The organism is Streptomyces achromogenes, assembly GCF_030816715.1.
Taxonomy (GTDB): domain Bacteria; phylum Actinomycetota; class Actinomycetes; order Streptomycetales; family Streptomycetaceae; genus Streptomyces; species Streptomyces achromogenes_A.
This window is the reverse complement of the sequence record NZ_JAUSYH010000001.1, coordinates 568,443-1,029,815: the sequence shown is the minus strand read 5'-3', so window position 1 is coordinate 1,029,815 and position 461,373 is coordinate 568,443. Positions and strand designations below refer to the sequence as shown.

The following is a 461,373-nucleotide window of genomic DNA, read 5'->3' as shown; positions in this document are numbered from 1 at the left end:
GCCTTGGCCGGGTCACCGAAGTAGTTGCTTGTCGTCTGGTCGATCCGGTACACGCGCTCGCGGACCTGGTTGTGTCGGAGCTCCGACGGTATCCGGGACATGTTGACGGTGGCCCGATAGCTGCGGTCGCCTACGTGCTGCCAGTTCCAGACCATCAGCGACGCGCCCGTGCGGTCCTTCGATGCCATCGTATAGAGGCCGTTGTCTCCCTCGAGAGCGTCTTCCACGACGGCGGACACCCTGGTGTCCTTCATCTTGGACTGCATCAGCATCATGTTCCCGTAGGGGGTGAAGGTGTCCTTCAGCGGCCCGTTCGGGGTGCGGGTCACGAACTGGTCCTTGCGTTCCTCGACCCTGTGTCGGACGCACCAGTTGAACAAGTGAGTGTCGGGCTGGTTCGCGTACAGGTAGCCGTACGTGGCCATGGCGGCTGCTTGCCGGATGTAGTCCTTCTTGGGGTCGGTGTCGTCGTAGCTCGGTCCGGGGTAGATGCCTGTTTCGGTGATGAAGGCCGGGAGGTGCCGGTCGAGTCGGCGCTCCGCCAGCCATCCCCGGAGGACCTTCCGCTGTGACGCCACCACTCGGAGGTCGTCCTTGTACGGCTTCGCCACCTGGTAGGCGTCGTCCCACTCGAGGTAGGAGTGATAGGAAAGGAAATCCAGACGCTTGTGCGGGTTCCGGTCGACCGCGTACGCGTCGAGGAAGGGCTTCACCCACTTGGGGTCCATCAGCGAGAGACTCGGCCCGCCGACCTTGATTCGGTCTGCAGGTCGCAGTCCCTTGTTGACCTTGCTGACGGCCTCGTAGAACGGCGCGTAGTAGCGATACAGACCGTCGGGCTGCAACGTCGTCTCGTTCGCGGGGTGTCCGTTGTGGCGCTGCTCTCCGTGGAACTGCCAGTCCGGTTCGTTGAACGCTTCGATGTACTTGACGCGCGGATACTTCTCTTTGAGGCTGCGGATGATCAGCTCGAGCGTCGGTGCCAGGTCTTTCCAGGGCTTCTTGCCCTCGACGAAGGCCGTGGGGTTCACATTCACCAGCAGCTCATCGGACACGGTGCTCGCGTCGGTGAGGTAGTCGTCCAGTATGGACAGGTCGCAGGACTGCGTCTCCAGGTGGCACAGGTTGAAGACGTTGCTCTCGGGCGGCGCCTTCGGACTGCTGACCCACACGCGGTAGATCTCGCCGTGCAGCCCCTGCTTGTTGAGGAACGCAACATCGTCGGCACGCTGCTGAGGCCATGAGTTGAGGCTCCCGAAGTTGTTGTGCTTCTCCGGTCGCGGCAGTTGGCCTTCCGTCGAGCCGAAGTCGACCCGAACCCCGGCGGGCGACTCAGACGTATCTGCCGCCAGAACCGCATCGGGTTGCGTGGAGATGAGGAGGATCGCTGCTATGCCTCCGGCCAGCGGCACTCGTTTCAAGGGGCGTCGCGTACGTAAGGGCATCTGTTGAGGACCTCGCTTCTGTGAACGGTGAAACCGCTCTGCCCGGGGAGGACAGACTGGTCGATGGTGGGATCTCCGGCTCCCTGCGAGAAGATGAACACCGGGGCTGATGGCGGCAGTGTCCGGCAGGCCTGTCAGGCGTCGTTCGACGGCTTGTGGCCGGAGAGAGAGATCCAACGCGCCCGCAGTGCGTGAGCGGCGGCCTTGGGACGGCGGTCACGGGTGAAGACGCCCTTGCGGTTGCCGTCGACGCGGTGGATACCGGGGGAGGTCTGGAAGTCGGCGAAGTTCCACACGTGTTCACCCACGACGGCGTCGCAACGGTCGAAGGCACGGTGGTGGGCCGCCAAATGGGCCACCTGATACTCCTCTGTCCACGGCTGGTCCCACACCGAGTGAAGCCCGGGCAGCGTGTCGGCGCCGTACTCGGTCATCAGGATCGGCTTGCCGAGCTTCTCGACCCAGGCCCGCAGCTCGGAGTCCATGAGCGCTTCCGCGGTGACAAGGTCACCGTTGGCGATGTACCAGCCGTAGTAGCGGTTGAGGCACACGACGTCGAACAGGTCGGCGATACGGTCGTTCTCGTGCGTGGTGAGCAGTGAGGCCGTGCTGCAGACGGGACGGGTCGGATCGAGCTTGCGGGTGAGTTCGACGAGCGGTTCGAAGTAGTCGCGTGCGCCGTCCTCGTGGGTGGACGGCTCGTTGGCGACGCACCACATGACCACACTGGGGTGGTTCTTGTCGCGGCCGATCAACTCCCGGATGGCTTGCGCGTGCGCCGCACGCGTGTCGTCGTTGAGGGTGTCGTCCGAGTAGGTGGGCGGGTGCGGGCGGCCGGTGAGCCCTCCTTGAACGGCGAGGTTGAGGCCGACGGCGGCGGTTTCGTCGATGACGACGATCCCGTGCCGGTCCGCGAAGTCCAGCACCTCCTCGGCGTACGGATAGTGCGTCGTACGGAAGGAATTGGCGCCCAGCCACTCCATGAGCTGGAAGTCGTGCACCAGGTAGGCGTCGTCGTGCCCCTTGCCGCGCACAGGGGTGTCCTCGTGCTTGCCGAAGCCCGTGAAGTAGAAGGGCTCGCCGTTGATGAGGAACTTGGTCCCCCGGACCTCGACGGTGCGCACGCCGAACGCCTGGTGATAAGTGTCGCGGACCGCTTCGCCGTCCACGATCTCGGCGACCAGGTCGTACAGGTACGCGGCCCCCGGCCGCCACGGCGTCACGTCCTCGATGCTCAGGGTGCCGCTCGCGCCCTCGCCCGCGGCCACCTCGGTGCCCGCGGCGTCCAGGACGCGGACGCGCACGGCGGCGGGTGCGCTGGTCCCGATCTCGTACTCCACCGTCCCGGTCGTCGAGTCGAGGCCGGGGACGACGGTGATGTCCTCGATGTGGACCCGCGGCACGCTGTGCAGCCACACCGAGCGGGCGAGGCCGGCGTAGTTGTAGAAGTCGTGATGGTACTTCTGCTGCCGACGGCCGTCCTCGGTGATGGTGATCGTGCCCGGCGGGATCGTCAGGTTGGTGAGTTCGTTGTTGACGCCGATCGTCAGGCGGAACTCCTGCCCCGCTGCGACGTGTTCGGTGATGTTGGCCTCGAACGGCGTGTATCCGCCGACGTGTTCGGCGACCAGGGTGTCGTCGACGTACACCCTGCCCTCGTGCGTGGCGGCGTCCAGACGCAGCATCACCCGTTCGTCCGACCAGCCACGGGGCACACGCACCAGGCGCTGGTACCAGACCCAGCCGACGTGGTCACGGATCGCGCTGTCGGTGAACAGGTCGTTGTAGCTGGCGGGCACGGCGGCTTCCAGACGGGTGTCGAGCGGCCCGGTCCAGGGGTGTTCGCCCGCGGCGGTGCCGACGGCGAAGTCCCACAGGCCGTCGAGGTTCACCAGTTCACGGGTGGCGGTGGAGAGGGGCTTCAGCATGGGTCCTCCGAATTCCTGTTCCTTGTCCGCGCCGGGCCATCGCGCGGAGATGTCCGCAGGCTGGATGAGCAATCACCGATGCCACCGCTCATGAACCGAACTGCCCCGGATCGGTGCCCTGCTCGACGCGCCGAACCGCGCCCGTTTCCGCCCGTTCGCGCGCCAGAAGTCGGTGACGCTCCTCGCGGCGCTCGCGCTGTGCGACAGGGTCGGGGACGGGTGCGGCGAGCAACAGCATCTGGGTGTAGGGGTGTCGGGGCAGTGAGGTCACCTGCCCGGCGTCTCCGGTCTCGACGATCTCACCGCCTCGCATGACGCTCACGCGATGGCTGACGTGCCGGATGACGGCCAAGTCGTGCGAGATGAACAGGTAGGCGACCGAGGTACGTCGCTGTATGTCGACGAAGAGGTCCAGCACGCGGGCCCGGGTCGTCAGGTCAAGGGCGGAAACGGGTTCGTCGCAGACGATCAGGCTCGGCTCGGAGGCGAGGGCACGGGCGATCGCCACCCTCTGCCGCTGTCCGCCGCTGAACTCGCGCGGCAGCCGACGGGCCGCGTCCTTGGGCAGACCCACCTGATCCAGCAACTCCGCGATGCGGGCCCGCGCTTCGCGCGTCGTGGCACCTTGCGTCGTCAGCGGCTCGCTGAGGATGTCGCCGACGGCGAGGGCCGGGTTGAGTGAGCTGTACGGGTCCTGGAAGACGACCTGGATGTCCCGGGCGAGCGCGCGGCGTTCCTTGCGGGAGGCGTGGGTGATGTCCCGGCCCCGGAACCGGACGTGTCCGCCGCTGGGTGTCACCAGTCCGAGGACGGCCCGCCCGAGGGTCGTCTTCCCGGAGCCGGACTCGCCGACGATCCCGAGGGTCTCGCCCTCGCGGGCCAGCAGGGACACCCCGTGCAGCACCTCGTGGGGGCGGGCCCTGAAGCCGCGGCCGGGATAGGTGACCCGCAGGCCGCTCAGGTCGAGCAGTGGCGCCGTCATCGCGTCTCCTTCTGCCAGGACTCGTCGGCGACACCGGGCTGGTCGGTGCGCATCGAGTGCTCGTCGGGGAGCGAGTCGAGGAGCGTGCGGGTGTACGGGTGCCCGGGCGCGGTGAACAGGTCGAGCACGTCCCCGGTCTCGACGATCTCGCCCTGCCGCATGACGGCGACGCGGTCACAGCTGTCGGCGACCACGCCGAAGTCATGGGTCACGAGCAGCAGCGCCATGTTCAGTTCCTTGCGCAGGTCGCGCAGCAGGTCGAGGATCTCCGCCTGCACGGTCACGTCCAGGGCGGTGGTCGGTTCGTCGGCGATGAGCAGCGACGGCCGGCTCGCGACGGCGCCCGCGATGAGGACGCGCTGCGCCATGCCGCCGGATATCTGATGCGGGTACGACGCGAACACCCGCCGGGGATCCGAGATTCCGACTCGGTCGAGCAGGGCAAGTGCGCGTTCGCCGGCCTCACGCCGCGACATCGGTGTCGCCGTGCGGATCCCCTCGACCAGTTGTGAGCCCACGGTGGAGGAGGGGTCGAGGTTGGACATGGGCTCCTGAGGCACGTACGCCACGGCCCTTCCGCGCACGTTGCACAGTTCGCGCTCGCTCAGGCCCAGGAGTTCGCGCCCGTCGAGGCGGACCGAGCCGCGGGTGACGACCGCTTCCGCGGGCAGTACACCGAGGATCGCGAACGCGGTCTGTGTCTTGCCCGACCCCGATTCGCCGACGAGCCCGAGCGTCTCTCCCGCCTCCAGGCTCAGGGTGACCCCACTGACCACCTCTTTCAACTCGCCCGAGGAAGTCGGGTAGGCGAGGGCAAGGTCCTCGACGGTCAACAGTCCTGGAGGCCCTGCCCCGGTCGTGAGTCCGGTCGCCGGCCGAGGCGCGGGCGCGGTGATCCTGGACGGCCCTGGCCGCCCGCCCTCCAGTACGTCCCGCAGCGAGTTGCCGAGCAGGACCAGAGAGGCGGTGATGACACCGAGCGTCAGACTCGGCCAGAGGAACTGGAGGGGTTCCTCGTAGAAGTTGGTGAACCCGTCGGCGATCATCGCGCCGAAGCTGGGGACCGTGCTCGGCCCGACGCCGAGGAAGGCGAGGCCCGACTGCACGCCGATGGACGCTCCGGCGAGAAACGCGGTGGCGATGACGACCGGGCCTCGGACCGTGTAAAGGATATGCCGCGAGAGGATGCGCCGGTCCGGCAGACCCGACACCCGGGCGGCGTCCACGTACAGCTCGTTCCTGACGCCGAGGACCAGGTTGCGGACCAGGCGGTAGACACCGGGTGACAGCAGCACCCCGAAGATCATCATCGTGACGCGGTAGTCGCCGTTCGTCACCGGGAGCAGCACGATGAGCAACAGCAGCCCCGGGAAGGTCATGACGAGACTGAACACCCACTCGGTGACAGCCCGCAGGCGCCGGTCGTAGTATCCGCCGATCAGCCCGAAAGCGACGCCGATGGCGAGAGCGATGCCGGTGCCGATGAGTGCCGCGACGACACTGGTGTTGACGGAGCTGAGGAGCCTGGCGAAGATGTCGCGGCCGCTCTTGTCGCCGCCGAGGAGATAGCCGTGGCTGCCGGCGTCGGCGTTGATCGCCTCGAGCGAGGCCTGGTTGGGGCCGTGATCGGTGATCAGTGGGGTGAGCAGGCCCAGCGCGACGATGACCAGCAGGATGCCGGCGCTGATGACTGCCTGCGGGTCCCGCAGCAGCCGGCGTAGGGGTGACCTGCCGCTCGCTGCGGCCTCCGCCGGGTCTGGCCGGTCTCCCTGGTCGCGGGCGGGCGTGGCGTTGCTCGGTGCGGTGCTCATCGAATCCTCGCCTTCGGGTTGAGCCATCCGTTCGCGAGGTCGACGAGCAGGTTGACGCAGACCACGAGCAGAACCGCGAAGAGCGTGATGCCCATGATGATCGGGATGTCGCCCTGGAGAGACGCGTTGAAGGCGTACGAGCCGAAACCCGGCAGCGCGAAGACCTGCTCGATGACCAGAGCTCCCCCGAACATCTGCACGAACTCAAGGGACAGCACCGTCAGTGCCGGACCCGCGGCGTTGCGCAGGGCGTGGCGCAGCAGGATCGAGCGGAGGCGAATGCCGCGTGTCCGGAGGGTACGGACGTAGTCCTTGCGCAGTTCGTCGATCATGGCCCCGCGGACCTGGGATGTGAGACTGGCGGCCCCGGCTGCCGTCAGGGCTAGTACGGGGATGGTGATCGAGGCCGCCCAACGGGCGGGATCCTCCGCCAGTGGCGTGTATCCGGTGGCCGGGAGCCAGTGCAGGCGCAGGGCCAGGAGCCATACGAGCCCGATGGCGATCAGGAGGTTCGGCACGAGGTGGCCGAACAGCGAGGCACCCTGTGCGATCCGGTCGACGACTCCGGCACGGGTGGCCGCCAGCACACCGAGCGTCACACCCACGACGGCGGTAAGGAGAAGCGCCACAAGCACCACGGACAGGGTGACACCGAGGCGCGCGGCGATGGCCGACCGTACGGGCTCGCTGGTGAAGTAGGAGAGTCCGAAGTCGCCCCGCACGGCGTGGGACAACCAGTCCAGATACTGCACGAGCACCGGGCGATCCAGTCCCAGCTGCGCCTTCTGCTGCTCGATGCGGGCCGGCGTCGCGGAGCTTCCGAGGATGCTGCCTGCGATGTCGTCCAACGACGTGCTCAGCAGCAGAAACGTGATCATGGTCACCAGCACCGCCAGTACCAGTCCCGCGGTCAGGCGGCGCAGCACATAGAGGATCATGCCAGGGCTCACCCACCGGCCTGGCCGGCGAGACCGAACTGCCGCAGACTGTTCTGCGTCGAGGAGCCGTCCCCGCGGAAGACGATGCCCTTCTTGGTCACCCAGTGGACGCCGATGTAGAAGACGGGCGCCGTCCAGGCGTTGTTCACCGTGAACGCGTCGATCTGCTTGTACACCTCTGCCGCCTTCGAGGCATCGGTTTCGCCGTTCGCCTTCAGCAGCAGCCGGGTCAGCCGGGGATCGGAGGAGGCGAACACGTTGCGGTACCCGTTCGGGGAGAAGTAGTCGCGGGTCTGCACCGGGACGGGGTCCAAACCGTCGATGACCAGGGCCATGGGGTATTTCCTGGTGGCCAGGGCCGAGATTGTCTGCTGGGCGGGTGCGGGGTCCCAGGTGACCTTGATGCCGATGTCCGCGAGCGACTGCGAGATGGTGGGCTCGAAGGGCTTGGTGAAGTACAGGCTCGGCATGTGCACCGAGAATCCGTCCGGGTATCCGGCCTCGGCCAGCAGCTTCTTCGCGCCGGCCGGGTCGTGGGGGTAGGTGTGGTCGAGCGCGGGGTCGTAGCCCTCGTCCAGGGGGTGGTAAAGCTGTTCCGTCGCCCTGCCGGAGCCCTTGAGGAAGAGCCGGACCATCTTCTCCCGGTCGAAGGCCATGTTGATGGCCTTGCGCACCCGTACGTCTCCGAGCGGCTTGAGCACTTCACCTTTGCGGTCGAACAGCAGGAGCGTGGCCACCGAGGTCGCCTCGATGAGCTTGGTGGTGAAGCCGGCTGCCTTCAGCGAGCTCAGTTGCTGCGCCTCCACGGAGCCGGCGTTGATCTCACCGGCCTTCAAGGCGTTGACCGAGGCAGCACGGTCGGAGATCACCTTGATCTTGACGGTGGGAAACGGATAGGCCTGCTTGTTCCAGTAGTCGTCGCGCCGCTTGAGCACGTAGACCGACCCGTTGACCGTCGCGCCCTTGTCCAGGGTGTAGGGCCCCGAGGAGACCGGATTCAGCGCGGAACCGCTGGTCCTCATGGTTTGGGGATCGGCGATCACCCCGCCGGCCCCGGCCAGGGCGTGCAGGAGCGACGCGTCCGGGTTGCGGAGCTTCAGCACCACTGTCCGGTCGTCGGGAGCATCGATGGAATCCACGGCGGCGAGTTGTGTCTGGTTCTGGCCGGACGTCCTGATCAGGTTCAGGGTCGCCTTTACAGCGGCCGCCGTCACCGGGGAACCCGAGCTGAACTTCATGCCCGTGCGCAGTGTCAGGGTCAGGGTCCGGCCACTGTCGGAGTATGTCCAGCGCTGCGCCGCGCCCGGCCGGAGGTCGCCGTCGTCGTTGACGAGGAGCAGTGTGTCGTAGAGGGAGCTCCAGACGTAGGCCTGCTGCCCCTCGGTGAGCTGGGCGGGAGCGAACGAGTTCGGGGTGCCCATGATGGCCAGGGAGAGCGTCGAGGTCGTGGACGACGAGGATGCCGCCTGGCCGTCGCACGCCGTTGTCGTGAGCAGCACGGCCGTGGTGGTCAGGGCGACCAGAGCGAGAGACCGGGGTGAGGTGTGCGGGGGTCGAATACGCATGGTGGCTTCTTTCGTCCGCCGACCGGAGGTGCTGGGGCCATCGCCGTCGCCCTCAGCGGGGTGGAGCGCGCAGCGGTGATCCCGAGGGGGAGCAAATTCCTAACACCCGTTTGGCTTTCGATCGGACGCTAGGGTCACAAAGCAAGGACGAGAAGACTGTGGACGCCGTTCGTTATCGGAATGTTATATTGCGGGCTTGGCTCGATGCGTAAGGTGAGGCGAAGTCCGCCGGACTGCTGTCGGACAGTTCGCGATAAGGGGTGACCACACCGTGAGTGAGGCGAAGGCACGCGGGCCGTACGCCAAGTCGGCGGCCCGGCGGGAGGAGATCCTGCGCGCGGCACGCGAGAGCTTCGCCGAGCACGGGTACGCCGCTGCTTCCCTGCGTGACATCGCCGAACGCGCCGGCATAACGGCCGCCGGGCTTCTCCACCACTTCCGCGGCAAGGAGGAACTCCTCGGCGCGGTCCTCGCGCAGCGCGACTCCGAGGAGTGGGCGGAGGGTACGGCTCGGGTCGCAAGCCTGGAGGATCTCGCCCCCTACTTCAGCGCCCGGCTCCGCAAGCACCAGGAACACCCCGAGCTGATGTGCCTGTGGATCGAGCTCGCCGCCGCCGCCTCACGCCCGGACCACCTCGCGCACTCCTACTTCGTCGATCGTCAGGCCCACGGGCTCGCGCACCTGACGGAGGGGCTGCGGGAGTACGCGGAGCGCGGCAGGCTGCGCAAGGGCATCAGCCCCGGAAGTGCGGCCCTGATGATCGAGGCGATGCTGAGCGGCCTCCAGGGGAAATGGCTGCTGAATCAGGACTTGGACATCATCGAGCCCCTCAACGACCTGCTCCGTCTGCTCATCGAGGCGGATGACGCGTAGGCGTTCTGGGCCTCGGTGAAGTTCTCGATGAGCCCCGGCGTGCCTCTCAGGCTCCGTACGCCACCATGGCGGCCTCGTGGCGTCGGCGACGTGACGGCGTACGACGGTTTTCGGGCCGACGGGAAGTCGAAGACCTCGACGAGGCCGAACACCGCCGGATCGCCGAGTGAACGGCTCGCGCTGTCGGCTGAGCCTCGGCGGGCGTTTTCTCGGTGTCGGATGTATCGAAGCGGCGTACACGCGCCATGCGCCCCACAACGTCTGGTCGGCTCTTACCTAGTTCGCCCAGGACGCATGCCACGGCCTCTTCGACGTCCCGCAGCGCCGACGTGTCTTCGTGCCTCCGAAACCGCGCCTCTCGAACATGTTGCGCACAGCATCCTCGATCCCGGCCTCTGCGGAAAGCCGCAGGCGCCCTCGGGAGTCGTGGCTTGTCAGTGAGCGTTTTCAGCTCGGCCACCGATCGGGTGACGCCGACAGGGTGCGCAACGCACGAGGCTCCCGTGCCGATGGGGGAGGTGTTCGAATTCTCAACCCGCAGGCACAGGAGCCGCGTTGGTTCCGTCAATCGCAGCCGCCATCCTCACCCTGGAGCGGCACCGCTGCAAGGCTCCCTTAAAAGTCATGTCGCGCCCAAGCATGGACCGCTGGTGAGTAAAATCCCACTGACGTGCCCCTGACGTCTCTCCGTGAGGCGCACTCATTCTGTTGACACCCTGGCCGGGCGGGGAAAGAATAGGCCATTCTCTCGGGCTAGCTGACGCGGTCTCCAACGCGAACTCAGCACACAGTAAAAGGTGATCGAGAAAATGCAGTCACAGACATCCGCGACCATCGATACCCGTCAGCAGTATGTCCGTGCCCTGCAGTCGGCCCTTAGTGTGGACGAGGTCACCGACGCGTTCATGCGTGCCGGAGCACCCATGATCCCTTCAGATGCCCACGCGGCGTACCGGCTCCACGCAGATGCCGACCGGGTCGGCATCATGGGAGTTTCGGCACAACAACGCTTTCTTGACGATTACGAGGACTACGGCAGACGAGATGACCCGGTCCTCGAATTCGCGCTACGCGAACTAAGAGCCATCGATTCGTCTCGTGTCCCCGTTCCCGAGGTATGGGAGTCGAGCGGCGCGCACGCGGCGCTGGGCGTGGCTGGTTTCGTCCACTCGCTGGAGGCGCCGGTGATAGTGGGCGGGGCTGTCTTCGGCACTCTGAACTTCGCGCGGGCGCAGAGCCGTCCCAGGTTCAGCCGGAGGGACCTTGTGGCAGCCGGGTTCATGGGTGAGCAGCTTGGCCTGGCCATGGAACGGGCTTTGCGCTTCGAGGTCACCGGCCGCCGTGTCGGCTTCCTCGAGCAGGCGCTGGACTCGCTTGCGCAGCCTGTCGTCGTCACCGACCTGGACTGTCGGACGTTGTTCCGGAACCGGGCCGCACGCAAACTGGAGGCGGGCGGTGCCGACGGGTTGGGCGGTCCCCTCGACGTGCCCATCGCCGAGGCGATGGAAGAATTCCGCACGAACGGCCGGCGCGTTTACACCGGGAGTGTCCACGACCCCGGATCCGGCGAGCATCTGATCACGAGATCCCTTAACGTGTCGCAGACGCAGGACGTCGCGGTCACCTTGGTGTTCAAGGCCGATAGTGAAAGGACGCGAACCCTGCCGGCCTGGAACGTGCTGTCCCGGCGAGAGCAGGAGATCGCCGAATTGGTCGCTCAGGGTCTCAGCACCAGACAGATCGCGGAACAGGCCTTCATCACCGAGAACACGGTGAAGCAGCATCTCAAGCGCATGTTCGCCAAAGTGGACGCGCGCAATAGGGCGGAACTCATCCAGCGCGTTTGGGCGCATGGCGGTAACGCGGTCAAGCCTTTGCCGTGATCCACAGTGCCACTCCCCACGGAGCGTCGGGACCACGCCCGTGGTCCACATCGTCGACGAAGATGAGGACCTGCGCCAGTCGTTGGTGTTCCTCTTCGAGAGCGTCGGCATCCAGACCCTCACCTATCCCGACGCGGCGTCCTTCCTCTCCGAGTTCGATCCGGCGGAGCCCGCCGTACTGATCGTCGACGTGCGCATGCCCGGGCTGAGTGGGTTCCCACCGCAGGAGCAGCTCCTCGCCCGGGACTTCCCGGCACCGGTGATCTTCTGCTCGGCTCACAGCGACATCCCGATGTCTGTGCTGGCCCTGCGCCAGGGAGCCGTTGACTTCCTTGAGAAACCCTACGAGCCGCGGAAGATGCTGGAAGTCGTTCAGGAGCAACTTCTCGAAGCAACGCGGCTCTTTGCCCGGCACCGTCGTCGTCTGGAGATCCGTTCCCGGCTGGAGACCCTGACGCCCCGCGAGCGAGAGGTGCTACGACTGGTGATCAGCGGACTTTCGAGCCAGGTCATCGCCCGGCGGCCGGGCACCAGCGTCAAGACGGTCGATGTCCACCGGGCTCGGATCAAGGTCAAGACTGAGTCGGAAAGCCTGGCCACTCTGGTCCGGGATGTGCTCCAGAACCAGATCACCGTCTGAGCGTCGGCTGCCCCGGGTGCGTAGCCGGGGTTCCTGCACTGACCAGCGCAGCGAAGCCGAGCGGGGTGCGCATGGGCGCCCGGCCCGGTCGATCACGGTCGAGATCAGCCGCGAGGTGGCCGCCTCCTCCACGGCGGCGGTCACCCTCACTTCCCTCTTCGGAGCGGTCATCGTGACCCGATGATCTGGCCCATCCCCCCCGGTCAACGCGAAGGACGAGACGGTCCAGACATGCTCCCTTTCCGGGTCAGGTCCGGAGGCGTTCCGGGCCACAGCACAGCCGCCGGCCGTCCCACGACCTCGGTCGTCCTGTATCCGAGGAGCTCCTCCGCCGCGGGGCTCCACGCGGTCACGATGCCCTCGTCATCCAGAACGAAAGTGGCCACAGGTCCGACGGCATGAGAGACCGCGATGCGGCCGGTTGAGGACGCGCTCACCGGAGTATCCGTCCGTCCGACCCTGGCCATGGATGCTTGAGGTCTGGCCGTAGGCATTTCATCCCGTTTTCCACTGTACTGGACATCCGGGAGCCCGACGGGGCGGGAACCGTGGCTGTCCCAGTCGATCATTGGATCAGCGCCTCCCTTTGTGGCTCGCCCTCGCCCTCACCAGCGATGTTGCAGAGCCATCGGTGCGTCATCTCCGCGATGTCCGCCCACTTCCGGTCGAGGGTGACGCCATGACCGAAGCCAGCCGCGTAGCGGTAGTCCGCGCCCAGCAACCGGGCCAGCCGGTGCACGGCGGCCGGATCGGACAAGGCGTCGTGCTCAGCCGCGAGGACGAGGAGCGGCCCCGAGATCCTCACCGGATCGACAGTGACGCTCCACTCCGTGGTGACTTGGGCCACCGCCCGTGGGGACTCCGGGATGAGGAGCTCGTAGTACCGCCGGGCAAGCTCCTCGTCGGCTCCGGAGAAGAACAGTTGTTTCGTCAGCTCGAACGGCGGCGGACCCCACATCTGAGTGGGATCGGTCGGTACCTCGAGATTGTCGGGGGTCACCTCCCTTGGGAGACCGGGTGTCAGGAGCACCATGCCCGCGTGCCGATTGCGTTCGGCGTACTTCAGGCTCGCGAGTGCACCCATGCTGTGAGCGATGATGATCGGTGGCTCCTGGAGCCCGGAGGCCACTGCTTCGATATCGGGGGCCACGTCTTCGATGGAACGCCGGAGAGCCTCTTCCGGCGGCAACGGCTGTGACTTTCCGTGACCTCTCCAGCTCAGAGCGTGGCAGTCCCAGCCTCTGGCTGACAGGTACTCGGTGAAATCGTCCCAGCACCACGCCCCGTGGAGTCCGCCGTGTACCAACAGCACGGGGTTCGGCCTGGCGGTCGAAGCGGGGTCAGGTCTCCGCCTGGCAACGTGCAGGCCGGCGACTTCGTAGTCGACGATGTGGTTCGGCATCGCGCTCTCCTTCGCCCCGGGCGATCCGGGACGCTCAGTGGTCGGAAACGAGATCGGAAACAGCGCCGCTCAGGTGTCCCAAGAACGGCAGGAGACCCGTGCGGTCGTGACAGTTGAGGTATTCCGCCCGGGCACCGCCCGCCGGCACGACGTAGACCTCGTGACCGAGAACCACGGTGACGTCGGGCGCGAAGTGCCGGGCCAACCCGCCGAAGCTCTGCAAGATGGCGAGATGGGTGGGATGCTCGTGCGCCCAGGCCTCGAGGTGCGCGAGCGACTGCCACCAGGCCAGCGTGGCAGTCTGGACCTGCGCATCAGCAGGGTGGTGGACGTCGATCTTGCGGATGCTGAGACACCCGGTGTCGAGGGGGTTTTCCGACAAGTAGTCGACCCCCGCCTGATACACCGGAAGCATCTTCTCCTCGAACCAGTCGCGCTCCGCATCGGGGCAGTGCCGCCACCCTTGAGGTGACCGGATGAAGCACATGTTCTCCGGTACCTCGAACGAGACGAGACGGCTGCCGGACATCACGGCGCCCGGTGACACATCCGTTACTGTTCCGGGCAGCCCACCGTCCTCTGCGTCGTGGATGCGGTCGCGCATCGACCCGAAGTAGGAGTGGTACGGGTTGAGCTCCTTCGACCGGTTCTTCGCCATGCCCCACCGGGCATCCTGCGTGGAATACGACGTCTCCAATCGGCGGGCCGGTACCTGCAGCGACTCGACCCAGAGCCCGACGCTTCGTTCGCCCGGTTCCGGCACCCAGGATTCCAGCGGGTGCTCGGCATGCCATCGGCGGTAGTCGTCCCCCGAGACCCAGTACGCCAGGAACACGTCGTTGACCTGGCCGGCCGCGTCCAGGTGTCGTCCGGCCTCGATCTGATACACGGAGGCGTCTGCTTCCAGGGCGTGCAGTACCTGGTCGCGCATGTCCTGGACGTCGGTTCCTGGGTCGTACTGGATGCCGATCTGCGCCATGACGGCGGCGGCGTCCAGTGACGAGAACTCCGAACTGTATGCCGAGTAGGGGTTCTGGAATTCACTGGCTCGGATCTTCGTCACCGCTGGTTCCTCTCGTGGTTCCTCTGGTGCTCATGAGTCAGCGTGGCTGCCCCCCACCGGATGGGGCAGACCTCAAGCGAGTACCGTTGCCGGGGTGGGTACTCGTCGGGGTCCACCGAGCCTGGTGCGCCCTGCCGCGTCCGCGCCCGAGTGTCACCCGAATGGGTAATCTTCCGGACACGGCGGTCCCCCGTGGCTGCTACGGGGTCAGCACACTTGACCGCTCTCCGGCATTGGGTTGATCCTCGGATCAAGCGTGAGCGGTGAGACCGTCACGTGCCGGCCTTCCGGGGGACCGACTGGACACGAGGTTCTCGGGACACAGGCGAATGACGACGGAGCACCGAAACGAGCACTTGATGGTGGCCAGCCAGGCGAGCATCGGTCGTTTTACCAGCGAAGGGCTTCAGACGTGAACTCTTCGGTGAGCAGCAGGCTGCTTCGATTCACTGCCGAGGCGGGGGCCTGCGCGGAGCAGGACCTCCAGGCGAAGGTCCTTGATGAGCTCGGCCGCGTCGTTCCCGGAAAGGCCGCAGGGGCGTACCTCTTGCGCAGCGTGGGGAACGCGGCATCGAGCGTCCAGGCCTATGGAGTGGGCGACTATTTCCTGGCCAAGTATGAACATCAGGGTCGTGACTCGGACCTGGTGCTGGAGGCGGTGCTGACCAGTCGTTCAGCGGTGACGGAAGCTGAGATCTACGAGCCGGCCGAGTGGATGCTTCTCCCTCTGTACCGGCAGGTTCTCGCCTTGCACAGCATCGCTCATACGTTGCAGGCGCCCCTGATCGTGGCGGGGGAGGTACGGGGCACCTTGAACGTAGCTCGTACGTCGGACCAGGGCGCTTTCGCCGTGGGAGAGCTGGCCGTCGTCGAGGCACTTGGCCGTCTCTCCGGCCTGGCGATGGAAAGTGCCAGGATTGCCGAAGAGATCGGCAGGCGACTCGCTCGCGCCTCCGCGGCTCTCGACCTGATCGACGAGCCGGTGGTGGTGACCGACATCCGCACCGCCGAACGCACCGCGAACGCTGCGGCGCAGCGCATCATCGGCGGTTTCTCCGACGGCCGGACGTTCGACGACCTCCTGGCCCGGTCACGCGACGGAGCGGCAAAGGCACCCGAGGGGACGATGCGTCCCTGCGAAGATCCAGAGACCGGTCTGAAGCTACGGTCGACGCAGTTGCCTGACGACATCCTCATCACCATCATGCACACCCCGGCTGAGGCACCTACCCATGCACGGGCTTTGATTCAGGAGGCCCTGAGCCCGAGGGAGTACGAGATCGCGGACCTCGTGGCCTCGGGCTTGAGAGACGGGCAGATCGCCGAGCAGCTCTTCCTCAGTCCCCACACAGTCAAGAAGTACTTGAAGAGCACCTACCGCAAGCTGTCACTGCGGTCACGTGTGGAGCTCACTCGTGCCATGCACGGCGGCGACTGAACCGTCAGTCGGCAATACGTCCGGCGGCGTCGGGCAGCGACAGCAGGCCCAAGGCCGACCGCAGCAACGATGCTCCGAAACACGGCCGTCATCCCAAGCCGCTTTATGACCCGTGCGAACGGGGCAGCGAGGTTGCTCGCCCGGCGGCCCGGGCTCTGGATCGCACAGATCCGACCTCTCGATCAGCCTGCCGCTGGGCCGCCGCGTCGCAGCAGGGCGGGCAGGCCAAGGCCGTTCTGGGTGAACAGTCCCTCCGCTGCGGCGAGTTCATCGGCCGCAGCCGAGTCCGATCCCGCTCGCAGGCCTCGCATGTACCGCACGATGGCCAACACGCGCGGGCTCTCGCTCCTTGTCGCCACCTGCTCCGCGGCCCCCAGGGCGGCGGCGAACTGGGGGCTGTCCTGCTCGGCGAGGAGCACGACCCGCGCCCATGATTCCACGGCCTCGGCATACAGGCCCACATCTGCCAGGCCGACTCCGGCGTCCAGGTGGCGGCGGATCGCTTCGGCCGATCTGCCGTCCGCATCGGCGAGGATGGCCTTGCACTGGGCGAGCTGTGCGGCCGGGACGTCCAGCGACAGCACGGTAGTCGACCGGGTCAACTCATGGACCATGTGTCGGCCGGCGTCGATGTGCCCGGCCAGCAGCGTCACCCGTGCCAATGCAACCTTCGCCGGTACGGCGACCTCCGGCAGAACGAGTTCCTCGACGAGTTGAACCGCTTCGGCGAGCAGCACGGCGGCGCCGCGGAGATCGCCCCGGGCCTCGCAGGTCATTGCCCGTCGCAACAGCGCTCGCTGTTGGGCCCAGTTGTCGGCGCACCGACTGTACTGTTCGGCAGCAGTCATGAAGGCCGTTTCGGCAGCGGTAATCCGTCCGCGCGCCAGCAAACCCAGGCCACGCACCATCGAGGGTGCGGCCATGGTCCACGGGTCGCCTGACGACAGGGCCAGACGCCGCGCCTCCTCCAGGACCGCGTCCCCTTGCTCCCAGCGGCCGAGTCGGTGCAGCGCGTGCGCCTTGCCCACGTATGCGAGGGCCAGGTCCGCGATCCGGATGCTTTCATGCCCCCGGGCCGCCTCTGCAGCCTGTACCCCGAACTGCACGGCCTCCCGAAGGTGACCGAAAACAGAGCCTATGTTCGCCGCCCATGCCAAGGCCCGCACTCGGATCTCCGCGTCCTGTGCGGGCAGGGAAAGCGATCTGGTGATCAGCTCCCAGTCCGCTGTGCGGCCGCCACGCATCCAGGTCGTGTATCCGAGCGCACCGACGAGCTGGTGGGCGCGGTCACCAAGGCCGCGGTCCAGCGCACGCTGGAAGGCCGCACGGATGTTGCCCTCTTCCAGCATGAGCGTGCGCACGGCCTGCGCCTGACCGGTTCCCACAAGCCAACGACTGCAAGAGGTCGCCAGAGAAACATAGACGTCCACCTGGGCATGTACGACGCGTTCGGTCCCACCTGTGGCCTCCAGCTTCCGGCCGGCGTAGAGACGGACGGTCTCCAGGAGCCTGAACCTCTCCGGAAAGCCCTCCGCCGCCTCGGCCTGCACCAGCGACCTTGCCGCCAGCCGTCCGAGCAGGGCCCGGACGTCGGTGTCGTCCTGGCCCAGATGAGTCCACAGTCCCCGCACCTGCTGGGGCAGAAACGGTCCACGGAACACCGATAGGCGGTCCAGAGCCTGCTGCTCCCGGCGGTCGAGCAGCTGGTAGCTCCAGCCGACCACCGACTCCAGAGTGCGGTGCCGGTCCGGGCCCCTTCCCGGGCCCCGGTCCAACTGCCGGAACCGATCGTCCAGCAGACGCTCCACGCCGGCCAGACCCAACGCACCGGCACGTACCGCCGCCAGTTCTATCGCCAAGGGGATGCCGTCGAGTTGATGACAAACACGGCTGATGGTCCGTACGCCGGCGGCGTCAACGGTCAGACCCGGCCGTACGGCCTGCGCACGGTCGAGGAAGAGCCGGACGGCAGGCAGTATGGCCAGAGCCACGACGTCGTCGAGGTCCGAGGGCACGGCCAGCGGCGCGACCGGATGAACGGCCTCACCGGGAATACCAAGCGGCTGCCTGCTGGTGGCCAGGATCGTGGTCCCCTCTGTGCCCGCGTTCAGCGCGGCAGAGAGTGCGGCAGCCTCGTCCGCGACGTGTTCACAGTTGTCCAGGACCACCAACACCCGACGACCCTTGAGCGCGTCGCACAGCATCTGAACGGGGTTGCGCCCTCGGCCGGATGTCCCGCCCGGCAGCGTCGCGGCACACAGCGAGTCGAGAACGGCCGTGGCCAGATCATCGCCAGGCGCGTACGGCACAAGATCGACCACAATCGCGTCCTGAGCCACCGCCGGTGCCCGGCGGTCGACCAGCGCCCGCGACACCTCCAGCGCGAGCCTTGTCTTGCCTACGCCACCCGGGCCGGTCAACGTGAGGATCCTGGTACGACCGAGAATATTCAGCGTCGCATCGACTTCCCCCTCGCGGCCGAGGAAGGACGTGGCGGGCAGGCCTACGCTCGTCGGCCCGGCCGGCTTCGCTCCAGAGACAGTTGCTCCCGTACCCCGCAGGATGAGTCGCTCCATCTCCTGCAAGCGAGCCCCAGGTACGAGCCCGTATCGGTCGTCCAGCACGCGCCGAGCCTCCTGGTAGACGGCCAGGGCATCGGCCTGCCGCTCCAGCCGGGACAGAGTCAGCATCCGCAGCGCCCAGAACTCCTCGACCTGCGGATGCTGCCTCGTCAGCGTCAACAGCTCTACAGCAGCAATGTCGTACGCCCCCTCGTCCACCTCTGCGGCCAGACACTCCTTGAGTGCCTGCAATCGCAGCTCAGCGAGGCGGTCGCTTTCCTCCCCGAGCGCAGGGACGTGCCGTACATCGGTGTAGGCGGACTCGGACCGCCACTGCGCCAGCGCACACCGATACGCCTCGGCCACGCCATCCACCCCGCTCCGCCGGCGCAGTCCCCTGGCCTCGGACAATGCGGTCTCGAACCGCGCCGAGTCCACGGCCTGGCCTGGAAGGTCGAGGAGGTAGCCGCCAGGCACGGCACACAACACGCTCGGGTCGAGCACGCGCCTCAACGACGACACCCGGGCCTGTACGGCGTTACGGACCCCTGGCTTGTGCGCCTCCTTTTCCGCCAGCCCCCATACCTGTCGCACGATCTCCGTGGTTGCCACAGGCCGCCCCACGGATCGGGCAAGCAGCCCGACGAGACCTCGTGCCCGCCCTCCCGCGATCTCCAGCCGCCGGTCGCCCGCGTAGAGCTCCAGTGTTCCGAGGACACGCACGTCGAGGGCGTCACTGTGAGGTTCACCTGTCTTCACGGCATCCTCCTGGTTCTGACGTCCCACAGGGAGCCGGAGCGCCCCGCGTCGCCACCCTTAGGACGTTGGAGAGGTCGCCCATCGCCGCATCATGTACCTCCTGTCACGGCTCCGCTGAAACCGGTGGCGTTCACCCCACAGCTTTCCGATGCGCCGCCGCTACGGGGAGGCTCGGTCGCCTCAAAGTGTGTGAAGCCGCCTCACTGGTCGGCTCTCTCGGCCTCGGCCTCGGTCTCGGCCGCGGCGGAGACCTTGCGTTGATGTGCGCGGAGTCCGAGGAAACCGGCAGCGAATCCACTGATGAGGCCGCTCAGAGCATGATTCAAAGCATTGGCCGTGGCGCTACTCGGCACACCGATCAGCGCATAGTTGATGAGGGCGCTCACTACGGCCCCCATCAGTCCGCCGGTGAGACCGGAGATCAACGACGCGCGCATTGCGGACGGCCCGTTGGTGGCCGGCAACGGTGTACTTGGCGTGGTCATTGTCGACTGCTCCTCTTGGTGGGAATCACATCTACTGGGCTGACTCAGTGGTCACTGATGCATTGATCAGGCGCCTCGGGTCAGCGCCTGTGGCGGACGGCTTTTGCTGGCCGTGCCGTCGGGCGAAGCACCTCAGACCTCGATCCTTGGTGATCGGTCCAGCCGGTCGTGGTTTGTCCAGAAGGGCCGGGGGCGAGGATCGGGGTTGCCGACGGCCCGCCAAGGCCAGTCCTTGGACGGCCTGGCAGCCGAGCAGGAGCGCGGGTACGTGGGCCGGGCATGCGCTGGTAGGGGAGGCTCATGCCGGTGACGTGGTGGGCTACTACGTCACAGTGGGCGGCCCTTCGGCTGCTCGCGTCTCATGGCCGGGTTGACGACGATTGTCAGGGGTCCACACCGCCGGCAGTGTCACCCGGACGGGGACAATCGGTTCTTCTCAGCCTGAGCTCCTGCGACCTCCAGCATCAAAAACCTTGCGCCCGAGGTAGGCAGTTCCAATACACCTGAAGGGGGACAGCGCGACGGCGTCGCTGTTCCCACGGTCCGTCGCCACGCTGTCGGCGGGCGGAGCTGCGTTGGAGTAGAGCAAGCGCCTTGAGTCGCCGGTTGTCCCTTGGCCCTTCGCCCAGACAGGAGGAGACCAGTCCCGCCGACGCCGAGCGCTGCCCGTACAGCGTCGGCGGGACGTCGCACTGAGTGCCGACCCGAAGTGGGCACAGGGGGAGTCGTCGCGGCATCACCGGAACGGTGCTCGCCCTCGGCGGTGCGGTTGCGACCGGCAGCGCATCCTTGGCGAAGAACCGCCGGACCGCGACCCAACGCAACCCGGTCGTCCCGGCGTTCGCCGCTTGCCATGCGGTTACTTCGTGGCGGCGTTGCTCGGTCTCATCGGCATGTGGCGGTGTCCGAGCCTCGCGTTCCGCCCCCTGTCCGGACCTCCGGCGGGAGCGACGACGCACCGGCAGCCCCCTCCATGCGGTAAACGCCCTCCGCGCTGAAGGTGATCTTCAGCAGGCCGGCTCTGCCCATCGGACCACGCCGCCGGCGTCGTCGTACCCGCCGTGATCACGAGCCAGAGAGCACACGATGGCGGAAGCTCGGCCATTGGTGACCAACTCGGGGACGACCAGGACGGCCGCGTCCACGGTGCCGACTGGGCTGTCCCACCCTACCCGCGGGGCCTGGACCCGGCGCGGTGTTAGGCCCACACCCGCCGGCGTGGGACCGGGCAGTCGTGCACGAGTGCCCGGGCTCCGCGACGTCAGCGCGCGGTGAAGACAAGCTCCGCGGCTTGACCAGACAGATGGTGGCAGACCGACGGCACATCGAAGCTCCGTTGGGCGCAGGCGACTTGGCGAGGTCACCTCCACAACGGAGCTTCGTTGCGTCCGGTCGCGCGCCCTCCCTGCCTCGTCACCCCGCTGTGACCTGCACACTCACGAGGTCACCGCAACTTTGCAATCGCCCTGCTGGGCTCATGGCGGTGCCGCAAGCACGCAGGAATGACCCCTGTGCCTGTGGCTCGCGGCCGTACCCTCGCCGTACGCTGCACACGAGGCGCGGCCGCAAGCCACACATGCCTCGTCAGCCCTCGGTGTGCCCGCCGTCGCTGTTGATGACGACTCCCGTGACGATCCGTGCGGCAACCGGGTCGGCCAGGTAGACAAAGGCACCGGCGTGGTCCTCGGGAGTCGGCTTCACCCGGAGAGCGGTGCCGGCTCTGATGCGCTCGTCGCGGCCAACCCTGGCGTCGACGGTGGACTCGCCCTGCCCGAGAGCGTCCAGGCCGGAGAACCTGGTGCCCGTGGTACCTCCCGGTGCGACCCCGTTCACCCGCACATGTGGGGCAAGATCCACTGAGAGGTGCTGTACCACGCCGCGCAGAGCCCACTTGGAGCTCCCGTAGAGAACACCTCCTCCGGCAGGGCGGAAGGCCGATTCCGAGAGCGTGAGGGTCACGGAACCGCCGGTGTCGCGCAACGCCGGCCACGCCGTGGCGACCGCGACCAGAGTGCTGAGGACATTGAGCCGCCACGTCTCCTCGGCGGCACCGACGAGCTTGTCCACGGGCAGCTCACGGAGCGAGGCGTAATGATCGAACACACCGACGCAGCAAGTGAGCTGATGGAGTCCTCCGCCGGCCAGGACCGCCTCTTCCACTGCTTTCGCGAGGGTGTCGGCACGGGTCGCGTCTCCTTCGACCACGTGCAGGGGCGAGCCCTTGCCCTCGTGGCGCAGTGCGGCAGCGTGCTCGGCGGACCGCTCGATCGCGGTGACCGTCGCGCCCTCGTGCAGGTAAGCCAAGGTGGCAGCCCTGCCGATGCCGGAACCGGCACCGGCGACGAGCATGCTCAGCCCGGCGAGGCGCCCGCTCACGGTGCCGGCCTCCTCTCCAGCAGCTCCGAGATCAGCTCCGGCTCTTGGAAGGTGAGGCAGTCGAGGGCCACCGCGTCCAGAAGGATCCTGCTGCCCCGGCGAGGCGACCAGATGTCCAGCCGCATGCCGTTGCGCGTCTCGACCTTGCGGATCACGACGTCGGCGAACTCGTTCGCGATGACGATCGGCCCCTCGGCCGACTGCTCCGGATACTGCGAGACGTCACCGACCGGCGGACGCTCGATGGTGGGTTGCTTGCTGATCTCGTCCACGTCGTGCCTCGCTAGATCAGGATGGACAGGTTGTGCGCGTTGATCAGCGCCTGGTCGAAGGCCGCCCATCTGCGCGCCAGTCGCCATCCGTCCTCCGTGCGACGGACGACGTCCTTGCGGGACAGCGAGTAGAGACTCGGTGTCGGACTGGTGCCGCGGCTGCGGTAGATGAGGCAGTTGGAGCGAACCTCGTACTCGTCCGGGTTGTCGCCCGGGTCGGCCAGAACGTTGGTGACGAAGTGCCGCGTCTGGGAGGGCGGTTGCTCCGCCCACGCGAAGTCGGTCTCCAACCGCTGGATCCGCACCTCGAGGGTCTGCCGGTCGTCGTCGAAGATCCGCGACGTCGGCGAGAGATCCCAGACTGCTAGGCCTTCCCGGATCACTCGCAGTGGCGCTTCGTAGCGGATGTCGTCGGTCAGCATCGCCAGCCAGTCCCGGAAGCGGCGTTCGTCGAGCGCCAGCGCCTCACGGAACATGAACTCCTGGATCTCGGAGGCGGTGTCGCGGTCGACGGGTTGCTCGCCCATCACACCTCCCCTGCCAGGTAGTCCGCCCAACGGCTCCACAGGTTCCGGAAGTTGGTGTCGTTGACGTAGGGGACGACCGCGTGGCCCGGGCCCGGGAACTCCGGGTCCGGCGCGCTGTCCATGCCCATGATGTAGGGGAAGTCGACATCGCGGACCATCGTCATCCCTGCTGCCTGGGTGACCTTCGTCCAGTTCTCGAAGTCGTCCTGTTCGAAGGTGCCCGCCTGGCCGAACGCCAAGGTGTAGGCGCGGTAAGCCTCCTTCTTGTACTCCTGAGAGGCGTTCTTGGGCACCAGGCACCAGGAGTACATCTCCATCCGGCCCGGGCCGACGGGGTGGTAGAGCCTCATGGTGACGAATCGGACCCCGATCTCGCCGGGTTCCAGGCTGAACGGCTGCATCAGGAAGGAGAGGTTGGGGAAGACCGACCCGACGGCCGTCCGGGTGCGGGAGAACACCTCCACCTGCTCCGGGCTGAGCGACTGCTTCATCTCCGCCACCAGGTCGTCGGGGAAGCCCCCGAAAGGCGGGAAGTTCGGACCGTGTCCCAGACCGATGCCGTGGCCCTTTCCGGGAATGCTGACGGCCCAGCCCTGGCTGTGCGTCGAGCCCGAGGAAGGGAAGTAGCCGAGGTGGAATCCCCATTGGTGGGCCACCGGGGTGTGGTAGCCGTCGCCGGCGAAGTTCTCGGTACAGATCTTCCAGTCGGTGTCGGCTATCCAGTGGTCCGGCGGCCCGTGGACCTCGACCCCACCGAGCCCGTGCTTGAGGTAGAGGTCCAGGTAGAACTGGAACCCTCCCAGGTATTCGTCCAGGGGCGGCGCCTCCGGGTCCAGGCAGCCGAAGACAAGCCCCTCGTAGGAGTCCACCCTGACCCCGACCAGACCCCAGTCCTTGCGCTTGAGCCGGCCTTCGTAGCCCTCCTTCATGTAGGGCACGCCCACCAGTTCGCCGGAGTTCTTGTAGGTCCAGCCGTGGTACGAGCACCGGAAGTGGGAGGCGTTGCCCATCTCCGCCTTGCACATCACGTTGCCGCGGTGCCGGCACATGTTCAGGTTGGCGTGGATCTCGCCGTGTTCGTCCCTGGCGACGATGAGGTTGTTGTTCCCGATGTACCGGGTCACATAGTCCCCGGGATGGGGGATCTCGCTTTCGTGTGCGAGGAAGCACCACGTCTTCGAGAACAGCCGTTCCTGCTCCAGGTCGTAAACGGCCTGGTCGTTGAAGGCGCGGACCGGGAACCGGCCGCTGTCGATACCCTCGCGGGTCTCCTCGACCCACGCGGCGAGGGACTGGGATTCCGGTTTCGTGTTCATCCCGTCACACCTGGCTCAGAGCCTGCTTCGGGGTGCGCTTGCCGAACCGCTGCTCGATCTCGGTCCGGATCTGCAGGTAGCGCTTCACATGCTCGTCGGTCGTGGTCACGTGCTCCTGCGGGACGAGGTCCTCGGTGTACGGCGGGCGGCACTTGCCGACGTTGAGGTAACCGGCGCCGTTCACCCGGATCTTCTCCAGCGGGATGTTGTACTTGGCGAACTCCATGAAGTCCTGGCCCACCAGGAAGGGTTCGTGGGCCCATCGCAGCCGCTCGGTGAGCCAGCGGGCGTCCTCCATCCGCCCCTGCTGGAGCGCGTCACGCAGTTCCAGGACCGGGCCGGGACCCATCGCGGTCGTGGACGACCAGGCCATGCCGACGAGCTCCTCGCCGTACATCTCCCAGGCCGGGTACCAGTCGGTCTCGATGGACATCAGAGGGAAACTCGTCCCGGTGTGCGCCATGTCGTTGTGGTAGCGGAAGCCGACCGACGCACCGCCTGCGTACTTGACCGCCACCACCTGCGGCAGCTCCACGAGCGTCTTGTACACCCGCCGGGGGATGATGCCGCGGAAGGCCGCGGTGTTGTCGTAGACGACGATCGCCAGCTCGGGTACGGCGGTGGCGACGTCGCGGTAGAAGCGCTCCATCACCGGGGCGACCATCTCTCCCCACATCGGCCGGCCGAGCAGCGTGCCGGTGATTCCGAGATCGGCCAGGTACTTCATCCGGGAGACGGTGTCACGGGTGTTGAGCGTGGTAGCGCCGATGAAGACCGGGAAGTCCTCGTCGACGCTCCGGACGGTCTCCGCGACACAGGCCGCGTACGCCTTCCACTCCTCCAGGGTGAGGGTGGCCATCTCGCCGAGGGTGCCGTTGAGCGCGATCGCGTCGACGCCGTCGTTGATCAGGTTGCGGATCATGCGCTCGGTCTCGTCCAGGTCGACCGTGTCGACCGCGTCGACGCGCTCGGCGCCGGGCAGGGCCGGGGTCGGGGGGTAGGCCATCACACCGCGCATGTCGCGACCGGTGATCTTGGGAAGCTTGCTCACGGTAACTCCTTCTAAAATTCTTGAATTCCTGGAGACAGTGCGTTTTCTTGTGGGGCCTGTGCGGTGGTCACAACCGGGCTGCGGCGACCGCGGTGCCGGTGAGCCAGACGGGTACCGGCGCGTAGGCGAGCACGTCGAAGCCGACCCCGGCCGCGCCGGCGGCGACGAGCCAGGTACGGATCTCGTGGGCGCCGTTGCCGGCCCGGTCGATCTCCTCGCCGGTGTAGTCCGTCAGGCGCTCCGGATCGCCCGACTCCAGCCGGGACATGAAGTCGCGGTCGAACTCCTCGTTGATGTGGCCGGACTCGGGCAGTCCGACCCAGTGCGACAGGCCACCGGTGGCGAGGACCACCACCCTCTTGACCTCGGTCTGGTTCTCGACGGCACCGCGGATCATGCGCCCGAAGTCGTAGCAGCGCTTCGGCGTGGGCCACGGAGGGTTCACTCCGTTGACGATCACGGGGACCAGCGGATATTTGGAGCCGGGGTCGAGATGCTTCAGCGGGACGCAGAAGTTCTCGTCGAACTCCAGCCCCCCTTCGACCAGGGCGGGATCGAACTCCGCCCCGAGCGCGAAGGAGTACAGGTGGCTGCCCAGGGCGGCTGCGCCCGGGTAGGAGTGCTGCTCGACGTTCACGAAACGGGCCATCTCCGGGGTCGAGGGCCCGAGGTAGGAATCCCCGGTGGCGATCGCGAAGGCGGGCAGGTTGCCGAGGTGGAAGTTGGTGAAGTGCTCGACCGACACCGCGATCACGGCGTCCGGTTCGAGTTCCTCGATGCGATGACGTACCTCGGTGAACGCCTGCTCCACCGCTGCGCGGGCGTCCGACGCGGCGCGCTCCGGCCACCCGGTGATGCCGGGCGCGTGAGACGCCGCGAAGGCGCCGACGATCCGGCCGTACGTGCTCATCAGGACTTCTCCCCTCGGATCTGCGCCTGGTAAGCGGCGCGGTCGACCTCCAGCTGGATCGCGCAGAAGAACATCAGGTACGGGTTGACCCCGTGCTCGTACATCGACTTGAAGTCGAGGTCCTTCATCCAGGTGCGGAACTCCCCGGTGATGCCGTAGGCGTCGAGAACCTCGTCGGGGCTCGATCGGTAACGGGCCGCCACATCGGGATGCCGGCGGATGTCCCACAGGAGTCGGTGGATTGAGTACATGGCGTTCTCCGTGCCTCAGCCGAGCCGCTGGACGAACCAGTCGGCGAGGCGCGCGGTCGCGACGGAGAAGTAGTCGTAGCTGCAGTGCAGCGATCCGGCGCCGTCGTAGATGTCGGCGGTCACGTCGTCCGTGGTGAGGGCGTCGATGAAGCGCCGGGCACCCGCGATGTCCATGATGATGTCGTCGGTGCCGTGCATCACGTAGACCGGGATGCTGAGCTTCTCGGCCACGCCGTCCAGCGTGAAAGCGGCCAGCTTGCGGCGCGCCTCGGCGTCGTCCTTGGACCCGGTCAGCCACTGCAGCTGCTGCTGCAGGGGCGGGTAGAACGCGTAGAAGTCGGTGAGGATGCTCCACGTGCCGCACCAGGCCGCGACCGCCTTCACCCGCGGCTCGAAGGCAGCCGCCCGGGGAGCGTAGTAGCCGCCGAAGCTCACGCCGGCGAGTCCGATGCGGTCGGCGTCGACGTCGGGGCGCTGCTCCAGGAAGTCCAGGACGGCCGCGACGGGGACTTCGTAGTCGGGACGGCTGTAGAGCTGCTTGAAGCGCAGGGAGCTGCCGCGGCCGGGAGTGTCCACCAAGACGACGTTGATGCCGCGGGCCGGGAACTCGGAGCCGCCCAGGAAGTGGAGTTCCTCGGCCCAGGAGTCCGCGCCACCGAGGAAGAGGACCGTGGGCCGGGGCGTGTCCGAGGTGTCGGGCCGGACGAAGTAGCCGTCCATCGTCGTGCCCTCGAAGGGGACCTGGATGCGCTCGATCAGTCCGTCGGTGAGCTCGGCTGCCTTCTGGAAGTTCGCCGTCCCCTTCCTGTACGCCTGCTCTCGGCGCGGGTCGGAGGACGCAAGGAAGAACTCCGAGTGCCGGTAGTAACTGCACGACCGCTGCAGGGACCGTTGCGCGGTGGTGATGTCACCGCGTTCCAGAGCCGCCTCGCCGGCAGCCGCGACCTCTTCGGCGGTACGGCTCCATTCCCGCTGCCAGACCTCGCCGTCGGTCGTCGTGCGGCCGATGCGGGCGGCGGTGCGCGCGCATTCGAAGAGGTCGGCTCCGCCTACGGCTACCTGCGCGAGCAGACGCATCGTCTGCAGTGACCAGTCCTCGTCCTGCGGGAACAGTTCGATGATCGACAGGGCGTCACGGTTCTGGGTTATGGCTGTGCTGGTCATCTGTGTCCTTGGGTAGTGAGGCGTGGTGCCGGGGCGGGTCAGGAGGAGACCAGGCCGGCCCCGGCCACCTCGGCAAAGGGTGTGCGGGCGGCCACCGCCTGGCGCAGCGTGGCGAGTTGGCGTGGAGCGTTGACGCACACGGCGCCGCTCAGGAGTCCTCGGCGGCCGTAGACCGCGACGAGGGTGGTGTCGTTCTCGGTGAGGATCTCGACGTCGTCCGCTGCCCCCGGCCGGCCGACGCAGCGCAGCTTCGCGTCGAACTGGTCGGTCCAGAAGAAGGGGACGGACTCGAAGGGGCGTCGCTCGCCGAGCAGGGTCGCGGCAGCGTGACGGCCCTGCTCGACGGCGTTGGTCCAGTGCTCGACGCGCATCGACTCGTCGAATGTCCGGTTGTGCCATCGGGCCACGTCCCCGGCGGCCACGACGTCGGGGACACTGGTCGCGAGGTCCGGTTCGCAGAGGATTCCGTCTCCGACCGACACCTCGGATCCGTCCAGCCAGGACGTGGCGGGTGCGGCTCCGACGGCGACGAGAAGGGCGTCGGCTGCGAGGGTCTCGCCGTCGGCCAGCCGGACCAGGGTTCGGGGGCCCTGCTCCTCGATCTGTGCGACACCCGTGGCACACAGGATCCGGACCCCGTGTTCCTCGTGCCGACGCCGGAACCAGTCGCCCACCTCGGGGCCGAAGGCCCGGTGCATCGGCGACGCGGCGATGTCCACGACCGTCACGTCGAGCCCCAGTCCTCGCGCGGTGGCAGCTGCCTCCAACCCGATGAAACCCGCGCCGATCACGACGAGATGGCCGGAGTTCCGCAGGGCACGGAACAGCCGTTCGGCGTCATCGACGCCGCGGAGCTCGTGGGCACGGGTGATCCCGGCCGTCAGGGCGGATCTGCGCGAGGACGAGCCGGTCGCGATGACCAGGCCGTCGTACGCGATCGTCGTCCCGTCGTCCAGTACGACGACTCGACCGCGGGGGTCGAGGCCCGAGGCGGCATGTCCGAGGCGGAGGGTGACGCCTCGCTCCGTGTACCAGCCGGGGGGCCGCAACGCCAGTTGCTCATGGTCGATTCCGTCGGCCAGCGACTCCTTGGACAGCGGCGGTCTGGTGTACGGAAGGTGCGGCTCGGCGCCTACGAGGACGAGGTCGCCGGAGAAGCCGCGTTCCCTGATCTCCTCCAGCGCGTTGACGCCGGCCAGCGAACCGCCGACCACCACGATGCGCTTCACGGGTTCAGCTCCTCGACGCGTATGGCCTGGGCCGGGCAGCAGCGGGCGGACGCCTCGGCCTTGGCTCGCAGGGCGTCGCCGGGGTCGCTCAGGCGTAGGACCGCTCTGTTGTCGTCCTCGTCGAAGTCCCAGATCTCGGGGGCTTCGATGAGGCAGTTGGCGTACCCCTGGCACTTGGCCGGTTCGAAGATCACCTGGACGGACATGACACTCTTCCTGTTCACGCGGGGCACGTTCCGCTGATGGCCCCAGTCGGAGATTGCTCTAGTGACCGGTGGCGGCGAGGTGTGGCATGGCCGGCTCGACGTGCACGAGGCGCGCCGCCCTGGGGGTGTTGCGGCTGGTCAGGTTGCGCAGGACACCGGCGGTGATCACGGCGGTGATACCGGGGATGTCCCCGATGGCCAGCGCTCCGAGTGCGTCGTCGGCGGTCGATCCCCAGGGCGCGTCCATCACGACGATGTCCGCGGCCGCCCCGGCGGCGACGAAGCCGGCGGGCAGGCTCCAGGTGCGGGCGTTGTTCCCGGTGGCGGCAGCCCACACCTGGGCCGGGTCGATACCGGACAGGGAGGAGAGCTCCGCGACCGTCTTGATGACGCCCAGCGGCATCACTCCGGTGCCGGTCGGGGTGTCCGAGCCGATCACCACACGGTCGAAGCGGTCCTCCGCGTGGCATTTCTCGATGATCCGGACCGCGGACCGGAGATTTCCGGCCTGTACCAGCTGCAGGGCCATCCCGGTCTGCTCGATGATCGTGTCCACGCCCGTAGCCGGCAGCGACGTGGGGCCGCCGTTGATGTGTCCGCACACGTCGGGCGCGAGGTGGAGCAGGTGTTCCGGGGTGATCGGCTTGCTGCCGGGGATACTGGCACCGCCGGAGTGGCACATGACCGTGATGCCGTGCTTCTGCGCGGAGCGGACCTGGTCGTATCCGTCGGCCGGATCCTCGTAGAGCCCGAACCCGAACTTGGCGAGGCGGACACCGGCGGCCTGGAGGTCCGCGAAGTCCTGGTCGGTCAGGCACGGTTCCAGGACGACGGACCCTGCGTGCACGGTCATGCCCCCGGGGTTGAAGCCCGCGAAGCAGGACCTGGCGGCGATGGCCAGCGCCTTGACGCCTGCGGCGTCGTGCGGTCGTCCGGGGGCGTGGATCTCGCCGGGCGAAACCACGCTGGTGATGCCGCCGTGCACGTAACTGGCCAGGAAGTCGACGGTCTTCTGACGAGGTGTGTAGTCCCCCAGTACGACGTGGCAGTGCGAGTCGATCAGCCCTGGGGCGATTGTCGCGCCCTGGGCGTCGACGACGACCTCGCTGGCCTCCACCTGTGCGGCCAGTTCAGCCCTCCGGCCGACCGCTGTGATCGTGCCGTCGACGGCGATCACGGTGTCGGCGTCCGCGATGACGGGTTGCCGGTGGTCGCCGGACAGGATCGTGCCCGCGCCGGTGACGGCGATGCTGCTCACGACGTCGCCTCGGAAGTGTCCGTGGCGTTCGCCTCGGCGGCGGTCATTCCACCCACCCGGGCGTTGATCCGGCCCCGGTTGGCGACCGCCGCGATGATGACCAGTTCGTCGGGGTGGGGGGCGTCAGGGAGGTGCACGGTGATCGCGTCGTAGTGGCTGCGGACCCAGATCTCGTCCTTGAAGGCGAGGGGTACGTCGATGGTCGTGCCGGCGGCCCCCGTCTTGGTGACGGACGTGATCCACGCCTTGCCGCCGCCGATCGCGTCGCGCAGGGCGTTGCCGAAGGTGGAGGTGAGTGCGGCGTTGATGTGCTCCTGCTCGCCGTCGGTGCCGACGACGCCTGCCTTGCCGTAGCTCTGCGGTGCCTGGCCGAGCAGACGCACGGCCTCTTCACCGAGTCGGGTGCCGATCTCCTGGGACGCTTCTACGAGCTCGGAGAGATCGGCGACGTAACCGCGGCCGGCGAACGGGTTGGTGACGACGGCGCAGACCGCGATCTTCTTCAGCGGCCCCTGGTCGTCCGTCCGGCCGGCGGCGAGATGGGTTTCCTCTATCTGGGCGAAGGTCCTACGGACGATCAGACCACTCACGGCGCTTTCCTCCATTGCGGCTCTGCCTGCAGACGCTGCAGCGATGGCAAAGACACTAGGAAAGCTGCTGCCGCCACACAGTCCCCGTTCGGGTGTATTGGGCCTGGCAGCCACAGTCAGGGCCGCGGGCGGCAGAGATTCACGAGCACTCCGTGGGCTGCCCGTGGTCGGCCTGAAGACGAGACTTCCCGCCGCTGCGATGGCCACCCAGGGAGCCGGGCTCGTGTCACTGTGATCGGCGGCGGCTTCGTCGGGCTCGATGGTTGTTGCGGCGACGAGTTCGGAGTGCTCACGACGGTCGTTGAGGTGGCGCCGGTGCCGACGGTTCGGGTCCTCGGCGATGAGGTGGTCAAGTGGTTCCGGCGACTGCACGAGCAGCATGGTGAGGTGATGCTCTGCGCGGGCATGACACGGGCGTCGACCGTGCCAGTGAGGAGCAGGTCGTCTCGGTGCCCGGTCGGGAGTCGGTCCGTGCCGACCTTGTGGTCGGTGCCGTCGGTGCGGTGCCAGTCGTTGATTGGCTCTCCAGGCCGTCTCCGACGGCATCGTCTGCGACTTCGCCCGCGAACCACGCCCCCCCCCGTCGTCGCTGCCGGCGACGTGGCCGTGTGGTATGAACCGCTCTTCGCATGCGGGTCCGAACAGTGGACCAACGCGGCGGGAACAGGGACACCACGCCGCACTGACACTGCTGGGCGCAGAGGACGGCCTACGCCCCCGTCCCCTCTATCTGGTCCAACCAGTTCGACAGGAAGACGCGGTTCGTCGGCCGAGTCACCGCCGCCGACGAGATCGCATCCAGACCAGCACCGATCGCAGTCTCGTCGCTGTCTTTGCCCGCCACGGGCACCAGATCGGCGCCCTCCAGGTTCCCAGGACCTCCGAATTGCCCCGTGCGGGTGACACAGAACTGCCTGCTTCGTAGGGACCATCAGCAAATGCCAAACGAGACTCTCTCCACAAAAACCGAAGTCGTCGACGGAATCGCGTTGACGCACGTCGAACCGGATGGCGGAGCCAGCCACGCCAACCCGATCGTCTTCGTCCACGGTGGGTGCCACGGCGCGTGGTGCTTCGCCGAATGGCAGGGTTGGTTCGCCGCGCGCGGCTGGCGCAATCTCGCGTTGGACTGGCGCTCACACGGCTCCTCGGCACCCATGGAGCAGCAGCAGTGGCTCAAGCGTCCCATCACCGCAGTCGCCGAAGACATCGAAGTCGCCGTCGCGCGCCTGGCTGAGACGACCGACACTGCACCGATCGTCGTCGGACAGAGCATGGGTGGACTCGCCACCTTGGCCTACGCCGCGACCGCCGGTCGAAGCCTGGCTGCGATCGCGCTCATGGCACCGGTGCTGCCGGGGCGTTTCGCTCCAGAGCCGGTGGATCTCGCGATCGACATGGACCAGCCATGGGGGCCGCCGCCGCTGGAAGTCGCCCACGAACTGTTCTGGCCGCGCGTCAACCAGGAGGTCGCGAAGACGTACTACGCGCGGCTCCAACCGGAGTCGCCGACGGCCGCCTGGCAGGCTACACGCTGGACTGCTGAGGTCGACGTCGCTGCGGTCCGGGCGCCGGCACTCGTAGTCGCCGTCGGCGACGACGTTCTTGCGCCGGCCGACCACGTTCGTGCCCTCGGCCGCGCCCTCGGGGCGTACGAGATCTATCGCGAGGACGCCGGCCATTGTCTGTCGCTCGACCCGGTCTGGAAGGAAGTCGCCGAGCAGATCGAAGCCTGGCTTCTCGACGTCGTCACCGGACCGCAGCTGTAGCTCCCGCCCGTACAAGCGGTGGCCTGGATCGAGAGTGCGATCCTTCTGTGCCCGGTGGTTCGAGGTCCGGTGGGTAGCCCTTTGCACGGAGCCATGCGTCAAGGGCGAGAACGACGACGTCACCGTGAGAGATGTCGGTGTCGGCGTTGCACCGGCGGATCCGGCCTGGAACTGAAGAACTTCAGGGACGGTGTGGTTGAGCTGCCCTCGTCGGTGTGCCCGTTGCAGGTCTCCGGGTGCGGCGGAAGAGCGTCGTCGTTCGGCTGGAACCCGGCGTCGAGCCCGTCGGCGATTTCACGCAGCGGCGGGCGTAGGGGGAGTGATCAGGCACGAGAGCCGCTCCGGTCGGCCAGGCGGATAGCCACCCGTCCCATTGGGCCACTGGAACGGTCGGCGCGAGGGGCTGCCGTACCCCGGCGTGGGGCGGCAGCCCCTCGCGCACTGCTGTCAGGCGCAGAGCCCGCAGGCGGTGAGCCATCCGTCCAGCGAGACTGAGACGATGTCGCCGATGGACGGGTGAGCACGTCGCGGAGCCGGTTGAGCATGCGGGCCCGGTCGGCGGTCAGATTGGTGCGGTGGGCGGTCAGCAGAGCGAGGTCGGCTGCCAGTTGGGCGGGGACTTTGATGAAGGTGAAGTCCCGCCGCAGCCGGGCCGTGTCTGCGATCACTTAGGCATCCCGCGCGTCGGTCTTGGCTTCACCGCGGTAGGACCCGGACATCCGGCTGACCGTCCGGCCGGGAACGTTGACGGCCTGTTGGCCGCGGGCGGCGAGTATGGCCAGCAACAGCGCGGACGCGGTACCGGCGATGTCAACGGCCCTGTGCACAAGGTCGGCGAGGGCGAGGATCTCGCCGAGGGCGGTCAGGATCGCGTTCTCGTCGTCGGCAACCCTCTTGCTCCAGACCGTTGCCCCGGTTTCGTCGACCGCGGCAAGCCAGCGATGGATTTTTACCGGCGTCGATCCCGACCCAGAGGCCGGTCAGCTGCTCGGCCATGTACGTCTCCTCGGTTCAGGCAGCATGCCGTTCGGCCCGAGGAACACGCCGCCAGCTCCGTAAAAACAGCGATCAATGCGCAGATCTCAATCAGCGGCCAGGCGTCCCGAAGCGGGGCGGCCACTCCGCCGGAGCCACCGGGGGGCAAGCGACCTTAGAGCCACACCCCACTCTTCCGGACCGCCAAACAACTTACGGAGCGACTTTGCCGGAGCATCGACGCCGGTGTCTTCCCGGCTTTCGACTGTGTCGGGCGGTTCCGTGACCAATGCGGACGGTGACCACATGGAAAACGAGTCGCCTGTGAGACGGGAGCCTGACTACTCTCTGTGAGACCTGCTGGCCTCCGGCCCCTCTCTCGTGCGGTGGAGCTCTCGTCTTGCTGTCCCGACCAGCACGGTTGGGTTCCGGTGCTGGTTCGGTGCTGACTTTCAGGCCGCTGATGAGGCAAAACCGCAGGGCCTAGCCCCGATCGAATGAGTTGTCGTACCACTCGATGGTGGTGCCGATGAGGGACGCGGCGACGATGCGCTTGAGACTGGCGGGGGGTGGGGGAGCGGTGGTTCCGGAGGCCATGTGCGCCACTTCCTCGTGTGCCGTGGGGACGGGTCTGTGTCGGAACACCGTAGGAACGCGCAGGCCAGGGGCACATGTGGTGGGACTACATAGTTCGCGGGCGGTGTGTGCGTGCCGCCCCTATGAATGTGTGTCGTGGGCCGTTTCGAGAGCTTGATCGGTGGCAGATCGGACAGTGTCCGGGTTGCGTGTTCGGGCACCATGCCGGGGCACCGCCCGCCCTGTTGTCCGAGCGGTGCCCCGCCACGCTCCGGTCAGACGCGGCGGCGGGTGAAGCGCTGGTTGGGGTTGCCGCTGTAGGTGTACTGGGCGATGCGGGCGCCGTCGGCGGTGGAGTACTCCCAGACATCCATGGCCAGGCCGGACTCCCGGTTGACGAGGCTGATCACGCCACCACCGTGATCGACCACCCGCCACTGCTGGCTGGTGGCGCCGGTGTCGGCCTGCTGGACGATGTCCGCGCCGGTCGCGGTGCCCGTGGGCTGGAGGAACAGGCCACTGTGCAGTGCCTTGACGCGGACGTGGCCGTTACCGGCGTCGACGAACTCGAACTGCTGGTTGGGGCGACTGTTGGTGGTCCGCTGGACGAGCAGTGCGCCGGCGGCGGTGGAGGCCCCGTTGATCTCGGCGGCCTTGCCGCTGTGCTGGGCCAGCAGGGTGTAGATGCCCGGGCCGCCGGGGGAGTCGCCCAGCTGGGCTTCCCACCTGGTGTTGGACCCTGACGCGTCAGCCGGGAGGCGGTCCCGTGCGGCGGTGTCGCCGTACATGGTCCAGCGGGCCCAGTCGACGACGGTCCTCGGGAAGCGCTGGTCGCTCCAGAAGCTGGTGTGGCTGCCGCCGACGAAGGTGAGGAACGCCTTGGGCCAGGTGATCTCCGCGTACGCCTGCCGGGCCGAGGAGTACTGCGTGGTCGAGTCCCGGTCGCCGTGGACGAACAGGACCTTGGCCGAGACCGTGCTGGACGGGTTGCCCATGTCGACGCAGGACTGCGGGTTGGCGGAGATGATCCGGCTGTCGGGCCAGGAGGTCAGCAGACCGTGGGTGACCATGCCGCCCAGGGAGTGGCCCGAGACGCCGACGCCGATGCCGGTGTCGATGTGCCCGGCCAGCGGTCCGCTCGCGTTGAGCGCGAGGGTGTTGGTGAGGATCTGCGAGACGTCCTTGGAGGTGTTGCCGTTGTTGACGTCGGTGAAGTTGTGGTTGAAGTGCGGGGCGGGGACGACGAAGCCCGCCGAGGCCAGGGCCCGGATGATGAACAGGGAGTTCTGCGGGCTGCTTCCGTAGCCGTGGGTGAAGTTGTAGACGGGGAAGACACCGCTTGCGACCGGGGCGTCCGTCACCGGGCTGCCGCCGGCGGCGCCGGTGGCCGGGTAGTAGACGTAGGTGGTGCACGGGCGGCTGCCGCGGGTCCAGTTGTACCGGCGTACGCCGACCGCGAACGGCGTGGTCGGCGCGGCGTCCAGTGGCCCGGCGACGGCCGGTGCCTGTCCTGCCCCGAGCAGGGACAGGCCCACGCCCGTCGCTCCGGCCGCGCTCATGCTGAGGAAGGTCCGTCGTCGCAGGGTCACGGTGACTCCTTGGGTGCGGGGATGGGTGGGGGGTTCGGTGTTCGGCTGGTCCCGTTGCCGGGTGCGTCCCGCCGGCGACAGAGCGGAGCACTGCTGGGAAGCGGTGATGATGTCGCCGGTGCCGTCGTGGCCGCGGCGGTGCGACGTCGGCGAAGCAGGCTATGAGGTGGTCACGTCGTGTTCGCCGTGTCGGGGCATGACGTCGATGACCGCCGTGACCGGTCCTGTGCCGGTCGTCCCGGTGACGGTCACCTCACCCGGCCTGTCGGTCGCGCCAGGTGGCAACGGCTGCCAGCGGACGGGGACACTGGTGATCTCGTTGTCGGCGGTGGTGAGCATGCGGATGGAGGAGGGCAGCTTCGGGGCGGCTCTCACCATGGTGCTGGTGTAGACGGTGTCCTGGAGGATGTGCTTGGCGCGGGCGGCGTTGAAGACGTTGATGGACGCGTGCGGCTCCCACGCGTTCGCCAGTCCGGGCACGGCCCGGAACATCGGCTGGTAGCCGGCCGGCTCCCACACCAATGCCCCTGAACCTCGGTTGTCGACCACGTCGTTGGCGGCCTGGAAGACCCTCCGGATCGCGTCCGCCTGCCCTTGAACGGTCCGCGGGTACGGTGAGTTGGGCAACGGCGAGCCGTCGCCGCCCGACGCGGGGTAGGCGGTTTCGGCGATGTCGATTTCGTAGCCGGGGTACGTGGTGGCCATGGTGTTCAGGTTGAGATCCAGCGCGTCGGGCGTACCGTGCCATTCCGGGTAGTACGAGATGGCCAGCACGTCGGGGTTCTGGCCCTTCGCCTTCACCCGGGTGAGGAACTGGTGCCAGAACTCCATGGTTTTGGCGAGCTTGTCCTTGTCGACGATCACGTGTATCTCGACCTTGGATGTCGGTGACGCGTCGCGGACGGCCTTGATCCCGGCCGCGGCCAGGGTGGTGAACCGGTCCCACGACTGGTCGTAGAGTTGTTGCTCCACCGGGTCGGTCGACCGCCAGTACTTCCACAACAGGCCACCGCCGGGCTGGGACTGGTAGACATCGGCCTGGTCGACGAAGTACGGCGGATCAGTCGTGCCGATGCGGGCCGCCTCGCTGCCGTACATGAAGCCATTGATGATCTCGTTGCCGACGGCCACCTTCTCCGGCGTGGTGCCCTGCCGGATCAGCCGCTTCAGACAGTCGGCGGTGAAGTCGTACACGGTCTGGGACAGGTCCGCGAACTTCAGCTCGGCCCAGGCGCGAGGTTTTGGCTGCTTGCTCGGGTCCGCCCACGAGTCCGCGTAGTGGAAGTCGATCCCCAGGCCCATGCCCCGCTGCTTGATCCACTTGGCTGAGACCAGTGAGCGCTCCGGGCCCTGGCGCGGTATCGGCGTCGGTTGACCGGTGCCCTCGCTGCGCGGCTCGTTGAATATCCGCAGCCGGCTGTACTCGATGCCACGGTCCTTGGCCACGTCGAGCAGGTGTGGCCCGGCCCCGCGGTTCTCGGCCAGGGGGTCGACCCAGTACTGCTGGTCCTGGACGTCGTCCATCCAGGACAGATCGGCGCCGAGGGTGAGGTCCTCGCGCAGGTAGTTGAAGACCTGGAGCTCGCTGACACCTGCCCGGGTCCGGCCCGGCCCACCGGTGAAGGTCAGCCGGACGAAGCGTGTTGCCGGCCGGGTGAACAGGTGCACCTCCCCTCGCGACACGGCTCGGTTGTGGGATCTGTCGGCGATGGTCTTCCACCGGCGACCGTCGGATGAGGCCTCGACGACGTACTGGTGGGCCACACCACGGTCCGGGAACAGCACCTTGACCTTGCGCAGGTTGTCGTAGGTTCCACCGAGGTCGACGGTGAGCCACTGACGGGCGCCGGCACGATCCGGGTGCCAGGACGTCGCCGGGTCGCCGTCGATGGCCAGACGGGCGTTCGACGAGCCGGTGGCAGCCGTCGCCGCGGCCCAGGGCTTGGCGGCGATATTGCTCTCGATCGGTTTGATGTCCGCGGTTCCGAAGGTCGCGTGGGCCGGCTCGGGCACCATGAGTAGATTCGCGGACACCATGGTGACCAACGTCGTCGTGACCGCGATGGCGCGGGGCAGACGCTTGCTGCTCATGTCCTTCTCCTGACGATGTGACGTACGTGCGGCAGGGGCTGTTCCGTACGCTCCGCCGGTCGAGAAGACCGGCGGAGCACGGGATGTCAGCCGGCCGCGGCACCGACATCGAGGCAGTCGACGTTGGGCAGTCCGGCTGCCGTGGTCGGATCCCACCGGATGGTGTTGCTGCCGGCGTTCAGCGAGACGGTCACGGTCTTGGTCGACCAGGTCGTCCACGCACCGGTGGACTCGAACGAAACCGTTCCCACCGTGGATCCGTTGACGACCAGGTTCGCCGGCCTCGCACCGCTGGTGGCGCCATGGGCGAACCGGACCCCCAGCGTCGCCGTACGGGCGGTCTCGGAGTTCACGGTGAACTCCGCGAAGGCCCCCACAGCGGGGTCGCCGTTGCAGAACCCGCTGCCGGAATAGCCGGCTTGATTGGAGTCGATCGTGCCCCGGCACTGCGCCGGAGCGGTCTCTGCCTCGTAACGCCCCGGTGGCTGTGGTGCGCCGGCCGAGGTCTTGACGAGTGAGAGCTGGTCGACGGTGACGCCGCCCGAACCCGACGCCCGCACAGTGACGGTGGCGGCCCCGCCGGGCAGCTCGATGCCGGTGAGCTCGCGCTTGGCCCAGCCGCTCGACGACGGGATGCCGAGGGTGCGTTGGCTGCTGTCGGCACCGGTGATCACGACCTGTCCGGCGCTACCCCGAGTGTGCAGTGACAGGGTGTAGGCGCCTGCGGGCACCGACTCGACCCGCTGCTCGACGCCGCCGCTGTTGCTCACCTGGAGGGCGAAGCGAGAGCCGTTCACACCACCGTTGACGTTGGTCACCGAACCGCCCAGGTTCCGCCACCCCCGTACGCTGGAGACGATGACGCGGTCGGCCTGGATGTCGGGGTTGAGGAGGTAGTTGTTCGCCGGCCCGACGCGCCACTCGCCGGTCGTGGCGTTGAACTGCCACTGGCTCACCGAGTGGAACTGTGGCCTCGCGCCGGTCCTGGTCACCGGCATCCACTGGTTGTACCCGATGCCGTTCCAGGCGAAGTCGGCCCAGCGGTCGCCGGCGAAGATCACCGTGTTCTGCTTGGTGCCCTTGACCGTCACGAAGAACCCGGTCTGGGTCACGTGGCTGTAGTCCATCTCGGTGCCGGCCAGCGTGTACTCGCTGGTGTAGGGGCCCTGGATGTTGCCGCTGGTCGACTCCAGGACGTGCGCGACCGAACTGTTCCAGCCGTGCAGGTCCGAGGCCGCGTGATAGTACTTGCCGTCGAGTTTGAACATGGCGTTGCCCTCGCGGCCGGAGGAGTTCTGGCCGATCTGCACGCCGGGCTCCGCCCGCAGCGAGTCGGACTCCCTGAGCTTGCTGACGAAGGCGCGAGAGCGTCCCTCGCGGTTGGAGAAGATCAGGTAGTCCTTGCCGTCGTCGTCGGTGAAGACGGTCTGGTCTCCGGTGCCGGTCGTGGGCGAGTTGGTGATCTGGGTCTGGAAGTAGCCGTAGTCGAAGGTGTCGGTGGGTGAGTCACCCTGGAGGAAGAGGACCCCGTGCCCGCCTCCGACGTAGGCCTGGGTGGCGAGCACGTACTTTCCGGTGTTCTCGTTGTACGAGACCCCGAGCCGCCCGACCCACCCCGCCTGACCGAGGGTGGCGCCGTTGTTGATCGCGGTCGAGCGCGTCGCGACGTTGTTCTCGAACTTCCAGTTCACCAGGTCCTTGGACGAGTACACGGGGATCGAGACGAAGCCGACGTTCCCGTCGTACTTCCTCGTCGGATTGGCCCGGTAGAGCTCGGCGCCGCTGTAGTGCACGCCGTACCAGTAGTAGGTGTCACCGAACTTGAAGACCCCGCCGCCCTGCGAATAGATGGGATTGCCGCTGGTGTCGCTCCAGAAGCTGTTGTTCGTGATGGTCTGGAACGTGCCCTCGTCGGCGGCCTTCAGATCGGCGGCGGTGGTCATCAGTGCCGTCTTCGCGCCGGCGACGTCCGACGTGGTGGCCGAAGGGTCGCCGGCGACCTTGGCCGCGTTGGTCAACGCCTTGGCGAAGGGCTTCCAGGAGTCAGCCGTGTACTTCGTCGGAGTGCGCGTCCGGTAGTCGGACACAAGGTACTCGAGGCCGCGCTCCACCACCGGTCCAGCGGCCGCCCCCTGGTCTCGGAGCTCCGTTGCCTGTCTCTGCGTCGCAGGTGTCTCCGCCGCGGCGGTGCTCGCCGAGAGCGGCGCCGCCAACGCCACGGACAACACGGTGGCGGCGACCGACTTCCAGTACTGCCAGACGCCACGCGATCTTTGCCTCAAGAGGTCACCTTCCGTCATTCTCAAAGGCACCGAGATCCGGCGCGCTTCCGCTGAAGGGCAGTCCCACGTCGGTGCCCTTGTCGATCAGGGCACTGTTCGCCGCGGGACGGAGGTGGGGCAGTACGGGCAGACTCCCGTCGGTCTGGCGGGGCGCGTCCCAGCCGGACGTCGACACACTGCGGAACTGGGAGTCGGTCGGGGGGACGCCGAGATTCCAGGAGTTGTACGCGGCGCTCGTGCCGCTCATGTTCGACGTCGCCGTTCCGGTGTAGGCGATGTTGTTGCGCAGGGTGCCCCGGCCGACGGCGGCGCCGCGTGAGTCGATGCCCAGCATGTTGAAGTTGGGGTGGTTTCCGTAGCCGGTGTTGTTGAAGAAGTCGTTGGCCACCGGGTGGTGGTTGGCGTAGAAACCGGCCGCCCTGTTGAGGAAAGCCACCGAGAAGCGGACGGTGTGCTTCGGCGCGTCCGCCTCGTAGTCGCCCCCGTAGCCGCCGGACTTGAAGCCGGCTCCGTTGCCGGAGGGCGTCGTCGTCCCCGGCACGTACCCGTTGCGCCAGGCCCACGAGTTCTCGATGATCACGGGTGAGTAGGTGGAGATGAGGTCGAACCCGTCATCGGCGTTCCACCACGATCGGCAACCCCGGAACACGTTCGCGGGGCGGCCGGCCGGCGTGTAGTGCGAACCGAACCCGTCGGCGTTCTCGCCGGGCCCGTCGTTGCTGCGCAGGTCGTAGTTGTCGTGCGCGTCCGAGTTGAGGACGAGGTTGCCGCTTCCGCCGCTGATGAACAGGCCGGTGCCCATGTGGTGGTGGGTGTTGATCTGCTCGAAGACGTCATTGCTGCCGGAGACCCAGATCCCCCAGGACTCGGCGTTGCGGTTGTTGTTCTGGGGAACGCCCTTGACTTCCAGTCCTTTGAGGTGGATCCAGCTTCCGGTGACGTCGAAACCCTTGATGCGGCAGTTGTCGGTCATCCGCGAGAAGTCGAAGACCGGTTTCTCGCCCGGCTGGGCCCAGTACCGGATCGGGTTGCCCGAGCTGCCGCTCTTGTTGAGGGTGATCGCGTCGACCTTGGCGGTCTGGCCCGAACAGGCGCCGTTCGCGCGGGTGTAGGCGTAGGTGCCGCCTCGGAAGTAGACCGTGTCGCCCGCCTTGGCGACGGCCTGTGCACGGGCGAACGATGCCCACGGCGCGGCCTGCGTGCCTGCCGCGCCGTCGTTCCCGTTCGGGGCGACGTAGTAGGTGCTTCCGGCCCCCGCGGCGCTCGCGGACGCCGAGCCGGGGGCCATGGCGACGGAACTCGCCGTGACCACCGAGAGCAGGAGGGCAGTGGTGCCGAACTTCGCGGTTCTCACAGCGTCATCTCCCGAGTCAGGTGATTTCCCGTGCGGCAGTAGGGCTCGTGCCTGCCTGAAGAACTCGGCGCAGGCGTGCTTGAGCAGCCCGGGCCCGAAGCGCGAACTGGCGGGCGTGCTGTGTGCGGCTGGGCCGCGTCGGCCTTCGGGGGGTTCTGGCGGCGCACGTCGGGACTGGCGCCGGGTAGCGGTCAGCGCAGGTATGCGGCCAGGGGCAGGCGCTGCTCGCGGATGCTCCGGAGCACCAGCGCGCCGATCTGGGTCGCGCCGTACTGCGAGAAGTGGGTGTTGTCCGTGACGCCGTCGACGGATGAGCGCAGGAAGAGCTGTGCGGAGGCGGACGGGCCGAGGGACTCGACCAGCGTCTTGCTCTTGGTGGTCAGATCGATCACCGGCACGTTCTGCGCCGTGCCGACCGAGCGCATCTCGGCGGGCAGGTTCACTCCGAGGCCGTTGACGTGCAGTGCTGTGGGCGTGAGCCGGCTGCCGTTGAACTGCCGGCGGACCGGCGGGGTCACCAGAACCGGGACGCCGCCCTTCGCACGGACCTGCGTGATCATGGAGGTGAGGTTGCTCCGGAAGGCCGACGCGCTGGTCTGCTTGTCGTTGTGGCCGAACTGGATGAAGACCGCGTCGTTTGCCTTGACCTTCGGCAGCAGCGACGGGAAGAGCGCCGAGTTCCTCAGGAAGCTGCCCGAACTCTCCCCCGAGTCAGCGTAGTTGGCGATGGACGCTCCGGGTCCTACCGCCGGCGTGATCATCTGGCCCCATCCCGTGTACGGGGCCGCGGGCTGGTCGCACACGGTCGAGTCGCCGGCCAGGTAGGCGACCAGTGGCTGGGTCGCCGGCTTCACGGAGACGGCCGACACCTGCGGGTTGGTCCCCGCGAACCGGATGTCCAGACCGGCGTTTCCGGTGCCGCCCTGGCCGGTCGGCTGACCCTCCGGCTGCCGCACGTTGACCGTGAACGAGTACGTGGCGGCGGCGCCTGACGCCGTCTTCGTCGCCGGAAGCATCAGGCGACGGGCCTCCACCCACATGTCGGTCTCGGCGGCAGTGGCGCCGCCACCGATGGAGACCGTCACGTCGTAGTTGCCGGGTGAGACCGCGTAGTGACACTTGATCGGCGCAGTGCCGGAACAACCGGCCGGCAGTGCCCGCGTGGCGGCCCCGGCATGTGCCGCACCGGTGCCGACCAGCGTCGCAAGGGTCAGCAGACCCACTGCTCCCAGCCTGACCCCGTGACCGTCGAGACGCGATGTCATGCCCATTACAATCACCAATCCCAGTCCTTGGCCGGAGAGTTGTCCGGGTTGAGGTCCATGGCCCGTCGCTCAGGCCTGGGTGAAGCCGTTCATGATCGCGGTGGGCCGCTTGCTGGAGGAGTCCCAGGCGCCCATGTTGTAGCCGGTGAACGGGGACATGCACTCAGGCTCCCAGTAGAAGATGCCCTGCCCGCCATTGGCCTTGAGTGCCTTGATGTAGGCGACCAGCGCGGCCTGGGTGGAGGAGGCGCGGTCCACGCGACCACCGAACTCGCTCTGCAGGAACGGTTTGCCGTAGGCGTCGGAGATCCTCTTCATGTTCCCCACGATTCCGGCCGCGAGGTCGGCGCTGCCGTAGGAGGAGAACACCGACATGTCCCACTTGCCGCCGTTCGCGGCGAAGCGGCTGAAGAACGTCGTCATCACGTCGTACTTCTGCGGCTGAGCCAGGTGGATGCACACGGTCGAGTTCGGTGACACCGCCTTGACCTGGTCGTATGCGGCGTTGAGCAGTCCGGTCATCTGCGCCCCGTTGGAGACGCCGCCGACCGGGCGGCAGATCCCGCTGTTGATCTCGTTGCCGATCTGCACCCAGGTGGGGAGCACGTCGTTGTTCCTCATGACCGTCATGGTCTGGTTCACGTACGTGCCCATTGCCGTGCGCATCTGGCTGTAGCTCATGTTTCTCCAGGCCGCGGGCGGGTTCTGCACGCCGACGGAGTTCCAGGTGTCGCCGAACATGTAGTCGAGCATGATCGACATGCCGGCGGCCTTGACCCGCTTGGCGAAGGCGGCCACCTCGTTGATGCCGCAGTGCCCGTTGGCCGGGTCGTTGGAGGGGTTGACGAACGTGCGCAGGCGTACGGCGGTGATGCCGTATCCCTTGAGGATGGTCAGCAGGTCCTGGGTCTGCCCGCCGGCGTTCTTCCAGGAGTAGCCACGGGCCTCCATCTGAGGTGCCCAGCTGATGTCCACGCCCTTGACGAAGCTCGCCGCAGCCTCGGCGGGCGTCTCGAGTTCGGCGAACGCGACAGCGGTGGCGAGCGCCCCGGCGGTGGCGGTGGTGGCCTTGAGCAGGGTTCGCCGGCTGATGCGCCCGGCAGCTGGTGTGGGGGGTCGCGGGGACATGGTCGGTCCTTTCCTTCCGTCGGCCGTGGGCAAGGCGTCGCGGTCGGCGGAGAGCGGGTCAGTGAGAAAGAGACGCTCAGAGGCGAGGCGGGTGATGGGGGCAACTGACGCTCGAACTCGAGCTGTTGGTGAAGCCGCGTGCGATCCAGCCGATGCTGCCTCCCTCGGTGGGGCGACAACTACGGCAGGAGTGCTCACGTGTGGCCCGTGTCGAAGGGGGCGGCCCAGGCATGCCAGGGACGCTCCTCCGGCCGGAACTGTGAGCGATCACAGACGTGCTGCGACGGAGGTGCGCAATCGCATCACAATGAACCGGAGGTACATCACGCAGCTTCTCGATCGGGCACGAAGCTGTCAACCGTTGCTCACCGATCCGTGCAAGGAGCAGTGCGATCCTGTGGACGGGGGGCTCGCCGTGCCTCGGCCGTGGGTTGCCTGAGCTGGCGGGAGTCGGCCCAGTTCAAGTGCCCTTTGGAAGGAATGCGGCGACAGGGACGAGGCTGCGCACGGGGCATCTAGCCGACTCGCATCCGAACACGCTCGAACAGAAAGGGCCACCAGGATGCTTGACGGGCCATCAGTGAATTTCTACCCTCGCAGCGAATGGGAGCGTTCCCATGCCTGTGGTCAGATCGCCGTTCCGCGATCTTCACACCACCCCCCACATCGGAGGTCATCGTGACCGACCCGCACCGGCATCCACGCACCGCATCGCGCCCATCGCGATTCCAACGCCGGTCGAACAATCGGCTGTTCGGCGGCTTGACGGCCGCCACCGCACTGGCCCTCTCCGCACTCACCGGACTGCCGCAGACCGCGCACGCCGCGACCGCGCGGCAGGTGGAACGCCTCGATCGGGGCCTGACCAGCGTCCACACCGGCAGTGGGAACCTGGTGTCGTGGCGGTGGCTGGCCACTGACCCGAACGACGTGGCCTTCAACGTCTACCGTGGCGGCACCAGGCTCAACTCCTCCCCCCTGACTACCTCGACGAACTACTTGGACGGCGGGGCCCCGGACTCGGCCGACTACACGGTGCGCGCGGTGGTGAACGGCGTCGAGCAGGCGCCGTCCGAGCACGCGCTCCAGTTCCGCACCGGGTACAAGGACGTGCCGATCTCCCCGCCGCCCGGAGGCACTTCACCGGGCAACTCGCCGTACACCTACGAGGCCAACGACGCCTCCGTCGGCGACCTCGACGGCGACGGCGCCCTGGACATCGTCCTGAAGTGGCAGCCGACGAACGCCAAGGACAACTCCCAGTCCGGCTACACCGGCAACACGATCGTCGACGGCATCAAGCTCGACGGCACTCGCCTGTGGCGTATCGACCTGGGCCGCAACATCCGCTCCGGCGCGCACTACACACAGTTCCAGGTGTACGACTACGACGGCGACGGCAAGGCCGAGGTCGCCATGAAGACCGCCGACGGCACGAAGGACGCAACCGGCGCGGTCACAGGCAGTTCCTCGGCCGATCACCGCAACTCCTCGGGCTACGTGCTGTCCGGCCCCGAGTACCTGACGATGTTCAACGGGCAGACGGGCAAGGCGATGCAGTCCGTCGACTACGTCCCCGCCCGAGGCACGGTGTCGTCCTGGGGGGACTCCTACGGCAACCGCGTGGACCGGTTCCTGGCGGGCACGGCCTATCTGGACGGTTCCCGCCCCTCGGTGATCATGGCCCGTGGCTACTACACCCGCACGGTGATCGCGGCCTGGGACTGGCGGAACGGGCAGTTCACCCGCCGGTGGACCTTCGACTCCAACGCCCACAGCGGTTACGCCGGCCAGGGCAACCACCAGCTGTCGGTCGCGGATGTGGACGGAGACGGCAAGGACGAGGTCGTCTACGGCTCGATGGCCGTCGACGACAACGGCAACGGCCTGTGGACGACGCGGAACGGCCACGGGGACGCGATGCACGTGGGCGACCTCGACCCGTCCAGGCCGGGTCTGGAGGAGTTCAAGGTCGACGAGGACGGCTCCAAGCCGTCCTCCTGGATGGCGGACGCGAGGACCGGCCAGATCCTCTGGTCCACCCCGGCCGCGGGTGACAACGGCCGGGGCGTGTCCGGTGACATCTGGTCCGGCAGCGCGGGCGCCGAGTCGTGGTCGTCGCTCGTGAGCGGCGTCCGCAACCCCCAGGGCGCGGTGGTCGCCAGTCGTAAGCCCGGGTCCAGCAACTTCCTGGCGTGGTGGGACGGCGACACCACCCGCGAACTCCTCGACGGCACCCACATCGACAAGTACGGCACCTCCGGCGACACCAGGCTGCTCACCGGCTCCGGGGTGCACTCCAACAACGGCACCAAGTCGACGCCGTCCTTGTCCGGCGACATCCTCGGCGACTGGCGCGAGGAGGTCATCTGGCCGACGTCCAACAACACGGCCCTGCGGATCTACTCCACGCCGTACCAGACCAATACGCGGATCACGACCCTCCTCCAGGACACCCAGTACCGCACGGCCCTGGCCTGGCAGAACACTGCCTACAACCAGCCCCCGCACCCCAGCTTCTTCATCGGCGGCAGCATGCCCACGCCACCCCGCCCCACCGTGGCGCTGCCGAACAGCCCCTGAGCCGGACAGCCGACTTCTCTGATGCTTGAGCGAGTTCAAGCATCAGAGAAGGGGTGCTCGCCGAATGCTCGTCGAGCGAGTGGAATCCGGCATGGGCGGCGGAGCACTGGCAGTGGTGCACGCGGCCCGCTGAGTGTGTTCGTCGGGTCCAGGACCTGTCGGAGGCGGTCGCACGGACCGGGCCGGCGTCCGGGTACCCGGCGCCGCCTTCTTCTGGCCTCTGGTGGTGTGCGCCGATCCCGTCAGGGAAACCCTGCCGCGTAGCCGACAGCCCACCTCGCGCAGGTCCGGCCGGTCGGGCCGGTGAGGCGCTCAACACCACGTCCGCACCTGGTTTCGCCCCGGCCCTGTTCCGCGCGTGCGCAGTACGCGTATGGCACTCCCGCCAGCTGCGCCAGGTCCTCGCGCCGCAGGCCGGGTACCCGCCGCCGCTCGGAGGAGGGCAGGCCGACGTCCTCGGGATTGAGCCGGGCTCTGAGAGACACCTCGTCGTCGGTCGCTCCATGTGGAGACATCGCTGTCCACCGTCGGTCAAACGTGCTCCCGGATGCGGAGCAGCGCTGTCCGGCTGGTCGGCGCGCAGTTGACGAGATCGCACACCGTGTGGCGTCGCCACCCGGTCCAACTGCGCGCCCACGAGGTAGGGAGAGGTGTGTACCGGTCGCCGGGACTCGGGTCCTGCTATGTGCCGGACGGAAGGCCGGAGCCGGCGACACTGCCGCTGACACCGGTCATGATGGCGTTGATGATGCCCTGCTGGGTGACCGTGAGGGAGCGCCGGTCGAAGAGCCCGAACCCGTACCGACCGGTTGCACCGTTGTCCCAGTAGACGGTGGCCGCTCCGTATTTCTTGGCGGTGGCCGCGACGGCACGTGCGAAGTCCGCACGATACCTGTTGTTCGACGAATCGAACGATGACTTGTCGATGGAGCCGTATTCGCCCACCACCACCGGGTACCCCTTGGTGACGAACACGTCGCGCATGGTCTTGAGCTGCGCGTCCAGATAGTCCTCCTGTCCCCAGGTCGACTTCCTCGACGGGTTGGTCGCCGCCCGTCCCCATTGCGTGATGGTGCCGCTCTCCTCTCCGGCGAAGTCCCACGGGCTGTAGTGATGAACGGAGATCATGATCCGCCGCTCATTTGCGGGAACAGAGGGGGAGCGGTACTGGTCGGACGGAAGGGCGAAGCCGTAGTTCCCGGCGGTGTAATCGATGTTCGTGTTCCATCCGGCTACGAGCAGCCACCTGGAACTGTTGTTTCCGCCCGTTTTCCGGACGGTGTCCACGAAGATCTGGTTGTAGCTGTTGATGTTTGAGTAGCACGGTTGGGTCGGGCGGCCGTACTGCCCGTCGAACTCTTCGTTCATGGACTCCAGGATCAGGCGCTGGTCGTAGTTCTTGAACCTGTTCGCGATCTGCTGCCAAGCTTTCTCGTACTTGGCCTTGATCGTCGTCTGGGAGGGTGAATCGCAGATCAGCCAGGAGCCGTTGACGCTCTTGTAGCCGTCGCCGTGCATGTTGATCAGCACATGCAGGCCCCTGTTGTAGGCGTAGTTGACGACTTCCTGGACTCTGTTCAGCCAGGAGGCGTTGATCGTGTAGTTCGGACCGGACCCTATGTATCCCAGGTAGGAGACCGGGATCCGGATCGTCTTGAACCCTGCCGCCCTCACTTTGTCGATGAGGGCCTGCGTGACCGTCGGCTGGCCCCACGCTGTTTCGCTGGGGTATCCGTTGGCGGTGGCTTCGAGTTGGTTCCCCAGATTCCATCCCGCGCCCATGTCGGCCACGATCTGCGAAGCGCTTGACTGTGCCACGCTATCGGCCGATGCCTGATGCGCGGCGCCGTACACAGATGCGGCAACTGCCAACAGGACGGAAAGGAAAATTACTCTGACCTTCCCTGCTAGTGAAACCATGAGCTTTCCTCTCTTGCGTTCTTGAGGGTGTGGGGCCCCCAGGTGGATCTATCGGTACGAGTGGGAGCGGCCGGAGCGGTCCGTTGTTCGGGCGGTGGTGTCCACGCCGGCCTGGAAACGAACACGGTCGATGGCGCGGCGGCCGACCTCGCGGGCGTCGTTGGGAGGCCACCCTGCACTGCCCGGCCCGCCCACCCTGCACGGCCCGGATGCGCGGCGATCACGGCAGACGCGCCCACCCGGGCCTTGCGTGGCTGTTCCTCAACTCAGGGCGGATTCCCAGGTGGTCGTACGGGAGGTGGCGTCGGCGCGAAGGCGGTCGCGGGCCGCGGTGTCGCCGTACAGACTCCACCGCATCCAGTCCACGAAGGTGTTGACGGTGCGGGAGTCGCCGAAGTAGTTGCTGTGGCCGGCGCCGCGGAAGGTGAGGAAGGCCTTGGCGGCGGGCAGTTCGCGGTACGCCTGGCGGGCGGAGGAGATCGGGCACGTGCCGTCCCGGTCGCCATGCGTGAACAGGACCTTGGCGCGGACCGCCGGGCTCGGGTTGCCCATGTCCACGCAGGACATGGGGATCGCGGCGGTGATCCGTGTGTCCGGCCAGGCCGTGAGCAGGCCGTGGGTGGTCATGCCGCCCATCGAGTGGCCGGAGACGCCGACGCCGACCGCGGTGTTGATGTGGCCGGCCAGCGGGTCGCCGGCGGTGTTGAGGGCGAGGGTCCGGGTGATGACCTCGGAGACGTCCTTGGACTGGTTGCCGTTGTAGACGTCCTGGCCGCTGAGGTCGGCGAAGTGGGGGGCGGGGACGATGAAGCCGGCCTCGGCCAGGGGGCGGATGATCGCCAGGGAGTTCTGCGGGCTGCTGCTGAAGCCGTGCATGAACTCGCAGACCGGGAAGACGCCTTGGGCGACGGGGGCGTTGGTGACCGGGGAGCCGCCTGGGGCGCCGACGGCGGGGTAGTAGACGTAGGTGGTCCACCGGCGGCCGCCGCGGCTCCAGGCGTACGGGCGCACACCGACCGCGAACCGCTGGGTCGGAGCTCCCGCCCGCGCGGTGGCGCCTGCCTGGCCCGTGCCGAGCAGGGACATGCCTACGCCCGCTGCTCCGGCCGCGCTCAGGGTCAGGAAACTACGCCGTCGCATGGTCATGAAGACTCCTGGTGTGGGGGGGGGGTGCGGAGCGCTGCTCGGTCAGGTGCCGGGAAGAGGCGTCGGTGATGCCGCGGCGGTGGGACTGACCCAGGTGGTGGGGGAGGGGTCGTGGGGGTGGTCAGGTCGGCGAATCACGCACGGCGGAGAACGTTCCGGTCCAGCCCGTGGTGGTCGTCGGCGTGGTGTGGTCTTGCCGGCAGGGACGCGGAGAGCCGCTGAACACCGGCCCTACCGTGGCTCATTGAGGGAGCAGCCCTTCCCGCCCACCTGCCCGCCCATGGGAGGGGGAGGTGTTGATTCTGCGGAAGCGGCGCAGGGGTGCCTCTCCTTCCACTCGTCGTGCGCTGCACCTCTGGGAGCGTTCCCACATGTCCTGCAACAGGTACATTCCCGATCGGGTGCCGATCTGTCAATCATTGGCGCCCAATTCTGTTGTCTTCGACGCGCATTCGACAGATCGCGGGCGCAGGGGGCACGGTGGGACGTCCTCGAAGGCCACCCGATCACACTCGCGGCGACCCGCCGTCAGCCGTGGCCGATGCCCGCACTCATGCCGGCGATCGTATGGGCCCTGATGTCGGGGTGCGGCCCCTGCGCGAATCGGGTCACTACGGAGCGGACATGGTCCTGGGCCGGCTGGAGCAGTCCGTCGTACACCGCGACGCAGACTTCCCGCGCCCGCGACCGGGGCCAGTCGGGCGGCAGCAGTCCGATGGGGAGCAACGGGTCCAGGATGGGGAAGTGCCGGTAGGCGTGCATGACCTCGGTCCGGGCGCGCACCGCGTCGGCACCGATGACGCCGTCGGCGCCGATGTGCGGAAGCAAGCCGCTCCAACGGCTGATGAAGGCCTGGTAGTGCTCGGCGATGCCGGTCAGATCCCACGCCCCGACCGGGTTGCGGTCGACCTCCGTGTCCAGTTCCTCCTGCCGCGCGCGGAACACGGTCACCGCTCCCCGCGCCAGGTCGGCCACCTCGATCCGCCCCTTGGGGGTCAGGGGGTGCGGCGACACCCAGAGCGCGTCGTACAGCGGCGCGAATCCGCGCCAGCGCAGCGCGGTGCGCAACGCGCGCCGCCGCGTGCTTTCCTGCTCCGGGACGGAGAAGGCGATCAGTGTCCACCGGCCGTCCCATGAGTCGGGCTGGGTGGTGAAGGTGGCGATCGAGCTGGCGCCGCTCCACAGATCGACGGCAGCCCGCGACGTCAGCCGGTAGGAGCTGTAGCGCCCCTGCCGGCTGCCCTCCAGCACCCCACGGCGCATCAGCCTGCTGATCGTCGTACGGGCGGCGCCCGCGGTCACCTGGAACTCGCCGAGCAGTGCCACGATCGCCGCCGACGGCAACCACGCCCGGACGGGGAACGTGTAGTCGGCGATCAATGTCACCGCGAGTCCCTGCGGCGATACGTTGCTCTGCCAGCCTGGCGATCGTACGGGGCCGACGGCGCCGTCACCCTCGTCGGAGAAGATCTCCTCGAGTTGGGACAGGTTCGGCAAGGTCGGCTCCGACGCGGTGGACAGGGTCCACATCACTGTAACGGTTGTGGAATCACCGGGTGCGGCTCCGCCGGGATTGCTCCACCGGGCGGGATCTCCGCGCGCAGGCGAAGGCGCCTGGCAGTGCCCGGGTCGATTTCGTGCAGGAACCAGCGCAGCTGGTCCGCCATCGTGCTCGTACGTGTCCGGTACTTCCTCGCCGCCATTCGCAGACACTGCGTCCACGGCGATCGCAGCAGCCGGGGTGGCGCAGAAGGCGTGCACTCCCTGGTGAGCGGGGAGTGCACGCCGGAGGGTTGCACAGCGAGCAGGTCGGATCACTCCGTCGCGAAGCGCCCTGCAGCGGATTCCGCGCCGCGTGCGGACGGCGTGTCCGACCGGGTGAGCACCCGGCGTACCGCGTCGGCGAGTGCGGGAGCCGCGTTCGCGTCGGCATCGGCGATCCCGACGCCGTAACGGAACCGCACGGTCGCGCCGTCCTCGACGGTCAGCTCCTCGCTGAAGAACGGTGCCGGGTTGAGGCAGGCGAACTCCTCGGTCCGGGCGAACCACTGCGGCGGGTGACTCGGGTTGGCCGCGTCGTCGACCATGAGCACGAGCGACTGAGCGTCCGTCTCGTCGTGGTGGCCCGCGAAGCCCATCCACTCCATGCGCCGCCCGCGGACCTCGTCGCCGCCCAGGCCTTCCTCGGTCACGAACTGTCCGCCGGTGAACGACCGAGGGCCCCGCCAGAACAGGCCGCCGTAGCCGGCGTTCTCCCGCCCCTTGGTGGTCGGGGACCCCATGGCGACGTCCGTTCCGGAGACGTTGGTCATCTGCGTCTCGAACGTCAGCACCCAGGCGTGCGGGGAGACCAGGCTCGCCCGCAGCGTCCTGCGCTCGGTGAAGAACAGCGCGCCGGATTGGGTGGTCCAGTCCAGGTCGTGGGCGAACGTCGCCGTTCCGTCGGCCCTGTCCAGGTCGACGACCCGGCGGTGGGCCTGGGTTCCGTTGTTCTGCAACTGGACGTAGAAGCGTCCGTGGATGTACGTGGGTCCGCCCCAGAAGTTCTCCTCGCCCACGTGAGGCAGGGACCACGCGATGCCCTTGTGCCACACGTGGTCGTGGGGACGGAACAGGCTGACCACCTTGCCGGCCCGGGTGCGCAGGGGGTGGATGTAGGGTTTGGGCGATTCCAGTTGGACGGTGTCCGGCTGGTACACGTAGCGGAACAGCTCGGTGCCGCCGTCGCGGACCGTGACCGAGGCGCCCAGGTCGTGGCGGATCTCAAGAGCGTTCATACGAGGGCCTCCTTGACCCGTTCCCACGGCACGGCGCCGCCGTCCATGCTGAGCGCGAACGGGTCGTCGTCGGTCAGTTCGCCCGCGGCGACGCGGACACCGCGGAAGGCGGAGGCGTACGTCGCCGCCGCGAACTCCAGCGTGCGGCGCGCCTCTTGCAGACAGACGCCGGGTTCCTGTCCGGCCTCCCAGGCGTCGAACACGGCTTCGATCTGTAGCCTGTGGCCGCTCGTGACGTCCGGCTCGGCGCCGTTGGCCCAGAGCTCCGAGAGACCCTCGTGGCCGGGGGCCGGGGTGAACCGCCAGTGTTCCTCGCGGTAGCCGTAGAGGTGCTCGAGTTCGACCGTGGCGTATTCGAAGTCGAAGCGCAGGCGCGAGGTCTCGCGGGGGGACAGCAGCGAGTTGACCACCGTGGCGAGGGCTCCGCTGTCGAACCGGACGGCGGCGATCGAGACGTCCTCGGTGTCCGTGGGCCGGGCCTGGCGCTCGGCGAGTGCAGCGATCTGGGACCAGGGCCCGAGGACCGACAGCATGAGGTCGAACTGGTGGATGCCGTGTCCCATCGTGGGGCCGCCGCCCTCGACGTCCCAGCGTCCCCGCCACGGCACCTCGAAGTACGCGTCGGGCCGGTACCAGAGTGTCTCGCAGGTGGCGACCAGCGGCCGGCCCAGTGCGCCGGAGCGGGCCAGCCGGCGCAGGCGTACCGCCGCCGGGCCGTAGCGGTGCTGGAAGACGGTCAGGACCTTGGAGCCGGTCTGCTCCTGCACCGTGGCCAGTTGGTCCATCTCGCGCAGGCTCAGTGCCGTCGGCTTCTCCACCAAGGCGGTGACGCCGGCCCGCATCACCATGGACGCCAGCGGTACGTGGGTCTGCGGAGGTGTACAGATGTGTACGAGATCGAGGTCTTCGCGCTCCAGCAGAGCCTGCGGGTCGTCGAAGACGTGCGGCACGGAGAATCGCTCGGCGAACGCGGCGGCACGGCTCGGGTCGAGGTCGGCGACGGCGACCAGCCGGGCACGTTCGGAGAGTTCGGTGAGGGCTTCGGCATGAGCGTGGGCGATACCGCCGGTGCCGATGATGGCCACGCGGTACGGCGGCCGGGGGCTGGGCATGAGTGGTTTCTCTCTCTTGGTTCCTGACCCACTTCTCGTGGGGCTACCGGGGGCCGTGGGCAGCGGCGACGGCCCCCGGAGGGAGGTCACTTGGCCGCGTCGATCTCGCCCTGAAGCTCCTTGATGAAGGCCTTCGCGGCGGCTTCGGGCGAGGTCTTCTTGAAGTAGACCTCCTGGCTGTAGCGCTGCAGCTCCGGTTCGATGCCGCTTCCGCCGTTGGGGGTCACGACCGGCGACTCACCCGGGGTCACGGCGTTCATGTAGTCGGCCGCCGCCTTGTCGGTCCCGCCCAGAGTCGGCTGGAGGTGCTTGAGCATCTCCTTGTTGGCGGGGATTCCGCGCTCCGTCTTGAGGATGTCGGCGGCCTTGGGGTCGTTGAGCATGAAGTTGACGAACGCGGCCGCCTCGGCCGGGTGCGCGCTCTGGCTCGAGACCGCCCAGTACATGGAGGGCTTGAAGAAGTTCGCCTTGGTGTCGCCGACACGAGGCATCTGCAGCAGTTGCACATGGGCGCCCGCGGCCTGCTGGATCGCGGTGATCTGGGTGTTGTAGGCCCCCATCATGGCCGCCTTGCCGGTGGCGAAGCTGCCGGCGGTCACACCGGCGGTCAGGTCCTCGACCATCGTCGACGTATTGACGCTGGCCCCGGAGGAGAGCAGGTTCAGACCGTACTTCCACATGCCGGCGAGCGTCCCGGGCTTCAGGGAGACGTTGCCGTCCTTGTCGAAGAGGTTCTCACCGTGCTGACGAGCCCAGTACTTGACGTCGCCTGCGGAGAAGCCGGGCGCGCCGGCCGCGCCATGGATCTTGCCGCCGCTCTTGTCCGTCAGCTCCTTGGCGGTCTTGGCGTAGTCGTCCCACGTCCAGGTCTTGTCGTCGGGAACCTTCACGCCGTACTTCGTGAACATGTCGGTGTTCACGAGGATGGACATGACGCCGACGCCGACGGGAAGGGCGTACTGCGTTCCGTCGATCTGTCCGGTGGCCAGGGCCTGGTCGTCGAACTGCGAGGTGCTGAGGATCTTCTTGGCCTTGCCGAGGTCGTACAGCGCCCCGCGGTCGGCGTACGAGGCGAGATACAGCTCGTCCATCTGGACGACGTCGGGGGAGTCCTTGGCAGCGGTCGTCGTGGCGAGCGCGTCCCAGTAGCCGTTCCAGTCCTTGTACTGGCCCTTGACCGTGATGTTGGGGTACTTCTTCTCGAACGCCTTGATGACCTGGTCGGTGAGCTGGGCGCGGGTGTCCGCACCCCACCAGGTGGCGCGGATGGTGACCGGCTTGTCGCCGAGCTCGGGAGCGCTTCCGGTGCTGCCGCCGGAGCAGGCGGTCAGTACGAGCGAGAGTGAGGCGACCGCCCCGATCGCGACGCGTCTGAAGGGGCTGGGGTTCATGTGGTTCTCCTGTGGCTGATGAGTGGGTCGGATCGGTGACTGCGGTGCTCCCGAGCGGTCATGGCTCGGTCGCCTCCGCGTGTCCGGCAGTAGCCCCCGCGGTTACTTGCCGCCGGTGGTCGCGATGCCTCGCAGCAGGAAGCGCTGCCCTGCGAGGAAGACGAGGAAGACGGGAACGAGCGACACGACACTCATGGCGAACACCGAGCCCCAGTCCGTCGCGCTCTGCTGGTCCACGAAGGTGCGCAGCGCGAGAGGAGTGGTGTACATGTCCGGGTCGGTCAGGTAAATGAGCTGGGTGTAGAAGTCGTTCCAGGTCCAGATGAAGGTGAAGATCGCGGTGGTCGCCAGCGCCGGGACCATCAGCGGCAGGATGACGTGGAAGAAGATCCGCGCGTGCCCGGCGCCGTCGATCCGCGCCGCCTCGTCGATCTCGCGCGGGATGCCGCGGATGAACTGCACCATGAGGAAGATGAAGAAGGCGTCGGTCGCCAGGAACTTCGGCACGATCAGGGGCAGGAACGTGTTGACCCAGCCGAGCTCCGAGTAGAGGACGTACTGGGGCACGATGATCACGTGGATCGGCAGCATGATGGTGACGAGCATGATGGCGAACAACACGCGCTTCGCCCGGAATTCCAGTCTGGCGAACGCGTACGCGGCCAGGGAGCAGGCGAGGAGGTTCCCGAGGATCGCGCCGGTGACGACGATCGCCGAGTTGATCAGGTAGTGACTGAACGGTTGGGAGAAGGCGTTCCAGCCGTTGCTGTAGTTCTCGAAGCGCGGGTGCGTCAGGGCGAGTCCCGCGCTGCGGAAGATCTGACTGTTGGGACGCAGCGAGCTGACCAACATCCACAGGACGGGGTAGAGCATCGTGAGGGCGCAGAGGGCCAACAGGCAGTGCTTGAGAGGGGCGCGCACGGCGCGCTTGACCCGGCGTATCGCGTGAGGGCGGGGGGCGGGCAGCGAGGAGGGCACGGCTTCGGTGCGGTCAGTCATCGTAGAACACCCAGTACTTTGAGGCCCAGAAGTTGACGGCGGTGAAGGCCGCGACGATGAGGAGCAGGACCCACGCGAGCGCGGACGCGTAACCCATGTCGAAGTGGCCGAACCCGCGCTGGTACAGGTACAGCGAGAAGAAGAGGGTGGAGTCGGCGGGCCCTCCGGTACCGCCGGAGACCACGAAGGCCTGGGTGAAGGTCTGGAAGGCGTGGATGATCTGCAGCACCAGGTTGAAGAAGATGATGGGTGTCAGCAGCGGAATGGTGATGCTGCGGAACTGGCGCCAGCGCTTCGCGCCGTCGACGGAGGCCGCCTCGTAGAGGGAGGTCGGAATCTGCCGCAGCCCGGCGAGGAAGATCACCATGGGTGAGCCGAAGGTCCAGACGTTCAGGACGACGAGGGTCGACAGCGCCGTTCCCGGCTCCGAGATCCAGCCCTGCCCCTGGACACCGACGAGGGCCAGGGCCTCGTTGACCAAGCCGTTGGTCCCGAACATCGCGCGCCACAGCACGGCGATCGCCACGCTGCCGCCGATCAGTGACGGCAGGTAGAAGACGGAGCGGTAGAAGGCAAGTCCCCGCACTCCCTTGTCCAGCACCAAGGCGAGACCGAGGGCCATCGCCAGCTGCAACGGGACGGAGACGAGGACGTAGCTGAACGTCACTTCGAGCGACTTGTGCAGACGCTCGTCGTCGAGCATGCGCGTCCAGTTCTCGACTCCGTTGAACTGCGGCGGCTGCAGCAGGTTGTACTTGGTGAAGCTGAGGTACAGCGAGGCCAGCATCGGGCCGAGAGTGATCCCGAAGAGCCCGACGAACCATGGCAGTAGGAAGAGGAACGCCGCCTTGTTCTGCTGTCGCGCGCCCCGTTGGGACCCGCGCAGCCGGCGTAGTTCGTTGATGGAGCTCACGGCACTGCTCCCTTGAGCGGCGGCATCGGCACACAGTGGTGCGGGCCCGTCCCGGGCCACGCGTCCCCGAAAAGTGATCGTTCACTTTGTGGGTTGCGAGGACCATAGTGAACGATCACTTTTTGCGTCAAGAGTGTGTAGTCTCTGACTTCACCGAACGTTGGCGAAAGGGTGGGGGAAGCGGATGGATGGCGCTGACGCGGCGCGACGACGGCCTACGATCACCGATGTGGCGCGGCTCGCGGGTGTGTCACCCCAGACGGTGTCGCGGTATCTGCGGTTCAACGGCGGGCTGAAGCCCGCGACCCTGGAACGCGTGGAGAAGGCCATACGGGACCTGGACTACCGTCCCAACCTGGTGGCGCGGTCGATGCGCACGCGGAAGACCGGACGGCTGGCGATCCTCATGCCCGCCATGGCCTTCAACCCCTCACGCATGCTGGCGGGCGCCAGCGCGACGGCGCAGGCCGCAGGGTTTTTCGTGGATGTCGTGAGCGCCGGGGGCGGCGTACGCGCGAGGAGCGACCGCCTGCTGGAGCTCGCCGACTCGGGACAGTACGAGGGCCTCCTCTCCCTCGCCCCCGTGCTTCCCGCCGTGGAGAGCAAACTGCACCAGAGGACGGCCGTGGTGATCTCGGCCGACTTCGACGACGAGATGCGCGGCATCGGGCAACTGGCCGACGCCACGCCCCTGGTGCGGATGATCGAGCACTTGGCGGCGCTCGGTCACTCCCGGTTCCTCCATGTGGCGGGCGACACTCAGTTCGCCTCCGCCAGGGCGCGCAAGCAGAGCTATCTGGACACCGTCGAACGCCTCGGGGTCGAGTCCGTCGGAGTCTTCGACGGAGACTGGTCGGGAGACTCCGGCATCCAAGCGATACGGATGCTCCCGAGTCATGCGCGGCCGACCGCGGTGATCGCGGCCAATGACCTCGTCGCCGCCGGCGTCGTCCGGGGCGCCCGGGAGCGCGGCTGGGACGTGCCTGGCGACCTCAGCGTGACCGGTTGGGACAACGCCGGGGTCGGGCAGTTCATGACCCCGTCCCTGACCACCGTCGACGTGGAGCTCGAACAACTGGGCAGTACGGCCATGGCCAAGCTGATCGCGGGTCTGAGGGGCAGCGCGCCCGAGACGACCGAGGGCTCCCTGTTCCGGATCGTCTGGCGGGAGTCGACGGCCGAGCCGCCTGCGGCCGGGCGTCTCAGCCGCAGGCGGTGACCGGCCCGGGTGGGCGCGGAGCGGGCGGACCGTCTCCGTCCCCCGTCCCTGCACCGCCCGTCCGGCCCGGCCTTGGGTGCGGGCCGAACCGGCCGCGCACGCCGCGCTTCCTCAGGTGCGCATCGCCCTCAGTTCGCGTAGACGTCAAGCCGACCGCACATGCCGAACTTCCCTCGGGCAGACGGCTGTTCGGAGCTCACGGCGGCATCTGCGAGGTGGGGGGACTCCCCCCGTTCCAGCCAGTCGAGCTGCGTAGCAGTGGCCGCGGCGGAGGCCTCGGCACCTTGTCGCCACCGCTCGCGCCACTCGGCGATGCGGGGCCGTACCAGCGCGGCGGCGGCACGGTGGAACGCGGCCAGGGCATGTGGCCCCTCGGCCTCCCGAAGTGCCCGGTATCCCTCCAGGGCGAGGTCCCGCCGGGCCCGGGCGACGCGCTCCTGCTCCTCCTCGGGCGCGTCGGCCGGGATGGCGGTGGCACGGGCGTACGTCTGCGGATCCTTCAGGTACTCCGGGGGCAGCGTGAGGACCGCGTCCCCCGCCTCCGGCAGCCCGCTGTTCTGCATCAGAACGGTGATCCGCAGATCACCCTCGTTGACCAGCCGGTGGATGGTGCCCGGCGTGAACCAGGCGACCGTGCCGGCCTCGAGCGGAGTGACCTCGTACCCGGAAGCGGTCAGCGTCTGCACGGCCCCGCGTCCGCCGGTGACGACGTAGGCCTCTGAACACGCCAGGTGCATGTGAGGCGTGCCGCCGCACGCCCCGTCGGCGGCAGGCCAGTCGTACACCGACAGATGCGAGATGGCGACGCCCCCGGGCAATCCGGTGTTGGTGGTGCTCATGTGCGTGTCAACACTCCAGTTCCATATAGTAAGCGCTTTCTGTCCCCCTTAATTTACGTGCCGGTCGCCCAACTGGTCAATGTTCCGTCTAACATCAGACCCGAATGGCGAAGCCGCAAGGAGGACGATGTGGGCAATGGGTTGGCAGGCAAGAGCGTCTATGCCTTCGGCGACAGTATTGTGTACGGACATGTGTATCCGCACAGTTTTGTGGACGTGGTCGCAGAGCGCGAGGGCATGGCCCTCACCAAGTTCGCCCGGAACGGCGCGACCATAGGCGCCGACCCGCATGCGTCCGGAGGGCAGATACTCACGCAGGTCGAGCAAGCGACCGACGACGCGCCGGACTTCGTCATCTTCGACGGAGGCACCAACGACGCGCAGTCCATTTTCCGGGACCGTGCGTACACACTCGGTGGCTACGCCGAAGAGTTTGAGAAGACGCTGCAGGCCATGGAGCGGAAATGGCCGACCGCCCGCACCGTGTACGTAGCCGCCCACAAGCTCGGTTCGCGGGACTGGGACACTCAGGTGGCGCTGCGCGAGGCGACCCTGGAAGCCTGCCGCAAGTGGGACATCGCCGTTGCCGACGTCTTCGGGGAGACCACGTTCGACACGCGTGATGACACCCAGCGTGCGAAATACACATTCGACGGCCTGGCCAACGGATTCCCTGGCACTGAGGGATCGGGAACACATCCCAACGAGGCGGGTGTCACCACTTTCTATGTGCCGGTGGTGAGCGAGACGCTGCAGAAGATTTCCTCACGTTGATCAGTCGGCAATCGGATCTGCCTGGCCGATATCGGCCAGGCAGATCCGATTCTTCATTTCCATGACGTCAGCCTGAGCCGAGCATCATGGCCGAGAGGAAGCGCTTACTGGATCGGCACACTTACCGAAATGCTCACGCCACCAGACTGGCCCTGGCTTTCACTGGCCGAATCCGGTGCCGCGCGAGATCCGGACGTCGTCCACGTGCACCGCCCCGCGCTCGCCCCCGTTCGAGTACCACGCGACCTTCGCGATCCCCGGCATCGAGGTGCGGAACGCGGCATCGGTCACCATGCGGTGGCCGTCGATGTCCAGGTCGAAGCGTTGGTTCACGGTGTCCACGGTGAGCGTGACCCGGTACCACTTGCCGTTGGTGTACGTACCGATCACCGTGTCCGTGGTTCCCTTGTACGCGTGGATCTGGCCGCGGGCGAAGGCGACGCTGACGGCCGGGGCGCCGCCGGCGTTGTACACGTAGGGCAGCCCGAACCACCCGGCTTGGGTGTCGTTGCGCATGACCTGCGTGTCGATGGTCACCACGCCCTGCATCGGGGTGCTGAAGAGCCGGGCGAGGTTGGTTCCGTCGGTCCCGCCGCCTTCGATGGTGCGGGTCAGCCGGACGCTCTTGTCGGTGGCGGACGGCGTTTCCACCACGGAGACGTCGTTGTTGGTCGAGATGACTCGCCATCCGTCGGTCCCGTTGGCGAGAGCGCCCGTCGCCAGGCCGTCGAACGTGTCCGTGAACGCGATGTCGGGCGCGCCGCGTTCGAAGGCACCGATCTCCGGACCGTTCCCGATCGGCACGGTCGCCCCGGCGTAGTCGAGGCCGCCGTTGCCGGTGACTGTGGCTCCGGCGTCGACGAACACCGATCCCGACTGGAGCGCGAAGTTCGCCGCCGTGTCGAGCCTCGGGCCGTTCTCGTCGCCGTAGGGCCCCGTGACGGCGGCGTTCACGAACTGCGGAGCCCCGACCACGGCGTTCACGTCGGACGCGGGCCGACTTGTCAGGTTGGACGAGTAACCGTTGTTGTTGTAGGTGATGCTCGACGGTTGTATGAACTGGGGGGCGGACTGACTGGAGACGAACAGGTTGTTGGTGAACGTCGCCTTGCCGGAGACACCGCCGGTCACCATGTTCTGCGAATTGGTGTTGGCGATGGTGTTGTTGTAGATGTTCGCCACCGTGCCGCTCTGCTGCGACATGTGGATGTTCCACCGCGTGCTGCCGGTGATGACGTTGTAGCGGAGCACCACGCTGCCGAACTTGACCGCGGAGTTGCACGCGCACAGCAGGATGCCGTCGCCGTTGTCGTGGAGGTAGTTGTACTGGAACACCTGGTTGGTGGTGCCGATGTCGGGGTCCAGGGCGTTCTGGTCGGCACCGCCCGAGGAGAGGTGGGTGCCCATGATCTCGTTGTGCTGGACGGTGACGTTGTCGGCCATGTTGGTCTCGACGCCGGAGACGCCGACTCGGTCGATCACGTTGCCCTCGACGAGTCCGCCCCGGACGCCGGTGAGGTAGATGCCGTTGCAGCCGTAGGGGGTGTTCGCCTGAGTGATGTAGTTGCCGCGGAACGTGACGTCGGTGTACGGCGTGTAGGCGGGGTCGGTGGCCGTGGCGCGCTTGCCCCAGCCGGTGAAGACGGCACCGGGCGCGTCGCCGGCGTACTGCTTCGTGACGATCCCGCTGAACGAGGTGTTCTTGATGGTGGAGTTCTCCACGGTGATGCCGTCGAGCACCGTGGGGGCGCCGGGCGCGGTGATGTCCTGGACCCCGGTGAGGAAGGCGATGCCGCCGGTGTCCTTCGAGCGGTCCCAGCCCTGCGCGAAGGAAATACCCGGCTTGTTGTCGGCGGTGCTGCCGCCGACCCACTTGACCTCGCCGGTGACGTCGTGCACGTCGACCGAGTCGATCACGAAGTGGTGCAGGGTTTGGCCGTTGTCACCGTGCACGCCGATGCCGCGGAAGTCGCCGAGCTTCGAACCGTCTGTCGTCCCGGTGGGTACCGCGTTCGACACGTCGAGGTTGCGGATCTCCCAGTACTGCTGGTTGTTCAGCCGCACCGCGTCGGCGACGGTGCCCTGGCCGGCGATCTTCGGCTTGGCGCCCGTTCCGTAGCTGTCGATGGCGATCGGGGAGCCGTCGACGCCGGACCCCTTCGGCCAGAGCTGTCCGGTCCAGCTGTCACCGGCCTCGAAGCGAATGATGTCGCCGGGCTGGAACGTCGTCGCGTTCACCTTGCTCAGCGAGCGCCAGGGCGCGCTGCTGCTGGTTCCGGCGTTGCCGTCGCTGCCGTTCGCGCTCACGAAGTACGTGGTGCCCGCGGCGAAGGCCCGCTGCGCGGGTACGAGCACGATCGACGCGAGCACGACTGCCAGGGCGCACAGTGCGGCGGCTGTTGCTTGTGACACAAGTCTTCGGTTGACGGTCATGGTCCTCTTCTTGTCGTCTTCGGTGGTGAGGTACTGGCTCCTGTCGTGGCGCCTTCAGTCGAGACGTCGCCTAACGCCCCGGGGCGCGGACAGTTCGGGACCGTGCGGTGGACGCACCAACGGGTGCCCGACGACATGGGAACCGGTCCGGCCGGACATGCCCCGTCGGGGGCAGAGATCGGCGGCGGCTTCAGGTGCCTTGCTACCGGTGTCACAGGTGCCCTCCCGGAGGTGAAGCCGACCGTCTGGAAGCCTCGTGCTTGTCCTGGCGGACGTGCTGGGAAAACGTATTCCGCGCAGTGTGCCCAGCGGGCATCGTGTGCGTCAAGGTTTCGAGCAGATGAACGCGGAAGCGTTGTGGAGGGCCCTGCCGGAACCCGACGGCACCACTCGACAGCCGGCCGCGCGGCAGCCGGTCTGCTTCGGACGGCGCTGTGCACTGGCCGCTCGAGTACCCGTCCTCCGGCCGGGCGCGGGAGCGCGGGCCGATCTCAAGGTTCCTGGCGCATGGGCGGGGAGGCCGGGGATGGGGACCTGCCCCGCCCATGGGATCGCTCGGGTGCTCAGCAGATCACGAGACCTTGACCAGCTTCCATCGCTGGTTGGTGCTGCCGTTGGTGAACCACTGGTCGATCGGTGTGCCGTCGGTGGTCTGAGCCTTGTACACGTCCGCCTTGTACCCGTTGGAACGGGACTCGATGGTGTAGGTGCCGCTGCCGGCCGGGGCGATCAGCCACTGCTGACTGACGCTCCCGTTGGACGTCCCCAGCTGCAGCCCGGCGCCGGGCCAGGTGGAGGCTGCGTTGATGTCCAGGGCCTTGCCGCTGGTGACACCTGTGACGGTGAGGTAGCCGGCGCTGGTGTAGGCCAGCTTCCACTGCTGGCTTCCGCTGTTCGCGTCGGTCTTCTGGACGACGGGCGTGCCGTCGCTGGTTCCACCGTTGGAGGCGGTGAGCGCCTTGCCGCTGCCGGCGCTGATGATCTTGTAGGTGCCTGAGAGGTCCGGGACGGATTCGTGGGTGACGGACAGGTTGGAGTACTGGACGGGGTAGTAGCCGGCCGTGCCCAGGCCGGCCAGGCCCGCGCCGTAGCTCGTGTCGGTGACCGCGCCGACGGTACTCCCGTCGATCTTGGCGGTGATCGTGCTGTCCTGGAAGGTCAGGGCCAGCTTGTGCCAGGTGCCCGTGCCGGGCGCGGTGACCGAACCACTCGCCAGGGTGGTCCAGTTCCACGAGTTGGTGCCGGTGGTGCCGGTCTTCAGCAACGCCCAGGATCCGGTGTCGGACAGGCGCAGGTGGTAGGCGTTCAGCCCGGTGCTGAACTTCGATTGAGTGCCCACGCGGCCGAGAATCTCCGCGGAGCTGCCGCTCTTCTCCAGCAGTACGTCGGAGCCGACCGTGTAGTTGCTCCAGCCCACGTCGCCCATGAGGGTGTAGGGCTGGATGTCGTTCGAGGCCGGCGCCCACCAGATGATCGGCTTCATCGGTGCGGTCTGGCGCAGGCACTGGCCGCTGCGGCCCCCGGTGCAGGGGGCGGCCTGGAAGGCGCCGTTCATCGAGGCGAAGTACCTCGCCTCCTGCCCGGTGCCGTATCCGGCGAAGGAGTCCGAGTACGGCATGGAGAGCCGGTTGCGGGCGGGCGGGGTGGTCGTTCCGGCACCCTGACCGGTGGTGGTGGTCACGGTGTAGACCCGACCGGGTTCCAGGGTGAGGGAGTACGTGCCGCCGACGGCGGTCAGGTCGCTGCCCCGCAGCATGCGCGGGGTGGCGCCGCCGGGCTGCGACAGGTCGGTGGACCACACGTGCAGGGCGCCGCCGGGCAGGCCGCCGGCGACGTCGAAGGTGACCGTCTGGGACGCGGTGGCGTCCAGGGTCTCGTAGACGGTGCTCCAGGCGCTCTTGTCGGGCGCGGCGTAGCTGACGTAACTGCCGTTGGCACGGTCGCCGCCGAGGTATCCGGAGGCGGTGTCGAGGTACTTCCAGCCGGGCGAGGTGAACTGCGTGGTCTGCGCGATGGACCAGGCGGTGCGGGACACGCTGTAGGCGCCGGACCACGGCTGGTTCGCGGTGACCAGGCCCTGGTCGTGGAAGAAGAGGTTCTGGTAGTCGGAGGCCACCATGGGCCAGTTGATGTACGCGCTCATCTTGGCGTCGAGGTAACCGCGGTTGATGGCGCGGGCGACCGGGGCCGCCCCTGTCTCGGCGTTCTCCGAGCCGTTCTCGCTGGCCCAGATCGGCTTGCCCAGCGACTGGGCGTCGGCGGAGGAGGAACAGGTGGTCATCGCGGACTGGTACGTGCAGGGATAGTGCGCGCCGGCGACGTCCACGGCGTTGTACAGGGCGGTGCTGTTCTTCATGCCGGTGGCGATGTTCCAGACGGTCTCGTCGCCGCCGACCAGCTTGGTAGAGGCGTAGCCGTTCGCCGCCATGGCGGACTTCAGGGTCTGGTAGAACCAGGCGCTGTACGTCTTCTCGTTCCGGCCGCCGATGTAGTCGATGGACAGGCCGTGCTGCTTGGCGCAGCCCAGCCAGTCGATCATGTAGTCGATGCCGTCCTGCGTGTAGAAGTCGCCGTTTCCGATCCAGCCGGGGGCGCCCCAGGCCAGGGCGAAGAGCTTGATGCCGGGGTTGCGGGCCTTGGCCTGCTCCATCGCCCACCACTCGTAGCCGGCGTCGCAGTCGATGTCGCCCTTCGTGTGCTCGAAGCTGATCTCGGAGCCGTCGGTGGAATTGACGTCGCCGCCGATCTCGACCTTGAGGATCTGCAGGGCGGCGCCGTAACCGGGCTTGAACAGGTAGTCCAGGATCTGGTTGCGCTGGGTGGCCGGGTAGTCGACCAGGAGGCGGGTGTTGCCACCGCCGCCGCTGATCGCGCCGACGCCGTCGAAGGTGCGTCCTGCGCTGGCACCGTCGACGGTGATCGCCGTGCTGGTGGCGGCGTACGCGGGGGACAGCGCTCGGCCCGTCAGCAGGGCCAGTCCCATGAGCAGGGCGGTCAGGGCCGCCAACCGTCTGACGTGCCTGTCAGGCAGTCCTGTGGCGTGGTGCACGGGAGATCCTCCTAGGAGGGAGTGCGGGTGTGGGTGCGGCTTGCGCTGAGACTCGGCGCGGGGCCCGTCGCGCGGATCGCAGAGGCGGGGCCCGCCCCGGGGGAGGAGTCTTTTCTGAGTGGGAAATCGTATTCCGCGCAGTGTGCCCGTCCGTGATCGAAGGCGTCAAGCGTCGGTCAGCTGGTGAAAACGCGGCTTTGAGCGGCAGGTTCCGGTGGCCCGAAGGCGCTGTGCGCGTCGGTGGGAATGATCGGTTCAGGGGGCGGTTCAGACGACGCGGATCGCCGTGCTGTCGCGCACCACGACCTGCCCGCGCATCATCAGATGCTCTGCTTCCGTACGGTCCGCGAGCGCGAGGCGGACCGCCTCGGCACCTGCCTGCGCCAGCGGCAACGACACGGTCGTGAGCCGCGGTGTCACGTCGATCGCGAGCTCGATGTCGTCGAAACCGGTCACCGAGACCTCGTCCGGCACCGCCACCCCGGCAGTACGGAAGGCGGACATCGCGCCGATGGCGATGGTGTCGTTGGCGGCGAGGATCGCGTGGGGCGGCTCCAGCCCTTCGGCGACCAGCCGCCGCGCCGCGTCGAACCCGCCTTGGCGGTTCACCGTGCAGTGCGAGACCCGGATGTGCCGCTCCTCGATGCCGCCGTGGCGGAGACCGGCGATGAACCCCGCGGTACGGTCCGAGACGTTCCCCTGCCCGCGCGCGCCGGCGAGGATCGTCACGTGCCGGTGCCCCGCCCCGGCGACGTAGGTGGCCAATTCCTTCGCAGGGCCGTGGTTGTCGAAGCTGATGGAGTCGAACGGCATGTCGGTGTCACCGACGATCACCACCCGGCCGCCCTCGCGTTCGTAGCCGAGCAACTCGTCGAGCAGGCGCCCGCCGAGGGCCTTCGTGTCTAGGCGGCTCGAGGTCAGAATGAGCGCACGCGGCCGCAGAGCACGCTGCAACCGGACGGTTTCGAGCTGCCGCTCGGCGGTGCCGTGGGTCGACGAGACGGTCACGAACGCCCCTGCGTCGCGCGCCCGCCGTTCCATCGCCGCGGCGACCATTCCCATCGACGGGGTCGTGAGATCGTCGCCGACGACCGCGATCGAGTCGTTCGCGCGCCGCATCGCCCGGGCCGCGGCGTCAGCGGTGTAGCGCAACGCGGCCGCGGCGGAGACGACCCGCTGGCGGTATTCCTCCGCGACCGTCCGCGAACTGCCGCCCAGCACTCGCGACGCGGTCGAGACCGACACGCCGGCGGCCGCCGCCACGTCACGCAGGGTAACGGTCGGCCTGGCTGAATGGGGCATCGCGCCGTTCCTCCCGCACCACGAAATCGAGCCGCCGTCGACGCTACCCGAGGATATCCCCGGCCGGGCCCCGGAGGTGTGGACGAAAGCGCCGGTGACCGACTCGGGATCCGGTCGCCCGGCTGGAAGGTGGTCGCGTCGGCCCGGTTGGATTCCGCAAGGCATGTGCGGCGCAGTAGGCGCACCGGCCCGCGGAGTGACCGTCGGTGGTGACTCCGCGACTTCCGGGCGCTGGGCGGCCCGGTGCACAATGTGCGGCATGGAAGATGGAGCGGCAGCGCCTGTACGGCGTCGCGGGGAGGCCGCATCCGAGGGGCGCCAGGTGACCCTGCATGATGTGGCGCGGACAGCGGGCGTCTCACAGGCGACGGCGTCGCGGGTGCTCAACGGCAGCGTCCGCAACGTCCGGCAGGAGAACGTCGACCGCGTGCTCACCGCGGCCGCGGAACTGGACTACGCACCGCACCTGTCCGCCCAGGCGATCGCGCGGGGTTCGACGAACATCGCCGCGCTGGTCGTCAGCGGTGTCGACGACCCGTACTTCTCCTCCATCGCGGCAGGTGTGACGCAGGCAGCCGAGGCCGCCGGACTCATCGTGACCATGGCGGTCGCGGACCGCTCCCCGGAGCGGGAACTCCAGATCGTCGGGACGCTGCGCGGCATGCGTCCCCGCGTCATCATCATGACCGGCAGCCGCGTCGACGGCGCCGATGCCCGCGACGCACTCGTCGAGGAGCTCCACGCCTACCGGGAAGCGGGCGGCAGCGTAGTCCTGATCAGCCAGCACGACCTGCCGTTCCACACCGTCAGCATCGACAACTACGGTGGAGCGCGGCAGCTTGCCCGCGCGCTGGTAGGGCTCGGCTACCGGCGGCTCGCGGTGGTCCGCGCAGGATCCGCACTCAGGACGTCCCGTGACCGGTGCAGCGGTTTCGTGGAGGGCCTGCGCGAGTTCGGCATCGGCGTCGACGAGCGGCTGGTGGTCGAAGCCGAGTTGAGTCGCCGAGGGGGGTGTGCGGCGGCCCGGGAGCTCGCCCGGCGGGGACTGGACGGCACGGAACTCGTCTTCGCGGTCAGCGACGTCATGGCGATCGGTGTGATGACCGCTTTCCGCGACGCCGGGCTTGTCCCTGGCCGGGACATCGCCGTCGCCGGCTTCGACGACATCGGCCCGGCGGTGGACGTCGTTCCGGAGCTGACGTCCGTGAACGTTCCTCTGCAGCAGGTCGGGCTCCGTGCGATGGAGCTCGCGCTCTCCGACGATGACGCCCCGCGGATCGTACCGGTCGCCACGAACGTCGTTCTGCGGGCCAGTACGCCCCCTCGATGACCGGCCTGCTGGTCGCGTGGTGAGCGTCGGCCGTCCGGCCCCGAGCTGCTCCGCGGCCCGGCCGACGCGCTGGACCATCGACCGGGACCCCGGTCGGGCCCGGCCCCATCCGTGTGCCGATGGGCGGGGCGAGTGGACCCTCGCTTCGCATCCGCGGCGCGCTCCGTGGGAGTGACCTGAACGGCCGGCGTGCCCGGTGCGGCCGCCGGGAGCCATGTGTTCTGATGCTGAGTATCAGATTGAGTCGCTGTTGTATCCTTCAGTCATGACCGACTCCGCCCACACCTCCGCCCCGTCCGGAACCAAACCGCCCGGCCTGCGGGAGCGTATGCGCGCGACGGTCCGGAAGGAAGTCGTCGAGGTCGCGCTCCGGCTCTTCATCGAGCAGGGATTCGACGGGACGACCGTCGACCAGATCGCCGGTGAGGTCGGGCTGTCGCGTGCCAGCCTGTTCCGGTACTTCGGCACCAAAGAAGACATGGTCCTGCAGGGCTTGGAGGAGACCGGCCGTCAGATCGCGGAGGCGTTCGCCGCCCGCCCCGACACCGAGCGTCCCTGGGAGGCGCTGCGCAGGGCGTTCGACGTTCTGACGCAGGCGAACGAGCAGGCGCCCGAGCAGGCGCTCAGCTATCTGCGCATGCTCCAGGAGACTCCGTCACTGCGCGCCCGACACTTCGAGAAACAGCTGAGCTGGCAGGCGATGCTGGAGCCGGAGATCGCCCGGCGGCTGGGCGTCAGCGCCGACCAGCCGGAGGAGGTCGGGCCGAACGCGCTTTCCGGGGCCGCCCTCGCCTGTCTGGACGCGGCCGCGACGGGCTGGGTGGCCTGTGGGGGCACCGTTCCCCTGGCCGTGCTGCTCGACCGTGCGATGGGCACGCTGACGGAATAGCTTCGCAAGGCCCCCTGCCTCCTGGAGCCACCGGGCAGGCGCCGGGGCTTGAACGCTTGGCGCTCTGCGCCGGGGAGTGCGCCCGGCGGCCTGCTGTTCTGGGATTGCGCCAGCCCGGGGCGGGCGCGGCCGCGTGGTTGAGGAAGCGGTGTCGTGTGTCTCGCCGAGGCCGAGGAGCGCGGTGAAGCGGGCTTCGGCCCGGTCGATCTCACCGAGCTGAGTGAGGATCGAAACGGGGGTGGAGTCACTGACCACCTTCTGCATCAGTACCGACCACCTTCTGCATCAGTGGGGTGCGGTCCAGGATCGCGTCCCGGATCGGTCGCAGAGCGCGCGGCGCGTGATGGAAGACCTGCCCGAAGGCGTAGGCGTGCTGGGACTGCCGGGCGGTGTGCGCTTTGCGGGGGGCCTCGAAGGCGTCGAGTGCCTGGCGGACAGCGGCGTGGTCGCCCAGGTCCACCCCTGCCAGGCGGCGGTGAGGGCGAGGGCCCGCTGGACGAAGACGCCAGGCAGATGGATCGCGTCTGGGGGCAGCTCGCAGGGCACCACGAGTTCCGAGGAGGACGACGGAGTTGAGTACCTCGTCAGGGAAGCCGGTCCGGCGGAGCGGGATGTGGGCGGCGCCTCGACCGTGCCCTGCCGCGTGCGGTCCCGGTGACGGCGACCTTGTCGGCCGGCCCGCTCTTTGCCACGCGGTTCACGGGCGCGTTCGCGGGCGCGTACGGGCGCGGGGGACGGCCACCGGTTCGGCACCGGGTACCACGGTGTTGGAGACGGTGCCGATGCCCTCGACGGTGAGGGTGACGGTGTCGCCGGGCTTCAGCGGCGGTGGGTCCTGGCGGCCGCGTACGCCCCAGAGTTCGGCGAGGCAGCCTCCATTGCCGCAGGTGCCGGAGCCGAGTACGTCGCCGGGGCGTACATAAGTGCCCCTGGAGGCGTATGCGGTCATCTCCTCGAAGGTCCAGCTCATGTTGGACAGCAGATCCCTGCCGACGACCTCGCCGTTGATCTCGGCGGTCAGCGCCAGGCGAAGGAATCCGTCGCTGTCGCGGTAGGGCTCCAGCTCGTCCGCGGTGACGAGGTGGGGGCCGAGAGTGGTGGCGGTGTCCTTGCCCTTGCAGGGGCCGAGGCCGACCTGCATCTCGCGGGACTGGAGGTCACGGGCGGACCAGTCGTTGAAGATCGTGTAGCCGACGATGTGGTCGCGGGCCTGCCCGGGGGTGAGGTCGCGGCCCTCGCGGCCGATGACCGCGGCGACTTCGAGCTCGAAGTCCAGCACCTGGCTGCCGGGCGGCACGGGGACGTCGTCGTGAGCGCCGATGACCGCGTAGGGGTTGGTGAAGTAGAAGGTGGGTGCGTCGTACCAGGCGTCCGGGGCGCCCGTGATTCCGTCGATGCTGCGCCGTACACCCTCGACGTGCTCCTCGAACGTGACGAAGTCGCGTACGGACGGCGGTCGGAGCGGCGGCAGCAGTCGCACCTCGGAGACGTGCGGCCCGCGCGGCTCGTCCAGGCTTGCGTCGCCCGCCTCGCGCAGCGCCTCGGGACCGGCCTGGATCAGATCGAGAAGCGAGGCTCGGCCGGCGCAGGGGTAGAGGACGCCGTCGTCCTCGACGGTGGCGAGACGGCTGCGGCCGTGCTGTTCGTACGTGGCGAAACGCATGGCTTTCCTAGGGAGCTGGGTGGGTTGACACAGGCCGGGGGCCCGGCGGCATGGCAGGCGGGGGAGAGTGCGCCGAGCCCCCGGGGTCAAGGGGTCAGACCGGCGGAGCGACGAAGACGCCGCGGTCGACGTCGTTGAGCATTTCCTTGGCGACCATCTCGTTCATCGGGTTGGACGTGCCCCACTGGTCGGCGTTCTCGGGCTTCGTCAGGTCGTAGATGTGCGGGTGCCAGGTGTCCTCGTCGAGCTTTTCGAGCTCGGTGGTGTACTCCACGGTGTTGCCGTGCGGGTCGAGGAAGTACGTGAAGGTGTTGTCGCCCGCCATGTGCCGCCCGGGGCCCCAGATCTTGCGGGCGCCGGAGCGCATCACGCGGCCGGAGCCGCGCATGTACTCGTCGATGCCGCGCATCTCGAAGGAGAGGTGCTGCAGGGAGGTGTGCGGACCGCTGGCGACGGCCATGGAGTGGTGCTGGTTGCTGATCCGCATGAAGTGCATGACCTCGCCCATGTGCGGCAGGGTCATCGTGTCGGACAGCCGGAAGTCGAGGTGCTGCTCGTACCAGGCTCGGGTGGCGTTGACGTCGGGGGAGTTCAGGACGACGTGCGAGAGACGGACGGGGATGGACTCCTTCTCCTCGATACGACGGTGCCGGCGCGCCTCGACGTCGGCCGAGACCTCGACGGTGCGGCCGTCGATGTCGAAGAAGCGGAAGCCGTAGCCGCCTCCGGGGGTGTCGATATTGCCCGGCTGGGAGATCAAGCGCACTCCACCCGCGAGGAGTTGCTCGGCGAGTGTGTCCACGTCGGCGGGGTTCGCCGCGCCGTAGGAGATGAGGTCGAGGCGCTTCTCCTCGGCCTTGCGGAGCCGGACGATGTACTGCTCGGGGGAACCCTCGGCGGCCAGGAAGGAGATGCCGGAGTCCTCTGCGACCTTGGTCAGACCCCAGACGCCGGCGTAGAAGTCGAGCTGCTTGTCGTAGTCCGGCACGGCCAGGTCGACGTGGCGCAGGTGGGTGAGCAGACGTGTGCTCATGGTGGGGGTTCTCCTCTGTGCGGTCAGGCGGTCAGGCGGTTCAGGCGGTTCAGGCGCGGTCCGGCGCGGGTCATGCGCTTCGGACAAGGCGGAGCAGCGCTGCGGCGTTGCCGCCGCGTACGGCGTGGAAGTGGGGGGCGGGCAGGTCCGAGACGTCGCGCAGCGCGCCGAGCGGATCGTCGGTGCCCATGTCGAAGGGGAAGTCGGAGCCGAGCAGCACCCGGTCGGGGCCGGCCACCCGGATCAGCTCGCGCAGGACGTCCGGGTCGTGGACGAGGGAGTCGAAGTACAACTGCTTGAGGTAGCTGCTGGGCGGGTGCGCGCAGCCGCGGGTGTCGGTGCGGGCGAGCCAGGCGTGGTCGGAGCGGCCGATGTGGGTGGGCAGATAGCCGCCGCCATGGGCGGCGACGACGTGCAACCCCGGGTGCCGGTCCAGGACTCCGGAGAAGATCAGATGGGACAGGGCGACGGCGTTCTCGGTCGGCTGGCCGACGGTGTTGGACAGGTACCACCGGTCGAGGCGCTCGTCGAGCGTGCAGCCGAAGGGGTGCAGGAAGAGGATCGCGCCGGATTCCTCGGCCCGTGTCCACAACGGCTCGTACGCGGGGTCCGACAGTTCGCGTCCCGGTGCGTGGCTCGAGACCTCGACACCGCGCAGGCCCAGGCCGAGGGCGTGTTCGAGGGCTTCGACGGCGAGGCCCGGGTGCTGGAGCGGGACGAGGCCGAGGCCGTGCAGCCGTTGCGGGGCCTGGGCGACGTGCGCGGCGGTGCCCTCGTTGGCCAGCTCCCACACCGTACGGGCCAGGTCCTCCTCGGCCCAGTAGTGGTAGTGCGACGGCGACGGCGAGACCAGCTGGACGTCGATCCCGGAGGCGTCCATCGCGGCGAGCCGGGCCTTGACGTCGGTCAGTTTCGGGAAGCGGTCGCGGAACATCGGGCCGCTGACGGCGATGGCCTCGGGGCCGTTGCGGCGGGCGTCGAGTTCGCGGGCCGCGGTCAGCCCGGGGTGTCCGGCGACGGCGTCCTCGACCTGAGGGAGCAGGACGTGCGCGTGGACGTCGATCGTGGGTGCGTCGTCCTGGGAGCCCACGGGGTGCACGGCGTTCACGGGGTCTCCTTCAGGACGGACATCGTGCGGCCCATCAGACCGGGTGCGTCGGCGTCACGGGCGCCGTCCAGCTGCCACTGACCGAGTTGCACGGACGCTTCGACCACCATGCGGACACGGTCGATCCGGCGTTCGTAGAAGTCGGTCAGCAGGGCGTCGAGGGAACTCCAGTCCTGCTCCTCGCTCAGCATCTCGGCCAGTACGGAGGCGTCCTCCAGCGACATGGCCGCGCCCTGGGCGAGCGTGGGGGGACAGACGTGGGCCGCGTCACCGATCAGGACGACCCGGCCGCGGTGCCAGGAGCCCTCGACGAGCAGCCGCTCGAACCAGGTGTAGTTGACCTCGGCGGGGTCGGTGATGCTCGCGGCGATCTCCGGCCACGCACCCCCGTAGGGCGCTGCCAGCCGCCGCATCTCGTCCGCGTACGAGGCCGGGTCGATGGACGCGCGGTCGCGGTTGGCCTCGACGAGGTAGGCGTAGATGGTGTTCTCGCCCGTGGGGCAGTAGCCGGCGATGTAGCACGGTCCGCCGTAGGACAGGTCCTTGCGCTGCACGATCTCGGGGCGGGGCGCGGGGGCGCGCCAGATGGCCATGCCGGTCGGTTCGGGCTTGTCGCTGATGCCGATCATCGCGCGTGTGCGCGAGCCGACGCCGTCGGCGGCGATGACAAGGTCGTAGCGGCCCTGCGTGCCGTCGCTGAACCGGGCGGTGACGCCGGACGCGTCCTGGAGCAGTTCCTCGGCGGTGGTGCCGAGGCGTACCGCCGCGCCGCTCTCGAGAACGGCCTCACACAGGATCTCCTGGAGCCGGGGCCGCTGCATGCCGAAGATCGGGGGCAGGTCGTCCCCACCGGTGCGGATGTCCTGCTGGACATGGAACACGGTCCCGTCGGGCGCGGCCAGGCCGACGGCGTCGACGGCGTAGCCGCTCTCCCGGACCTTGTCCCATACGCCCACTTCGCGCAGCACGCGCAGCGCGTTGCCCTGGAGGGTGATGCCGGAGCCGAGCACGTTCCAGTCGGGCTTGGCCTCGATCAGTTCCACGGTGATGCCCGCCCGCCGCAGCAGCACGGTCACGGCGTTGCCGGACGCGCCGCCGCCTATGACGAGGACGGTGCGGGGACGAGGGTCGTCCATGGGTTCTCCCTGAGACGGTGCCGCGCGACGTCGAGCGGCAGAGGGGGTGTTGCAGGCCGGGTGGGTGAGGGTGGGCGTAGCCGTCCGGGCGCGGCCCGCCCGGCAGCCCAGGGCGGGCGTTACTTGACGGCGATGGGGTTCACCGGTGAGCCGACGGACCCGGTGATGGGCAGGGGCGCGGCGGTGAGCCAGAACTCGTACCGGCCGTCGGCGGCGCAGTGTGCGGCGAGGGCGTCGAGGTCCCACATCTCCCCGATGAGCAGACCGATGTGGGGGATGGCGACCTGGTGCAGCGGCTGGAAGGCGTGGTCGAACTCGTTGGGTCGCACCTCGAAGCCCCAGGTGTCGGTGGCGATCCCGGCGATCTCGCTGTGGTGCAGCCAGCCGGCCGTGCTGAAGCTCAGCCCCGGCGCCGGCCCGCCCGCGTAGTCGCCCCAGCCTTCGTGACGGGCGCGGGTCAGCCGCCCGGTGCGCACGAGGACCAGGTCGCCCCGACCGACGGCCACACCGTGCGAGGCGGCGGTCGCGGTCAGGTGCTCCTCGGTGATGGCGAAGCCGTCGGGAAGTTCTCCGTCCCGGCCGACGACCAGGCCCACGTCGAGGAGGACGCCCCTCCCGGCGACGTGCGGAGCCATGTGCTCGATGCCGGTGACCAGGTCGCCTTCGGAGGTGACGACCTTCTCCGCCGGGCGGCCGTTCCACGCCTTGCCGTGGTCGAAGATGTGCCCGAGGCCGTCCCATTGGGTGGAGCACTGCAGGGGCATGGCGATCACGTCGTCGGCGCCACCGAAACCGTGCGGGAAGCCCTGGCCGCCCAGAGCGGCGTCGGTGCCGGTGGCGAGCATCGTGTGCACCGGGTTCGTACGCCGCCGCCAGCCTTTCTGCGGGCCGTCCATGTCGAAGGCCTGTGACAAGGAGAAGCTGACGCCGTCGCGGATCAGGGCCGCGCCCTCGCGGCGCTTGGCCTCGTCGAGGAAGTTGAGCGTGCCGAGCACGTCGTCCTCGCCCCAGCGGCCCCAGTTCGAGTACGCCTTCGCGGCCTCGGCGATCGCCGACTCGGGATCCGCACGGTCGATGCCGTCGACACGGTCGGCGCTCATCGGGCCTCCTCCGCGACACAGCGGGTGCGCTGGGCGCCGAGCCCGGTGACCGAGCCGTCCATCACGTCGCCGTCGCGCAGCAGCCGGCCCCAGTGGATGCCGTTGCCGGCCGGGCTGCCGGTGAGGATCAGGTCGCCGGGGAGCAGTCGGGCGGTCCGGGAGATGTACGAGACCAACCGTGCGACGCCGAAGATCATGTCCTTGGTGGACTCGTCCTGCATGGTCTCGCCGTTGAGTTTCAGCGTGACCCGCAGGTCGGACGGGTCGGCGAGGGAGGCGGCCGGGACGATCCACGGGCCGAGCGGGGTGAAGCCGGGGGCGTTCTTGCTGCGCAGCCAGTCGGTGCCGATCGGCGGCATGTCCCGGCGGAAGACGCTCGCACGGTCGGTGAGGTCGTTGGCGATGGTGTAGCCCGCGACGTACTCCAGCGCCTCCTCCACGGTGACCCGGTAGGTGGGGCGGGAGATCACCGCGGCCAACTCCAGCTCCCAGTCGGGTTGCTGGGCCCAGGCGGGCAGCACCACGTCGTCGTAGGGACCGTTGATCGTGGTCGGCAGGCCGATGAACACGTACGGGAGATCCTCGGCGGCCCGCTTGTCCATGACCGCCGCTACCTCGGCGCGGGCCTCCTCGACGGTGCGCGAGTCGTCCGGGGCGCGGTGCGCGACCGCCAGGTCGATCACGTGCTGCCGGTAGTTGGCCCCGGACTGGAAGATCTGCCGGGGCTCGACGGGCGCGTGCACCGCCAGGTCGGACGGCGGCCGCCAGTCGCGCGTCGGGTCCCCGGCGAGGGTGTGCAGGCGTGGCAGCTCTTCGTCCCAGCGCTCCAGGAGCGTCAGGGTCGTCAGCGCGGGTTCACCCAGTGCCGCGCGCAGGTCGAGCACCCTGCCGTCCGGCGCCACAAGGCCGGGGAACGCGGTTCCGCCCGATGCGGAGAAGGTGCCGATGGCGAAAGGGCCCGAGAAGGGTGCGAATGGTGCCGACGCGGCAGCGGATTTCACGGAGATGTCCTCCCGATTGCGGTGCCACCAATCTGGCCCGTAGATTGCAATCAGGGAAATCGATTCTCTGTATATAAGAATCCAGCCGGTGAATACCGATGGGGGCCGGCTCCGGAACTGGGACGCTTCGTGAACTTGGCCGGCCTGGACCTCAACCTCGTCGTTGCCCTGCGCGCCCTCCTGCAGGAGCGCAACGTCACCAGGGCCGGCCTGCGCATCGGGCTCAGTCAACCCGCCATGAGCGCGGCCCTGGCCCGGCTGCGCCGTCACTTCGACGACGACCTCCTCGCCCGGGTGGGTGGAGGGTACGAGCTGACCGCCCTCGGGCAGGCCCTCCTCGACCGGACCGCCACCGCATGCGACCTGCTGGAGCGCGTCTTCGCCAGTCAGGCCGAATTCGACCCCTCCTGCGAGGAACATGAGTTCACGCTGATCGCCTCGGACTACGCGGTTGCCGTCTTCGGCGTCGAACTCGCCCGCACCGTCCAGGCCGAGGCGCCGGGCATCCGGCTCAGGTTCAAACAGGTACCGAACGAAATCATCGACAGTACCGGGTCGCTGCTCAGTACCGTGGACGGGCTGCTGTTGCCCCACGGCATCATTCGCGGCTTCCCCACGGTCGAGCTCTACCAGGACAGCTGGGTCTTCCTCGTCGCCGACGACAATTCCGAGGTCGGTGAGCAGCTCACCCTCGACGACCTGGCCCGACTGCCGTGGGTGACGTACCAGCGAGCCTACGACGCCCCCGCCGCCCGTCAGATCGCCACGCTCGGCATCGAGCCGCGCGTGGCGGTGTCCGTCGACAGTTTCCAGCTGATGCCACTCCTGGTCGCAGGCACCCGCAGGGTGGCTCTCCTCCAGAGGCGTCTCGCCGACGAGCTGGACGGACTCGCACACGTCCGCATCATGGAACCGCCCTATGACGCCGTGCCGATCCAGCAGGCCCTGTGGTGGCATCCGGTCCACATGCACGACGCGGCGCACACATGGCTGCGGGAGACGATGGGCCGGGCCGCCGAGATGATGGAAGCCCGTCGGCCTACGAATTCCCGTCCGCCGGAATGAGGGTGGAGTCATGCCCTGCACTGGCAGCTGACACTGCCAGGCCGCAGGCGACGCCGGACGGGCGGCCGCCGCTTGGAGCCTGGCTGAGCGACAAGAGGTCCAGCGCGCGACGCCTGTCCTCGATGCCCGTGCACCTTCCCCGTCGGCGTCCGGCATCCCGGACACGGCACCGCCGCATTCCGAGTGCGAGCCGTGACCGCCACCGCGCACGAGATCATGGCCAAGTTCCGGTCCGGCCTGGCCCCGACAGCGCACACGTGGTCGAGCGTCAGGTCGGCCGGTCAGCGCAGGAGTCTGCGGATGATGGCGGTGGCGGCGCTGATGTCGGTGGGCTGCCCGGTGAGGAGCTCGCGGTAATAGAAGGACTCGGCGACCCGGACGACGGCGTAGGCGAGGGTGGGGGCGTCGATGTCGTCGGGTTCGCCGATCTCGGACTGGATGAGCCGGCTGACGGTCTCGACTACGCGGTCCTGGATGACGCCGTCACGCGAGGTCATCACCCGTAGCGCAGTGTCGGGGTGTTCGGCGACGAACCGACGCATGGCCGGCAGTTGTGCGCTGGTGGTCAGCATGGCGTGAACGAGGTCGGCGACCTTGTCGGCGCCTTGCCCGTGGCTTTGGGGGTAGATCTGGGCGAACTCGGTCGTGGCGATCGCCCAGATCGCCTCGCCGATCAGGCGGTCGCGGTCGCCGTAACGCCGATACAGGGTGGCGCGGCCGATGCCGGCCTCGGCGGCCAGCGCCCGTGCGTCGATCCAGCCGTCCCGCAGGAACATCGTGACCGCGGCGCGCAGCACCGGCTCGTCCGGGGGCAGCGGAGGCGGAACCTCTTGCATCTGAGACATCACCGCCCTAGTGTCTCACTCATTCTGACGAGACACATGCGCATCGGTGTCTCATTTTTGGAGGGAGTCGCCGTGGCCGCAGTGAGGCGGACAATGCCGTTCGCGATCTACGTCGTGCTGTTCGCGGCCCTTGCACTTCAGGGCGACCTCACCGGGTTCATGGTCTGCAACCTGCTGGTGCAACTGGCCGTCTTCGTCGTGGGTGCGTGTCTGCCGGCCCACCGCACCGGGTTCATGTCCTACGTGGATGTGGCCTGGCCGTGGGGCCTGGCCCTGATCGGGGTCCAGGTCCTGGCGTTCGGCGGCCTGGCTTCGCCTGCGGCTGTCGCGACTGCGGCGATCTACCTGCTGATGGGCATACGTATGGGCGCCTGGGCGCTGCGGTTCATGGTGTTCAAGCGGTTGCCCGGCGAGTTGCCGCGGTACCAGTACCAGCGGCGCCGCTGGGAGCGAGACGGGTTCCGCAACGAGAAGGTCTCGCTCCAGGTCGAGATCATGGTCCAGTGCGGCGCCAACATCGCTGTACTCGCGGTCCCGGCCGCGCTCGCCACCGTGCGCCCGGCCGGCCTTGATGCCGTGAGTGTCGTGGCGATCGCGCTGTGGGCGGTGTTCTGGGTCTTCGAATCGGTGGCGGACCTGCAGAAGGCCCGTTTCGCCGACCGCACCCGACGAGACGGTGCGCGCCGCACCTGCGACGTCGGGTTGTGGCGCTACAGCCGCCACCCCAACTACTTCGGTCAGTGGATGCAGTGGAACAGTCTCATCCTGTTGTCGCTGCCCGTGCTGATCGACCGCCGGCCACACCATCACATCGTCTTCGGCCTGCTCACGGCCCTCGCCCTGGCCTGGATCTCCTGGACCACGTACCACATGCTCGTGCACTACACCGGTGCCGTTCCCGCCGAGTACTTCAGCCGGCGACGACGCCCCGACTACATCCGCTATCAGCGCGTCACCAACCGATTCTTTCCCGGGCCCCGACGGACCACTGATCAGTGAGCCCTTGCGAGTGCCCCCACCGTGACGAGGCGAGCGGCGGGCACGTGCGCCGTGCGCGACGTCCCGCACGCGAAGATCACCGGTGTGGTGAGGTGAGGACGCCGCGCGACAGAGCGACGGTGACGGCTGCCGTGCGGTCGTTGACACCCAGTTTGACGAACGTTCGCAGCAGGTGTGTCTTCACCGTCGCTTCGCCGATGTACAGCTGCCGACCGATCTCGCTGTTGGACAGACCCCGTGCGACGAGGCCGAGTACCTGAACCTCGCGTGGGGTCAGTTGCTCCCCCGCCGGCGCCTGAAGGTGAGTCACCAGCCGGGCGGCCACCGGCGGGGCGAGGACGGTCTCACCGCGGGCCGCCGCCCGGATCGCGTCGGTCAGGCTACCGATCGGGGTGTCCTTGAGCAGGTAACCAGTGGCGCCGGCCTCGATGGCCGGCAGGATGTCGGCGTCACCTTCGTAGGTGGTCAGCACGAGCACGCGAACGCCGGGGTGCTCCTGACGGATGCGCGCCGTCGCGGAGGCGCCGTCGGTACCCGGCATCCGCAGATCCATCAGGACGACGTCCGGGCGCGTCGTGGAGGCGAGGACGATCGCCTCGTCGCCGGAGCCGGCCTCGCCGACGACCCGCAGGTCGTCGTAGGCCTCGAGCATGCCGCGGAGGCCGAAGCGTACGACGGGATGGTCATCGACAATCAGGATGCGGACAGTCATCGGGTCGGTTCCGCCCGCTCAGTGGTCGGGTGTGGAGCTGAGATCAAGTACAGGATGCAGGCTACGCGCCGCCTGCTCGGCCGAGGGCTGCGGCAGCTCGACCCGCACCGTGGTGCCCTGGCCGGGAGCCGATCGCACCGTGCAGGTTCCGCCGAAGCCGGAGGCGCGGGTGCGCATGCCGAGCAGGCCGTATCCACCCCGGACGGTGGCCGGGTCGAAGCCCTGGCCGTCATCGGTGACGGCCAGCGCCATGAGGCCGGAACCGTGGCGTAGCTCGATCCGCACCGTCGTGGCGGCGGCGTGCCTGCCGACGTTGGCCAGGGCCTCCTGCGCGGTGCGCAGCAGGGCGATATCGGTGCCGGTGGATGTACCGGACCGCTCGCCGACGATCGAGACCTCGACGCGCGTACCCGTGTCGCGAGTATGCCGGGCGGCGAGCCGGTCCAGCGCATCCGCGAGCCCGCGGCCGGTCAGGTCGACCGGGGCCGATGCGGCGATCAGCGAGCGTGCCTCCGCGAGGTTCTCGCGGGCGGTCTTCTCCAGGATGTCGAGCTGGCCGTCGGCGGCCGTCGGATCACGGAGCAGGGTCGTCCGCGCGACCTGAGCGAGCATGAGGACGCTGGTGAAGCCCTGTGCCAGGGTGTCGTGGATCTCGGCAGCCAGGCGTTCACGTTCGGCATGGACGCCAGCCTCGTGGCCCGCGCGTTCCAGTGCGGCCCGCGTCCGGGTCAGTTCCTCGATCAGCGCGGCCCGCTTGCGGTTCTGCTCGCGGATGCCGGTCAGATAGGCGCCCACGAGGATCGTCACGGTCAGGGGTACCAGAACCGTCACGCCGGCCATCGCCAGCGTGTAGCGGCTGACTCCGGCCCGCGCCACCATGGCCCAGGCGAGTTCGGCGTAGAGGATCAACAACAGCGGTAGGCGTACTCGCCACCTCGCGACCATCACGAACAGCTGTGGGCAGAGCGCGAACAGCAGTGCGCCACCGATCGGGGCGATGGCGAGCAGGAGCGGGAACGCGACCGCCAGGACGGCGAAATAGGCCGCACCCCAACGCTCGTCGCGGTTCTCCATGGCCCGCGGAGCGACCAGCGCGTAGCAGGCGACGATGACAGCGAGCGTACCGAGGGCCAGCAGGCGTTGTCCGAGCGCCACGGAGACGTCGGCTGCCAGGGCGACGGCAAGAGGTATCGCGACGGCGCCGACGAGGACATGCCATCCGACGCGGTAGCGGTAGCCGAAGTCGACGGTGCTGCGCACTGCCACGCCCTGCCCACCTTCGCCCGCCGGATCTGGCCGCCAGTTTACGGGCGTCCACGTCCACAGTGCCGGACTCGGCGCCGAGGAAGGTCCATGCACCAGTGGAGCCGTGCGTACGTCGATCGGTTGACAACGGGGTCCCACCAAGCGTTGTCGCCGCCGCGCCTCAGAACCGGCACGCTCGACATCGAGAACTTCGGCTCCACACCTGGAGGTACCCCATGAAGAAGAACTGGTTCGTCCTCGGCCTGGGCGCACTGCTGGCCTTTGTCGGCGTGGGCTGGACGTTGCAGGGACTCGACGTCATGAAGGGCTCGGCGATGAGCGGCGTGACGCTGTGGGCGGTCGTCGGGCCGCTCGTGGCGATCGTCGGTCTGGTCGTGCTGGGTGTCGGCTTCGCCCGGCTACGCCGGGTGAGCCGATAAGCGCCGATCAGATGTCGGGTATCGACATGGAGACTCAGAAGACAGATCGGCCGGCACCGGGAAGACCGCCCAAGCAGTGGTACGGCGAGCTTGCCGGCGTCGCGGCCACCGCACTCGCCCTGGGCCTCGGTGAGCTGGTGGCAGCCGCGACGGGCGGGCCCTCAGCGCCCCTCGTGGCGGTGGGTGGCGTCGCCGTGGACGCCGCGCCGACCCCGGTCAAGGAGTTCGCCGTCGCGGTGTTCTACACGTACGACAAGCTGGCGCTGCAGGCTGGAATCGTGCTGGTGTTGGCGGTGTTCGCCGCGTTCATCGGTGTAGTGGCCATGCGTCGCCTCTGGTTCGGGCTGGCCGGCGTCGCTGTGTTCGGGACGATCGGCGTACTCGCGTCGGCCACCCGGCCCAGCGCCACGTGGGCGTACCCGCTGCCGACGGTGGCCGGTGCACTGGCCGCTGCCGGCCTTCTGGTGCTGCTGCGCCGCACCCTGCCGCGCCGTGCTGCGGTATCGGCGCAGGACCTGGGGGACGACACCGGCCCGGATGCGGACGTGGCGGCACAGGGAACCCACACCCTCGTGCAGGGAGCCGGTTCACCGTCGTCGGACGCCGGCGTCTCGGTGCTGGACGGCGCGGGACGGCCGCCGGGCCGACGACGGTTTCTCGCGCTGGCGATCGGGGCGATCGGCGCGGCCGCGGTGGCCGTACCGGGCGGACGCGGACTCTGGGCACAGCGTGTGGCCGCGGCCCGGGCCGCGGTGGTTCTGCCTTCGCCGTCGATCCCGGCAGCGCCCTTGCCCGCCAAGGTCTCCGTGGGCGTGCCCGGAGTGGAGCCGTTCGTGACCAGGGCTTCGGACTTCTACCGGATCGACACTGCTTTGACGGTGCCGCAGACGGAACCGAAGGACTGGCGGCTGAGGATTCATGGCCGGGTGAAACGGCCGCTGACACTGACGTACGAGCAATTGCTGGCACGGCCGATGGTGGAGCGCTACATCACGCTGGCGTGTGTGTCCAACGAGGTCGGTGGCCGGTTGGTCGGCAACGCGCGGTGGTTGGGGGTGCCGATCAAGGATCTGCTGGATGAAGTCGAGCCGCACGACAGGGCGGATCAGGTGGTGAGCCGTTCCGTGGACGGATACACGGCAGGTACACCGACGGCAGCGTTGCGTGACGGGCGGGGCGCGTTGCTGGCGGTCGGGATGAACGGGGAGCCACTGCCGGTCGACCACGGGTTTCCGGTCCGGATGGTGGTGCCCGGGCTGTACGGATACGTATCGGCGACGAAGTGGTTGACGGAGCTGGAGCTGAGTCGTTTCTCGGACTTCAGCGCCTATTGGGTACGGCGGGATTACGCGGCGCTGGCTCCGGTGAAGACGCAGGCGCGGATCGACACACCGGCCTCGGGCAAGCATCTGACGCAAGGTCTGGTGATGGTGGCCGGGGTGGCGTGGGCACCACATCGTGGGGTGTCCGCGGTGGAGGTCCGCGTGGACGACGGACCATGGCAGCAGGCACAGCTCGCGGCGGTGCCGTCGGTGGACACATGGCGGCAGTGGCGCTGGCCGTGGCAGGCGACGCCCGGCGAGCATCGGCTGCAAGTACGCGCCACCGACAACACCGGACAGGTGCAGACAGGGCAGGTGCACAGGCCGTTGCCCGACGGGGCGACCGGCAGGCACACGATCAGGGTCACGGTCGCCTAGCCGTTCCCGCGTGAAGACTCGAATCCGCAAAGGGCTGCGGCAGTCGGCGCGGTGCGCGACGCGGTCAGGAGGAAGGGAGGCAACGCCGTCGAGCCGGTACCGGGGCCGGGCGCCCGCGCAGGCAGCGGAGGCGCCCGCCTGCGCGTCGCGGTCCGGCGGCCCAGTCCCCCCTCACATACCGATCCGCGCCGCGATGACCGGTGCCAGCCGGTCCGCGATGACGCGGTGCCCCCGGTCGTTGGGGTGGACCGAGTCCGTCAGGTCGCCCGAACCCAGCCAGCCGGTGGTGTCGACGAAGGAGACCCGGGAGTCGCCGCCGTCGACGGCCGCCTTGACCGCTGCCTCGGTCTGCGGGACGTACCGGCCGCGGAAGGTCTCCAATGCGAAGATCCACGCCTGCGGGTACGCGGCGCGGACCTTGCGCAGCAGGCTGGTGTACGCCGCCTGGAACTGCGCGGAGCTGACTTGGTGGCCCACGTCGTTGGTGCCGAGGTTGAGGACGACCGCGTTCGCCTGGTAGCGGGAGAAGTCCCAGTCGGGGGTGGCCGCGTTCGGGTTGAGTTTGGTGAACTGCCGCTCCAGGCCGACGCATCCGTCCGCCGCGGCGACCAGACAGGCGCCGCCCTGGGCGATCTGGGTGTGCGCGGTTCCGAGTCGTTCCCCGATCAGCCAGCCGTACGCGGTGCGGGCGTTCTGCGACGACGTCGTCCCCACCGTGATCGAGTCGCCGACGAACTCGATCAGCTTGCCGGGCGCCGGCGGTGCGAACGTCGTGGCGCCGGTGTCGAGGACCAGTCCCTGAAAGACGGCGTCACCCCGGTAGGAACCGGCGACCACCTGGTAGTTGACCTGAAGGGTGTGGTTGCCGGAGGACAGCGGGGAGGGGGTCAGGTTCACCGTTGCCTTGACGTCGTCGTAGAACTTCACCGGACCGTTGTCGATCCTCGCCCAGAAGTCGATCGTCCCGCGCTGCTTGAGCTGGACGGTCCGGCCGGTGAAGCCGACCCGGTAGTAGGCGCCCGCCCAGTACGGGGTGTAGGCGGTGGAGGTCCTGGTGTCCCAGCGGCCCACGAACTTGATGTTCGGGTCGCCGGGTTGGCCGGGAGCGGCCGCCAGGGTGGACGCGGGGCTGCCGAGTCGGGCGGCGATGACGGGGGTGAGGCGGTTCGCGAACTTGGTGTGGCCCGCCTCGTTGGGGTGCCCGTTGCCGTCCTCGTAGTCGGTGCCGTCGGTCAGCCAGCCCGTGGTGTCGACGTAGTGCACCCTGCTGTCACCGGCGTTGGTGCGGGCGGTGACGGCCCCCCTGGTCTCGGTGACGTAGCGTTTCTTGAGCGTCTGCACGGCGAAGAGTTGCGCGTTCGGGTAGGTGGCGCGCAGGTCGGCGAGGAACTTGGTGTAGGCCGACCGGAAGGCGGGGCCGGTCACGCCGTGGCCGATGTCGTTGGTGCCCAGGTTGATGACGACGGCGTCCGCCCGATAGCGGGAGAAGTCCCAGTTCTGACCGCCTGTGGCGGCCGTCCTGAAGAACTGCGTGCTCAGGCCCGTGCATCCGGACTGGGCGACGAGGCAGTAGCCGGATCGGGCGATCTGGGTGTGGCGCGCCCCCAGTTGCTCGCCGGCCTTCCAGGCGTACGAGTCCAGTGCGAGCCGGTCCGTGAGCGCGCCGGCGGTGATGGAGTCACCGACGAACTCGACGAGCCGGGAGGGGGTGTTCGGCGCGACCGTGCGCGCACCGGGGTCCAGCACCAGTCCCTGGAAGACGGTGTCGCCGGAGCGGTACGAGACGCGCAGGGTGTGGGTGTCGGCGGACAGGGGCTCGGGAGTGAGGTTCACCGTGCCGCGCACGCCCGCGTGGAAGACGTCGGGGCCGCCGTCGATGCTGGCGTACAGGTTGACCGCGGCTCTTGCCTTGACCTTCACCGTGGTGCCGGTGAAGGCCGTCTGCAGATACGCACCGGTCCAGGAGGGCACCGCCGCCGTGCCTGCGCTGGTGTCCCAGCGCCCGACGTAGACGATGTTGGGGTCGGAGACCGCGCCGTCACCCGGCGCGGCCTGGGCGGGGGAGCTCCCCGTCCAGGACAGCAGGCAGGCGACGAGGACGGCCGTGACGAGCGCAGGGAGGGCACGGGCGAGGCGGCGTAAAGAGGTGACGTGGGGGGCGGCGTGGGGGGTGGTCTGCACGGGGATCCCTTTCGGCGTGGGGTGGGAGCGCTCCCATAGGCAGCCTTTCGAGAGAAGCAATGAAACGGTTCAGCGTCAAGGGTCCGCGCGGGTTCGCGTGAGGCGGGCAACCCACCGACAAGCAGCGGAAGTTGATCGACTGTGGCATGCCGCATGGAAGGTGGCGGGCGTCTCGCCGAGGATCACCACTCACCGGCCTCTCCGTTTGTTCGCCTCCGGCGACCTCGGCCTTGTGCTCGGAAACCGATCGGTTTACCATGATGGAAACCGGTCGGTTTCACAATGAATCCAAGGGCTGGTCCGCGGTCACGCCCCTTCCGGGCAGGCCCTGTCCGAATCACCCGTCCGCAGCAGTTCACACAGAGGGAAGCCAGCGAGATGCCCAGCTCAGAGCCACGTCCTACGATTCACCTGCCGGGAACCACCAGCCACGTCATCGCCCCGCGCGCAGGACACCGCAGCCACGAGGGGACCCTGCGGTACCTCACAGCGGGCACCGGCGCTCCCGTGGTCCTGCTGCACACCGTGCGCACCCAGGCCGAGCACTTCCGCTCCCTCATCCCGCTGATCGCGGACCGGTACACCGTGTACGCCCTCGACCTGCCGGGGATGGGCTACTCCGAGATCGTGCCCGGTGCGTCGTACGACGAGCCGGCCATGCGCGCGGGCGTCAAGCGGCTCCTGACCGAACTCGACCTCCGCGACGTGACCCTGGTCGGGGAATCCATGGGGGCGGTGCTCGCCCTGACCACCGCGGCCGACCTGCCCGAGCGGATCCGGCGCGTCGTCGCGGTGAACACGTACGACTTCCGCGGCGGTATCGCCCGGTCCGGTCTTCTCGCCCGTGTGGTGGTCGGCGGCGCCCTGGCTCCGGGGGTGGGCCCGGTGATCGCCGGGGTGGAGCCCAAGGCCGTCTTCCGCAGGATCCTGCAGGGCGGGCTGGTCGACAGGGCCGCGCTGCAGGAGGACTACATCGACGAACTTCTCCAGGTGGGCCGCCGTTCCGGCTACGCGAGCGTCGCCCGGGCCGTGTACCAGAGCCTGCCCAGTCTCATCGCCGCCCGCTCGCGCTACCCGGAGGTCAAGGCGCCCGTCCACCTCGTCTACGGGGAGAAGGACTGGTCGCGGCCATCGGACCGGCAAGCCAACAAGGAGCTGCTGCCGGCCGCCGATTTCACGCAGGTGCCGGGAGCAGGTCACTTCATCGCCTTGGAACGGCCCGACCTGCTGGCCGACTTGCTCAACACGGTGGAGTGACGGTCCCGGGAGCGCCGTAGCCACCCTCGTTCGGGGGCAGTACTTGACGAGGACCAGGTTCGACCATGTGACTGACAGCGTCGTGGCATGCAAAGGAGCAGTCGCGTGGCAGAGATTCAGGTCGAGTTCGACGTCCCGGCTCAGATGCGTGACGGCACGGTGCTGCGCGCGGATGTCTACCGGCCGGGCGGTACGGGACCGTGGCCTGTGCTGCTGAGCCGACCTGCCCACCTTCCCACTCGGCGGCTGGTACGACATCTTCGCCCAGGGCGCGCTCGACAACGTCACCGCCGTGCGCCGGGCCGGCCGGTCCGCCACGTTGATCACGGGCCCGTGGACCCACACCGACTGGCAGCACGTGGTCGGTGACGTCAACTTCGGATTCGCTGCGCACTCCCCAGTTCGACTGGTTCGCGCGCACGCTCGGCGAGGGGGCGGCGCCGGAGCCGGACACGGGCACGGTGCTGCTGTTCGTGATGGGAGCCAACCAGTGGCGAGAGGAGACGGAATGGCCGCTGTCGCGGGCGGTGGACACGGACTTTCCACCTGCGTGGGGGCGGACGCCTGACGCGGGAGCCGCCGTCCACCGCCGAGCAGGCCGAGGAGTTCACCTACGACCCGATGGATCCGGTGCCCACCACCGGCGGCGCGCTCCTGATGACCGACGACTTCCGTCCCGGACCGCTGGACCAGACGGCCGTGGAGGCGCGTGAGAACGTCCTGGTCTTCACCACCGAACCGCTCGCCGAGGACCTGGAGGTGACCTGTCCGGGCTCAGCGACTGCTGGGGCTGGACCTGCTGGTAGTAAGACGTCTCCCATGTGCCCGGTCACCGTGACAAGCCTTGCTGACCTGCGCAAGGGCAGTCTGCCTCGGTGGATGAGGCAGTGCGCGCCGCATTTCCGTCCCGTGCTTGACACAACGTCCGAACAGCGGGCCCGTACCGGACAGATCGAGCGTTGGCTCGCCGCCTGGCGGCGGGGATGCTCGGCAGAGCGCACCAGTCCGACGACCCACGCCGGGAGACGAACATGACCGCACTGTCGCCGCACCTTCGCCAGGCCACGCCCGTGGTGGCGGTCCGGGGCGAGGGCGTCCATCTCTTCGACCAGGACGGCCGCCGCTACCTCGACTTCACCGCCGGCATCGGCGTCACCAGCACCGGCCACTGCCACCCCAAGGTGGTCGCGGCGGCTCAGGAGCAGGTGGGCACCCTGATCCACGGCCAGTACACGACAGTCATGCACGAGCCGCTGCGCCGTCTGGTCGGCAAGCTCGGTGAGGTGCTGCCGGCCGGTCTGGACAGCCTGTTCTTCACCAACTCCGGCAGCGAGGCCGTCGAGGCCGCGCTGCGCCTGGCCCGCCAGGCGACCGGTCGGCCGAACGTCATCGTGTGCCACGGCGGCTTCCACGGTCGTACGGTCGCCGCCGCCTCCATGACCACCTCCGGTACCCGCTTCCGCTCCGGTTTCTCGCCGCTGATGAGCGGTGTGGTCGTCACCCCGTTCCCGTCGGCCTACCGCTACGGCTGGGACGAGGAGACCGCCACCCGCTTCGCCCTGCAGGAGCTGGACTACACGCTCCAGACGATCTCCTCGCCCGCGGACACGGCCGCTCTCATCGTCGAGCCGGTGCTCGGCGAGGGTGGGTACGTGCCTGCCAACCGGGTCTTCATGGAGGGGCTGCGGGAGCGCGCGGACCGCCACGGGTTCCTCCTGATCCTCGATGAGGTGCAGACCGGCGTCGGCCGCACCGGCCGCTTCTGGGGGCATGACCACTTCGGCGTCACGCCCGACATCCTCGTCACCGCCAAGGGTCTGGCCAGCGGCTTCCCGCTGTCCGGGATCGCCGCCTCCGAGGAGCTGATGGCCAAGGCGTGGCCGGGCTCGCAGGGTGGCACGTACGGCGCCAACGCCGTAGCCTGCGCCGCGGCCTGCACCACTCTCGACGTCGTACGCGACGAGAGGCTCGTCGAGAACGCCGAGGCGATGGGCAAGCGGCTGCGGCAGGGCCTGGAGGCGGTCGCCGACCGCACCCCGGGCATCGGGGACGTACGCGGCCTCGGGCTGATGCTGGCCACCGAGTTCGTCACCGAGGACGGCAGGCCCGACCCCGAGACCGCCGCCCGCGTCCAGCGCGCCGCGATCGACGAGGGCCTGCTCCTGCTGCTGTGCGGTGCCTGGAACCAGGTCGTCCGCATGATCCCGGCGCTCGTCATCGACGAGGCGGCGGTGGACGAGGGCCTCCAGGCGTGGGCGACCGCGGTGGAAGCCGGTACCGCAGGAGCATCGCCGCGATGAGCGACAGCGCGGCGCGGCTGACCGCCCGCCTGAGCGAGACGGCTCCCGGCCTGCGGGTGGAATCCGGCCCGGGCGCCCTCGGCCAGTACGCCTACGACGCCTCCAACTACCGTGTCCCCCCGCAGGCTGTGGCCTTCCCCCGCTCCACGGACGATGTGGTCGCCGTGCTGCGGGCCTGCAAGGAGACGGGCGTCGCGGTCACCGCTCGCGGCGGCGGCACCAGCATGGCGGGCAACGCGGTCGGGCCGGGCGTCGTCCTGGACTTCTCCCGGTACATGAACCGGGTCCTGGACATCGACCCGGCCGGCGGGACCGCGCGTGTCGAGGCCGGAGTCGTCCTCGACGCGCTGCAGAGCGCGACCGCCCTGCACGGGCTCTCCTTCGGCCCCGACCCGTCCTCGCACAGCCGCTGCACCATCGGCGGGATGATCGGCAACGACGCGTGCGGCAACCGGTCCGTGCGGCACGGGCGGACCAGCGGCCACATCGAGGCGCTGGAGATCGTGACGGCCGACGGTGTGCGGGCCGTCGCCGACCACGTGGGGCTGCACCCGGTGGACCCCGCGGAGTCGGAGCGCGTCGCCCGCCTCGAAGCGGACGTACGACGCCTGATCGGCGACAACCTGGCGCCGATCCGGACCGAGCTGGGCCGCATTCCCCGCCAGGTCTCCGGCTATCAGCTGCACCATCTGCTGCCCGAGCGCGGCTTCGACGTGGCCCGCGCCCTGGTCGGCACCGAGGGCTCCTGTGCGGTCGTCACCGCCGCGACGGTCCGCCTGGTGGCGACCGCACAGGCTTCGGCACTGCTCACCCTCGGTTACGACGACGTCGTCGACGCGGCCGAGGACGTGGCGGAGATCCTGCGGTGGAATCCGACCGCCGTCGAGGGCATGGACGAGGCGATCGTCGCCACCATGCGAGCCCGCCGCGGCCCCGACTCCGTCACCGGGCTGCCCGAGGGGCGCGCCTGGCTGTACGTCGAACTCGACGGCGACGACCAGGCCACGGTCAACACGCGCGCGGCCGAGCTCCTCGGCGTGCTCAAAGCACAGGGCCGGATGACCGGCGGGCGGGTCGTGGAGAGCGCGGCCGAGCGGCGCTCCCTGTGGCGGGTCCGCGAGGACGGGGCCGGCCTGGCCGCCCGACTCCTCGACGGCGGGGAGTCGTGGCCGGGCTGGGAGGACTCTGCGGTCGCGCCCGAGAACCTCGCCGGCTACCTGCGGGACTTCCGCAAGCTGCTGGCCGACCACGGGCTGACGGGCGTGATGTACGGGCACTTCGGCGCGGGGTGCGTCCACGTGCGCATCGACTTCGACCTTGCCTCGGACGAGGGCCGCGCCGCCGCCCGCCGCTTCCTGCACGAGGCTGCGGCCCTCGTCGTCGCGCACGGCGGGACGCTGTCCGGCGAGCATGGCGACGGGCGGGCGCGCGGTGAGCTGCTGGAGGTCATGTACAGCCACCGGATGATCCGGGCGTTCGCCGCCTTCAAGGAGGTCTTCGATCCCGAGGGGCTGTTGAACCCGGGGGTCATCGTGGCTCCGGCCCCGCTCGACGCCGATCTCGCGCTGCACCAGATTCAACCCTTGGCAACGGAGTTCACCTTCCCGCACGACGAGGACGGCTTCGCGGGCGCGTCCCGCCGTTGCGTCGGCGTCGGTCGATGTCGCAGCGACGCGGGCGGTGTGATGTGTCCGAGCTACCGGGCCACGGGGGAGGAGAACGACTCCACGCGGGGTCGAGCCCGCATCCTCCAGGAGATGGTGCGCGGGGAGACCGTGCAGGACGGCTGGCGCTCGACGGAGGTCAAGGACGCGTTGGATCTGTGCCTGTCCTGCAAGGCGTGCTCCAGTGACTGCCCGGTGGGCGTCGACATGGCCACCTACAAGGCCGAGTTCCTGCACCAGCACTACAAGGGCAGACTCCGGCCCCGCTCCCACTACTCGCTGGGTTGGCTGCCCCTGACCTCCGCCCTCGCCGGGTACGCCGCCCGCCCGCTCAACGCGCTGCTCCGCGGACCGCTCGGCCGACTCCTCGCCCGTCTCGGAGGCGTCACCACGAAGCGCACTATCCCTGCCTTCGCCTCCCGGCACGCCCTGCGCAGGGTCCTGCGGCATGCGAAGGCCGGCGAACCAGCCAAAGCCCTGCTCTTCGTCGACAGCTTCACCCGTGCCTTCCGTCCCGAGGTGGCGGGAGCCGCGAGCCGTGTCCTCGCCGAGGCGGGAATCCCCTGCACTGCGGAGGACGGTCTGTGCTGCGGTCTGACCTGGGTCAGTACCGGCCAGCTCTCCGTGGCCCGCCGCATCATGGCCCGTACGGTCGCCCACCTGGACAACGGCGACGAGCGGCCCATCATCGTGGCCGAGCCCAGCTGTGCCGCGGCCCTCAAGCGCGACGTGCCCGAGCTCCTCGGGACTGACGCCGCCCGGCGGGTCGCGGACCGCGTCCACACCTTCACGGGTGCCCTGACCGACCTGGCCGCCCCGGACTGGAGCCGGCCCGCGTTGCCGGACAACGTCGTCCTGCAGACCCACTGCCACGAGTACGCCACCTTCAAGGGCCGCCGCCCGGCCGATCTGCTGCGCCGACTGGGTGTGGGCAAGGTCGACGAGGCCGAGGGCTGCTGCGGACTCGCCGGGAACTTCGGCTTCGAGGAGCAGCACTACGACACCTCGATGGCCGTCGCCGACCTGGCCCTGAGGCCACGCCTCGACGGCATCGACCCGAACACTCCGAGCGTCGTCGTGGCCGACGGTTTCAGCTGCGCCACCCAGATCGACCACCTCGCCGGAGACCGGGGCATCCGCGCCCTGCATCTCGCGGAACTGCTCGACCGCGCCGCCGATCAACCAGGAGAGACCTCATGACCGACACACCTACGCAGTTGTTCATCGGCGGCGCCTGGGTGGACGCCGCGGACGGCGCCACCATGCCCGTCGACGACCCCGCGACCGGCGAGATCCTCTGTCATGTCGCCGACGCGGGGCCGAAGGACGCCCGACTCGCGGAGGAAGCGGCCGTCCAGGCACAGGAGGAGTGGGCTCGTACGGCGCCCCGCGTGCGCAGTGAGATATTGCGGCGTGCCTACGAGATCGTCCTCGAGCGCACCGACGAACTCGCCCACCTGATGACGTCCGAGATGGGCAAGCCGCTCGCTGAGGCCAGGGGAGAGGTGGCGTACGCGGCCGAGTTCTTCCGCTGGTTCTCGGAGGAGGCCGTGCGCATCGACGGCGGCGCCGGCGTCCTGCCCGACGGCCGCAACCGCATGCTGCTCTCCCGCCGCCCGGTCGGCCCCTGTCTGCTGATCACACCGTGGAACTTCCCGCTGGCCATGGGCACCCGCAAGATCGGCCCCGCCGTCGCCGCCGGCTGCACGATGATCCTCAAGCCCGCCCCCCAGACCCCTCTCTCCAGCCTGGCCCTCGCCGCGATCCTCAAGGAGGCCGGGCTGCCGGACGGCGTGCTGAACGTCGTCACCACCTCCCGTGCGGGGGAGGTGTGCGAACCGCTCCTGCGCGGCGGGCGGATTCGCAAGCTCTCGTTCACCGGCTCCACCGACGTCGGGCGCCTGCTGCTCGCCCAGTGCGCCGACGCCGTCGTACGGACCTCGATGGAGCTCGGCGGCAACGCGCCGTTCATCGTCTTCGACGACGCCGACCTCGACGTGGCGGTCGACGGGGCGATGCTCGCCAAGATGCGCAACATGGGCGAGGCGTGCACCGCCGCCAACCGCTTCTTCGTCCACCGGTCGGTGGTCGAGGAGTTCGGACGACGCCTGGCCGAGCGCATGGGCACCCTCGTCGTGGGGCCCGGCACCCGGGACGGGGTCGATGTCGGCCCGCTGATCGACGCGGCCGGGCGGGCCAAGGTGGCGGAGCTGGTCGGCGACGCGGTGGAGCGCGGCGCCCGGGTGCTCGTCGGCGGCCGCACGCCCGAGGGTCCGGGCTGCTTCTACCCGCCCACCGTGCTCACCGACGTCGACCCGGGCAGCCGCCTGATGGACACGGAGATCTTCGGTCCCGTCGCCGCGATCCTCACCTTCGACGACGAGGACGAGGTCGTGCGCCGCGCCAACGACACCCCCTGGGGCCTGGTCGGCTACGTCTTCACCGAGGGCCTCGACCGCGCCCTGCGCGTCAGTGAACGCCTCGAAGTGGGCATGGTCGGCCTCAACACCGGTCTCGTCTCCAACCCGGCTGCCCCCTTCGGAGGGGTGAAGCAGTCCGGGCTCGGCAGGGAGGGCGGCCGGGTGGGGATCGACGAGTTCCTGGAGTACCAGTACCTCGCGGTGCCCGTGCGATGACGGTGGTCATGCCCTGACTACCCCGCGTCCCGCACCGCGACGGCTGCCCCGTGCCAGGTTTCCACGCCACCGGGCACGGGGCGGCGGCTTTTCCTCCACCTGGCGGCGGGCGCAGGTCTCCCGCTGTGCGCAGTGAGGCTGCGCATGCGTCGCGTGGCGCAAGGATCGGACGCTGGTCCGGTGGGCCGCTGCGTGGCCCGGGCGGCGGACGCGGCTGACAAGTAGGCCACGACGTGCGGCCCTCTGCTCCGCCCGAGGGGCGGGCGTTTGCCCGAACGGTTCGCCGCCCGCCCGTGAGGGATGAGGGGCGGTCACCGGAAGGCTCGCCCCATGCGCTCAGGGCGCCGTACGCCGTGAGGAGGCCGGCGCTGCCCGGCACGGCTCCGCTCTCCGGGAGGAGAGAGCGATGCGCTGCCGTTCGGCCGACCGCTGCTCTCAGCCCAGGTGGCGGGCGGTGATTTCCGCCGCGGTGTCGGTCACCAGCTGCCCCAGCTCGGCGAGTCGGCCGGGGTCGAAGCGTGAGTCGGGCATGGAGACGGCCACGCTGGCCAGCGGCGTGCCGTCCTCATCCAGGACGGGTGCCGCGATGGCGCAGACGCCCGGGCGGTACTGGTTGTGGTTGACGGCGTATCCGCGGTCTCTGACGCGGCGGAGCTCGGCACGCAGCTCCGCCGGGTCGGTGATGGTCTCCTGGCCGTAACCCTCGAGCGCGCCCGCCGTGAGCTCGTCGATCTCGGACTTCGGCAGATGGGCGAGGACTGCGTGTCCGGTGGCGGTGGCGTGCAGGGGGGAGATGTCGCCGATGGCGTGGAAGGTTCGTACGGCGTGGTCGCAGTCGACGCGGTCCACCACGACGATGCCGTGCAGGGCGTCCGGCACCGTCAGGTGGATGGTCTCGTTCAGGGTGTCGCGGAGTCGGGACATGGGCTCGCGGGCGGCGGCGAACAGGCTGGACCCCTGTAGGGCGGCGGGTCGTACGGCCAGCACTCGGGCGCCGACCTCCCAGCGCGTGGTGTCCCTGCGATTCGCCCGCAGCCAGCCCGCCTCGTCGAGCGTCACCAGGGTGCGCTGCACGGTCGACTTGGGCAGCCCGAAGATCTTCGTCAGCTCCCCCACGGTCACCGGCTGGTGCTGCGCCACGGCCTCCAGGATGCGTAGCGACCTGGTCAGGCTCTTCAATTCCATTCGGGCCCCTCAGTTCTGCGGATTCGTCGCGCTGTCCGCTTGACTCGCTTCCGGAGCCACAGGCATGATCATGCCGTATTTTAGCATGCCGTTCCACAATGCGGCATGCACCTTGCGTCTCCGGTGGCCGACCCGGCGTCAGCGGTGTGCCGTTCCGATGCTCTGCGGCGTCTGACGCCGCGAAGCATCGGAGCGGCGTCCGACGCCGGTCGCGCCCTGAACGTGCCGTACCGCGCCGCCGCGTGAGGTGGCCGCCCTGCACCCGGCGCCCTCCCCCGGCCGGGCGCAAGGTCGGTCCTGCCGCGAAGCGAACCGAGGGTCGGCTCCCGTGCGGGGGGAGTCGACCCTCGGTGATGCGGGGCCGAAGGCGGGCCGCCGTGACAGCTCAGGCGCCCAAGCGGCGCCCCGTGATCTCCGCGGCCGTGTCGGCGACCAGGCGGCCCCACTCGGGCAGCTCGTCGGCGTCGTACCGCGAATCGGGCATGGAGATGGCCACGGTGGCCAGCGGCGTGCCGTCCTCGTCGAGGATCGGCGCGGCGATGGCGCAGACTCCAGGCCGGTATTGGTTGCGGTTGACCGCGTAGCCGTCTGTGCGGATCTGCCGCAGCTCGGCGCGCAGGTCCTCGGGGTCGGCGGGTGTCGTCTCGCTGTAGCGCTCCAGGCCCTGGGCGATGAGCTCCTCGATGTCCTGCTTCGGCAGGTTGGCGAGGACCGCACGCCCGGTGGCGGTGGCGTGCAGGGGTGAGGTGTCGCCGATGGCGTGGAAGGTTCGTACGGGGTGGTCGCAGTCGACGCGGTCCACCACGACCATGCACTGGAGTGCGTCCGGCACCGACAGGTGGATGGTCTCGTTGACCTTGTCCCGCAGCTGCACCATGGGGTCGCGAGCGGCGGCGAACAGGCTGGATCCCTGGAGGGCGGCGGGGCGTACGGCCAGCACCCGGGCGCCGACCTCCCAGCGCGTGGTGTCCTTCCGGCTGGCTCGTAGCCAGCCGGCCTCCGCCAGTGTGACCAGCGTGCGCTGCACGGTCGACTTCGGCAGGCCGAAGATCTTGGTCAGCTCGCCAACGGTCACCGGCTGATGCTGGGCGACCGCCTCCAGGATGCGCAGCGATCTGGTGACGCTCTTCATTTCCATCCGGTTTCCCCCCGTTAATCCTCGGAATTCTTTGCGGACACCCTCTTGACTCCCCTCTCCGCCGCTGTCATTCTCGTGCCAGATTCTAGCACGGCATTCCACAATGTGGCACGGCATCGGGGGATCCCCCGCGAAAGTGAGCCGGAGCTACGAGATACGGACGATTGCGAGCTGTGGTCCCGCCGAAGGGCCCGGCCCCGTCCAAACCGCCTCGAATCGATCAGCCTCACGCCGGGGGCTCAGCATGCGCCGCGGCGATACGAAAGGAAAGCCCTGTGTCAGCTGCCAGGAAGCGCGTCGCCGTCGTCGGCGTCGGAACGATGGGCAGCCAGGCAGCCTGGCGCCTGGCCGCCCGTGGAGCCGAGGTGGTCGGCTACGACCGCTTCGCCCCGGGCCACGACCGCAGCGCGGCCGGCGGCGAGACCCGGATCTTCCGCAGCGCCCACTTCGAGGACTCCCGGTACGTGCCGCTGCTCCAGCACGCCGACGCCCTCTGGGAGCAGCTTCAGCAGGAGACCGGCCGTGAGCTGCGCCGCCTGACCGGCTGCCTGCTCATGGGGCCGACCGATCACCACCAGATGGCCACGGTCCTCGAGTCGATCGCCGAGCACGGCCTCGACCACGAGGTCCTCGACGCCGAGCTGCTCGCCAAGCGCTTCCCGCAGTTCCGGATCGAGGACGGCGACGCGGCCGTGCTCGACCGCCGCGCCGGCTTCATCCGCCCCGAGCTGACGATCCAGACCGCCGCCCGCCGCGCCGAGGAGCTCGGCGCCCGTATCCACCGCTACACCACGGTCCGCGAGATCGTCCCCGTCGCGAACGGCGTCGAGATCCGCACCGACGCCGGCAGCGAGCGCTTCGACACCGCAGTCGTCACGGTCGGCCCCTGGGTCAACGACCTGCTCCCCGAACTGCCCTGGGAGGTGGACATCCGCCGCCTCATCAGCGCCTGGTACGTGCCCACCACCGACGTCTGGTTCGGCGAGGAGCGCCCCGCCTTCATCCGCACGGCGCCCACCCACTGCTACGGCCTGCCCTCCCCGGACGGCGTCTCCGTCAAGCTCGGTCTCTCCCGCGCCCTGCACCGCCCGGCCGGTGACCCGAACCGGCTCGACCGAGAGGTGGCCCCGGAGGAACTGGAGATCTTCACGGAACTGATCGAGCGTCACATGCCGGACCTGAACCCCGATCCGACCCGGCTCTCCGTCTACATGGAGGGCTACACCGAGAGCAGCCGCCCCCTGGTCGGGCCGCTGCCGGGCGCGGAGAACGTCGTCCTGCTCGCCGGGTTCTCCGGACACGGCTTCAAGCTCTCGCCCGCCTTCGGCGACATCGCCGCCGACCTCGCGCTGGACGGCAGCTCGCCCCGGCCCATCGACTTCATCTCCACCCTCGACCGAGCGGAGGCGTGACGACCATGACCGCCACCCTGTCCGTCGGCGTCCTGCACGCCGAGCCCGGGACCAAGACCCGCGGCACCGTCCCGGCCGACCTCGGCACCCTCACCGTGGACATCCCGCTGACCCTGGTCAACGGCGCCCACCCCGGCCTTCGCGTGCTGATCACCGCGGGCGTGCACGGCGGCGAGTTCACGGGGGTCGACGCGGCCACCCGACTGGCCGCTCTCCTGGAGCCCGGCGAGGTGCACGGTCAGGTGATCGTCTGCCCGGTCGCCAACCCCCCGGCCGTCTACCAGGGTCGCCTCGGCGTCTCCCCGCTCGACGGCGTGAACATCAATCGCGTCTTCCCCGGCGACCCCGACGGCAGCCCCACCGAACGTCTCGCGGCCTGGCTGTTCACCAACCTCGTGGACGGCGCTGACGCCTACGTCGACCTGCACTCCGGCGGCATCGACGAAGTCCTGACAGATTTCGTCGGTTACCGCCTCACCGGTGACCCCGAACGGGACGCACAGACAGCGGACATGGCCGGCGCGCTCGGCATCGAGGACGTCATCTTCGGAATGAACGCGGACGGCGGCAACAGTCACGCGGCCGCCGCCCGCCAGGGCGTCCCGGCGATCCTCGTGGAGACCGGCCAGCTCGGCGAACGCGACGCGGACACCGCTCGTCGTCTCGTCGAAGGTCTGCATGGGGTCCTGGGTCGGCTCGGCGTCCTGGACACCAAGCCCCAGGGCGACACGGCCGTCCGGGCATGGGTCTGGGCCGCCGGCGTCACCGCCGAGGCGACCGGCCTGTGGTATCCCGAGTTCGCCGCAGGCGACTACGTGACGGAGGGCCAGATCCTCGGCCGTGTCATCGACCCGGCCGACGGCCAGGAGCACAAGGTCCTCTCCCCGGCCACCGGCCGGATCTTCTACGGCATGCGCGGACTGACCGTCGCCCCCGGCGCCGAACTCGCCGCCATCGCCGCCCCGGCTCCCCAGGACTCCGGCGGCCACTGACCCCACCACCCTCAGCAAGTCCCCTCCCCGCACCACCAGAACGAGACCCCACCAGCACGCACCCCCACGCTCCCCTTCCTCACGTACCGCACCACCAGGAGGCACCCGGTGAGAGATGTCCGGATAGACCGCAGAGGGTTTCTGCGCGGAGTCGGCGGCGTGGCCGCAGGCGTCGCCGCCGCCACATCGCTCAGCGCCTGCGGCACCGGCACCAGCCGGTCCGTCGGCAGCGGCGGCAAGAGCTCCAAGACCCTCGTGGTTCGCAACAGCGGGGGCTCCTACGGCGACGCCAACCAGCAGGCGATCTACGAGCCGTTCACCAAGGAGACCGGCATCCAGGTCAAGGTGGTGAACATCGAGTACGCCCAGATGCTCGCCCAGATCAAACAGGGCCGCCCCCAGTTCGACGTCATCGACGACTCCATGGCCGACTTCGTGCTCTTCAAGCAGCAGGACGCCACCGAGGACCTCGACCACGACCGGCTGAAGAACTTCAAGAACGCGGGCATCGCCAAGGCACTGGTGACCTCCAACGCGGTCGGCAAGAACTACTGGGCCAGCGTGATGGCGTACCGCACCGACGCGTTCGACGGAAGGAAGCCGGCCTCGTGGGCCGACTTCTGGGACGCCAAGACGTTCTCCGGCAACCGCGCCCTGCAGGCCCTGGACGCCGACCTGCCCGAGCTGGAGTTCGCCCTCCTCGCCGACGGCGTGGCGCTGGACAGGCTCTACCCGCTCGATGTGGACCGCGCCTTCAAGGTTCTCAGCGAGATCAAGCCCCACGTCCGCAAGTTCTGGGACACCGGTGCTCTGCCCGGCGTGCTCCTGGGCCGCAAGGAGGTCGACGCCTCCAGCGTGTGGCATGGCCGCCTGGACGCCCTGATCAAGGGCGGCGCCCCGCTCGCCTACCAGTGGAACGGTGCCCGCCGGCAGAGCAACGCCCTCGGCATTCCCAAGGGCGCGGCGAACCTCGACGCCGCCTACCAGCTCATCGACTTCGCGCTGCGGCCCGAGGTACAGGCGGCCTACGCCGAGATCTACCCGATGGCCCCGTCGGTGCCGGCCGCCTACAAGAAGCTCTCCGCCGGCACGGCCGCGAACCTGGCCAGCTCCCCCGAGCACCTGGAGTCGGGCTTCGACCTGGACGTCGAGTGGTGGATCAAGAACCAGGACGCCGTGTCCAAGCGCTGGCAGGAGTGGACGCATGCCTGAGATCGACGTGATGCCCGAGCTGTCCCTGGCCTCCGCGGCCGGCCTGACCGGTTCCGGCAAGCCCCTGTCCGTGACACGGCTTCGGAAAACGTACGGGGGAGTGACGGCCGTCGACGAGGTCTCCATGGAGATCGCGGCCGGCGAGTTCGTCACCTTCCTCGGTTCCTCCGGCTCCGGCAAGACCACCACCCTGATGATGATCGCCGGGTTCTGCGAGCCCGACTCCGGCAACATCGTCGTCGGCGGCCGTGACGTGACCCGCCTCGCCCCGCAGAAGCGCGGCCTGGGCTTCGTCTTCCAGCAGTACCTGCTCTTCCCCCACATGACCGTGTGGGAGAACGTCGCCTTCCCCCTGCAACTGCGGGGTGTGTCCAAGGCGGAACAGCGCCGCCGGGTCGGCGAGACGCTGGAGATGGCGGGACTGTCCGCCATGGCCCGCCGCCGCCCCCGCGAGCTGTCCGGCGGCCAGCAGCAGCGCGTCGCCCTCTGCCGGGCCCTGGTCTACCGCCCGCCCGTCATCCTCATGGACGAGCCGCTCGGCGCCCTCGACAAGAAGCTGCGCGACCAGCTCCAGACCGAGATCAAGCGTATCCAGCAGGAACTCGGCCTGACCGTCATCTACGTGACGCACGACCAGGAAGAGGCCCTCGTCCTCTCCGACCGGATCGCGGTGATGCGGGACGGGCGGATCGACCAGTTCGACACCCCGCAGGAGCTCTTCGAGCGCCCGCGCACCCCGTTCGTCGCCGACTTCCTCGGCGCCGCCAACTTCCTGCCGGGCCACGTGGAGCAGCAGACGTCCGGCCACACCCTGGTGCGTCTCGACACCGGCGGCGTTCTGAAGGCCCGCCCGCAGGCGGGGACCGAAGGAGCCCGGGTCCGCGCCGCGGTCCAGCCCGGCCGGCTCGCCCTGTGTCCGCCCGACGACGGATTCTGTACCGGGACGGTCGAGACCGTCACCTACGTCGGCACGCTCGTCCGCGTCACCGTCCGCCTTCTCGGCGGGGCGGCCACCGAACTCGTACGGCTGGAACTGCCCGCCGGCCGAGCCCCGGACCTCGGCGAGCGCATCGGCCTCACCGCGGATCCCGCGAACGTCAGCGTCTTCCCGGACACGGAACACGGGGGATGACGATGGCCGCGACCGCACTGGCGCCCACCCCGGCGCCCGCCGCACCCACACCCGCCCCGGGCAAGCGCGGCCTGGGCCGCGCGCTGTCCGAACGGCGCACCCGCTTCGGACTGCTCAACGCCACCCCCGTCGTCGTCTACCTGCTGATCCTCTTCGTCTATCCGATCTTCAGCACCCTGATGCTGAGCCTGAAGGGCGAGGAGGGCGGCTTCACCCTCCACTGGTACACCGACGCCTTCCAGGGCGCGAACCTGGAGATTCTTCTCACCACCCTGCGGATCTCCGCCGAGACCTCCCTGCTCGCGCTGGTCGTCGGGTTCGTCCTGGCCTCGGCCATCTCGCGGCTCAAGCCGCTGTGGGCCGGCCTGGCGATGCTCGTGGTGGTCGTCCCGCACTTCATCAGCGCGCTGGTGCGCACCTACGGCTGGATCATCCTGCTCGGTGACAACGGCGTGGTGAACAACGCCCTGACGGACATGCACGTCCCCGGCGCGCCCGTCCAGTTGCTCTACAACGAGATCGGCGTCGTCATCGGCACCACCGCCGTGATGCTGCCGTACACCGTCCTGCTGCTGTACGCCGTCATGCGCGGCATCGACCGGCGGCTGCTTGCCGCGGCGGCCAGCATGGGCGCCGGACGGATCACCATCTTCCGCCGGGTCTACGTCCCCCTGGTCGCCCCCGGCCTGGTCAACGCGGGCGTGCTGTCCTTCATCCTCTGCCTCGGCTACTACCTCACCCCCGCCCTCATGGGCGGCGAGAAGCAGACCATGGTCGCCTCGCTCATCGACGAGCAGGTCATGAAGCAGAACCAGTGGAACGGCGCCTCGGCGCTCGGCATCATCCTGCTCCTCCTCACCTTCGCCGGACTGCTGCTGCTCAGGCTGCTGAAGTCGGCGGCCGAAGCCCTTCGGAATCGGGGTACGGCGTCATGATCGAGCTCCGTTCCACGCTGGCCGGACGCATCACCCTGGCCGTCCTGTCCACGCTGATCCTGCTGTTCCTGGCCCTGCCGATCATCGTCATCGTCGTCACCTCCTTCGGCAAGGACGCCTTCGGTTCCTTCCCACCGGAGGCGTGGACCCTCGGCTGGTACAGGCAACTGTTCGCCGACGGCAGCAAGTGGCCCGCCGCGCTGTCGCTCAGCGCTCTGGTGGCGGCCATGACCACGGTCTTCTCGCTGGTCCTGGGGATGACCGCGGCCACCGCCCTCGTCCGCAGCGAACTGCCGCTGCGGTCGGCGGTCTACGGCCTGGTCCTCGCCCCGCTGGTGATCCCCCAGGTCGTCATCGCCCTCGGTCTGTTCCTGCTCTTCGAGCCGGCCATGATGCTCGGCAGCCCGATCGCCATCGCTCTCGGCCACACCGTGCTGGCCTCACCGATCGCCGTGATGATCCTCATGGCCACCCTGAAGGGCATCGACGAACGGCTGGAGGACGCGGCCGCCAGCATGGGCGCGAGCCGGCTGACCGTCTGGCGGCGGATCACCCTCCCGCTGGCCATGCCCGGCCTGGTCGCCGCCGGCATCTTCTCCTTCATCACCAGCTTCGACGAGTTCTTCGTCTCGCAGTTCCTGTCCTCCGTGGACACCGTGACCCTGCCCGTGCAGGTGTTCAACGTCCTTCAGTACAACGTCGACCCGTCGGTGACCGCCGTCAGCGCGATCCTCATCGCCGTCGCCGTCGTGGCCCTCGCCCTGGTCGGCGTGGTCCGCAAGCTCAGCGGCTCCGGCAAGCAGGACGGCCTGCTGCCCACAGAACCCGGACTGGGCCTCCCCGCCGGAAGTGAGACCGCATCATGACCACCAGCACCAGCACCAGCACCAGCACACCCGCGGGCGAACTGTCCGCCACCGCGGCCAGACATCTGCTGCTCAACATGACCCCCAACGGCTCCCTCGGCCAGGACGGCGAGAACCTCTTCGTCGTCCAGCGCGGCGAGGGTCCGTACGTCGACGACGCAGACGGCAGGCGCTACATCGACGGCCTGTCCGGCCTGTACTGCTGCCAGCTCGGCTACTCCTACGCCCCCGAGTTCGCGGAGGCGGCGGCCAAGCAGCTGCGCGAGCTGTGCTTCAGCCCGCTGTGGTCCTCCTCCGCGCACCCCACCGCCATCGAACTCGCCGAGCGGCTCTCGCGGATCGCGCCCGTCGACGTCGAGCACACGTTCTTCTCCGGCGGCGGGGCGGAAGCGGTGGAGACCGCCTGGAAGATCGCCCGCCGCTACCACGCCCTGCGCGGGGAACCGGGCCGGGTGAAGGCGATCTCCCGTCGTGGCGCCTACCACGGGCTGACCATCGGGGCTCTCTCCCTGACCGACGACCCCGGGCTGCGCGAACCTTACGGGCCGGGCGCGATCGAGACACGGTTCGTGTCCAACACCAACCGTTTCGGCCTCGCCCCCGAGTACGTCGACGACGACGTGTACACCTCCCGTCTGCTCGCCGAACTGGAGTCCGCGATCCTGGCGGAGGGCCCGGAGAGCATCGCGATGCTGATCGCCGAGCCGGTGCAGAACCGCGGCGGCTGCATCACCCCGCCCCAGGGCTACTGGCAGGGCCTCCGGGCACTCGCCGACCGGTACGGCTTCCTCCTCGTCGCCGACGAGGTGATCACCGCCTTCGGGCGGCTGGGGGAGTGGTTCGGCGGCGACCGCTACGGCGCCCGCCCCGACATCGTCACCGTCGCCAAGGGCATCACCGCCGGATACGCGCCCATGGGAGCAACTCTGGTGAGCAACGGCGTCGTCGAGGTCATCAATCAGCCGGGCGCGGTCCTCAACCACGGCTACACCTTCGCCGGGCACCCGCTGAGCGCGGCCATCGCCCTGCGCAGCCTGGAGATCATGGAGCGGGACCGGATCCTGGACAACGTCCGTGGTCTCCAGGACCACCTCGCGACGCGCATGGCCTCCCTCGGTGAGCTGAGAATCGTCGGTGACGTCCGGGGCGCCGGGTTCTTCTACGCCTGCGAACTCGTCGGCGACCTCGACGGCGGCGGCTTCAGCGACAAGGCCCGCGCCGATCTGATCGTCGACCTCATCCCGCGTCGGCTGCGCGAGGCCGGACTCCTGGCCCGCGTCTACAACCGCTCCGCCCCGCTGGTGCAGATCGCGCCCCCGCTGATCAGCGACCGGCACCTCCTCGACCGAATCGCGGACATCCTCGCGGAGACCCTCGCCGAGGCGTCAGCCCGCCTGTGAAACCCGCACCCGCCCCGCATGCGAAAGGAACCACCCTCATGTACTCCATCGGTCCGCTGACCGTCGCTCCCGGCGAGCGCGCCCAGGGCCTCATCCCGGTCGGCATCAGCAGCTACGGCGTGGAGCTCGGCATTCCGCTGATCGTCGTCAACGGCGCCCAGGACGGCCCGGTGCTGTGCGTGGACGCGGGTGTGCACGGCGACGAGTACGACGGCCAGGAGGCCATCCGGCGCGTCCTCGCCGAAGTCGACCCGGCCACCCTGCGCGGCACGCTCGTCGGCATCCCCTGCATGAACACCCCGGCCTTCGAGGCGGCGGCCCGCACGAGCGGCCTGGACTACCTGAACCTCAACCGGATCTTCCCGGGTGACGCGGACGGCTCGTACTCCCTGCGCCTGGCGGCCACCTTCGTCGAGCAGGTCGTCCCGGCCATCGACGCCTTGGTGGACCTGCACACCGGCGGCACGTTCGGGGAGATCGCCCCGCTCGTCATCCTTCAGGGCGGCTACGAGGAACTGGCCACCGACCTCGCCCTCGCGGCCGGGCACGAGCTGGTCTGGAAGGGCGGCAAGTGGGGTGGCACGGTCCGTCACCCCACTCTTGCGGCGGGCAAGCCCGCGATCACGATCGAGGCCGGCGGTGGCACCTACCGCGAGGCCAACGTCGAGCTGCACATCGGTTCGATCCGCAACATCATGCGGCAGCTGAAGATGATCGACGGCGAGGCGGAGCTGCGGGAGAAGTACACGACGACCTCCGGCACCTTCGCCCGTTCCGCCGCCGGCGGCTTCTTCCTGGGACACGCCGAGCCGGGGGAGACGTGCAAGGAAGGCGACCTGATCGCCCACATCGTGGACCACTACGGCAACACGCTGGAGGAGGTCCGCGCCCCGCAGGACGGCATCGTGCTCTGGGTCCGCCGGATCCGTACCGTCCGCCCCGGCGACGAGGTCGTCATCTTCGGCGAGGTGCAGGGAGAGATCCAGCCATGAGCGGCGACACGCGGTTGCTCCTCGTCGACGGCGAACGGGTTCCCGCCGCCGACGGCCGTACCTTCACCGTCCTCGACCCGTCGGACGGCACGGCCTTCGCCCAGGTGGCGCTGGCCGGAGCGGCGGACGTGGACCAGGCGGTGGCGGCGGCACGCGCGGCCTTCGTCTCCCCCGAGTGGGCCCGGATGCGCGCTGCCGACCGGGGCAGGATCCTGTACCGGATCGCCGAGGCCATCCGCTACCAGGGCGAACGCCTGGCCCGCCTGGAGAGCCAGGACGTCGGCAAGCCGCTCAGCCAGGCGAAGGCCGATGTCGAGGCCGCCGCCCGATACTTCGAGTTCTACGCGGGCGTCGCCGACAAGCTCGGCGGCACGACGATTCCCCTCGGCCCCGGTCTGATCGACTACACCGTCCGCGAGCCGATCGGCGTCTCCGGGCAGATCATCCCCTTCAACTACCCGCTGCAGAACACCGCGCGCGGTTCCGCCCCCGCACTGGCCGCGGGCTGCACGGTGGTGCTCAAGCCCTCTCCCGAGGCACCGATCACCCCGTTGGAGATCGGCCGGATCGCGCTGGAGTGCGGCCTTCCGCCGGGCGTTCTGAACGTCGTCCCCGGCGACGGCGAGACCGGGGCGGCCCTCGCCGGGCACCCGGACATCGACCAGGTCACCTTCACCGGCTCGGTGCCCACCGGCATCAAGGTCGCCCAGGCCGCCGCCGCCAACGTGGTGCCCTCGGTCACCGAGCTGGGCGGCAAGTCGCCGATCGTCGTCTTCGCCGACGCCGACTTCGACCTGGCGCTGACCGCGATCCTCGGGGCGTCGTTCAGCAACGCCGGACAGATGTGCTCGGCCGGGACGAGGCTGCTCCTCCAGCGCGGCGCCGAGGAGTTCCTGGACCGGCTGGTCGAGAAGATCGCCGGCCTGCGCGTTGGCCCCGGCCTGACGGACCCGGACGTCGGCCCGCTGGTCGCCGCCCGGCAACGCGACCGGGTCCTGGGCTACCTGGATCTGGCACGGCAGGAAGGCGCGACGGTCCGCGTGGGCGGTGGCGCACCCTCCGACCCGGAGCTGGCGGACGGGTACTACGTGGAGCCGACCGTCCTGACCGGTTTGACGAACGACGCCCGTGCCGCCCGCGAGGAGATCTTCGGCCCCGTCATCACCGTCATCGACTTCGACCACGCGGACCAGGCTCTGGAGATCGCCAACGACAGTCCGTACGGTCTCGCCTCCTACGTCTGGACCCGCGACATCGACAAGGCGATGCGCCTCGCCGAAGGGATCCGGGCCGGCCAGGTCTACGTCAACGCCACCGGCGTCGGCACCGGCGTCGAGCTGCCCTTCGGCGGCTACAAGCACAGCGGCTGGGGCCGGGAGAAGGGCCTCGAAGCCCTGGCCAGCTACACGCTGACCAAGAACGTCTGCATCGGATTCGGGAGCCGGACATGAGGTACCGCACGCTCGGTGAACGCGGGCCGGCCGTCTCGGTGGTGGGTGTCGGCGGCAACAACTTCGGCTCCCGTCTCGACGAGGACGGCACGAAGGCCGTCGTGCACGCTGCCCTCGACGCGGGCGTCACCCTGTTCGACACGGCCGACATGTACGGCGGGTTCGGCGACCAGGGCGGCTCGCGCGGGGACGGTGAACGCCTCCTCGGGGCTGCCCTCAAGGGGCACCGCGACGAGGTCGTCCTCGCCACCAAGTTCGGCATGGAGATGGGCCGGGATGCCGACCTTTACGGGCCGCGAGGAGCACGCGGCTACATCCGCCACGCCGTCGAAGCCTCGCTGCGTCGCCTGGGCACCGACCGGATCGACGTGTTCCAGTACCACGAGCCGGACGGCGTCACCCCGCTCGACGAGACGGTGACCGCCCTGCGGGAACTGGTCGACGAGGGCAAGATCGGCCACATCGGTTGCTCCAACCTGCCGGCCGAGGACCTGTCCGAGGCGTTCGTCAGCACCCAGGCCCGCTACCACCTGCTCGACCGCAGTGTCGAGGCGGACCTGATCCCGGCCTGTCTGCGCCACGGCATCGGCCTGTTGCCGTACTACCCGCTGGCCAACGGCCTGCTCAGCGGCAAGTACCGGCGCGGCGAACAGCCCCCGCCCGGCAGCCGCCTGTCCTGGCGGCAGGGCTGGCTGACCGACGCGGCCCTCGACCGGGTCGAGGCGCTCACGGCGTATGCCACCGTGCGCGGCCTGTCCCTCCTCCAGGTCGCGGTGGGCGGACTTGCCGCCCTGCCCGCCGTCGGCTCGGTCATCTGCGGCGCGATGACCCCCGAGCAGGTCACCGCCAACGCGGCGGCGGCCGACTGGCTCCCCGACGCGGCCGACCTGGCCGCACTCGACGCGATCGTCACCCCCGGCGAGCGGATCGTCTGACCCCCCTCCCCCTGTAAACACCGGAAACCGAGGTTGAACACCATGCGAGAGATCGTCACCTTCGACGCCTACGGCACCCTGGTCGACTTCCAGCTCGGCCCCACCACCCTCAAGGTCCTCTCCGATCGGCTGGACCTGGACAATCTGGACGTCGACGAGTTCCTCGACGACTTCCGCGTCATGCGCTTCCAGGCCGTACTGGAGGCATACCGCCCCTACCACGAGATCCTGCACTCCAGCCTGCGGATGGCCATGCGCCTGCACGGCCTGGAGTACCGCACGTCCGACGGCGACGCTCTCGTCGAGGCCGTCCCCACCTTCGGCCCCTTCCCGGAGGTCCCGGACGCTCTGCGCGCGCTGAAGACCAAGTACGAGATCGCCATCATCACCAACAGCGACGACAACCTGATCGCGCGGAACGTCGAGAACATCGGCGTCGACTTCGACTACGTCATCACGGCCGAGCAGGCCGGCGCGTACAAGCCGGACCGGCAGACCTTCGAGCACGCCTTCAAGACCATGGGCGTCGAGCCGTCCCAGGTCATCCACACCGCGCAGGGCTGGGAGTACGACCACATCCCCACCCGTGACCTCGGCCTGAAGCGCCGCGTGTGGATCAACCGCTACGGCCGCCCCGGCAGCGCCGACTACCAGCCCTACGACGAGCTGACCGACCTGTCGGGCCTGCCGAAGCTGCTCGGCTGCTGACAGCACGGCAACACGGCGACACAGGACAGAGAACACAGAGGACGCACGCAATGAAGCAGATCCCCTACTGGCTCGACACCGCCCCCGCCCTGCCCGACCGGTCCGGAAAGGACCTGCCCGACGAGGCGGACGTGGTGGTCATCGGCGGCGGCCTCACCGGCCTGTCCACCGCCTACCACGCCGCCCGCAAGGGCGCCCGGGTCGTCCTCGTCGAGAAGGACAAGGTCGGCTCGGGCGCTTCCGGGCGCAACGGCAGCATGTGCACCCAGGGCATCACCATCGGTGTCGGCGAGGCCCGCAAGCGCTTCGGCCAGGAGCGCGCCCGCGAGCTCTACGACGCGTTCCGCGAGGCGGTCGACGTCGTTGAGGAACTCACCCGCACCGAGAAGATCGACTGCGACTTCAACCGCGCCGGACGCCTCGGAGTCGCCTTCAAGCCCCAGCACTTCGAGTCGATGAAGGTCACCCAGCGCGACCTGGCCGACAACTTCGACCACGAGACCCAGCTCCTGACCCGCAGCGAGCTGAAGGCCGAGCTGGGCTCGGACTACTACCACGGCGCCCTGCTCGACCCGCTCAGCGCCGCCCTGCACGTCGGCAAGTACGTCCACGGCCTGGCCGAGGCCGCCGAACGCGCCGGCGCGCAGATCCACGAACGCAACGCGGCCACGGGCCTCACCCGCCTTCCCGGCGGCGGCTTCCTCGTCGAGACCCTGCACGGCACCATCCGCGCCAAGCAGGTCATGGCCGCCACCGACGCCTACACCGACAAGGCCCTGCCCTGGTTCCGCAAGCGGCTGATCAACGTCGGCAGCTTCATCATCGTCACCGAGCCGCTCGGTGAGGCGCGCGCCAAGGAACTGATTCCCAACGCCCGCCTGGTGGTCGACTCCAAGAACGTCGGCCACTACCTCCGCCTCACCCCCGACAACCGTCTCGCCTTCGGCGGCCGGGCCCGCTTCGCCCCCTCCAACCCCGCCTCCGACGTCAGGAGCGGCGACATCCTGAAGCAGGAGATGACGGAGATATTCCCGCAACTGGAGGGAGTCCGCGTCGACTACGTGTGGGGCGGCATGGTCGGCTTCTCCTGGGACCGCCTCCCGCACGCGGGCGAGGTCAACGGCCTCTACTACTCCATGGGCTACTGCGGCCACGGCGTCCAGATGGCCACCTACATGGGCCGCGCCGTCGCCGAGATGATGGACGGCAGGCCGGAGGCCAACCCCCTGCGCGGCCTCGGCTTCCCCAAGGTCCCCGTCCCCTTCTACAACGGCACCCCCTGGTTCCTGCCGTTCGGCGGCGCCTACTACAAGGCCAAGGACCGCCTGCGCTGAGCCGCTGCCGACCTAGGTGACACTGCGGGGGCTTTCCGCGAAGTGGTCTCGGGAAGCCCCCCGCCGTTACGGGACACCGCGTCCCCCTGAGACGTTCGTGTGGCGGTTGACGCCCCGATGACTGCGGTGCGCCCCGTTCGCCATGCCTGAAACCGCCCCCAGAGAAGGTCCGCACAGCCATGACCGCCGTCACTCGCAGCGAACACGACCTGCTCGGAGACCGGGACGTTCCCGCCGAGGCGTACTGGGGCGTGCACACCCTGCGCGCCACGGAGAACTTCCCCATCACCGGGACGCCGATCTCCACCTACTCGCATCTCGTCGAGGCCCTCGCCGCGGTCAAGGAGGCCGCCGCCGTCGCCAACGAGGAGCTGGGTCTGCTGGAGTCGGAGAAGGCGGCCGCGATCGTCGCCGCGTGCCGTGAGATCCGCGCGGGGAAGCTGCACGACCAGTTCGTCGTGGACGTCGTCCAGGGCGGCGCGGGGACCTCGACCAACATGAACGCCAACGAGGTGATCGCCAACCGGGCGCTGGAGCTGTTGGGCCACGCGAAGGGGGAGTACCGGTACCTGCACCCCAACGAGGACGTCAACCTCGGCCAGTCCACCAACGACGTGTATCCGACGGCCGTCAAGGTGGCGACGGTGTTCGCGGTGCGCGGACTGCTCGACGCGATGGCCGTCCTCCAGGACGCCTTCGGCCGCAAGGCCGTCGAGTTCCGCGAGGTGCTGAAGATGGGCCGTACCCAGTTGCAGGACGCGGTGCCGATGACGCTCGGGCAGGAGTTCTCCGCGTATGCCGTCATGGTCGACGAGGACCGCAGCCGTCTCGCCGAGGCCGTCGAGCTGGTCCATGAGATCAACCTGGGGGCGACGGCGATCGGCACCGGTCTCAACGCGCCCGCCGGGTACGCGGAGTCGGCCCGCGGCCACCTCGCGCGGATCACGGGGTTGCCGCTGGTGACCGCGGCGAACCTGGTCGAGGCCACCCAGGACTGCGGCGCGTTCGTGCAGATGTCCGGCGTCCTGAAGCGGATCGCGGTCAAGCTGTCGAAGAGCTGCAACGACCTGCGGTTGCTGTCGTCGGGGCCGCGCGCGGGCCTGGGGGAGATCAACCTGCCGCCGGTGCAGGCGGGTTCGTCGATCATGCCCGGCAAGGTCAATCCGGTGATCCCGGAGGTGGTCAACCAGGTCGCCTTCGAGGTGATCGGCAACGACGTCACGATCACCATGGCCGCGGAGGCGGGACAGCTCCAGCTGAACGCTTTCGAGCCGATCATCCTGCACTCCCTGTCGGAGTCCATCACCCATCTGCGCGCCGCCTGCCTGACTCTCGCCGAGCGTTGTGTGGACGGCATCACCGCCAACACCGAGGTGCTGCGCGCGAGCGTGGAGAACTCCATCGGCCTGGTGACCGCCCTCAACCCGCACATCGGGTACACGGCGGCCACCGAGATCGCCAAGGAGGCCCTCGTCACCGGCCGCGGCGTCGCCGAACTCGTCCTGGAACGACGCCTGTTGCCGGCCGAGATGCTCGCCGACCTGCTCTGCCCCGAGGTCGTGGCCGGTAGAGGCCAAGCCCTGGCCTGACATGCCCCGCGCACCCGCGCACCCGCGCACCCGCGCACCCGACTCGGGGCTCGGGTCGGGCCGTGAGTCGCCGGGAGTCGATGGGCCGCCATCGGCACGCTCAGGGCGTGAGGCCGAAGCACTCAAGATCGCGCAGCTCGTCGGACACGGAAGGCTCGACCGGGTTCCGGGAGCGAAGTGGCCTGCGGCCGCGGGCCGAAAGCTGGGAGGCGGATGTGGCTTGCGGGCGGGTTCTCGCCCGCCCGGCCGCGCTCTAAGCTGCGACCGCTCCGAAATCCGGCGATCTTTTGGAGGGTGTACAGGATGATGCGAGCTCTCATGACCGCATCGGCGGCAGCAGCGTTGGTCGTGTCCGCGGGTAGCATCCCCGCCTCCGCTTCCGATGCCCCGCCGCGCACCACGCACGGTCCTTGCCAGTACACCCAGACCCCGGACGAGCCGGCGGCGCGGCCGGTTCCCCTGCCGCCCGACCCGCGGCACACCCCCGGTCACGGCACGGTCGATATGGCGGTCCCGACCAGCCAGGGCCCGCTCCCGCTGCGTCTGGACCGGGCGAAGGCGCCATGCACGGTCCAGAGCTTCGTGCACCTGGCGCGGCACCGGTTCTACGACCGTACGGTGTGCCATCGGCTGACGGCGTATCCGACGCTGAAGGTCCTGCAGTGTGGCGACCCGACCGGCACCGGCGAGGGTGGGCCGGGGTACGCGTACAAGGCCGAGCTGCCGGTGGACCTGCCGCCGGCACCGAGCGATCCGACCGGCGTCCGTCGCCTTTACGGGCGCGGTGTGCTGGCGATGGCCAACGCCGGGCCGAACACGAACGGTTCGCAGTTCTTCGTCGTCTACGGCGACTCCGCGCTGCGACCCAACTACACGGTGTTCGGCACCGTCGGTGCCGCCGGCCTGAAGACCCTCGACAAGATCGCTGCTGGTGGTATCGAGCCGACTGCGCAGGACCCGGCGCCTGTCGACGGCACGCCCGTGCTGCGGACCGAGCTGCTCAACGTCCGGCCGTCCTGCCGGCCCTGATCAACTGCGGTGCGGTCACCGTGGATCCGGCGTGCCCGGTCTCACGGTGATGTGAGGGAGCCGTTGCCTACGTCCGCCCAGGTGACGTCCGTCGCCGAGGCGGTCGTAGAAGGTGACCGGGTCGGCTGGGAGGCGGCTCACTTGCAGGCCGGGCCGCCGCCGTTCAGGCCGGCACGCTGCACGTCCGGCTCGGCCTCGGCAGGATGGACGTGCGGGCGCCTTGCGATGATTCAAGTCGCCGAAGGGCCTGGGGAAGCACACGACAAGCAGCCGTGTTCGTGAGCCCGGGACGCGAGCCGGGCCGCGTTCCTCGCTCCGCTTCAGCGCGGCGAGGGCATGACAGGAATGTCGATACAGAGCCCCCGCCGGCTCTGGCGGGAAACGGCTGCCCCCGGGCGCTCACCGAGTCCCCGGCCGGCGCCGGGACGGCGAAGAAATTTGGTGTGCGGAGCCGACGGGACCGGGTAACGTCTTGGTCATGTTCTTCCAGACGCCGATTTACGAGTGAGAGCGTGACGGGCCCCTGCTGACGTCCTTCGACGTAGCCGCGCCCGTCCCCCACCGATGAATCCGTAGATCACTTCACAACATTCCGGGAGAACCCGTGAGCAAGAACATCAACAACCCCGTGGGCATGGGCGGCGGCCAGCGCAAGAAGCTGTCCCGCGCCGAACGGCAGAACAACGGTCCGCACCGCAACCTCGACCGCCAGAGTGCCGCCGACCAGAAGGCGGAGCTGGTGCGCAAGATGCGCGAGAAGGCAGGCGCTGCCGAGGGCGCCGGGCAGACGGGCGACGACACCGCTCAGAGCTGACGCACCGCCACCGCAGGGTGGCACCGCACGGGGCAGGGCCCGGACCGCGACACGTGGTCCGGGCCCTGCTGCCGTACCGGGCGCGGCCCGCCCCGCTCTCGGCCGAGCACCCGCGTCTCAGCCGACCAACCGGGGCAGCCGCAGATTCAGCAGCCCCGACGCCGCCACCACCCCGAGCTGCACCGGCAGCGTCACCACCAGGGCGTTCCCCGTTCCCAGCCCGGGCGACACCGCCTCGCCGAGTCGGCCGGCGTCGACGCGCGCCAGCGGCCTCTTCGAGTCTGAGTCGCGGGTGCAGGCAGCCGTGGAGAGAGCTTCGAGTGCCTCCGGCGGCAGGCCCGGTGGGCGGCTGGTCGACACCCGCATGTCGGGCGGTGTGTGCGGCGGGAGCGTCTCTGGCACCGGCAAGACGGGTGGCGGCGGCGAGAGCGGCGGCGGCAAGCTGATGCTGCTGACCAGACTCGACGCCCGCGACCGTGTTCAGCTGGTGATCAGCGCTTACCGAGCGGGCCTGGTGATGGTTGCCGCGGTGCGCGGCCTCGGGCCAGTGCCGCGCGCAGTGCCGGGACGAGGATGCGGCGGATCTCGGACGGGGCGAGGGCGGCGGGGGTGGGGAGGGGGTTGAGGTAGCGGGTGTAGATGAGACCGCCCAGGATCGTCACCACGGCGGTGGCGCGAGCGGTCGCGTCCCGGCCGCCGAGAAATTCAACAAGCCGGGCCAGCAGCTCGCGTTCCAGGTATTCGCGGATCACCTCGGCGGCCTCGTCGCCCTGATGGGTGAGTCGGCGGAAGCCGGCGTCTTCCCACAGGTCCGTCACCGCGTCGATCAGGCGGTCGGGGAGGGTGGCCGGGTCGCCGCCGAGGACGTCGTCCACCACCAGGGCATTGGCGCACTGGAACTGCATCACGTCCGCGAACAGGCCCTTCTTCGATCCGAAGTGGTAGGCGATCAGCGCCGGGTCGACGCCGGCGGCCGCGGCCACCGCGCGCACCGTGGTGTGCCGGTATCCGTGCTCCAGGAACAGCGCACGGGCCGCCGAGACGATCGACTCGCGGGTCGGCGGGTTGCCGCGCGGGCGGCCTCTAGTGCGGGCGGGAGCAGGGGTGGCGTTATTCATCAGCGTTGAGCCTGCGTTTCGTGATCGGCACAGTCAAGGCGTTCCGCGAACCACATGAAGGGATGACCCGACACCATGCGTATCGCAGTCTTCGGCGCCAACGGACCGACCGGCCGCCACCTCACCGATCAGGCCCTCACCGCCGGCCACGAGGTCGTCGCCGTGACTCGCCGCCCCGGCTCCCTCCTCCCCGGGCGGCCCGGCCTCGCCGTGGCCGTCGCCGACGCGACCGATCCGGCGGCCGTCGACGCCGTGATCGCCGGGACGGACGCCGTCCTGTCCGCGCTGGGCGCGCGCTTCGGCAAGGAGACCATCACCGTGTACTCGGCCAGCGCCACGGCCATCACCCGGGCCATGACCCGCCACGGCGTCAAGCGGCTCCTCACCGTCAGCTCCAGCATCGCCGACCCGAACTGGCGACCCACCGGCGCGCACCTTTTCAACCATGTCCTGGACCCGCTGGTGAACCGACGTCTCGGCCGCACCCTCCACGAGGACATGCGCCGCATGGAGGCCTTGATCCGTCGGACGGACCTCGATTGGACCCTCGTGCGGCCCTCGGGCCTCTTCGAGCACCCCGTCGTCACGGAATATCACACCGCCGAGACCAGCGCCGACGGCGTCTTCACCGCCCGCACCGATCTCGCCGCGAGCATGCTGCGCGAACTGGACGAACGGCGGTACGTCCGTACGGCCATGGGCGTCATCACCACCGCCGTGAAGCCGAACGTCGCCAAGCTGATCTGGCACGAGGGCGTGAAGAAGAAGTGAGCCGGGCGATCGTCGAACTCCGGGCCGCCACCAGGGCGTTCCTCACCAGCCCGCACCCGGCCGCCTTCACCACCCTCCGCCCCGACGGCACCCCGCACGTCACCCCGGTCCGCTTCACCTTCGACGCGGCCACCGGCCTGGTCCGGGTGACCACCCGGGCGGGAGCCCGCAAGGCCCGGAACGTGGTGGCGGGCGGCCCGGCGGCTCCTGTCGCGCTCTGTCAGGCGGACGGCTTCCGCTGGGTCACCCTCGAAGGCCGGGCCGCCGTCACCGACGATCCTGCGCGGCTGGCCGAGGCGATCCGCCGCTACAGCGACCGCTACGGCGCGGACCCGCCCGCCCCGCCGGACCTGGTCGTCGTCGAGATCGCCGTCGACCGCGTCCTGAGCCGCGATCCCTGATGCCGGTTACTTCGTCTTGCGGTTCGCGGAGAAGGCAGGCTCTTTCCCCAGCGCTTCGATCGTCTCTTCCATGTCGCGGACCTTACGGCGCAGTCGCACCAGTTCCTCGCGCTCGTCCGTGGTCAGAGCGCCCGCCGGCTCTTCGCCTCGCTCCGCCGCCAGCTCCTGCGCAATCGCCGCCGCGAAGGTGTCCACGTCCTCCTCGGTGGTGTCGAAGGAGGTCATCCAGCGGACCTCGGCGGCCTGTTCGTCCCAGGTGTAGAAGCGGAAACGCTTCTGGAGACGCTCGGTGACGGCCGGCGGCAGGACGGCGAATATCTGGTTGGCCTGCACCGGGCGGGGGATCTCCACGCCCGGCAGTTCGCGCACCGCCTCGTACAGCCGCCGGGTCATCGCGTTGGAGCGGGCCGCCGAGCGCAGCCAGAGGTCGCCGCCGAGCAGCGCCTCGAACTGCACCGACACGAAACGCATCTTGGAGCCCAGCTGCATGCTCGCCTTGCGCAGGTGGGCCATGCCTCGCACCGCGTCCTCGTTGAGCACGATCACCGCCTCGCCGAAGAGCAGCCCGTTCTTGGTGCCGCCGAGCGAGAGGACGTCCACGCCGGTGTCGGTGGTCATCTCGCGCAGGGACACGCCGAGGGTGGCGGCGGCGTTGGCGAGCCGGGCGCCGTCCAGGTAGACGAGCATGCCGAGGTCGTGCGCGTGGTCGCAGATCGCACGGATCTCGTCCGGGGTGTAGCAGGTGCCGAGCTCGGTGGACTGGGCGATCGAGACGACCCTGGGCCGGGCCCGGTGCTCGTCCTCGAAGCCCCATGCCTGGCGGTCGATCAGCTCAGGGGTGAGCTTGCCGTCCCATGCGGGCACCGTCAGGAGCTTGATCCCGGCGACCTTCTCGGGCGCCCCGCCCTCGTCGACGTTGATGTGGGACGACTCGGCGCAGACCACGGCGTCCCAGCGGTCGAGCATGGTCTGCAGCGCGACCACGTTCGCGCCGGTGCCGTTGAAGACCGGATACGTGTGCGCGGTGGGGCCGAAGTGGCCGCGCACCACTTCCTGGAGGCGCTCGGTGTAGACGTCGGCGCCGTAGCTGACCTGGTGGCCGCCGTTGGCCAGGGCGATCGCCGCAAGGATCTCGGGGTGTGCGCCCGCGTAGTTGTCGCTGGCGAAGCCGCGCTCGTCCGGGTCGTGTCGTCGCTGTACGGTCATGGTGCTCGCCTACTTGTTTCGGTCGGACGGGTGTGAGACATGTGGTCGGGACGGGGGCCCGCCGGTCCGCTCAGGTCGGCGCCGGTTCCGTCCGCGCGCGGGCCTTCTCCAGGCCGCGCAGGAAAGAGAGCCGGGCAGGGCACCCCCCGAAGGGTGTCGCCCTGCCCGGTTCGTAGGTCGCTTCGTCACGTCAGGGCATCGACGTGGGGGACCTGGTTGAGTTCTGCCACGAGGTCGCGGTAGCGGCGAAGTCCCTGCGCGCCGTCCTCCTCGGCGGCCGGGTCGGGCTCGGTCACGAACCGCACCCGGGAGGCCAGCGACCGGGCCGACTCCAGCGCGGCCTGTGCCGTCTCGGCGGTCACCACCACATACCCGGCCCGGTCCAGCGACCAGCGGACGCGCGGGATGAGCTGGCCCACCTCGAAGTTGAGGTGGAACTCGGCGACACCGGCGTGGGCGCGCGCCTCGTCGGCGCCCTCGATGGCGACCAGTCGGCCGGGCTCGGCCTCGAAGAAGACGACGGCCGCACCGCCGTTCGCCGTGGGACGCTCGGTGAGCGGCTGGAGCAGACCCGTGGCCCAGGCGAGGCCGGCCTCCTCCAGGTCGATGCCGTGGACGGCATGCGTCATGGTGTTGATCCGGTCGCCCCCGCGCCGGTTGTGGCTCTCCACCACCCGGGGTCCGGTCGGCGTGAGTTTCAGTTCGGTGTGCGACAGACCGTTGCGGAGGCCGACCGCGTCCAGGAAGTCGGACACGGTGCGGCACACCTCCTCCTCCAGGGAGGGGTCCAGCTGGGCGGGAATGACGTGTCCGAACTCGACGAAGCCCGTTCCGGTGATCTTGTCCGCGATGGTGATCGGCACATGACGGCCGTCGAAGGAAAGAGCGTCCACGCTGATCTCCGGGCCTTCGAGGTACTCCTCCAGCAGGAACTGCCTCAGGTCGAGCCCACTCAGCGCGGCGTACGCGGACTCGGCCGCCTCGGCGCTGTCGATCTTGTGGATGCCGATGCTCGCGGAGCCGCCCAGGGGCTTGGCGATCAACGGGTATCCCTGGGCCGCACCGAACTCCCTGATGTCCTCCAGGCTCGACGCGACGGCCGCGCGCACGGTGCTGACGCCGCGCTCCGCGGTGTGCCGGCGCATGCGCCACTTGTCGGTCAGCAGCGCCACGGTCTCGGCGGAGACCCCGTTCAGGCCCAGGGCGTCGTTGAGCAGGGCGGTGGTGATGACGCCCTCCTCCTGAACGGTCACCACGGCGGAGAACGGCGTACGGTCGTGCAGCGCGCGGACGGAGTCCACCAGCTCCCGCGGGTCGGACTGGTGCCGCAGCACCAGGCAGATCTCGTCGTGCACGGCGTCGACGGGGAGCTTGCGGAACTCCTCGGGGGTGTACACGCAGACCACGTCCAGCTTCAGCCGCCTGGCCCGCTGGAGCATCGGGGGTTTGGGCGAGACGAGACAGACACGCGTGTTCATGGTCGTTCCTTCGTGTGGTCGGGGTGCGGAAGACGCCTGGCGAGCGCCACGGCGTCCTGGGCCAGTGCCGTGGTCGGGTCGAAGACGGGGAGGTCCTCGACCCGGTGACCGAGCACCAGGGGGAGTTCCGTGCATGCTGCGACGATCATGCCTGCTCCATCCCCGGCGACGCTTCTGACCGCCGGGGCCAGTGCCTGCTCGGCGGCCTCCAGCTCTCCGGCCTTGATCAGCCGCACGGCCCGCATCACGGACCGCTGTTGAAGCAGCGGCGGGGGGACGATCGCGTCGATACCCTGCTCGCGCAGACCCGCCTGGTACAGGCCCGTCACCAACGTGCCGGTGGTGGCGAGGAGCCCCACCCGGGAGACCGACGGCGCGGCAGCGCGCAGCCGGCGCACACTGGCGTCGATCATGCTGAGGATGGGGACCGCCGAGGCCCGCCGCAGGTCCGGGAGGAAGGCATGCGCGGTGCTGCAGGGCATGGCGATGATCGCGGCCCCCGCGCACTGGAGCAGGTGGACCCCTTCGAGCAGGCGGGGCAGCGGACTGGGCCCGTCCGACAGGATGGCGTCGGTGCGGTCCGGCACAGTGGCGTCGGACCACACCAGCGTCCGCAGATGCTCCTGGTCACTGACGGCGGGCGTCTCCCGTACCAGCTTCGCGAAGAAGTCCGCCGTGGCGGCCGGCCCCATGCCGCCGAGCACACCGACGATGCCGGACGCCGCCGGATCGGGTGCCTGCGTCGCGGTCCGGTACCCGGAGGTGACCGCGCTCACCGCGCCGGCCGCCCGTTCGCGGCGAGCGCGTCGTCCTTGAGGAGGGCCCACGGCACGAGGCCGCCGAGCAGCACGACCACGCCGACCAGGAGCCACACGGGGGTGCCCCGGTCCACGAGCGGCCCCACGATCAGCAGCGGCCCGACGAGGTCCTGGCCCACCCGGCCCAGGTTGTAGAAGGACAGATACCGTCCGAGCGACTCCTTCGGGGCGAGCTCGAAGGACAGCGGCGTGCTCGCGATGAAGAGGCTCTCCCCGGCCGTGTGGGCGAGCATGGCGACCACGAGGATCGCGAGCGCCACCCAGGCGTCGCCCACCGCCCCGGCCCCGGCGTAGGCGAGGCACGCGGCGCAGACGGCGACACCGCCGAGCGCCGACGCGCGCAGGGCGGCGGAGAAGTCGGCGAACATCCGGTTCACCGGCACCTGAGCCGCCATGGCCAGCGCGCCGTTGAGGGCGAGCAGCGCGGTGAGGCTCCACTTGGGCGAGCTGGTGGCGTGGACGATCCACAGGGGCAGCACCAGGGACAGGATCGTGTTGTGCGTCTGGGCCACGCCGTTGACGACCGTGATGGCCAGGTACCGCCGGTCGCGCAGGGGGGAGGCCTCGCCGCGGCGTTCCTTGTCCCCGCCGGCGGCCGCGGGCTCCGCCTTCGGGACGTGCAGCCGGCCCACGAGGAGCGCGGCGACGATGAAGGACGCGGCGTTGACCCCGATCCCCACCAGGTACAGGGCGCTGGAGCCGGTGACGACGGGCAGGGTGGCGGCCAGCGACCCGAGCACGATCGCCCCGTTGCGCGCCGAGAACACGGTGCCCAGGATCGTCGCCCGGTCCTTGGCCTCGAACAGCCGGCCCATCAGGGCCTGGTTGATGGCAGGGCTGGCCCGGTCGGCCGTCGTCACGACGCAGGCGAGCATCACGAACAGCCAGTACTGCTCGGCGAGCAGGTACAGGCCGTAGCCCACGGCGCGTATGCCGAACAGCACGATGAGGCTCTTCTGCGGCCCGACCCGGTCCGCGAGGGCGCCGATGCGGGGGCCGAGGAAGAACGCGCAGAGGCTGCCCAGGGAGATCGCCAGGCCGACGGCGGACACGCTGAAGCCCCGGACGGTGGTGAAGAACAGGACCGAGGTCGCCGTGAAGATGCCGGTGCCGAAGGAGTCGGCGGTCACACTCGCCAGGAGCAGTCTGGTCTCACGCCGTTGCAGCATCAGCACATCGCGCAGACGTGTCCACAGGGCGAGGTCAGTGCTCACTCTCGACGACCTCACGTCCGGGGCCGCTCGCGCCGGCGAGCGCGGCGATCAGCGGGATCACCGCGGGGATCCGCTCGCTGGGCACGCCGAAGTCCAGCAGACAGGCGATGTCGTCGACACCCGCCGCCGCCACCCGGTCAGCCGTGCCCCGGCAGGTGTCCGGGGAGCCGATCAGGGAGCCGCCCTGCAGATAGCGCTCGTAGGTCGCGTCCAGCAACTCGTCGAGGAGGTCCTCGGGGATCTCGTCGTCGGGCAGGACGTGCCCGCCGCTGATGGTGCCGCCGCCCTGGGCGGCCCGGAGCTCCAGCTTCACCGCGGAGCGCAGATAGTCGCGGAACGGTGCGCGGCTGCGGGCCTCGGCGGCCGCCGGGTCGTCGTCCAGGTGGGTGTGCAGCATCAGGGAGACCGTTCCGGTGGCCGGGTCGAAGCCGGCGTCCGCGCGGGCCTTGCGGTAAAGGGCCACCTTCTCGGCGAGCTGGTCCAGGTTCTGGCCGATCAGGTGGGTCAGCACGTTGAGGCCGCGGGCCCCGGCGTCCTGGAAGGTCCGCGGGTTCCCCGACGAGGTGATCCAGATCGGTAGTTCCGGCTGGACGGGCCGGGGGTGCAGGCGCGCCGCGAAGGGCTGCCCGGTGCCGTTGGGGAGTTCGACGTCCTCGCCTCGCCACAGGGCGCGCACAGTGTCGATCTGCTCCAGCATGACCTGGTGCCGCGACTCGTAGGCGTCGGGGGCCAGCACGAAGTCGTTCGCGTTCCAGCCGGAGCCGAAGGAGACCGCCGCACGGCCGGACGACCAGTTGTCGACGACGGACCAGTCCTCGGCGATGCGCACCGTGTGGTGCAGCGGAGAGATGAGGCTGCCGGCCCGCAACTGGATGTGTTCGGTCGCGGTGGCCAGCGCGGCGCTGGTGAGCGCCGGGTTGGGGAACACGCTGCCGAACTGGTCGAAGTGCCGTTCGGGAGTCCACACCGCGTCCAGGCCGTGTCGGTCGGCCAGACGGCTGGTCTCCAGCACCGTCCGGCAGGTCTCCTGCGGGGCCGCCTCACCGGAGGCGAAGAACATGACGCTGAAGCGCAAGGGGACTCTCCTGTCTTTCGGAACGCAGAGGCGGCGGTCAGACCGTGGCGGGCACGAGCCGGATCGCCGACCAGTCGTGGACGTGGCCGTGGACCGGGTGACTCGGGACGTTCTCGCCGCACTCCAGACGGGCCGGGGCCCCGGCGACGAGCGTGTCGGTGCCGTCGCCCCCCTCCGGCCAGTGGATCTCGACGGTGTTGCGTCCGCGGCGCAGGATGTCCGGGCGCACGGTGAACTCCCAGGTCGTCCATGCCGTGCCCGCCTCGGCCGTGCCCACCTCGTGTCCGTTCACGGCGACCGACACCGACCCGGCCGGGACCTCGGACGGCAGCCGCCAGGTCACTCGGAGGACGAGTGGGGCCGGTTCCTCGACGACCAGGGTGGACCGGGTGCGGGGGGAACTCGCCCGCAGGTATGCCACCCGCGGGCCGACGCCGGCCCCGTGGCGCTCGTTGAACGTCGTGGCGAGGTTCGCGTCGGCCAGCAGGTCGGTGGTGCCGCGGTGTTCGGCGACGAGCAGGTCCTCGTAGCGCCGACGCGCCGGGACGCCCCTGCTCTCGAGTACGTCGAGCATGACCTCGCGCAGGCCGTGGTCCGCCAGTTTGCCGTTGAGCCGGCCGTCGCCGACCACCATGTAGCGCCGGAACGCCGGGTCCTGGGTGGAGCGCTCGTAGGAGGAGCACATCCAGTTCGGGGCGATCCTCGTCTGGTAGTCGAGGTAGTCCTCGAAACGGTCGGCGACCGAGGCGTCGGCGTCGAGCGCTCGGCTCAGGTGGTGGCGCAGCACGTCCTCGGGCTGACCGTAGTGGGCGTTGTGCACGGCGGCGAGGAAATGGGCCAGGGCGAGCCGGTCGGGGGCGGCCCGGACCGGTACGCCGTCGGTGCCCGGCCGTTCGGGCAGCTCCAGGGCGGCGCCGAGGGTCTCCGCCACGGCCAGGGCCGTGGCACGCAGGCCGTCGAAGGTGAGATGGCAGTAGTCGAGGAAGTACCGGCGGCCGGGTGCGCCCGCCTCGCCCTCCCGGAACAGGACGGCCTGGTCGACCAGGTGGAACCCGGCCTCGTCGGCCTTGCGGCGCATCACCTCCTGCACGGAAGCCAGGGTGCGCGGGGAGTGGATGGCGAAGGGGCTGACCACCGCGTCCTTGGCCGCCCGGAGCGCGCTGAGCGCCTCGTCGGGCGAGACCGCGCAGCGTGCCGCCAGGCGGTGGGAGACGGGACTGGAGCCGCCGTCGAGCCCGGTCATCTCGGCGACGAGCGTACGGGCGCCGGCGAGGTCGCCGTCCCGCAGAGCCCGCTCGGCCTCGTCCCGGGCACGGAGCCAGCGCCGCATCCGTCCGGCGGGCAGGGCGGGGCAGTCGAGGATCGGCTCGTCCGTCCAGTCGCCCAGGTTGAACTCCGGGACGACCAGGACGACGGGGACGTCCCCCGCGAGTTCGCGCAGCACGCCCAGCGCGCTCGCGGCGACCTCGGTGACGAGATCCCGGAAGGACGCCGCGGCCGCCGGGAAGCCGCCCTTTTCGAGCAGCAGGGCCAGTTCGTGGCGCTCCGTGGGCGTCGGGTCGACGTTGTTCCAGTTGTTCCCCGCGTGCACCACGAGGGCAGAGGCGCCGAGAGCCAGGGCTTCGGCGGCCGTCCTGAGGAGTTCCGCCAGGGAGCAGTTGGTGCGGGCGAGGTCGAGGACGTCCACGCCGGTGCCGTCGAGGGCCGTGTCGACGAGGCCGGCCAGCGAGTACGCCGGGTCGAAGAAGTAGCCGCGGGTCGCGGACTCCCCGAGTACGGCGACACGGCGGTGCCCGGGGCGCAGGGGTATCTCCGGCCGGTCGGCCCAGTAGCGCCATTCGTCCCGGCGTCCGGTGTCCCGGCGCAACCGCCCGTCCGCCAGGCGCCACACGCCCACCTCGGTTCCCGACGGTGTGGGCGCGGTCAGCTCCGTCGAGCGCTCGACGGGCCGGCCCAGCACCTGCATCCGGGCCAGGGCGAGGGTGCCCTCCGGCCCGGACAGGGAGCGGCTGAGTCGCTCGGTGATGCTGTGAGTCGGATCGGTCGGCGGCATCCGTTGTCCCCCTGGCAGTTGGTCCGGGCAGGGCTGCCCGGCGCCCGCCTGAGTTGCCGTCAGGCGGAGTACGCGGGCAGGTCGTAAAGGTCGAGGAGCAGATTGAAGGTGAGTACGGTCATCAACAGGTCGGTCTCGAAGGGAACGTTGATGCGGAAGCCGGGCGTGCCGTACTCACGGACGAGCCGCTCCACGCGGTCCGGATCGAAGTAGCCGTCCGCCTCGATGCGTTCGCGGGACAGCAGGGCCTCGATGGCGGGGTCGTCCTGCCGGATCAGGTGCGGGCTGCCCGGTGCGGTGAAGCCGAACTTCTCGCGGTCCACGATCCGGCGCGGAATCCAGTCCCGGGCGACCTGCTTGAGGAGGTACTTCTCCTCGAGTCCCTTCAGCTTCAGCTCGGGCGGCACGGTCGCGAGGAACTCGACGAGCTCCCGGTCGAGGAACGGATGACGGGACTCCACCGAGTTGGCGAACACCATGCGGTCGCCGTGGTCGCCGAGCAGATGGTCCGCCAGCCGGAGTTTGAGGTCGAGGTAGGAACGGCGGTGCAGATCGTGCAGGCCGGCCAGCCGCTCGCGGTCGACCAACGGGTGGCCGAGGCAGTCGATCTCGTCCTGCCGCTCGCGGACGGGCGCCGAGTAGAGCCCGGCCTTCGTAGCCCGGAATCCGGCGTCGTTGCGTTCGTAGAAGAAGTTCTCGTCGCCCCACAGACCTTCACGAATCCTGGCCTCCCGCAGGTCGGTGACGCCGCCCGCGGCCTGGGTGCGCCGGACCTGGTCGAAGCGGTAGCCGATGTAGCCGCCGAACAGCTCGTCCGCGCCCTGTCCGGTGAGCACCACCTTGACCCCGGCGCCGTGCACGGCCTCGGACAGCGCGTGGGCGGCCGAGTTGAACGATTCCTTCAGCGGGCACTCGGTGTGCCGTACGACCGTGCGCAGCCGGGAGGCTATCTCCTCGCCGTGCACGAAACGCTCGGTGTGGCGGGTGTCGAGGACACCGCTCATCAGCCTCTGGTAGTCGCTCTCGGAGAGCTCCCGCTCGGGGAAGGCCGCCGCGAACGACTGGATCTCGGCGTCCGGCATCAGATGCCTCATGATCGCGCCGACCAGGGAGGAGTCCAGACCGCCGCTCAGGTACAGTCCGACCTCCACGTCGGACTGCAGACGCTTCTCGACCGAACGGACCAGCAGGTCCTCGACCCGGCGCACGTAGTACGACTCGTCGTGGCGTTCGAAGTCGGCGTCGGTGCGCGGGTATGCGAGGTCCCAGTACGTCCGGAGCTTGGGCCGGTCGCCGGGGCGGAACTCCACGGCGGTGCCCGGCGGCACGCTGTGGACGCCCTCGAACATCGTCCGCGGGCTCACCAGGCCGGGCAGGGTGAACACCTGGTCCAGGCCGACGAGGTCGACACGGCGCGGCATCGCGGGGTGCTTCAGCATGGCCTTGATCTCGGAGCCGAAGACCAACTCGCCGCCCTGGTGGGCGTAGAACAGCGGCGTGACCCCGAAGTGGTCGCGGGCGCCGATGAAGAGCTGCTCGCGGTGGTCGTAGAGGACGACCGCGAACTGCCCGTCGAGTCGGCTGACGAAGTCGCGGCCGAACTCCTCGTAGAGGTGCGGGATCACCTCGGTGTCGCAGCGCGTGCGCAAGGTGTGGCCCCGGCCGACGAGGAGGTCACGCAGTTCGCGGTAGTTGTAGATCTCGCCCGTGGTCATGGCGACGATCTGCCGGCTCTCGTCGTACATCGGCTGGTCGCCGGCCCCGAGGTCGTTGATCGCCAGCCGGGTGAACGCGAACGCCACGTTCTCGTCGACATGGAATCCGGTGGAGTCCGGTCCCCGGTGTCCGATGGCCGCGCTCATGGCGTCGAGCGTCTCGCGCGCCGCCCGGGAATCGTGCCGTGGCCCGACGAAGCCCGCGAGTCCACACACCGTCAACACCCTTTCCGGAGTCGGTACGGCTCTACGCCCACACGTCAACAACCGCCCTGGCGGGACAGGTTGCCGCCGGGACTGAGGCAGATTACATCACCAATTGATCAACGCAAGAAAAGATTCCTTGACCAAATAAAGATCTTCCTAAATGGCGTCTGACGTGCGACAGTTCCGTGTCGTGCATCGCCGGGGCGATCTTGGTCCGTCCGCCGGCAAGGTATTCACGAAGGGGACAGCACCGTGTGTCGTACCGGTCCGGAGTCGCTGGGCGCGGCGCTGGTCGAGCAGTTCCGCCGGACACCCGACGGGCGTGCGGTCTCCGACGACAGACAGGTCCTGACGTACCGCGAACTCGACGCCCGCTCGGCCGCCCTGGCCGAGTCGCTCGTGGCGGCGGGAGTAGGGCCCGATCGGGTCGTGGCGCTCCAACTGGAGCGCTCGGTCGACCTGGCCGTGGCGATCGTCGGGGTCGTGCGGGCGGGCGGGGCATGGCTGCCGCTGTCCACCACCGACCCGGACCGGCGGCTCCTCGGCCTGCTGCGGGACGCCGCGCCCGCGGCCGTCGTGACCGAGGAGTCGTCCCGGCTGTGGTCCCTCGCCGACGGCGGCGTGCCGCGCCTGACGCCCCGCGGCCACCGGGCGCCCGGCCAGGCGCCGCCGATCGACTCCGCCGCGCCCCACCACCTGGCCTACGTCATCTACACGTCCGGCTCCACGGGCCGCCCCAAGGGCGTGATGATCGAGCACGCCGCCATCGTCAACCGCCTGCGGTGGATGCAGGACCGCTTCGGTATCGGGCCCGGGGACGTGGTCGCGCAGAAGACGCCGTACACCTTCGACGTCTCGGTCTGGGAGTTCATCTGGCCCCTGATGACCGGAGCGGAACTGGCCTTCGCCGCGCCCGACGGGCACCGCGACCCCGGCTACCTGGCACGGTTCCTGACGGAGCGCCACGTGACCGTCACCCACTTCGTGCCGAGCATGCTCACGGAGTTCCTGCGCCAGGTGCGGCCCGGGGACTGCCCGCGGCTGCGCTCGGTCATGGTGAGCGGCGAGGCGCTCGGCCAGTCCCTGGCCCGGCGGTTCTTCGAGCGGCTGCCCCACGCCGAACTCCACAACCTCTACGGCCCCACCGAGGCCGCCGTCGACGTCACCCACTGGCAGTGCGCCGCGAACGCCTCGCCCACCGCTCCGGTCCCCATCGGCCGCCCTATCACCGGCATCGAACTGCTCGTCGTCGGCGAGGACGGCACCCAGGTGCCGGCGGGCGAGGTCGGCGAGCTGTGCATCGCCGGCGTGGGCATCGCCCGTGGCTACCTCAACCTGCCCGAGGTCACGGCCGAGCGCTTCGTGCCGCACCCGGCCGACGCGACCCGCCGCATGTACCGCACGGGCGACCTCGCCAGTCGGCGTCCGGACGGGGCGTACCTCTACCACGGCCGCAACGACCGCCAGGTGAAGATCGGTGGCGTCCGTGTCGAGCTGGGCGAGGTGGAAGCCGCCCTGCAGTCGCTGCCCTGTGTGGAGGAGTGCGTCGTGCTGACGCGCGTCGACGGAGCCGGCGTCGTACGCCTGGACGCCGTTGCCGTCCTGGTCCCCGGCGTGCCGTGGTCCGGATGGCGTGACGACCTGCTGGGCATCCTGCCGGCCGGCTCGGTTCCGGCCGGCCTGACACCCGTGGACTCCCTGCCGAAGACCGAGCACGGCAAGGCCGACGTCGCGGCGCTGCGCGCGATCCTGGCGGAGCGGTCCGACAGGAGCAGGCAGGCCGCCGCCGGCGCCGACCCGCTGGAAAGCCTCTGGGCCAGGGTGCTCGGCACCACCGAACCGCACTTCCTGCACGCGGGCGGCACATCGCTGCACGCCGTGCGGCTGCTCGCCGACGTCGCCGAGGAGTTCGGCGGCACCCCCGCCCTGTCCGACTTCTTCGCGGAACCGACTCTCGACCGGCTGCGCGCCCTGGTCGCCGCCGCGGGCACGGTGACGACGAAAGCGCCCTCGCGCGTGCCGCGCGAGGGTGGGCTGCCGCTCAATCGCTACCAGGAACGCCTTTGGTTCCTCCAGGAGTTGGAGCCCGAAAGCACCGCGATGAGCGCCCCCACCGCGTTCCGGATCACCGGGGTGAGCGGCGAACGTGTGTCGGAGGCATTCGCCGCGCTGGTGCGGCGGCACGAGGTGCTGCGGACGACGTTCCGCTCCGCGGACGGTGAGCCGCGGGCCGTCGTCGGCGCAGAACCCCCGGCCCTTCAGTGGACGGACGGGAGCGGCCTGTCCGCGGATCCCGCGGCCGTGCGCCGACTGGTGGCGGAGACGGCGTACGAGCCGTTCGACCTCGCCGCCGGACCGCCGCTGCGGGCCCACGGGGTCAGCTTCGGCCCGGCCGACCACCTGCTCGTGATGGTCACCCACCAGATCATCGCGGACGGCTGGACCTGGTCGCTGCTGACCGAGGAGCTGAGCCGGCTGCTGACCGGTCCGGACCGCGAACCCGAGGACGCACGGTTGCAGATCGTCGACCACGCGGCCTGGCAGCGTACGCAGGAGACCCGCCCGGAGCACCGGGCCGCCGTCCACGAGTCGCTGCGGCACTGGCGCACCGTGCTGGCGAACGCGCCGGACGGGCTCGACCTGCCGGTGGACGAGCCGCGCGTTCCCTCCCTCAGCGTGCCCGCCGACAGCGTCGCGCTGCGTTGGTCGCCCGACTTCCCGGTCCGGCTGAAGAGCCTGTGCCGCGAGCGCGGCATCACCGAGTTCATGGCCCTGCTCGCCGGCTACACGGCATGGCTGGCCCGGCTCTCCGCCCAGGAGACCGTGGTCGTCGGCACGCCCATGGCGAACCGGACGCCGCCCTGGGTCGCCGACCTGGCCGGCTACTTCGTCACGACCGTCCCGCAGTGTCTGGAGATCGACGAGGACGCGACGGTCGCCCAGGTGCTGGACCGCGCCCGGACCGCCGTCGTGGCAGGTCAGCGGCACTCGGTGGTGCCCATCGAGCGCATCGTCGCCGAGGTCGGAGCGGCCCGGGGGGCCGACCGGCTGCCCGTCTTCCAGAACCTGTTCGTCTTCCAGAACATGCCGGCGTGGCAACGGCAGGCCGACGGCGTCACCGTGCGGGTCCACCAGTTCCCACCCCGGCACACGCACTACGACCTCAAGTTCGAGGTCTTCCCGCTCACCGAGGGATACGAGGCCCGCCTCGTGTACGCCCGGGGCCGTATCTCGGCCGAGCGCGCCGCGCTCATGGCCCGCCAGCTCGCCTCCTTCGTCGAGGCCGCGGTGGACAAGCCCGACGCGTACGTCGACGAGATAGACCTCTGACCTGCCCGCAGGGCAATCCTGACCACACGATTGGACTGACACTGAGATGACGTACGCCGACGACCACCCCACCACGTCGCCGACGCCGTCACGGCACCTGGCCGAAAGCACCACCGTCCCCGCCCTGATCGAGGCCACGGCCTCCCGGTTCCCGCACGCCGTCGCACTGGTCCGAGGCACTCGGTCCCACACGTACGAGGAACTCGTGGAGCGGTACTCCGCGACGGCTCGGGCGTTGCGCACCCGGGAGGTGACCCCTGGGGACGTGGTGGCGGTCCGTGGTGGCCGCTCGCCGGAGACGGTCGTGGCCATGCTCGGCGTCCTGCGGGCAGGTGCGGTCCTGGTGATGATCGACGTCACCCAGCCGGAGGGGCGGGTGCGTGACGTGCTGGAACGGGCGCGCCCGTCGCTGCTCGTCGACACGACCGACCGGACGTGGGACCCCGGCGCCGACGCCATGCCGGTGGTCCGGCTCGCCGAGCTGGAGAAGCCGGCGGCGGAGGACGTGGAGTTGCCCGTCGTGGCCGCCGCCGCGGACGCGTACGTGTGCTTCACGTCGGGCACCACCGGCGAGCCGCGCGGTGTCCTGGGCTGGCACGGTGCGCTCGCCCACTTCTGCGCCTGGGAACAGGAGGCCCTTGCCATCTCCACGGGCGACCGCGTCGCCCAGATGGCCGCGCTGACCTTCGACGCGGTCTTCAAGGACTTGTTCCCGGCGCTCATCGGAGGTGCCACCGTGTGCCTCCCACCGACCGATCGTCCCTTCGTCGATGTGGCACGGGTGCTCGCATGGCTGCGCGAGGACGAGGTGACCGTCCTGCAGACGGTGCCGAGCGTGTTGTCCACGCTGCTGGCCGAACAGCCCGCCGGCGCGGGCTTCCCGGCGCTGCGTCTGGTCTGCCTCGCCGGCGAGCCGCTCGCGGGCAGCCTTGTCAACCGCTGGCGGAATGCGACCGGCGACGCGGGGACGCGGTTCGTCAACCTCTACGGGACGACCGAGGCCACCATCCTCAAGTCCTGGTACCCCGTTCCGGACGGCGAGGTCCCGGCGGGCATCCTGCCCGTGGGCAAGGCCATCGACGGCGCCGAACTGCTCGTGGTCAACAACCGAGGCCGGCGGTGCGGTGTCGGTGAGCCCGGTCACGTGCTGATCCGCACCCCGCACCTCACCCGGGGCAGCTGGCGCCCGGCTGCGGGAGAGGCCTCGCTCTTCGAGGTGAACCCGCTCAACCCCGACGACCCCACCGACCTCGTGCAGCGCACCGGTGACCTGGGCCGCATCGGCCTCCAGGGCGACCTGGAGATCCACGGCCGGGTGGACGACCAGGTCAAGGTCCTCGGCGTCCGCGTCCACCCGGCTGAGGTCGGCGCGTTGATCACCCGCATGCCCGAGGTCGAGGACGCGGCCGTCGTGGTCCGCGCCGGGGACGGCGGTCCCGCCCTCGTCGCCTATGTCGTGCCGGCCCGGGGCGCGGACGTGGACGCCGCCGCCGTGCGGCGGCACGTGGCCGCGGCCGGCTCCAACGCGATGGTCCCGGCCCACGTGGTCCTCCTGGAGCGGCTGCCGCTCACCGGCCACGGCAAGCTGGACCGGTCCGCGCTGCCCGACCCCGACGACACGGCGGAGCCGCAGCCGGAGGAGGCGGCGGACGCCGGCGAGTGGACCGAGACGGAGCGGCGCGTCGCCGAGCTGTGGTCCGAGGTGTTCAAGAAGGAGATCACCTCCCGGCACGCCAACTTCTTCGATCTCGGCGGCCACTCGCTGATGCTGGCCCGGCTCCTCGCCCGGATCCGCCGGACGTTCGAGGCCGACCTGAATCTGCCGACCCTCTTCCGGTCGGCGACGATCGCCACGCTCGCCCAGGCCGTGGACGACGCGCTGCGGGAGGGCGCCCAGGCCGAGGAGGAACCGGCGCCCGTGCCCGTCGCGCGCGAGGCCGACCAGCCGCTCTCCCCCGAGCAAGAGGGCCTGTGGTTCCTCCAGCAGCTGGACCCCCACAGCTCCGCCTACAACATGGCCGGCGTGTTCCGGCTGCCCGCCGGCGTCGACGAGCAGGCCGTACGCACGGCCTTCCTCACGGTGTGCCGCCGTCACGAGGCGTTGCGGCTGCGCTTCAGCGAGGTCGAGGGGCGCCCCGTGCAGTCTGTGGGTGAGGCAGCCGTCGACTTCACCGCCCTTCCGGCCGCGGCCGACCGGCCGGCGGCCCTGGCCGCGCTGTCCGAGGCGGCGGCCGTCGCCTTCGACCTGGTCGCCGGGCCGCTGGTACGGGTCCGGACGGTCCGGGTCGGGGCCGACGAGCTCCTCGTCGGCCTGACCGTCCATCACCTGTGCTGTGACGGTGTGTCGTGGAGCCTCGTCGCGCAGCAGGTCGACGAGCTGCTCGCCGGCACCGACCGGCACACGTACCTGGAGGGCGACACCTCCCGGCTCCAGTTCGGTGACTACGCGGCCTGGCGTGCCCGCCGGACGACCGGCGAGCGCGCCGAGGCCGACCTCGCCTACTGGCGCGACCTGCTCGCCGACACCCCCGACCCGGACGTGCCGTGGGGACGTCCCCTGCCCGGCGAACGGCCGCACCAGGCACGGGTGCTGCGGGTTCCGGTCGCCCGCGAGGTGACGGACCGCCTCGCCGAGCTGTGCGCGAAGTCCGGGGCCACCGAGTACATGGCCATGATGACCGTCCTCGCCTACGCCCTGTCCCGGGCGTCGGCACAGGACCGGGTCGTCATCGGCAGCGACAGCGTGGGCCGGGACCGCGAGGAGTTCGAGGACGTCATCGGGTTCTTCGTCCGGACACACGCCTATCGCTTCGACATGGCGGGCGACCCGACGTTCGAGGAGGCACTCGGCCGGGTCAGGGCGACGCTCGTCGAGGCGTCGGGGCACCGCGATGTCTCCTACGCGCAGGTCGTGGAGGCCGTCGCGGCCGCCCGGGACGGGGACCGCAGCCCGCTGTTCTCCGTGATGCTGCGGATGCCGCCGCGCGAGGAACTGCCGCGCGAGGCGGCCCTCCTGCGTCCCGTCGACGTGGTCGCCGACGCCGGTGACGGCTCCGGCACCGCGCCGACGGCCAAGTTCGACCTCACCGTGGTGGTGCGCCCGGGGGAGGCCGGCACCGTCCTGGACCTCGAGTACGACGCCGACACCGTCCAGGCCGAGTTCGCGGCCGCGCTCGGCGAGCGGTTCACGCGCCTGCTCCGCTTCGCCGCCGAGCAGCCGACGAGCCCGCTGGCCGGAGTCGGCCGTGACGGCCACCCGTTCTCCGAGCCGCTTCCCGCGCGGGACCTCGTCCCCGTCGCCGAGCGGTTCCGACGCCGGGCCGCGGCCACTCCGGACGCCGTCGCGGTCTCCTGGGCGGAAGGCGAGGTGACCTATCGTCAGCTCGCCGCCGCGGTGGCGGGCGCCGCGCAGGAGCTTCCGGCGGGACAGCGCGTCGGTGTGCTGGGCGGCAAGTCGCCCGCCACCGTGGCCGCCCTCGTCGCCGCGCTCGGAACCGGCGCCACCGCCGTACTCCTGGACGACGGTCTGCCAGGACCACGGCGCGCCTCCATGGTGGCCAGGGCCGGCGTCCGGCAGGTTCTGCTCACCGAGCCGTCGACCGCGACGGAGGTGCCGGGCGACGTCACCGTGCGACGCCTCTCCTTCGAGGAACTCGCCAAGAGCGCGGACGACGCGCTCCGCCCCGTCCCCGCCCGGCCCCTGGAGCCGGCGTACGTCTTCTTCACTTCCGGCACGACCGGCGAGGCCAAGGCGGTCGTCGGGTCGCACCGCGGCCTCGACCACTTCATCGACTGGGAGGCGACGGAGTTCGGCGTGCACGCCGGGGACCGCGTGGCACAGCTCACCACGCTCTCCTTCGACGCGGTCCTGCGCGACGTCTTCGTGCCGCTCACCCAGGGAGCGACTCTGTGCCTGCCGCCGACGAGCGCCCTGGACGACACGGCGCGGATGGTGGACTGGCTGGCGCGCGAGCGCGTCACCGTCGTCCACACGACACCCAGCGTGGTGGCGTCGTGGCTGCGGGACACCGACCGGGGCACCGCGCCCCTCACCGACCTGCGGCTGCTCTGTCTCGCGGGCGAGCCCCTCACCGGCCGGCTCGTCCAGGAGCTGCGTGAGCGGCTGCTGGGCCCGAACACCGAGGTCGTCAACTTCTACGGGCCCACCGAGACGACCATGATCAAGACGTTCCACCGGGTGACGGCCGAACAGGACGCGGGACCGGTGACCGTCGGCCGTCCGCTGCCCGGCGCCCAGGCGGTCGTCCTCGGCGACGACGGCTCCGTCCGAGGCCCGGGCGAACGCGGCGAGATCGTCATCCGGACGCCGTACCGGACGCTGGGCTACCTCGACGACGCCCGCACGGCCTCGAACTTCCGCCCCAACCCGCTGTCAAACGACCCGGACGACCTCGTCTACCACACGGGAGACCTCGCCGTGGTCGGCGCCCTCGGCGAGATCCACGTCGAGGGGCGCAGCGACGACCTGCTCAAGGTGCGAGGCGTCCGGGTGCACCCCGCGGAGGTCGCGGCGGAGCTGACGACGCATCCGCAGGTGCGCCAGGTCCACGTGGAGGCGGACAAGGAGGCGGACGGCTCGCTCGTCGCCTACGTCGTGCGCTCCCCGGGCTCCGGCCTGACCACGGAGGAACTCCGCCGGCACGCGCGCGAGCGGCTGCCGCTGGCCGTCGTCCCCTCGCTGTTCCTCTTCGTGGACCGGTTCGCCCTGCTGCCCAACGGCAAGCTGGACCGCTCCTCTCTCCGGGGCACCTCGTCCCCGGCCGCGCAGGAGCGTGTCGCGCCCCGGGACGACACCGAGTCCCTGATCGCGTCCATGTGGTCCGAGCTCCTCGGTCACGAGGACTTCGGCGTCACCGATGACTTCTTCGCGGTCGGCGGGCACTCTCTGCTCGCCACCATCCTGCTCACCCGGATCCGCAAGAAGACCGGCCTGTCGCTGTCGCTGCGCAAGCTCCTCGAAGGGCCGCGCGTCGACCGTCTGGCCGCGTCGGTACGCGAGTTGCGGGAGGAGTCCGACGACCAGGCGAGCGAGCTGTTGCTGACTCTGCGTCAGGGGGTGCCGGGTGGACCGCGGTTGTTCCTCGTGCACCCGATCGGCGGCGACGTGCTGTGCTTCCGGGAGGTCGCGTCGGCGCTGCCCTCCGAGTTCACGGTGATCGGGGTCCGCTCACCCGGCCTGGACGGCGGGACCGCCTTCACCTCGGTCCAGGAGATGGCGGCCGCCTACCTCCACGAGGTGCTCAAGGTGCAGTCCGAGGGGCCGTACCACTTCGCCGGCTGGTCCATGGGCGGCGCCGTCGCCTACGAGATGGCACGCCAGCTGTCCTTCGAGGGGGTGCGCACCGCGTCCCTGGTGCTGCTGGACAGCTATGCGCCGGGCTCGAAGGCCTTCGAGCACTTCGCGGGACCCGCCGCCGACCGGGTGGCGTCCTTCGCCCGCGACCTGGAGCGCATGACCGGCGAGCGGGTCGACACCGCGCTGCTCAGCGGTGAGCGGCCGGCGGCCGGCGAGGAGCAGGAGTCGCTGCGCCGCAGATTCACCGTGTTCGACGCCAACGCCACCGCGCTCGTCGACTACCGGATGCGGCGCGCCCGCCTCAGGGACACCCGGCTCACGCTGGTGCTCGCCGGTGACCAGACGCGCCCGGAGGGGACCTCCCCGGCCCTCGGCTGGGAGGAGGCACTGGGCACGCCGGTGGAGACCCGGACCGTGCCCGGCGCCGACCACTTCACCCTGGTACAGCGGTCCCATGCCGCCGCCACGGCCGCGGAGATCACCCGCGCGGTCGTGCCGGGCACCGCCGGCCAGGAGGAGGGGCGCGGATGAACGACGTGACGGCGCCCCGCTTCCGGGCGTACTCGGCACGCGACCTGGACGCGCTGCTGGACCGGTGCGGGGCGGACTCCGAGACGAAGCTCCAGATACGGGCCGTGGCCGCGGTCCTGCCGTTCCGGGCCAACCAGTACGTGGTCGACGAGCTCATCGACTGGGACGACGTGCACGACGATCCCGTCTTCAGGCTGGTCTTCCCGCAGCCCGACATGCTGGCCGCGGACGAGCTGAAGACCGTCACGGACCTGCTGCGCGAGGAGGCGGGCCCCGCCCGTCTGGCGACCGCCGTGCGGGAGATCCGCGCGGGGCTGAACGCGCACCCGGCGGGCCAGACGGACCAGAACGTCCCCGCCTGGCAGGGACAGCGGCTCTCGGGCGTGCAGCACAAGTACGAGGAGACGCTGCTCTACTTCCCGCGTCAGGGCCAGACCTGCCACGCGTACTGCACCTACTGCTTCCGCTGGGCACAGTTCGTCGGGGTACCCGAGCTGAAGATGGCCGCGGAGAAGGACGACGCCGACGCGCTCGCCGCCTACCTGCGGCACCACACGGAGATCACCGACATTTTGGTGACCGGCGGCGACCCGCTGATCATGCGCACCGACAACCTGCGGCGCGCACTGGAGCCCTTCCTCGCCCCGGGGATGGAGCACATCAGGAACATCCGGATCGGCACCAAGGCCCTGACCTACTGGCCGTACCGGTTCACCGACGACGAGGACGCCGACGACGTCCTGCGCCTCTTCGAGGAGGTCCGCGACCGCGGTCGGCACCTCGCGGTGATGGCCCATGTGACGCATCCCCGCGAGCTCCGACCGGAGCCCGTGCGGCGCGCGGTCGAGCGGATCCGGTCGACGGGCGCCGTGATCCGCACCCAGGCGCCCCTGGTCAGGTCGATCAACGACGACGCCGCCGTCTGGCGGGAGATGTGGACGCGTGCCGTCGCCCTCGACGCCGTGCCCTACTACATGTTCGTGGAGCGGGACACGGGCCCGCGCCAGTACTTCGAGGTTCCACTCGTCCGCGCCTGGCAGATCTACCGGGAGGCGCTGGCGTCCGTGACCGGTCTTGCCCGCACGGTACGCGGCCCGTCCATGTCCGCCACCCGCGGCAAGGTGGTCGTCGACGGGGTGACGGAGGTCGCGGGACAGTCCGCGCTCGCACTGCGCTATCTGCAGGCCAGGGACCCGGAGGTGGTCGGGCGGCCCTTCTTCGCACGGTTCGACCCGCAGGCGACCTGGGTGACGGACCTGCGGCCACTGTCGCCGTCGGACGCGCCCTTCCTGGACCAGACGGCCGGGGCCCGTCCGGAGGATCGGGTCGCCGGACAGGCCCCGGGGCCCACCGGGACGACGGCGCCCGCCTCCGACGTCCCGCACCGGCCCGTCTGAGCCCTCTGCCCGCCCGCAACACCGTTACGTCAGGAGACCGCATGGCCCAGCCGGCAGTGCTGCCGCTGGTGGTGGAAGCAGGTTCCACCACCGACCTCATCGACCTCATCGAGCACGATCGTGACGAGCTCCGATCGGCGCTCGACACCCACGGGGCGCTTCTCTTCCGGGGATTCGACATCGACGGCGTCGACGGACTGCAGTCGACCGTCAACGCGCTGTCCGGGGAGACGCTCACCTACACCGAGGCGTCCTCACCGCGCACCTCGATCCAGGGCAATGTGTACACGTCCACCGACCACCCGGCCGAGGAGGAGATCTTCCTCCACAACGAGTGTTCCTACCAGGACACCTGGCCGATGACCCTGTACTTCTACTGCCTGCGGGCGCCGCGGACGCTGGGATCGACACCGCTGGCCGACACCCGGCGGCTGTACGCGGCGATCGACCCCGCCGTACGGGAGGAGTTCGCGCGCCGGCGCTGGAGTCTGGTGCGCAACTACCACCCGCACTTCGGCGTCCCGTGGCCCAAGGTGTTCGGGACCGACAGCCGGGCCGAGGTGGAGGCCTACTGCAAGGAGCACGGGCTGATCCCCGAGTGGACCGGCGAGGACGGGCTGCGCACCCGCGTGGTGCGGGACGCGCTGCACCGCCACCCGCGCACCGGCGAGGAGGTGTGGTTCAACCACATCACCTTCTTCCACGTGACCACGCTCCCGGAGGACGTCCAGGAGGGCCTGCTCGCCCTGTTCGGCGAGGACGGCCTCCCCACGAACACGTACTACGGCGACGGCGGACGCATCCCCGACGACGTGATGGACCACCTGCGCAGCCGCTACGCGGAATGCCGGGTCCGCTTCGACTGGCAGCAGAACGACGTCCTCGTGGTGGACAACATGCTGTCCGGCCACGGCCGGGAGCCCTTCACCGGCGACCGGAAGATCGCGGTCGCGATGGCCGAGCCGCACACCGCCGGACAGGGAGAGCCGCGATGACGGTGCAGAACACGCGTACCCCGGCCTCCGCCGGACCCGTGATCCTCGGGATCTCGGCCCACTTCCACGACTCGGCGGCGGCGCTGCTGGTCGACGGCCGGCTCGTGGCCGCCTCCCACGAGGAGCGCTACACCCGGTGCAAGCAGGATCCCGATCTGCCGCTCGCCGCGGTGCGCGACTGCCTGGACCAAGCCGGTCTGCGCATCACCGACGTGGACTGCGTGGCGTACTACGAGGACCCGGCGAAGAAGCTCCACCGCCAGCTGTGGACCGGGCTGCCGGCCTTCCCGGACAGCAGCCCGAGCGCCCTCTACCGCCTCGACGCCGACCGGCCGCTGCGGGAGATCCGGGACCTGCTCGGCTGGGAGGGCCGTGTCGAGTCCGTCGACCACCACCTCTCCCACGCCGCGAGCGCCTACTACTTCTCCGGATTCGACGACAGCGCCGTGCTGACGGTCGACGCGGTCGGCGAGTGGGCCACCACCAGCTGGGGGGTCGGCCGGGGCGCGTCGCTCGAACTGACCGAGCAGGTCGAGTTCCCCCACTCCCTGGGCCTCCTCTACAGCGCGGTCACCGGCTACCTCGGCTTCGAGGTGAACGAGGGCGAGTACAAGGTGATGGGCCTCGCCCCCTACGGCGAACCGCGGTTCCGGGACGAGATCGGCCGGCTGATCCATGTCACCGAGGACGGGTCGTTCCGGCTCGACCTGGACTACTTCGACTTCACCGACCCGGACGGCATGCTCGGTGAACGCTTCACGTCCCTGACAGGCGTGCCGCCGCGGGTGCCGGAGTCGGAGATCGAGAAGGTCCACCACGACCTCGCGCGCAGCATCCAGGTGGTGACCGAGGAGACCCTGCTGCGCATGGTCGACAAGGCTCACCGCATGTCCGGCAGCGAGAACCTGTGCATGGCCGGAGGCGTGGCCCTCAACGTCGTCGCCGTGCGCCGCATCGTCGAGGAGGGCCCCTTCGCCAAGGTGTTCGTGCAGCCGGCCGCCGGCGACGCGGGCGGCAGCCTCGGGTGCGCGGCGGTGGCCCACCAGCGGCTGACCGGGCAGCGGCCCCGCCAGGACCGGCTGACCTCGGTGCTCCTCGGCTCCGGCACGGACTCCGACGGCATCGCCCGGCTGCTCGGTGCGCACGCCGGTGGGTCCTTCGCGGACTTCCGCGGCGACGAGGCAGGTCTGCTCGACGCCGTCGCGGGGCGACTGGCCGACGGCAAGGTGATCGGCTGGTACCACGGCCGGGAGGAGTTCGGGCCCCGTTCCCTCGGCGGACGGTCGATCCTGGCCGACCCACGGGGCGACGACACGCGGGACCGCATCAACGCCTCGGTCAAGATGCGCGAGGCGTTCCGGCCGTTCGCCCCCGCCGTGCTGGCCGAGCACGCGCACGAGCACTTCCGGCTCGACCACGAGTCGCCGTTCATGCTGGAGACCTGCGAGGTCGTGTCGCCGCTGTCGCTGCCGGCCATCACCCACGTGGACAAGTCGGCCCGCGTCCAGACCGTCACCGAGAAGACGAACGGCCGCTTCTACCGTCTCGTCCGGACGTTCGCCGACCGAACGGGCTGCCCGCTGCTCCTGAACACCTCGTTCAACCTCCGAGGAGAGCCGATCGTCCACACCCCCGTCGACGCGCTGCTCTGTTTCCTGAGGTCGGACATCGACTGCCTGGTGCTCGACGACTTCGTGCTGGACCGCGAAGCCCTGCCGCAGTCCTGGGTGACGTGGTTCAAGGGCACCCGGCCACCGCGCCGGAGCCGGGTGAGCGACAGCGTCTACACCCTGCTCTGACAGCGCTGGGCACTTCGTGGGGTCGCCGTAGTAATGGCCGCGAAAACAACGGATATCGCTGACCTGGGACTATGCCGCTCGGGGCGCAAGGGTGTCGGGGCCGCTCGTACCGGCGGAGACCTCGTCGAACGCCGTGTTATCCAGGGTGCCCGGCAGGTGTCAGGCAAGTCAGGCAAGTACTCCGGAGCGAACTTGCCTGACTGATGTCGGTCCGTAAGGCACGTTCGTGGTCTCGGTGCCATCGCACGTCGTCGGCAACCCAGTCGGCTCGGGTCCGTTGGAGTGCTTGGCACAGCCGCTCGGCAGGTACCTCGAAGGCGCGTTCGTGCTCGGGCTTGCCGTACTCGTGCGGCCCGTACACGGGCGGCCGCCGCCGATCCGTCGGCGTAGCGACGTCGTGTCGGACATTCAGCAAGACCGCCGTCGGCGTCATCACCGCGAAGTCCGCCGGGCGCACGGCCTTCGGCCTCGCCACCGCAGGCGTCCGTCTCGCTTGAGCTCCTGCGCGTCAGTCCGACAGCCAGTGCAGCTCGTGCGCCAGGGCTTTGGCGACGGCACGGATGCGGCGGTGCAGCGGCGACTGCTCGCGTGGGAGGACCAGGTGGATCGTCAGGCTGGGCGCGCCCCGCAGCGGCCGCCAGGTGAGACCGGCCGGTTGTGCCGTGACCGCGGCTTCTCCGGCCGGGGCGAGGGTGACCCCGTCGCGCAGGTCGCGCTGAGACATGTCGAAAGAGACTGCGGGCGTGTGGAATCGGGGGTGTGGTCGGGTGTCTCGGAACAGTGCGGACAGCTGGTCGTGGATCACGGGGTTGGCCGCACGGTCCGGGAGTCGTAGCGGATACGCGGCCGCGTCGGCGATCTCGATCTCCGGGTGTTCGGCCAGCGGATGGTGCTGCGCCAGCTGGACCCCGACGCGCGCACGCCGCAGCAGGTACCGGCGCACGCCACGGCCCGGCTGTTCACCGCGGGTGATTCCGGCATCGATGCGGCCGTCGGCGACCGCGGGGGAGATCTCCGGTGTCGCCATCGGGACCGCGCCGACCTCCAGTCCGCCGTTGCCGCGAATCAGCCTGTCCACCAGGGCCGGTGCCGTCTCGGCCCCGGCGCTGAGGCTGTATCCGATGCGCAGCGTGCCCAGTTCACCGGCCGCCGCGCTCCGGGCGGTGTCCCATGCCCGGTCCAGCGCCGCCAGCGCGGGCGGCGCGGAATCCGCCAAAGCCGCACCGGCCGTGGTCAATACGACGCTACGCGTGTTGCGGACCAGCAGGGCCGTACCGAGTTCCGCCTCCAATCGGCGCATCCGGGCGCTGAGGGCGGGCTGTGCGATACCGATCCGCGCGGCCGCGCGGGTGAAGTTCAACTCCTGCGCCAGCACCAGGAAGTACCGCAGGCTCACCGTGTCCGGCGCCACGTGCCCTCCCTGCCGATTGATAACGATCCGTTCTGAGCCTATCCCGTACCGGTCTTTCCCTCGACCGCACATCAAGCCCTAACCTGCGCATACGCCGATTCAACTGACCGCAGTACCGGTCGCCGGAATCGATTGATCCGCGTGTCGATTCGAAGTCGGACGTGTCCGGCCGAACAGAGGAGGTTTCCATGGCTAAGGGCTACTGGGTCAGTGTCTACCCCGCCATTTCCGACCCTGAGGGGCTGACTGCCTACGACAGGCTGGCCGGTCCGGCTGTCCAGGCTGGTGGCGGGCGTCTCCTGTCCCTCCTCCCGTCCCGTGGCGGTCGAGTCGTCGCCCACGAGGCCGGAATCACGCAACGCGTCGTTCTGATCGAGTTCGACAGCTTGGAACAGGCCGTCGCGGCATACGAGAGCGAGGCCTACCAGAAGGCGCTGGTGGCCCTCCCCGACGGCTTCGAGCGCGACTTCCGCATCATCGAAGGCATCGACTGACCGGCGGGCCCAGCCATCGCTGAGCATCCGTCACCTGAGAGGCACACGGTGCTGTACGACGACTCACGAGACGAGTTCGAAGCGATGCCCCGCGTCCCAGTTCGTCCTCGACGTTCTCGACGTTCTCGACGTTCTCGACGGCCTGATCCCTGTCGGCGGCTCGCCGCGCTACCCGACGTCGAGCAACATGCCTGACGTGCCTGACACGGCGATCAAGCTCTGACCTGCCACAACGGCGATTCGCCCTGGATAACCGGGGCGCCGCGCGGCCGCGCCTGCGGTGGCGATGTCGTTCTTGGCGTAGAAGGGCTGGTTGAGCACCTCGACGCCGGCGGCGACGACCCACGGCTTGGTGATCAGGCAGGTGCAGGCGGGGATGTCGCCGGTCACGGCATCGATCAGCAGGTCGTCGCCACGGATGCGGTCGACCTCACCTTCGACTGTCCGTCGCTGCCCGGCCAAGCCGATCTCCTACGGCAGGCCCTGCGAGAGGTGGCCACCTCCGGTGATCCCGACTGGCTCCGCGCTGCCAACCACATCGAGGGCGTCCCCAGGACAGAGCCTCGATCGCACGACACCTGAGGCGCCGAGGAATCCCCACAGACGCGGACCGGATCCGGCCATGCCCGCCACCTGCGGGAAGACGCCGCCGGGGTGGATGCTGACGGTACGCCAGGTCGCGGATGTGGGGACGCGCCGAAAGTCCTCTTTGTCGGGGTGTGTGCCGTATCACGCACTTCAGGGGTCGCCCAAGTTGTCTGAGTCACAGCAGAAATGTCCCTTTGGCGTCCATGCTCGACACACACAGCGGCTCCCGAAGCGGAGCCTCTCGGCATGGGCGCGAAGTTGTGAAGTGGCCCATGACGCCGTCCTCGTGACGTTCCTCGCCCCTCGAAAGGTGCCCATCATGGCCGCTTACCTCTGTCCCCCTGCCGTGATACACGGTGAGCACACCGTGCGGACCAGCCAGATCGTGGCGGAGGTCCGCGACCGGCATCCGCACGCGCCGTGGGCGCCGCGGATCGACGGCATCGCCGCGAGCACGGGCATCGAGACCCGCGGCTGGATGCTGCCGCTGGAGACCGCCGTCGCGTCCGGCGACGGCGGCGGCCTGCGGGCCTGCGGAGTCGGGCCCGCCCAAGAGGCGCTGGCACGCGACGGGTTCACCCCGCGGGACGTGGACCGCGTGATCGCCGCCCTGGAGGCGATACCCGCGCCGCAGACCGTCCAGGAGCGCACCGCGCCGGCCTGGGAGGCCGTGCAGTCCTACGGGGAGCGCGCGGCCCGCGGGGCCCTGCAGATCGCCGGCCTGGACGCCGCGGATGTCGACTGTCTGATCACCAGTCACTCCACCACCCCGGCGCTGCCGGGTCTGGACCTCGCCCTCTCCAACAGGCTCGGGCTCCGCGGCGACGTGATGCTGCTGCCGGCCACGCAGTGGGCCTGTGTCGCGGGGACCCGCTCCCTGGCGCTGGCGGCGGACCTCGTGGCCGCGGACCCCGACCGGGTGGTCCTGGTCGTGATCTCGGAGGCGCTGAGCACGACCTACCAGCCCGCGGACGACACCCTGGAGTCCCTGATCGTCCGGCTGCTGTTCGCGGACACCGCGGTCGCCGCGGTGGTCACGGGCCGGCCGAGGCACGAGTCGGTGCTGCGGCTCGACGCCGCCTGGCACCACACCCTGCCCGGCACCCAGGACCTGCACCGCCTGGAGACGCGGGCGGACGGAGCCCACTTCGTGATGGACCGGCGCGGGCCGCGCGCCGTGCAGGAGACGGTCACCGCGATGTGGGAGTGGCTGCGCGTACGGTACGCCGACGCCCCCGACGCCTGGCACCCCGACGTGCTGCTCGCGCACCCCGGCGGGACCCGGGTGCTGGAGTACATGGAGCAGACGATGCCCGACACCTGGCCGTCGGGACTGCTGGACCACAGCCGGGAGAGCTACACCAGCGGCAACCGCGGAGGCGCCGCCGTGTTCGACATCCTGAGGCGGGCGCACGACGCCGGGCAGAAGTCGGGCGATCGCGCCGTCCTGTACGCGGCGGCGCCGGGCCTCACCGCCACCGCCCTGGAAGGGGAGTGGCTGTAGGGAGCCCCGCCCGGTGCCAGCCAGCCGTGCGAGCCGCCGGGACCGCCCGTGTCACCGGGTTCGCGTCATCGGCTCCGCGTCACGTGCTCCCGGTCCGGCGCCACCGCTCCCGCCCGGCCGCCCGGTGCCTCACCGCTCCCCGCCCCGCCCGGCCGGCGCCTCACCTCGCGACTTCCGCCCAGACCACCTTGCCGGTGTCCGTCCACCGCACCCCCCACCGGGTGGTGAGCCTGTGCACGATGTGCAGGCCGCGCCCGCCGTCGTCGAGGAGGCCGCCCCGGCTCAGCCGCGGCCTGCCGTTGCCGGTGTCGCCCACCTCGCACAGGAGGCCGTGACCTGCCCTGATCAGTCGCACCGTGACGGGGCCCGCGGCGAACCGCACGGCGTTCGTGACCAGCTCGCCGACCAGCAGCGTCACGTCGCCGCGGATGTCTTCCCTGGTGTGCCACTGCCGCAGCAGCGCGTCGACGTGCGCGCGGGCCCGCACGGGCGCGTCGTCGCGGGCGGGCAGCCGCCAGGTCGCCGTGTCCTCCTTGCGGTAGCCGATCGTGCGCACCAGCAGCAGGGTCACGTCGTCGCGGCGGCGCGCGGGCGCCAGCGTGGCGACGACGTGCCGGGCGGCCTGCTGGAGGGTGTCCCACGGGTGCACCGTGGACAGGGTGTCGGCCAGCCTGTCGATCCCCTCGTCGATCGACAGGGCCGGATCCTCCACCAGGCCGTCGGTGTAGAGGGCGAGCAGGGAACCCGGCGGCGCGTCGAAGGCGTGGACGTCGAACGGCTCCCGCAGCGCGAACTCGGCGCCGAGGCCGGGGTGAGGGGTGACCGCGAGCGGGCCCGCGTGGCCGTTCGGCAGCACCAGGACCGGGGGGAGGTGGCCGGCGCTGGAGAGTGTCACGTGATGGCTGACCGGGTCGTAGAGCGCGATGCAGCAGGTGGAGCCGAGGGCGCTGTAGCCGGCCGTGAGCCCCGATTCGGCGTCGTCCAGCAGTGTCACGGTCTCGTCCAGGTGTTCCAGCACCTCGTCGGGCGCCAGCCCCGCGGACAGCAGGGCGCGTGCCTCCATGCTCAGCTGGCCCATGGTCGCCGCGGCCCCCAGACCGTGCCCCACGACGTCCCCGACCACCAGTGCGGTACGCCCGTCCGGCAGCGGAAAACTGTTCACCCAGTCGCCGCCGACGCCCGCGCTGTCGGGTGTGGCGGGCTGGTAGACGCTGGCGATCTCCATGGTGTGGCCGCTGGTCCGGGGCAGCAGCCGGCGCTGCAGCGCCAGCACCTGAGTGTGCTCGCGGTGGTGCTGACGGGCCAGGTCGACGTGGTGGGCGGTCCTGGCCACCAGCTCCTGCAGATCGAACAGCTCGCTGTCGCGGAAGGGGCTGTCCGCCCGCCGCCACACCTCCGCCACGCCCAGGACGACGGGCGGCGTGCCGTCCAGGACCAGCGGGATGCACGCCACGCTCGCCGACCGGTCGCCGGGCACCAGGGCCCGGATCACCCGCGGACTGCCGAGCAGCCGCTCGACCGCATCCCGGTCCGGTATGACGATGGCCTGCGGCGCGTCGTCCCGTCGCACCGCCTGCGCCAGGAGACGGCTCGCGTCGTTCGGGAGATCGTCGCCGGGGGTCGTGTAACCCTCGGGCCACACCCGGTCCGGCACCAGGGCCGCCCGCCGCAGGCGGATGCGCCCCTGTGCGTGCTCGGTGACTCCCTCGCCCGTCCACACGGCGAAGTCGAGGTCGACGGCGGCCACGTCTCCCCACGCCAGCAGGGACTCCGCCAGTGACTGCGCGGTCTCGCCGATGTCCAGGGAGGTGCCGATCGCGGTCTCGGCGGCGTACAGGTGCAGCCGCCTGGCCATGGCGATCAAGGAGACGGTCAGGCCGTCCTGGGGCGCCGCCGCGGGGAGGATGCTCATGGAGACCACCAGCTCCGACCCGTCGCGGCGCCGCAGACGCTGGATCCGGGCCACGTGCGCCTCACCGATCTCCAGGACCTGCCGCAGCCGCCGGGTGACCGTGGGCACGTCCCCGGGGGGCAGCAGATCCGCGAAGAGGCTCCCGGTCACGGCGTCCAGACCCGCGAACACGGCGGCGTCCAGGTTGCAGCGGGTGATCCGCAGGTCCCCGTCCAGGCCGACCACGCCGAGAATCTGGTCCTGCCGGTCGGCCGCCCGGTCGTCGGGCGGGTACGGACGGGCGGTACGGCCGCCCTGCGCACCTCCGGGACCGGCGGCCGCCGCCGGTCCGCCGCGCGGCGAGTAGCGTCCCAGGGCGCTGCTGAGCAGGTCGAACGGGGATGAGGACGAGGGCGACGGCGTGGAGTCCATGCTGCTCTCTCGGCATTCCCCGGCCCAGCGCCGGGTGCGTTACTCGGTCCCGTGCGACGGGGCCCCGAGATCCCTGCTCGCACACCTCATTGAATAACACCGGGCGTCGCTTCGCCCACACCAGCGGATCGCGCGACGGACACGGAGGGTGAGGTGGCGCCGCGGGCGCGCGGGGGCCCGCGCCAGCGTCGGCGGCCCGGCGTCCGGCCTCAGGCCGGTTTGCGCCACACCGAGACGTGCTTGGCGGAGTCCTGGGTGAACGGCGACCCGTCCCAGTCGGCGACGCGGCGTTCCCGCTCGAGCCCGGCGATCCGGGCCATCAGGTCGAGCTCGGCCGGCCAGGCGTAACGGTGCCGGGAGGCGTCGCGGCGGTAGCGGCCGTCGTCGCCGTCGAGGGTGAGGTGGTGGGAGACGAGGACCTGCTCGACGAGGTCGAAGGTGTCGAATCCGAGATGCCGCTCACAGACGTCGAACGGCACCGCGACCTGCCCGGGCGGCAGGAACCGCAGCGGCGGCACGTTCAGCTCGACGACGAATCGGCCGCCGGGCGCCAGATGGCGTGCGGCGTTGCGGAAGCACTCGACCTGCTCGTCCTGCGTGAGCAGGTTGCTGATGGTGTTGTAGACGAGGTAGACCAGGGCGAACTCGCCGTCGACCACGGTGGTGGCCATGTCTCCGAAGGCCACCGGGAGCGTGTCCTCGTCGATCTTGCGGCGCAGCACCGCCGCCATGTCCTCGGACAGTTCGATGCCCACGACCGGCACGCCGCGCTCGCGGAGCGGGACGCCGACCCGGCCGGTGCCGATGGCGAACTCCAGCGCCCGGCCGTCTCCGGCGAGCTCGGCGAGGAAGTCGAGCGTGGGGCCGAGGACGGCGGCCGAGGACATCTCGGTCTCCTCGGCGTCGTAGCGGTCGGCGGTCGCTCGCGTCCACAGCTCACTGCTCGTCATGGGCCGCCACTCTGCCGCGCGTACCTCGGTGCTGTCGACCGGTTTCAGCGCCCGTCGCACCGGGGGGTAAGCGCTTTCCGGATGAATCGGACGCCGGGGGAGCGGGCCCGGGATCCCGACTCGTCCATCGTCTTGACGAGTTCATGGCCATCCTTGAGCATGCCCAGAGCGCGATTCTTTCTGTTGGGTTCTGTTCGCCTCTGTGTTGTGAAAGGGAGTGTCGTGTCCCCTCGGCATCGCATCGTCCGGGCGCTGGCGCCCGCGGTTCCCCTGGTGCTCGGCGCGAGTCTCGTGGCCGCGCCCGCCGCGAGCGCTGATCCGGCACCGCAGGGCGCGGTCACCGTACACATCGACCCGTCCTACCGGCAGCAGGCGTTCGAGGGCTGGGGCACCAGCCTCGTCTGGTTCGCCAACGCGACGGGCGGTTACCCCGACCCCATCCGAAGACGCCTCGTGGACATGCTGTTCGGTGCGGACGGCCTCGGCCTCACCATCGCCCGGTACAACATCGGCGGCGGCAACGCTCCGGACGTCCGCACGGACTACATGAAGCCGGGCGCCACCATGGAGGGCTTCTGGAAGGCCCCCGCCGGGACCACCCGGCAGGACGTCGACTGGTGGGACCCCAATGACCCCGACCACTGGAACTGGGACGCCGACGCCGGACAGCGCTGGTGGGTGGACCAGATCAAGAGCAAGGTCAGCCGGTGGGAGGCGTTCAGCAACTCGCCGCCCTGGTTCCAGACCGTCAGCGGATACGTCTCCGGAGGCCTCGACGCGAGCACCGACCAGATCCGAGCCGACCGCGTCGACGACTTCGCCACGTACCTGACCAAGGTGACGGAGCGTCTGGAGCAGGCGCACGGCATCGAGTTCGACACGATCGACCCGCTCAACGAGCCCAACACGCCCTACTGGGGCACCCAGATCGGAGCCAACGGCCAACCCACCGGCGGACGCCAGGAGGGCGCCCACGCGGGCCCGGAACTCCAGCAGAAGGTGGTCCTCGCGCTCGACAAGGCGCTCCGGGGCGCGAAGACGGACGCCCGGATCTCCGCGATGGACGAGACCAACCCCACCCTCTTCACCCAGAACTGGAACGCCTACGACGCTCCCGCCCGCGCCGCCGTCGACCAGCTCAACGTGCACACCTACGGCACGGGCATGCGCACCAGCGCCCGGGACATCGCCAAGGGCGCGGACAAGAAGCTGTGGATGAGCGAGGTCGAGGGCACCTGGGGCACCGGCACCGACTTCACCGGCATGGAACCGGGGCTCGGCATGGCCACCCGCATGGTCGAGGACATGCGTGAACTGGAGCCCTCGGCCTGGGTGTTCTGGCAGCCGATCGAGGACGCCATCCCGCAGGCCGCGGCGGGCAAGAACTGGGGCAGCATCCACGTGCCGTTCAACTGCACGGCCGACGACACCCTGCAGACCTGCCCGATCCGCACCAACTCCAAGTTCCACACCATCCGCAACTTCACCCACTACATCCGCCCGGGCGACCACTTCGTGAAGACCGACGATCCGTCGAGCGTCGCCGCGGTCCGCAAGTCAGGCCGCACGGCGACCGTCGTGCACGTCAACAGCGCCACCTCCGCCCGCTCGGTGACCCTCGACCTCTCCCGCTTCGGCACGATCGCGCGCGGAGCCTCCGTCACACCCGTCGTGACGAGCGCCGACGGCGCCCTCGTACAGGGCACGCCGGTCCGGGTGACCGACCGGTCGGCCACCCTCGCCGTCCCCGCCAAGTCGGTCACGACCTTCCTCGTCCAGGGAGTCGGCGGGGTGGCGAAGGACGCCGCGCTCGTCCAGCCGGGGCACGTCTACCGGCTCCAGGGGACGCAGAGCGGTAAGTCGCTCGCGCCGGCGGACACCGGCAGCGGCGTCGTGCTGCGTACCGACGACGCCGGCAGTGCCCAACAGCTTTGGTCCGTTCGGAAGTTGACGCGCGGCACCGGCAACCGTGAGCGCTACGCGCTCGCCCGCACCGGCACCGGCGAACTGCTCACCGTGCGCGACAACCAGGCCGTTCTGGAGAAGCCGGAGAAGGGCCGGGTCGCCGAAGCCGCACAGTGGATCATGTCGACGACCGGCGACGGCACATGGACGTTCGTCAACGCCGCCACCGGCCGGCTGCTCGACGTCGCCGGACAGTCGACCGCGGACGGCGCCAAGGTGTCCACCTACACCCCGACCTCCGCGGCGAACCAGCGCTGGTCCGTGATCGACGAGACGGTTCTGCGTACCGAGCCCGCCGACGCCTTCACCGTCCCGGGTCTGCGGCCCGAACTGCCGAAGACGGTGACGCCGGTGTTCCCCGACGGCGCCCGCGGCGCGCTCCCCGTCGTGTGGAAGCTCCCGTCCGACCGGACGTGGCGCGCTCCCGGGACGGTGCGGGTCAGGGGCGAGGCGACCGACGCTCTCGGACGGACGGTCCCCGCGGTCGCGGTCGTCACCGTCGACACGATCGCCTCGACCCTCGCGGGTCGCGCCAAGACCTACCTCGGCGGCACGCCGAACCTCCCGGCCACCGTCGTCGGCGTCGGCCGCCACGGAGGCAGGGTCGATCTGCCGGTGGCGTGGGACCCGGCGGCCGAGGGGGCGTTCGACGGGACCGGAGTCGTCACCGTGCGCGGCGTCGCCCGGGTCGTCGGCGGCGGCACGGTCGACGCGACGGTGCGCGTGCAGGTCACGCAACCCGTGCAGACCAACATCGCCGCGGACGACGGCGTCGCCGTCGCGGCCACGTTCACCGAGAGCGGGTACTCCGCGGAGCGCCTGCGCAACGGGGACCTGTCGGAGAAGGCCTGGTCCAACTGGAAGCCGGGGACCGCCAAGAACCCCTCCGACACGATCACCTTCACCCTGCCCGAGGCACGCGACCTGAGCCGGATCGTCACGCACTTCTACCGGGACGGGAACGGCGCCTCGTTCCCCGAGACGCTGAAGGTGCAGGTCCGGGCGGCCGGCACCGGGACATGGGAGGACGCGGGCGGCCCTGTCGCGGTCGGCGGAGAGGGAGCGCCGGTGGTCGACGTCCCGGTGTCGGCGAAGGCGGCGTCCGCGGTGCGGGTCGTCATGGCCGCGCGCCCCGGGGGCTACCTCACCGCGAGCGAGATCGAGGTGTTCGCCAAGGCCCCGGGAGTCGCCTCCGACGCCGCCGCCGCGTCCCTCGAGGTGTCCGGCACGCCGATCGCGTCGTTCGACCCGGACACCACCGCCTACCGGGTCGTCACCGGCGCCCCGGACCGCAGCCGGGTCACGGCGACGGCCCGCGACCCCTACGCGAAGGTCGCCGTCGAATATCGCGACGAGCGCGGCGGACGGTCGGCGATCGTCACCGTGACCGGCGAGGACGGCTCGCAGACCCGGACGTACCGGATCCGCCTCGTCCGCCGCTGAGACCGTGCGGGCGCGGGCCGTGCGGCCGGGTGGCCGGCGGGTGGGCGCGGACCTGTGCCGTGGGTCCCGTGCCGCGGGCCGGAGCCGTGACCCGGCGGCTCCGGCCCGCGGCGGTCTGCTTTTACGCCATCGTGTTCAGGGGTGTCCGCGAGGCGGCGGCGCGACGCCCGGGCCGGGGGAAGCGCTGAGGCCGTGCGGGCGGGTCCGTGCGGCCGGGCGTCCGGCGGACCGGCCGTGACGCGCCGTCGCGGATCTCTCCCCGGGTCCCCCGGGCGGACGGCCTAGGCGGCGGCCTTCGCGGCGGCCGCCTTGCCCTTGGTGACGGCCTCCTCGTGGGCCCTGGCCTTCGAGGCCTCGGCGAGCGGGACCAGCTCGGCCATGGCGGGGTTGGAGTGCGCGAGGGTGAGCTCGGGGACGATGAACTCGACCGTCATGCCGAGCATGTCGCCGAGCACCGCCTGCAGGTAGTTCTGCACGTACTCATAACCCTCGCGCGGGGTGCCCGGGGCGTAGGAGCCGCCGCGGCTGGCCACCACGTAGACCGGGGTGCCCCGGACCGAGGAGCCCTCGGCCGGCGCGGTGCGGCCCATGAGGATCACCTGGTCGAGCCAGGTCTTCAGCGTCGAGGGAACCGTGAAGTTGAGCATGGGCGCGCCGATCAGCACGGCGTCCGCGTTCTCCAGCTGCTCGATCAGCTCCAGCCGCGGAGCGAAGGCCGCGGCCTGCTCGGGGGTGCGGTCGGCCGCGGCGGCGAACCCGGCGGCCGCGGTGAGGGCGTCCAGGTGCGGCACCGGGTCGGTGGCGAGGTCCCGGTGGATCACGGTGCCGTCGGGGTGCTGTTCCTCCCATGCCCGGCGGAAGGCCGCCGTGACCGAACGCGAGGTGGAGGCGGACTCGGGGAAGAGGGACGAGTCGAGGTGCAGCAGCGTGGCCATGAGAGGACTCCAGAAAGAGGAGGGACGGCATGACTGAACGTCGGTATGGAGCTGCCGTTCCGTGTGTACCTATTGATAGCACAGTCCCTTACTTTTTCTCAGCTACTAGCACGGTTGCCGTACACTTTCGGCATGGACGAATCGGCCATGGGGCCCTGCAAAACGGTGGACGGCGGGATCACGCGCGTCTTCGTGTTGCTCGGCAAGCGCTGGACCGGTCTGATCGTTGCCGTGCTGATGGAGCGCCCGGTGCACTTCGCCGACCTGCGCCGGGCCATCCCGGGCATCAGTGAGCGCATGCTGTCGGACCGGCTGAGCGAGCTGGGCGCCGCCGGGCTCGTGGTGCGCGAGGTGGACGCGGGGCCGCCGCTGCGCGTCGCCTACCGGCTGACTGAGGCCGGCGCCGCCCTCGGGCCGGCCCTGGCCGAGTTGCGGGACTGGGCGGAGCGGTATCTGCCCGACGGGCAGCACGGTGCATGCCGCGGCGCGGAGGCCGCCGCGCCGGGGAAGTGAGCCCGCCCTCGGTGGGAGCAGCGTCGACCGCGCGGGTGACGCCGGGCTCCGCTCCGGGGCGTGCGGGTCAGCCCGCGTCGGGGGTGCGGATCGCGGCGATGTCGAACTGCAGACGCACCTTCTCGCTCACCATGGCGCCGCCCTCGGCCAGACGCGCGTTGTACGTCAGGCCCCAGTCGGAACGGTCGATGGTGGTGGTGCCGTCGAAACCCGCCCGCTCGTAACCGAACGGGTCGACGACGTGGCCCAGGTAGGTGAGTTCGAGGACCACGGGCCGTGTCACGTTCCTGATGGTGAGGTCCCCGGTCATGCGATAGACGTCGGAGCCCGCGAGCTCTACGGCGGTGCTGGTGAAACGCATCCGTGGATAGGCGGCCGCGTCCAGGAAGTCACGGCCGGCCAGATGGGCGTCGCGTTGTTCCACGCCGGTGTCGACGCTGGCGGTGGACAGCACGATCTCCGCGCGCGAGCGGGCCGGGTCGCGGCCGTCGAAGTGGAGACGGCTCTCGTACCGGGTGAAGGCCCCGCGCACCGTGGTCACCAGGGCGTGCCGGACGGAGAAGCCGACACGGCTGTGCGCGGGGTCGATCATCCACTCGCCGGTCAGCGCGGCCAGCGCGGGGTCCGGCGGGCCGCCGGAGCCGGAGGGGGCGAACGCGGCCGGGCCGGCGGGCCGTCGGGGAGCGGCGGAGGGCGCCGAACGCCGAAGGGACGCGCCGCGGGTGAACAGGTTCATGATTCACGTGGTTACTGCACGGTTGACAGCGCTGCAAGCCCGTGCCCCGGGCGCCGGCGGTCCGAATCAGTACCGAAGGGTTCATAGACGTCCATCGGCGGCCGGGGGGTCACGACATCCACACACGGCCGTCACCGAACGAGAAGGAGCCGATCCGGCTTCACAGGCCACGGGGCCGGTGTGCGCGTGGTGGATCCTGGTCGGGAAGTGCGGTGACGGCCGCGGTGGCGGCCTACTGGGTGTAGAACGTGGCGTCGGCCCGGTCGGTCGTCGTGCTCACAGCCTGGACGTACAGCAGGTAGTTGTAGTGGCGGATGTAGCGGCCCGGGAGGTTGTACGACTCGTAGGAGACCCCGGCGGAGTCCGCGAGGCCGGACCGGGCGGTGAAGGAGGCGGCGCCGGCGAACAGCGCCGTCCCGTCGTTCTTCTCCACCCACACCTCGTTGTTCTTGTGGCGCAGGAAGTAACCGGGGAAGTTCGCCGACTCCAGGGAGACGGTTCCCGTGCCGGTGAGACCGGTGACGACCCGGAACTGCGAGTCGGCCAGCGGCGCGACGTTCGCCTCGATCTTGGCGCGGTAGTCCCAGTGCCGGATGAACCGGTCGGGGAAGTTGTACGAGGACAGCCGGATCGGAGTGAGACCGTCGGCGACCGGGATGCCGAAGTCGGGCGTGCCGTCGGCCTTCCAGTAGATCTTCTGGACGCGGGTGCGGCGGTTGGGGTCGTTGAGCGGGGAACCGCTGATGTCCTTGTAGTTGCGGTCGTGGTAGACGAGGATGTCCGACTTGCCGTCCTCGGAGACCGTGAACTGGTTGTGCCCGGGGCCGTACTGGCTGGTGGCGGCGTTGCTGGCGAAGACCGGGCCGGCGGACTTGGCCCAGGACGAGGTGCTGAGCAGGTCGGCGCCGGCGGACGCGGTCAGCATGCCCATGCAGTAGTTGGCGTCGGTGGCGCTGGCCGAGAAGGTCAGGAAGACCTTGCCGTTCCGCTGGATCACGGCCGGGCCCTCGTTGACCGTCTCCCCTCCGGCGGTCTCCCATGCGGCGGTCGGCCGGCTGATCATGACCGGGGTGCCGGTGATGGTCCACGGACTGGACATCTGCGCCAGGTAGATGTTGGTGCCCGGGCCGACGGCCGGGTCGTTCTGCGCCCAGGCGAGGTAGCGGGTGCCGTTGACGGCGAAGGTCGTCGCGTCCAGGGAGAAGGTGTTGAGCGGCAGGGCGATGCGCCCCTTCTCCGTCCAGGGCCCCGTGATCGGGTTCGCGGCGGTGGACTCCAGGACGTAGGGCCGGATGTTCCAGATGTTGTTGGCGTCGCCGGCGGCGAAGTAGATGTACCACTTGCCGTCGATGAAGTGGATCTCCGGGGCCCAGATGTGTGCGCCCATCGCGCCGCTGGCGTGCTTGGTCCAGATGGTCGTCTCGGCGGCCGAGGTCAGCCCCTGGATCGTGGTGGCACGGCGGAGCACGATCCGGTCGTACGCCGGGACCGTGGCGGTGAAGTAGTAGAAGCCGTCGGTGTGCTTGTAGATGTGCGGGTCGGCCCGCTGCTCGGCGATGCTGTTCGTGTAGGTCACGCCGGGTGACGCGGGCACGGCGGCGTGAGCGGTACCGGCCGAGACGCCGGTGACGGCGGCGGCGGCCGAGCCGGCGATCATGCCGAGGACCGTTCGGCGGGTGAGTTCAGGTCTCACGGACTACTCCCTCAGGTGCGGGTGCGGGTGCGGGTGCGGGTGCGGGTGCGGGCGGCTGTGGCTGCGGCTGTCGCGGAGATGCCGCTCCCTTTACCCGTTGCCGATATGTCGAACGGCGTTCGTAAACTCGGCCAAAAGATAAGTTCTGTACTTGCCCCGGTCAACACTTCCGTCACATGAGCATCCCGCACCACCCATGACGTCGCCGTGGCGCAGGGGCGGAACGTCAGCGGGCCGGCATGCGTTCGACGAAGTGCTCCAAATCCTCCGTCGTGGGCCGCAGCAGACCGTCGCGCAGGGCGAGCGCCGTCGCCTCGGCGCGTGAGGCGCTGGCGGTCTTGCGGAGCAGGTGCTCGATGTGGCTGTGCACGGTCCGCGGGGACAGGAACAGCGCCTGGGCGATGGCCTGGTTGGTCTGGCCGCGGGCGGCCCGGGTGAGGACCTCCAGTTCGCGCGGACTCAGGCCGTACGGCAACTCGGTGGGTGTCGCGGTCACCAGCACCGCGTCCCTGGCCAGCGGCGACCCCGCGGTGCACCGGCTCAGCACCACGCGCCGCCACTCCCGGCCCACCGGCCACAGTGCCCGCAGCCGCAGTCCGCCGACAGCCGTGAAGGCCCCGACCAGACGGGCGAACGTTTGGTCCGCCAGCACGTCGGCGGGCTCACGGCCGGGGAGGTCGATGATCCCCGCCGCCGTGACCAGGCTCGCGCCCGCTCCGGGCGGCAGGTCCTGCACGTCGCCGGTGTGCGCGACCGGGTCGGCGAGGGCGCCCAGGGCGGGCAGCACGGAGGAGAGCAGCCGTCGTGCGTCCGTGTCGTACGCGCCGGGACCCTCGACGGACAGGTTGATCAGGCCGACCAGACGCCCGTGATGGCGCAGGGCTCCGGTCAGCGCGTCCCGGAAGCCGGCCGGGCGGACCCGCTCGGCGTAGAACCAGCCGTTGCGGAAGCGCTGTCCGCCGGACGTCGTGTCCTCCACGTCCTCGGTGATGGACGGGGGCAGCGTCTGCCGGACGACGTTGGCGTACCAGGGGGTCGCGGTGAACTCGGCGGCGAGCGACTCGGACGTCCCGGCCGGGTAGCCGATTCCCGCGAGCTGCACGTGCGCTCCGGTGCGCGGGTCGATCGCCAGCAGGGTCGCGGCGTCGAGGGGCAGGGCCCGGCCGAGTTCGTCCAGGGCCTGGGCGCAGGCCGACGCGGTGTCCCGTTCGCGGGTGAGCATGCCGATGCGGGCGGCCGCGGCGAGCTGCTGGTGGCTGATCATGGCGGGCCTCCGGGAACCCACGACCAGGAGTGTCGTTTGGTCCCTAACGGTATGACCCTTCGGGCGGTCCGACAAGCCGTTCGCCGTTTCGTGACCGAAGTGCGCCGACGGCCCGCCCGCCGCGGCCGGTCGGTATTTGTACGGATGGCGGGCCGGGCCGCCCGGGTCTTTCCTGTTCGGCACAGCCCGACGCCCGATGCCAGCGAGGCCGGGCCGCGACCCTCGGAGAGCGCCGCCATGAACAGATTCCCGTCCCCGCCCCCCTCCTCGCGCCGGCAGTTCCTCGGTCTGTCCGGCGGGACCGTCGCCGCCGCCCTGCTGGGCGCCGCGGGCTGCTCGGCGCCGGGCGGCGGCGCCAGCTCCGCACAGGCCGCGGGGGCGTCGGGCACCGGGGCGAAGACCCTCACGAAGATCGGTCTGGACTACCCGTTCACGCAGATCCCGCTCTACTCGGCGCTCGTCAAGCTGTCCACCGCCGCCGGCAAGAAGCGCGGCGTCTCCCTGGTGACCACCAACGACGCCGCGAGCGCCGACGCGCAGGCCGGCAACCTGCGTACCTGGGTCGCCCAGAAGATCCCCGCCATCGTGTCGTTCCCGATGGTCTTCGAGGCGACGGAGTCGATCGCGAAGGCCGCGACGGACGCCGGCCTGATCTGGGTCACCTACGGAGGGTCCCTGGAACACCAGAGCGCCGACATCCAGTTCAACTTCCTCAAGGGCGGCACGCTCCTCGGGGAGGCCGCCGCCCAGTGGGCCCAGGAACAGCTCGGCGGCAAGGGGAAGATCGCCTTCCTCACCGACGACACCATCCAACTGGGCCGCGAACGCACCAAGGGCATGATCGACGCCTTCACCAAGGCCGCGCCCGGCGTCGACGTCGTCGCCCGGGAACAGGCCATCGACCCCGACACCGGTCTGTCGAAGGCGCGGGCGGTGCTCGCCAAGCACCCCGACCTCAACCTCGTCCTCGGCGTCACGGACGCCGCCGCGTACGGCGCGTACAAGGCGCTCCAGCAGACGGGCCGCGCCACGACCGACGCCAAGACCTTCGTCGGCGGCCAGGACGGCGCAGCCCCCTCGCTGCTGGCGATCAAACAGGGCACCTTCTACCGGGCGTCGGCCGCCCTCGCGCCGCAGGACATCGCCGACGCCGTCGTCGACGTGCCCCTCGCCGTCGCCGCCGGGAAGGCGAACCCGAGCGTTCAGGTGCCGATCACCCTCGTCGGGCCGGGCGACACCGCGCGCATCGACGTCCTGCTCGCCCAGAACGCCTAGGCGCGGCCCCCATGACCGAACCCACGCTCCGCATCCGCGGCCTCGGCAAGTCGTTCGGCGGCGTCCGCGCCCTCGACGACGTGGACCTCACCGTCCCGGCGGGGCAGGTGCACGCGCTTCTCGGCCACAACGGCGCCGGCAAGTCGACCCTGATCAAGTGCCTCGGCGGTGCCTACCCGCCGGACACCGGCACCATGGAGATCGACGGGACCGTCCACACGCGGCTGAGCCCGCGCGAGTCCATCGCCGCCGGGGTGGCGATCATCTTCCAGACGCTCAGCGTCGTCGACTCCCTCACGGTCGCCGAGAACATCTTCCTCGGCCAGGAGTGGACCCGGTACGGGACCGTCCACCGGCGCGCCCAGGAGGAGGTGGCGGCGGGCCTGCTGGAAAGGGTCGCCGCGACCTGCTCACCGCGCGACCGGCTCGGCGAACTGTCCATGGGGCAGCGGCAGTTGGTGGAGATCGCCAAGGCGCTGAGCCGCAGCGCCTCGGTACTCGTCCTCGACGAGCCCACCGCCGCCCTGTCCGGGGCCGAGAGCGACGCCCTCGCCGCACGGGTGGAGCACCTGCGCACCCAGGGCCTGGCCATCGTCTACGTCACCCACCTGCTCGGCGAGGTGGAACGCCTCGCGGACGCCGTGACGGTTCTGCGCGACGGCCGCGTCAGCCATGGCTCGACGATGGCGGGACGGACCCGGCAGGAGCTCGTCGAAGCCGTCGCCGGAGCCGCGCACGGCCCCAGACGTCGGCCCGGGAAGGCCGGCGCACGGAGCGGCCGGGCCGGGACGACCGCGCACGCGTCCGACGCCGCGCGGCCCCCGCGCCCGGTACGTCCGCGCCCGGCCCGTCTCGCGGTGACGGGCCTGCGCGGGCCGGGCTTCGGCCCCGTCGACCTGGACGTCGCCGAGGGCGAGATCGTGGCGCTGTACGGCCTCATCGGCGCGGGCCGCACCCGCATCCTCGAGACCCTCTTCGGAAGGCGCCCCGCCGAAGGAGGAACCGTCCGCGTCGGGGACCGGGCCGTCACGGTCGCCCGGCCGGCGGACGCGCTCGCCGCGGGAATCGCCCTGGTCCCGGGAGACCGGCGCCGGCAAGGCGTGTTCGCCGCGCTGAGCGCACAGGACAACGCCCTGCTCCCGTCGGTGCGCCGGCTGGCCAGGCGCGGGGTGCGGGCGCTGCGCGCGGAACGGCGGGTCTTCGCCGGACTGTCCGGCGCGGTGGGACTGCGCCCGGCCGACCCCCGGCTGCCGGCGGCCGCCTTCTCCGGCGGCAACCAGCAAAAGCTCGTCCTCGGCCGGTGGATCAACGAGGCCCACGACGTCGACGTCCTGCTGCTGGACGACCCGACCCAGGGCGTCGACGTCGGCGCCCGGCACGAGATCTACCAGGTGGTGGCCTCGCTGGCCGCACAGCGCGGTACGGCCGTGCTGTGCGCCTCCAGCGACCCCGAGGAGGTCGTCGCGCTCGCCCACCGCTGTCTGATCGTCTCCGGCGGCCGGGTGACCGGCGAGCTCTCCGGCGCCGAACTCACCGAAACCGCCCTGCTCTCGGCCGTCCACGAGGCCGCCCGGCCGACGACCCCGGCCCCCGGGTCGGTCCCGGTTTCCGGGGCGGCTCCGGTTTCCGGGTCGGCCCTGGCCTCGGAGTCGGCCCCGCCACCCGCCTCGACCCCGGCATCCACCACACCCCCGGCATCCCCCACGACCCCGAACGGAGTGGCATGACCACCGTGACCAGCGCCCCCTCGGCCGACCGTCTGCTGCCCGCCCCGCGGACGCGGGCGCACACCGCGTTCCAAGCCGTACGGCGGCAGCCGCTGCTGCCCGTCCTCGTCGTCATGGTGCTCGTGTTCCAGTCGACGACCGGCAGCTTCCTGGACGCCGGCAACCTGCGGGGGATCGCCACCGACGCCGCCGCGGTCGCCATCGTGGCCGTGCCGCTGGCCCTGCTGGTCATCAGCGGCTACCTCGACCTCTCCGTCGGCTCCACGCTCGCCCTCGGCGGTCTGGTTGCCGGCTGGCTCGCCGGGGAGCAGCACCAGTCGCCGGTCGTCGCCGTGCTCGGCGCGCTGGCGGCGGGCGCGGTGGTCGGCGCCGTCAACGGCGTGCTGTGCTGCTACCTGGGACTGTCCGCGTTCATCGTGACCCTCGGCATGCTGACGGCGGTGCGCGGATTCGCGCAGCAGCTCTTCCCGCTGCCGCTGAGCGGTTTCGGCTCCGGGTTCGCCTGGCTCGGCGGGGCCCGGGTCGCCGGGATCGACGCCCCGGTCGTGATCGCCGCCCTCGTCCTCGTGGCGGGAGCGCTGTTCCTGGCGCTCACCCCGGCCGGCCGGCACGTCTTCGCGATCGGCGTCAACCGCGAGGCCGCATACCTCTCCGGCATCGGCGTCCGCCGCGCCCCGTTCGCGCTGTTCGTCGTGACGGGCGTCGCGGCCGCGCTCGCCGGCGCGATCAAGGCCTCGGTGCTGGACAGCGTCGTCGCCGGCACCTCGGGGGCCGGATTCGAGCTGACGGTGCTCACCGCGGTGCTCCTCGGCGGGGTCGCGCTGACCGGGGGGTCCGGCTCCGTTCTCGGCGTCCTGCTCGGCGTGCTGTTCCTCGGCTGTCTGCAGAACGGGCTGACACTGCTGAGTGTGCCGACGTTCTGGCAGCAGATGGCCCAGGGCACCGCCCTCGTCGCCGGCGCGGCGCTCGCCTTCTTCGGGCCCCGGCTCAACCGTTGAGCCCCGTCCGCCCCGCCGCCGGCCCTCCCGCGACTCCCCGTCCGCCCGCGCACCACCTCCCCTGATCCACCTGCTCCACCCAACCCCCCGCTCCGAGAGGACCCACGTGAACGACAGCGCCCCCTCCCTCGTCCTGACAGGCGGCCAGGTTCTGACCGTCGACGGCGACTTCACCGTGACCGAGGGCGTGGCCGTGCGCGGCCGGGACATCGTCGCCGTCGGCAGCGACGCGGAGATGCGCGCCCTGGCCGGACCCGGCACCCGTCTCGTCGAACTCGGCGGCCGCACCGTGCTGCCCGGCATCAACGACTCCCACCTCCACGGAGCCGCCTACGGCATGACCAAGCCGCCGTTCGCCCTCGACGTCGGCCACCCGGCGGTCGGTTCGATCGCCGACATCGCCGACGCGGTCGGCCGGGCGGCCCGCGCCGCCCGGCCCGGCGACTGGATCGTCGGGCTGGGCTGGGACGCCGGCTATCTGGCGGAGTGCCTCGCCGACCCCCGGCGCTTCCCGCACCGCCGTGACCTGGACGCCGTCGCACCCGACAACCCGGTCTGCCTGACCCACTTCTCCTCGCACCTCGTCTGGGTCAACAGCGCCGCGCTGCGCCGCTGCGGTGTCGACGCGGACAGCGTGCCGCCGCCCGGCGGCGTCATCGACGCCGACCCCGACGGCCGTCCCGCAGGCATCCTGCGCGAAGCCGCCCAGGAAATCGTCAACGTCGCTCTGCCCACGCCCAGCGTCGACCAGCGCCGCCGGGCGATCCAGGGCGTGGTGCGCGAACTCCACTCCCGCGGCATCACCAGCTACACCGAACCCGGCCTCGGTCCCGGCGGCGCCGGCACCTTCTTCGGAGGGCTGAGCACCGACAACTGGACCGCCTACGCCGATCTCGCGGCGAGCGGCGGACTCGAGGCCCGGGTCAGCGTGCTGCTGCTGCCCGCGCCGATGGGCGGCTCGGCCGACGACGTCCGCAAGGGCCTGGCCGAGCTGCGCCGCCCCGAGTCCGCAGACCCGCGCCTGCTGAACGCCATCGGCGTCAAGATCTTCGCCGACGGTGTGCCGCCCAACCGCACCGCCTGGATGAGCGAGCCCTACTCCGGCGGCGGCCACGGCGCGCTCTGCGTGCACGGCGACACGCCCGCGCTGCGCAGCGGCGAACTGCGCGAGATGATCAGCGTCGCCCATGAGGCCGGCTTCCAGCTCGGCGTGCACGTCACCGGCGACCGGGCCATCGACGAGGTCGTCGACGCGTTCGTCGCCGCGAACGCCGCCGCGCCGCGGCCCGACGCCCGGCACTACGTCATCCACGGCGACTTCGTCGGCGCGCGCAGCCTCGCCAAGCTCGCCGCCCACGGTTACGGCGTCAACATGAACCCGGCCATCAAGTGGACCATCTCCGACCTGATGGACGAGGTCGTCGGCCCCGAGCGCTCCGCCTACCAGTGGCCCGTGCGGTCCGCCGTCGAAGCCGGGGTGCGGGTGTGCGCGAGCTCCGACGCCCCGATCACCGAGCCCGACTGGCGGCAGGGGGTGAGCGCGATGCTGCTGCGGGAGTCCAAGGCCAGCGGCCGCGCGAGCGGACCCGAGCAGTGCGTGCCGCTCGCCGAGGCGCTGCGCGCGTACACCGTCCACCCGGCCCGTCAGGACTTCGCCGAGGAGTGGAAGGGCTCGATCGAGGTCGGCAAGGTCGCCGACCTGTGCGTCCTGGACCGCCCGCTGCTGGACCGCGACCCGCACACCGTCACCGACGCCGAGGTGGACCTGACGGTGTTCGACGGCCGCGTCGTCCACGAGCGCTGAGGAGAGGGAAGGAACAGGCAAGGAGACGACATGACCACCGCACCCCGCATGCTGCTCGTCCTCAGCGAGAACTGGACGCTCACCGGCGGCCGGGCCGACCTGCCCGCCGCGATCCGCTGGGCCCGCGAGGCCGAGGACGCAGGCTTCGACTCCGTCATGGTGAGCGAGCACATCGTGCTCGGCCCGGACGCGGCCGCCGACGGCGTCATGGGCAACCCCCGCGACTACGCCCTGCCGGGCAACCAGGACCCGTACACCCCCTGGCCCCACTCACTGCTCCTGCTGGCCGCCATCGCCTCGGTCACCGAGCGGCTGCGGCTGGCCGCCGCCGCGGTCCTCGCGCCCCTGCGTCACCCGCTGCTGATGGCCCGGGAACTGGGCACCCTCGACCTGATCAGCGAGGGGCGGCTGCTGGTGCAGCCGACGGTGAGCTGGAGCCGGGACGAGTACGACGCGCTGGGAGTGCCCTTCGCCCGCCGCGGCCGGCTGCTGGACGAGCACCTCGACGTCTGGGCCAAGGCCTGGGGACCGTCGCCGATCTCGCACCAGAGCGCGCACTACCCGTTCCAGGACGTCTACTTCGAGCCAAAGGCGTTCCGTCCCGAAGGCCCCCGGCTCTGGTTCGGCGGACAGCGCCTGGCCGGGCCGGTGCTGCGCCGGCTCGTGCGGCACGGCCACGGCTTCCACCCCCTCGGGCGGCCGACGCCGCAGGACCTGCGGACGCTCGAGGAGGCCATGACCGCCGCCGGCCGGGACCTCGCCGACCTGGAGATGATCGGCGGCGCGCAGGGAGTCTTCCCCGACGACCGCTCCACCGCCGACCTCGGCGCCGCGCTCGCCGGGATACCGGAACAACTGGAGCAGGGCTTCACGACGTTCTGCGTCAAACCGAACCAGTTCACCGACGACCCGGCCGGGGTCGGCGCCTTCTGCCGTGAGGTGATGCGCCGCGTCGAAGCGCTCACCCGCTGAGCCCGCGCGCCTCCGTTCGCCCCGCTCCTCGCCCCCGTTCCTCGCCCCCGCTCCCGGACGGCCTGTCGCTTCGTACAATTTGAGCCCGAACAACACGACGATCCACCGACCCACGCACCACGTGGCCGAAGGAGTGTGCCGATGCCCGGCCAGCGATCCATCGCCGAAGCCGAGAAGCTCGCCGAGGCCAAACTCGGCGGCATCCCGCTGCGCCGCGAACAGATGGCCGTCGTCGCCAACATCTACCGCGCCGCCTCGGCGGTACGGCAGCACCTGGAGAACTCCGTGCTGCGCGGTTCCGACCTCACCTGGACGGCGTTCGTCGTGCTGTGGGTGGTGTGGGTGTGGGGGGAGTCGGAGACCCGGCACGTCGCCGAGGAGGCCGGGATCTCCAAGGGGACGCTCACCGGCGTGGCGCGCACGCTGGAGGGGCGTGGTCTGGTCCGGCGGGCCGGGCATCCCACCGACGGCAGGCTGGTGCTGCTCAGCCTCACCGACGAGGGGGAGGCGCTGATGCGGCGGCTGTTCCCGGCCTTCAATGAGGAGGAGGCCTTCGTCGCGGGCCGGCTCAGCGACGAGGAGTGCCGGACCGTCGCGGACGGGTTGCGCCGCGTCGTGCGGCAGGTCGAGGAGGAGGGCGAGGAGCGGCGCGCCGTCCTCCTCGACGGCGCCGCACCGGCCCCGCGCCGCAGCGGACGCCGTCCGAAGGCCTGACCCGGGCCCCGAGCCCCCGGGTGCGGCCACGAGGCGGGAGACGGCTTCCTCCGCCTGCGGGCACCCGGGGCGGCGGGGCGGCGGCCCGAGGGGCGGCGGCGAGCGAGGCCCCGGGGGCGCGTGTCACCGCGCCGACCGCGACGGCTGTCGGGACGGTCTGTGCGCGACGTCTTGACGTGTACTTGGCATAGTGGCTTCATGGGAGCGCTCCCATGCTCGGTGGCCCCCACACCCTCTCGACCTGCTCCGTGTTCCTCCCTGTTCCTCCCCACCCCTCCCGCCGTCGGAGTTCCTCGGCCTCACCCCTGGAGTCGCAGTGAGCACTGTCCCCACCCCACGAACCTTCCCCTTAGCCCGGTTGCTGACCAGGCTCGCGGCCCTGCTCGGCCTGGTCCTGCTGGGCGCCCTGGTTCCGGCGGCCGCGCAGGCACAGCCGCAGCCGGCCGCCGCTCTGGCGACCGGCCTGCACATCAGCGACGGACGTCTCGTCGAGGGCAACGGGAACGACTTCGTCATGCGCGGCGTCAACCATGCCCACACCTGGTACCCGGGCAGGACGCAGCAGTCGCTGGCCGACATCAAGGCGATGGGCGCCAACGCCGTGCGCGTCGTCCTCGCCGACGGCCACCGCTGGAGCGCCAACAGCCCCTCGGACGTCGCGAACGTCATCGCCCAGTGCAAGGCCAACCGGCTCATCTGCGTGCTGGAGGTGCACGACACCACCGGCTACGGCGAGGACGCGGCGGCCGGCACGCTGGACCAGGCGGCCGACTACTGGATCGGCCTGAAGGACGTCCTGGCCGGCCAGGAGGACTACATCATCGTCAACATCGGCAACGAGCCGTGGGGCAACACCGACCCGGCGGGCTGGACGGCGCCCACGGTCGCCGCGGTCAAGAAGCTGCGCGCCGCCGGATTCCAGCACACGATCATGGTGGACGCCCCCAACTGGGGCCAGGACTGGCAGGGCGTGATGAAGGCGAACGCCCGGTCGGTGTACGACGCCGACACCACCGGCAACCTGATCTTCTCGATCCACATGTACAGCGTCTTCGACACGGCGGCCGAGGTCACCGACTACTTGAACACCTTCGTCAACGCCAAGCTGCCGCTCCTGATCGGGGAGTTCGGCGGCCCCGCCGACCAGTGGGGGGACCCCGACGAGGACACCATGATGGCCGCCGCCCAGCAGCTCAAGCTCGGCTACCTGGCCTGGTCGTGGAGCGGCAACACCGACCCGATCCTCGACCTGACGCTCAACTTCGATCCCGCCCAGCTCAGTTCGTGGGGCAAGCGCATCTTCAACGGCGTCAACGGCATCGCGCAGACGGCGAAGGAGGCCACCGTCTTCGGCGGCGGCTCGCCGGGCGACACCCAGGCGCCGACCGCCCCGGGCGCCCCGGCCGCCTCGGCGGTGACGGCGACCTCCGCGACGCTCTCCTGGTCCGCGGCCACCGACGACGTCGGCGTCGCCGGATACGACGTGGTGCGGGTCAGCGGCGCCACCGAGACCAAGGTGGGGGCGTCCACCGGAACCACCGCCACCCTCACCGGGCTCACCGCGAACACCGCGTACACCTTCGCCGTGTACGCCCGCGACGCCGCCGGGAACCGCTCCGCCCGCTCGGCGACGGTGAACGTCACCACGGGCACCGCGCCCGCCGTGGCCTGCTCCGTCGCCTACCGCGTGGTGGGGGAGTGGCCGGGCGGCTTCCAGGGGGACATCACCCTGCGCAACACCGGCGCCGCCCCCATCAGCGGCTGGAAGCTGGTCTTCGCCTTCGCCGACGGCCAGACCGTCGCCAACATGTGGGGCGGCACCGCGGCCCAGAGCGGCGGCACGGTGAGCGTCACGCCCGCCGCCTACACCTCCACCGTCCCCGCCGGCGGCTCGGTCACCGTCGGCTTCATCGGCAGCAAGGGCGCAGCCAACACCGCGCCGACCGCGTTCAGCCTCAACGGCGGTGCGTGCGCCACGTCCTGACGTCACGTCACCGGCGCTTCGGCCACCTTCGCCGGGGCGGGCGTCGGTGAGGGCGGCGGCTTCCGCGCTTGCCGGGAGCCGCCGCCCGGCGTCGCGGGGGCGCTGTCCCGGGGAAGACGGGCGCCCGGCCCCGGGGACGCGGGCGCCCGTCCGGCGGCCTCGTCCCCGCCCCGAGGCGGGCCGCCCTGGCAGGCCTCGGCCGGCCCGCGGTCGCCCGCCCGCGGAGAGCGGACCGATCGTCGGAAAGCACCCCGTACTGTGTGCGCATGTCCACGACGCCCCGGTGGCTCAACGCCGACGAACGACGAGCCTGGCTGGCCTATGTCGAGTTCTCCACGCTGCTGTCCGACCACCTGAACCGGCAGCTCAGGCGCGACGCGGGCATGACGCACGCCGACTACAGCCTGCTGGCCTACCTCTCCATGGCGCCGGAGAACACGCTCGGCATGTCCGACCTGGCGCAGCGACTGAAGATCACCCGCAGCCGGCTCACCCACGCGGTGAGCCGGCTGCGCGACGTCGGCCTCGTGGACCGCCGGGAGGACCCCGCCGACGGCCGCGGCCAGCTCGCCTTCCTCACCGACGCGGGCAGGGCCCTGCTGGAGGAGGTGGCCCCCGGTCATGTCGAGGCCGTGCGCCGGGCGGTGTTCGATGTGCTCACCCCCGAGCAGGTGCGGCAGTTCGCGGAGATCGGCGAGGCGATCAGCGAGGCCCTGCACCGGGCCGAGAACACCGAGGCCGACCCCGCGGCCCTGCCCTGGCGACGCCGGTAGACACGGCCGGGCGATGCCGGTGGACCAGGTAAGGACGCCCGTGGGCGCGGCCCGGAGACGCCCGCGGGACCCGGCCCTGCGACGCCGGTGGAGTCGACCCGGGGGAGCGCGGCGTGAGGGTCCAGGCGGCCGGCTGTCCAGCTTGTTCGGCGGGAATCGAGAAGAACCGGCCGGCGGTCCGTACCTGGGGGTACCGGGGGCGGCGCCCGCCCTCCGGCCACGCCACCGATCCTAGGGACACCTCGTGAACGCAACCGCCGCCATCGGCGTCACCGGCCTCGGCGTGATGGGCCGCAACCTCGCGCGCAACTTCGCCCGCAACGGCTACACCGTCGCCGTCCACAACCGCACCGCCGGACGCACCCGCGCGCTCGTCGAGGAGTTCGGGCACGAGGGCGCGTTCGTGCCCGCCGAGTCGGCCGCGGACTTCGTGGCGGCGCTGGAACGCCCCCGCCGACTGATGATCATGGTGCAGGCGGGCGCCGTCACCGACGCGGTCATCGAGGAGTTCGCCCCGCTCCTGGAGCCCGGCGACATGATCATCGACGGTGGCAACGCCCACTACGCAGACACCCGCCGCCGCGAGGAATCCCTGCGCGAGCGCGGGCTCCACTTCGTCGGCGCCGGCGTCTCCGGCGGCGAGGAGGGCGCGCTGAACGGGCCGGCCGTGATGGTCGGCGGCTCCAGTGAGTCCTACGACGTGCTCGGCCCCATGTTCGAGTCCATCAGCGCCAAGGTCGACGGCGAGCCCTGTGCCACGCACATCGGCACCGACGGCGCCGGGCACTTCGTCAAGATGGTGCACAACGGCATCGAGTACGCCGACATGCAGCTCATCGCCGAGGCGTACGACCTGCTGCGCCAGGTCGCCGGCTACACCCCGGCCGAGATCGCCGGCATCTTCCGCACCTGGAACGAGGGCCGGCTCGGCTCCTACCTCATCGAGATCACCGCCGAGGTCCTCGCCCACACGGACGCCGCCACCGGCCGGGCGTTCGTCGACGTCGTCGCCGACGCCGCCGGGCAGAAGGGCACCGGCCGCTGGACCGTGCAGACCGCCCTGGACCTCGGCTCCCCGGTCACCGCCATCGCCCAGGCCACGTTCGCCCGGGCCGCGTCCGGGCAGCGCGAACTGCGCGCCGCGTACGCGGGCCTGCCCGGCGGCACCACGCCGCCGCTCAGCCGCACCGAGGCCACCCGCTTCACCTCGCAGGTCGAGCACGCCCTGTACGCCTCGAAGGTCATCGCCTACGACCAGGGCTGGAAGATGATCCAGGACGCGGCCGGCGAGTTCGGCTGGAAGATCGACCTGGGCGCGGTCGCCCGGATCTGGCGCGGCGGCTGCATCATCCGCGCCTCCTTCCTGGACCGCATCCGCGCCGCGTACGCGGCCGACCCGGACCTGGTCAGCCTGCTCGGCGAGATGGAGTTCGCCATGGAGATCACCGACGCGCAGGTGCCCTGGCGCGAGACCGTGGCCTCCGCGGCCCGCCGCGGCATCCCGGTGCCGGCCTTCTCCGCCGCGCTCGCGCACTACGACACCCTGCGCGCCGAGCGGCTGCCCGCGGCCCTGCTCCAGGGCCAGCGCGACTACTTCGGCGCCCACACCTACGGTCGCACCGACCGGCCGGGTGCCTTCCACACCCACTGGGCCGAGCCGGGCCGCCCGGAGACGTCCGCCTGACGGACCGCGGAGACGGCCGGGGCGGGGCACTCGACGAGTGCCCCGCCCCGGCCGTCTCCGTACCGGCGACCGCCTGTCAGGCGCTCGTCGCCGGGAAGGTCGGGTACTCCACGCCCGAGACGTGCTGGACGACGCGGACGACCTGGCAGGAGTAGCCGAACTCGTTGTCGTACCAGAGGTAGAGGATCGCGTTGTCCCCGTCGACCTTGGTGGCGCCGGCGTCGATGATCGAGGCGTGGCGCGAGCCGATGAAGTCCATGGAGACCGCGTCCGGCGCCGTGGTGAAGTCGATCTGCCGGCGCAGCGGCGAGGTCAGCGAGACGCCGCGCAGGTACTCCAGGACCTCCTCACGGTCCGTCTCCCGGCCGAGCCGCAGGCTCAGGATCGCGATCGAGACGTCCGGCACCGGGACCCGGATCGAGCTGCCGGTGATCGGCGCGTCGAGGTCGGGCAGCGCCTTGGCGACCGCGGAGGCGGCGCCGGTCTCGGTGATCACCATGTTCAGCGGCGCCGAACGGCCCCGGCGGTCGGCCTTGTGGTAGTTGTCCAGCAGGTTCTGGTCGTTGGTGAACGAGTGGACGGTCTCCACGTGGCCGCGCAGCACGCCGTACTCGTCGGCCATCGCCTTCAGCGGCGGGACGATCGCGTTGGTGGTGCAGGACGCGCAGGACAGGATCCGCTCGTCCGGCTTGACCGTGTCGTGGTTGACGCCGTGCACGATGTTCGGCACGTCGCCCTTGCCGGGCGCGGTCAGGACCACCTTGTCGACACCGGGCCGCAGATGCTGGGACAGGCCCTCGCGGTCGCGCCACTTGCCCGTGTTGTCGATCAGGATGGCGTTGTCGATGCCGTACGCCGTGTAGTCGACCTCGGACGGGTCGTTCGCGTAGATGACCGTGATCTCGTTGCCGTTGGCGATGATCCGGCTGTTGGCCTCGTCGACCGTGATGGTGCCCTGGAACTGGCCGTGCACGGAGTCGCGGCGCAGCAGGGACGCCCGCTTGACGAGATCCTGCTCGCCGCCGCCGCGGACCACGATGGCCCGCAGCCGCAGGCCGTTGCCGGAGCCGGACTTCTCGATGAGCAGCCGGGCCACGAGGCGGCCGATGCGGCCGAAGCCGTAGAGCACGACGTCGCGCGGTTCGCGCCGGTCGATCTTGTTGGCGCCGGTGGCGCCGGCGACGGCCTCGGCGGTGAAGTCCCGCACCGAAAGTCCGCGGTCGTCGGCCCGGTGGCTCTCGGCGAGGATGCCGAGGTCGATCTGGGACGGGCCGAGGTCGAGGGAGGTGAGGGCCTCCAGGTACGGCAGCGTCTCGGTGACCGAGAGCTCCTCGCCCGCGATCTGCCGGGCGAACCGGTGGGTCTTGAGGATGCTGACCACCGACTTGTTCACCAGGGAGCGGCTGTGCAGCAGGATCGTCACGTCCCGCTCGCGGTGCAGCTTCCCGATCATCGGGATCATCGACTCCGCGATCTCCTCGCGGTTCTTCCAGTCAGTGAACGAATCGTCGTTGAGCGTCACGGGCCTATCTTTCGAGCTAGGTGGCGCTCATATGCTAACCCTACCGTTTTTTGATCATTCCAGCGGGCTCGCGCTCAGGTGTGCGGGGCCGTGTGTGGCGGGGGACGGCCGGGGCGGGCGCCTCGGCGGGAGAACGTCAAGGCGTCCGCCCCGGCCGCCGGTCGGGGACGTCAGGACTGCTCGGAGGGCTGTGCGGAGGGCTGCTGCCGGCGCGGGATGCCGAGGGCGCACACGGCGCCGGCGAAGACGACCGCCACGCCCGTCCAGACCGCGGGATGCAGCCCGTCCACGAACTGCCGCGGTCCCTCGGTGCTGCCGTGGGCCACGAAGACCGTGCCCAGCACGGCGATCCCGAGGGCGCCGCCGATCTCGCGGACCGTGGTGTTGGCGCCGGACGCCTTGCCCGCGTGCTCCTTGGCGACCGAGCCGAGCACCACCGCCGCCGTCGGCGCGAACACGAAGCCCATGCCGACGCCGGCCACGATCATCGGCCCGACCAGTGAGGAGTACGCCGTGCCGACGTCCGCGACCACGTTGATCCAGCCCAGGCCGACGCCCTGGAGGAAGAGGCCGAGGGCCATCAGCCGGCCCCCGCCCACCCGGTCGGTGAGCAGACCCGCCACGGGGGCGACGAACATCGGCATCAACGTCCAGGCCAGGGTGCGCACACCGGCCTCCAGCGGGGTGCGCGCCGGCACGATCTGGAGGTACTGGGCCAGCAGGAACAGGGAGCCGAAGACGCCGAAGTACATCGCTGCCGAGACGACGTTGGTGAGGGTGAAGGACCGGACCCGGTAGAACGACAGCGGCAGCATCGGCTCCGCCACCCGGGACTCCCAGCCGACGAAAGCGGCCAGCAGTACCGCGCCCGCCGTGAACGCGCCGAGCACCTTCAACGACGTCCAGCCGTCCGGCTCGCCGTGCACGATCGCCCAGACCAGCGCACACAGCCCCGCCGCCGCCAGCACCATGCCGACCAGGTCGAGGCGCACGCCCGGCAGCGAGCTCTCCCGGAGGGCGAAGAGCACCAGCGGAATCGCGATCAGGCACACCGGGACGTTGATCCAGAAGATCCACCGCCAGTCCAGACCCTCCACCACCGCGCCGCCCACCACCGGGCCCATCGCGACGGCCAGCCCGCTGACCCCGGACCACACGCCGAGCGCCATGCCGCGCAGCCGGTCCGGCACCGCCTGGGACAGCAGCGTCAACGACAGCGGCATGACGGCCGCCGCCCCGAAGCCCTGGACCGTGCGGAAGGTGATCAGCTGGGCGCTGGTGTCGGCGAGGCCGCAGCCGATGGACGCCAGCGTGAACAGGGCGATGCCGGCGACGAAGACCCGCCGTCGCCCGAAACGGTCGCCGAGCGCCGCGCCGGTCATGAGCAGACAGGCGAAGCTCAGCACGTACGCGTTGACGAACCACTGCAGTTGCTGCGTGTTCGCCTCCAGGTCCACTGCCAGCGTGCGCAGGGCCGTGGAGACGACGAGGTTGTCGAGCGCGACCATGAACATGGGCACGCTGGCGGCGACGATCGCGAGCCACAGGGGTGTGCGGCGGCGCTCGGCCGCCGGAGCGGAGAGGACCGGCGGGGCGGCGGCCGACCGGTCGAGGGCCGGGCTCTCTTGGGGCGGTGTCATGGCGGGGATCTCTCCTGGGTGGGTTTCAGGCACCGGTGCGTGACTGCTCGGCGAGACGGCGGCGGGCGTCCGTCCAGTCGACGGGCAGGTCCGCCGCCGGGACCTGCCAGAAGGTGAAGACCGAGTCCTTCATCGTGGACCGGAGTCCGGTCATGATCGATTTGTGCGGTTCGGTCCGCGCGTATCTGTAGAGCGCGTCCTTGTCCTCCCAGGCCGACAGGGTCCAGAAGGTGCGCTTCAGCGGCTGGGCGATCAGCGAGGCGCCGTGGGCGCCCGGCGCGCCGGACACCTGCTTCCACGCGGCCAGCGACTTGAGGAAGAAGCGCGGGACGTCCTTGAACGAGCGGACCTCGAACCGGGACGCCATGACGAACGACTCGGCGTCGGGCGCGGGGGTGCTGACGGTGGTCCAGCGCAGGGTGGGCATGGCTGATGCCTTCTCTCCGGTGGCACGAGGGAATACTGGATACCTTCACTATCTATGTTAGACAGTAGAGGTATCCAGTTTTTCGGGCAAGGCCCACCATCGAACCGGAGCCGATCGCATGCGTATCTCCGAACTGAGCCGCCGCAGCGGCGTCTCCGTGACGACGATCAAGTACTACCTTCGCGAAGGGCTCCTGGCGCCCGGCCGTCACACGGCCGCCACCCAGGCCGAGTACGACGACCAGCACCTGCGCCGGCTTCGCCTGATCCGCGCGCTGACCGGCGTGCGCGGCCTGTCGGTCAGCACCACCCGCGAGGTGCTCGACGCCCTGGCCGAGCACGCGGGAGACACCCACCGGCTGCTGGGCCTCGCCCTGGGATCCGTCCGGGTGGGTGAGAAACCCGCCGAGGCGGGACCGGAGGCGGCCGAGGTCGACGAACTCGTCGAGGAGATGGACTGGGACGTGCACCAGTCGGCGCCCGCCCGCGCCGCCCTCGCCGAGACCCTGGGTTCCCTGCGCGATCTCGGCGTCCCGCTCGACTGGCGGACCCTGCTGCCCTACGCGCGGCTCGCCGAGCGCACCGCCGTCCTCGATCTCGACCAACTCGAGCATCTGGAGGACCCGTTGGAGGCCGCCGAGCGCGCCCTGCTGCTGACCGTCCTGCTGGAGCCCGCGCTGATGGCGCTCAGGCGCATGGCCCAGGAGAACGAGTCGGCCCGCCGGCACACTCCCTAGCGGCCCTCGCGGCTGGTCGTGCAGTGCCGCGGACGCTCCCGGCCCGCCCGGTCGGGCGCCGCCCGGGGGATTGAGCCCCGCCCTCTCGGGTACGCGAGCCGAACCGCCGCTACCAGGGGAGATGTCATGGAGACGCCCGCACACGACCGCAACCACAACCCGGCCGCACTGGCGCTGGACGCGCTGGCCCGGGACACCGAGGACACCGCGGCACTGGACACGCTCGCGCACTGCGACGTGCTCGTGCCGGTGCCCGACGACGCCGTCGACGAGGACATCACCAACCCGGCCACCGTCGCCCTGCCCGTTCTCGAACAGCCCGGGGGAGCGGCCGTGGTGCCGGTGTTCACCTCCGAGCCGGAGATGGCCGACCTGCTGCCCGAGATCGACCGCTACCGGCTCGTGCCGCTCGGCGCGCTCGCCGCGCAGTGGCCGGCCGGCGAGCTGTCCCTGTCCATCGACGCGGCCGGCGAGCATCCGCTGACGCTCACCTCCGAGGGGGTGCGCACGCTGCTCGTCCGCTGACCGGAGCAGGCCGGGTCCTTCCGGCTCTAGGACCCGGCCAGCATCCGCTCCAGCACCGCCCGCTGCAGGGGCAGCACCTCGGTGTGCAGGTCGCGGCCCTTGCGGGTCAGGGCGACCCACACCCCGCGCCGGTCCTCCGCGCAGATCGAGCGTTCCACCAGGCCTTCCTTCTCCAGGCGGCCGATCAGCCGGGACAGCGCGCTCTGGCTGAGGTGCACGCGTCCGACGAGGTTCTGCACCCGGCACTGGTCGCCCGCCCGGGGAGCCTCGGCGGCGAGGATGTCGAGCACCTCGAAGTCGCTTGCCCCGAGGCCGTGCGGATGCAGCGCGCGGTCGATCTCGCACATCGTGCGGGCGTGCACCGACAGGATGTCCCGCCAACGCTCCTCGAGGCCCGTCCCGGCCGTTTTCGCTGCCATACCCGCATGGTAACGCCGTCCGGAGTATTTGTTGACGATGCAATTAGTGCGAGTGCATGCAGTGGCTCCGGTGGCCCGGCGTCAGGCGGGGTCCTGGAGGAGCCCCACCAGGTTTCCGTCCGCGTCCTTCACGGAGGCGATGAGCCGGCCGTTGCCGACGTCCTGGACGTCCTGAAGCACCTCGGCGCCCGCCGCCAGCAGGGCCGCGAGGCGGTCCCGGATGTCGGTGACGTGCCAGTAGGGGACCGGTCCGGTCAGCCCCTGGGCGTGGCCGTTCGGGTTCAGGCCGACGTCCTGGCCGGCGGCCTTGAAGCCGACGTAGTACGGCTCGTCGGCGAACGGCTCGACCCCCAGCAGCGCGGTGAACAGGGCCTTCGCCCGGTCGACGTCCTTGACGGGGTAGATGATCGTCTGCAGTCCGGCGGCCATGACGCTCTCCTCGGTGAAGTGATGCGGTACCCGGGAACACCTCCGTGTTCTCGTGGTCCCACGCTAGGACGAGGACGCGGCGGACGGCTTCTCCGATCCTGACCGGTTGCGGCTCCGCGGCCGCCCCGGCCGTCGTCCCCGGCCTCGCCGTCCGGCTCCGCCGCACCGCCCGCGGGCCCGTCCGTCCGGCCGCCCGAGCCGGGGCGGACTGCCGTCACGGTCCCCTCGCCGGTCCGCGCGCCCCTGCCGGAAGGCGTCGGACGCGGCCTCCGCGACGTCCGTCACGGATCCCGACGAGGAGAGGCCGCCCCTCTCCGCCGTCCGGGCGAGGCCGCGCGGACCGGGCCCGGCGGGCTCCGGACGGGTGAACGGGTGCCCGGCGGACTAGGTGTCCGCGGACTCCCGATCAGTGGACCCGGATCATGGGACTCCCGGCCGCGCTGCCGCCGGGGTCAGGTGGACTCCCGTCGGACGAGTTCCGTCGGGAGGATCACCGCCGCCGGGTCCTCGCCGCCGATCTGGGCGAGGAGGACGCGGACCATCTCGCTGCTGATCCGGTCCCAGGGCTGGCGGATGGTGGTGAGGGAGGGGCTGGCGGCGGTCGCCGCCGGGGAGTCGTCGAAGCCGCCGACCGCCACGTCCTGCGGCACCCGCCGCCCCGCGCGGCGCAGTGCCGTCAGCACACCCTGCGCCATCAGGTCGGACGCGACGAACACCGCGTCCAGCTCCGGCGCCTGGGCCAGCAGCAGCTCCGCGCCGGCCTCGCCGCTGGCCCGGCTGTAGTCGCCGGACACGACCAACCGGTCGTCGTAGTTGACGCCCGCCTCGGCGAGCACCTCCCGGTACCCGGCGAGCCGTTCCACGCCGCCCGGGGTGTCCAGCGGGCCGGTGACCACGCCGATCCGTTGGCGGCCCTGCGCCAGCAGATGCCGCACCATGTCCCGGGCGCCGTCGCGGTCGTCGGCGGCCACATAGCTCACCTTGGAGTGGGAGCCGATCCCGATCGGCTTGCCGCAGGCGACCAGCGGCACCCCGGCCTCCCGCAGCTCGGTGGCGATCGGGTCGCCGGAGTGACTGGAGACCAGCAGCACCCCGTCGACGTGCCCGGCCGTGATGTACCGCGTGATGCGCCGGCGCTCGTCCTCCGTGCCGGCCAGCATCAGCAGGAGGGGCACGTCGTGCGCGGCCAGCGCCTGGGTGCAGCCGCGCAGCAGAACGTTGAAGTTGGGATCCTCGAAGAACCGCTCCTGGGGCTCCGTGAGCAGGAAGCCCACCGAGTCGGACCGGCCGGTGATCAGCGAGCGGGCGTGCCGGTTCACGACGTAACCCGTCCTGCGGATGGCTGCGTTGACCGCCTCCGCCGCCGCCGGGCTGACGTAGTGTCCGCCGTTGAGCACCCGCGAGACGGTGCCCCGGGAGACCCCCGCCTCGCGCGCCACGTCGTGGATGGTCGGCGGTCTGCGCCGGCCTCCCGCACCATTGTTCATGGTCATGACTTTACGGCTCCGGACAGCAGATCAAGGCTCCAGAACCGCTGCACGAGAAGGAACAGCGCCACCAGCGGGATCACGGCCAGGAACGCGCCGGTGATCACCAGCGTGTACAACGCGGGCTGGTTGGCCCCCTGCTCCAGCAACGTGAACAGGCCGAGCGTGATCGGGAACCTCTCGTCGTCGCTGAGCATGATGTACGGCAGCAGGAAGTTGTTCCACACCGCCACGAACTGGAACAGGAACACCGTCACCAGCCCCGGGACCATCATCGGCAGCGCGATCCGGCTGAAGATCCGCCACTCGCTCGCGCCGTCCATCCGTCCGGCCTCCACCACGTCGCCGGGCACGGCCGCCGCCGCGTAGATGCGGGCGAGGTAGACGCCGTAGGGCGACAGGATCTGCGGCAGCAGCACGGACCAGTACGAGTCCGTGAGGCCGGCCTGGGCCAGCAGCAGGTACTGCGGGACGGCCAGGACGACCGGCGGCATCAGCACCCCCGCGAGCAGGGTGTTGAAGATGGACTCCCGGCCGCGGAAGCGGTACACGGCGAGGGCGTAGCCGCTGAACGCCGACACGCACGTCGACAGCAGCGCCCCGAGACCCGCGTACAGCGCGGAGTTGCCCATCCACGTCCAGTACACGCCGTCGCGATAGGAGTTGAGGTCCTGGAGGTTGTCGGCGAAGCCCGTGCCCGGCAGGAAGGTGAACGTGGAGAACAGCTCACGGCCGGACTTGGTGGACGCGATGACCACCCAGGCGACCGGCAGGAGGCAGTAGACCGCGCCCAGCAGCAGGGTGACCGTGGGGATCAGGGCGATCCGGCCGCGCAGCGGCGGACGCCCGCGCGCGGCGCCGGTCGCGCCGGCCTTCGAGGGGGCCTTGTGGACGGCGAGTGCACTCATGACGCCGCCTCCTGCCTGTTACGGCGGTTCGCGGCACGCAGGAAGCCGAAGGACAGCACCAGCGTGGCCAGGGCGATGATCACGGCCTCGGCGGCCGCCTGGTAGACGTCACCCGTGCCGAACGCGTCCCGGTGCACCTTCATCAGCGGACTCCAGGTCGTGGACACGGAGTTGGTGAGCGGCTTGAGAGTGGTCGGCTCGTTGAACACCTGGAGCGTGGCGATGATCGAGAAGAAGAAGGTCAGCACCAGCGAGGGCGCCACCATCGGGATCTTGATCCGCAGCGCCGTCTGCAGCGGGGTCGCTCCGTCCAGCTTCGCCGCCTCGTGCACCTCGGCCGGGATGGCCCGCAACGAGGTGTAGATGACGATCATGTTGAAGCCGGTGCCGCCCCAGACCGCGATGTTCGACAGGGCGAGGTAGAGCGGACCGCCGTCCAGCAGGTCCGGCTGGGGCAGGCCCAGCTTCCCGAGGACGTAGAAGAAGGGGCTGACGTCCGGCAGGTACAGAAAGCCCCACAGCAGCGCCGCCACGACGCCGGGAACGGCGTACGGCAGGAAGATCGCGAGCCGGGTGAACGGGGCGAGCCGCACCTTCTCGGAGTCGAGCATCAGCGCGAACAGCAGCGCCAGGCCCAGCATGACGGGGACGACGATGCAGCCGTACCCGAGGACGCGCAGCGCGCCGTGGACCAGCTCGCTGTCGGTGAGGGCGTCGGTGTAGTTCTCCAGGCCGGCCCAGACCTCCTTGCGGGCGCCCGAGCCCAGGCCGAGGCCCGAGACGCGCACCTTGTGGAAGCTGAGCCAGACGGCGTACCCGATGGGCAGCGCGAAGAACAGCGCGAAGAGGACGGCGGCGGGGACGAGGAACGCGTACGGGGCGCCCTTGACCCCGTACGACGTCCGGCGTGCGGTGGTCACTCGGAGACCCCGAAGCCCTGCTTCTTCATGTCGGCGACGGTGTCCGACTGCATCTTGTCCAGAGCGGCGGAGAAGTCCGACTTGTTCTTGGCGGCCGCGCCGAACGCGTCCTTGAAGGACGTGTAGGCGACGTTCACGTTCGGGCCCCAGGCCGAGGGCGCCGTGGTCTTCGCGATCTTCGCGGCTGTGGTGTAGAAGTCCGCCTGGTTCGAGAAGTAGTCCGGCGGGGTGATGAAGGCACCGCTGAGCTGGGCGGACGTGGAGGCCGGGTAGATGCCCCCCTCCTTGGCCAGCGCGTTGAGGGCGACGCCGTCGGTGTTCAGCCAGGCGGCGAACTTCGCGGCGGCCGACTTGTGCTTCGAGTCCGTCGTCACGGCCGTGGACGATCCGCCCCAGCTGCCGGTGACGTTCTCGCCGGCGGACCACTGGGGGAGCGGGGCCATCGCCCACTTGCCCTTGGTGTCGGGCGCGGCGGTGGTCAGCGTGCCCGGCGCCCACACGGCGGACACCCAGGCGATCTGCTTGCCGGTGTCGAGCGCCTTGTTCCAGGCCGGGGTGTACATGGGCTGGTTGTCGACCGCGCCCTCCTTGACCAGACCGCCCCAGAAGTCGGCCACCTTCTTGGTGGCCGCGTCGTCGATGCCGACCTTCCACTTGTCGCCGGAGGTGGTCCACCACTTGGCGCCGGCCTGCTGGGCGAGGCCCGCGAAGAGACCGGAGTCGTTGGCGGAGAACGTGGTGAGGTCGGTGTCCGGGGCCTTCTTCTTCAGCGCGCGGGCCGTCTCGGCGAACTGCTCCCAGGTCGTGGGGACCGTCAGGCCGTACTTCTTGAAGAGGTCGGCGCGGTAGTAGAACATCATCGGCCCGATGTCCTGCGGCACCGCGTAGACGGCGTCCGTGCCCAGGGTCGTCTGCTGCCAGACGCCGTCCGCGAACTTGCTCTTCGCGTCGCCGACGTCCTTGCCTATGTCCGCGAGGGCGTCATTGCTGACCAGCGTCGGCAGCGCCTGGTACTCGGCCTGGACCAGGTCGGGGGCCTTGCCGGCCTTGTGCGCGGTGAGGATCTTGGTGATCAGCGTGTCGCCGGACGCCTGCTTCTTCACCGTGACCGTGATCCGGTCCTTCTTGCCCTGGCCCTTGTTCCACAGGTCGACGACCTTGTCCATGCCCGGCGTCCACGTCCAGTACGTGAGCGAGACCGGACCGGACTCGGCGCCGCCGTCCTCGTCGGACGAGCCGCAGGCGGCGAGGGCGGTGCTGCCCAGAGCGACGGCAACAGCAGTTGCCACGAGGCGACGACGCTTCGTGATGGACATGGATCTCTCCCTGACCTGGGTTCCGGTGTCTGTGAGCGTTCACAGTAGAGAAACATCCCGGCCACTTGTCAATGGTTGTTGCTGTGCGGTTATGTTGGCCTCGCACCGCTGATCGCGTGTGTGCACGTTCCCAAAATGATCGAATTAAACGGGAGAGATCCATGCCGGAGACCACCCCCAAGGGCCTCACCGGGCTCGCCTTCGGTGGGGACTACAACCCCGAGCAGTGGCCGGAATCCGTCTGGCAGGACGACGTCCGGCTGATGCGGGAGGCCGGGGTCACCATGGTCAGCGTCGGGATCTTCTCCTGGGCCCTCCTCGAACCCTCGCCCGGGGAGTACGACTTCGGCTGGCTCGACCGGGTGATCGACCTGCTGCACGAGCACGGCATCCGCGTCGACCTGGGCACCCCGACGGTGTCGCCGCCGGTCTGGTTCTACCGCCGCCACCCCGACGCCCTGCCGGTGACCGCCGAGGGTGTGCGTTACGAGTTCGGCTCCCGCGGCGCGATCTGCCACAGCAACGCGGACTACCGCGCGGCCGCCGCGAACATCACCACACGCCTCGCCGAGCGCTACGGCGACCATCCGGCGCTGGCGATGTGGCACGTGCACAACGAGTACGGCGTCCCCGTCTCCGCCTGCTACTGCGACTCCTGCGCCGCCCACTTCCGCCGCTGGCTGGAGACGACGTACGGCACGGTCGACGCCGTCAACGAGGCCTGGGGCACCGCCTTCTGGGGCCAGCGTTACGCGAGCATCGAGGACGTCAACCCACCGCGCGCCACACCGACCGTCGGCAACCCGGGCCAGGCCCTGGACTACAAGCGGTTCGCCGACGCGACCATGCGCGAGAACTTCCGCGCGGAGCGGGACCTCCTGCACCGCCTCGCGCCCGGCATCCCCGTCACGACCAACTTCATGACCGCCCTCAGCCAGTGCGACTCCGTCGACTACTGGGCCTGGGGCCGCGAGGTCGACATCGTCACCAACGACCACTACCTGATCACCGACGGCCGCCGCACCCACGTCAACCTCGCGATGGCCGCCGACCTCACCCGCTCCGTCGCGGGCGGCGCCCCCTGGATCCTGCTCGAGCACTCCACCTCGGGAATCAACTGGCAGCCGCGCAACCCCGCCAAGGCCCCGGGCCAGATGGCCCGCAACTCACTGGCGCACGTGGCCCGCGGCTCCGAGGGCGCCATGTTCTTCCAGTGGCGGCAGTCCCGGCGCGGCGCCGAGAAGTTCCACTCGGCGATGGTCCCGCACGGCGGCACCGACACGCGGGTGTGGCGCGAGGTCGTCGAGCTCGGCGCGGCCCTCGACTCCCTCGGCGCGATCCGCGGCACCCGCACCGTCGCCGACGCGGCCGTCCTGTGGGACTGGCACTCCTGGTGGGCGCAGAACCTCGACTGGCGGCCCAGCGAGGACGCCGACCCGCGCGAGCGCGCCGACGCCTACTACGAGGCCCTCCACGACCGCCACCTCACCGTCGACTTCGCCCACCCCGAGGCCGATCTGTCGCGGTACCCCCTGGTCGTCGTGCCCGCCCTGTACCTGATGACGCAGGCGGCCGGTCACCATCTCACGCGGTACGTCGACAACGGCGGCACCCTCGTCGTGTCGTACTTCTCCGGCATCGTCGACGAACACGACGCCGTGCACGAGGGCGCCTACCCCGGCGCGCTGCGCGACGTCCTCGGCCTGACCGTCGAGGAGTTCTCGCCGCTGCTGCAAGGCGAGCGCGTGCGCGTCGCCGGCCCCGACGGCTCCGAACTCGAAGGCGACGTGTGGACGGAGTTCGTCACCCCGCGCGGCGCCGAGACCGTGTGGACGTACGCCGACGGCCTCACCGCCGGCCGCCCCGCCGTCACCCGGCACCGCCTCGGCGAGGGGACCGCCTGGTACGTCTCCACCCGCCTCGGCCCCGACGGCCTCGACGCGCTGATCGGCCGCGCCGCCGAGGACGCGGGGATCGCCCCGCGCGCCGGACTGCCCCGGGACCTCGAGGTGGTGCGCCGCTCCGGTGAGACGGGCACCTACCTCTTCGCGATCAACCACACCGCCGCCGACGTCAAGATGCCGCTGGAGACTCCCGGCGCCGAACTGCTGACGGGCGAACGTGCCGCCGGCCACCTCCCGGTCCCGGCGGGAGCCGTACGGGTCGTGCGACTCGACGGCTGAGCCGACTCCCCCCTTCGCCCGTGGAGCCGCGAGCCGCGGGCGGAGGGGGGTCCCTCACCCCCGAGGGGTCCACACCCACCACGTCGAAGGGACGACGGACGACGATGTTCCATCCCAGACGCACGCTCAGGGCCCTGCTGCTGCCGCTCGCCGCGGGCCTCGCCCTCACCGCCCTGCCCGCGCAGACCGCGCAGGCGGCCGCCACGCTCACCAACGGCGGCTTCGAGACGGGCGGCACCGGCACCGCCACCCCGGCCGGCTGGTCGACGTACTCGGCGGCCGGACAGAACTCCGCCTCCTTCACCGAGTCCGGTGGCCACGGCGGCGGATACCGACTCTCGCACTACTCGGCGGCCGCGTACAAGGTCGAGACGTACCAGTACCTGTCCGGGCTCACCAACGGCGCCTACAGGCTCACCGCCTGGGTGCGCTCCGGCGGCGGCCAGAAGTCCGCGTACATCGCGCTGAAGAACTGCGGCGGCGCGGAGCAGCGCACCGACATCCCGGTCTCCTCCAGTGGATGGATCCGGATCGTCACCTCCGTCGCGGTGACGAACAACCAGTGCACCGTCGGCATCACCTCCGACGCCAACGCCGGGAACTGGATCAACGTCGACGACCTGACCTTCGCGCCGGGCTCCACGGGCCTCACCGTCAAGGGCTCGGACGTGTCGTCACTCGTCAAGAGCGAAGCCCTCGGCGGCGTCTACCGCAGCAGCTCCGGCGCCGTCCAGGACCCGCTCGCCGTCCTCAGGAACGCCGGGCAGAACTACGCCCGGCTGAAGGTCTGGGTGAACCCGGCCGACGGCTACAACAACAAAGCCCGCGTCCTGGCGGCGGCCAAGCGCGTCAAGGCCCGCGGCATGAAGCTCCTGGTGGACTTCCACTACTCGGACACCTGGGCCGACCCGGGAGCGCAGACCGTGCCCTCCGCCTGGGCCGGACATTCCTACAGCCAGTTGAAGACGGACGTCCACCAGCACACCCAGGACGTCCTGGGCGCCCTCAAGGCGCAGGGCACCGCCGCCGACATGGTGCAGGTCGGCAACGAGATCAACGGCGGCATGCTGTGGTCGGCCGGCTCCACCGACAACTGGTCACAGCTGGCCGGACTGCTCAACTCCGGCTACGCCGCGGTCAAAGCGGTCGACTCCGCCACCCCCGTGGCGCTCCACCTCGCCAAGGGCGGTGACCTGACAGGCACCCGCTGGTGGTTCGACAACGCCGTCTCCCACGGCGTGAAGTTCGACGTCATCGGCCTGTCGTACTACGGCTACTGGCACGGCACGCTCGCCGACTTCCAGACCACCCTCGACGACGCGGCCACCCGCTACGCCAAGCCGGTCTACGTCGCCGAGACGGCCTACCCCTTCCGGCTGGACAGCGAGGACGCGCACGAGAACATCATCGACCTGTCGAGCGAGCTGGTGTCCGGATACCCGGCCTCCGTCTCCGGCCAGACCCGGTGGATGAACGACGTGGCGAGCATCGTGGAGGCCGTCCCGAACGGCCGCGGACTCGGCGTCTTCTACTGGGAGTCCACCTGGACGGCCGTCGCCGGCAACGGCTGGGACCCGGCCGACGTCTCCTCCGGAAACGGCTGGGAGAACCAGGCCCTGTTCGGCTACGACGACAGGGCGCTGTCGTCGATGTCCTGGTTCGGGCACCGCTGATCCACCGGCCTCGCACGGCGGGGGTCCGGCCGCACTCCCGCGGCCGGGCCCCCGCCCGTCTTCCCCGTCCGTCCTGCCCGCCCGGTCCGGTCGCCACCCCCAACAGCCGTGTGCGGCAGGGGGATTCGATCCGGGACGAGGCTCGCGGAGTTCGGGACACGGCGGGCCCGACTGCGGAAGAGTGGGACGACGCGGTACGAGGAGGCTCGGACGGAGGGGACGACGATGCTGAGGATTCCCGCGAGTGAGCGGCGACTCGACATCCTGGAGTGGCTGAAGGAGCCGGCCCGGCACTTTCCGCGGCCGCGGCACGGCGACGTCGTCCAGGACGGCGTCGCCGCGGACGTCGTCGCGGCGAAACTCGGCGTGTGCCGCCGGGTGGCCGACAGCCACCTCGCCCTGCTCGCCGGCGTCGGCCTGCTGCGCGCCAAGCGCGTCGGACGCCGCACCTACTACCGACGCGACGAGATGCGCATAGCCGAAGTGGCCCGCATGTTCGAGAAGGGCTGGTGACGGATGTGGGAGGGACCGCAGGGACCACCGCACGGCCCCATCCCTTGCGGGACCGGATGGGCGACATCGTCGAGCACAGCGCGCGCCGGCGACGACTCGTGTCTGATCGTCGCCGGGACCGGCGGCCGCCGACTCACCCGCTTCCGGCTCACCGGCCCCCGGGCCGGACAGGCCGAACCGCTCGCCGGCAACCTGCCCGGCTTCCCGGACGACATGGGGCGCGGCACGCCGGACGGCCCGGTCCGGGTGGCGCCGGCCGGGCCGCGCGTCCCCCCGCTCGGCCTGCTGCGCCGCGCGGGCCCCGCCGTCGCCGCCGCGCCGCCCGCCTCGCCCTGCACGTCCGCCCCTCCGGGACGACAGGCGTGCTCGCGATCGACGACGACGGCCGGGTCCTGCACCGGCTCACCCGGCGCCGCTCCGGTTTCCGCGTGGTCACCAGCGCCTGCGGGACCGGCGGCAGGCTGGTCCTGGGCAGCCTGTGGGAGCGGGGCATCGCGATCTGCGAGGCGTCCGTGATCCAGGCGTGCCGAGCACGGGCGTCGGAATAGCCGCCGGACCCGATCGCGCCGCCGGCGCGGGGCGCGGCACGGTCGCGGCGCTCATGCGACCGGCCCTCCTCCGGCGCGATCCGCCGCAAGGCGCGGGTGTGACGGCGCTACCCTGGTGCCCGGCCGTGATCACTCGGGATCCGGCGGGGCGGGCGGACCGGGCAGGAGACGTGACGACATGACAGCCCCACACGCCCAGGGCCTCCGTACCGGGGCCCCGCGCAGGACCGCCCGCTCGGGTCAGCTCCCGGTGGTCGCCGTAGTGGCCCTCGGCGGTGGCGTCGGCGCCGCCGCCCGGTACGCCGCGGCCTTGCGGTGGCCCACCGGGGCCGGCGGCTTCCCCTGGACGACGTTCTGGGTGAACGTGGTCGGTTGCGCGGTGATCGGCGTCTTCCTGGTGGTGATCACCGAGGTCATGACGGCCCACCGGCTGGTGCGGCCGTTCTTCGGCACCGGGGTGCTCGGCGGCTTCACCACCTTCTCGACGTACGCCGTCGACATCCAGAAGCTGCTCGACGCGGGCCGCACCGGCACCGCCCTGGCCTACCTCGCCGCGACCCTCGCCGCGGCGCTCGCCGCCGTGTGGCTGGCTGCCACGGCGACCCGCGGTGTCCTCTCGCGGGGGCGGCGATGACCCGCCTCACCGGCGGCGCCCTGCGGCTGACCGTCTTCGTCGGCGAGAACGACACCTGGCGGCACAGGCCCCTGTACTCGGAGATCGTGCACCGCGCCCACGCGGCCGGTATCGCGGGAGCCAGCGTCTTCCGCGGCGTCGAGGGCTTCGGCGCGTCCTCGCTGATCCACACCTCGCGACTGCTCTCGCTCAGCGAGGACCTGCCCGTCGCCGTCGTGATCGTCGACACGCCGGAACGCGTGGAGGCCTTCCTGCCGCAGCTCGACGAGCTGGTCACGGACGGGCTGGTGGTCCTCGACGAGTGCCGAGTCCTCGGACGCACCCGCCGGGGCTCCGGCGCGGACGGAGACGGGGACGCGGACGGGGTTGGGGGCGCGGACGGGGACGGGGGCGGAAGACGTGGCGGCCGGCCGGACGATTCGGGCATGAAGGGTAAGAACTCGTTGTGAACTGGCTGGTGGTCGTCGCCGGCGGCATGATCGGCGCGCCGCTGCGCTACCTGACCGACCGCGCGGTGCAGTCCCGGCACGACTCCGTCTTCCCCTGGGGGACCTTCCTCGTCAACGTCGTCGGCTGCCTGATCCTCGGTACGCTGACCGGCGCCGCGACGGTCGGCCCCGACCTGCGGTTGTTCCTGGGGACGGGGCTGTGCGGGGCGCTGACCACGTACTCCACGTTCTCGTACGAGACGCTGCGGTTGACCGAGACAGGGGCCGGACCGCAGGCGGTCGCCAACGCCGTCGGGAGTGTGTTCGTGGGCCTGGGGGCGGCGTTCGCCGGGGTCGCCCTCGGGCAGTGGGCGTGGTCGTGAAGACGTCCGCCACGACCCGGGCCTGGTAGGACTGTCTCCGACACCGGGGCGTCCACCACGCCGTCGACCGATTCGTCTCCTCAGAACTGGATTCCATGAGCGCCATCTCCGTCGGCCAGGCCGTCGTCCTCGGAGCCGTCGAGGGAGTGACCGAGTTCCTCCCCGTCTCCTCCACCGGTCATCTGAAGATCACCGAGGGGCTGATGAACATCCCGGTCGACGACGACGCCGTCGTCGGGTTCTCCGCCGTCATCCAGGTCGGGGCGATCGCCGCGGTGCTCGTGTACTTCCGCAAGGACATCGTGCGGATCGTGTCGGCCTGGTTCCGCGGGCTCCGCGACCGCGAGGAGCGCCACCACCACGACTACAGGTTCGCCTGGTGGGTGATCTACGCGACCATCCCGATCGTCGTCGTGGGCCTCGCCGCCAAGCCGCTGATCGAGGGACCGCTGGCCTCGCTGTGGGTGGTGGCGGGCTCGCTCATCGTCGGCAGCGGTGTGATGTGGGCGGCCGACCAGATGGGCCGGCACAAGCGGGGCGAGGACGACACCTCGTTCAAGGACGCGATGCTCGTCGGCAGCTCCCAGATCCTCGCGCTGCTGTTCCCGGGGTTCTCCCGTTCCGGCGCGACCATGTCCACCGCGCTCATCCTGGACCTGGACCGGGTCGCCGCCACCCGCCTGTCGTTCTTCCTCGGCATCCCCGCCCTCACCGGCGCCGGCATCTACGAGCTGAAGGACGCCCTGGGCACGGGCGCCGGCGCGGCCCCCCTGGCCGTCGGCACGGCGGTGTCCTTCGTGGTCGCCTACGCCTCCATCGCCTGGCTGCTGAAGTTCGTCGCCAAGCACTCCTTCAACGCGTTCGTCGTCTACCGGATCGTCGTCGGACTGGCCCTGTTCGGGCTGCTGGCATCCGGGGTCCTCGACAGCTGAGCCGCCGGACCCTCGGCGGGGGCGGGCGTTGCCGTACAGGCCGCCCGCCCCTGAATTTTTGTCTTCAGCCGCCTTGACAGGGCCCTCGGACCACCCGGAGTATCTGTCTCGTGAACCTGTCAGACAGCCAGACAGGTGGTCGGATCCCGCGGCGCGTCAGCGCCATGGAAGCGGTGCTCACCCACCTCCGCGGCGCCATCGAACGCGGCGAGTACGCCATCGGCGACAAGCTCCCCTCCGAGGCGGAGCTCTGCCGCACCCTCGAGGTCTCCCGGCCCGTGCTGCGGGAGGCGCTGCGCGCCCTGCAGACCATGGGCCTGACGGTCGCCAAGACCGGCAAGGGCACCTTCGTGGTCGCCAACACCGTCGAGGACCCCACCTTCGGCGACTACGCGGCCAGCGATCTGCTCGAGGTGCGCCGCCACGTGGAGATCCCGGTCGCCGGGTACGCGGCCCGGCGTCGCACCGCGGAGAACCTGGACCACCTCGCCCATCTGCTCGAGCGCATGGAACGGGAGACGGACACCACCGCGTGGGTCGCGATGGACACCCTCTTCCACCTGGCCGTCGCCGAAGCCGCCCAGAACCCGGTCTTCCGCCGGGTCATCGAGGAGATCCGGGACGCACTGGCGCGTCAGTCGGCCTTCCTCAACGAACTGGGCGGGCGGCGCGAACAGTCCAACCGCGAGCACCGGGCGATCGTCGAAGCGCTGATCGACGGTTCCGAGACCGACGCCGTGGAGGCCATGAGCCACCACCTCGACCGCGTCGAGACCACCCTCACCGACATCGTCCGCGCCGCCGGCACGGACGCCCCCCTGGAAGGCGGACCCGAGGCGTGAGCGACCAGCACCTCAAAGACGAGACGCGACCCTCCACCCCTCACGTCGACGCCGGAGACGAGGGCTACAGCAAGTCGCTGAAGTCCCGCCACGTCAACATGATCGCCATCGGCGGGGCCATCGGCACCGGCCTGTTCCTCGGCGCCGGCGGCCGGCTCGCCGACGCCGGACCCTCCCTCTTCATCGCCTACGCGGTCTGCGGGATCTTCGCCTTCCTCGTCGTGCGCGCCCTGGGCGAACTCGTCCTGTACCGCCCCTCGTCCGGAGCCTTCGTGTCCTACGCCCGCGAGTTCATGGGCGAGAAGGGCGCGTACACGGCCGGCTGGATGTACTTCCTGAACTGGGCCACCACCGGCATCGCCGACATCACCGCGGTCGCCCTCTACACGCACTACTGGGGCATGTTCTCCGACATACCCCAGTGGGTGATCGCGCTCATCGCCCTGGCCGTGGTCCTCACCGTGAACCTGATCTCCGTGAAGATCTTCGGCGAGCTGGAGTTCTGGTTCGCCATCGTCAAGGTCAGCGCCCTGGTGATCTTCATGTGCATCGCGATCTACCTGCTGGTCACCCAGCACCCGGTGGACGGCGCCACCCCCGGCCCCTCCCTCATCAGCGACAACGGCGGCCTCTTCCCGAGCGGCCTGCTGCCCATGCTGCTGATCATCCAGGGCGTCGTCTTCGCCTACGCCTCCGTCGAACTGGTCGGCGTCGCCGCCGGCGAGACCGAGAACCCCGAGAAGATCGTGCCGAAGGCCATCAACTCGATCATGTGGCGGGTGGGCCTGTTCTACGTCGGCTCGGTGGTCCTGCTGTCGATGCTGCTGCCGTGGAACAAGTACACCTCCGGCGAGAGCCCCTTCGTGACGGTCCTGTCCAACGTCGGCATCCCGGCGGCGGGCGGGGTCATGAACCTCGTCGTCCTCACCGCGGCCATGTCCTCGCTCAACTCCGGCCTGTACTCCACCGGCCGCATCCTGCGCTCCATGGCGATGTCGGGCTCCGCGCCGAAGTTCACCTCGGTCATGAGCCGCAGTCAGGTCCCCTACGGCGGCATCCTGCTCACCAGCGGCATCTGCGTCCTCGGCGTCGGCCTGAACTTCGTCGTCCCGGCGAGCGCCTTCGAGATCGTCCTGAACTTCGCGGCGATCGGCATCCTCGCCACCTGGGGCATGATCATGATCTGTCACCTCCTCTTCTGGCAGAAGACCCAGAAGGGCGAGCTGACCCGCCCCGGCTACCGGCTGCCGGGCTCCCCCTGGACCGAACTCGTGACGCTGCTCTTCCTCGCCTCGGTCCTGGTCCTCATGTACGCCGACGGCGGCGCCGGACGCACCACCGTGCTGTGCCTGCCGCTGATCGCCGCGGCCCTGGTCGCCGGGTGGTACGCCATCCGCCGCAACCTCGCCCGCACCTCGTCCGAGGCCGACGCGTGACCCCGTCGCCGGCCGCCGACCACCCACCAGTGATGCAGGCAGTGATGTACAGCAGTTCCCTCGCCGACGCCCCCGTGATCCGCGAACCCCTCCACGCGCCCGTCGCCCACCTGGTCCGCGGCGGGGTGACCGAGGGCGTCCACTACGGCTCCGTCGTCGTCCTCGGCGCGGGCGGCGCCGTCGAACTCCAGCTCGGCGACGTCGAGGCCGCCTTCTACCCGCGCTCGGCGCTCAAGCCCGTCCAGGCCGTCGCCATGGTCCGGGCCGGGCTGCCGCTCGACGGCGAGCTCCTCTCGCTCGCGGCGGCCAGCCACTCCGGCGAGGAACGCCACCTCGCCGGGACCCGGCGCATCCTCGAACTGGCGGGCGTCACGGAGGACGACCTGCGCAACGTCGAGGACCTGCCGTACGCCCCGGCGGTCCGCGACGGCTGGATACGCGAGGGCCGCGAGCCCTCCCGCCTGGCCCAGAACTGCTCCGGCAAGCACGCGGCCATGCTCTACACCTGCAAGCTCAACGGCTGGTCCCTCGACGGCTACCTCGACCCGGCGCACCCGCTCCAGCAGGCGATCGCCGAGATCGTCGAGGACCTCACCGGGCAGCGCATCGCCCGGGTCACCGTCGACGGGTGCGGCGCCCCCCTGTTCTCCGTCTCCCTGCACGGCCTCGCCCGGGCAGTCTCCCGCGTCACCGCCTCCGCGCCCGGCACCCCCGAGGCACGCGTGGCCGACGCGATGCGCGCCCACCCCGAGATGGCCTCCGGCGCCGGCCGGGACGTCGCGGCCCTGATGCACGCCGTGCCCGGGCTGCTCGCCAAGGACGGCTTCGAGGGTGTCGAGGTCGCCGCGCTCCCCGACGGCCGCGCCGTCGCCGTCAAGATCTCCGACGGGGCGAACCGCGCCCGGGTCCCGGTCACCGCGGCCGCCCTCGCCCGAGCGGGCGTCGACCCGCGCCTGCTCACCGGGTTCGCGGGCGAGCCCCTCCTCGGCGGCGGCGAACCCGTGGGCCGCATCCGAACCGCTCGCGCGCTGGACCCGGTCACCGTGCGGGCCTGCGCCTGACAACTCCGGTGGCCACCGAGTGTGCGCGGTGGCCACCGGCGGACCGCCGGCTCCCACCGGCGGACCGCCGGCTCCCACCGGCGGACCGCCGGCTCCCACCGGCCGTTCCTCCCACCGCAGGCCCGGCCGGCACTCGCGCCCGGCTGCCGAACCGCCGCTCCGGTCACCACCGGACGGCACCCGACCGGCTCGGGCGGACGCCACCCCGTACCGCCCGAGCCGGCCGCCACCCGACTCCGCCTCCTTCGCACCTCCACCCTCAGCGCCAGCCTCAGAAAGAGGTCGCCCCCTCATGACCACCGCCGTCACTCGCAGCGAACACGACCTGCTCGGAGACCGGGACGTTCCCGCCGAGGCGTACTGGGGCGTGCACACCCTGCGCGCCACGGAGAACTTCCCCATCACCGGGACGCCGATCTCCACCTACTCGCATCTCGTCGAGGCCCTCGCCGCGGTCAAGGAGGCCGCCGCCCTCGCCAACGAGGAGCTGGGTCTGCTGGAGCCGGAGAAGGCGGCCGCGATCGTCGCCGCGTGCCGTGAGATCCGCGCGGGGAAGCTGCACGACCAGTTCGTCGTGGACGTCGTCCAGGGCGGCGCGGGGACCTCGACCAACATGAACGCCAACGAGGTGATCGCCAACCGGGCGCTGGAGCTGTTGGGCCACGCGAAGGGGGAGTACCGGTACCTGCACCCCAACGAGGACGTCAACCTCGGCCAGTCCACCAACGACGTGTATCCGACGGCCGTCAAGGTGGCGACGGTGTTCGCGGTGCGCGGACTGCTCGACGCGATGGCCGTCCTCCAGGACGCCTTCGGCCGCAAGGCCGTCGAGTTCCGCGAGGTGCTGAAGATGGGCCGTACCCAGTTGCAGGACGCGGTGCCGATGACGCTCGGGCAGGAGTTCTCCGCGTATGCCGTCATGGTCGACGAGGACCGCAGCCGTCTCGCCGAGGCCGTCGAGCTGGTCCATGAGATCAACCTGGGGGCGACGGCGATCGGCACCGGTCTCAACGCGCCCGCCGGGTACGCGGAGTCGGCCCGCGGCCACCTCGCGCGGATCACGGGGTTGCCGCTGGTGACCGCGGCGAACCTGGTCGAGGCCACCCAGGACTGCGGCGCGTTCGTGCAGATGTCCGGCGTCCTGAAGCGGATCGCGGTCAAGCTGTCGAAGAGCTGCAACGACCTGCGGTTGCTGTCGTCGGGGCCGCGCGCGGGCCTGGGGGAGATCAACCTGCCGCCGGTGCAGGCGGGTTCGTCGATCATGCCCGGCAAGGTCAATCCGGTGATCCCGGAGGTGGTCAACCAGGTCGCCTTCGAGGTGATCGGCAACGACGTCACGATCACCATGGCCGCGGAGGCGGGACAGCTCCAGCTGAACGCTTTCGAGCCGATCATCCTGCACTCCCTGTCGGAGTCCATCACCCATCTGCGCGCCGCCTGCCTGACTCTCGCCGAGCGTTGTGTGGACGGCATCACCGCCAACACCGAGGTGCTGCGCGCGAGCGTGGAGAACTCCATCGGCCTGGTGACCGCCCTCAACCCGCACATCGGGTACACGGCGGCCACCGAGATCGCCAAGGAGGCCCTCGTCACCGGCCGCGGCGTCGCCGAACTCGTCCTGGAGAAGGGGCTGCTGCCCGCCGAACGCCTCGCCGGTCTGCTGCGCCCCGAGGTGCTGGCGGGCAGCGGGCACGCCCTGGCCTGACCCGGCCGACCCCCTACGACCTGCGACGAACGCGCCAGGACCGGCACGGAGGCACAATGGTGATCATGACAACGACGTCGTCCCTCGCCTTCCAGCCGGTTCTGGAGCGCATCGCCGAGGAGATCGAGCGCACCCCCGGCCGCGGCCGGCCCGCCGACTACATCCCGGCGCTCGCCGCCTGCGACCCGCGCCGCTTCGGCATGGCCGTCGCGGAGCCGGACGGCACGGTGTACGGCGTGGGGGACTGGCGGGAGCCGTTCTCCACGCAGTCCCTCACCAAGGTCTTCACCCTCGCGCTCGGCCTGGCCCGTGAGGGCGACGAACTCTGGGAGCACGTGGGCCGGGAGCCCTCGGGCAACCCCTTCAACTCCCTGGTGCAACTGGAGTACGAGGGAGGCATCCCGCGCAACCCGTTCATCAACGCCGGCGCGCTGGTGGTCACCGACCGCCTGCACACCCGCAGCGGAGACGCGTCCCAAGAGCTGCTGGAGTTCCTGCGGGCCGAGAGCGCCAACCCCGGGCTCGACTTCGACGAGGAGATCGCCGCCTCCGAGGCCGCGCACGGTCACCGCAACGCCGCCCTCGCCCACTTCATGGCGTCGTACGGCAACATCGACAACGAGGTGCAGGTCCTGCTCGACCAGTACTTCCGGCAGTGCTCCCTCACCGCCTCCTGCGCCGACCTCGCCCTGGCGACCGGTTTCCTCGCCCGGCACGGCGTGCGCGCCGACGGCGCCCGGCTGCTCACCCGGAGCCAGGCCAAGCAGGTCAACGCGGTCATGCTGACCTGCGGCACGTACGACGCCGCCGGTGAGTTCGCCTACCGGGTCGGCCTGCCCGGCAAGAGCGGCGTGGGCGGCGGCATCATCGCGGTCGTGCCGGGCCGCTGCACGCTGTGCGTGTGGAGTCCGGGCCTGGACGAGCACGGCAACTCGGTGGCGGGAGTGGCCGCGCTCGACCGGTTCACGACACTCACGGGACTGTCCGTCTTCTGACCTCGCGTCGCCCGAGCGGCACGGGCGGGGCGTGGCCGGCGCGGGTCGGTCGAGGCGGGACGGGCCGTGGCCGGTGCAGGTCAGTCGCGGGTGAACCGGTGGCGTGCGCCTCTCAGCACCAGCGCCACCGCCGCGCCGCCCAGGACGGCCGCGCCGGCGATCTTCGCCGCAGCCGGCCATCCCAGACGCCCTGACAGGTCCGCCGAGGCGGCCGCGGCCCGCGTCTCCGTTCCTGTCCGCGTCCTGGAGGGGGTGGATGTCCGGGCCGCCGGCGTGGAGCCGGGCGTCGCCGTGGAACCCGGCGTCGCCGCGGGGGCCTGAGGGGGAGTCTGCGCGGACGCCGGGGTGGATGCCGGGGTGGGCGCCGCCTGCGGTCCCGCTGCGGGAGGCGGCGCGGTGCGCAGTGCGTCGAGCGAGCCCACCGGGTCGACCCGGCCGGCCGCCTCGAACCCCCAGTCGAGCAGCTCCCGCGCCTCCTCGTAGACCGCGTGTCCGCCGCCGGCCTGAGGGTTCATCACCGTCACCACGAGGGTGTGCCCGTCCCGGCGGGCGGCTGCCACCAGGGTGTTGCCGGCCTTGCTGGTGTAGCCGTTCTTGATCCCGATGAGCCCGGCGTACGGTTCGACGCCGTCGTGCCCGGTCAGCAGCCGGTTGGTGTTGGCGATGCCGTACGACCATCCGTCGCCGCCCGGGAACGTCGCCTCCGCCGTGCCGCAGTAGCGCGCGAAGTCGGCGTTGCGCAGCCCGGCCCGGCCGAAGACCGCGAGGTCGTACGCGGAGGACACCTGGCCGGGCGTGTCGTAGCCGTCGGGGGAGCGCACGTGGGTGTCCAGCGCGCCGAGGGAGCGGGCCTTCTCCTGCATGCGGGCGGTCGTGGCGCTCCAGCCGCCGTTGAGGGCCGCCAGTACGTGCACGGCGTCGTTGCCGGAGTTGAGGAACACCCCGCGCCACAGGTCGGCGATCGAGTACGTCTGCCCCTCGGCGACCCCGACCAGGCTGCTGCCCGGCCCGATGCCCGAGAGTTCCTCCTCGGTGACCCGATGCCGCAGGCCGGCGGGCAGCACCGGCAGCACCGTGAGGGCGAACAGGGTCTTGAGCGTGCTGGCCGGGGGCAGCTTGCGGTGGGCGTTCGACGCGGCGAGGACCTCGCCGGTGTCGGCGTCGGAGACCAGCCAGGACAGCGCCGAGACGTCCGGCACGTCGGGTACGCCGTCGTGCGGCCTCACCTGGACGCCCGAGCGGTACAGCACCGAGCTCCGCAACGCCTGCGCGCGTGCGGCGTGGGGCCCGGCGCCGCCGGCACGGGCGCCGGCCGCCGCGGGGGCCGGGCCGGGGCGGCCGGGGGGGCCCGGGTCGGCCGCGGCCGGGGCGAGGGCTGCGACGGGACCGAGGGCCAGGGCGCCTGCCGCACAGAACACGCCGGCCGAGAGAGCGACCCGGGAGGAGAATCCGATCGTCATACGAACAACCTAGGAACGGTGGCGCTCTCCCTCGTGCCGCCCGTGCCGAAGGCGGCCCGGTGAGCACCCCAATGGGGTACCGCCCCTCAGCCGGTCGGCAGGGTCGGCTGGATCAGCCGCAGGAAGGCGGCGTTGTCGGGGGTCTGGCGCAGCCGTTCCAGGAGCGTCTCCAGGTTCGTCTGGCCGTGCGCGGTCTGCAGCGCCCGGCGCAGACCGCGCACGGCGGTCGACTCGGCCGGGGAGAGCAGCAGTTCCTCGCGACGGGTGCCGGAGCCGTTGACGTCGACCGCGGGGAAGACCCGCCGGGAGGCCGGTTCGCGGTCCAGGCGGAGCTCCATGTTGCCCGTGCTCTTCAGCTCCTCGAAGTAGAAGTCGTCGGCGCGGGAGCCCGTTTCGACCAGGGCGGTCGCGAGGATGGTGAGCGACCCGCCCTCCTCCGCCGAGCGGGCCGCGCCGAAGAACCGCTTCGGGCCGATCAGCGCGGTCGCGTCGACGCCGCCGCTGAGGGTGCGGCCCCCGGCGGCGGCCGCGTTGTTGTGGGCCCGGCACAGCCGGGTCAGCGAGTCGAGGAGGATCACGACGTCCTCGCCGGCCTCGACGAGCCGTTTGGCCCGCTCGACGACCAGGTCGGCGAGGGCGATGTGCTGCCGGGGCGCCCGGTCGAAGGTCGAGGCGTACACCTCGCCGCGCACGGAGCGCCGCATGTCGGTGACCTCCTCGGGCCGCTCGTCGAGCAGCAGGACCATCAGCCGGGCCTCGGGGTGGTTGCCGGCGACGGCGGCGGCGAACTGCTGGAGCAGCACGGTCTTGCCGGTCTTGGGCGGGGCGACGATCAGCCCGCGCTGGCCCTTGCCGACGGGCGCGAGGAGATCGGTGACCCGCCCGGCGAGGCCGGCCGCGGGGTGTTCCAGGCGCAGCCGCCGGTGCGGGTGGAGCGGGGTGAGGTCGCGGAAGTGGCGGCGGCCGCGCAGCTCACCGGGGGTGCGCCCGTCGACGCGGGCCACCTCGGTCAGGGTGCGCTGGGCGCCGCGCACCCCTTCGACGAGGTCACCGGTGCGCAGGCCGTGACGGCGGATCAGCGCCGCGGACACCTGGACGTCGTCCGGGGTGGGCAGGCAGTCGAGCGGGCGAAGGCGCCCCTTGCCGCCCGCGTCGACGTCGAGGACGCCGACGGCGATCCGGACCGGGGGCTGCTGGTGGACGGAGGGCTGTTCGAGAGTGGGGGCGGTCATGGTGGCGTGTCCTTTCACGGACGGAGGCACGGGACGTGCGAGAGGGGGGAGCAGCCGCGGGAGAAGGGCGCGGGACGCGCCTCGGGCGGCGGGAACGACACCTGTCACGACGGAGCTGTTCCCCGTCGACGAGGTGGTGCGGAAAGGCCGCCGCACCGGCCGGGAACGGCGGGTGGTCCGGCGGGCGGAGAAGGAATCGGCACCGGCGCCTCGAAAGGGGCGTACACAAGTGCCATTCGCACTGTAGCACGCCGTTCGGCGCGTATGGATTCTTCCGTGGTTTGCCGCAGATGTCCTCAGAGGGTAACGATCCGTGACGGCACCGGACTTGACTGCTATGTGTGCATTATCTTCACGTCATGTCCACGCCGCCTCAGCCTCCGCAGCAGCCGGAGCCGCCGTCCGGGGCGCCGGCCCAGCCGAGCGCGTATCCCTATCCGAATCCGCAGTCACCCGCCCCCGGCGGGCCGTTGGGGTTCCCCCCGGCGGCGCCCGCCGCCCCCTCGGCCCAGAGCGTCTACGCCCAGCCGACCCTGGTCGGGCCCCTGGTGCAGCCGCCGCAGCCGCAGCCGGGCAACCCGTATGCCCAGCCGGGCCCCTATCCGGCCGTCGGAGCGCCGCCGCCGCCGACCGGCGGCCGTGCAGGGCGGGCGGTCCTGTGGGCCGCCGTCGGCGCGGTGGTGGCGTCGGCCGCGTGGGCGGCGGGCGTCTTCCTGATCCCCGCCGGGTCCGACGTCGACCTGCGCGGCTACTCGGCGCCTGCCAACCTGTGCAACTCCACCGACTACGCGTCCTTCCAGTCGGAGTACGCGGCGAACGACAGCACCCCGACCCACAACAGCCTCGGGGACGACGCCCTCGACGAGGTGCTGTGCAACCTCAGCCTGAAGAAGACGGGCTCGAGCTACGCGGACGCGTATCTGTACGTCCAGCTGGACCTGCACAAGAAGACCGACCCGGGCCCGGAGTTCACCGCCACCTGGAAGAACTACTCGGAGAGCCACTCGGGTTACGACGTGGACACGGTGACGGGCATCGGCGACGAGGCCTATCTCGTCAGTGACGACACCACGTCCTCCTCGTCGAGCGGTTCGCTCTACGCCACGCTAGCCGTGCGCGACGGCTGGGTGACCTACACGATGAGCTACAGCGCCTACTACTCCTCGTACAGCACCGACAAGGACCCGCCGACGCTCGACGAGGTGTCGGGCTGGCTGAAGACCGACTCGCGGGCCACGCTCGCCGAGCTCAAGGACTGACGCCCCTCAGGAGGTGGAGGCCGTCCGCGCCTCCACCTCCTTCGCGATGTCGTCGAACCGCGCGCCCATGGCCGCCGCCAGGGCCTGTGCGCCGGACAACGGGCGGACCATGACCGTCAGTTCGTCGATGAGGCCGTGGTCGTCGACGTGGATGAAGTCGCAGCCGCTGAGCCGGCGTTCCCCCACCCGCGCCGTGAAGACCAGGGCGTGGTCGCGCCCTTCGCCGCCCTCCAGCTCCTGTTCGTACCGGAAGTCCTCGAAGACCTGCGACACCGCGCGCAGGATCGCCGCCGTGATCGCCTTGCCCGGGTAGGGCTTGAAGACGACCGGGCTGGTGAAGACCACGTCGTCGGACAGCAGTGCCTCGACGGCCTCGAGATCGCCGGCCTCGACCGCCTCGCGGAATGCGCGCATCGGATCTCCTCGTTCGCATCGATAGTAAATTTGTTGATTAGGTGCGACTGAGAATAATCACCTGCTGCTACCGTGTCCACATGTCCCTCAAGTACGCCGTCCTGGCCGCTCTTCTGGAGGGCGAGGCCTCGGGTTACGAGCTGTCGAAGATCTTCGACGTCTCCCTCGCGAACTTCTGGCCGGCGACCCCGCAGCAGCTCTACCGCGAACTGGAGCGCCTCGCCCAGGACGGCCTGATCGAGGCACGGGTGGTACGGCAGGAGCGCCGGCCCGACAAGCGCCTGTTCACCCTCACCGGGGCGGGCCGCGAGGATCTGAGCGCCTTCGCCGCCGTCCCGCCCCGCCGGCCCACCGCCCTGCGCGACGAGCTCATGGTCAAGATCCAGGCGATGGACGGCGCGGACCCCGCGGCGACGCGCGAGCTGATCGAGGAGCGCATGAGCTGGTCGCGCGGCAAAGTCGAACGCTACGAGCGGATCCGCGACCGCCTCCTCGACGGGCGTACCGAGGACGAGTACCTCGGCGAGGCCGAGCGGATCGGGCCCTATCTGACCCTGCTCGGCGGCATCGCCTTCGAGGAGACGAACCTCCGCTGGTGCGAGCGAGCCCTGGAGCTCCTCGAACGGCGCACGGCCGCAGGCTGACGCCGATGTTCAGCCCCGAAGGCCCCACGCTGCGCGAACTCGCCGTCCAGGCTCTGTCGTCCGTCGAGCACGGCTACGACCTCCTCGCTCCGAAGTTCGACCACACGCCGTTCCGCACCCCGGACTCCGTCCTCGACGCGGTCGCCGCGGCGCTGAAGGACACCGGACCCTACGAGGACGGCCTCGACCTGTGCTGCGGCACGGGCGCCGGGGTGGACGTCCTGGCGACGGTGTGCCGGTCCAGCGTGACCGGCGTCGATTTCAGCGCCGGCATGCTCGACGAGGCGCGGCGGCGGCCCACGGCGGCCGGCCCGCGGGTGTCCTGGGTGCGCGCGGACGCCCGTGCCCTGCCGTTCACGGCCCGCTTCGACCTCGTCGTCAGCTTCGGCGCGTTCGGGCACTTCCTGCCCCGGGAGCTGCCGGGCCTGTTCGCCCAGGTGCACACCGCGCTGCGGCCGGGTGGCCGCTTCGCGTTCCCGGTCGTCGCCCCGCCCGCGCCGTCCTCCCCGCTGTACTGGGTGCTCCTCGGCTTCGACGCCGCGATGCGGTTGCGCAACGCCCTGTGGCGGCCGCCGTTCGTGATGTACTACCGGGCCTTCCGGCTCGGCGAGGTGCGGCGCGAACTGGCGCGGGCCGGATTCCACGTGGAGCTGCGCGCCCTGCCCGGGTTCGGGGCCCGGAGCGACGGCAGCCCACGGGTCCGCCTGGTCGAGGCGCGACGGGCCGCCCCGGGCGGCGACGAGCCGGACGGGGTCACCCGGCCGCCGGCAGCGTGAACGTGTAGACCAGCGCCTCCCGCCGGGTGTCCACCACCAGGTCGGTGATCTCCAGGGGGCGCCGGTACTGGTCGTGCACCCGCCGCGTCACCCGCATCGACGGCGCGTCGTCGAGGTGGGTGATGCAGTCCCGGTGGTGCAGGGTCAGGCCCGCCCGGCGCATCCAGTCGTAGGCGCGCCCGAGCTGCGCGGCGCCGCCCGCGCCGACGCGGTCCCGGTAGCGGGCGAGCTCCGCGACCTCCGCCACGGCCACCGCGGAGAAGGACGTGACGGCCGTGCGCAGGCCGCAGCCGTCGGCGTCGGCGGACTCGTAGCGGTGCACCAGCGTCGGCCGGTCCGGGGCGAGTCCGAGCGCCTCGGCGTGCTCGGGCGGCGGCGGCTCCCAGCTGACCGCGGTCCGCGCCGTCGCCGGGACATCGCCCGCGGACGGCGCGCCCACCGGGAAGGCGAGGAACGACGGGCCGCCGGCCGCAGACCCTCCCGGCGACGGGCCGCCCGGCGGGGCGACGCGGCTGCCCCGCCGGTCGGTCTCGATCAGACCGTCGCGGCGCAGCACCTCCAGCGCCTGCCGCACGGTCTCTCTGCTGACGCCGAAGCGCCCGGCCAGCCGGCGCTCGCTCGGCAGCCGTTCGCCGGGCGCGACGGTCTCGCGCAGCTCACCGAACAGCTCCGCCGCGACCCGCCGGTACAGGGGCCGGTCGTCGGCGGACGGGGTGGCGGACGGGGGGACGAGGGTGGTGCTGCGGGCCATGCCGCGCGCCTCCTGTGAGTGACGTGCCGTAGTCGGACGGAATCGGTGCGCCACCAGATCTAGCATTGGTCTAAACCAGTAGGGAAGAGCGGGCCGCGTGATCGGCCGAAACCGAACCGCCCGTTTCCGTCGCGCGTCCGCCCACCCGCCTTCGCCGCACCCCCGCGCCGCCGTCCCGACCCGCCGGCATCCGGCCTTCGTGCCGGCGACGCCACCCGCGGGGCGAGCCCCCGGGCGACCGCGCGGCATGCCGCCCTCCCGGCACTCGTGCCGCGTGCCGCCCTCCGGGCGGCCATGTCACAGCCGTGCGGGGGCGCCGTTCACAACGCGCCGTAGAGGGCGTCCACCAGCGCCATTTTCCGCGGGTCGTCGGCGATGTGCGGGCCCATGCGGTTCATGACGTATCCGAGCGACACGCCGGCCTCGGGGTCCGCGAGCCCGCAGGAGCCGCCGAAGCCGTCGTGTCCGAAAGCACGCGGGTTGGGTCCGTAGGAGCCGTTCGGGCCGCTGAGCCAGAGCCCGAGCCCGATCTCCGTCTCGTGCGCGAATCCGGCCCCCAGCACCAGGTCCCGGCAGCTGCCCTGGCCCTCGCGCACCCGCTCGGCGGCCTCGGGGGACAGGACGCGCCGGCCGCCGTACGTGCCGCGGCCGGCGAGGATCCCGTAGAGCGCGGCGACCGCCCGGGCGGTGCCGTGGCCGTTGGCGGCCGGGATCTCCGCGGCCCGCCACGCGGCCGAGTTGGCCTCGGCGGCGCCCGCCGGTGGGTTGGTCAGCGCGGCGATGGCCGCGGGGGTCAACTGGCTGAAGACGGCCGCCTGTTCACTGGACGTGGCGGCGGGCGGATGCACCAGTTCGGCGGCCCGTGCGGACTCCTTCTCGGGCAGCCCGATGGTGAAGTCGACGCCCAGCGGGCCGGTCACCTCCCGCTCCAGGAAGGCCCCCGGCAGCAGCCCCGACACCCGCCGTACGACCTCCCCGACGAGGAATCCGTAGGTGAGCGCGTGATAGCCGGACCGGGTGCCCGGCTCCCACCAGGGCTCCATGGCCGCGAGGCGCCCGGCGGTCAGCTCCCAGTCGTAGAGCTGGTCGAGCGCGTGCGGTTCGCGCAGCCCCGCGAGACCCGCGCGGTGGGACAGCAGATGCCGTACCAGGACCCGCTCCTTGCCCGCCGCGGCGAACTCCGGCCAGTAGGCGGCCACCGGCGCGTCGAAGTCGAGCAGGCCCCGGTCGGCGAGGATGTGCGCGCACAGTGCCGTCGGTCCCTTCGAGGTGGACCAGACGTTGACCAGGGTGTCCCGCTCCCAGGGCCGGGTGCGGGCGGCGTCGGCCCAGCCGCTCCACAGGTCGGCCACCGTCACCCCGTCGACCGTGACGCTCACCGCGGCGCCCAGTTCGCCGCGCTCCCGGAAGTTCTCCTCGAAGGCGATGCGCAGCGCGGCGAACCGCGGATCGCAGTGGCCGTGAACCTGTGACACGTGCTCGGACATGGGTCCTCCGTGGTCCGCCGGAACCCCGGACCGCGACTGTGTGGCCCGGACCCACCGAACGTACCGACTGGTCGGACTGGAGGGAAGCGGTCGGAGCGACCCCCCGGGGTATCGGCGCCCGCCGCCGGTCGGGCCCGGATCCGCGCCGGCGGGCCCGGGCCCGGGCCGCTCAGGCGTACGCGCGCAGCCAGCGCAGCTTGGCCGCCTGCTGGTAGGGGCCGCCGCCCTCGTGGTCGTTGAAGTCGTACACCTCGATCGCCTTGTCGTCGTGCGCCCACGCGTTGAAGGCGGCGAACACCGTCGACGGCGGGCAGGTCTGGTCCTCGAGCGCCGCCGAGAACAGCGCGGGCGCCGCGCCGCGGGCGGCGAAGTGCACGCCGTCGAAGTACGACAGGGTGCGCAGCACGTCCTGTGTGCGGCCGCGGTGCGTCTTGAGGAACAGGCCTATCTCACGGTAGGGGTGACGGTCCGTCAGCGTCGCGGCGCGCGGGAAGTCGCACAGGAACGGCACGTCCGGCGCGATGCCCACGAGGTCCGGCACCAGACCGCCCACGGCTATCGTGATGCCGCCGCCCTGGCTCGATCCGATCGCCACGGTCCGCGAGGCGTCGGTGAGCGGGTGCGAGCGGGCCGCCTCGATCGCGCGCACCGCGTCCGTGTACACCCGGCGGTAGTAGTAGTTCTCCGGGTCGTCGATGCCCCGGGTCATGAATCCGGGGTACGAGGGCGCGCCGCCCACCGGGTCCGCGGTGCCGCCCCCGCCGCCCCACGCGCTGCCCTGGCCGCGGGTGTCCATGATGAAGTGCGCGCGTCCCGTCGACGCCCACAGCAGGTGCTCGTGCGGCAGACCGCGCCCGCCGCCGTAGCCGACGAACTCCACCACCAGCGGCAGCGGTTGCGCCGTCCCGGCGGGCAGCGTCAGCCAGCCCTTGACCGGGTGACCGCCGAACCCGGCGAACGTGACGTCGTACACCTGCACCGTGGCAAGGCCCGTGTCGACCGGCTCGAAGCGGGCGTCCAGGTCGTGCTCGCGGGCTTCCTGGAGGGTCTTGGACCAGAACGCGTCGAAATCCTCCGGCTCGGCCGAGGCGCTGCGGTACGTGCGGAGCTCTTCGAGCGACAGGTCGAACAGGGGCATGAAGGACCGCCTTTTGTTAAGTGCCCGTACGAATGATCACACCGTACGGTGACGGCGGGAAGGCCCGCCAGCCCCCACCCGTGCGCGTCAGGCGGGCCGGCGCCGGCTCCACTGCGGTTCGGTGCGCGCCCATTCCCGCTCCCATTCGCCCAGCCGGCGCCGCATGGCCAGCCGACGGACCACGGCGTGCCCGAGCAGGACCGTGACGGCCGCGCCGCCAGCCACGCACAGGCCCATGGTGAGGGTCTGCTGCCACACCATCGTGCTGTTCGGCGGCGGGGCGACGCTGTGGCCGTGCGCGTCGAACCACACGTCCACCGTCTGTCCTTGGCGGGTGCCCGCCGGCACCCGGGCGGCGGCCGTGCGGGCCGGCTCGCCCGGCGGCGTCCAGCGCACGGTCGCCCGGACCGTCTGCTGCCGGCCGCCCTCCACCGACGGCATCGTCTGCGGCATGCCGCCGACCACCTGGGCCCGCACCCGGTGACGGTCGGCCTGCTGCCGGGACGCGACCGTTTGCGCGTCGTCATGGGCCCACTGGCCGGCCACCGCTCCGGCCAGGGGCGCGGCGACGAGCAGCAGCACGGCGACGACGAGCGTCGCCCACGCCTCCACGACGTCCGAACGGCGCCGCAACGGATTGCGCCGCCAGCGCCAGCCACGCACCCGGGTTCGCATGTCGACCTCCTCGCCGTCACGCGGACGAGTGCCCCCATGGGGGTCTTGCCCCGTTTGGAGTACATGCTTTCACGCATCGTTCACGACGGCTCGCCGACGACTCGTCCCCGCCCGCGCCCGGACGCGGCGGCGTTCGCTCTCGCGCCGGATCCGCCCGTCCGGGACGGCTCAAGGGGCGGTCCACGCGTTGTACCGCTCTAGGTATTCCGCGAACCGCTCCAGGTCCTCCCGCGGCCACCCGGCGAGCCGTCGGCGGAAGGCCGTGCGGCGGCTCTCGGTGACCTGGGCGAGGATGCGGCGGCCGGCGTCGGTGAGGTGGAGGACCAGGACGCGGTGGTCCTCGGGGTCCTCACGCCGTTCGATCAGACCGGTCCGCTCCAGTGCGGCGACCTGGCGGCTGACCGTGGACTTGTCCAGCGCGTGGTGCGCGGCGAGGTCGGTCGCCCGGCAGCCGCCGCTCTCCTCGAGATGACCGAGCAGCGTGTACGACACCAGCGACAGCTCGGGGTGCAGCCGGCCCGCCGCGGCCCGCGCCCGCCGCGCGAAGACCGTCATCTCGTGCTGGATGGTCTCCACGGCCTCGGCTTCCTGCATGGCCACTCCCCGCGCTCCCGCATCCGTCTGGTTGCACAGTACAACTCGGGGTGCGCTCGGTGCTCCGGGGAGCGGCTCCTCGTTGGGGTAGGGTGGCCGTCCGGCTGCGGAGGTCCCCAGTCGCGCGAGGGCGAGGGGGTGAGACCCATTACCGCAGTGTCAGGTCGGGTGCTCTCCTCCCGTGACGGCGTCAGCCGCCGTTCGTAGGCGGTCGAGGGAGCGCCCTTCGGATCCCGAAAGGCTCCCTGGCTCCATGCCTCCCATGTCTTCGCCCTTCCCGCCCGACGCGGCTTCCGCGCCGCCCTCCTCCTCCCCTCCCGCCCTCTCCCGTGACGCCCTCGTCGCCGTTCTGCGCGCCGGCGGATGCGTCTTCGCCGAGCAGGAGGCGGAGCTGATCCTTGCCGCCGCCCGGACGCCGGACGAGGCCGCCGCCATGGCACGGCGGCGTGCCGCGGGCCTGCCCCTGGAACACGTCGTCGGCTGGGCCGAGTTCCACGGTCTGCGCGTCCGCGTCGAGCCGGGCGTCTTCGTGCCCCGCCGTCGCACCGAGTTCCTCGTCGACCAGGCGCTCGCCGCGGCGCCGCACGCGTCCGTCGTCGTCGACCTGTGCTGCGGCTCCGGCGCGGTCGGCGCCGCGCTCGCCGCTTCACTCGGGCAGGTCGAGCTGCACGCCGCCGACATCGATCCGGCGGCGGTGCGCTGCGCCCGGGGCAACATCGCCGGCCACGGCGGACACGTGCACACGGGCGACCTGTTCGCGGCGCTGCCGGACCGGCTGCGCGGCCGGGTCGACATCCTGGCCGCCAACGTGCCGTACGTCCCCACCGGTGAGGTCCCGCTGCTGCCGGCCGAGGCCCGCGAGCACGAACCGCTCGCCGCCCTCGACGGCGGCGGCGACGGACTGGACGTGCTGCGCCGGGTCGCCGCCCAGGCGCGATGCTGGCTGGCCCCCGGCGGCTGCCTGCTGGTGGAGACCAGTGAGCGTCAGGCGCCGGCCGCGGTCGAGGCGTTCGCGCGCGGCGGTCTGACGGTGCGGGTGGCGCGGGACGAGGAACTGTACGCCCACGTCGTCGTCGGGACCCGGGTCAGCTAGCCGCTCTGCCGTCCGTGGGGCCCGGGGAGCGGTCGTCGCGCCCGCGGCCCCAGGGGCCGTGCCCGGGGAAGCCGCCGTGCCGGTCGTCCCGGCCATGTTCGCCGGCGGAGCCGGACAGCACGCGGTCGGCCGTGCAGGCGTCGCCGGAGCGGGACCCGACGACGGACACCGTGTCGCCCTTCCCGGCCGCGGCGGCTCCGGAGGACCCGTGGGCGGACGCGGTGGCGTCGGCACCGAGCTTCCAGGTCCACGTGGCGCCGTCCTCGCTCCGGACGGTGATCCGGCCGTCGTCCGCCTTCTGCACCGTGCCCCGCTGCCGGACGCGCACCACCCAGTCGCCGGTGTCGGGGTCCTTCACGGTCGCCTCGCCGTGGGCCGCGTCGCCGCCGAAGCCGAACCACGGGCCGTGGTGGCCGTGCCGCTCGCCGGGCCCCTGTGAGGAGGACCCGGACGGCGACGCGGAGGGCGGGCCGCCGGAGCCGTCCGAGGCGGCCGCGTAGGCGACGGTGCCGCCGAGCGCCAGGACCGCGACGGTCGTCGCCGCGATCACCGCCCGCGCGCGGGGCGAGCGGCGCCGCCACGGCGGGCGCAGGCCAGAGTGGTTCCGTTCCTCCGCGTCGGCCGGCCCCGAGAGCACCTCGGTCTCGTCAGGGGTCTCTTCCGGCTTGTCGGCCTGCTGCATCACGGCTCACGCTCCTCGGCCACGACGGCGGCGTCACGGACACGCCTCCCTGTGATCGTCCGGGGGGAGGGGTGAGGAGCCGGTGACGAAAAGCTGTGAACCGGGCACGGCCGCGGCCGGGGCGCGGCCGGTCCCGCCCCTCGCGGCCACCGCCGACCGCTACCGCCGGGGCAGCGCCCGCGCGACCAGCAGAGCCACGTCGTCGTGGTTGTCGGGGTGGTGCAACGCGCCGAGCAGCAGGTCGCAGACCTCCTCCAGCGGGCGCGCGGGGTCGTCGAGCAGCGCCAGCAGCGCCTCCAGACGCTCGTCCAGGGAGTGGGTGCGGGTCTCCACGAGGCCGTCGGTGTACAACACGAGCTGGTCGCCGGGGGCGAAGTCGACGTCGGTGGTGGAGAACGCCACGCCGCCCACCCCCAGCGGCGCGCCGGTCGGCAGGTCGAGCAGCTCCGGTGGGCGTCCGGGGCGCACCCGGGCCGGCGGCAGATGCCCGGCGTTGGCGATCCGGCACCTGCCCAGCCGGGGGTCGTGCACCACGTACACGCAGGTGGCGATGGAGTGGTCGAGGCCCTGGGTGATCCGGTCCAGGTGTTCCAGGAGCACCGCCGGGTCGAGGGCGAGCGAGGCCAGCGTCGTCGTCGCGGTGCGCAGCCGGCCCATCGCGGCGGCGGCGTCGATGCCGCTGCCCATCACGTCGCCGACGACCAGCGCGGTCTTGCCGTCCGGCAGTGGGATGACGTCGAACCAGTCGCCGCCGACCTCGGTGGTGGCGTCCGCGGGCTGGTAGCGGGAGGCGACCTCGAGGCCGCCGGTGACGGTCGGATGGCTCGGCAGCAGGCTGCGCTGGAGGGTGAGCGCGGTGGTGCGGGCGTTCTGGTACCAGCGGGCGTTGTCGATCTGGACGGCCGCGCGGGCGGCGAGCTCGCGGGCGAGCAGCAGGTCGTCGCGGCTGAAGGGCAGCGGGTTGCGGGTGCGTTTGAGGTCGAGGGCGCCCAGCACCTCGCCCCGCGCGATGAGCGGCACGGCGAGGTAGGAGTGCACGCCGGCCCGGGCCAGCAGGCCCACGGCGTCCGGGGAGCGGGCGATGCGCCCGAGGTCGTCGTCCTTGACGTGCGCCACCATGACCGGCCGGCCGGAGCGCACGCACTCGGTGATGAGGCGGTCGGGCGCGTAACCGGCCACCTGTCCGGGCTGGTCGGCCGCCAGCAGCGCGTCCGGCTCGTCGACGGCCCGTACCGCCAGGGCGCGGATCACCGCCGACTCGGCGGGCCCGAGGCTGGTGCGCCGGCCCGCCACCACGGCGTCGAGCAGATCCACGGCGGCCACGTCCGCCAGCTCCGGCACGGCCACGTCGGCCAGCTCGCGCGCCGTGCGCTCCAGATCCAGGGTGGTGCCGATGCGGGTGGAGGCGTCGGCGATCAGGGCCAGCCGCCGGCGTGCCGCCTCGGCCTCCACGGCGGCCCGGTGCCGGTCGGTGACGTCCCTGACCGAGACGGCCACGCCCAGCACCGTGCCGCGGGCGTCCTCCAGCCGGTACAGCGAGAGCGACCAGGCGTGCTCCTGGTCCGGGTCCGCGGGGGTGCGGCCCGTCGTGGACCGGTCGACGAGCGGCTCCCCCGTCTCCAGCACCTGGCGCGCCGCGGCCTCCAGGGCGTCCGCGTCCAGCCGGGGCAGTACCTCGCGGACGGTGCGGCCGATGTGCTCCTCGGCCGGCAGCCCGTTGATGCGCTCCAGGGCCGGGTTGACGGAGACGTACCGCAGGTCGGTGTCCAGGACGGCGAGACCGTTGGGGGACTGCGCGACCATGCGGGTGGCCATGGCGACGTTCCGCTCCAGCCGCCGCACCGTCGTCTGGTCGGCGGCGAGGCCCAGGGCGTAGACCCGGCCCCGGTCGTCCATCAGCCGCATGTTGCGGAACTCCACGAGACGGGTGGTGCCGTCCTTGCGCCGGATGGGGAACGCTCCCGCCCAGCTCTGGCCGGTGGCCATCACGTCCGCGAACAGTTTCACGACCAGGTCGACGTGCCGTTCGTGGACCATCACGCGGGCCGCGAAGCGGCCGAGCGCCTCCTGCGCCGAGTAGCCGAACAGCTCCTCCGCCTGGGGGCTCCAGAGCGCGATGCGGCCCTCGGTGTCGAGGACCACCGAGGCCACGTTGAGGATGTCCAGCAGTCCGCTGGGCCCGCTCGGGCCGCCGTCGCCTGCGGACGATCCGGCTTCGCTCATGCCACGCACCGCCTCCGCACGTCGATGCGGCACGCCGTCCCCCGTGCCGACTCCCCCTGTTCTACCGTGCCCAACCTCTTTCTCCCACGCCTTCGGCGGTCCTTCTCCATGCTCCTCCAGTACGGCTTCGCGCGCTGTTCTCCTCAGGGCCCGGACCTGGCCATGACTTTGGTCTGTACATGCCCATCAGGGCCGGGCCAGACTGTCCGCCGAGCGCGCCCACCCCCCTCGACGAGGAGACCCATGCCCCTGCGCCCTGCCCGCCGCCGCACCCCCCTGGCCGGCGCCGCCCGCACCGCCCGCGCCGCCGCTCTCGCGCTGGCCGTAGCGGCGGTCGCCGCCCTCTCGGCGGCCCCGCCCGCCGCGGCCGCCGACACCTGGACCGAGGTCGGCTCCGACCGCGCCGATCCGCTGACCGAGAGCCAGGGGCTGGCCTCCGTCGAGGTGCCGGCGAACAGCGCCAACCGCTACACCGGCATCGGCACCATCCCCATCGGCCTGTCCGTGCGGGGCTGGAACCACGTCGGCGACCCCGACGCCTCCTACGGCGGCTACTACATCGAGCCGTACCAGAGCGATTCGTCCGGCTCGAAGATGTACCGCGTGCAGGCGCCGGGCGGCGCGTGGTCGGAGTACGTCCACACGCTCGGCCCGGGCGAGGCGCTGAACAACTCCTGGGTGGCGATCACCCCGGACAGTCAGTGGATGCTGTCGGGCGAGTGGGGCACCATGACCCGCTTCCTCGTCTTCCCGACCCCCGGCGCCAACGCCGCCACCTCGCCCTCCGCCAACCTGCCGCAGGCGTCCACCGTCCGTCTCGACCACGCCGTGCGGGACGTCCAGGGGTGCGACTTCACCGGCCCGACCACCCTGCTGTGCGCCTCCGACGACCCCGCGGGCACGCTGTTCGGCATCACCAAGCCCCTCCTGCAGATCGATCTGTCCGCCGCTCCCAACGGCTCCTCGGACGTCACCGGTCACGTGACAGCCCTGCGCCAACTGCCGCTGCGCAGCTCGTGCTCCGGGTCCTTCGAGGCCGAGGGGATCGACTACGACCGCAGGACCGGCACCCTGCGGGTGATCGTGGTCTCGCCGGGCTTCTGCGTGCTCACCGACAGCAAGACCTATCGCTTCACCCGCGGCTGAGCGCGGGGCCGGCGGCCTCCACCGTCGCTGGTCCCGCTCGGAAAGTAATGCTTTTCTGGGGATGTGGCGCGGTTCGCGGGGAACCCGCACAGCCGCGCCACCGCCACGAGAGGAGCGATCACGATGGATCGCGAGCGATCGCACGAGGAATCCGTCTCCGTCGAGATCAGCGGATGCACCAAGGAGGACGCCCGGATCGTGTTCGACACGCTGAACGCCTGCTTCGAGTCGGACCGCGGCAGCGGCGAGGATCCGCAGCAGCTCCACGAGAGCCGGCCGATGGTGTGGCTCGGCACCTTCGAGGTGACCGAGGCGCGCGACTGCGCCGAGCCGGCCCGGCTCTCGTCCTCGGTCGAGGCCGACGCGCAGGGCAGCTACTGGGCGATCGAACGGCTGCGTTCCACGCTGGACTCGGTGTTCGCGGTGCGCGACCTCTCCTCGGCCTCCGGGGACCAGGAGCGCGAGCTGCACGTCCTGCTCGAGAGCCGCTGAGGCGGCGGTCCGCCGCAGGCCCGCCGCGACCGCGTCGCCGGTGACCTGCGGCACATCACCCGGGCCTGATTGTGCAACTAGTTGCATAACCCGTGCGCGGTCCTCTAGAACTGAGGGACCAACCGCCGCGCACGGAGGCCTGTCATGAGCCGATACCCCCACCTGCTGAGCCCCCTCGACCTGGGCTTCACCACGCTGCCCAACCGCGTCCTGATGGGCTCGATGCACGTGGGCCTGGAGGAGGCCGAGAACGGCTTCGCGCGCATGGCCGCGTTCTACGCCGCCCGGGCCCGCGGGGGAGTCGGCCTCATCGTCACCGGCGGCATCGCCCCCAACGACGAAGGGCGGCCGGGCGAGGGCGGCGCCAAACTCACCACCGACACGGAGGCCGACCAGCACCGGCTCATCACCGACGCCGTGCACCGCGAGGGCGGCCGGATCGCGATGCAGATCCTGCACTTCGGCCGGTACGCCTACCACCGGGACCTGGTCGCGCCCAGCCCGCTCCAGGCCCCCATCAGCCCGTTCACACCCCGCGAGCTGACCGACGCCGAGATCGAGCGGACCATCGACGACTACGCCCGCACCGCCCGGCTGGCCCGGCGGGCCGGCTACGACGGCGTCGAGATCATGGGCTCCGAGGGCTACCTCATCAACGAGTTCATCGCGGCGCAGACCAACCACCGCACCGACCGCTGGGGCGGGAGCTACGAGAACCGGATGCGGTTCCCGGTCGAGATCGTCCGACGGGTGCGCGAGGCGGTCGGCGAGGACTTCATCGTCGTCTACCGGCTGTCCATGCTGGACCTGGTGCCCGGTGGATCGTCCCTCGACGAGGTCGTCACCCTCGCGAAGGCGGTCGAGGCCGCCGGCGCGACCATCATCAACACCGGCATCGGCTGGCACGAGGCCCGTATCCCCACCATCGCCACCTCGGTGCCCCGCGGCGCCTACACCTGGGTGACGAAGAAGCTGATGGGCGCGGTCTCCGTGCCCCTCGTCACCACCAACCGCATCAACACCCCCGACGTGGCAGAGCAGTTGCTCGCCGACGGTTGCGCGGACATGGTGTCGATGGCCCGCCCGATGCTCGCCGACCCCGACTTCGTCAACAAGGCCGCGGCGGGCACGCCCGAGGCGATCAACACCTGCATCGGCTGCAACCAGGCCTGCCTCGACCACACCTTCAGCGGGAAGATCACCTCCTGCCTGGTCAACCCGCGCGCCTGCCACGAGACCGAGCTGGTCCTCGCCCCGACCCGGCTGCGCAAGCGGGTCGCCGTGGTGGGCGCGGGCCCGGCCGGCCTGGCGTGCGCGGTGAGCGCCGCCGAACGCGGCCACGCCGTCACCCTCTTCGACGCCGCGAGCGAGATCGGCGGCCAGCTGAACGTGGCCCGCAGGGTCCCCGGCAAGCAGGAGTTCGACGAGACGCTGCGCTACTTCCGCCACCAGCTCGACGCCCACGGCGTCGACGTACGACTGGACACGTTCGTCGCCGCCGAGGACCTGGCCGGCTACGACGAGGTCGTCGTCGCCACCGGCGTCAGCCCCCGCACCCCCGACATCCCCGGCATCGACCACCCGAGCGTCGTCGGCTACCTCGACGTGCTGCGCGACGGCGCGCCCGTCGGCGACCGCGTCGCGATCCTCGGGGCGGGCGGCATCGGCTTCGACGTCGCCGAGTTCCTCACCGACGGCGGCGACAAGACGAGCGAGGACCCCGCGGCCTACTTCCGGCAGTGGGGTGTGGACATGGACTACCGGGGCCCCGGCGGTCTCGCCGCCCCCGAGCGCCCCGCCCCGCCGCGCACCGTCCACCTCCTCCAGCGCAAGACCAGCAAGGTCGGCGCGGGCCTCGGCAAGACCACCGGCTGGATCCACCGCACCGAGCTCAAGCACCGGGGCGTCACCATGGTCCCGGGAGTGCGCTACGACCGGATCGACGACGCGGGGCTGCACGTCACGGTCGGCGAGCAGAGCACCGTCCTGGAGGTCGACACCGTCGTGCTGTGCACCGGCCAGGATCCGCGCCGCGACCTCTACGACGCGCTGGTCGCCGCCGGCCGCAGCGTGCACCTCATCGGCGGCGCGGACGTGGCCGCCGAACTGGACGCCAAGCGCGCCGTCCAGCAGGGCACCGAGCTGGCGGCGGCGCTGTAGGCCGAGGCGGCCCGGGACGGGCCGAGGCCTGGCGGGACCGTCCCTAGGATGACCGCATGTCACTCCCGCACGCGATCCTCACCGCCCTCCTCGAGCGGCCCTCCTCCTCGGGGCTGGATCTGACCCGCCGGTTCGACAGGTCGATCGGCTACTTCTGGTCGGCGACGCACCAGCAGATCTATCGCGAGCTGGGACGGCTGGAGGCCGAGGGGCACATCCGGGCCCTGCCCGCTGAGCAGCCGGCCCGCGGGCAGAAGAAGGCCTACGAGGTCCTGCCCGCCGGCCGTGCCGAACTCGCCCGGTGGACGGCCGCCGCGCAGGACCCGAAGCCGCACCGCGACGCCCTGCTGCTGCGGCTGCGGGCAGCGGCCGTCGTCGGCACCGCCGGCCTCGACGCCGACCTGCGCCGTCATCTCCAACTGCACCGGCGGCAGTTGGCCGAGTACAGGGAGATCGAGCAGCGCGACTTCCCGGCCGGCGCCGACAGCGCGCAGGCCAGGCTGCAGCACCTGGTCCTGCGCGCCGGCATCGAGCTGGAGACCTTCTGGACCCAGTGGCTCACCGAGGCTCTGGCGGAACTGCCCGTCGTGGACGGCGAACCCGGCTGAGGTCTCCAGGGCGAACACGCCCTGGCCGAAGGCCTGGGGCTACAGCCGGTAGGGCTTGGAGCGCCGGCGCAGGAACCAGGCCACCGCGATGACGCCGGCCCCCACCAGCGCCCCGCCCACCGCCATGGTGATGGCGCCGTAGTCACGGGCCGCACCGCCGAGGCCGCCCATGACGCCGCGCGAGGGCGAGGTCGTCGGGGTGGGCGCCGGGGTGGACGGCGTCGAGACGATCACGGACTGGGTGCCCGCGGTGCTGCCGCCCGAGCACATGACCACGACGGTGTACGTGCCCGGGGAGACCGCCGACCAGGCGGCCGACTGGCTCGCGGCCGTCCCGGACAGGGCCACCTGGCGCCCCTGGGCGAAGCTCCCCTGGCTGCTGGTGAGCAGTGCCGCGGTGCCCCAGCTGCCGTTGATCTGGGTGCAGGCACTGGTCACCACCGACACGGTGGAGCCGGTGGTGCTGACCGAGATCCCCGACGCCCGGGCGGCGGCGGGCCCGGCGGCCAGGGCGAGGGGCAGCGCGGCGGCGGCCGCCACAGCCAGTCCTGAGCTGACGAACAGACGGGAAATACGCATGGGATGTCCTCCGGCGGCGGCACGGTTGGCGGTACATCCCTTGCGCCGCCGATCGGGTTCGTCCGTGCTGCCTCAGAGGCAGCCAACGCCCCCCGGAGCCGCCCCGCACGCGGATCGCCGCCGAGCAGGTGAGGGACTCCTTCGGACGGCCCAGTGACGGCAGGGCCATCGTGCGTCTCACGCCTCGGGGCCGGTCGTCACCGTCCGCTCCGCCGAGAACGCGCCCCAGCCGCCGTCCGGCAGCCGGGCCCGCACCCGCACCCGGTGCGCGACCCCGGCCTTCCCGCCCGCGTAGAAGCTGTGGGCCGCCGTGCCCCGCGGCGGGGTCCCGCCCCACACCAGCGAGGTGGCGGGCTGCCCGTCGAGCTGGATCCGGTACTCCGCGACCACGCCGTCCACGCGGGGCGGCGTCCAGGAAAGGTCGATGTAGTAGCCGCCGTCGGCGCCCCGGTGACCGGTCGCCCGGAAGTCCGCGGGCGCCGTGTCCGCCCCCGCGTCGGCCCCTTCCGCCGTGGTGATCCGCACCACCGGTCCGGCGGGCGAGAGGTTGTCTGCCGCGTCCCGGGCCCGGACCGTGAACGCGTAACTCGTGCCCGGCCGCAGCCCCGTGACGACTGTCGCCGTCTGTGCCGCGCCGACACTGTGGATCTTCGCGTCGCCCCGGTAGACCTCGTACGAGACCACCTTCCGGTCGTCGGCGGAGGCCGACCAGGACAGTCGGACGGCCCGGCTCCCGGCGGCCCGGCCGCTCACCCCGCCCGGCGCGGTCGGCGCCGAGCGGTCCGCCGCCCCGGCCGCCGCGGTGACGGCCCGCACCTCCCGGCTGGGCGGTCCGAGCCGGCCCTCCGTGTCGCGGGCCCGCACGGTGAAGACGTACGCGGTGGACGGAGCGAGCCGGACGACGTCCAGCATGTGCGCGGCGCCGGGCACCTCCCCGGCCTTCTCCGCGCCCAGGTACACCTCGTACACGCTGATCCCGGGATCCGCCGCGACCGCGTTCCACATGACGTGGACGCTCGTCGAGCTGCCGGCCGCCGCGGTGACACCGGTCGGGGCGCCGGGCGCCCGGCCGTCGTCGCCGGCCGCGCCGACGGCGCAGCCACCCGACAGGGCCGACACCAGCGCGCAGCCCGTCACCCTCAGCACAACACGTCGCACGGCGTCGCCTCCCGGCCCGGCACGGCGGCAATGGTCCGGACCAATATGGCGCGACGGTGCGAGCACATCAAGAGGGCTGCGGCGGGCGGCCCTCCGCCGCAGCCCCGAACCGCCGCCCGCGGTAGGTACGTATGCTGAGGTCCGTCCCGGCCGAACTCTCCCTCCAGCCGGACGAGTTCACGCCGACGGCGCGGACCGCTGTCGTCGCTGTCCCCGCGCCAGGCACGGTGGCTCGGGGGCCCGGAACCGCACAGCGGCGCCCCCGGCCCCCGGGCCCTGTCGCGCTGCCGGTCCGTCAGCAGCGGTCCTCGTACGGCCCTCTCGGAGTGGCCGTGAGCTCCGGCCGACACCAGATTGTTCCGAGTGCCCGTCAAAGTGCGTCCGTCCACGCCTACGAGAGGGTCCCGAACCGTGCGCGTCCCGTCGCTGACACTGGCCGTGGCAGGCCTCGCCCTGCTGGCCCCGACCACCCCGCCCGCCGCCGTGCGGCCGTCCGCGGGCGCCCCCGGGGCCCCGGCGTCACGCCAGGAGGGCTCCGTCCGCGCCGCCGACCTGCTGTCCCGGGTCCGCGACTGCGCTCCCGTCTCCCGGGGCCGCTACCGCACGGACGACGGCGCGCCCGCCACGATCCCGGTCTGCGGCACCGACGAGGCGGTCTTCTGGACGGCCGACATGGACATCGACTGCGACGGCCGGCCGGGCCCGCGCTGCAACAGCGGCACCGACCCGCTGTTCTCCGGCGCCACGGCCTTCCAGCAGTCAGACGGCCGCTATCTCAGCGCCGAGTCCCTGCCCTACATCGTGGTGCCCAGCGCGAGCGACGTGTGGGACCACCGTGACCACGGGGTGCGCGGCGGATCCGTCGCCGCCGTCGTCTACCGGGACCGCGTGGCGTACGCGGTGGTCGGCGACACCGGACCGCGCGAGATCATCGGCGAGGCCTCGTACGCCGCCGCGGAGGCGCTCGGCATCCGCCCGGACCCGCGCGGCGGCGGCGCGCCGTCCGGCGTCACGTACATCGTGTTCAAGAACTCCAGGGCGACCCCCATCGAGAGCCACGCGTCGGCCGTGGCGGTCGGGGAACGGCTCGCCCGGCAGTTCGTCCAGCCGGCGGACGCGGGCCCGGGCGGATCGCCGCTGCCCCCGGAGTGGGACGGCGCGGACGACACGACGGCCGTCCGGCCGTCGGGCGGTGAGGACGACTGGGGCCCGTCCGACGGTGTCGGGGGCCCGGACGTCACCGGCGACTCCCGGACGCCACCGGAGCGGAACGCCTCGGGACCGCGGCGGGGCCGTGAAGCCGCGACGGGCGGTACCCGCAAGGGAGAGGAGAAGGGCGAGAAATAGAGAAACAGGCGAGCAGGGCGAGCAGGGCGAGAAAGGCGAGTGAGCGGCCGAGGGCGGGCCGCTGACACAGCCCGCCCCCTTCTCGAGCCGCCCGTGTCACACCTTCCGGTACGTGTACGCGTCCGCGGCCGCCGCCTCCACCGCGTCGATGTCGCCGCCCGCGGCCGCCGTGACGACCGCGGCCACCGCGCCCTCGACGAACGGGGCGTCCACCAGGCGTGCCGCGTCCGGCAGTTCGTCGCCCTCGGCGAGCAGCGCCTTGACCGTGAGGACGGCGCTGCCCAGATCGGCGAGGACGGCGACCCCGGCGCCCCGGTCGACCGATGCCGCGGCGGCGGAGATCAGCTCGGCGCTGGTGCCCAGCCCCCCGCCCTCCGTGCCGCCCGCGGCGGCGACCGGGACGGCCGCGCCGCCGCCCGTGAGCCCTCGCGCCAGCTCGGCCACGGCCGCGGCCACCTCCGCGCTGTGCGAGACCAGCACGACGCCCACCGTCCTGTCGTCGTCGCTCATCGTCGCCTCACTCCCCGTCGGCCGTGCAGAGGGCGGCGACGAGCAGCGCCGCCGAGGTCGCACCCGGATCCTGGTGGCCGATGCTGCGCTCGCCCAGATAACTGGCCCGGCCCTTGCGCGCCTGCAGCGGCGTCGTCGCCTCGGCCCCCTGCCCGGCGGCCGCCCGGGCGGCTGCGAAGCCCTCGGCGAGGGCGTCGACGGCCGGGACCAGCGCGTCGATCATGGTCTTGTCGCCGGGTGCCGCGCCGCCGAGCTGCATCACGGCGTCGACGCCCGCGCGCAGCGCCTCGGCGAACCGCTGCTCGTCGACCTCGGCGGCGTCCCCGAGAGCCTTGCCGGTACGGCGCAGCAGGGTGCCGTACAGGGGCCCGGAGGCGCCGCCGACCGTCGAGATCAGCTGGCGTCCCGCCAGGACCAGGACGGCGCCCGGCGTCCCGGGCGCCTCCTTCCCCAGCGCCGCGGTCACGGCGGTGAAGCCGCGCCGCAGGTTGCTGCCGTGGTCGGCGTCCCCGATCGGCGAGTCGAGGGCGGTGAGCCGGTCCGCCTCACGGTCGACGGACGCGGCGGTCGCCGTCATCCAACGGCGGAAGAAGTCGGCGTCGAGCACTGGGTCTCCTTGCGTGGTCGGTGTCTGCCGGACTGCTGTCTGCGCCTCACACGCCCCAGCGCAGCCCCGGGGTCCTGACCGGCGCGTCCCACAGCCGCAGCAGCTCCTCGTCGACCTGGCACAGGGTGACCGAGGCGCCGGCCATGTCGAGGGACGTCACGTAGTTGCCGACGAGTGTGCGGGCGACCGGCACCCCGCGCTGGGTCAGCACGCGCTGCACCTCGGCGTTGAAGCCGTACAGCTCCAGCAGCGGCGTCGCGCCCATGCCGTTGACCAGCACCAGGACGGGGTTACGGGGTGTGAAGTCGTCCAGGATCGCGTGGACGGCGAACTCGGCGATCTCACCGGACGTCATCATCGCCCGCCGCTCCCGGCCCGGCTCGCCGTGGATGCCGACACCCAGCTCCAGCTCGCCGGGCGGCAGCTCGAAGGTCGGGCTGCCCTTGGCCGGCGTCGTGCAGGCGCTGAGCGCCACGCCGAAACTGCGTGAGTTCTCGTTGACCCGCCGGGCGAGTGCCTCGACCTGCTCCAGCGGCCGGCCCTCCTCGGCGGCGGCGCCCGCGATCTTCTCCACGAAGAGCGTCGCGCCGGTGCCGCGCCGCCCGGCCGTGTACAGGCTGTCGGTCACCGCCACGTCGTCGTCGATCAGCACCTTCGCGATCTGGATGCCCTCGTCCTCGGCGAGCTCGGCGGCCATGTCGAAGTTCAGCACGTCGCCGGTGTAGTTCTTCACGATGAACAGCACGCCCGCTCCGCTGTCCACGGCCGCCGCCGCGCGCAGCATCTGGTCGGGAACCGGCGAGGTGAACACCTCGCCCGGGCAGGCCGCCGAGAGCATCCCGGGTCCGACGAACCCGCCGTGCAGCGGCTCGTGCCCGGACCCACCGCCCGACACCAGCGCGACCTTCCCGGCCACCGGCGCGTCCCGCCGCACGATCACCCGGTTCTCGACGTCGACCGTCAGCTCGGGATGAGCGGCCGCCATGCCGCGCAGCGCGTCCGCGACCACGGTCTCCGCAACGTTGATCAGCATCCGCATGGATACCTCCAGGTGGGCTAGCAGGTGAGTCCCTTCTTCCATTCTGCCGGTCGGACCCGCGTAGGGCCGATGTCATGACGAACAGCGGCGGCCCGGCGGCGTTTTTCGTGCCCCGTGCCGACGTCGCCGGTTCGGGTCGACGTGCGGACGAGGGAACCGCCTGGGACGAACCGCCTGGGACGAACCGCCGGGGACGCCCGCCTGGCGCCCGCCGTCAGGAGAGCAGCCGGTCCTCCTCGGCCGGACCGCGCTGGGCGGGCGCCGCGGCCTGTCGCCCGGGTGCGGCCGGGGCCGTCGCGTCGTCGGCCGCCGGGCGCAGGCACTCGATGAGGTAGTCGCCGGTGTCGGGGTCGAGGGTCACGCCGTGCGTCTCGCTGCGGAAGCCGGGGAATCGGCGGTCGAAGGACTCCAGTGCGCCGAGATAGCGCAACAGCGGGCCGTCGGGACCGCCGGTGCTCTCGCCGGGCATGAGAACGGGGATGCCCGGCGGGGTGACGGTGACCATGGCGGCGGCCACCTTGTCGGCCGCGTCGGCCAGCCTGACGCGGTGGGTGCCGCCGCGGACCAGCCGCTGGTAGCACAGCTGCGGCGGCGCGACCGGCTCCGGCAGCTCCTGGAACGCCGTGTCCAGCAGGTCGACGAGACGGGCCGTGCGCAGGTGGTCGTGCATCTCCTGGCAGAGCTCGCGCAGGGTCAGGCCGGCGTACCGCCGGGGGTGCTCGGCGACCAGCGCGGGCAGCACCCGGTCGAGGAGGGCGTCCTGGTTGTAGAGGGCCTTGAAGTCCATCAGGGCGTCGAGGAGCGTGCCCCACTTGCCCTTCGTGATGCCCAGGGAGAACAGCACCAGCGTGGTGTAGCTGTCGGTCTTCTCCACGACGATGTTCCGTGCGGCGAGGTACGCGGTGAGCACCCGCGCCGGGATGCCCGGGTCGGCCGTCGCACCGGTCGCGTCGACGCCGGGGCAGGTCAGGGTGACCTTGATCGGGTCGAGCATGCAGTAGCCGTCCGTCAGCCCGGGGAACCCGTGCCAGTCGGCGCCGGGTTCCAGCTGCCAGCACGACGGCTCGCGGCGCAGCAGGTCGGGCGACGCCTCCTCGAACGGCAGACGGACGCCGGTGGCCGGGTCGGTGACCGTCTCGGGCTGCCACACCCCGAAGAACCACGGCGGCCGGTCGCCCGCCTCCTCGATGCGGCGCCGGACGCGGACCATCTCCTGACGGAACCGGACCGCCTCGGTCACCGCCTCGTCGACCAGCCAGCGGCCCTGCGGTCCGTCCATCATCGCGGTCGCCACGTCCAGGGAAGCGATCATCGGGTAGAGGGGGGAGGTGGTGCCGTGCATCATCAACGCCTCGTTGAACCGGTCGTGTTCGACGGGTGCCCGGGGAGCGGACCGCACGTGCACCATGGCGCTCTGCGAGAGTGCCGCCAGCAGTTTGTGCGTGGACTGCGTCGAGAAGACCGTCGGCCGGTCCGGGCCGGGGAAGGCCTCCTCGTCCACCGACATGCCGTACCGGCCCGCGTAGAGCGGATGGAACCGGGCGTAGGCGAACCACGCCTCGTCGAAGTGCAGCCGGGGCGTGCTCGCGGCGAGCGCCCGGGCCGCCGCCGAGGCGTCGTAACACAGGCCGTCGTAAGTGGAGTTGGTGAAGACGGCGTACCGGGCGTCCGGCGACAGGGCCTCGCCGGTCAGGGGGTTCGCCGCGATACGGGCCGCGACGGAGTCCGCCGCGAGTTCCGCAGGCGGCAGCGGCCCCGCCAGCCCGTAGCCGTTGCGGGTGGGGACGAGGTAGACGGGGCGTGCGCCGGAGACGACCAGGCCGTGCAGCACCGACTTGTGGCAGTTGCGGTCCACCAGCGCGATCTCGTCACGGGTGACGCTGAAGTGGCCGACCACCCGGTTGCAGGTGCTGTCCCCGTGCAGCACGAAGTAGGTGAGATGGGAGCCGAAGACGCGGGCGGCGTTGCGCTCCGCCTCGCCGATCGGACCGGTGTGCTCGAACAGCGAGCCGAGTTCGCCGACCGAGATCGACAGGTCGCTGCGCAGCAGCCGTTCCCCGAAGTAGTCGTGGAAGGCCCGCCCGGCGGGCGACTTCAGCAGAGCGACGCCGCCGGAGTGGGCCGGCGTGTGCCAGGAGTACTCGTGCGCGTCGTCGAAGCGGCGCAGCGCGCGGAAGAACGGCGGCAGGACGGCTTCCCGGTAGGCGGCCGCCGCGGTGGTGATCCGGCCCGCGATGAAGCCGGGGGTGTCCTCCAGCGGCCACACATAGCCCACGACCGACTCGGACACCCACAGCGGCAGGTCCCGTACGCCGTCGTCGCTCATGACGAGGAAGACCGGCAGGTCCCGGAACCGTCGGCCGATCGCGCGCAGCACCCCGGCGCCGCCGGGCCCGCCCTCGGCGGCGGCCGTCCGTCCCGGAAGCTCCCAGGCGACCAGCGCCGCGGTCAGCCCCGCCTCCGTCCGCAGGACCGCCTCCGCGTCGGCGGCGTCGACCGCCCAGCGGACCTCGAACCCCCGTGCCTCGATCGCGTCGCGGATGCGCACCAGCTGCTCGGCGCCGGCGCCCTCGTCGCGTGGGTGCTCCCGAACCGCCACGAGAACCTTGCTGTCCGCCATGCGGCCCTCCTTCCGGCGGCAGCGTGCCGCGCCCGCCAAGTCTCCGGGCGGTCCCGGCAGCGGGCGCGGCCGCGCGTCGGCAAACCACCCGCAGGACGGAAACACCGTTCACCACGGCTGACCGCGAGGGCCGGCCCGCCCGTACGACCGGGCCCCGCCGGCCCACGTGCCGGCTGAACGCGTCCGGCCGCCGCTCACCGCGACGGCTCCCCGGCCGCTCCCTGGAACCAGGCCGCCGGCGGCCCTCGCTGAACGGCCCGTGTCGGCACGTCGGCCTGGGGCACTCGGGCCGTGGCGGGCCCCTTCCGGGGCCGTCACGTTCGGACAGGAGGTGGAGGACATGGGCCATGGTGGGAACGTCATCGACGAGTTGGTGACCGATCACCGCGAGGTCGAGGAGTTCTTCGGCCGGATCGAGGCGCTGCCGGCCGGCGCGAAGGACCGCAGGCTCTACGCGGACCAGGCCACGATGGAGCTGGTCCGGCATTCGGTGGCCGAGGAGATGTACCTCTACCCGGCCGTGCGCGAGCACGTCCCCGGCGGGGACGCGCTCGCCGACAAGGAACTCCAGGACCACGCGCAGGCCGAACGGCTGATGAAGGACCTGGAGGGCCGACGGCCGGACGATCCCGAGTTCGACCGGCTGATCGGCATGCTGATGAGCGAGATCCGCGCCCATGTGGCCGACGAGGAGCAGAACCTGTTCCCCCGGCTGCGTGCGGCATGCCCGGCAGCGGCCCTCGACGAGCTGGGCGACAAGGTCCGCAGGGCGAAGAAGACCGCCCCGACGCGTCCGCACCCCGCCGCCCCGGACAAGCCTCCGGCGAACAAGATGCTGAACCCGGGCGCCGGACTGGTCGACCGGCTGCGGGACGCCCTGACGGGCCGCGGCAAGCCGGATTGATCGACGGGCCGGGCTGACCAGACCGAACGACGGGCCGGACCGGTTGGTTGGCTGATGGGCCGGGCTGATCGAGCTGAACGACGGGCCGGACCGCCCGGTTCGACCCACGGGCAGGACCGCCCGGTTCGACCCACGGGCAGGACCGGCCGACCAACTGGACGGGTCGAAGTCCGCCTGCCCGTCGGGCGGATCGAGGGGTCCGGACCGAGCGGCAGGCCGGACCGCGGCGGTCCGGCGTTCCTCTCGGACGGCGTCAGGCGACGAGAGCCCGGCCCCGTCCGAGCCGGTCGAGGAGTTCGGCGCTGTGGAGCCGGGCCACCGGCGCGAGGAGGTCCGGGTGGCGCAGCAGCGCCGCCGCCCGCCGGTCGGGCTCGTCCGGGGCGAGCAGCCGTCGGAAGTCGGGCGTCGTCCCCCGCGTGTGGTCGCCCCCGGCGAGAGCGGCCACCGCGTCCGCCGCGAGCGCAGGATCGGCGAGCAGAGCGGCCGCCCAGCTCGCCACGATCTCGTCCACCCAGCTACGCCAGGCCTCGTCGGCCGCGTCGGCCGCGTCCGCGCCGCTGATCCGGTCGAGGCGTGCCGAGCCGCCCGGACCCGCCATGCCGACCAGCGCGGCGTCCGTCGCCGTGGGATACCGCAGCCAGGCCGCGACGGTCGCTGCCTGGCGGGCCTGCGCCTCGCACAGGGCGCAGGCGAACGCGCCGCCGCACGCCGGGTACGCCCGGGTCAGCCATTCGGCGGTCGCGGCGATGAGCGGGGAGAGGTCTGCGAGCACGGGCGGCCGTCCGGGGTCTGCGGCGGGGGAGCGGGGGAGCTGTGGAAACCGTAGCCTGCGGCTCCCGTGGGACGACATGGAGCGGACCTCGCGGGGGAGGTGGTCTCGGCCACACAAGGACCGCCGCGGGGGCGACCGGCGGTCCCCCCACCCCCGGGAATCCCGTCGGCCTGGCCTTCCGGGCGCTGTGCGGGGCGGCCCGGTGTCAGCCGGCGGGGGTGTGGAGGAGGCCGTTGATGAGGACGTTCAGGCCCCAGGCGTCGCGGTCGCCGGGCGAGAGCAGCGCCTCGCGCAGTGAGGTGACCATCGGATAGCGGTCTGCGGGCAGCGAGGTGAAACGGCGGTGGGCCGCGGCGACGACGCTCTCCTCACCCGTCGCCTGGGCGTTGTGGACGCTCTGCTCGGCGGCGGCCGCGGCGATGTGCAGATAGAGCAGGTCGACGGCCCAGGCGGCGGTGACGTCGTCGAGGCCGCCCTGTTTGAGCAGCGCGAGCATGCGGTCCAGGACGAGCAGGGCGTGGTCACCGGTGGGGATGGCCCCGAGGGCGACGGCGGCCAGGCCCTCGTGACGGCTCATGGCCTCGATCGCGTCGGCGGCCAGGGTCCGGAGTCGTTCCTGCCAGGACCCCTCGGAGGCGGCATCCGAGGGGAGGGGGACCTGGGCGAGGGCCGCGTCGAGCATGGCGGCCATGAGGTCGTCGCGGTTGGCCACGTAGACGTAGAGCGAGGCCGGGCCGGTGTCCAGCTCCTTGGCGACGCGACGCATGGTCAGCGCGTCCAGTCCGTCGCGATCGAGGATCCGCAGGCCGGTCCGCACGACGGCGTCGCGGCTGAGGGGGGCCTTGGCGGGCCGCGCGCGGCGGCTGATCGGCTGCGAGCTCATGGGGAGAGCGTAGTGCCGGGCGAACGCCGTTTGGCACGAACGCCGTTTGGTACGAACGATGTTTGACACGAACGCCGTTCGCTCACTACGGTGAGGCAGTGCGCCACGAACGGTGTTCGTCACGAACATGATTCGAGGGCCCCTCCGGCAGGCCGCGGGCGTTCCGCGCCGCACCTCTCTGAGCCACACATCTCTGACCAGCAGAAAGACCCACGTCATCATGATTCTGATCACCGGCGGCCGCGGCGCGGTCGCCATCCGTCTGACCACGCTGCTGCATGACGCCGGCCTGCCCGTAAGGCTCGGCTCCGCCCGCCCCGAGGACCTCTCACCCCCCGCGGGCGTGCCCACCGTCCGGCTGGACCTCACCGACCCGGCGTGTTTCCCGGCCGCGTTGGCCGGCGTCACGTCCGTGTTCCTCTACGCCAGCTCCGAGCGCATCACGGACTTCGTCCACCACGCCCACCTGGCCGGGGTCGAACACGTCGTCCTGCTGTCCTCCGCCGGCGTGCTCGGGCCCGACGCCGAGAACGACCCGCTCGCCCGGTCCCACCTCGACGTCGAGAACGCCCTGCTCGCCTCGCCGATCACCACCACGATCCTGCGACCGGGCTCCTTCGCCTCCAACGCCTCGGCCTGGGCCTGGGCCATGAAGGCCGGCCGGCCGATCAGCCTGCCCTTCCCCGACGCCCACACCGACCCCGTGCACGAGGCGGACCTCGCCGAAGCCGCCCACGCCGTCCTCGTCGACCCCCGACACCGCGGGGGCCGCTTCACCCTCAGCGGCCCCCGGTCGCTGACCTTCACCCAGCAGATCGACCAGCTCGCCGCCGTCATCGGCCGTCCTGTCAGGGCCGAGCGGGTCACCCGGGAGCAGTGGAAGCGGGAGATGGCCGACTACATCCCGGACGTGTACGCCGAGGCCCTCCTGAACTGGTGGGAGTCGAACGACGGCAAACCCGTCGCGCTCACCTCCGCCGTCGAGGAACTCACCGGCCACCCCGCCCGCCCCTTCACCGTCTGGGCGGCCGACCACGCCGCCGACTTCACCACCGCCTGATCCGGCGGACAGCGGTGAGGCCATGGACTTCTCAGTGCGGCCGCGGATAGCCGATCCCGGAGACGTCCTCCGCCAGATCCGCCAGGGAGACCTCGGCGTTGAGGGACCACACCAGTTCCTGGCTCAGGGGGCGCAGGGCGTAGACGTCCCGCACCGCCTCCAGGTCCACGGGAACCTCGTAGCAGTCCTCGGCGAAACGCTGGAACGCCTCGGGCGAACGGTCCACGAGGAGCCCGAAGAGATCCGCCGAACCGTCGGGGTCGGCGGAGCCGGAGGGGAAGTCGATCGTGCCGTGCCGCCAACGCTCGTCCGTCGTCTTGCGCCACAGACAGACCGTCACGACGGGAACGCCGTCCTCGTCGGTGAACGCCGGCTCCTCGACGAAGCGCGTGAAGACCTCGGGGACCTCGTCGATCACACCCGGCCAGGGTTCGCCGTCCCGGGCGTAAGGGCTCATCGGCGATTCGTGGCTGAAGCCGCGTACATAGGCGCCGGCGGCCGAGAACACGATGGCGTACTCGTCCCCCGACCCGTTGTGCATCGACGCCGTCTCCTCGCCCTCCGCCCACGGGCCGAAGGAGTGACGGCGGCTCGCCCGGTCCGGGCTCAGGACGGCGTCGAGCATCGCCAGGGAGCGGCACAGGTCGCGCAGGCCGGGGATGTCGGGGAGGCGGCGGGCCACGTCGTGGACGGTCATGGGCCCATCCAACCCGACGCCACCGACAACGGGCGCCGCCCCGGAGGGCGACACCCGCTCTCGGTGGGCCGGCCGGCTACCGGCTCGGCGCGTCCACTCCCGGTGACGTGTCCGGGGCCGGGTTGAACACCGGGTGGTAGCTCTCCGGCGGTGCCAGGTAGGCGTCGGGCAGGCCGCCGGTGTCGATGACGACCTGGTCCACGGCGATCGCCGGATCGACCATGAAGACCCGCAGGACGTGTTCGCCGGGCTCGGCGACGGTCACCGGCGCGGTCAGCTTCTCCACCCCCTCCTCGACGTTGCGCGCCCAGGCGTCCCCCCGGTTGCCGGTGGCCACGGACTGACCCGACAGGACGACGGGCGGCTGATCGTCCAGGGCGACGGCGAGCCGCCGGGCGCCCCGCTCGTCGAGCGAGGGCAGCCGGAAGACGGTCACCGGGAACGTCCCGGTGCTGGTGAAGCGCACCCGATAGCGCAGCTCCGGCGCACGAGCGGCGAGGTCGGCGGTCACCGGGGCCGCCGTCGACGGTGCGGCCTCCACCGCGGCCGCACCGCGGCCGAGCCCGCGCACGGTCCGCCAGCGGGCCCCGCCACGCGCCACCCGGCGCTCGGTGTGCACGGCGTCGATCGACACCCAGCCGTTCGCCTCGACGAACCCACGCGCCCGCCGACGCGCCCGCTCACCCTCGTTGACGACCGTCAGCGGCACCTCGAAACGCTGGTCACCGCTGGTGAACACGACCGTTACGGCGTGTGTGCCCTCCGGCGCGGCCGGCCAGTCGATCTCGATCCACACCCGGGTCTGCTCGGTGAGCGAACCGCCCGCCGCGCTGAGCCGGACCCAGGGCCGGTCCGCCTCGGCGACCCAGGAAAGCGAGAGGAAACCGGTGTTGAAAACGTCCACGAAACGCCGGTCCCGGGTCGTGGAGGAGAACGACAGCGCCCGCGCGGCGCCGACCTCGTTCCCCTCGGCGGCGATCCCCAGCCCGGACGTCTCCCGCTGGGCGACCCGGGTGACCGACGGACGGCCCGGCGCCTTCGGGATCTGCGAGGGGTACGGATTGATGTAGCCGCTCCACTTCCCGCCCGCAACCTCGGTGTCGTACCGCTGGGTCAGCGCGGCCTCCTGCGTGTGCGCCGCCTCGGCGAGGTCAGCGAAGCGGTTGGTCCCGGCGCCGCGCCCCTGCCGTGCCGCCAGGGCGTTGCGGTCCGCCCAGTAGTACTTCAGGTTCATCAGGTACGCGCCGTGCACCGGATAGTGGACGAGCTCGAAGAAGGCGTCCCGCAACTCCGCGGGGAGTCCGTCGCCGAGCGTCGTGGTCCGTTGCAGCAGACGGTCGTAGGCGGCCATGCGACGTCCCGCCTCGTCCCCGTGGTGGACCACGGAGAAGACGCCGCGGTCGATGAACTCCGGCCGCCGCTCCGCCGCGAGCCGGTAGTACTCGGTGCGGATCGAGGTGATCTCCCGGCCGTACCGCAGCCCGAACTGCTGGCCGTACCACTCCGCGAGGAAGCCCTCGACGTTCTCGGCCGTCCACCGGTCCACGTCCCAGGCCATGTCCATGGAGAAGGACAGACCCGTCTCGATCGACTTCAGGTCACCGACGTTGAAGATCCACATGCGGTCGGCCCGGTGCTCGTACACCCTGCGCAACTCCTGCCACACCTTGGCCAGTTGCGTCGTGTCCAGCCACAGATAGCTGCGCGGACGGCCCCAGTAGGAGAGGTGGTAGTAGATGCCGTTGCCGCCCGCGCGGGCGCGCTCCGACTCGGTCGGCAGCTGGCGCATGTTGCCGTGGTTGTCGTCCGGCCAGATCAGCGTGACGTCGTCGGGCACCCGGACGCCCGCGTTGTAGAGGTCCAGCACCTCCTTGTACGGGATGAAGATCTGCGGCTCGGCCGCCGCCCCGACCTCCTCCGCGAGGATCCGTCGCTGGTCGGCGATGATGTCGTTCATCACCGCCACCTTCTCCGGGATCGTGGTGGCGTGCCTCGTCTCCAGCGCGCTGTCGTGCAGACCGCGCATGCCGAGCGTCCAACTGCTCTGGTACGCCGCGTTCTCCCGGGCCCGGGCCCGCCAGTAGTCGGAGATCACCGCCGGGTTCACCGTGTAGTCGTAGACCGGCGGTGCGCCGTCCGCGCCGCGGTGCTCCTCGGCCCACGGCGCCCATTCGTGGACGCCGTTGCGCAGCAGCGCCTCCGGATGGCTGGAGCCGACCACGATGCCGTAGCGGTCGGCCAGTTCGGGATTCTCCCGGTATTTGTTGAAGAAGTCGGAGTACGGATGCATCGCAGGCCACAGGTAGTTCGCCTTCAGCCGGAGCAGCAGCTCGAAGAGGCGCTCGTACGTCCGCGGACCGATGTTCTTGTCCGTCTCCTGCGTGCGGTGCGACCAAGTGGTCAGGTTCTGCTCGTCGTTGATGAAGACGCCCCGGTAGCGGACCGACGGCTCGCGGCGCACGAAGGGCCCCGCGGGCACGGCGACCGCGTCCCGCCGCTCGACGGGCACGTCGGCCCACCAGTACCAGGGCGAGATTCCGATCCGCTCCGAGGTGTCGTAGATCCCGTAGACCGTGCCGCGCGGATCGCTGCCCGCGATCACCAGGGCGCGGTCCACCCCGGGCGCCGGACGCTCGACCACCTGGGTCACGGACGCCTCCCAGCGCCCCGCGACCTGCCGCACACCGAGCCGCTCGCGCGCGACGAGACGGTCCACGACCGGGCTCGAGCCGAGCGTGCCGACCACGATCAGCGCCGTGGCCCGTGCCGGCAGGGTGCGCCGCAGGGCCGGCCGGACTCCGGTGACCCGTTCCACGTCGGCCTGCAGGTCGCCGGCCGCGCGGAGCACGGCGGGGTCCGCGCCCGCGTCCACGAACACGTCGACGGCGACACCGCCTTGCACCAGGTCGAAGTCGGGCCGGGCGGAAGCCGGGCCGGCCGTGGCGGCCCGGGCGGCGGAGGGCAGCGCCGCCGGCAGCAGCGGGGCCACTCCCACGGCCGTCATGCCCCGCAGAAACGCCTTTCGGCTCCACGGCTGCGAGGGGTCCTGTGGTGCGGTGTGCGACATCGACGCTCCCGACTAGACACTGGCATGACCATGCTAGAAAGCGCTTTCTCCGGCACCCTAGGCCAGGGCGGACGCCGACGTCCATAACCGCGTGACAGGAGGAGGGTGACGGCACGGTCCGCGCGTACGCAGGCTCCGGCGGGCGGGGTTGTTATGACCGCCGTCATGACGGATGCTGCCTCTCGCAGGTGCAGATGCAGGTGCAGCCGCCGGACCGGTCGGGAGGACTGGGTGAAGGACACCGTCGCACGGGCGATGTGGGAGAGGTTCGAACCGGTCCACCAACTGGTGTACTTCGCGCCCGAGGTGCGCGCCGCCGCCGACCGCCTCGGGATGCGCGGGTACTGGATGGGTTACTTCGCCCTCCGCGCGGCGCCCCTCGGGCCCGCCCCCGCCGCGGTCGTCACCAGCTGTTTCTACGTGTTTCATCCCGACCGCGTGGCGCGTGCGCTGCCGGACGCGTGGCGTGCGGCGACGGCCGAGGACGTACTCGCGGCGCGTGAGCGGGCGGTGGACGCCGCCATGACCGCCCTCCACGGTCAGGACGTCGTCGGCTCGCCCGAGATGGCCGAGGCCGCGGAACTCGCCTGGGAGGCGGCGCGGGCGGCGGACACCGCGGGACGCGTGCTCGGGGCGGCCAACCAGGCTCTGCCCCGCCCGGAACAGCCGCACGTCAGGCTGTGGCAGGCGCTGACCACCCTGCGGGAACACCGCGGCGACGGCCATGTCGCCGCCCTCGTCGGCCGCTGCCTGGGGCCGGTCGGTGCCATGGTGCTCAAGTGCGCGGCGGGTGAGGCGGACGCGGAGTTCCAGCGGCAGACCCGCAGGTGGGATCTCGCGGCCTGGCAGGCGGCGCAGACGGAACTCCGCGAGCGCGGCTGGCTCGACGAGGACGCACGTCTCACCGAAGCGGGAGCGGCCGTCCGGGCCGGGATCGAGGCCGACACGGACGCGGCCGCCGTCACGCCGTGGAGGACGCTGGGGCCCGCCGCCACCGCCCGCCTCGCCCATCTGCTCGAACCGTTCGCCCGCACCGTCCTGGACTCGGGGATCGTCCCGGCCGGCAATCCGGCCGGGCTCACGGGCGCGTTCGTCGGCGGCGTCACGGACGGGTCGCCGAGCGGGGAGCCGAGCGGGCTTCCCGCTGCCGCGAGGTGATCGTCCGGTCGACGCGGGCGGGCGGGCACGGGGCGCGCGGGGTGCGCAGGGTGCACGTGCACGAGGTGGCTGCGGTGCCGTGCGGTGTGCGGGGTCGCGGCGGGCGGAGCCGGGTGGTGCGTGTGCCCTTCCGGCGGGGCGACGTCCCGTGGGCCCGGCCTCCTTGAGGCGTTCGGGGCGACAGGGCGGGCCTGCCGTCAGTAGGCTCGCGGACATGCGGATCTCCGTCTCCTCGGACATGGACGAACCAGTGGCCCGCGCCCTCGTCGCGGAGCTGCGCGGCCGCGGGCACGACGTGGTGCCGCACGGCGCGCTGCGCTCCGGCGACGACCCCCGGTGGGCGGCCTGCTCCGCGGCGGCGGCACGTGACGTGGCCGACGGGACCTCCGAGCAGGCGGTCGTGTGCTGCTGGACCGGCACGGGCGCGTCCATCGCCGCCAACAAGGTCGCCGGCGTCCGGGCCGCCCTGTGCACGGACGCGGGCACCGCTGAAGGCGCCCGGCGCTGGAACGACGCCAACGTCCTCGCGCTCAGCCTGCGTCTGACCTCCGAGCCGCTGCTCAAGGAGATCCTGGACGCCTGGTTCGCCGCCGAGGCCGGCCAGGACGCCGAGGACCGGCAGAACCTCGCGCACCTCGCGGCGCTCGACGGCGCCGGTGCGTCAGACGCGGCACGCGCGTCGGGTGTGTCGGGCGCGGCACGTGCGGCGGGCGTGCCGGGCGCCTCCCGCGGTCCGGTCCCCGCCCCCGACGGCTTCGGTCTGGGCGGGGCCGACTCCGGCTTGTAGGTCCGCGCCCGCTACGGACGCTCTCCTGCGGGCGGGCCCCTTTCGGACGGGCCCCTTACGGACGGCTTCGCTGCTCCGTATGGGTCGCTCGGCCGTGTGGGGTACCCGGCCGGCGGGGAGGGTGGGCGGGTACGGACCGGCACGCACCTCCGAGCGAACCCGATCCGGAAGGGAACCCGAGATGCCCGTCGACCCGCAAGCGACGTCCGCCCGGCTCACCGACGACGAGCTCAGGACGCTGCACGCCCACTGGCGCGCCGCGAACTACCTGGCCGTCGGCCAGATCTACCTCATGGCCAACCCGCTGCTCACCGAGCCGCTGCGGCCGGAGCACGTCAAGCCGCGACTGCTGGGCCACTGGGGCACCTCGCCCGGGCTGAACCTCGTGTACACCCACCTCAACCGCGTCATCCGCACCCGTGATCTGCGCGCCCTGTGCATCTGGGGACCCGGGCACGGCGGGCCCGCGGTGGTGGCGAACTCCTGGCTGGAGGGCTCCTACTCCGAGATCTACCCGGACGTCACCCAGGACGCGGCCGGCATGGCCCGGCTGTTCAAGCAGTTCTCCTTCCCCGGCGGCATCCCCAGCCACGTCGCCCCGGAGACCCCCGGCTCCATCCACGAGGGCGGCGAACTCGGCTATTCGCTCTCCCACGCGTACGGCGCCGCCTTCGACAACCCCGACCTGCTGGTCGCCTGTGTGATCGGCGACGGCGAGGCGGAGACCGGGCCGCTGGCCGCCTCCTGGCACTCCGACAAGTTCCTCGACCCGGTGCACGACGGCGCCGTCCTGCCGATCCTGCACCTCAACGGGTACAAGATCGCCAACCCGACGGTGCTCGCGCGCATCCCCGAGCCCGAGCTCGACGACCTGCTGCGCGGCTACGGCCACGACCCGATCCACGTCACCGGCGACGAGCCCGACGCCGTCCACCGCGCGATGGCGCAGGCCATGGACACCGCCCTGGACCGCATCGCGGCCCTCCAGCGCGCCGCCCGGGAGGAGGGCTCCGGCGAACGCCCCCGCTGGCCGGTGATCGTGCTGCGCACCCCGAAGGGCTGGACCGGCCCCGCCCACGTCGACGGCCTCCCGGTCGAGGGGACCTGGCGCGCCCACCAGGTGCCGCTGTCCGCCGTCCGCGACAACCCCGAACACCTGCGGCAGCTGGAAGCGTGGCTGCGCTCCTACCGGCCGCAGGAGCTCTTCGACGAACGCGGCGCGCCCCGCCTCGACGTGCAGGCGTGGATCCCCGAAGGGGACCGCCGGCTCGGCGCCACCCCGCACGCCAACGGCGGGCTGCTGCTGCGCGAACTCCCGCTGCCCGACCTGGACGCGCACGCCGTCCCCGTGGACAGGCCGGGCGCCGCACTGCACGAACCGACCGCCGTGCTGGGCGGCCTGCTCGAGGACGTGATGCGCTCCACCGCCGACCGGCGTGACTTCCGGCTCGTCGGCCCGGACGAGACCGCCTCCAACCGGCTCCAGGCCGTCTACGGAGCCACCGGCAAGGCCTGGCAGGCGCAGACCCTCCAGGTCGACGAGAACCTCGACCGGCACGGCCGGGTGATGGAGATCCTCTCCGAACACACCTGCCAGGGCTGGCTGGAGGGCTATCTGCTGACGGGTCGTCATGGTCTGTTCTCCTGCTACGAGGCGTTCGCGCACATCGTCGACTCCATGGTCAACCAGCACATCAAGTGGCTGCGCGTCACCCGCCGGCTGCCCTGGCGGGCGCCCGTCGCCTCCCTCAACTACCTGCTCACCTCGCACGTCTGGCGACAGGACCACAACGGCTTCTCCCACCAGGACCCCGGCTTCGTGGACCACGTCCTCAACAAGAGCCCCGAGGTCGTACGGGTCTACCTGCCGCCGGACGCCAACACGTTGCTGTCCGTGGCCGACCATGTCCTGCGCAGCCGCGACTACGTCAACGTCATCGTGGCCGGAAAGCAGCCCTGCTACGACTGGCTGACGATGGATCAGGCCCGCGCGCACTGCGCGCGGGGGGCCGGCGTGTGGGAGTGGGCCGGCAGCGGGGACGGCACCCGCGAACCCGACGTGGTCCTCGGCTGCGCGGGGGACGTGCCCACCCAGGAGGTGCTGGCCGCGGCCCAGCTGCTGCGCCGCCATCTGCCGGAGCTGGCGGTCCGCGTGGTCAACGTCGTGGACATCGCCCGGCTGCTGCCGGCCGGCGAACACCCGCACGGGATGAGCGACTTCGAGTACGACGGTCTGTTCACCACCGACCGGCCGGTGATCTTCGCCTACCACGGCTACCCGTGGCTGATCCACCGCCTCGCCTACCGCCGCACCGGCCACCGGAACCTGCACGTACGCGGATACAAGGAGATCGGCACCACGACCACACCGTTCGACATGGTCGTCCGCAACGACCTCGACCGCTACCGCCTCGTCATGGACGTCATCGACCGCGTCCCCGGTCTCGCCGTGCGCGCCGCCGCCGTACGCCAGCGGATGGAGGACGCGCGACTGCGCCACCACGACTGGATCCGCGTCCACGGCACCGACCTTCCCGAGGTGGCGGACTGGGCCTGGGACGGCTGAGGCTCCGGCGCCGGGACGGCTGAGGCCGGCGCGGCCGCCGCCTCCCGGGGGCCGCGGCGCGCCTGTCCGGCCAGGGCGCACGGGCCGGGGCGGACGGCGCAGGGGGAGGGGCAGGCGCCGGGCCGTCGTGCGCCCTGGCACGACGCCGCACCCGGTGCTTACAGTGGTCGGCCGGCCCCGCACACGGATCCCCGGGGCCTGCCCCACCACCCTGGTCACCGGCCGTCCGGCCCGGCGCCCGTCCGGGCCCGGCGACGGCCCGCACACCGGCGCGGCTTCCGCGGCGACAGGTGTGCGACCACCCGCGCGACAGGCACCATCCGTGACACCGCTCGGGCCGTGCGAGGGCCGTCCGCGGTACGAGCGCGCGTCGAGAGCCCCTGGAGGCCGCTGTGTCCCGACCGTGCATCGCCCTGATCGCCGACCCCACCTCTCCCGAGGGGTGCCGCGAGTACCTCGCCGACGCCGTGGAACTGCTCACCGGCGCGCCGCCCGTCCGGATCGACTCCCGGCACTTCGCGACCGGCGGAACGGGGCGGGCGACCCGCCACGGGGACCGGTTACGGCTGCGGGTCCCCGAGGAGCGGATCGACGCCGAGCCCGACGTCGTCCTGCTCTACGAGATCCCGCCGCACCGCCGACGGGGCCTCGCCGGCTTCCAGGAGCTCCTGGAAGCCCATGGCGTGGTCACCCTGGCGGCCGGTCCCGAGGAGTGGCGGACGGCGACCGAGAAGAACCTCACCGTCGAACGCTTCCGCCGGGACGGCGTCGCCCAGATGGAGACCGCCGTGCTGTCCCGTCCCGCGCCGCGGGAGGCGGCCGACGCGTTCGACCGGCTCGGCGGGGACACCTGGGCCAGGCCCGTGGTCGGTACCGGCGGCAACGACACCTTCCACGTCACCACCCGCGCCCAGCTGGCGGACGCCGCCGCCTACTACGCCGAACGCGGCACCGACTGGCTGCTCTCCCGCGACGCCGGCAACGTGACCGCCGACGGCCGGCGCCACCAGTTCCGCGTCTTCGTCCTCGGTGACCGCGTCGTGCACGCCCGCGAGCACCTCCAGCCCGAGACCGACACCCCCTGCAACACCTGCCGGGGCGCGACCGCGGTCCACATCGCCCCGCCGGACCTGGACCCCCGGCTGGGCGAGCTCGCCGTCGCCGCCACCGCCTCGGTCGGGCTGCCCTTCGCCGGCGTCGACCTGGCCGTGGAGAACGGCGGAGTCGTCTTCGAGGTCAACGTCCAGCCGGCCTTCGTCGACGGGGAACGCGAACTGCACGCGGTGGCCGTCCCCTATGTGCAGGCGCACCTCGACGCGCTCGCCTGGAGCTGCGGCGGCCCGCCCCGGGGGCTCACAGCCTCAGCCTGAACCATGTCGTCTTGCCCTCGTCCGTCGGCCGCACGCCCCAACTGGCGGCGAGGGCCCGAACCAGGAGCAGACCACGGCCCGACTCCTCGTCCTCGATCGCCGAACGCGGCTGGGGGAGCTGCGCGCTGCCGTCGCTCACCTCCACCGTGAGGTCGGTCGCCGTCCGGTGCAGATGCAGGCCCACCGGCCCCGAGGCGTGCTGGACGGCGTTGGTCAGCGTCTCCGACAGCAACAGGAGGGCGTCGGTGGCGCTGTCCGCGCAGTTCCACGAGGTCAGCGCCTTGTGCAGAATGGCACGCCCCTCCGGCACGGAGGCCGGGACGGCCGGGAGGTGGGTGGTGACGGTGGCCAGCGGCGCGGCCGGCAGTTGCGCCAGCAGCAGGGTGACGTCGTCGTTGTGGCTGTCGGCGTCCGGCAGCAGAGCCGCCAGGACATGGTCCGCGGCGGCCTCCAGGCACGGCGTGCCGACGAACAGATCGTCCAGCAGCAGGCTCAGTTCACCGATGCGCACCTCGATGTCGCAGCCCGGCGTCTCGATCAGGCCGTCGGTGTAGAGCACCAGCGTCGCGCCCGGCGGTATCTCCGAACTGGCCTGCTCGTACAGGACGTCCCCCACGCCGAGCGGGGCGTTGACCGGGCAGGGCAGAGCGCTGATCCCCGCGCCCGCGCCGGCCACCAGGACGGGCAGATGCCCTGCCGAGCAGACGGTCACCGTGCCCGCGTCCGGGGCGATCACCAGATAGCAGCAGGTGACGAGCTGGTCCGGCACGTCGAGGTCGGCGACACAGGTGTCCAGCGCTCGCATCAGCTGCCGCGGCTGCATGCCGGTCTTCGCCAGCGCGTGCGCCGCCGACCTCAACTGTCCCATCACGGCGGCCGCTTCGAGCCCGCGGCCCATGACATCGCCTATCAGCACACCGACCCGGTCGGCGCCCAGCGGGATCAGGTCGAACCAGTCGCCGCCCACGCCGGCGCCCTGTGTCGCCGGCCGGTAGCGGCTCGCGGTGGCCAGCCCGGGCAGCGCGGGCGGTGTCCCCATCAGACTGCGCTGCAGTGTCAGCGCGATGTGCCGCTGCTGCTCGTACAGAGCAGTGAGTTCCGCCTCCGCGCGCTTGCGGTCGCTGATGTCCCGCACGATCGCGCAGGCCCCGACCACCCTGCCGTTCGTGTCGCGGGTCGGCCACAGCGTGACGTCCACGTCCAGCAGTTCCCCGGAGTCGGTCAGCCGCAGTGTCTCGTAGTGCTCGACCTTCTCGGCGTGCCGCAGCCGCTCGAGCAGCTCGCTGACCTCCCCGCGCCGCTCCGCCGGGGCCAGCATCGACACGTGCCGGCCGATGGCCTCCTCGGCGGTGTACCCGTACAGGCGCTGAGCGGCCGCGTTCCAGTAGGTGATGTAGCCGTCGAGGGTCTTGGCGAGGATCGCGTCCTGCGAGGACTCCACCAGAGCGGCGAGCTCGTTGATGCGCGCCTCGGCCGCCTTGCGGTCGCTGACGTCGCGCACGGCCGCGGAGACCAGCAGGCCGTCCGGGGTCTCCAGCGGGCTCAGGCTGATCTCGACGGGGAACTCCGTGCCGTCCTTGCGCAGACCGTGCAGTTCGAGACCGGCGCCCATCGGACGCACCTGCCGGTTGGTCGTGTACCCGCTGCGGTGCGCGGTGTGCTGGCCGTGGAACCGGTGCGGGATCAGCAACTCGACGGGCCGGCCGAGCAGTTCCTCACGGCCGTGCCCGAACAGGGCCTCGGTCTGGGCGTTGACGAGCCGGATGGCACCCGTGTCGTCGACGATGACCATGGCGTCCGGCGCCGCCTCGAGCAGGCCCCGGAACCGCTCCTCCGCCCCGCCGACCGCGTCGTCCGCCGCCGTGGCCCGGCAGGTGCACCGTTTCTGCTCACTCTTCCGCCGGACGCCCTGCGGCGCGCTCTTCGCGTCCTGTTTCCCGTCCTGCTTCGCGCCTTGCTTCGCGCCTTGCTTCGCGACTTGCTCGGCAGCGCCCGCCCCCGCCTTCGCGCGCCGCGCCGGTTCCGCCCGCATCACGTCGGCCATCTTCCACCTCATCCTGCACGACGAATCAGGCCATCTCAGCGCCTTCGGCCCGGCCTCGCCGCCGGTTGTCGTTTACTGTCCGTCCCCTGTTCGAACCTGAACGCCACAGAACCCGTCAGTATTCGAGAAGCGGCCGCCCCCGGCCCGCGGATAGCGTGGCGTCGGACGGCAGGACGGCAGGACGGCAGGACGGCAGGACGGCAGGACGGTCGACCGGTCGACCGGTCGAGTGGATCGGGCCGGGCAACGAGGGAGTGCGCAGGTGCTCCCGAGTGAGTGAGGGAGATGTGATGAGCATGGCCAGGAGGACGGACGCGCAGTCACCCGCGTCCCATGTCGCGGACAGCCACGACCTGATCCGGGTGCACGGCGCGCGCGAGAACAACCTCAAGGACGTGAGCATCGAGATCCCCAAGCGCCGGCTGACGGTGTTCACCGGCGTCTCGGGCTCGGGGAAGAGCTCCCTGGTCTTCGACACCATCGCCGCGGAGTCGCAGCGGCTGATCAACGAGACCTACAGCGCCTTCGTGCAGGGCTTCATGCCGAACCTGTCGCGGCCCGAGGTGGACGTGCTCGACGGGCTGACGACCGCGATCATCGTCGACCAGCAGCGGCTGGGCGCCGACCCCCGCTCCACCGTGGGCACCGCCACCGACGCCAACGCGATGCTGCGCATCCTCTTCAGCAGGCTCGGCGAGCCGCACATCGGCCCGCCCAGCGCCTACTCCTTCAACACCGCGTCCGTCCGCGCGAGCGGCGCGATCACCGTGGAGCGCGGCACCAAGAAGGCGGTGAAGGCGACGTACTCCCGCACCGGCGGCATGTGCCCCCGCTGCGAAGGCCGCGGCACGGTCTCCGACATCGACCTCACCCAGCTCTACGACGACAGCAAGTCGCTCAACGAGGGCGCGCTGACGATCCCCGGCTACAGCATGGACGGCTGGTACGGCCGTATCTTCGGCGGCTGCGGTTTCTTCGACCCGGACAAGCCGATCCGCAGGTTCACGAAGAAGGAGCTGCACGACCTCCTCCACAAGGAACCGACCAAGATCAAGGTCGACGGCATCAACCTCACCTACGAGGGCCTGATCCCCAAGATCCAGAAGTCGATGCTGTCCAAGGACATCGACGCGTTGCAGCCGCACATCCGCGCCTTCGTGGAGCGGGCGATGACGTTCACGGTCTGCCCCGAGTGCGACGGCACACGGCTGAGCGAGGGCGCCCGGGCGTCGAAGATCGACGGGGTGAGCATCGCCGACGCCTGCGCGATGCAGATCAGCGACCTGGCCGAGTGGGTCCGCGGCGTCCGGGAGCCGTCGGTGGCGCCGCTGCTCACCGCGCTGCAGCACACGCTGGACTCGTTCGCGGAGATCGGCCTCGGCTACCTCTCGCTGGAGCGGCCCTCGGGCACGCTCTCCGGCGGCGAGGCGCAGCGCGTCAAGATGATCCGCCATCTCGGTTCCTCGCTGACCGACGTCACCTACGTCTTCGACGAGCCCACCACGGGGCTGCACCCGCACGACATCAGCCGGATGAACAACCTGCTGCTGCGCCTGCGGGACAAGGGCAACACGGTGCTGGTCGTGGAGCACAAGCCGCAGACCATCGCCATCGCCGACCACGTCGTGGACCTCGGCCCGGGCGCGGGCACGGCGGGCGGCAGCGTCTGCTTCGAGGGCACCGTCGAGGGGCTGCGGGCCGGCGACACCATCACCGGCCGTCACCTCGACGACCGGGCCGCCGTGAAGCAGACGGTGCGCGAGCCCACCGGCGCGCTGGAGGTCCGGGGGGCGTCCGCGCACAACCTGCAAGACGTCGACGTCGACATCCCGCTCGGGGTGCTGGTCGTGGTCACCGGCGTGGCCGGCTCCGGCAAGAGTTCGCTCGTGCACGGATCGATCCCGCCGGGCGAGGGCGTGGTGGCAGTCGACCAGGGGGCGATCCGCGGTTCCCGGCGCAGCAACCCGGCCACGTACACCGGACTCCTCGACCCCATTCGCAAGGCGTTCGCCAAGGCGAACGGTGTGAAGCCGGCGCTGTTCAGCGCCAACTCCGAGGGGGCCTGCCCCACGTGCAACGGCGCCGGCGTCGTCTACACGGACCTGGCGATGATGGCGGGCGTCGCCACGACCTGCGAGGAGTGCGAGGGCAAGCGGTTCCAGGCGTCGGTGCTGGAGTACCGTCTCGGAGGCCGTGACATCAGCGAGGTGCTGGCGATGTCGGTGACCGAGGCCGAGGAGTTCTTCGCCGCGGGCGAGGCGGCCACACCGGCCGCGCACCGTGTCCTCGGGCGGCTCGTCGACGTCGGTCTCGGCTACGTCAGCCTCGGCCAGCCGCTCACCACCCTCTCCGGCGGCGAGCGGCAGCGGCTCAAGCTGGCCACACACATGGCCGACAAGGGCGGCGTATACGTCCTCGACGAGCCGACCACCGGTCTTCACCTCGCCGACGTCGAGCAGCTGCTCGGACTGCTCGACCGGCTGGTCGACGCGGGTAAGTCGGTCGTCGTGGTCGAGCACCACCCGGCGGTGATGGCGCACGCCGACTGGATCATCGACCTCGGGCCCGGCGCCGGCCACGACGGCGGCCGCATCGTCTTCGAGGGCACCCCCGCCGACCTCGTCGCCGCCCGTTCCACCCTCACCGGCGAGCATCTGGCGGACTACGTCGGCGCCTGACGGCCCCCGGGTCGGCACGGCTGCCCCCGGCATCATCGCCCCGGCGACACGGCCGGGTCGCTCCGCGCGGAGCGCCCCGGCCGTGTCGCTCCGGTCACCCGGCGTCCGGCGCGGGCCTTCACGTCAGTGCGCGCCGAGTCCGCCGCCGCCGAAGGACCCGCTGCTGCCGCGGCTCCAGCGCGGCCGTTTCTGGTCCGTGCTCGCTCTGGTCTGCATGTTGGTCAGCTCGTAGGGAGTGAGGGGGCGTCCGCCGTCCGGCGTCCGGGGTACCTCCTCGGGTTCCCGGTGCTCGCGGATCTCGTGCACCGCCCCGCCGGGCGGGAGGTGCGGCTGTTCCTCGGGGCGCGGCCGGTCCGACTCGCGCGACTTGATGCGCGCGCCCAGCCAGAAGCTCCCGCCCAGAACGATCACGAGGAGCACGGGGACCATGAACAGCCCGAGGCTGAGCAGGCCGCTCGTGGCGGCCAGCTGCTGGCTTGCGGTATTCATATCAGGGAAATACCCATGAAATGGCATGCAAACCAGACATTTCATCTCCGGTCCTGGTCCGTCGGCGTCCCGGGCGCCCCGGGACCGCTGCCGTCCGCGTGACCGGTGGGCGGTTTGGCTCGGCGCGCACCGGCTACCCGCTCACACGTGACTTCGACGACATCCCAGCAGGAGCTCTTCCGGTTCCTGGAGGACCGTTTCGCGTGCGCGCAGGCCTGCACCGAGTGCGCGCAGGCGTGTGCGCTGCGCGCGAGCCTCGTGGATCCGGACGGTACCGACCGGCAGGCGCTGGTGCGCCGCAAGGGCATCATGTGCGCGGAGGTCTGCGACGCGACCTGCCGCGTGCTGTCCGAGGAGAACCGGATGGACGAGGACGGCATCCGCGCCCAGCTGGAGTGGTGCCGCACCGTCTGCCTGGAGTGCGCGCACGCCTTCGACGGGTACCCGGGCGCCGAGGAGAGCGCGGCGGCGTGCCGGGCGTGCGCTCAGGCCTGCACGGAGTTCATCCGGACCCTGAACTGAACCGGCCGCATCACCGCTGAACCGGCCGCACCGCTGAACCGAGCCGTGCGCGCCGGACGGCGCTGCGGCGAACGGTGGCCGCAGGCGAACGGCGGCCGCGCCGAACGGCGACAGCACCGAGCAAGCACGGCGACCGCGGCGATCAGCCGGAGCTCCCTCGCTTCACGCCGCCCTGTGCATTCCCAATTTCTGGAACACGTTCTACGGTGTGCGCCGTCAGGACACCGGCCTTGGGGAGCCAGGAGGCGCCGTGCACCTCGACCACACGCCCGAGCAACTGCGGCTGCGCACGGAACTGCGCGCCTACTTCGCCGAGTTGGTGCCGGACAACGCCTACGCCCGGCACTCCGACCCGGTCGGCGCGAAGGCCTTCTACCGCGCCACCATCCGCCGCCTCGGCGCTGACGGCTGGCTCGGCGTCGGCTGGCCCGAGGAGTACGGCGGCCGCGGCCTGACCCCGATCGAGCAGTTCGTCTTCTTCGACGAGGCCGCCCAGGCCGGCGTACCGCTGCCGCTGATGGCGCTGAACACCGTCGGGCCGACGATCATGCGGTACGGCACCGACGAGCAGAAGGCGTACTTCCTGCCGAAGATCCTCGCCGGGGAGATCGACTTCGCGATCGGCTACAGCGAACCCGACGCGGGCACCGACCTCGCCGCCCTCAGGACGCGCGCGGTACGCGACGGCGACACCTACGTCGTCAACGGGCAGAAGATCTGGACGACCAACGGAGACACCGCGGACTGGGTGTGGCTCGCCGTGCGCACCGACCCCGATGCCCCGCCGCACAAGGGCATCTCCATGCTCCTCGTGCCGACCACCGATCCCGGCTACTCCTGCACCGTCATCCGCACGCTCGCCTCCCACGACACCACCGCCAGCTACTACGAGGACATCCGCGTCCCCGTCTCCCGCCGCGTCGGCGCCGAGAACCAGGGCTGGCGGCTGATCACCAACCAGCTCAACCACGAGCGCGTCACCCTCGCCGCACACGGCACCATGGCCATCCGGGCCCTGCACGACGTGCAGCGCTGGGCGACCGACACCAAACTCGCCGACGGCCGACGCGTCATCGACCTGGCCTGGGTGCGGCGCCGGCTGGCCCAGACCCATGTGAAGCTCGACGCCCTCAAGCTCCTCAACTGGCAGATGGTCGGAGCCCTGCAGAACGGCACCCTCACCCCGCAGGACGCCTCCGCCGTCAAGGTCTACGGCTCCGAGGCCCGCCGCGACGCCTACGCGTGGCTGCTGGAGGTCGTCGCGGCGCCAGGGGCACTCCAGGAGGGCTCCGCGGGCGCGGTGCTCCACGGCGAACTGGAACGCGGCTACCGCTCCGCCGTGATCTTCACCTTCGGCGGCGGCAACAACGAGATCCAGCGGGAGATCATCTCCTGGATCGGCCTGGGGATGCCCCGGGTACGGCGCTAGTCGAGTGGGGCCACCGACGCCAGCCGTGATCTGCACCCTTCGTAGAACTTGTTGACCAGCACGGGCCCGAGGCCGTCATCGACGCGGTTCACGGCATCTCAGGGCAGCAGGGGCGAGCCGGTCCTACTGCCGGGGCTGCCGGGGCTGCCGGGGGATCCGACGGGCGGGGCCGGACTCAGTCGTGGGGGACGACGGCGACGGGGCAGCGTCCGTGATGGATGGCGGCCTGGGCGATCGGTCCCAGGTGGTGTCCCGTGCCCCGCCGATGCGCGCGTCTGCCCACGACCAGCAGCGACGCGCCCTCGGCAGCCCGCACGACGGCCTTGGCAGGACTCGCGAGCCGGATGCTTTCCGTCACCTCCACCTGCGGGTACTTCTCCTGCCAGGGGCGAAGCGCATCGCTCAGTGACGTGCGCGCGTCCTTCGTCATCTCCTCGGTGACGGCGTGGTCGGCGCCCCACGGCATGCGCGCGTGGAGCGGCACGCTGCGGCCGTGGACGGCCACGAGGGGAGCGCCCCGGGCGGCGGCGGTGTGGAAGGCGAAGTCGAGCAGCCCGTCCCCGGGCGTGTGCAGTTTGAGCGCCACCACCACGCGGGCCGGCGGTGCGAAGGCGTGCTCGTCGTCCGCCGGCTCCGCGCGGACCAGGACCACGGGCCGCTCGGCCCGTGCCACGACCGGAAGGCTGACGTCGCCCATGAAGTAGCTCTCGACGGCCTCCATCCCTCGCGAGCCGAGCACCAGCATCTCGGCCTCCGTGGCCGCCCGGAGCAGGGCCTCGTGCGCGTCCTCGGCGACCAGGCTCCCGACGACGGTCAGGCCCGGGTGGCGGGCCTGAAGCTCCGCCTGCGCGGTGTGGACCAGACGCTTCGCCCAGTAGTTCTGGTCGACCTCGGAGGGCAGTCGCGCGGATTCCGGTACCAGGAGCGGCCAGGCGTGCAGCAGCCGCAGGGTCAGCTTGCGCTTCTCGGCCTCGTCGGCGGCCCAGCGGGCGGCCGTGAGGCTCGCGGGTGAGCCGTCGAGGCCTACGGTGACGACAGGTTCCATGGCAGCGGCCTCCGTCTCGTACGAAGCCGGATGCGACGGTGAGCGAGCGAGGTGGAGCCTGGTGCGACATCGTCGACATGCCCGGCGTGGGGCGTTCTCTCCCTTCGAGGAGACCCCAGTTCCCTCCACGGCGCATGTGGACCGCGGGGACGGACCGGTCCCCGCGGGGACCGGCCGGCTTCGGGAGCGGAGGAGCCGGCGCTCTTAGTGCCGGCCGGCGATCCCTGTCACACTGCCGCTATGACGGGCGACCCGGGCTTGTTCACCCCGCGCAGCGTGACCTGGCAGATGCACGGCGACCCGATGATGTGGGTCGCCGGGATCCGCGCGCTCTACCTCCAGGCGCTGCACCCGCGAGCCGTCCGCGGCGTCACCCAGAACTCCGACTTCCGGCGCGACGCCTGGGGCCGGCTGATGCGGACCGCCGACTTCGTCGGCACCACGGCGTACGGCACGGCCGAGGCGGCCGAGAAGGCGGGCGCCCGCGTCCGCAAGATCCACCGGATGCTGTCCGCGACCGACCCGGAGACGGGGGAGCGGTACGGTGTCGACGAGCCCGCACTGCTGCTGTGGGTGCACTGCGCAGAGATCGACTCCTATCTGCACGTGCTGCGCCGCTCCGGCTACCCGCTCACCGACGCGGCCGCGGACCGCTACGTCGCCGAGCACCGTGTCAGCGCCCGCCTGGTGGGCCTCGACCCGGAGACGGTGCCCGCCGACCGGGCGGAGATGGCGGCGTACTTCGACCGGACCCTCCCCGAGCTCGCCGCCGGAGCGGAGGCCCGCGAGGTCGACGACTTCCTGCGCCGTCCGCCCGTCCACCCCCTGCTGATCCCGGCGCGCGCGGTGCTGTGGCGGCGCGTGGCGAACCTGGCGTATGCCTCGCTGCCCCCGTACGCCCACGCGCTGTACGGCAGACCGGCCCCCGCACCCGCCGTCGTCACCCGCAGGCTGCGCGCCACGGGCGCCGCGCTGCGCTGCGTCCCCGCACGTCTGCGATGGCAGCTGCCGCCCAAACACGTCCTGCGGGCGATGGCGAGACTGGGCCCCGAAAGCCGTCCGGCACCGTACAAGGTGCGACGATAGGCCGCCATACTGAACCCTCTGGGGGAGGGCTGGAAAGCGACGGGGGCGGCACACCATGGCGGAGAGCACGCTGATCCAGGGCCGTTACCGGCTTCTGGACCGGATCGGGCGCGGTGGGATGGGCGAGGTGTGGCGGGCCCGCGACGAGTCCCTCGGCCGGCAGGTCGCCGTGAAGTGCCTCAAACCGGCCGGACCGCACCACGACCCGTCCTCGGGGAGCGTCCTGCGTGAGCGGTTCCGGCGCGAGGGCCGCGTGGCCGCCGCGCTCCAGCACCGCGGGGTGACGGTCGTCCACGACTTCGGCGACCACGACGGCGTCCTCTTCCTCGTCATGGAACTCCTGGACGGCCGCAACCTGTGCCAGCTGCTGGACGACGGGGAACGCCGGCCGCTGCCCGTGCCGGAGGTCGTCGACATCGCCGACCAGGTGGCCGCGGCCCTCTCCTACACCCACCGGCAGGGCGTCGTGCACCGTGACCTGAAGCCGGCGAACATCGTGCGCCTCGCCGACGGCACAGTGAAGATCTGCGACTTCGGCATCGCCCGCCTCAGTCACGACGTGGGCTTCACCTCCCGGCTCACCGGCACCGGCATCGCCATGGGCACCCCGCACTACATGTCGCCCGAGCAGATAGCGGGGGAGGAGGTCGACCGGCGCAGCGACCTGTACTCGCTGGGATGCGTGCTCTACGAGATCGCCACCGGCCGCCCGCCGTTCGACCTGGACGACCCCTGGGCGATCCTCGTCGGACACCGGGACACCCCGCCCCGGCCGCCCCGCGAGCACCGCGCCGACCTGCCGGCCCACCTCGACCGGATCATCCTCGACCTGCTCGCCAAGGAGCCCGCCCAGCGACCCCACGACGCCCGCGAGATCGTCCAGCGCATCGCCGACGCCCGCAGCACGCCGACCGGCCTGTCCACGTCCGTGCCGTCGCGGCCCGCGCCGCGGACTTCCGACGCGCACGCGGCGGACGAGGGCGGTCCCCGACTGCCGTCCTGGACCCGGGGCATGACCGTCGGCCACCGGGCCGTCGGCGCCGGACCGCGGGGCGCGCGTCCGGACGCCGGGGCGGCCCTGACCGACGAGTGGATCCCCCGGCCGACGCTCGTGGCGGTCCCGGCCCCGGACGGTGCGCAGGCCCCCTGACCCCGGTCGCCCCGGTCCGCGGGCCCCGCGGACCCGCGCCGCACGACGACCCGGTCGGCGTCACACCGCACTGCCCGGTGCCCGGGCACGAGGCGGGGGAGGAGCTGCACATGGCCGCACGGGGCGCCCAGGCCCGCCGGCCGGAACACGCCGTCACGCCGGGGCCGGCTGCCGCTCCCAGCCCAGCTCCGAATACGGCCGTCCGGCACGGATCCCGGCGACGGCCGTGCGCGCGTAGCCGACCATCGGCTCGGGCAGCCCGTCCAGCGGCCACCAGCCCCAGCTCAGGCACTTGTCCGGTTCCAGCAGCCGCGGCTCGCCGTCCCAGCGCCGGGCCCGGAAGACGAGCTGCAGGCGCGGCCGGGCGGTGGGCGAGTCGACGACGTGCACGACGTGCACGAGCTCGACGTCGCGTGCCGCGATCTCCAGTCCGGCCTCTTCCCGGGCCTCGCGGACGAGGCACGCCACCGCGGACTCCCGCTCGCAGTGACCGGCCAGGAAGTGGTGCTTCAGGGGCGCGAAAGACGAGTCAGGGTGGCGCAGACCGAGGAGGATGTCGCCGTCGTGCTCCAGATAGAGATGGACGCCGACGGCGTTGAGGACGGTCTCCCGCACGGCCGGCTGCGGCGTCGGGGCGACCGGGGACGCCTGGTGCCGGGCGATGACCTGCGCGGCGCCCGGCGCCATCGTCAGGTGCGCGGTGGTCGCCGCGTCGAAGAACGCGAACATGATGCCCTCGGTGACGGGCAGCCGCGAGGGATCGCCGTCCCAGCCGCCCAGGAAGACCTGGATGCCGTCGACGACCGCGTACCGGGTCAGCCCCTCGAGGATCAGACCCGTCTCTTCCAACAGCTCGCGGGCGACGGCCTCCTCGAGCGTCTCATCCCCCTCGCACGCGCCGCCGGGCAGCGACCACAGGCCCGCGTCACAGATGGGTTTGTGCGCGTCCCGCAGATGCAGGAGGTACTGGCCGCGCCGGTTGACCAGCAGGGCGGCGGAATTGCGCGGCTCGGCTCCGGGCATGGCGGACGGCTGGGCGGTCATAGGCTCCCCCTGAATCCAACGCGCGTGCGCCTCAACGCACTTGAGGCCATGACGATCGTAGGGGAGCCCGGACCGCACCGGCTCGCCCTCCGGGTTCCGGCTCCGAGGCGCGCAGCAGCCCGGCGCTACCCCCTCTGGCCGACCTTGATCGGCTCGTGTTACGAAGAACCATGGCCGCACACGAGGGACACGAGGCACACCAGGCACACGGGGCACACCAGGGCGATCACGACCGGCGGGATCACCGGGGACGGCGCGTCTACGACGCCGTCGTCGTCGGCGGCGGGCACAACGGGCTGGTCGCCGCCGCCTACCTGGCCCGGGCCGGACGGTCCGTACTGGTGCTGGAGCGGCTGGACCACACCGGGGGCGCCGCCGTCTCCACCCGGCCGTTCGCCGGGGTCGACGCCCGGCTCTCGCGCTACTCCTACCTGGTCAGCCTGCTGCCGCGGAAGATCGTGCGGGACCTGGGGCTCCGCTTCCGCGTGCAGGGCCGCACGATCTCCTCGTACACCCCCGTGGAGCGCGACGGACGGGCCACCGGGCTGCTCGTGGGCGGCGGCGCCCGGCGCACGCGGGAGGCGTTCGCGCGGCTGACCGGCGGCGAGCGCGAGTACGCGGCCTGGGAGCGTTTCTACGACATGACCGGGCGGGTCGCCCAGCGGGTGTTCCCCACGCTCACCGAGCCGCTGCCCACCCGTGAGGAACTGCGCCGGCGCGTCGACGACGAGGAGGCCTGGCGGACCCTGTTCGAGGAGCCGATCGGCGTCGCCGTCGAGGAGCGCTTCGCGGACGACCTGGTGCGCGGCGTGGTCCTGACCGACGCCGTCATCGGCACCTTCGCCGACTCCCACGACCCCTCGCTCCGGCAGAACCGCTGCTTCCTGTACCACGTGATCGGCGGCGGCACCGGCGCCTGGGACGTCCCCGTCGGAGGCATGGGCGCGCTCACCGACGCTCTGGCCGCCGCCGCCCGTGACGCGGGCGCGGTCCTCGCCACCGGCCACGAGGCGGTGCGGATCGACACGGACGGCCGTACGGCGGAGGTCGCCTACCGCACGGCGGACGGCGAGGGGGTCGCCGTGGCCCGGCACGTCCTGGTGAACGCCTCGCCGCAGGCGCTCGCGGCCCTGACCGGCGACGCGCCGCCGGCCCCCGCCGAGGGCGCCCAGCTCAAGGTGAACATGCTGCTCGAACGGCTGCCGAGGCTGCGGGACAGCTCCGTCGACCCGCGCGAGGCGTTCGCCGGCACCTTCCACATCGCCGAGGGCTACCGCCAGTTGGCCGCCGCACACGCCCAGGCCGTGGCCGGCGAGCTGCCCGCCGCCCCGCCCTCCGAGATCTACTGCCACTCCCTGACCGACCCGAGCATTCTCGGCCCGGACCTCGTCGAGCGGGGCTACCAGACGCTGACGCTGTTCGGCCTGCACACGCCCGCCCGGCTCTTCGCACGGGACAACGACGCCGTGCGCGAGGAGCTGCTGCGGTCGACCCTCGCCCAGCTGGACGCCCACCTCGCCGAGCCCCTGGCGGACTGCCTGGCCAAGGATGCCGACGGCCGCCCCTGCATCGAGGCGCGGACCCCGCTCGACCTGGAGCGCGACCTCGGGCTGCCCGGCGGCAACATCTTCCACCGCGACCTGAGCTGGCCCTACGCCCAGGAAGGGGCGGGGCGCTGGGGCGTGGCGACCCCGCACGCCAATGTGCTGCTGTGCGGGGCCGGCGCGGTGCGCGGCGGCGGCGTGAGCGGCGTGCCGGGGCACAACGCCGCCATGGCGGTGCTCGAGGAGCACGCGGGAGTCTGAGGACAGGAATCCGGTCGGGCACCGGTCGGGCATCTGGTGAGGTATCCGTCGGGTTTCCGGTCCGGCATCCGGCGGCAAGAATCTGACGGTCTATCAGAAAAGCTCTTCCGTCGTCCGCGCGGCTGCGGCATCCTGCGCCCATGCAGACGGAGCTGAGCACACAACTGGGAGTCGAGCACGCCGTCTTCGGCTTCACGCCGTTCCCCGCGGTCGCCGCGGCCATCAGCCGCGCGGGCGGCTTCGGCGTGCTCGGCGCGGTCCGCTACACCGACCCCGACGACCTCAAACGCGACCTCGACTGGATCGAGGCGCATGTCGGCGGCCGGCCCTACGGGCTCGACGTCGTCATGCCCGCCAAGAAGGTCGAAGGGGTGACCGAGGCCGACGTCGAGGCGATGATCCCCGAGGGGCACCGGCAGTTCGTGCGCGACACCCTCGCCACCTACGGGGTGCCCGAGCTGGCCGAGGGCGAGGCCTCCGGGTGGCGGATCACCGGCTGGATGGAACAGGTCGCCCGCAGCCAGCTCGACGTCGCCTTCGACTACCCGATCCGGCTGCTGGCCAACGCCCTCGGCTCACCGCCGGCCGACGTCGTCGCCCGCGCCCACGAGCGGGGCGTCCTCGTCGCCGCGCTGGCCGGCAGCGCCCGGCACGCCCGCAAGCACAGGGACGCCGGCATCGACATCGTCGTCGCCCAGGGATACGAGGCGGGCGGTCACACCGGCGAGATCGCCTCCATGGTGCTCACCCCGGAGGCCGTGGACGCCGTCGCACCGCTGCCGGTCCTCGCCGCCGGCGGCATCGGCAGCGGGCGGCAGATCGCCGCCGCCCTCGCGCTGGGCGCCCAGGGCGTCTGGCTCGGGTCGCTCTGGCTGACCACCGCCGAGGCCGACCTGCACTCACCCGCCCTCACCCGCAAGCTTCTCGCGGCGGGCTCCGGCGACACGGTCCGTTCCCGCGCGCTGACCGGCAAGCCCGCCCGCCAGCTGCGCACCGAGTGGACCGACGCCTGGGACGGCCCCGACGGGCCCGGCACCCTCCCGATGCCCCTGCAGGGCCTGCTCGTCGCCGAGGCCGTCTCCCGCATCCAGAAGTACGAGGTCGACCCCCTGCTCGGCACCCCGGTCGGCCAGATCGTCGGCCGGATGAACGAAGTCCGCAGCGTGCAGGAGGTCTTCGACGACCTCACCCGCGGTTTCGAGCAAGCCGTCGACCGCGTCAACCGCATCGCCGGAAGGAGCGGCCAGTGACCAGCACACCCCCCGCCGGATTCTGGGCCCAGGCGGCCCAGGACCCCGACCGCGTCGTCCTGATCGCCCCGGACGGCGAGGAATGGACCGCCGGACGCCTGCACGCCGCCGCCAACCGGCTCGTGCACGGTCTGCGCGCCGCCGGACTGGAACGCGGCGACGCCTTCGCCGTCGTCCTGCCCAACTCGGCCGAGTTCTTCACCGCCCATCTCGCCGCCAGCCAGGCCGGCTTCTACCTGGTCCCGGTCAACCACCATCTGACGGGCCCCGAGATCGCCTGGATCGTCTCCGACTCCGGAGCGAAGGTGCTGCTGGCCCACGGGCGCTTCGCCGACCAGGCCCGCCGCGCCGCCGACGAGGCCGGCCTGCCCGCCGGCCGGCGGTACGCCGTCGGTGGGATCGACGGGTTCCGGCCGTACGCCGAACTCCTCGCCGGCCAACCCGGATCGCCGCCCTCCGACCGCACCCTCGGCTGGGTCATGAACTACACCTCGGGCACGACGGGCCGCCCGCGCGGCATCCGGCGGCCGCTGCCCGGCAAACTGCCCGAGGAGGCCTACCTCGGCGGCTTTCTCGGCATCTTCGGCATCAAGCCCTTCGACGACAACGTGCACCTCGTCTGCTCGCCGCTCTACCACACGGCGGTGCTCCAGTTCGCGGGCGCGTCCCTGCACATCGGGCACCGGCTGGTCCTGATGGACAAATGGACGCCCGAGGGGATGCTGCGGCTCATCGACGGCCACCGCTGCACCCACACCCACATGGTCCCCACCCAGTTCCACCGGCTGCTCGCCCTCCCCGAGGAGGTGCGGGCGCGCTACGACGTGTCGTCCATGCGGCACGCCATCCATGGCGCCGCGCCCTGCCCCGACCACGTGAAACGGGCGATGATCGACTGGTGGGGCCACTGCGTCGAGGAGTACTACGCGGCCAGCGAGGGCGGCGGCGCGTTCGCCACGGCCGAGGACTGGCTGAAGAAGCCCGGCACGGTCGGAAAGGCCTGGCCCATCAGCGAGTTGGCCATCTTCGACGACGCGGGCGAGCGGCTGCCGGCCGGTGAACTCGGCACCGTGTACATGAAGATGACGACGGGCGGCTTCGCCTACCACAAGGACGAGGACAAGACCCGGAAGAACCGCATCGGCGACTTCTTCACCGTCGGCGACCTCGGCGTGCTCGACGAGGACGGCTACCTGTTCCTCCGCGACCGCAAGATCGACATGATCATCTCCGGCGGCGTCAACATCTACCCCGCCGAGATCGAGTCCGCCCTGCTAGCCCACCCGGCCGTCGCCGACGCGGCCGTCTTCGGCATCCCGCACGACGACTGGGGCGAGCAGGTGAAGGCCGTCGTCGAACCGGCGCCCGGCCACGAGCCCGGACCCGCCCTGGCCGCCGCCCTCCTCGACCACTGCGCCGACCGGCTGGCCGGCTACAAGCGGCCCCGGAGCATCGACTTCATCGCCGAGATGCCCCGTGACCCCAACGGCAAGCTGTACAAGCGGCGGCTGCGGGAGCCGTACTGGGAGGGCCGGACCCGCCCGATGTAAGCGTGCCCGGCCGGGCACGGCGACCGCCCCTCGCCGGAAGGCTGCCCCCGGCCGTTCGGCGTGAGCCCGCCCCGCCCGCCGGGCGACGGCGGCGGGCCCCGGCCCCTCGACGGGAGGCCGCCCCCTGCCGTTCGGCGGCGGGCCTCGGTGACGCCTCGTGGCGTGGGCCGGATCGGGTCGTTCGGCGGAGTCGCCGGGGCGGCCCCCTCGGCGAAGACCGGCTCAGAACTCGCGCAGACAGGCTCGATGGGGTACCTCGGAAGTAGAAGAGGAACAGGGCCTGGTGATCATGGAGTTGCGACGCTCTGTGATCACCGGGAGACCTGTGCCTGCCTTGCCGTCATGGCTGACCGAACCCTTGTGGGACCAATTCGCGGCGCTGCTTCCGCAGCGGCCCGTCTACGCTCCGACCCACCCGCTGGGCTGCCACCGCACGCGGATCAGCGACCGGATCATCTTCGACAAGCCGCTGCAACTCCTGCGCTTCGGCTGCTCCTACGAAGCCCTGGCGGACACCACCTGCTCGGCCACCACGATTCGCAACCGCCGTGACGAGTGGATCCGGCTCGGCGTCTTCGCCCGGCTCCGGCACATCGCTCTGGAGGCGTACCACCGCATCGTCGGCCTCGTTCTGGACCAGGTCGCCATCGACGGGTCGATCACCAAGGCACCCGGAGGCGGAGAAGCCGCTGGACGCTCACCGGTCGACCGGGGCAAACAGGGCCTCGAACGCTCGGGGATGACAGACGGCTACGGCATCCCGCTGGGCCGCGTCCTGGCCGGAGCGAACTGCCACGACTCGCCGCTGCCCGCCCCGACCCTGGACCTTCTGACGGCCTGGGTCCGCTGCCCGACGACATCACCGTGCGTAGCCTCGTTCGCCGCGCCTGGACCACTCACCGCTGGGACGACCGCCCCACCCGGCGACCATGACCCCGCCCCCAATTGCGCGAGTTCTCACCGGCTCCGGCGACGCACCAGAAGCACCGAAGGAGAACGGGCTCTGTCCCTTGAGCTACGAGGGCCTCTTGCCCGAGAGCCTGGCGGCCGTCGGCGGCGGTGGGTTACGGCATTGACGCGAACGCCTCCCGGTGGTCGCGTGCCCACTGCTTGAACGTGCCCGCCGTTCGACCGAGCACCTGCGGCACGTGGTCGGTGACGTAGGCCGCACCGCCGGCGCGCGCCCAGCCGATGCCGGTGACCATCCCGGCCGGCAACTGGTCGAACGCATTCGTGTCGGTGATCTTGACCGGCCGTTCCAGCACGCCCTCCAGAATCGCCGCCTGGTCTGCGAACGTCAGCAGCTCCGGCCCGGTCAGGTCGTACCGCTGCCCGTCGTGCGCATCGCTGGTCATGGCGGCGACGGCCACCGCGGCCACGTCCCTTGGGTCGACGACGGCCTGCCGGGAGTCGCCGGCCAGGTTCGGGATCGGCTCTCCGGCCTGGATCAGCGCCCGATACCACAAGAAGTTCGAGGCGAAGCTCGGCGGGCGGAGCATCGTCCACACGAGCCCACTGGCCTCGATCGCCTCCTCCGCGGCGAGGTGCCACGCGCCGACGGTCGCCCCGTCGAACAGCTCGCCGCTGCCGATGGCGGACAGCTTGACGACCTTACGGACGCCCGCCGCCCGCGCGGCCGTCACCAGGGCGATGTCGTGGTCCGCGGTCGGCACGGGGGGCACGGTCACGAGAAAGACCGTGTCGACGTCGGCCACCGCCCGTGCCAGCGACGCCGGGTCGTCGAAGTCGGCCTGCACCCCGCCGGGCCGCTCGCGGCGGGACATCGCCCGAAACGGCACGCCCCGCTCGGTGAGCAGACGCACGACGTGACTACCGATGGTGCCGGTGGCACCGGTAACAAGGATCATGTCCCGACGGTCGCATCGCTCTCACGCCGCGGGATAGGAAGTTTCGGCACTATCGTGGGCCGCGTGAGCCCTCTCAACATGCCGCCTGCCCTTGCTCGTTGGGTGGCCGGGGTAGATGTCGCTACGGCGGCCGGTTCGGCGGCGGTCGACGTGCCCGATCACGCCACCACCCTTCTCCTGCGCAGCGACAAGCGTGAGCTGATCGTCATGGGCCCCCGCACCCGGGCCGCCTATCACGTTGCCGCGCCCGGCCACTCGTGCGTGCGGGTTCGTATGCGGCCGGGTCGTGCCCAAGCCCTGCTCGGCCGTCCGCTGCGTGATCTCGCCGATCGCGCCCTGCCGCTCCGCGAACTGCCGGGTCTGGACGTCGACCAGCTCGCCGCCGATCCGGTCGCCGCTCTCGAAGAAGCATTGGCCGATTGGCCGGAGCCTCCGGAGCGGCTCGAAGAGGCGGCACACCTACTGGTCGGCACCACTGTCGCCACGGCCGCGGCCCGGTTGCACATCAGTGAGCGCCGCCTGCACACCCTGTTCACCGACGGCACCGGCTTGTCCCCGAAGCACTTCGCACGCATCGACCGCGTTCGCACCGTGCTCGCGGCCGATGCCGGCCGGTGGTCGGACATCGCCGCGACGGCCGGCTACTACGACCAGTCCCACATGACGGCCGAGTTCCGCCACTTCATGGGTGTCCCGCCGGCCGCGTTCACCGCAGGGCGGCGTCCCGCCGCGACTCCGTGCACTGCCTGAGTTCCAAGACTGGCAGAACAGGAGTTGCAGCGGCTTGTCGAAGATGACCCGGTCACTGATCCGCGTGCGGTGGCAGCCCAGCGGGTGGGTCGGAGCGTAGACGGGCCGCTGTGGCAGCAGCGCCGCGAATTGGTCCCACAGGGGTTCGGTCAGCCATGACGGCAAGGCAGGCACAGGTCTCCCGGTGATCACAGAGCGTCGCAACTCCATGATCACCAGGCCCTGTTCCTCTTCTACTTCCGAGGTACCCCATCGAGCCTGTCTGCGCGAGTTCTTAGGCCGTTCGGCGGCAGGACGGCCCCTCCCGGTCGGCGAGGGCGGCCGGCCGCGGGCCGCTCCGGCGCCGGGTCGGACCCCCGCCACCGGTGTTCGGGACCGGCCGCGCCGTCGTCCCCGTCACGGCGACTTGACCTGCCCCGGCCCCCGCCCGAGGATCATGAGTCATGACGACGCCCGGACACGGCAGCACGGTCGACGGGGTGCTGCGGCGCAGCGCCCGCCGCACCCCGGCGCGCGTCGCGATCGAATACCGCGACCGCACCTGGACCTACGAGGAACTCGACGACGCCGTCTCGCGCGCGGCGAGCGTCCTGCTCGGCGCCGGCCTCGCCCCCGGCGACCGGGTGGGCGCGTACGGCCACAACTCCGACGCCTACCTCATCGCGTTCCTCGCCTGCGCCCGTGCCGGCCTGGTCCACGTCCCCGTGAACCAGAACCTCACCGGCGACGACCTGGCGTACATCGTGCGCCAGTCGGGCAGCACGCTGGTTCTCGCCGACCCCGACCTCGCGGCCCGGCTCCCCGACGGCGTGCGCACGTCGGCCCTGCGCGACGCCGAGGACTCGTTGCTGGCGCTGCTGCCCGCGGCCGACCCGTACGACGGCCCCGAGCCGCGCCCCGAGGACCTGGTGCAGCTGCTCTACACGTCCGGCACGACGGCCCTGCCGAAGGGCGCGATGATGACGCACCGCGCCCTGGTGCACGAGTACCTGAGCGCCATCGCCGCCCTCGACCTGAGCGCCGGCGACCGTCCCGCGCACTCCCTGCCGCTGTACCACTCGGCGCAGATGCACGTGTTCCTGCTGCCCTACCTCGCGGTCGGCGCGACCAACCTCGTGCTGGACGCCCCCGACGGCGACCGTCTCCTCGACCTGATCGAGGCGGACCGCGTCGACAGCCTGTTCGCGCCGCCGACCGTGTGGATCGCGCTGGCGGGCCGTCCCGACTTCGGCGAGCGTGACCTGAGCGGGCTGCGCAAGGCGTACTACGGCGCGTCGGTCATGCCGGTGCCCGTGCTGGAGCGGCTGCGCGAACGCCTGCCCGAGCTCGGCTTCTACAACTGCTTCGGGCAGAGCGAGATCGGCCCCCTCGCCACCGTCCTCGCGCCCGATGAGCACAAGGGGCGGATGGACTCCTGCGGGCGCACGGTGCTGTTCGTGGACGCCCGGGTCGTCGACGAGGACGGGGCAGACGTCCCCGACGGCACGCCCGGCGAGATCGTCTACCGCTCCCCGCAACTGTGCGAGGGCTACTGGGACAAGCCCGAGGAGACCGCCGCGGCCTTCCGTGACGGCTGGTTCCGCTCCGGCGACCTCGCCGTGCGCGACGCCTACGGCTACTTCACGATCGTCGACCGGGTGAAGGACGTCATCAACACCGGTGGCGTGCTGGTCGCCTCACGCCAGGTCGAGGACGCGCTGTACGCCCACGACGCCGTCGCGGAGGCCGCGGTGATCGGGCTGCCCGACGAGAGGTGGATCGAGGCGGTGACCGCGGTGGTGGTCGCGCGCGGCCAGGTGACCGAGGAGGAGCTCATCGCGTACGCCCGCGAAAAGCTCCCGTCGTTCAAGGCCCCCAAGTGGGTGGTCTTCGTCGACGAACTCCCGCGCAACGCCAGCGGGAAGATCCTCAAGCGGGAACTGCGCGAGCGCTTGGGCTCGTGAACCGCGCGGATCTCGTCACTCCCGGGGCCGCAGGTCCACGATCCGCCTGATCTTGCCCACCGACCGCTCCAGCGACTCGGGGTCGACGATCTCCACGGCGGCGGACACGCCGATGCCGTCCTTCACCGCCGACGCGATCGCCCGGGCGGCCGTGTCGCGGTCGGCGGGCGTGGCGTCGCGGCGGGCCTCCGCGCGGACCGTGAGGGCGTCGAGGCGGCCCTCCCGGGTCAGCCGGAGCTGGAAGTGGGGCGCCACGGCCGGAGTCCGCAGCACGATCTCCTCGATCTGGGTGGGGAAGAGGTTCACCCCGCGCAGGATGACCATGTCGTCGCTGCGGCCGGTCACCTTCGCCATGCGGCGGAAGACCCGGGCCGTCCCCGGCAGCAGCCGGGTCAGGTCCCGGGTGCGGTAGCGGACGACGGGCATGGCCTCCTTGGTGAGCGAGGTGAACACCAACTCGCCCTCCGCGCCCTCCGGCAGGACCTCGCCCGTGACCGGGTCGACCACCTCGGGGAAGAAATGGTCCTCCCAGATGTGCAGCCCGTCCTTGGTCTCCACGCACTCCTGCGCCACCCCCGGGCCGATCACCTCCGACAGCCCGTAGATGTCGACCGCGTCGATCGCGAACCGCTGCTCGATCTCCTGCCGCATCCGCTCGGTCCAGGGTTCGGCGCCGAAGATCCCCACCCGCAGCGAGGTGGAGCGCGGATCGACGCCTTGCCGCTCGAACTCGTCCAGCAGGGTCAGCATGTAGGACGGGGTCACCATGATGACCCGGGGCTCGAGGTCCTGGATCAACTGGACCTGACGGGACGTCATTCCGCCGGACGCGGGGATCACCGTGCAGCCGAGGCGTTCGGCGCCGCAGTGCGCGCCGAGGCCACCGGTGAACAGGCCGTAGCCGTACGCCACATGGACCGTGTCGCCCGGCCGGCCGCCCGCGGCGCGGATCGATCGGGCCACCAGGTCCGCCCACAGGGACAGGTCGGCGTCCGTGTAGCCGACGACCGTCGGCCGGCCGGTGGTGCCGCTGGAGGCGTGGATGCGGCGGATCCGCTCCCTGGGGACGGCGAACATTCCGTATGGGTAGTGCGCGCGCAGGTCGGCCTTGCCGGTGAAGGGGAACCGGGCCAGGTCACCGAGGTCGCGGCAGTCGTCGGGGTGGACGCCGGCCTTGTCGAAGGCCTCGCGGTAGAAGGGCACGCCATCGTACGCGTGACGCAGCGAGGCGCGCAGGCGCTCCAGCTGCCGTGCGCGCAGGGCGTCCTCGCTGAGGCGCTCGCCCTCGTCCAGCGTGTTCCTCGCGTCCGCCATCTGGACTCTCCCTCACCCGAATCACGCCAACGCGGGCGACCGATCATTCGGTCGATCTTCCTCGGGATCAGTAATCCAGGACCGGGGCCGTCAGGCAAGGGTTCGGCTGCGGGTTCTGCCCGGGGATCGCGGTCAGGTGTTCTCCGCCAGCGCCGCCTCCCGCGCCCACCGGTAGTCCGCCTTTCCGCTCGGGGAGCGGCGGATGGACTCGGTGAGCACCAGCTGGCGCGGGATCTTGTAGCCCGCCAGCCGGGTGCGGCAGTGACTCTGGATCGCCTCCAGGGAGAGCGGCGGGGCGCCCCGGCGCACCTGGACCACCGCCGCCACATGGGCGCCCCACCGCGCGTCCGGCACCCCCGCCACCAGGGCGTCGTACACGTCCGGATGAGCCTTCAGCGCCTGTTCGACCTCCTCGGGGTACACCTTCTCGCCGCCGGTGTTGATGCACTGCGAGCCGCGCCCGAGGACGACGACCACACCGTCCTCGTCGACGGTGGCCATGTCGCCGAGCAGGACCCAGCGCTCGCCGTCCTTCTCGAAGAAGGTCTCGGCGGTCTTCGCCGGGTCGTTGTAGTAGCCGAGGGGGACGTGACCGCACTGGGCGACCCGGCCGATCTCGCCCGGCGCGGTCGCCTCCTTCGTGGCCGGATCGACCACCCGGGTACGGGAGTTGACCCGGACGCGGAAGCCGCGCTCGGGGCCGGAGTCCTCCGTGGCCGTGCCGTTGAAGCCGGACTCCGAGGAGCCGAAGTTGTTCAGCAGCATCGCGTTCGGCATCAGCTCCCGGAACTGCCGGCGCACCGTGTCCGACATGATGGCCCCGGACGAGGAGACGCTGAACACGGACGAGCAGTCCGTTCCCCGCATCGGGCCGTCGAGCGCGTCGATCAGCGGCCGCAGCATCGCGTCGCCGACCAGGGAGACGGCGTTGACCTTTTCCTTGGCGATGGTCCGCAACACCTCCTCGGGCACGAACTTGCTGTGCAGCACGACCCGTTGGCCGAAGTTGAAGCCGATGAACGCGGTGAGGGTCGAGGTGCCGTGCATCAGCGGGGGAGTGGGGAAGAAGGTGATCCCCGAGCCGCCCGCGGCGACCCGCTCGGCGAGCTCCTCCGGCTTCTTCACCGGCTCCCCGGTCGGCGCCCCGCCGCCCAGTCCCGCGAAGAACAGGTCCTCCTGACGCCACATCACACCCTTGGGCATACCGGTCGTGCCGCCCGTGTAGATGATGAACTGGTCGTCCCCCGACCGGGCCGGGAAACCGCGCTCCGGGGAGCCGCCCGCCTCGGCGTCCGCGAAGGAGACGATGTCCGCGAAGGGGGCGATGCCCTCGCCCGCCGGCCCGACCCGTAGCAGGTGCCGCAGCGCCGGGGCCTGTGGCAGCGCGGCCGCCACCCGGTCGGTGAACTCCGCCTCGAAGACGAGGGCGGCCAGGTCGGCGTCCCGGTAGAGATAGACCAGCTCCTCCTCGACGTACCGGTAGTTGACGTTGACCGGCACGATCCGGGCCTTGAGGCAGCCCAGCACCGTCTGCAGGTACTCGACGCCGTTGTACAGGTGCAGGCCGAGGTGCTCGCCGGGGCGGATCCCGCTGTCGAGGAGGTGGTGGCCGATGCGGTTGGCCGCGGCGTCCAGCTCCGCGTACGTCAGACGGCGTTCCGCGCCCGAGCCCGGGTGGTCCACGTGGACGAGCGCCTCGCGGTCCGCCGCCACGTCGACGACCGACTCGAACAGGTCGGCAAGGTTGTACTCCACCGTTCCTCCTGACCTCACGACGGCCTGGCTCCCAGACGGTTCGCCGGTCATCAGAGCAAAGGGCACGGCAAGTGGGAAGGGCTCCGGACAAGAAATCTGACTGTCTGTCAGAAAACCCTTGAACTGCCATCACGCCTCCTGCAACCTGTTCTCGTTCTTTCCGAGGGGAGATCTGCGATGGGCGGTACCGAACACCTCACCGTGCGGCGCGAGGGCGCCACGCTGGTGCTCACGCTCAACAGGCCGGAGGCCAGGAACGCGCTCTCGATCGCCATGCTCGTCGGCCTGTACGACGGCTGGCTCGAGGCCGACGCGGACGACTCGGTCCGTTCGGTCGTCCTCACCGGCGCCGGCGGCTCCTTCTGCGCCGGCATGGACCTCAAGGCGCTCGCCGGCCAGGGCATGCAGGGCGAGCAGCACCGCGACCGGCTCAAGGCCGACCCCGACCTGCACTGGAAGGCGATGCTGCGCCACCACCGCCCCCGCAAACCGGTGATCGCCGCCGTCGAGGGCCACTGCGTGGCGGGCGGCACCGAGATGCTCCAGGGCACCGACATCCGCGTCGCCGGGGAGTCCGCCACCTTCGGCCTCTTCGAGGTCAGGCGCGGCCTGTTCCCGATCGGCGGTTCCACGGTCCGCCTGCCACGGCAGATCCCGCGCACCCACGCCCTGGAGATGCTGCTCACCGGACGGCCCTACAGCGCGAAGGAGGCCGCGGCCGTCGGACTGATCGGGCACGTCGTTCCCGACGGCGCCGCCCTGGACCGGGCCCTGGAGATCGCCGAACGCGTCAACGCCTGCGCCCCGCTCGCCGTGGAGGCCGTGAAGGCGTCCGTGTACGAGGCCGCCGAGCTGACCGAGGCCGACGGGCTGGCCGCCGAACTGGTCCGTGGCTGGCCGGTGTTCGACACGGACGACGCGAAGGAAGGCGCCCGCGCCTTCGCGGAGAAACGGCCGCCTGTCTACCGGCGCGCGTGACGCTCCGCCGGGCGAGTGGGCGGTAAGCGCAGTTCGCCATACTGCGGGTCCGTTGTGGCTGGTCGCGCAGTTCCCCGCGCCCCCTTTCGGGGCGCTCCCGCTGACGTCGGCTTCCCAGGGAGGCAGCCCCGATGCCCGAAGTGCTCAAAGCGCCGCTCGTCGTCGAGTTCCCGTTCACCCGGTCCCTCGGCCCCGTCCAGAGTGCCTTCCTCACCGGCCTGCGCGAACGCGTCGTCCTCGGCGTGCGCACCGGAGACGACCGCACCCTCGTCCCGCCCGTCGAGTACGACCCCGTCACCGCCGAGGAACTGCACGACCTCGTGGAGGTGGCCGCCACCGGCACGGTCACCACCTGGGCCTGGAACCACGCCCCCCGCCGCGGCCAGCCCCTCGCCACGCCCTTCGCCTGGGTCCTGGTCCGGCTCGACGGCGCCGACACCGCCCTCCTGCATGCCCTCGACGCCCCCGGCCCGGACGCGGTCCGCACCGGAATGCGGGTCCGCATCCGCTGGGCGGAGGAACGCACCGGCGCCATCACCGACATCGCCTGCTTCGAGCCGCACGACGGTGATCCGGCCGAACTCACGGGCACCACCGGCGAGTTCGCGGACCCGGTCACCGGCATCGTCGCCCCCGCCCGCCTCGACTACACCTACTCGCCCGGCCGCGCCCAGTCCGCCTACATCGAGGCGCTCTCCACCAGGCGCACCGTCGGCGAACGCTGCCCGTCCTGCCGCAAGGTGTACGTCCCGCCGCGCGGAGCCTGCCCCACCTGCGGCGTTCCGACCGCCGAGCAGGTCGAGGTCGGACCGCGCGGGACCGTCACCACCTTCTGCATCGTCAACATCAAGGCGAAGAACCTCGACATCGAAGTCCCCTACGTGTACGCCCACATCGCCCTCGACGGAGCCGGCCTCGCCCTGCACGGCCGCATCTCCGGCATCCCCTACGACCAGGTGCGCATGGGCCTGCGCGTCGAACCCGTGTGGACGGACGGCGCCCGCTACCCCGACCACTACCGGCCGGCCGGCGAACCCGACGCGGACTACGACGCCTACAAGGAGCTGCTGTGACCCGCGAGGAAACCCCGGGCGTCCGCGACATCGCGGTCGTCGCCTTCGCGCAGACCGACGTCCTGCGCACCACCGACGAGCTCTCCGAGGTCGAGATGCTCATGCCGGTCCTGCACAGCGTCCTCGACCGGACCGGCCTGAAGACCGCCGACATCGGCTTCACCTGCTCCGGCTCCAGCGACTACCTCGCCGGCCGCGCCTTCTCCTTCACCCTCGCCCTCGACGGCGTCGGCGCCTGGCCGCCCATCTCCGAGTCGCACGTCGAGACGGACGGCGCCTGGGCGCTGTACGAGGCGTGGACCAAACTTCTCACCGGCGACGCCGACACCGCGCTCGTCTACTCCTACGGCAAGTCCTCGCCGGGCTCCCTGCGCGACGTCCTCACCCGCCAGCTCGACCCGTACTACGTCGCCCCCCTGTGGCCGGACTCCGTCGCGCTCGCCGCGCTCCAGGCACAGGCCCTGATCGACGCGGGCGAGGCGGACGAGAGCGCCCTCGCCGCGATCGGCACCCGCAGCCGGCGGGTCGCCACCCTCAACTCCCACGCCCAGCTGCGCGGCACCGTCCCCCAGGGCGACTACGCGGTACGGCCGCTGCGCACCGGTGACTGCCCGCCCGTCGGCGACGGGGCAGCCGCCGTGATCCTCGCGGCGGGGGAACGGGCCCGCGAGCTGTGCTCCCGGCCCGCGTGGATCCGGGGCATCGACCACCGCATCGAGGCCCACTCGCTCGGCGTGCGCGACCTCACCGACTCGCCGTCCACCCGCCTCGCCGCCGAGAAGGCCGGCGTCTTCGAACGGCCCGTCGACACCGCCGAACTCCACGCCCCGTTCAGCGCGCAGGAGATCGTCCTGCGCAAGGCGCTGCGGCTGGACGACAGCGTGCGGGTGAACCTGTCCGGCGGCGCCCTCGCCGCCAACCCGATGATGGCCGCCGGCCTCATCCGCATCGGCGAGGCCGCCGCCCGGATCCACCGGGGCGAGTCCGACCGGGCCCTCGGCCACGCCACGTCCGGCCCGTGTCTGCAGCAGAACCTGGTCGCCGTACTCGAAGGGGATGCGCGATGAGCAAGGAGCCCGTGGCCGTCGTCGGGATCGGCCAGACCAAGCACGTCGCCGCCCGGCGGGACGTCTCGATCGCCGGGCTGGTCCGGGAGGCCGCCCGGCGTGCTCTCGACGACGCCGAGCTGACCTGGGCCGACGTAGACGCCGTCGTCATCGGCAAGGCCCCCGACTTCTTCGAGGGCGTCATGATGCCCGAGCTGTACCTCGCCGACGCCCTCGGCGCGGTCGGCAAACCCATGCTGCGCGTGCACACGGCCGGCTCCGTCGGCGGATCGACGGCGCTGGTCGCCGCCGGCCTCGTCGCCGCCCGCGTCCACGGCACCGTCCTCACCCTCGCCTTCGAGAAGCAGTCCGAGTCCAACGCCATGTGGGGGCTGTCCCTGCCCGTTCCCTTCCAGCAGCCGCTGCTCGCCGGGGCGGGCGGGTTCTTCGCCCCGCACGTGCGCGCCTACATGCGCCGCAGCGGCGCGCCCGACAGCGTCGGCTCGCTGGTGGCGTACAAGGACCGCCGCAACGCCCTGAAGAACCCCTACGCGCACCTCCACGAGCACGACATCACCCTGGAGAAGGTCCAGGCCTCGCCGATGCTGTGGGACCCGATCCGCTACTCGGAGACCTGCCCCTCCTCCGACGGCGCCTGCGCGATGGTCCTCACCGACCGGGCCGGAGCGGCCCGCGCGCCCCGCCCGCCCGCCTGGATGCTCGGCGGGGCGATGCGCAGCGAACCGACCCTCTTCGCCGGCAAGGACGCCGTCTCGCCACAGGCCGGCAAGGACTGCGCCGCGGACGTCTACCGCCAGGCCGGGATCGGCGACCCGCGCCGGGACATCGACGCCGTCGAGATGTACGTGCCGTTCTCCTGGTACGAGCCCATGTGGCTGGAGAACCTCGGCTTCGCCGACGAGGGCGAGGGCTGGAAGCTCACCGAGGCCGGCGCCACCGAACTCGACGGCGACCTGCCCGTCAACATGTCGGGCGGTGTCCTGTCCACCAACCCGATCGGCGCCTCCGGCATGATCCGCTTCGCGGAGGCGGCGCTCCAGGTGCGCGGACAGGCCGGCGAACACCAGGTGGAACGGGCCCGCAGGGTCCTCGGGCACGCCTACGGGGGCGGCTCGCAGTTCTTCTCCATGTGGCTCGTGGGAGCGCGACCTCCGGAGTCCTGAAAGGTCCTTCCCACGTGCCCTGTCGGCGCCCGGACCCGGTCGCTAGGCTGGCCCGCGGACGACCGACCGGGAGGAGCACGGACGTGGCCGAGAGCACCATCCAGCAGCAGCCGCTCACGGGCTGGGACAAGCCGGAGCTGGACCTCAGCAACGCCGAGTGGCAGTCCAGCAGCCGGGGGCGGGGGGATGTCCAGATCGCCTTCGTCGAGGGATTCATCGCGATGCGCAACAGCGGCAGCCCCCAGAGCCCTTCTCTGATCTTCACCCCCGCGGAGTGGGGCGCGTTCGTTTCGGGGGCGCGGGAAGGGGAGTTCGACCTGACCTGAGGCCGGTCCACCCCGGACCGTCCGGTCCGGCGACCGCTTCCCGGGCCCTCCCGGACGCAGGGGTCCGGGGGTGTTCCCGGTCGCCGTGATCCCGCCCGCGACGGCGGGGCCGACGGGTTCCGGCCGACGGGCGGACCCCGCCCTCGCGCACGGCGAGCGGGCCCGGCCGAAGGCGCCGTCGGAACCGGTGCGTGCGGCCGTCCCCGGCCCGCGTCCGAACGACGGACCGGGACGCTCCCGACCGCCGCCGAACGGCCGCGGCCACGTACCATGGCCGCATGTCGTTCCTCCGCCGCCGCAGCGCCACCCCCGCCGGGCCCGAATTCGACGTTCTGGCCATGGATCCGGGCGACTGGCCCGGCAATCTGGGCGCCGGGCTGCTGCCCGCCCCCGACGGCACCTGCCAGGGCGTCTTCCTGCGCTACGACCTCTTCGGCGGCCGCGGCCCCGCCATGATCATCGGCAATCTGCCCGAGGGCTCCCCGGCCCGTGAGGTGGAGGAGGGGGAGATCCCCTTCGAGGTGGCCCAGCTGCTGCTCGCGCTGGAGAACGACGAGGAGGTGACCGTCGTCGGCGTCGAGGACATGCCGGTGATGCAGGGCGACAACCTGCTGATCGTGCGCCGGCTGAAGCTGTCCGAGGGGCGCATCTCCTGCGTGCAGTTCGACCGCAGCGACAACGTCCTGGTGACCATCGCCGCCTGGGACCGCCCCATCACCGACGACCTGTACGCCCTGCTGAAGCCGCTCCCGGCGGAGCTGTTCCAGCAGGGCTGAGGTGCGGCCGGGTCCGGTCCGGGGACCCGAGGTCCCAGGGACCTGAGATCCCAGGAACCCGAGGAGCTAGGAAGCCGACGGCATCGCCTTCACGTCCGAGGCCCGCACGAACGCCACCCGGTGGCCGTACTGGATCTCGTAGTACTGCTCGCGGCCGACGACGAGCCGGTGCGAACCCGTGGCGAAGGTGGCCGCGTAGTAGTACTCGCCCGGCACCTTGCCCCCGACCACGTACCGCTGCCCCTTGGGCAGCTTGTACGGCAGCGCGGAGAGCGGCTGGACCGGGACGCCCGCCGGATAGGCCGACGCCTCGGGGTAGGCGCGCCCGTAGAGCGGAACGCTCGCGACGCCGTCCCGGGGCGTGACCACCTGGCCCGCCGCGGGAACGGCCGTCGGCCGCGCGGCGGGGTTCTCGAACCACGCCTTCTGGCCGAGGTACCAGATCGCCGTCCAGTCGCCCCACCGGTCGGCGACCGCGTACTGCTGCCCGGTGGACACCCGTGACGAGGTGTCGTTGAGGCCCTCGGTCGGGCCCGAACCCTGGCCGACGTCGTTGATCAGCGCGGACTTCTCGTCGTGGTCGGCGTACAGCCGTACCGCGCTGGAGCCGTGCGCGGCGCAGGTCTGACGCCGGGCCGCGCAGTCCGTGTACACCGGCCGGTTCGCGGCGTAGTCCGGCCGGATCGTCACCAGGCCGCCGCCACCGTCGGCGGTCGCCGTGAAGGGGGCTTCCAGCAGCTCGAAGTAGTGCCGCCAGTCCCAGAACGGGCCGGGATCGGTGTGCATCCCCGACACGCTCGCCGCCGTCGGGCCGGGCACGTTGTCATGGCCGAGGACGTGCTGCCGGTCGAGCGGGATGTCGTACCGGTCGGCCAGGTACTTCACCAGTCGCGCGGACGAGCGGTACATGGCCTCCGTGTACCAGGAGTCCGGCGCGGAGAGGAACCCCTCGTGCTCCAGGCCGATCGACTTGGAGTTGACGTACCAGTTGCCCGAGTGCCAGGCCACGTCCTTGGCCTTCACATGCTGGGCGACATGCCCGTCGGTGGCGCGCAGCGAGTAGTTCCAGGACACGTAGGTCGGGTCCTGGACCATGGTCAGCACCCCGTCCCAGCCGCCCTCGGTGTCGTGGACGACGAGGTAGTCGATGTCGGGCGAGGCGGGCCGGTCGGCGACGTCGTGATTGCCGTAGTCGTTGTCGCCGAACTGCTCGTACGGCGCCGGGATCCACTCGCAGGACACCGTGGACGGGCATTCGGCGCCCGCCGCCGAGACGTGGCGCAGACCGGTCCCGCGCAGCTGGGCGGTCCGCGGCGCGAGGCCCGGCCGCGCGGCGAGGGCGACCTTCTGGCCGGCGTCCGTGGTGCGCCGTTCACCGGCGCGCAGCACGCCGTACACGTCGTTCGCGTACGCGGCGGCGGTCGCGGCGTCGTCGGCGCCCGAGAAGCGCGCCACCGCGCCGTACCAGTCGGCCGGGTCGGCGCTCAGGGGCTCGCCCAGGCGCCGCTGGGCGTCGGCGAGCAGGGCGGCGCCGCCCGCGATGTTGGCCGCGGGATCGGTTCGCAGGGCCTCGGCGGCGAGGCCGGTGAGCTTCGCCGCCCTCGGCAGGGTGGTCAGACGCGCCGGGAGCCGCCCGCTCGACGGCGCCCGGACGTGCGGGGCCGGCGCCTGGGCCGGGGGCCGCGCCGAACGGCTCGTCCGGGCTGCCGGGGCCGTCCGGGCCGTCCGGCCCGTCCGGGCGGCGTCGCCGCGCGAGTTCGCCGTGCCGGTGCCGCGGTGCGGGGCCGCGGCGAGGGCCGCACGGACGTCGGTGAGATGCATCGGGCCGTAGCCGCCGGTCACGCTGGGCGCTCCGGCGTGCGTGTCCCAGCGGGACTGGAGGTAGGAAACGCCCAGCAGCACGCTCTGCGGCACGTGGTACTCGGCTGCCGCGGCCGCGAAGGCCTGCTGGAGGCTGTTCGCCGACCGGGGCGCCGCGTCGGCCGGGCGGGCGGCGCCGAGGAGCGGCAGCACGAGAGCCGCCGACGCCAGGGCGCCTGCGGCTCTACGGGTACGTCTGTGCGGTCCGGGGGGAGCGGCGGATTTGCGCAATGCGGCCTCCAGGGACGAGAGAGCGGGGCGTGCGGGCCGGCCGCGGCCGACTGGCCGGACCGGGCCGACAACCCGTCAATCATGCCCATACAGGGACGAATTCCCTCGTCAAGACACCGCACACGTCAGTCCGAGGTGCGCCGCCGTTCAGACGCACGGCGGACTGACGCTCCCTCAGCGCGTGCCGACCGCCGCGCGTACGGCCCGGCGGGCCAGCTGGCAGTCGTCGTGCAGTCGCCGCAGCAGCAGACGCTGCTCCTCGCCCGCCGGCGCGGCTCCCGCGTGGGCCGCCCCCGGAGCCGAGGGCGTGTCGTGCATCGAGCGCTGCACGGCCGTCTCGTAGGTGCGGATCTCGCGGGTCAGGACCAGCATCAGGTTCACCAGGAAGGCGTCCCGGGAGGCCGGGCCCGCCGACTGGGCGATCTGGCTGATCTGACGGCGCGCCACCGGCGCGTCGCCCAGCGCCGACCACAGCGTCGCCAGGTCGTAGCCCGGCAGGTACCAGCCCGCGTGCTCCCAGTCCACCAGCACGGGACCGGCCGGTGAGAGAAGGATGTTCGACAGGAGGGCGTCACCGTGACAGAACTGGCCCATGCCCTGCCGGCCCGTGGTGGCCGCGATGCCGTGCAGCAGCTTCTGCAGGTCGCCCAGGTCCCGGTCGGTGAGCAGACCCAGCTCGTGGTAGCGGGAGATGCGGGCGGCGTAGTCCAGCGGCGCGTCGAACGAGCCGGCCGGCGGCCGCCAGGCGTTGAGCCGGCAGATCGCGCCGAGCGCGGCCCTGACGTCCGCCCGCGGCGGGGCTTCGGTGGGGTGCCGCTGCAGGGCCGCCGCCCGCCCCGGCATCCGCTCGATCACCAGAGTGCAGTTGTCCGGGTCCGCCGCGATCAGTCTCGGCACCCGCACCGGGGGGCGCTGCCGGACGAACGTGCGGTATGCCGCTATTTCGTGCCGGATCCGCTCGGCCCACGCGGGGGAGTGGTCCAGTAAGCACTTGGCGACGGCCGTGCTGCGTCCCGTCGTGCCGACCAGGAGCACGGAACGTCCGCTGCGGCGCAGGACCTGGACCGGCGCGAACTCCGGACAGATGCGGTGCACCGAGGCGATCGCGGTGCGCAGTTGGGCGCCCTGGGGGCCGGACAGGTCGAGCCTCCCGCTGAGCGGTTGCGTGCCGAGCCCCGCGGGACGGCGCACGCCGCCCGCGCCGAGCGTGGGGGCCGCCGTTCGCGCGGGGGCGAGGTAGGGGCCGCCGCCGCCCGGGCGGGTGTGCAGCGACCGGGGCGGGGCGGACACGGAGGACGATGCTGCGTACATGGGGAACAGATCCCTTCGTGTGCCGGACGTCAGAGCGCTGCCCCGACCGGCCCTTTCGGGTGCACCCTGGGGAATGTCCCTCGGCGACCGGGTCGGGGTGGCGCTTTCCTACCTGACACCCGTCGCCCAGTGGCACACCATCTGGCGGACCCTGGCGAACCCTGGCGAATAGTCGCCCGGCAACTTTCACCGGGCTACTGTCAACTCAGCCGAGAACCTGGGGGCTTGACGTGAGCGGACAACCCAACACCCGTCTCTCGGATCTGTTCGGCCTGGCCGGCTGGTCCAAGGGCGAACTCGCGAGGCTGGTCAACCGGCAGGCGGCGGCCATGGGCCACCCCCAGCTGTCGACCGACACCTCCCGGGTGCGGCGGTGGATCGACACGGGAGAGATCCCGCGCGATCCGGTGCCGCGGGTGCTGGCGGCCCTGTTCACCGAGCGTCTCGGCCGTGTCGTGACCATCGAGGACCTCGGTCTGGTCCGGCACGGGCGTACAGGTAAACGGCCCGGCGGCGGGAGTGCTGAACACCCCGACGGCGTGCCGTGGGCGCCCGAACGGACTGCTGCGGTCCTCACCGAATTCACGGGAATGGACCTCATGCTCAACCGACGCGGTCTGGTGGGCGCGGGTGCCGCGCTCACCGCGGGATCAGCTCTCAGCAGTGCCATGCACGACTGGCTGCACACCGACCCCACTCTCGCCGCCGACGCTCCCGCCGTCGGCCATCCGCTCCTGCACCAGGCCGATCCCGCCGGGTTCGACCGCTACGAGGCCGCTCCCATCGGGGCGGAGGAGGTCGACGAACTGGAGCGCTCGGTCGAGGTGTTCCGGGCCTGGGACGCGGCCCGCGGAGGCGGGCTGCAACGCAAGGCGGTCGTGGGACAGCTCAACGAGGTGGGCGGCATCCTGGCCTACCGTCATCCCGCCCATCTCCAGCGGCGCCTGTGGGGCGTCGCGGCCAACCTCGCCGTCCTCGCCGGCTGGATGTCGCACGACGTCGGCCTCGAACCCACCGCCCAGAAGTACTTCGTCATCGCCGCCCATGCGGCACGGGAGGGCGGCGACCGGCCGCGGGCCGGTGAGGCGCTGTCCCGGGCCGCCCGGCAGATGGTCCACCTCGGACGGCCCGGCGACGCCCTCGACCTGATGAAACTGGCCCAGTCCGGCTCCGGCGAGGAGGTGCTGCCGCGCACCCGGGCGATGTTCCACACCATCGAGGCCTGGGCGCAGGCGGCGATGGGCAAGGGTCAGGCCATGCGGCGCACCCTCGGCCGGGCGGAGGACCTCTTCGTCTCCGACAAGGGCGACATGGTCGCGCCGTCCTGGATGCAGACCTTCAAGGACGAGGATCTGTACGGGATGCAGGCTCTCGCCTATCGCACGCTGGCCGAGTTCGAACCGCAGGCGGCCGCCCACGCCCAGTACTACGCGGAGAAGGCCCTGGCGCTGCGCGTCGACGGGCGCGAGCGGTCGAAGATCTTCGACCATCTGTCCATGGCGTCCGCCTGCTTCATCGCGGACGACCCCGAACAGGCGGACCGTTTCGCACGGCTGGCCCTGATGTCGATGGGGTCGAACTCCTCCCGGCGCACCTGGGACCGGCTGAGCCAGATGTACCGGCTCACCGCGCAGTACGCCGGCTATCCGAGGATCAGCGAACTGCGTGAGGAGATCCGGCTGGCGCTGCCGAAGCAGAAGGGCGCGAAAGGGGGCGACAGCGCCCGGGCGTGAGCGAGTCGGCTTCCTCGACGCGACCCGTCACCGGGTCGCCCGGCCTGCTACCGGGTCACCCGGGCGACGAGCACACAGGCGTCGTCGGTGCGTTCGTCCTCGCCGCACTCCCGCACCACTGCTTCGACGCACTCCTGGGAGCTGCGTGTTCCCTCCAGGAGGGGGGCCAGCGCGAGGAGACGGTCGGCGGGGGCCAGACCGTCTGTGTGCAGCAGGATCAGGTCGCCCTCGCGGAGGGTTTCCTCGGCCTGCTCGTACGCGGCGCGTGGGGCGGCTCCGAGCAGGGAGCCCTCCGGCGCCCGCAGCCGGCGTCCCGTCCCGTCGCGGAACAGCAGCGGGGCGGGGTGACCGGCCTGCGCCCACACCAGGGTGCGGGTCTGCGGCCGGTAGCGACAGCAGACGGCGCTGCCGAGGACCGGTCGGGCGGTGGCGTCCAGTAACTGGTTCAGCCAGGACAGCAGCCGGGCCGGCTGGGCGCCCGCCATGGCCATGCCGCGCAGGGCGCCCAACAGCATCGCGGTGTTCGAGGTGACGGCCGGGCCGTGTCCGGTGAGATCGCCGACGCCGAGCAGGGTCTCGGCGTCGGGGAGTTCGAGCGCGTCGTACCAGTCGCCGCCGATCAGGGAGGTGGTGGCGGCGGGCAGATAACAGGCGGCGACGTCGAGCGTGCTCGGGCCCTCGTGCGGCAGGCGCAGCGGGACGCGGTGCGGGGGCAGGACGGCTTCCTGCAACTGGGCCGCCAGCCGGTGCTCGGTCTGCGCCTGCCGCCGGGCCTGCAGCGAGTCCTGGCTCTCGCGCACCGCGCGCTGGGTGCGGCGCAGTTCGCTGACGTCCCGCAGTACGGCCCACATGGAGGCGGTGGCGCCGTCGGAGTCGAGCACCGGTTCGCCCATCATGTGCACGGTACGCGGGGTGCCCGTCGGGTGCAGGACGCGGAACTCGCCGTCGATGGGCCGGGCGTCGACCAGGCAGTCCGTGACCATCGCGGTCAGTCGGGGCCGGTCCTCCTCGAGGACGAGACAGGGGAGTTCGTCGAGGGTGAGCGGGGGAGTGGCGGGGTCGCGGCCGAGGATCCGGTAGAGCTCCTCGGACCACACGGCTTCGTCCGTCAGCAGGTTCCACTCGGCGCTGCCGACCCGGCTGAGCAGGGACTCACGCCGGGGAGCCGCGGCCGCGGGCGGGGGGCCGGCGGGCGGCACCGGCCGGGGGCCGTCCCGTAACTGGGCCAAGTGGGCGTCGAGGTCGTCGAGTTGGTGTCGCGCCAGATCGTAGAGGGCGCGCTGCCAGCGTCCCTCGGGGTCGGTCGCGTCGCCCTGGGCGTCCTGTCGTACGGCGTCCATGTCGCCCTTGAGCCGTCGGGTCTGCGAGATCAGCGCGTCCACCGAGCCGCGTGCCGGCGGCTGGGCGGCCGGGTGATCCGCAGAGACGTGGGGCGGCATGACGCTCTCCGATGCGGGACGGTTCGACGAAGGCTGACGCGAGGGCCGTTACGACTGTGGCACAGCCCGCGACGCGGTGTAAGGGATTTGGCAACACACGATTCGGTGGTGCTTCCGGCATATGCCAGTGTCTTCACGGAGGGGTGGACGAGTGCGGGTCGAGCTCCTCGAAGGGGCTTCAAGTCGTAGACAGAGTACGTGACTTGAGGGACTCGTGGGGCGGCCGAGATGAGTGTCATCCGGGTGTTCGACGGGCGTATGTTCTACGCCTTCAGCGGTGTGATGCAGGTCACATTAATTGGTCCCGGAGAAGGCGTAATGCGATCGGCCTCCGCGAGGTCCTATGTGCATGGACACCACTCTGGAACAACTCGTCCGCGCCCGGTTGATCACCGCGGAGGACCAGGCGCTGCCCGTGCCCGCCACGCTCCGCTACGACTCCGCCGACCCGTTCGCCGTGCACGTCGACTTCCCGCCCGAGGTCTCCCTCGCGGGCGAGCCGGTCACCTGGACCTTCGGCCGCGGGCTGCTGGAGCAGGGCGTGGACGGTCCGGCCGGGAGCGGTGACGTGCACATCTGGCCCTGTGGGCAGGCCCGTACGGTGATGGAGTTCCACTCGCCGCTCGGGATGGCCCTGCTCCAGTTCGACACCGGGGCCCTGCGCCGCTTCCTGCTGCGCAGCTACGCGGTCGTGGCCCGTGGCGGCGAGGACGTGGGCAGCGCGGTCGACAGGGGTCTGCAGGCCCTGCTCGGCAACGTCTGAGGTCCGCTCCCGCTCAGCGGCCGGCGGCGTACAGCCCGGGGCGCGCGGCGAGTTCGACGGCGACGCGCGCCCCGCTCCCGAGGGACCGGACCCCGGCCTCGGCGACGGCCGAGGCCGCGTAGCCGTCCCACACGGACGGGCCGGTGACCCGGCCGCGCCGGGTGGCGTCGACCCAGGTCTGCACCTCGCGGTCGTAGGCGTCCGCGAACCGCACGAGGTAGTCCTGCGGCACCTCCGCGCCGGCGGCGCCCCGTGCGGTGACGAGCATGCCGTGGTCGTCGCCGATACGCGCGCTGCCGGCCTCGCACACGGCCTCGCAGCGCACCTGGTAACCGAAGCCGCAGTTGACGAAGACCTCCACGTCGACCAGGGCGCCGTCGGCGGTCTCGAAGAGTACGAACTGGGGGTCCAGCAGGCCCTGCGGGGCGCCGGACGAGGGGCGCGGCCGCAGCACGGAGACCGAGGTCAGCTCGTGGCCGAGCAGCCAGCGGGCCGCGTCGATCTCGTGCGACACCGAACTGTCGACCAGCATCGCGCTGGTGAAGTCCGGCGGCGAGGACACGTTGCGGTGCACGCAGTGCAGCATCAGCGGCCGTCCCAGCCGTCCGTCGTCCAGCAGCGCCTTCAGCCTGCGGTACTCGGCGTCGTACCGCCGCATGAACCCGATCTGCGCCAGCCGCCGTCCGAGCCGGGCCTCCGCCTCCAGCACGCACAGCGCCCCCGCCGTGTCCGGCACCATGGGTTTCTCGCAGAGCACCGGAAGGCCGCGGGCGAAGGCCGCGAGCAGCGCCTCCTGGTGGGCGGGCCCGGGCGAGGCGATCAGCACCGCTTCGACGCCGGGCGCGTCGAGCGCGGCCTCCGCCTCCGTGTGGACCGTCACCGCATCGAGCCCGGCCACGGCCTCCTCGGCACGCCCCGCGTCGGGGTCGGCCACCGCGGCCACCCTGGCGCCGCTCACCACGCGGTCCAGACGGCGTATGTGGTCGGCGCCCATGTGTCCGGCGCCCAGCACCGCCACGCCCAACAGGTCGCCCACGCGCCCGCCCCCTCCCCTTCGACGATCACGCCGTAGCGTACGCCGCCGGGGAAAGCAGCTGAACAGGGCCGTGGCGGGCCGGCGGTCAGTAGCGCAACACGCCCGCGATGCCGTCCACGTCGCCCAGGGTGCCGTCCGGCACGAAACGCACCGCGGCGCCCGTCTCCAGGCACTGCTCGACGATCTCGTCGACGATGTCCTCGCGGGCGTCCAGGTCGCCGCTCGTGGCCGGGACGAGATGGTCGCCGTGGTCGCGGACCGTGATCCGGTAGTTCTCCTCGACCGCCAGCAGCCTGACCCGGCCCTCCCGCGCGTTCTGCCACAGCTCGTCGACGCCGGCCGCGAACATGCGGTGCCCGCGTGCCGAGTCGAGTACCCGGGTGACCGACGCCGCGTCCCGGCGGGACTCCGCGTCGAGCCGCGGGCGCACCGCCTGCCACACGGCCTCGGGCGGGCCGTGCGAGAGTCCGCCGTGCGCGATGTGCAGCGCGTCGCGGGTGACGCCGCCCAGCTCGTCGAGGAGCGACAGCGCCGCCGGCTCGCCGGTGACGACCAGCGGCCGCGGGTGTGCGCGCAGCAGCCTGCCCACGGCGGTGTCGGCGTCGCGCAGGAAGTGGCGGGTGCCCTCGTCGCGGAACGTGCTGGGCAGGTCGCCGGTCCGCTGCATGCGCTCGGCGTCGAAGTTCGGCTGGCTTCTGACCAGCGGGAAGCCGTTGGCGTGCTCCTCGGTCACCCGGTCGGCGCCGCCGTTCCACAGTGTGGCGCGGTCGGCGGAGACCGAGAGCGCCCAGAACGGCCGCTCGGCGGCCTGCGCGGAGACCAGGTTGCGCGTCAGGAACGTGTCGGAGAGCACGACGCGTTCGGGCACGGGACGGGCCAGCGACCACACCTGGTGCTCGCCCGGCGCCGCGTAGATGACCAGGCCGTCCTCGCTGTGCGTCAGGTCGACCTCGGCCAGGGCGCGGTCGAGCTGTCCCGCGACGTCGGCGCGCCGCTCGCGGGTGATCGCCGGGTCGTGCTCCAGCTGTCTCTTCGCCTCGGCCACGACGTTGCGCAGCCGGACCCGGTCCTGGGCGTTCCCGGGTTCGCGCCGGTGGGTCGGCGTCAGCACGGACACCGCCGGATACGGGCGCGGGCGGCGCAGTTCGGAGAGGGTGGCGGGGCTGAGTGCGTGCTCCATACGAGCACGATAGGTCCGAATCACGTATGGGGCATTCGGGGCAATATCAGGGCGAGGCCGGGTCAAGATCGGCGTCGGGGAGACGGGCGGGGTCACACTTCGGTCTCCCCGGCGGCCGCCGGTGACGACGACCCCGGCGGCCGGTTACCGTACGCGTCAGTAACCGGGACCGCACCGCAGGAGGCACCCATGCCGCAGCTCGAAGTCGACGGCGCAGCACTGACGTACGACGACGAGGGCCCGCACGACGGCGACGGCGTGCCCCTGGTCTTCGTGCACGGCTGGACGGCCGACCGGCACCGCTGGGACCACCAGCTGGCGCACTTCGCCGGGAAGCGCCGGGTGATCCGGTTCGACCTGCGCGGCCACGGCGAGAGCAGCGGGGCGGGCGTGAAGACGGTCGAGGAGCTGGCGCGGGACCTCCTCGCCCTCCTCGACCATCTGGAGATCGAGCGGTTCGTGCCGGTCGGCCACTCGATGGGCGGGATGATCGCGCAGACCGTGGCCCTCTCCCACCCCGAGCGGGTGGAGCGCATGGTGCTGGTGAACTCCATCGGCCGCATGACCTACAGCCGGGGCCGAGGACTGCTGATGGGCGTCTCCACCCTGGTCCCCTTCAAGCTGTTCGTCGCCGCCAACATCCAGCGCGCCTTCGCCCCCGGCTACCCGCGCGACGAGATCCGCGCGTACGTCAAGTCCTCGGCGGACACCCCGCGCGAGGTGGTCATGACCCTGTACGGCGCCATGCGGGCCTTCGACGTCCTCGACCGGGTCGGGGAGATCCAGGCGCCGACGCTGATGGTCCACGGCTACCACGACATCCAGCTCCCGGTGGGTCAGATGCTGCGGATGGCCAAGGCCTACCCGGACGCCCTCGTGCGCATCATCGACGCCGGACACGAACTCCCCGTGGAGAAGCCGGCCGAGCTGACCGCGGCGATCGACGCCTTCGTGACCGTCAGGTCCGCGTAGTCCTCGCGCGGCGTCACCCGAAGCTGTCCGGGTCCGCCGCCTTCCAGTCCGCCGCCCACGACTCGGGCGGTCCGGCGAGCAGTTCGCCCGGCGCGAGCCACTCGTACAGCTCCGCGTACGAGCACTCCGCGCCGGGCCCGGTACGCCGGACCAGGTGAGCGGGGGTGAGCCCGCCCGGCTCGCGCACGCCCATCGCCGCCATGATCCGCACCGCGTCACGGACCGTCTCGCGCTGGTAGCGCCGGACCTCGCGGGCCTTGCCGGCCACGTGCAGCGCGCGGGCCCGCGACGGGTCCTGCGTCGCCACACCGGCCGGACAGGCGCCGGTGTGGCAGCGCCCCGCCCGCACGCAGCCGACGGCGAGCATCATCGCGCGGGCCGCGTTGGTGTAGTCGGCGCCCTGCACGAGCCGTCGCACGATGTCCGAGCCCGACGCCACCCGCCCGCTGGCCCCGATCCGCACCCGGTCCCGGAGGCCGACGCCGGCCAGCGCGTTGTGCACGGTGATCAGCCCCTGGGTGAGCGGCATGCCCAGCCGCCCGGCGAACTCCGCCGGTGCGGCGCCCGTACCGCCCTCCGACCCGTCCACCACGACGAAGTCGGGCGTCACGCCCTCCGCCGCCATCGCGCGGCAGACCGCGAGGAACTCCCGCCGCGACCCCACGCACAGCTTGAACCCGGTCGGCTTGCCGCCCGCGAGTTCCCGCAGCCGGGCCAGGAACAGCACCAGTTCCCGCGGCGTCGAGAACGTCCGGTGGACGGGCGGCGACACCACGGGTTCGCCCACCGGCACGCCGCGCTCCCGCGCGATCTCGACGCCGACCTTCACCCCCGGCAGGACCGAGTCGCTGCCCGGCGCCGCGCCCTGCGAGAGCTTCAGCGACACGCACTTCACCTCGGGCAGCGCCGCCTTGTCCGCGAACACCCGCTCGTCGAACCCACCGTCGGAGGTACGGCAGCCGAAGTACCCCGTCCCGATCTCCCACACGAGGTCGCCCCCGCCGCGCAGATGGTGCTCCGACAGCCCGCCCTCGCCGGTGTCCTGGGCGAAACGCCCCAGTGCGGCGCCCCGGTTGAGAGCGAGGACGGCACGCGAGGACAGTGCTCCGAAGCTCATCGCGGACACGTTCAGCAGGGCCATGTCGTACGGCTGGGAGCAGTCGGGCCCGCCCACCCGCACCACCGGCGGCTCCTCCGCCGCCTCGACGGGACGCAGTGACGGCACCAGGTACTCGTGCCCGTCGTGCTCGCCGGCGGCGTCGGCCGGGTGCTCCGGGCCGGCGCCCCGGGGCAGCGCCCGTACCGTCGGGTACCGCAGCCGTCCGAGCAGCGGATGGTTGCGCGTCACGGAACGGCCCCGCTGCAGCAGATCCCGGACGCCGAGGCAGGCCGTGGCCAGCAGCGGTCCGGCGGCGAACCACCACCGGGCGGACAGGGCGGCCGCCGCGGCCGTCGCCACGGCCGCGCCCAGGACGACGAGCAGCAACGGCAGGAACCGGCGCACTCAGCCGGCGTCCTCGTCCGGCCCGCACGAGCTGCCGCTGGGCGGGAGCGATCCGTACAGCAGGAAGTCGTCGACCTTGCGGTGCACGCACTTCGACGATCCGTACCCGGTGTGGCCCTCGCCCTTGTTGTCGAGCACCACGGCCGACGAGCCGAGGCGCTTCGCCGTCTCCACGGTCCAGCGGTACGGCGTCGCCGGGTCGCCGCGCGTGCCGATCAGGAGGATCTTCGGGGTGCGCAGGTCCTTCACCTCGTCGCGGATGAAGTCGGTGCCCTTGGGGCGGCCGTAGCACAGCAGGACCTCGTTGAGCCGGTACCGGCCGAAGACCGGTGACGCCTTGTCGTAGGCGGTCCGCAGCCGTTCCAGGTCCGCGGTGATCCGGGCGGCGGTGGGCCGGTCCGGGTCGTCCGCGCAGTTGATCGCCATGAGAGCCGCGGGCAGGTTGTCGAGGGGTACGTCCTCCGCGTCGACCAGGGCGCCGGGGGAGGGATCGGTGCGGCCCGCGGCCCGCGGCGGCAGCGGGACCGGAAGCGGCACGGGGAACGGCAGCGGACGGGTGAAGCCGCCGGTCGTGAACCCGAGGACCCCGCTGGGGTCGCCGTTCTCGATCAGCTGGGCCAGCGCCCGCTCCAGCAGGGGCCACAACTCCCTGCTGTACAGGCCCTGCCCGAGGGCGCCCACCAGATCCTGTCCGGTGAAGTCGTCGCCGAAGTCGGTCGGCAGCGGATCCTCGTCGAGGGAGCGGACCAGCCGCACGACCTCCTGGCGCGCCACCCGCGGATCCTGCCCGAAGGGGCAGGCGATGTCCTTCACGCACCAGCCGACGAAGTCGTCCAGTGCCACCTGCTGGCCCCGGGCGCCCGCAATGCCCTGCTCGGTGAGCGGCTCGGTGAGGGTGTCGACCCCGTCGAGGACCATCCGGCCCACCTTGTCGGGGAACCGGGCCGCGTACACCGCACCGAGCCGGCTGCCGTAGGAGAAGCCGAGGTAGTTGAGCTTCCGGTCGCCGAGCGCCTGCCGCATGACGTCGAGGTCCTGGGCCGCGTGTACGGTGCCGATGTGCGGCAGGACCGGTCCGGAGTGCTCGGCGCAGTCGGCGGCGGCCTGCTTCAGCCGGCTGAGGAGCTTCGGCGGATCGGCGAGGGCCGTGTCGTCGTTCAGCGGGGCCAGCCCGCTCTCCTCGCCCTCCCCGCAGCTGACGGGGGAGGAGCGGCCGACGCCGCGCGGGTCGAGGGTGACCACGTCGTAGCCGTCCGTCAGGTCCATGAACTCCTTGCCGCCGTAGGCGAGTTCGGGGACGCCCGCGCCGCCGGGCCCGCCGAAGTTGAGCACCACCGAACCGCGCTTGTCGCCCGTGGCCCGGTAGCGGGCCAGCGCGAGGTCGAGCGTGCCCGCCTTGGGACGGGAGTAGTCGAGCGGGACGGTCAGCTTGGCGCACTGCAGATCCTTGGGCATGCCCTCGCCCTTGCACGCCGACCAGGCGACCTTCTGACCGGTGAACCGGGACAGGTCCGGAGGGTCGCCCCCGTCGCCCGCGCGGTTCGCGGCGACCGTCGGCAGACCCGCGCCGCCGAGCAGGGTCAGTGCGGCGGTCGCGGCGAGCGCACAGCTCCGCAGCCCGGGCCGCGTCGACAGATTGGCCAGCATCAGTGCCTCCAGGGACGCCCGCAGCGGTCCGGGAACGGCGCCCTCGCTCACGATAAGCGGCAGGTGGACCCGCCGCCTCCGGGCGGCTGAGGGGCCGCGCGCAGCCCGCCGTCGGTTCCACGGGGGTGACACCCGATGGGGTGAAAGGGCGTTTAGGCATAACTCGGACGCTTCGCCGACGTTCTATCGGGTGCGGGCGACTGCCCGCGATTCAAGTCTGGAAGGCAGGGACCCATGAAGCGGGTTACCCGAACCGGTGTGATGGCCGTCGCCGTGGTCTCCGGCGCGATGGCCGTGACACTGCCCGCACACGCCGACTCCGCGGCGAACGGCGTCGCGGCCGGCTCGCCGGGGCTGATCTCCGGCAACGGGGTGCAGCTGCCGGTACACCTCCCGGTGAACCTGTGCGGGAACACGGTCGACGTGGTGGGGGTGCTGAACCCCGCCGCGGGCAACACCTGTGCCAACAAGGGCGGAGCCGACGCCTCCGGCGGTCACGGCGGGCGTGGCGGGCAGGGTGCGCACGGCGGGCACGGCGAGCACGGCGATCGTGGCGGGCAGGGCGGGCAGGGCGGGCAGGGCGGGCAGGGCGGGCACGGCGAGCACGGCGATCGTGGCGGTCACGGAGCGCGCGGTGGGCCCGGAGCGTCCGCCGGCGGCGGGGCCGTCGCGCAGGGCGACATGGAGGGTTCGCCGGGCGTCGTCTCCGGCAACGGCCTGCAGTTGCCGGTGCAGCTCCCGGTGAACGTCAGCGGCAACAGCGTCAACGTCGTCGGTATCGGCGACCCGGCGTTCGGCAATCGGTCCGTGAACACCTCCGGCGAGAAGCCCGAGGGACCCGCGCACGAGCCGCCGTCCCGGCACACCCCGCCCTCGCGGCCCCAGGACCCGGGGCCGAAGGCCAGTCCCTCGGCGCCGACCGTCGAGTCCGGGACCAGGGGCCCCGTGGCCCTGTCGTCGCTGGCCCACACGGGTGCCGACGCCACGCTGACCGCGCTGGCGGGCAGTACGGCGATGCTGCTCGGCGGAGCGCTGCTGTACCGCAGGTTCCGCCCGGGCGCGGAGCGCTGAGCGGGGCTTCGGTCCCAGGGAACGCGGGCCCCGGCATGTCAGGGGCCCGCGGCCGTAATTGCGTTGTGCGGGGCGAGCCCGGGGTGTTGGGGTGGGTGCATGGATCACGCCGCGGTACTCGCCCTGTACGACCGGGACATGCGCGAAGGCGCACGTCCCGAGAGCTCCGACGCACGGGTCGAGCGGACCGGGAACGTGGTCCGGCACATCGGCGGGGACGACGGATGGAACGGCGTCGTCTGGTCGGACCTGGACGGTGCCGGCGCCGACGCGGCCATCGCGGAACAGATCGCCTTCTTCACGGGGCTCGGCCGCGGGTTCGAGTGGAAGCTGTACGGGCACGACCGTCCGGCCGATCTCGGGCGGCGGCTCAGGTCGGCCGGCTTCACGCCCGAGCCGCAGGAGACCCTGCTGGTCGGCGAGACGGGCGACCAGCTCGTCGACGCCCGGCCGCCCGAGGGCGTCCGCATCGTGCCGGTCACCGACCGGGCGGGCGTCGAGCTCCTGGTCGAGGCCCACGAGAAGGCCTTCGGCCGGGAGGGCTCCGGGCTGCGGGACCTGCTGCTGGCCCGCCTCGCCACCGACCCGGACACCCTCGTCGCCGTCGTCGCCCTGGCCGGGGAGACGCCGGTGAGCTCGGCGCGGATGGAGCTGATCGAGGGTGCCGCGTTCGCCGGGCTGTGGGGCGGCGGCACGGTCGACGGCTGGCGCGGTCGCGGTGTCTACCGCGCCCTGATCGCCCATCGCGCCCGTATCGCCGCCGACCGCGGATACCGCTACCTCCAGGTCGACGCCTCCGACCAGAGCCGCCCCATTCTCGAACGCCTCGGCTTCACGGCGCTCAGCACGACGACGCCGTACGTGTACGCGCCGTGAGACGGCCGGTCCGGACCGCCCCCTGCGGTCCGGACCGGCCGTCTCTCTCACGGGAGGGGCGGGGCGTCCCTACGGCTTGGGCGTGCTCCTCGCCGCCGTGGCGGTGCACAGCAGCCCCAGGACCAGCGCCAGGGCGCCGATGATGATGTTGTTCACCGCGACACCGGCGTCCGGGCTGTCGCCTACGACCCACGGCGCAATGATCATCCAGATGCCGGCCGCGCACATGGCCCAGCTCAGGCCGTACATACGGGCGGGAGCCGCGGTGAACCCGAGGCCCAGCAGGGCGATCGCGATGCCCACGATCAGGTTGTGGGTCATGAGCGCGGGCTGACTGACGGTGTAGTGGAGGATCCACGGGGACACGGCACAGTACAGACCGAGCAGGAACACCGGTCCGTCCACGAGCGCCACATCACGACCACCGAGCATGCGCGCGTACCGCGCCTGCATCTCGGAAACGTCGGGGTGCGTCGACATGTCACCTCTGGTGGGCGAGACGTTGGCCATGGTTCGTCTCCTTCGACTTTCCGGCCTGACCGCTTCGCTGCGGTGTGCGGTAAGTGCCGCGCATGTTCATTCTGCTCTTATTTGCTCCTTATGTGTAGAGGTCGGAAGGGGCGGAGCGGCGGTCTCGTATCGTCGGTCCATGAGCGAGATCCCGAGCCCGGACGAAGCCGGACTGACGACCGGGGCGCTGGCTCGTCGGCTGGGCGTGGCGCCCACCACCCTGCGCTCCTGGGACCGGCGGTACGGCATCGGACCGGTCGTCCGCGACGACGGGCGGCACCGGCGCTGGCGGCCGGGCGACGTGGCCGTACTGGAGGCGATGTGCCGGCTCACCGCGTCCGGCGTGCCCCCGGCGGACGCGGCCCGGGCGGCGAAGGAGGCGATCCGCCGGGGTCGTGCGGGCGCGGCGCAGCCGGATCCGGCGGGCCCGGACCCGGGCGAGGCCCCGCCGCACACGGACCCGGCGGACTCGGACCGGGCGGACACGGACCCGGCGGAGGCGGATGGGGCAGAGGCGGGACCGGTGGGCGCCGCCGGCCGGGACCGGACGGCGGGCGGGGGCCGGGGGCCGGCGCGTGCGGACGACACCCTCCTCCTCGGCGTGGACGTACGCCACGAGTGCCGGGGGCTGGCCCGCGCCGCCGTACGGCTCGACGCGCCGGGCGTCGCGGACCTCCTGGGCGCGGCCGTCGAACGGCACGGACTGGTCGTCGCCTGGCAGGAGGTGATGGTCCCGACGCTGCACGCCGTGGGACGCAAATGGGTCTCCTCCGGCGACCGCTGCGCCGCGCCGCGCGGGCCGCGGCGCCGCGGGAGGCGGCGGGCCGGCCGGGACCCGTGCTGCTGGCCTGCGTGCCCGGCGAACAGCACAGTCTGCCGCTGGAGGCGCTCGACGCCGCTCTCGGTCAACTGGGGGTGCCCACCCGCATGTTCGGGGCGGCCGTGCCCGCCGAGGCGCTGGACTCGGCTGTCCGGCGGCTGGGTCCGGTCGCCGCCGTCCTGTGGGCCCAGGCACGCTCCACCGCGAGTCTGCCGCTCGCCCGGCACATCGCGCAGACCCGGTGGGGCGTCGCCGGCGCCCGGCGCGCTCCCGTGGTGGTGCTCGGCGGCTCCGGCTGGGCCGGACGCCCGGCGCCGGGCCTGCACCGGCCGGCCGGGCTGGCCGAGGCACTGACGCTGCTGGCCGGGGTGTACGACACCGCCTGAGCGCGACCGTCGCGGCGGCCCCCGGTCAGCGGGCTTCCCTGGCTCGCCGGAAGCGGTCGAGGCCCGCGGAGAGCTCGACGATCGGGTCCGGGTAGTCGAGGGAGGCCCGGTCCGGGCCGGGGAGCTTCCACGGTTCGTGGATCGCGGGGGCGGCCACGCCCCGCAGTTCCGGCAGCCAGCGCCGCACGTACGCGCCGTCGGGGTCGTACCGCTTCGCCTGGGTGACCGGGTTGAGGACCCGGTTGGGGCGCGAGTCGGTGCCGGTGCCCGCCATCCACTGCCAGTTGAGCTGGTTGTCGGCCACGTCGCCGTCGACCAGCAGGTCCAGGAAGTGCCGGGCGCCGATGCGCCAGTCCACGTACAGGGTCTTGGCGAGGAAGCTCGCGGTCAGCAGCCGGCCGCGGTTGTGCATCCAGCCCTCGTGCCGCAGCTGCCGCATCGCCGCGTCGACGATCGGGTAGCCGGTGCCGCCCGCCCGCCACGCCTCGACGTCCTCGCGCGCGGTGTGCTCCGAGCGCCAGCGGTCGTGCTTGGTGCGGTAGTCGGCGTGCGCCGCGCGGGGCCGGGCCGCCAGCACCTGGCGGTGGAAGTCGCGCCAGGCGAGCTGCCGTACGAAGGCCTCGGCGCCCGGGCCGCCCGCCCGGCGCGCACGGTGCACGAGTTCCACCGGGGACAGCGTGCCGAAGTGCAGATGGGGGGAGAGCCGTGAGGTGGCGTCGCCTGCCAGGTCGTCGTGCCGGTCCTCGTAGGCGGCGATGCCGGAGCGCAGCCAGGAGGCGAACTGCCGGCGTCCCCGCGTCTCGCCGCCCTCCGCCAGCGCCGGCGACAGTCCCGACAGGTCCCCTCGGGAGGGAAGCTCCTGCGAGCCGACGCCGTCCGGGACCCGCACCGGGCCGGGCGCGCGCAGCGGGGTCCGCAGCCGCTGCTGGGACCAGTGCCGGAAGTACGGCGTGAACACCGCGAAGTGGTCCGAGGAGGACGGGACCACCGCTCCGGGTCCGACCGCCGTCGTCACCGCGTCGTGCACGTGCAGGCGCATGCCCTGTGCCTCCAGCGCGGCCCGCAGCCGTTCCTCGCGGCGCCGTGCGTGCGCGCTCACGTCGGCGGCCAGATGGACCTCGTCGGCGTCCGCCTCCCCGGCCGCCCTGCACACCTCGTCCACCAGGTCGCCGGAGCGCAGCACGAGCCGGCCGCCCCGCTCCCGCAGCCCGGCGTCGAGGTCGCGCAGGCTGTCCGCGAGGAAGGCCAGCCGGTTCGGCGCCGCGAACCCCGCCGCGTCCACGGCGCGGTCGCGCACGAACAGCGGGACCACCTGCCGTGACCCGTCGAGGGCCGCGCGCAGCGGCGGATGGTCGTGCAGGCGCAGGTCGGCGGTGAACAGGACGACCGAGACGTTCATGATCGGGCTCCGGGACGACGAAGGGCGGACGAGGAACCGGTCCGGGCGGCGGGGCGCGGAGGACGCACCCGTCCAGCGGGGAGTTCGCGGGGGATCGCGGCGGATCGCGCACACAGGGTCAGCGCACGGGCGCGGATCTCGGGGCCCGCGCCTGCGCCTCGGCGGCCTTGGCGATATTGCGGGCCATGCCGCCGAAGACGACCGTGTGGAAGGGCGCCACGCTCCACCAGTAGGCGTGGCCGAGAAGCCCGTGCGGATGGAACAGGGCGCGCTGGCGGAACCGGGTGCGGCCCTCGGGGTCCGTCCGCGCGTACAGCTCCAGCCAGGCCCGGCCCGGGAGCCGCATCTCCGCCCGCAGCCGCAGCAGCCGTCCGGGCTCGATCTCCTCGACCCGCCAGAAGTCCAGCGAGTCGCCCACCCGCAGCCGGGTGGCGTCCCGGCGGCCGCGGCGCAGCCCCACCCCGCCGACCAGCCGGTCGAGCCCGCCGCGGACGGCCCAGGCGAGCGGGAACGAGTACCAGCCGTTCTCGCCGCCGATGCTCTCGATCACCCGCCACAGGACGGCGCGCGGCGCGTCGACGGCGAGTTCCCGGTCGTCGGTGTAGAGGCTGCCGCCGGCCCAGCCGGGGTCGGTGGGCAGCGGATCGCTGGGGGCGCCGGGCACCGACGCGGACGACCAGCGGGTGGCGACCTGCGCGTCGCGGACCTTGCGCAGCGCGAGCCTGACCGCCTCGTCGAAGCCGATTGGATGCCCCGGCGGGTCGGGCACATACCGGGCGATGTCGTGCTCGTGGCAGACCACCTCGTGCCGCAGCGACTCGGTGAGCGGCCGGGCGATCGACGCGGGCACCGGCGTCACCAGGCCGACCCAGTGGCTGGACAGGCCGGGGGTGAGCATCGGGACGGACAGGATGAGGCGGCGCGGCAGCTCGGCGACCGCGGCGTAGCGGAGCATCATCTCGCGGTACGTCAGCACGTCCGGGCCGCCGATGTCGAAGGCCCGGCTGACGTCGTCCGGCATGGCGGCGCTGCCGACGAGCGCGCGCAGCACGTCGCGCACCGCGACGGGCTGGATGCGGGTGTGCACCCAGCTCGGGGTGACCATCACCGGCAGGCGCTCGGTCAGATAGCGCAGCATCTCGAAGGAGGCCGAGCCGGAGCCGATGACGACCGCCGCCCGCAGCACCGTCGTCGGCGTCCCCGAGGCCAGCAGGATGCGGCCCACCTCCGCACGCGAGCGCAGATGCGGCGAGAGCTCCCGCTCGGGCACGCCGGGCGGGGTGAGACCGCCGAGGTAGACGACGCGACGGACGCCGGCGGCCCGGGCCTGTTCACCGAAGATCCGCGCCGCCCGGCGGTCGGTCTCCTCGAAGTCGTCGCCGGTGCCCAGGGCGTGGACCAGGTAATAGGCGACGTCCACGCCCCGCATCGCCGCCGCGACCGACGCGGCGTCCGTGACGTCGCCGCGCACGGTCCGGGTCTCGCCCGCCCACGTGTGGTCGCGCAGCCGGTCGGGGGAGCGGGCCAGACAGCGCACCCGGTGTCCGGCCGCGAGCAGCTCCGGCACCAGCCGCCCGCCGATGTATCCGGTCGCGCCGGTCACCAGGCTCAGCGGTCCCGTGCGGTCGCCCTGTGCGCTCATGAGTCCTCGGTCCTCCGCGTCGACGGTCCCCCGTTGATCGCTTCCACACGGAGTGCCGTCATGGATGCGGGGACGCCGGTTTGTGCGCACGATCGAGTGAGACGGCGGCCGACCGCGGCCGACTACGCTGATCGCGTGGCCACAGCGAACGACCGGGAACGCCCGGCGGCGGCACGGGAGTCCGAGGCGTTCCCGCACCCAGCCGACCTGCACGCCTTCGCCGTCCGGTTGCGGCGGATGAACGGCGGGATCAACCGGCTGGTGCACGGTTTCGCGGGCGAACACGCTCTGCACGCCACCGACGTCCAGGCGCTCGCGGCGATCCTGGACTCCGAGGAGCCGATGACGCCGAAGCGGCTGCGCGAACTCCTGGGGCTGACCTCGGGCGCGGTCACCGCGTGCGTGGACCGGCTCGAGCGGGCCGGACACATGGGTCCGGGAGAGCGCCGACCGCCGGGTGGCCCACCAGTACTACGCCTCCGACGCCAGGTCGGCGGCCCGCACCTGTTTCCGTCCGCCGGCCGAGGCCACCGAGGCCGCCCGGGCCCGCTTCACGGCGGACGAGCTGTCGGTGGCGGTGCGCTTCCTCGCGGCCCTGAACGAGGAGCTCTCCGCAACCGGGCCGCCGCCGCAGGCGCGCTGACCGGGCCGGGCGGGACCGTCCGCGCAGCGACGACGGCTCGCCGCTGCGGGGAGAAGGCTAGGGAGTGTCCTGGGGCTCCTTCGGGCCGGACGCCGCCCGGGCGAGTGCGGTGAGGTCGGGGAGCAGTGCCGCCAGTTCCTTCAGCAGGGTGCCCATGGCCACCACGTCGGGCATCGGGTAGACGAAGCACACCCCGTCTTTGTACAGCGAGACCGCCGGTGCGGCGAACCTCATCAGACGCTCGGGCAGATCGGATGAGTAGAACCGCTCGACCGTCCCCGCCTGGTCCTCGCCCATCGGCAGGTACGGAAGGCCCTCGCAGCGCAGGTTGAGTTCCGCCGCGCTCCAGTCGCGCTCCAGCCGGAGGAAGAGCCCGTCGAGGGGCAGGTCGAAGGACACGACGAGCCAGTGCCGCACGTCCCTGCGCCCGACCGGCTCCCAGAGTCTGGTGACGCCGACTCGGAGATCGCCGAGCGGGCCGGTCACGCCGGTGCCGTGGTGGGTGCGCAGCAACCAGGGGAAGTGACCCGCGTAGCCGGTCCGGGGCGGCCCTTGCCCGTCGCTCGAGAGACGGCTCCAGCCGGGGCGTTGAGCGAGGACGCGCATAGCCCGGTCCGCCCTGTTCGCCCGGCGGGCGGTACGGGCGGCGAGTGTTCCGCCCACGACGAACGGGGCGAGGAGGATGACCGAGAACATGATCCAGGGGAGCACCTCGTGCGACGTCCTTTCGCTCCGGCCGGGGAAGTGCGCGGGTTTCTCGCATCCTCACCCGGGCGACCCTGCCGGCGCATCGGTGGAACTACGTAGACGACTGCGCGGACGCCCGTCCGCCCGCACCGCATCCGCAACGCCCGGCCGCGACGGAAGTACGGGTGCCGTCCACCATCACCCGCGAGAACTGACTCGATGATTGACGTTGTGCGTCATCGAGACATCTGTGGCCGCCTCTGACGCGGTCCCCGGAATCCGGAGAGCGATGCCCGCCACGTCCCGACGCGCCCGATGGCTCGTCCCCCCTGCTGCTCGTCCGTCATCCTGCTCATCCTCACGCTGCTGCTGCGCTCGCTGCTGCTGCCCGCGCTGCTCGTGGCCACCGTCGCGCTCGACTTCGCGGCCACGCCGGGCGTCTCGGCCCTGGTGTTCCGGCACCTCCTCGGCTTCGGCGGAACCGACCCCTCCGTACCGCTGTACGGCTTCGTGTTCCTGGTGGCGCCCTGCGTCGACTACGACATCTTCCTCATGTCCCGGGTCCGCGAGGAGTCGCTGCGGCACGGCGTGCGCGAGGGCGTGCTGCGCGGGCTCGTCACCACCGGCGGGGTGATCACATCGGCGGGGGTGGTGCTCGCCGCGACCTTCGCCGCGCTCGGGGTCGTCCCGCTGGCCTTCCTGGTCCAGATCGCCTTCATCGTGGCCTTAGGCGTCCTCCTCGACACCCTCGTGGTCAGGTCGCTGCTGGTCCCCGCGCTCGTCCGGGACATCGGGGCACGGGCCTGGTGGCCGAGCAGGCTGAGCCGCCCCCGGAAGCCCGTCGAGGAAGATCGTCTCGCGCGCGTGTGGACATGCCCGCCCGGATCGCGGGAAGCCGATCCGTGCACGAGTCGTCGGTGTCGGCGGTGTCCGTTTCGCTGTGGAGGTGTCTGCCGCTATGCGCGCGAAGGTGTTGGAGAGGTTCCCCGCGGGAGCACCGCGCGGATCGTGGCCCGCGGAGGAGTACGCGGCCCGCCGACGGGCCGAGGGCGAGCCCGCGACCGTGGTCATGGATCTGAAGTCGGACGCGTTCCTCGTCGTCGTCCCGGGGTCGGACGAGGACTGACCGGGCGGGCGAAGCGGCGGACCGCGCCCTTCGCGAAGGAGCCCTCCGGCCGTCGGGGCGGCGACCGGGAACGGGCCCTCAGGCCGTCAGCGTCAGCCCGTAAGGTCGCCGGCCCGCCGGCCCGCCAGCCCGTCAGGCCGCCAGCCCGTCAGGGCGTCAGGGCGGCCAGCTGGGCCCGGCGCGACTCCCGGGTCTGGGCCTGGACCATGAGGAAGAGGGCCTCGCGTGCCAGGCGTTGGGCGCGGTTCGTCAGCAGCATGGAGCGGCCGCCGCCCGCGACGACGGACGCCGTGGTCGCCGTCTGCAGCACTGCGAAGGCCTGCGTCCGCAGGGCCAGACGTTCCCCGAGGCACTCGTCGGGCGCCGCGCCGTCGGCGAGAGCGTAGGCCTGACGTCGGGTCTCGTCGAGGCGGCTGCGCAGCGGGGCCGCCGTCTCCTCGTCCAACAACGCCAGGGCCGCCTCCGTGAGGCCGAAGACCGCGGGATTGGCGTTGACCGTCTTGTGGCGGTCGGTCGCCGCCCAGCGTTCGTGCGGGGTGCGCAGCGCGACCGCCTCCGCCGGGAACCACAGACCGTCCAGCTCCAGGGAGACCGTGCGGGCGGCCGTCAGGGCGGCCAGCCGCAGCGGGTCCGAGGCCCGCAGGCCCGGCTGTTCGCGCGCCTCGGTGAACGCGAACAGGGCCTCGCCCGCCTCCGTCACCCCGGCCAGCAGCATGACGTCGTTCAGGCCCCAGCCCGTGTACCAGGGCACCGTGCCGTCGAAGCGCCAGCCGCCCCGTTCCCGGGTGGCCCGCACCGGTGTGCGCGGATAGGCCCGCAGCTGGGCGTACGCCACCCCGGCCAGCAGCTCGCCGGTGGCCAGCAGGGGCAGCAGACGCTCTCGCTCCGGACTGTCGCTCCCGGCCAGCGTCAGCACCGGCGTGTGGTGCTGGGCCTGCACGAACCAGGTCGAGCAGCAGGCCCCGGCCAGGATCTCCGTCGTCTCCCGCACCACCGACGCCGGCGCCGCGGCGCCGCCGTGCTCCTCCGGCGCGTTCAGGCCGAGCAGGCCCGAGCGGCCGATCTCCGTGAGATGGCTCCTCGGCACTTCACCCTGGTCGACCTGCTCGGCGTGCGGGGCCAGCAGGTCGTCGGCGAGGCGGCGGGCGCGGGCGACGAGCGGGTGCGGTGCGGTCATGGGCGAGATTCTTTCCCGGATCGCGGCGCGGGTGTCGATCCGGGGAAGGGTCGTTCGTGTAGGAGGTGAGACAACGGCACGACGCCAAGGAGGACGTCATGAAGCACTACCTGCTCAGCGTGGTCCAGCCGGCCGGCGGTGAGCCGCCCGCGGCCGACGAGCTGGCCGAGATCATGAGCCGCGTGCAGGCCTACAACGACGAGCTGCGCGCCGCCGGGGCCTGGGTCTTCGCGGGCGGTCTGCACGGTCCGGAGACGGCCACCGTGCTGCGGCCCGAGAACGGCGAGGTGCTCATCACGGACGGGCCGTACGCCGAGGGCAAGGAGTACCTCGGCGGCCTCTGCCTGATCACCGCCGCCGACCTGGACGAGGCCCTGGAGTGGGGGCGCAAGGCCGCGCTCGCCACCACGCTGCCGATCGAGGTCCGCCCGTTCGTGGACAGTCACTGATCGATGGCGGACACCCCGGGTGCCCCGGACACCTCAGACACCCCGGACGGCCCAGGCATCCCGGACGTCCCAGGTGTCACAGAGGTCCCGGACGTCGAAGCCGTCTTCCGCGCGCAGTACGGCCGGGCCGTCGCCGTCCTCGTCCGCTTCCTGGGCGACATCGAACTCGCCGAGGAAGCGGTACAGGACGCCTTCGCCACGGCCGTGCGCCGCTGGCCGGAGAGCGGCGTGCCGCCAGCCCCGGCGGGCTGGATCATCACCACCGCCCGCAACCGGGCCGTCGACCGGCTGCGCCGGGAGTCCACCCGGGACGCCCGCCAGGCCGAGGCCGCCCTGCTGCACACCGCCGACCCGCCCGTGGAGGAGGGCCCCGTGCGCGACGACCGGCTCCGGCTGATCTTCACCTGCTGCCATCCCGCGCTGGCCCCACAGGCACAGGTCGCCCTGACCCTGCGGCTCCTCGGCGGGCTCACCACCGCCCAGATCGCCCGTGCCTTCCTCGTCCCCGAACCGACCATGGCCCAGAGGCTCGTCCGCGCCAAGGCCAAGATCCGGGACGCGCGCATCCCGTACCGCGTACCGCGCGACGCGGATCTGCCCGACCGGCTGAGAGGCGTCCTCGCCGTCGTCTACCTGGTCTTCAACCAGGGATACGAGGGCGAGGCGGGCCTGTGCGCGGAGGCGGTGCGGTTCGGCAGGATCCTCGTGGAGCTGATGCCGGACGAGCCGGAGGCCGTCGGCCTGCTGGCGCTGATGCTGCTGGTCGAGTCCCGCCGGGACGCACGTGTGGACGCCGACGGCACGCTGGTGCCGGTGCCCGAGCAGAACCGCGACCGGTGGGACCGGGCACTGATCGCCGAGGGCCAGGCGCTGGTCCGCCGCTGCCTGCGCCGCGACCGGCCAGGGCCGTACCAGATCCAGGCCGCCGTCCAGGCGGTCCACAGCGACGCGCCGGCCGCCGCCGCCACCGACTGGGGGCAGATCCTGCGCCTGTACGACCAGCTGACGGCCCTCGCCCCGAGCCCGGTCGTGGCTCTGAACCGGGCGGTCGCCGTGGCCGAGACCCAGGGCCCGCGTCCGGCGCTCGACCTCGTGGACGCGCTGGACCTCCACGGCTACCGCGTCTGGCACGCCGTCCGCGCCGACCTCCTGCGCCGGCTGGACCGCACGGCCGAGGCCGAGCAGGCCTACCGGGGCGCCCTCGCGCTCAGCGAGAGCCCGGCGGAGCGCGCCTTCCTCGAGCGGCGGCTGCGTGAGCTCGCCCGCTGAGGCGGCGCGGCAGGTCGACCCGGCAGCCCGGTTCGGCAGAGGCCGACGGGTGGCGCGGCAGGGCCCGCGCGGGACGGACCGGCGGGGAGGATCGGCAGGGGCGCCGCGTCGGGCAGGTCGGCGGGGCGGGTCGGCCGCGGCGCCGGTGGGGCGGGTCGGCACGGCGGGGTGGATCGGCTCGCGGTGGACAGGGCGGGCGGAGTCGGCGGGGCGGGCGGGGCCGGCAGAATCGGCAGGGCGGGTCGAGGGGGGTGGGTCGGCGAGACCGGGGGCGGGTCGAGGGGGTGGGTCGGCGAGGCCGGGGGCGGGTCGATCCGGGGCCCGCCGGGAACGCCGTGCGCGAGGTCGTCGTCCGCGGGAATGTATTTTGGTTCCGGAATGGTTGGCATATACATCGAGCTGACCGCTCGTCCGACGACCCAGGGCCGCAGGGCCCGCGCACCCCAGTGAGGCACGATGACCACCGCCGCCACTCCCGAGCAGCCCGCCGACGTCGTGGCCCGGCTGCGCGCCGCCTTCCGCACCGGCCGCACCAAGCCCGTCGCGTGGCGCACGGACCAGTTGCGCCGCCTGCGCCGGCTGCTCACGGACCAGGGAGCGGAGCTGGCCGCAGCCCTCCACGCAGACCTGGGCAAGAGCTCCACCGAGGCCTACCGCACCGAGATCGACTTCACGGTCCGGGAGATCGACCACACGCTCGAGCACCTCGACGGGTGGCTGCGTCCCGAGCCGGCCCCGGTCCCCGCCCATCTGGGCGCCGACGCGCGCGCCTGGACGCAGTACGACCCGCTCGGCGTCGTCCTCGTCATCGCCCCCTGGAACTACCCCGCCCAGCTTCTGCTCGCCCCGCTGGTCGGCGCCCTCGCCGCCGGCAACGCGGTGGTCGTCAAGCCCAGCGAGCTCGCCCCCGCCACTTCCGCAGCCCTCGCCCGCCTGCTGCCGGCGCACCTCGACACCGAGGCGGTCGCCGTCGTCGAGGGCGGCGTCCCGGAGACCACCGCCCTGCTGGCCGAGCGGTTCGACCACATCTTCTACACCGGCAACGGCGTAGTCGGCCGCGTCGTGCTGCGCGCGGCCGCCGAGCACCTCACCCCGGTCACCCTCGAACTCGGCGGCAAGTCACCGGCGTTCGTCGACCACGACGCCGATCTCGCCGTCGTCGCCGATCGCCTGGCCCGCGGCAAGTTCCTCAACGCCGGCCAGACCTGCGTCGCCCCCGACTACGTCCTCACCGACCCGGCGACGGCCGCCGCCCTCGAGCCCCTGCTGGCGCGGGCGGTGGAGACCGTCTACGGCGCCGACCCGCAGACCTCCGCCGAGTACGGCCGCATCGTCAACGAACGTCACTTCGACCGGCTCGCCGGCCTGCTGGACTCCGGCCGCGTCGTGGTCGGCGGCGGCATGGACCGTGCGGACAAGTACCTCGCGCCGACCGTGCTCGCCGACGTCGACCCGACGTCGCCCGTCATGCAGGAGGAGATCTTCGGCCCGATCCTGCCGATCGTCACCGTCGACGGCCTGGACGAGGCGATCGGCTTCATCAACGACCGCGACAAGCCTCTCGCCCTGTACGTCTTCACCGACTCCGACGACACCCGCGGGCGGATCGCCGCCGAGACCTCCTCCGGCGGCCTCGGACACGGTCTGCCGCTGGCCCATCTCACCGTCTCCGACCTGCCGTTCGGCGGGGTGGGCGCGAGCGGCATGGGCAACTACCACGGGCGCTACTCCATCGAGACGTTCAGCCACCGCAAGGCCGTGCTGGAGAAGCCCCTCCACTGAGCGGCCGCCCCCGAACCGGCAGGCCCCACGCCGGCCGCCGACCGGCCCCGCACCAGCCGGCCCCCGCACCGGCCGGAAGCGGAGCCGAACAGGCCTGGACGCACCGCCACATGGCGGCGCCGGGTGCCGCGCCCCGTCGTGCGGACGGCGTCCAGGCCGGCCCCGCTCCGGTGTCCGCCGGGCGTGCGAGACTGCACGGATGACCATGGGAGCGATCACCGCGGAAGCCGCGGGCAGTGGGAAGATCGGCGGCCTCGCGGTCCGTCGCGTCGGATTCGGTGCGATGCGGCTGACCGGCAGTGCCGCCTTCCACCTCGGCACGCCGAGCGACCGCGGACGCTCTATCGCCGTGCTGCGCAGGGCGATGGACCTCGGTGTCGACCACATCGACACCGCGGCCTTCTACTTCTCCGCACTGCGCTCCGCCAACGAGCTGATCAACAGCGCCCTCTCCCCCTACCCGGAGGGTCTGCTCATCGCCACCAAGGTCGGCCCCTTCCGCGACTACCGGGGCGAGTGGGGCACGTCGGCCCGCCCCGAGGACCTGCGCGCCCACGTCGAGGAGAACCTGCGCCAGCTCGGCCGCGACCACCTCGACCTCGTCTACCTGCGCCGGATGGGGCAGGAGTCGATCGCCGATCACTTCGGCGCCCTGGCCGAGTTGCGCGAGGCCGGCCTGATCCGTCACCTCGGCCTGTCCGCCGTCCTGCCCCGGCACCTTGCCGAGGCGCAGGCCGTCGCCCCGGTGGTGAGTGTGCAGAACCGGTTCGGACTGGGTGACCACGATCCCCGGAACGAGGAGGTCATGCGGCTCTGCGGCGAACAGGGCATCGCCTTCGTCCCGTTCTTCGCCATCGCCGGGGACGCGGGCCCCGGTGGCGGGACCGCCGCCCCCGACGACGAGGTGCTCGCCGTCGCCCGGGCGCACGGCGCTACGCCCGCCCAGGTCCGGCTCGCCTGGACGCTCAGCCGCGGCCCGCACGTCCTCGCCATCCCGGGCACCGGGAACCCCGACCACCTCGCCGAGAACGTGGCCGCAGGGGCGCTGCGCCTCACCCCCGAGGAACTCGACCGCCTGAACACGGCCCACCACAGGCCAGGCCCCACGCCCACCGGCTGACTCCCGGCCGGCCCCGTCCCGGCCTCACCCCCTCGCCGCCCCCACCTCCCCGGACGGCTCCCCGCACGCCGGGGGATCACCCGCGCGCCGGCGGGCCCCCGGCTCCGGTGCGTCACGGCTCCGGCGAGTCCGCCGCGGGCGCCCCGCACCCGGTCCGCGGCTCCGCTGAACGAGCACACCCCGTCGGGCGTCAGGTGCCGCCGGGGCAACTCGTGCACCTCGCACCACGCCCCCACGGCCGTCGGCCGCACCCGTGATGTTCATGGCGGCGACGTTACCGACGCCCGTTCGGCCGGCATCGGCCCCTGGCCGCCCCCGCCCCCGCCCCCGCCCCCGCCCCCGCCCCCGCCCCAGCCCCCGCCTCCACCCCCGCCCTCGGACGTACGACCTACGTCCGCCGGTCCGCCGCCTCCGGCCACCTGCCGCGCGCCGCCGCCCCGGCCGCGGGAGGCGCGAGGAGGCAGGCGGCGGCGCGCAGGACGCCGTCCTCGCAGGAAGCGCCCCGGGGCGCACGGCGGTGACTGGCGTGACGGGAGTTTTACGTATAACCTCACCCGTCGATCGCACCTCCAGAAAGCCTCCCTCCGGCGTTGGCCGTCCGTGCCCCGCCGCTCCCCGAAAGGCCCCGATGAGCCGTATCGCCCTGGTCACCCTCGTCGTCGACGACTACGACGAGGCGATCCGCTTCTACACCGAGGCGCTCGGATTCCGGCTCGTCGAGGACGAGCCGCGGCCGGACGGCGCGCGCTGGGTCGTCGTCCGGCCCGGGGCGGGTCAGGACGGTACGGGGTTGCTGCTCGCCCGGGCCAAGGGCGAGGAGCAGCGCGCCCGGGTCGGGGACCAGACCGGCGGCCGGGTCGGGTTCTTCCTGCACACCGGCGACTTCGCCGGGGACCACGCCCGGATGGCCGCCGCGGGGGTGACCTTCCTGGAGGAGCCCCGTCACGAACCCTACGGATCCGTCGCCGTATTCCAGGACCTGTACGGAAACCGCTGGGACCTGCTCCAGCCCGCCGCCACTGACTGACCCGAGAAAGACACCACGCACATGACCGCGCCCCGCATCGACATCGACATCCTCCGCCGGCTCCCCAAGGCCGTCCTGCACGACCACCTGGACGGCGGACTGCGCCCCGCCACCGTCGTCGAGCTCGCGGCGGAGGTCGGCCACACCCTGCCCACCACCGACGCCGACGAGCTCGCCGCCTGGTACTTCGAGGCCGCCAACTCGGGCGACCTGGTGCGGTACATAGCCACCTTCGAGCACACCCTCGCCGTCATGCAGACCCGCGAGGGCCTGCTGCGCACCGCCGAGGAGTACGTCCTCGACCTGGCGGCGGACGGCGTCGTCTACGGCGAGGTCCGGTACGCCCCCGAGCTGATGCTGAACGGCGGGCTGACGCTCCCCGAGGTCGTCGAGACGGTTCAGGAGGGCCTCGCCGCGGGCATGGCCAAGGCCGCCGCCGCGGGTACGCCCGTCCGGGTCGGCACCCTCCTCTGCGGTATGCGCATGTTCGACCGCACCCGGGAGACCGCCGACCTCGCGGTCGCCTTCCGGGACGCGGGCGTCGTCGGCTTCGACATCGCCGGCGCCGAGGACGGCTTCCCGCCCGCCGACCACCTCGACGCCTTCGCGCACCTGCGCCGCGAGAACGTGCCCTTCACCATCCACGCCGGCGAGGCCCACGGCCTGCCCAGCATCCACCAGGCGCTCCAGGTGTGCGGCGCCCAGCGCATCGGGCACGGCGTGCGCATCACCGACGACATCGTGGACGGCAAGCTCGGCCGTCTCGCCGGCTGGGTGCGCGACCGGCGGATCGCGCTGGAGATGTGCCCGACGTCCAACCTCCAGACCGGTGCCGCGACCTCGATCGCCGAGCACCCGATCACCGCGCTGAAGGACCTCGGCTTCCGCGTCACGCTCAACACGGACAACCGTCTGGTCTCCGGCACCACGATGACCCGCGAGATGTCGCTGCTCGTCGAGCACGCCGGCTGGGGCGTCGAGGACCTGCGCACGGTGACGGTGAACGCCCTCAAGAGCGCCTTCGTCCCCTTCGACGAGCGCACGGCCCTCATCGAGGACGTCGTCCTGCCGGGTTACGCCGCCGCGCTCTGAAGCAGCCCGCGCAGGTAGGCGGCCTGTCCGACGTGCTGCAGGTCGTCGGACAGGACGCTGACCAGCCGTACGCCCAGGGTGACCGGCGGATCCCAGCGCTCGTCCACCACGCGCTCCAGGTCGGCGGCGGTCAGCGTCCGCAGTGCCTCGACGCTCTGCGCGTGCACGGCGTCGTGGTAGCCGGTCAGCAGACCGCTGTCATGGACCCGCACCTTCGCGACCTGCTCGGCGCTGTGCCCGTATCCGGTGTCCTCGCGCGGCAGGTCGAGGCCGAACCGTTTCTCCCAGTCCTGGGTCAGCCACACCTGGTCGAGCCCGAAGGCGTCGGCCATGTGGTCGTCCTGAACCCGGGTGAGGTGCCAGACGAGCCAGGCGACCGAGTTGGCCGCGGCGGCGGGCCGGCTGTTGAGGGCGTCGGGGTCCAGGCCGTCGACAGCGGCGCGGACCTCTTCCTGGACGCGGTTGTACCCGTCGATGAGGATGTCCTTCGCATGCATAGGTCCACCATCGCCCAGCGGGCGCTCACGCGCCCCCTGTTTCCAGCAGCCCCATGAGTGCCCGGGCCGCCGGGCTGGTCGCCCGGGCCGGCGGCAGCAGGGCCACCGTCTCGTAGGCAGCCTCGCCCGTGCCCTCGAGGGCGAGGGCGGTGAGGGCCTTGCGCTTGCGCCGGAAATGGCGCGGCACCACGGCGACGCCGAGGTTCTCGTCCACCAGGTCCAGCAGGCTGTGCACGTCGTTGACCTCCAGGGCCACCGTGCGGTGCACCCCCGCGTCGGCGAACGCGGCGTCGGTGGCGCTGCGCGGCCCCCAGTCCGGGTGGAAGTCCACGAACACCTCGCCGGCCAGGTCGTGTGGCGTCAGGGCCGCCGACGCTCCGGCGAGGCGGTGGTCGGGGTGGCACAGGACGTACATCGGTTCGGCCGCCAGCGGGACGCAGCGCAGCTGGTCGGTGTCGGTCTGGGTGCGGTAGGCGAAGGCCAGGTCGAGCCGGCCGGCCGCCACCTCCTCGCCGAGCGCGCCCGAGCCGGTCTGCCGCAGCCGGATCTCCACGTCGGGGTGGCGCCGCCGGAATGCCGCCAGCAGCCCTGCCACGTGCACCCCGGCGATGCACTGCTCGGTGCCCACCGAGAGGGTGCCGCGGACCACGCCCTGCACGGCGGCGACCGCCTCGTGGGCCGCCCGCACCTGCGCCAGGACGCGCTCCGCCTCCCCGAGCAGCGCCCGGCCCGCCTCGGTCAGCGTCACCCGCCGGGTGGTCCGGACGAAGAGGGGGGCGCGCAGCTCCCGCTCCAGGGACCGGATCGACGCCGACAGGCCGGACTGGGAGACCATCAGGCGTTCGGCGGCCCGGGTGAAATGCTGGTCCTCGGCGACGGCTACGAAGTGCTGGAGGTGGCGCAGTTCCATGATTGAGAAGCGTATCCGCTGAATCTCATCGGATTCTTCTGTTGGACCACTGCCCGCAGGCGGGGTCAGAGTGGGTGACGGTCCCTGAAACGGATCTTTCCGGACCCGCCTTTCCCGGGACCTGCATCCCCGGACCCGAGCCTCCCCAGGCCGGGGCTTCCCGGACCCGATCGTCGTGCCAACCCCTCATGGAGTCGCGTTGTACACCGCACACCCCGACCGTTACGCGGACATGCCCTACCGGCGCACCGGACGCAGCGGCCTGAAGCTTCCCGCGCTGTCGCTCGGTCTGTGGCACAACTTCGGCCCGGACCGCCCCGTCGAGACGCAGCGGGCCATCCTGCGCCGCGCCTTCGACCTCGGCATCACCCACTTCGACCTGGCCAACAACTACGGTCCGCCGCCCGGCGCGGCCGAGTCCGCCCTCGGTGAGTTCCTCCGGACCGACTTCGCGCCGTACCGCGACGAGCTGGTGATCTCCACCAAGGCGGGCTACCTGATGTGGCCCGGCCCGTACGGCGAGTGGGGCTCGCGCAAGTACGTGCTGTCGTCGCTGGACCAGAGCCTGAAGCGGATGGGTCTGGACTACGTGGACGTCTTCTACTCGCACCGTCCGGACCCGGAGACTCCGCTGGAGGAGACGATGGGCGCCCTGCACTCGGCGGTCCAGCAGGGCAAGGCGCTGTACGTCGGCGTCTCCAACTACTCGGCGGAGCAGACCCGGGAGGCGGCCCGGATCCTCGGTGAACTGGGCACCCCGCTCCTCATCCACCAGCCGCGCTACTCGATGCTCGACCGCCGCCCGGAGAGCGAGGGCCTGCTGGACGCCCTGGACGAGCTCCAGGTCGGGTCGATCGTGTTCTCGCCGCTGGAGCAGGGACTGCTGAGCGGCCGCTATCTGAACGGCATCCCGGAGGACTCGCGGGCGGCGAGCGACAGCCCGTTTTTGAAGTCAGAGGCCGTCACCGAGGAACTCGTCGGCAAGCTGCGCGCCCTCGACGACATCGCCAAGTCCCGCGGCCAGTCCCTCGCCCAGCTCGCGCTCGCCTGGGTGCTGCGCGGCGGCCGGGTGACCTCCGCGCTCGTGGGCGCGAGCAGCGCCCGCCAGATCGAGGACAGCGTCGGCGCGCTTTCCCGCCTGGACTTCGAGGCCCAGGAGCTGACCCGGATCGACGCGGTGATCAACGGCTGAGCTAATTCGGCGTTGAGCGTTCCGTTTGCGGCACCGCGTTCCCTTCACGGTGTCGGGTGTTCCGTTTCCGGCATCGCGTGATTCCGTTCATGGAATCGGGAGTCCGTTTCCGGCATCGCGCCTTCCGTTTACCTCCATGTCGTCGTCGCGCTCATGACGTCCTCCGCCCGCAGCGGTCGTATGGCGATCTCTCACCGTCTGGCCGCTGCGAGCGGGATATCCCTCGCCTCAGGACTCAGGCTCCGGCCGGCACGCGGTCCAGGAACCCCAGGACGGACGTGATCCGATCCTGCGCGTCCAGCGTGATGACGTCGGATCCGGCCACCGGGGCGGCGCCCCCGGCCTCGCTCACCAGCTCCCAGGAGAACCGGGCCGTGTCGTGGTGGCCGTCGACCGCGCCGGAGAGCCGGAAGAGGAAGCCCGGGAACCGGGCGTGCGCCGCCGCGACCACGGCCGCGATCTCCTCGTGGCCGCGGACGTCGGCGAGGGGGTCGGTGTACGTGCCCCGCACGGCCCACGCGGCGGCGACGGCCTTCGCCAGCGCCTCGGGCTCCCGTGCGTTCCAGGCCTCGAAGTAGCGGGCGACGGCGTTCTCGTAGCGTTCGGTGTTCGCGGACATGGGAAATCAGCCCCCAAGAAAGGTCGTCGACACTGGTCAGGTCCCGGATTACGGCCTTCGTCGATCCGGTGTGACCACCTTGCCGCGCCCGCCGCCCCGGGTCGATTACCCGCCGGGTAATGACGGGGTCCGGCAAAGCTCGCCGCATTTCGGCCATGAACCGCCGGGAATATGCCAGGAGACTGGCTAAAAAGACATGGTGACACTGTTTCAGCAGTGAACATACTCGAACCTCGGGGGCAGTTTCCCCACAGGAGCCGCACGGAAAGCGAGGCGCGACCGGCAAGCGAGCACCGGGGGAGAGAGACGTGCACGACGAATTCCTGTGTCATGTCACCGCGTACGGCGTCTGCGACGGCCGGCGCATCGGCGTGCCGCTCGGCACCTACCGCGCGCCGACGCTGGCGCTCGCCCTGTGGTGGCTGCGGGACCGGGCGTCCTGGATGGCCGAACGACTGGATCCGCTGCCCGAGAGCGAATATTTTCCGCCGGGGGCGCTCGTCCCCGTCGCCGACACCGTGCAGGACGTGCCCGGGCTGCTGCGGGCCTGGTGCGCCGACGCGGGCCGGCAGGAGTTGGTGGCCGACGAGTTGGCGGGCGGCAGGCTGGTACGGATCGCGGTCAGCGACGACACCACCGAGTACGAGCTCCTCGCGGAGTCCGTCGACGCCCTGCGCATGCAGCGCACCGTCCCGGCTCTCGTCGTCCCGGTCGGCTGACGGGGCGCCGCGCAGGCCCGCCGTCCGCGCGCACCACTCGCACCGCGCACACCCGTCGTCCACCTCCCGCCGGGCACACAAGGGTGCGAATCGATAGAATTCAGGCATGACGGAGCGGCCGGTCTCCTCGACTGCGCCCGAACTCGTGCTGGAGACCGAGGCGGGCTCCACTCTGCTGGTCCCGGGCCACGACTACCGCCTCGGGCGGGACCCGGAGAGCGACATCGTCATCGACGACAGCCGCGTCTCCTGGCACCACGCGGTGCTGCGCCCCGACGGCGACCACTGGACCCTCGAGGACGACCACAGCACCAACGGCACCTACGCCGACGGCCGCCAGATCCACGAGTGGGGTGTGGGCCCCGGCAGCGTGATCCGCTTCGGCAGCCCGTCCGACGGCCCCCGCGTCGTCCTGTCCGGCCTGGCGCCGGTGCCGCCCGAGCGGCCGTCGGCCGTCTCCATGCCCGCTCTGACAGGCACCTTCCGGCAGCCCACCAACGTCCGGCCGCTGCTCCCGCGCACCGTGCGCATCGGCCGCGCCGCCGACAACGACCTCGTCGTCGACGACCTCGTCGTCTCGCGCCGGCACGCCGAACTGCGCGCGCTGCCCGACGGCGGCCACGAGATCGTCGACCTCGGCAGCCACAACGGCACCTACCTCAACGGGCTGCCCGTCGAGCGTGCCCCGGCCGGCCCCGGCGACATCGTCGGCATCGGCCACTCGGCGTTCTGCCTGGTCGGCGACCAGCTCCAGGAGTACGTCGACACCGGCGAGATCTCCCTCGACGTGCAGGACCTGACGGTCACCGTCGACCACGGCCGCAAGGTGCTCCTCGACCACGTGTCGTTCCCGGTGGGGGAGAAATGCCTGCTCGCCGTCGTCGGACCCAGCGGCGCGGGCAAGTCCACACTGCTCGGCGCCCTCACCGGCCAGCGCCCCGCCGACCACGGCACCGTGGTCTACGACGGCCGCGACCTCTACCGCGACTACGCCGAGCTGCGCCAGCGCATCGGCCTCGTCCCGCAGGACGACATCCTGCACGCCCAGTTGACCGTGCGCAGCGCCCTCGCCTACGCCGCCGAACTGCGCTTCCCGCAGGACACCGCCAAGGCGGAGCGCCGCGACCGGGTCGAGGAGGTGATCCGGGAACTCGGCCTCCAGGAACGCGCCGACCAGCCCGTGCACAGCCTCTCCGGCGGGCAGCGCAAACGCGTCAGCGTCGCACTGGAACTGCTCACCAAGCCCTCGCTGCTCTTCCTCGACGAGCCGACGTCCGGCCTCGACCCCGGCATGGACCGCTCGGTGATGCACATGCTGCGCGGCCTCGCCGACGACGGCCGCACCGTCATCGTCGTCACGCACAGCGTCCTCAGCCTCGACGTCTGCGACCGGCTGCTGGTGCTCGCGCCCGGCGGCAAGGTCGCCTACTACGGGCCGCCCGAGGACGCGCTCGCCTTCTTCGGCTTCGAGCAGTGGCCCGAGGCCTTCGAGGCCTTCGAACGCGACCAGGACCGGGACTGGGCGGGGGAGTACCGCGACTCGCCGTCGCGCCGGCGCTACGTCCTCGACGACAGCGAACAGCCCCGGCTGCCCCGCTCCGGACCGGTGATCATGCTGCCGCCGCCGCGGCCCCGCAGCCGGAGCGCCCAGGTCGGCACCCTGGTGCGCCGCTACACCGCCGCACTCGCCGCCGACCGCACCTTCCTCGCGATCATGATCGCCCTGCCGTTCGTCATGGGCGTCATGGCCCGGGCCCTCGCGGGCGGCGAGCTCACCCGGGACACCGCGATGAACGCGCTGCTCATCCTGTGCGTGGGCGGAGTCCTGACCGGAGCCGCCAACGCGGTGCGCGAACTCGTCAAGGAACGCGTGATCTACCAGCGCGAACGCGCCGTGGGCCTGTCCAGATCGGCGTACCTGATGTCCAAGGTGGTGGTGCTGGGCACGGTGACCGTCGTGCAGGCGGTGGTCCTCACGCTCGTCGCCCTGCTCGGCGTCGACCTGCACGCGCCCGGCGGCAAGGGCGTGCTGATGCCGCCCCTTATCGAGATCACCGTCGCCGTGGCGCTGCTGTCCTTCACCGCGATGATGCTCGGGCTCCTGGTGTCCGCGCTGGTGCGCAAGGAGGAGGTGACGATGCCGCTGCTGGTGCTGCTCGCCATCGTCCAGGTGGTCTTCTGCGGGGCGCTGCTGCAACTGAGCGGTGTGCCCGGCCTGGACCAGCTGTCGTGGCTGGTGCCCTCGCGGTGGGCGCTCGGCGCGATGGCCGGCACCATCGGGCTCTCCCGGATCGTGCCCGGCGACCTCACCGGCGACCCGCTGTTCGAGCACTCGGCCGGTGTGTGGCTGCTCGACGTGGGCATGCTGCTCGTGCTTTCGGCGGCCTTCGGATTCCTCGTCTCCCGGCTGCTGCGCCGGCACGAGCCCGCGGTGATGCGGAAGTAGGGCGGCGCATGACGACTCCCGGATTCAGCCCCACCCACGTCGTCCCCCAGCACGGCATGCCCGCCTGGGAGGAGCCCGATCCGGCCCGCCCCACCCTGCCGCTCGACCCGCTGCTGCCGGTCCGGCTCCTGGAGCGGCGCGGCGACTGGGGACGCGTGCTGTGCTCCAACGGCTGGTCGGCCTGGGTGGACGGCCGCTGTCTGGTCGCCGTCCCCAAGGACCCGCCCCGCTCCGACGGTCCGCACACGACCGCGGCCGACCCCCGTCCCCTCCTCGACCGCGCCGAACAGGCCCTGGCCCGCTATCGGGCGGCGATGGAGGAACTGGCGGACGGCGACCTCGACGGCGAGTCCTTCCGCCGCCGCACCCAGGGGCTGCGGATCGGCGTGGTCGTCGACGGCGAGGACGTCTGGATGTACGACCCCGTCGGCAGCCGCTGGGTGTACGGCGACGGGGCGCGCCTCAGCACGTACGCGACGGACCGTGCGCCGCACGTGGCGGCCGACCCGCCGCCGGACCCGGCGCGGAGCCGTGGCCCCGACCGGGATCACAGCCGGGACCAGGACCGGGACCAGGACCGGGCCGGGAACCAGGACCAGGGCCCGCGGAAGGACCTCGACCACACCGTCACCCGGATCGTGAACCGGGACGGGAGACCCTGATGCCGCACACGACCAGCCCGTTCTCCGGCCGCCCCTCCGAACTGGTCGGCCGGCAGCTGGCCGGCTACCGCATCGAGCGGGAGATCGGCCGCGGCGGCATGGCCGTCGTCTACCGCGCCCACGACCTGCGCCTGGACCGGACGGTCGCGCTCAAGCTGCTCGCCCCGGAGCTGGCCCGCAACGACGTCTTCCGCAAGCGGTTCACGCATGAGTCGCGGGCTGCCGCGGCGATCGACCACCCGCACATCGTGCCCGTCTTCGAGGCGGACGAGACCGACGGCGTGCTGTACATCGCGATGCGCTACGTCGAGGGCAGCGACCTGCGCCATCTGCTCGACCGGCAGGGTCCGCTGCCGCTCGCGAAGGCCGTCCGCATCGCCGCGCAGATCGCCTCGGCGCTGGACGCCGCCCACGAGCACGGGCTCGTGCACCGGGACGTCAAGCCCGGCAACATCCTGGTGGCCAGGGGCACCGACACCGACCACCCCGAGCACGCCTACCTCACCGACTTCGGGCTGACGAAGAAGTCGCTGTCGCTGACCGGGTTCACCACGGTCGGCCAGTTCGTCGGCACGCTCGACTACGTCTCGCCCGAGCAGATCTCGGGCCGCCCCGTCGACGGCCGCTGTGACGTCTACGGTTTCGCCTGCGTCGTCTACGAGTGCCTCGCGGGCCGCCCGCCGTTCCTCCGCGACGACGACATGGCGCTGCTGTGGGCCCACCAGAACGCCGAACCGCCGGCCCTGACGCAGACCCGGCCCGACCTGCCACCGCACGTCGACGGGGTGTTCGTCCGGGCTCTCGCGAAGAGCCCGGACGACCGTCAGGACACCTGCGGCGCGTTCGTCGCCGAGCTGAGGTCGACGGCGGGCGGCGCGCACCGGGCGGCTCACCCGCCGACGGAGCGGGTCGACACCCTGCCGCCGGCCCCGGAGCCTCCGCTCTGGGCACGGCCGGTGTTCGGCGGCCGGCCCTGAGGCGCGTCGGCCTGAGAACCGTGTCGGCCCTGAGTTTCGTTTCGTCCGACCTGGGGTCCGCGTCGGCCCTGGGGGCCGCAGGAGCCCGCAGCAGCGGTGTCAGCGCGGCGGGGGCGGCGTTCTCCGGCGGCGGACCAGGCCCGCCAGGAGGGCGCCCAGGAACCCGGTGACCAGGCCCCACAACGCGGCCAGGCCCAGCGCCGACCACAGGCGGGGCCGCAGGAACAGCTCGCCGGACAGGTTGCCGCCGAGGTCGCCGAGCCCGAGCACGGACAGGCCGTAGTGCGCGGCGACCCGGCCGACCAGGCAGATCATCAGCACCGTGAGCACCAGCGCGACGGCCATGTGCAGGGCGTGCCGCCAGGCCGGCATGTCCGGCGGTGAGTGCGCCGCCAGCAGGAACCCGGCCCCCAGCAGCAGGACCGCGTCCACCACGACGAGCCACCAGACCCGGCCGTCGTACGCGGCGAGGGCGCCGAGGTCGAGCCGCGCGGTCTCCTTGCCGCGCAGCACCTGGTCCAGCACATGCGGCATCGGCAGCCCGAAGGGGCCCTCCACCCGGCCGTCCCAGGTGGCGCCCAGTCCGACGGTGAACATCAGCCACACCAGGTTGGGCAGGCCGAGCAGGATGACCGCGAGGGTCTGGGCGGCGTGCCCACGCGTCGCCGCGACGACGAGCGCGACGACGAATCCCAGGGCGACGCAGGCCAGCAGCAGCACGACCATCGCGTGCGCGGCCGGCCGCACCGGCTCCTGGAAACGCAGCAGCCGGGCCGGCAGCGGCGCTCCGCGCGCGACCAGCAGGGCCAGCACCAGCACACCGGCCAGCCACAGCAGTCCGACCGCGACCGTCGGCGCCACGTCCGTCGTGAAGCCGACCTCGGGACCGACGTCGAACAGGTCGCCCAGGTCGCTCAGCGTGCCGTCGCCGAGGGAGACCTTGAAGGTCTGGCGGGCGGCGAACGACAGGCCGAGCAGCCCGAGCACCCACACGACGGCGATCCGGGCCGCCCAGCCGGCCAGCTCGCCGGCGCCGGCCACCGCCCGGTGCCGCAGCGGCCACAGGAATCCGGCGCCGACGACGAGCGCTCCGACGAGGGTCACGGAGAGCGGGATCACCGTCAGGCCGGCCTCGGTCTCGGCGAGGCCGCCCGCGTCGCCGACGAGCTCGACCGTGCCGCCGACGGCCGTGACGACGGTGGCCGCGACCACCCGGGGGAAGGCGCCCTCGGGCAGGTCCGCGGCGCCGGCCGCCCACAGTCCCAGTGCGGCCGTCACGCCCATGGCGATCAGCCCGGCCAACGCTGTGACGACCGCGCGCCCCCAGCCGTGCGCCGGGAATCGTGCCTGGTCGTGGGGGGTGTGCGCACTCACCCTGCCACGCTAAGCAGCACCGGGGGAGTACGCCCGCCGGGAGGGACCGTCCGGGCCCGGCTTGCGGGTGACGCCCGACCGGAGCACACAATGGTCATGGTGGAAACAGCGGCGCAGACCGGGCGATTCCGGTTGCGCCGGTCGCACGTCCCGCAGGCGCGCGGTCCTGCCGTCACCGCCGATCGCCTCGGCCCGGTCGGACCGCGTGCGCGGGAGACCCCACGTCGGGAGTGCTCGTGAGCGTCGAACCGCCGTCGTCCGGCCGCCCCTCGGAACCGCCCACCGAACCGTCCGGGCGGCCGACCGGGCCGCCCTCCGGTCCGCTGTCCTCGGGTTCGTCGCAGCCGCCCCAGGGGCCGCCCTCCCAGCCGCCCGGCGGCGACTTCGGAGCGGGTGGCGGCCCGCCGCGCCGGCCGTGGTGGAGGTCCGCGCCCCGGATCGCGCTGATCGCCCTGGCCGTCGTGGCCGTCACCGCTCTCGCCCTCGTGCTGACCCTGCCCGGCGGCGGCGGCAAGTCCGACCAGGCCGGTGAGGTGTTCATGCAGCCGGCCGGCGACGTCGGCCCGGACCCGGTGACCACGACCTCCACGACGAAGACGTCCGTCCCGCCCGCCACGGTCGCCCCGTCGGGATCCGCCCCGGCCGGGAAGACCGTGCCCGCCGTCCGTGGCGGCGAGCCCGGACTGTACGGCGGCACCCGCAACGTCGCCAGCTGCGACGTGGAGCAGCAGATCAAGGCCCTCCAGCAGGCGCCCGACAAGAACAGGGCGTTCGCCTCGGTGGCCGGGATCGACCCGGCCGGCGTCCCCGCCTACCTGCGTTCGCTCACCTCGGTGCAGCTGCGCCTGGACACCCGGGTCACCAACCACGGGTACCGCGACGGCGCCGCCACCTCCTACCAGGCCGTTCTGCAGGCCGGCACGGCCGTCCTGGTCGACCGGCACGGCGTGCCCCGGGTGCGCTGCGCCTGCGGCAACCCGCTGACCCCGCCCGTCGCCCAGCAGAGCGGCTACCGGCGGACCGGCCAGTCGTGGCCGGCGTACAGCCCCGCGACCACCGTCACGGTCATGCCCTCGACGACCGTGATCAAGGCCTTCGTCCTCTACGACCCCGACCACTCCCACCACTGGTTCGCCCGGCGGCCGGGCGACGACGGGCACAAGGACCGGCCCACGCACCCGCCGGCGCACACGACGCCGTCCATCATCGTCGCCCCGCCGAGCTCCCTGACCAGTCCCGCGTCCCCGCCGTGCGTGTCGCCGTCGACCGGCGCGACCGGTGACGCGACCGGCGCCAGCCCGCCGGGATGCGTCCTGCCGCCGTCGTCCGGCTCGTCCACCGAGGCGCCGTCCTCTAAGCCGCCGTCCTCCGAATCCCCGAGCTCGAAACCGCCGTCCTCCGAGCCGCCGAGTTCCGAGCCGCCGTCCTCGAAGCCGCCGTCGTCCGAAGCGCCGGCGCCGCCCTCCTCGTCGAGCTCGCTGTCCGAGCTGTCGAGCGCGCCCGGCAGCTCCCTGTCCTCGGGCAGCTCCCTGTCCTCGCTGCCCCAATAGACGCCGGAACCGGCCGCGACGAGCCGTTCGACTCGCTCACGGCCGGTTCCGTCCGGGGCCGCCCGCAGTGTGAGCCACCGCATGGCCGTAGCCTGAACAGGTCAGGAATGACGGGGACTGCACGGCGCGGCACGGGGTACCAGCACTGGTGCACAGCAGCGTCCGGCCAGTCCGGCCTCCAAGAGAGAACTGCATGATCGAGCATCTGGACGGGGCAGTGATACCGACTGGCTTCGACGTACCCGTGGAACCGCTACGGCGCGCGGCGCACTACACCGGCGACCCCGGCTGCATAGCCGAGGCCCGTGCCTTCGCCGCGCATTTCGTCGACCAGCTCAGGACCGAGTGGTGCGCCACGGTGGGCGACCGCGTGTGCGGTGACGTGATGCTGGTGGTCAGCGAGCTGGTCACCAATGCCGACCGGCACAGCAACGGGCCGTACATTTTGGAGCTGGAGGGCACCGGGGCCTCGGTCACCGTGAGCGTCTACGACAGCAGCGACGCCCTGCCCATGCGCTACCCCAAGGACCCCGAGCGGGTCGGCCGGCACGGTCTGGAGATCGTGCACGCGGTGGCGGTGCAGGTCACCGCGGAGCGGGTGCCGGTCGGCAAGCGGGTCCGCGCGGTGCTCAGCTTCGGACCGCCGGCCCGCTAGCTCAGAGGCCGGACAGGTCAGATGCCGCGAACAGGTCAGGCGCAGCCCAGTTCGCCCAGCATGCCCTGGCGCAGCCGGCCGATGATCCGCTTGATCAGGCGGGACACGTGCATCTGGGAGCAGCCGAGTCGCTCGCCGATCTCCGCCTGGGTGGCCTCCTCCACGAACCGCAGGTGGATGATCCGCCGGTCGCGCTCGCTGAGCTCCGCCATGAGCGGGGGCGAGCGAGTGGAAGTCGTCGACGAGTCCCAGCCTGGCCTCCTCCACGCCGATGAAGTCAGCGAGGACCGACTCGCCCTGCTCGGGGCCGTCGCCGGTGATCGCCGCGTCGAGCGAGGAGGAGTTGTAGCCGTTGGAGGCGATCTGCGCCTCGACCACCTGCTCGGGCGAGAGGTTCATCAGCGTGGCCAGCTCCGCCACCGTCGGCTCCCGGTCCAGCCGGCTGGACAGCTCGTCGCGGGCCTTCGCCAGCTCGACGCGCAGCTCCTGGAGCCGCCGCGGAACGTGCACCGCCCACGTCGTGTCCCGGAAGAAGCGCTTGATCTCGCCGACGATGTACGGCAGCGCGAACGACGTGAACTCGACCTCGCGCGCGACCTCGAACCGGTCGATGGCCTTGATCAGGCCGATCATCCCGGTCTGGACGATGTCCTCCATGTCGTCCCCCCGTCCGCGGAACCGGCCCGCCGCGAAACGCACCAGGGACATGTTCATCTCGATGAGGGTGTTGCGCGCGTACTGGTGCTCGGGTGTGCCCTCCTCGAGAACGGCCAGCCGCCGGAAGAACTGGCGCGACAGCTCGCGCGCGTCGCGTGGAGCCACGCTCCGCGGCGCCTCGATGCCGGGCAGCGGTGCGCCGTGCGGTCCGGCCCCGGCGGCGTTCTCGATGATCTCGGCCTCCGACCGGACAGCGGCGGTCTGCATGGCCTCTCCCTCGAAAGTCGCGGTACTCGGTCACCGTGCCCGCACCGTCACGGTTCGGCGTGTGTCGTGCTCGTTCCGTGAGCGGGCACCCGCATACGGCACCGCTCGGGGTGCGGGTACCCGCTCACGGACGACCCATGCGTGCCCGGACGGGCCGCGGTGGCACGCCCCGCGCCGCCGCGGCCGGTCCGGGGCCCCCGATTCCACCGAGGGCGCAACGCACCCCCTCTTCCCGGGGCGGCCCGCTCTCCTAGGCTGGGAAGGTGAGCCACCAGACGCCGAACCGAGCCCGCGTGATCCCGCTGCGCCCGTCCGCCGAGCGCCCGGACACCGCCCCCGCCGTCCCCGTGCCCGCCGCGGCGCCCGGGACGGCCCCCAGGCCGACGCCACGGGAACCCCTGCTGCGCGATCTCGTCGGAGACGTCCTGCGCCGTGAACGCCAGGCGCAGGAGCGCACGCTCAAGGACGTCGCCGACGAGGCGCGCATCTCCATGCCGTACCTCTCGGAGGTGGAGCGGGGCCGCAAGGAGGCTTCCTCGGAGGTGCTCGCGGCCGCCGCCCAGGCCCTCGGGCTCAGCCTCGCGGACCTGCTGTCCCGGGCCCAGGGAGAGCTCGTCCGGCACGCCGGCCGCCGCCCAGTGCGGAGCCGGGCGACGACCGCCTCCGCGTACGACGGGCTCTGCCTGGCCGCCTGACGAGCCGAGCGGGCCGGCGTCTCACACCGTCGGGGGACGCCGGCTCAGCACCTCGTCGGCCAGGCCGTACGCGACCGCCTCCTGCGCGGTGAACACCTTGTCGCGGTCCATGTCCGCGCGCAGGGCGGGGACGTCGTGTCCGGTGTGCCGGGCCAGCACCTCCTCCACCTGGGCGCGGATCCGGACCATCTCCTTGGCCTGCAGGGCGAGATCGGAGACCGTGCCCTGCCGGCCGCCGCTGGCCGGCTGTCCGAGCAGCACGCGCGCGTGCTCCAGGACGAGCCGCCGGCCGGGATCGCCGCCCGCCAGCAGCACGGCCGCCGTCGACGCGGCCTGCCCGACGCAGAGGGTGGAGATGGGCGCCCGGACGAACGTCATCGTGTCGTAGATCGCCATCAGCGAGGTGAACGAGCCGCCGGGGGAGTTGAGGTAGATCGAGATCTCGCTCTCCGGGGACGCCGCCTCCAGATGCAGGAGCTGCGCGATCACGACGTTGGCGACGCCGTCGTCGATCTCGGTGCCGAGGAAGATGATCCGCTCGGCCAGCAGCCGGCTGAACACGTCGTAGGACCGCTCGCCCTGCGGGGTCCGCTCGACCACGTTCGGAATCGTGTAGGTCCCCATGTCACAGCCCCATCCGTCGCTTCTGCGCGGCCGGGCGGACGTCCGCGAGGGACTCCACGACCCGGTCCACCATCCCGTACTCCCTGGCCTCCTCGGCCGTGAACCAGCGGTCGCGGTCGCCGTCCCGTGAGATGGTCTGCGGGGACTGCCCGGTGTGCTCGGCGGTGATCCGCTCGATGGTCCGCTTGGTGTGCTCCAGGTTCTCCGCCTGGATCTCGATGTCCGCCGTGGTGCCGCCGATCCCGGCCGACGGCTGGTGCATCATGACGCGCGCGTTCGGCAGCGCGTACCGCTTGCCGGCCGTGCCCACGCTGAGCAGGAACTGGCCCATGCTGGCCGCGAATCCCATCGCGAGGGTCGACACGTCGTTGGGGATCAGCCGCATCGTGTCGTAGATGGCGAGCCCGGCGTGCACCGATCCGCCGGGGCTGTTGATGTACAGGCCGATGTCGGTGCGCGGGTCCTCCGCCGACAGGATCAGCAGCTGCGCGCAGACCCGGTTCGCGGACACCTCGTCGACCTGGGTGCCCAGCAGCACGATGCGCTGGCCGAGCAGTTGGGCGGCGAGCTGGTCGTCGAAGCGGGAGGGCGCGGTGTCGCCCTCCGCGGCGCGGGGAGCGAACGTGGTGAGTGGAGTCATCGGGTCTCCTCGTCGTGGCGTGACGCCGTCGCGTGATGCCGTCGACTCCACTCTTGACCTCGGCGGACCCCCGCACGCCGGTTCTCTGCCGGTGGCAGATTCGCCGAGGGCAGAGCGGACGACACGGGTCGAGCGATGAGTTTCCGCACGGACGGGAGTCGATACCGGCGACCGCGTTCCCACCCAGGAGGTGCTCATGACCACCGACGGATTCACCACGTGTCTCTGGTTCGACGGCCAGGCCGAGGAAGCCGCCCATTTCTACGTCTCGGTCTTCAAGAACTCCACCATCGGCGCCATCGGGCGCTACAACGAGGCCGGCCCCGGTCCGGCCGGATCGGTGCTCGCGGTGGAGTTCACCGCCAACGGGCAGAAGTTCGTCGGCATCAACGGAGGCCCGCAGTTCACCTTCAGTGAGGCGATCTCCTTCCAGATCTACTGCGCGGACCAGGCCGAGGTCGACCACTACTGGACCAGGCTCACCGCGAACGGCGGCGAGCCCGGCCCCTGCGGGTGGCTGAAGGACAGGTACGGCGTGTCCTGGCAGGTCATCCCCGACGGACTGATCGAGATGATCAGCGACCCCGACCCCGAGAAGGCCACCCGCACCACCAAGGCCATGTACGCGATGGGCAAGCTCGACGTCGCCGCCCTGAAGAAGGCCTACGACGGCGCGTAGCCATCCCCCTGCCAGCCCCCCCCGCGGGCGCGTTCCCTTCCCCGACCCGGGGTGTTCGGCGCGCGATGCGCAGGCGGGGTGGCTAGCGTGAGGAACCGGACAATCCATCTCATCGAGAGGGCCGCCGCCATGGCCGTACGACCAGAGGGAACCCCGTGCTGGGCCGACGCGATGTTCAGCGATGTGGAGGCCGCCAAGCACTTCTACGGCGAGGTCCTCGGCTGGACCTTCGGGGACGCGTCGTCGGAGTACGGGAACTACACGCAGGCCTACGCCGACGGGAAGGCGGTCGCCGCGGTGGTCCCGCCGATGCCCGGCCAGGAGGGTCAGTCGCAGTGGTGCCTGTACCTGGCCTCCGAGGACGCCGCCGCGACCGCCGCCAGGATCCGTGAGAACGGCGGCGAGGTGCTGATGGAGCCCATGCAGGTGGGCGACTTCGGCACGATGTGCCTGGGGCGCGAGCCGGGCGGCGCGGTGTTCGGCGTGTGGCAGGCCGGCGCCCACGAGGGCTTCGAGGCCGCGCCCGAGCAGCCCGGCGCGTACTGCTGGGCCGAGGTCTTCACCCGCGAACCGGAGCGGACGGACGCCTTCCTCCCGGCCGTGTTCCCGTACACGGCGAAGCAGATGCAGGACGACGCGGTCGACTTCCGGATGTTCGAGATCGGCGGCGACACCGTGCTCGGCCGCATGCGGATGACGGAGGAGTTCCCGCCCGAGGTCCCCTCGTACGTCAACGTCTACTTCACCGTCGACGACTGCGACGGCGCCGTGGCGCGGGCGACCAAGAACGGCGGCACCCTGCGCTTCGGCCCGATGGACACCCCGTTCGGGCGGTTCGCGGCGATCAGCGACCCGCAGGGCGCGAACTTCTCGGTGATCGACGTGACGACCACCGCCGGCGAGATGCCGCAGACCACGGACGTCTGACCCGTCCGGCCGGGCCGGCGTGTCCGACCCGGTCCGGCCGGGCGGCGTGGCGAGGCCCCGGCGGGGCCATGGCATGATCGGGCGCATGCGTGAACGACTGGTGGCCGCGTGCGACGGGGCTTCGAAGGGAAACCCCGGACCGGCGGCCTGGGCATGGGTGGTCGCGGACGACGCGGAGGCACCGGCCCGCTGGGAGGCGGGCCCGCTCGGCAAGGCCACCAACAACGTCGCCGAACTCACCGCGCTGGAACGCTTGTTGGCGGCGACCGATCCGGCCGTTCCGCTCGAGGTCCGGATGGACTCGCAGTACGCGATGAAGGCCGTCACCACCTGGCTGCCCGGCTGGAAACGCAACGGCTGGAAGACGTCCGGCGGCAAGCCGGTGGCCAACCAGGAGCTGGTCGTCCGCATCGACGAGCTGCTCGCGGGCCGCTCCGTCGACTTCCGCTACGTGCCCGCGCACCAGGTGGACGGCGACCCGCTCAACGATTTCGCGGACCGCGCGGCCAGCCAGGCGGCGGTCGTCCAGCAGCCGGCCGGCAGCGCCCAGGGCTCGCCCGAGCCGCCGGCCTCGCCGGACACCCCGAAGGCGCGGCCCGCCTCGAAGCAGGGCCGCTCCGCCGGGGGCAAGTCGCCCCGGCGGAGCGGCGGTTCGTCGACCCGCACGATCAGCGCCAAGTTCCCCGGCCGCTGTCTGTGCGGCCGCCCCTACGCGGCCGGCGAGCAGATCGCCAAGAACGATCAGGGCTGGGGACACCCGGAGTGCCGGACGGCGGCCGCCGACGCGGACTGACCGGCGGCGCGGACTGACCGGCGGCGCGGACTGACCGGCGGCGCGGACTGACCGGCGGCGTCGGCTGGGCGGCGGTCACGCCACCGCGCCGCGCCAGCCCCCGGTCTCCAGGCCGCGCTCCTCGATGAACGTCTTGAAGCGCTCCAGGTCTCCCTTGGTCTGGCGCTTCACGAAGCCCAGCTTGTCGCCGACGTTCTCGGCGACGCCTTCCGGCCGGAACTCCATCTGGAGCATCACCTTGGTGTGGGCGTCGTCGAGCCGGTGGAAGGTCACCACCCCGGCCTGCCGGACCTCGCCCGACACCGTGGTCCAGGCGACCCGTTCGTCCGGGATCTGCTCGGTGATCTCCGCGTCGAACTCCCGGTGCACGCCGTTGACACTGGTCACCCAGTGCGTGAGCGTGTCGGTCCGCTGCTCGACGCGCTGCACGCCGCCCATGAACTCGGGGAAGCTCTCGAACTGCGTCCACTGGTTGTAGGCCGTGTGCACGGGCACGTCGACCTCGATGGATTCCTCGACCTGCGACACGGTCGTCTCCTCCTTGTAGTCGGGGGTTCATCCTGTCGGTGCTGCCCGTGGCGGGTACCCGTCAGCGCGGCGGCAAACAGGCCGGTGCGATCAGCCGGGCCGGTGCGGTCAGCCGGCGTCGAAGGTCCGGCCGGTGCGGTCAGCCGGCGTCGAAGGTCCGGGCCGGCGTGGTCAGTCGGAGTCGAAGGTGTAGTGGGCGGTGTGGTCGAGAAGGTCCGCCGGGGTGGTGTCGTTCCAGGGCCGCATCGTCTCGTGCAGGTCGACGACGTTCGGCGTCCCGCCGCCCGGGACGTACCCGGATTCCGGGTGACGGCGCTGCCACCGGGCCCACAGCTTGTCGATGTAGGCGTGGTGCAGCCAGAACACCGGGTCGTTGGGGGAGACCCCGGTCGACATCTGCCCGCCGACCCACACATGGACCCGGTTGTGCAGGTTCACGCCGCGCCAGCCCTCGAGGTGGTTGCGGAAGCCGTCGGAGGCACTGTTCCACGGAGCCATGTCGTACGTCGCCATCGCGAGCACCGACTCGACCTCGGCCCGGGTCGGCAGCTCGCGGACGGCCGTCCCCAGCGAGCGGCGCAGGTAGGTGCGGCCGTCCACCCGGACGTTGACCGGCCACTTGCCGGCCGCCGCGGCGAACGGACCGTCCATCACCTGGCCGTCCCGGCTGCGCCCGCTGCCGCCGAGGAAGTCCGGCGCCCACAGCGAGGAACGGGGCGAACGGTCGGTGGACCAGTCCCAGTACGGCAGCGCCACCGAGGCGTCCACCGACTGCAGCGCTCGCTCGAACTCCAGCAGGAATCTGCGGTGCCACGGGAGGAAGGAGGGCGAACGGTGGCCGGTGCGCTCGCCGTCGTCGGTGTCGCCCAGGATGAACGCGTTGTGCGTGGTGACGAAGGCGTCGTAGCGGCCGGTGCGCTTGAGCTCGAGGACGGCGGCGACGAACCGCCGCTTCTCGTCGGCGGTCAGGGCGGCCTGGTTCTTGCGGACGGTCATGTGCGGTGCTCCAAGGGTGCGGAAGGGTGGGGCGTTCGTCGGGTCAGCCGGCCGGGAACGGGACGAGCCGGGCGCCCTGCAGCTCGTCGACCGCGGCGCGGGCAGCGGCCCGCGGGGTGGGCACCGGGTCGTAGTGACTGACCACGCTGATCCAGGAGCCGTCGGCGTTGCGCATCACATGCAGCTCGACCCCGTCGACGTACACGGCGTAGCCCCCGCCGTGGTGATGTCCGCCGCCGGACCGGCTCCGGCCCTGTATCCGGCGGCCCTTGTAGACCTCGTCGAAGGCCTCGGGGGAGCCGTGCGCGTGGTGCCCGCCGCCGTCGGAGGCGCGGGCGGAGGCGACGGTGGCGAGCGTGGCGCCGGCGGCGACGGCGGCCGCGCCGAGGGCGCGACGACGGCTGAGTTGCGGCATGCGGGATCTCCTGGAGTGCGAGAGGTTGACGACCCCGCATGCCTATCGGCCGGGCCACGGGGCCGGGAAATCGCCTGCGAGTGGTTGGCCCCGATCCGGACATTCGCTTACATGTCGTGCAATCTTGAACCAAGATGATCTTGGCTGTGGGTGTGGTCGACGCGCGGCGGAACAGGCAATTCCTTTCCTTCGGAACACCGCTTCCGGTGATCTTTCTCGGGTCGCCACACTGCCGGTGGTGTGGCTCACGTGCGGAAAGTGGCGCGATCGGGCAGGTGGGGCGTCCGTGGGACGTCGCCGCCCCCTGCTACCCTGCGTCGTCAACCAACCACGTCTGGTAACTCCAAGGGGTGCGCGTGAAGGTCGCCTGTGTCGGCGGCGGGCCCGCCGGCCTGTATCTCTCGATCCTGCTCAAGCGGCAGGACCCGTCCCACGACATCACCGTCCACGAACGCAACCCGGAGGGTTCGACCTACGGCTGGGGCGTCACGTACTGGCAGGGGCTCCTCGACGAACTCCGCGCCCGCGACCCCGAGTCGGCGCGCGCGATCGAGGAGGGCTCCGTCCGCTGGGACGCGGGCGTCGCGCACGTGCGGGACCTGGCGACCCGTCAGCCCGGCGACGAGGGGCACGGCATCGGCCGTCACCGGCTGCTGGAGATCCTCGCGGACCGGGCCCGCGCGCTCGGCGTGCGGCTGGAGTTCGAGAGCGAGATCACCGCCGAAAACCTGCCGGACGCCGACCTCGTGGTGGCCGGCGACGGCGTCCGCAGCGCGCTGCGCACCCATCACGCGGACGACTTCGGCACACAGCTCACCGAAGGCCGCAACTCCTACGTCTGGCTCGGCACGACCAAGGTCTTCGACTCCTTCACCTTCGCCTTCGTGGAGACCGCGCACGGCTGGATCTGGTGCTACGGCTACCCCTTCAGCGACGAGCAGAGCACCTGCGTGATCGAGTGCGCCCCCGAGACCCTGGCCGGGCTCGGCCTCGACCGGGCGGGCGAGGCCGACGGCCTCGCCGACCTGGAGAAGCTCTTCGCGCACATCCTCGACGGCCACCCACTCGTCGGCCGTGCCTCCTCCGCCGGCGGCAGCGCCCAGTGGCTGACCTTCCGCACCCTGGTCAACCGCACCTGGCACCGCGGCAACCTCGTCCTCCTGGGCGACGCCGCCCACACCACCCACTACTCGATCGGCGCCGGCACCACCCTCGCCCTGGAGGATGCCATCGCCCTCGCCGAGGCGCTGGGCGGGAGCCCGGACCTTCCGCAGGCCCTGGACCGCTACGAACGCGTACGCAAGTCCGCGCTGCTGTCCCAGCAGAGCGCCGCCCGCTACAGCGCCCAGTGGTACGAGAACCTCACCCGCTACATCCACCTCCCCCCGGAGCAGATGTTCGCCCTGCTCGGACAGCGCCACTCGCCCCTGCTGCCCTATGTCCCGCCCCAGCTGTACTACCGCCTCGACAGGGCGGCCGGACGCCTCGAGGCGCTGCGCCGGCTCAAGCGCTGGCTGGGACCGAAGCTGGCGCGTGGCGCGCACGCCCGGGCGCTGACCTCCGGCAAGTAGGTCCCCGCGAGCTCCATCGCGCTGGATGATTCCTTGGGTGAATGACCATTCACTGCTAGGGTGAATGGTCATTCACCTATTTTTCCGTGCCGTTCCGGTCGCTGGAGTGCCCATGGCGTCGCCCGCTCCGATACCCGCCCCGACCAGCGGGAACCCCGCTCTGCGGGCCCGGGTCGTCATTCCGGTCCTGGCGTACTGCGGAATTCTCATGGCGGTCATGCAGACGGTCGTCGTCCCGCTGCTGCCCGACCTGCCCCGGCTGACCGGCGCCTCGGCGGGCGCCGTCTCCTGGATGGTGACCGCCGCACTGCTGTCCGGCGCCGTCCTCACCCCGGTCCTCGGCCGCGCCGGCGACATGTACGGCAAGCGGCGGGTCCTGCTCCTGTCGTTCTCCCTGATGTCCGCCGGTTCCGTGGTCTGCGCCCTCAGCTCCGACATCGGCGTGCTGATCGCGGCCCGCGCCCTGCAAGGCGCCGCGTCCTGCGTCGTCCCGCTGTCCATCAGCATCCTGCGCGACGAACTGCCCCCGCAGCGCCGGGGATCCGCCATCGCGCTGATGAGCTCCACCGTCGGCATCGGCGCCGCGCTGGGGCTGCCCGCAGCGGCCGTGGTCGTGCAGTACGCGAACTGGCACGTGATGTTCTGGGTGACCGCCGCGCTGGGCGCGACCGGCGTCGCGCTCATCCGGTGGGCGGTGCCCGAGTCGCCGGTGCGCGCGCCGGGCCGGTTCGACGTGACCGGCGCGCTCGGCCTCGCCGCGGGACTGGTCTGTCTTCTGCTCGCCGTGTCCCAGGGCGGCCAGTGGGGCTGGGGCAGCACCCGCATCGTCGGGCTCTTCCTCGGAGCCGTCGCCGTGCTCTGTCTGTGGTGGCGCCGACAACTGCGCTCCGCGGAGCCGCTGGTCGACCTGCGGCTGGCCTCCCGGCCGGGAGTGGGCCTCTCCCACGTGGCCGCGCTGCTGACCGGCTTCGCCTTCTACGCCAACTCGCTGGTGACCGCCCAGCTGGTGCAGGCTCCCGAGGCGAGCGGGTACGGGCTCGGGCTGTCCATCGCCCAGACCGGTCTGTGCCTGCTGCCCGGCGGCGTCACCATGCTGCTGTTCTCGCCGCTCTCCGCCCGCATCTCCGACCGGCGCGGGCCCCGGATCACCCTCGCCCTCGGCGCCGCCGTCATCGCCGCCGGGTACGCCCTGCGCGTCGCCGACAGCCGTGAACTGTGGATGATCATGGTAGGGGCGACCGTCGTGTCCACCGGCACGACCCTCGCCTACTCGGCCCTGCCCGCGCTGATCCTGCGCGCCGTCCCGGCCGGGCAGACCGCGTCGGCGAACGGCGTCAACGTCCTGATGCGCACCATCGGACAGGCCGTCTCCAGCGCCGCCGTCGCCGCCGTCCTCGTGCACCACACCAGCCTCCTCGACGGGGCCCGGGTGCCGACGCTGCACGGCTATCTGCTGGCCTTCGGCGTCGCGGGCGCGGTGGCCCTCGGCGCGTGCGCGGTGGCGCTCGCCATCCCCGGCGACGCCGGGCCCGACGACACGCCGAGGCCCCGGGGCCGCACCCGGCCGGTGAGCGACGGGGCGAGGGGGGGAGCATGACCCCGTGAGCACTTCGCCCGACGCCCCGGTCCCGACCGGCTCCCCGGCTCCCGTCCGGCGCGACGCGGAGGCGACCAGGGCCGCCATCCTGCGCGCCGCCCGGTACCTCCTCGCCCGCCAGGCCCACGCCGACATCACGCTCAAGGCCGTCGCCGAGCGGGCCGGGGTGAGCGCGCCCCTGGTCCTGAAGTACTTCGGCAACAAGGACGCACTGTTCGCCCGGGTGATGTCCTTCCAGGAGGACGCCGACGCCCTGCTGGACGCCCCGCTGGAGCGACTGGGCCGGCACATGGTCCGGCACGTGCTGGTCAGCCAGCGTGAGCGGGGCGCCGATCCCCTGCTGCGCATCGCGTTCGCGCCCCTGCACGGCGACCACGGCGACGTCCTGCGCGCCAACTTCCGCACCCAGGTCACCGAACGCCTCGCCGCCCGCCTCACCGGCGCCCACCGCGGTGTCCGCGCCGAACTCGCCGTCGCCGCCCTGCTCGGCCTCGGCGTGATGTTCGGCATCGCCCGCGGGAGCGAACTGCGGGCCGTACCGGTCGACGACGTCGCCGACCGGTACGGCCCGACGATCCAGACCCACCTCGACGGCGGCCCCGACGACGGAGGGCCACGTTCCGCGGCGGGCCGCCGCGGATGACACACTGACGCCATGGAAGAGCGCGAATTCGTCAGGTCCGGTCAGCACGCGTCAGTCGTCGGTCTCGGCACCTGGCAGCTGGGGGCCGACTGGGGCGACGTCGACGACAAGGAAGCCCTGACGGTTCTGGAGGCGGCGGCCGAGTCGGGAGTCACCTTCTTCGACACCGCCGACGTGTACGGCGACGGACGCAGCGAGCAGACCATCGCCGCCTTCCTGAGCGGCCGGCCCGACCTGCATGTGCTGGTCGCCACGAAGATGGGCCGCCGCGTCGACCAGATCCCCGAGAACTACGTCCTGGACAACTTCCGCGCCTGGAACGACCGCTCCCGCCGCAACCTCGGCGTCGACCGCGTCGACCTCGTGCAGCTGCACTGCCCGCCGACCCCGGTGTACTCCAGCGACGAGGTGTTCGACGCTCTCGACACCCTCGTCGAGGAGGAGCGCATCGCGCACTACGGGGTCAGCGTGGAGACCTGCGCCGAGGCCCTCACCGCGATCGCCCGGCCGGGCGTGGCGAGCGTCCAGATCATCCTCAACCCGTTCCGCCTCAAGCCCCTGATCGAGGTGCTCCCGGCGGCCCGGGAGGCCGGCGTCGGCATCATCGCCCGGGTCCCGCTCGCCTCCGGACTGCTGTCCGGGAAGTACACCGAGGACACCGTCTTCCCCGAGAACGACCACCGTGCCTACAACCGGCACGGTGAGGCCTTCGACCAGGGGGAGACCTTCTCCGGCGTCGACTACGCCACGGGCGTCCGGGCCGCCGTCGAGTTCGCGGCACTCGCCCCCGAGGGATACACCCCGGCCCAGCTGGCGCTGCGCTGGATCGTCCAGCAGCCCGGCGTGACCACCGTGATCCCGGGCGCCCGCTCGCCCGAGCAGGCCCGCGCCAACGCGGCCGCCGCCCGGCTCCCGGAGCTCTCCGACGCCACCCTCGCGGCCGTCCGCGACCTCTACGACCGGCGGATCAAGGACCAGGTCGAGGGCCGCTGGTAGACGGACCCGGCGCCGGGCGGCAAGAACGGGCGCTCCCGGGGTACTCGCGGTGAGGAGGGGGTCGAGAGACCACACGAACCGGGAGGACGACGAAGGTGACGGACACGGCGACGAGCGCCGAGCGGCGTACGGGGCGGAACGAGACCGAGGAGGAGAGAGCCGACCGGATGTGGGGGGAGCTCATCCAGGAGATCCGCGTCGCCCAGACGGGTGTGCAGATCCTCTTCGGCTTCCTGCTGACCGTCGTGTTCACGCCACGCTACGCGGACCTGCGGGACATCGACCAGGTCATCTACATCGTGACCGTGGTCCTCGGCGCCTGTGCGACCGGCGCCCTCATAGGCCCGGTGTCCCTGCACCGCCTGGTCTCCGGGCGGCGGGTCAAGCCGCAGGCGGTGCAGGTGGCGTCCAGGCTGACCCTAGTCGGCCTGCTCCTGCTGCTCGCCACCATGACCTCCTCGCTGCTGCTGATCCTGCGGGTGGCCACCCACGACGCGTTCGTGCCGTGGCTGGTCGCGGGCGTGGTCGCGTGGTACGGCCTGTGCTGGTTCGTGCTGCCCCTGTGGACCCGCAGCCACTACACGACCGACTGAGCCGGTCCGTCCTCCTCGCGGGCGGTGCCGCGTGCGCCGCGCAGCGCGGTGATGCAGCTGCCGATCGCCTGCTGGAGCTCCTCCAGCTGCTGGACCATGTCGTCCTCGTAGAACTCCTGCGCGTCGACGTCGTCGAAGGTCAGCTCCTCGAAGACCCTGGTCGCCCGCTGGAGGCTGCTGTAGAACTTCGTGCGCCGCTCCTGGACGCGCAGTCCGGGGTCGGCCTCGACGGTCTCCACGACCAGGCTCTTCATGGTGTCGTAGGCGTCGTTCGCCCACTCGCCGCTGTCCTCGCCGTCGTCCAGCTCGTCGAGCAACGAGAGGTGCCGCTCGGCCTCCTGACGCAGCTCGGCCGGCGCGTCGAGGGTCTGTCCGGCGGGCGTCCTGATCCGTCCGGACTCGGCGATCTGGCGCACGTAGCCGATGCGGTCGGCCGAGCGGCTCTCGGAGGCCACGGCCTTCTTCAGGTCGTCGGTGCGCACGACGTCACGGGCCAGCTCGTGCTGCAGCTCCGGATCCTCCCTGACGCGGTCCAGGAGGGCGGCACGGGCCGCGCGGGCGGTCGAGGGGTCGGCGAGGATCGCGGCCCGCAGAGCGGTGGGGTTCTCGGCGACCTCCAGCGCCTTCGTCGGCCGGATGCCCTCGGCCTCGGCGGCCTGCGCGATCGCGGCCCCGCGCTCGGACGTGGCGCTGGAGCGCGAGACGTAGTACGTCAGCCAGACCTCGGCGTCCGGCAGCTCGACCTCCTGGCCGGGCGTCAGCTCCTCGAAGTGCGGGACGAGACCGTCGTCCGCGGCCCGGTCCCACGCCTTGTAGAACCGCAGGACGCGCTCGGGTGAGCAGCCGGCCAGCCCGGCGAACTCCTTCGCCGACACCTTCGGAGTCTCGTCCGCGCCCTGCCCGCCCGGCCGGACGCTGCGCGCCACCAGCAGGCCGAAGGCCCATCCGCCGGTCCGCGCGTAGACGCCGAACTCGCGGGCGTCGCGCGCCACGAGGTCGGCGAGGGGCGCGGGGGACGTCTCGGGGGACGCCTCGACGGCCGTCTCGGGCAGGTCGATCGCCAGGCTCACGGGTGGCTCTCCTCCACAGGCTGCCGGCCGCGGGATCGGCCCCGCGGACGTCCGGAACGGCAGCCTATACGCGCTCCCCGGCCGGGCCCGGTCAGACCCGCGCGGGTCCGTCCGGCGGCAGGTCACCCGAAGGCGCCGCGCAGCGCCGGCAGCAGGGTCTTCTCCGACCAGTCCAGGTAGGCCGGCTGGGCGTCCCCGCCGATCTGTACCAGCGCGACCTCCGTGAACCCGGCCTCGACGTACGGGCGTACGGCCTCGACGAAGTCCTCCGGGTCGTCGCCGCAGGGGATCGAGGCGGCGACGTCGTCGGGCGTCACGAACCGGGTCGCCGCCTCGAAGGAGTCCGGATGCGGCAGTTCGGAGTTCACCTTCCAGCCGCTGCCGAACCAGCGGAACTGGGCGTGCGCCCGCCGCACGGCCGTCTCCCGGTCGGTGTCGTAGGACACGGGGAGCTGGCCGACGCGCGGCTTGCCCGTACCGCCGTGCCGGTCGAACGCCTCGAGCAGTCCCGGCTCGGGCTCGGTGGCGATCACCAGGTCGGCCAGCCGGCCCGCGAGCGCGCACGAGCGGTCGCCGGAGACGGCGAGCCCGATCGGCGGCGGCTCGTCGGGGAGGTCCCACAGCCGGGCCGAGTCCACGTCGAAGTGGGTGCCGTGCCGGGTGACGTGCCGGCCCTCGAAGAGAGCGCGGATGATCTCCACGGCCTCCTCGAGCATCTCGTGCCGGACGTCCACCGACGGCCACCCGCCGCCCACCACGTGCTCGTTGAGGTTCTCGCCCGAGCCGAGCCCCAGCCGGAAGCGTCCTTCGGACAGCAGTTGCATCGTCGCCGCCTTCTGCGCCACCACCGCCGGGTGGTAGCGGAAGGTCGGACACGTCACGTACGTCATCAGCGGAATGCGCGAGGTGGCCTGGGCGGCCGCCCCGAGCACGCTCCAGGCGTACGGCGCGTGTCCCTGCGAGCGCAGCCACGGAAAGAAGTGGTCCGAGGTCACCGAGAAGTCGAAGCCCGCCTCCTCGGCCCGCACCACGTGGTCCACCAGGTCACGGGGACCGGCCTGCTCGGTCATCATCGTGTATCCGATTCGCACCTTGGGCCCCGGGTCCCCGGCCGTCGAGGGAGGAAACAGGGCGCCGGCGACCGGGAGGGGCGTCGGCGCCCTCCCGGAGGCCCCGCGCCCCTGTCGTCGGCCCGTCAGGCGGCCGAGCCCGGCCGGAAGGTCTTGAGGAACGCGTCCAGGGCCTGCCGGTTGGCGGCCGTGTTCCAGTCCGCGGCGGGCGTCGTCCAGCGGAGCGAGAAGCTGCGGTGCCCGCCGAGCAGGAATCCGCGGCCGAACGTGCGCTCCTGCCCGCCGGCGCCGTCGGCGAGCCACTCCATGTCCGCGCCCTTGTACCCCTGGTACGTCGTGGCCCTGATCTCGCCGATCCGCCGGAAACCCGCCGTCCGCCTCAGGTTGGGTTCGACGTCGTCGCGCCAGACGGCGACCGGGTCGGGTCCGGCCTTCCTGGAGTAGGTGACCGCGAGGGTGCGCGGGTCGCCCTTCGCGCCGAAGGTGACTCGGTAGGCCCCGTCGGAGGAGCGGGCGGTGTCCAGCCGCTGCCAGCCCTTGGGCAGGGCCACCGAGAAGCCCTCGTCGGCGCGGTGGACCCGGAAGTCGTCCGGGAGGGCGTCGGCGGTGGCGGGCGGTGAGGGCGTGGGCGAGGTGCGCGGGGGCGCGCTCGGGGAGGGAGTGACCGGCGCACTGGAAGAGGGCGTCGGCGTGGGGGCCGGGTCCGGCGTGGCGGAGACTCTTTCGCCGGCGTCCTCGCCCGGCCCGGTGGCGGAGGCGGACGGCCGGGCCTGCGCGTCGCCCGCCGCCGTGTCGTCGCCGTCGGGCAGGCCCTGGGCCACGGCGAGGGCGGCGAGCGCCACGGTGACGACGGCCAGCGCGGTCCCGGCCGCCATCGCCCGGCCGCTCCACTGGGGGCCGACGCGCCGCGCGGCGGCGCGGACGCGGCGCAGCGGGGGAGCGGGCACGGCGACGTGCGGGTCGTCGTCCAGCAGCCGGGTGAGGGACTGGCGCACCACGGTGCGGGTCAGCCGTTCCCGGGAGTCCTTGCGCAGCAGCCCCTGCACGATCGGGGTGAGGGGACCGGCGCGCAGCGGGGTGCGCAGGGGCAGCTTGTCCACGCCCTTCAAGGTGGCCTCGGGTCGGTCCCGGTCCCGGTACGGCGGCCGTCCCTCGACCATCGTGTAGAGGAGCGCGCCCAGCGCCCACAGGTCCGCGGCCGGGCCGATCCGCTCGTCGCGGGCCTGTTCGGGCGAGGCGTACGACGGGGCGGCCACGCGCGGGGCCAGGGTCGCGCCGGCCAGCCCGAACCCGGTGAGGACGAGGGGACCCTGGCTCCGCACGAAGATCTGGCCGGGGCTCAGCTCGCCGTGGGTGACGCCCTCACCGTGCGCGACCTCGAGCACGTCGAGCAGTTGCAGCCCGATGGCCGCGGCCCTTCCCGGGCTGAACGCGCCCTTCTGCGCGAGGAGCTGGCCCAGCGGGAGGCCGTCGATCCATTCGGTGACGGTCCACAGGGAGCCCTCCTCCTCCAGGGCGTCGACGACCGAGGCGATCCGGCCCGGGCACAGCCGGGCCATCGTCTCCGACATGCGCAGCACCCGGTCGGCGGCCTGCCGCGCCTTCTCCTCGCCCTGGTCGGGGGGCAGACCGATCCTGGTGACCAGGCAGGGCCGGGCCGCCCCGGTCTCCTCGACGTACTCGCCGTACCAGCTGACGCGGTTCGTCTCCCGGTGGACGACGTCGAGCAGCCGGTACCTCCCGGCGACCCACTCGTGCGTGGAGACGTGCGTCTTGACCATGGTCATCCCTCGTCGAAACCGCTGTCACTCACCTTTCCCAGTGGTACGACCGGCGTGAGGGGATCCGTTCAACGGAACGGCAAGTCGGCCCGATTCCTGTCCTTCATTCAAGAAAAGGCTTGGTCGCGGGTCGAGTAGGTGTGCGAGAAAAGGGAATTGGCGGACGCCGGCCCGGTCCGCACCCGCCCCCTCCTGCGGGTGTAACCCGCGGTAAACAAGACGTGTGGGTCTGCTCGGGCGTCCGGAAATCGGCCCTCCGGGCCGCCGTCCATTCTGTTCCGCGACCCCCGGGCCGGGATTTCCCCCTTCTCCGGCGAATCGATTCAGCGCACCTCGAACCGGTCCGTCCACGCCCTCATGTCGGCAGCCGTCGCGTTGCCCCCGCAGACCACCAGTCCCAGCCGTGCCCCGTCGCCCACCCGCTCGACGACCCGCCGGGCCGCGGGCAGCAGACAGCCGGCCGCCGGCTCGGTCCACACCTTCGCGTGCTCGGCGAACTCCAGGGACCCCCGCACGGCCTCCCGGTCGGAGACCACCAGCACCTCGGTGACCAGCGCGCGGACATGGTCGTAGGTCAACCGCGAGACGCTGGGCGCGCTGAGGGTGGTGACGATCGACGACAGCGCCACCGGCACCGGTCCGCCCGCCGCCAGCGCCTGCGACATCGCCTGCGCGCCCTCCGTCTCCACACCCCAGATCCGCACCTGCGGGCGGCGCGCCCGCAGGGCCGCGGCGACGCCCGCGATCAGCCCGCCGCCCCCGATGCTGACCAGCACGTCGGTGAGCTCGCCGGCGTCGGCGGCGAGCTCCAGTCCGACGGTGCCCTGTCCGGCGACGACCAGCGGATCGTCGAACGGGTGCACCAGCGTGAGGCCTTCGTCGCGCAACCGTTCCACCAGCGCGAACGCGGTGTCCATACCGTCGGTCAGCCGCACCGAGGCGCCGGCCGCCTGAGCGGTCTCCACGGAGCGCGCGGGCGCCGAGCGCGGCATCACCACGGTGGCCTTCACGTCCAGGGCGGCGGCCATCACCGCGAGCGCGACGCCGTGGTTCCCGCCGCTCACGGCCACCACCCCGGCGGCCCGCTCGGCCTCGCTCAGCGACAGCAGCTTCGCCGTCGCGCCCCGCGCCTTGAACGAACCGGTGCGCTGGAGGAGTTCGAGTTTCGTGGTCACCGGGACGCCGAGCAGGGCCGACAGGCCGGGGCTCGGCACGGTCGGGGTGCGGACGACATGCCCGGCGATCCGTGCGGCGGCGGCTTCGATGTCGGAAATGCCGATCAAGGCGGTCACCCTTCCGGCGCGGACAGCAGACGGGACCACGCCTTGGCTCTTCGTGTCCTCGCACCCTCGCCCGGCGTCGCCGTGCAGGTCAACTCACCGAGTGCCCGCGGTGTTCGCGGCTTTCGCGCGAGGCTCAGTCCGACGCGCCGGCCGCCGGTTCCAGCAGCCGCTCGCGGTAGGCGATCGCCACAGCCTCGGTACGGCTCGCCGCACCGAGCTTGGCGAGGATGTTGGAGACGTGCACGCTCGCCGTCTTACCGCTGATGAACAGCTCCTCGCCGATCTGCCGGTTGCTGCGGCCGAGCCCGAGCAGCCGCAGCACCTCCCGCTCCCGCGCCGTCAGCGGCGTCGCACGGTCCCGGGCGTCCGCCGCTGCGCCCGCGAGGCGGCCGCGCCGGACCAGGGCGTCCACCCGCTCCCGCAGCGGGCCGGCCCCCAGTCGGACGGCCGTCTCCCGGGCCGCCCCGGCCTCGGCGGCGGCCTCCTCGCGGCGGCCGGCCGAGAGCAGGGCCTGCGCGTACCGGAGCCGGCACCGCGCGAGCTCGTACACGTCGCCCCGGCCGAACGCCGCGACGGCCTGTTTCCAGAGCGCCGGGTCCGGTCCCGCGGCGGCCCAGGCGCCTTCGGCCTCGGCGCGGGCCAGCCAGGCACGCCCCTCCGGCCCCTGCGGGCCGCCCGTCCCGCCGCGCAGGGCCACCGCCCGGGCGGGCTCCAGGAGTTCCGCGGCCACGGCCGCCCAGCGGCGGGCCGTCGCCTCGTCACCGGCGTGCCGCGCCTCGGCGGCCGCGTCGGCGACGGCCGTGAGGGCGAGCGCGGTGAGCCGTACGGTGGCGTCGGGGGGCGTGCCCGCCTCGTCCGTGAGGGACTCCACCGAGGACCGCAGCCGCGCCACCGCCGTCTCCGGGTCGCCGCTCGAGGCCGCCGCGTCCGTCAGCACGATGCCCGCGACGAGCGTCGCCATCCAGTCGAAGCGCCCCTCGAGCAGGCCCCGGGCCCGTTCGACGCCGCTCCGCTCGCCGCGCGCGAGAGCCACGTACAGCGTGGGGCCGACCGCGAAGCCGCCCGAGGCGGGCAGCACCGCCAGATCGACGGCCGCCGTGCGCAGACACTCGTCCCAGCGGCCCAGGGTGTAGAGCACGAGCAGCTGGAGATAGCGCATCTCCAGCGGGTACGGAGAGGACAGCAGCCCGGCGCGGCGGGCCCGGTCCAGGCCCTCGGCCAGCCAGGGCAGGCACTCCTGCGGTTCCCCGGCCTCGTAGGCGCCGATGGCCAGGGTGAACAGGGCGCGCATCTCCACGGAGGCGTTGCCGCCGAGCAGGGCGAGCGCACGCGCCTCCTCCAGACGGGCCCGGCCCTCGGGGGAGCGGCGGCCGTCGCCCTCCAGGTTGGCCAGCGAGACCAGCAGATCGGCGCGCGCGTCCGTCATGTCCAGCCGCTCCGCGACGTCCAGCGCCTGCCGTGCGACCCGCAGGGCGGTGACGGAGTCGCCGACCTGACGCGCCGCCAGCACATGGGTGGCCGCGGCCCACACCCAGGTGGGCGAGGGCGGTTCGGCGGGGATCATCGCCAGCGCCTCACTGCTGTAGGCGAAGGCGGCCGACAGACTGTCCACGTTCATCAGGGTGCCGGCGAGCGTGTACCGCACCCGCGCGGCGAGCTCGGAGTCCGCGTCCCGGCCGACGCCCGCGAGCGCGGACCGGGTCAGGGAGACGGCGCGATGCGCCTCTCCCGCGTGCGCGGCCGCCGCCGAGGCGCGCAGCATCAGCGTGACCCGGTCGGCCCCCTCGCCCGACGGCAGCGCCTCGGCGGGCACCGACTCCCACAGGTCGAGGACGGATTCCAGATGCCGCAGTTCCTCGGCCGGCGCCCCGACGTGCTGGGCGTGGTCGGCGGCCTCCAGCGAGGCCGCGAGGGCCTCGAGCAGGTCATGGCTCTCGCGGTAGTGGTGCGCCCGCTCCGCCGCCGTCTCGGCGCGCCGGCCCCGGCCGGCCAGCAGCCGGGCGAACGCGCCGTGCAGCCGGGCCCGTTCGCCCGGAAGCAGATCGGCGTACACCGCCTCGCGCGCGAGCGCGTGCCGGAAGGCGTACGTGCCGTCGTCGCCCGCGGCCAGCAGCCGGCGGCCGACGGCCTCGCGCAGCGCCGACTCCAGCTCGTCCTCCGGCAGGCCCATAGCGTCCCGCAGCAGGGCGTGCTCCACCCGCCGGCCGGCGACGGCGGCCGTCCGCAGCACCCGCTGCGCGGCGTCGGGGAGTTGCTCGACGCGGATGAGCAGCAGATCGGCCAGACCGCTGGGCATCCCGCCGGCCTCCGCACAGGCGGCGGCGGACAGCTCCTCCGCGTAGAAGGCGTTGCCCTCCGCGCGCGCCACGATCCCGCGCACCGTGGCGTCCGGGAGAGGCCGCTCCTCCAGGGACCGCACCAGGCGGGTCACCTCCGCGTCCGCCAGCGGCCGCAGTTCCAGCCGGTCCACGGCCGGCAGCCGTACCAGCTCCGCCAGCAGCGGGCGCAGCGGATGCCGACGGTGCAGGTCGTCCGCACGGTAGGAGGCCAGCACCGCCAGCCGGTGGCCCCGTCCGTCGCCCGCCGGCCGTTGCAGGAACCCGCGGCTGAGCAGGAAGCGCAGCAGGTCCCGGGAGGACTGGTCGGCCCAGTGCAGGTCCTCCAGGACGAGCAGCAGCGGAGCGGCCCGCGACAGGTCGGCCAGGAGCGCCGCCATCCCCTCGAACAGCCGCAGCCGGCCCTCTGCGCCGGCGGCGCGGGCGGGATCCCCGTCGTCCGGCGCGCCGCCGGAGCCCGCGCCCAGCAGCCGGCCGACCAGCGGATGCGCGGAGAGGACGGCGGCGAACCGCTCGTCGGCCGCCAGCGCGCCGAGGATCTCGGTGAACGGCAGATAGGGCAGGCCCACGTCGCCGAGGTCGACGCAGTGGCCGGTCAGCACGGTCAGGCCGGACTGCGCGGCTCGCGCTGCGACCTCCCCGAGCACACGGGTCTTGCCGACGCCCGCGTCCCCGGCGAGCAGCACGGCCCGCGCCTCGCCGTCGCGGGCGCGCTCCAGCACGCCGAAGAGCCGGGCGAGTTCCTCTTCCCGGCCGATGAACGGAGTGCTGAACACGGTCTGCGACACGCCTCCATCCTGGCACGCGCCACCGACGAGGCGGGCCGCGACCAGGGACGGAGGCCGGGAGCGAGGACCTGGCGGCGTCAGCGGTGCAGGGATCGCGCCCAGTCCCGCGGCACCCGCCCGGCGGGCCCCGGCGTCGGCTGGTCCACGGGGTGGCTGAGCGGCGGGGCCAGTTCCGGCCCCGACTCGTAGAGCTCGTCGCTGGAGTAGTCCCAGAACCACTCCTCGCCGGGCTCGAAGCTGCGGACCAGGGGGTGCCCGGTCGTCTTGTGGTGGGGCGGTGGCGTGCTGGGCGGGGGAGGAGTCGCAGCAGCCGACGTGCCCGCAGCTCGCGCAGCGCCTCAGGTGGAACCACCAGCCGCCCGCGGCGTCGCAGTCGACGCAGCCGTCACCGCTGGGCGGGACGCTCGGGTCGATGCCGTCCACGTCGGTCATACGGGCTCCTCGGGGGTCTCGGGGTCCTGGTCGCCGTCGCCGTCGCCGTCGGCGCCGGGGTCGGGGGCGGTCAGCGGCAGCAGGACCTGGAAACGGGTGTCGCCCGGCACGGACTCGACGTGCAGGCCGCCGTGGTGCTTGTTGACGACGATCCGCCACGAGATGTCCAGGCCCAGACCGGTGCCCTCGCCCACCGGCTTGGTGGTGAAGAACGGGTCGAAGATGCGGCTCCGGATGTCCGGCGGGATGCCGGGGCCGGTGTCACGGAACTCCACCAGCAGCCGGTCGCCCTCCCGCGCGGTCCGCACCGTCAGCGTGCCTTCGCCGCCGGCGCTGTCGACGGCGAACACGGCGTTGTCGACGAGGTTGGTCCACACCTGGTTGAGCTCGGCCGGGTAGGCGGGGATCTTCGGCAGCGTGCGGTCGTAGTCCTTGACGACCTGGATGCGCCGGCCGATCTTGCCGCCGAGCATCAGCAGGGTGGAGTCGAGGAGTTCGTGCACGTCGACGACCCGGTAGGGGGCGCGGTCGAGCTGGGAGTACTGCTTGGCGGCGTCGACGAGATGGGAGATCCGGTTGGTCGAGTCGTCGATCTCGTCCATCAACAGCTCGGTCTCGACCGTGTAGTTGAGCCATCCGATCGCGCCCGGCAGGATGTCCTCGTCGACGGCGTCCGCCACCTGCTCCAGCCAGTCCACGTCGAGTCCGGCCTGCACGAAGGTCGGAGCGATCCGCCAGCCCTCCGCGATGTCGTGGTCGTCCAGCCAGTCGGCGAGCGCGTCCTCCCGGTCGGAGGCCTCCAGCGGACTCAACGGCGGTGCCTTGGCGACCAGTTCGGCGGTGCGCTCCTGTATCTCGATCAGCCGGGTGAGCGCCGCCGGCTCGTAGCCGCCGGAGGCGATCACGGCCAGCTTGTGCCGCATCTTCGCCACCCGTTCGCGCAGCGTGGCGGTGGCCCGCACGGCCGCCGCCGCCGGGTTGTTCAGCTCGTGCGTGAGACCGGCCGACAGCGAGCCCAGCGCCAGCAGCCGTTCGCGCTGGCCGACGGCCCGCTGGGTGTTCTTCGAACCGAAGAACAGCCCCTCCAGCAGGTGGGCCGCCATCGGGAACCACTCCCGCATGACCGCCGAGAAGGACTCGGCGGGCAGCACGAAGAACCGGGTCGGCTCCGTCACCCGCATCGAGTTCTGGTAGACCTGAGGCACCCGGTCGCCCAGGTAGGCCTGCATGGCCCCGGCGTACACCCCGCGCTGGGAGGTGCGGCTGACCTCGATGTCGTCCCCGCCGACCCGCCGGTACATCACGACCGAGCCCTCGAGCATCACGTAGAAGCAGGTCGCCGGATCACCCTCGGTGTACACCGGGCCGGGCTCGAACTTCTCCACCCGCCCCTCGCCGCACAGCCGTCCCAGCTGGTCGGGGGAGAGCTTCTCGAACAGGAACAGCGAGCTGATCTCGGCCGGGCTGCACGGCATCAGCCGCCCGCTCACGACTGCTCCAGGTACCGGTGGACGAGCATCACGGCCATGGCTCCCTCTCCGACGGCGGACGCGACGCGTTTCGCGGACTCGGCGCGCGCGTCGCCCGCCACGAACACGCCGGGGATGCTGGTCTCCAGGTGGTACGGCGGCCGGTCCAGCTCCCACTCCGCCGGCGGCCGCCCGTCCGGCGTGAGGTCGGGGCCGGCGAGGATGAAGCCGCGCTCGTCGCGCAGCACCGCGCCGTCCAGCCAGCCGGTCAGCGGGGCCGCGCCGATGAACACGAACAGCCACTGCGCGTCGACGAGTTCGCTCTGCCCGGTGGCCACGTCCCGCAGCGTCAGCTGCTCCAGATGCCCCTCCCCGTGCGCGCTCTCGACGACCGTCCGGGCGCGCACCGAGATGTTGGGCGCCTCCTCGATCTGCTGGATCAGGTAGTGCGACATCGACGCCGTGAGCGACTCCCCGCGCACCAGCAGCGTCACGGACTTGGCGCCCCGCGACAGGTACATCGCCGCCTGCCCGGCCGAGTTGGCGCCGCCCACGATGTACACGTCGTGCCCCTGACAGGAGGCCGCCTCCGTGAGCGCGGACCCGTAGAACACCCCGCAGCCGGTCAGGTCGTCGCAGCCGGGCGCCGCCAGCTGCCGGTAGGACACGCCCGTCGCGAGGATCACACTGTGCGCGGCCACCGCCGAGCCGTCCGAGAAGCGCACCACCCGAGCCGAACCGTTGACCTCGAGTCCGGTCACCTCGCGTGCGGTGAGGATCTCCGCGCCGAACTTGGCGGCCTGGCGGCGCGCCCGCTCGGTGAGCTGGCCTCCGGACACTCCGTCCGGGAAGCCCAGGTAGTTCTCGATGCGGGAGCTCTGCCCGGCCTGGCCGCCGGTCGCCGAGCGTTCCACGAGCACCGTCCGCAAGCCCTCGGAGGCCCCGTACACGGCCGCGCCGAGCCCGGCCGGGCCGCCGCCGATCACCACCAGGTCGTAGAACTCGGCCGTCGGCGTGGTAGCCAGCCCCACCTGCGCGGCCAGCTCGGGCGCGTCCGGCTCGACGAGGGGGGTGCCCTCCGCGGTGACCACCAGCGGGAGGCGCTGCCCGTCCACGCCGGCCGCGGCCAGCAGCCGCTGCCCCTCGGGCTCGTCGGCGGAGTACCAGCGGTAGGGCACCTGGTTGCGGGCCAGGAACTCCCGCACCTCGGAGGACCGCGCCGACCAGCGATGCCCGACGACCTTGGTGGCGGGCACGGGCCGGTAGTCGCTGGCGCGCCAGGCGTCCAGCAGGTCGTCCAGCACCGGGTAGAGCTTCTCCTCCGGCGGGTCCCACGGCTTGAGCAGGTAGTGGTCGAGGTCGACGACGTTGATCGCGTCGATCGCGGCGCTCGTGTCCGCGTAGGCGGTCAGCAGCACCCGCCGGGCGCCCGGATACACGTCCAGCGCCTGTTCGAGGAACTCGATGCCGTTCATCTGCGGCATCCGGTAGTCGGCCAGGATCACCGCCACCAGGTCGCCGCGCAGCTTCAGCTCGCGCAGCGCCTCCAGTGCGGACTCCCCGGACTCGGCGCGCACGATCCGGTACCCGGCGCCGTAGCGGCGCCGCAGGTCACGGGCGACGGCACGGGATACACCCGGGTCGTCGTCCACGGTCAGGATGACGGTCCGCGCCGAATCGGCGGCCTGTGCCATACGTCTCCCACCCCGAGAGGGTCGTCGTTCGTGGCGGCACGGCGAAGACCGCGCCGGCTGTGCCCATCGTATGTTCGATCGCCCCGGTCCGCTCCGGGACACCGGCGGAGCGCGCCGCGAGGTCGGTACCGGGCGCCCCCGGTCAAGAAGGCCGCCGTTCGCCCAGGACGCAGAACTCGTTGCCCTCCGGGTCGGCCAGCACCACCCACGGCTGCTCGCCCTGGCCGATGTCCACGTGCCGGGCCCCCAGCGAGACCAGACGGGCGACCTCGGCGTCCCGGTCGTCCGGCCGGAAGTCCAGGTGGAGCCGGTTCTTGACCGTCTTCGCCTCCGGCGCCCGGCCGAACAGCAGGCCCGGCAGCCGGTCCCGCTCCGGTCGGATCTCGTACTCGTCGGGCGAGTCGTCGACCACGACCCATCCGAGGGCCGCCGCCCACCAGCGCCCGAGCGCCACCGGATCGGCCGAGTCGACGATCACTTGCTCCCACTCCAAAGCCATGCCCGCAGCGTAGTGAAGACTGGGGCCGGACGGATGTGATCACGACACGAGGAGGCGGCGGGATGACGGGCCCGATCACAGCAGGGGTCGACGGGACGGACGAGAGCCTCGCGGCGCTCGCCTGGGCGGCCCGCGAGGCCGTCCGGCGCGACCTGGAGCTGCGGGTGGTGCACGCCTGGCGGTTCCAGCCGAACGCGGCGCAGGACGTGGCAGACCGGGACGCGCAGGAACGCTGGGTGCGGGACGCGGCCGAGCGGAGCGTCGCGGAGATCGCCGAGCGCCACCCCGGACTGACCGTCGCCACCGACGTCCGCGAGGGCGGCCCGGTCGAGACGCTGGTCGCCGCGGCGGCGGAGGCGGAGCTGCTGGTGCTCGGCTCCCGCGGGCACGGGCCGGTGGTCGGGTTCCTGCTGGGCTCGGTCGGCCAGCAGGTGATCGCCGAGGCCGCGCGCCCGGTGGTGCTGGTGCGTGCGGGCGACCGGGCCTCGGCCGAGGCCGGCGGTCAGGAGATCGTCGTCGGGCAGCAGGGCGACCCCGAGGACAGCGCCCATGCGCTGCGATTCGCCTTCGAGACCGCCGTGGCCCGGGGCGCGGCCGTGCGGGCCGTGCGGGCCTGGACGCTGCCGCCCGTGTTCGCCTACAGCCCCGGCTCGCTCCGGCTCGCCGACGAAGCCGGCGGTCTCGAGCCGTACGAGAAGAAGGCGCTGGCCGCGGCCCTGGAGCCGTGGCGGGAGCGGTTCCCGGACGTGCCCGTGGTGGAGCACGTGGAGATGGGCAGCGCCGGGCAGGTGCTGCTCTCGGTGTCCGGCCGGGCGCAGCTGATGGTGGTCGGCAGACGCGCCCACCGCACGGCCGTGGGCGCCAGGATCGGCTCGGTGGCGCACGGCGTCCTGCATCACGCGGACTGCCCGGTCGCCGTCGTGCCGCAGGGCTGACGCGGCGCTGAGCGGGGGCCGAGGCGGGGCTGACCGGGGCCTGCTCACTCCGGCAGCGTCGGTTCCAGGGTCTCGCGTGCCTTGGGCAGGATGTTCGTGATGTAGTCGGCGACCACCGTGTCGAGCCCGATGTCGTGCTGCGCGCGCTCCGAGAGGTACCAGCGGTGTTCCAGCAGCTCGTGGTAGATCTCCGCCGGGTCCATGGAGCCGCGCAGTTCGAGGGGGACCTCGCGCACGGTGGGCCGGAACACGTCCCGCACCCAGCGGTGCGCCAGCACCTCCGGGCGGGCCGCGAGGGGGTCGCCCGGGGCGTAGTCGTCCTGGGTGGCCATCCAGCTCTCGAGGTCGCTGAGCAGCCGCCGGGCCTGGTTCTCCTCGGTGTCCAGGCCGGTCAGCCGCAGCAGCTGGCGCTGGTGGTGGCCGGCGTCCACGACCTTCGGCACGAAGGCCACCGAGTCGCCGTTGGAGGAGTGCTCGATCTGCATCTCGGCGACGTCGAAGCCGAGCTCGTTGAGCCGGCGGATGCGGCGCTCGATGTAGTGGTACTTGCCCGCCGGGTACACCGAGGTGCGGGTCAGCTCCTGCCACAGCGCCCCGTAGCGGCCGCAGATCTCGGTGCCGAACTCGATCGGGTCCACGGACGGGTGCAGCGCCCCCGAGGCCTCCAGGTCGAGCAGCTCGCCGCTGATGTTGACCCGGGCGAGGTCGAGGTCGTAGTCGCGCTGGCCGGGGCTGAGCTGCGGGTGCAGGTCACCGGTCTCGGCGTCCACGAGGTAGGCGGCGTAGGCGCCCGCGTCCCGCCGGAACAGCGTGTTGGACAGCGAGCAGTCGCCCCACGCGAAACCGGCCAGGTGCAGCCGCACCAGCAGCACGGCGAGGGCGTCCATCAGCCGGTGCATGGTCGCCGGGCGCATCGTCGTCTCGAACATCGACCGGTACGGCAGCGAACCGCCCAGATGCCGGGTGACCAGCACCGGCTCCAGGGAGCCCCCGCCCGGGCCGGTGCGGCCGGTGACCACGGCAAGCGGGTCGACGGAGGGGATGCCGAGCCGGTCCAGGTCGCGCAGCAGCTCGTACTCGCGCAGCGCCGGCCGTTCGGCGAGCTCCTTGACGGCGATGACCTCGTCGCCGGCCCGGGCGTAGCGCACCACGTGGCGGGAGATGCCGCGCGGCAGCGGGACGAGGACCTCCTCGGGCCATTCCTCCAGGGGCAGGTGCCAGGGCAGCTCCAGCAGGAGTGCCGGGTGCTCCGGGTTGGTGGCGCTGATCTGCAAAGCCATGGCCCGACCTTAGACGGCGCGTTCGCGGGCCAGCTCGGCCGCCGCCCGCACGGACCCCTCGTGCAGCGGGCCGTGCCCGGGCAGCAGCCGGTCGGCCGCCAGGCCGCCGATCACGTCCAGCGACGCGACGGCGCGGGCCCGCTCGTGGTGGAACATGTCCGGCAGCAGCTGCGGCCCCTTCACCCGTGAGGTCGCGTGACCGCTGACCAGCGCGTCGCCGGAGACGACGATCCCCGTCCGCGGCAGGTGGTACACCGTGTGGCCGTCGGTGTGGCCCGGGGTGTGCACGGGCACAGGCCGGCCGGGCAGGTCGAGTGGGCCGTCGGCGACCGGGAACGCCTCGGGCGCGGTGACCGGGTGCTGTTCGGTGCCGCCGGAGCGCAGCACGTGCACCAGCCACGGCACGACACCGGGCCGCCAGGCGTTCCGCAGGACCGCCCCGACGCTCACCTGCTGGAGGAACTCCCGGCGGGCGTGCGGGACTTCGGCCTCGTGCAGATAGACCGGGACGCCGTACACCGAGCGCAGGTGCTCGGCGGAGCCCAGGTGGTCGTTGTGGGCGTGGGTGATCAGTACGGCCGTGAGCGCCTCGGGCGAACCGCCCACCGCCGCAAGGGAGTCGAGGACCTGCTCGCGGTCGCCCGGGTATCCGGTGTCGATCAGGGTGAGGGCGTCCCCTTCGGAGAGGATCACCCAGTTGGTGTGCGAGCCGTGCACCAGGTAGGTGCCGTCCGCCACTTGCCGTACGTCTGCCCGCATGGCCGTCCCCGTGTCCTGGAGGTTCGTCGTCCTGGAGGTTCGTGCTCGACGGGGGACAGCAAAGCAGATCACCCGACGGATGCGGACGGCGGGGTTCCGAGTCGGCCGCACCCGCGAACGGCCGCCCGCGGCCGGTGTGCCGCGCACGCGCCCGGTGTCAGCGCACCCCGCGCGGGCGGAACTGGACGCTGATGCGCGGCCCCGCGGCGCGGCCGGACTTGGGGACGCAGTGCTCCCAGGTCCGCTGGCAGGAGCCGCCCATCACGATCAGGTCGCCGTGGCCGAGCGGGCGCCGCACCGTCCCGCCCGCGCCCCCGCCCGCGGGGCGCAGCAGCAGGTCGCGAGGGGAGCCCACGGAGACGATCGCGACCATCGTGTCCCGGTCGGCGCCGCGGCCGATGCGGTCGCCGTGCCAGGCGACGCTGTCGTGGCCGTCGCGGTAGTGGCAGAGGCCGGCGGTGACGAACGGTTCGCCCAGTTCCCCGGCGTAGTGCGCGGACAGTGCCCGGCGGGCCTCGTCCAGCACCGGATGGGGCAGCGCCGCGCCCTCGCCGTAGAACGCCAGCAGACGCGGGACGGCGACGACGTTGTCGTACATCCTGCGCTGCTCGGCGCGCCAGGGGACCTCGGCCGCGAGGTGGGCGAACAGGGTGTCCGAGCCGGTGAGCCAGCCCGGCAGTACGTCGATCCAGGCGCCCGCGCCGAGCACGGTGCGGCGCAGGCCGTCGAGGGGACCGAGGCGCGGATCGTCGCTCTGGTCGAAGAGGGAGCCCTGGAGGTGGTGCGCGGTCATGGTCCCAGCGTACGCCCGAATCGAAAACCTGTTCGTTCCGGCACGCCTGCGGGGGCGGGGCCGTTCGGCGGCCCCTTTCGATACATCGGTGTATCGGATACATTCGCGTATCGAACGGAGGTGCGGCCATGGCAGCCCGGCAGACGACGGGACGCGTCACCCGGCGCCGCGTCCGCACCCGCGCCAACCTGCTCGACGCCGCCTTCGCCGTGTTCGCCGCCAAGGGCTTCGGCCGGGTCTCCATCGAGGAGGTCTGCGAGGCCGCCGGCTACAGCAGGGGCGCCTTCTACTCCAACTTCGGCAGCCTCGACGAACTGTTCTTCGCCCTCTACCAGGAGCGCGCGGACGTCATCGCCCGGCAGGTCGCCGACGCCCTCGCCGGCGACGGTCCCGACCTCGACGTGCCGGCCTCCGTGGACCGCGTCACCGAGGTGCTCCTCCTCGACCTGGACTGGCTGCTGGTCAAGACGGACTTCCTGGTGCACGCCGCCCGCGACCCGGCCGTCGCGCGGACCCTGCTCGAACACCGGGCCCGGCTGCGCCGCGCGATCGCCGACCGGCTGTCCCGGGCCCAAGGCCACACCCCCCTGCCCGCCGTGCTTCGCGACGGCGACCACGCCGCCCGCGCGGTGGTCGCCGCCTACGACGGAGTCACCACCCAACTGCTGCTGGACAAGGACGTGAACAGCGCCCGCGCCTGGCTGAAGCAACTGCTCACCGCGCTGCTCACCGACGGCAGCGGACACCACGCCTGACACCCACGCGCACCACCACCACAGACAGACTCAGACGGTCTGAGACAGACTCGGACAGAAGGGCAACGGTCGCCATGGACGCGGACGTCATCGTCGTCGGAGCGGGCCTCGCCGGCCTGGTCGCGGCGCACGAACTCACCAGCAGAGGCAGGCGGGTCGCCCTGGTCGACCAGGAGAACGCCGCCAACCTCGGCGGCCAGGCGTTCTGGTCCTTCGGCGGGCTCTTCCTCGTCGACTCCCCGGAGCAGCGCCGCCTCGGCATCAAGGACTCCTTCGACCTCGCCTGGAACGACTGGCAGGGCAGCGCGCAGTTCGACCGGACCGAGGACGAGGACTCCTGGGCGGTGCGCTGGGCGCGCGCCTACGTGGAGTGGGCGGCGGGGGAGAAGCGCAGCTGGCTCGCCGGGCACGGGATCTCCTTCGTGCCGACCGTCGGCTGGGCCGAACGCGGCGATCTGCGCGCCGACGGGCACGGCAACTCCGTACCCCGCTTCCACGTCGCGTGGGGGACGGGCACCGGCGTCGTCGATCCGTTCGTCCGGTACGCCAAGCAGGCCGCCCGCGACGGGCTGCTGACCTTCCACCACCGCCACCGCGTGGACGCGCTGGTCATGGAGGACGGCGCCGCCCGCGGCGTGCGCGGCACGGTCCTCGCCCCCGACGACTCCGCGCGCGGCGTCGCCTCCAGCCGCGATCCGCTCGGCGACTTCGAGCTGACCGCCCGGGCCGTGGTCGTCACCAGCGGCGGCATCGGCGCCGACCACGACATCGTGCGGCGCTACTGGCCCGAGCGCCTCGGCACGCCCCCCGCCGAGATGGTGACCGGCGTGCCCGCCTACGTCGACGGCCGGATGCTCGACATCAGCGCCGAGGCCGGCGTCCGGCTGGTCAACCGCGACCGCATGTGGCACTACACCGAGGGCGTCCAGAACTGGGACCCCATCTGGCCCGGCCACGGCATCCGCATCCTGCCCGGCCCGTCCTCCCTGTGGTTCGACGCCCTCGGCCGCCGGCTGCCCGACCCGTGCCTGCCCGGCTACGACACCCTCGGCACGCTCAAGTACCTGCGCACGACGGAGGACATCGCCGGACACGACCACTCCTGGTTCATCCTCACCCGCCGGATCATCGAGAAGGAGTTCGCGCTGTCGGGCTCCGAGCAGAACCCCGACATCACCGCCAAGGACCGCCGGGCCGTGCTGCGCGACCGGCTGCTCGGCAAGGGCGCCCCGGCGCCGGTGCAGGCGTTCCTCGACCACGGCGCGGACTTCGTGATCGCCGACACCCTCGACGACCTCGTCGGGAAGATGAACGCGCTGACCGACAAGCCGCTGCTCGACGTGGAAGGACTGCGCCGGCAGATCCAGGCCCGCGACCTGCAGATCGCCAACCCGTACAGCAAGGACGCCCAGGTCCAGGGCATGCGCAACGCCCGCCGCTACATCGGCGACCGGCTCGGCCGCGTCGCCACCCCGCACCGCGTCCTCGACCCCGAGGCCGGCCCGCTGATCGCCGTCAAGCTGCACGTCCTCACCCGCAAGACGCTCGGCGGCATCCAGACCGACCTCGACTCACGCGCCCTGGGCGCCGACGGGCAGCCGGTCGAGGGCCTGTACGCGGCGGGCGAGGTGGCCGGCTTCGGCGGTGGCGGCGTCCACGGCTACAACGCCCTCGAAGGCACCTTCCTCGGCGGCTGCCTCTTCTCCGGGCGGGCGGCGGGACGGGCCGCGGCGAAGCAGACCGGCTGAGCCGTCAGTGCTGGTCCGCCTCCAGCAGGCGGACCAGCACCGCCGTGTGGCTCTGCTCCGGTGACTTCGCGGAGGTGAGCAGCGTCACCGGTCCCTTCGCCATCAACCCGCGTACGTGGTCGAGGAGTTCGGATGCCTCGGGCTCGGTGAGCTCCGCCTCGTAACGGCGGGCGAACTCCTCGTGGGAGCCCTCGCCCGCGTGGTACCAACGGCGCAGCTCCGTGGACGGGGTGAGTCCCTTGGGCCACTCGTCGACGCGAGCCGCCTCCTTGGACACCCCACGCGGCCACAGCCGGTCGACCAGCACCCGCACGCCGTCCTCCGGCTCGGGCGGGTCGTAGACGCGACGTACGCGGACCTTCATGATGGCCGTCCTCGGGTTGGCGGATCATGTCGATCGTAGGCCCGGGGCGCCCGAGGGCACCGTTCGGCTTGACCTGAATGAGGGGGAACACGGCGGCGTCCGGTCCTAGTCTGAGGACGTTTGATCACACGCCACCCCCCCAGGAGCGCACGTGACACATCCCCGCAGACGCCCCACCGCCCTGCTGCGCCGTGAAACCGTCGCCGCCACCGTCCCCGTCGCCGTGGCGGCGCTGCTGGCCGTGGCGGGACCCGCCACCGCGGCCGGACCGACAGGCGCGGCCGGCGTCGGCGACGCCTACTTCCCGCTGGCCGGCAACGGCGGCTACCACGTGACCCACTACGACCTGACCCTCCGTTACGACCCCGGCAGCCGCCGCCTCGACGGCAGGGCGGTCCTCACCGCCCGCGCCACCCAGCGGCTCACCCGCTTCGACCTCGACTTCCAGGGGCTGAAGGTCACCGGCCTGACGGTCGATCACGTCAAGGCCGCACACCGCCGCCAGGGCCAGGAACTCGTCGTCACCCCGAAACGCGCGCTGCGCAAGGGCGAGCGCTTCCAGGTCACCGTCACCTACAAAGGCACCCCCGGCCCGGTCACCGACCCCGACGGCTCCCTGGACGGCTGGATCCCCACCGACGACGGCGCCTTCGTCGCCGGTGAGCCGCAGGGCGCCATGACCTGGTTCCCGGCGAACAACCACCCCCTCGACAAGTCCTCCTACGACTTCACCATCACCGTCCCCGCCGGCCGCGCCGCCGTCGCCAACGGCGTCCTGCTCGGACAGCGCACCGCGCACGGCAGGACCACCTACCGCTGGCGGCAGCAGGAGCCCATGGCCGCCTACCTCGCCACCGCGACCGTCGGGAAGTTCCAGGTCGAGCAGTACACCACCCGCGACGGACTCAGGGTCTACAACGCCGTCGACCCGCGCGAGGCCGCGGCCGCCGCGCCGGTGCTGAAGAAACTGCCGTCCGTGCTGGAGTGGGAGAGCCGGCTGTTCGGGCCCTACCCGTTCCGCGCCGCCGGGTCGATCGTCGACCACGCGCCGAACGTCGGCTACGCCCTGGAGACCCAGACCCGGCCGGTGTACGACCGGGCGCCCTCCCTGAGCACCCTCGTCCACGAGAGCGCCCACCAGTGGTTCGGCGACTCCGTATCCCTCACCTCCTGGAAGGACATCTGGCTCAACGAGGGCTTCGCCACCTACGCCGAGTGGCTCTACGCCGAGCAGCACGGCGGCGACAGCGCCCAGAAGACCTTCGACGGCCTGTACGCCCTCCCGGCCACCGACGAGCTGTGGGCGTTCCCGCCCGGCGACCCCGGCAGCGGCGCGAACATCTTCGACACCCCGGTCTACGCCCGCGGCGCCATGACCCTGCATGTCCTGCGCACCACCGTCGGGGACCGCGCCTTCTTCCGCGTCCTGCGCGCCTGGGCGGCCGCCCACCGCAACGGCAACGGCACCACCGCCCAGTTCGAACGCCTCGCGGAACGGACGTCCGGCAAGGACCTCGGCGACCTGTTCCGGACCTGGCTCTACGGCCGGGGCAAGCCCGTCACGCCGTAGGCGGCGAACAGACCCCGCAACCTGACGAGTTCCACACACCTGTCGGCGAGAGTCGACCCATGATCGCCAACCCGCCCCGGCCCCTGCCCCGCCCCCGGGCCCTGCTGCTCGCCGCATCCCTGCTGCTCACCGGATGCGGCGGCGCCGCGGCCCCCGACGGAGCCGGGGCCGGGGCCGACGGCGCACCCCCCGACCCCGCAGCGGTGAGCGCCGCGCCGAGCACCCCCGCGCCCGGGGCCGCCGCCCGGACCGTGCCGCAGCGGATACCGGGCCTGGGGCCGAGGACCTGGTCCCAGGTGCCGGGCGACGCCCGGCAGGCGGTCGTGGTGACCGGCCGCGGCAAGAACTCCCCGCTCTCCGCCGTCGTCCTCTACCGGCGCACCGCGACCGGCTGGCAGGCCGGCGAGCGCCGGCCCGCGCACAACGCCCTGCGCGGCTGGACCGACCATCACATGGGCGGCGACCTGCGCTCGCCCATCGGCGTCTACACCCTCAGCGACGCCGGTGGCCTGCTGCCCGACCCCGGCACGAAACTCCCCTACGACCACGGCAGGGGCTTCCGCTCGCCGGGCACCGGGTTCGAGGGCGAGTCGCTGGAGGGCTCCTTCGACTACGTCGTCGCCATCGACTACAACCGCACGCCCGGCGTCTCCCCGCTCGACTGGACCCGCCCGCTCGGCGCGGGCCGCGGCGGCGGGATCTGGTTCCACGTCGACCACGGCGGCCCCACCCACGGATGCGTGAGCATCGCCGAGCGCCACATGAGGGAACTGCTGCGCACCCTCGACCCCGCCCTGCACCCCGTGGTCGTCATGGGCGACCATGCCTCTCTGGCCCGCTGAGGAAGACGGAGTAGTCGCGTGTGCGCTCATGTACTGGTGGCCGAGGACGACGCGATGCAGGCCGAGCTCATCCGCCGCTCGCTGCTCGCCGAGGGCCACACCGCCACCGTCGTGCACGACGGCTCCGCCGCGCTGGAGGCGGTACGGCGGGACCGGCCGGACCTCGTCGTCCTCGACCTCATGCTGCCGGTCGTCGACGGGTTCGGGGTGTGCCGGGTGCTGCGGCAGGGCGACGACGACATCCCGGTGCTCATGCTGACCGCCCGCGCCGCCGAGGACGACCTCCTGCTCGGCCTCGAGCTCGGCGCCGACGACTACATGACCAAGCCGTACAGCCCGCGCGAGCTGATGGCCCGCATCCGCACCGTCCTGCGGCGCAGCGGACGGGCCGGCGACGACCGGCGGGACGGCCCCGTCGTACGGGCCGCCGGGCTCACCGTCGACCCGGAACGGCACGAGGTGCGCTGCGAGGGCGAGCCGGTGGAATGCACACCGGCCGAGTTCCAGATCCTGCTGGCCATGGCCGCCGAACCCGAAAGGGTCTTCTCCCGGCGGCAGTTGCTCCAGTGCACCCGCGGCTTCGACCGCTCCTCCACCGAACGGGCCGTCGACGTGCACATCATGAACCTGCGCCGCAAGATCGAGGCCGACCCGCGCAAGCCCGCGCGGCTGCTCACCGTGTTCGGCGTCGGCTACAAGCTGAGCGGCGGCCGGCCGTGAAGCGTACCCGGATACCGCTGCGCAAACGCCTGCTGGTCCGGCTGCTGAGCGCGTCCGTCCTCATCGCCGTGTGCTCGGTGGCCGCGACCGCCTGGCTGGCGGTGACCACCACGACCCGCGCGCTGCGGGAGGAACAGGGCCAGGCGCTCGCCGACGACATGGACATCCTCGCGCGGCTCAGCGGCTACGCGGCGACCCATCCCGAGTGGACCGGCGTCCAGGACACGGTCCGTGAGCTGTCCGCGAGGACCGGCAGGCGCATCGCCCTCACCACGCCCGACCGCACCCTGCTCGCCGACTCGGCGCCGCGCGGCACATCGCTGCCGCCGCGCGCCGCCGCCACCGTCGACCCGCTGCGCACCGACACGTACACCGAGCGCGGCGCCCAGCTCAGCGGCACCGATCCGCGGGCGGTGGGCCCCTACCGGCTCACCTCCGGGGAACGCGGCGAGCTCGACGCCGCCGCCCATGACCGGCAGGCGTGCTTCGCCCGGTACGGCGTCGAGACGACCGTGACCCGGACCCCGAGCGGCCGCCCGGTGGTCGAGGACGCCGACGGCACGACCTCGTCCGGCTATGTGCCCGACGAGTGCGCGGACGGCCGGCTCAACACCTCGATGCCCAGCGAGGAGAAGGCGCTGGCCGCGCTCCAGGGGCACGCGGCCGGCTGCCTGACCCGCGCGGGCCTGGATCCCGGGACGCCGCTGTTCTTCGGCCTCGGCACGACCGGCGTCCTCGGCCGGGACGCGACCCCCGGGCCCGTGTTCGGGAAGGCGCGCGGCGCCAAGGCGGTGCGGGCGGCGCAGACCTGCCTCGAGGAAGGCCGCCGCGTTCAGCTCGATCCGTACGTGGCCCCCGTCGCCGAACTGTTCCTGGGCGGCGGGGACACCGGCGCGCAGCCCCGCTGGGACATGTCACCGGCCAACAAGGCGAAGGTCGTCGGTGTGGCCGGGCTGGTGCTGGCCGTCACCGTCGCGGTGAGCGCCCTCGTCGCCACCCGTCTCGTCCGCCCCCTGCGAGCCCTCACGGAGGCCGCGCAGCAGCCCCCGGACCGGCACGCGCGGGTTCCCGTCACGACGCGGGACGAGACCGGCATCCTCGCGGAGGCGTTCAACGACCTGGCCGAACGCAGGGAACGGCTGGAGGCGCAGCGCAAGGCCCTCGTGGCGGACGTGGCCCACGAACTGCGCAGTCCGCTCACCAACATCCGGGGCTGGCTGGAGGTCACCCGCGACGGTCTCGTCGAACCCGACGCCGAACTGCTCGGCGCGCTGCACGAGGAGGCGCTGGTCCTGCAGCGGGTCATCGACGACCTGCGCGACCTCGCCGCCGCCGACGCCGGCACCCTCCTCCTGCACCGTGAACCGGTGCCCGCCGACGATCTGCTCGCCCAGGTCGCCGCCGCGCACCGGGTGGCCGCCGACACCGCCGGGGTCGCCCTGCGCACCGGGACCGACGACGCCGTGTGGCTGGACGCCGACCCCGTGCGGCTGCGGCAGGTCCTCGGCAACCTCGTCGCCAACGCCGTGCGCCACACCCCGGCGGACGGCACGGTCACGCTGACCGCCCGCCGCGACGGCGACCTGGTCGTGCTGGAGGTCGCCGACACCGGCACGGGCATCGCCCCCGAAGATCTGCCGCACGTCTTCGAGCGGTTCTGGCGGGCGGAGAAGTCGCGGAGCCGGCGCACCGGCGGCAGCGGGCTGGGTCTGCCGATCGTGCGCCAGCTGACGGACGCCCACGGTGGCACGGCCGAAGCGGCCAGCACCCCCGGCGAGGGCAGCGTGTTCACCCTGCGGCTCCCCGCCGCGCCGCCGCCGGGAGACGGCTGAGGCGTCAAGGCCCGTTCCTCCGACCCGTGTTCACGGTCACGAACTGCGTCGCGCCTTGATGCGCCGCTTGAGGGCGCGGCGTTGCGTCTCGCTCGTGCCGCCCCACACGCCGAGCGTCTGGTCGGTCTCCATGGCCCACTCCAGGCACGCCTCCTGCACGGGGCAGCGCCGGCAGACCGTCTTCGCCTGTTCCTCCTGCATCAGTGCCGGGCCCGAGGTGCCGATCGGGAAGAAGAGGTCCGGGTCCTCGCGGCGGCACGCGGCGTGCTGTCGCCAGTCGTCCATCGAAGTCACCTGCGATCTCTCGTCTGTGATGTTCCGGATGGTTGCTCCTGATCGGGTCACCGGCGAGGCGGAAGCGAAACAGGGCGCGCCCGGAAAGTCGTTCACTGCTCCCGGAGCCCCCACGGCGAGCCGTACTCCGTCAGCAGGTCGAGGAACGGCCGGGCCGGGAACGCCTCGGGTCCGAGGACGCCCGCCCCCGACCATGCGCCCGTCGCGAGCAGTTCGAGGGCGACGACCGGGTTGACCGCCGTCTGCCACACCACGGCCTGGCTGCCGTACTCGGCCATCGACCACTGGTTGTCGACCACGTGGTACAGGTACACCTCGCGGGGCGCCCCGTCCTTGACGCCGCGCACCCAGGTTCCCGCGCAGGTCTTGCCGTGCATGAGCTCGCCCAGCGTGGCCGGGTCGGGCAGACAGGCGGCCATCACGTCCCGGGGCGAGACCCGCACCGGTCCCCGCTCGCCCGGCACCGTCACCGGCGTGGTGCCGTCCAGTCCCAGGCGGTGCAGCGTCTTGAGCGTCTCGACGAACTCCGCGCCCAGGCCGTACTTGAAGGTGACCCGCCCCGCCTTCACCCAGCGCGGCACGAGCAGCACCTCCTCGTGCTCCACGTTGACGCACTCCACCGGCCCGATGCCCTCGGGGAAGTCGAACACCTCGGGCTCGCTGAAGGGCGCGGTGGTGAACCAGCCGCGGTCGGCCTCGTAGACGACCGGAGGGTTCAGGCACTCCTCGATCGTGGTCCAGATACTGAAGGAGGGGGCGAAGTCGTAGCCCTCGACGGTGAGGTTCGCGCCGTCACGAACGCCGATCTCCTCGATCTCGTCGAACAGCTCGTCGGCCGCGTACCGGGCGAAGACGTCCGAGAGACCCGGCTCGACGCCCATGCCGACCAGCGCCAGGGCGCCGGCCGCCGCCCAGTCGTCGGCCTCCGCGAACTGCGCGTCGCCGAGCTTGACGCCGCACTCCTCGTGCGGCCGTTCCGGGTGCGGGCGGGACAGCGACATCGCCATGTCGACATAGGTGGCGCCGGCCGTGCGCGCCGCACCGAACAGCGGCATCACGAAACGCGGGTCCGTGGCGTTGAGCAGGACGTCGCAGCGGTGACGGGCGAGCAGGGCCGCCACGGCCGCCTCGTCGGCGGCGTCGATCCGCTCGGCGAGGAACCGCTCGTCGCCGTCCACAGCGGCGACGGCGGCCTCGGCGCGGGCGGGGTCGTAGTCGGCGACCACCATCGCCTCCAAGAACGGACGGCGGGCGGCGATGCGGGTGACGGCGGTGCCCACACCGCCGGCGCCGACGAGCAGAACACGCATGAGAAGAACTCCCTCGGCTGAACCTGAGAACGACGGGTGCGAAGCGGGCCCGGCTCCGATACAACGCCCGGGGCTCGCGTAAGGTCAATGGCGTTGGCATAAGGATGGAGCCCGCGGGTGCGGGCGTGACGGCGACAGGCCGAAGGGAGCGTCGGGGCGAATGGCCAAACAGGTAGTGCCCGAGGAGAGGCGGCGCAGACGCCGGCCCACCAGGAGTGGCACGGTGCTGTCCGAGCGGCTCATCGTCGAGGCCGCGCTGCGGCTGCTGCGCGAGCACGGCAGCACCGGACTCACCGCCCGCCGCCTCGGCCTCGCCCTCGACTGCGACCCCAGCACGCTCTACCGCTACTTCCGGGGCATGGACGACCTCACGCTGGCCATCGGCGACGCCCTCATCGGCGAGGCGCTGCGCGGCTGGCGGCCGACGGGACAGTGGCGGGCCGACCTGCACGCCGTCGGCGTGCGCATCCACGCCGCCTATGTCGCCCACCCGCAGGCCGCCCAGCTCACCACGAGCCGGGTGACCGGCCGGGCCAACGAACTCGCCGCCGACGAGGCCGTGTTGGACGTGCTGCGCACCGCCGGCTTCCCGCTGCCGGAGACCGTGCGGATCTACCACGCCTTCATCGACCAGACCCTGGCCTTCGCAGCCCTGGACGCCGCGGCCCTGGCCCTGCCGAGGGCCGCGCAGCGCGCCGACGAGGGGATGTGGCGCTCGACCTACGCCCGGCTGCCCGCCGAGACCCACCCCCGGATCGCCGAGGCGGCCGCGTTGCTGTCGACCCGCATGGTGACCAGCGCCTACCCGACCGCGCTGGAGATGCTGCTGGACAGCGCCCAGACCCGGCTGGCGACCCTGCGCGAGCACGGACCCGCCGAGTCGTGACGGCCCGCCGGGCCCCGGGTCCGAGCCCTGGCGGCCCGCCGCCCCTTGAGTGCGGCCCCGCCCTATGGCTGGCCGGCCATGGGGCAGGCGGCCACTCCTGCGCCGCTGGTCGGCTAGTGCCGTGGTGCGTCCCGGCGGGGAGGGTGCAGGGTCTCGGCCGCCGTCGCCGCCACCGCGTCCGCGACCGCTGCCAGGGCGGGCGAGTCGAGCCGCCACTGCTGCCAGTACAGGGGGACGTCGAGGGGCCGGCGCGGGGCGAGGGAGAGCAGCCGACCCGTCCGCAGCGACGCTTCGGCCTGTGCTTCGGGGACCATGCCCCAGCCGAAGCCCGCGACGACCGAGGCCACGAAGCCCTCCGAGGTCGGCACGGCGTGGCGCAGGGCGCTCGCGCCGCCCGCCCCGCGCCGCAGGCCGCGCACGAAGGCGTCCTGGAGGTCGTCGCTGCGGTCCAGCGTCATCACGGGCGCCCGGGGCAGGGTCTCGCGCAGCGGGCCGTCGGCGAGATGGCGGGCCGCGAACTCCGGGCTCGCGGCGGCCAGATAGCGCATCGTGCCCAGTGCGCGCACGGAGCAGCCGGTGACCGCGTCGGGCGACGAGGTCACCGCGGCCATCACCAGACCCTCGCGCAGCAGTTCCGCCGTGCGCGTCTCGTCCTCGCGGTGGAGTTCGAAACAGAGCGGCGGCTCCCGCGGCACCCGGGACAGGGCGGGCAGGAACCAGGTCGCGAGGGAGTCCGCGTTCACCGCGACGGTCACCCGGGTGGGCTCACCCTCCGCGCTCATGCCCAGCTCGGACCGCGCGTCGCGCTCCAGCCGGGCCAGCTGGCGGGCGAACCGCACGACGATCTCCCCGGACTCCGTCGCCCGCACCGGCTTGGTGCGCAGCAGCAGCACCCGGCCCGTGCGCTGCTCCAGGGCCTTGACCCGCTGACTGACCGCCGACGGCGTCACATGCAGGGCGGCGGCGGCCGCGTCGAAGGTGCCCTCGTCCACCACGGCGAGCAGGGTGCGCACCTGGTCGAGGGGCAGGTCCGTCATCACGTCGTCATCACGAACGCTGATGATACGTAAGAATCTTTAGCTGTACGCACGGTGATCGCCTCCCTAGCGTGGACGGCATGTCCCACGCTCTCGCCGCCGCGACCGCCGGGTTCGGCACCGGTCTCTCGCTCATCGTCGCCATCGGCGCCCAGAACGCCTTCGTCCTGCGCCAGGGGATCCGGCGGGAGGCCGTCCTCGCCGTCGTCGGGATCTGCGCCCTCTCGGACGCCCTGCTCATCGCGCTCGGTGTCGGCGGGGTGGGCGCACTGGTGACGGCCTGGCCCGGCGCGCTGACCGCGGTCGCCTGGATCGGCGGCCTGTTCCTGCTCGGCTACGGGGCGCTGGCGGCCCGGCGGGTGTTCCGGCCCTCGGGCGCGCTGGTGACCGGGGGCGGCCCGGCGGGCTCCCGCCGGCGCGCGGTCCTGACCTGCCTGGCCATGACCTGGCTCAACCCGCACGTCTACCTCGACACCGTCTTCCTGCTCGGTTCGGTCGCCGCCGACCGCGGTCCGCTGCGCTGGACCTTCGGCCTCGGCGCCGCGCTCGCCAGCGTGTGCTGGTTCGCCGCGCTGGGCTTCGGGGCCCGGCTGCTCGGCCGCTTCCTGTCCCGGCCCTCGGCCTGGCGCGTCCTGGACGGCCTGGTCGCCGCCACGATGATCGTCCTCGGCGTGACGCTCGTCGCGGGGGCCTGAACCGCCCGGAACCCGGGCCGGGGGAGTTGCGCACCGGCCCGGTCGGCGGGAGGGCCGGCGAGGCCGTGTGGCGGGCGTCGGGAGAACAGTGGCGTCCGACTGCTGAGATCGCTCGTCCAAAGGGCGGCATAACCCCGCCAGGTACTGGGATAGTGACCCCGGACCCGAAAGATGTATCGAGCAACCAGGATTCGCGTGGACACGAGCGAGAGCGGCACCGCAGCAGAGGCCGAGGAGACCGAGCCGAGCCCGCGAGGCCGCCCCCGGCCCGGCTGGCGCCGCTGGGCGATGGACACGCGCCCGCTGCGCCGGCCGGCCTACCGGAGATTGTGGTCCTCCACGGTCGTCACGGCGGTGGGCAGCCAGCTCACCGCGGTCGCCGTGCCCAAGCAGATCTACGACATCACCGGCTCCTCCGCCTGGGTCGGATACGCGAGCCTGGCCGGACTGGCGCCGATGGTGCTCTTCGCGCTGTGGGGCGGCGCGGTCGCCGACACCGTCGACCGGCGAAAGCTGCTGCTGGTCACCAACAGCGGCATCGCCGTCACCTCGGTGCTCTTCTGGCTCCAGGCGGCGGCGGGCCTCGGCTCGGTGGCCGTGCTGATGCTGCTGCTCGCCACCCAGCAGGCGTTCTTCGGCCTGAACGCGCCGGCTCGCAACGCCTCCATCGCCCGGCTGGTCCCCGCCGGCGAACTGGCCGCCGCCAACGCCCTCGGCTCGACGGTCATGCAGACAGGTCTGGTCGCGGGCCCGCTGCTCGCCGGCGCCCTGATCCCCGTCATCGGTCTGCCGGAGCTGTACCTCCTCGACGCCGTCGCGCTCTGCGTCACCCTGTGGGCCGTGGTCCGCCTGCCCGCGCTGCCGCCCGCGGGGACCGCGACGGTCCGGCGTGCGGGAATCCGGCAGATCGCGGAGGGATTCCGCTACATCGCCCGGCACAAGGTGCTGCTGCTGTCCTTCCTGGCCGACGTCATCGCCATGGTCTTCGGCATGCCCCGCGCCCTGTTCCCGCAGCTCGCCGCCGAGACGTACGCCCCCTACGGCGAGGGGCTCGCCCTAGGCCTGCTGTTCGCCGCGATCCCCGTCGGCGCGGTGGCGGGCGGACTGCTGTCCGGCACCTTCTCCCGGGCGCGCCGGCACGGCTGGATGGTCATCGGCGCGGTGGTCGCGTGGGGCGCGGCGATCGCCGGCGCCGGGCTGAGCGGCAGCCTGTGGTTCGCCGTGCTGTTCCTGGCCTGTGCCGGCGTCGCCGACATGGTCTCCATGGTGTTCCGCGGGGCGATCCTGCTGTCGGCGGCCACCGACGAGATGCGCGGCCGTATGCAGGGGGTGTTCACGGTCGTGGTGGCGGGCGGCCCGCGGCTGGCGGACGTTCTGCACGGCACGGCGGGGGCGGCCTTCGGGCCCCGCACGGCCGTGACGGGCGGCGGTCTGCTGGTGATCGTGGCGATGCTGGGCCTGGCGGCCGCGGTGCCCGCGCTGCGCCGGTACCGCCTCTGACCCGGGGAGCCGGGCGGCGCGTGCCGCTACAGCACTCCGCGCCGGTGCGTCCCGTACTGCTCCATGAGCTTGCCCCGGGTCATCTCCAGCCGGTGCGCGAGGATCTCGGCCACGATCCGCACCAGCGTCAGGCCGAGCGCCGGGTCCTCCTCGCACAGCTTGAGCACCGGCTGCGCCTCGAACTCGTAGGCCCGTACGGGGCTGAAGGCCTCCGCGCCGAAGTCCCACCGGTACGGCGGGAACAGCCACGACCATCCGAGCAGGTCGCCGGAGCCGAGGCCGGCCACGGTCACGCGGCGCAGCGACGTCACCTGCTGGACGAGCGAGACCGCACCGGAGCGCAGGATCCAGAAGCGGTCGGCCGTACCGCCCGCCTCGAAGATCCGGGCGTCCTCGGGGAAGGAGACCTCGCGGGCGAGGGTCATCAGGCGCTGGCGCTGGGGCGGGGGAAGGGCGGTCAGCAGCTTGGTCGCTCTGGTCATGGCGCGGGCCTCTCGCCGGCGGTCGTCGGGGGTGCTTGCCTCTTCCATTTCAGCCGTTCGGGACGCCCCGGGCACCTCGGCGGAGGGGGCTTTCCGGGTTCGGGCAGAGAAAAGCCCTGGCTGGACGGGGGAAGCCAGCCAGGGCGGTACGAGCGTGGGGCGCGGGGGAGAAGTGAGTCGACCCCGACCATCACGTATGTATGAACGGTAAACCATTCGCAGGGATTTGGCACACCAAAAACCCGGTTGCGTGACCTGCTTCACCTCATCTGCCGCCCGGGCGGCCTCAGTTGACGTAGGCCGGGTGGCGGTCCCGGACGCCGCCGGCCAGGTCAGGTCCCTTCTGGCGACCGGCCGGGGACCACGATCTCGTCCAGCACCCTGAGCACGGCCTCGTAGGCGATACCCCGCGTGCGGGCGTCCCGTGCCCCGTCCGCGTCGGCGTCCGCGAGATCCGCGCCGCGGGCCCGCCAGGCCCGCACCTCCTCCTGCGCGCAGGTCCTGGCCCGCTGGATGCGGCGCAGCAGTTCGTCCGAGTCCACGACATCCATCATGTACGCCGTCTACCCCGGTCGGGGTGGACGATTGCTCCCCGTCCGGGAGGTTTGGCGTCGAGCGGGGCGGCCAGCCGAAGAGAAGAGGACCACGCGGTGCGGTCCGGCGCAGGCGGGGCCGCCGTTCCGGGACCCGGACCGCCGGGGCGAGCGGGCCGCCTCCCGCCTCGCCGAGGCCGGGCGGGCGCCTCACCGGCCGACGGGCCCGCCGCCCGCCGCCCGTCGGCCGGCGACGCCGGACCGCGGTGCACGGTCCGGGCCGCCTCGACGGCACCAGGGACCCGGCGGCGAAGGGCGAGCACCACGGTCCGCCGGAGAGCCGGAGAGCCGGAGAGCCGGAGAGCCGGAGAGCCGGAGAGCCGGAGAGCCGGAGAGCCGGAGAGCTCCGGGAGTGCCGGGGCGTCGTCGCCGCCGGCCCGAGTCCGACGGCCGTCACGACGGCAGCGGGTCGGGGCGACGGCTCGCTCGTCGGCCACCATCACTCGGCTACAGCCAGGGGAGCGAAGGGATGCGTACGAACTACTCCAGCGACTTCGTGGACACGCCGGACAACCCGTTCCGGTGCGGGGACGGCGAGTGGTGCCGACCCGCCGACGTCCGCAATGCCGTGCGACGGGCGGTGGTCGGCCGATGCGGGGCCACCGGGTGCCCGTACGACGAGGAGGGCCTCTCCGACGCGTTGCTCGTCGCCTCGGAACTCTCCACCAACGCCATCCTCCACGGGGGCGGCATGACGGGATTCGACGTCGACGTGGACGGCCGCGCCGTGCGGGTCTCCGTCAGCGACCGCAGCGACCGACTGCCCGTCGCCGTCGACCCGTACGACGAACGGGGACGAGGCCGCGCGGGCGGCCGCGGCTGGCCGATCGTGTGCCGGCTGGCCCGCGACGTCCGGGTGGCCGATCTGCCCTCCGGCGGCAAGCGCATCACCGCCGTCGTGCCGGTGTTCCGACCCGCCGGCCGGCCCTCCGGGGGCACGGCCGCGGACATTCCGTGAGCGGGTTTCGGGCGGGCGGAGTTTGCGCCCCGGGGGGCAGGGCAGACGGAGGTTCGTGCTTCGGACCGGAGGCGCGCCGTCGGGAGCGGTATGTCCGCCCCGGGGCGCCCCGTGCGCTCCGGGTGGCGGAAGCCCTCTCGTCGTCTGTCCCTGAAATGACCGTTCAGGAGCGAATCCGCATGCCTATCGACATGTCGACAAGCCGTCACGATGTCACGGCTTCCACCCCTGCTCAGCCCAGTGCGCGGCCCACCGCGCAGACGACCGCCCAACTGCGCCGCACCCATGACGACGCGCCCGACACGGCAGGCCGGTTCGCCCGGCTCGTCGCGCTGGAGGCCGGGCCGGAACGGGACGCCCTGCGCGACGAGATCGTCACCGCTTGGCTGCCCATGGCCCACCGGATCGCGGGCCGGTTCCGCGACCGCGGCGAGGCCACCGAGGACCTGCGGCAGGTGGCCGCTCTCGGCCTGGTGAAGGCCGTCGACCGCTTCGACCCCGAGCGCGGCGCCTTCGAGAGCTACGCCGTACCCACCATCACCGGTGAGATCAAGCGCCACTTCCGTGACCGCATGTGGGCGCTGCGCGTGCCCCGCCGCGTGCAGGAGCTGCGCAACAAGGTGCGCGTCGCCCGCCGGGAACTGGCCCAGGCCCCCGGCGCCCCCGAGCCCTCGGTCGCCGACATCGCCGCCCACACCGGCCTCACCGAGGACGAGGTCGCGGCCGGCCTGGAAGCCCTGGAGAGCTTCAGCACCCTCTCGCTGGACGCCGAGCTCCCGGCCGGCGACGACGGGTACAGCCTCGCCGACACCCTCGGCGCCGCCGACTCCTCCTTCGACACCGTGGTGGACCGCGAGTCCGCCAAGGAGGGTCTGCGGCGGCTGCCCGAACGCGAACGCGCCATCCTCTACATGCGCTTCTTCGAGGACATGACGCAGAGCAGGATCGCCGACCAGTTGGGCATCTCCCAGATGCACGTCTCCCGGCTCATCAGCCGCAGCTGTGAGCGGGTGCGCCAGGAGGCGCTGCGTTGACACGGCAGAACAGCCGTCCCCTCACCGCCGGGTGCCGACCGAAGAACGGAGAGAAGAGACCCATGCTGATGCCCCATCCCGCCGTCCTGCGCAAACTCGTCGACGAGTACGAGGCGTTGAGGGAGGTCGGCGCCGGCGAGCAGCATCCGCGGGCCCGCGACCTCGCCTACACCCTGTGCGTGTCCACCGGGACCCGGGACGTGCGACACGCGCTGGAGACGGCGCGCCAGTGGCTCGACGCGGCTTCGGCGGCCGACGCCGCCGGACGGCACACCGACGACGGCCCGCGCGTGTACGCCTGAGCGGCCGGAAAGGGCAGGCGCACCACGGCAACGGCCGCGGTGCGCCTGCCCGTCTGTGCGCCTGCCCGCCTGTGACGCCTGTCTGTGCGGCTGTGTCTCTGTGCGCCTGCCTGTCTGTGCGCCCCTTCGGGTGCGCCTTGGTGGGGGCGCCTGCGTGGGGTGCGCCCGCCCCGTCGGCCGGCGGGTGTGTACGGCCCGAGCCGGGGCATGCGGATCTCGCGAAGTTCGGGGAGGATTCCGGGAGGTCGGGATGAACACGAGTGCACTGGCGCGCAACGGGCGGGCCGAGGCGGAGCGGGCGGCGCGGGGGTCGCTGACCAGGGGGGCGGCCCGGGCCGGGCTCGCCGCGCGGGGTGTGATCTATCTTCTGGTGGGCGTGATCGCCCTGCAGATCGCCTTCGGCGAGAGCGGACAGGAGGCCGACCGCCGCGGCGCCCTCGCCGAGATAGCGGAGAAGCCCTACGGTGCCGTACTGCTGTGGGCGCTGGGCGTCGGACTGGTCGGCATGGCGCTGTGGCGGCTGTCCGAGGCCGTCTTCGGCGGGGCCGGCGAGGACGGGCGCAGCGCCAGGAAGCGGCTGACCGCGCTCGCCCGGTGCGCCTTCTACTCCTTCGTCGCCTACTCCGTGCTGGAGTTCGCTGCCGGTTCGGGCGACGGGGGCGGTTCGAGCGACGAACAGTCCCGGGACGTCACCGCCCGGGTGCTCGACCTTCCCGGAGGCCAGTGGATCGTCGGCGCGGCCGGCGTCGGGATCGTCGTCGTCGGCCTGTGGATCGGCGCCCGCGCCGTCATGCGGTCCTACCGCAAGCGGCTGCGGCTGGGGGAGATGTCCCCGGGGATGCGGCGTCTGGTGGACGTCACCGGGGTGGGCGGCGGCGCGGCCCGCGGGCTGGTGTTCGCGGCCGCCGGGGCGTTCGCCGTGCGGGCCGCCGTGGACTACCGGCCCGACAAGGCCAAGGGCCTCGACGACACGCTGCGTTCCTTCGCCGGCACCCCCGCCGGGCCGGCCCTGCTGGCCTGCGTCGCCGCCGGGCTCGTCCTCTTCGGACTGTTCTCTTTCTGCATGGCTCGCTGGCGCAAGGTCTGAGGGCCGCCTGCCGGGGAACACGGACCAGATGAACGAAGCAGAGTTCCCGCGCGACGGACGGCCCGTGGACATGTATCTCGACCTGCTGCGCGTCCGCATGGACAGCGACGACTACCAGCTCCTGCTGGAGGTCGTCGCCCCGGCGCTGCGCGCCCTCGACGAACAGCGACCCGAAAGCATCGACTTCGCCCTCGACCCGCAGGAGACCCAGGACCTGCCGCAGGAGATCCGCGACGAGGCCGCTCTGGTCATCGCCACCGCGGTCACCGGCCGGCTGGACAACCAGCTGGTGGAGATCCAGGTGGACGGCACCGGCCCGGTCCGGGTGGTCACCGACGCGGTCACCGCGTCCGACCCGTCCCGTCTCGCCGAGATCGCCGGCTGCATACAGCAGCGTCAGAAGGACACCGAGGCTCTGCGGGGCATCGCCGCGGCCAGCGGAATGCCCACCGACTTCTGAGCCCGGCCGGGCCCGCCGCAGCAGTCGGCGGGGCCCCGGCCCGTCCCGGCCCGCCCTCACTTCGGCGCCGTCACCGGCGTCCCGAGCGGGCGGGCGAGGCCCACCACCGCCTCGTCCAGGCGCTGGAGATGCCGCAGCACCCGGTCGGTCACCCGCCCGTAGCGCGGCGTCCCGGGGACGCCCGGCTTCAGCAGCGCGGCGACGCTCGGCCCGGCCAGCACCTGCGCCGTGCTCCGCTCGTCCGTGACACGCGCGTCGATCGCCCCGATGTTGTGCACGATGCGCGCACCGGCCCGGCGCAGCCGCGGGTCCGCCGCTATCGACGGATGGGTCGGCAGCAGTTCCGCCGTCGCCGCCAGGGACCGCGCGTGGTAGGCACAGGTCTCCAGCAGCGCGACGACGTAGCGGGCGGTGTCCCGCCGCGACCGCAGCGGGGTGACCGGGTGGGTCAGCGGCTGGGTGGCGGCCCGCAGATCGGCCAGCGCCTGGTCCAGGTCCCGGGCCTGCTCCAGCAGATCGACCGGGGGAGCGCCGCTCAGCTGTTCCACGGCCGCCTCGGTGACCCCGCTCAGCCGCTCGAGCACGGTCGCCAGCAACTCGTTGGTCCGCCGGTCCGTGCGCACCGGCAGCACCAGCGCCGCCGCGACGATCCCGCACGCCGCCCCCAGCGCCGTCTCCTCCACCCGCAGCACCAGCACCGACAGGCTGTAGGTGTGCAGCAGCGTGTACAGCACACCGAGCGCGGCGGTCACGAAGAACGACATGAGCGTGTACGACAGCGGCGCCGTGTAGAACATCGCGAACACGCACAGCAGCACCACCGCGAACGCCGTCCACGTGTGCCGGCCGACCAGGCCCGCCAGCACGATGCCGGCCACCACGCCGAGCACGGTGCCCAGCAGCCGCCGGTAGCCCTTGACCAGGATCTCCCCGGTGGAGGACGTGTTGATGAACACGATCCAGCAGGTCAGCACCGCCCAGTACCAGCGGTGCGCGGAGAGCAGCTCGCCGCCGAGGATGGCCAGCGAGGACCCGACGGCGACCTGCACGGCGGCCCGGGTGGTCGGCCGCCGCAGCCCGGTGACCTCGTCCGACGGGGCCTCGTCCTCCTCGGCGCCGCCGATCGCCGCGTCCTCCGCGTCGAGCTCCTCGCGGGAGCGGGCCGTCTCGGGGCTGTCGGCGGACTCGTCCTGCGGCCCGTCGAGCGCGGTCCGCAGGCCCAGCACCGCGCGCGCGGCCTCGCCGACGCCCCGGAAGACGTCCTGCACGGGAGGCGGCGCCTGCGGCAGGTTCTCCTCGTCCCGATAGCCGAGCAGCCGGTTGCGCACCTGCGACAGCACGGTGCCCGACCCCGCCTCGGCGGGATGCCGCACCAGCAGCCGTAGCGCCCGCAGATCGTGGCGGAGGGTGTCGAGGGCCTCGTCGCGCACCGGCAGCCGGGTGGCCTCGGGCAGCGGCGCGCCGGGCAGGTGCAGCGTCAGGGTGTCGGCCCGCTCGGCGCTGCGGGCGGTGAGCAGGAGCAGCCCCAGCCGCTCGGCGGCGATCTCGGCGTCGGCGATCCGGCGCTGCACCAGGCGGGCGACCGTCTCGTCGGGCGTGCCCTCCGCCAGCCGGCCCTGGATCATCATGGCCGTCTCGTGCAGCCGGGCGGTGCCCTCGCGCACCTGGTCGAGGGCCTTCTCCGCGTCGTCCGGGCCGGCGTCGAGCAGGTCCAGCTGGGCGTCCAGCAGCTGGGCGAGCCGCGCCCGGAACGCCTGGCGCAGCCGTTCCAGAATCCCGGACGGCGTCTGCCGTACGAGCAGGAACCGGACCGTCGCGCTGCATGCGAAGGCCACCGCGACGACCCCCAGATAGCCGGGCAGGGACGAGGTCCCGATCCCGACGAACAGGGCCATGAAGTAGACCTGGAAGCCGATCAGCCCGAGCGCGGTCCCCCGGTCGCCGAACCGGCGGCCGTAGACGGCGCAGAAGATCAGGGCGATGAAGAAGAAGTCGCCGGCCACCGTCCGGGAGGTGAGCAGCGCCGCCAGCGACACCGAGGCGAGCGCCACGGGCAGGCCCAGCGCCAGGGTGACGGCCTGCCGGCCGCGCTCCTTCTCCCGGACGGCGAAGGTGGCGACCATCGAGGCGATGGCGCCCGCCACCAGATGTGAGACGTCCGCGCCCAGCAGGGAGAGCACGGCCAGCGTGAGGGCGATCGCGCCGACCGTGCGCAGCCCCGCCGCCAGTCGCAGCAGACCGGGATCGGACGCGGCGACCCGATCTGGCCACCGGGCGCCGAACGACCGTGCCGCAGCTCTCACGCCGTCGTACTCTCCTGCCGTGCGGATGTCAGGCGGTTTCCGGGCCGGCCCCCTCGACCCGGGCCCGCACCTGCTCGGGCGTCAGATAACTGTCGGTGTACTCGAAGTCCTTCAGTTTCGCGGTCCGGCGCGCCTGGAAACCGGTCCGGACGAAATCGTCGCCCGCGACCGCGTTCAGCGTCCAGTTGGTCAGGACCCGTGCCTTGGCGACGCCGGTGCGCAGCGCCGACCAGTGGTAGCCGCGCGCCACGGCCTGCGCGGGCAGCCCCCGCAGTTCGATGCCGAGCGGCTTGGAGACGGCGTCGGTGCCGCCGAGGTCGACGACCAGACCGAGGTCCTTGTGGACGTACGGCCGCATCGGCCGGCCCCGCAGCGTGGCGATGACGTTGTCGGCGACGACCTTGCCCTGCCGCATGGCGTGCTGCGCGGTGGGCGGGCAGACCGCGCCCTCTTCGCCCTTGGCCCGGTCGGGCACGGCGGCGGCGTCCCCGAGCGCGAAAACCCCGTCGTTCCCGGGCAGGTTCATCTCGGCCCCGACCACGAGCCGCCCGCGCTGCGTCTCCGCGCCCAGCGTCGCGATCAGCGGGCTCGCCACGACGCCCGCCGTCCAGATGAGCGTCCGGGTGGGGATCACCCGCCCGTCGGTGAAGGTGACCTCCTCCGGGCCCGCCTTGGCGATCGACACGCCCAGCGAGATGTCGATGCCGCGTTTGCGCAGCACTTCCTGGGCGCTGCGGCCCAGCTTGTCGCCGAGTTCCGGCATCAGCTTCGGGGCGATGTCGATGAGATGCCACTTGATCAGGTTCGGGTCCAGCCGCGGATAGCGTTTGACCGCGTTGTGGGTGAGCAGTTGCAGACAGGCGGCCGTCTCGGTGCCGGCGTAACCGCCGCCGACGACCACGAACTGCAGCCGCGAGGCCCGTTCGGCGGGGTCGTTGCTGGCGTCGGCGAGGTCGAGCTGGGTGATGACGTGGTCGCGGATGTACGCGGCCTCCGCCAGGGTCTTCATCCCGAACGCGTGGTCCGTCAGCCCCGGGATGTCGAAGGTGCGGGTGACGCTGCCGGGAGCCAGCACGATGTAGTCGTACGGCTCGTTCACGATCTCGTCCGTGATGGTCCGGATGACGCAGACCTTCGACGCGAGGTCCACGCCGATGGCGCCGCCCGGGATGATGCGGGTGCGGTACTTCTTGCTGCGACGCAGCGATACGGCGATCGACTGGGGGGTCAGCACGCCTGAGGCGACCTGCGGCAGCAGCGGCAGATAGAGCTGATAGGCGAACGGTGTCACCAGGGTGATGTCGGCCTCCGCGGTGGAGAGTTCGCGTTCCAGTCGCCGAACGCACCCCACCCCCGCGAAGCCGGCGCCCACCACCAGGATCCTGGGTCGTGTCACGATGTCCATCCCTTTCTGCGGCTCCAGGCGGTCTGCCCCGACGTCATGCGCGTGCCCCGCCCCGGGCCGTTCGCACCTGATCGATACCACCGCGCCCGGACCGGTTCCGCCAGTCGGGGCGAGGCATGCAGACGAACGTTTCTCCTGAGGTCAGCGTCGTACCCCTCGAGGGACCTGTGTACGCCCCGGTCCTTCGGGTAGGCCGACGTACATGACACATCCGGTGGTCCGACAGCAGTGACAGCGGGGTACGCGGACAGCTCAGACGACGGAGGGTGGACGAACCGCGGGAGGCAGGTGCGGCAGGTCGCCGACGCCGTGGAGAGCCTGGTGGCCTGCTGGCTCGCGGCGGCGGAGGAGGCCTCTCCCCGGCTGCCCGCCCGGCAGCTGCACGCCCTGCGGACGGTCCGGGGCCGCCCGGAGCTGAACCTGACGGCCCTGGCCGAGCACCTCGGCGTCGGCCTGCCCACGGCGAGCCGCCTCTGCGACCGGCTGGAGGCGGCGGGGCTGCTCGAGCGGACCGCGCAGCCGCACAGCCGGCGTGAGGTGCGGCTCGTGCTGACCGCCTACGGCCACCGCGTCCTCGCGGACGTGGCCGAGCGCGGGGTCCGGCGGCTCACGCCGGTGTTCGAGGCCATGACGCCGGCCCAGTGCGCCGCTCTGGAGCACGGACTGTCCGCCTTCCACCAGGCCCGCACGGCGACGGACTCGCCGGCGTCCTGCCGGGGGCCCGCCGCTCCGGACGGCTGACCGCCCTGCTCACGCCCCGCCGCGGGCGTCGCCGACCCGGCTGCCCACCCGGCCGGCGGTACGGTCGTCGACCCGGGTGCCGGCGTGGCCGTCAACCTGGCCGCCGACCCGGGTGTCGATGTGACTGTCGATGTGACTGTCGATGTGGCACAGCAGCAGACAGACGTCGTCGTCGCGTTCGGAGTCGCTCAGCATCGGCTCCAGGATGCGCTCGGCCGCCCCGTCCAGGTCCGCGTCCAGCTCCTCGGCACGGAACGTGCCGAGCGCCGCCGCCAGCCGGTCGATCCCCGGGTCTATGCCCTGCGCCCGCCGCTCGACCAGGCCGTCGGTGTAGAGCGCCAGCGTGGAGCCGGGTTCCAGCGGCGCCGTGTGGTCGGCGATCTCCTGGTGCAAGGGGATGCCGAGCATCGCCCCCGGCTTGGCGTCCAGGGTGCGCACCCGCCCGTCCGGGCCGCGCAGCACGGGCGGCGGATGACCCGCGGCCGCCCACGTCAGCACGGGTTCGCCGGGCCGGAAGCGGGCGATCACGGCCGTCGCGTACAGATCGGGCTGGAGGTGGTGCAGAAAGGTGTGCAGCCGGGTCAGCAGTTCGCCGGGACTGCCCCCGTCGACGGCGTAGGCGCGCAGCGCGGTGCGCAGCTGGCTCATCATCACCGCCGCGTGCAGCCCGTGCCCGGTCACGTCGCCGACGACGGTGATCAGGCTGCCGTCGGGCTGCCGGAAGGCGTCGTACCAGTCGCCGCCGATGTTCAGCCCGTACGTGGCCGGCAGATAGCGGGCCGCCAGCCGCAGCCCCCCGCCGGCGGGCAGTTCCGTCAGCAGGGCGCGCTGCAGGGTCTCGGCGATGTCCCGGTTGTGCTCGAAGCGGCGGGCGTTGTCGAGCGCGCCGCCCGCCCGCCGGGTGAGCTCCACGAGCATGACGGCGTCGTCGGGGTTCCAGCGCTCGCCGGGCGGGGTCAGCGTCAGCACGCCCAGCGGCGCCCGGCGCGTCGGCAACGGCACACACAGCAGGGGCCGGGACGGATGCAGCGCCGACGCCGGCTGGTCGTCCACCCCGGGCAGACCGCCGGGACGGGCGGCCGCGTACTGGGGCCGCCCCGTGCGGGCCGCGATCACCGCGGCCGCGGGGCGCGGAGCGGACGTCCCCCGCTCGTCCTCTGCGTCGAACAGCCACACGTCGACCGTGCGGGCGTACTCGGGCACCAGCAGCTCGGGCAGCCGGCGGACGATCTCCTCGTGGTTGAGGGAGGCTGTGAGCGCCGCGCTGGCGTCGGCGAGGAACGTCAGCCTGCGGCGGGCGTCCTCCGCCTCCCGGCGTGCGGCCCGTTCCGCCGCGAACGCCTCGCGCTGGGCCCGCCCGGCGGCGTCCAGGTCGGCGTGCAGCGCCAGGACGCCCTGGTTGGTCTGGTGCAGCTCCTCCCGGTGGAAGGCGACGAGCTCCTCCTGCTCGGCGAGCCTGTCCAGCACGAGCGCGGTGTCCTCGTCCGCGCCGAGCAGTGCCTCCGACAAGGCGGTGACGTCGCCCGCCACCGGATCGGTGACGGGGGCCGCGGCCGGCTCCGGGCAAGGCGCGGTGAACCGCCACGGCGGTTCGTCGTCGGCGGCCGAGGCGGCGACCTCGACGTGCAGTGACCCCCCGGCCGCGGTCAGCCCGAGCCGCCAGAGGCCGCCCTTGGTCAGACACCGGCGCAGCCGCGCGCTGAGCGCGACCGACAGCCGGGTGCGGTCCAGCGGGGCCACGCCGTACGCGGCGGCCACCCGGGCGACGGCGATACGCGCGCGTGCCGCGTCGTCGACGGCGGCGATCTGCCAGCTGCGCTTCATGGACGGTCCGAGGGGCTGGGGGACAGGACGGCCACGGCGGTGTCGTCCCGAACGGGGCGGGCGGAACTGCCGGCGTCGCGCACCGTCACGGCGGCCGTGAGCGCGGGGTCGGCGGACAGCAGACGGTGGTCGGCGGGCGGCGTCCAGCGACTGGGCAGCCCGTCGCTGTGCAGCACGAGCAGCCGGTCCGCGGCCCAGTCGGCCTCCGTCTCCGGCAGGGTGGTGGGCCGGTGGACGCCGACTATGCCCGGCCGGGAGACCAGATGCCGCCAGGAGTCGCCCTCGCGCAGTCGCGCCCCGATGTTGCCGATGCCGGCGAAGCGCAGCCGCCCGGCGCGCAGGTCGAGCCGGGCCACGCCGACCGCCGCGCCCCGTGTGCCGCGCAGCGCGCCGTCCAGGCGGCGCAGCAGCTCGGCCGGCGGGAGGTGGGCGCTGCGCCGCACCTCCGCGACCGCCGCGGCGGAGGCGCGGGCCGCCTCGGGACCGTGTCCCAGGCCGTCGGCCATCATCAGCGTCAGCAGGTCGCCGTCCCGCACGCAGGTCCAGGCGTCCCCGGAGCAATCGCCGCCCCGGAAGGGGATGTTGACCCCGCCGGCCCGCACCGCGGCGGGGGAGTGCGGGGACGAGGCGTCGGCCGGGCCGTGACGGTCGGTGGAGACCGCGGCGTTGCCGATCCGGGCCAGCGCGACGGTCCCGCGGCCCGGGACGCTGTGCAGGTCGAAGTCGTCCGACACCCGTCGGCAGGTGCCCAGCCCCGCGCCCAGGGAGCCCGCGGTGGAGAACCCGTCGCCGAGCGCGGCCGGGACGTCGGACATGCCGGGGCCGTGGTCGACGGCGACGATCTGCACCAGCAGGGCTTCGGAGCGTCCGCCCGGTGCGGCGACCGCCTCCACGAGCAGCTGCCCGCCCCGCGCGTGCTTGAGCAGGTTGGTCGCCAGTTCGGTGGCGACCAGCGCTGCGTCGGCGGTGCGCGGCCCGTCCAGTCCGGCCAGCGCCGCCGCGTCCTCCGCGGCCACCCGGGCGTCGCGCACCCGCGTCGAGTCGTGCACCGGAACGTCCCACACGCGCGTCATCGGGGCTGCTCCTCCCGCGGCCGGGGCGGGCGGACCGCCCAGGACGTCACGGTGACCGTGGTGCCGGCCCCGGGCGCGCTGTCGATGGCGAAGTCGTGCACCAGCCGGCGCGCGCCGCCCAGGCCCATCCCCAGCCCCTCGCCCGAGGTGAATCCGTCGCTGAGGGCCTGGTCCAGGTCGGCGATGCCCGGCCCGCGGTCGGTGAACGTCAGCCGCAGCCCCCGTGCCGCCCGTCCGTCCGACACCTCCCGGGCCTCCATCTCGCCGCCACCGCCGTAGACCAGCGTGTTGCGGGCCAGTTCGCTGGCCGCGGTGACCAGTTTGGTCTGCTCCACCAGACCGAAGCCGAGCGCCGACGCCGCTTGGCGCACATGCTGCCGTACCCACACCAGGTCCAGGTCCGAACGGATCGGCAGGCGGGCGTCGACGCCCGCGGACGTCCCGCTCACCGAGGCTCCCGGCGCGGGTCGTCCGGCGACGCCGTGAGCATCTCCATGGCGGCTTCGGTGCTCAGCGCCGTCCGCAGCCCCGGCAGCGTCAGCCCCAGCTCCACCAGCGTGATCGCCACCGCGGGACGTATGCCGGCCACCACGGTCCGGGCGGCCAGCAGCCGTGCGCCCGCCGCGATCTCCGCCAGCACACGCCCCAGGAACGAGTCGACGATCTCCACACCGGAGATGTCGATGACCACGCCGGTCACCCGGCTGCGGACGATCGACTCCGCGACGTCCTGTTGGAGCTGCTCCGCCGCTCCGTCGTGCAGGTCGCCCTGAAGGGTGACCAGCAGGACGTCGCCGAGCCGCAGCACCGGCACATGGGCGGTGCCCGCGCGGGAGGGGTCGTGGTTCACCGGGTACCCGCACCGCCGGACCCGGCGGGCACGATGCCGGCGCCCAGCCGGTGGAGGGCGTACGCCAGGGCGTCGGCGAGGTTCGACCGGGTGACCACGGGCAGGTCCAGACCGAGGTGCACGATCGTCTGCGCGATGGCGGGCCGGATGCCCGAGACGACGCACTCCGCGCCCATCAGCCGTACGGCGGCGACCGTCTTCATCAGGTGCTGCGCGACCAGCGAGTCGACGGTCGGCACCCCGGTGATGTCCAGGATCGCGAACCGCGCCTGCTGGTCGACGACCGACTCCAGCAGCGTCTCCATCACGACCTGGCTGCGCGCGCTGTCGAGCGTCCCGATCAGTGGCACGGCGACGATGCCGTCCCACAGCCGGATGACCGGCGTGGCGACCTCCGTCAGTTGCAGCTGCTGCCGGTCGATGAGCGCCTGGCCCTCCGTCAGCGAGGTCTCCAGGACCACCAGCCGCAGGGTGCCCATCAGTGCGGTCAGGGTCGTCGCGCATTCCCTGAGGTGCTCGGCGGGCGCCTCCGCCAGCTCGGTGACCAGGAGGTTCACCGCGGGCGTGCGCAGGGCGTCCACCTCGCGGGAGATCTGCGCGTTGCTGAGCCCGGCGCGCGCCCGGGCGGCCGCCATCCGGGCCAACTGCTCGCGTACCGGCGTGAATCCGGCGCTGTCGGTGTCCTCCACCCGGCCGGAGACGGCCACCCGGGCGAGCGCGTCGACGACGCCGCGGCCCGCCTCCACCGCCTCGTCCCGCGAGACCGTGAACACGACGCGGAACAGCGTCTCGTCGGCCCAGCGCTGGGCGATCTGCTCGCGGCGACGGCTCAGGAACGCCCCCACCTCCGTCACGGGCACCGCCCGTTCGGCCGGCTGCTCCGCCGCCGTCTGTTCTTCCGGCATCTCTCTCACTCCTCGTCCGCGTCGTGCCGCTGCGGCCCCGGCGGTGGCGAGGGGACCGTGCCGTGCCCCTCGCCGGGCGACAGCCGTGAGCCGGGACGGCCGGACGACGACGGGGACGGCTGCCCGAACCAGTCGAGACACACGACCAGCGCGTCGTCGTCCGGCTCGGGTCTGCCCCGGTGGCCGGCCAGCGCACGCAGCACCGCGCCCGGCACGTCCGCGGCCGGCAGCAGCGCCGCCGACGCCACCGCCCGGGCGAGCGCGTGCTCGCCGTACGCCTCGCCGCCCGGTGCGACGACCGCGTGCACCCCGTCGCTGACGAAGAGCAGCCGGTCACCGGGCAGCAGGGTGAGCTCCTGGGCCACGTAGTCGGTCTCCTCGAACATGCCCAGCGGAAGCTGCGCGTCCAGGTCGACCCGGGTCAGCGCCCGGTCGCGCACCAGCAGCAGGTGCGGCGAACCCGCGTCGACGACCCGCATGCGCCCGGTGGACAGCTCGATGTCCACCAGGAGCACCGACAGATGGGCCTCGCCCCCGTAGTGGGCGTGGATCGCCTGGTCCGCCAGGGCCGCCTGGTCCGCGATCGGGACACCGGCCCGGCGCGCGTTGCGCAGCGCGTTGATGCCGAGGCTGGTCAGCAGCGACGCCTCGATGCCCTCGCCCATCCCGTCGGTGACGCACACCGTCAGACGGTCGTCGTCGGCCGCCCAGTCGAAGTTGTCGCCGAACACGGCGTAGGCGGGCTGCAGTTGGGCGCCCAGCGCGTACTCGTCCCGGGCACAGGACCGGGCCGGGAGCAACTCCCACTGGATCTCGGCCGCCAGCGTCAGCCGGTCCTTGCGGCGCGCACGCCGGTAGGCGTCGGTGTCGCGCTCGGCGACGACGATCTCGTGCCCCAGCAGCTGCGCCACCTCGGCGAGCTCGGTGAGCCGCTCCCGGGCCTGGGTCCCGGGCAGCGTGACCGACAGGACGCCCAGCCGGTCGCCGCGCACGGTCACGGGCAGGTGCGCGAGGACGAGTCCGTCGCCGAGTTCCTCGAGGTGCGGTTCCTGGGCGCCGAAGGCGCGGCCGGGCGCGCTGCCGTGGACGGCGGCCGGCGCCGGGTCGCCCGTGCCCCCCGCGCCGCCGAACGGCACGGGCAGCAGCACCGTCAGTCCGTAGTCGGCCAGCCGGAGTTCGACCGCTTCCGCCGCGTAGTGGCCGCGCAGCACCTCGCGCAGCGCGTCGGGCAGCCGATGCGGTGCCGCGGAGCGCAGGGCGCGTCCGGCGGCGACGAGTCTGTTCACGCGGCCGGTCCCGTCGTCGCCCCGCGTCGGGTGCGGGCTGACAGTCGCCTCGATCCCTGCGAGAGTGTCACCGTGATGTCCTCCTCCTCGCGTCCGCAGCCCCACCAGGTGGCGCGTGTGACCTCACAGGCGTCCGAGCTGCTGGAAGTCCTGTGGGGCCGCGCCTCCACGGCACCGGTCTCCGCGTCCCAGCTGCGTGTGATGTTCATCCTGGAGCACCACGAAGGGATCAACCTGCGCACGCTCGCCGACTCCCTCGGGTCCACACCGCCGTCCACCAGCCGCCTGTGCGACCGGCTGCAGGCCGTCGGCTTCGTCGAACGCCGGGCCGCCGCCGGCAGCCGCCGGGAGCTGGAGCTGGGCCTGAGCCGTCGCGGGCGCGCCTTCCTCGCCGACCTCAGGTCGCGCCGGGAGGCGGCGCTGAAGGGGGTGCTGGAACAGATGCCGGCGGTGCAGCGCACCGCGCTGCTGAGGGGGCTGGAGGCGTTCTGCGCGGCCGCGGCCTCGCAGATCCACGACTCCGACGCCGCTGACGCCCGTACCGCCTGACGGTGTCCCCGCGTGCTCGGGTGCGCCCACAGGCACATCGGTGATCCCTCCCGCATCTGTCTCGCTCACTCTGTTGCCTCGCGCGGACAGTTGTCAAATGACAACTGTCGGACACAGTCGTCCGCACCTGCGTTTTTCCCGAGGCGCCGCGCAGGCCGAGCCCGCCCGCCCGCCCGCCGACGACGGCCGTCAGTCCCCCGGGGTCTCCGGGGCCCGCTGACGGTCGATGAGCTCCAGGGCCTCGTCCGCCTTCTCCGATATGGGCACCGTGATGCTGACCCCGGTCAGCTCCAGCACACGGCGCACGGCCGGCCTCGGATTGATCACGTGCACGCTGCCCGGCAGGTTCCGGGCCTCCTGGTAGACCCGCAGGATGATGTTCATCCCGGACGAGTCCATGAACGGGACCTCGGAGAGGTCGATGAGGAAGTGCCGTCGCCCGTGATGGAGCTGGTTGGCCAGATGGGCCTGGAACTCGGTGGCGGTGTCGAGATCCAGGTGGCCCTCCACCGTGACCAGGGCGACGTCCTCACGAGGCAGCGTGACCTCGACGGACAGGGGGTTCTGGGCGATGGACACGTGTTCCTCCGAAAGCTGGCGGTCGGGGCGTCTACCCCGGCGGGCGACTTCGATGCGCCGGGGCGGTGGGCCGGTGCGGGCGGGCGCGCGGGAATGTTCCCCATCGTCCTGTCCTGCCCCTTTCCACCCGCGGATCCCCGGCCTGTCGGTGCGCACAGCCGGATACCCCCGAACCCCGACCTCATGCATCACCCCGCCCGGCCGCCACCGCGGGCGCCCTACCGCAGGCGGATGCCCACGATGCAGGTGTCGTCGTCCGTGTCGGACCTGCTGTAGGTGAGCAGCCGGTCCAGCTGCTGGTCGAGGGTCGGCGGCACCGTGCGGGCCTGGACCAGCAGCTGCGTCAGCGACTCCTCCACGGACCGGTCGCGCCGCTCGATGAGACCGTCGGTGTACATCAGCAGGGTGTCGTCCACGGCCAGCTGGACCTCCTCCTCCTCGTACACCGTCTCCGGCACGGCGCCCAGCAGCATCCCCCTCAGCAGGGGAAGCGGCGCCGCCTGGGTCTCCCGCACCAGCACCGGCGGCAGATGCCCCGCCCTGGCCCAGCGCAGGGTGTGCCGGGCGGGGTCGTACAGACCGCACACCGCCGTGGCCGTGATCGAGCCCGTCAGATGGTGGGCGACGATGTTGAGCCACGACAGCAGCTGCCCCGGCCCCGCCCCGGTCACCGCCAGCCCGCGCAGCGCGTTGCGCAGCACCACCATGCTGGTGGCCGCCTCGATGCCGTGCCCGGCCACGTCGCCCACGCACAGCATCACCAGGCCGGAGGGCAGCACGACGGCGTCGTACCAGTCGCCTCCCACCAGGTGCTCCTCCTCGGCCGGCCGGTAGCGGACGGCCACCTGGAGGCCGGGGGCCTCCAGCGGGGCCCGGGTGGGCGGCATGATGGCGTGCTGGAGCTGGAGGGCCAGCCTGCTGCGCTCGCTGGCGTGCTGCTCGGTCTGCGCCAGCTGGTCGCGGGTGGCGGCCAGCGCCACCTCCGTCCAGTGCTGCGACGAGATGTCCTGGTAGGCCCCACGGACGGCGACCAGCCGGCCGTCGGTGTCCAGCACCGGCTCGGCGACGATCCGCATGTGCCGGGTCACCCCGTCCGGCCGTTGCAGCCGGAAGGCGGCGGAGGCCGGACGGCGGCGGTGCAGCAGCGTGCGCAGCAGACGGCCGACGATCACCGCGTCGTCGGGGTGCGTGTGCGCCGACAGTTCCTCCAGCCGTACCGGAGGGCTCGTCAGGGGCCGCCCGTACAGGGCGAACAGCTGCCCGTTCCAGGTGGTCTCGCCGGTGAGCAGGTCCTCCTCGAAACCGCCGATGCGGCCGAGGCGCTGGGCGTTCTGCAACAGACTCGCCAGCCGCGCCGCCTCGTCCTCGATCCGCCAGATCAGCAGCACGCACGCGCCGTGCCGGCTGATGCTGAGGTCCGCGACGGCCGCCAGCGGCACCTCGCCGACCAGCGCGGTCAGACTCATCCGGCGGGCCCGGAACGGCTCGCCCGTGGCGTGCACGCGCTCGATGCGCTGGAAGAGGTCACCGCCGCCGGCGGCCATCGGATAGGCCTCCAGCAGCAGCGCGCCGTTGATCACCGCCCGGGGCCGCCCCGCCGGGTCGAGAAAGCGGTCGTTGACGTGCTGGATGCGGAAGTCGAGGAGCTTGCCCCCGGCGTCGACGTGCGGCACCAGGACCAGGGCTGGGTCGTGCAGCCCGTCCGTCAGGTCCATCAGCTCCGACGCGTCCGGCAGCACGACCGGCTGCCGGCCGGGACCGCCCACGTGCACGTACGACTGGAGCGTGTGCGCGCACAGCTCCGCCAGCGCCTCCACCTGGCGCATCACCTGGGGCGGCTGCGGGGGCAGCGGGGCCGGCCAGGCGATCTCCAGAATCCCGTGGACGCGTCCGGCGGTCGCGGCGGGCACCGCGACCCGCCCTCCGCCGGGGTGCAGCTGACGACCCACCGTGGGCAGCCCGGTCCCGCCGAGCGACCCGATCCACTGGGCCGACCCCTCGGCGAGCGCGTGCCGGGCCACGGTCGCCACGTCCGGCGGCACATACCGCCAGCGGTCGGCCTCGCCCGGGGAGAACCCGGCGCTGCCCGCCAGCGTCAGCGAGCCGTCGGAGCCCACCGCCCAGATCGCCACCGCCACCGCGCCCAGCGGCTCCAGCGCGTGCTGGAGCAGGGAGTCGGCGACCGCCTGGGTGTCGTGGGCCGCCGCCAGCGCTCCGCTCTCCGCGGCCCGCAGCCGCACGGCGGCCGACCGCTGCGCAGCGTCCTCCGTTTCCGTGACGGCGGCCAGGAAGGCCTCGGTGACCTCGGACACCCGGTCCTTGGCCGCCTGGTTGATGACGTCCACCGCGAACTCCAGCGGAGTCGTCCCGGCCTGCTCGGCGAGATCGGACAGCTGCTGCGCCGCCTCGGCCGGTCCGCAGCCGAGGCGCTCCACGAGGATGCCCTTGGCGAGTTCGACCAGGGCCCGCCCGTCCGCCTCGGCCTGAGCCGCCCGCACCTCCCGGCGCAGCCGGTCCACGGTGGCGGCGAGTCGCCCCACCGGCGAGGGCGGGCCGCCCTCCGCCCGCGCGTCCGCCTCCGGCGGGCCCGCGTCCTCCTCGGACACGAGCCGGTTCCCGGCCTGCGGGGCGGGGCCCCCCGGCGCGGCGGCCGGTACGGGCAGGGACCGGGCGTCGCCGGGTTCTGTCGGCTGGGCGGGAATGGTCACGGTGTACGGACTCCTCGGCTGGGAACGCCTGGGCGCGGGTGGGGCAGGACGTCCTCAGACGGTCAGCCAGCGCCGGACGCAGGCCATGAGGTCATGGGTGTCGACGGGCTTGGTGACGTAGTCGCTGGCCCCCGAGGCGAGGCTTTTCTCCCGGTCTCCCGGCATCGCCTTGGCGGTCACCGCGACGATCGGCAGCTCGGCGTACTCGGGCATACGGCGGATCTCGGCCGTGGCCGTGTACCCGTCCATCTCCGGCATCATCACGTCCATCAGCACCAGCGCGATCTCCGGGTTGTTGCGCAGCGTGTCGATCCCCTCGCGGCCGTTCTCGGCGTGCAGCACCCGGACGCCGTGCAGCTCCAGGATCCCGCTGAGCGCGAACAGGTTGCGCGCGTCGTCGTCGACGACGAGGACCGTGCGGCCCACGACGGCGTCGTCGACCGGGGGCGGCCCCTCGGGCTGCGGGTCGTCCGGGCGGACCAGCGCCAGCACGTCCCCCGGCTGCTCGGCGGAGAGATGCAGGGTGATGCGCTCGCGCAGCTCGTCCAGGCTGGACAGGAACTCCATCGGCTTGCCCGCCGCACGGGACTGCAGGCTCCGCTCCTGGGCGAGGTCCGCGCGGTGCCCGCTGTGCACGAGCACCGGCACACCGGTCAGCGCCGAGTCGTCGTGCAGGGCCTCCAGGAACCGGGACGCCTCCGCGTCGGGCATGCCCAGTTCCAGGACGACGCAGTGGCAGGGCTCCGCAGCCAGCGCGCCCGCCGCCTCGTGCGCCCCGACCGCGGTGACGATGTCCACCGGGGCCGCCGACGTGCCGTCCTCCCGGCCGCGCGCCATGTCCGCGACGACGGACTCGGCCACCAGGGTCAGCAGACCGCGGGGCCGCTCCTCCACCACCAGCAGCCGGCGCGGACGCCGCCCGGGAGGACCGAGCGCCACCGGCACGCCCGGGGCGTCGAGCGGGATCGCCGCGGGCGGCTCGCCGAGGATCCGCTCCGCCGGCCGGCCGCCGTCGATGACCTCCTTGAAGTCCCGTCGCGCCACCGGCAGATAGAGCGTGAACGTGCTGCCGCGCCCCGGCGTGCTGTCGACCGTGACCGCGCCGCCGAGCAGATGGGCGATCTCCCGGGTGATGGACAGCCCCAGGCCCGTGCCGCCGTACTTGCGGCTGGTGGTGCCGTCCGCCTGCTGGAAGGCGCCGAAGATGGTCTCCAGCTGCTGCTCCGGGATGCCGATGCCGGTGTCCTTCACCCGGAACGCCACCACCGTGCCTCCGCGCACCACCCCGCCCGGCACCTCGTCGTCGGAAGCCGGCTCGATGCGCAGCTCCACACCGCCCTGCTCGGTGAACTTCACCGCGTTGGACAGCAGGTTGCGCAGTACCTGCCGCAGCCGCGAGTCGTCGGTCAGCAGGTCCGCGGGGGCGCCGGCGGCCGTGTCGATGGTGAACTCGAGGCTCTTCTGCGACGTCATCGGCCGGAACGTGGCCTCGACGTACTCGATGAGCTGCCGCAGCGAGACCCGCTCCGGCGAGACGTCCATCTTGCCGGCCTCGACCTTCGACAGGTCCAGGATGTCGTTGATCAGCTGCAGCAGGTCCGAGCCGGCCGAGTGGATGATGCCCGCGTACTCGACCTGCTTCGGGGTGAGGTTGCGCGAGGGGTTCTGCGCCAGCAACTGGGCCAGGATCAGCAGGCTGTTGAGCGGGGTGCGCAGCTCGTGGCTCATGTTGGCCAGGAACTCCGACTTGTACTTCGAGGCCAGGGACAGCTGCTGCGCCCGCGCTTCGAGCTCCTGCCGGGCCTGCTCGATCTGCAGGTTCTTCGCCTCGATGTCGCGGTTCTGCGCCACCAGCAGGGAGGCCTTCTCCTCCAGTTCGGCGTTGGAGTGCTGCAGTTCCTCCTGCTGCGACTGCAACTCGGCCGAGCGGGCCTGCAGTTCGGCGGTGAGCCGCTGCGACTCGTCGAGCAGCTCGTCGGTACGGGCGTTCGCCACGATGGTGTTGACGTTGACGCCGATCGTCACCCGCAGCTGCTCCAGGAAGTCCACGTGCGTCTGCGTGAAGGCGGTGACCGACGCCAGCTCGATGACCCCGAGCACCTGCCCCTCGAAGACGATGGGCAGCAGGAGCAGGGCGCTGGGCTCGACCTCGCCGAGGCCCGAGGAGACGGTGACGTAGCCGGGCGGCAGCTCGTCCACGGTGATCGTACGGCGGCTGCGGGCGGCCTGCCCCACCAGGGAGCGGCCGAAGGGGATGCGGGTGGGACGGGTGTCGTCGGCGGGGTAGCCGTAGGCGCCCACGAGCCGCAGCTCGGGCCCCTCGGGGCCGTCCTCGGCGAGGTGGAAGGCGCCGAACTGGGCGGACACCAGCGGCACCAGCTCGTCCATGATCAGCTCGGCGACCACGGGCAGGTCGCGGTGGCCCTGCATGAGACCCGAGATGCGCGCGAGGTTGGTCTTGAGCCAGTCCTGTTCCTGGTTGGCCCGGGTGGTCTCGCGCAGGGACTCCACCATCGAGTTGATGTTGTCCTTGAGGTCGGCCACCTCGCCGGAGGCCACCACGGTGATCGACCGGGTGAGGTCGCCCTCCGCCACGGCGCTGGTGACCTCGGCGATCGCGCGGACCTGCCGGGTCAGGTTCCCGGCCAGCTCGTTGACGTTCTCGGTGAGGCGCTTCCAGGTGCCCGAGACGCCCTCCACCTCGGCCTGGCCGCCGAGGCGTCCTTCGGTGCCGACCTCGCGGGCGACGCGGGTGACCTCGTCGGCGAAGGCGGAGAGCTGGTCGACCATGGTGTTGATAGTCGTCTTGAGCTCGAGGATCTCGCCGCGGGCGTCGACGTCGATCTTCTTCGACAGGTCGCCGCGGGCCACGGCGGTGGTCACCAGCGCGATGTTGCGGACCTGGCCGGTGAGGTTGTTGGCCATCGAGTTGACGTTGTCGGTGAGGTCCTTCCAGGTGCCGGCCACGTTCGGCACCTGCGCCTGACCGCCGAGGCGTCCTTCGGTGCCGACCTCGCGGGCGACACGCGTCACCTCGTCGGCGAACGCGGACAGCGTGTCCACCATGGTGTTGATGACGTCCGCGAGGGCCGCGACCTCGCCCTTGGCCTCGACGGTGATCTTCTGCGACAGGTCGCCGCGGGCCACGGCGGTGGCGACCTGGGCGATGGAGCGCACCTGGCCCGTCAGGTTGGACGCCATCACGTTGACGTTGTCGGTGAGGTCCTTCCACGTGCCGGACACCCCGCGGACCGTGGCCTGCCCGCCCAGGTTGCCCGCCGTACCGACCTCGCGGGCGACGCGGGTGACCTCGTCGGCGAACGCGGAGAGCTGGTCGACCATGGTGTTGATGGTGTTCTTGAGTTCCAGGATCTCGCCGCGGGCGTCGACGGTGATCTTCTGGGAGAGGTCGCCCTTGGCCACCGCGGTCGCCACCTGGGCGACGTTGCGGACCTGGTTGGTGAGGTTTCCCGCCATGAAGTTGACGGAGTCGGTGAGGTCCCGCCAGGTGCCCTTGACCCCCTTGACGTCGGCCTGGCCGCCGAGGCGTCCCTCGGTGCCGACCTCGCGGGCGACGCGGGTGACCTCGTCGGCGAACGCGGAGAGCTGGTCGACCATGGTGTTGATGGTGTTCTTGAGTTCCAGGATCTCGCCGCGGGCGTCGACGGTGATCTTCTGGGAGAGGTCGCCCTTGGCCACCGCGGTCGTCACCTGGGCGACGTTGCGGACCTGGTTGGTGAGGTTTCCCGCCATGAAGTTGACCGAATCGGTGAGGTCCCGCCACACCCCGGCGACCCCGGGCACCTGTGCCTGGCCGCCGAGGCGCCCCTCGGTGCCGACCTCGCGGGCGACGCGGGTGACCTCGTCGGCGAACGCGGAGAGCTGGTCGACCATCGTGTTGACGGTCTCCTTCAGCTGCAGGATCTCGCCCCGGGCCGGCACGTCGATCTTCTGGGAGAGATCGCCCTTCGCGACCGCCGTCGCCACCTGGGCGATGTCCCGCACCTGGGTGGTGAGGTTGCCCGCCATGGCGTTCACGGAGTCCGTCAGATCCGCCCACGTCCCGGAAACCCCGGGGACCTCCGCCTGACCGCCGAGGGTGCCCTCGGTGCCCACCTCACGGGCCACCCGGGTCACCTCGGAGGTGAAGACCGACAGCTGGTCGACCATGCCGTTGAAGACGGTGGCGATGTCGCCCATGAGACCGTCGCCGTCGGTGGGCAGCCGGGTGCCGAAGTCCCCGTCCCGTACGGCCGTCAGGCCGGCCAGGAGCTGGCGAAGCTCGTGGTCGCCGGGAACCGTGTCCGGCGACTCGGTCGCGTTGCTGGTCATGCGTACCCTCGTTCCGCTCCCCAGGAGCCCCCGGGCGGGGACTCGGAACCGGGTCGCCCGGGTGGACGGCCCCGCATGTCGCGCCTGTGTTTCCGCAGTTCACGGAAGTGTGCGATGAGAGAAATCCGCCGCAGGCTAACCCACGGAAGCGGGCGGAAACAAAGCCTCATGTCACGTCGTGCACACAGGAATTCCCGAAGACGCACACCATGCATACATGACGGAAAGGCGGGTACCCGACACAGTTTCACCCGGGACGGCGACCCTGCCGTCCCGGGTGATCCCGGTGTGTCGGACCCGGCTCCACCGGGTCCGACTCAGGCGACCTCGGCCCCCAGCAGTCCGGTCCGCAGCCTGTGCACCGTGCGGCTGATCAACCGCGACACGTGCATCTGCGAGATGCCGAGCTCCCGGCCGATCTCCGCCTGCGTGCGCTCCTCGACGAACCGCAGATGGATGATCCGCCGTTCCCGGTCGTCCAGTCCGGCGATGAGCGGCGCCAGCGAGTGGAAGTCCTCCACCAGCTCCAGGGCCGGCTCCTCCGCGCCGATGAAGTCGGCCAGCGCCGACTCGCCGTCCACGCCGCCGTCGAAGGTCAGGGCCGCGTCCAGGGAGGCGGAGGTGTAGCAGTTGGAGGCCTTGCGCGCCTCGATGACCTCCTCCTCGGACAGCGACATCAGCTGCGACAGCTCACGCGTGGTGGGCATGCGGCCCAGTCGCGTCTGCAACTCCTCGGTGGCCTTCGCCAGTTCGACCCGGGCCTCCTGGAGGCGGCGGGGCACGTGCACCGCCCAGCTGGTGTCGCGGAAGAAACGCTTGATCTCACCGACGATGTACGGGACGGCGAAGGACGTGAACTCGACCTCACGGGTGAGTTCGAACCGGTCGATGGCCTTGATCAGTCCGATCGTGCCGACCTGGACGATGTCCTCCATCGCGTCGCCCCGGCCGCGGAAGCGGGAGGCCGCGTACCGCACGAGCGACAGGTTCATCTCGATCAGGGTGTTGCGCACGTACTGGTATTCGTGGGTGCCTTCCTCCACGACGGCCAGCCGGTCGAAGAAGCGGCGGGAGAGCTCCCGTGCGTCCCGGGGGCTCACCCGGGTCGGCATGTCGATGAACGGAACCCCTTCGTGCGGGTCGCCGGCGCCCGCACGCTCTGCCGTGGCCGTCGCTGCCTGTGCCGTCACGGCGTCCATGCCGTTCACTCCGTTCGTCGGGGCGGTCGATGACGGGAGTCCGTCTGCCCCCGGTCCGGCCGTGCATGCCGAGACGTTCCGCACAGTCGTCCGGGGCGGCCGACGCCGTCCCCCGCCACGCTCCGCAACCGGCCGCCAGGCCCCCGAATGCGGCCGCGACGGCAGGGTAGCCGCTGCTCGGGAACGCGAGAAGGGAGCAGTGTGACCATCGACGCAATCTGGTCGTACCCGCCGGGCAGCGGGCATGCCGAGGGACAGGACCTGACCGGCTACGCCGTCACGACGGCCGACGGCACGCTCGGGCACGTGGAACGAGAGGCGGACCCGCACGGCATGCGGCACCTGGTCGTCGACACGGGGGTGTGGCTGTTCGGCAGGAGCGCCGTCGTCCCGGTCGGCGTGGTGAGCGGGGTCGACGCGGAGGCCGGGCAGATATCCCTCGCCTGCACCGGGGACGAGGTCAAGGAGGCGCCCCGCTTCCACACCGACAGCGAGACGACCGACCCCGGGTACCTCACCGCCGTGGGCGACCACTACCGGCGGCAGGTCCCGCGGGGAACGACGCCCGCGTGAGGGAGGACGAACTCGCGTCCGCGCGGCCGACCCGGGCCCGGGCCCGGCACGGGGCGCAGGTGCAAGCGCCGGTGACGACCGCCGCCGCTGCCCGGGCCCACGCCCGGGCGGTGGCGGAGGCCGGCTGGGACCCCGCGACGCGGCCGGCGCACGAGACGGACATGATCGACCTGCTGCTGGTCGTCTCCGAACTGGTGACCAACGCCCTGCGGCACGGCGGCGGACTCGCCGGGTTCGAGGCGGTGTCCGGCCCCGACGGGATCCGGCTGGCGGTGCGCGACCACAGCGACGAGGTCCCGTCAGGCGCCTGCGGGCCCGCCCCGCCGCCGTCCGGCCGGGCCACCGGCGGCTACGGATGGCCGCTGGTGCTCCGGCTGGCCCGAGAGGTCGACATCGAGAAGGAGCCGGCGGGCGGCAAGACGATCAGGGTGTTCATGCCGGTCCGCACGGCCGGCGAGCCGCTCTGACGGCCGGCGGGACCCGCGGGGGCGGCGGCCTCACCAGGGCAGGAAGACGTGGACGTCCTTGCCCTCACCCCGGCCCGCCTCGTTCGGCACCACGCTGACCTGACTGCACAGCGTGTCCACCAGGTACCAGCCGATGCCCCCGCCGCCGGTGTCGGGATGAAAGGGCCGCGGGGTCGGCGGCGTGCTGTTGGTGTCGTGCACCGTGACGTGCACCCCGTCGAACGTGCGCCGCAGCTGCACCTCGAAGGGACCCGGCGCGTACTGGACGGCGTTGGCCGCCAGCTCCGTGACGATCAGCACGATGTCGTGCCAGCACTCCGACGCCGTGGGCGGCGAGGCCCGCGCCAGCTCCCGGAGGAACTCCTCCGTGGCCAGACGCGCACCCGTCACGTCCTGCGGTTCACCCGTGAAGCGGACCGTACGGCCCGGAATCGCCCAGGAGGACAATGCGTCATTACCCCGCGGTTCGGCTGCCATGTCGTCAGTGCGGCCCCGCGCGTCCGGGGGCCGTCGTCCTTTCTCGTACGGCTCTCTGGCGTCGCCCTCTCTGGGTTCCCGAGGACTCTCAGGCTACGCGTCCGGTTTCCGGCGGCATGAGGGCCCGGGCACAGCGGGAGCGGCGCGGCCCTCCGGCCGCGCGGTGCGGCCGCCCGGCCCGGCTCACCGGAAGACGTCGTCCGCGTCGTCCCAGCTCAGGACCTCCTCCTGCGGGCTCTGCCGGGGCAGCCGGGCCCGCGCCTGGTACATCGCCTCGATCTCCGCCGCGTAGTGCGCCACGATCGAGTCGCGGCGCAGTTTCATCGAGGGCGTCAGCAGCCCGTTGGCCTGGTCGAACGGCTGCGGCAGGATGCGGAACGCCCGGATCGACTCCGAGCGCGACACCGAGCTGTTGGCGGCGGCCACGGCCCGCCCGATCTCCTCGCGCAGGGCGTTCTCCTCGCGTGCCTCCCGGCTCTGCGGGTCGCCGTGCAGCGCCAGACTTCTGCGCCAGTGCGCCAGGAAGTCGGGGTCCAGCGTGATCAGCGCGCCCACGCACGGCCGGTTGTCGCCCACCACCACCGCCTGGTGCACCAGCGGATGCATGCGCAGCCGCTGCTCCAGCGCCGTCGGCGCCACGCTCTTGCCGCTGCTGGTGATGATGACGTCCTTCTTGCGGCCGTTGATCGTGAGGTAGCCGTCGGAGTCCAGGAAACCGAGGTCGCCGGTGGCCAGCCAGCCGCCCGCCAGGGCGGCCCGCGTCGCGGCGTCGTCGTTGACGTAGCCCTGGAACACCGACGGGCCGCGCACCAGGATCTCCCCGTCGTTGGCCACCCGGACGTCCATGCCCGGCAGGGGCTGTCCGACGGTGCCCGATTTCTCCCGGCCGAGCGGCTGCATGGTGATCCCGCCGGCGGTCTCCGTGAGGCCGTACCCGTCGTGCACGTAGATGCCGATGCCCTCGTAGAACAGCGAGAGGTCCCGGTGCAGCGGGGAGCCGCCCGACGTGGCACGGTGGACCCGGCCGCCGAGCGCGGCCCGGAGCCTGCGGTACACCGTCCGTTCGAACAGGGCGTGCTGGAGCCGCAGGTCGAGGCCGGGCCCGGAGCCGCGGCCCAGCCGCTGCCGTTCGACGGCGGCCGCGAAGTCGCGTGCCGTCTCCGCCGCCCGCTCGAACAGAGCGCCGCGCCCCGCCTCCTGGGCCGCCCGCAGGAAGTTCTTGTAGATCTTCTCGAACACCGAGGGGACGGCGTACAGATACGTCGGACGGAAGGTGCGCAGCGACTCCGCGAGCGCGTCCGCGCCTATGTCGGGCTGGTGGCCCATCACGATGCCGCCGCGCAGACACAGCCCCTGGATCATCAGCCCGTACACGTGGGAGAACGGCAGGAAGGCCAGCACGCTGGCCTGTCGGCCCGCGGGCGCGGCCGTGTGCCCCCAGCCGGCCAGCAGGGTGTCGCAGGGGCTGGCCAGGCTGCGGTGGCTCAGCGCGCAGCCCAGTGCCCGGCCCGAGGTGCCGGAAGTGTAGGCGATCACCGCGGTCGAGTCGGGCAGCACGATCCTGCGCAGCGAGTTGACCGTGGTGACGGACACCGGCTCGCCGCGCCGGGTGAGGTCCTCCAAGGCCCCGGCGTCCAACTGCCACACGTGCCGCAGCGCCGGCAGGGCCGCGCACACCGATCCCACGGTCATCAGGCTCTGTTCGTCCTCGACGACCACGCCGACGCAGTCGGCGTCCCGCAGGATCCACTCGACCTGCTCGCGTGAGGACGTCGGATAGACGGGGACGACCTCGGCGCCCACCGCCCACAGGGCGTGGCACAGCACGGTCCACTCGTACCGGGTGCGTGCCATGATCGCGACGCGGTGTCCGGGGGAGATGCCGGACGCCACGAACCCCTTGGCCAGATCGACGACCTCGTCCCGAAGTTCGACGGCGGTCACCTCCTCCCAGGCGCCGGAGGCGGCGTCCGTACGGCGGGAGAGCACCGGAAGGGTAGGGGTACGGGCGGCGGTGTCGAAGACGGTGTCGGCGAGGCCCCCGGTCAGGGGAGGGGCGGCCGGGGGAGCGAGAGCGAAGTCGCGCATGCGCTGCTCCTGACGTGTACGGGCTGTGACTCCGCCGACGGGAACTGTTATCGACGGTGGTCGAATCTAGCCCAGGTGAGACCGCTTGTGGCCGGGAACGAATATGTAATCCGCGTTGATGATCTCGCCCGCCCGAGGCGCGGACCGTCCGCCCGAGGCGCCCGCCGGAGCCGCGCCGTCCGGTTGCGCTCGCGGACGCGCTCAGGCCTGGGTCTGGCGCACACAGGCGGCGACCACCTCGCGCAGGCTGCCCGTGCGCCCGAACACCTCGCGCTGGACGTGCGCGCCGTTGCCCCGCCGCAGCAGCTCGCCGCACGCGGCGCGGGCCCGCTCCAGGTCCCCGGCGTCCGCCAGCGCGTCCTCCACATGCGCCAGCAGGGCCCCGACGACCGTCTCGGCGGGAGCGCGCCGCATGGTCGCCGGATGCAGGAGGTCCCCCGCCAGCCCCGAGCGGGCCGCCCGCCAGCCGGCCAGCCGCAGCAGGCTCACACTGTGGTCCACCGGCTCCCGGCCGGTCTCCAGGTCCCGGGCGGCCGTCTCGACGAGCCCGCGCACCAGGGTGGCGACGAGCACCGCCGTGTCCGCGTGCAGACAGACGTCCGACACGCGCACCTCCACCGTCGGATAGCGCGCCGACAGGCGGGCGTCGAAATAGACCATGCCCTCGTCGAGGATGGTGCCCGTGGCCACCATGTCCGCGACCCGCCGGTGGTAGCGCTCCGCCGACCCGAACAGCTCGGTCGGACCGGCCGACGGCCAGCGCTGCCACACCCGGCTGCGGTAGCTGCTGTATCCCGTCTCCCGGCCCTGCCAGAAGGGCGAGTTGGCGCTCAGCGCCATCAGCACCGACAGCCAGGGACGGATGCGGTCGACGACCGCGACGCCCTCCTCGTCCGAGCCGACGGACACATGGACATGGCAGCCGCACACCATCTGCTCCTGCGTGGCGATGCCGAACTGCTCCGCCATCCACTGGTAGCGCCGGTTCATGCTGACCGAGGGGCGCACCGGCAGCGGCGACGTGGCCAGCGCCGCGACCGCGCACCCGGTTTCCCGGGCGTGCCGGGCCGCCTCACCGCGTATCCGCACGATCTCCGCGCCGAGGTCGTCCATCCCCGACTGCGGGTGAGTGGCGAACTCGAGCATCTGGCTGTGCAGTTCCTTCTCGAAGACGTCGTCCCTGCCGTCCTCGCACCGCGCGGCGCGGGCGAGGACGGCGGCGGACAGAGCCCGCGGTTCGCCGGTGTCCGGGTCGACCAGGAGGAGTTCCTCCTCCACTCCCACGGTGCGCACGCGACGTCAGCCCTTCTCTGGTGGGTGGTACGCACCCGACTGCCCCGTCAGGCCCCGTTCACACGGACGACGGAGCCATCCAGACCGTCGCCAGCGGGGGGAGCGTCAGCCTGAGCTCCCCGTCGCGCGCGGCGACGGCGTCGGGCAGGCCGACGCCGCTGCCGCCGTAGCGCTCGGCGTCGGTGTTGAGCACCTCGCGCCAGGCCGGGACGCCGGCGGGGACGGCGAGACGGTAGTCGTGGCGCACCACCGGGGAGAAGTTGCTGACGGCCAGGAGCGGGGCGCCCTGCGCGTCGTGCCGAAGGAACGCGAAGACGTTGTCCTCCGCGGCGTCTCCCAGCACCCACCGGAATCCGGCGGGGTCGGTGTCGCGCTCCCAGAGCGCGGGAGTGGCCCGGTATACGGCGTTGAGGTCGCGCACCAGGTCCTGCACGCCCCGGTGGTCGCCCGCCGACGCGTACCCGGCGTCGAGCAGCCACCACTCGGGGCCGTGCGCCTCGGACCACTCCGCGCCCTGCGCGAACTCCTGCCCCATGAAGAGGAGCTGCTTGCCCGGATGCGCCCACATGAAGCCCAGGTAAGCACGGTGGTTGGCACGCCGCTGCCACCAGTCGCCCGGCATCTTGGAGACCAGCGCCTGCTTGCCGTGGACCACCTCGTCGTGCGAGATGGGCAGCACGTAGTTCTCGCTGTAGGCGTACACCATCGAGAAGGTCATCTCGTTGTGGTGGTACTTGCGGTGCACCGGCTCCTTGCCGATGTACTGCAGCGAGTCGTGCATCCAGCCCATGTTCCACTTCAGACCGAAGCCCAGACCGCCGCTGTCCGTGGGCCGGGTCACGCCGTCCCAGGCGGTGGACTCCTCGGCGATCGTCACGACGCCCGGGTTGCGGCGGTACACCGTCGCGTTCATCTCCTGCAGGAACGCCATGGCGGCCAGGTCCTCGCGGCCGCCGAACACGTTGGGCGTCCACTGCCCGGAGTCGCGCGAGTAGTCCAGGTAGAGCATGGAGGCGACGGCGTCCACCCGCAGGCCGTCGATGTGGAACTCCTCGCACCAGTACGTGGCGTTCGCCACCAGGAAGTTGCGCACCTCGATCCGGCCGAAGTCGAACTCGTACGTCCCCCAGTCCGGATGCTCGGCCCGCCGCGAGTCGCCGGGCTCGTACAGCGGCTCCCCGTCGAACCGGCCGAGTGCCCAGTCGTCCTTGGGGAAGTGCGCCGGCACCCAGTCCACGATCACGCCGATGCCGGCCCGGTGCAGCGCGTCCACCAGGTACTTGAAGTCGTCCGGGGTGCCGAGCCGGGCGGTGGGCGCGTAGAAGCCGGTGACCTGGTAGCCCCAGGAACCCGAGAACGGATGCTGGGCGACCGGCATCAGCTCCACATGTGTGAAGCCGAGGTCGCGGACGTACGCGGGAAGCTGCTCCGCCAGCTCCCGGTACGTCAGGCCCGGCCGCCAGGACGGCAGATGGACCTCGTACACGGAGAACGGGGCGACGTGCACCGGGACGTCGCCCCGGTGCGCCATCCAGTCCCCGTCCCCGTCCGACCACTCGTAGTGCGAGGCGTGCACGATCGACGCCGTGTCCGGCGGCACCTCGGCGCGCCGGGCCATCGGGTCCGCCTTGAGGAACCGGTCGCCGTGCCGCGACGTGATCTCGAACTTGTACCGGGCGCCCTCGCCGACCCCCGGCAGGAACAGCTCCCACACCCCGGACGCGCCGAGCGACCGCATCGGGAAGGCAGTCCCGTCCCAGAAGCAGAAGTCCCCCGCGACCCGCACCCCTTGCGCGTTGGGCGCCCATACGGTGAACCGGGTGCCGAGCACCCCCTGGTGGGCCATCGGCTCGGCACCGAGCGCCTTCCACAGCTCCTCGTGCCGCCCCTCCCGGATCAGATGCAGATCGAGGTCGCCCAGAGCCGGCAGGAACCGGTAGGGATCGTCCACCTTGTGCTCGGCGCCCTGGTACGACACCAGCAGCGTGTACGCGGGCACCGCGTCCAGCGGCAGCACGACCGCGAACAGGCCGTCGCCCTCCGAGACCAGCGGGGTGGGATCGCCGTCGATCACCACGCTCACGGCGTCGGCGAAGGGCCGCAGCGTCCGGAAGAGGACCCCGCCCGGCACCGGGTGCGCGCCGAGCAGCGCGTGCGGATCGTGGTGGGCGCCGGAGAGCAGCCGTCCGCGGTCGCCCGCGTCGAGCGCGGGCGCCGTACGCGGGCGGGGGCCGGCCGACTCGGGCGGAGAGGTGTCACGCAGGGCCACAGGGGTCAGCCTCCTCGGACGGCGAGTCGCTCGATCGCCGCCATGGGTACGGGCAGCCAGTCGGGACGGTTACGGGCCTCGTACAGCACTTCGTACACGGCCCGGTCCGTCTCGTAGGCACGCAGCAGGGCATGTTTCTTCCGGGGGTCCCAGCCCGCGCGGGCCGCATAGCCCGCGCAGTAGGCCTCCCGGCAACGCCGCGCCCACTCCGGCCGCCACGGGCGGCGCTGGCGGGCGGCGTAGTCGAAGGAGCGCAGCATTCCGGCGATGTCCCGGACCGGCGAGTGGGCGCTGCGCCGCTCGGCCAGCGGACGGGAGGGCTCGCCCTCGAAGTCGATGACGAACCAGTCGCGTCCGGCGCGCAGGACCTGACCGAGGTGCAGGTCGCCGTGGATGCGCTGGGCGGGCGGACCCGCGTCGCACGCCGAGAGCGCGTCGAACGCGGTGGTGAGGCCCGGCACGAACGGCCGCAGCGCCGGCACGTGGTGCGCGGCCGTCGCCAGCCGTTCGGTCATCGCGGCCGCCGTGCGCCCGTCCTCCGCGTCCGGCCCGGCCGGAAGGGCCGCGGCGAGCGCCAGGTGGACGTCCGCCGTGGCCCGCCCCAGCTCCTCGGCCTCCGCGGTGAAGTCCTCGCCGCGGGAGAGCGCGCGCAGCGCCAGCGTCCAGCCGTCCGAGGCGTCGGGCAGGAACGGCTGCAGCACGCCGAGCGTCGCCTCCTGCGGATGGGTCGTCCGGAACCAGGCCACGGGGGCGGGCACCCGCCCGCACCCCTGCCCGGCCAGCGCGACCGGCACCTCCAGATCGGGGTTCACCCCGGGCTGGATGCGCCGGAAGATCTTCAGGATGAACGCGTCCCCGTACACCAGGGAGGTGTTGGACTGCTCGGCCTCGAGCAGTCGCGGCGCGAGCCCGGGGGGCAGCGACACGGCAGGTTCCGACTCGAAGGACAACGGGCCGAGCGTGCCGGGGTGCCGCATCCGCTCCAGGAGGAGATGCGCCGAGCGCGGGTCCTGGAGTGCGTCATGGACGGTCAGCCCGGCCAGCGGACCCTCCTCCACCCTGCCGATCAGCGCGCGCCCGAGCCGCGGCGACAGATGCTCCTGGAGGCCGAGGAGCAACTGGTAGCAGTCGCCGGCCGGGGGAGTGCCCCCGGGAGTCGGGACGCCCGACTGGCCGGCGTGCACGAGCAGATGCAGACAGCCCGGATACAGCTCGGTCATCGACAGCATGCGCAGGTCGGTGATCGGGCGGTCCTTGCCGGCGAACCAGCGCTGCCGGGGCAGCCACTCGCGCAGCAGCGCGCCGAGCGGGCCCGCGGAGCGGACACCGCTCGCGGTGCCCGGGCGCAGGGGTGCGGTCTTCGCGGTCTTCGTCACGGTGACCCATCCTTTCCTCGGCGCACGCTCACGGGCGGCGGCCGGTCCGGGACGCGGCTCTGGTGAGCCGGAACCAGTAGAAGCCGTGGCCGGCGAGGGTGAGCAGGTAGGGGAGTTCGCCGACGGGCGGGAAGCGGACGGTGCCGAAAAGTTCGACGGGGTAGCGGCCGTGGAAGCGGCTGAGGTCGAGTTCGGTGGGCTGGGCGAAGCGGGAGAAGTTGTGGACGCACAGGACGAGGTCGTCCTCGTGTTCGCGCAGGAAGGCGAGGACGGCGGGGTTGGAGGAGGGGAGTTCGGTGTAGGTGCCGAGGCCGAAGGCGGGGTTCTGTTTGCGGATCTCGATCATGCGGCGGGTCCAGTGCAGGAGCGAGGAGGGCGACGACATGGACGCCTCGACGTTGGTGACCTGGTAGCCGTAGACGGGGTCCATGATGGTGGGCAGGGAGAGCCGGCCGGGGTCGCAGGAGGAGAATCCGGCGTTGCGGTCGGGCGTCCATTGCATGGGGGTGCGGACGGCGTCGCGGTCGCCGAGCCAGATGTTGTCGCCCATGCCGATCTCGTCGCCGTAGTAGAGGATCGGGGAGCCGGGCAGGGAGAGCAGGAGTGCGGTGAAGAGCTCGATCTGGTTGCGGTCGTTGTCGAGGAGGGGTGCGAGGCGGCGGCGGATGCCGATGTTGGCGCGCATACGCGGGTCTTTGGCGTATTCGGCGTACATGTAGTCGCGTTCTTCGTCGGTGACCATTTCGAGGGTGAGCTCGTCGTGGTTGCGCAGGAAGATGCCCCATTGGCAGCTGGCGGGGATGGCGGGGGTCTTGGCGAGGATCTCGGAGACGGGGTAGCGGGATTCGCGGCGGACGGCCATGAAGATGCGGGGCATGACGGGGAAGTGGAATGCCATGTGGCATTCGTCGCCGCCGGAGGTGTAGTCGCCGAAGTAGTCGACGACGTCCTCGGGCCATTGGTTGGCCTCGGCCAGGATCACCGTGTCCGGATAGTGCGCGTCGACCTCTTTGCGGACCCGCTTCAGGAATTGGTGGGTCGCGGGCAGGTTCTCGCAGTTGGTGCCGTCGGCCGCGTAGAGATAGGGCACCGCGTCGAGGCGGAAGCCGTCGATCCCGAGGTCCAGCCAGAACCGCAGCGCGGCCAGGATCTCTTCCTGGACGGCGGGGTTCTCGTAGTTGAGGTCGGGCTGGTGGGAGAAGAAGCGGTGGAAGAAGTACTGCTTGCGGACGGGGTCGAAGGTCCAGTTGGAGACTTCGGTGTCGACGAAGATGATGCGGGCGTCGGGGTACTGCTTGTCGTCGTCGGCCCACATGTAGTAGTCGCCGTAGGGTCCGTCGGGGTTGTTCCTGGACTCCTGGAACCACGGGTGCTGGTCGCTGGTGTGGTTCATGACGAAGTCGATGATGACGCGCATGCCGCGTTGGTGGGCGGCGTCGACGAATTCGACGAAGTCGGCGAGGTCGCCGAATTCCGGGAGGACGGCGGTGTAGTCGGAGACGTCGTAGCCGCCGTCGCGCAGCGGTGATTTGAAGAAGGGGGGGAGCCAGAGGCAGTCGACTCCGAGCCATTGCAGGTAGTCGAGTTTGGCGGTGATGCCTTTGAGGTCGCCGATGCCGTCGCCGTTGCTGTCCTGGAAGGAGCGGACGAGGACCTCGTAGAACACGGCGCGTTTGAACCACTCGGGATCGCGGTCCTTCGCGGGCGTGTCCTCGAAGGTGTCCGGAACGGGAGAGTTGACGGTCATGGCGGTCTGGGGCCTCCGATCGGCGGGATGGGTCACCGGACGTGGAACACGTGGGCAGGGGTCCGACCGGGCTCCAGGCGCACGTAGTTCGTCCTGCCCCAGGCAAACGTGTCACCGGTCAGCTCGTCGTGTACGGACAGGGTCGCGTCGTGCTCCACGCCGAGTTGCGGCATGTCCAACGAGACCGTCGCCTCCTGGGTGTGGTGGGGGTCGAGGTTGACGACCACCAGAACCGTGTTCGAGTTCTCGCGCTTGCTGTAGGCGATCACGGAGGGGTTGTCCGTGCCGTGGAACCGGAGGTTGCGCAGTCGGTGCAGGGCGGGGTTGGCGCGTCGGATGGCGTTGAGGCGGGTGATGAGGGGGGCGATGGTGCGGCCCTCGCGTTCGGCGGCGTCCCAGTCGCGGGGGGTGAGCTGGTATTTCTCGGAGTCGAGGTATTCCTCGCCGCCCTCGCGCAGGGGGGTGTTCTCGCAGAGTTCGTAGCCGCTGTAGAGGCCCCAGGTGGGGGAGAGGGTGGCGGCCAGGACGGCGCGGGCCTCGAAGGCGGGCCGGCCGCCGTGCTGGAGGTGGGCGGGCAGGATGTCGGGGGTGTTGGCGAAGAAGTTGGGCCGCATGTACGAGGCGGCCTGCCCCGACAGCTCGGTGAGGTAGTCGGTCAGCTCGTCCTTGGTGGTACGCCAGGTGAAGTAGGTGTAGGACTGCTGGAAGCCGATCTGGGCGAGGGTGTGCATCATCGCGGGCCGGGTGAACGCCTCGGCCAGGAAGATCACGTCGGGGTCGGTGCGGTTGACGTCGGCGATGACGCGTTCCCAGAACACCACGGGTTTGGTGTGGGGGTTGTCGACGCGGAAGATCCGCACGCCGTGGCCCATCCAGTGCCGCAGCACCCGCACGGTCTCGGCGACCAGGCCCTTCAGGTCGGCGTCGAAGGCGACGGGGTAGATGTCCTGGTACTTCTTGGGCGGGTTCTCGGCGTAGGCGATGGTGCCGTCGGGGCGGTGGTGGAACCACTCGGGGTGTTTGTGGACCCAGGGGTGGTCGGGGGAGCACTGCAGGGCGAAGTCGAGGGCGATCTCCAGGCCGAGTTCGCGGGCCTGGCCGACGAACCAGGTGAAGTCCTCCAGGGTGCCCAGTGCGGGGTGGACGGCGTCGTGGCCGCCTTCGGGGGAGCCGATCGCCCAGGGCACGCCGACGTCGTCGGGCCGTGGGTCGAGGGTGTTGTTGCGGCCTTTGCGGAAGGTGGTGCCGATGGGGTGGATCGGGGGGAGGTAGACGACGTCGAAGCCCATCGCGGCGATCGCGGGGAGTCGGCGGGCGGCGGTGCGGAACGTGCCGTGCGGCTGCCGGGGGGTGCCCTCGGAGCGGGGGAAGAACTCGTACCAGGAGCCGTACAGGGCGCGTTCGCGTTCCACCAGCAGCGGCAGCGGCTCCGACGCGGTCACCAGCTCCCGCAGCGGGAACCGCGCCAGCACGGCGTCCACCTCCGGCGTCAACGCCGCGGCGTAGCGCTCGGCCACCGAGGTCGAGTCGTCCAGCAGCTTCTTCGCCGTCTCCCGCAGCAGGGTGCGCTGCGGACCGCGCGGGGCCCGGGCGGCCGCCTTCTCGTGGAGCAGGCCGCCCTCCTCCAGGACCAGCCCCGGGTCGATCCCCGCCGGGATCTTGATCTCGGCGTTGCGGCGCCAGGTGGTGATCGGGTCGCTCCAGGCCTCCACGGTGAAGGTCCAGCGGCCCATGGCCTCCAGGGTCACATCGGCGCCCCAGCGGTCGGTGCCGGGGGCGAGCTCCCGCATCGGCGTCCAGGGCCCACGGCCGCCCTCCGGGCTCTTGAGGACCACGTTGGCGCCGATGGCGTCGTGGCCCTCGCGGAACACCGTCGCGGAGATCCGCACCGTCTCACCGACCACGGCTTTCGCCGGCCGTCTGCCGCACTCCACACGCGGTTCGACGTCCCGCACCGGGATCCGGCCGATCGCCCTGGTGGACTTCACCTCTGCACCTCCGCTGACTGAAAATGGCTTCTTTCGCCCGGTGTTGGGCGAGGGACCTGCACCGCCGAGGGCGGTTACGTCTCCGCGGGCAGGCAGGGCAGGGGACGCGTCACGGTGAGCCGTGCGGCGCCGTTCCTCAGGTTCGCGCCCCGGCGCTCGCGGTGGCGGACGGTCGTGCCGGCGCGCAGATACTGCTCCGCGGCGTCCGCGGCCTCCCTGGCGCACCGCTTGCCCATCAGCACGCACAGCGTGTACCCGCAGTCCTCGAAGGCGGCCCGCGCGGTGCGGTCGTCGGGGTGCGCGAGCATGGCCCGCTCCCAGGACCGGAAACTGCGCAGGGTTCTGGCGACTTCGGTCTTCGCTGGTTGCAGCATCGCGCTGTTCACCTTCCGGGAGTTCACGAGGTACGCCGCTCGAGATGAGCGGGTCGGCCCTTTCCGCAGAGGTGCGAAAACGTCCAACCTCCCGAGGCCTTCACTTATGGTGCACGGCGCATCACCCAACGTCCTGTTGGATCTTGGTTGTGGTGTGCTCGTGTTGCACGAATGGCGTAGCAGCCCCACTGTGGTTGTGACTCTGAAGCGATTACCGCTCACGCTTCGTGTCGGTGGCCCGCCCGTCGGGCCGGCAGAAGCGGAGCCTCGCCGGTGAGGAGCGAACGAGATGAAGACCGCAGTCCCCTGCTACTACCACCTCGATGTGGACGTCAGTGCGGAACGCGTCGGGCAGGTCAGGCGCATCCTGGCCGCACACCTGAACCACTGGGACCTCCAGACGCTCGTCGAGCCCGTCTGTCGCGGCGCCGGGATGCTGCTCGAGGCCATCGACGAGCACGCCCAGGACAAGCACACGTCGATCGAGATGTGGTGGAACGGCCAGCATCTGATCACGGCCCTCGGGGGCGACGACCGTCATCTGCGCCCCGATCGGCACCTGCGGGCCTGCCTGGAGCGCATCGCCGCGATGAGCGACGGCTGGGGCTGCTGCTCCACCGGCACCGGCAGCAAGGTCATCTGGTTCTCCCAGCGGGCCCGCTCGGGCGAGCGCAAGCCGCGGGTGCCGACCGCGCCGGCGCCGAACCTGCGCGAAGGGCGCAAGGTGCCCCGCGCGCTGCCGGTGGCCGTGGTGGCGGCCCCGGCCGTCGAGGAACCGCGTGTTCTGGTGGCCGCCCGGTGACGTCACGGCGCCGTCGGTCGGATCGCCGTGCCGGGGTGCCCGCGTGGAGCGGGCACCCCTACCCGCTGGGCGCCGACTTCGACGGGCAGGGGACCAACTTCGCACTCTTCAGCGAGGTCGCCGAACGCGTCGACCTCGTCCTCGTGGACGACGACGGCAGCGCCCGCGACGTCCCGCTGACCGAGGTCGACGGCTTCGTCTGGCACGCCTACCTGCCCGGCGTCGGCCCCGGGCAGCGGTACGGCTACCGGGTGCACGGGCCGTGGAACCCCTCCTGCGGCCACCGGTGCAACCCGGCGAAGCTGCTCCTGGACCCCTACGCGCGAGCCGTCGACGGCCAGATCGACAACGACGCCTCGCTGTTCGAACGGGCCGGCGACCGCCCCGACCCGGCGGACAGCTCCGGTCACACGCTGCTGGGCGTGGTCACCGATCCCGCGTTCGACTGGGGCGACGACGCACCGCTCCGCCGTCCCTATGCCGACACGGTGATCTACGAGGCCCACGTGCGCGGCCTGACCCGGACCCACCCCGACGTCCCGCCCGACCTGCGCGGCACCTACGCCGGGCTCGCCCACCCCGCGGTGACCGGGCACCTGACCTCGCTGGGCGTGACGGCGATCGAGCTGATGCCCGTGCACCAGTACGTGCAGGACGGCGTGCTGCGGGACCGGGGCCTGTCCAACTACTGGGGCTACAACACCATCGGCTTCTTCGCCCCGCACAACGACTACGCCGCCCACGGTGTCCGAGGCGGGCAGGTCGACGAGTTCAAGGGCATGGTCAAGGCGCTGCACGCGGCCGGGCTCGAGGTGATCCTCGACGTGGTCTACAACCACACCGCCGAGGGCAACGAGAAAGGCCCCACGCTCTCCTTCCGCGGCATCGACAACGCCTCCTACTACCGGCTCGTGGACAGCGACTGGGCGCACTACTACGACACCACCGGTACCGGCAACAGCCTGCTCATGCGGCACCCGCACGTACTGCAACTGATCATGGACTCGCTGCGCTACTGGGTCACGGAGATGCACGTCGACGGCTTCCGCTTCGACCTCGCGGCCACCCTGGCCCGGCAGTTCCACGAGGTGGACCGGCTCTCGGCGTTCTTCGACCTCATCCAGCAGGACCCGGTGATCAGCCGCGTCAAACTCATCGCCGAACCGTGGGACGTCGGCGAGGGGGGCTACCAGGTGGGCAACTTCCCGCCCCTGTGGTCGGAGTGGAACGGCCGCTACCGTGACGCCGTACGCGACTTCTGGCGCGCCGAGCCCGGCTCGCTGGGCGAGTTCGCCTCCCGCCTGACCGGCTCCTCCGACCTGTACGCCCACAGCCGGCGCCGCCCGCGCGCCAGCGTCAACTTCGTCACCGCGCACGACGGTTTCACGCTGCGCGACCTGGTCTCGTACAACGACAAGCACAACGAGGCCAACGGCGAGGACAACCGCGACGGCGAGAGCGACAACCGCTCCTGGAACTGCGGGATCGAGGGACCCACGGAGCGCCCCGGAGTGCTCGCCCTGCGGGCCCGGCAGCAGCGCAACCTGCTCGCCACACTGCTGCTCTCGCAGGGCATTCCGATGCTCTCGCACGGCGACGAGCTCGGCCGCACCCAGGGCGGCAACAACAACGCCTACTGCCAGGACGACGAAGTGTCCTGGATCGACTGGCGGTTGTCCGACGAGCAGCAGGCCCTCACCGGCTTCTGCCGGCGTCTGATCGCCCTGCGGGCCGGCCACCCGGTGCTGCGGCGGCGGCGCTTCTTCCGCGGCGAGACGGTCACCCACGCGGGGCAGCCGCTGCCCGACCTGGTCTGGTTGCGGCCTGACACGGGCGAGATGACGGACCGCGACTGGCTGCGCCCCGACGCGCACAGCGTCGGCGTCTTCCTCAACGGCGACGCCATCGCCGAACCCGGCCCGCGCGGCGGGCCCGTCGTGGACGACTCGTTCCTGCTGCTGTTCAACAGCTTCTGGGAGCCGGTCGCCTTCCGGCTGCCCGACGCCGCCTACGGCGAGCGCTGGACGGTCTGCGCCGACACCGCGGAGCCGGACGGCGGTCCGGACGAGACCGAGTACAAGGCGGGCGCGGAGGTCACGGTGGAGGCCCGCAGCCTCCTCGTGCTCACCCGGCCGCCGCGCCGCACATAGGGGCCTCGGGCGGGCGGCGGCTCAGCGTTCGCGGCGCGAGGTCACCGTGAACTGGGCCCCGTCCGGGTCCCGCAGCACCGCTTCCTCGGCGTTCTCGCGCAGCACCGAGCCGCCGTGCTTCTCCGCGGCGCGCGCACAGGCCGACACGTCCGCCACGGCGAAGTGCACCTGCCAGTGTGGGCGGATCGTCGGGTCCGGCGCCGCCTCCAGCGCACCGGACTCGATCCGGGCGACGACGTCGCCGCGGTTGCGCAGCCAGACCTCGCCGGACTCGTAGTGGACCTCACAGGCGCCGGGGCGGTCGGTGGCCCAGTCGAGGATCTCGCCGTAGAAGATCGCGGAGTCGAAGGCGTCGCGCGTGTGCAGCCTGATGAAGGCGGGCGCCGCCTGCCGCCACGCCTCCCAGTTGCCGATCAGCTCGCCCTCCCAGATGCCGAACGTCGCACCGTCCCGGTCGGCCAGCAGCGCCGCCCGGCCCGGCGGCAGCGAGATGGGCCCCACGGCCACCGTCCCGCCCCGCTCGCGGGCCCGGGAGGCGGCCTCGTCCGCGCTGGGCACCGCGAAGTACGGCGTCCACGCGACCGCCATCTGCCACATCGAGGCGACCGCCGCGATCCCCGCGACCGGCACGCCGCCGACCAGGGCGGTACGGAAGTGGTCGCCCAGCGCGCCCCTGAGCCACTTCCAGCCCAGCACCGCGCCGTAGAAGTCCTGGGTGGCCTCGAGGTCCCGGCTGGTCAGGCTCACCCAGCAGGGAGCGCCGAACACGGAGTGCGTGGAGAGGGCTCCCCGGGCGCCGGGGGCGGATGTGGGAGGACGGTTCATGGCGCTCGCGTTCCTGGTCTGTCGGCCGCCGGGTCTCCCGGCAGGCGGGGTCTGCCACCAGTGTCCGGCCGACCCGGTCCGGGCCGCCTGCCGAGCGGCCCGGTGGCACGATGGGGTGATGGGACGAGTACCGCGCACATCCCGTGACGAAACGACCCGGATCTTCGCGCTTCAGGAGGAGGTCGAACAGCTGAAGGAGGCCGTCACCTCCCACGCGGTGGTCGACCAGGCCATCGGAGTGGTCGTGGCGCTCGGGCGGATGACGCCCGACGAGGGGTGGGCCGTGCTGAGAGAGGTCTCCCAGCACACCAACGTCAAGCTGCGCAGCGTGGCCGAGCTGATCCTCCTGTGGGGGCGCCGGGGGGAGCTGCCCCCGGACATCCGGGCCGAGCTGGAGGACGTCCTGGACCGGTACGGCCCCACCCAGGTCCCGGGCGCGCCCCCGCTGGACTAGGCGGGGCCGCCGGCAGAAGCAGGCGGGCCCGCCGTCGCACCGGGTCAGTCGCCCTCCGCGGCGCTGATCTCCTCGCGGAGCCGCTCGAAGCAGCCGCTGAGCAGGCGGGAGACGTGCATCTGGGAGATGCCGAGCCGCTCCGCGATGCGACTCTGCGTCATGCCCACGAAGAACCGCAGGTACAGGATGGTCCGTTCGCGTTCCGGCAGGGCCCGCAGGCAGGGCGCCGCGGCCACCCGGTCGACGACCGTGTCGTAGCCGGGATCCGGGTCCCCGAGCGCGTCCTCGAGGGCGTAGCCGTCGGTGCCGGGCAGTTCGGCCTCCAGCGACAGCGCGGAGAAGCACTCCAGGGCCTCGGCGCCGGTGCGCACCTCGTCCTCGGTCAGCTGGGCGTACGCGGCGATCTCGGCGATCGTCGGCGGCCGTCCGGGGATGGTCTGGGAGAGTTCCTTGCCGGCGTGCCGCACCCGGTTGCGCAGGTCCTGGACCCGGCGCGGTACGTGCAGCGTCCACATGTGGTCGCGGAAGTGCCGTTTGATCTCGCCGGTGATCGTGGGCACCGCGTACGCCTCGAAGGCGCGCCCGCGGTCCGGGTCGTAGTGGTCGACGGCCTTGACCAGCCCCAGCGCCGCGACCTGGTAGAGGTCCTCGAGGGCCTCACCGCGGCCGCGGAAGCGGACGGCGATCCGCTCTGCCATGGGAAGCCACAGCGTGACCAGTTCGTCCCTGAGCGCCCGGCGCTCGGGCCCGTCGGGCAGTCCGGCGAGCCGTGCGAAGGACTCGCCCGTGTCCGGGGCGTCGTCATGGGGGTGCTGCTTGGTTCGGACGGTGGTACGCATCACGCGCACCTCCCTCAGGAGGATGCCGGTGAAAGGGCGGGGACACCGTGGGAATCGCGAACTCGGGCGGACCGGAGAACACCCGGGGCAGGCCCTTGCGGCGAGCCCCACGGACGGTGCCTCCTGTCCGAAGCACTGACGTTCTCATGCCCGCGTTGAAACCTCTTGAAACAGTTTTGTCCTATTTGCTCGGATATTCGTTGTCCTGCTCGTCAACCGGCTGGTCAAGGACGGCTACCTCGTGCGCGCCGACCGACCCGCCGCCCGGCTGCTGCCCACCGAGGCGGCCGTGGTCCGGCTGCGGACCGCGTGGGAGCGGCCCGCCGCTCCCGTGGGACAGCGCGTCGCCCGTCTGGACGCCGCCGACCGGGCGGTCCTGCGCGCGGCACTGCCCGTCCTGCGTGCGCTCGCCGTCGATCTGCGCGAGGAGGCCGGGGACTCATGACGACCGACAGTGCGGCGGACGCCGTCGCCTGCACCGGGCTCACGCACCCCCTCGGGGCCCTGCCGGGTACGCCCGCGCATCCCGCCGCCACTTCGGGGTGCTCCTGGCGGCCGCCGCGCCCGCCACCGCCCCGGCCTCCTCGCTGCTGGGCCGGCCGGCTCGCTGATCTTGTCCGGGAAGTGATGTGCGGCACGCCGCCGGCAAGCCCTTTCGGACCTCGTCGGCGGATAGTGCCTGCGCACGGCTTGATCAGCGATCAAAGGGGGCGAAGCCCCTGGCCACAGCGCATTCCGCTCATTTGACAGTGCGATCGGCGCACGGATAGGAAGCAGCCGGTAGAAGTCGAGAGGTGCACCGTGTACGAGCCGAACGTGGTCGGGGACTGGCAGGAGTACGACGAGCATGCCGGTCTGCGGGTCCGCGTCCACCGCCTGGAGCAGAGCGAGCCGCCGCGGGGGCGCGACGACGCAGCCGAGGGCCTGACGTACTTCTGTCTGCGGGTGACGGTCGAGAACCGCGGCGACGGCCACTCCACGATCCACCTCGAGGACGGCCAGATCGACGTGCGGCTCGGCCCGGACGGCGAGAGCGCGTTCATCGACTGGCGCAACTCGCAGTTCATCGAGGGATTCGACGTCTACCCGCTGCGCCGGGCCACCGCCGTGCTGTACGCGGCGGGAGCCGAGGCGTCCCTGAAGCAGGTCGACGTCCAGATCCAGCTGCGGGTGGACGACGACTGGGCCGACCGCCGGCTGTGGAGCGGCGGCATCGGACTGCAGGAGGGCTCCGGCGGTGCCGCGACCGGAGCGGGCCGTGAGAGCCTGGCCCGCCAGGTCAGCAACTTCCTGCGCGACCAGGCCGAAGAGGGCACCGCCTGACGGTGGTCGCCCTCCGCGCCGGTCGCCGCCCCGGGCTCCCCGGCCGCCGTGCGGTCAGTGCGGTCAGTGGGGGATGCCGTCGATGATCTCGCGGGCGCCCTGACGCAGCAGCGCCACCGCCACCGAGGTGCCGAGGGTCGCCGGGTCGAGCCGGCCCGCCCACTCGTGGGCGTTCAGCCGGGTCTTGCCGTCCGGAGTGAACACACAGGCCCGCAGGGACAGTTCACCACTACGGTCCACCCGTGCGAAGCCCGCGATCGGGCTGTTGCAGTGGCCCTGGAGCACGTGCAGGAACATGCGTTCCGCCGTGGCCTCCCGGTGGGTCGCCGGATCGCCCAGTGCGCTGACCGCGTCGATGAGGTCCACGTCGCCCTCGCGGCACTGCAGGGCGAGGATGCCCGCGCCGATCGGCGGCATCATCGTCTCCGTCGACAGCACCTCGCTGATCACGTCGTGCCGGCCGATGCGCTCCAGGCCGGACACCGCGAGCAGCAGTGCGTCCGCCTCGCCCGCGGCGAGCTTCTCCAGCCGCCGGTTGGCGTTGCCGCGGAACGGCACGCACTCCAGGTGCGGGTGGGTCGCGGCGAGCTGGGCGACGCGGCGCACCGACGAGGTGCCGACGCGTGTCCCGTCCGGCAGCTCGTCCAGGGTGAGGCCGCCGGGGTGGATCAGGGCGTCACGGATGTCGTCGCGCCGCAGGAACGCGGCGAACACGGTGCCCGCGGGCAGCGGCCGGTCGGCGGGGACGTCCTTGACGCAGTGCACCGCGAGGTCCGCCTCGCCCGCCAGCAGCGCGGCGTCGACCTCCTTGGTGAACGCGCCCTTCCCCTCGACCTGGGACAGGTCTCCCATCCACTTGTCGCCGGTCGTCCTCACGGGCACGACCTCGGTGCGCACACCGGGGTACACGGTGGTCAACTCCGCGCGCACCCGCTCCACTTGGGCCAGTGCCATGGGCGAGTCGCGGGAGACGATGCGGATCAGTTCCGGAACGGACATGCGGGACACGATAGACCCTCGCGGCTCATGCCTCGCTAAACTCCCGGTATCCGCCGACCTTTGCGCCGGACGTCAGGGGTTCACCCGCAGGCTGAAGCGCCGCTTGTCCGCGCCGAGGGCCCCGCGCCGGGCGTAGAAGCGGATGGCTCCCTCGTTCCAGACGGGGGTCTGCCACTGCACCTCGGCCAGCCCTCTGCTCCGTGCCTCGGCCGCGACCGCGTCCATCAGCAGGGCGCCGATGCCCAGGCCCCGATGGCCGGGAGTCAGGAACAGGCAGTCCATGTGCAGGTACTCGCGGCCCTCCCAGGTGGAGAGTTCGGGGGCGCAGGTGGCGTAGCCGACGATCTCGCCGTCGGGCAGCTCGGCGACCAGACAGCACAGGCGGGGCGTCGCCGCGTCGAAGAGGTATCCCGCCAGCCGCTGGGCGAGGTCGGGCACGGGCGGGTCGGCACGCTCGTACTCGGCGTGCTGGGCGGTCAGTTCGGCGACCCGCGGCAGATCGGCCCGTTCGGCGGGCCGCACCCGGGCGGCGATCACCTGACCGTCCCCTCGGCCGTGTCCGCCCTCATCGGATGCCGGGCGGGGAATTGCGGCGCCCGCGCGGATATCGCCGTCGGGAGTTCCTCATGAAGATCCATCCGGTCATCATGCCCGCCCGGACGGCCCCGGACGCCATATCCGGGGCCGAACCCTGCCGGCGCGGCTATGCGTTGGGGTCGAAGGCGACCCCCGAGGGCAGGGCCTTCGACAGGTGGCCGGCGAAGCTGTCGTCCCGCAGGCCGAAGTGGGCGCTGCCGAAGTCGTAGGAGACCAGCTTGTCGCGCAGGCCCGCCGGATATCCGTTCCAGCCGACCAGCGGCGGGTACTGCCAGACGCCCCGGTGGTTCTCCGGCGGTTCGTCGCCCGAGCCCGCGGTCCGGAAGCAGTGCGTGCCGATGCCGTCCTTGTGGTAGACGACCTTCGCGTGGGTGCCCTCGAAGCGGACCGAGGACGCCGTGTGCACGGTGAACGAGCCGTGGTTGGACGTCGAGACGTACTGGACCAGGCCGTCCCGCACCCAGACCACGACGTGCTCCCAGTCGTGCCGGTGCCCGCCGAGGCTGACGCCCGGGAGGGCCTGGTCCTTCTCGAAGTACAGCCCGTAGAGGTAGGCGCACCAGCCGTTGTTGCACTTGTAGCGCGAATAGGTGTTGGTGGAGGCGAGGTCGGAGGCGTCGCGGCAGTTGCCGTTGAGCGCGCCCGTCGGCTTCAGCCCGCCGTTGATCGTGCCGTCCGGGCCGATCGCGGCGGTGGAGTAACACCCGTCCGTGTCGTAGTCGAAGGCGGGCTGGTACGCCAGCTCGTCGGCCTCGGCGTTCTGCGGGAGCGCCGGGGGAGGGGCGGCGAAGGCGGTGGCGGGGACGGCGAGGACGAGTGCGGCGGCGCCGGCGAGTCCGGTGAGCCATCTCCTGCGGTGGGCCTTGAATCTGCGTGACGACACGGAGTTCTCCCTCGATATGCGGGCGCAGCCGAACGGCTGTGGGGGAAAAGGGAGTTCAGCTTCCTCGGTTTCGTGTTCCGCGCCAAGGGGTCCGCAGGGGGTTCGTGGCGGAGGGCGGCCCGCGGCCGGGCGGCTGGTGCCGGCTCAGGCGGAAGTGTCCGGAAGGTCGGCCGCCGACTCCTCCGGCGCCAGGTCCGGGCGCAGCCGCAGCCAGGACGGCTGACGCAGCAGCCCGGCCCGGGTACGGGTGCTGTAGCGGACCTCGCCGACCAGACGGGGCACGGCCCAGTGCGCGCCCGGCGCCTGCGGCAGGGCGTCGAAGGGACAGGCGTCGGTCGCGGCGGCCCGCAGCAGCGCGGCGAGTTCGGTGCGCTCGGCCTCGCTCCAGCCGGTGCCCACGCCGCCCACGTAGCGCAGCCCCGTCGCGGCGCGCTGCCCGACGAGGACGGCGCCGGGCAGTCCGGTCAGCCGGCCCTTGCCGGGGAGCCAGCCGCCCACCAGGACGTCCGCGACGCGCATGTTCCGGATCTTGATCCAGGCCCGGGAGCGCACACCCGGCTCGTACGGGGAGTCCAGCCGTTTGCAGACCAGCCCCTCGAGACCGTGCGCCCGGGTCGCCTCCAGGGCCTCGCGCCCGTGGCCGACCAGTGCGCCCGGCGTCGACCAGCGGGGCCCGTCCAGCGCGAGCGCCTCGAGCCGGGCTCGGCGCCGCGCGTAGGGCAGGGACAGCAGCGACCCTCCGCCGAGATGCAGCACGTCGAACAGGACCAGGTGCACGGGCGCCGTCGCGGCGAGCCGCGCGGCCTTTCCCGCCGCCTGCACCAGCCCCATGCGGGACTGCAGCAACTGGAAGTCGGCGCGGCCCTCCGTGTCCAGGGCGAGCACCTCCCCGTCCAGCACGGCCGGCGTGCGGCCGAGCGCCTCGCCCAGCGGCCACAGCTCCGGATACGCCCCGGTGATGTCCTCACCCGAACGGGCCCGCAGGACGACGCTCCCGTCGCCGGCGAGGTAGGCCACGGCCCGCTGACCGTCCTGCTTGGTCTCGTAGGCCCACCGGGCGTCCTGGGCGGCGGGCGGCAGCTTGCCCGGGGTGGCGAGCATGGGGGCGATGCGAGGGAGGGTCACGGGTTGAGGTGTGGACGCGCTCGGACCGCCGCACGCGAAAGCCGCGCCGGTTTCGCCTGAACGGCGCTGCGCCGGCGCCGGGCCGGTCGCTGGGGATCCAGGGGGATCTAGGGGATCGCCGGCCCGCGCGGAGCCCGTCTCCGGCTCTCGTCCGCAGACATTTACTTGAGTTACGCAACAAGATGGTAAAGTGGATCCCATGCCCACCGAACCGCTCCCGCCGCCTTCCGTCGCGTCCCCGGAGGTGATCGAGATCGAGCGTGCGCTCACTCGCGTCACCTATCTGAGCACCCGGGCCCGCGCGCACGACCGGCTCATGGCGATCGCGGGCATCCCCCTGGACCGCGCGGCCGTGGCTGTGCTGCGGCAGGTCGCCGACTCCGAGCCGCAGCGGCCGGGGGAGCTGGCCCAGGGCCTGGGCGTCGAGGCCTCCCACGTGACCCGGACCGTGCAGCAGCTACAGAAGGCCGGATACGTCACCCGGGTGCCCGATCCCGACGACCGCCGCGCCCAGCGCATCCAGCTCACCGAGGCCGGCCGCGCCGCCGTCGGCCGGGTCCGCGACGCCGGCGCCCGGGGGCTGCAGCTGGCGCTGGGCGACTGGGACCGGGAGGACCTGGGCCGCCTCGCCGCCCTCTTCCACCGGATGGCCGACGACTTCCTCTCCTGTGCCGCCGACGAGGAGAGCGAACAGTCCGGACAGGCCCTGCGCGCCTGACGCCCGGGCGCGCGACCGGCCCGGCGGCGGACGGAACCGGCCGGGAGGCGCGCCGACGGCCGATGTGCCGGGCTCCCCTCGGGCGCGCACCTGGCCAGGCCGGCAACCTCGTTCTCGCCAGGGTCGGTTGGGGTGCCGCGCTGGGGTGACCCCGATGCCGGACCGCGGTCTACCGTCCAGTAATGTCGGCCGCCAGGTCGTCCGAGGAGGAACCGTGTCCAGGTCCGAACGCTCACCCCTGCTGCTGGCGGGCCTGCTCGCCACCGCCGGTGTCGCGCACTTCGCCGCGCCGCGCTCCTTCGACGCGACCGTCCCGCGCGCGCTGCCCGGCTCGCCCAGGGCCTGGACGTACGCCAGCGGCGTGGCCGAGCTGGCGCTGGCGGCGGGAGTGGCCCTGCCGCGGACCCGCAAGGCGGCGGCGCTCGCCACGGCCGCGTTCTTCGTCGGCGTCTTCCCGGCGAACGTCAAGATGGCGTGGGACTGGCGGCACCGTCCCACCGCGCTCAAGGCCACCGCCGTCGGGCGGCTGCCGCTGCAGGCCCCGCTCGTGATGTGGGCCCGCAGCGTCGCGAACGGCACGGAGGGACAGGCATGAGCAAGGCTCCGGAGACGGGCGACCTCGTCGAGGACTTCGCCCTGAAGGACGAGACCGGCACCCTGCGCAGCCTGACCGGGCTGCTCGCCGACGGGCCGGTGGTCCTCTTCTTCTACCCCGCCGCCCTGACCCCGGGGTGCACCGCCGAGGCCTGCCACTTCCGCGACCTCGCCGCGGAGTTCGCCGCCGTCGGGGCGCAGCCCGTCGGCGTCAGCGGGGACTCCGTCGACCGCCAGCAGGAGTTCGCCGACCGGCACACCCTGGGCATGCCGCTGCTGTCCGACGAGGACGGGGCGGTGCGGGAGCGGTTCGGTGTGAAGCGCGGCTTCTCGCTGGCGCCGAACAAGAGGGTCACCTACGTCATCGGGCAGGACCGCACCGTCCTGGAGGTCGTGCGCAGCGAACTTCGCATGAACACCCACGCCGACCGCGCCCTCGACGCGCTGCGCGCCCGCCGGGCCTGACAGGGCCCGCGGAGCCGACGGGGCGGCGGGGCGCGCCGGGCCGCCTTCACGCTGTGGGCGGCGCGGGGGCGCAAGCGGTACGGACGGCACAGGCGGTGCGGACGGCGCGGGCGAGCGCCGGGGCCCGGGGCGGAAGGCCGCCGGGGCCGTCCCGTCCCACCGGCCCGTCGCGGTTGATGCGCCGGGCCAAAGGGACCATTCTGGACGATATGGAGCAAGTCGTCGCTGCGGCGGTCATCGATGCCGACGGCATCGTGACGGCCTGGAGCGAGGGTGCCCGTCTGCTGACGGGCCATCCGGCCGAGGAGGCCGTGGGCCGGACGGCGGTCGACCTGCTCGCCGAGGAGCTGCCGCGGCGCGCGGACGGTGAGTGGACCGGCCCGGTCGTCGTGCGCCACCGCGACGGCCACCCCGTCACCCTCACCGTCACGGCCTGCCCGGTGCTCGGCCCCGACGGCCTGCGCACCGGGTACACCCTCAGCGCCCAGCGGCCCGCCGCCCCCGAGCCGACGCTGGCCGGGCGGGCCTTCCAGCAGGCCTCCATGTCGATGTCCGTCTTCGACCCCCAGCAGCACTATCTGAGGCTGAACGAGGTCGCCTGCAAGGTCATGGGCGTCTCCGAGGACGTCCTGCTCGGCCGCCACTTCCCGGACACCGTCGAGGAGGCCGTGCACAGCCGGGGCTTCAACTGGCACCTGCGCCACGTCGCCGAGACCGGCCGCCCGATCCGCTACGAGAGCTTCACCGGGGCCCCCTCCCTCAACCGCGAGCACGCCTGGACCACCGAGATGTGGCCCGTGAAGGACACGTCCGGCGCGGTCACGGCGGTCGCTCTGGCCGCGTTCGACAGCACCGAGCAGTACCTGGCCCGCCAGCGGCTGACCCTGCTGAACGAGGCCGCGGCCTCCATCGGGACCACCCTGGACGTGGTCCGCACCACCGAGGAAGTGGTCGAGCTCCTCGTCCCCCGGTTCGCCGACTTCGTCAGCGTCGACCTCCTGGACTGGGTGCTGGGCGCCGACGAGCCGCCACCCGTTCCGACCGGCGAGGTCGTGCTGCGCCGGGTCGCCCACGGCTCCGCCCACGAGGGCACCCCCGAGGCCGCCGTCCGGCTCGGCGAGACCGACGTCCATCCGCCCTTCAGCCCGCCCGCCCGCGCCCTGCGGGAGGGACGTGCCGTGCGCATCCAGGCGGGCGAGCCCGACTTCATGCACTGGCTCGTCGAACGCAACGCGCGCGCTCCCGAGGGCCGACGCTTCCGCAGCGGCGTCCACTCGGTGATCTCGGTGCCCCTGCTGGCCCGCGGCACGACCCTGGGCGTCCTGGTCGGCGTCCGTATCGCGCACCCCGACGACTACGAGGACGACGACGCCGTCTTCGCCGAGGAACTCGCCAGCCGGGCCGCGGTCTGCATCGACAACGCCCGCCGCTTCGCCCGCGAGCGCACCACCGCCCTCGCCCTCCAGCACAGCCTGCTGCCCCGCGGCCTGCCCGGCCAGGCCGCCGTCGAGGTGGCCCACCGCTATCTGCCCAGCGGGTCCACGGCGGGCATCGGCGGCGACTGGTTCGACGTCATCCCGCTGTCCGGCAGCCGGGTCGCCCTGGTCGTGGGGGACGTCGTCGGACACGGCATCCCGTCCTCGGCGACCATGGGACGGCTCTGCATGGCCGTGCGCACCCTGGCCGACGTGGACCTGCCGCCCGACGAACTGCTCACGCACCTCGACGACCTCGTCACCCACCTGGCGGCCTACGACGAAGACGGCGGCGACGACGTCGCCGAACTCGGCGCCACCTGCCTCTACGCCGTGTACGACCCCGTCAGCCGCCGCCTCGCCGTCGCCGCCGCGGGCCACCCCGCGCCCGCCGTCGTGCTGCCCGACGGCAGCGCGCAGCTGGTGCGTATGACGCCCGGTCCTCCGCTCGGCGTGGGCGGCCTGCCTTTCGAGGCCGTCGAGCTGGAACTGCCCGAGGGCTCGGTCGTCGCCCTCTACACGGACGGCCTGATCGAGGACCGCGGCCGTGACGTCGACCGAGCCACCGGTGAACTGTGCAGCGCCCTGACCGCGCCCACCGCCTCGCTCGACGCGCTCTGCGACAGCGTGCTCAAGGCGGTCCTGCCGGAGGAGCCGGGCGACGACGTGGCCCTCCTGCTCGCCCGCACCCGCGCCCTCGGTGCGGACCGGGTCGCGACCTGGGACGTCGTCCCCGACCCCGCCCATGTGGCAGAGACCCGGCAGGCGGCCACCGAACAGCTGGCCGCCTGGGGTCTGGAAGAGGCCGCCTTCGTCACCGAACTCGTGGTCAGCGAGCTCGTCACCAACGCCATCCGCTACGGCACGCCGCCCATCCGGCTCCGCCTGATCCGCGACCGCAGCCTCATCTGCGAGGTCTCCGACGGCAGCTCCACCTCGCCCCACCTGCGCCGCGCCCACGCCTTCGACGAGGGCGGACGCGGCCTGCTGCTCGTCGCGCAGCTCACCCAGCGCTGGGGCAGCCGGCAGACCGACCGGGGCAAGACCATCTGGGCGGAGCAGTCGCTCGAGCCCGGGTGACGCGGCCGGCCGGTGCTCAGAACTCCTCGTGCACCTCGGGGTCGCCGCCGAGCCGCCGGTGGGACCGACCCGTCACGGCCGCCATCTGCGCGGGGCTGAGCTCGAAGCCGAGGACGTCGAGATTGGCGCGCCGGCGCTCGGGGCTGGAGGACTTCGGGAGGGGAATCGCGCCGAGCTGGAAATGCCAGCGCAGGACGACCTGGCCGGGTGTCACGCCCAGCGTCCCGGCGACCGAGACGACGGCCGGGTCCGCCAGCAGCGCGGAGCCGCGGCCCAGCGGGCTCCAGCTCTCGGTGCGGACGCCCTTCGCCTCGTGGAAGGCGCGCAGCTCGTCCTGAGGGAAGAGCGGGTGCAGCTCGATCTGGTTGACGGACGGCAGTACCCCGGTCTCCTTCTCCAGCCGCGCCAGGTGCGCGGCGGTGAAGTTGGAGACGCCGATCGACCGGACCAGGCCGTCGTCGCGGAGCTTGATCATGGCCCGCCAGGAGTCGACGAACCGGTCGACCCGGGGGAGCGGCCAGTGGATCAGGTACAGGTCCACGTAGTCGAGCCCGAGCCGCCCGCGGGACTCCTCGAAGGAGGCCAGGGTCTCCTCGTAACCGTGGTGGCGGCCGGGCAGCTTGGTCGTCACCACGATCTCCTCGCGCGGCACCCCGGCCCGGGCCACCCCGCGGCCGACGCCGGTCTCGTTGCGGTAGTTCGTCGCCGTGTCGACGAGGCGGTAGCCCAGTTCCAGGGCCTCGGCCACGGCCTGCGTCGCCTCCGCGTCGTCCATCGGCCAGGTGCCCAGACCCAGGGCGGGGAGTGTCGTGCCGTCGTTGAGCGTGTACTCCGGGATGTCGGTCACGATGGAGCCTTCCCTCGCTACGTGGTGCGTGCGTGCTCCACCAGCCTCCTGGACAGGGGCCGGGTCGATCAACCGGAGCCGGTCCGCCGCTACCTCGCCCAGGCGTCCCCTCCCGCCGCCCGCCCCGGTCCGGGGCGCTGTCGCCACAGCGTCGTTTCACTGTCACGATCTTCCCCGGAGCGAGTATCCGACGACGAGCGGAGCGGGCATGACGACGGATTTCGACGGCCGGACGGGGGACGGTGCCGCGCGTGCGGCCGGCGTGCGGGTGCGACCGGCCGCCGGGCACATCGGCGCCGAGATCGACGGCGTCGACCTGGCCGCAGACCTCGACGACGCCCAGGTCGCCGTGATCCGGGCGGCGGTGCTGCGCTGGAAGGTGGTGTTCTTCCGCGGCCAGCGCCTCGACCACACGGCGCATGTCGCGTTCGCCCGGCGGTTCGGCGAACCCGTCGTGCCGGGCCGGCGCGGCAGCGCCTCCCCGCCGGACTTCCCGGAGATCGAGACCACCGCCGACCGGCTCGAACTGGGCGGCAGGTTCGGCATGGAGCACGAGGAGTGGCTCCGCCGTCGACGGCACACCCTGCTGCGCGGCTGGCACTGCGACCACGGCGCCCGTATCGACCCCCCGGCCGCGACGATCCTGCGCGCGGAGACCGTGCCGCCCTACGGCGGCGACACCACCTGGTCGAACCTGGCGGCGGCCTATGCCGGACTCTCCGCGCCGGTAAGGGAGTTCGTGGCCGGGCTGCGCGCCGAGCACCGGCTCGGCGTCGGCTACCAGCCCCGCTCCGGCGACGACGCCTACGTCCGCCATCTCCTCGACCACCAGGTCGCCTCCGTGCACCCCCTGGTCCGCGGTCCACCCCGAGACGGGCGAGCGCGTGCTGTACGTCAACGGCTACTACCTCGAGCAGATCACCGACCTCTCCCGCGCCGAGAGCAGGGCGATCCTGGACATGCTGCTGGAGGAGGCGACCCGTCCCGAGTACACGGTCCGTTTCCGGTGGGAACCGGGCAGCGTGGCCTTCTGGGACAACCGCGCCACCATCCACCTCGCGCCGAGCGACACCGCGCATCTGGGCTTCCCGCGCACCATGCACCGGGTGATGCTCACCGGCGAGGTCCCCGTCGGGGTGGACGGCCGGCCGTCGGAGGCGGTGACGGGAACCGAGCCGGGCCGCTGGTGAGGCTGTTCAGACGCCGGCGCCGGGCCGCCACCCGAGCGCCGGACCGAGCTTCGTCGCCATGTCGGTCAGGATCTGCACGTAGTCCTCGTGCCCGAAGGTGAACGGCAGGGCGAAGGCGACCTCGTCGATCTCGCGGAACGCCGCGTGCGCGTGCAGGCGTTCGGCGATCTCCTGCGAGGAGCCGACCAGGTCCGGCGCGAACAGCAGCCGGGCCGGCCCCTGCGGCGACGTGGTACGGGGGAGCCGCTTCGCCGCGAACTCCTCGTACTTCTCCCGCTGTCGAGGGGAGGCGGAGTCGGTGGGGATGACCACGAGTCCCTGCGAGACACGGGCCGCCGCACCGTCGGGGTGGGCCGCCCGGAAGGCCCGCACCTGGGAGAGCTGGATCTCGGCGAAGTCCCGTGTGTCCTCGGGTCCTTCGGCCTTCACCACGCTGCTGGTGAGGAAGTTCATGCCGTGTTCCCCGGCCCACCGCGCCGAAGCGAGGCTGCCGCCGCCGTACCACAGCCGGCGGCCCAGGCCCGGGGAGTGCGGCTGCACCACATCGGAGAACACCTCGAAGCCCTCGACCCCGCTGAAGTCGGTGGCGGACTCGCCGCGCACGAAGTCCAGCAGCCGTCGCACCCGTTCGTAGCCGAAGTCCTCGGTGTCCGAGGTGTCCGGGTACAGGGCCTCCCTGACCTGTTCGTAGTGCATCGGCGGGCCGACGCTCACGCCCGGGTTGAGCCGGCCCCCGGAGAGGACGTCGACGGTGGCCAGGTCTTCCGCGAGGCGCAGCGGGTTCTCCCAGCCCAACGGGATGACCGCGGTGCCGAGCTCGATGCGCCGGGTGCGCTGCGAGGCGGCGGCCAGGACGGCGACGGGGGAGGAGATGCCGTACTGCAGGTGCCGGTGACGCACCCACGCGCTGTCGAAGCCGAGCCGTTCGCCGAGCTCGATGATCTCGAGCGTGGTCTCGTGGCCGCGGCCCGGGTCGTCCCCGTCGAACAGCCCGATGGTGAGGAAGCCCAGCTTGCGCAAGGGGCGAGAGGTGGACGACACGGGGTCTCCTCCATGGTCCGACGGCGTGCGCGGCCGTTCAGCGGTGGTACGCCGATTGTGGCAGGCGGCCTCAGCCCAGCGCGATGGTGACCTCGTCCTCGACCGGCGGGTTGAGTTCCTGGGCGAGATTGCCGGTGGCCGCGAAGCAGCGCAGCCGCACCGACTCCGGTGTGACGTCCAGCCGCAGGAAGCACTTGAAGAACGGCGGGCTGTACGTCACCGAGCCCGGCGAGAACAACTGCGTGTAGATCTTGCGCACCGGCAGCCGGAACCGCTTGCGGCGTTCCGGGCGGCTCCCCGTCCCCAGCAGGCCGGCCAGCAGCCGCATGCGGGGCGTCACCCGGACCTGCGGACCCGGCGTGCGCGTCGGCGGGATGCCCAGGCGTTCGGCGACGACGGCCTGCGCCTCCTCCTCGGTGAGGGCGAAGAAGCGCCGCAGCCGCAGCCGCCGTCCGTAGAGCCTGCTGTAGAAGGCCAGGGAGTCGCCGCGCAGCGGATAGCAGCGGAAGTCCTGTTCGGTGACGCCGGCGACGGACACCCGCGGGATGGTATGCGTGGCGTGCATGAAGGCGCCCCCGCCGCCGGCGACGACGTACTGCAGGGTCCGGCCGTCCGCCAGACGCACCGGGTAGCGCTGGTAGTTGTGGATGTCGCCGCCTATCGCGGCGACGTAGTGGTGCTCGGGCGCGCTCACGATGTCGTCGACGGTGCCGCCCCCTTCGACGGGGCACGGGTGGTGCTCGCCGTCGACGTACAGGGGCGAACCCGTGACGAGGATCTTCGGCCGCGGACCCCGGGACACCTCGCGCAGCCACGCGCCCTGTTCGGCGTCGAGGACGCCGAGGAGCCCGGTGTCGATGCCTATGATCCGCACGGGACCCGCGTCGATCGCCCAGTACGGCCCGGGCTGCACGGCCTGCCGGTCCGCCCCGGACCGCAGGGCCCGGGCCTCGTCGAGCCGCCGGCCGTCGTGCGGGCGCGGCCGGTGCCACAGCAGGGAGCGCAGCCACGCGCGGGTCAGCGGACGTGCGGCGGGCTCGGCGGGCAGGGCCGGGGCGTCGCCGCAGAAGACCCGCATGAACGCGCCGAGGTCCTCGTACCAGTCGTGGTTGCCCGGTATCGCGTAAATGGGGGCCGGGTAGTCGCGGTACGGGCGGAAGAACTTGGGGCCGTAGTCGTCGGCGCTGCCGACCGGGTAGATGACGTCACTGGCCAGGACGGCGAAGGCGGTTCCCTGACTGACCCTCAGAAAGCCCGGCACCACGGCGTACTGGGGATCGTCGCCCTCACCCGTGTCGCCGATGACCATGAAGGAGAAACGGTCCGGGTCCGCGCGCCGGATCACCTTGTCGGCGGGTGCGCCGGCCGCCGTGCGCTGCGACACCAGACGGCTTCGGGTGCGGCCCGTGGGATCGCCGAACCAGGAGGCGAGGACCCCGTTGCGGGCGGCCCACAGGAGCCGGGGGTTCAGCCACGAGATCTTCTCGACCCGGCCCGGCATGAGCTGCCGGTACGCGCCTCGGTCGGCGCCGCCCCAGCCGGCGCCTTCGGCGGTATCGCGTGAGGAGTCAGACACGGGTGCACCGTAGCAATCACCCACCGCGGGGCGGCAGTCGGGCCACCGGCGACGACGTCGTCCTCGGCGGGCGCCACGGCAGCCCGCGACGAACACGCCGCCCGCACGGCCGCCGCGCCGCCGTGGCCCCGAGTGTGGACGCGTCTTCCCGGCGAACGCACAGGTCGTTCACAGTTTTCGGGGCCGCGACGCCCTGCGGGGCTCGGGTATCGAGGGTTAACCCTCGAAGCGTCCCGTTGTGGATGACATGCCACCGACAAGACTGTCATTCTCCTGGCCAACCGCCGCACACCAGCGGCACTTCGCCTTCATCGGTGCACGGTCCCGCACAGCTCAGCTCGGTTCGTCCCGGACAGCACACCCGTCTGTCCGGTCTGTCACCGGCCGTTCCCCACGGCCGCCGCAGTAGGAGAACGAGTGAGACCCAACCCCCGCAAGCGGACCGCGGTCGGAGCGGCCCTGCTCTCCACCGCCGCCCTCCTGGCCGTCGGCGTCTCGACGGTCCCGGCAGCCGCGAAGCCCGCAGCCCCCCACCCCAGTCCCGTGCGCACCGGCGCCCTGCCGGCCGACCTGACGCCCGCCCAGCGCGCCACGCTGATCAGGGGCGCCGAGGCGAGGACGACGCAGACCGCCGAGACCCTCGGTCTCGGCGCCCAGGAGAAACTGGTCGTCAAGGACGTCGTCAAGGACAACGACGGCACCGTGCACACGCGTTACGAGCGCACCTTCGCCGGTCTGCCCGTCCTCGGCGGCGACCTCGTCGTGCACACGCCCCCGGCCTCGCTCGCCGTCGGCACCGTGAGCACGACCTTCAACAACAACCGCCGTACCGTATCCGTCGGCTCCACGACCGCGACGTACAGCAAGGCCGCCGCGCAGGCCAAGGCCCTGACGGCCGCCAAGGCGCTCGACGCGAAGGCCCCGGCGGCACAGAGCGCCCGCAAGGTGGTCTGGGCCGCGGAGGGCACGCCGAAGCTCGCCTGGGAGACCGTGGTCAGCGGCCTGCAGGACGACGGCACCCCGAGCAAGCTGCACGTCGTCACCGACGCCGCCACCGGCGCGAAGCTCGCCCAGTTCGAGGGCGTCGAGACCGGCACCGGCAACAGCCAGTACAGCGGCACGGTCTCCATCGGCACCACGCTGTCCGGCTCGACGTACCAGCTGAACGACACCACGCGCGGCACGCACAAGACGTACAGCCTCAACAACGGCACCTCCGGCACCGGCACGTTGATGACGGACGCCGACGACACCTGGGGCACCGGCTCCGGCTCCAACACACAGACCGCCGGCGTCGACGCCCACTACGGCGCCCAGGTGACCTGGGACTTCTACAAGAACACCTTCGGGCGCAGCGGCATCAAGAACGACGGCGTCGCCGCCTACTCCCGCGTCCACTACAGCACGGCGTACGTCAACGCCTTCTGGGACGACGACTGCTTCTGCATGACGTACGGCGACGGTTCCGGCAGCACCCACGCGCTGACCTCGCTGGACGTGGCCGGCCACGAGATGAGCCACGGCGTCACCTCGAACACGGCCGGACTGAACTACTCCGGCGAGCCCGGCGGCCTCAACGAGGCCACCTCCGACATCTTCGGCACCGGCGTCGAGTTCTACGCCAGCAACTCCTCCGACGTGGGCGACTACCTCATCGGCGAGAAGATCGACATCAACGGCGACGGCACGCCGCTGCGGTACATGGACAAGCCCAGCAAGGACGGCGGCTCCGCCGACAGCTGGTACTCCGGTGTCGGCAACCTCGACGTGCACTACTCGTCGGGTCCGGCGAACCACATGTTCTACCTGCTCTCCGAGGGCAGCGGCAGCAAGACGATCAACGGCGTGACCTACAACAGCCCGACCTCCGACGGTGTCGCCGTCGCGGGCATCGGCCGGACCGCCGCACTGCAGATCTGGTACAAGGCGCTGACGGCGTACATGACGTCCAGCACCAACTACGCGGGCGCCCGCACCGCCGCCCTCAACGCGGCCGCGGCGCTGTACGGTTCGAGCTCCACCCAGTACGCCGGGGTGGGCAACGCGTTCGCCGGCATCAACGTCGGCAGCCACATCACGGTCCCGTCGACGGGCGTCACGGTCACCAACCCGGGCAGCCGGACCGCCACGGTCGGCACCGCGGTGAGCCTGCAGATCTCGGCGAGCAGCACCAACAGCGGCTCCCTGACGTACGCGGCGACCGGGTTGCCGGCCGGCCTGTCGATCAACAGCTCGACCGGTCTGATCTCCGGCACGCCGACCACGGCCGGTTCCTCGAGCACCACCGTCACGGTGACCGACGCGACCGGCGCCACCGGCACCGCGTCCTTCACCTGGACGGTCAGCGCCACGGGCGGCGGCTGCACCGCCACGCAACTGCTGGGCAACACGGGCTTCGAGTCGGGCAACACCACGTGGACGGCGTCCAGCGGTGTCATCACCAACTCCAGCAGCCAGGCGGCCCGCACGGGTTCCTACAAGGCCTGGCTCGACGGTTACGGCTCGACCCACACCGACACGCTCTCGCAGTCGGTGACGATCCCGAGCGGCTGCACCAACACCACCTTCACCTTCTACCTGCACGTCGACACGGCCGAGACCAACACCAGCACCCAGTACGACAAGCTGACGGTCACCGCCGGGTCCACCACGCTGGCCACGTACTCCAACCTCAACGCGGCCTCCGGGTACGTGCAGAAGTCGCTCAGCCTCGGGTCCTTCGCGGGCTCCACCGTGACGCTGAAGTTCTCCGGCGTCGAGGACTCCTCGCTGCAGACCAGCTTCGTGGTGGACGACACCGCCGTCACCACCGGCTGATCCGCCCCCGCTGACGACGTCCCGCACACGGGCTCCCTCCGTGTGCGGGACGTCGGCGTGTCCGCTCAGCTCAACGGGTCGAGCGTCAGGTAGGCCTGGCGCGGCGATCCGTCGTGGACGAGGGACTCCTGCTGCCCGACGTCGTCGAAGGCGAACGCGTACGCCTTCCCGTCGGCCATCTGCGCATGGATCGTGCGGGCGTAGTGGTTGGTCACCACGTCCTGGTAGAAGGCGGCCGTCGTGGTGTCCGGCTGGTTGGGGTTCACCAGCAGGGTGGAGCGGTTGAAGCCCGCGCACAGGGTGCGGGAGATCGGTCCGCGCACGGCGTCGTTGGGGGCGTCCAGCAGTCGGTGGCAGCCGAAGACGCTGGCCGCGTCCGGCTTCCGGAAGCCGGTCACGAACGCCCCGGAGGAGTCGGTGAAGTTCAGCACCCCGCCCGAGACCCGGCCGTAGTACTTCGTACCCGGCCGGTCGGCGAACGGGGTGACGGTCAGCGTCGTCGTGGCGTACTTCTGCCAGACGCGGTTGACGTAGTCCGCCATGACGTTCGCCGGGAGGGCGCCGGTCTCCACCCCGTACAGCGGGGAGAGGGCGCGCAGGACCGTGCCGTCGGAGCGGGTCTGGACGAGGTTCGCCCAGCCGCCGGGCTGTCCGCGCAGGGCGTTGAAGAACCCGTTGAAGCCGCCCGCCTTGAGATGCCCGGTGCTGAGCGTGCTTCCGTCGGCGCGCTGCACGCCGACCGCGTACGGGGCGGAGAACATGTCCACCTGGGTGCTGTTCAGCCAGAGTCCGGAGTCGTTGAGCGTGTACTCCGACCAGTTGAACAGGATGTTGCGGTTGGGGTCGCCGGGATTCTGCACGGCGGGCTGGACCAGCCCGCCGGTGGTGAGCCTGAAGTCGAGCTTGTGGCCGTAGGAGAAGTAGATCCGCCCCGAGAACCTGGGAATGCGGATCGTGGCCGACCCGCCTGCCGCGGGGCCGGCGATCGAGGCGTCGGGCGCCGGGGTGGGGGGCGTGCCCCCGGCGGGCCACGCGTGGAAGCCGCCGGCCGCGTCCGCCCAGCCCTGACGGCCCGTCGAGAGGAGGGTGCCGAGGTTGTAGACGTAGAGCTGTTCGGCGCGGCCCGAGTTGTTGGTGATCTTCAGCGGGACGGTGTCGGGGACGGCGGCCCCGGCCGACGGGCCGAGGGTGAGCAGCGCGCCGACGAGGGCGACGGCTCCCACCAGTCCGAGGGCGATTCTTGTGCGCACTCTCCACCTCCGTGCGGGTAGGCCTGGGGGGTTGGTCCGTACCATGTTGAGAGCGCTCTCAACGTTGCACCGGGTTGTGCCCATGTCAACGAATTGCGCAAAAGAGGACGCCCACGGCTCGTCCCGGCCATGGGCGTTCCGGTCGATCGGCGAAGCGTCAGAGGTTCCGCTTCAGCAGACCCAGCAGCGCGGCCCAGTGCCGCTCCGAGGCCTCCTCGTCGTACGACGACGTGTCGGCCTGCGTGTAACCGTGCGGGGCCCCGGCGTAGACCTCGCAGGTGTGCCGGACCCCGGCCGCGGTGAGGGACTCCTCGAAGCGCTCGATCTGCTCGGGCGGCAGACCCGGATCATCGTCGGCGTGGCCGAAGTAGACCTCCGCCGTGATGCGTCCGGCGGCGAGATGAGGGCTGTCCGGGGCGTCGGTCACCAGACGGCTGCCGTGGAAACCCGCCGCCGCCGCGACCCGGTCCGGATGCGCGCCGGCGGTCGCCAGGACGAGCCGGGCGCCCATGCAGTAACCGGTCACCGCGACCGGGCCGGCCGCGACCAGCGGACTCTGCTCCATCCACCGCAGATACGCGTCGGAATCCCGGACGATCAGCTCGGGCGTGAGGGACAGAACGAGCGGGTACAGCGTCTCGAAGATCTCCGGCCGTGCGGCGGGGTCGATGAACGCGGGCAACTCCATGACGGGAGCGCGTCCGTGACGGTAGAACAGGTTGGGCACGAGCACCGCGTAACCGGCTTCGGCGAGCCGGTCGGCCATCGCCCGCAGTTGTGGACGCAGACCGAACGCGTCCTGGTAGAGCAGGACGCCAGGCCGGGGCACGCCGTCTGCGGGGTGCGCCAGATAGGCGTCGGCCACGCCGTCATCGGTGGGGATGTCCAGTGCTGTTCCCTGTACGGAGGTCATGGGGGGCTCCTCAGCGCGGTGCACGGCGACGAGCGTGCGTTCGGCCCGGTGAGACCGGGCAGCGCCATCGTTGCACGTGCCATCCATCCGCCCCCGAGCGCCCCCGGCCCGGACCCGCTACTCGAACCGGGAGGCGTCTCCCGCCCCGTACCGGACGATCTGGGCCTCGCCTTCGGAGAAGTCGATCACGGTCGTCGGCTCGGTGCCGCACTCGCCGGAGTCGAGCACGCCGTCGACCACGTGGTCGAGCCGGTCCTTGATCTCCCAGCCCTGGGTCATCGGCTCGTCCTCGCCCGGCAGCAGCAGGGTGCTGGACAGCAGCGGGTCGCCGAGCTCGGCGAGCAGCGCCTGGGTGACCACGTGGTCCGGGATGCGCACGCCCACCGTCTTCTTCTTCGGATGCTGGAGCATGCGCGGCACCTCCTTCGTCGCCGGGAGGATGAAGGTGTAGCTGCCGGGCGTCGACGCCTTGATCGCCCGGAACACGTCCTTGTCCACCCGGACGAACTGGCCGAGCTGCGCGAAGTCCTGGCACACGAGGGTGAAGTGGTGCCGCTCGTCCAGCTCGCGGATGGCCCGGATCCGGTCGATGCCGTCCTTGCTGCCGAGGCGGCATCCCAGCGCGTAGCAGGAATCCGTCGGGTACGCGATCAGCGCGTCCGACCGGATGGCGGCCGCGACCTGGGAGACGGTGCGCGGCTGAGGGTTGTCGGGGTGCACGTCGTAGTACTTCGCCATTGGCTGAGTTTATGCCGTCCGCGCAGCGCAGGCCCCCGCAGGGCCGCCGCACCGCCCGCCCCGCCCGTTCGGCGCGGGTGAGGTAACGTCGCCGACCGATATGACTGGTTCGGCCCGCGGGCCGTGAAGGACGAGGAGAGCGCCGACATGGCCGGCCGGGACGACGACAACCTCCGCTCGGGCGCGCCGGACGACGCCGGACCGGGGTGGGCCCAGGCGCTCCTCGACCATCTGCGCCCCACCGGGCGCGATGTCCCGAGGCTCGTCGCGTGGCTGTCGGCGGCCGTCGAGGCCTCCGTCTCCCTGCGCGACGGCCACGGCGTCCTGGTCGCCGGACCGCACACCCCCGTCGACGAGGCCCTGACGGCGGACATCGCCGACGGCCGCCTCGCCTCCGCCGCCTGGGAGGGGGAGGGCCGCTACGTGCGCCTGATCCGGGTCGAACTCCTGGGGCCCGCACCGGTCGGAGTGCTCACGGTGAGCCGGACGAGCCCCTTCGACCGTCGCGCCTCCGACATCGTCACGCAGACCGTGAACGTCCTCGAAATCCTCCTGCGAGCGCAGGAGAGCATGGCCACCGGACACCGTCTGGCCCGCGCCTCCGCCGACCTCCGGCTGGCCATCCTGCAGCTGCTCATGGTCGAGGACGTCGTCGCCGCCCGCCGGGTCGCCGCCGGTCTGTGGCCCCGCCTCCTCGACACCGAGACCGCCTGCGTGTACGTCGTCGAGAGCAGCCCCGAGGAACGCGACAGCCTCGCCGAGGCCTGTCTCGCGGCGACCCACGAGGAGGCCCTCGTCGTCCGCTGTCCCGCCATGGACGGGCATGTCATCGTCGTCGTCCCGGACGACGCCGTCGGGCCCGAGCTGCGCGCCCTGTGCGGCGGCCGCTTCGAGGCGTTCCTCGGCGGCAGCGCCCGGCAGAGCCTCGCCAGCACCGCCACCGCCTACGGACAGGCCGTCAGCGCCCTGGCCGTGGCCCGCTTCCGCCCCGACAGGACGGCCGCCTACGCCGAGCGCACCCACCCCGAGCGGCTGATGGACCCCGACGTGCTGCGCACCTGGACGACCCGCCTGCTGCGCCCCCTGGACACCCTGCCGCACCACACCCGCGCCGAACTCCTCGCCACCACCCGGCTGGGCCTGGAGTTCACGGCCGTCAGCGCGGCGAAGGTGCTCGGCGTCAGCCGCAACACGGTCCGCGCCCGCATGGAGCGCGTCGAGACCCTGCTGGGCGCCGACTTCTCCGACCTCACCGTCCGGGCCGTCGTCCATCTCGCCCTCCACCACCGGTTCGGCATCGCCGAGGACCCCGCGGGCCCCCCGGCGGCCCCGGTGCGGCTCGGCGAGCTGCTCACCGGGCCGGCGCTGCGCTCCTGGGCGCTGGAGCTGCTGGCCCGGCTCGACACCGACGGCCGGGATCTGCGAGGCACTCTGCGGTCCTGGATCGCGGCCGGCGGCAACGCCGAGCGGGCCGCCCACCTGCTGGGCGTCCACGCGCAGACCGTCCGCGAGCACGTCCGCAGCGCCGAACCCGTCCTCGAACGGCAGCTGCTCGCCGCGGGCAGCGACCTCTACGAGGTCGTCCTCGCCCATGTCGCCGTCGGCGACCTCGACCTGCCCGACCTGCACGGAAGCGGCCATCCGGCGGAATCGGGCCATCCGGACTCACCTGTGCACAGGTGAGTCCTGCGGACCCGTGAGCGGGCATCGGCACGATTCCCAAACCGCCCGCCGCCCCGTATTTTCTCAGGAGCCGCGGGGGTACGACCGGGACGGGGGTCCGGTCGCACCCCGCGGCGGTGTCAGCCCCGCAGCCGGACGGGGATCTCCTGCCAGCCGCTCGCGATGAACGACGACACCTGCCGGAGCTCACCCTCCGCCTCCTCCAGCCGCAGTCCGGGGAACCGGTCGAAGAGCGCGGGCAGCGCCGTGAGCGCCTCCATCCGGGCCAGCGGGGAGCCGATGCACCGGTGCACCCCGATGCCGAAGGCCAGATGGTCGTCCGCCGCGCGCGCCGCGTCGAACGTCCCCGCGTCCGGCCCGTACCGGACCGGGTCCACGTTGGCCGCCGCGTACGTCGTGATGATGGCGTCCCCGGCCGGGATCGTCACGTCGCCCACCTTCAGGTCGCTCACGGCGAACCGCAGCGGCAGCGTGGCGATCGACGGATACAGCCGCAGCGTCTCGTCCACGACGGCGTCCCAGCCGATCTCGCCCCGCCGTACCGCCGCCAGTTGCTCCGGCCGGCGCAGCAGCGCCACCACCGCGTTGCCGATGAGGTTCACCGTCGTCTCGAAGCCGGCGCCGATGACGAGGAGCAGCGTGTACAGCAGTTCCTCGTCGCTGAGCCGGTCGCCTTCCTCGTCGCGCACCCGGATCAGCTCGGTCGTCATGTCGTCGCCGGGGTGCTCGCTCTTGTGGGCGATGAGCGAGCCCAGCACCGTGCCGATCTGCTCCTGCACGAACGCGGCGTGCTCCGGGCTCGGATCGGAGGTGTCCATGATCGCCGCGATGAGCCGACCGGTGGCGCCTTGCAACTCCTCGGGTACACCGAAGAGTTCGCAGATGATCCGCATCGGCAGCGGATGCGCGAACTCGGCCTTCAGATCGACGGCGCCGCCGTTCCCGGCGCGCTCCTCCAGCGAGTCGAGCAGCTCGCCGGTGATCGCCTCCACCCGCTCACGCAGCGACTCGGTGCGCCGGTGGGTGAAGCTCGGCGCGACCAGCTTGCGCAGCCGGGCGTGGTCGGCGCCGTACGTGGAGAGCATGTTGACGACGCCGACCCAGCCGAGGATCCAACCCCAGGACGGGTGTTCGCCCAGTTCCGGCCACTGCCGCCAGTGCCGCCGCGGATCCTTGCTGACCTGCGGGTCCAGGATCAGCGCCTTGAGGGTGTCGTACCCCGTGGGCGCCCACGCGGGGATGCCGCCGGGCAGCTCGACGGGCACGATCGGGCCGAGGGCGCGCAGCCGGGCGCTCTCGCCGTGCACGTCGGCGCCGAACGGGTCGAGGACGATGCGGTCGGTCACGGTCACGAACGGACTCCTGAGGGGTCGGAAGCGGGGGAGCGGGGGCTGAAGCGCACGGGCAGCGCCGTCAGCGACCGGTGGAACGGCCCCGGCCGCCAGGCGAGCCGGTCACGGGGCACGACGGGGTCGAGGTCCGGCAGCCACTGGGTGAGCCGCTCGATCGCCTCGGTGACGAGCAGCAGGGTGTGCTGTCTGACCGGGCAGGCGTGCGGTCCGGCGCCCCACGACAGGTGCGAGGCGTCGTGCGGATGCCGGCCGCCGGACGCCGTCCGTTCACCGGCCGGGGCGCCGTCCGTGCCGTGGGGGGAGCCCCAGCGCCCCGTACGACACCACCACCGGGACCGCGTCGCGCAGCCACACCCCGTGGAAGGCCACCGGCCTGCGCGCGTAGTAGATGCCGTAGTTCGCCAGCGGCGTCTCGTGGTGCAGCACCTCCACCACCGCGTCCATGACCGGCCGGGCGCCGCTGGTGAGCGTGGAGTAGTACGCCGGGTTGCCCAGCACCCTAGACAGCGTGTTGGAGAGCAGGTTCGCGGTCGGCTCGTACCCCGCGCCGAGAGTGAGGAACACCTGCCAGGTGACCTCCTCACGGGTCAGTCCGGCCGGGTGCTCCAGCAGCCGGCTGGGCAGGTCGTCGCCGGGCTTCTCGGCCTTCGCGGCGATGAGCTCCAGCACGTACCGGGCGTACTGCGCCTCGCCTTCGGCGGCCTGCGCGCCGCCCTCCATCATCTTGCCCAGGCCCTCGTTGAGCCGTTCGCCCTGGCTGTCCGGCAGCCCGAACAGGTCGTTGAGCACCAGCGCCAGCAGCGGGCGCGCGAAGTCCGCCACGAGGTCGGCCTCGCCGCGTGGGCCCATGCGCTCGGCCAGCAGCCGCACCGCCCGGTGCACCCGCCCGCGCAGGTCGTGCGGTTCCACCAGGTCGAAGACGTCGATGAGAGTGGACCGGTAGCGCAGGTGCGCGGGGCCGTCGGCGAACAGGGCGTTGGGCCGCCACCGCATCATGCCCAGCACCGGCGCGTCGTCGGGGACCGTCGCCTCCCACGCCCTCGGGTCGTGCGAGAAGGTCTCCTGGTCGTGCAGGACGTCCAGCGCCGCCCGCCGGTCGGTGACCACGTACGCCGGTATCCCCGGTGCCAACTCGGCCCAGCCGACGGGTCCTTGCGCGCGGAGCGCGGCGTAGTAGCGCTGCGGATCGGGCGCGAAGCCGTCCTCCCACAGTCGCACGGGCACGGAGCGGGCGAAGTCGATCCGGTCCGGGGTACGGGCGGTCACCGGGCCTCCACGGGGTCACGGCCGATCAGATGGTCCACGAGCGCGAGCAGCGCGTCGATCGAGGAGCCGGCGTCCCGGGCGTCACAGGTGACCAGTGGTGTCGTGGGCTCCAGGTCCAGCGCCCGGCGCAGCCGCTCCTCGCCGTGGTGGCGGGGCGCGTCGGGGAAGGCGTTGAAGGCGACCGCGTACGGCAGCCCGCTCTCCTCCACCAGCCCCAGCACGTCGAACGAGGCGTCGAGGCGGCGGCTGTCGACCAGCACGAGCGCCCCCAGCGCCCCGTAGGCGATGTCGTCCCACAGGCTCCGGAAACGCTCCTGTCCGGGCGTGCCGAACAGGTACAGCACGACGTCGCCGGGCAGGCTGATCCGGCCGAAGTCGATGGCGACGGTGGTCGTCGCCTTCTCCCGCACCCCGTCCAGGTCGTCCACCTGAGCGGACGCCTCGGAGAGGGGTTCCTCGGTGTGCAGCGGGCGGATCTCGGAGACCGAGTCGATCAGGGTCGTCTTGCCCACGCCGAACGGCCCCGCCACCAGGATCTTCACCAGGTCGCGGGCTGTGTCGGGCAGGTGGACGGAACCTGGTCCGCCGGCGCCGGGGAGTGTTTCGCGGCAGGCGCTAGGCGCGGAGTCTGAGGGCGCGGAGGCCATCGGCCACTCTCTTCAGCAGGTCGGGGTCGAACCGTTCGGCGGGCGGGATCGGCGCACGGGCGAGGACCAGGTCCCGGTCGACGAGACCGGCCGCCAGCACCCGCACCGCCGAGAACGGCAGTCTGAGCAGCGCCGCCGCCTCCACCACCGCCAGGGAGCCGTCCTCCAGGGTGTCCAGCAGGGCGAGTTCGGCGGCGGGGAGCCCGGCGGGCGGTGGTGTGTCGGTGCGGGCGAGCACCGACAGCCGCTCCAGGTGGGGGCGGCTGGGCCGGGCCACGCCGCCGGTCGACAGATACGCGGGGACCAGAGGGCGGCCGGCCGGGCGACCGGTCATGCCGGCGGGTTGTCGTCGGCTCCTCGGGACGGGGCTGTCATCGCCTTCCCGCCCAGTCGGGCCACCTGGGAGTGCACCCGGTGCGCCAGCAGGTCCAGCCGCACCTCGCCGTCGCCGTAGGCGGCCACACAGGTGCCGTGGTCGGTCGGCACGATCAGCACGTATCCGTGATCCGACTCGATGACGATCTGCCGTACGTCGGACGTGTCACGGTCGGCGAAGGCGGCCGCCGCGGTCCGGCAGGCGCCCTGCACGGTGCTGGTGATGGCGGCCACCCGCTCGGCCGACGGTTGGGACAGGGCGTCGGTGTATCCGGTCACGAGCCCGTCCCGGGTCAGCATGACGGCGGCCACCACGTGCGGCACCTGCAGGACCGGTTCCAGCACCCATGCCGTGTCACCCGTGTTGCGGCTGGTCATCGGGCCGCTCCCTCTTCGTCGTCGGTCTGGTCGATGTGGTCGGCGGGCGTCTCCCCCGAGGCGCCCGCACCGGTGTTCGCCACGGCGGCGCGGGCCGCCGCCGTGCCGGACTGCAGTGCGCCGAGCGCGGCGGCGGCCTCCTCCGGGCTGCGCGCCGGACGACGCTCCGCGGCCCGGGCCGGCGCCGGTGCCGGCGTCGCGGGCCGGGTGCGGCGTCTGCGCTGCGGCAGGCCGTCGTCCTCGTCCCGCGGCTCGTGATGTCCCGTCGCCGTCTCCGGCGCGCCGGTCTCGGCGCCGTACGCGTGGGAGGGGCCGGGAGGGTCGGGGAAGGCTTTGCGCGCGGTGCGCGTCGTGCGCGGCGCGCTCGCGGCCGGCGGCCGGTCGGCCGGGTCGAGGTGGCTCAGGAGGTGGGTCTCGACCCGCAGCACCGCCCGCACACCGCCGTACGGGGAGGTCGAGGAGACGTCCACGCCCAGGTCGAACTGGCGGGTCAGCCGGCCGATCGCGGCCAGCCCCATCCGGGGCGGGTCGCCGAGCTCGGTCAGCAGGATGGGCTCGTCGCCTGCCACCAGCCGCTGTGCGCGCTCGCGTTCGTCCAGGGTCATGCCGAGGCCCGCGTCGTCGATGGTGACGCACACACCGTGGTGCACGTGCTCCAGGCTGACCACGACGTCGGTGTCCGGGGCGGAGTGCCGCAGAGCGTTGTCGAGCAGCTCGGCGACGATGATGGCGACCGGCTCGACGGCGTGCGAGACCAGGGCGGTGCCGGGCTCGAGGTGGTTGTGGACCTGGACCCGGTGGTAGCCGGCGAGCCGGGCCTGGCCGCCGGTCACCGCGTCCACCAGGTGGGACTCCTCACGGGCCAGCCCGACCCAGGCGCCGCACACCACGGCGGTGACCTGGGCGCGCCGCAGCGACTGTTCGTTCTCGTGGTCGAGACGGAACAGGGTCTGGGCCAACTCCGGGTCGTCGTAGCGCTGTTGAAGTCCGCGCAGGGCGTCCTGCAGCCGGTACAGGGCGGCTTGGATCTCCCGGACGGCGCCGCGCATCCCGGCCTGTGCCGCGGCGTCGACGGACGTGCGCTGGGCGGCCGTCTCGGCCTGCAGCGCCAGCACCACGTTCTCCAGGGCGATGCCCAGAGGGGTGCCGACGGTGAGCGGCTGGAGCGGGCCCGGCACGGCGACGTGCGGATGGGCGACCCGACGGGCGGCGGCGGGCACGCGGCGGCTCGCCAGGTGCTCCACCTCCGCCGTGAACGCCTTGAGGGAGCCGTCGAGTCGGGTGCGCAGCGCGGCGATCTCCGCGCGCTGTCGGGTCTGCCGCCGCCGTGCGCGCAGCAGGCCGCCGGCCAGGGCGAGCGCGGACAGTGTGCCGGCGGTCAGGCCGCCGGTCACCAGGTCCGGCAATTCGATCATCGATTCGGTCCAGTGGGGGGTCGGGCGTCGTCGGTCGCGTGGCAGGGGGCGCGTTCGGTGTCCGAACGGGCACTCGCAGCACAGTACACACCGTCATTGATCGATCCCGCACGGTTGAGCGAGACTTCGCGCCCAAAGTGCCCGGCATCTGTTCGCTTCTGCGTCGACTGTCGGAATTGCCGTACGTCGTGCTGGAGTTGGCCCGCAAGGCAGCGGTCGTCGAGCGTCAACGCCCGTCCCGTCGGGCGGTGGCGGGCCCGAGGGCGCACCGTGCCCGCCGGTTCCGACGTGCGGTGGTGGCCTCGGCCCGGATCCGGCGTCGTCCGTGACGGGACGACGCCGGGACGCCGAGGACGTGACGTGCTACGGCCCGCACACCGGCCGCAGCACGGCCAGTGTGCCGTTGGCCTGACGCAGCGCCAGCTCCAGGGTGGCCGGCGTGTGCAGCGCACCGCTGCCGTCCGGCGGGACCAGCCACTCCAGGAACCGGGCGGCCCGGTAGGGCGGCGGCACCGCGACCCAGGAGCCCCGGCCGGCGTGCCGCAGTCCGGCACCGATCCAGCGGCTGCCGGGGTCGGGCGGCAGGAAGAAGCCCACACGGTGGGCGGCGGTGTCCACGAGCGTGGGCCCCGGCGTGGGCCGCGAGGCCTGCCACAGCAGGTCCAGGGTCAGCAGCCCCAGCCGGTCGGGCACGCTCAGTACGTCCCAGTAACGGCCCGCCTCCAACAGCGTGATCCCGTCGCCCTGGTCCCATTCCCGCTTGCACGACCGCGGATCCGTCGCGGCGGCGGCGAGCCACTCCACGCCGCGCATCCACATCGCATCGATCATGTCGGCATCGCATCGCTCATGTCGGCTCCGTACGACTCCACCGGCGACCGCATGCCGCCCGGCATATGCATGCTTGTAGATATTTCTACGTGGCGGAAGGGGTGGCGGACCCTGGCGTTTCGGTCTGTTTCGTTCGAGTCCCGCGCTGCTGTTCGGCGGGCTCCGGGACGGCCCGGCTCCTTCGGCCGGCAGCCGGACGCCTCGGGTTCCTTCATGTCCAGTGCGTGTCGTGCGTGTCGTGCGTGTCGTGCGTTCAGTGCGGGCAGTGCGTCCAGGAAGGCCTGGCCGTCCGGGCCGTCACGTCCGGCGCGTTCGTCACGTCCGTCCGGCGCCGCTCTGCGGGACGGGCAGCCCCGCACGGCTGTGGGGGATCGGCAGCGGCTGTTCCGACTGGCGCAGCTCGGCCAGCAACTCGTTCTGCCCTGCCAGGAGTTCGGTGAGGATGCGGCGTGCGGCCCGCAGCAGTTCGGCCACGTCGCCGCCCGCCAGCGCGTAGCTGACGGTCGAGCCCTCCCGGATCGACACGACGATCCCCGACCGGCGCAGCACCGCCAGTTGCTGGGACAGGCTGGAGGGTTCGATCTCGATCTCGGCGAGCAGGTCCCGCACGGCGACGGGACCGCCCTGCAGGAGTTCGAGGACCCTGATCCGCACGGGATGTCCGAGCATGCGGAAGAACTCGGCCTTGGCCTGGTAGAGGGGAACCTGCATGGGTCGCTCGCTCCCTGCCGTGTTCGGTGGGGTGGGGTCTCGAAGGGCGCGGCGGCCGCCCGGTTTCCGTGCGCCGCCGCGCGCGACGTGCCGCGCCTCGATCCTGGTGGTTGCCGGCTCCGCACACCCGTGTGATGCGCTGATCTGGAAGTGCCGAGATGAAGACATCTTCAAGTCGAGGGTGTGCGAAGCCGCGGCCGTCCGCCCGTGAGGTCCGGGCGTCCGGCCGCCTAGACCTCGAGCTCGGCCTCGATCCGCTTGAGCTGGTGGCGGGCCATCGCCAGGTTGGACCGTTCGCGGTCCAGCACCAGGTACATGAACAGGCCGCTGCCGCCTCGGCCCTTGAGCAGCCGGATGAGGTGGTACTGGTTCGCGAGGGTGATCAGGACGTCCTCGATCTCGCCCTTGAGCCCCAGGTGCTCCATGGTGCGCACCTTGGCCCGGATCACGTCGGTGTTCCCGGCCGCGGCGACGGTCAGGTCGAGATCCTTGCCTCCGCCGAGCGTGCCGAGTGCCATGCCGCTGGTGTAGTCCACGACGGCGACCCCCAATGCCCCCTCGATCGCGGTCATCGTCTCCTTCATCGAGATCTCCACGTTCGCCATGGCGCTCCTCCTGCCGGTTGCGCGGGTCCGGGCTCCTCCGGCTCCACTGGTGAACCGACCGTACGAAGGTCGTCCCCCTACCGGGTGACGTGCTCCGGGACTGGCCCAAGTGGCTTCGCAACGCGAAGGTATCTGCACGCAATTGACCGCGTGGGCAAGGCAATTGAACGGTTGGCCGGTGAGTGGTGGGAACGCGGACCCGACGCCGGACGAAGGCCGGGCGGAGGCCGATCGGAGGCCGGTCCAGGACCGATCGGAGGCCGGTCGCGACGGCTGCCGGGGGTCCGCGCTGCGCTTCCGCCGCCCGGAGGGTGGCGCTCACGCACGCCCGGGTGCAGGATGTACCTCCATTAACAGGAATCCTGTCGATCGGAGTCGTCGACCGCCGATTCCCCACCGCGAGAACGGGACCTACCATGCCGCTCAGCCCCCGTGTCCAGGCCAGGGCCGTCCAACTGCTGCTCGGCGGGACGATGTCCCGCGTGCACCCGGATCTGCGTTTCTCGGACGTGCCCAAGAACACGCGGACGCTCCGGGTGGAGACCGGCGCGGGGCCGGTGGCCTGCACCGTCTACCTGCCACCGGCCGTGGCCGGCCCGCCGGCCCCCGTCTACGTCAACTTCCACGGCGGCGGCTTCGTCGTGGCGCGGGCGGAGCAGGACGACCATCTGTGCCGCCGCATAGCCGCCACTGCGGGCTGCGTCGTGGTCAACGTCGACTACGCCGTCGCTCCGCAGCATCCCTTCCCCGCCGCCGTCACCCAGGCCTACGACGTGACCGCGTGGGTCGCCGCGAACGGCGGGGAGCACGGCTGGGACGGATCCCGGCTGGCCGTCGGCGGGCACAGCGCCGGCGCCAACCTGGCCGCCGCGGTGTGCCGCACGGCCCGGGACCGCGGCGCCTTCTCACCGCGTCTGCAGATCATCGACTCCGCGCCGCTCGACATGGTCACCGACCCGGCGGCCAAGACCGCCCGCACGGCCAAGCCGCTGCTCACCCCGTGGCTCATGCGCGCGTTCACCGGCGCCTATGTGCCCGACCCCGCCGATCGCGCCGACCCGCTCGTCTCGCCGGGCCTGGCCGACGACCTCGCCGGCCTGCCGCCCGCCCTGGTCGTCGTCGCGGAGAACGACCGTCTCCGCGACGAGGGCGACGCCTACGCCAAGGCCCTGGAGGCCGCCGGGGTGCCCGTCACCCACCGCGTGTTCGCGGACGTCGACCACTACTTCACCCACACGGGCCCCGTGCCGGCCGCGAAGGAGGCCATCGCGCTGATGGCCGCCACGCTGCGCTCGGCGCTGGCCGCCGGCTGACGCGACTGCGGTTCGCCGGTCGCCGCCGGGGGCCGGTTGGCCGGTGTGGGCCGGCCGGACCGGTCAGCGGGCGCGGTTCCGCCGCACGGGCGGGGCCGCGGTCGAGGCGCGGACGACGAGGTCGGCCGGAGGGTCGCTCGCCGGCAGGGGCGGGGCCTCCGGGTTCTCGATGACGTGCACGAGACGCCTGAGGCCCTCCTGCGCCACGGCGTCGAACGGCTGCGGCACCGTGGTGAGGGGAGGTGTCACGAACGCGGCGACGGGGATGTCGTCGAAGCCGACGACGCTGACGTCCTGCGGCACCCGGAGACCGGCCTCCGTCAGGGCGCGGATCAGGCCGATCGCCATGTCGTCGTTGGCGGCGAACACCGCGGTGACGTCACCGTCCGCGGCGAGCGCACGGCCCGCCGCGTACCCTGACGCGGCGGACCAGTCGCCCTCGATCACCGGCGGCACGCTCGCGCCGTGGGTCATGAGCGCTGTCCGCCAGCCCTCCAGCCGGTCCCGCGCGGCGTACCAGCGTTGCGGACCGGCAAGGTGATGGACCGTCACATGGCCCAGTCGCAGCAGGTGTTCGGTGGCGACCCGGGCCATCCGGTCGGCGCCGTGCCCCGCGGTCAGCACGCTGGGGGCGACGACGGGCGACGGCGCGCTGAGCACCAGCACCGGTACGTCGACGCGGAGGCGGGTGCTGCCGCCGGCCTCCTGCCGTCGCCGCCCCTCGTCCGCTGCGTCCTGGCGGTCCTGCCGGCTCTGCGTGGCCTGAGTGTCCTGCGTGGCCTGGGTGTCTTGCGGATCCCGCGTGTCCGCACGGCCCCGCTCGTCGATCGGTTCGGAGATGACGATGCCGTCGACGCCCTGGTCGAGGAGCGAGCCGACGGCCCCCGCGACGCCCGCGGGATCGCCTTCCACCGTGTTGACCACGCGGAGGGCGTAACCGTTGTCCCTGACGGCTCGCTCGACGCCCATGAGCAGGGACGCGGGACCGTAGAGGGCGGTGCCCAGCGTCACCACGCCGATGGCCCGGGTCCGTCCGGAGGCCAGCGCCCGGGCGGCGTTGTTGCGCCGGTAGCCGAGCTCTTCGGCGGCTTCGAGGACGCGTCGGCGCACCTCCGCGGAGACGTACTGCTCGTCGTTGAAGACCCGCGAGACCGTCTTCTGGGAGACGCCGGCGAGGCGGGCCACGTCCACGCTCCGTGGCGCCGCGGCGGCTGCGCCGCGTCCCGTCGCCCGCTGCATGCTGTCCCCCCGTGGCCTTGGATGCGAACCGATGATGCCAGACCCGAGGCCCTGACCGGCGACGAGGTCCACCAGGCGCGCGCCGGGGACACACGCGTGCGCCGGCGCGCGTCAGTTCTTCGGCAGCCACTTCTCCAGGGCGCCGATGAGACGGTCGAGCGCGGGCTCGCCTGCGGAGCGGTCCGTCATGATCGTGCGGCCGTCGAACTGGAGGGCGTACTGGAACCTGTCCGCGGAGCCGGTGTCCCTCGTGAACGCGGGAATGTCGTCGAGCGCGGGGTCGCCGAGCAGCGTGCGCAGCTGCGTGAACTGCGCCGTGGTCGTGCGGCGCACCGCGGACCGGCCCTTGTCGGCGGTACGGACGCTTCCGTCCCCTCGGAGCGTGACCTCCTGGTTCACCCCGGCGAAGCCGCCGCTGACGGTCATCACCACCAGCTTCTGGTCCGGGCCGGTGACGGGCACCGGAGAGGGGCGCGCAGACGCGGCAGCCGTCGCGGAAGGGGACGGGGAGGCGGACGGGGTAGGCGCGGAGCGGGAGGGCGGGGGCGGGGCGGACGACGAAGGGGCGGGGGAGGAGGTCGCGGTGGACGCCGGGTGGGCCGGCTCCGCGTTGCGCCCGTCGTCGCCGCCCGAGCAGCCGACCAGGACCAGCACACCGGCCGCGCACATCATCGCCGCACTCCGAGCGAGCACCCCGCACCCCCGCGTCTCGACAGCCGAACAGTCGTCGTATCAGAGTGCCCGGAGGGCGTCGAACGTAACCGGCGCGCCCTGTACGGGGACTTCACGTGTGCCCTGGCCCCGGGGAGGCCGGAACGGACGAGGCGGGGCGGTCCGGCCGCGTCCCGGCTTGCGGCGGGGCCGGGGGAGCGGGCAGGGTCTTGTGCCGTGCCCACCTTGCTGATCGTCCATCACACCCCCTCGCCGAACTGCCAGGTGTTGTTCGAAGCGGTGGTCGCCGGCGCGACGGCGCCCGAGATCGAGGGTGTCCGCGTCGAACGGCGGGCGGCCCTCGCCGCGACCGCCTCCGACGTCCTGGCCGCCGACGCCTTCGTGCTGGGCACCCCGGCCAACCTCGGCTACATGTCGGGGGCGCTCAAGCACTTCTTCGACCAGATCTACTATCCGTGCCTCGACGCCACCCAGGGCCGCCCCTTCGGCTATTACGTGCACGGCGGCAATGACGTGACCGGTGCGGTGCGCGGCATCGAGGCCGTCACCACGGGGCTGGGCTGGCGACTCGCGGCCGAGCCGGTCACCGTCACCGGGGAACCGGACAAGGCGCAGGTGGCGGCCTGCTGGGAACTGGGCGCGACGGTGGCGGCCGGCCTCTTGACCTGACCGGCCGCCGCACCACGACAGGGCGGGCGGCAGGGCGTCGGGGCGATCGCGGTGTCAGTTCCACAGGGGGTAGGTCACGACGCGCCCGAACTGATCCGGCCGGTCACCCGGGTAGGTCAGGGTGATCCGGCTGTAGTGCTGTACCCGGGGGTTCTTCTTCCACGGCTGCGGCCGGTCCAGCTTGACCGTGACGGCGTACCGGTGGAAGGCGCCCGCCGCACAGTACGGGTCGCAGTCGTTGACGACGTTGACCCCGGTGGCCCGGGCCGAGCCTGCGCCCCAGCTGTGCCAGTGCAACGAGACCAGTCGGCTGTTGCCGTCGCCGCACGCGAGGACGAAGCTGCCGGGCCTCACCCGGGCGTGCCAGAAGCAGTCGACCAGGACCGGCGCGGTGGCCTGGCGGACCGAGGCCGCGCGGGCCGCGGGCGGTGACGCGGCCGGCGTCGCCGCGGCCGGCCCGACGGCCGCCGTGAGGCCCAGCGCCGCGCAGAGCATGACCGCTGTTCTCGTCGTGTGTCGCATCGTGGCTCCCACCCGCCCGAACCGGGGCCCGGCTGTCTGCCGCGCCCCGGTGAGGTGCGCTACCGACGCTACGACGGGATGCGGAGGAGGACCACTCGAACGGGTCAGCGGTCGCCCGGGCGCGCACCCCGATGCGTCCGGGCGGGACGGGGCGGGACCGGGCGGTCGGCCGGGACGGGCCGGTCCGGCGGCGGCTGACGGGGCGAGCCGCACGGGGCGGGCCGCACGGGGCGGGCCACGGGGCGGTTCGGGTTCACGGGACGTCGGCCGCCGCGCCGTGGACTGCCGTCGGACCGGCCGTCGCGCCCCGGGTGTCTCCGGTGCGGCCCTCCGTCACGATCACGACGACGTCGTCCCCCGCACTCCACAGCCGAGTCCGCGACTTGGGGGGATTGAGCCGGACGCCATGGGAGGGAGGCGTTCCTTCGTGTTCGGCGCCCCGGTAGCCGATCGCGCACTCGCCGCGCTCGCGGGCCGCCGCCACGACCGCGGCGAAGGACGCCGGGCGCTCCGGTGGCACATAACGATGCGCGGGGCGCAGCCGCAGCGTGCTGCCGCCGGCGGTGAACAGTTCCTCGAACACGGCGGCCAGTTCTCCGTTCTGCGAGACCTGCGCCATCAGCAGACCGGTGAGCTGCCCGCCGACGACGGCCTCGCAGCCCGGTCCGAGCGGGGCCAGCGGCCGGTTGCGCTCGTCGGCGAGCTCCGCGACCACCGGCACCGCACGTCCGGACTCCTGCGCCAGGGAGCGGAGGATCAGCAGGACCACCAGCGTGCGGTCGTCCGGCCGGTCGAGGCCGCTCAGGGGATCCGGCTCCGGCCCGAGCACGACGACCCGGTCGTAGGAACCCGGTTCCAGGGCGCGCAACGCGGTGGGGCTGGTCGGGTCGGCGGTCCCGAAGGTCACGGCGAGCCCGTCGGCGGGCGCGCCGTCCCTGCGGGGTTCCGGCAGGGGCAGCGGTGGGCGCACCGGTTCCGCCGGATCGGTGACGACGTGCAGCACCGAGCCCGGCCGCGCGCCGCTGCGCAGCTGTTCTACGAGGTGAGGCCCCCGGTGGTTCCAGCCGAGCAGCAGGAACCGCGACGGCTCGGCCGCTTCGGATCCGCCCTCGGCAGGCGCGGGCCGATCCGCGGGGTGCCGGCCGTCGCCCCACCGCTCGACCCCCACGTCCCCCGGGACGGCTTCCGCGTCCCCACTCACGGTCCTCTCGTCCCCCGGGACGGCTTCCGCGTCCCATCGCACGGCCTCGTCGTCCGGCGCGACCACGACGAGGCGGTCCTCCGCGGCGATGACGGTGTCCGGGGGCGGGTTGAGCAGGGTGGTGCCGTCGGGGCGCACCAGCCCGACCACGGCGGCCGTGACACAGTCGAGCAGCACGTCGCCGAAGCGGCGCCCCGCACGTCCGTGATCGGCGGCGAGGTGGAACTCCTCGCCGTCGAAGTCGAGAAGCTCCCGCAGCACCGGAGCCAGGCCGGGCTGGAGTGCGGACCGGGCGATCAGCCTGGCCGCGGTGCGGTCGGACTCCAGCACGACGCCGCCCGTGCCCGCCGCGAGCCGGGCCGCCGTGCGATAGCGCTCGTCGCGGACGCAGGCGACGACCCGCGGACCCGGGCTCTCCCCGAGGACGGCGCGCAGGGCCAGCAGCGTCCGGACGCTCTCGGCGTCCCCGGCGGCCGACGTGCCGGGCAGGACGAGCACCGCGTGCGCCGTACGGGGGCTGACGGTGGTCAGTGCCTCGGGGTCCGCGGGGGAGCCGCTGCGGCAGATCAGGCGGGTGGCGCGGGCGGGCCCGAGGACAGCCGTCAGCGCTTCCTCCATCTCGGTGCGGTCGCGGTCCGCGAGCACCACGACCGCGCCCCACCGCCGGTGGGCGCGCGCCGCGATCAGCTCGGCGACCACGGTGAACACCTGCTCCGACCAGCCGAGCACGACTGAGTGACCCGCCTCCACCACCGTGGAGCGACCTCTGCGCAGCTCGACGATCCGGTCGGTGAGACCGGAGGTGATCAGGCCGATGAGCGTCGACACGTACAGCAGGGCCACGAGGCCGAGCAGCACCGACAGCAGCATGCGCAGCGGCGCGCCCGTCACCGCGCCCAGCCGCAGGGTCTCGGCGCTGACCCGCCCGACCGCGGCCAGCCGGCCGGTCAGCGAAGCGGGCGAGGACGGGTCGGTCCACACCATTACCGCGCTCGCCGGAACGACGATCCCGAGGCAGGTGACGGCCAGCCACCCGACCAGTCTGCCCGTGCTGCGGGCCAGTGTGCTGTCGAACCGATAGCGCATCCGCTCCGTCAGCGATGCCCGTGCCTGCCGCTGCCCTTCCAAGCCCGCCCCCTGTGACCCGCCGCCGACCGCCGTCGACACCTGAACTCGCAGGGTGCGGCCCGCCGTGCCGCGACACGCCGTCACCGTGCCCGCGTTCATCCTTTCGGGGACGTGCCGCATCCACCGGCGGCTGAAAACGTGCGCCGAGCAGGCCGAATCCCCAGCCGCTCATGGTCATTTCAAGCCGTTGTCTTGGCATTCCCATGACAAAACTGTGCACCCAGTGCCACGCTGCTGCCGAAGTTCACCATTCCTTCACGTCCGCATCACGCGGAGCACCTGTCACCCACCCCCCACCTCCTTCCACCCCCCAGTCGTGCAGCGCACCGGGCCGGCCTCATCCCGCCGGTCCGCCCCACCTCGGCCTCCATCACCGGCCGACCGTCGCACTGAAGGAGAACACGTTGCCCCGGCGACACCTCCCCGTCCTCCGGCGCAGACGCGCCACCGCCCTCGCCCTCTCCGCCGCCGCCACCCTGCTGACCCTCGGGGTCCAGACGGGCACCGGCGTCGCGGCGCCCGCCGGCCCCGGCGCGGCCGACGTCACCGCGACGCCCCGTGCGGGGGCCGCGGCGACGCCGCTCTCACCGGGCCGCCGCGCCTCGCTGATCAAGAGCGCGCAGGCCGCGGCCGCCGCCGAGGCCCGCCGGCTCGCCCTCGGAACCCAGGAGAAACTCCTCGTCAAGGACGTCGTCCGGGACGCCGACGGCACCACCCACACCCGCTACGAGCGCACCTACGCCGGACTTCCCGTCCTCGGCGGCGACCTGGTCGTCCACCGCGGGAACGGCCGGACCACCGTGACCAGGGCGAGCGGGGCGACGCTCACACTGCCCACCCTCACCCCGAAGCTCGCCGCCTCCCAAGCCGCCGGCAAGGCCCTCGCGGTCGCGAGGAACGACGAGGTCAAGGGCTCCCGGACCGAACGCGCGCCCCGCCTGGTCGTCTGGGCCGGTACCGCGAAACCCGCCCTCGCCTGGGAGACGGTCGTCGAGGGCGTGCAGCAGGACGGCACCCCCAGCGAACTCCAGGTCGTGACCGACGCGACCACGGGCAAGCAGATCCTCGCCGCCGAGAAGGTCCACACCGGCACCGGCACCGGCCAGTTCAGCGGCACGGTCCCGCTCGGCACCACGCTGTCGGGATCGACGTACCAGCTCGTCGACGGCGACCGCGCGGGGCACCGGACGTACGACCTGAACCAGGGCACGTCCGGCACCGGAACGCTCTTCACGGACGACAACGATGTCTGGGGCAACGGTCTGCCGTCCAACCGGCAGACCGCCGGCGTCGACGTGGCCTTCGGCGCCGCCGCCACCTGGGACTACTACAAGGACGTGTTCGGCCGCAACGGCATCCGCAACGACGGCGTCGCCGCCTACAGCCGGGCCCACTACGGCAGCAACTACGTCAACGCGTTCTGGTCGGACAGCTGCTTCTGCATGACGTACGGCGACGGGTCGGGCAACACCCACCCGCTGACCGCCCTCGACGTGGCCGCCCACGAGATGAGCCACGGCGTCACCTCCGCCACCGCCAACCTCACCTACGCGGGTGAGTCCGGCGGCCTCAACGAGGCGACCTCCGACATCTTCGCCGCGGCCGTCGAGTTCCACGCCGGCCTCGCCGCCGACCCCGGCGACTACTTCGTCGGCGAGAAGATCGACATCAACGGCGACGGCACCCCGCTGCGTTACATGGACAAACCCTCCAAGGACGGTTCCTCCCGCGACAGTTGGAGCTCCACCCTCGGCGGCCTCGACGTCCACTACTCCTCGGGCCCCGCGAACCACTTCTTCTACCTTCTCTCCGAGGGCAGCGGCGCGAAGACGGTCAACGGCGTCGACTACGACAGCCCGACCTATGACGGGCGGCCGGTCGCCGGCATCGGCATCGAGAACGCCGCCGCCGTCTGGTACCGGGCGCTGACGACGTACATGACCTCGTCGACCGACTACGCCGGCGCCCGCACCGCCACCCTCCAGGCCGCGAGCGACCTCTTCGGCGCCTACAGCCCGACCTACCTCGCCGTGGCCGACTCCTGGGCCGCCGTCAACGTCGGCAGCCGGATAGCCCTCGGCGTCAACGTCGCCCCGATCGCCGACCAGACCAGCGGCGTCGGCCAGGCGGTCAGCCTCCAGGTGGACGCCTACACCACCAACTCGGGCGCGGGTCTCACCTACGAGGCGACCGGACTGCCCGACGGTCTGAGCATCAGCCCGGGCGGCCTCATCACCGGGACGCCGACCGCACTCGGCAGCAGCGACGTCACCGTCAAGGTCACGGACAGCACGGGCGCCTCAGTCTCGGACGACTTCACCTGGCGGATCGCGTACATCTACGCCAACGCCGGCCGGGTGGACATCCCCGACAACGGCGCCGCCGTGGAGTCCCCGGTCACCATCACGGGCCGCGACGGCAATGCCTCCGCCACCACCTCGGTCTACGTCAACATCGTCCACACGTACCGCGGTGACCTGACGGTCGACCTCGTCGGTCCCGACGGCACCGTGTACTCCCTCCTGAACCGCAGCGGCGGCTCCGCCGACAACGTCGACCAGACCTTCACCGTCGACGCCTCCGCCCAGCCCCTGAACGGAACCTGGAAGCTGCGCGTCCAGGACCGTGCGTCGATCGACGTCGGATACGTCCAGCGCTGGCAGCTCACCCCCTGACGCAGACCGCCCCACGCCGCCGCCCGGGTCTTCCGAGACCCGGGCGGCGGTGGTTGCCACCCTCATCCGCACTCGCCGCGACACCGGACGCGTCGCCGTTGAAAAGGCTCGCCGGGTCCCTCAGCGTCCCCAGGGGCTACAGCCCGAAGGGCCGTCGACGAGTTCGAAACAGACCCGCGCCTCGGACGCCCGGTCGATGCCGGTCATCAGGGTGTACTGGTAGCGGCCCGGCACGGCGATCTGCCGCGACTGGCGCCGCCCGTCGGCGGTGACCACCCCGATCCGGTCTCCGTCGCGCGGCCGCACGATGCGGCCCCAGGCCGCCCGGCAGGCCGGACTGACGCGCAACTCGACCGTCCGCCCGGCGACCTCCCGCTGCGCCCGGGTTCCCGCGTCCGTCCAGCAGTCGGTGTCCTGCTGTTCGGGGTCACGGTTCGTACAGGCCTCGCCGCTGCACGGCCCGGTGCGGGGCGCCGTCGCCTCGCTCCTGTGTCCGACGCCGTACGTCCAGGCCGCCCACGCCCCCACGCCCAGCGTGCCGGCCAGCGCGGCCGCCGCCGCGGCGAGCACGGCGGCCCTCCTGCGCAGGACCGGCTCGATCAGCCCGTCGGGACGGCGAGGCCCCGCCTCCTCCAGCGCCGTGCCCGACGTGTCCGCCGCCCCGCCGGCCGGGGTTCCGGCGCCGCGTGTATCGGGTGCGCCGCCGGCGCCGCGTGCGTCGCGTCCGCTCCAGGCGCGGTCGGCGAGCAGCCACAGTGCCAGCAGCCGCGCCGGATCCGCACCGCTCAGCTTCGCCAGCGCCTCCACCGCGTCCCGGGGCGGCAGGGTCCTGCCGTTGAGATAGCGCTCCCAGGACGACTTGCTGTAGGCCGTCCTCGCCGCGAGTGCGGCAAAGCTCAGCCCGGTGCTCTCCCTGGCTTCCCGCAGCCGCTCCACGAGGTGGCGGACCTCGGGCGCGGCCGCTCCTGACGAGCCGTCCGGACGGGGCCCGCCGCCCTCAGCCACCCGGCTTCCTGAGCTCGCGCCAGGTCATGGGCCCCACGATCCCGTCGGCGTCGAGTCCGCGGGACCGCTGGAACCCCTGTACCGCCGCCTTGGTGTTGGGCCCGAACGACCCGTCGATCCCCTTCGGGTCGAAGCCGTGCCGCTGGACCAGGCACTGCACCTCGGCGACCGCCTCGACCGTGGCGCCGACGCCGTACTGGTCGGTGAGCGTGGTGCTGTGACCGGCGTAGAGGCGGCCGTCGAGCACCGTGAAGTGACAGGGGAAGGTCTTGGCGGAGTACGAGGAGGTCGGCACGTGCGTGATCGCGGCCTTCGACTCCCCGGAATCCGGCTGTGCGGACGACGTCCAGGACCACGCGGCGGACAGGGCCGCCACTGCCACGACGACGACGGCCGCGACCATCGGGCTGCGCCCGCTCGGACCACGGCGGGGACGCGACGGCCGGAGCGCGGACGCCGTTTCCGCCGATACCGGCCGCGGAGCGCGCGGCCCGGCGGCCGACCGCTTCTCCGACTCCTCTTCCAGGCCGTCTCGTGGTTCCCGTACCCGTTCCCGTCCTCGTCCCGGGACCGGCTCGGGCGCCGGTCGCGATTCCTCCGACGCGTCGACGCTGTGGTGCGGACCCGGGGGCGGGGGTTCCGCGGTCGGGGCGGACGCGGCCACCTCCCACAGTGCCGTCAGACCGATCAGGTCTCCGCCGCAGACCTGGGCCATCATCTCGACGGCGTGCCGGGGCGGGGTCGCCTTGCCGTTCAGATAGCGCTCCCAGGACGACCTGCTGTACGACGTCCTGCTCGCCAGCGCGGCCAGGCTCAGCCCGCTGTGGTCCTTCACCTGGCGTAACTGCACGACGAGTCGCCGGACCTGCGGGTCCAGCGCCTCGGGCAGCGCCTTCCATCGGGACATACCCCACCCCTTTTCGCGTACGCCGTCCTGTGCGGGTTCCGGAGTGGCCCCAGCGTAGGGAGAGACGACCGGACCCTCCGCACCGGTTGCCCCTTTCACATCCACGGCTCCTTCACGTCGCGGACGCCTCCCTCGCCCCGTGCGGCTTCCGGGCGGCTCGGCGTCCCGGTCTGCCCGCAACGTCCCAACAGGCGGTGGAACGTGTGCTGTTGAGAGTGCTGGGTCCGCGTGAAGGGGCCTCGGCTGCGGCGTGGCGGGACGATGCAGCCCGCGACATGGGCCGGCGGCGTGCCGCGAGCCCACAGCGGAAGACGGGGCCGTCGACGAGGCAGGTGCGGCCCACGCACGAGGCCCGCACCTCGCTTCGGCCCGTCCGTCCGGCGGGGCGTTGTCAGTGGTGGATGCCAGGCTGTCGGTCATGGACGAGGCTGAGTTCTTGCGGGGCCGGGTGTACGGCGCCGACCACGACGACGCGGGCCCCCGCCCGGGCCGCGCCTACGCGCAACTGGTGGGCGGCCCGCTGGACGGGCTGCTGCTGGACGTCACGGACCGGCCCGAGCATGACCTGCGCGAGGTGGCGCTGACCACGGAGATCGGGCGCTACGGGCCCGGCGGCCGCGCTCTGTACGGGCGACGTGGCGCCGACGGCCGCCGTTTCGACTGGCGGGGCGACGCCCCGGCGGCCGACTGAGCGCGGTGCCGACCGGGCCGGCGGTCGGTCCGTCGCCGCTCGGACAGGCGAGGTGTGCGGTCCGTCGCTGCGCGCACAACGGTCAACAAAAGGAACGATGGCTTCCGACGCGGGAGGGTGATCAAATGTGCGAATGTCCACAGGTTCCACTTCCGCCCCTCACGTCACCGCCGCATCGCCGGCTGTCCGTCACGGCTGGCACAAGCTCCTCATCGCCCTCGTCGTCCTGGGGCGCGTCGCCCGTGTTCCGACCGCGATGGCCGCGACGACCGGGGAGACTCCGTCGGGTTGGTGGCTCGTGGTGTGGGAGGTCCTGGCGCTCGGCCTGGCCGCCTACGCCGTCAGCGAGTGGGAGATCCTCAAGTCGACCGCCTGGCGGATGCGGGTGTCGCAGTGGATCTGCATGGTCATCTTCCATATCGGCCTCACGGGCTTCCTGAGCTCCCTCTTCGTCCAGTGGTGGTTCTGAGTCCGGTTCCGGAACGCCCGTCCGCGGTCCGCTGACGGGTTTTCGTTCGATCGTACGAACATGGCTTCGATGGGGTTACCTCTGCGGCCTGTGCTTGATAGGAAACTTTCCTGTCAGTTTCACGCCGAGTCACCCCACCCCCCACTCCTCACCTGGAGCCACTGTGGTGCACGTATCGCGGCCTCTCGACAACCCGGCCCCCACCTCCCGCCGTTTCTTCCTCGCCCTCGCCGGAGCGATGGCGGCCGCCCCCCTCCTCGACGTCCGAGGCGCGGCCGCCGCCCCCGCGGCCCGAGGCCTCGACGACCCCGCGAAGAAGGAGATCGCCATGAAGCTGGTGTCGAGCGCGGAGAACTCCTCGCTCGACTGGAAGGCCCAGTACAGGTACATCGAGGACATCGGCGACGGCCGCGGCTACACCGCCGGCATCATCGGGTTCTGCTCCGGCACCGGCGACATGCTCGACCTCGTGGAGCTCTACGCCGACCGCAGGCCCGGCAACGTCCTCGCGAAGTACCTGCCGGCCCTGCGCGCCGTGGACGGCAGCGACTCGCACGCCGGGCTCGACCCGAACTATCCGAAGGACTGGCGCAAGGCCGCCCAGGACGCCGTGTTCCAACAGGCCCAGAACGACGAACGCGACCGGGTCTACTTCGACCCGGCCGTCCGCCAGGGCAAGACGGACGGCCTGCGCGCCCTCGGCCAGTTCGCCTACTACGACGCCATCGTCATGCACGGCGACGGCGGCGACTCCACCAGCTTCCGCAGCATCCGCAGGCGTGCGCTGAACAAGGCAAAGCCGCCGGCCCAGGGCGGCGACGAGACGACGTACCTCGACGCCTTCCTGGACGCCCGCGTGTGGGCGATGAAGCAGGAGGAGGCGCACAGCGACACCAGTCGCGTCGACACCGCTCAGCGCGTCTTCCTCCGCAAGGGCAACCTCGACCTCGAGCCGCCCCTGGACTGGAAGGTGTACGGCGACAGCTACCACCTCGGCCGACCCGGACCGCGTCAGGCGTGACCCGCCGGTGACGCCGACGGCGGCCGCGTCACGGCTGGGGCGCCGGGCGGTCCCCAGCCGTGACGCCGGGTGTGCGGGCCCGCGCGCCCGCCGGTCGCCGCCCGGACGCTCCTCAGGCCGGCGACGGCCACCCGTCCACCACGCGGAACCGCGTGCGCCCGAGGGCCAGGACCCCGTCGGTGAGCGGTGTGCAGCGCACGCCGCCCTTGCCGCGCAACGCACGCTGCGCGCCGGGCCCCACGGTGACGTCCATCCACGCGCAGGGCCGTGCCGGACGGTTCACGGCGAAGGCGACGGGGCCGCTCACTCCGTCCAGCACGATCGTCGAACCGACGTACGCGTCGACGTCGACGCCGCGCAGCAGGATGTTCCGGCGGGTGTGCCGCAGGCCGACGGCCGGGTCGATGTGCCGGGGCAGGTTCTCGGCGGACATGACGGTCACCGACGCCTCCTTGTGGGCGGGACGGCCGAAATAGCGGTCGCCGACCAGTCCCAGACCGCGGCGCACCTCGACCTGCCGCACCCGCTCGTCGTCCGGGCCCTCCGAAGGCCCGTCGGCGGGACGCCCCGCCAGCCGGTGCGACGCGGACACCAGCAGCTCCACCACCTCGACCCGCACCACCTCGACCTCCTTCATGGGCCCAGCCTAGGCCCGGCGGTGCCGACGGCCGCGGCGGGCGGACGCGGTGGGAACGGCGACGGCCGGGGCGTCCGTGTGGATGCGCACCGGTCGCGGCCGTGCCGGGCGGGGTCAGGGGCGCAGCGGCAGCGTGGCGCAGTCGGACGTGGCGGGCTTGCCGTCGAGCCGGTCCGTCAGCCAGGAGATCGCCTCGCCCTGGTCGACGAGCAACGGCGTGAAGTGGTTGATCAGCGCCCGGCCGAGACCGGGCAGGATCACCGGCTTGTAGGTGACGGAGGTGCCCTTGGCGCACCAGGCGACGGCGAGGGCGCGGGCCTGCGCGTGCGGCACCAGGTTGTCGGCGGTGCCGGTCGCCACCCGCACCGGGGACGCCGGTGTGCGGGCGCCGATGCGCTGGTCGGCGAGGAACGCCCTGAGCTTCGGCTCCGACGCGACGACGGCGCTGAGGGAACGCCCGTCGATGGTCCAGGCGTTGCTGCGCGCCGAGTTGTAGGCGAGGAGGGCGTCGCCGACGCACATCGTCGACAGGTCCTTGAGCGCGGCCCGGCCCGCGTCGTTCAGGTGCGCCCGGGCGATCGGCTCGAGCTCGGGGTCGGACTGCAGGAAGCCGTTGACCGACCAGCCCAGCGCGCCGGCCAGGTCACTGCCGTCGATGGCCTTGGTGACGGCGGTCAGATCGGCGGGCGGCGCGCCGCTGTAGGTCCCGGCGAGGGTGACGTCCGGCGCGTAGGAGGGCTGGAGTTCGGCGGCGGCGGCCGTGGCCCCGCCGCCCTGGCTGTAGCCGTACAGCGCGACCCGGGAGCCGGCCGTCGGCGAGGCGCCGGGGAGCGCGCGGGCGGCGCGGACGGCGTCGAGCACGGCGTGCGCCGCGTCGACCCGGTTGACATAGGTGTGCAGCCGGTCCGTGGCGCCGAGGCCGGCGTAGTCGGTGACGACGACGGCGATGCCCCGGGCGAGCAGGCGGTAGATCGCCAGGTTCTCGTAACCGACGGACAGCGTCTGCCCGTTGACCAGGAGCGGGCGTTCGAGTCCGAGCGACGCCGCACACTGGTCGCCCTGGCCCATGGTGCCCGGGGCCACCGCGACCAGCGGTCGTGGTCCCTCGCCCTTCCAGCGGGCGGACGGCTCGATGTAGGCGCCGGTGACCGCCGTGGGCCGGCCGGCGGAGTCGGTGGACTTGTACATGAGGCGGGTCGCGGTTCCCGGCAGCGGTCCGTCGATCCCCGGCAGGCTCAGCGCCAGGGGGAGCGGTTCGGAGCGGATCAGGGTGCCGTCGGCCGCGGGAAGCGCGGCGGGCGGGGTGTAGAAAGCGGGGATCGTGACGCCGCGGGAGACCACGGCCTCGGGCTCGGACGCGGCGTCGGCCGGTACTGCGGTGACGCCGAGGCAGGCGGCGGCGGTGACGGCCGCGGCCAGCAGTCGGGTGGGGGCGGGCATGGCGGACCTCCGGGGAGAGGGAGGCCGAGCCTTCGTCTGCGGCTCGGACGGGGGACGGCCCGGTGGGGTGCGGGCCGTGACGACCGAGCGGCCCGGAGCCGCGGTCGCCTCCGCTGCCCCGTACCGCTCTTAGACGAACTGTCAGGACCGTAGCGAGAGCCTGGTTACCTCGGGTAGCGGTCGGTAGGTTACGGTTCGGTAATATGACTGCGCGGTAACATGTCCGAACTCTTTGTCGCGCCGGTCACGCTCATCACCCAGGACGTACACAAGTGGCCTGTTGGCGACAATCTCTGACAAAACCAGAGCGCGGGACGCGGCGTCGCTAGCCTCCCGAGCCATGAACACCGACCGTATGCGCGGCGCGCGACCCGGCGGCCCCGCCCCCCAGGACGACGCCGACGTGCCGCCCCCGCCCGGCACCCACCACTCCCCGACACAGACGGTGACCGCGGGCGACAACGCCAGGATCACGCAGAAGAACACGCAGATGAAGTTCTCGATCCCGGTCGTCGGGCCGCTGCTCAGCCTGGCCTTCGCCCATCCCGTGATCGCCGGCCTCACGGCCGTGGCGGTCGTCGGGGGAGGCGGCGCGGCGGTCGCCGCCCTGCCCGACTCGACGCCCTCGCCGTCGACCGCGGTGGTCCGCGGCTTCGTCATGAAGGCCGCGGACGGCCAGACGGCGCCCACGGGTTACGACTTCACGCACTCCCCGCCCGCGGTGGCCGACGCCGGCACGGACGCCGTCTACGCGCAGGGCGGATACCTGCTGTCCACCGCCGGCAAGCTGGCCGAGTGGCAAACGTCCGAGCCGCCCACCGCGCAGGGATGCCGCAAGGCCGTCGCCGAGCACCCCGTGCGCCGGACCGTGGTCGGCGTCGCCTACGTGGCGTGCTACCTCGACCGCAACGGCGACCCCGGCTACATCTCCGTCACCGCCCACGACAACGACTCCGTCACCGTCGACACGGCCCACCTGAAGTGACCCGAGCGCCGCCGAAAGGCCCCCAGGGGCAATGTGGTTGACTATGCCCGTGTTGCACGAGTCGGTCTTCCGCACCACCGATCTGCCGGTGGACGCCCGGTTCGAGGCGTGGGCGGAGCGCATGGGCCGTACCCACGCGCCCATGCAGCTCACCAGCGACCACACCGCGGACTACCGGGGCCGCCAACGCGTCATCCCGCTGGGCGACGTGACCGTGTGGCCGGCCACCTTCGACCACCTGGTCTTCCGCCGCACGGCGAAACTCGTCCGCCAGTCCGATCCCGAGGTCTATCACCTCTCCCTCCTGCTGAAGGGCGAGGGCGCCGCCGACTGGGGGCGGCGCCAGGCGGCCTACCGCGTCAACGAGTTCCACACCAACTCCTCCTCCCGGAGCTACGACATCCACACCGGACCCGAGCCGGTCACCATGGTCGGCCTCGAGGTCCCGCGGTCACTGGTGGCCGTGCCCGGGCACCGCGCCGACCAGGTCATCGGACGCCACATATCGGGCCGCGAAGGCATCGGCGCGCTGCTCGCGCAGTTCCTCCTGCACCTGGTGTCGGACACCTCCGCCTACCAGCCCTCGGACGCGCCCCGGTTGGGCACGGTCGCCGCCGACCTGGTCACCGCCGTCTTCGCGCACGCCGCGGACGCCGACCTCAGGCTCCCGCCGGAAAGCCACGGCCGCACCCTCGCCCTCCAGATCAAGACGTTCATCGGCCGGCGCCTGGGCGACCCGGACCTGACGCCCGCCGGCATCGCCGCGGCGCACCACATCTCCCGCAGTTACCTCTACCGCCTCTTCCAGGCCGAAGGCCTCACCGTCGCCGCCTACATCCGCGACCGTCGCCTCGAGCACGCCCGTCGTGACCTCGTCGACCCCCGGCTGCGCTCCCTGCCCATCCGCGCCGTCGCCGCCCGCTGGGGCTTCCCCCGCCCCGCCGAGTTCACCCGGGCGTTCCGCGGCGCGTACGGCGTCCCGCCCAGCGAACTGCGCGAACAGGCGCTCACCGAGGCCTGACCCGGCCCTCCCGGCCGCCCGGTCCTCCCCTTCCTCCCGGCCGCCCGGCCCGCTCCGGGCCCGGCGGCTGCCGTGGACGCTGTGACAAACGGATGTGGACGCTCCGCCAACGACACACCGGGTGTCCCTCCCGCATCCTGGTCGTACGCGGTACCACCCGCGACCTGCGGAAGCCGTGCCAGGACAACAGGGGAGTCCTGGCACGGCCCGAGTGGTGAGGGTTCTGCCACGGGCGTACGGTCAAACGGTGGACCCGGCGGTGGACGCGTTCCGTCCGCCGACCTCTTCCTCAGGGCCCGCTTCCCGAGCGGACGAGGCGTCATGAGCAGCGTTCCCCAACCGACCTCAGCAGCCCGGACCGCCGCCCGCAAGGACGGCGGCGGCAACGCCATGGCGCTGCTGGTCATCGCCTCGTGTCAGCTGATGGTGGTCCTCGACATCACCATCGTGAACATCGCGCTGCCGGACATCCAGCGCTCCCTGGACTTCTCCACGACGAGCCTGGCCTGGGTGGTCAACGCCTACACCCTCACCTTCGGCGGACTGCTGCTGCTCGGCGGGCGCACCGGCGACATCCTCGGCCGGCGACGCGTGTTCGTCTTCGGCGTGCTGCTCTTCGTCCTCGCCTCGCTGCTGGGCGGACTGGCCCAGAACGAACCCCAACTCCTCGCCGCGCGCGCCCTGCAGGGCGTCGGCGGGGCCATCGCGTCCCCGACCGCGCTCAGCCTCGTCAGCACGACGTTCCGCGAAGGTCCTGAACGCAACCGGGCGTTCGGCGTCTTTGCCGCGGTCTCGGCGGGCGGCGGCGCGATCGGACTGCTCGCCGGCGGGATGCTCGTCGAGTGGCTCAACTGGCGGTGGGTGCTCTTCGTCAACGTCCCCATCGGACTGCTCATCGCGCTGGCCACACCCCGATACATCAAGGAGTCCGAGCGCCATCCCGGCCGCTTCGACCTCACCGGGGCGCTGACGTCCACCGTGGGCATGGTCCTGCTGGTGTACGGGTTCATCAGGGCCGCCCAGGAGGGGTGGCGGGACACCGTCACGCTGATCTCGTTCGCCGCGGCCGTCGTCGTCCTCGCCGTGTTCGTCCTGATCGAGCGGCGTTCGCGGCAGCCCATCACGCCACTGCACATGTTCGCCGACCGTAACCGGGCGGGCACGTACGGCATCATGCTGTGCCTCGCCGCCGCGATCTTCGGCATGTTCTTCTTCCTCACGCTCTTCGTGCAGAACGTGCTCGGCTTCAGCCCGCTCGCGGCCGGCTTCGCCTTCCTGCCGGTGAGCGCGGTCATCGCGGTCGGCGCCGGACTCGCCTCACGGTTCCTGCCGAAGTACGGTCCCAAACCGTTCATGGTGGTGGGCGCGATCCTCGCGGCGGCCGGTCTGTCCTGGCTGACCCTGACGGACGTGCACTCCACGTACGCGGGCAGCGTCCTCGGCCCGATGCTCGTCTTCAGCCTCGGCATGGGCATGGAGTTCGTCTCCCTCACCCTCATGGCGCTCTCCAACGTCACCCCGCAGGAGACCGGGGCGGCCTCCGGCCTGCTCAACGCGACCCAGCAGGTGGGCGGTTCGCTCGGCCTGTCCATCCTCGTCACCATGTACGGCACGGCCAGCCGGAACGAGGCGGACCAGCAGGTCTCCGACTTCCTGGCCCAGGCGACCCCCGCCGAACGCCTGCGTTTCCGGCAGACCGGGGTGCTCCCCGACCCCTGGGGGGACGAGGTGCTCACCGCAGGGGTCTCGGCGGCCTTCGTCATGGCGGCGATCTTCACGGTCCTCGCCGCTCTGATCGCGGTGCTGGTCATCCAGGTCCGTCCCTCGGACCTGGAACGCCTCAAGGGCGGCACGGTCCCGGGCGGAGTCTGAGCCTTCCACGCCCGGCGGCACCCGCCCGCGCGCGATCCGCGGGGCTTGACGAAGCGTGAGCGGACGGGTTTGCCGCCGGAGTGAGGGGCAACGCGATGTCCATGAGTGAACCGAACAAGAAGACGAGCACCCACACGAACCCTACGAAGGCGGACGCGGACGACGGGGCTGCGGCGAAGCGGGCGACCGCGGCCAAGGCCCGCCACACCACCGCCAAGGCGACGGCTCCGGCCGCACGCGCCGCGCGCGACGCCGCGACGAAGACGGACGACGCCGCCGCAGCCGCGAAGACCGGGGTCCAGCGCACGGCCGAGGCGACGACCGGCGCCGTGCAGAGCGCGGCCCACAGCGCCGCGCGGGGCGTCGAGGCGAGCCGTCAGGCGATCGTCACGACCTCGGGCCAGGTGGCCGCGACCGCGAAGACGGCCTGGACGGTCGTCGCGCACCGCAAGATGATCGCGGCCGGCGTGGGCGCGGGGCTGTCGGCGCTGACCGCCGCCTCGTACGCCGTCGGACGCCGTTCGGCCCGCCACGCGCACGGCCCCCTCACCCGGCTCACCGGCGGCCGGATCTGACCTCCCGCAGCCGAGGCTGCGAACAGGGTCGTGCCAGGTCGGCCCCCGGCGCCCACGCGCCGGGGGCCGGGGCCGTCCCTGGGCCCCTCTCACCGTGACGCCGAGCCGCCGCACTCCCGAACCGCAGGAGCCCACGACGACGTGGGCCCGTGGGCGACCACCTGTCGGCGTACGTCATGGAATGGACGCTGCACCATCTCGACCTGACCCCACCCTGCCCTCGGTCGCCGGATCGCCCGCCCGGACGTTCGCGGCCGCCCGCGCCGCCCTGGAGCGGATCGCGGGGGCCGGTTCCCGGCGGCGTCCTCCGACGCGGACGCGCTTCTGGTCGGGACGGGAAGGCGCGACCCGTCGGACGCGGAGCGGGCCGCTCTCGGAGACCTTGCCGCGAGGATCCCGTTCGTGCCGGGAGAACGAGGCGGCGAACGCGCCGCGCGGGGGCATGAATCCGGTGGACGCGGTTACCCCCTTGCCATGGCAGCGACATCGAACTCCGACCACGACCACGCCACGGCGTCGGCGTCGGGGCGGGACACGGCGGGGCCGGACGAGCAGGTGGCGCGGCGGGAACCGGGGGAGCCGGGGCAGTTGCCGAAGCGGTCCTGGTGGGCGGTGCTGAAGGGCACCGTGCGCGAGTTCCAGGACGACGACCTCACGGACCGGGCCGCGGCGCTGACCTACTACGGCGTTCTGTCGATGTTCCCCGCCCTCCTGGTGCTGGTGTCGCTCCTGGGACTGGCCGGCAAGTCGGCGACCGACGAGGTCCTGGACAACCTGCGCAAGGTGGCGCCGGGTTCGGCCCGGGACATCATCAGCGACGCGGTCACGGAGTTGCAGGGCAGGGGCGGCGTCGGCTCGGTCATGGCCGTGGTCGGCCTGGTCCTGGCGGTCTGGTCGGCCTCCGGTTACACCGCGGCTTTCATCCGCAGCGCCAACGCCGTGTACGACATGCCCGAGGGGCGTCCGGTGTGGAAGGTGCTGCCGGTGCGCGTCGGCGTCACCGTGGTGCTGCTGGTGCTCGCTGTCGTCAGCGCGCTCATCGTGGTGTTCACCGGTGGACTGGCCCGCCAGGCCGGGGCCGCGCTGGGCTTCGGTGACACGGCCCTGACCGTCTGGTCCATCGCGAAGTGGCCGGTGCTGATCGTCCTCGTCACCGTCATGATCGCCCTGCTGTACTGGGCGACGCCCAACGTGCGGGGACGGGGCCTCAGGTGGATCACACCGGGCAGTGTGCTGGCGCTGGTGCTGTGGCTGACCGCCTCCGCCGGCTTCGCCTTCTACGTGGCCAACTTCGCCTCGTACAACAAGACGTACGGCACGCTCGCCGGCGTGATCGTCTTCCTGGTGTGGCTGTGGATCAGCAACATCGCGATCCTGCTGGGTCTGGAGTTCGACGCCGAACTGGCCCGACAGCGTGCCGTCGCGGGCGGCCTGGCGGAGGGCGACGAACCCTACGTCGAGCCGCGGGACACCCGCGCGTGGAGCGACGAGGACAAGCGCCGGGCGGAGTGACGCGCGCCGACGCGGGGCGCGCGCCGTCCACCCGGAGCCGGGCCTTGCCCGCCCGGTCGCCCGCGGGCGCAGGCGGGGACCCGGGGCGGGGAGGCGCTGTTCAGCGCACCGGGAAGCCGAACGAGTATCCCTGCTGCTTCAGCCAGGGCAGCACCTCGCGCAGCGCGGTCACGGTCTGCGAGCGGTCACCGCCGGCGTCGTGGAAGAGGATGGTCGGACCGTTGGTCACCTCGCTCTTGACGTGGGCGACGATGGCGGCGGCGCCGGGCCGCTCGAAGTCCTTGGTGTCGACGTTCCAGCCCAGCGGCCGCATCCCGCGGGAGGCGGCGAGATTCCGGCTGTAGGGAGTGAACGCACCGCCCGGCGCCCGGTAGTACAGCGGGCGGACGCCTCCGGACGCCTCGGTGATCATGCGTTCGGCGTCCAGGATCTGCTGTGACTGATAGGCCTGCGACTTGGCGTCCATGGAGGTGTCGTGCGAGACGGTGTGGTCGCACAGTCGGTGGCCTGCCGCCACCACGGCCTTGACCAGGTCCGGGTGCGCCTGGGCCTGGGTGCCCACCATGCAGAAGGTCGCCTTCACCCCGTTCTCCCGCAGCACGTCGAGGACTTGGGGGGTCCAGACGGGGTCGGGGCCGTCGTCGATGGTGATGTTGACGCCCCGGGGCCCGCCGTCGGAGGCGTGGGCGATGTCCACGGCGACCCGCGCCGGGGCGGACGCCGGTGCGGAGGGGCTCGCGGACGCCCCCGCTCCCGCTCCCGAGCCGCTTCCGTCGGCCTGCGCGGTCCACACCGAGGTGACCGCGGCCATCGCCGTGACCCCGACCGCCGCCGCGATTACCCGGCCGTACCAACCCCGCCCGCCATGCCGCGCCATGTCTGCCCTGCCCTTGTCGTCCCGGTGGAACCCATGCAGATGACAGGACGGAGAAAGGCGACCGACGGATCCCGCTGTTACCGATCACGGACATAACTGCGGGCATTCGGCCACGCACGAACGTCCGCGCGGGGAAACGGAAGTACGGGTGTGCGGCTCGGCGGACACCCGGTGAGGGGGGCGGCGTCCGGGGTGCGGGCGCACCTGCGTGGCACCGGGCGCCGCCCTGTGAACGAGCGACGCCCGGCCCACGCAACTGAGCGGGTGTCACCAGGTGTGCGCGACGTCCACCACGAGGTGGTCGGTCAGCCGCAGCACCCGGAAGGGCAGACGGGCGCGCACGCCGAGCCCGAACTGCGTCACGCCTTCGAAGCTCCCGCCGTACCGGGTGTCCCGGAAGGTGCTGTATCCGGCGAGGTTCACGCCCGGCAGGGGCTGTGCGGGCCGCCCCGGGTAGGTGGGCGTGCCGGTCTCCGGGTTGTAGGCCGGGGCGTGGACCCGCACCTCCAGGATCGCGCCGCCGCCGACCGGGATGGGCCGGCCCGACCCGTCCTGGTAGAACTGGTCGACGTACCCGACGGAGAAGCCGAGTTGGGAGGCGCTCGCACCGGGCACGTCGACGACGAACCGGTCGTAGCAGTCGTGGCGGCCGGTCCGGACGTCGGTCACGGGGGTCGCCGTACTGGTGACGTAGGTTTCGGCCAGGCTGCCCCAGCCGGTGGGGCAGGCGGCGGCGGCCCGGGCGGCGGTCGCCGGGGCGGCTTCGGCCGGAGCCACGGCAACGGCCAGGGTGGCGGTCATCAGGGCCGCGGTGGCCCAGACGGTTCTGTTTCGCACCATGATCTCCCCCGAAGGAGTCGTGTGTCGGACATGAACTGAGACAACCTGAATGACCGGAAGGTTGCGCTGTCTCGGGCCTTTTCTGGGGTGCGCCCGGGGACGCGGCGCACCGGTGGTGCGCCTGAGGTGCGCGCGGCTCGTGCGGTCTCCGCCCGGGCCCCCGGCCGTCGCCCGTGGCGGGCGGGCGGCTGGGGCGGTGCGGGCGGCGGCGCGGCCGGTGCGGCGGGTGCGGGGCTCAGGCCGGCCGGGTGGACGGGAGCGGTGCGGTGGGTGCGGTCAGCGGTGGCTTCGCCGACCGCCGGGGGTACGGCCGTGGGACATGCCGGACAGGCCGCTTTCGACATGGGCGAGTTGGGCAGTGAGGCTGGTCAGCCAGACCTCGAAGTCGACCAGCGCCGGCAACGGCGGCGCGGGCGGTGGCCCGTTCGGGGGCGGGGCTCCGTCCTGCGGCGCGGTCGGTCGGCCCGACGGCGGCTGGCCTCCGGCCGCCGGCGGTGGCGCCCCGGCGCACAGCGCGGCCAGCCGGCCGACGGTGGTCACCGCCGACCGGGCATCGGCCCGCGCCCGTGCCACGGCGGCCGGCGGCAGCGGGTCGGGGGCCGGCAGGTCGAAGCGGGGCAGCCAGTGGGCGCCGAGCAGGATCTGGTGGGTGGCGATGAGCACGCTGTGCCAGTCGGCGCCGACGGAGGCGCCGGCGCCGGGTTCGCTGCGGAACTGGGCGTAGGCGGACTCGGCCAGGCGCATCCGGTGCAGGGCGGGCAGCGTCGGCGGGAGGGGCGCGGACCCCGGCGGCACGGCCGTCAGCACCGCGAGGGTGCCGTCGATCAGCGGGCCGCACTCGCGCAACAGCCCGGCCATGGTCCGGCGCACCTCCCGCCGGGCGCCGGCCGGCCAGGCGAGCATCGCGCACAGCAGACCGATGACGCTGCCGGTGACCACGTCCACGATCCGGGCCTCGGCCAACTGCCAGGAGGCCGGGGCGATCTGGGCGAACGCGGTGGCCACCACGAGCGTGAACAGGCCCTGCGCCCAGGCGATACCGAGCAGCGGTCCGAGCGCGAAGGCGAGCAGCATGCCCGGCGCGAGGATCGCGGCGTAGGCGTCGGTGTGCTGTCCGACGCCGATGAGCAGCGCGCCCGCGGCGACGGCGCCCACCAGGTTGCCGGCCACCGCCTCGCGGATGGCCGCCCAGGTCTCGCCGGCGGTGGTCCTGCTCAGCGTGAGCACCGCCAAGAGCACCCAGAACCCGTGGGTGAGCTCCAGCGAACCGGCGACCAGGCGGGCCGCGCCGAGGGCCGCGGCGATGCGCACGGCGTTGTGGAACTGCACCGAGCGCAGCGTCGTGTTGCCGACGATCCGGCGCAGCCACAGCCGGGACGCGGCGGCCTCCGTGTACCAGAACAGCTCCCGCGGCTCGATCGGTCCGGTGCGCCGCCCGTCGAGGCCGACCCGTGCGGCGATCTCCAGCACCCGCACCGATTCGGCGACGCCCAGCAGCGCCGCCTGCCGCCGCACCGGCGCCCACCGCGATGCCGGTGACCTCGACTCCGCCGGCGTCGAGGCCGTCCCTGCCGAGGCCGTCGACGTCGGCGAGGAGGCGGCCGGGTGCGTGCCGCCCCGCGGCGGGCTGCGCCGTCCACGCAGCTGCTGGAAGGCCCTGATCGCCGCGTCCATGCGCTCCGGTCCCGGATCGGGCAGACCCGTGCGCAGCTCCGCGGCCGTGTCGTCGCACCGGTTCACCAGCCGCGGCAGCAGCCACGCGCAGGCCGCGTCGCCCGGTGGGACGTCCGCGCCGTCGCCCGCCCGGCCGCCGTCGCTGAGCAGATCGCGCAGCCGGCCCGTCTCGGTGAGATGGGCCAGCTGCTCCAGCAGCCGGCGCGCGGCGGAGCCCGCCTGGGACAGGCCGCGGTCCGCGCGGCTGGGGCCCGCGGGGCGTTCCGCGGGCGGGACCTGTGAGAGCCGCAGCCGGGCGCCGGCGGAACGCAGGATGTCGGGTGCGGGACCGGCGCGGCCGGCGAGCGTGTCGCCCGCGATCGCCACGGCGCTCGCGAGGCTCGACCGGTACGACTCGCCCGGGGGCCGCGGCAGCAGGAACCTCTCGGCGAGCGCCAGCAGCACCACGCCCACCGCGAGCCCGGTCAGGCGCAGTCCCAGGTTCTGCGGTGCGTAGGGCGGGAAGCAGGCCAGGATGTAGAACAGTTGCAGGCCGGGTGCCGCCCCGGCCGGCCGGGGGCCCGCGACCGCCGCGAAGGCCAGCACGAAGCCGACGAGGAGCATGCCCAGCACGGCCGTCCAGGTGTGCACCGCGAGCACGGTGCCCAGCGTCACCAGCGCCAGACCCGCGGGCAGCGCCTTGAGCATCACGGCGGCCCGCTGCCGTCCGGACCCCGGGATCGAGGACAGCAGCCCGAGGGAGATGGGCGCGAACAGGGAGTACAGCGCCGGCACCGGTTCGTCGAGCCCGTACAGGAAGACGTAGAAGCCGGTGGCGGCGGCCGCGGTCACCCGCACCGACCGGTGCAGGATCTCGGCCCGTGCGCCGCCGGCCGTCACCGCGGCCGCCGGCCGGGCGTCGTACGGGAGTCCGCCGCCGGGAGGCGGGCCCGGTCCCGGACCGGCGACCGCCGGCGCACCGCCGTCACGGCGGCGGAGGCGGCCGGGATCGCCGCTCCGCCCAGCCGCAGGGTCGCGTCGTAGGCCGCCTGCGGAGTCCGCTGGGGTGTCATCGCGGTGATCGTGCCCGCGGCTGCCGCGAGGGCGACTTCGCCCAGCGTGACCAGGAAGGTGAGGACGACTCCGTCCAGGGTGACCAGGAAGGTGAGCAGGACGCCCGGGGCCTCGCCGGCCCGCTCGGGGGCCACGACCTGCTGGGTGGCGACGCCGGCGAAGGTCCAGCCGGGAGCGCGCGCATAGCCAGGTTCCTCTCGGGCCGAGGTCGCCGAGGCGTTCCGGGCGGGGAGTTTCCTCCCGGGCCGAGGCCGATGCGTTCCGGACGGGCCGGGCAGGCGCCCCGCCACCTCATTGTCGGCCGACCCCGCGCCCACCGCAGCCCGGCCGCGGTGGCGGACCCGGCAGACACCGCTGTAGAACCTCCCGGCACGGAAAGGCCCCGGTCGCCCACCACCCGGACCCGGTCGCAGCCCGTGCGCCGGCCGCCGCCTCCGGCCGGTGGCGGCGTGTCACCGCACCCGGCCGAGGCGGTGCCCCGGCCGGGCGGGCGGTACGGAGGTCCGACTCAGAGCTGGCCGGAGGCCGAGATGGTGATCTTCGCCGAGGTCGAGCCGCTGCGGGAGCCGAGCGCCTCGATCTTCTTGACGAGGGCCATGCTGTCGGCGTCGGCGACCTCGCCGAACACCACGTGCTTGCCGTCGAGCCAGTCCGTCACGATCGTCGTGACGAAGAACTGCGAGCCGTTGGAGTTCGGGCCCGCGTTGGCCATGGACAGCAGGCCCGGCCGGTCGTGCTTGAGCGTGAAGTTCTCGTCGGCGAACTTCTCGCCGTAGATGCTCTTGCCGCCGGTCCCGTTGCCCCGGGTGAAGTCGCCGCCCTGGAGCATGAAGGCGGGGATGACCCGGTGGAAGGAGGAGCCGGCGTAGCCGAATCCCTTCTCGCCGGTGGCGAGCGCGCGGAAGTTCTCCGCGGTCTTGGGCACGACGTCGTCGAACAGGTTGAAGTTGATCCGCCCGGCGGGCTCGTCGTTGATGGTGATGTCGAAGTAAACCTTGATCGTCATAGGACCATCCTGCACGCTCCTCCGAGTGCTGTCGCACTGCGGGTGCCGTGTTGCCCCTTGTGTCCGTTTTGAGTGGGGGGTGTTCGAGGGGGGCACGTCTGTGTGAGCGGCGGGCCCCGGGCCGCCGAGGAGGCAGCCGAGGCCGCTCCGGCCGGTCACTCGACCGGCCAGGTGTGGGCGGGCGCGTTGAGGTGCATGTAGTCGATGTAGAGCTGCGTCATCCGCCGCAGGGCCTCGTGCCGGCCCGCGTGGCCGGAGGCGGTGATGCGGTGGAACATCTCCTTCTGCCAGACGGCCCCGTTGCGGCCGGTGACGCACCGCTGCTCGATGACGCCGAGCAGCGGCTCCCGCCAGGCCGCGTCCATCCCGGACAGCTCCAGCCCCCGGTGGGCGAGCGGCAGCAGTCGCCGCAGGACCAGTTCGGGCGCCGTGACCTCGCCCATGCCGGGCCAGTACAGCCGGGCCTCGATGCCGTGCCGGGCGGCGGAGTGCAGGTTGTCCTCGGCGGTCCGGAAGGACATCCGCGACCACACCGGCCGCTCCTCCTCCACGAGGGCGCGGGTGAGGCCGTAGTAGAACGCGCCGTTGGCGAGGGTGTCCGCCACGGTCGGCCCGGCAGGCAGACAGCGGTTCTCCACCCGTACGTGCGGCCGGTCGTGGGCGACGGCGTAGACCGGACGGTTCCAGCGGTAGATGGTGCCGTTGTGCAGGGTCAGCTCGGCGAGCTCGGGGACGTCCCCTCCCGCCAGGGTCTCGCGCGGGTCCTGTTCGTCGCACAGGGGGAGCAGTGCCGGGAAGTAGCGCAGGTTCTCCTCGAACAGGTCGAAGACGCTGGTGATCCACCGCTCTCCGAACCACACCCGGGGCCGCACGCCCTGCGCCTTGATCTCCTGCGGACGGGTGTCGGTGGTCTGCTCGAACAGCGGGATGCGGGTCTCGTGCCACAGCTCCTTGCCGAACAGGAACGGCGAGTTGGCCGCGAGCGCCACCTGGACGCCCGCGATCGCCTGGGCCGCGTTCCAGTACGCGGCGAACTCGTCGGGGGAGACCTGGAGATGGAACTGGGTGCTGGTGCAGGCGGCCTCCGGGGTGATCGTGTCCGCGTAGGTGCGCAGCCGGTCCACGCCGTCCATCTCGATGTGCAGGTCCTCGCCGCGCGCCGCGAACACCTGGTCGTTGAGCAGCCGGTACCGGGCGTTCTCCGACAGTGAGGAGGCCCCCACGTTCTCCTGCCGCAGGGTGGGCAGGATGCCGATCATGATCAGTCGGGTGCCGACCGTGCCGGCGCGCTCTTCGGCGTGGTTGAGCGCGGCCCGGATCTCGGATTCCCAGGCGTCGGGGCCGCCTTGCGTCAGCCGTCGGGGCGGGACGTTGATCTCGAGGTTGAAGCGGCCCAGCTCGGTGGACCAGGCGGGGTCCGCGATCGCCTCGAGGACGTCGGTGTTGCGCATCGCAGGCTCGGCCTCGGCGTCGACCAGGTTCAGCTCGATCTCCAGGCCCACCTGGGGCCGCTCGGACTCGAACCGCGACTCGCGCAGCATCTGCGCGAACACCTCGAGGCACTCCTGCATCTTGATCCGGTACCGGCGGCGGTCCTCGCGGGTGAAGACCAGCGCCGGGACGTCGCGTCCCATCGGCCCTCCCGGCGCGTCCCTTCTCGGACGCCTCTCGCCTCCAGCGTCGCACTGCCGGACGACCCTCACCAGGCGGCGTCGGGGACGCCCCGGCGGCACCGGTTCCCACACCGCGCCGCCGCCCTGCGTGTGTCGAACGTCCCGTCCGCCCACGCCACAGGGCGTGCCAATGCCAGGCGTCGCGCGCCAGGTGGGACTTCGCGGACGCGTCCCTAGTCCGCCGGGCCGGCCAGGCGTGCCGCCTCCTTCTCGGTGTGGCGTGCCGTCCGCTCGGCCCGTTCCACCGCGTCGCCGGCGGCCCGTAGTCCCTCCTCGGCCTCCCGCCGTTCCCGGTCGGCCCTCTCCAGCTCCTCGCCCGCCCGGCGCAACTCCTCCTCGGCCGTGGAACGCCGCTGCTCGGCCAGGTCGTGGCGTTCGCGGGCCCGCTGGAGCGTCGATACGGCGTCCGCCCGGGCGGCGCGCAGCTCGCGCAGCAGCCTTCCGGCCTCCTCGGCCGCCCGCCGGGCCGCGTCGAGCTGCTCCTGACGCCGCCGGCGCCGCTCGGCGAGCTCGTCCTTCTTCCGTGACGACGGCCGGGGCGCCTCCGCCCGGGCGCGCTCGGTCCGGCCTCCCGCCGGCGTGCCGGCCGAACGGGCAGGGAAATCGGCCGGCGGGGTGAGGGCGCTTTCCAGGCGGCCGGCCGCCCAGCGGTCCGCCGCGTCCTGGTCGGCGAGGACGGCGCGCAGGGTGGAGTCGACGTCCTGCCGGGTCGCGTCCGACAGCCGGTGCCCGGCTTCGCGAGCCAGCTCGGCCGCCTGCCGGGACAACGCCGAGACGATGCTCCGGCGCTGCTCGGACAGCTCCTTGACGCCGTCGGCGTCCAGCGTGCGGTAGGCCTCGCGCAGCGCCTGCCCCAGCTCGAGGAACCGGCGGCTCTCCTGCGGCCGGGCGCGCAGCAGCAGGTTCGCCGCCCAGGCCGCCTGCGTCGGGCGCCGGGCGGCCCGGATACGGCGGGCGTCGGCCGCACGCCCGTCGGACCGGGCCGCGAGGGCCGCCTGCTCACGCCGGGGGACGAAGTCGGACGGCGGAGTGGCGTAGAGCTCGTCGAGCACCTGCTCCACGCCGTCCTCCCCGTCCGGTCCCACCCGCTTGCCTGCCATGATCGTCAGCTTGCCCCCCGCCGGCCGGCCGCGCACCCCGGCGGCCCGGGTGCGCGGCGGGCCGGGTCAGCGGTTGGCCAGCCGGTCGAGGTCCTCCTGGGTGCCGTTGAAGACGTCCGCGGTGGCCGGGGCCCGGATACCGTCGAAGAGCGCGGACTCGGTGTACTGCCACATGAGCCAGGTGGCGGAGCCGTTCGGCAGGGGCGGCTCGGTGATCGACTGGCGGTAGTCCGCGAGCTGGAGCGGATAGGCGGCGAAGGCCGGCGTCGAGCCCAGGCAGTCGTCGAGGAACGACTTCTGGGTGTAGATGACGGGCCTGCGGCCGAAGGCGGTCTCCACCGTGTCGAGCCATGCGGTGGCGTCGGCGACCGTCAGATGGGTCGGGCAACGCCCGCTGCCGTCGTCCATGCGCTCCAGGTCGAAGACCGGCGGCAGGTCTCCGGGACGCTGTCCGGTGTAGCCGGCGGCGCGCACCGCGGCGATGAACCGGTCGGCCTGTGCGGCGCCGGTGCCGGCGGCGGTGCCGGTGTAGAAGTGGTACGGCGCGACCGCGAGACCCACCGCCCGGGCGGCGTTCATGTCGGAAGCGAGGTACGCGTCCGTCACGTCGAGCCCCCGGGTGGCCTTGACCGTCGCGAACTCCACGCCCGCCGCCCGTACCGCGGCCCAGTCGATCGGCGCGCCGTCGGGATGCTGGTACTTGGCCGTGTCCAGACCGTCGATCGGGTACCCGGCCGGCCGTGGCGGAGTGCAGTACGCGTTGCGGCTCGACCAATCGGCCAGCCCGGCCCAGGTGTTGGGGCCGACGACGCCGTCCGTGCCCAGGTTGGCGCACATCTGGAACTCGACGACCCGGTTCTCGGTGCCGCCGCCGAAGTCGCCGTCGATCGCGAGCGGCGGGTAGTGGCCGGGTTCCATCGCCAGGTTGAGCCGGCACTGCAACTCGCGAACCGCGACGCCCTTCGCGCCCCGGCGCAGCGTGGGACGCGTGTCGGTGTGTCCGCACACGGAGGACTGCGGGGTGCTCGGCGTGCCGTCGGGCGTGCACGGCTGGGGACGGGCGGCCCGGGAGTTGAGCGCGGCCCAGGTGCCGGGCCCGATCTCACCGTCGGCGGTCAGTCCCGCGCACCGCTGGAACGTCCGGACCCGTTCCGCGGTGCCTGCGCCGAAGGATCCGTCCACCGCGATCGGGGTGTGGTGCCCGGCCTTGGTGGCCAGGTTCAGCTCGCACTGCGCCTCGCGCGTCGCGAGACCCGCCGATCCCTGCGCCAGCGGCGGCTGTTCGTCGGTGTGACCGCACACCGCGGTCGCGGCCGTGGCGCCGGGCCGGGCCGCGTCGACGGCCGCTGCGGCAGCCGGTCGTGAGGCCGCGTCGCCCGGGGCCGCGCCGACGAGGCCGGCGGCGGCCGCCAGCAGCATGGTGGCGAGGAACGGGGCCGGGCGGCGAGCCGGATGCCGAGCCGATCTGATCATGAGGTTCCTTGTCCTGTGTCCTGTGTCCTGCGTCCGTGGTCCGGGGGAGTGTCGTGTGCTGGGGCGGGTGTCTCCCGGGTGCCGCGCAGTGGTGGACGTGGCCGGTCGCGCCGGCGTGGTGCGCGGTGGCCGACACGGGCACTCCCCCGAGGGAGCCCGGCCGGCCCGGTCCGGATGCCGTGCCCAAGTCCCCGGCGCCCGCACCCCTTTCGGCGGGACCGACGCTGTCACGGGCCGGCCGCGGCGTGACAGTGCGAGGCGTCCCCGTGGGACACGGAGGCGGTCGGGAGCACGTGACCTGGCGTTTCCTGTCGGGGGCTGCGACGAGAGCGGGACGGCCCCGGCCGGATCGCTTCCGTGCGGACAGCCCCGAACGCGACGTTGCGGACTCTCGCGGACGCTGCGACGTACCGGCGTCGTCACCGGCCGGTGCGGGCCTCGCGGCCGCGATCGCCACGCCCGAGACGGGCCCGGCGGCCTCGGCACGGCACGACCGGCCCGCGCCGCTCAGCACATGCGGCACCGGTCGACCGCGCGCAGACTGAGGTGATGACTGGCATGTACACCAAGCAGCGGGCGGGGAACACGCCGGAGGGCCGGGGTGCGCCGTCGCCGTCGGTGGCGCTCGCGGCGATGATGTTCGCGGTGGCGATGACCTTCATCGACCAGACCATCGTGGCGATCGCGACGCCGGACATCGTCGACGAGCTGGGCCTGTCGGCCTCCGGCATGCAGTGGGTGGTCAACGCCTATCTCCTGGCGCTGGCCGCCTTCTTCGCCCTCGGAGGGCGCCTGGCGGACCTGTTCGGCCCCCGTCGCATCGTCGTGATCGGCACCCTGGTGTTCGTGATCTCGTCGATCCTGTGCGGCTGTGTCCCTCGTGGCGACTTCGCCCTGACCTGGCTCGTCGTCTTCCGCTCGACACAGGGGCTCGGCGCCGCACTGCTCTTCCCCGCGGCTCTCGCCGTGGTCGTGGCGGTGTTCCCGGTGGAGCGACGCGGTCGCGCGCTGGCCCTGTTCTTCGGCGTCACCGGCGCCCTGACGGCGCTGGGGCCGCTGCTCGGCGGCTGGCTCACGGACTGGACCTGGCGTGCCATCTTCTGGGTCAACGTGCCCGTGGCCGTCGTCGCGCTGATCCTGACGGCGCTCGCCCACGTGTCCGACCGCCGCCGCGACGAGAAGCTGGACGTGCCGGGTGCCGTGCTGATCGCCCTCGGGATGGGCGCGAGCGTGCTCGGCTTCCAGCAGGCGTCGGCGTGGGGCTGGGACAGTGCGCTCACCTGGGTGTGCGTCGCGGGCGGTCTCGCCGTGCTGTGGCTGTTCTGCCGCTACGAACTGCGCACCGCCAGTCCGTTGGTCAGGCTCGCGGTCTTCCGGGACCGGGCCTTCGTGGTCGACTCCGTCGTGCTGTTCTTCGCCATGCTCGCGTTCGTCCCGCTGTTCTTCTTCGCCTCGGTGTACGCCCAGGTGTCCTTGAGCGCCTCGCCCAACCAGGCGGCGCTGTACCTGCTGTACTTCTTCGCGGGCTTCGCGCTGGCCTCGCAGTGGGGCGGGCGGATCCTCGACAAACGCGGTGCGCGGCCCGCCCTGAGGATCGGCTGCGTGGTCGGGGCGGTCGGCTTCGCCCTCTGGGCCGGGAAGCTGACCGATCTGTCCATGCACGACCAGTGGCCCTACGCGGCCCTCGCGGGCGCCGGGATCGGCTTCATCCTCGCTCCCGCGTCCACGGACGCCGTCAACCGGGCGATCGACGCCTCGTACGGCGAGGTCACGGGCATCACGCAGACGATCCGCAACTACGCGGCCAGCGTCGGCCTGGCCCTCTTCAGCACGCTGCTGACCCACGCCATGACCGACAACGTGCGCGACACTCTCGAGTCGCGCGGGCTGTCGTCCGGAGCCGCGAGCGACGCGGCCCGGGGGGTCGCGGAGGCGGTGACCGGCAACGCCGACAACCGGCAGCCGAGCGGGGACGGTCCGGTCGCGAACACCGTGCGGGAGTCGATGGCCGCGATCCGCATGGACTTCGCCCAGGCCAACCAGTGGGTCTTCTACGGAATGGCCATCGCCCTGGGCATCGGATTCCTGTGTGCCGGCCGGCATCCCGGCGGCGCGGCGCACCCCGAGGAGGCACCGCGGGAACCGCTCGTACGGCGCTGAGAGCGCCGCAGGGCGGGGGCACGGGGTGGACGCGGGGAGGGAGGGCGCGGAACGGCGGGCGCTGAGCGGCGGGCGGAGAAACGCCGGGCCCCGGGGTGGCGGGCGCCGGGCCGACGGCCGGTGGGCAGGGCCGGGCCGGACCGCACGGGCCCGGGCCGGGGAAGCCGCGGACGGGCCGCCCCGGCCGCGCGGTCAGCGGCTGCGCAGGGCGCTGGTGGTGAAGAATCCCGTGGCCGCGGCGCTGACCAGGGCGCAGACGGCGAGCAGAGCGGTACGTCGCATCGAAGGGCCTTTCCCGTGATGACGTGATGACGGATGGGGCCTGCACAACGCGGAACCGCCCGGTCCCGCACCGCCGAAAGGCCGAACCCACCCGTACGGACGCGGCCAGGCGTGCACGCGGCGCGCGGACGGCGGTCGGCCCCGCCGGGCGGTCAGCCCTTCGCCGGCACCGGTCGCCGCAGCAGGTAGGCCGCCGCCAGCGAGACGAGGACGGCCATGCACGCGATGAACACCAGGCCGGCGCCCTCCAGGCCGAGAGGGCCGACCAGCACGCCCACACCGATCACCGGGACCGAGATGCCCGTGTAGGCCACCACGAAGAGCGTCGAGATCACCGCCGCGCGCTGCTCCGGCGGGGACGCCGCGGCCACCGCGGACAGCGCCCCGCGGAAGGTCATGCCCTGCCCGGCCCCGCCGACGGCCGCGCTGAGCACGACCAGCGCGAGCAGGTCCCAGCGCAGGGCGCCCGCGAGCAGGGCCAGACCGGCCAGGAGCACGGCGCAGCCCAGCGGCAGCGACCGTGCGACGCCGATGCGGCCGACGGCCGTCTGCCCGGCGATGGAGGCGAAGAAGGCCAGCGCGACGACGAGTCCGCTCACGGCGTGGTCGGTGACGTCCAGTGCCCGGGCGAGGAACGCCGGGCTGACCGAGGTGAACACACCGAACAGCGCGAACCCGGCGAAGGAGGCCGCGGCCGCCGGCCCGAACACCGTCCGCACCTGGGGCGGCAGACCGGGCCGCTGCGGACGCACCGCGCCCACCGGTCCCCGGTCCGTCACGGTTTCGGGAAGGCGCGCGAGCACGGCGGCCGAGCCGGCGATCAGGACGAGGTGCACGGCGAACGGCAGGTACAGGGGACGGTCCGCGTACTGCGCGAGGACCCCGGCCAGCAGCGGACCGCAGCCGAGGCCGCCCATGTTGGCGGCCGTCGCCACGAGGGTGGCCCGGGCGGCCCCGCCCGGCGGGGCGAGGTCCATCACGTACGCCGTGGCCGCCCCGGTGCACAGGCCGGCGGAGAACCCCGACAGCAGCCGCCCCGCGTACAGCCAGCCCAGGCCGGTGGCGCACAGGAAGCAGACGGCGCTCGCGGCCGCGAGGCCCAGGCCCCACAGCAGCACCGGACGTCTGCCGACGGTGTCCGAGGCATTGCCCGCCAGCAGCAGGATCCCGATGACGCCGAAGGCGTACACGGCGTACACGACGGTGACCGTCAGCTCGGAGAAGCCGAACTTCTCCTGGTAGAGGCTGTAGAGAGGGGTGGGCAGCGTGGTGCCGGCCATGCACACGGCGAACACGGCGCCGGCGAGCAGACACCGGAGCCGGCCTCGGCGTTCACGGTCCATGCGGGCGACAGTAATCCGCACACCGCCCCGGCCGCCGACCGGCGCGCGGCACGGGCACCCGGAGCGGCGCCGCCGGGGGACACGGCCCGCTCCGCGTCGAGCGCGCCGGCGATCCGGCCGACGGAGGCGCGGCCCTGGGCCAACTCGGCGTACACCCAGGCGAATTCGGAGAGGGGGCCGAGGGAACAAGGCGAGGGCCTTCCTCCGCGCCTTTCCCGGGGGCGAGGACGCGGGCCACCAGCTCGGACCTGAACCGGTGAGCGGTGGCCAGCCAGGCGCGTTCACCGGCCCGCGCGCGCTGCCGTGGAAGCTCAACGAACAGCGGGAGGCAGACCGCGGCCAGGATGCCCAGCCACAGCACGAGGCCGGGCGCGTCGCCGTCCACGACGCCCTCGCCGACCGTCAGTCCGATGTGCACCGGCCTGACTTCATTTGTCCATCGGTGCCGGGCACTCCTCGCCGATCCGTCACGCGGCCGCGATGTGACCGCCTCCATTGCGCGGCGCCGCCACAGCGGCGACTCTCTCCTCGCACGTTTTTCCGAAGAACCGTTATCCGGTGCTCCCGCGGTGATCCCCGAAGCGAGGGACAGCATCGTTCGGAGTCGAGGACAGGGAAGCAGCAATGAGCGAACGGCACACGGTGGACGCCACGGAGCTGGTGAGGGCCGCCCGGGCGGGCGACCAGGCGGCTCAGGACGCGCTCGTCGGCGCCTACCTCCCGCTGGTCTACAACATCGTGGGCCGGGCATTGAACGGTTCGGTGGACGTGGACGACGTCGTGCAGGACACCATGCTGCGCGCCCTCGACTCGCTCAGCACGCTGAGGTCGCCCGAGAGCTTCCGCTCCTGGCTGGTGGCCATCGCGATGAACCAGGTCCGCGCGCACTTCAACCGCCTCCAGCCCGCGCAGGGCGGCATGGAGGAGGCCGACGAGGTGGCCGATCCGGGCGCCGACTTCGTGGACCTGACCATCGTGCAGCTGCAGTTGTCCGGCCAGCGGCAGGAGACCGCGCGCGCCACGCGCTGGCTGGAGCCCGACGACCGCGGCCTGCTGTCCCTGTGGTGGCTGGAGTGCGCCGGCGAGCTGACCCGCGCCGAGATCGCCGACGCCCTGACGCTGACAACGCAGCACACGGCCGTACGCGTGCAGCGGATGAAGGCGCAGCTGGAGGCCGCGCGGGTGGTGGTGCGGGCGCTGGACGCGCAACCGCCGTGCGAGGAACTGCGGGGCGCCCTCGCGGACTTCGACGGCCGGCCCTCGGCGCTGTGGCGCAAGCGCATAGCCCGGCACGCACGCGGCTGCGCCCGGTGCTCGGGCCTGTGGAGCGGACTGCTGCCCGCGGAGGGACTGCTGGCCGGGCTGGCGCTGGTCGCGGTGTCGTCAGCGATCCTGGCGAAGGCCCCCGGCACCGCCGACACCGTCGCCCTGGCCGCCTCGGCCACCCCGGCGTCCGCGGACGGGGATCCCGCCGTGATCGTGCGGCCGTCCCGTCGCGCCTCCGGTGATCGCACGGTCTCCCGCACCGCGGCCCGCCGGCGGCGGCGCACGCGGCGGCGGGCGGTCGGCGGAGCGGTGGTGGCCGCGTGCGTGGCGGGCGGCGGGCTCTACTACTTCGGGACGCAGCCGGGGACGGGCTCGGGGGAGAGCACCGCGGTGCAGCCCGCGAACGACGCCCTGGTCTCCGACCGGCCCTCCCCGGACGCCGACCGCACGAGTCCGTCGCCCTCGCCGTCCCCGTCGGTCTCCGCCTCGCCGTCGGCGTCGGCGTCGACGTCACCGGCCGCGAGCGCCTCGCCGAGCGCCCGCGCCTCGCGCAGCGCCTCGGCGAAGGCGCCGGCGAAGCCGGCCGCCGGCGCGCGGCGGTCCGCCTCGAAGACGCCGTTCACGCAGACGGGTCCGTCCGACCGTGAGAGTCAGGTGATCGCCCTGGTCAACAAGGAACGGGCGGCCGCGGGTTGTGGTCCCCTCACGGGGGACCCGCTGCTGCGCAAGTCCGCCCAGGGGCACTCGGACGACATGGCCGCCCGCGACTTCTTCGACCACACCAACCCCGACGGCGCCGACCCCGGAGCACGCATCACCGCCGCCGGCTACCGCTGGTCCACGTACGGCGAGAACATAGCCAAGGGGCAGCAGTCGGCGCAGTCGGTGATGACGTCCTGGATGAACAGTCCCGGCCACCGTGCCAACATCCTCAACTGCGACTTCAAGAACATCGGCGTGGGCATCCACGACGGCGCCGGCGGACCGTGGTGGACGCAGAACTTCGGCGCCAAGCTGTGACCGGGTGACCGGGTGACCGGGACCGGCGGGCCGTGACCGCGTGGTCACCGGAAGGTGACGTCGGACTCCTCGAAGAGACAGTTGACTCCGTCGGGTCCGGCGTCCAGCTTCGCCGGGTCGCCGGTGGTGACCCCCTCGAACTTCTGGCAGGGCACGATGTCCCGACCCGGGTCGCCGACCACGGTGACACCGCTCAGCCGGGCGGTGTCACCGAAGTTGCCGTTGACGCCGACCAGTTCGCGGCCGGGAGCGGTGGCCGTGACGTTCTCCAGCACCACGTCCCGCCGGAACTGCGCACCGCAGTCGCCGCAGGAGCGCACCAGTTCCCCGAAGCCGGCCACGGCGAAGTCGCGCACGGTCAACGTGCCCGCCCCGTCGAACCGGAACACCGTGCCCGCCGCGTCGGCGGCACCGCCGCCGCTGACGGTGTACACGGCGTCCGGGGACCTGCCGACGAAGGTGGCCGCGTCCTCGCCGACGTCCTCCCAGTACACGTTCTCCAGGGTGCAACTGCCCAGGCAGCGCACGCCGCCGGCGGCGGGAGCGCCCAGGACGACGTTCTTGAGGACGGTGCCGTCGGCCAGCTCGAACAGCGGTGAGCGGCCCGCCTGTCGAGCGTCCCTGGCCAGGGCGCCCGCTGCGGTGAACCGGGTCAGCCCGCCGTCGAGGACGCCGGTGACCCGCCGGGTCGCGGTCAGCCGCACCTCGCCCGCGACCGGCGGTACGGCGAGGACGCGGGCTCCGGCCTGTTCGGCGGCCGCCCCCCGTTCTCCGCTCGCGAGGGCGACCTGCGCCACCAGTGTGACCGCGAGAACGCCGGCCGCGGCGGCGACGATCAGCGGGGTCCGGTTATGACGCCTGCGGTGACCGGAGTGGGGAGAATGAGCTGTCACGTGAACACCGCGCCTTTCCACGAACCGTCGGAGAGGCATACGGGCACGGCCTCGGGCGTGTTCACCGCCAAGCCCGCAGCAGCTCGCCTCCCCGTGAAGCCTCCCTGACGCCTCCGTGATGCCCTCCGACATCCCCGGGCGCCGGGGCGCGGCGGACGCGCCCCGGCGCCCGCCCCGTACCCTGTGGCGAATGTCCTCCTCCCGCCTCCGGCGCGTCGCCGTCCTCGTGCTCGACGGAGCGAAGCCCCTCGACGTCGGCATCCCGGCGCAGGTGTTCACGACCCGCGCGAGCATGCCGTACGAGGTCCGGGTCTGCGGTGCGGCGCCCGGACCGGTGAGCGGCGGCGACGGACTGTCGTACCACGTCGCCCACGGTCTGGAGGCGCTCGAGTGGGCCGACGTCGTCTTCCTCCCCGGCTACCGGTTCCCGGACCGCGACGACCCGCCGAAGGCCGTCGTCGACGCGCTGATCGCCGCCCACGCCCGCGGCGCCCGGCTCGCCGCCATCTCGACCGGCGCCTTCGCGCTCGCCGCCACCGGTCTGCTCGACGGCCGGCGCGCCACGACGCACTGGCACTACGCGCGGGCGCTCGCGGCGAGGCATCCGCGTGTCCGGGTCGACGAGAACGTCCTCTTCGTCGACGAGGGCAGCGTGCTCACCTCGGCCGGGGCCGCCTCCGGCATCGACCTCTGCCTGCACGTCCTGCGCCGCGACCTCGGCGTGGCGGCGTCCAACCACGCGGCCCGGCGGCTGGTCGCGGCCCCCTACCGCAGCGGCGGACAGGCGCAGTACGTGCCCCGCAGCGTGCCGGAGCCGCTGGGCGAGCGGTTCGCCGCCACCCGCGAGTGGGCCCTGCACCGGCTCGACGAACCCCTGACCCTCGAGGCGATGGCCCGCCACGCGGCGGTCTCCGAGCGCACCTTCTCGCGGCGCTTCGTCGAGGACACCGGGTACACGCCGATGCAGTGGATCATGCGTGCCCGTATCGACGCAGCCCGTGAGCTGCTCGAGCGCTCCGAGCGCGGGGTCGAGCAGATCGCGAACGACGTCGGGCTCGGCACCGGCGCGAACCTGCGGACGCACTTCCAGCAGATCCTCGGCACCACGCCGAGCGAATACCGGCGCACCTTCACCCGGGGCGAGTAGCGGTGGGCCGAGCCCTCCGCGCGGCTGGCGGGATCCTTTCGAACCATGGCGCTCACGCCGTGGCCGACGGCACCCGCGCCGCGCGAGGCTGGTGGCGAACCGAAGGGACACCACTCATGACTCGCATCGCCGTCAACGGATTCGGCCGCATCGGACGCAACGTGCTGCGTGCGCTCCTCGAACGCGACAGCGACCTCGAGATCGTCGCCGTCAACGACCTCACCGAGCCCACCGCCCTCGCGCGGCTGCTGGCCTTCGACTCCACGTCCGGCCGGCTCGGCCGCCCGGTCACCGTCGAGGACGGCGCCCTCGTCGTCGACGGCCGCCGTATCAAGGTGCTCGCCGAGCGCGAGCCGGCGCAGCTGCCGTGGGCCGAGCTCGACGTCGACATCGTGCTGGAGGCGACCGGCCGCTTCACCTCCGCGAAGGCCGCGCGCGCCCACCTCGACGCGGGCGCGCGCAAGGTGCTCGTCAGCGCGCCCTCGGACGGCGCCGACGTCACCCTCGCCTACGGCGTCAACACCGACGCCTACGACCCCGAGCTGCACACGATCGTCTCGAACGCGTCCTGCACCACCAACGCGCTCGCCCCGCTGGCGGCCGTCCTCGACGGTCTCGCCGGCATCGAGCACGGTTTCATGACGACCGTGCACGCCTACACGCAGGAGCAGAACCTGCAGGACGGCCCGCACCGCGACCCGCGCCGCGCCCGTGCGGCCGGCGTCAACATCGTCCCGACCACGACGGGCGCGGCCAAGGCGATCGGGCTCGTGCTGCCGAACCTCGACGGCAAGCTGTCCGGCGACTCGATCCGGGTGCCGGTCCCGGTGGGGTCGATCGTCGAGCTGAACACGACCGTCGCCCGCGAGGTGTCGCGCGACGAGGTGCTGGCGGCCTACCGTGCCGCGGCCGAGGGGCCGCTGGCCGGCGTCCTCGAGTACTCGGAGGACGCGCTGGTGTCGTCGGACATCACCGGCAACCCGGCGTCGTCGATCTTCGACTCGGCCCTCACCCGCGTCGACGGACGCCACGTCAAGGTGGTCGCCTGGTACGACAACGAGTGGGGGTTCTCGAACCGCGTGATCGACACCCTCGAACTGCTCGCCGCCCGCTGACCCGGGACCGCCCGACCGGGCGGTCCCGGCCGCCTGACGGGCCCGCGGTACGACGACCCGGGTCGGCCCGGCCCGGGTCGGCCGCCCCGGGTCAGCCGCCCTGGAGGGTCCGGCCCGGGCTGCGCAGATAGGTCTCGCGGTAGAGCGCGGCGAAGCGGCCCGGGTGGTGGAAGCCCCAGCGGGCCGCGATGCCGGTGACCGTCGCCCCCTCGTGCGGGGCGGCGGCCAGCAGGTCCCGGTGCGCGTGCGACAGCCGGACGCGGCGCACATACGCCAGCGGGGTGCTGTCCAGGTGGCGGCGGAAGGCGTACTGGAGGGCTCGGACGGTGACGTGCGCCGCGCCCGCGATGTCGGCCACGGTGATCGGCTGGTCGGCGTGGTCGTCGATGTACGCCAGCGCGCGGCGAAGCATGTCCGGATGCGCGTCGCGCCGGTCGGCGGCCGCGGGGTCGGTCAGCGCCGTGTTGGGGAACGCGGCGAGCACGCTCGCGGCCAGGTGCTGGGACGCCGTGGACGCGATCAGCGGCTGCTCGGCGAGCGCCGGGTCGGCCAGGATGTGGTCGCGTACGTAGGAGATCGTGTCCCGCAGGCGTCTGCCCGCTTCGGGGGAGTGCGGCCGGTGCCCGGTCAGCCGGACGGGCTCGGTGAGCGCGGTTCCCGCGGTGGCGGCCACCTGGGTCAGCAGATCGGTGTCCAGCATGGTGATGTTGTAGCGGGCACGGCAGACGCGGCCCGCGTAGGACTGCGTCGGCGGCGCGAAGGACACCACGTCCCCTGGGCCGAAGGAGTCCTCCACCCCTGGGTAGACATGGTCGCGGATCGTGCCCTCGTGGACCACGCACAGACAGATCCGGCCCAGCGGCGTGACGGCGTAGCTCATGTCGAAGTCGAGATCGAGCTCGTCGACCGTGACCGGGCCGAGGTCCCCGCGGCTGATCCGCGCCCTGCCGGTCTCCGGGGTGCTGCTGCCGATGCGCATGTCGGCGTAGGCGCGGCTGAGGAATTCCTCCGTCAGCTCGAGGTCGTCACTGTCGAACGTGAGCGTGTGCATGCGCCCGGATCTCCTCGCCACGGAGCGATCTGCCCCTCTCGGCCTGCATCTGCCCCGCGCACGGTTCGCGATGCCTGTGGGGGACGCGCGGAGTGTGTGTTTTTTCGTTGTGCGGACTGCCGCCCTCGATGTCGTTCGTTTACGGGATCGCGGGGGACCGGGCCGGGGGCCCAGGCTGGTGACGACGTCACTCTCGCGGACGTCACGACGACCCGGGCCTTCGTCTGCGGACAGGCGACTGTCGGAGGCTGAGGAGGAAAAGCGACCTCGCATGTCGGAAAACGACGAACTCGTACGGAGAGTGGCCGCGCTCGAGCAAGAGGTGGAACAACTCCGTCATGCCCTGACCTCGCACGCGGTCATCGATCAGGCGATCGGTGTGGTCGCGGCGGTGTGCCGGCTTCCGCCGCAGGAAAGCTGGGACGTGCTGAAACAGGTCTCCCAGCACACCAACATCAAGTTGCGCGAGGTCGCCGAGCTGGTGCTGCGCTGGGTGGAGTGCGGCCGCCTGCCCGACGAGGTCCGCCCCGTGATGCGTGCCGCGGTGGCCCGCACCCGGGAGCGGGCCAGGGCCGACGGCGCCCTCGGGCAGACCGGGGAGCCCGCGCCCGGGCGGCCCCCCGTCCGTCGGGGGCGAGCCGTCGCTCCTGCGGACCCCGGCTGTCTCTGACATCCTCGGCCGTGTCCGCCGGACCGGGCCGGGAGGTGTCCCGGGACGTCCGTGGCGGTCCGGGGCGAGCTGCGGGAGGCGGCGGGGCAGTGGGCGACAAGGGAACGGGCACAAGGGGAGCGGGCGCGAAGGGGACGGTCGTGGCGCCCGGGGCCGCGTTGGCGGTGAGGCGCCGGCCGACGGCGCCGGCCGGGGCCGCGGTGCTGATGCTGCACGGCGGCCGGGAGCACAGCCGCACGACGTCGAAGGCCTGGCACGCGGCCGCCCTGCGCATGCGCCCCGTCCTGCGGGCGGCCGTCGCCTCGACGGACCGCCGGGACGTCCTCTTCGGCGAGGTGCGCTACCGCTTCCAGGGCTGGAACGCCACCGCGGACCCGGTGGACGACGCGGCACGGGCCCTCGACGAGCTGCGGCGTCTCGCCGGCGAGGTGCCCGTGATCCTGGTCGGTCACTCGATGGGGGGCCGGGCCGCCCTGCGCGCGGCCGCCGACCCGGCGGTGCACGGTGTGCTGGCGCTGGCGCCGTGGTGCCCGCCCGGCGAACCCGTCGACCACCTCGCCGGGACGCGGATCGTCGTCCTGCACGGCGACCGGGACCGGGTCACCGACCCCGGGGCGTCCGCGGAGTACGTGCGGCGGGCGCGGCAGGCAGACGCGCAGGCCGGTCTCGCCCTCGTTCGCGGGGGCGACCACGCGATGCTCCGGCGCGGCGCCGACTGGCACCGCGCCACGACCGCGGTCGTCGCGCAGCTGCTGCGGGCCCGGTCGGCGCCGGGCTCCCTGGAAGGCCTGGCCGGCCGGGCCTGCGCGGCGGAGAACCCGCTGCCCTGGTGACGCCGGAAGCCTGCCGCGCCCGGCGTCGCACGGTCCTCCACGGGGCCCCGTGTCGCGCGCACCGCGGCGCATCGGGGACAATACGATGATGTCGCCGTTCGGCGGTTCCGCTGCCGGGCCGTCAGGCGACTGCCCGTAAGCGCCGGTTCGACCCGAAAGAAGAGCCTCCTCGGTGACCCCCGTCTTCGACGACACCCCGATCTACCACCGTCTCGTCAGCGAACGAGGTGATGTGCCCGCACAGGTGCGCGGCGAGGCCGAACGCATCCGCCGCGACCTCGACCGGGTCATGAGCGCGCCGTCCTCCTTCACGCCGGGCCTGCCCGCGCCGCGGGGGTTCTTCTCCTGACACCGTGAGGATCCGTCAGGCACCGCAAGGGGGACGGCGCTTGAGGGACAGCCCGTTGTCAGTGGTGTGATGAAGGATGCCTCCGGAGAGAGATCAACTCCGGCTCGCCGGGTAGGCGGTCTCCAGTCCCCGTCCAGGAAAGGTCACCGATGATGCCGACCACCGCCAATCGCCGGCCAGCCGCGGCACCACGTCTGCCCCTCCCGGACGAGCGCGGGGCGGGGACCGTCGCGCGGAAGGCGCCCTCCCGCCCCACGGAGCCGCTGAGCCGTGCCGGCGCCGACATCCTGCGCATCGTCTCCGACCCGCGTACCCCCGTCTTCGTCACCGAGCACGCGAACGGCCGGCGCATCTACGGTTACTGGCGGCCGCTGGACGCGGGAAGCGGCCGGGGAGGCTGCTACGTCGCCCTGTCCCGCGCCGAGTGCGACGCGCTGCACGCCGCCGGACGCATCACGCTCGGCGAGCCCGTCGCCGACCCGGCGAAGACGACCTACCGGGTCCAGCCGGCCCGCACCGCCCCCGCGGCCGCACGGGCGACGTCCGTACCCGTCCGCACCCCGGTCGCCCCGGTGACGCGCGGCCTGAGAGTGGCCCCGGCGGCACGGTGCGCGTGATCCGGCTTCCGACCGGCCTGTTCGACCCGTTCGGGGGTAGGACTGAGCCGAGAAGACGAACGACGTCGACGGATCCCACGGGAGCAGAGCGATGAGCCTCATCCAGCGCATCAAGACGTTCGCCCGCAGCCCTCAGGGGCAGCGCACGATCGAGCAGGCACGCCGTGCCGCGACCGACCCGCGCCGCCGCGCCCAGGCGCGCGGCCTCCTCGCCCGGCTGCGCGGCCGCCGCTGACGCCTCCTCACGGCCGGGCCCGTCGACGTCACCCCGGCCCCCGCGCCCCGCGGTGACCGCCCGACGGCGCGTGACGGAACGCGCCCGCGCACGCGGGAACTGCCGCTGACGGGCGGTGGAAGGCGCACATCGGTGCCGGGAGCGTGACACCTCGGATACCTTGCCGGTCATGACGGACGGGACAGGGCGACCGCGCGAAGCCCGCCACGGCGGAGGGTTCCCGCCCGTGACGCCGGAGTCCGCGAGGCGGGCGGCGAGGCGACGGGATGCCTGACGGGTGGGAATGGGACAGCTCTCTGTTCCGGGGCAGCGCGGCCTACTACGAGCGGGGCCGACTCCCGTACGCTCCGGGCTTCGCCGAGACCGTCGCCGACGCCCTCGGTCTGGACGGCCGGGGCAGACTCCTCGACGTGGGTTGCGGCCCCGGCACCGTGCTGCTCGCCCTCGCGCCCCGCTTCGCCGAGGCGGTGGGCGTCGACCCGGACGAGGACATGCTGGCCGAGGCCGAACGCCGGGCCGGCCGGCACGGCGTCGCCGCCCGCTGGGTGGCCGCCCGTGCCGAGGACCTGCCGGCGGGGCTCGGGGAGTTCCGGGCGGTGGTGTTCGCCCAGTCCTTCCACTGGACCGACCGGGACCGCGTCGCCGCCACGGTGCTGCGGATGCTGGAACCGGGAGGCTTCCTCGTCCACGTCAGCGACCACGAGAACCCGCCCCCCGACCCGAGGCCGCTGCCGTCGCCCGCGCCCCAGTACGACCGGATCGCCGCCCTCGTGCGCCGATATCTCGGTCCGGTGCGCCGCGCCGGACGCGGAGTACTCGTGAACGGCACGCCGGACCGGGAGGACCTCGTCATGGCCCGGGCCGGGTTCGTGGACTTCCGGCGGCATGTCGTGCCGGCCGGCGGCGTGGCCGAGCGCACCGCGGACGACATCGTGGCGTGGGCGTTCTCCCGGTCCGACTCCGCGCCCCATCTGTTCGGCGACCGGGTGGGCCACTTCGAGCGGGATCTGCGCGCCCTGCTGCGGCAGGAGGCGTCCGACGGCCGCTTCGCCGAACGTCTTCCGGCCACCGAGATCATGACCTGGCGGACACCACGCTGATCCCACCGGCGAGCGGTGGGCGGCCGGCCGCGCGCACAGCGCCCGGACGCCTCCCGTTCACTCCGGGAACGCCACCGCGTCCTTCTGCAGGCGCACGGCCGCCAGCAGGCTCAGGCCCGGCTCCGCCTTGCGCAGCGCCTTCACCGCCGAGACCGAGGCGAGGTCGCCGGTGAAGCCGGCCGAGGCGAGCCGGGAGCGGACCCAACGGGCGCGCAGCTGACCGTCGGTGGCGGCGGCGGTGGACCCGACCAGTGCGGCGGCGCGTTCCAGTCCGGGGCGCTCCTCGGGCGAGGCCTCGGCGAGCGCCTGCCGAAGGGCGGCCGCGACCAGGTCCGAGTCCCGGACGATCAGTACGGCGTCCTGTTTCCTGCTGAGTCCCGCGAGTCCCGTCATGCCGGTCATCGTGGCCGCCTTGTCCCGCTCCTGCCAAGCGACTTGAGGAGCCTCAGAGGAAGCAGCCTCCGCCCGGGGGACCGCCCTGCGCCCGGTCGGCCAGTCCGCCGCCGTCACGTGCCCGGGAGCGCGCCCCGGAGCCTTACGCGCCCCGGAGCCTCACGTGCTCACGCGCCCCGGAGCCTCACGTGCTCCGGAGCAGCGGCTCGCGCTCGGGCTCGCCCGTGGACGACGGCGACGGGTCCTGACGCCGGAACAGCCGGCCGGCCCACCACATCCACCGGCCCACGTCCAGCGTCAGCGCGGTCACCAGCACCGAACGGACGACCGCGGTGTCCAGCAGCACCCCGAACGCCACCGCGAACCCCAGCTCGGCCGCGAACACCAACGGCAGCGAGGCCATCGCCGCGAACGTGCCGGCCAGCACGAGCCCGGCCGACATGATGACACCCCCGGTCGCGGACAGTCCGGTCAGCGCGCCGCGCCGGGTGCCGTGCAGCAGAGTCACCTCGCGCACCCGGGTGACGAGGAAGATGTTGTGGTCGATGCCCAGCGCGACCAGGAACACGAACGTCAGCAGTGGGAAGGACGCCTTCGTCCCGGCGAAGCCGAACACGTGCTGGAACACCAGGCCGCTGACCCCGAGGGCCGCTGCGAACGACAGGACCACCGTCGCCATCAGCAGCAGCGGCGCGACGACTGCCCGCAGCAGCAGCATCAGGATGAGGAACACCATGCCCAGCACGATGGGAATGATCACCGCGGAGTCGTGGGCGGCGGCGTTCTGCGTGTCGAGCAGGATCGCGGTGTTGCCCCCCACCTGGGCCCGCGCGCCCTCGATGGGTGGACGGCGGCCCGGGCACGCTCGACGGTACGCATCGCGGCCGTGCTGCTGGGATCGTCCTCGAGCTCCGCGAGCACCATCGCCGTGGCGTGACGAGCGGTTCGGGGAGCCAGGGGCCGACGTAGGTCTCGCGACGGCGGTCGACGGCGTCCCGGTGGGCGAGCGCCGCGTTCACGGCGATCCGCACCAGGTAGGCGCGAGGGTGGTCGATCCGCTCCGCGGCCGTGCCCGAGGGGGCCACCCGCCTGGACGTCCCGGCCGGCACCTGGGCGGTCTTCACCGCCTCGGGGCCGGTGCCGGAGGCCATCCAGGTCCTGTGGCGGGACGTGTTCACCGAGTGGTTCCCGCCAATCCCTACCGCAGCCGTCCCGGCCCCGAGATCCTGCGCACCCGTCCGTCGCCGGACGGGACCGAGGCCGACGCCGAGCTGTGGCTTCCCGTGGAACGCGAAGGGGGCTGAACCACCGCCGGGTCAGGGCGCGGTGACCGCCGCGGCGGGAGCCCCGTCAGCCCGCCGCCCTCGCGACGAGCTCGGTGATACGGGATTCGGTGGCGGCGTCCAGCTTCGTCAGGGCGTACGCCGTGGGCCACATGGCGTCGTCGTCGAGGCCCGCCTGGTCGCTGAAGCCGAGGGTGGCGTAGCGGGTCTTGAACTTCTGCGCGCTCTGGAAGAAACACACCACCTTGCCGTTCCTGGCGTAGGCGGGCATGCCGTACCAGAGCTTGGGCGCCAGGTCCGGGGCGGCCGCCGTGACGATCCGGTGCAGTCCTTCGGCGAGGACGCGGTCGGCGTCCGCCATGTCGGCGATCTTCGCCAGCACGTCCTTCTCGCCGTCCGCCTTGGCGGTGCGCGGGCTGCGGCGCGCGGTCGTCTTGAGGTCCCGGGCGTGTTCCTTCATCGCGGCGCGCTCCTCGTCCGTGAACCCGTCGAACTTCTCGGGGGCGGCGCTGCTGCGGGCGGGCTGCTGGGTGTTCGTCATGACGGAGCTCCTTGGTCGACGGTCAATCAGATCGCTGGTGAGGCCCGGTACTTCGGGTCGGGGGAACGGTGTCGCGGCGGGCGCT

At 71.9% G+C, this 461,373-nt stretch carries 380 protein-coding genes and 20 pseudogenes (2 of these 400 running past the window's edge); 185 read left to right on the top strand and 215 right to left on the bottom strand.

What is annotated here, in order from left to right; genetic code table 11:
- The 6 genes from QF032_RS04520 to QF032_RS04495 form a co-directional block, all read right to left on the bottom strand.
- Positions 1–1,412, bottom strand: the 5' portion of a protein-coding gene (locus tag QF032_RS04520; RefSeq protein WP_307055001.1) for a hypothetical protein. 109 nt of this gene lie to the left of the window's left edge; 1,412 of the gene's 1,521 nt are visible here — the first part of the coding sequence; it begins with the start codon at positions 1,410–1,412; its stop codon lies beyond the left edge, outside the window.
- Between the two features lie 167 nt (positions 1,413–1,579).
- Positions 1,580–3,373 (bottom strand): beta-glucuronidase, encoded by a 1,794-nt coding sequence (uidA, locus tag QF032_RS04515; RefSeq protein ID WP_307054999.1) that lies wholly within the window; start codon positions 3,371–3,373, stop codon positions 1,580–1,582.
- 88 nt (positions 3,374–3,461) lie between these two features.
- Positions 3,462–4,355: an ATP-binding cassette domain-containing protein gene (locus QF032_RS04510; RefSeq protein WP_307040210.1), complete on the bottom strand. Its 894-nt coding sequence runs from the start codon at positions 4,353–4,355 to the stop codon at positions 3,462–3,464.
- Entirely contained in the window at positions 4,352–6,166 is a 1,815-nt protein-coding gene (locus tag QF032_RS04505) for a dipeptide/oligopeptide/nickel ABC transporter permease/ATP-binding protein (RefSeq protein ID WP_307054997.1), read from the bottom strand. Before QF032_RS04505 ends, QF032_RS04510 begins: the two co-directional genes overlap by 4 nt.
- Positions 6,163–7,104: an ABC transporter permease gene (locus QF032_RS04500; RefSeq protein ID WP_307054995.1), complete on the bottom strand. Its 942-nt coding sequence runs from the start codon at positions 7,102–7,104 to the stop codon at positions 6,163–6,165. The genes QF032_RS04505 and QF032_RS04500 overlap by 4 nt, the downstream gene beginning before the upstream one ends.
- An 8-nt stretch (positions 7,105–7,112) precedes the next feature.
- Positions 7,113–8,669 (bottom strand): ABC transporter substrate-binding protein, encoded by a 1,557-nt coding sequence (locus QF032_RS04495; protein ID WP_307054993.1) that lies wholly within the window; start codon positions 8,667–8,669, stop codon positions 7,113–7,115.
- 271 nt (positions 8,670–8,940) lie between these two features.
- Here QF032_RS04495 and QF032_RS04490 point away from each other — a divergent pair, with 271 nt between their 5' ends.
- From QF032_RS04490 to QF032_RS04480, 3 genes are all read left to right on the top strand, one after another.
- On the top strand, positions 8,941–9,543 hold the full coding sequence (locus tag QF032_RS04490) for a TetR/AcrR family transcriptional regulator (protein ID WP_307054991.1): 603 nt from the start codon (positions 8,941–8,943) through the stop codon (positions 9,541–9,543).
- 797 nt (positions 9,544–10,340) lie between these two features.
- Positions 10,341–11,426 carry a LuxR C-terminal-related transcriptional regulator gene (locus tag QF032_RS04485; protein WP_307040197.1) on the top strand — a complete coding sequence of 362 codons (1,086 nt, stop codon included), beginning with the start codon at positions 10,341–10,343 and terminating at the stop codon, positions 11,424–11,426.
- A 40-nt stretch (positions 11,427–11,466) separates the two neighbouring features.
- Positions 11,467–12,066, top strand: a complete 600-nt coding sequence (locus QF032_RS04480) for a response regulator transcription factor (RefSeq protein WP_307054989.1) — start codon at positions 11,467–11,469, stop codon at positions 12,064–12,066.
- Positions 12,067–12,269: 203 nt separating this feature from the next.
- Here QF032_RS04480 and QF032_RS04475 read toward each other — a convergent pair whose 3' ends face one another.
- The 3 genes from QF032_RS04475 to QF032_RS04465 all read right to left on the bottom strand — a co-directional run bounded on the left by QF032_RS04475 (position 12,270) and on the right by QF032_RS04465 (position 14,531).
- Positions 12,270–12,533, bottom strand: a complete 264-nt coding sequence (locus QF032_RS04475; RefSeq protein ID WP_307049913.1) for a PAS domain S-box protein — start codon at positions 12,531–12,533, stop codon at positions 12,270–12,272.
- A 98-nt stretch (positions 12,534–12,631) separates the two neighbouring features.
- Positions 12,632–13,468 carry an alpha/beta hydrolase gene (locus tag QF032_RS04470; protein ID WP_307054987.1) on the bottom strand — a complete coding sequence of 279 codons (837 nt, stop codon included), beginning with the start codon at positions 13,466–13,468 and terminating at the stop codon, positions 12,632–12,634.
- 34 nt (positions 13,469–13,502) lie between these two features.
- Positions 13,503–14,531: a phenylacetaldoxime dehydratase family protein gene (locus QF032_RS04465; RefSeq protein ID WP_307054986.1), complete on the bottom strand. Its 1,029-nt coding sequence runs from the start codon at positions 14,529–14,531 to the stop codon at positions 13,503–13,505.
- A gap of 412 nt (positions 14,532–14,943) precedes the next feature.
- On the opposite strand from QF032_RS04465, the gene QF032_RS04460 reads away from it, so the two are divergent.
- On the top strand, positions 14,944–15,969 hold the full coding sequence (locus QF032_RS04460; RefSeq protein ID WP_307054984.1) for a response regulator transcription factor: 1,026 nt from the start codon (positions 14,944–14,946) through the stop codon (positions 15,967–15,969).
- Positions 15,970–16,151: 182 nt separating this feature from the next.
- Here QF032_RS04460 and QF032_RS04455 read toward each other — a convergent pair whose 3' ends face one another.
- The 14 genes from QF032_RS04455 to QF032_RS04390 form a co-directional block, all read right to left on the bottom strand.
- Positions 16,152–19,289 (bottom strand): BTAD domain-containing putative transcriptional regulator, encoded by a 3,138-nt coding sequence (locus tag QF032_RS04455; protein WP_307054982.1) that lies wholly within the window; start codon positions 19,287–19,289, stop codon positions 16,152–16,154.
- 200 nt (positions 19,290–19,489) lie between these two features.
- A complete protein-coding gene (locus QF032_RS04450) occupies positions 19,490–19,774 on the bottom strand; it encodes a hypothetical protein (RefSeq protein WP_307040186.1) in 285 nt (94 codons plus the stop codon).
- Positions 19,775–21,358: 1,584 nt separating this feature from the next.
- Positions 21,359–22,150, bottom strand: a complete 792-nt coding sequence (locus QF032_RS04445) for an SDR family NAD(P)-dependent oxidoreductase (protein ID WP_307054980.1) — start codon at positions 22,148–22,150, stop codon at positions 21,359–21,361.
- Positions 22,147–22,422 carry a dihydrodiol dehydrogenase gene (locus QF032_RS04440; RefSeq protein WP_234311807.1) on the bottom strand — a complete coding sequence of 92 codons (276 nt, stop codon included), beginning with the start codon at positions 22,420–22,422 and terminating at the stop codon, positions 22,147–22,149. Before QF032_RS04440 ends, QF032_RS04445 begins: the two co-directional genes overlap by 4 nt.
- Positions 22,423–22,433: 11 nt before the next feature.
- Complete coding sequence (locus tag QF032_RS04435; RefSeq protein ID WP_307040183.1) at positions 22,434–22,949, bottom strand: 3-phenylpropionate/cinnamic acid dioxygenase subunit beta; 516 nt, start codon at positions 22,947–22,949, stop codon at positions 22,434–22,436.
- Entirely contained in the window at positions 22,949–24,265 is a 1,317-nt protein-coding gene (locus tag QF032_RS04430) for an aromatic ring-hydroxylating oxygenase subunit alpha (protein WP_307054979.1), read from the bottom strand. Before QF032_RS04430 ends, QF032_RS04435 begins: the two co-directional genes overlap by 1 nt.
- A gap of 4 nt (positions 24,266–24,269) precedes the next feature.
- Positions 24,270–25,316, bottom strand: a complete 1,047-nt coding sequence (locus tag QF032_RS04425) for a dihydrodipicolinate synthase family protein (protein ID WP_078947647.1) — start codon at positions 25,314–25,316, stop codon at positions 24,270–24,272.
- Between the two features lie 67 nt (positions 25,317–25,383).
- Entirely contained in the window at positions 25,384–26,226 is an 843-nt protein-coding gene (locus QF032_RS04420; protein WP_307040177.1) for a hypothetical protein, read from the bottom strand.
- On the bottom strand, positions 26,226–26,477 hold the full coding sequence (locus tag QF032_RS04415) for a hypothetical protein (RefSeq protein WP_307040175.1): 252 nt from the start codon (positions 26,475–26,477) through the stop codon (positions 26,226–26,228). Before QF032_RS04415 ends, QF032_RS04420 begins: the two co-directional genes overlap by 1 nt.
- A 15-nt stretch (positions 26,478–26,492) precedes the next feature.
- Positions 26,493–27,641 (bottom strand): alpha/beta hydrolase family protein, encoded by a 1,149-nt coding sequence (locus QF032_RS04410; protein ID WP_307054977.1) that lies wholly within the window; start codon positions 27,639–27,641, stop codon positions 26,493–26,495.
- A gap of 38 nt (positions 27,642–27,679) precedes the next feature.
- Positions 27,680–28,870, bottom strand: a complete 1,191-nt coding sequence (locus QF032_RS04405; protein ID WP_307054975.1) for an NAD(P)/FAD-dependent oxidoreductase — start codon at positions 28,868–28,870, stop codon at positions 27,680–27,682.
- Positions 28,867–29,094: a ferredoxin gene (locus QF032_RS04400; RefSeq protein ID WP_234311808.1), complete on the bottom strand. Its 228-nt coding sequence runs from the start codon at positions 29,092–29,094 to the stop codon at positions 28,867–28,869. Before QF032_RS04400 ends, QF032_RS04405 begins: the two co-directional genes overlap by 4 nt.
- A gap of 40 nt (positions 29,095–29,134) precedes the next feature.
- Complete coding sequence (locus tag QF032_RS04395; protein WP_307054972.1) at positions 29,135–30,334, bottom strand: amidohydrolase family protein; 1,200 nt, start codon at positions 30,332–30,334, stop codon at positions 29,135–29,137.
- Positions 30,331–30,924, bottom strand: a complete 594-nt coding sequence (locus QF032_RS04390; RefSeq protein ID WP_307040163.1) for an amino acid synthesis family protein — start codon at positions 30,922–30,924, stop codon at positions 30,331–30,333. The genes QF032_RS04395 and QF032_RS04390 overlap by 4 nt, the downstream gene beginning before the upstream one ends.
- 938 nt (positions 30,925–31,862) lie before the next feature.
- On the opposite strand from QF032_RS04390, the gene QF032_RS04385 reads away from it, so the two are divergent.
- Positions 31,863–32,693 carry an alpha/beta hydrolase gene (locus tag QF032_RS04385; protein ID WP_307040161.1) on the top strand — a complete coding sequence of 277 codons (831 nt, stop codon included), beginning with the start codon at positions 31,863–31,865 and terminating at the stop codon, positions 32,691–32,693.
- Positions 32,694–33,208: 515 nt separating this feature from the next.
- Here QF032_RS04385 and QF032_RS04380 read toward each other — a convergent pair.
- The 7 genes and pseudogenes from QF032_RS04380 to QF032_RS04345 form a co-directional block, all read right to left on the bottom strand.
- Positions 33,209–33,689, bottom strand: a pseudogene (locus QF032_RS04380) (IS110 family transposase); the annotation flags it as partial.
- An 830-nt stretch (positions 33,690–34,519) separates the two neighbouring features.
- Positions 34,520–35,833 carry an RICIN domain-containing protein gene (locus QF032_RS04375; protein WP_307040159.1) on the bottom strand — a complete coding sequence of 438 codons (1,314 nt, stop codon included), beginning with the start codon at positions 35,831–35,833 and terminating at the stop codon, positions 34,520–34,522.
- Between the two features lie 159 nt (positions 35,834–35,992).
- Positions 35,993–37,924: a glycosyl hydrolase 53 family protein gene (locus QF032_RS04370; RefSeq protein WP_307054970.1), complete on the bottom strand. Its 1,932-nt coding sequence runs from the start codon at positions 37,922–37,924 to the stop codon at positions 35,993–35,995.
- A gap of 86 nt (positions 37,925–38,010) precedes the next feature.
- A complete protein-coding gene (locus tag QF032_RS40560; protein WP_373430292.1) occupies positions 38,011–40,224 on the bottom strand; it encodes a family 43 glycosylhydrolase in 2,214 nt (737 codons plus the stop codon).
- Entirely contained in the window at positions 40,211–41,560 is a 1,350-nt protein-coding gene (locus tag QF032_RS04355; RefSeq protein ID WP_307040155.1) for a right-handed parallel beta-helix repeat-containing protein, read from the bottom strand. The genes QF032_RS40560 and QF032_RS04355 overlap by 14 nt, the downstream gene beginning before the upstream one ends.
- A 191-nt stretch (positions 41,561–41,751) precedes the next feature.
- Complete coding sequence (locus QF032_RS04350) at positions 41,752–42,825, bottom strand: rhamnogalacturonan acetylesterase (RefSeq protein ID WP_307040153.1); 1,074 nt, start codon at positions 42,823–42,825, stop codon at positions 41,752–41,754.
- 69 nt (positions 42,826–42,894) lie between these two features.
- Positions 42,895–43,953, bottom strand: coding sequence for a glycosyl hydrolase 53 family protein (locus tag QF032_RS04345; protein WP_307040151.1), 1,059 nt, complete (start codon positions 43,951–43,953; stop codon positions 42,895–42,897).
- Positions 43,954–44,631: 678 nt separating this feature from the next.
- Between QF032_RS04345 and QF032_RS04340 the strand changes: the two genes are divergently transcribed.
- Complete coding sequence (locus QF032_RS04340; RefSeq protein ID WP_373430291.1) at positions 44,632–46,536, top strand: rhamnogalacturonan lyase; 1,905 nt, start codon at positions 44,632–44,634, stop codon at positions 46,534–46,536.
- Between the two features lie 338 nt (positions 46,537–46,874).
- Here QF032_RS04340 and QF032_RS40555 read toward each other — a convergent pair.
- From QF032_RS40555 to QF032_RS04300, 9 genes and pseudogenes are all read right to left on the bottom strand, one after another.
- Positions 46,875–47,051 (bottom strand): annotated as a pseudogene (locus tag QF032_RS40555) (helix-turn-helix domain-containing protein); the annotation flags it as partial.
- Positions 47,052–47,217: 166 nt separating this feature from the next.
- Entirely contained in the window at positions 47,218–48,456 is a 1,239-nt protein-coding gene (locus tag QF032_RS04335; RefSeq protein WP_307054968.1) for a glycoside hydrolase family 5 protein, read from the bottom strand.
- Positions 48,457–48,717: 261 nt separating this feature from the next.
- The gene (locus QF032_RS04330; protein WP_307054966.1) at positions 48,718–49,602 is read right to left on the bottom strand and encodes an alpha/beta hydrolase family protein; all 885 of its coding nucleotides are present in this window, start codon (positions 49,600–49,602) and stop codon (positions 48,718–48,720) included.
- Between the two features lie 528 nt (positions 49,603–50,130).
- Complete coding sequence (locus QF032_RS04325; RefSeq protein ID WP_307054964.1) at positions 50,131–51,132, bottom strand: PaaX family transcriptional regulator; 1,002 nt, start codon at positions 51,130–51,132, stop codon at positions 50,131–50,133.
- A 284-nt stretch (positions 51,133–51,416) separates the two neighbouring features.
- Positions 51,417–52,379, bottom strand: a complete 963-nt coding sequence (locus QF032_RS04320; RefSeq protein WP_307040141.1) for a DUF6807 domain-containing protein — start codon at positions 52,377–52,379, stop codon at positions 51,417–51,419.
- Positions 52,376–53,491 (bottom strand): Gfo/Idh/MocA family protein, encoded by a 1,116-nt coding sequence (locus tag QF032_RS04315; protein ID WP_307054963.1) that lies wholly within the window; start codon positions 53,489–53,491, stop codon positions 52,376–52,378. The genes QF032_RS04320 and QF032_RS04315 overlap by 4 nt, the downstream gene beginning before the upstream one ends.
- A gap of 86 nt (positions 53,492–53,577) precedes the next feature.
- Positions 53,578–54,882, bottom strand: a complete 1,305-nt coding sequence (locus QF032_RS04310) for an ABC transporter substrate-binding protein (protein ID WP_306954770.1) — start codon at positions 54,880–54,882, stop codon at positions 53,578–53,580.
- Positions 54,883–54,984: 102 nt separating this feature from the next.
- On the bottom strand, positions 54,985–55,881 hold the full coding sequence (locus QF032_RS04305; RefSeq protein ID WP_307040137.1) for a carbohydrate ABC transporter permease: 897 nt from the start codon (positions 55,879–55,881) through the stop codon (positions 54,985–54,987).
- On the bottom strand, positions 55,874–56,785 hold the full coding sequence (locus tag QF032_RS04300; RefSeq protein WP_373430460.1) for a carbohydrate ABC transporter permease: 912 nt from the start codon (positions 56,783–56,785) through the stop codon (positions 55,874–55,876). The genes QF032_RS04305 and QF032_RS04300 overlap by 8 nt, the downstream gene beginning before the upstream one ends.
- Positions 56,786–57,023: 238 nt before the next feature.
- Here QF032_RS04300 and QF032_RS04295 point away from each other — a divergent pair, with 238 nt between their 5' ends.
- Positions 57,024–58,013, top strand: a complete 990-nt coding sequence (locus tag QF032_RS04295) for a LacI family DNA-binding transcriptional regulator (protein ID WP_307040134.1) — start codon at positions 57,024–57,026, stop codon at positions 58,011–58,013.
- Between the two features lie 128 nt (positions 58,014–58,141).
- Here QF032_RS04295 and QF032_RS04290 read toward each other — a convergent pair whose 3' ends face one another.
- Positions 58,142–58,852, bottom strand: a complete 711-nt coding sequence (locus QF032_RS04290; RefSeq protein WP_307040132.1) for a cupin domain-containing protein — start codon at positions 58,850–58,852, stop codon at positions 58,142–58,144.
- Positions 58,853–58,981: 129 nt separating this feature from the next.
- Here QF032_RS04290 and QF032_RS04285 point away from each other — a divergent pair, with 129 nt between their 5' ends.
- Positions 58,982–59,626 carry an SGNH/GDSL hydrolase family protein gene (locus QF032_RS04285; RefSeq protein WP_307040130.1) on the top strand — a complete coding sequence of 215 codons (645 nt, stop codon included), beginning with the start codon at positions 58,982–58,984 and terminating at the stop codon, positions 59,624–59,626.
- A 159-nt stretch (positions 59,627–59,785) separates the two neighbouring features.
- On the opposite strand, the gene QF032_RS04280 is transcribed toward QF032_RS04285, so the two are convergent.
- The 3 genes from QF032_RS04280 to QF032_RS04270 all read right to left on the bottom strand — a co-directional run bounded on the left by QF032_RS04280 (position 59,786) and on the right by QF032_RS04270 (position 66,371).
- Positions 59,786–62,059 (bottom strand): right-handed parallel beta-helix repeat-containing protein, encoded by a 2,274-nt coding sequence (locus QF032_RS04280; protein WP_307054961.1) that lies wholly within the window; start codon positions 62,057–62,059, stop codon positions 59,786–59,788.
- 571 nt (positions 62,060–62,630) lie between these two features.
- Positions 62,631–65,108, bottom strand: coding sequence for an RICIN domain-containing protein (locus QF032_RS04275; protein WP_307054958.1), 2,478 nt, complete (start codon positions 65,106–65,108; stop codon positions 62,631–62,633).
- Positions 65,109–65,375: 267 nt separating this feature from the next.
- Positions 65,376–66,371 carry a LacI family DNA-binding transcriptional regulator gene (locus QF032_RS04270; RefSeq protein ID WP_307040124.1) on the bottom strand — a complete coding sequence of 332 codons (996 nt, stop codon included), beginning with the start codon at positions 66,369–66,371 and terminating at the stop codon, positions 65,376–65,378.
- Between the two features lie 361 nt (positions 66,372–66,732).
- On the opposite strand from QF032_RS04270, the gene QF032_RS04265 reads away from it, so the two are divergent.
- Both QF032_RS04265 and QF032_RS04260 read left to right on the top strand, forming a co-directional pair.
- The gene (locus QF032_RS04265; protein ID WP_307054956.1) at positions 66,733–67,740 is read left to right on the top strand and encodes a LacI family DNA-binding transcriptional regulator; all 1,008 of its coding nucleotides are present in this window, start codon (positions 66,733–66,735) and stop codon (positions 67,738–67,740) included.
- Positions 67,741–68,005: 265 nt separating this feature from the next.
- Positions 68,006–68,629 (top strand): TetR/AcrR family transcriptional regulator, encoded by a 624-nt coding sequence (locus tag QF032_RS04260; RefSeq protein ID WP_306954785.1) that lies wholly within the window; start codon positions 68,006–68,008, stop codon positions 68,627–68,629.
- Between the two features lie 244 nt (positions 68,630–68,873).
- Here QF032_RS04260 and QF032_RS04255 read toward each other — a convergent pair whose 3' ends face one another.
- From QF032_RS04255 to QF032_RS04225, 7 genes are all read right to left on the bottom strand, one after another.
- On the bottom strand, positions 68,874–69,089 hold the full coding sequence (locus QF032_RS04255) for a hypothetical protein (protein WP_307054955.1): 216 nt from the start codon (positions 69,087–69,089) through the stop codon (positions 68,874–68,876).
- 237 nt (positions 69,090–69,326) lie between these two features.
- Positions 69,327–70,292, bottom strand: coding sequence for a fumarylacetoacetate hydrolase family protein (locus QF032_RS04250; protein WP_307054954.1), 966 nt, complete (start codon positions 70,290–70,292; stop codon positions 69,327–69,329).
- 94 nt (positions 70,293–70,386) lie between these two features.
- Positions 70,387–71,325, bottom strand: coding sequence for a VOC family protein (locus tag QF032_RS04245; RefSeq protein ID WP_307054953.1), 939 nt, complete (start codon positions 71,323–71,325; stop codon positions 70,387–70,389).
- A gap of 70 nt (positions 71,326–71,395) precedes the next feature.
- Positions 71,396–72,433 carry an amidohydrolase family protein gene (locus QF032_RS04240; protein ID WP_307054951.1) on the bottom strand — a complete coding sequence of 346 codons (1,038 nt, stop codon included), beginning with the start codon at positions 72,431–72,433 and terminating at the stop codon, positions 71,396–71,398.
- Positions 72,430–73,569: an FAD-dependent oxidoreductase gene (locus tag QF032_RS04235; protein WP_307054949.1), complete on the bottom strand. Its 1,140-nt coding sequence runs from the start codon at positions 73,567–73,569 to the stop codon at positions 72,430–72,432. The genes QF032_RS04240 and QF032_RS04235 overlap by 4 nt, the downstream gene beginning before the upstream one ends.
- A gap of 119 nt (positions 73,570–73,688) precedes the next feature.
- On the bottom strand, positions 73,689–74,669 hold the full coding sequence (locus QF032_RS04230) for a cyclase family protein (RefSeq protein WP_307040113.1): 981 nt from the start codon (positions 74,667–74,669) through the stop codon (positions 73,689–73,691).
- Positions 74,666–75,676, bottom strand: a complete 1,011-nt coding sequence (locus QF032_RS04225; RefSeq protein WP_307049911.1) for a fumarylacetoacetate hydrolase family protein — start codon at positions 75,674–75,676, stop codon at positions 74,666–74,668. The genes QF032_RS04230 and QF032_RS04225 overlap by 4 nt, the downstream gene beginning before the upstream one ends.
- A 123-nt stretch (positions 75,677–75,799) precedes the next feature.
- Between QF032_RS04225 and QF032_RS04220 the strand changes: the two genes are divergently transcribed.
- A complete protein-coding gene (locus QF032_RS04220) occupies positions 75,800–76,735 on the top strand; it encodes a LysR family transcriptional regulator (RefSeq protein WP_307054947.1) in 936 nt (311 codons plus the stop codon).
- A gap of 281 nt (positions 76,736–77,016) precedes the next feature.
- Here the strand turns inward: QF032_RS04220 and QF032_RS04215 are convergent, their stop codons facing one another.
- Positions 77,017–77,580, bottom strand: coding sequence for a QsdR family transcriptional regulator (locus tag QF032_RS04215; protein ID WP_307054945.1), 564 nt, complete (start codon positions 77,578–77,580; stop codon positions 77,017–77,019).
- 93 nt (positions 77,581–77,673) lie between these two features.
- Between QF032_RS04215 and QF032_RS04210 the strand changes: the two genes are divergently transcribed.
- Positions 77,674–78,579: a DUF1295 domain-containing protein gene (locus QF032_RS04210; protein WP_307054943.1), complete on the top strand. Its 906-nt coding sequence runs from the start codon at positions 77,674–77,676 to the stop codon at positions 78,577–78,579.
- Positions 78,580–78,655: 76 nt separating this feature from the next.
- Here QF032_RS04210 and QF032_RS04205 read toward each other — a convergent pair whose 3' ends face one another.
- Both QF032_RS04205 and QF032_RS04200 read right to left on the bottom strand, forming a co-directional pair.
- On the bottom strand, positions 78,656–79,291 hold the full coding sequence (locus QF032_RS04205) for a response regulator (protein WP_307054941.1): 636 nt from the start codon (positions 79,289–79,291) through the stop codon (positions 78,656–78,658).
- Positions 79,292–79,309: 18 nt separating this feature from the next.
- Positions 79,310–80,557: a sensor histidine kinase gene (locus QF032_RS04200; RefSeq protein WP_307040103.1), complete on the bottom strand. Its 1,248-nt coding sequence runs from the start codon at positions 80,555–80,557 to the stop codon at positions 79,310–79,312.
- 215 nt (positions 80,558–80,772) lie between these two features.
- Between QF032_RS04200 and QF032_RS04195 the strand changes: the two genes are divergently transcribed.
- Positions 80,773–80,976, top strand: coding sequence for a hypothetical protein (locus QF032_RS04195; protein WP_307040101.1), 204 nt, complete (start codon positions 80,773–80,775; stop codon positions 80,974–80,976).
- A 26-nt stretch (positions 80,977–81,002) separates the two neighbouring features.
- Positions 81,003–82,676: a molybdopterin-dependent oxidoreductase gene (locus QF032_RS04190; RefSeq protein ID WP_307054939.1), complete on the top strand. Its 1,674-nt coding sequence runs from the start codon at positions 81,003–81,005 to the stop codon at positions 82,674–82,676.
- A 171-nt stretch (positions 82,677–82,847) separates the two neighbouring features.
- Here QF032_RS04190 and QF032_RS04185 read toward each other — a convergent pair whose 3' ends face one another.
- Positions 82,848–84,857 carry a GDSL-type esterase/lipase family protein gene (locus QF032_RS04185; RefSeq protein WP_307054937.1) on the bottom strand — a complete coding sequence of 670 codons (2,010 nt, stop codon included), beginning with the start codon at positions 84,855–84,857 and terminating at the stop codon, positions 82,848–82,850.
- A 378-nt stretch (positions 84,858–85,235) separates the two neighbouring features.
- Between QF032_RS04185 and QF032_RS04180 the strand changes: the two genes are divergently transcribed.
- The 4 genes from QF032_RS04180 (at position 85,236) to QF032_RS04165 (ending at position 92,714) form a co-directional block, all read left to right on the top strand.
- On the top strand, positions 85,236–86,114 hold the full coding sequence (locus QF032_RS04180) for an alpha/beta fold hydrolase (protein WP_307054935.1): 879 nt from the start codon (positions 85,236–85,238) through the stop codon (positions 86,112–86,114).
- A gap of 1,031 nt (positions 86,115–87,145) precedes the next feature.
- On the top strand, positions 87,146–88,414 hold the full coding sequence (locus tag QF032_RS04175) for an aspartate aminotransferase family protein (RefSeq protein WP_307040084.1): 1,269 nt from the start codon (positions 87,146–87,148) through the stop codon (positions 88,412–88,414).
- Positions 88,411–91,278 (top strand): FAD-binding and (Fe-S)-binding domain-containing protein, encoded by a 2,868-nt coding sequence (locus tag QF032_RS04170; RefSeq protein ID WP_307040082.1) that lies wholly within the window; start codon positions 88,411–88,413, stop codon positions 91,276–91,278. Before QF032_RS04175 ends, QF032_RS04170 begins: the two co-directional genes overlap by 4 nt.
- Complete coding sequence (locus tag QF032_RS04165; RefSeq protein ID WP_307040080.1) at positions 91,275–92,714, top strand: NAD-dependent succinate-semialdehyde dehydrogenase; 1,440 nt, start codon at positions 91,275–91,277, stop codon at positions 92,712–92,714. The genes QF032_RS04170 and QF032_RS04165 overlap by 4 nt, the downstream gene beginning before the upstream one ends.
- A 435-nt stretch (positions 92,715–93,149) precedes the next feature.
- On the opposite strand, the gene QF032_RS04160 is transcribed toward QF032_RS04165, so the two are convergent.
- Together QF032_RS04160 and QF032_RS04155 are read right to left on the bottom strand one after the other, a co-directional pair.
- Entirely contained in the window at positions 93,150–93,893 is a 744-nt protein-coding gene (locus tag QF032_RS04160; RefSeq protein ID WP_307049907.1) for an IclR family transcriptional regulator, read from the bottom strand.
- Between the two features lie 391 nt (positions 93,894–94,284).
- Positions 94,285–95,031 carry an IclR family transcriptional regulator gene (locus tag QF032_RS04155; protein ID WP_307060154.1) on the bottom strand — a complete coding sequence of 249 codons (747 nt, stop codon included), beginning with the start codon at positions 95,029–95,031 and terminating at the stop codon, positions 94,285–94,287.
- Between the two features lie 281 nt (positions 95,032–95,312).
- Here QF032_RS04155 and solA point away from each other — a divergent pair, with 281 nt between their 5' ends.
- From solA to QF032_RS04080, 15 genes are all read left to right on the top strand, one after another.
- Entirely contained in the window at positions 95,313–96,449 is a 1,137-nt protein-coding gene (gene solA, locus QF032_RS04150) for an N-methyl-L-tryptophan oxidase (protein WP_307040079.1), read from the top strand.
- 5 nt (positions 96,450–96,454) lie between these two features.
- Positions 96,455–97,441, top strand: a complete 987-nt coding sequence (locus QF032_RS04145) for a succinylglutamate desuccinylase/aspartoacylase family protein (protein ID WP_307054933.1) — start codon at positions 96,455–96,457, stop codon at positions 97,439–97,441.
- A 108-nt stretch (positions 97,442–97,549) separates the two neighbouring features.
- Positions 97,550–98,653, top strand: coding sequence for an ABC transporter substrate-binding protein (locus QF032_RS04140; protein ID WP_307054932.1), 1,104 nt, complete (start codon positions 97,550–97,552; stop codon positions 98,651–98,653).
- Positions 98,646–99,785 carry an ABC transporter ATP-binding protein gene (locus QF032_RS04135; protein ID WP_307040073.1) on the top strand — a complete coding sequence of 380 codons (1,140 nt, stop codon included), beginning with the start codon at positions 98,646–98,648 and terminating at the stop codon, positions 99,783–99,785. Before QF032_RS04140 ends, QF032_RS04135 begins: the two co-directional genes overlap by 8 nt.
- A complete protein-coding gene (locus tag QF032_RS04130) occupies positions 99,782–100,720 on the top strand; it encodes an ABC transporter permease (protein ID WP_307040072.1) in 939 nt (312 codons plus the stop codon). Before QF032_RS04135 ends, QF032_RS04130 begins: the two co-directional genes overlap by 4 nt.
- A complete protein-coding gene (locus tag QF032_RS04125) occupies positions 100,717–101,586 on the top strand; it encodes an ABC transporter permease (protein WP_307040071.1) in 870 nt (289 codons plus the stop codon). Before QF032_RS04130 ends, QF032_RS04125 begins: the two co-directional genes overlap by 4 nt.
- Positions 101,583–102,986, top strand: a complete 1,404-nt coding sequence (locus QF032_RS04120) for an aminotransferase class III-fold pyridoxal phosphate-dependent enzyme (RefSeq protein WP_307040070.1) — start codon at positions 101,583–101,585, stop codon at positions 102,984–102,986. The genes QF032_RS04125 and QF032_RS04120 overlap by 4 nt, the downstream gene beginning before the upstream one ends.
- A gap of 38 nt (positions 102,987–103,024) precedes the next feature.
- Positions 103,025–103,978, top strand: coding sequence for a succinylglutamate desuccinylase/aspartoacylase family protein (locus QF032_RS04115; RefSeq protein ID WP_307040069.1), 954 nt, complete (start codon positions 103,025–103,027; stop codon positions 103,976–103,978).
- Complete coding sequence (locus QF032_RS04110; protein ID WP_307040068.1) at positions 103,975–105,429, top strand: aldehyde dehydrogenase family protein; 1,455 nt, start codon at positions 103,975–103,977, stop codon at positions 105,427–105,429. The genes QF032_RS04115 and QF032_RS04110 overlap by 4 nt, the downstream gene beginning before the upstream one ends.
- Positions 105,426–106,364, top strand: coding sequence for an aldo/keto reductase (locus tag QF032_RS04105; protein WP_307040066.1), 939 nt, complete (start codon positions 105,426–105,428; stop codon positions 106,362–106,364). The genes QF032_RS04110 and QF032_RS04105 overlap by 4 nt, the downstream gene beginning before the upstream one ends.
- A 42-nt stretch (positions 106,365–106,406) precedes the next feature.
- A complete protein-coding gene (locus tag QF032_RS04100; RefSeq protein WP_307040064.1) occupies positions 106,407–107,072 on the top strand; it encodes a haloacid dehalogenase type II in 666 nt (221 codons plus the stop codon).
- A gap of 50 nt (positions 107,073–107,122) precedes the next feature.
- A complete protein-coding gene (locus tag QF032_RS04095; RefSeq protein ID WP_307054930.1) occupies positions 107,123–108,406 on the top strand; it encodes an NAD(P)/FAD-dependent oxidoreductase in 1,284 nt (427 codons plus the stop codon).
- Positions 108,407–108,585: 179 nt separating this feature from the next.
- The gene (gene aspA, locus QF032_RS04090) at positions 108,586–109,995 is read left to right on the top strand and encodes an aspartate ammonia-lyase (protein ID WP_307054928.1); all 1,410 of its coding nucleotides are present in this window, start codon (positions 108,586–108,588) and stop codon (positions 109,993–109,995) included.
- Positions 109,996–110,343: 348 nt separating this feature from the next.
- On the top strand, positions 110,344–111,024 hold the full coding sequence (locus QF032_RS04085) for a peptidylprolyl isomerase (protein ID WP_307054926.1): 681 nt from the start codon (positions 110,344–110,346) through the stop codon (positions 111,022–111,024).
- A gap of 604 nt (positions 111,025–111,628) precedes the next feature.
- Positions 111,629–111,838 carry a DUF6243 family protein gene (locus tag QF032_RS04080; RefSeq protein WP_306954820.1) on the top strand — a complete coding sequence of 70 codons (210 nt, stop codon included), beginning with the start codon at positions 111,629–111,631 and terminating at the stop codon, positions 111,836–111,838.
- 117 nt (positions 111,839–111,955) lie between these two features.
- Here QF032_RS04080 and QF032_RS04075 read toward each other — a convergent pair whose 3' ends face one another.
- Both QF032_RS04075 and QF032_RS04070 read right to left on the bottom strand, forming a co-directional pair.
- Positions 111,956–112,204, bottom strand: coding sequence for a hypothetical protein (locus QF032_RS04075; protein WP_307040058.1), 249 nt, complete (start codon positions 112,202–112,204; stop codon positions 111,956–111,958).
- 125 nt (positions 112,205–112,329) lie between these two features.
- On the bottom strand, positions 112,330–112,956 hold the full coding sequence (locus QF032_RS04070) for a TetR family transcriptional regulator (RefSeq protein WP_307040056.1): 627 nt from the start codon (positions 112,954–112,956) through the stop codon (positions 112,330–112,332).
- Positions 112,957–113,031: 75 nt separating this feature from the next.
- Between QF032_RS04070 and QF032_RS04065 the strand changes: the two genes are divergently transcribed.
- Together QF032_RS04065 and QF032_RS04060 are read left to right on the top strand one after the other, a co-directional pair.
- On the top strand, positions 113,032–113,727 hold the full coding sequence (locus QF032_RS04065; protein ID WP_307040054.1) for an NAD(P)-dependent oxidoreductase: 696 nt from the start codon (positions 113,032–113,034) through the stop codon (positions 113,725–113,727).
- On the top strand, positions 113,724–114,128 hold the full coding sequence (locus tag QF032_RS04060; RefSeq protein WP_373430290.1) for a pyridoxamine 5'-phosphate oxidase family protein: 405 nt from the start codon (positions 113,724–113,726) through the stop codon (positions 114,126–114,128). The genes QF032_RS04065 and QF032_RS04060 overlap by 4 nt, the downstream gene beginning before the upstream one ends.
- Positions 114,129–114,134: 6 nt before the next feature.
- On the opposite strand, the gene QF032_RS04055 is transcribed toward QF032_RS04060, so the two are convergent.
- The 7 genes from QF032_RS04055 to asnB form a co-directional block, all read right to left on the bottom strand.
- Complete coding sequence (locus QF032_RS04055; RefSeq protein ID WP_307054924.1) at positions 114,135–115,334, bottom strand: threonine aldolase family protein; 1,200 nt, start codon at positions 115,332–115,334, stop codon at positions 114,135–114,137.
- 185 nt (positions 115,335–115,519) lie between these two features.
- Positions 115,520–116,812: an ATP-grasp domain-containing protein gene (locus tag QF032_RS04050; RefSeq protein WP_307054922.1), complete on the bottom strand. Its 1,293-nt coding sequence runs from the start codon at positions 116,810–116,812 to the stop codon at positions 115,520–115,522.
- On the bottom strand, positions 116,809–117,588 hold the full coding sequence (locus tag QF032_RS04045) for an aspartate/glutamate racemase family protein (RefSeq protein WP_307040046.1): 780 nt from the start codon (positions 117,586–117,588) through the stop codon (positions 116,809–116,811). Before QF032_RS04045 ends, QF032_RS04050 begins: the two co-directional genes overlap by 4 nt.
- Positions 117,585–118,844, bottom strand: coding sequence for an MFS transporter (locus tag QF032_RS04040; protein ID WP_307054920.1), 1,260 nt, complete (start codon positions 118,842–118,844; stop codon positions 117,585–117,587). The genes QF032_RS04045 and QF032_RS04040 overlap by 4 nt, the downstream gene beginning before the upstream one ends.
- The gene (locus QF032_RS04035) at positions 118,834–119,919 is read right to left on the bottom strand and encodes a MupA/Atu3671 family FMN-dependent luciferase-like monooxygenase (RefSeq protein ID WP_307040042.1); all 1,086 of its coding nucleotides are present in this window, start codon (positions 119,917–119,919) and stop codon (positions 118,834–118,836) included. Before QF032_RS04035 ends, QF032_RS04040 begins: the two co-directional genes overlap by 11 nt.
- A 37-nt stretch (positions 119,920–119,956) precedes the next feature.
- Positions 119,957–121,972, bottom strand: a complete 2,016-nt coding sequence (locus QF032_RS04030; protein ID WP_307054918.1) for a hypothetical protein — start codon at positions 121,970–121,972, stop codon at positions 119,957–119,959.
- Positions 121,973–122,031: 59 nt separating this feature from the next.
- Positions 122,032–123,903: an asparagine synthase (glutamine-hydrolyzing) gene (asnB, locus tag QF032_RS04025; RefSeq protein ID WP_307040040.1), complete on the bottom strand. Its 1,872-nt coding sequence runs from the start codon at positions 123,901–123,903 to the stop codon at positions 122,032–122,034.
- A gap of 243 nt (positions 123,904–124,146) precedes the next feature.
- Here asnB and QF032_RS04020 point away from each other — a divergent pair, with 243 nt between their 5' ends.
- The 5 genes from QF032_RS04020 to QF032_RS04000 are packed head-to-tail and all read left to right on the top strand — an operon-like array spanning position 124,147 to position 137,263.
- Positions 124,147–127,224 carry an amino acid adenylation domain-containing protein gene (locus QF032_RS04020; RefSeq protein ID WP_307054916.1) on the top strand — a complete coding sequence of 1,026 codons (3,078 nt, stop codon included), beginning with the start codon at positions 124,147–124,149 and terminating at the stop codon, positions 127,222–127,224.
- A 46-nt stretch (positions 127,225–127,270) separates the two neighbouring features.
- The gene (locus QF032_RS04015) at positions 127,271–133,072 is read left to right on the top strand and encodes an AMP-binding protein (protein WP_307054914.1); all 5,802 of its coding nucleotides are present in this window, start codon (positions 127,271–127,273) and stop codon (positions 133,070–133,072) included.
- Positions 133,069–134,469, top strand: a complete 1,401-nt coding sequence (locus QF032_RS04010; protein ID WP_307040034.1) for a KamA family radical SAM protein — start codon at positions 133,069–133,071, stop codon at positions 134,467–134,469. Before QF032_RS04015 ends, QF032_RS04010 begins: the two co-directional genes overlap by 4 nt.
- A 41-nt stretch (positions 134,470–134,510) precedes the next feature.
- Complete coding sequence (locus QF032_RS04005) at positions 134,511–135,464, top strand: TauD/TfdA family dioxygenase (protein WP_307040032.1); 954 nt, start codon at positions 134,511–134,513, stop codon at positions 135,462–135,464.
- Complete coding sequence (locus QF032_RS04000; RefSeq protein WP_307054911.1) at positions 135,461–137,263, top strand: carbamoyltransferase family protein; 1,803 nt, start codon at positions 135,461–135,463, stop codon at positions 137,261–137,263. The genes QF032_RS04005 and QF032_RS04000 overlap by 4 nt, the downstream gene beginning before the upstream one ends.
- A 508-nt stretch (positions 137,264–137,771) precedes the next feature.
- Here the strand turns inward: QF032_RS04000 and QF032_RS03995 are convergent.
- On the bottom strand, positions 137,772–138,674 hold the full coding sequence (locus tag QF032_RS03995; RefSeq protein WP_307040028.1) for a LysR family transcriptional regulator: 903 nt from the start codon (positions 138,672–138,674) through the stop codon (positions 137,772–137,774).
- 188 nt (positions 138,675–138,862) lie between these two features.
- On the opposite strand from QF032_RS03995, the gene QF032_RS03990 reads away from it, so the two are divergent.
- Complete coding sequence (locus QF032_RS03990) at positions 138,863–139,168, top strand: DUF1330 domain-containing protein (RefSeq protein WP_307040026.1); 306 nt, start codon at positions 138,863–138,865, stop codon at positions 139,166–139,168.
- 168 nt (positions 139,169–139,336) lie between these two features.
- Here QF032_RS03990 and QF032_RS03985 read toward each other — a convergent pair whose 3' ends face one another.
- A complete protein-coding gene (locus QF032_RS03985; RefSeq protein WP_307054909.1) occupies positions 139,337–139,630 on the bottom strand; it encodes a hypothetical protein in 294 nt (97 codons plus the stop codon).
- A 445-nt stretch (positions 139,631–140,075) separates the two neighbouring features.
- Between QF032_RS03985 and QF032_RS03980 the strand changes: the two genes are divergently transcribed.
- Complete coding sequence (locus QF032_RS03980; protein ID WP_307040018.1) at positions 140,076–141,260, top strand: type III polyketide synthase; 1,185 nt, start codon at positions 140,076–140,078, stop codon at positions 141,258–141,260.
- Positions 141,261–141,420: 160 nt separating this feature from the next.
- Here QF032_RS03980 and QF032_RS03975 read toward each other — a convergent pair whose 3' ends face one another.
- Positions 141,421–143,583 carry an ATP-binding SpoIIE family protein phosphatase gene (locus QF032_RS03975; RefSeq protein WP_307040016.1) on the bottom strand — a complete coding sequence of 721 codons (2,163 nt, stop codon included), beginning with the start codon at positions 143,581–143,583 and terminating at the stop codon, positions 141,421–141,423.
- A 209-nt stretch (positions 143,584–143,792) separates the two neighbouring features.
- Entirely contained in the window at positions 143,793–144,533 is a 741-nt protein-coding gene (locus QF032_RS03970) for a class I SAM-dependent DNA methyltransferase (protein WP_307040014.1), read from the bottom strand.
- Positions 144,534–144,755: 222 nt separating this feature from the next.
- Here QF032_RS03970 and QF032_RS03965 point away from each other — a divergent pair, with 222 nt between their 5' ends.
- Positions 144,756–147,941 (top strand): glycoside hydrolase, encoded by a 3,186-nt coding sequence (locus QF032_RS03965; RefSeq protein ID WP_307054907.1) that lies wholly within the window; start codon positions 144,756–144,758, stop codon positions 147,939–147,941.
- Between the two features lie 281 nt (positions 147,942–148,222).
- On the opposite strand, the gene QF032_RS03960 is transcribed toward QF032_RS03965, so the two are convergent.
- Positions 148,223–148,876, bottom strand: a complete 654-nt coding sequence (locus QF032_RS03960; protein WP_307040009.1) for an FMN-dependent NADH-azoreductase — start codon at positions 148,874–148,876, stop codon at positions 148,223–148,225.
- Positions 148,877–149,008: 132 nt separating this feature from the next.
- On the opposite strand from QF032_RS03960, the gene QF032_RS03955 reads away from it, so the two are divergent.
- Positions 149,009–149,389 (top strand): winged helix-turn-helix transcriptional regulator, encoded by a 381-nt coding sequence (locus QF032_RS03955; protein ID WP_306954857.1) that lies wholly within the window; start codon positions 149,009–149,011, stop codon positions 149,387–149,389.
- Between the two features lie 67 nt (positions 149,390–149,456).
- On the opposite strand, the gene QF032_RS03950 is transcribed toward QF032_RS03955, so the two are convergent.
- The 3 genes from QF032_RS03950 to QF032_RS03940 all read right to left on the bottom strand — a co-directional run bounded on the left by QF032_RS03950 (position 149,457) and on the right by QF032_RS03940 (position 153,082).
- Complete coding sequence (locus tag QF032_RS03950) at positions 149,457–150,125, bottom strand: YceI family protein (protein WP_307040007.1); 669 nt, start codon at positions 150,123–150,125, stop codon at positions 149,457–149,459.
- Between the two features lie 232 nt (positions 150,126–150,357).
- Positions 150,358–151,782, bottom strand: coding sequence for a family 43 glycosylhydrolase (locus QF032_RS03945; RefSeq protein WP_307060150.1), 1,425 nt, complete (start codon positions 151,780–151,782; stop codon positions 150,358–150,360).
- Between the two features lie 262 nt (positions 151,783–152,044).
- On the bottom strand, positions 152,045–153,082 hold the full coding sequence (locus QF032_RS03940) for a helix-turn-helix transcriptional regulator (protein ID WP_307054905.1): 1,038 nt from the start codon (positions 153,080–153,082) through the stop codon (positions 152,045–152,047).
- Between the two features lie 237 nt (positions 153,083–153,319).
- Here QF032_RS03940 and QF032_RS03935 point away from each other — a divergent pair, with 237 nt between their 5' ends.
- From QF032_RS03935 to gndA, 9 genes are all read left to right on the top strand, one after another.
- Positions 153,320–154,357: a sugar ABC transporter substrate-binding protein gene (locus tag QF032_RS03935; RefSeq protein ID WP_306954862.1), complete on the top strand. Its 1,038-nt coding sequence runs from the start codon at positions 153,320–153,322 to the stop codon at positions 154,355–154,357.
- An 11-nt stretch (positions 154,358–154,368) separates the two neighbouring features.
- The gene (locus tag QF032_RS03930) at positions 154,369–156,084 is read left to right on the top strand and encodes a sugar ABC transporter ATP-binding protein (RefSeq protein ID WP_307054904.1); all 1,716 of its coding nucleotides are present in this window, start codon (positions 154,369–154,371) and stop codon (positions 156,082–156,084) included.
- Positions 156,081–157,082 carry an ABC transporter permease gene (locus QF032_RS03925; protein ID WP_306954864.1) on the top strand — a complete coding sequence of 334 codons (1,002 nt, stop codon included), beginning with the start codon at positions 156,081–156,083 and terminating at the stop codon, positions 157,080–157,082. The genes QF032_RS03930 and QF032_RS03925 overlap by 4 nt, the downstream gene beginning before the upstream one ends.
- A gap of 106 nt (positions 157,083–157,188) precedes the next feature.
- Positions 157,189–158,886, top strand: coding sequence for an amidohydrolase (locus QF032_RS03920; RefSeq protein WP_307039998.1), 1,698 nt, complete (start codon positions 157,189–157,191; stop codon positions 158,884–158,886).
- Positions 158,887–158,916: 30 nt separating this feature from the next.
- Positions 158,917–159,858 carry an LLM class flavin-dependent oxidoreductase gene (locus QF032_RS03915; protein WP_306954867.1) on the top strand — a complete coding sequence of 314 codons (942 nt, stop codon included), beginning with the start codon at positions 158,917–158,919 and terminating at the stop codon, positions 159,856–159,858.
- Positions 159,859–159,999: 141 nt separating this feature from the next.
- A complete protein-coding gene (locus QF032_RS03910; protein WP_307039996.1) occupies positions 160,000–160,572 on the top strand; it encodes a MarR family winged helix-turn-helix transcriptional regulator in 573 nt (190 codons plus the stop codon).
- Between the two features lie 316 nt (positions 160,573–160,888).
- Positions 160,889–162,556 carry a cellulase family glycosylhydrolase gene (locus tag QF032_RS03905; RefSeq protein WP_444875844.1) on the top strand — a complete coding sequence of 556 codons (1,668 nt, stop codon included), beginning with the start codon at positions 160,889–160,891 and terminating at the stop codon, positions 162,554–162,556.
- A 266-nt stretch (positions 162,557–162,822) separates the two neighbouring features.
- A complete protein-coding gene (locus QF032_RS03900; protein ID WP_306954870.1) occupies positions 162,823–163,329 on the top strand; it encodes a MarR family winged helix-turn-helix transcriptional regulator in 507 nt (168 codons plus the stop codon).
- Positions 163,330–163,573: 244 nt separating this feature from the next.
- Positions 163,574–165,013 (top strand): NADP-dependent phosphogluconate dehydrogenase, encoded by a 1,440-nt coding sequence (gene gndA / locus QF032_RS03895; RefSeq protein WP_306954872.1) that lies wholly within the window; start codon positions 163,574–163,576, stop codon positions 165,011–165,013.
- A gap of 76 nt (positions 165,014–165,089) precedes the next feature.
- Here gndA and QF032_RS03890 read toward each other — a convergent pair whose 3' ends face one another.
- From QF032_RS03890 to QF032_RS03880, 3 genes are all read right to left on the bottom strand, one after another.
- Complete coding sequence (locus tag QF032_RS03890) at positions 165,090–166,535, bottom strand: glyceraldehyde-3-phosphate dehydrogenase (protein ID WP_307039993.1); 1,446 nt, start codon at positions 166,533–166,535, stop codon at positions 165,090–165,092.
- A gap of 170 nt (positions 166,536–166,705) precedes the next feature.
- The gene (locus QF032_RS03885; protein ID WP_307054902.1) at positions 166,706–168,175 is read right to left on the bottom strand and encodes an MFS transporter; all 1,470 of its coding nucleotides are present in this window, start codon (positions 168,173–168,175) and stop codon (positions 166,706–166,708) included.
- A 25-nt stretch (positions 168,176–168,200) separates the two neighbouring features.
- A complete protein-coding gene (locus QF032_RS03880; protein WP_307054899.1) occupies positions 168,201–168,602 on the bottom strand; it encodes a DUF3291 domain-containing protein in 402 nt (133 codons plus the stop codon).
- 118 nt (positions 168,603–168,720) lie between these two features.
- On the opposite strand from QF032_RS03880, the gene QF032_RS03875 reads away from it, so the two are divergent.
- Both QF032_RS03875 and QF032_RS03870 read left to right on the top strand, forming a co-directional pair.
- The gene (locus QF032_RS03875; protein WP_307054898.1) at positions 168,721–169,338 is read left to right on the top strand and encodes a MerR family transcriptional regulator; all 618 of its coding nucleotides are present in this window, start codon (positions 168,721–168,723) and stop codon (positions 169,336–169,338) included.
- 126 nt (positions 169,339–169,464) lie between these two features.
- Positions 169,465–169,863, top strand: coding sequence for an SseB family protein (locus tag QF032_RS03870; RefSeq protein ID WP_306954881.1), 399 nt, complete (start codon positions 169,465–169,467; stop codon positions 169,861–169,863).
- Between the two features lie 26 nt (positions 169,864–169,889).
- Here QF032_RS03870 and QF032_RS03865 read toward each other — a convergent pair whose 3' ends face one another.
- The 6 genes from QF032_RS03865 to QF032_RS03840 all read right to left on the bottom strand — a co-directional run bounded on the left by QF032_RS03865 (position 169,890) and on the right by QF032_RS03840 (position 175,342).
- On the bottom strand, positions 169,890–170,282 hold the full coding sequence (locus QF032_RS03865; RefSeq protein WP_306954883.1) for a MarR family winged helix-turn-helix transcriptional regulator: 393 nt from the start codon (positions 170,280–170,282) through the stop codon (positions 169,890–169,892).
- 81 nt (positions 170,283–170,363) lie between these two features.
- Entirely contained in the window at positions 170,364–170,711 is a 348-nt protein-coding gene (locus tag QF032_RS03860; protein WP_306954885.1) for a VOC family protein, read from the bottom strand.
- Between the two features lie 452 nt (positions 170,712–171,163).
- The gene (locus QF032_RS03855) at positions 171,164–172,204 is read right to left on the bottom strand and encodes a LacI family DNA-binding transcriptional regulator (protein WP_307054896.1); all 1,041 of its coding nucleotides are present in this window, start codon (positions 172,202–172,204) and stop codon (positions 171,164–171,166) included.
- Positions 172,201–173,106 (bottom strand): carbohydrate ABC transporter permease, encoded by a 906-nt coding sequence (locus QF032_RS03850; protein ID WP_307039985.1) that lies wholly within the window; start codon positions 173,104–173,106, stop codon positions 172,201–172,203. The genes QF032_RS03855 and QF032_RS03850 overlap by 4 nt, the downstream gene beginning before the upstream one ends.
- Positions 173,103–174,026 (bottom strand): carbohydrate ABC transporter permease, encoded by a 924-nt coding sequence (locus QF032_RS03845; RefSeq protein ID WP_307039983.1) that lies wholly within the window; start codon positions 174,024–174,026, stop codon positions 173,103–173,105. The genes QF032_RS03850 and QF032_RS03845 overlap by 4 nt, the downstream gene beginning before the upstream one ends.
- On the bottom strand, positions 174,023–175,342 hold the full coding sequence (locus QF032_RS03840; protein WP_307039981.1) for an ABC transporter substrate-binding protein: 1,320 nt from the start codon (positions 175,340–175,342) through the stop codon (positions 174,023–174,025). Before QF032_RS03840 ends, QF032_RS03845 begins: the two co-directional genes overlap by 4 nt.
- Before the next feature lie 161 nt (positions 175,343–175,503).
- Between QF032_RS03840 and QF032_RS03835 the strand changes: the two genes are divergently transcribed.
- From QF032_RS03835 to QF032_RS03775, 13 genes and pseudogenes are all read left to right on the top strand, one after another.
- Positions 175,504–177,525, top strand: coding sequence for a beta-galactosidase (locus QF032_RS03835; protein WP_307054894.1), 2,022 nt, complete (start codon positions 175,504–175,506; stop codon positions 177,523–177,525).
- A gap of 104 nt (positions 177,526–177,629) precedes the next feature.
- On the top strand, positions 177,630–179,198 hold the full coding sequence (locus QF032_RS03830) for a glycoside hydrolase family 53 protein (protein ID WP_307054892.1): 1,569 nt from the start codon (positions 177,630–177,632) through the stop codon (positions 179,196–179,198).
- A gap of 225 nt (positions 179,199–179,423) precedes the next feature.
- On the top strand, positions 179,424–179,711 hold the full coding sequence (locus QF032_RS03825; protein ID WP_307054890.1) for an ArsR family transcriptional regulator: 288 nt from the start codon (positions 179,424–179,426) through the stop codon (positions 179,709–179,711).
- 78 nt (positions 179,712–179,789) lie between these two features.
- Positions 179,790–180,259, top strand: a pseudogene (locus QF032_RS40550) (SMP-30/gluconolactonase/LRE family protein); the annotation flags it as partial.
- Positions 180,260–180,437: 178 nt separating this feature from the next.
- Positions 180,438–180,893, top strand: coding sequence for a fluoride efflux transporter CrcB (gene crcB, locus QF032_RS03815; RefSeq protein ID WP_307039971.1), 456 nt, complete (start codon positions 180,438–180,440; stop codon positions 180,891–180,893).
- The gene (locus tag QF032_RS03810) at positions 180,890–181,342 is read left to right on the top strand and encodes a DUF190 domain-containing protein (RefSeq protein WP_307054887.1); all 453 of its coding nucleotides are present in this window, start codon (positions 180,890–180,892) and stop codon (positions 181,340–181,342) included. The genes crcB (QF032_RS03815) and QF032_RS03810 overlap by 4 nt, the downstream gene beginning before the upstream one ends.
- A complete protein-coding gene (crcB, locus tag QF032_RS03805) occupies positions 181,339–181,704 on the top strand; it encodes a fluoride efflux transporter CrcB (RefSeq protein WP_307054884.1) in 366 nt (121 codons plus the stop codon). The genes QF032_RS03810 and crcB (QF032_RS03805) overlap by 4 nt, the downstream gene beginning before the upstream one ends.
- 95 nt (positions 181,705–181,799) lie before the next feature.
- Positions 181,800–182,636: an undecaprenyl-diphosphate phosphatase gene (locus QF032_RS03800; RefSeq protein WP_306954906.1), complete on the top strand. Its 837-nt coding sequence runs from the start codon at positions 181,800–181,802 to the stop codon at positions 182,634–182,636.
- A 164-nt stretch (positions 182,637–182,800) separates the two neighbouring features.
- Complete coding sequence (locus QF032_RS03795; protein WP_306956222.1) at positions 182,801–183,478, top strand: FadR/GntR family transcriptional regulator; 678 nt, start codon at positions 182,801–182,803, stop codon at positions 183,476–183,478.
- Entirely contained in the window at positions 183,475–184,914 is a 1,440-nt protein-coding gene (locus QF032_RS03790; RefSeq protein WP_307039965.1) for an amino acid permease, read from the top strand. The genes QF032_RS03795 and QF032_RS03790 overlap by 4 nt, the downstream gene beginning before the upstream one ends.
- A 44-nt stretch (positions 184,915–184,958) precedes the next feature.
- The gene (locus QF032_RS03785; RefSeq protein ID WP_307049899.1) at positions 184,959–185,975 is read left to right on the top strand and encodes an asparaginase; all 1,017 of its coding nucleotides are present in this window, start codon (positions 184,959–184,961) and stop codon (positions 185,973–185,975) included.
- A gap of 292 nt (positions 185,976–186,267) precedes the next feature.
- Positions 186,268–187,680: an aspartate ammonia-lyase gene (aspA, locus tag QF032_RS03780; protein WP_307054882.1), complete on the top strand. Its 1,413-nt coding sequence runs from the start codon at positions 186,268–186,270 to the stop codon at positions 187,678–187,680.
- Between the two features lie 56 nt (positions 187,681–187,736).
- Complete coding sequence (locus tag QF032_RS03775; RefSeq protein ID WP_307039961.1) at positions 187,737–188,675, top strand: glutaminase; 939 nt, start codon at positions 187,737–187,739, stop codon at positions 188,673–188,675.
- Positions 188,676–188,755: 80 nt separating this feature from the next.
- On the opposite strand, the gene QF032_RS03770 is transcribed toward QF032_RS03775, so the two are convergent.
- Together QF032_RS03770 and rho are read right to left on the bottom strand one after the other, a co-directional pair.
- Complete coding sequence (locus QF032_RS03770) at positions 188,756–190,135, bottom strand: D-alanyl-D-alanine carboxypeptidase family protein (protein ID WP_307054881.1); 1,380 nt, start codon at positions 190,133–190,135, stop codon at positions 188,756–188,758.
- Positions 190,136–190,221: 86 nt separating this feature from the next.
- Positions 190,222–191,449: pseudogene (rho, locus tag QF032_RS03765) on the bottom strand (transcription termination factor Rho); the annotation flags it as partial.
- Positions 191,450–191,726: 277 nt separating this feature from the next.
- On the opposite strand from rho, the gene QF032_RS03760 reads away from it, so the two are divergent.
- Positions 191,727–192,626: a hypothetical protein gene (locus QF032_RS03760; RefSeq protein ID WP_307054879.1), complete on the top strand. Its 900-nt coding sequence runs from the start codon at positions 191,727–191,729 to the stop codon at positions 192,624–192,626.
- 6 nt (positions 192,627–192,632) lie between these two features.
- Here the strand turns inward: QF032_RS03760 and QF032_RS03755 are convergent, their stop codons facing one another.
- Positions 192,633–193,040 (bottom strand): nuclear transport factor 2 family protein, encoded by a 408-nt coding sequence (locus QF032_RS03755; protein WP_307054877.1) that lies wholly within the window; start codon positions 193,038–193,040, stop codon positions 192,633–192,635.
- Between the two features lie 80 nt (positions 193,041–193,120).
- Here QF032_RS03755 and QF032_RS03750 point away from each other — a divergent pair, with 80 nt between their 5' ends.
- On the top strand, positions 193,121–193,684 hold the full coding sequence (locus tag QF032_RS03750; RefSeq protein WP_307054875.1) for a PadR family transcriptional regulator: 564 nt from the start codon (positions 193,121–193,123) through the stop codon (positions 193,682–193,684).
- 5 nt (positions 193,685–193,689) lie between these two features.
- A complete protein-coding gene (locus QF032_RS03745; protein WP_307039950.1) occupies positions 193,690–194,460 on the top strand; it encodes a class I SAM-dependent methyltransferase in 771 nt (256 codons plus the stop codon).
- On the opposite strand, the gene QF032_RS03740 is transcribed toward QF032_RS03745, so the two are convergent.
- From QF032_RS03740 to QF032_RS03720, 5 genes are all read right to left on the bottom strand, one after another.
- Positions 194,438–195,211, bottom strand: a complete 774-nt coding sequence (locus tag QF032_RS03740) for a GntR family transcriptional regulator (RefSeq protein WP_307039947.1) — start codon at positions 195,209–195,211, stop codon at positions 194,438–194,440. The two genes, QF032_RS03745 and QF032_RS03740, sit on opposite strands and share 23 nt — an antisense overlap.
- A gap of 320 nt (positions 195,212–195,531) precedes the next feature.
- Positions 195,532–196,698 carry a serine hydrolase domain-containing protein gene (locus tag QF032_RS03735; RefSeq protein WP_307039945.1) on the bottom strand — a complete coding sequence of 389 codons (1,167 nt, stop codon included), beginning with the start codon at positions 196,696–196,698 and terminating at the stop codon, positions 195,532–195,534.
- 169 nt (positions 196,699–196,867) lie between these two features.
- Positions 196,868–197,836, bottom strand: a complete 969-nt coding sequence (locus QF032_RS03730) for an acetylxylan esterase (protein ID WP_306954926.1) — start codon at positions 197,834–197,836, stop codon at positions 196,868–196,870.
- Positions 197,837–197,923: 87 nt separating this feature from the next.
- The gene (locus QF032_RS03725; RefSeq protein ID WP_306954927.1) at positions 197,924–198,511 is read right to left on the bottom strand and encodes an Rv1733c family protein; all 588 of its coding nucleotides are present in this window, start codon (positions 198,509–198,511) and stop codon (positions 197,924–197,926) included.
- Between the two features lie 168 nt (positions 198,512–198,679).
- On the bottom strand, positions 198,680–199,105 hold the full coding sequence (locus QF032_RS03720; protein ID WP_307054873.1) for a MarR family winged helix-turn-helix transcriptional regulator: 426 nt from the start codon (positions 199,103–199,105) through the stop codon (positions 198,680–198,682).
- Between the two features lie 253 nt (positions 199,106–199,358).
- Here QF032_RS03720 and QF032_RS03715 point away from each other — a divergent pair, with 253 nt between their 5' ends.
- Positions 199,359–200,198 carry a putative protein N(5)-glutamine methyltransferase gene (locus QF032_RS03715; protein WP_373430289.1) on the top strand — a complete coding sequence of 280 codons (840 nt, stop codon included), beginning with the start codon at positions 199,359–199,361 and terminating at the stop codon, positions 200,196–200,198.
- Here the strand turns inward: QF032_RS03715 and QF032_RS03710 are convergent.
- Together QF032_RS03710 and QF032_RS03705 are read right to left on the bottom strand one after the other, a co-directional pair.
- A complete protein-coding gene (locus tag QF032_RS03710) occupies positions 200,191–200,880 on the bottom strand; it encodes a hypothetical protein (protein WP_307060147.1) in 690 nt (229 codons plus the stop codon). The genes QF032_RS03715 and QF032_RS03710 overlap by 8 nt on opposite strands.
- Before the next feature lie 159 nt (positions 200,881–201,039).
- The gene (locus tag QF032_RS03705; protein WP_307039938.1) at positions 201,040–203,103 is read right to left on the bottom strand and encodes a SpoIIE family protein phosphatase; all 2,064 of its coding nucleotides are present in this window, start codon (positions 203,101–203,103) and stop codon (positions 201,040–201,042) included.
- A 243-nt stretch (positions 203,104–203,346) separates the two neighbouring features.
- Between QF032_RS03705 and QF032_RS03700 the strand changes: the two genes are divergently transcribed.
- From QF032_RS03700 to QF032_RS03685, 4 genes are all read left to right on the top strand, one after another.
- Positions 203,347–204,249 carry a hypothetical protein gene (locus QF032_RS03700; RefSeq protein ID WP_307039936.1) on the top strand — a complete coding sequence of 301 codons (903 nt, stop codon included), beginning with the start codon at positions 203,347–203,349 and terminating at the stop codon, positions 204,247–204,249.
- A gap of 123 nt (positions 204,250–204,372) precedes the next feature.
- Entirely contained in the window at positions 204,373–204,741 is a 369-nt protein-coding gene (locus QF032_RS03695; RefSeq protein ID WP_306954936.1) for a hypothetical protein, read from the top strand.
- A gap of 144 nt (positions 204,742–204,885) precedes the next feature.
- Positions 204,886–206,901 carry an NADPH-dependent 2,4-dienoyl-CoA reductase gene (locus tag QF032_RS03690; RefSeq protein ID WP_307039933.1) on the top strand — a complete coding sequence of 672 codons (2,016 nt, stop codon included), beginning with the start codon at positions 204,886–204,888 and terminating at the stop codon, positions 206,899–206,901.
- A 56-nt stretch (positions 206,902–206,957) separates the two neighbouring features.
- Positions 206,958–207,509, top strand: a complete 552-nt coding sequence (locus QF032_RS03685; protein ID WP_307054871.1) for a PadR family transcriptional regulator — start codon at positions 206,958–206,960, stop codon at positions 207,507–207,509.
- A gap of 39 nt (positions 207,510–207,548) precedes the next feature.
- On the opposite strand, the gene QF032_RS03680 is transcribed toward QF032_RS03685, so the two are convergent.
- Complete coding sequence (locus QF032_RS03680; RefSeq protein WP_307039929.1) at positions 207,549–208,088, bottom strand: hypothetical protein; 540 nt, start codon at positions 208,086–208,088, stop codon at positions 207,549–207,551.
- A 177-nt stretch (positions 208,089–208,265) separates the two neighbouring features.
- On the bottom strand, positions 208,266–209,246 hold the full coding sequence (locus QF032_RS03675) for a fibronectin type III domain-containing protein (RefSeq protein ID WP_373430288.1): 981 nt from the start codon (positions 209,244–209,246) through the stop codon (positions 208,266–208,268).
- Positions 209,247–209,657: 411 nt separating this feature from the next.
- Between QF032_RS03675 and QF032_RS03670 the strand changes: the two are divergent.
- Positions 209,658–210,353, top strand: a pseudogene (locus QF032_RS03670) (glycoside hydrolase family 75 protein); the annotation flags it as partial.
- Positions 210,354–210,689: 336 nt separating this feature from the next.
- Here QF032_RS03670 and QF032_RS03665 read toward each other — a convergent pair.
- The 4 genes from QF032_RS03665 to QF032_RS03650 all read right to left on the bottom strand — a co-directional run bounded on the left by QF032_RS03665 (position 210,690) and on the right by QF032_RS03650 (position 215,369).
- Positions 210,690–211,103 carry a PTS fructose transporter subunit IIA gene (locus QF032_RS03665; protein ID WP_307039927.1) on the bottom strand — a complete coding sequence of 138 codons (414 nt, stop codon included), beginning with the start codon at positions 211,101–211,103 and terminating at the stop codon, positions 210,690–210,692.
- Positions 211,104–211,110: 7 nt separating this feature from the next.
- Positions 211,111–211,710, bottom strand: coding sequence for a dihydroxyacetone kinase subunit DhaL (gene dhaL, locus QF032_RS03660; protein WP_307054869.1), 600 nt, complete (start codon positions 211,708–211,710; stop codon positions 211,111–211,113).
- A 46-nt stretch (positions 211,711–211,756) separates the two neighbouring features.
- Positions 211,757–212,749: a dihydroxyacetone kinase subunit DhaK gene (dhaK, locus tag QF032_RS03655; protein ID WP_307039922.1), complete on the bottom strand. Its 993-nt coding sequence runs from the start codon at positions 212,747–212,749 to the stop codon at positions 211,757–211,759.
- A gap of 214 nt (positions 212,750–212,963) precedes the next feature.
- Positions 212,964–215,369, bottom strand: coding sequence for an Orn/Lys/Arg decarboxylase N-terminal domain-containing protein (locus tag QF032_RS03650; protein ID WP_307054866.1), 2,406 nt, complete (start codon positions 215,367–215,369; stop codon positions 212,964–212,966).
- 340 nt (positions 215,370–215,709) lie between these two features.
- Here QF032_RS03650 and QF032_RS03645 point away from each other — a divergent pair, with 340 nt between their 5' ends.
- Positions 215,710–216,273 carry a hemerythrin domain-containing protein gene (locus QF032_RS03645; RefSeq protein WP_307039918.1) on the top strand — a complete coding sequence of 188 codons (564 nt, stop codon included), beginning with the start codon at positions 215,710–215,712 and terminating at the stop codon, positions 216,271–216,273.
- 253 nt (positions 216,274–216,526) lie between these two features.
- On the opposite strand, the gene QF032_RS03640 is transcribed toward QF032_RS03645, so the two are convergent.
- Together QF032_RS03640 and QF032_RS03635 are read right to left on the bottom strand one after the other, a co-directional pair.
- Positions 216,527–217,045, bottom strand: a complete 519-nt coding sequence (locus QF032_RS03640) for a hypothetical protein (RefSeq protein WP_307054864.1) — start codon at positions 217,043–217,045, stop codon at positions 216,527–216,529.
- Between the two features lie 205 nt (positions 217,046–217,250).
- Positions 217,251–217,928, bottom strand: a complete 678-nt coding sequence (locus tag QF032_RS03635) for a TetR/AcrR family transcriptional regulator (protein WP_307039913.1) — start codon at positions 217,926–217,928, stop codon at positions 217,251–217,253.
- Between the two features lie 220 nt (positions 217,929–218,148).
- Here QF032_RS03635 and QF032_RS03630 point away from each other — a divergent pair, with 220 nt between their 5' ends.
- Positions 218,149–218,988 (top strand): SDR family oxidoreductase, encoded by an 840-nt coding sequence (locus tag QF032_RS03630; protein WP_307054861.1) that lies wholly within the window; start codon positions 218,149–218,151, stop codon positions 218,986–218,988.
- 31 nt (positions 218,989–219,019) lie between these two features.
- Here QF032_RS03630 and QF032_RS03625 read toward each other — a convergent pair whose 3' ends face one another.
- Both QF032_RS03625 and QF032_RS03620 read right to left on the bottom strand, forming a co-directional pair.
- The gene (locus tag QF032_RS03625; RefSeq protein WP_307039909.1) at positions 219,020–219,685 is read right to left on the bottom strand and encodes a hypothetical protein; all 666 of its coding nucleotides are present in this window, start codon (positions 219,683–219,685) and stop codon (positions 219,020–219,022) included.
- Between the two features lie 76 nt (positions 219,686–219,761).
- Positions 219,762–222,689, bottom strand: a complete 2,928-nt coding sequence (locus QF032_RS03620) for a glycosyl hydrolase 115 family protein (RefSeq protein WP_307054859.1) — start codon at positions 222,687–222,689, stop codon at positions 219,762–219,764.
- Between the two features lie 294 nt (positions 222,690–222,983).
- Between QF032_RS03620 and QF032_RS03615 the strand changes: the two genes are divergently transcribed.
- From QF032_RS03615 to QF032_RS03600, 4 genes and pseudogenes are all read left to right on the top strand, one after another.
- Positions 222,984–223,910 (top strand): SCO6745 family protein, encoded by a 927-nt coding sequence (locus QF032_RS03615; RefSeq protein ID WP_307054857.1) that lies wholly within the window; start codon positions 222,984–222,986, stop codon positions 223,908–223,910.
- A 214-nt stretch (positions 223,911–224,124) separates the two neighbouring features.
- Positions 224,125–224,565, top strand: a pseudogene (locus QF032_RS03610) (RpiB/LacA/LacB family sugar-phosphate isomerase); the annotation flags it as partial.
- 313 nt (positions 224,566–224,878) lie between these two features.
- Entirely contained in the window at positions 224,879–227,263 is a 2,385-nt protein-coding gene (locus tag QF032_RS03605) for a phosphoketolase family protein (protein ID WP_307039903.1), read from the top strand.
- Positions 227,264–227,655: 392 nt separating this feature from the next.
- Complete coding sequence (locus tag QF032_RS03600) at positions 227,656–228,633, top strand: ATP-grasp domain-containing protein (RefSeq protein WP_307054855.1); 978 nt, start codon at positions 227,656–227,658, stop codon at positions 228,631–228,633.
- Here the strand turns inward: QF032_RS03600 and QF032_RS03595 are convergent.
- Positions 228,617–230,677 carry a PAS domain S-box protein gene (locus QF032_RS03595; protein WP_307054852.1) on the bottom strand — a complete coding sequence of 687 codons (2,061 nt, stop codon included), beginning with the start codon at positions 230,675–230,677 and terminating at the stop codon, positions 228,617–228,619. The genes QF032_RS03600 and QF032_RS03595 overlap by 17 nt on opposite strands.
- A 290-nt stretch (positions 230,678–230,967) precedes the next feature.
- Here QF032_RS03595 and QF032_RS03590 point away from each other — a divergent pair, with 290 nt between their 5' ends.
- Positions 230,968–233,355 carry an ATP-binding cassette domain-containing protein gene (locus tag QF032_RS03590; RefSeq protein ID WP_373430287.1) on the top strand — a complete coding sequence of 796 codons (2,388 nt, stop codon included), beginning with the start codon at positions 230,968–230,970 and terminating at the stop codon, positions 233,353–233,355.
- Positions 233,356–233,478: 123 nt separating this feature from the next.
- Here QF032_RS03590 and QF032_RS03585 read toward each other — a convergent pair whose 3' ends face one another.
- A complete protein-coding gene (locus QF032_RS03585) occupies positions 233,479–233,844 on the bottom strand; it encodes a DUF6479 family protein (protein ID WP_307039897.1) in 366 nt (121 codons plus the stop codon).
- A gap of 147 nt (positions 233,845–233,991) precedes the next feature.
- On the opposite strand from QF032_RS03585, the gene QF032_RS03580 reads away from it, so the two are divergent.
- Together QF032_RS03580 and QF032_RS03575 are read left to right on the top strand one after the other, a co-directional pair.
- Positions 233,992–234,366 (top strand): four-helix bundle copper-binding protein, encoded by a 375-nt coding sequence (locus QF032_RS03580; protein WP_307039895.1) that lies wholly within the window; start codon positions 233,992–233,994, stop codon positions 234,364–234,366.
- A gap of 250 nt (positions 234,367–234,616) precedes the next feature.
- Positions 234,617–235,795, top strand: a complete 1,179-nt coding sequence (locus QF032_RS03575) for an acyl-CoA dehydrogenase family protein (RefSeq protein ID WP_307039893.1) — start codon at positions 234,617–234,619, stop codon at positions 235,793–235,795.
- A 175-nt stretch (positions 235,796–235,970) separates the two neighbouring features.
- On the opposite strand, the gene QF032_RS03570 is transcribed toward QF032_RS03575, so the two are convergent.
- Entirely contained in the window at positions 235,971–236,840 is an 870-nt protein-coding gene (locus QF032_RS03570; protein ID WP_307039891.1) for a universal stress protein, read from the bottom strand.
- A 240-nt stretch (positions 236,841–237,080) separates the two neighbouring features.
- Between QF032_RS03570 and QF032_RS03565 the strand changes: the two genes are divergently transcribed.
- Positions 237,081–237,926, top strand: a complete 846-nt coding sequence (locus QF032_RS03565; protein WP_307039888.1) for an oxygenase MpaB family protein — start codon at positions 237,081–237,083, stop codon at positions 237,924–237,926.
- A gap of 55 nt (positions 237,927–237,981) precedes the next feature.
- Positions 237,982–239,073: pseudogene (locus tag QF032_RS03560) on the top strand (serine/threonine-protein kinase); the annotation flags it as partial.
- Positions 239,074–239,229: 156 nt separating this feature from the next.
- On the opposite strand, the gene QF032_RS03555 reads toward QF032_RS03560, so the two are convergent.
- Positions 239,230–240,120, bottom strand: a complete 891-nt coding sequence (locus tag QF032_RS03555) for an NUDIX hydrolase (RefSeq protein WP_307054850.1) — start codon at positions 240,118–240,120, stop codon at positions 239,230–239,232.
- A 170-nt stretch (positions 240,121–240,290) separates the two neighbouring features.
- Between QF032_RS03555 and QF032_RS03550 the strand changes: the two genes are divergently transcribed.
- The 4 genes and pseudogenes from QF032_RS03550 to QF032_RS03535 all read left to right on the top strand — a co-directional run.
- Positions 240,291–241,925, top strand: coding sequence for a phytoene desaturase family protein (locus QF032_RS03550; protein ID WP_307054849.1), 1,635 nt, complete (start codon positions 240,291–240,293; stop codon positions 241,923–241,925).
- 140 nt (positions 241,926–242,065) lie between these two features.
- A complete protein-coding gene (locus QF032_RS03545) occupies positions 242,066–243,175 on the top strand; it encodes an NAD(P)H-dependent flavin oxidoreductase (protein ID WP_307039881.1) in 1,110 nt (369 codons plus the stop codon).
- The gene (locus tag QF032_RS03540; RefSeq protein ID WP_307039879.1) at positions 243,172–244,725 is read left to right on the top strand and encodes an acyl-CoA synthetase; all 1,554 of its coding nucleotides are present in this window, start codon (positions 243,172–243,174) and stop codon (positions 244,723–244,725) included. The genes QF032_RS03545 and QF032_RS03540 overlap by 4 nt, the downstream gene beginning before the upstream one ends.
- A 325-nt stretch (positions 244,726–245,050) precedes the next feature.
- A pseudogene (locus tag QF032_RS03535) lies at positions 245,051–245,557 on the top strand (transposase); the annotation flags it as partial.
- A 232-nt stretch (positions 245,558–245,789) separates the two neighbouring features.
- Here QF032_RS03535 and QF032_RS03530 read toward each other — a convergent pair.
- A complete protein-coding gene (locus QF032_RS03530) occupies positions 245,790–246,593 on the bottom strand; it encodes an NAD(P)H-binding protein (protein WP_307039877.1) in 804 nt (267 codons plus the stop codon).
- Positions 246,594–246,656: 63 nt separating this feature from the next.
- On the opposite strand from QF032_RS03530, the gene QF032_RS03525 reads away from it, so the two are divergent.
- Positions 246,657–247,343, top strand: coding sequence for a helix-turn-helix domain-containing protein (locus tag QF032_RS03525; protein ID WP_307054847.1), 687 nt, complete (start codon positions 246,657–246,659; stop codon positions 247,341–247,343).
- An 18-nt stretch (positions 247,344–247,361) separates the two neighbouring features.
- Here QF032_RS03525 and QF032_RS03520 read toward each other — a convergent pair.
- A pseudogene (locus QF032_RS03520) lies at positions 247,362–247,517 on the bottom strand (IS5/IS1182 family transposase); the annotation flags it as partial.
- A 269-nt stretch (positions 247,518–247,786) separates the two neighbouring features.
- Between QF032_RS03520 and QF032_RS03515 the strand changes: the two are divergent.
- A complete protein-coding gene (locus QF032_RS03515; protein ID WP_307054846.1) occupies positions 247,787–249,286 on the top strand; it encodes an acyl-CoA synthetase in 1,500 nt (499 codons plus the stop codon).
- Positions 249,287–249,301: 15 nt separating this feature from the next.
- On the opposite strand, the gene paaK is transcribed toward QF032_RS03515, so the two are convergent.
- Both paaK and QF032_RS03505 read right to left on the bottom strand, forming a co-directional pair.
- Entirely contained in the window at positions 249,302–250,600 is a 1,299-nt protein-coding gene (gene paaK / locus QF032_RS03510) for a phenylacetate--CoA ligase PaaK (RefSeq protein ID WP_307039871.1), read from the bottom strand.
- Positions 250,601–250,732: 132 nt separating this feature from the next.
- Complete coding sequence (locus tag QF032_RS03505; RefSeq protein ID WP_307054844.1) at positions 250,733–252,355, bottom strand: acyl-CoA synthetase; 1,623 nt, start codon at positions 252,353–252,355, stop codon at positions 250,733–250,735.
- A gap of 177 nt (positions 252,356–252,532) precedes the next feature.
- Between QF032_RS03505 and QF032_RS03500 the strand changes: the two genes are divergently transcribed.
- From QF032_RS03500 to QF032_RS03475, 6 genes are all read left to right on the top strand, one after another.
- Positions 252,533–253,333, top strand: coding sequence for a crotonase/enoyl-CoA hydratase family protein (locus QF032_RS03500; protein WP_306954981.1), 801 nt, complete (start codon positions 252,533–252,535; stop codon positions 253,331–253,333).
- A 131-nt stretch (positions 253,334–253,464) separates the two neighbouring features.
- Positions 253,465–254,406, top strand: coding sequence for a Zn-ribbon domain-containing OB-fold protein (locus QF032_RS03495; protein ID WP_307054842.1), 942 nt, complete (start codon positions 253,465–253,467; stop codon positions 254,404–254,406).
- Complete coding sequence (locus tag QF032_RS03490) at positions 254,403–255,473, top strand: thiolase domain-containing protein (RefSeq protein WP_306954983.1); 1,071 nt, start codon at positions 254,403–254,405, stop codon at positions 255,471–255,473. The genes QF032_RS03495 and QF032_RS03490 overlap by 4 nt, the downstream gene beginning before the upstream one ends.
- On the top strand, positions 255,470–256,636 hold the full coding sequence (locus tag QF032_RS03485; protein WP_307054840.1) for a thiolase domain-containing protein: 1,167 nt from the start codon (positions 255,470–255,472) through the stop codon (positions 256,634–256,636). The genes QF032_RS03490 and QF032_RS03485 overlap by 4 nt, the downstream gene beginning before the upstream one ends.
- A gap of 83 nt (positions 256,637–256,719) precedes the next feature.
- Positions 256,720–256,962: a DUF397 domain-containing protein gene (locus tag QF032_RS03480; protein WP_020126126.1), complete on the top strand. Its 243-nt coding sequence runs from the start codon at positions 256,720–256,722 to the stop codon at positions 256,960–256,962.
- Between the two features lie 278 nt (positions 256,963–257,240).
- Complete coding sequence (locus QF032_RS03475) at positions 257,241–257,738, top strand: hypothetical protein (protein WP_306954988.1); 498 nt, start codon at positions 257,241–257,243, stop codon at positions 257,736–257,738.
- A gap of 66 nt (positions 257,739–257,804) precedes the next feature.
- On the opposite strand, the gene QF032_RS03470 is transcribed toward QF032_RS03475, so the two are convergent.
- Both QF032_RS03470 and QF032_RS03465 read right to left on the bottom strand, forming a co-directional pair.
- Positions 257,805–259,829 (bottom strand): N-acetylmuramoyl-L-alanine amidase, encoded by a 2,025-nt coding sequence (locus QF032_RS03470; RefSeq protein WP_373430286.1) that lies wholly within the window; start codon positions 259,827–259,829, stop codon positions 257,805–257,807.
- Positions 259,830–260,003: 174 nt separating this feature from the next.
- Positions 260,004–261,140, bottom strand: a complete 1,137-nt coding sequence (locus QF032_RS03465) for an aminoglycoside phosphotransferase family protein (protein WP_307039858.1) — start codon at positions 261,138–261,140, stop codon at positions 260,004–260,006.
- A gap of 230 nt (positions 261,141–261,370) precedes the next feature.
- On the opposite strand from QF032_RS03465, the gene QF032_RS03460 reads away from it, so the two are divergent.
- Entirely contained in the window at positions 261,371–262,873 is a 1,503-nt protein-coding gene (locus QF032_RS03460; RefSeq protein ID WP_307054835.1) for a DNA-binding protein NsdB, read from the top strand.
- A gap of 47 nt (positions 262,874–262,920) precedes the next feature.
- Here the strand turns inward: QF032_RS03460 and QF032_RS03455 are convergent, their stop codons facing one another.
- Entirely contained in the window at positions 262,921–264,312 is a 1,392-nt protein-coding gene (locus QF032_RS03455) for a PP2C family protein-serine/threonine phosphatase (protein ID WP_307039854.1), read from the bottom strand.
- Positions 264,313–264,661: 349 nt separating this feature from the next.
- Between QF032_RS03455 and QF032_RS03450 the strand changes: the two genes are divergently transcribed.
- Positions 264,662–265,075, top strand: a complete 414-nt coding sequence (locus tag QF032_RS03450; protein ID WP_306954997.1) for an SsgA family sporulation/cell division regulator — start codon at positions 264,662–264,664, stop codon at positions 265,073–265,075.
- 13 nt (positions 265,076–265,088) lie between these two features.
- Here QF032_RS03450 and QF032_RS03445 read toward each other — a convergent pair whose 3' ends face one another.
- Positions 265,089–266,111 (bottom strand): Gfo/Idh/MocA family protein, encoded by a 1,023-nt coding sequence (locus QF032_RS03445; RefSeq protein ID WP_307039853.1) that lies wholly within the window; start codon positions 266,109–266,111, stop codon positions 265,089–265,091.
- Positions 266,112–266,196: 85 nt separating this feature from the next.
- On the bottom strand, positions 266,197–267,291 hold the full coding sequence (locus QF032_RS03440) for a baeRF3 domain-containing protein (RefSeq protein ID WP_307039851.1): 1,095 nt from the start codon (positions 267,289–267,291) through the stop codon (positions 266,197–266,199).
- Between the two features lie 189 nt (positions 267,292–267,480).
- On the opposite strand from QF032_RS03440, the gene QF032_RS03435 reads away from it, so the two are divergent.
- The gene (locus tag QF032_RS03435) at positions 267,481–268,263 is read left to right on the top strand and encodes an alpha/beta fold hydrolase (protein ID WP_307039849.1); all 783 of its coding nucleotides are present in this window, start codon (positions 267,481–267,483) and stop codon (positions 268,261–268,263) included.
- Between the two features lie 13 nt (positions 268,264–268,276).
- Here QF032_RS03435 and QF032_RS03430 read toward each other — a convergent pair whose 3' ends face one another.
- Together QF032_RS03430 and QF032_RS03425 are read right to left on the bottom strand one after the other, a co-directional pair.
- Positions 268,277–269,767, bottom strand: a complete 1,491-nt coding sequence (locus QF032_RS03430; RefSeq protein WP_307039847.1) for an FMN-binding glutamate synthase family protein — start codon at positions 269,765–269,767, stop codon at positions 268,277–268,279.
- Positions 269,768–271,414, bottom strand: a complete 1,647-nt coding sequence (locus QF032_RS03425; RefSeq protein ID WP_307060143.1) for an alpha/beta hydrolase — start codon at positions 271,412–271,414, stop codon at positions 269,768–269,770. It abuts the gene before it with no gap.
- Positions 271,415–271,648: 234 nt separating this feature from the next.
- Here QF032_RS03425 and QF032_RS03420 point away from each other — a divergent pair, with 234 nt between their 5' ends.
- Entirely contained in the window at positions 271,649–272,485 is an 837-nt protein-coding gene (locus tag QF032_RS03420) for a chaplin (RefSeq protein ID WP_307054833.1), read from the top strand.
- 99 nt (positions 272,486–272,584) lie between these two features.
- Positions 272,585–273,361, top strand: coding sequence for a GNAT family N-acetyltransferase (locus QF032_RS03415; protein ID WP_307054831.1), 777 nt, complete (start codon positions 272,585–272,587; stop codon positions 273,359–273,361).
- Between the two features lie 69 nt (positions 273,362–273,430).
- Here the strand turns inward: QF032_RS03415 and QF032_RS03410 are convergent, their stop codons facing one another.
- On the bottom strand, positions 273,431–273,871 hold the full coding sequence (locus QF032_RS03410; protein ID WP_306955009.1) for an SPW repeat protein: 441 nt from the start codon (positions 273,869–273,871) through the stop codon (positions 273,431–273,433).
- A gap of 139 nt (positions 273,872–274,010) precedes the next feature.
- Between QF032_RS03410 and QF032_RS03405 the strand changes: the two are divergent.
- Positions 274,011–275,077: pseudogene (locus QF032_RS03405) on the top strand (MerR family transcriptional regulator).
- Between the two features lie 25 nt (positions 275,078–275,102).
- Here QF032_RS03405 and QF032_RS03400 read toward each other — a convergent pair.
- Entirely contained in the window at positions 275,103–276,476 is a 1,374-nt protein-coding gene (locus QF032_RS03400) for a cryptochrome/photolyase family protein (RefSeq protein WP_307054829.1), read from the bottom strand.
- 118 nt (positions 276,477–276,594) lie between these two features.
- A complete protein-coding gene (locus QF032_RS03395) occupies positions 276,595–278,118 on the bottom strand; it encodes an SDR family oxidoreductase (RefSeq protein WP_307054826.1) in 1,524 nt (507 codons plus the stop codon).
- A 135-nt stretch (positions 278,119–278,253) separates the two neighbouring features.
- Here QF032_RS03395 and QF032_RS03390 point away from each other — a divergent pair.
- Positions 278,254–278,761 (top strand): annotated as a pseudogene (locus QF032_RS03390) (MarR family winged helix-turn-helix transcriptional regulator).
- Between the two features lie 57 nt (positions 278,762–278,818).
- On the opposite strand, the gene QF032_RS03385 reads toward QF032_RS03390, so the two are convergent.
- Positions 278,819–279,457 carry a hypothetical protein gene (locus tag QF032_RS03385; RefSeq protein WP_307054824.1) on the bottom strand — a complete coding sequence of 213 codons (639 nt, stop codon included), beginning with the start codon at positions 279,455–279,457 and terminating at the stop codon, positions 278,819–278,821.
- A 336-nt stretch (positions 279,458–279,793) separates the two neighbouring features.
- Between QF032_RS03385 and QF032_RS03380 the strand changes: the two are divergent.
- Positions 279,794–280,276, top strand: a pseudogene (locus QF032_RS03380) (MMPL family transporter); the annotation flags it as partial.
- Positions 280,277–280,406: 130 nt separating this feature from the next.
- Positions 280,407–280,574, top strand: a complete 168-nt coding sequence (locus QF032_RS03375) for a hypothetical protein (RefSeq protein ID WP_199863893.1) — start codon at positions 280,407–280,409, stop codon at positions 280,572–280,574.
- A 148-nt stretch (positions 280,575–280,722) separates the two neighbouring features.
- On the opposite strand, the gene QF032_RS03370 is transcribed toward QF032_RS03375, so the two are convergent.
- Entirely contained in the window at positions 280,723–281,751 is a 1,029-nt protein-coding gene (locus QF032_RS03370; protein WP_307054821.1) for an acyl-CoA dehydrogenase family protein, read from the bottom strand.
- A 98-nt stretch (positions 281,752–281,849) separates the two neighbouring features.
- On the opposite strand from QF032_RS03370, the gene QF032_RS03365 reads away from it, so the two are divergent.
- The 6 genes from QF032_RS03365 (at position 281,850) to QF032_RS03340 (ending at position 288,490) form a co-directional block, all read left to right on the top strand.
- On the top strand, positions 281,850–282,200 hold the full coding sequence (locus QF032_RS03365) for a YciI family protein (RefSeq protein ID WP_306955020.1): 351 nt from the start codon (positions 281,850–281,852) through the stop codon (positions 282,198–282,200).
- Positions 282,201–282,203: 3 nt separating this feature from the next.
- Positions 282,204–283,469, top strand: a complete 1,266-nt coding sequence (locus tag QF032_RS03360; RefSeq protein WP_307054819.1) for an RNA polymerase sigma factor — start codon at positions 282,204–282,206, stop codon at positions 283,467–283,469.
- Positions 283,470–283,925: 456 nt separating this feature from the next.
- A complete protein-coding gene (locus tag QF032_RS03355) occupies positions 283,926–285,251 on the top strand; it encodes an aldehyde dehydrogenase family protein (RefSeq protein ID WP_307039829.1) in 1,326 nt (441 codons plus the stop codon).
- Between the two features lie 199 nt (positions 285,252–285,450).
- Entirely contained in the window at positions 285,451–286,371 is a 921-nt protein-coding gene (locus QF032_RS03350; RefSeq protein WP_307054816.1) for an aldo/keto reductase, read from the top strand.
- Positions 286,372–286,999: 628 nt separating this feature from the next.
- A complete protein-coding gene (locus QF032_RS03345) occupies positions 287,000–287,398 on the top strand; it encodes a VOC family protein (RefSeq protein WP_307054814.1) in 399 nt (132 codons plus the stop codon).
- A gap of 21 nt (positions 287,399–287,419) precedes the next feature.
- Entirely contained in the window at positions 287,420–288,490 is a 1,071-nt protein-coding gene (locus QF032_RS03340) for an adenosine deaminase (protein ID WP_307039823.1), read from the top strand.
- On the opposite strand, the gene QF032_RS03335 is transcribed toward QF032_RS03340, so the two are convergent.
- Both QF032_RS03335 and QF032_RS03330 read right to left on the bottom strand, forming a co-directional pair.
- On the bottom strand, positions 288,472–288,987 hold the full coding sequence (locus QF032_RS03335) for a mycothiol transferase (protein ID WP_307039821.1): 516 nt from the start codon (positions 288,985–288,987) through the stop codon (positions 288,472–288,474). The genes QF032_RS03340 and QF032_RS03335 overlap by 19 nt on opposite strands.
- Positions 288,988–289,012: 25 nt before the next feature.
- Entirely contained in the window at positions 289,013–289,897 is an 885-nt protein-coding gene (locus QF032_RS03330; protein WP_307039819.1) for a LysR family transcriptional regulator, read from the bottom strand.
- A gap of 199 nt (positions 289,898–290,096) precedes the next feature.
- Here QF032_RS03330 and mgrA point away from each other — a divergent pair, with 199 nt between their 5' ends.
- Entirely contained in the window at positions 290,097–291,089 is a 993-nt protein-coding gene (mgrA, locus tag QF032_RS03325; RefSeq protein ID WP_307054811.1) for an L-glyceraldehyde 3-phosphate reductase, read from the top strand.
- A gap of 235 nt (positions 291,090–291,324) precedes the next feature.
- On the opposite strand, the gene QF032_RS03320 is transcribed toward mgrA, so the two are convergent.
- Complete coding sequence (locus QF032_RS03320) at positions 291,325–291,708, bottom strand: nuclear transport factor 2 family protein (RefSeq protein WP_307039817.1); 384 nt, start codon at positions 291,706–291,708, stop codon at positions 291,325–291,327.
- A 308-nt stretch (positions 291,709–292,016) separates the two neighbouring features.
- Between QF032_RS03320 and QF032_RS03315 the strand changes: the two genes are divergently transcribed.
- From QF032_RS03315 to QF032_RS03300, 4 genes are all read left to right on the top strand, one after another.
- The gene (locus QF032_RS03315) at positions 292,017–292,427 is read left to right on the top strand and encodes a hypothetical protein (RefSeq protein WP_306955034.1); all 411 of its coding nucleotides are present in this window, start codon (positions 292,017–292,019) and stop codon (positions 292,425–292,427) included.
- Positions 292,428–292,533: 106 nt separating this feature from the next.
- Positions 292,534–294,873, top strand: a complete 2,340-nt coding sequence (locus QF032_RS03310) for an ABC transporter ATP-binding protein/permease (protein WP_307039815.1) — start codon at positions 292,534–292,536, stop codon at positions 294,871–294,873.
- Between the two features lie 8 nt (positions 294,874–294,881).
- The gene (locus QF032_RS03305) at positions 294,882–295,535 is read left to right on the top strand and encodes a hypothetical protein (protein WP_373430285.1); all 654 of its coding nucleotides are present in this window, start codon (positions 294,882–294,884) and stop codon (positions 295,533–295,535) included.
- Positions 295,535–296,512 carry a serine/threonine-protein kinase gene (locus QF032_RS03300; RefSeq protein WP_307039813.1) on the top strand — a complete coding sequence of 326 codons (978 nt, stop codon included), beginning with the start codon at positions 295,535–295,537 and terminating at the stop codon, positions 296,510–296,512. The genes QF032_RS03305 and QF032_RS03300 overlap by 1 nt, the downstream gene beginning before the upstream one ends.
- A gap of 99 nt (positions 296,513–296,611) precedes the next feature.
- Here QF032_RS03300 and QF032_RS03295 read toward each other — a convergent pair whose 3' ends face one another.
- Entirely contained in the window at positions 296,612–297,886 is a 1,275-nt protein-coding gene (locus QF032_RS03295) for a streptophobe family protein (RefSeq protein WP_307054809.1), read from the bottom strand.
- Between the two features lie 236 nt (positions 297,887–298,122).
- On the opposite strand from QF032_RS03295, the gene QF032_RS03290 reads away from it, so the two are divergent.
- The gene (locus tag QF032_RS03290) at positions 298,123–299,436 is read left to right on the top strand and encodes a DUF6777 domain-containing protein (RefSeq protein ID WP_307039809.1); all 1,314 of its coding nucleotides are present in this window, start codon (positions 298,123–298,125) and stop codon (positions 299,434–299,436) included.
- Between the two features lie 193 nt (positions 299,437–299,629).
- Positions 299,630–300,091, top strand: a complete 462-nt coding sequence (locus QF032_RS03285; RefSeq protein ID WP_306955042.1) for an ATP-binding protein — start codon at positions 299,630–299,632, stop codon at positions 300,089–300,091.
- Positions 300,092–300,126: 35 nt separating this feature from the next.
- Here QF032_RS03285 and QF032_RS03280 read toward each other — a convergent pair.
- Positions 300,127–301,015 (bottom strand): annotated as a pseudogene (locus tag QF032_RS03280) (RNA polymerase sigma factor SigF).
- A gap of 263 nt (positions 301,016–301,278) precedes the next feature.
- Here QF032_RS03280 and QF032_RS03275 point away from each other — a divergent pair.
- On the top strand, positions 301,279–301,710 hold the full coding sequence (locus QF032_RS03275; RefSeq protein ID WP_307054807.1) for a helix-turn-helix domain-containing protein: 432 nt from the start codon (positions 301,279–301,281) through the stop codon (positions 301,708–301,710).
- A 21-nt stretch (positions 301,711–301,731) separates the two neighbouring features.
- Here QF032_RS03275 and QF032_RS03270 read toward each other — a convergent pair whose 3' ends face one another.
- Positions 301,732–302,334: a ClpP family protease gene (locus QF032_RS03270; RefSeq protein WP_307039803.1), complete on the bottom strand. Its 603-nt coding sequence runs from the start codon at positions 302,332–302,334 to the stop codon at positions 301,732–301,734.
- 1 nt (position 302,335) lies between these two features.
- Positions 302,336–302,974, bottom strand: coding sequence for an ATP-dependent Clp protease proteolytic subunit (locus QF032_RS03265; RefSeq protein ID WP_307039801.1), 639 nt, complete (start codon positions 302,972–302,974; stop codon positions 302,336–302,338).
- Between the two features lie 196 nt (positions 302,975–303,170).
- On the opposite strand from QF032_RS03265, the gene QF032_RS03260 reads away from it, so the two are divergent.
- From QF032_RS03260 to QF032_RS03250, 3 genes are all read left to right on the top strand, one after another.
- Complete coding sequence (locus tag QF032_RS03260) at positions 303,171–303,653, top strand: VOC family protein (RefSeq protein ID WP_306955052.1); 483 nt, start codon at positions 303,171–303,173, stop codon at positions 303,651–303,653.
- Between the two features lie 129 nt (positions 303,654–303,782).
- Positions 303,783–304,580 carry a VOC family protein gene (locus QF032_RS03255; protein WP_307049890.1) on the top strand — a complete coding sequence of 266 codons (798 nt, stop codon included), beginning with the start codon at positions 303,783–303,785 and terminating at the stop codon, positions 304,578–304,580.
- Positions 304,581–304,653: 73 nt separating this feature from the next.
- Entirely contained in the window at positions 304,654–305,373 is a 720-nt protein-coding gene (locus QF032_RS03250) for a ribonuclease H family protein (protein WP_307054805.1), read from the top strand.
- 75 nt (positions 305,374–305,448) lie between these two features.
- Here QF032_RS03250 and QF032_RS03245 read toward each other — a convergent pair whose 3' ends face one another.
- The 3 genes from QF032_RS03245 to melC1 form a co-directional block, all read right to left on the bottom strand.
- A complete protein-coding gene (locus tag QF032_RS03245; protein ID WP_307054803.1) occupies positions 305,449–305,901 on the bottom strand; it encodes an SRPBCC family protein in 453 nt (150 codons plus the stop codon).
- A gap of 171 nt (positions 305,902–306,072) precedes the next feature.
- Positions 306,073–306,897, bottom strand: coding sequence for a tyrosinase MelC2 (gene melC2 / locus QF032_RS03240; protein WP_307039797.1), 825 nt, complete (start codon positions 306,895–306,897; stop codon positions 306,073–306,075).
- 43 nt (positions 306,898–306,940) lie between these two features.
- The gene (melC1, locus tag QF032_RS03235) at positions 306,941–307,312 is read right to left on the bottom strand and encodes an apotyrosinase chaperone MelC1 (RefSeq protein ID WP_307054801.1); all 372 of its coding nucleotides are present in this window, start codon (positions 307,310–307,312) and stop codon (positions 306,941–306,943) included.
- A 350-nt stretch (positions 307,313–307,662) separates the two neighbouring features.
- On the opposite strand from melC1, the gene QF032_RS03230 reads away from it, so the two are divergent.
- The 5 genes from QF032_RS03230 to QF032_RS03210 all read left to right on the top strand — a co-directional run bounded on the left by QF032_RS03230 (position 307,663) and on the right by QF032_RS03210 (position 312,712).
- Positions 307,663–308,883, top strand: a complete 1,221-nt coding sequence (locus QF032_RS03230; protein WP_307039795.1) for an FAD-dependent monooxygenase — start codon at positions 307,663–307,665, stop codon at positions 308,881–308,883.
- 112 nt (positions 308,884–308,995) lie between these two features.
- The gene (locus QF032_RS03225; RefSeq protein WP_307039794.1) at positions 308,996–310,480 is read left to right on the top strand and encodes an MFS transporter; all 1,485 of its coding nucleotides are present in this window, start codon (positions 308,996–308,998) and stop codon (positions 310,478–310,480) included.
- Between the two features lie 4 nt (positions 310,481–310,484).
- The gene (locus tag QF032_RS03220) at positions 310,485–311,123 is read left to right on the top strand and encodes a TetR/AcrR family transcriptional regulator (RefSeq protein ID WP_307054799.1); all 639 of its coding nucleotides are present in this window, start codon (positions 310,485–310,487) and stop codon (positions 311,121–311,123) included.
- A 12-nt stretch (positions 311,124–311,135) separates the two neighbouring features.
- On the top strand, positions 311,136–312,119 hold the full coding sequence (locus QF032_RS03215) for an aldo/keto reductase (protein WP_306955064.1): 984 nt from the start codon (positions 311,136–311,138) through the stop codon (positions 312,117–312,119).
- Between the two features lie 95 nt (positions 312,120–312,214).
- Entirely contained in the window at positions 312,215–312,712 is a 498-nt protein-coding gene (locus QF032_RS03210; protein WP_373430284.1) for a DUF6328 family protein, read from the top strand.
- Here the strand turns inward: QF032_RS03210 and QF032_RS03205 are convergent.
- The 9 genes and pseudogenes from QF032_RS03205 to QF032_RS03165 form a co-directional block, all read right to left on the bottom strand.
- Positions 312,697–313,782, bottom strand: a complete 1,086-nt coding sequence (locus tag QF032_RS03205; RefSeq protein WP_307039788.1) for a hypothetical protein — start codon at positions 313,780–313,782, stop codon at positions 312,697–312,699. The two genes, QF032_RS03210 and QF032_RS03205, sit on opposite strands and share 16 nt — an antisense overlap.
- Positions 313,783–313,904: 122 nt before the next feature.
- On the bottom strand, positions 313,905–314,855 hold the full coding sequence (locus tag QF032_RS03200) for an LLM class F420-dependent oxidoreductase (protein WP_307060141.1): 951 nt from the start codon (positions 314,853–314,855) through the stop codon (positions 313,905–313,907).
- 122 nt (positions 314,856–314,977) lie between these two features.
- Entirely contained in the window at positions 314,978–316,639 is a 1,662-nt protein-coding gene (locus tag QF032_RS03195) for a serine/threonine protein kinase (protein ID WP_307054797.1), read from the bottom strand.
- Positions 316,640–316,956: 317 nt separating this feature from the next.
- Positions 316,957–317,916: a threonine/serine dehydratase gene (locus tag QF032_RS03190; RefSeq protein ID WP_307039783.1), complete on the bottom strand. Its 960-nt coding sequence runs from the start codon at positions 317,914–317,916 to the stop codon at positions 316,957–316,959.
- Between the two features lie 133 nt (positions 317,917–318,049).
- A complete protein-coding gene (locus QF032_RS03185) occupies positions 318,050–321,040 on the bottom strand; it encodes an ATP-binding protein (RefSeq protein WP_307054795.1) in 2,991 nt (996 codons plus the stop codon).
- 77 nt (positions 321,041–321,117) lie between these two features.
- Positions 321,118–321,472, bottom strand: a pseudogene (locus QF032_RS03180) (UBP-type zinc finger domain-containing protein).
- Complete coding sequence (locus tag QF032_RS03175) at positions 321,469–322,947, bottom strand: ATP-binding protein (protein WP_373430459.1); 1,479 nt, start codon at positions 322,945–322,947, stop codon at positions 321,469–321,471. The pseudogene QF032_RS03180 and the gene QF032_RS03175 overlap by 4 nt, the downstream one beginning before the upstream one ends.
- Positions 322,948–322,958: 11 nt before the next feature.
- The gene (locus QF032_RS03170) at positions 322,959–324,635 is read right to left on the bottom strand and encodes an FAD-dependent oxidoreductase (protein ID WP_307039778.1); all 1,677 of its coding nucleotides are present in this window, start codon (positions 324,633–324,635) and stop codon (positions 322,959–322,961) included.
- A 142-nt stretch (positions 324,636–324,777) separates the two neighbouring features.
- Positions 324,778–325,134, bottom strand: coding sequence for a VOC family protein (locus QF032_RS03165; protein ID WP_306955079.1), 357 nt, complete (start codon positions 325,132–325,134; stop codon positions 324,778–324,780).
- A gap of 62 nt (positions 325,135–325,196) precedes the next feature.
- On the opposite strand from QF032_RS03165, the gene QF032_RS03160 reads away from it, so the two are divergent.
- Positions 325,197–326,069, top strand: coding sequence for a universal stress protein (locus tag QF032_RS03160; RefSeq protein ID WP_306955081.1), 873 nt, complete (start codon positions 325,197–325,199; stop codon positions 326,067–326,069).
- A 44-nt stretch (positions 326,070–326,113) separates the two neighbouring features.
- Here QF032_RS03160 and QF032_RS03155 read toward each other — a convergent pair whose 3' ends face one another.
- From QF032_RS03155 to QF032_RS03145, 3 genes are all read right to left on the bottom strand, one after another.
- The gene (locus QF032_RS03155) at positions 326,114–327,349 is read right to left on the bottom strand and encodes a DUF4032 domain-containing protein (RefSeq protein ID WP_306955082.1); all 1,236 of its coding nucleotides are present in this window, start codon (positions 327,347–327,349) and stop codon (positions 326,114–326,116) included.
- Positions 327,350–327,358: 9 nt separating this feature from the next.
- Positions 327,359–328,108, bottom strand: a complete 750-nt coding sequence (locus QF032_RS03150; protein ID WP_307039774.1) for an MBL fold metallo-hydrolase — start codon at positions 328,106–328,108, stop codon at positions 327,359–327,361.
- A 157-nt stretch (positions 328,109–328,265) separates the two neighbouring features.
- Entirely contained in the window at positions 328,266–328,901 is a 636-nt protein-coding gene (locus QF032_RS03145; RefSeq protein WP_307039772.1) for an alpha-ketoglutarate-dependent dioxygenase AlkB, read from the bottom strand.
- A gap of 128 nt (positions 328,902–329,029) precedes the next feature.
- Between QF032_RS03145 and QF032_RS03140 the strand changes: the two genes are divergently transcribed.
- Both QF032_RS03140 and QF032_RS03135 read left to right on the top strand, forming a co-directional pair.
- On the top strand, positions 329,030–329,656 hold the full coding sequence (locus tag QF032_RS03140) for a TetR/AcrR family transcriptional regulator (protein WP_307039770.1): 627 nt from the start codon (positions 329,030–329,032) through the stop codon (positions 329,654–329,656).
- Positions 329,657–329,730: 74 nt separating this feature from the next.
- On the top strand, positions 329,731–331,404 hold the full coding sequence (locus QF032_RS03135; protein ID WP_307039768.1) for an FAD-binding dehydrogenase: 1,674 nt from the start codon (positions 329,731–329,733) through the stop codon (positions 331,402–331,404).
- Between the two features lie 4 nt (positions 331,405–331,408).
- On the opposite strand, the gene QF032_RS03130 is transcribed toward QF032_RS03135, so the two are convergent.
- Positions 331,409–331,768: a DUF488 domain-containing protein gene (locus QF032_RS03130; protein WP_306955089.1), complete on the bottom strand. Its 360-nt coding sequence runs from the start codon at positions 331,766–331,768 to the stop codon at positions 331,409–331,411.
- Positions 331,769–331,919: 151 nt separating this feature from the next.
- On the opposite strand from QF032_RS03130, the gene QF032_RS03125 reads away from it, so the two are divergent.
- From QF032_RS03125 to QF032_RS03110, 4 genes are read left to right on the top strand one after another with little or no spacing between them, the layout of a single operon-like run.
- Complete coding sequence (locus tag QF032_RS03125) at positions 331,920–333,338, top strand: M1 family metallopeptidase (RefSeq protein WP_307054790.1); 1,419 nt, start codon at positions 331,920–331,922, stop codon at positions 333,336–333,338.
- Positions 333,339–333,397: 59 nt separating this feature from the next.
- Positions 333,398–334,180, top strand: coding sequence for a L,D-transpeptidase family protein (locus QF032_RS03120; protein WP_307054788.1), 783 nt, complete (start codon positions 333,398–333,400; stop codon positions 334,178–334,180).
- 18 nt (positions 334,181–334,198) lie between these two features.
- Positions 334,199–334,900, top strand: a complete 702-nt coding sequence (locus QF032_RS03115; protein WP_307039761.1) for a response regulator transcription factor — start codon at positions 334,199–334,201, stop codon at positions 334,898–334,900.
- Positions 334,897–336,732 carry a sensor histidine kinase gene (locus QF032_RS03110; RefSeq protein WP_307054787.1) on the top strand — a complete coding sequence of 612 codons (1,836 nt, stop codon included), beginning with the start codon at positions 334,897–334,899 and terminating at the stop codon, positions 336,730–336,732. The genes QF032_RS03115 and QF032_RS03110 overlap by 4 nt, the downstream gene beginning before the upstream one ends.
- A 36-nt stretch (positions 336,733–336,768) precedes the next feature.
- Here QF032_RS03110 and QF032_RS03105 read toward each other — a convergent pair whose 3' ends face one another.
- Together QF032_RS03105 and QF032_RS03100 are read right to left on the bottom strand one after the other, a co-directional pair.
- Positions 336,769–337,017, bottom strand: a complete 249-nt coding sequence (locus QF032_RS03105) for a WhiB family transcriptional regulator (RefSeq protein WP_307039757.1) — start codon at positions 337,015–337,017, stop codon at positions 336,769–336,771.
- Between the two features lie 101 nt (positions 337,018–337,118).
- A complete protein-coding gene (locus QF032_RS03100) occupies positions 337,119–338,336 on the bottom strand; it encodes a saccharopine dehydrogenase C-terminal domain-containing protein (protein WP_307054785.1) in 1,218 nt (405 codons plus the stop codon).
- Positions 338,337–338,496: 160 nt separating this feature from the next.
- Here QF032_RS03100 and QF032_RS03095 point away from each other — a divergent pair, with 160 nt between their 5' ends.
- Complete coding sequence (locus tag QF032_RS03095; RefSeq protein WP_307039752.1) at positions 338,497–339,222, top strand: TetR/AcrR family transcriptional regulator; 726 nt, start codon at positions 338,497–338,499, stop codon at positions 339,220–339,222.
- Between the two features lie 113 nt (positions 339,223–339,335).
- Here the strand turns inward: QF032_RS03095 and QF032_RS03090 are convergent, their stop codons facing one another.
- Complete coding sequence (locus QF032_RS03090; RefSeq protein WP_307039750.1) at positions 339,336–340,259, bottom strand: LysR family transcriptional regulator ArgP; 924 nt, start codon at positions 340,257–340,259, stop codon at positions 339,336–339,338.
- An 80-nt stretch (positions 340,260–340,339) separates the two neighbouring features.
- Here QF032_RS03090 and QF032_RS03085 point away from each other — a divergent pair, with 80 nt between their 5' ends.
- Complete coding sequence (locus QF032_RS03085) at positions 340,340–340,954, top strand: LysE/ArgO family amino acid transporter (RefSeq protein ID WP_307039748.1); 615 nt, start codon at positions 340,340–340,342, stop codon at positions 340,952–340,954.
- 195 nt (positions 340,955–341,149) lie between these two features.
- On the top strand, positions 341,150–342,454 hold the full coding sequence (locus tag QF032_RS03080) for an MFS transporter (protein WP_307054782.1): 1,305 nt from the start codon (positions 341,150–341,152) through the stop codon (positions 342,452–342,454).
- 26 nt (positions 342,455–342,480) lie between these two features.
- Here the strand turns inward: QF032_RS03080 and QF032_RS03075 are convergent, their stop codons facing one another.
- Together QF032_RS03075 and QF032_RS03070 are read right to left on the bottom strand one after the other, a co-directional pair.
- Positions 342,481–342,936 (bottom strand): cyclic nucleotide-binding domain-containing protein, encoded by a 456-nt coding sequence (locus QF032_RS03075; protein WP_307039744.1) that lies wholly within the window; start codon positions 342,934–342,936, stop codon positions 342,481–342,483.
- Between the two features lie 332 nt (positions 342,937–343,268).
- A complete protein-coding gene (locus QF032_RS03070) occupies positions 343,269–343,490 on the bottom strand; it encodes a hypothetical protein (RefSeq protein WP_307054780.1) in 222 nt (73 codons plus the stop codon).
- 508 nt (positions 343,491–343,998) lie between these two features.
- Between QF032_RS03070 and QF032_RS03065 the strand changes: the two genes are divergently transcribed.
- From QF032_RS03065 to QF032_RS03045, 5 genes are all read left to right on the top strand, one after another.
- The gene (locus tag QF032_RS03065) at positions 343,999–344,487 is read left to right on the top strand and encodes an ATP-binding protein (protein ID WP_306955112.1); all 489 of its coding nucleotides are present in this window, start codon (positions 343,999–344,001) and stop codon (positions 344,485–344,487) included.
- A 179-nt stretch (positions 344,488–344,666) separates the two neighbouring features.
- A complete protein-coding gene (locus tag QF032_RS03060) occupies positions 344,667–345,521 on the top strand; it encodes a SigB/SigF/SigG family RNA polymerase sigma factor (RefSeq protein ID WP_307039739.1) in 855 nt (284 codons plus the stop codon).
- Between the two features lie 62 nt (positions 345,522–345,583).
- Positions 345,584–345,823, top strand: coding sequence for a DUF5133 domain-containing protein (locus QF032_RS03055; protein ID WP_307054779.1), 240 nt, complete (start codon positions 345,584–345,586; stop codon positions 345,821–345,823).
- 250 nt (positions 345,824–346,073) lie between these two features.
- On the top strand, positions 346,074–346,910 hold the full coding sequence (locus QF032_RS03050) for a DUF1206 domain-containing protein (protein WP_307054777.1): 837 nt from the start codon (positions 346,074–346,076) through the stop codon (positions 346,908–346,910).
- 28 nt (positions 346,911–346,938) lie between these two features.
- Positions 346,939–347,370 (top strand): hypothetical protein, encoded by a 432-nt coding sequence (locus tag QF032_RS03045; protein ID WP_306955119.1) that lies wholly within the window; start codon positions 346,939–346,941, stop codon positions 347,368–347,370.
- 56 nt (positions 347,371–347,426) lie between these two features.
- Here QF032_RS03045 and QF032_RS03040 read toward each other — a convergent pair whose 3' ends face one another.
- A complete protein-coding gene (locus tag QF032_RS03040; protein WP_307039733.1) occupies positions 347,427–349,673 on the bottom strand; it encodes an FUSC family protein in 2,247 nt (748 codons plus the stop codon).
- 28 nt (positions 349,674–349,701) lie between these two features.
- Positions 349,702–351,078 carry an NAD(P)/FAD-dependent oxidoreductase gene (locus tag QF032_RS03035; protein ID WP_307039731.1) on the bottom strand — a complete coding sequence of 459 codons (1,377 nt, stop codon included), beginning with the start codon at positions 351,076–351,078 and terminating at the stop codon, positions 349,702–349,704.
- 288 nt (positions 351,079–351,366) lie between these two features.
- Here QF032_RS03035 and QF032_RS03030 point away from each other — a divergent pair, with 288 nt between their 5' ends.
- Positions 351,367–351,819 carry a MarR family winged helix-turn-helix transcriptional regulator gene (locus QF032_RS03030; RefSeq protein WP_307054776.1) on the top strand — a complete coding sequence of 151 codons (453 nt, stop codon included), beginning with the start codon at positions 351,367–351,369 and terminating at the stop codon, positions 351,817–351,819.
- 9 nt (positions 351,820–351,828) lie between these two features.
- Here the strand turns inward: QF032_RS03030 and QF032_RS03025 are convergent, their stop codons facing one another.
- The 6 genes from QF032_RS03025 to QF032_RS03000 are packed head-to-tail and all read right to left on the bottom strand — an operon-like array spanning position 351,829 to position 357,757.
- A complete protein-coding gene (locus tag QF032_RS03025; protein ID WP_307054774.1) occupies positions 351,829–353,643 on the bottom strand; it encodes a PP2C family protein-serine/threonine phosphatase in 1,815 nt (604 codons plus the stop codon).
- On the bottom strand, positions 353,640–354,716 hold the full coding sequence (locus QF032_RS03020) for an ATP-binding SpoIIE family protein phosphatase (protein WP_307039724.1): 1,077 nt from the start codon (positions 354,714–354,716) through the stop codon (positions 353,640–353,642). Before QF032_RS03020 ends, QF032_RS03025 begins: the two co-directional genes overlap by 4 nt.
- The gene (locus tag QF032_RS03015; protein WP_307054772.1) at positions 354,713–355,165 is read right to left on the bottom strand and encodes an anti-sigma regulatory factor; all 453 of its coding nucleotides are present in this window, start codon (positions 355,163–355,165) and stop codon (positions 354,713–354,715) included. The genes QF032_RS03020 and QF032_RS03015 overlap by 4 nt, the downstream gene beginning before the upstream one ends.
- On the bottom strand, positions 355,162–355,566 hold the full coding sequence (locus tag QF032_RS03010) for an STAS domain-containing protein (RefSeq protein WP_307054770.1): 405 nt from the start codon (positions 355,564–355,566) through the stop codon (positions 355,162–355,164). Before QF032_RS03010 ends, QF032_RS03015 begins: the two co-directional genes overlap by 4 nt.
- Positions 355,563–356,471, bottom strand: coding sequence for an STAS domain-containing protein (locus tag QF032_RS03005; protein ID WP_307054769.1), 909 nt, complete (start codon positions 356,469–356,471; stop codon positions 355,563–355,565). Before QF032_RS03005 ends, QF032_RS03010 begins: the two co-directional genes overlap by 4 nt.
- Positions 356,472–356,476: 5 nt before the next feature.
- Positions 356,477–357,757, bottom strand: a complete 1,281-nt coding sequence (locus tag QF032_RS03000; protein ID WP_307039718.1) for a PP2C family protein-serine/threonine phosphatase — start codon at positions 357,755–357,757, stop codon at positions 356,477–356,479.
- Between the two features lie 75 nt (positions 357,758–357,832).
- On the opposite strand from QF032_RS03000, the gene QF032_RS02995 reads away from it, so the two are divergent.
- Complete coding sequence (locus tag QF032_RS02995) at positions 357,833–358,306, top strand: MarR family winged helix-turn-helix transcriptional regulator (RefSeq protein WP_307039716.1); 474 nt, start codon at positions 357,833–357,835, stop codon at positions 358,304–358,306.
- A 189-nt stretch (positions 358,307–358,495) separates the two neighbouring features.
- Here QF032_RS02995 and QF032_RS02990 read toward each other — a convergent pair whose 3' ends face one another.
- The 4 genes from QF032_RS02990 to QF032_RS02975 all read right to left on the bottom strand — a co-directional run bounded on the left by QF032_RS02990 (position 358,496) and on the right by QF032_RS02975 (position 367,124).
- Complete coding sequence (locus QF032_RS02990) at positions 358,496–358,885, bottom strand: STAS domain-containing protein (RefSeq protein WP_306955130.1); 390 nt, start codon at positions 358,883–358,885, stop codon at positions 358,496–358,498.
- A gap of 218 nt (positions 358,886–359,103) precedes the next feature.
- The gene (locus QF032_RS02985; protein ID WP_307049884.1) at positions 359,104–361,491 is read right to left on the bottom strand and encodes a SpoIIE family protein phosphatase; all 2,388 of its coding nucleotides are present in this window, start codon (positions 361,489–361,491) and stop codon (positions 359,104–359,106) included.
- Between the two features lie 156 nt (positions 361,492–361,647).
- A complete protein-coding gene (locus QF032_RS02980) occupies positions 361,648–365,925 on the bottom strand; it encodes a HAMP domain-containing protein (protein WP_307054767.1) in 4,278 nt (1,425 codons plus the stop codon).
- 317 nt (positions 365,926–366,242) lie between these two features.
- A complete protein-coding gene (locus QF032_RS02975; protein WP_373430283.1) occupies positions 366,243–367,124 on the bottom strand; it encodes an RNA polymerase sigma factor SigF in 882 nt (293 codons plus the stop codon).
- Positions 367,125–367,325: 201 nt separating this feature from the next.
- Between QF032_RS02975 and QF032_RS02970 the strand changes: the two genes are divergently transcribed.
- Both QF032_RS02970 and QF032_RS02965 read left to right on the top strand, forming a co-directional pair.
- Positions 367,326–367,697 carry a PRC-barrel domain containing protein gene (locus QF032_RS02970; RefSeq protein ID WP_307039712.1) on the top strand — a complete coding sequence of 124 codons (372 nt, stop codon included), beginning with the start codon at positions 367,326–367,328 and terminating at the stop codon, positions 367,695–367,697.
- Positions 367,694–368,164, top strand: a complete 471-nt coding sequence (locus QF032_RS02965) for an ATP-binding protein (protein ID WP_307054765.1) — start codon at positions 367,694–367,696, stop codon at positions 368,162–368,164. The genes QF032_RS02970 and QF032_RS02965 overlap by 4 nt, the downstream gene beginning before the upstream one ends.
- A 30-nt stretch (positions 368,165–368,194) precedes the next feature.
- On the opposite strand, the gene QF032_RS02960 is transcribed toward QF032_RS02965, so the two are convergent.
- From QF032_RS02960 to QF032_RS02925, 8 genes are all read right to left on the bottom strand, one after another.
- Positions 368,195–368,641 carry an ATP-binding protein gene (locus tag QF032_RS02960; RefSeq protein ID WP_306955134.1) on the bottom strand — a complete coding sequence of 149 codons (447 nt, stop codon included), beginning with the start codon at positions 368,639–368,641 and terminating at the stop codon, positions 368,195–368,197.
- Positions 368,642–368,824: 183 nt separating this feature from the next.
- Positions 368,825–370,729 carry an AMP-dependent synthetase/ligase gene (locus QF032_RS02955; protein WP_307054763.1) on the bottom strand — a complete coding sequence of 635 codons (1,905 nt, stop codon included), beginning with the start codon at positions 370,727–370,729 and terminating at the stop codon, positions 368,825–368,827.
- Positions 370,730–370,930: 201 nt separating this feature from the next.
- On the bottom strand, positions 370,931–372,022 hold the full coding sequence (locus QF032_RS02950) for a glutamate--cysteine ligase 2 (protein WP_307039704.1): 1,092 nt from the start codon (positions 372,020–372,022) through the stop codon (positions 370,931–370,933).
- Positions 372,023–372,080: 58 nt separating this feature from the next.
- Positions 372,081–374,291 carry a 1,4-alpha-glucan branching enzyme gene (glgB, locus tag QF032_RS02945; protein WP_307054761.1) on the bottom strand — a complete coding sequence of 737 codons (2,211 nt, stop codon included), beginning with the start codon at positions 374,289–374,291 and terminating at the stop codon, positions 372,081–372,083.
- A 5-nt stretch (positions 374,292–374,296) separates the two neighbouring features.
- The gene (locus tag QF032_RS02940) at positions 374,297–375,667 is read right to left on the bottom strand and encodes a maltokinase N-terminal cap-like domain-containing protein (protein WP_373430282.1); all 1,371 of its coding nucleotides are present in this window, start codon (positions 375,665–375,667) and stop codon (positions 374,297–374,299) included.
- 28 nt (positions 375,668–375,695) lie between these two features.
- Positions 375,696–377,414: a maltose alpha-D-glucosyltransferase gene (gene treS / locus QF032_RS02935; protein ID WP_307039700.1), complete on the bottom strand. Its 1,719-nt coding sequence runs from the start codon at positions 377,412–377,414 to the stop codon at positions 375,696–375,698.
- A 32-nt stretch (positions 377,415–377,446) separates the two neighbouring features.
- Complete coding sequence (locus tag QF032_RS02930) at positions 377,447–379,402, bottom strand: alpha-1,4-glucan--maltose-1-phosphate maltosyltransferase (protein WP_307054759.1); 1,956 nt, start codon at positions 379,400–379,402, stop codon at positions 377,447–377,449.
- A gap of 74 nt (positions 379,403–379,476) precedes the next feature.
- Positions 379,477–379,776: a DUF5133 domain-containing protein gene (locus tag QF032_RS02925; protein WP_306955142.1), complete on the bottom strand. Its 300-nt coding sequence runs from the start codon at positions 379,774–379,776 to the stop codon at positions 379,477–379,479.
- 289 nt (positions 379,777–380,065) lie between these two features.
- Between QF032_RS02925 and QF032_RS02920 the strand changes: the two genes are divergently transcribed.
- Positions 380,066–380,578, top strand: coding sequence for a pep a2 (locus tag QF032_RS02920; protein WP_307039696.1), 513 nt, complete (start codon positions 380,066–380,068; stop codon positions 380,576–380,578).
- Between the two features lie 35 nt (positions 380,579–380,613).
- Positions 380,614–382,728, top strand: a complete 2,115-nt coding sequence (gene glgX, locus QF032_RS02915) for a glycogen debranching protein GlgX (RefSeq protein ID WP_307054757.1) — start codon at positions 380,614–380,616, stop codon at positions 382,726–382,728.
- A gap of 21 nt (positions 382,729–382,749) precedes the next feature.
- Here the strand turns inward: glgX and QF032_RS02910 are convergent, their stop codons facing one another.
- Positions 382,750–383,553: a VOC family protein gene (locus tag QF032_RS02910; protein WP_306955145.1), complete on the bottom strand. Its 804-nt coding sequence runs from the start codon at positions 383,551–383,553 to the stop codon at positions 382,750–382,752.
- A gap of 118 nt (positions 383,554–383,671) precedes the next feature.
- Here QF032_RS02910 and QF032_RS02905 point away from each other — a divergent pair, with 118 nt between their 5' ends.
- Complete coding sequence (locus QF032_RS02905) at positions 383,672–384,007, top strand: ANTAR domain-containing protein (RefSeq protein ID WP_306955146.1); 336 nt, start codon at positions 383,672–383,674, stop codon at positions 384,005–384,007.
- A 44-nt stretch (positions 384,008–384,051) separates the two neighbouring features.
- On the opposite strand, the gene QF032_RS02900 is transcribed toward QF032_RS02905, so the two are convergent.
- A complete protein-coding gene (locus tag QF032_RS02900) occupies positions 384,052–384,846 on the bottom strand; it encodes a SigB/SigF/SigG family RNA polymerase sigma factor (protein ID WP_307039690.1) in 795 nt (264 codons plus the stop codon).
- A 241-nt stretch (positions 384,847–385,087) separates the two neighbouring features.
- Here QF032_RS02900 and QF032_RS02895 point away from each other — a divergent pair, with 241 nt between their 5' ends.
- Positions 385,088–385,291: a hypothetical protein gene (locus QF032_RS02895; protein WP_307054755.1), complete on the top strand. Its 204-nt coding sequence runs from the start codon at positions 385,088–385,090 to the stop codon at positions 385,289–385,291.
- A gap of 356 nt (positions 385,292–385,647) precedes the next feature.
- Entirely contained in the window at positions 385,648–386,169 is a 522-nt protein-coding gene (locus QF032_RS02890) for a hypothetical protein (RefSeq protein WP_057581170.1), read from the top strand.
- A gap of 63 nt (positions 386,170–386,232) precedes the next feature.
- Here QF032_RS02890 and hemC read toward each other — a convergent pair whose 3' ends face one another.
- The 4 genes from hemC to QF032_RS02870 form a co-directional block, all read right to left on the bottom strand.
- A complete protein-coding gene (gene hemC, locus QF032_RS02885; RefSeq protein WP_306955152.1) occupies positions 386,233–387,168 on the bottom strand; it encodes a hydroxymethylbilane synthase in 936 nt (311 codons plus the stop codon).
- A gap of 72 nt (positions 387,169–387,240) precedes the next feature.
- Entirely contained in the window at positions 387,241–387,705 is a 465-nt protein-coding gene (locus QF032_RS02880) for a GNAT family N-acetyltransferase (RefSeq protein ID WP_307039686.1), read from the bottom strand.
- 166 nt (positions 387,706–387,871) lie between these two features.
- On the bottom strand, positions 387,872–388,648 hold the full coding sequence (locus tag QF032_RS02875; RefSeq protein WP_307039684.1) for an NPP1 family protein: 777 nt from the start codon (positions 388,646–388,648) through the stop codon (positions 387,872–387,874).
- A gap of 144 nt (positions 388,649–388,792) precedes the next feature.
- Positions 388,793–389,773 (bottom strand): ATP-dependent DNA ligase, encoded by a 981-nt coding sequence (locus QF032_RS02870; protein ID WP_307054753.1) that lies wholly within the window; start codon positions 389,771–389,773, stop codon positions 388,793–388,795.
- A gap of 199 nt (positions 389,774–389,972) precedes the next feature.
- On the opposite strand from QF032_RS02870, the gene QF032_RS02865 reads away from it, so the two are divergent.
- From QF032_RS02865 to QF032_RS02850, 4 genes are all read left to right on the top strand, one after another.
- On the top strand, positions 389,973–390,491 hold the full coding sequence (locus tag QF032_RS02865; protein ID WP_307039680.1) for a MarR family winged helix-turn-helix transcriptional regulator: 519 nt from the start codon (positions 389,973–389,975) through the stop codon (positions 390,489–390,491).
- Positions 390,492–390,705: 214 nt separating this feature from the next.
- Entirely contained in the window at positions 390,706–391,086 is a 381-nt protein-coding gene (locus tag QF032_RS02860; protein WP_307054751.1) for a DoxX family protein, read from the top strand.
- Entirely contained in the window at positions 391,083–391,550 is a 468-nt protein-coding gene (locus QF032_RS02855) for a peroxiredoxin (protein WP_306955162.1), read from the top strand. The genes QF032_RS02860 and QF032_RS02855 overlap by 4 nt, the downstream gene beginning before the upstream one ends.
- Before the next feature lie 209 nt (positions 391,551–391,759).
- On the top strand, positions 391,760–394,105 hold the full coding sequence (locus tag QF032_RS02850; RefSeq protein WP_307054748.1) for a SpoIIE family protein phosphatase: 2,346 nt from the start codon (positions 391,760–391,762) through the stop codon (positions 394,103–394,105).
- 16 nt (positions 394,106–394,121) lie between these two features.
- On the opposite strand, the gene QF032_RS02845 is transcribed toward QF032_RS02850, so the two are convergent.
- The gene (locus tag QF032_RS02845) at positions 394,122–394,952 is read right to left on the bottom strand and encodes an aldo/keto reductase (RefSeq protein WP_307054746.1); all 831 of its coding nucleotides are present in this window, start codon (positions 394,950–394,952) and stop codon (positions 394,122–394,124) included.
- On the opposite strand from QF032_RS02845, the pseudogene QF032_RS02840 reads away from it, so the two are divergent.
- A pseudogene (locus QF032_RS02840) lies at positions 394,942–396,142 on the top strand (TauD/TfdA dioxygenase family protein). The gene QF032_RS02845 and the pseudogene QF032_RS02840 sit on opposite strands and share 11 nt — an antisense overlap.
- A 6-nt stretch (positions 396,143–396,148) precedes the next feature.
- Here QF032_RS02840 and QF032_RS02835 read toward each other — a convergent pair.
- Positions 396,149–397,183: an LLM class flavin-dependent oxidoreductase gene (locus QF032_RS02835; protein ID WP_307054744.1), complete on the bottom strand. Its 1,035-nt coding sequence runs from the start codon at positions 397,181–397,183 to the stop codon at positions 396,149–396,151.
- 70 nt (positions 397,184–397,253) lie between these two features.
- Positions 397,254–398,759: a metallophosphoesterase family protein gene (locus QF032_RS02830; protein WP_307054743.1), complete on the bottom strand. Its 1,506-nt coding sequence runs from the start codon at positions 398,757–398,759 to the stop codon at positions 397,254–397,256.
- A gap of 417 nt (positions 398,760–399,176) precedes the next feature.
- Between QF032_RS02830 and QF032_RS02825 the strand changes: the two genes are divergently transcribed.
- Positions 399,177–401,576 carry a M4 family metallopeptidase gene (locus QF032_RS02825; protein WP_307054741.1) on the top strand — a complete coding sequence of 800 codons (2,400 nt, stop codon included), beginning with the start codon at positions 399,177–399,179 and terminating at the stop codon, positions 401,574–401,576.
- A gap of 65 nt (positions 401,577–401,641) precedes the next feature.
- Here the strand turns inward: QF032_RS02825 and QF032_RS02820 are convergent, their stop codons facing one another.
- The 3 genes from QF032_RS02820 to QF032_RS02810 all read right to left on the bottom strand — a co-directional run bounded on the left by QF032_RS02820 (position 401,642) and on the right by QF032_RS02810 (position 404,477).
- On the bottom strand, positions 401,642–402,871 hold the full coding sequence (locus tag QF032_RS02820; RefSeq protein ID WP_373430281.1) for a glycoside hydrolase family 64 protein: 1,230 nt from the start codon (positions 402,869–402,871) through the stop codon (positions 401,642–401,644).
- A 112-nt stretch (positions 402,872–402,983) separates the two neighbouring features.
- Positions 402,984–403,739 (bottom strand): dienelactone hydrolase family protein, encoded by a 756-nt coding sequence (locus QF032_RS02815; RefSeq protein WP_307054737.1) that lies wholly within the window; start codon positions 403,737–403,739, stop codon positions 402,984–402,986.
- A gap of 117 nt (positions 403,740–403,856) precedes the next feature.
- Complete coding sequence (locus tag QF032_RS02810) at positions 403,857–404,477, bottom strand: L-threonylcarbamoyladenylate synthase (protein ID WP_307039664.1); 621 nt, start codon at positions 404,475–404,477, stop codon at positions 403,857–403,859.
- Between the two features lie 147 nt (positions 404,478–404,624).
- Between QF032_RS02810 and QF032_RS02805 the strand changes: the two genes are divergently transcribed.
- Complete coding sequence (locus QF032_RS02805) at positions 404,625–406,160, top strand: PucR family transcriptional regulator (protein WP_307039662.1); 1,536 nt, start codon at positions 404,625–404,627, stop codon at positions 406,158–406,160.
- A 119-nt stretch (positions 406,161–406,279) separates the two neighbouring features.
- Here the strand turns inward: QF032_RS02805 and QF032_RS02800 are convergent, their stop codons facing one another.
- The 9 genes and pseudogenes from QF032_RS02800 to QF032_RS02760 form a co-directional block, all read right to left on the bottom strand.
- Complete coding sequence (locus tag QF032_RS02800) at positions 406,280–407,512, bottom strand: cytochrome P450 family protein (protein ID WP_307054735.1); 1,233 nt, start codon at positions 407,510–407,512, stop codon at positions 406,280–406,282.
- Positions 407,509–408,778, bottom strand: a pseudogene (locus QF032_RS02795) (cytochrome P450). Before QF032_RS02795 ends, QF032_RS02800 begins: the two are co-directional and overlap by 4 nt.
- A complete protein-coding gene (locus tag QF032_RS02790; protein WP_307054733.1) occupies positions 408,775–409,425 on the bottom strand; it encodes a GTP-binding protein in 651 nt (216 codons plus the stop codon). Before QF032_RS02790 ends, QF032_RS02795 begins: the two are co-directional and overlap by 4 nt.
- Positions 409,394–409,759, bottom strand: coding sequence for a DUF742 domain-containing protein (locus QF032_RS02785; RefSeq protein ID WP_306955184.1), 366 nt, complete (start codon positions 409,757–409,759; stop codon positions 409,394–409,396). The genes QF032_RS02790 and QF032_RS02785 overlap by 32 nt, the downstream gene beginning before the upstream one ends.
- A complete protein-coding gene (locus tag QF032_RS02780; RefSeq protein WP_307054731.1) occupies positions 409,756–410,178 on the bottom strand; it encodes a roadblock/LC7 domain-containing protein in 423 nt (140 codons plus the stop codon). The genes QF032_RS02785 and QF032_RS02780 overlap by 4 nt, the downstream gene beginning before the upstream one ends.
- Positions 410,175–411,593 (bottom strand): ATP-binding protein, encoded by a 1,419-nt coding sequence (locus QF032_RS02775; RefSeq protein WP_307054729.1) that lies wholly within the window; start codon positions 411,591–411,593, stop codon positions 410,175–410,177. The genes QF032_RS02780 and QF032_RS02775 overlap by 4 nt, the downstream gene beginning before the upstream one ends.
- 363 nt (positions 411,594–411,956) lie before the next feature.
- A complete protein-coding gene (locus tag QF032_RS02770; protein ID WP_306955189.1) occupies positions 411,957–412,424 on the bottom strand; it encodes a hypothetical protein in 468 nt (155 codons plus the stop codon).
- 315 nt (positions 412,425–412,739) lie between these two features.
- On the bottom strand, positions 412,740–413,135 hold the full coding sequence (locus tag QF032_RS02765) for an ArsR/SmtB family transcription factor (protein ID WP_306955191.1): 396 nt from the start codon (positions 413,133–413,135) through the stop codon (positions 412,740–412,742).
- A gap of 230 nt (positions 413,136–413,365) precedes the next feature.
- Positions 413,366–413,740, bottom strand: a complete 375-nt coding sequence (locus tag QF032_RS02760) for a hypothetical protein (protein ID WP_107448471.1) — start codon at positions 413,738–413,740, stop codon at positions 413,366–413,368.
- A 416-nt stretch (positions 413,741–414,156) separates the two neighbouring features.
- Between QF032_RS02760 and QF032_RS02755 the strand changes: the two genes are divergently transcribed.
- Positions 414,157–415,053 (top strand): alpha/beta hydrolase, encoded by an 897-nt coding sequence (locus QF032_RS02755; RefSeq protein ID WP_307054727.1) that lies wholly within the window; start codon positions 414,157–414,159, stop codon positions 415,051–415,053.
- A 63-nt stretch (positions 415,054–415,116) separates the two neighbouring features.
- Here the strand turns inward: QF032_RS02755 and QF032_RS02750 are convergent, their stop codons facing one another.
- Together QF032_RS02750 and QF032_RS02745 are read right to left on the bottom strand one after the other, a co-directional pair.
- A complete protein-coding gene (locus tag QF032_RS02750; protein ID WP_307060137.1) occupies positions 415,117–416,244 on the bottom strand; it encodes a LacI family DNA-binding transcriptional regulator in 1,128 nt (375 codons plus the stop codon).
- 159 nt (positions 416,245–416,403) lie between these two features.
- A complete protein-coding gene (locus tag QF032_RS02745) occupies positions 416,404–416,985 on the bottom strand; it encodes a hypothetical protein (RefSeq protein WP_307054725.1) in 582 nt (193 codons plus the stop codon).
- Positions 416,986–417,180: 195 nt separating this feature from the next.
- Between QF032_RS02745 and QF032_RS02740 the strand changes: the two genes are divergently transcribed.
- Complete coding sequence (locus QF032_RS02740) at positions 417,181–417,633, top strand: flavodoxin family protein (RefSeq protein WP_307039646.1); 453 nt, start codon at positions 417,181–417,183, stop codon at positions 417,631–417,633.
- 54 nt (positions 417,634–417,687) lie between these two features.
- Here QF032_RS02740 and QF032_RS02735 read toward each other — a convergent pair whose 3' ends face one another.
- Together QF032_RS02735 and QF032_RS02730 are read right to left on the bottom strand one after the other, a co-directional pair.
- Entirely contained in the window at positions 417,688–418,155 is a 468-nt protein-coding gene (locus QF032_RS02735; protein ID WP_307039644.1) for a hypothetical protein, read from the bottom strand.
- 253 nt (positions 418,156–418,408) lie between these two features.
- Positions 418,409–420,442 (bottom strand): CASTOR/POLLUX-related putative ion channel, encoded by a 2,034-nt coding sequence (locus QF032_RS02730; protein ID WP_373430458.1) that lies wholly within the window; start codon positions 420,440–420,442, stop codon positions 418,409–418,411.
- Positions 420,443–420,888: 446 nt separating this feature from the next.
- Between QF032_RS02730 and QF032_RS02725 the strand changes: the two genes are divergently transcribed.
- The gene (locus QF032_RS02725) at positions 420,889–423,159 is read left to right on the top strand and encodes a M4 family metallopeptidase (protein ID WP_307054720.1); all 2,271 of its coding nucleotides are present in this window, start codon (positions 420,889–420,891) and stop codon (positions 423,157–423,159) included.
- Between the two features lie 120 nt (positions 423,160–423,279).
- Here QF032_RS02725 and QF032_RS02720 read toward each other — a convergent pair whose 3' ends face one another.
- Positions 423,280–424,164: a helix-turn-helix domain-containing protein gene (locus QF032_RS02720; protein ID WP_307054718.1), complete on the bottom strand. Its 885-nt coding sequence runs from the start codon at positions 424,162–424,164 to the stop codon at positions 423,280–423,282.
- Entirely contained in the window at positions 424,157–425,071 is a 915-nt protein-coding gene (locus QF032_RS02715; protein WP_307054717.1) for a peptidoglycan-binding protein, read from the bottom strand. Before QF032_RS02715 ends, QF032_RS02720 begins: the two co-directional genes overlap by 8 nt.
- A 418-nt stretch (positions 425,072–425,489) precedes the next feature.
- Here QF032_RS02715 and QF032_RS02710 point away from each other — a divergent pair, with 418 nt between their 5' ends.
- The 3 genes from QF032_RS02710 to QF032_RS02700 all read left to right on the top strand — a co-directional run bounded on the left by QF032_RS02710 (position 425,490) and on the right by QF032_RS02700 (position 427,252).
- On the top strand, positions 425,490–425,762 hold the full coding sequence (locus QF032_RS02710; protein ID WP_306955206.1) for a hypothetical protein: 273 nt from the start codon (positions 425,490–425,492) through the stop codon (positions 425,760–425,762).
- Between the two features lie 133 nt (positions 425,763–425,895).
- Entirely contained in the window at positions 425,896–426,231 is a 336-nt protein-coding gene (locus QF032_RS02705; RefSeq protein ID WP_307039636.1) for a hypothetical protein, read from the top strand.
- 238 nt (positions 426,232–426,469) lie between these two features.
- On the top strand, positions 426,470–427,252 hold the full coding sequence (locus QF032_RS02700; RefSeq protein ID WP_307060136.1) for a chitosanase: 783 nt from the start codon (positions 426,470–426,472) through the stop codon (positions 427,250–427,252).
- Positions 427,253–427,364: 112 nt separating this feature from the next.
- Here QF032_RS02700 and QF032_RS02695 read toward each other — a convergent pair whose 3' ends face one another.
- Together QF032_RS02695 and QF032_RS02690 are read right to left on the bottom strand one after the other, a co-directional pair.
- The gene (locus QF032_RS02695) at positions 427,365–427,889 is read right to left on the bottom strand and encodes a molybdenum cofactor biosysynthesis protein (protein ID WP_307054715.1); all 525 of its coding nucleotides are present in this window, start codon (positions 427,887–427,889) and stop codon (positions 427,365–427,367) included.
- Positions 427,890–428,003: 114 nt separating this feature from the next.
- Positions 428,004–429,329, bottom strand: a complete 1,326-nt coding sequence (locus QF032_RS02690) for an alpha/beta fold hydrolase (protein WP_307054713.1) — start codon at positions 429,327–429,329, stop codon at positions 428,004–428,006.
- Positions 429,330–429,669: 340 nt separating this feature from the next.
- On the opposite strand from QF032_RS02690, the gene QF032_RS02685 reads away from it, so the two are divergent.
- The 6 genes and pseudogenes from QF032_RS02685 to QF032_RS02660 all read left to right on the top strand — a co-directional run bounded on the left by QF032_RS02685 (position 429,670) and on the right by QF032_RS02660 (position 435,294).
- The gene (locus QF032_RS02685) at positions 429,670–430,314 is read left to right on the top strand and encodes a hypothetical protein (RefSeq protein ID WP_307039630.1); all 645 of its coding nucleotides are present in this window, start codon (positions 429,670–429,672) and stop codon (positions 430,312–430,314) included.
- Between the two features lie 49 nt (positions 430,315–430,363).
- Positions 430,364–431,335 (top strand): helix-turn-helix domain-containing protein, encoded by a 972-nt coding sequence (locus tag QF032_RS02680; protein ID WP_444875778.1) that lies wholly within the window; start codon positions 430,364–430,366, stop codon positions 431,333–431,335.
- A 321-nt stretch (positions 431,336–431,656) separates the two neighbouring features.
- Positions 431,657–433,207, top strand: a complete 1,551-nt coding sequence (locus tag QF032_RS02675; protein WP_373430280.1) for an MFS transporter — start codon at positions 431,657–431,659, stop codon at positions 433,205–433,207.
- Between the two features lie 95 nt (positions 433,208–433,302).
- Entirely contained in the window at positions 433,303–433,782 is a 480-nt protein-coding gene (locus QF032_RS02670) for a hypothetical protein (RefSeq protein WP_373430279.1), read from the top strand.
- 152 nt (positions 433,783–433,934) lie between these two features.
- Positions 433,935–434,193, top strand: a pseudogene (locus QF032_RS02665) (maleylpyruvate isomerase N-terminal domain-containing protein); the annotation flags it as partial.
- 63 nt (positions 434,194–434,256) lie between these two features.
- The gene (locus tag QF032_RS02660; RefSeq protein WP_306955219.1) at positions 434,257–435,294 is read left to right on the top strand and encodes a YihY/virulence factor BrkB family protein; all 1,038 of its coding nucleotides are present in this window, start codon (positions 434,257–434,259) and stop codon (positions 435,292–435,294) included.
- Between the two features lie 100 nt (positions 435,295–435,394).
- On the opposite strand, the gene QF032_RS02655 is transcribed toward QF032_RS02660, so the two are convergent.
- From QF032_RS02655 to QF032_RS02620, 8 genes are all read right to left on the bottom strand, one after another.
- Positions 435,395–436,171: a polysaccharide deacetylase family protein gene (locus QF032_RS02655; protein ID WP_307039624.1), complete on the bottom strand. Its 777-nt coding sequence runs from the start codon at positions 436,169–436,171 to the stop codon at positions 435,395–435,397.
- Between the two features lie 267 nt (positions 436,172–436,438).
- Positions 436,439–437,011, bottom strand: a complete 573-nt coding sequence (locus QF032_RS02650; RefSeq protein ID WP_307039623.1) for an AMIN-like domain-containing (lipo)protein — start codon at positions 437,009–437,011, stop codon at positions 436,439–436,441.
- Between the two features lie 276 nt (positions 437,012–437,287).
- Positions 437,288–439,564, bottom strand: coding sequence for an FUSC family protein (locus QF032_RS02645; protein ID WP_307054711.1), 2,277 nt, complete (start codon positions 439,562–439,564; stop codon positions 437,288–437,290).
- On the bottom strand, positions 439,561–439,872 hold the full coding sequence (locus tag QF032_RS02640; protein WP_307039618.1) for a hypothetical protein: 312 nt from the start codon (positions 439,870–439,872) through the stop codon (positions 439,561–439,563). Before QF032_RS02640 ends, QF032_RS02645 begins: the two co-directional genes overlap by 4 nt.
- Before the next feature lie 374 nt (positions 439,873–440,246).
- A complete protein-coding gene (locus QF032_RS02635; RefSeq protein ID WP_306955229.1) occupies positions 440,247–440,744 on the bottom strand; it encodes a peptidylprolyl isomerase in 498 nt (165 codons plus the stop codon).
- Positions 440,745–440,899: 155 nt separating this feature from the next.
- The gene (locus QF032_RS02630) at positions 440,900–442,378 is read right to left on the bottom strand and encodes a glutamate-cysteine ligase family protein (protein ID WP_307039616.1); all 1,479 of its coding nucleotides are present in this window, start codon (positions 442,376–442,378) and stop codon (positions 440,900–440,902) included.
- A gap of 212 nt (positions 442,379–442,590) precedes the next feature.
- Positions 442,591–443,517, bottom strand: a complete 927-nt coding sequence (locus tag QF032_RS02625; protein WP_307054709.1) for a hypothetical protein — start codon at positions 443,515–443,517, stop codon at positions 442,591–442,593.
- A 66-nt stretch (positions 443,518–443,583) separates the two neighbouring features.
- Positions 443,584–444,990 carry a GH25 family lysozyme gene (locus QF032_RS02620; RefSeq protein WP_307039613.1) on the bottom strand — a complete coding sequence of 469 codons (1,407 nt, stop codon included), beginning with the start codon at positions 444,988–444,990 and terminating at the stop codon, positions 443,584–443,586.
- Between the two features lie 558 nt (positions 444,991–445,548).
- Between QF032_RS02620 and QF032_RS02615 the strand changes: the two genes are divergently transcribed.
- Positions 445,549–447,150 carry an MFS transporter gene (locus tag QF032_RS02615; RefSeq protein WP_307049873.1) on the top strand — a complete coding sequence of 534 codons (1,602 nt, stop codon included), beginning with the start codon at positions 445,549–445,551 and terminating at the stop codon, positions 447,148–447,150.
- A gap of 434 nt (positions 447,151–447,584) precedes the next feature.
- Here QF032_RS02615 and QF032_RS02610 read toward each other — a convergent pair whose 3' ends face one another.
- Positions 447,585–448,775, bottom strand: a complete 1,191-nt coding sequence (locus QF032_RS02610; RefSeq protein WP_307054707.1) for an MFS transporter — start codon at positions 448,773–448,775, stop codon at positions 447,585–447,587.
- A gap of 624 nt (positions 448,776–449,399) precedes the next feature.
- On the opposite strand from QF032_RS02610, the gene QF032_RS02605 reads away from it, so the two are divergent.
- Positions 449,400–451,061, top strand: coding sequence for a sigma-70 family RNA polymerase sigma factor (locus QF032_RS02605; protein ID WP_307054705.1), 1,662 nt, complete (start codon positions 449,400–449,402; stop codon positions 451,059–451,061).
- Positions 451,062–451,105: 44 nt separating this feature from the next.
- Here QF032_RS02605 and QF032_RS02600 read toward each other — a convergent pair whose 3' ends face one another.
- Positions 451,106–451,954 (bottom strand): pectate lyase, encoded by an 849-nt coding sequence (locus QF032_RS02600; protein ID WP_307054703.1) that lies wholly within the window; start codon positions 451,952–451,954, stop codon positions 451,106–451,108.
- A gap of 190 nt (positions 451,955–452,144) precedes the next feature.
- On the opposite strand from QF032_RS02600, the gene QF032_RS02595 reads away from it, so the two are divergent.
- Together QF032_RS02595 and gap are read left to right on the top strand one after the other, a co-directional pair.
- The gene (locus QF032_RS02595; protein ID WP_307054701.1) at positions 452,145–453,101 is read left to right on the top strand and encodes a GlxA family transcriptional regulator; all 957 of its coding nucleotides are present in this window, start codon (positions 452,145–452,147) and stop codon (positions 453,099–453,101) included.
- 116 nt (positions 453,102–453,217) lie between these two features.
- Positions 453,218–454,216, top strand: coding sequence for a type I glyceraldehyde-3-phosphate dehydrogenase (gene gap, locus QF032_RS02590; protein ID WP_307039603.1), 999 nt, complete (start codon positions 453,218–453,220; stop codon positions 454,214–454,216).
- 91 nt (positions 454,217–454,307) lie between these two features.
- On the opposite strand, the gene QF032_RS02585 is transcribed toward gap, so the two are convergent.
- Positions 454,308–455,267 carry a helix-turn-helix transcriptional regulator gene (locus QF032_RS02585; RefSeq protein WP_307039601.1) on the bottom strand — a complete coding sequence of 320 codons (960 nt, stop codon included), beginning with the start codon at positions 455,265–455,267 and terminating at the stop codon, positions 454,308–454,310.
- A gap of 271 nt (positions 455,268–455,538) precedes the next feature.
- On the opposite strand from QF032_RS02585, the gene QF032_RS02580 reads away from it, so the two are divergent.
- The 6 genes from QF032_RS02580 to QF032_RS02555 all read left to right on the top strand — a co-directional run bounded on the left by QF032_RS02580 (position 455,539) and on the right by QF032_RS02555 (position 459,071).
- The gene (locus QF032_RS02580) at positions 455,539–455,937 is read left to right on the top strand and encodes an ANTAR domain-containing protein (protein ID WP_307054699.1); all 399 of its coding nucleotides are present in this window, start codon (positions 455,539–455,541) and stop codon (positions 455,935–455,937) included.
- A gap of 140 nt (positions 455,938–456,077) precedes the next feature.
- The gene (locus tag QF032_RS02575; RefSeq protein ID WP_307054696.1) at positions 456,078–456,770 is read left to right on the top strand and encodes an alpha/beta hydrolase; all 693 of its coding nucleotides are present in this window, start codon (positions 456,078–456,080) and stop codon (positions 456,768–456,770) included.
- Positions 456,771–456,942: 172 nt separating this feature from the next.
- Complete coding sequence (locus QF032_RS02570; RefSeq protein ID WP_173985838.1) at positions 456,943–457,119, top strand: hypothetical protein; 177 nt, start codon at positions 456,943–456,945, stop codon at positions 457,117–457,119.
- A gap of 149 nt (positions 457,120–457,268) precedes the next feature.
- Entirely contained in the window at positions 457,269–457,736 is a 468-nt protein-coding gene (locus QF032_RS02565) for a cell envelope biogenesis protein OmpA (RefSeq protein WP_307054694.1), read from the top strand.
- A 91-nt stretch (positions 457,737–457,827) separates the two neighbouring features.
- A complete protein-coding gene (locus QF032_RS02560) occupies positions 457,828–457,971 on the top strand; it encodes a hypothetical protein (RefSeq protein ID WP_306955249.1) in 144 nt (47 codons plus the stop codon).
- A gap of 266 nt (positions 457,972–458,237) precedes the next feature.
- Positions 458,238–459,071, top strand: coding sequence for a class I SAM-dependent methyltransferase (locus QF032_RS02555; RefSeq protein ID WP_307054692.1), 834 nt, complete (start codon positions 458,238–458,240; stop codon positions 459,069–459,071).
- Between the two features lie 57 nt (positions 459,072–459,128).
- Here QF032_RS02555 and QF032_RS02550 read toward each other — a convergent pair whose 3' ends face one another.
- The 3 genes and pseudogenes from QF032_RS02550 to QF032_RS02540 form a co-directional block, all read right to left on the bottom strand.
- Positions 459,129–459,464, bottom strand: a complete 336-nt coding sequence (locus tag QF032_RS02550; protein ID WP_307039593.1) for a hypothetical protein — start codon at positions 459,462–459,464, stop codon at positions 459,129–459,131.
- A gap of 184 nt (positions 459,465–459,648) precedes the next feature.
- Positions 459,649–460,421: pseudogene (locus QF032_RS02545) on the bottom strand (MMPL family transporter); the annotation flags it as partial.
- Positions 460,400–460,519: pseudogene (locus QF032_RS02540) on the bottom strand (RNA polymerase subunit sigma-24); the annotation flags it as partial. The pseudogenes QF032_RS02545 and QF032_RS02540, both read right to left, overlap by 22 nt.
- Between QF032_RS02540 and QF032_RS02535 the strand changes: the two are divergent.
- Positions 460,518–460,768, top strand: a pseudogene (locus tag QF032_RS02535) (GyrI-like domain-containing protein); the annotation flags it as partial. The pseudogenes QF032_RS02540 and QF032_RS02535 overlap by 2 nt on opposite strands.
- A gap of 46 nt (positions 460,769–460,814) precedes the next feature.
- Here QF032_RS02535 and QF032_RS02530 read toward each other — a convergent pair.
- Both QF032_RS02530 and QF032_RS02525 read right to left on the bottom strand, forming a co-directional pair.
- Entirely contained in the window at positions 460,815–461,288 is a 474-nt protein-coding gene (locus QF032_RS02530) for an iron chaperone (RefSeq protein ID WP_306955257.1), read from the bottom strand.
- An 84-nt stretch (positions 461,289–461,372) separates the two neighbouring features.
- A protein-coding gene (locus tag QF032_RS02525; RefSeq protein ID WP_307039592.1) for a pyridoxamine 5'-phosphate oxidase family protein crosses the window boundary here: on the bottom strand, position 461,373 shows a 1-nt sliver of it. 506 nt of this gene lie beyond the right edge of the window; a 1-nt sliver of its 507-nt coding sequence is all that appears in the window; the start codon falls outside the window, past its right edge; the stop codon is cut by the window's right edge — 1 of its three bases falls inside, at position 461,373.

Bases quoted from the DNA above. Each gene is read 5' to 3' on its own strand.
- QF032_RS04070 (WP_307040056.1), bottom strand. From the start codon at position 112,956: ATGAATAACGCCACCCCTGCTCCCGCCCGCACTAGAGGCCGCCCGCGC.
- QF032_RS04175 (WP_307040084.1), top strand. From the start codon at position 87,146: ATGACCGCACTGTCGCCGCACCTTCGCCAGGCCACGCCCGTGGTGGCG.
- QF032_RS02530 (WP_306955257.1), bottom strand. From the start codon at position 461,288: ATGACGAACACCCAGCAGCCCGCCCGCAGCAGCGCCGCCCCCGAGAAG.
- QF032_RS02925 (WP_306955142.1), bottom strand. From the start codon at position 379,776: ATGCTGCAACCAGCGAAGACCGAAGTCGCCAGAACCCTGCGCAGTTTC.
- QF032_RS04235 (WP_307054949.1), bottom strand. From the start codon at position 73,569: ATGGACGACCCTCGTCCCCGCACCGTCCTCGTCATAGGCGGCGGCGCG.
- QF032_RS03365 (WP_306955020.1), top strand. From the start codon at position 281,850: ATGAAGCACTACCTGCTCAGCGTGGTCCAGCCGGCCGGCGGTGAGCCG.
- QF032_RS03465 (WP_307039858.1), bottom strand. From the start codon at position 261,140: ATGTACGCAGCATCGTCCTCCGTGTCCGCCCCGCCCCGGTCGCTGCAC.
- QF032_RS03395 (WP_307054826.1), bottom strand. From the start codon at position 278,118: ATGAGCGCACAGGGCGACCGCACGGGACCGCTGAGCCTGGTGACCGGC.
- QF032_RS03360 (WP_307054819.1), top strand. From the start codon at position 282,204: ATGGCGGACACCCCGGGTGCCCCGGACACCTCAGACACCCCGGACGGC.
- QF032_RS04280 (WP_307054961.1), bottom strand. From the start codon at position 62,059: ATGACCGTCAACCGAAGACTTGTGTCACAAGCAACAGCCGCCGCACTG.
- QF032_RS02705 (WP_307039636.1), top strand. From the start codon at position 425,896: ATGTCCACAGGTTCCACTTCCGCCCCTCACGTCACCGCCGCATCGCCG.
- QF032_RS02710 (WP_306955206.1), top strand. From the start codon at position 425,490: ATGGACGAGGCTGAGTTCTTGCGGGGCCGGGTGTACGGCGCCGACCAC.
- QF032_RS03875 (WP_307054898.1), top strand. From the start codon at position 168,721: ATGCGTATCTCCGAACTGAGCCGCCGCAGCGGCGTCTCCGTGACGACG.
- QF032_RS03105 (WP_307039757.1), bottom strand. From the start codon at position 337,017: ATGGACGACTGGCGACAGCACGCCGCGTGCCGCCGCGAGGACCCGGAC.
- QF032_RS02755 (WP_307054727.1), top strand. From the start codon at position 414,157: ATGCCGCTCAGCCCCCGTGTCCAGGCCAGGGCCGTCCAACTGCTGCTC.
- QF032_RS04165 (WP_307040080.1), top strand. From the start codon at position 91,275: ATGACCGACACACCTACGCAGTTGTTCATCGGCGGCGCCTGGGTGGAC.
- QF032_RS03940 (WP_307054905.1), bottom strand. From the start codon at position 153,082: ATGATCAGCCACCAGCAGCTCGCCGCGGCCGCCCGCATCGGCATGCTC.
- QF032_RS04310 (WP_306954770.1), bottom strand. From the start codon at position 54,882: ATGAACCCCAGCCCCTTCAGACGCGTCGCGATCGGGGCGGTCGCCTCA.
- QF032_RS03370 (WP_307054821.1), bottom strand. From the start codon at position 281,751: ATGACCGCACCGCACCCGCTCGTCGCCCGCGCCCGCCGCCTCGCCGAC.
- QF032_RS03285 (WP_306955042.1), top strand. From the start codon at position 299,630: ATGATCGAGCATCTGGACGGGGCAGTGATACCGACTGGCTTCGACGTA.
- QF032_RS02565 (WP_307054694.1), top strand. From the start codon at position 457,269: ATGATGCCGACCACCGCCAATCGCCGGCCAGCCGCGGCACCACGTCTG.
- QF032_RS02865 (WP_307039680.1), top strand. From the start codon at position 389,973: ATGCCCACCGAACCGCTCCCGCCGCCTTCCGTCGCGTCCCCGGAGGTG.
- QF032_RS03095 (WP_307039752.1), top strand. From the start codon at position 338,497: ATGGCCAAACAGGTAGTGCCCGAGGAGAGGCGGCGCAGACGCCGGCCC.
- QF032_RS03300 (WP_307039813.1), top strand. From the start codon at position 295,535: ATGCCGCACACGACCAGCCCGTTCTCCGGCCGCCCCTCCGAACTGGTC.
- QF032_RS03250 (WP_307054805.1), top strand. From the start codon at position 304,654: ATGATCGGGCGCATGCGTGAACGACTGGTGGCCGCGTGCGACGGGGCT.
- QF032_RS02610 (WP_307054707.1), bottom strand. From the start codon at position 448,775: ATGGACCGTGAACGCCGAGGCCGGCTCCGGTGTCTGCTCGCCGGCGCC.
- QF032_RS04065 (WP_307040054.1), top strand. From the start codon at position 113,032: ATGCGTATCGCAGTCTTCGGCGCCAACGGACCGACCGGCCGCCACCTC.
- QF032_RS04290 (WP_307040132.1), bottom strand. From the start codon at position 58,852: ATGAGCACCACCAACACCGGATTGCCCGGGGGCGTCGCCATCTCGCAT.
- QF032_RS03440 (WP_307039851.1), bottom strand. From the start codon at position 267,291: ATGGAGCACGCACTCAGCCCCGCCACCCTCTCCGAACTGCGCCGCCCG.
- aspA (WP_307054882.1), top strand. From the start codon at position 186,268: ATGACCACCGCCGTCACTCGCAGCGAACACGACCTGCTCGGAGACCGG.
- QF032_RS03160 (WP_306955081.1), top strand. From the start codon at position 325,197: ATGACGGGCCCGATCACAGCAGGGGTCGACGGGACGGACGAGAGCCTC.
- QF032_RS03260 (WP_306955052.1), top strand. From the start codon at position 303,171: ATGACCACCGACGGATTCACCACGTGTCTCTGGTTCGACGGCCAGGCC.
- QF032_RS03140 (WP_307039770.1), top strand. From the start codon at position 329,030: ATGGCAGCCCGGCAGACGACGGGACGCGTCACCCGGCGCCGCGTCCGC.
- QF032_RS02790 (WP_307054733.1), bottom strand. From the start codon at position 409,425: ATGGCCTCCGCGCCCTCAGACTCCGCGCCTAGCGCCTGCCGCGAAACA.
- QF032_RS03935 (WP_306954862.1), top strand. From the start codon at position 153,320: ATGAACAGATTCCCGTCCCCGCCCCCCTCCTCGCGCCGGCAGTTCCTC.
- QF032_RS04005 (WP_307040032.1), top strand. From the start codon at position 134,511: ATGGCCCAGCCGGCAGTGCTGCCGCTGGTGGTGGAAGCAGGTTCCACC.
- QF032_RS03690 (WP_307039933.1), top strand. From the start codon at position 204,886: ATGAGCCGATACCCCCACCTGCTGAGCCCCCTCGACCTGGGCTTCACC.
- QF032_RS03760 (WP_307054879.1), top strand. From the start codon at position 191,727: ATGTCCACGCCGCCTCAGCCTCCGCAGCAGCCGGAGCCGCCGTCCGGG.
- QF032_RS03595 (WP_307054852.1), bottom strand. From the start codon at position 230,677: ATGGCCGACGTGATGCGGGCGGAACCGGCGCGGCGCGCGAAGGCGGGG.
- QF032_RS03910 (WP_307039996.1), top strand. From the start codon at position 160,000: ATGCCCGGCCAGCGATCCATCGCCGAAGCCGAGAAGCTCGCCGAGGCC.
- QF032_RS02695 (WP_307054715.1), bottom strand. From the start codon at position 427,889: ATGAAGGAGGTCGAGGTGGTGCGGGTCGAGGTGGTGGAGCTGCTGGTG.
- QF032_RS04420 (WP_307040177.1), bottom strand. From the start codon at position 26,226: ATGAGCACGTACGGCCGGATCGTCGGCGCCTTCGCGGCGTCTCACGCG.
- QF032_RS04370 (WP_307054970.1), bottom strand. From the start codon at position 37,924: ATGAGCAGCAAGCGTCTGCCCCGCGCCATCGCGGTCACGACGACGTTG.
- QF032_RS02760 (WP_107448471.1), bottom strand. From the start codon at position 413,740: ATGGCGAACGTGGAGATCTCGATGAAGGAGACGATGACCGCGATCGAG.
- QF032_RS02660 (WP_306955219.1), top strand. From the start codon at position 434,257: ATGGCAGCGACATCGAACTCCGACCACGACCACGCCACGGCGTCGGCG.
- QF032_RS03100 (WP_307054785.1), bottom strand. From the start codon at position 338,336: ATGCGTGTTCTGCTCGTCGGCGCCGGCGGTGTGGGCACCGCCGTCACC.
- QF032_RS02920 (WP_307039696.1), top strand. From the start codon at position 380,066: ATGAAGACCGCAGTCCCCTGCTACTACCACCTCGATGTGGACGTCAGT.
- QF032_RS04435 (WP_307040183.1), bottom strand. From the start codon at position 22,949: ATGGGCGAGCAACCCGTCGACCGCGACACCGCCTCCGAGATCCAGGAG.
- QF032_RS03825 (WP_307054890.1), top strand. From the start codon at position 179,424: ATGCTGAGGATTCCCGCGAGTGAGCGGCGACTCGACATCCTGGAGTGG.
- QF032_RS03270 (WP_307039803.1), bottom strand. From the start codon at position 302,334: ATGGGGACCTACACGATTCCGAACGTGGTCGAGCGGACCCCGCAGGGC.
- QF032_RS03400 (WP_307054829.1), bottom strand. From the start codon at position 276,476: ATGAACGTCTCGGTCGTCCTGTTCACCGCCGACCTGCGCCTGCACGAC.
- QF032_RS02685 (WP_307039630.1), top strand. From the start codon at position 429,670: ATGAACACCGACCGTATGCGCGGCGCGCGACCCGGCGGCCCCGCCCCC.
- QF032_RS03740 (WP_307039947.1), bottom strand. From the start codon at position 195,211: ATGGCCCGCAGCACCACCCTCGTCCCCCCGTCCGCCACCCCGTCCGCC.
- QF032_RS04075 (WP_307040058.1), bottom strand. From the start codon at position 112,204: ATGCGGGTGTCGACCAGCCGCCCACCGGGCCTGCCGCCGGAGGCACTC.
- QF032_RS03860 (WP_306954885.1), bottom strand. From the start codon at position 170,711: ATGGCCGCCGGACTGCAGACGATCATCTACCCCGTCAAGGACGTCGAC.
- QF032_RS02995 (WP_307039716.1), top strand. From the start codon at position 357,833: ATGTCCTCCTCCTCGCGTCCGCAGCCCCACCAGGTGGCGCGTGTGACC.
- QF032_RS03155 (WP_306955082.1), bottom strand. From the start codon at position 327,349: ATGGCTTTGCAGATCAGCGCCACCAACCCGGAGCACCCGGCACTCCTG.
- QF032_RS02910 (WP_306955145.1), bottom strand. From the start codon at position 383,553: ATGAACCGTCCTCCCACATCCGCCCCCGGCGCCCGGGGAGCCCTCTCC.
- QF032_RS03735 (WP_307039945.1), bottom strand. From the start codon at position 196,698: ATGTCCGAGCACGTGTCACAGGTTCACGGCCACTGCGATCCGCGGTTC.
- paaK (WP_307039871.1), bottom strand. From the start codon at position 250,600: ATGGCGGACGCGAGGAACACGCTGGACGAGGGCGAGCGCCTCAGCGAG.
- QF032_RS02805 (WP_307039662.1), top strand. From the start codon at position 404,625: ATGGCCGGCCGGGACGACGACAACCTCCGCTCGGGCGCGCCGGACGAC.
- QF032_RS04180 (WP_307054935.1), top strand. From the start codon at position 85,236: ATGCCCAGCTCAGAGCCACGTCCTACGATTCACCTGCCGGGAACCACC.
- QF032_RS03055 (WP_307054779.1), top strand. From the start codon at position 345,584: ATGCTGATGCCCCATCCCGCCGTCCTGCGCAAACTCGTCGACGAGTAC.
- QF032_RS04500 (WP_307054995.1), bottom strand. From the start codon at position 7,104: ATGATCCTCTATGTGCTGCGCCGCCTGACCGCGGGACTGGTACTGGCG.
- QF032_RS03120 (WP_307054788.1), top strand. From the start codon at position 333,398: ATGATCGCCAACCCGCCCCGGCCCCTGCCCCGCCCCCGGGCCCTGCTG.
- QF032_RS03980 (WP_307040018.1), top strand. From the start codon at position 140,076: ATGGCCGCTTACCTCTGTCCCCCTGCCGTGATACACGGTGAGCACACC.
- QF032_RS03255 (WP_307049890.1), top strand. From the start codon at position 303,783: ATGGCCGTACGACCAGAGGGAACCCCGTGCTGGGCCGACGCGATGTTC.
- QF032_RS03335 (WP_307039821.1), bottom strand. From the start codon at position 288,987: ATGCATGCGAAGGACATCCTCATCGACGGGTACAACCGCGTCCAGGAA.
- QF032_RS03555 (WP_307054850.1), bottom strand. From the start codon at position 240,120: ATGACCGCCCAGCCGTCCGCCATGCCCGGAGCCGAGCCGCGCAATTCC.
- QF032_RS03075 (WP_307039744.1), bottom strand. From the start codon at position 342,936: ATGACCAGAGCGACCAAGCTGCTGACCGCCCTTCCCCCGCCCCAGCGC.
- QF032_RS03850 (WP_307039985.1), bottom strand. From the start codon at position 173,106: ATGAGTGCACTCGCCGTCCACAAGGCCCCCTCGAAGGCCGGCGCGACC.
- QF032_RS03970 (WP_307040014.1), bottom strand. From the start codon at position 144,533: ATGACGAGCAGTGAGCTGTGGACGCGAGCGACCGCCGACCGCTACGAC.
- QF032_RS04475 (WP_307049913.1), bottom strand. From the start codon at position 12,533: ATGGCCAGGGTCGGACGGACGGATACTCCGGTGAGCGCGTCCTCAACC.
- QF032_RS02655 (WP_307039624.1), bottom strand. From the start codon at position 436,171: ATGGCGCGGCATGGCGGGCGGGGTTGGTACGGCCGGGTAATCGCGGCG.
- QF032_RS03435 (WP_307039849.1), top strand. From the start codon at position 267,481: ATGCCGCAGCTCGAAGTCGACGGCGCAGCACTGACGTACGACGACGAG.
- QF032_RS03500 (WP_306954981.1), top strand. From the start codon at position 252,533: ATGGGCGGTACCGAACACCTCACCGTGCGGCGCGAGGGCGCCACGCTG.
- QF032_RS03565 (WP_307039888.1), top strand. From the start codon at position 237,081: ATGACGGGCGACCCGGGCTTGTTCACCCCGCGCAGCGTGACCTGGCAG.
- QF032_RS03900 (WP_306954870.1), top strand. From the start codon at position 162,823: ATGTCCACGACGCCCCGGTGGCTCAACGCCGACGAACGACGAGCCTGG.
- treS (WP_307039700.1), bottom strand. From the start codon at position 377,414: ATGACCGTCAACTCTCCCGTTCCGGACACCTTCGAGGACACGCCCGCG.
- QF032_RS02555 (WP_307054692.1), top strand. From the start codon at position 458,238: ATGCCTGACGGGTGGGAATGGGACAGCTCTCTGTTCCGGGGCAGCGCG.
- QF032_RS03835 (WP_307054894.1), top strand. From the start codon at position 175,504: ATGCCGGAGACCACCCCCAAGGGCCTCACCGGGCTCGCCTTCGGTGGG.
- QF032_RS03720 (WP_307054873.1), bottom strand. From the start codon at position 199,105: ATGCAGGAAGCCGAGGCCGTGGAGACCATCCAGCACGAGATGACGGTC.
- QF032_RS03865 (WP_306954883.1), bottom strand. From the start codon at position 170,282: ATGGCAGCGAAAACGGCCGGGACGGGCCTCGAGGAGCGTTGGCGGGAC.
- QF032_RS03885 (WP_307054902.1), bottom strand. From the start codon at position 168,175: ATGACACCGCCCCAAGAGAGCCCGGCCCTCGACCGGTCGGCCGCCGCC.
- QF032_RS02595 (WP_307054701.1), top strand. From the start codon at position 452,145: ATGTCCTCCTCCCGCCTCCGGCGCGTCGCCGTCCTCGTGCTCGACGGA.
- QF032_RS04100 (WP_307040064.1), top strand. From the start codon at position 106,407: ATGCGAGAGATCGTCACCTTCGACGCCTACGGCACCCTGGTCGACTTC.
- QF032_RS03355 (WP_307039829.1), top strand. From the start codon at position 283,926: ATGACCACCGCCGCCACTCCCGAGCAGCCCGCCGACGTCGTGGCCCGG.
- QF032_RS03630 (WP_307054861.1), top strand. From the start codon at position 218,149: ATGATTCTGATCACCGGCGGCCGCGGCGCGGTCGCCATCCGTCTGACC.
- QF032_RS04055 (WP_307054924.1), bottom strand. From the start codon at position 115,334: ATGACCGTACAGCGACGACACGACCCGGACGAGCGCGGCTTCGCCAGC.
- QF032_RS03025 (WP_307054774.1), bottom strand. From the start codon at position 353,643: ATGAAGCGCAGCTGGCAGATCGCCGCCGTCGACGACGCGGCACGCGCG.
- QF032_RS03175 (WP_373430459.1), bottom strand. From the start codon at position 322,947: ATGCCGTGCAGCCCGGCCGAGATCAGCTCGCTGTTCCTGTTCGAGAAG.
- QF032_RS03590 (WP_373430287.1), top strand. From the start codon at position 230,968: ATGAGCATGGCCAGGAGGACGGACGCGCAGTCACCCGCGTCCCATGTC.
- QF032_RS02960 (WP_306955134.1), bottom strand. From the start codon at position 368,641: ATGGCAGCCGAACCGCGGGGTAATGACGCATTGTCCTCCTGGGCGATT.
- QF032_RS04385 (WP_307040161.1), top strand. From the start codon at position 31,863: ATGCCAAACGAGACTCTCTCCACAAAAACCGAAGTCGTCGACGGAATC.
- QF032_RS03955 (WP_306954857.1), top strand. From the start codon at position 149,009: ATGGACGAATCGGCCATGGGGCCCTGCAAAACGGTGGACGGCGGGATC.
- QF032_RS03855 (WP_307054896.1), bottom strand. From the start codon at position 172,204: ATGACCATGAACAATGGTGCGGGAGGCCGGCGCAGACCGCCGACCATC.
- QF032_RS02975 (WP_373430283.1), bottom strand. From the start codon at position 367,124: ATGGACGCCGTGACGGCACAGGCAGCGACGGCCACGGCAGAGCGTGCG.
- QF032_RS03410 (WP_306955009.1), bottom strand. From the start codon at position 273,871: ATGGCCAACGTCTCGCCCACCAGAGGTGACATGTCGACGCACCCCGAC.
- QF032_RS02615 (WP_307049873.1), top strand. From the start codon at position 445,549: ATGTACACCAAGCAGCGGGCGGGGAACACGCCGGAGGGCCGGGGTGCG.
- QF032_RS03715 (WP_373430289.1), top strand. From the start codon at position 199,359: ATGCCTCCCATGTCTTCGCCCTTCCCGCCCGACGCGGCTTCCGCGCCG.
- QF032_RS03150 (WP_307039774.1), bottom strand. From the start codon at position 328,108: ATGCGGGCAGACGTACGGCAAGTGGCGGACGGCACCTACCTGGTGCAC.
- QF032_RS02700 (WP_307060136.1), top strand. From the start codon at position 426,470: ATGGCGGCCGCCCCCCTCCTCGACGTCCGAGGCGCGGCCGCCGCCCCC.
- QF032_RS03425 (WP_307060143.1), bottom strand. From the start codon at position 271,414: ATGCTGGCCAATCTGTCGACGCGGCCCGGGCTGCGGAGCTGTGCGCTC.
- QF032_RS02690 (WP_307054713.1), bottom strand. From the start codon at position 429,329: ATGCCCGCCCCCACCCGACTGCTGGCCGCGGCCGTCACCGCCGCCGCC.
- QF032_RS03455 (WP_307039854.1), bottom strand. From the start codon at position 264,312: ATGCCGCCCCACGTCTCTGCGGATCACCCGGCCGCCCAGCCGCCGGCA.
- QF032_RS02780 (WP_307054731.1), bottom strand. From the start codon at position 410,178: ATGACCAGCCGCAACACGGGTGACACGGCATGGGTGCTGGAACCGGTC.
- QF032_RS04095 (WP_307054930.1), top strand. From the start codon at position 107,123: ATGAAGCAGATCCCCTACTGGCTCGACACCGCCCCCGCCCTGCCCGAC.
- QF032_RS03570 (WP_307039891.1), bottom strand. From the start codon at position 236,840: ATGGAACCTGTCGTCACCGTAGGCCTCGACGGCTCACCCGCGAGCCTC.
- QF032_RS03635 (WP_307039913.1), bottom strand. From the start codon at position 217,928: ATGAGCTCGCAGCCGATCAGCCGCCGCGCGCGGCCCGCCAAGGCCCCC.
- QF032_RS03265 (WP_307039801.1), bottom strand. From the start codon at position 302,974: ATGACTCCACTCACCACGTTCGCTCCCCGCGCCGCGGAGGGCGACACC.
- QF032_RS04130 (WP_307040072.1), top strand. From the start codon at position 99,782: ATGACGATGGCCGCGACCGCACTGGCGCCCACCCCGGCGCCCGCCGCA.
- QF032_RS04125 (WP_307040071.1), top strand. From the start codon at position 100,717: ATGATCGAGCTCCGTTCCACGCTGGCCGGACGCATCACCCTGGCCGTC.
- QF032_RS02905 (WP_306955146.1), top strand. From the start codon at position 383,672: ATGGGACGAGTACCGCGCACATCCCGTGACGAAACGACCCGGATCTTC.
- QF032_RS03485 (WP_307054840.1), top strand. From the start codon at position 255,470: ATGAGCAAGGAGCCCGTGGCCGTCGTCGGGATCGGCCAGACCAAGCAC.
- QF032_RS03375 (WP_199863893.1), top strand. From the start codon at position 280,407: ATGCGCGCGAAGGTGTTGGAGAGGTTCCCCGCGGGAGCACCGCGCGGA.
- QF032_RS04320 (WP_307040141.1), bottom strand. From the start codon at position 52,379: ATGAACGCTCTTGAGATCCGCCACGACCTGGGCGCCTCGGTCACGGTC.
- QF032_RS03665 (WP_307039927.1), bottom strand. From the start codon at position 211,103: ATGAGCGACGACGACAGGACGGTGGGCGTCGTGCTGGTCTCGCACAGC.
- QF032_RS04190 (WP_307054939.1), top strand. From the start codon at position 81,003: ATGGAGACTCAGAAGACAGATCGGCCGGCACCGGGAAGACCGCCCAAG.
- QF032_RS03170 (WP_307039778.1), bottom strand. From the start codon at position 324,635: ATGGCACAGGCCGCCGATTCGGCGCGGACCGTCATCCTGACCGTGGAC.
- QF032_RS02675 (WP_373430280.1), top strand. From the start codon at position 431,657: ATGAGCAGCGTTCCCCAACCGACCTCAGCAGCCCGGACCGCCGCCCGC.
- QF032_RS03650 (WP_307054866.1), bottom strand. From the start codon at position 215,369: ATGGCGGACAGCAAGGTTCTCGTGGCGGTTCGGGAGCACCCACGCGAC.
- QF032_RS03625 (WP_307039909.1), bottom strand. From the start codon at position 219,685: ATGACCGTCCACGACGTGGCCCGCCGCCTCCCCGACATCCCCGGCCTG.
- QF032_RS04505 (WP_307054997.1), bottom strand. From the start codon at position 6,166: ATGAGCACCGCACCGAGCAACGCCACGCCCGCCCGCGACCAGGGAGAC.
- QF032_RS04210 (WP_307054943.1), top strand. From the start codon at position 77,674: ATGCCGTTCGCGATCTACGTCGTGCTGTTCGCGGCCCTTGCACTTCAG.
- QF032_RS04335 (WP_307054968.1), bottom strand. From the start codon at position 48,456: ATGGTTTCACTAGCAGGGAAGGTCAGAGTAATTTTCCTTTCCGTCCTG.
- QF032_RS04030 (WP_307054918.1), bottom strand. From the start codon at position 121,972: ATGCCGCCGACCGATCCGACTCACAGCATCACCGAGCGACTCAGCCGC.
- QF032_RS03880 (WP_307054899.1), bottom strand. From the start codon at position 168,602: ATGCCCACCCTGCGCTGGACCACCGTCAGCACCCCCGCGCCCGACGCC.
- QF032_RS02620 (WP_307039613.1), bottom strand. From the start codon at position 444,990: ATGATCAGATCGGCTCGGCATCCGGCTCGCCGCCCGGCCCCGTTCCTC.
- QF032_RS03330 (WP_307039819.1), bottom strand. From the start codon at position 289,897: ATGGAACTGCGCCACCTCCAGCACTTCGTAGCCGTCGCCGAGGACCAG.
- QF032_RS03060 (WP_307039739.1), top strand. From the start codon at position 344,667: ATGCCTATCGACATGTCGACAAGCCGTCACGATGTCACGGCTTCCACC.
- QF032_RS04350 (WP_307040153.1), bottom strand. From the start codon at position 42,825: ATGACATCGCGTCTCGACGGTCACGGGGTCAGGCTGGGAGCAGTGGGT.
- QF032_RS03785 (WP_307049899.1), top strand. From the start codon at position 184,959: ATGTACAGCAGTTCCCTCGCCGACGCCCCCGTGATCCGCGAACCCCTC.
- QF032_RS04170 (WP_307040082.1), top strand. From the start codon at position 88,411: ATGAGCGACAGCGCGGCGCGGCTGACCGCCCGCCTGAGCGAGACGGCT.
- QF032_RS03840 (WP_307039981.1), bottom strand. From the start codon at position 175,342: ATGTCCATCACGAAGCGTCGTCGCCTCGTGGCAACTGCTGTTGCCGTC.
- QF032_RS03340 (WP_307039823.1), top strand. From the start codon at position 287,420: ATGACCGCGCCCCGCATCGACATCGACATCCTCCGCCGGCTCCCCAAG.
- QF032_RS03945 (WP_307060150.1), bottom strand. From the start codon at position 151,782: ATGATCGCCGGCTCGGCCGCCGCCGCCGTCACCGGCGTCTCGGCCGGT.
- QF032_RS03165 (WP_306955079.1), bottom strand. From the start codon at position 325,134: ATGGCTTTGGAGTGGGAGCAAGTGATCGTCGACTCGGCCGATCCGGTG.
- QF032_RS02820 (WP_373430281.1), bottom strand. From the start codon at position 402,871: ATGGTACGGACCAACCCCCCAGGCCTACCCGCACGGAGGTGGAGAGTG.
- QF032_RS03225 (WP_307039794.1), top strand. From the start codon at position 308,996: ATGGCGTCGCCCGCTCCGATACCCGCCCCGACCAGCGGGAACCCCGCT.
- QF032_RS02785 (WP_306955184.1), bottom strand. From the start codon at position 409,759: ATGACCGGTCGCCCGGCCGGCCGCCCTCTGGTCCCCGCGTATCTGTCG.
- QF032_RS03750 (WP_307054875.1), top strand. From the start codon at position 193,121: ATGTCCCTCAAGTACGCCGTCCTGGCCGCTCTTCTGGAGGGCGAGGCC.
- QF032_RS03810 (WP_307054887.1), top strand. From the start codon at position 180,890: ATGACCCGCCTCACCGGCGGCGCCCTGCGGCTGACCGTCTTCGTCGGC.
- QF032_RS04105 (WP_307040066.1), top strand. From the start codon at position 105,426: ATGAGGTACCGCACGCTCGGTGAACGCGGGCCGGCCGTCTCGGTGGTG.
- hemC (WP_306955152.1), bottom strand. From the start codon at position 387,168: ATGTCCGTTCCGGAACTGATCCGCATCGTCTCCCGCGACTCGCCCATG.
- QF032_RS03695 (WP_306954936.1), top strand. From the start codon at position 204,373: ATGGATCGCGAGCGATCGCACGAGGAATCCGTCTCCGTCGAGATCAGC.
- QF032_RS03065 (WP_306955112.1), top strand. From the start codon at position 343,999: ATGCGTACGAACTACTCCAGCGACTTCGTGGACACGCCGGACAACCCG.
- QF032_RS03620 (WP_307054859.1), bottom strand. From the start codon at position 222,689: ATGACGGCCGTGGGAGTGGCCCCGCTGCTGCCGGCGGCGCTGCCCTCC.
- melC2 (WP_307039797.1), bottom strand. From the start codon at position 306,897: ATGACCGTCCGCAAGAACCAGGCCGCCCTGACCGCCGACGAGAAGCGG.
- QF032_RS40560 (WP_373430292.1), bottom strand. From the start codon at position 40,224: ATGACGGAAGGTGACCTCTTGAGGCAAAGATCGCGTGGCGTCTGGCAG.
- QF032_RS04510 (WP_307040210.1), bottom strand. From the start codon at position 4,355: ATGACGGCGCCACTGCTCGACCTGAGCGGCCTGCGGGTCACCTATCCC.
- QF032_RS03310 (WP_307039815.1), top strand. From the start codon at position 292,534: ATGACGGAGCGGCCGGTCTCCTCGACTGCGCCCGAACTCGTGCTGGAG.
- QF032_RS02815 (WP_307054737.1), bottom strand. From the start codon at position 403,739: ATGACCTCCGTACAGGGAACAGCACTGGACATCCCCACCGATGACGGC.
- QF032_RS03135 (WP_307039768.1), top strand. From the start codon at position 329,731: ATGGACGCGGACGTCATCGTCGTCGGAGCGGGCCTCGCCGGCCTGGTC.
- uidA (WP_307054999.1), bottom strand. From the start codon at position 3,373: ATGCTGAAGCCCCTCTCCACCGCCACCCGTGAACTGGTGAACCTCGAC.
- QF032_RS02765 (WP_306955191.1), bottom strand. From the start codon at position 413,135: ATGCAGGTTCCCCTCTACCAGGCCAAGGCCGAGTTCTTCCGCATGCTC.
- QF032_RS03385 (WP_307054824.1), bottom strand. From the start codon at position 279,457: ATGTTCTCGGTCATCCTCCTCGCCCCGTTCGTCGTGGGCGGAACACTC.
- QF032_RS02580 (WP_307054699.1), top strand. From the start codon at position 455,539: ATGTCGGAAAACGACGAACTCGTACGGAGAGTGGCCGCGCTCGAGCAA.
- QF032_RS03450 (WP_306954997.1), top strand. From the start codon at position 264,662: ATGGACACCACTCTGGAACAACTCGTCCGCGCCCGGTTGATCACCGCG.
- QF032_RS03755 (WP_307054877.1), bottom strand. From the start codon at position 193,040: ATGCGCGCATTCCGCGAGGCGGTCGAGGCCGGCGATCTCGAGGCCGTC.
- QF032_RS02605 (WP_307054705.1), top strand. From the start codon at position 449,400: ATGAGCGAACGGCACACGGTGGACGCCACGGAGCTGGTGAGGGCCGCC.
- QF032_RS04135 (WP_307040073.1), top strand. From the start codon at position 98,646: ATGCCTGAGATCGACGTGATGCCCGAGCTGTCCCTGGCCTCCGCGGCC.
- QF032_RS03830 (WP_307054892.1), top strand. From the start codon at position 177,630: ATGTTCCATCCCAGACGCACGCTCAGGGCCCTGCTGCTGCCGCTCGCC.
- QF032_RS02550 (WP_307039593.1), bottom strand. From the start codon at position 459,464: ATGACGGGACTCGCGGGACTCAGCAGGAAACAGGACGCCGTACTGATC.
- dhaK (WP_307039922.1), bottom strand. From the start codon at position 212,749: ATGCGGATGCTGATCAACGTTGCGGAGACCGTGGTCGCGGACGCGCTG.
- QF032_RS03710 (WP_307060147.1), bottom strand. From the start codon at position 200,880: ATGCAGCAGGCCGACAAGCCGGAAGAGACCCCTGACGAGACCGAGGTG.
- gap (WP_307039603.1), top strand. From the start codon at position 453,218: ATGACTCGCATCGCCGTCAACGGATTCGGCCGCATCGGACGCAACGTG.
- QF032_RS03775 (WP_307039961.1), top strand. From the start codon at position 187,737: ATGGTGATCATGACAACGACGTCGTCCCTCGCCTTCCAGCCGGTTCTG.
- QF032_RS03870 (WP_306954881.1), top strand. From the start codon at position 169,465: ATGGAGACGCCCGCACACGACCGCAACCACAACCCGGCCGCACTGGCG.
- QF032_RS04195 (WP_307040101.1), top strand. From the start codon at position 80,773: ATGAAGAAGAACTGGTTCGTCCTCGGCCTGGGCGCACTGCTGGCCTTT.
- QF032_RS03345 (WP_307054814.1), top strand. From the start codon at position 287,000: ATGAGCCGTATCGCCCTGGTCACCCTCGTCGTCGACGACTACGACGAG.
- QF032_RS03035 (WP_307039731.1), bottom strand. From the start codon at position 351,078: ATGGACATCGTGACACGACCCAGGATCCTGGTGGTGGGCGCCGGCTTC.
- QF032_RS03800 (WP_306954906.1), top strand. From the start codon at position 181,800: ATGAGCGCCATCTCCGTCGGCCAGGCCGTCGTCCTCGGAGCCGTCGAG.
- QF032_RS03925 (WP_306954864.1), top strand. From the start codon at position 156,081: ATGACCACCGTGACCAGCGCCCCCTCGGCCGACCGTCTGCTGCCCGCC.
- QF032_RS04145 (WP_307054933.1), top strand. From the start codon at position 96,455: ATGACCGCCACCCTGTCCGTCGGCGTCCTGCACGCCGAGCCCGGGACC.
- QF032_RS04215 (WP_307054945.1), bottom strand. From the start codon at position 77,580: ATGTCTCAGATGCAAGAGGTTCCGCCTCCGCTGCCCCCGGACGAGCCG.
- QF032_RS03320 (WP_307039817.1), bottom strand. From the start codon at position 291,708: ATGTCCGCGAACACCGAACGCTACGAGAACGCCGTCGCCCGCTACTTC.
- QF032_RS03605 (WP_307039903.1), top strand. From the start codon at position 224,879: ATGCCCGTCGACCCGCAAGCGACGTCCGCCCGGCTCACCGACGACGAG.
- QF032_RS02810 (WP_307039664.1), bottom strand. From the start codon at position 404,477: ATGGCGAAGTACTACGACGTGCACCCCGACAACCCTCAGCCGCGCACC.
- QF032_RS03145 (WP_307039772.1), bottom strand. From the start codon at position 328,901: ATGACCGCGCACCACCTCCAGGGCTCCCTCTTCGACCAGAGCGACGAT.
- QF032_RS03930 (WP_307054904.1), top strand. From the start codon at position 154,369: ATGACCGAACCCACGCTCCGCATCCGCGGCCTCGGCAAGTCGTTCGGC.
- QF032_RS04245 (WP_307054953.1), bottom strand. From the start codon at position 71,325: ATGAGCACACGTCTGCTCACCCACCTGCGCCACGTCGACCTGGCCGTG.
- QF032_RS04260 (WP_306954785.1), top strand. From the start codon at position 68,006: ATGACCGACTCCGCCCACACCTCCGCCCCGTCCGGAACCAAACCGCCC.
- QF032_RS02900 (WP_307039690.1), bottom strand. From the start codon at position 384,846: ATGCGTACCACCGTCCGAACCAAGCAGCACCCCCATGACGACGCCCCG.
- QF032_RS02770 (WP_306955189.1), bottom strand. From the start codon at position 412,424: ATGATCGATGCGATGTGGATGCGCGGCGTGGAGTGGCTCGCCGCCGCC.
- QF032_RS04305 (WP_307040137.1), bottom strand. From the start codon at position 55,881: ATGACTGACCGCACCGAAGCCGTGCCCTCCTCGCTGCCCGCCCCCCGC.
- crcB (WP_307039971.1), top strand. From the start codon at position 180,438: ATGACAGCCCCACACGCCCAGGGCCTCCGTACCGGGGCCCCGCGCAGG.
- QF032_RS03990 (WP_307040026.1), top strand. From the start codon at position 138,863: ATGGCTAAGGGCTACTGGGTCAGTGTCTACCCCGCCATTTCCGACCCT.
- QF032_RS04450 (WP_307040186.1), bottom strand. From the start codon at position 19,774: ATGACCACGCCAAGTACACCGTTGCCGGCCACCAACGGGCCGTCCGCA.
- QF032_RS04325 (WP_307054964.1), bottom strand. From the start codon at position 51,132: ATGTGGACCCTGTCCACCGCGTCGGAGCCGACCTTGCCGAACCTGTCC.
- QF032_RS04230 (WP_307040113.1), bottom strand. From the start codon at position 74,669: ATGAGCGCCGACCGTGTCGACGGCATCGACCGTGCGGATCCCGAGTCG.
- QF032_RS03005 (WP_307054769.1), bottom strand. From the start codon at position 356,471: ATGCCGGAAGAACAGACGGCGGCGGAGCAGCCGGCCGAACGGGCGGTG.
- QF032_RS03950 (WP_307040007.1), bottom strand. From the start codon at position 150,125: ATGAACCTGTTCACCCGCGGCGCGTCCCTTCGGCGTTCGGCGCCCTCC.
- QF032_RS04495 (WP_307054993.1), bottom strand. From the start codon at position 8,669: ATGCGTATTCGACCCCCGCACACCTCACCCCGGTCTCTCGCTCTGGTC.
- QF032_RS04120 (WP_307040070.1), top strand. From the start codon at position 101,583: ATGACCACCAGCACCAGCACCAGCACCAGCACACCCGCGGGCGAACTG.
- QF032_RS04155 (WP_307060154.1), bottom strand. From the start codon at position 95,031: ATGAAGAGCGTCACCAGATCGCTGCGCATCCTGGAGGCGGTCGCCCAG.
- QF032_RS03550 (WP_307054849.1), top strand. From the start codon at position 240,291: ATGGCCGCACACGAGGGACACGAGGCACACCAGGCACACGGGGCACAC.
- QF032_RS04410 (WP_307054977.1), bottom strand. From the start codon at position 27,641: ATGACCAGCACAGCCATAACCCAGAACCGTGACGCCCTGTCGATCATC.
- QF032_RS04315 (WP_307054963.1), bottom strand. From the start codon at position 53,491: ATGCCCAGCCCCCGGCCGCCGTACCGCGTGGCCATCATCGGCACCGGC.
- QF032_RS02670 (WP_373430279.1), top strand. From the start codon at position 433,303: ATGTCCATGAGTGAACCGAACAAGAAGACGAGCACCCACACGAACCCT.
- QF032_RS04415 (WP_307040175.1), bottom strand. From the start codon at position 26,477: ATGTACTCAATCCACCGACTCCTGTGGGACATCCGCCGGCATCCCGAT.
- QF032_RS02735 (WP_307039644.1), bottom strand. From the start codon at position 418,155: ATGCGACACACGACGAGAACAGCGGTCATGCTCTGCGCGGCGCTGGGC.
- QF032_RS02850 (WP_307054748.1), top strand. From the start codon at position 391,760: ATGGAGCAAGTCGTCGCTGCGGCGGTCATCGATGCCGACGGCATCGTG.
- QF032_RS03475 (WP_306954988.1), top strand. From the start codon at position 257,241: ATGTCGTTCCTCCGCCGCCGCAGCGCCACCCCCGCCGGGCCCGAATTC.
- QF032_RS03725 (WP_306954927.1), bottom strand. From the start codon at position 198,511: ATGCGAACCCGGGTGCGTGGCTGGCGCTGGCGGCGCAATCCGTTGCGG.
- melC1 (WP_307054801.1), bottom strand. From the start codon at position 307,312: ATGCCGCAACTCAGCCGTCGTCGCGCCCTCGGCGCGGCCGCCGTCGCC.
- aspA (WP_307054928.1), top strand. From the start codon at position 108,586: ATGACCGCCGTCACTCGCAGCGAACACGACCTGCTCGGAGACCGGGAC.
- QF032_RS02715 (WP_307054717.1), bottom strand. From the start codon at position 425,071: ATGTCCCGATGGAAGGCGCTGCCCGAGGCGCTGGACCCGCAGGTCCGG.
- QF032_RS03545 (WP_307039881.1), top strand. From the start codon at position 242,066: ATGCAGACGGAGCTGAGCACACAACTGGGAGTCGAGCACGCCGTCTTC.
- QF032_RS04050 (WP_307054922.1), bottom strand. From the start codon at position 116,812: ATGAACACGCGTGTCTGTCTCGTCTCGCCCAAACCCCCGATGCTCCAG.
- QF032_RS04205 (WP_307054941.1), bottom strand. From the start codon at position 79,291: ATGACTGTCCGCATCCTGATTGTCGATGACCATCCCGTCGTACGCTTC.
- QF032_RS03745 (WP_307039950.1), top strand. From the start codon at position 193,690: ATGTTCAGCCCCGAAGGCCCCACGCTGCGCGAACTCGCCGTCCAGGCT.
- QF032_RS02650 (WP_307039623.1), bottom strand. From the start codon at position 437,011: ATGGTGCGAAACAGAACCGTCTGGGCCACCGCGGCCCTGATGACCGCC.
- QF032_RS03195 (WP_307054797.1), bottom strand. From the start codon at position 316,639: ATGACCATGGTCAAGACGCACGTCTCCACGCACGAGTGGGTCGCCGGG.
- QF032_RS03090 (WP_307039750.1), bottom strand. From the start codon at position 340,259: ATGACGGACCTGCCCCTCGACCAGGTGCGCACCCTGCTCGCCGTGGTG.
- QF032_RS03420 (WP_307054833.1), top strand. From the start codon at position 271,649: ATGAAGCGGGTTACCCGAACCGGTGTGATGGCCGTCGCCGTGGTCTCC.
- QF032_RS03415 (WP_307054831.1), top strand. From the start codon at position 272,585: ATGGATCACGCCGCGGTACTCGCCCTGTACGACCGGGACATGCGCGAA.
- QF032_RS03085 (WP_307039748.1), top strand. From the start codon at position 340,340: ATGTCCCACGCTCTCGCCGCCGCGACCGCCGGGTTCGGCACCGGTCTC.
- QF032_RS02635 (WP_306955229.1), bottom strand. From the start codon at position 440,744: ATGACGATCAAGGTTTACTTCGACATCACCATCAACGACGAGCCCGCC.
- QF032_RS04010 (WP_307040034.1), top strand. From the start codon at position 133,069: ATGAACGACGTGACGGCGCCCCGCTTCCGGGCGTACTCGGCACGCGAC.
- QF032_RS03200 (WP_307060141.1), bottom strand. From the start codon at position 314,855: ATGATGACCGAGCAGGCCGGTCCCCGTGACCTGGTGGACCACGTGGTG.
- QF032_RS03305 (WP_373430285.1), top strand. From the start codon at position 294,882: ATGACGACTCCCGGATTCAGCCCCACCCACGTCGTCCCCCAGCACGGC.
- QF032_RS03770 (WP_307054881.1), bottom strand. From the start codon at position 190,135: ATGACGATCGGATTCTCCTCCCGGGTCGCTCTCTCGGCCGGCGTGTTC.
- QF032_RS04110 (WP_307040068.1), top strand. From the start codon at position 103,975: ATGAGCGGCGACACGCGGTTGCTCCTCGTCGACGGCGAACGGGTTCCC.
- QF032_RS02625 (WP_307054709.1), bottom strand. From the start codon at position 443,517: ATGGCAGGCAAGCGGGTGGGACCGGACGGGGAGGACGGCGTGGAGCAG.
- QF032_RS04015 (WP_307054914.1), top strand. From the start codon at position 127,271: ATGACGTACGCCGACGACCACCCCACCACGTCGCCGACGCCGTCACGG.
- QF032_RS04250 (WP_307054954.1), bottom strand. From the start codon at position 70,292: ATGCGTTTCGCCACGTACGAACAGCACGGCCGCAGCCGTCTCGCCACC.
- QF032_RS03915 (WP_306954867.1), top strand. From the start codon at position 158,917: ATGACCACCGCACCCCGCATGCTGCTCGTCCTCAGCGAGAACTGGACG.
- QF032_RS02855 (WP_306955162.1), top strand. From the start codon at position 391,083: ATGAGCAAGGCTCCGGAGACGGGCGACCTCGTCGAGGACTTCGCCCTG.
- QF032_RS02585 (WP_307039601.1), bottom strand. From the start codon at position 455,267: ATGCACACGCTCACGTTCGACAGTGACGACCTCGAGCTGACGGAGGAA.
- QF032_RS03685 (WP_307054871.1), top strand. From the start codon at position 206,958: ATGTCACTCCCGCACGCGATCCTCACCGCCCTCCTCGAGCGGCCCTCC.
- QF032_RS03215 (WP_306955064.1), top strand. From the start codon at position 311,136: ATGGAAGAGCGCGAATTCGTCAGGTCCGGTCAGCACGCGTCAGTCGTC.
- QF032_RS03515 (WP_307054846.1), top strand. From the start codon at position 247,787: ATGACGACGCCCGGACACGGCAGCACGGTCGACGGGGTGCTGCGGCGC.
- QF032_RS02955 (WP_307054763.1), bottom strand. From the start codon at position 370,729: ATGCGCGACTTCGCTCTCGCTCCCCCGGCCGCCCCTCCCCTGACCGGG.
- QF032_RS03130 (WP_306955089.1), bottom strand. From the start codon at position 331,768: ATGAAGGTCCGCGTACGTCGCGTCTACGACCCGCCCGAGCCGGAGGAC.
- QF032_RS03700 (WP_307039936.1), top strand. From the start codon at position 203,347: ATGCCCCTGCGCCCTGCCCGCCGCCGCACCCCCCTGGCCGGCGCCGCC.
- QF032_RS02560 (WP_306955249.1), top strand. From the start codon at position 457,828: ATGAGCCTCATCCAGCGCATCAAGACGTTCGCCCGCAGCCCTCAGGGG.
- QF032_RS03050 (WP_307054777.1), top strand. From the start codon at position 346,074: ATGAACACGAGTGCACTGGCGCGCAACGGGCGGGCCGAGGCGGAGCGG.
- QF032_RS03730 (WP_306954926.1), bottom strand. From the start codon at position 197,836: ATGCCCCTGTTCGACCTGTCGCTCGAAGAGCTCCGCACGTACCGCAGC.
- QF032_RS03530 (WP_307039877.1), bottom strand. From the start codon at position 246,593: ATGATCCTTGTTACCGGTGCCACCGGCACCATCGGTAGTCACGTCGTG.
- QF032_RS03045 (WP_306955119.1), top strand. From the start codon at position 346,939: ATGAACGAAGCAGAGTTCCCGCGCGACGGACGGCCCGTGGACATGTAT.
- QF032_RS03495 (WP_307054842.1), top strand. From the start codon at position 253,465: ATGCCCGAAGTGCTCAAAGCGCCGCTCGTCGTCGAGTTCCCGTTCACC.
- QF032_RS03645 (WP_307039918.1), top strand. From the start codon at position 215,710: ATGGGCCATGGTGGGAACGTCATCGACGAGTTGGTGACCGATCACCGC.
- QF032_RS03705 (WP_307039938.1), bottom strand. From the start codon at position 203,103: ATGAGCGAAGCCGGATCGTCCGCAGGCGACGGCGGCCCGAGCGGGCCC.
- QF032_RS04330 (WP_307054966.1), bottom strand. From the start codon at position 49,602: ATGACCATGCGACGGCGTAGTTTCCTGACCCTGAGCGCGGCCGGAGCA.
- QF032_RS02630 (WP_307039616.1), bottom strand. From the start codon at position 442,378: ATGGGACGCGACGTCCCGGCGCTGGTCTTCACCCGCGAGGACCGCCGC.
- QF032_RS03585 (WP_307039897.1), bottom strand. From the start codon at position 233,844: ATGAATACCGCAAGCCAGCAGCTGGCCGCCACGAGCGGCCTGCTCAGC.
- QF032_RS03795 (WP_306956222.1), top strand. From the start codon at position 182,801: ATGGAAGCGGTGCTCACCCACCTCCGCGGCGCCATCGAACGCGGCGAG.
- QF032_RS02980 (WP_307054767.1), bottom strand. From the start codon at position 365,925: ATGACCAGCAACGCGACCGAGTCGCCGGACACGGTTCCCGGCGACCAC.
- QF032_RS04000 (WP_307054911.1), top strand. From the start codon at position 135,461: ATGACGGTGCAGAACACGCGTACCCCGGCCTCCGCCGGACCCGTGATC.
- QF032_RS03680 (WP_307039929.1), bottom strand. From the start codon at position 208,088: ATGCGTATTTCCCGTCTGTTCGTCAGCTCAGGACTGGCTGTGGCGGCC.
- QF032_RS03350 (WP_307054816.1), top strand. From the start codon at position 285,451: ATGACCATGGGAGCGATCACCGCGGAAGCCGCGGGCAGTGGGAAGATC.
- QF032_RS02775 (WP_307054729.1), bottom strand. From the start codon at position 411,593: ATGATCGAATTGCCGGACCTGGTGACCGGCGGCCTGACCGCCGGCACA.
- QF032_RS03975 (WP_307040016.1), bottom strand. From the start codon at position 143,583: ATGGACTCCACGCCGTCGCCCTCGTCCTCATCCCCGTTCGACCTGCTC.
- QF032_RS03020 (WP_307039724.1), bottom strand. From the start codon at position 354,716: ATGACGCGCGTGTGGGACGTTCCGGTGCACGACTCGACGCGGGTGCGC.
- QF032_RS04115 (WP_307040069.1), top strand. From the start codon at position 103,025: ATGTACTCCATCGGTCCGCTGACCGTCGCTCCCGGCGAGCGCGCCCAG.
- QF032_RS03960 (WP_307040009.1), bottom strand. From the start codon at position 148,876: ATGGCCACGCTGCTGCACCTCGACTCGTCCCTCTTCCCCGAGTCCGCC.
- QF032_RS03070 (WP_307054780.1), bottom strand. From the start codon at position 343,490: ATGATGGATGTCGTGGACTCGGACGAACTGCTGCGCCGCATCCAGCGG.
- QF032_RS04345 (WP_307040151.1), bottom strand. From the start codon at position 43,953: ATGTCCCCGCGACCCCCCACACCAGCTGCCGGGCGCATCAGCCGGCGA.
- QF032_RS04470 (WP_307054987.1), bottom strand. From the start codon at position 13,468: ATGCCGAACCACATCGTCGACTACGAAGTCGCCGGCCTGCACGTTGCC.
- QF032_RS04430 (WP_307054979.1), bottom strand. From the start codon at position 24,265: ATGAACACGAAACCGGAATCCCAGTCCCTCGCCGCGTGGGTCGAGGAG.
- QF032_RS02730 (WP_373430458.1), bottom strand. From the start codon at position 420,442: ATGCGCTATCGGTTCGACAGCACACTGGCCCGCAGCACGGGCAGACTG.